The following is a 461,373-nucleotide window of genomic DNA, read 5'->3' on the forward strand; positions in this document are numbered from 1 at the left end:
GGCCGGCCCACCGCTCGGCGGCCTGTTGTTCGCCGCGGGGCGGGCGTTGCCGTTCGTCGTCGACACGCTCACCTACCTGGTCTCCTTCGTCTGCGTGGCCCTGGCCCGCGTACCCCGTCGTCCGGAGGAGCCCGCGGCCCGGCAGAGCATGTACGAGGGGATCGCCGAAGCCGTCCGCTGGATGTGGGGCCGCCGCCTGCTGCGCGCGATCTGCGGGCTGGTGCTGGCGGCCAACCTGGCGTTCAACGCGACCACGATCCCGCTGATCGTCCTGGTCGGCGCGCCGGAACAGGTCGGCCTCGTCATGGCCGCCCTCGGCGTCGGCGGCCTGATCGGCGCGGCCATCTCCGGCCGGCTCATCAGGCTGCTGCCCACCGGCGGGCTCATGCTGGCGGGCTGCTGGTTCCTCACGGTGGTCCTGCCGCTGATGGCGCTGCCGCTCGGCTGGTACTGGCCCGCGACCGTCCTGTTCGTCGCCGGCCTGGTCGCGCCCGCCCTGAACATCGCACTGGTCGTCGAGGTCGCCAGGACCGTTCCCGACCACATGCAGGGCCGCGTGCAGTCGCTGCTCAACGTCGCCACGATGGGCATCACGCCGCTGGCACCGCTGGTCGGCGGAGTCCTCACCCAGTACGGCGGCGCGGTCACCGCCATCGTGGTGATCAGTGGTTACCTGGCGATCTGCTGCGCCGTGGCCGCCCTCTCCCCAACCCTCCGCCACACCCCCGCCCCCAACTAACCCACACCCCCAACCCCACGCCACCCCAGACCCGACGACTCATTGCCCCAGATCCCCGCAGCACCCACCCAAGCCGCCCACGCGCCCACCCTTGGGACGTGCCGTGTCCAACCCGCGTTGCCCCACTCCGGCGCGCGTCACGCCGGGCCCGAGCGTCCCGTGCCCTGCTCCGGCCAAGCCTGCGTTGCCCCACCCTCGGGGCGCGTCACGCTGGACCCGAGCGACCCGCGCTCTCCTCCGGCCGCTCGCGCCTACAGGACCGCGATGCTGTGCCACGTAGCCCTCGGTGGGGCCGGGGTGTTGGGAGGTGGTCCCCGGGACATGGTGCGTGGGGGTCGCCATGTCCCGGGGACCGGGTCGGTGCGGGAGCCGTACCGGAGAGGAACGAAGGTGTGATGGCGGAGGTGTGGCGGCTAGGAGACGGTGACGCCGAGGAGATGGCCGAGGCCGAACGTGACCGAGGCCGCTGCGACGCCCAGCGCGAGCTGGCGCAGGCCGCCGAGCCACCACGGACGTGCGGTCATCCGCGCCACCACCGCCCCGAACCCGAACAAACCCAGCAAACTCAACACCACCGCCACCACCATCCCGGACGCTCCGAACAGGAACGGCGCCAGCGGCACCAGAGCCCCAGCCGCGAACGCGCCGAACGACGAGGCCGCGGCCAGGTAGGGCGAGGGGAGATCGTCGGGATCCACGCCCAGTTCCTCACGGACATGGACGCGCAGCGCCTGCTCCGGGTTGACAGACAGTCCGGCGGCGACTTTGGCGGCCAGTTCGGGTTCGAGCCCGCGGGCACGGTAGAGGGCGGCGAGCTCGGCCTGCTCGCCTTCTGGGTCGCGGGCCAGCTCACGGCGCTCCACGGCGATCTCGGCACGCATCAGCTCGGTCTGGGACTTCACCGACGTGTACTCGCCCGCCGCCATCGAGCACGCCCCCGCGACCAGCCCCGCGAACCCGGCCAGCACCGCCCCACGCCCGGCCCCCGCCGCTCCGACCACTCCGGCGATCAGCGCGAAGTTGGACACCAGCCCGTCCATCGCCCCGAACACCGCCGGTCGCAGCCACCCGCCGGTGACATCACGGTGGTGGCGATGTCTCTCCGGTGAGTACGGCGCGGCCAGCTCGACAGTCATGACTTCCTCCACATGATGACACCTTGTCGCCAAATTTAGGCATATTCCGGGAAGATCCGCAACGAAGGGGAGGCTAGCCTGACCTGCGACAAGACCCGATGGTGACACCACGTTTCGAACATCTTACGGAAAACCAGGAAACCTGGAAGACCTCAATTCCACGCCAAGCGCGACGCCAGGCCAAGCTACCCAGCCACCCCACGAACCAAGCTGCCAACCCTCGCGTCAGGCCAAGCTGCCAAGCCACCAGGCCGTGCCAAGCTGCCAAGCCGCTCCGCCCACCACGCCGCCAAGTGCCGCGCCCTGTCGGCTGCCAAGCCGCGTGCCGGGTCCAATCTGCCAAGTGCCTTGTCCAGTCAGGCTGCCAAGCCACTTCGCCTGCCAGGTTGCCAAGTGTTGCGCCTTGTCAAACTGCCGAGGTGCCAGGCATCATGCGCCTTTCTGGGAGGTGAGCCTGGCACCCTGTCACGCTGCCAAGCCTTGCGCTGGGCCAAGCTGCCGGGCTCCGCCGCCTGTCAAGTTGCCTGGCCCCGTGGCCGGTCAAGGTGCCTGGCCTCATGATCTGCCATGTTGCCGAGCTGCCAAGTTGCTGAGCGACCGAGGTGTCGAGCGACCGAGGTGTCGAGCGGCCGAGGTGTCGAGGTGTCATGTGGCGCGAGCTGGCAAGCAAGGGCGGACATGGGCTTGCCCTCACCCGGCGCTGCGCGGATGAGGGCAAGGTGGTCTCGGGGGAGGGTCAGACCGGGGCTGGGGTGGGCTGAGGGAGGGGGTCGGGGAGGGGGATGAGGCGGCGGCAGTCCGCGATGGCCGACTCCAGCAGCGACCGGAGCACCTGGTCCGGGTCGGGGATGCACGCCTGCACGATCCCCACCACCGACAACTGCACCGCGTTCGGCGCCGCGTACCGGCGGAAGCCCTTCTCGGTGATCCGCGCCGCCCTGCTGAACCTGCGCGCCTCCCTGGCCGTCTGCGGCACCTGTTCCATGGCCCTGCGGCTCATCGGTGACAGGTCCGTGGGCCGGCCTTCCAGCCTGGCCAGCATCTCCTCCGCCGCCAGCACGGACACGGCCAGCGCGAGCTGGCGCTCGGCGGCGGCCACCGGCAGGGCGGTGCTCGCGCAGCGCAGCGCGATCGTGGCGTCGATCTTCAGGTCGTCGCTCGACAGCCCGATGATGGACGGGACGAGTTCGGCCAGGCCGTTGCGGTTCTCGTCTCCGGTGTTGTCGTTGACGAGCCGGGCGAGCGCGGCCAGCAGCGGGTGCGTGCAGGCCGGATGGTCGCTCCAGCGCTCTCCTGCCAGGTAGGACGCCAGCTCCATGAAGCACGCGCCGCGTTTGGGGTTGCGGTGCCTGCCTCGCGACAGAACCGGCATGTGGTCGAGGTGGTTGTCCACGGATGCTCCACTACTCCACGTTCGCCTGTCTTTCCAGTCTGCGCTCCTGTCGCGCGAGATGCCAGTGGTGGGAGGTCTTGGGAAGGTAGTCAACTCGCTTGACAGTGATGGTGGGGAGTGATCCCATCAATACGAGTTAGGAAGTTTTCCTAACTATCACCCCCCACCAAGGAGGACTCCATGCGCGTGTTAGCCGGCGCGCTTGTGGCGGCGTTACTGATGAGCGTGGTTGCGGCCGTTCCGGCCTCAGCCACGCCGAGCGTGGTGACGGCCGGAACGGCCGCGCCGACGAGTGTGGTGACGGCTGTCTCGGCCGCGCCGACGAACGCGGTTGCGGCTGTCTCGGCCGCGCAGACAAGCGTGGTGACGGCAGGGTCCGCCTCGGCCGCGCCGACCCGCCACGAAGCGGAGAACGCCACCGTCTCCCAGGGCCTCGTGGAGTCCAACCACGCGGGCTACTCGGGCACCGGGTTCGTCAACGGCGACAACGTGGCGGGCAGCTACACCGAGTTCACCGTCAACGCCGCGGCGGCGGGCCAGGCCGAGATCGCCATCCGCTACGCCAACGGCACCGCGGTCAACCGGGCCGCCGACATCGCGGTGAACGGCGCCGTCGTCTCCGCCGCCCGCGCCTTCAACGGCACCGGCGCATGGTCCACGTGGGTGACCTCCACGCTCACCGCCCCCGTCACCGCGGGCGCCAACAAGATCCGGATCACCGCCACCACGGCCAACGGCAACCCCAACCTGGACTACCTCGACGTCGAGGTGGCCGCGCCCAGTTCGGACCTGCAGGCGGAGGACGCCACGATCGTCCAGGGCGTGGTGGAGTCGAACCACGCCGGGTTCACCGGCACCGGGTTCGTCAACTACGACAACGTCGTCGGCTCCTACGTGGAGTTCACGGTCAACGCGCCCACCGCGGGTAACTACGAGGTGAAGTTCCGCTTCGCCAACGGCACCGCGGCCGACCGAGCCATGGCCGTCACCGCCAACGGCGGCGCCGCCCAGAACGTGAGCTTCCCCGGCACCGGCGCCTGGACCACCTGGGTGGAGAAGTCGGTGACCGCCTCGCTGATCGCGGGCGCGAACAAGATCCGGGCCACCGCCACCACCGCGAACGGCGGGCCGAACCTCGACCGCATCAGCACCACCGTGCCGCCCGACCCCGAGCCGCCGACCGCGCCCGGCAACCTGCGCATCGTCGGCGAGGTCCGGCCGAACGCCGTGGACCTGGCCTGGGACGCCGCCACCGACAACGTGGGCGTCTCCAGCTACGTCATCTACAACGGCGGCAACGTGATCAAGACCGTGGGCGGCAACCAGACCACGGCGACGGTCACCGGACTGACGCCGAACACCGGCTACGTGCTGAGCGTGCTGGCCTACGACGCGGCCGGGAACGGCTCGCCCGCCAGCAACAACGTCTCGTTCACGACGCCGCCGAGCGACGACCACGAGGCGCCGACGGTGCCGGGCGGCCTGCGCGCCACCAACGTGGCCGCCACCAGCATCACGCTCGCGTGGACCGCCTCGACCGACAACGTCGAGGTCACCGGCTACAACGTCTACCGCGACGGCACCAAGTTCGCGACCGTGCCCGACCTGACCGCCACCGCGGACGGGCTCACGCAGAACACGCAGTACTCCTTCCAGGTGGAGGCGTTCGACGCCAACGGCAACGTCTCGGCCAAGAGCCCCGCCCTGACCGTGCGGACCTCGACGCAGGCCACCGGCGGCGACCCGGTCTTCGACCGCGACGTCACCCAGCTCGACCTGCCGTGGGGCATCGCGTTCCTGCCCGACGGCAGCGCGCTGGTCGCCGAGCGCGACCGGTTCGAGATCGTCCGGGTGACGGCCACCGGCCAGAAGACCGTGGTCGGCAAGATCACCGAGGCGGTCGGCACCGTCGGCGAGGGCGGCCTGCTCGGGCTCGCGCTGTCGCCGAACTTCGCCACCGACCACTACGTGTACGCCTACCACACGTCTTCAAGCGACAACCGGGTCGTCCGGTTCACGTACCAGAACAACGCCATCGGCGCCCGCGAGCCGGTCGTGACCGGCATCAGCAAGGCCAAGTTCCACAACGGCGGCCGGATCAAGTTCGGCCCCGACGGGATGCTGTACATCACCACCGGCGACGCCCAGACCAGCAGCCGGGCGCAGGACCTCAACTCGCTCAACGGCAAGATCCTCAGGGTCACGCCGACCGGCGCCGGCGCCCCGGGCAACCCGTTCCCCAACGCCCCGCGCGTCTACAGCCTGGGCCACCGCAACCCGCAGGGCATCGCCTGGGACTCCCAGGGCAGGCTGTGGTCCTCGGAGTTCGGCGACGGCACCTGGGACGAGCTCAACATCATCCAGTCGGGCAAGAACTACGGCTGGCCGACCTGCGAGGGCACCTGCAGCGACAGCCGGTACGTGAACCCGGTCAGGACGTGGAGCGTCTCCAGCGCCTCCCCGAGCGGCCTGGAGATCGTCAACGACTGGATCTACATGGCGGCGGTGCGCGGCTCGCGCCTGTGGGTCATGAAGATCACCGGCAACACGACCGACACCCCGCGCGCCTTCTTCAACGGCAACTGGGGACGGCTGCGCACCGTGGTCAAGACCCCCGACGGCGGCCTCTGGCTGACCTCGACCAACAACGACAAGAACGGCGGCACCCCCACCACGATCGACAACGACATCGTCAGGCTGAAGTTCGCCGGCCCGCCGTTTGCGCTGACCAGCACGGCCTTCGCGCACAACGGCAACATCCCGGCGCGCTTCACCTGCGCGCAGGACGGGGTGTCGGGCAACGACATCTCGCCGCAACTGGCCTGGTCCGGCGCACCGGCCGGCACGCAGAGCTACGCGATCACCTTCATCGACACGGCCAACGGCGGCAAGCACTGGGCGATGTGGGACATCCCCGCCGCCAAGGCGTCGCTGCCGGAGGGGCTCGGTCTCGGGTACGAGGTGCCGAACCAGGCTCCGGCCAAGCAGAAGGCGATGAGCAGCGGCAACAAGGCGCTGCAGTACTTCGGCCCGTGCCCGGGCGGCTCGACCCACAAGTACGAGTTCACGCTCTACGCGCTGGACACCGCTACGCTGCCGGGCGTGAGCTCCGGCTCGTCGGTGGCCGCGGTGGAGACCGCGATCCTGGCCCGTGACCTGGCCTCGACCAAGCTGGCGGGCAACTCGAACGCGTCCACCCGCTGACCTGAGTGACAGGAGGGGCCGGAGGCAACCGCCTCCGGCCCCTCGAAACATCGGAGGAGTGGGAAGCGATCCCCCATCAGAGATCCCATCTTTCGCGGGAAAGGGTCCCCATGCACAGAACGACGCTGGCCATGACCTTAGTGGCCGGCCTGCTCGTCTGGCCTGCCCAGGCGGCGTCGGCCGCCTCGGTCGTCTACGAGGCCGAGAGCGCGGCCATCGGCAACGGCGTGGTGGAGAGCAACCACGCCGGTTTCTCCGGCACCGGGTTCGTCAACAGCGCCAACGCGGCCGGCGCGTACGTGGAGTTCACCGTGACCGGCACCGGAGACACGGACCTGGCCTTCAGGTACGCCAACGGGACGACCGCGGCACGCCCGGCCACGGTCACGGTCAACGGATCCACCGCCGGGACGCTGCAGTTCGCCGGCACCGGCGCGTGGACGACGTGGAACAACGAGACGGTCGCCGCCGATCTCGCCCAGGGCGCCAACACCGTCCGCCTCACCGCCACCACCGCGGGCGGCCTGCCCAACCTCGACGCCCTCACCGAGGGCGCGCAACCCAGCGGCCCCATCGCCGACCCGATCCCGCAGAACCCCATCCAGTCCAACCTCGGGCTGGTCCTGACCGAGTACGCCCAGTTCCCCAGGTCCGAGCCCGTGCCCACGCCCACCGACTCCCGGCTGCGCCGCCATGCCAGGATCAACCACCTGGGCCAGCTCGCCGACGGCCGCAGGTTCGTCCCCGACCTCAACGGCAGGCTCTACACGCTGCCCGCAGGCGGCGGCACGCCGGGCGTCTACCTGGACGTCAGGGCCGCCGTGGGCGCCAACTTCTTCTCCGGGCGCGGCCTGGGCAGCGGGTTCGGCTTCGTCGCCTTCCATCCGGACTTCGCGGCCAACGGCCGCTTCTACACGGTGCACAGCGAGGCGTTCCAGGCCCTGAGCACCCAGCGCGCCGACTGGACGCAGTCCGGCGCGGTCGTGCAGAGCGTGGTCACCGAGTGGACGGCGAGCAACCCGGCGGCGGCGCTCTTCAGCGGCACCCGCAGGCAACTGCTCCGCCTCGGCTTCGGCACCACGATCCACGCGGTCCAGCAGATCGACTTCAACCCCAACGCCACCCCGGGCAGCCCCGACCACGGCCTGCTCTACGTGGCCGTCGGCGACGGCGGCAGGGGTACCAGCGGCACCGTGCCGCAGGCCCGCAACCAGCCGTTCGGCAAGATCCTGCGCATCGACCCGCGGGGGACCGACAGCGCCAACGGCCGCTACGGCATCCCGCCCGGCAACCCGTTCACCGGCCAGCCGGGCACGCTCGGCGAGATCTACGCCCTGGGCATGCGCGACCCGCACCGCTTCAGCTGGGACTCCGGCGGCAGCGGCCGGATGTTCCTCGGCCACATCGGCGAGCACGACATCGAGGCCGTCTACGACGTGCGGGCGGGCGACAACTTCGGCTGGAGCGAGCGCGAGGGCGCCTTCCGCTTCGACCGGAACGAACCCTGCTACCTCTACCCGCTGCCCGCCGACGACAGCCGCCACGGCTACACCTACCCGGTCGCCGCCTACGACCACAACGGCCCGCCCGGCTGCACCGGCGACCTGGGCAGGGCCATCGCCGGCGGCTTCGTCTACCGGGGCGCCGCGCTGCCCGCCCTGCGGGGCAAGTACCTGTTCGGCGACCTCGTGCAGGGCTGGATCTTCGCCACCGACGAGGCGGAGATGACCCGCGGCGGCACCGACCTGGCCCCGCTGCACCAGCTCAAGGTCTACAACGCGGCGGGCAACCAGGTCACCATGCAGACGCTGGCCGGCAGCTCCCGCGTGGACCTGCGCTTCGGCATGGACCGGGCCGGGGACCTGTTCGTGCTGTCCAAGGCCAACGGCAAGATCTGGAAGGTGACCGGCACCCGCTGATCACCAGACCAGGTGGAGCGCCTCCGGGGCGCGGTGGATCAGCGTCGCCGCCATCGTGACCTCGGAGCTCTCCAGCCGGATGCCCGGCAGCCTGCGGATCAGCTCCTCCAGCGTGATCCGGAGCTGCTCGCGGGCCAGGTGCGAGCCGGGGCAGCCGTGCACGCCGTGCCCGAACCCGAGATGGCGGGCGGGCGGCCGGGTGATGTCGAAACCGCCCGTGCCGTCGCGGCCGGCGGAGCCGTAGGAGACGAAGACCGAGTCACCGGCCGAGAGCTCCATGCCGGCGAAGGTGAGCGGGCGGGTGACCGTGCGGCGGAAGCCCTGCACGGGGGCCTCGAAGCGGGCCGTCTCCTCGATCGCGGCCGGGATGAGCTCGGGGCGCGCGCACAGCGTCTCCCACTGCGCGCGATCGCGCAGCAGATGGTGTACGGCGGAGCCGATCAGCGCGGTCGTGGTCAGGTGCCCGGCCAGCAGGAGGTTCTGCAGGTTGGAGACGATCTCGTTGCGCTGCTCGGTGGTCAGCAGGGCGGTGCCCGGAGCCAGCGCCCGCACCATCTCGGTCGTCAGGTCGTCGCGCGGCTCCTTCCTGCGCATCCTGGCGTAGCCGTCGAGCAGGTGCTGGAGGCGCACGACGTCGCGGGCCGCCGCGGCCTGCTCGTCGTCGGTCATGGGCTGGAACAGCAGATCCTCGGCGCGGTTGCCGGCCTCGACGGCGGGCCGTACGTCGGCGGGGTCGAGGCCCATGAGGTGGCCGATGACGTCGGCGGCCAGCGGGCGCGCGTACGCCGACATCCACTCCACGCGGCCGTCGGCGGCGAAGGCGTCGACGAGCTCGGCGGCGCGGCGGGCGACGAACGGCAGGGCCCCGGCCACACGCGCCGGCGACAGGCCGCGCACCAGCGGCTTGCGCAGGCGGCGGTGCTCCTCCCCGTCCCTGCTCAGTACGGCCGGCCGCCCGCCGAAGCCCTTGACCAGCTCGCTCAGCGCGGCGCGGCGCGGCAGGTGGTCGGGGCGCAGCGCGCCCTCGGAGGAGAAGTCCTCGGGGCGGCCGAGCACCTCGCGCACGTCCTCGTACCTGGAGACCAGCCATGCCCGCAGTTCCGGTACGAAGGTGAGGCCGGGTTCGCGCCGGGCGGCCTCGTAGGTGGGGAACGGGTCGCGATAGAGGGCTTGGAGATCCACACGGCCCATCTTCGCCCAGACCTACCTATCTCGGACGATGAAATTTTCTTTTAGTTCACCCCTGGGTCTTGAAAGTTATATCCGCGAGCGATTGAGTTCGGGGCGTGATCACCCTCAAACTCTTGGCCGCCGCGGCCTTGGTGTTAACAGCGGCGGTCGATCCGCAGGTCCCCGTCGAGGACGCGCCCAAGGCGTCGTCCTACCCGCCCCCCTCCACCCTCCTCGCCGCTCCCGCCCCCAAGCACCTGGAGACGGCCAAGAAGAGCAGGCCGGTGGCGCCCGGCATCACCTTCACCGCCTTCGACCGCTACGACGCGGCGGGCTGGCTGCGCGCCGACGCGCTGTCGGCGGACCTGTCCGGCGGCGTCAAGGCCGGCTACCTCAACTCGGGCGAGGTCTCCAAGACCGAGCCGCTGTCCGGCCCCGCCACGCGCGCCCGCGCGGTCGCGGCGGTCAACGGCGACTTCTTCGACATCAACCGCTCGGGCGCGGCGCTCGGCGTCGGCGTCCAGAAGGGCGCGCTCGTCCAGTCGCCCAGCAGCGGCTGGAACAACGCGGTCGCCCTCACCGGCGAGGGCGTCGGCCGCGTGCTCAAGATGTACTTCGAGGGCAGCGCCACCCCGCAGGGCGGCGCCCCGATCGCCCTGACCCAGTTCAACCAGCTCGTCCAGAACGGCGGCGTCGGCCTGTTCACCCCGCTGTGGGGCAGCTACACGCGCGCCCGCGCGGTCGAGGGCGCCACCAAGGTCACCGAGGTCGTGCTCACCGGCGGCGCCGTCACCGAGGTCAGGACCGCCGCGGGCAGCGGCCCGATCCCGGCGGGCACCACGATCCTGCTCGGCAGGGACGCCGGGGCCGACGCCCTCGCCGCGCTCAAGCCCGGCGACAGGGTGGACGTGAGGTACGAGCCCAAGCCGTCCGACGGCGGCCAGGTCGAGACCGCCATCGGCGGCAACTACGTCCTGGTCAAGGACGGCGCCGTCCAGAGCTCCACCGACCAGGCGGCCCACCCGCGCACCGCGGTCGGCTTCTCCGCCGACGGCAGGAAGATGTACCTGCTGACCGTCGACGGCCGCCAGGCCGACAGCCGCGGCGTCACGCTCAACGAGCTGGCCGCCATGATGATCGAGCTCGGCGCCCACAACGCGCTCAACCTCGACGGCGGCGGCTCCTCCACCATGCTCGCCCGCGAGCCCGGCGCCGCCGAGCCGCAGGTCGAGAACAGCCCCTCCGACGGCGGCGAGCGCCCCGTCCCCAACGGCCTGGCGCTCTACGCCCCCGAGGGCAGCGGCAGGCTGAAGGGCTTCTGGCTGGAGACCGCGAGCGACCCCGCCAAGGCGCCCGGCGTCGGCCCCGTCGCCGGTGGCCGCCCCGAGCGCGTCTTCCCCGGGCTCTCGCGGCGGCTGAGCGCCGCCGGATTCGACGAGACGTACGGCCCCGCCGCCGGCACCCCGAGCTGGCGTTCCAACCCGGCCGTGCACGGCGTCGTGGACCACAAGGGCGTCTTCCGCGCCCTCATCCCCGGCCAGACCACCGTCACCGCCTCGCGCGGCGGCGCCAAGGGCACGATGGAGCTGACCGTGCTCCAGCCGCTGACCCGCCTGGGCGCCACCACCGACCGGGTCGGCCTGGCCTCCGCGCAGGCCACCGCCACCTTCGGCGTCGTCGGCTACGACCGCAACGGCAACTCCGCGCCCATCGAGCCGGGCGACCTGTCGCTCGACTACGACCGCGCGCTGTTCGAGGTCACGCCCAGCCCCAACGGCTTCTTCACCGTGAAGGCCAGGCAGGACAAGGGTGCCGGGCTCATCAACGCCAAGGTCGGCCGCGTCACCACCGCCGTGCCCGTGACCGTGGGCACCGAGGAGCAGAAGGTCTCCGACTTCGAGGACGCCGGCTCCTGGGCCTTCGCCGCCGCGCGGGCCACCGGCTCGCTGTCGGCCGCGCCCGGCCAGAGCGGCGGCGGGCTCAAGCTGGCCTACGACTTCACCCAGTCGACGGCCACCAGGGCGGCGTACGCCAGCCCGCCGCAGCAGATCGTGGTGCCGGGCCAGCCGCAGGCGTTCGGGCTCTGGATCAACTCCACCGGCAAGGGCGAGTGGCCCTCGCTGGAGTTCTACGACGCCCAGGGGCAGTCGCAGATCCTGCGTGGTCCCTACCTGACCTGGACCGGATGGAAGTACGTGGAGTTCCAGGTGCCGCCCGGGGTGTCCTACCCGCTGAAGCTGCGCCGGTTCTACGTGGCCGAGACGAAGGCGGACGCCTCGTACACCAACGAGATCCTCATCGACGGGCTCGTGGCCAAGGTGCCGCCGCCGGTGCAGGCGCCGCCGGCGGAGAAGATCGCCGATCCGGTGGTGAAGGCGTCGGTCGAGGCGATGCCGTGGCGGTTCGCGGTCATGTCGGACGCGCAGTTCGTGGCGCGGGATCCGGACAGCGACATCGTGCGCAACGCCCGCCGTACGCTACGAGAGATCAAGGCGGCCAAGCCGGACTTCCTGCTGATCAACGGCGACCTCGTGGACGAGGCGTCGCCGGCGGACTTCGCGCTGGCCAAGAAGATCCTCGACGAGGAGCTGGGCGGTGAGCTGAAATATCAGTACATCCCGGGCAACCATGAGGTGATGGGCGGGAAGATCGACAACTTCCGGGCCGTCTTCGGCGACACCTACCGCAGCTTCGACCACAAGGGCACCCGCTTCGTCACGCTGGACACCTCGCGGCTGAACGTGCGCGGCGGCGGGTTCGACCAGGTCGCCCTGCTGCGCGAGCGGCTCGACGCCGCCGCGAAGGACCCGGCGATCGGGTCGGTGGCGGTGCTGTTCCACGTGCCGCCGCGCGACCCCACGCCGGGCAAGGGCAGCCAGCTCGGCGACCGCAAGGAGGCGGCGCTGGTGGAGCAGTGGCTGGCCGACTTCCAGCGCGAGACCGGCAAGGGCGCCGCCTACATCGGGGCCCACGTCGGCACCTTCCACGCCTCCCGGGTGGACGCGGTGCCGTACTTCATCAACGGCAACTCCGGCAAGAACCCGGCCACCGCGCCCGGCGACGGCGGCTTCACCGGCTGGTCGCTGTGGGGCGTCGACCCCGTCACCGCGCGCGAGGCCGAGCACGTGCGGCGCAACTGGTTCGTGGACGCCCCCGCGTGGATCGGGACCCAGGTACGCCCGCACGTGGACGAGCTCACGCTCACCGCGCCCGCCACGGTCGCGCTCGGCCGTCCCGCGACGCTCACCGCGGCCGCGAAGCAGGGCGCCCGCCAGGTGCCGGTGGCCTATCCGGTCTCGGCGGAGTGGAGCGGCTCGCCCGCGCTGCACATCGGGTCGCGCTCGGGCCTCAGGCCATGGCACAAGGCCGTGCTCGACCCCGCGACCGGGACCCTGACCGCGCTGCGTGAGGGCTCGATCGTGGTGGCCGTGACGGTCAACGGCGTCCGGCGGGAGGCCACGGTCGCCCTGACCGCCAGGGCCGCCGCCTGACCGACCTCGTGAGACGCCCGGCGGTCGCGCACCGCCGGGCGTTTCATGACAGCGACCGTTAAGCGATCATCAATCGGGATTCGCTAGGTTGACCGGCCATGACCCGACTGAGCCCGCGTCTGGGGCCGCTCACCCCCCGCCAGCACTGGCGCAGAGCCCGGCTCCAGACCTACTCGTGGCTGCTGACCGGCGCCTACCGGCTCGGCGCCATGCACCCGGCGGTGTGGAGGTTCGTGGCACGCTCCTACCACCCGTCCCTCGACCGGCTGGCCGCCCGGCACGCCCGCGTGGCCTGCCAGTTCGCCGCCGTGGACGTGCCCGCCTACCGCGACTTCCTGCGCGAGCGCGGTGCCGCGGGGGCCAGGCGGCTGGCCGACTTCCCCGAGACCACGAAGCAGAACTACGCCGGCGCCTACGACGAGAGCAGCCGGTGCCAGGAGGGCAGGCTGCACCGGGCCGGGGTGATCGTGGACGAGTCGTCGGGGTCGAGCGGCAAGCCGTACAACTGGGTGCGCGGGCCGCGCGAGCTGAAGGGCATCTACCGCAACGCCGCCGGGTACATCGAACTGGTCTTCCCCGGCCGACGGCTGTTCGTGATCAACGCGTACTCGATGGGCGCCTGGGCCACCGGCACCACGACCGGCACCGCCATGGCGCGCATCGCCATGGTGAAGAACACCGGCCCCGACCTGGAGAAGATCGCCGACACCCTCGAACACTTCGGCCCCGGCTACGACTACGTGGTGGCCGCCTACCCGCCCTTCCTCAAGCACCTGCGCGACCGCCTGGACGAGAGCGGCTTCCCCTGGGCGGACTACCGCATCCGCGGCATGGTCGGCGGCGAGGGCATGACCGAGGCGCTGCGCGACTACCTGGAGGAGCGCTTCGAGGAGGTCCGCTCGGGCTACGGCGCCAGCGACCTCACGATCGGGATGGGCGCGGAGACCGGCTTCACGGTACGGCTGCGCAAACGCCTGGCCACCGACGGCCGCCTGCGCGAGGCGCTGCTGGGCCCCGGCGAGCAACGCCTGCCGATGATCTTCCACTACAACCCGCTGGAGACGTTCCTGGAGGTCAACGGCTCCGGTGAGCTGCTGTGCACGATCAACACCAAGAGCTGCCTGCAGCCCAAGCTCCGCTACAACGTCGGCGACGAGGCCCTGCTGCGTACCCTGCCCGAGGTGAAGCGGGCCCTGGGCGCCGACTACGCCGCCATGTGGACCGACGAGCGCATGAACCTGCCCCTGCTGTTCCTGTTCGGCCGCAAGGACTCGACCATCTCCTACATGGGCGCCAACCTGTACCCGCAGGACGTCGAGTACGGCCTCTACCAGGGCAATCCGTACGCCGCCTCGATCGCTCGCTTCTGCCTGTCCCTGGAGGAGCTGCCCGGCCTGGAGTACCGCCCGGTGATCAACATCGAGCTGCGCGAGGGCGCCGCCTGCGACCGGGAGGCGCTCGCCGGCATCTGCCGCGAGGGCGTGGTGGCCCACCTGACCAGCGTCTCCCGCGACTTCGCCGAGTCACTCAAGGAGGACCCGACGGCGGCCGACCTCCGGGTGAGACTGTTCGGACCGGGCGAGGGCCCCTTCGCCGCCTTCACCAAGATGAAGAACGTCTACCTGGTGTGAGGCCCTCGCCCGCCGGTCAGACGCTGGTCCGCAGGCTCCAGATGACCGGGGTGCCGACGGCGGTCCCGCACGTCACCGAGAGCTTGACGTTGGGGCCGTGGCCCAGGCACTTGCCGGACTGCTTGTGCTGCCAGCGGCCCTGGGTCAGCGCCGTCCACGCCTGGTAGTTGCTGTTGTTGCACGAACCCATGTAGACCCTGCTGCCGCTGGCGTCCAGGCACTTGCCGGTGGCGCGCTGCTTGAACGCCTTCAGGGTGCCGGAGCCGACGATCTGCCACTGCTGGTACTGGTTGCCGTTACCGCACGTGCTCATGTACGCGGACGACCCGTTGCCGTCCAGGCACCGGCCGCCGCCGACGAGGTAGTAGTAGGTGGCGGCCGTGGAGGCGTTCGCGGGCACGGCCGTGGCCGTCAGGCCCAGTCCCGCCGCGGCGAGCAGGCCGACGGCGGCGGCCCTGAGGTACGACTTGATCATGGGGATCCCCTCCGAGGATGATCGGCTGATGCGGTCCGGAGGCTAGTCCGCGGCACTTTCGATCGGTTATCGAGCGTTGTGTCCGGGGCTATCGTTCTCGCAGGCAATCTCGCGAGCTGGTGAAGGACTCATGAGGACCACCGACTTCAGCAAGGCGCCGCCCCAGGGGCAGGCGGGGGCGATGTTCGTGGGGGCGACGCGGTACCGGGGGCCCTGGTCGATCGTCACGCTCTCCTTCACGTGGGTGCGCATGGTGCGCGACATGAAGCGCATGCGGGGCTACCGCTGGCACAAGGTCTACTGGGAGTTCCCGTTCACGCTCGGCACCCTGGCCTTCTTCGAGGACCGGGACGCGCTGCTGCTGTTCGCGCGCAGCCGTCACCACCGCGAGCTCATGCGCTGGGTGACCGACGGCACCAAGAACGCCACCGGCGGCTACATCCGCCTCTACAACGCCGAGCCCGAGGGCTACTCCAACGGCGTCTGGCGAGCAGAGGGCGGCCCCATGGCGCACATCCCGACCTTCACCCCGCTGTCCGGCGAGGACGGCGAGGGCCCGGCGGTGACCCGCGCGTGAGCCTGCGCACCGTCGAGTCGCGCCGCGACCTGGCCGATTTCCTGGCGCTCACCGACCGCCTCTACCCGCCCGGCTCGGGGCACGTGCCGCCGCTGCGCGCCCAGGTCCGCGCCTGGCACCGCCAAGGGGTACGGCTGGCCGTCCTGCGCCGCGGCGGCCGGGTCGTGGCCAGGACCACCCTGCACGCCGACGCCGCCTTCGACGCCAAGCTGGGCAGGAAGGCGCAGCTCTTCGGGCTGACCGAGTTCGAGCAGGACGCGGCGCAGGAGCTGTTCGCGGCGATCGAGGCCGAGGGCCGCGCGGCGGGACGGCAGAGCGCCTTCGGCCCCGTCTCGCTGCTGCCCAACCAGAGCGGCGGCGTGATCACCTCGGGGTTCGGCGAGCGCGGGTTCATCGACAGCGCCTGGAACCACCCCTACTACCCGGTGGCCTACGAACGGCACGGCTTCGGCCGCCGGTTCGAGGCCGACACCTGGATCTGCCCGGTGCCGGGGGAGGAGGTCTTCGCCTTCGACGACGCCCGCCTGGCCGCGGAGGGGCTGGAGGTCCACCGGGGGCAGCGGCGGCGGCTGGGTGAGCAGTTGCCGATCCTGCGCGAGATGCTCAACGCCGCCTTCGCCCAGCTCGGCTACTACACCGAGATCTCCGCCCGGCAACTGGCCGAGCAGACCGACGGGCTGGCGTTCCTGCTGGAGGAGTCGCTGCTGCTGTACCTGACCAAGGCGGGGCGGCCGGTGGCGTTCGTGCTGTGCGTACCGGACATCTCGGCGTTCGTGGCGCGGATCCGAGGAAACCTCCACCCGCTCAACCAGCTCCGGCTCCTGGCCACCCGGGGACGCTATCGGAACGAGGCCGTGCTGATCATCAAGGGCACGATCCCCTCCGAGCAGGGACACGGCTACATGCGGCTGCTGTCACGGGAGCTGCACCGGGGCCTGCGCGAGGGCGGCTACCACACCCTGCGCAGCACCTACGTCGAGCGGAGCAACCCCGGCTCCGCCGCCCAGTTCCAGGCCATGGGCGGGCGGCCGCTGCACGGCTACACCTTCTACGAGAAGGCCCTGTGAAGGCGCTGCGGGAGCTGGAGCCCGACTTCTGGCGGGCGCCCAGCGCGCACAACACCCAGCCCTGGACGCTCACCTACACCGGCCAGGAGGCGGTCGTCGGCTGGGACCCGGCGCGGGCGCTGCCGGTGAGCGACCCCACCGGGCGCGACCTGCGGCTCGGGCTCGGGGCGTTCGTGGAGACGTGCCTGATCGTCTGCGCCTCCGCCGGGCTGCGGGTGGGGTTCCGCGCGGAGGCCGGGCCGCTGCGGGTGGGGGTGCTGCACGAGACGGCGCGGCCGTACCGGACGGAGTTCACGACGCGGGACGTGCGCGAGCGCGGCACCAACCGCGGGCCCTACCACCCGGAACCGCTGCCCCGCGACCTCGCGCCTGAGGCACGCCGGGTGGGCTGCCGGGAACTGGCGGCGCTGCTGTACGCGGCCGACCTGCACCAGTTCGGCGACGCCGCGGTCACCGCCGAGCTGCGCGCGTGGTTGCGGCTGGCGCCCGGACATCCGCGCTACCACCTCGACGGGCTCACCGACCGGGCGCTGGCGCTGTCCAGGGCCGAGGCGCTCGGGCTGCGGGCGGCGCTGGCGCTCCACCCCGTCCTGCGCCGCGCCGGGCTGCCCAGGGTCCTGGCGGCGGCGGGCAGGGGGCTGCTCGACTACGACGGCGAGGTGCTGGTGCTGGTCGGGACGCCCGGCGAGGAGGTCGAGGCGGGGCGGGCGCTCATGCGGCTGTGGCTGAGCCTGTCCAGGCGCGGCTACTCCACCCACCCGCTCAGCCAGATCATCGACAGCCCGCCCACGCGCGGGCTTCTGGCCGCCCACCTGGGCGTGGACGACCCGGCGAGTCTCCTGCACCTGGCCCGCGCGGGGCGGCCACGGCAGGCGGCACCGCGTTCTGCCAGAATCACCCGTTGACAAACCACCTCAAGCATTGAAAAGTGCCGAGTTAGGTGGATCATCGGCTGAACGGGGAGTTGCTGCGTGGACGCCAAGACCTACATGGCCGGGGTTTTCGACCGGGCGTCCGGGACCTATGAGCGGATCGGCGTGCCGTTCTTCGGACCGGTCGGTGCCGAGCTCGCGCGCCAGGCGGGTCTGCGGCCGGGGGAGAGCGTCCTGGACGCCGGCTGCGGCACCGGGGCCAGCCTCATCCCCGCCGCCCGCGCCGTCGGGCCGCTCGGCCTGGTCGTCGGGCTGGACCTCGCACCCGGCATGCTCGCCGTCGCCGCCGCCGAGATCGAACGGCTGCGCCTGTCCAACGCCACCGTGCTGTCCGGCGACATCGAGCACGCGTCGATGCTCCTGCCCGCCGCCCGCTTCGACGCCGTGCTGGCCGGCATGATGCTGTACTTCCTGCCCGACCCCGCCGCCGCCGTACGCGCGATGTCCGGTCTTCTGCGCCCCGGCGGCCGGCTGGCCGCCAGCCTCCTGGCCCAGCCCAGCCCCGCGGAGGCCGACCTGCTCGGCCAGGTGGCTCTCGCCCTGGCCCCCTTCACCACCGGGGCGGGTGGCGCGCCGTTCACCCACCGGCTCAACTCCGAACGCGAGCTGGCCGACCTGCTGTCCGGCAACGGCCTGGCCGGGGTGCGCTGCGAGGAGGTCGTCTTCGAGGTGAGCGTCGAGCGCGGCCAGGTCTGGGACTGGCTGTGGTCGGCCGCGCGCCGCGCCTCACTGGAGAGCATCCCGCAGGAACGGCACGCCGACGCGCGCGCCGCCCTGGAGTCGTCGCTGCCCGAGGAGGTGTACGTGCTGCCGCGCACCGTCCGCTTCGCCACGGCGGTACGGCCGGGCCCCCTCCTCAGATCCCGGCCCTAGCCCCCTACATGCGCACGGGACCCGCGACGCCTGTGAGGGGGCGCCACGGGTCCCGTGCTTGAGCGCCACGGGCCGCGTCCTCCGAACGGGACGCGACCCGCGTTTCAACCGGTCATGGCGATCACCGTGCCCGCGCCGACGGTCAGGCCGCCCTCGCGGATCGCGAAGCCGAGCCCCTCCTCCAGCGCGACGGCCTTGCCGAGCTCCACCTCGACCTCGACCGTGTCACCCGGCTGGGCCGGGGCGGGCAGGTCGATCCTGCCCGGCACGTCGGTCGTGCGCAGGTAGAACTGCGGACGGTACCCGTCGGCGACCGGCTTGCGGCGGCCGCCCTCCTCGGCCGTGAGGAGGTAGACGCGGGCGGTGAAGGAGCTGCGCGCCTGCTGCGTGCCGGGCGCGGCCAGGACCATGCCCCGCCGTACCTGCTCGCGGCGCACGCCCCGCAGCAGGACCGCGGCGTTGTCCCCGGCCTCGCCCCGCTCCATCGTCTTGCCGAACGTCTCCACCCCCGTCACGACGGCGGAGAACGTCTCGCCGAAGCCGACGACCTCGACGGTGTCGCCGATCCGCACGACGCCGCGCTCGATCGCCCCGGTGACGACCGTGCCGCGGCCGGTGACCGTGAGCACGTTCTCCACCGGCATCAGGAACGGCGCGTCGACGTAGCGCACCGGCACCGGGATGTGGTCGTCCACCGCCTGGAGCAGCGCCTCGACCGACGCCGTCCACTCGGGGTCGCCCTCCAGCGCCCGCAGCCCGGAGACCCGGACCATGGGCACGTCGGCGTAGCCGTGCTCGGCCAGCAGCTCCGACAGTTCCAGCTCGACCAGGTCGGCCAGCTCGGGGTCGGCGCCGTCGGCCTTGTTGAGCGCGACGACGAGGTGCTCGACGCCGACCCGCTTGGCGAGCAGCACGTGCTCGCGGGTCTGCGGCATGATCCCGTCCTGCGCGGAGACCACCAGGATGGCCCCGTCGAGCTGCGCCGCCCCCGTGATCATGTTCTTCACGTAGTCGGCGTGGCCCGGCATGTCGACGTGCGCGTAGTGGCGGGTGGCCGTCTCGTACTCGACGTGCGAGATGTTGATCGTGATGCCCCGCTGCGCCTCCTCGGGCGTGCGGTCGATCCTCTCGAACGGCGTGTACGTGGCGCCGCCCCGCTCGGCGAGCACCTTCGTGATCGCGGCGGTCAGCGTCGTCTTGCCGTGGTCGACGTGTCCCATCGTGCCGATGTTGAGATGCGGCTTGTTGCGGACGTATGCCTGCTTGGCCATGATCGTGTTCCTCTTCGCGAGTGCCTGGATGTGTGACCCGTCCTCGGGTCGGTCAACCTCCCCCCGCCGGGTCACCGTCAGGACTTACGGGGAGAGGTCAGCGCTCCAGGCCGTCGCAGGCACGCTCGAAGACACCCGCGGCGATCGCGGGAGTCATCGGGTGAACGTGCCGGAACATGAGCGTCATAGTGACGTACCAGAGCAACGTGTGGCAAACGGTTATTCCCGCGGCGTTGGTGTGGCGCACAACACAAGGGCGGTGGTTCGTCGCAGGGGCCGAAGCAGGGCGCCGCGGGCGTCGCTTAGCGTTCGGCCATGCCCCGTCTCTCCTTGGACGACCTCTACCGCCTGGCCGTACCGTCTGATCCGCAGGTGCGTCCCGGCGGGGCCGCCGTGGCGTACACGGTCACCACCGCCGAGCGCGACACCGACGAGAACACCACCCAGATCTGGCTCGCCGCCCCCGGCACCGAGCCACGCCGTCTGGCGACCGGCAGCCTCCCTCGCTGGTCGCCGGACGGCGGCACGCTCGCCTTCGTCCGCCCCGTGGACGGCAAGCCGCAGATCCACCTGCTGCCCATGGACGGCGGCGAGCCGCGCGCGCTCACCACCGCGCCGCTCGGCGCCGGAGCGCCGGTCTGGTCGCCCGACGGCACCAGGATCGCGTACGGCGGGCCGCACTTCGCCCCCTCGGCTGACGGTCCCGACCCGAACGCCCCCGTCGTCGCCGACCGGCTCGACTACAAGGCCGACGGCCCCGGGCTGCTGCGCGGCCTGACCTCGCACGTCTTCGTCGTGGACGTGGGCTCGGGCGAGCTCACCCAGGTCACCGAGGGCGACTTCCACACCGGCCAGCCGGCCTGGTCGCCCGACGGCCGGCGGCTGGCGTTCACCACGTCCATGGAGCACGACCGCGACCTCGTCCCCAGCGGCGCCGTCCACGTCGTCGACGCCACCGGCGGCCAGCCCAAGCGGCTGACCACCGACGACGTGCTCTGCACCGGCGTGTGGTGGCTGGGGGAGCGGCTGGTCGCGGCGGCCTTCAAGGACGGGCCGTCCGGGCACACGCGGCTGTTCGCCGTCGGCGAGGACGGCCAGGAGGAGATCGTCACCGGCCTGGACCGGAACGTCATGGTCGGGGCGCCGGGCTACCCGGGCGCGCCGCCCGCGCTGGACGGCGGCGACCTGCTGTTCTGCGCGCGCGACGCGGGCTCCACCCATCTGTACCGGCTCGGGGGCTCGGGGGTCGCGGAGAAGATCGTGGGCGGCGAGCTCAGCGTCGCCGGGGCCTGCGCCGCGGGCGGTCGGCTGGCCTACGTGGCGGCCTCGCCGTACAGCGCGGGGGAGGTCTACCTCGACGGCGAGAAGCTGACCGCGCTCGCGCCCGCCGACCTCGAGCTCTACCCGCCGCGCGCCCGCGTCTTCACCGCGCCCGACGGCACCCGCGTCGAGGGCTTCCTGACCGGCGAGGGCGGCGGCGGCCCGCTGCTGCTCGACATCCACGGCGGCCCGCACAACGCCTGGGCCCCCGTCTTCGACGGAGTCCACCTCTACCACCAGGTGCTCGCCGCCCGCGGCTGGACCGTCCTCACCCTCAACCCGCGCGCCAGCGACGGGTACGGCGAGGCCTTCTACACCGCGGCCCTCGGCGCGTGGGGCGTGTCCGACGCCCAGGACTTCCTGTCGGCCGTGGACGAGCTGGTGGCCGACGGCACCGCCGACCCCGCCCGCCTCGCCGTCACCGGCTACAGCTACGGCGGCTACATGACCTGCTACCTGACCGGGCACACCGGCAGGTTCAAGGCGGCGATCCCGGGCGGCTGCGTCAGCGACCTGACCAGCATGGCCGGAACCTCCGACGCGGGGTACTACCTCAAGACGTGGGAGTGCTCGGGCGACCTCGCGCCGCAGTCGCCGCTCACCCGCGCGGGCGAGGTCACCACGCCCACGCTCATCCTGCACGGCGACGCCGACGAGCGCTGCCCGGTCGGTCAGGCCGAGCAGTGGTTCGAAGCCCTGCGCGAGCGGGAGGTGCCGGTCCGGCTGGTGCGTTATCCGGGCGGCTCCCACCTGTTCATCGTCCAGGGGCGTCCCTCCCACCGTTACGACTACAACGAGAGGATCATCGCGTGGCTGGAGCAATGGGTCAGCGGCTCGCCGAACTGATCGCGAAGTACGAGGTGCCGGGCGCCGCCCTGGCCTACTTCCACGACGGCGAGCTGCACGAGTACGCCGCGGGCGTGCTCCACCGCGGCACCGGCGTAGAGACCACGACCGACTCGCTCTTCCAGATCGGCTCCGTCACCAAGGTCTGGACGGCGACGCTGCTCATGCAGCTAGCCGAACGCGGCCTGCTGACGCTGGACACGCCGGTGGCCGAGCTGCTGCCGGAGTTCAGGGTGGCCGACCCCGAGGTGAGCGCGACGGTCACCGTGCGCCACCTGCTCTCGCACACCAGCGGCATCGACGGCGACCTGTTCCTGGACACCGGGCGCGGCGACGACTGCGTGGAGAAGTACGTGGCGGCCTGCGCCGACCTGCCGCAGAACCACCCGCTCGGCGCCACCCAGTCCTACTGCAACTCCGGCTTCATCGTGGCCGGGCGCATCGTGGAGAAGCTGACCGGAAAGACCTGGGACGAGGCGCTGCGCGAGCAGATCTTCGAGCCCCTCGGCCTGACCCACGCGGTCACGCTGCCCGAGGAGGCGCTGCGCTTCCGCGCGGCCCTGGGCCACATGGACGGCGGCGAGCCGGCGCCCGTCTGGGGCCTCATGCGATCGTGCGGCCCCGCCGGGCTCATCAGCGCCCGCCCCGCGGACGTGGTCGCCTTCGGCCGCGCCCACCTCGAAGGCGGGCTGCTGGAGAACCCGCAGGCGATGTGGGAGCCGCAGGTGGCCATCCCCAACCCGCACACGCTCGGCGCCCACTGGGGCGTCGGCTGGATCCTCGACGAGTGGAGCGGCCAGAAGGTCATCTCCCACGGCGGCAACACCATCGGCCAGCACGCCATGCTCTGGGCGGTGCCCGGCACCGGCACGGTCGTGTGCGTGGTGGCCAACGGCGGCCACAGCGGCGCGTTCACCCACGCCGTGGCGACCGAGCTGTTCGCCGAGCTCGACGGGCTGGAGGTGCCGCCCACGCTCGGGCCGCCCGCGCAGCCGGTCGAGGCCGACGTCACCCGCTACCTCGGCGTCTACGAGCGGGCCGGCGCCCGCCTGACGATCAGCCTCAAGGACGGCGGGCCCTCGCTGCTCATGGAGTCGACCGGCGCGCTGGCCGGCCTTCAGGAGCCGGAGGAGATCCCGCTGGTCGCCGTGGACGACGTCACGTTCGTCGGCCGCCGCCCCGGCGACCCCGACTGGCTGTCGGCCGTCTTCTTCGAACTGCCCGACGGCACCCTGTACGTGCACGCCGGCGCCCGCGCGACTCCGAAGGTGAGCTGACCATGGACCTGCAGAAGCGTCTGGACGAGGCGGCGGCCAAGCACGGCGTGCCCGGCGCCGCGATCGCGGTCTGGGCGGGCGGCGAGCTGCACGAGGCCGCCACCGGCGTCGTCAACAAGAACACCGGCGTGGAGACCACGCCCGACAGCGTCTTCCAGGTCGGCTCCACGACCAAGGTGTGGACCGCGGCCCTGATCATGCAGCTCGTCGAGGAGGGCAAGGTCGAGCTCGACCGGCCGGTCACCGACTACCTGCCCGAGTTCGGCCTCGCCTACGAGGCCGAGATCACCGTGCGGCACCTGCTGACGCACACCGGCGGCTTCGACGGCGACCTGTTCGAGGACACCGGCCGCGGCGACGACTGCCTCGACAAGTACGTCACCTACCTGCACGGCACCACGAAGGTGCACGATCCCGGCGCGCTGTTCTCCTACTGCAACTCCGGGTTCGCGGTGCTCGGCGCGATCGTGGCCAGGCTGCGCGGCACCACGTGGGAGGAGGCGATGGCCGAGCACCTGTTCAAGCCGCTCGGCGCCACCCAGACGGCGCTGCTCGGCGAGGAGGCCGTGCTGTTCCGCGCCTCGGCCGGGCACATCGGTCCCGACCAGGTCGTCTACCCCAAGTGGCAGTTGCCGCGCTCGAACGGCCCGGCCGGGTCCACCATGTGCCTGGCCCCGCGCGAGCTGGTCCGCTTCGGCCGCATGGTCCTGGCCGGCGGTGTGGCCGAGGACGGCACCCGCGTGCTGGAGGAGCAGACCCTGGCCGAGATGCGCCGGCCCCAGATCTCGGTGCCGACCGTGCCGGGGCTGCTGGCCACCGCGTGGGGCCTCGGCTTCGAGCTGTTCGACTGGGGCGCCTTCGGCCACGACGGCGGCACCCCCGGGCAGAGCACGCTCTGGCGGATCGTGCCGGGCAGCGACGTCGTGCTCGCGATGAGCGCGAACGGCGGCGCCTTGGCCGGCCTCCTCGAGGACGTGGTGCTTCCGGTGCTGCGCGAGACGACCGGGCTCGACGTGCCGGGACTGCCGCTTCCCCCGGCCGAGCCGGCCGCCGTGGACGCCGCGCCGTACGCCGGGACCTACACCGGGCCGGTGCTGTCGCTGGAGGTCGCCGGAGCCGGCGGCGGCCTGGACATCACCGAGATCCCCGGCGACTTCATGGCGAGCATGGGCGCCACCCGCAAGACCACCCGCTACGTCCACCTGAGCGACGACCACTTCGTCGCCGCCGAGGCCGACGGCGGGATGCACGCCACCGTCACGTTCGTGATGCGCGACGGCACCGCCGCCTACCTGCACAACAGCCGGGCGGTCCCGCGTGCGTGAGATCTTCGACGCCGCCGGCGCGATCGGGTTCGTCCACGCGCGGGAGGTGGACGGCGAGGCCGAGGTGGCCTTCGGGGCCGACGACCCCGTGGTGCTGGCCTCGGTGTTCAAGATCCCGATCGTGCTGGAGTACGCCCTTCAGGCCGCGGCCGGTGAGCTGGAGCGCACCGAGCGCCGCACCGTCAGCGTGGCCGACAAGGACGGCGGCATCGGCACCTCGGGCTGCGCCGACGACGTCTCGCTGACGCTGCGCGACCTGGCCCACTTCATGATGACCATGAGCGACAACGCCGCCACCGACGTGCTGCTGCGCCGCGTGGGGCTGGATCGGGTGCACGCCACGCTCGCGTCGCTGGGCCTGCCGCGCACCCGGCTCGTGGGCGGCTGCGCCGACCTGTTCGACCAGGTCAGGCAGGAGCTTGGTCCGGTGGACCTGGAGAAGCTGACCGAGGAGCAGATCAGGCCGCTGGCCGTGCGCGACCCCGAGCGGACGACCTCCAGCACGCCACGCGAGATCACCACGCTGCTCAGCCTGATCTGGCGCGACGAGGCCGGTCCCGCGACGGCCTGCGAGGAGGTGCGGCGCATCATGGGCAACCAGGTGTGGCCGCACCGGCTCAGCTCCGGCTTCGGCGGCGAGGTCAAGGTCTCCGGCAAGACCGGCACGCTCTGGGGCGTGCGCAACGAGGCGGGCGTGGTGGAGTTCCCCGACGGCCGCCGCTACGCCGTCGCGGTCTTCCTGCGCACCGTCGGGCTCGGCCTGCGCGACCCGGCCGCCGACGCCGCCATCGGCCGCGCGGCACGGGTCGCGGTGGACCGGTTGCGAGTGTGATGTCCGAGGTGACGTATGGTGAGCGGGTGATCGACCGCCCGCTCGCCAGCCTCGGTCGCATCCTGCTCGACCTCGGCACGACCGTGATGGGTGTGGCCGCCTCGCCGGGCGACCTCGGCACCGAGGTCACCGGCGTGCACATCTACGACCCGCTCGACGAACTGCTCGTCCCGCCGGGCGGCATCCTGCTGGCCGTGGGCGTCCACGCCGCCGGCGACATCACCGACCTGCTCCACCGGGCGCGCACCGCCGCGGCGATCGTGGTCAAGGTCCCGGTCGAGGTGGACGAGCAGGTACGCGCGGCCGTACTGGAGACCGGGATCGCCGTGCTCGGGCTGACCAGGGCGGCGTCCTGGTCGCAGGTGGCGGCGCTGCTGCGCTCCCTGCTGGCCGAGGGCGACCTCGACGAGCCGGGCGAGGAGCCGCAGGGCGACCTGTTCGCGCTGGCCAACGCGGTCTGCGCGCTGCTCGACGCCCCGGTCACCATCGAGGACCGCTCCTCGCGGGTGCTGGCCTACTCCGGGCGGCAGGACGAGGCCGACCCCGGCCGCGTCGAGACCGTGCTCGGCCTCCAGGTGCCCGAGCGCTACCAGCGCATGCTCGACGAGCGCGGCTTCTTCAAACGGCTCTACCAGAGCCGCGAGCCGGTCTACATCGAGCTGGACGACGGGTCCAGCATCAACAGGACGGCGGTCGCCGTACGGTCGGGCGACGAGATCCTCGGCTCGATCTGGGCGGCGGTGCGCGAACCGCTCAGCGAACAGCGCCAGCGCGCCTTCGCCGACGCCGCGAAGATCGTCGCGCTGCAACTGCTGCGCCAGCGGGCCGGCGCCGACACCCAGCGGCGGCTGCGCGCCGACCTGCTGTCGACCGTGCTCGCCGGCGGCGCCGACGCGGCCGAGGCGGCGGGCCGGCTGGGCGTCGCCACGGAACGGTTGTGCGTGCTGGCCGCCCAGCTCACCGACCTGACCGACGCCGACCCCGCGCGCGGCGAGAGCGACCGCCAGCGCTTCTGCGACGCCTTCGCCCTGCACGTGGGCGCCATCCACCCGCGGGCCGCCGCCGCGCTGGTCGGCTCGGTCGCCTACGCGGTGCTGCCGCTCAGCCCCGGCGGCGAGGAGGAGGAGCGGGCCGTCCGGGTCGCCCAGAGCTTCCTGTCGCGGGTCGGCCCGCGCTACGAGGCCAACGTCGGCGTCGGCCGGCTGGCCGCCAACCTCGCCCAGGTGGCCAGGTCGCGCGCCGACGCCGACCGGGCCCTGCGCGTGCTGCGCGCCCGCGCCACCTCCGGCCAGGCGGCCGGCTACACCACCGTGCACTTCGAGTCGCTGCTCATGCAGGTGGCCGACGTGGTGACGGCGGAGGAACAGACGCCCACCGGGCCGTACCAGCGGCTGCTGGAGCACGACGCCGAGCACGGCAGCGACCTCGTGGCCACCCTGCGCGCCTACCTCGACGCCTTCGGCGACGTCAACCTGGCCAGCGCCCAGGTCCACGTGCACGCCAACACCTTCCGCTACCGGCTCAAGCGGCTGGTGGAGATCAGCGGCCTCGACCTGGCCGACCCCGACGCCCGGCTCACCGTGATGCTCCAGATGAGGATCTTCGGCGGCTAGGACTAGGGCCGCTGTAGTTTTCGTCACACGGCACGAAGAAGCCGCGCCGGGCAGCGACGAAGGTGGGTGACCAACCCCCCACACCGCTGACTCGGAGTCCCGTATGAAGAAAGTCGCGGCGCTCGCCTGCGTGGCCATGTTCGCCTCCGCGTGCGGCGGCGGAGCGGCCCAAGCGCCCTCCGGCCGGCCCGTCGCCGGCGGCACCTTCACCTACGCCATCCCCGCCGACCCCGGCGTGCTCGACCCCGCGACGGCCGTCCTGAACGTCACCAACACCGTGCTCGGGTTCGCCTATGACACGCTGGTCACCACCGGCCGCGACGGGAACACCGTTCCGGGCCTCGCCGAGAAGTGGGAGGTCAAGCCGGACTCGGTCACGTTCACGCTGCGCAAGGACGTCACCTGCTCCGACGGCGCCAAGCTCACCCCCGCCGACGTGGCCCAGAACGTCAACCACATCGCCGACCCGGCCACCAAGTCGCCCATCTACGGCGTGCTCCTCCCTGCCGGGATGAAGGCCACCGCCGACGACGCCGCGGGCACGGTGACGTTCACGACGCCCAAGCCGTTCTCCTTCATCCTGGAGAGCGCCCGTGACCTGTACATCGTCTGCGGCAAGGCGGTCAAGGACCGCTCGATCATCGCCCGCGCCACCTCGGGCAGCGGCCCGTACGTGCTGAGCGAGGCGATGCCGGGCGACCACTACACCTTCACCCGCCGCAAGGACTACGCGTGGGCGCCCGGCGGCGCGAGCACCCAGGGCATGCCCGACACACTCGTGCTCAAGGTCGTGCCGAACGAGCAGACCTCCGCCAACCTGCTGATCTCCGGCGGCATCAACGCCGCCATCTTCTACGGCCCCGACCGCACCCGCCTGGAGGCCACGCCCGGTCTGATCAAGAAGACCCCGATGGCCGGCAACGGCCAGTTCTTCTACCATCAGGGCGAGGACCGGCCCACCAAGGACCCCGCCGTGCGCAAGGCGCTCACCCAGGCGCTCAACCTCAAGGAACTGGGCGGGATCGCCTCCAGCGGGACCGGCCGGCCCGCCACCGGCCTGGTCACGGAACCCCGGCCGTGCAAGGGCGACACCGTCACCGGGCACGTGCCCGCCTTCGACGCCGCCGCGGCCGCCGCGGGGCTGGAGGCCGCGGGCTGGAAGCCCGGCCCCGACGGCGTCCGGGTCAAGGACGGCAAGCGGCTCACGCTGCGCTACCTCTACGCCACCACCAGGGGCGCCGGAGTCCAGGCCGCCGCCGAGTACGTGGCCGCCGCCTGGAAGGCCGCCGGCGCCGAGGTCAAGCTCAACGGCGTGCTCGACACCAAGATCTCGGAGTCGCTCAACGCCACCCAGGACTGGGACGTGGTCTGGCTGCCCATCGGCGTCCTGCTGCCCTCGCAGCTCGAAGGCTTCCTGTCCGGCCCCGCCGCGCCCAAGGGCGCCAACTTCGCCCACCTGGACAACGCCCGCTACTCCGAGCTGATCGCCGAGGCCAAGCTCAAGCCGGGCGAGGAGGGCTGCAAGCTCTGGCTGCAGGCCGAGTCCGCGCTGTTCGACAACTCCGACCTGGTCCCGGTCGTGGAGAACACCGTGCTGATGGCCGCCAAGGGCGCGACGTTCGAGATGACCGCCACCGTCATCGACCCCGTGTCGATCCGCCTGACCGAAGGAGGCTGAGTGCTGCGGCATCTGGTGCGCTTCGTCGTGTCGCTGGGGGTGCTGCTGGTGGCGTCGTTCGCGATGATCCACCTCATCCCCGGCGACCCGGTACGCGCCTCGCTGGGCCCCGCCGCCCCGATCGAGCTGGTGCAGGCCAGGACGGCCGCGCTAGGGCTGGACCGCCCGCTGCTGGAGCAGTTCACCACCTACGTCGCGAACCTGTTCTCCGGCAACATGGGCGTCTCCTTCCTGACCGGCGAGCCCGTCGCCCAGGTGATCGTCACCCGGCTGCCCAACACGCTCGGACTGGCGCTGCTGGCCACGGTCGTCGCGATGCTCGCGGCCGTGCCCATCGGCATGTGGGCCGCCATCAGGACCGAGAACGGCCGCAACCGCGGCACCGAGGCCACCTTCACCTCGGTCACCGGCACCGCCGTGGCCGTGCCGGAGTTCCTCTACGCCATCGGCCTGGTCACCGTCTTCGCCATCGGACTCGGCCTGTTCCCGCCCGCGGGCAAGTCGGGCCCCTCCTCGTACGTGCTGCCCATCCTCGCGCTCGCGATCGGCCCGATCGCGATGATCTCCCGCATCTCCCGCGTGGAGACGCTGCGCGAGCTCGGCACCGACTACGTACGGCTGGCCCGCGCCAAACGCCTGCCCGCCGCCCGCCTCTACCTGCGCCACGTGCTGCCGAACACGCTCACCGCCACCCTCACCATCGGCGGCCTGCTGCTCACCGCGCTGATCGCGGGAAGCGTCCTGGTGGAGTACGTCTTCGCCTGGCCCGGCCTCGGCATGAAGATCGTCGAGTCGATCACCCAGAAGGACTATCCCGTGGCCCAGGGCGTGATCCTCGTCTACGGCGCCATCGTCCTGGTCGTCAACTTCGCCGTCGACCTGGTCCTCGGCAAGCTCGACCCGACCTCCTCCATCAAGGAGACCTGATGCCGCGCACTCCCGCCGCCGTCGTCTCGGCGGTGCTGGTCACCCTCATGGTGGTGCTGGCGATCATCGGCCCGCCGATCTGGGGCGAGGCCGCGGAGAAGATCGACGCCGGCGCCATCCTCCAGGGCGCCTCCGCCGCCCACCCGCTCGGCACCGACAACCTGGGCCGCGACCTGCTGGCCCGCGTGCTCGTGGCCGGGCGCTACTCGCTGGCGCTGGCCCTGGCCGCGACGCTCATCGGCGCGGTCATCGGCATCGTGCTCGGCGCGCTGCCGTCGGTGCTGCCGCGGCGCGGCGCCCGCCTGGTCACCGGCACCGTCAACGCGCTGGTCGCCTTCCCCGGGCTGCTGCTGGCCATGTTCACCGCCGTCGTGTCCGGCATGGGGGCGCGCGGCGCCGTCCTCGGCATCGGCGTGGCCATCGCGCCGGGCTTCGCGCGGCTCACCCAGACGCTGGCCGCCTCCGTCGCCGGGGCCGACTACGTGCTGGCCGCCCGCATGCTCGGCGTCCCGCGCCGGCGCGTGCTGGGCAGGCACGTGCTGCCCAACATCGCCGAGCCGCTCATCCTCAACCTCGCCCAGGCGCTCGGCGGCGCGCTGCTGGGCCTGGCCGGCATGTCCTTCCTCGGGCTGGGCGTGCAGCCGCCGGACTTCGACTGGGGCCGGCTGCTGTTCGACGGGTTCGCCCGCATCTACGTCACGCCCGAGGTGGCGATCGGGCCCGCGGTGGCGGTCGCGCTGGCCGGGATCGGGTTCAACCTGCTGGGCGACACGCTGGCCAAGCGGGCGGCGCGCACCGCCGTACCGGCGAGGAAGGAGGACCTCGCCGCGCCCGAGCCCGCGGGCGCGCCCGACCCCGAGGCCGTGCTGGAGGTACGGGACCTGACCGTCACCTTCCCCGGCGGCGTCACCCCCGTGCGCGGCGTCTCCTTGACGGTACGGCCCGGCGAGATCGTCGGCATCGTCGGCGAGTCCGGCAGCGGCAAGAGCCTGACCGCGGCGGCGATCGGCGGCCTGGTGCCCTATCCGGGCACGGTCACGCACGCCGCGCTGCGCCTGGACGGGCGCGAGACCGCCGAGCTCAGCCAGAAGGAGCTCGGCACGAGCCTCGCCATGGTCTTCCAGGACCCGATGGCCTCGCTCAACCCGGCGCTGCGCGTCGGCGGGCAACTGGCCGAGGTGGCGCTCGTGCACCAGGGCGCCACCCGCGCCGAGGCCGCGCGGCGGGCCGTGGACCGGCTCGGCCACGTTCACCTGCCTGATCCGGAGAAGCAGGCCAGACGCCATCCGCACGAGCTGTCCGGCGGCATGCGCCAGCGCGCGGTGATCGCGATGGGGCTCATGGCCATGCCCAAGCTGATCATCGCCGACGAGCCGACGACCGCGCTCGACGTCACCGTGCAGCGGCAGATCCTCAAGCTCCTGCGCGAGGTGGTCGACGGGAGCGGGGCGGCGGCGCTGTTCATCTCGCACGACATCGCGGTCGTGGGGGAGCTGTGCGACCGGGTCGTGGTCATGTACGCGGGGCGCGTGGTCGAGGAACTGCCCGTGACCTCGCTGGCCAAGGGGGCGGCGCATCCGTACACCAAGGCCCTGGTGGACTCGCTGCCCGACATGGAGACCGACCGCTCGCTGCCGCTGGCCAGCATCCCCGGCACGCAGCCGGCGCCCGCGCTGGTGGGGGCGGGGTGCGCGTTCGCGGGGCGGTGCGCGCTGGCGACCGAGCGGTGCTCGACGACGTTGCCGCCGGTGACCGAGTACGGCATCGCGCACCGGGTGGCCTGCTGGGAGGTTTCATGAAATTTACTGACGTGACGGTGCGATTCGGGTCGTTCACCGCGGTCGACTCCGTGAGCCTGGAGGTGCCGCCCGGCGGCATCGTCGGGCTCGTGGGGGAGTCGGGCTCCGGCAAGTCGTCGCTGGCCAAGGCGGTCAGCGGGCTCGTGCGGTACTCCGGGAGCATCACCGGTGCCTCCCGCGTCCAGATGGTCTTCCAGGACCCCTACGCCTCCCTCGACCCCCGCATGAAGGTCGGCGAGTCGGTGGCCGAGGGCCTGCTGGAACTGCCCAGGGCGGCCCGCGCCGAGGAGGTGAGCCGCCTGCTCGGCCTCGTCTCCCTGTCCGCCGACCTCGCCGCCCGCTACCCGCGCGAGCTGTCGGGCGGGATGCGCCAGCGCGTGGCCATCGCCCGCGCGCTCGGCGCCCGGCCCGACCTGCTGGTCGCCGACGAGATCACCAGCGCCCTGGACGTCTCGGTCCAGGGCGCCGTGCTCAACCTCATCCGCTCGCTGCGCGACACGCTGGGGCTGTCGATCCTGTTCATCTCCCACAACCTCGCCGTGGTCCGGTACGTCTGCGACACGGTCGCGGTCATGCACCGGGGCCGCATCGTGGAGCACGGGCCGACCGAGGCCGTGGTGGGCAGTCCTGAGCACGACTACACCCGCACCCTGCTGGAGGCCGTCCCCCGCCTGCAACACTGAGAGCGGCTCCGGCGGCCCCACCCGCCCCCGGAGCCCACCCACACGCCGCCACCGTCCTGGCGCGCCACCACCCCGGCACGCCCTCACCGGCGCGGCTCACCACCGTCCTGGCGCGTCACCCACCACCGGCGACGCGCGCTTTGGCTGCCCGGCATGTCACCCCGGCCACGCGCTTCGTGCCCGGCCCTTCCCGGGCTCCGGCACGCCCTCATCGGCCCGGCCCGCCGCCTTCGGCCATGCGCGCTTCCCTGCCCGGCCCGCGGCCTTCGGCCATGCGCGCTTCCCTGCCCGGCCCGCCACCATCGGCCATGCGCCCTTCCTGCCCGGCGCGTCACCTTGGCCTGCGCGCGACCACCGGGGCGGCACCTCGGCATCCCGGCACGCGGTTCGGTCATGCGCGGCCGCCGAGCGCGGTGACCAGGGACGTCACGGAGATGCCGATGTTCCAGTGTGCCGCCGTCCGAGGTGCATCGGGCGGATTGGGCAAGAGCACCAAGGGTCCCGGAGTGCTTGGTGGATTGGCACGAATCGAGGCGTCCTCGCCATGGTTTACCGTCGCCGTGACAACGGACGACTCGGAGGGCATGCGTGATCGCGATCAGAGAGCTTCACGAGATCGCGGACCTGGAAGAGGTCCACGCGCTGTTCGGCGACATCTGGCATTTCGACCCGGGCGGCGAGCCGATCTCGGTCGAGCTGATGCGGGCCTTCTCGCACGCCGGCAACTACATCACCGGCGCCTACGACGGCCCCACGCTGGTCGGCGCGTCGGTGGGCTTCATGGCCGCGGGCGGCACGCTGCACTCGCACATCACCGGAGCGGCCGTCGGGCGCGGCATCGGGTTCGAGCTCAAGATGCACCAGCGCCGCTGGGCGCTGGAGCGCGGGCTGGAGCGCATCTCCTGGACCTACGACCCCCTGGTGCGCCGCAACGCGCACTTCAACCTCGCCAAGCTGGGAGCCAGGCCGCAGGAGTACCTGCCCAGCTTCTACGGGGTCATGGAGGACGCGATCAACCAGGGGGACGAGTCCGACCGGGTGCTCGCCGTCTGGGAGCTGACCGCGCCGCACGTCGAGGCCGCGGTACGGCGGGAGCCGTACCGGATGGAGCTTCCCCCGGAGACGGCGGTGGCCCTGCGCAACGACGGCGGCCGGCCGGTGCCGGGCGAGGCCGACGCGCCGGTGGCGCTGGTGGCGATCCCCGCCGACGTGGAGGGGTTGCGCGGCGTTGATCCGGGAACGGCCAAGGCATGGCGGCACGCCGTACGTGACGTGTTGGGCGGCATGCTTGCCGAAGGCCGGAAAGTCACCGGATTTCATGACAAGAAGTACTACGTAGTGGAGAAGGCGTGAAAATCACTGGAGTAGAGCTGCGCAGGATCGCGATGCCCCTGGTGGCGCCGTTCCGCACCTCGTTCGGCACCGAGACCTCGCGCGACGTGCTGCTCGTGCGTGTGGTGACGCCGGACGCCGAGGGCTGGGGCGAGTGCGTGGCCATGTCGGAGCCGCTCTACTCCTCCGAGTTCGTCGACGGCGCGGCGGAGGTGATCAAGCGGTTCCTGCTGCCCTCGCTGCCCGCCGAGGTCGACGCGTACGGCGTGGGCCGAGCCCTGGAGCCGATCAAGGGCCACCGCATGGCCAAGGCGGCCGTGGAGACCGCCGTGCTGGACGCCCAGCTCCGCGCGGCCGGCGAGTCGTTCGGCCGCTTCCTCGGCGCCGAACGCGACCGGGTGCCGTGCGGCGTCTCCGTCGGCATCATGGACTCGATCCCCGAACTGCTGGAGGCCGTCGAGGGCTACCTGGACGAGGGCTACGTCCGGATCAAGCTGAAGATCGAGCCCGGCTGGGACGTCGAGCCGGTGCGCGAGGTGCGCGAGCGCTTCGGCGACGACGTGCTCCTCCAGGTGGACGCCAACGCCGCCTACACGCTCGTGGACGCCCGCCAGCTCGCCAAACTGGACGACTTCGGCCTGCTGCTCATCGAGCAGCCGCTGGCCAACGACGACTTCGTCCAGCACGCCCAGCTCGCCAAGCAGCTCAAGACCCCGATCTGCCTGGATGAGTCCATCGAGTCCGCCGAGCACGCGGCAGCCGCGATCGCGCTCGGCTCCTGCTCCATCGTCAACATCAAGCCCGGCCGCATCGGCGGCTACCTGGAGGCCCGCCGCATCCACGACCTGTGCCGGGCGCACGGGGTCGCGGTGTGGTGCGGCGGCATGCTGGAGACGGGCCTCGGCCGGGCCGCCAACGTGGCGCTGGCCGCGCTGCCCGGCTTCACGCTGCCCGGCGACACCTCGGGCTCGCGCCGCTACTACGCCACCGACATCACCGAGCCGTTCGAACTGCGCGACGGCCACCTCGACGTCCCCGCCGGTCCCGGCCTCGGCGTCGAGCCGATCCAGGAGATCCTCGACGAGGTCACCACCGCCACCGAGTGGATCACCCTCTAGCTCGGCTAGCTCAGGTTGCGCAGGTCGAGCTGGCGCAGGACGCGCGAGATCACCTGCGGGTCGGCGCCCGGCTCGCGTTGCGCGTCCAGTACGGCGCGGCGGGCGGCCGACATCATCTCGTCGTTGACCTTCCTGACCACCTTGAGGCGTTCGAGCCGCTGGCCGAACGCCTCGCGGCGTTCCTCGTCGGCCAGTTCGGGGCTGAGCCGTACCGCGAGATCGGACAGGCGGCGCGTGAGGACCTCCACCATGTCGTCGGGCACCTGCCCGGTGTCGACGAGCTCGCGCAGCCGCTGCCTGGCCGCGCCCGCGGCCTGCTTGGCGAGCCGGCGTTCGAAGGCGCGTTCCGCCTCGGTGTCGGAGGTGACGCCGAGCACGCGTACCACCCAGGGCAGGGTGAGACCCTGCACCAGCAGCGTGGCCAGGATGACCGCGAACGCGACGAACACCAGCACGTCACGCTGCGGCACCTCCAGCGGGATGGCCAGCGCGAGCGCCACCGAGGCGACGCCGCGCATGCCCGCCCACCACATCACGACCGTCTCGCGCCAGCTCATCGGCGTCTCGGAGTCGTCGCCGCCCGCCCGGCGCAGGCGCCTGGCCAGCGCGGCCGACGGCAGCAGCCACAGCAGCCGCACCCCCACGACCACCGCGACCACGGCCAGGCTCCACAGCATCACCTCCCCGAAGCGGCTGGTGACGGTGCCGAGCACGTTGTGCAGCTCCAGCCCGATCAGCCCGAACGCCACGCCGGTCACCAGCGTGTCCACGACCTGCCAGAACGCCGCGCTGCTGAGGCGGCCGACCGAGTCGTCGGCGTCGCTGGTCTTCTCCCGCAGGTAGAAGGCGGTGGTCAGCACCGCCAGCACCCCCGAGCCGAGAAGCTGGTCGGCCAGCACATAACTGGTGTACGGCACCAGCACCGTCAGCCCGATCTGCAACGTCGGGTCGCCCAGCAGCCCGTCCAGCCGGGCCGCCACCCAGCCCACCCCGAACCCGACCACGACCGCCACCACCGCCGACAGCACCAGCTCGCCCGCCGCCCCCGGCCACGAGAAGCTGCCGGTCAGCGCCGCCGCGATCGCCACGTGGTAGAGCACGATGGCGGTCACGTCGTTGAACAGCCCCTCGCCCTCCAGCAGCGACACCATCCGCCTGGGCAGCCCGAGCGAACCCGCGACGCTGGTGGCCGCGACCGGGTCGGGCGGCGCCACCAGCGCGCCGAGCGCCGCCGCCGCGGCCAGCGACAGTCCGGGCACCAGCGCGTGGGCCACCCCCGCGACCGCCGCCGTGGTCACGAACACCAGCGCCACGGCCAGCAGGAAGATCGACCGCCAACTGGCCGCGAACTGCCGCCACGAGGTACGGCTGGCCGCCGCGTACAACAGCGGGGGCAGCAGCGCCGGCAGCACGACCTCGGGCGGGATGTCCACGTTCGGCACGAACGGCAGCACCGCCAGCAGGATGCCGTACAGCGTCATGAGCACCGGGGCCGGCAACCCCAGCCGGTCGCCGAGCGGCACGGTGACCAGCGCGCCGAGCAACACGAGCATGAGCAGCACAAACTGACCCACGACACCCCCCGATGATCGCCGCCAACCAGCGTGCCACACCCACCGCCGCTTGCCCCGCTGCCGGTCGACCGAGTCGCGATAACCGCGCAGCGGCGGCCGGGTCTCGTCCGCCGAGCCTTGTCAGCCGACCTTGATCAGCCGCGTTGGATCCGGACGAGCTCTGGCCGGACGGGGTGGGACGGGCAAGTTTGGGCGGACGAGTATGGGCGGTCAAATTTTGTCAGCGGCACTATGTCAGCCGACCTTGGTCAGCCGAGTTGGACCCGGATGAACTCTGGCCGGACGGGGTGGCCGGACGAGCGCTGGCCGGATGGGCTTTGGCCGGACAAGTTCGGGCCGGACGGGGTGGGACGGGCAAGTTTGGGCGGACGGGTATGGGCGGTCAAATTTTGTCAGCGGAGGTCTGTCACCCGGTTATGGGCGATCGAGCTTTGTCAGCTGAGGTCTGTCGGCTGAGGTTGGGCGGACGAGGTTTGTGAGTGAGTGGGCGGTTGGGGTTAGCGGTCGAGCACGGGGAGGGTGGGGGGCGGGGCGGTCAGGCGGCGGGGGGTGGATCCGGTGCAGATGGCCACGTCGGCGAGGCGGGCGCCGAAGAGGTCGGGGAGGTAGACCGCCGGTTCGAGGCAGAGGGCCATGCCGGGGGTGAGCGGGGTGGAGTCGGAGGGGGTCAGGTGGGGTGGTTCGTCGCCGGACAGGCCCACGCCTCTGCCGTAATGGCCTGCGGCGAACTGGCCGTACCCGGACTCCTCGATCATCGACTGGGCGGATCGGGCCACCGCGGCGGCCGGGAGCGCCTGCCGTACGCCGTCGAGGGCGGCATTTTGTGCGGCGAGCACCACCGAGTACAGGGCGTCGAAGTCTTCGGGTGGTTCGGCCACCGCGAACACCCTGGCCACCTCGGCGCAGTAGCCGTCCCACCGTCCACGCACGGCCACCTGGAGCGCGTCGCCCGGGTTGATCACCCTGTCCGTGGGCCGGTGCGTGGGAACGGCGGTATGTTCGCCCGCCGCCACCTGAACACCCAGGATCTCCTCGCAGCCGCTCTCCAGCATCGCGACCGTGAGCCGGCGGGCCATGTCCCGCTCGGTGGCGCCGAACCACCGCAGCTCCCGCGCCCGCGCCACCACCCCGGCCGCCGCGGCGGCCGCGCACTCAAGGGCGTCCAGCTCACGAGGCTCCTTCGCCAACCGCAACGGCGCCAGTACGGCTCCCGCCGGGACAAGTTCGGCATCCACCGACAGCCCGAACAACTCCCTCACCCGCATCTCCGGATCCACCCCAACCCGCCGAGCCCCGGCCGGTATGAGCGCCCCGGGCACGCCAGTTTCCCCATAGTTCTCCCGAGTGACCACCAGGAACCCCTCGCCCCGGCCGCCGAGGAACCGGAAGTCGGGCGATGGCCGCAACACGAGCGCGTCCACCTCGGCCGCGCTCATGGCGACCCGCACCGCCCCCACCCGCTCCACCAGCCCACCCTCGACCCCATCCCTGGCCAGCCCACACCCGCCCACCTCTCCCTCGGCGGGCCTTGAAACCCGCGGGTCAGCCACCAGATCAGCTCCGGGGTTGTTGGCCCCCGGGTTGTCGGACTGCGGGTTGTGAGACTTCGGGCTGTCGGCCTTCGGGCTGTTCGACCGTGGTCGGTCAGACCGCGGGCGGTGGGACCTCGGGTCGTCGGACTCCGGGTTGTCAGCCCTGGGGCCCTCAGCCCGCAGGTGGTTGGATTCCGGGTCGCCAGCGTGTGCGTGGCCGGATCCTGGGCTGTCGCACGCCGGGCTGTCGGACTTCGGGCTGTTCGACCGTGGTCGGTCAGACCGTGGGCGGCGGGACCTCGGGCCGTCGGACTCCGGGCCGTCAGGCCGTGGGGCGTCAGACCGTGGACTGTCAGACCGTGGGTGGTTGGTTCCCGGACTGTTGGAGTTCGGGTGGCCGGGGTGGGGGGTGGGGGTCACGTGGGCTCGTGGAGCCAGCAGGCGACCGGGCCGAAGTCCGGTTCCTTGGTGCGGCAGATGTCCATCACGTGCGGGCAGCGCGGGTTGAAACGGCAGCCTCCCGGCGGATCGGCTGGGTCGGGGACGTCGCCCGGCAGTTCGGCGGGCAGGGTGCCCTGGCCGTCGGGTAGGGGGATCGCGCTCAGCAGGGCCTGGGTGTAGGGGTGGCGGGGGTTGTCCCAGACCTCGGCGGTCTTGCCGATCTCCACGATCTTGCCCAGGTACATGACGGCGATCCGGTCGGCGATCAGGCGTACCACTGACAGGTCGTGACTGATGAACAGCAGTCCCGCGCCCGAGTCCACGGCCAGGTCGCGCATGAGGCGAGCCACCTGCGACTGGGCAGAGGCGTCCAGGGCGGAGATGGGTTCGTCGCCGATGAGCAGGCGGGGCTCGGCGGCCAGGGCGCGGGCGATGGCGATGCGCTGCCGTTGACCGCCGGAGAACTCGTGGGGGTGGCGGTCGGTGAAGTCCCTCGGCAGGCCCACGCGTTCGAGCAGGTCGGCGGGGGTGGCTTTGCTGCCGCGGGCCACCTTGAGCCCGTCCGCGATCTGGTCGCCGACGCGACGGCGCGGGTTGAGGGAGGCGTACGGGTCCTGGAAGACCATCTGAATCCCGGTCATCGTACGGCGGCGCAGCCCGAGCGGCGTCACCGGCTGACCCTCGAAGCGGATGGCGCCCTCGGTCACCGGGTTCAGCCCGCATACTGCCCTGGCCAGGGTCGACTTGCCACACCCCGACTCGCCCACGAGCCCTACCACCTCCCCGGCCCGCACCGTCAGGCTGGCACCGGCGACCGCCCGGACGACGGGACGGCCGGGGGAGCGGTGCTCGACGACCAGATCGTCGATGGTGAGCAGGCTCATGACCTCTCCTCGTCGGATGCGGTGCCGGGTGCGGGGTCGGATTCGGTGCCGCGGTCCGGCGTGGGAGCGATGTCGGGTTCGGGAGCAACCGAGCGCTCGGGGCCAGGGTCGGGTGCGGGGGCGACTGGGCCGTCGGGGTTGGGGTCGGGCGCGGGAACGACCGGGTCGTCGGGGCGGGGGCTGCGCGTGGGGTCGCCCGGGTGGCCGGGCTCGGGGTTGGGAACGGCGTCGGGGCTCGGGGCGGCTGGGTGGTCGGGGGCAGGGGCGGAAGCGGGGGTAGGGGTGGGAGTGGGGAGGGGGGTGTGGTCGGGGAGGGAGGACAGGAGGGTGCGGGTGTACGGATGGTCGGGGGTGCGCAGGACGTGGGCCCGGGGCCCCGTTTCCACGATCAGGCCGTCCTTCATGACGCTGACCTCGTCCGCCACCGCCGACATCACCCCCAGATCATGCGTGACCAGCAACACAGCCAGCCCCAGCTCGTCACACAACCCCCGCAACAACCGCAGAATCCCCGCCTGCACCGTCACGTCCAGCGCCGTCGTCGGCTCGTCGGCGATCAATACGCGCGGCGAGCAGGCCAGCGCGATCGCGATGGCGATGCGTTGCCGCATGCCGCCGGAGAACTGGTGCGGGTAGCGACCGTACGCCTCCGCCGCACCGGGGATGCGTACCTTGGAGAGCAGGTCGACGGCCCGCTCGCGCGCCTCCACCTTGCCCAGGCCGAGGTGGTGGCGCATGTGCTCGGTGAGCTGCCTGCCCACGGTCAGCATGGGGTGGAGGCTGGTGGCGGGGTCCTGGAAGACCATGGCGACCTCGCCGCCGCGTACCTTGTTGAGCTCTTTGGCGGGCAGTTCGAGCAGGTTGCGGCCGTTGTGGAGGATCGAGCCCGTCGCGCGCGCGCCGTGCGGGAGCAGGCCGAGCGCGGCCAGGCCGGTCATGGTCTTGCCGGAGCCGGACTCTCCGGCCAGGCCGTGTACGCGGCCCTCGTGCAGGGAGACGGAGACGCCCTTGAGGATCTGCCGTCCGTGGATGTCCACCTTCAGGTCGGTGATCTTCACAGTGCGCGCTCCTTGATGGCGCGGGCCGTGCGCGGGTCGAGGGCGTCGCGCAGGGTGTCGCCGAGGAAGTTGAAGGCCAGCACCACGCTCAGGATGGCGAGGCCGGGGAAGGTCGCCACCCACCAGGAGTCGAAGACCTCCACGCCGGAGGCGACCATCGCGCCCCACTCGGGCGAGGGCGGCTTGGCGCCGAGGCCGAGGAAGCTGAGGCCGGACAGGAGCAGCAGCGCGGTGCCGATGTCGAGCGTGGCCAGCACCAGGATGGGCCCCGTCACGTTCGGGAGCACGTCCACGCGCAGCGAGTGCCAGGGGGAGAAGCCGAGCAGCCGCCCGCTGAGCACGAACTCCCGCTCGCGCACGCCGAGCACGAGTCCTCGGGTGACGCGGGCGTACGCGGGCCAGGCGACCACGAGTACGGCCAGCACCGCGTTGGTCAGGCTGGCTCCGAGCGCGGCGGCCACGACCATGGCCAGGATGACCGTGGGGAAGGCGAAGACCAGGTCGGCGATCCGCATGATGGTCTCACCCACCCATCTGCCGAAATATCCGGCGGCGGCCCCCAACAGCCCGCCGACCAGCACGCTCATGGCCACCAGGAGCAGCGTGAGCGGGATGGACACGCGGGCGCCGTACATGACGCGGCTGAGGATGTCGCGGCCGAGCTGGTCGGTGCCGAACCAGTGCCCGGGGCCGGGCTCGGCCAGCCGGGGAAGGTCCTGCGCGAGCGGGTCGTGCGGAGCGAGGAACGGCGCGGCCAGCGCGACGACAAGCCAGGCCAGCGCGATGACGGCCCCGGCGACGGCCAGCGGCTGCCGCCACGCCTCGGGCACGCGGCGCCTGCGGGGAGCGAGCGGATCACGCCTCATTGCAGCCTCACTCGAGGGTCGATGATCCCGTACAGCACGTCCACGATCAGGTTGATCACCAGGTACACGACGCCGACCACCAGGCCGACGCCCATCACCGCGGGCAGGTCGAGGGAGGTCGCGCTCTTGTACGCGTACTGCCCGACCCCCGGCCAGGCGAAGATCGCCTCGACCAGCACGGTGCCGGACAACAGTGAGCCGAACGCCAGACCGGCCACGGTGATGATGGGCACCAGGGCAGAGCGCAGGACGTAACGGAACAGAACCGTGCGGCCGGGCAGCCCCTTGGCCCGCGCGGCCCGCACGTAGTCCTGGCCGAGCACCTCCAGCACCGCGCTGCGGGTGAAGCGGGTCAGCAGCCCGATCGTGTACAGGGCCAGCACCAGCGCCGGGGTGATGAGGTGGCCGACGGCGCTGGCGAAGACGTCCCACTGCCCGGTCAGCGCCGCGTCGAGCGTGTGCAGGCCGGTGATCGGCCCCGGCGCGGTCATGCCGGGGTCGATGCGGCCGCTGCCCGGCGTGAGCTGGAGCCGGTAGAAGAAGACGTAGAACGCCAGCAGCGCCAGCCAGAACGTCGGCACCGAGATGCCGATCAGGCTCAGCACCCGCAGCAAGTGGTCGGACAGGCGATCGCGGCGCAGGGCCGCCACCACGCCGAACGCCACGCCCAGCACCAGCGAGATCAGGATCGCCGCTCCGGCCAGCTCCAGCGTCGCCGGGACGAACTCGGCGAGGTCGTCGCTGACCGGCCGGTGGCTCTGCTGGCTGGTGCCCAGATCGCCCTGGAGGATCCCCTGCAGGTGGAGCAGGTACTGCTCGGGCAGCGGCTTGTCCAGGCCGTGCTCGGCCTTCCACTGCGCGACGATCGCCGGGTCGCCGAGCGCCCGCTGGCCCAGGTTGGCGGCGACGGGGTCGCCGGGCACCAGGTTGGTCAGCACGAACGTGACCAGCGTGATGCCCCAGGCCAGCAGCAGGGCGATGAGGATCCGGCGGATCAGGAACCGGGCCAGGGGGTGCCTGGCCCGTGCACTGGTGGTCTTCACTTCACGCCGAGGTCGGCCACGTCGACGGTCCAGACCGGGTGGTACTCCAGGCCGGTCACCGTGGCGGCGGTGACGATGTTCTGGCTCGGCTGGATCAGCGGGACGAACGGGCCGCCCGCGTTGAGCTTGGTCTGGACGTCCTGGTAGACGGTCCTGCGGGCGTCGTCGCCGATGGTCGCCGCGGCCTTCTCACCGGCCGCCTCGATCTCCTTGGCGGCGCCGGGCTTCCAACCGGCGCGCAGGCCGACGGTCTTGCCGGGCAGGAAGGCCAGGTAGTCGCTGGGGTCCGGGTAGTCGGGACCCCAATACCACAGGCCCATCTCCTCCTTGCCGTTGCGGTAGTTGTCCAGGGCGGTGGCGACCGGCGCGGGGGCCAGTTCGATCGTGATGCCGACCTCCTTGAGGTTGGCCTGGATGCGCTCGGCCAGCGGCTGGAAGGACAGGCCGTTGACGGTCAGCTCGCTCGGGTACTCCAGCTTGACGCTCGGGTTGGACAGCCCGCTGGCGGCCAGCGCCGCCTTGGCGCCCTCGACGTCCCGCTTGGCGCCCTGGTCGGCGGGCAGCGCGCCGAGCAACTGCGAGGGGATCACGCCCGGGGCCTGGGTCGAGCCCTCTCCGGCCAGCTCCAGCAGCCCCGCGTAGTCGACGCCCTTGCGCACGGCCTCGACGAACTTGGCGTTCGTGGTGGTCTTGCTGATCGCGGAGTCCTGGTTGGCCAGCAGGAAGATGACGTTGGCCGAGGCGGTCTTCTTGACCTGCAGCGTGTTCGGCATGCCGGTGACCTGGTCGCCGGACAGGTTGAGCGCCACCTGGCTGTCGCCGCGCTGGACGTTCAGCTTCTGCGTGGCCGCCTCGACGTTGCGGATGACGACCTTCTCGTAGGCGGGCTTGGTCCCGTAGTACTTCGCGTTGGCCTTGAGGACGACCTGGCTGCTGACGTTGAAGGACTCGATCGTGTACGGGCCGGAGCCGAGCGAGGCCGAGTTGAGGTACTGCTCCGCCTTGTCCTTCGCGTCGGTGGTGGCGCCGTGCTGCTTGGCGGCCTTGCTGTTGATGATCCCGAGCGCGGGGTTCGGCAGGATGAACGGCAGCGCCGGGTTGGCCGCCTTCGACGTCAGCTTGATCGTCGAGTCGTCCTCCTTGGCCACCTCCACGCCGTCCAGCAGGAACGACGGGGTGCCCTTCATGTCGCGCACGCGGGTCAGCGAGAAGACCACGTCGTCGGCGGTGACCGGGGAGCCGTCGGCGAAGACCGGGCCCTTCTTCAGCTTGAGCGTGAGCGTCTTGCCGTCCTGCGACAGCTCGTACGACTCGGCCAGCGCGGGGACGGGCTTGGTCACGTCGGCGCCGTCGAAGGTGAGAAGCGTCTCGTAGGCCGCCTTGCCGACGATGAGGCCGGTCGGCTCGTAGGTGCGGCCGGGGTCGCCGGTCTTGAGGTCGAAGGAGGTGTCGATGACGAGCGTCTTGCCTGCGGCGCCACCGGCGGCGGGGGTCTTGGAGCCGCCGCTTCCGCAGGCGGCGAGGGCGAGTGCACCGGCGAGCAGTACAGCCGCCGTCTGCGAGCGGGTCGCCATGGGTCCTCCAGATATTCTGTGAAAGTTGTCGTGGATTGTCCGGCAGAACGTCCAGCCCGTGTCACGTCGGTGAGACGGTTTGTCGAGGAGTGTGGTGCAAGTGGCGGAAATATCTAGAAATGCAGGTGAGAGCGGGTCGCGCTCTGGACGGATCGGCATCGGCCTGGAGCTGGACGCCACGCATTTGAAGATCCTCCAGGTCCTGCGCGAGAACGGCCGCATCTCGGTCGCCGCGCTGGCCGAGCGGGTGGGCATCTCCCGCGCGAACGCCTACACCCGCTTCGAGGCCCTACGCGCCGACGGCGCCATCAAGCGCTTCACCGCCGAGATCGACCACGTCAGGGCCGGTCTCGGCATCACCGCGCTGATCTTCGTGACCGTGCGGCAGCAGATGTGGAAGCAGTTCCGCGCCGAACTGGCCCGCATGCCGGAGGTGGAGTACTGCGCCATCACCACCGGCCAGCACGACGCCATGATCCAGGTGCGCGTCTCCGACGTGGCCGAGGTGCACACCCTGGTGACCGACCGGCTGGCGGGCATCCCCGCGGTCAAGGCCACCGAGACCGTGTTCATCCTGGACGAGGTGCTCAAGCGGCCCTATGTCCTGCCCAGCGACGGACCGCGCCCGCAGCGCCGCCAGGCGCCCGACCCGAGCCCGGCCGAGGTGCCGCTGGGCAAGATGCGCTTCGTCGGCGCCGCCGAGGGCCGCGCCGCGCTCAAGAAGGAGTAGGTCTCAGGGGCCGAGCGATCCCTTCAGTACGGCCCGGCCCCCCTCCACGTCGCCCTCCCGGATGAGCTGACCGGGATCGAGCCGTCCCCAGAGCATGAGGAGCAGTTCGCCGGAGCGGCAGGCTCAGGGCGTTCTGGGCGTGCCACCGGTGCACGAGCGTCTCCGGGGGTGCGGCGGCGCTGCCAGAAGCCCACGGTGCGCGGGAATAACGTCCAGGCGGGGGCCGGGATCGCCGGTCGTGCAGGGCCCGGTCGCCGTAGTGCGGGAGTGGGGCCGACAGGTCGTCGCCGTCCAGGCCGGCGCGGACGGCGGTGAGTTCCCGCTCAAGGCGGACGCGCGCGCGGAGGAGTTCATACGGGAAATCCTGGTCATGGGGCGGCAGTCGGGCCGACGTGGGCGAATTGGTGGTAAAAGGCAGGATTGACATTATGCTGCCACGGCCCGTGACCAGGCGCTTTAAGGAAAGCGATAAAACAACCTTCCATCCACTTCCGAGCCGTTTGTAAGGTCATCGACCGTCAGTCTCTGAACAATCTGGAGGTCGCGCCATGGACAAGCTCATTCCGGCGGAGGAGAAGAAGGCCACCAAGAAGGTCAAGCTCGAGATCAAGCGTCTCGAGAAGGTGGAGACCACCGTCCTGCGTGACAACGGCTAATTGTCAGCGGGCTCGCCTGGCCGGTCAGGGAGGCCTGACCGGCCATCTCTCCATTTTCTCGCGATTGCGAAAGGTTCCTGTGCGCACCCCTCGTGTCAAACGCGTTCACCAGCCGATGTCCCTGCCCGGCGACCGCATTATGATCGGCCTGGTCCAGCAGGGCATTTCCTCGGAGATTCAGGATGACGAGGACGGTTCGATAGCCCGGCTGCTCGTTCTCATGGACGGCACGCGCACGGTCGACGAGATCTGCGCCGCGTTCGCGCGGACGCATCCCGGGGCCGACGACGCCGACGTGCGCGAGGTCGTCTCCGGCCTGATCGGGAACGGCTTCGTCGAGGACGCCGGAGCGCCCCTGCCCGCCAACATCTCCGAGCGCGAGGCCAGGCGCTACGAACCGGCCAAGAACTACTTCGCGTGGATCGACCCGGTTCCGCGCAGCTCGCCGTACGAGATCCAGTCCAGGATCAAGGACGCGCGGGTCTGCCTGCTCGGGATCGGCGGCACGGGCTCGGCCGTGGCGGCAGGGCTGGTCTCCAGCGGCATCGGGGCGCTGCATGTCGTGGACTTCGACACCGTCGAGGAGACCAACCTCACCCGCCAGCTCCTCTACACCGAGGCGGACATCGGCCAATCCAAGATCGACACGGCCGTCGAGCGGCTGCGCCAGATGAACAGCCTGGTCGACGTCACCTCCAGCACCGCCAAGGCGGGCGGGCCCGACGACATCGCCAAGCTGATGGACGCCTGCGACGTCTTCGTGCTGTGCGCCGACGAGCCTCATCCGGACATCGTGTTCTGGAGCAACGAGGCGGCCCTGCGCACCGGTACGCCGTGGTTCGTCAGCTTCTACACCGGGCCGATGGCCGTGGTGGGGTCGGTGATCCCGGGGGAGACCGGGTGCTGGGTGTGCCTGCGGCGCCAGGAGGACCAGCACGAGTTCAAGGCCCACGGCCGCCCGCTGACCGAGGAGCGGCCCAACGCCGTGATCGCGGCCAGCGCCAACATCAGCGGCCACCTGTGCGCCCTGGAGGTCATGTACCACCTCGGCGGGCTGACCCAGCAGGTCCGGGGCCGCATCCTGCACTGGAACTACAGCCTGTGGGACCACTCCTACTACATCGACATCCCGCGCTACGACGACTGCGCGGCGTGCGGAGCCGTACCGTCATGAGCGCCGTGCCGATCGCCGCGACCAGCCGGATCGGACTGCACCCGCTGATCAGCCGCGCCGACGACGACGATCCGGACGTCGTGGTGGTGGGCAGGGCCGAGATCGGCGAGTTCATCGAGCTGCCCGCCGCCTACGGCGAGGCGATCAAGCTTCTGCTCGATGGCCTGCCGGTCGGCGCGGTGGAGCAGCGGCTCGAGGCCGAGCAGGACGTGGAGCTCGACGTCGCCGAGCTCGTGGAGGCGCTGACCGAGCTGGGCTTCGTGGCCTCGGTGGACGGCCGGCCCGTCCCCGACCCCGCCGCCGGCGCACCCGGCGGCCACTTCCCCGGGCTGACCGCCCGGCACGTGAGCTGGATCTTCGGCGGGCCGATGAAACTCCTCTGGCTGCTGGTCGCCGGAGCGGGTCTGGTCACGCTGGTCACCCGGCCCGACCTGCTTCCCCACTACGAGGACTTCTTCTGGGGCGAGTACGTCGGGCTCACCATCCTGGTCAACACCGTGCTGGTGTCGGTGTCGATCAGCGTGCACGAGATGATGCACCTGACGGCGGCCCGCTCGCTCGGCGTGCCGGGTCGCATCGGCTTCGGCACCCGGCTGCACAACCTCGTCGTCCAGACCGACGTCACGGCGGTGTGGGGCGCGCCCAGGCGCTCGCGGTACCGGGTCTACCTGGCGGGCATGGCGTGGGACCTGTTCCTCATGGCGTCCCTGACCCTGCTGGTCGCCCACACGGCGCTGCCGCCGCTCGCCAAGGCGCTGTTCCAGGCGTGGACGCTGGCGGTGCTGCTCACCATCCCGTTCCAGCTCCAGGTCTACATGCGGACCGACCTGTACTACGTCCTGCGCGACCTGCTGCGCACGCGCAACCTCTTCGAGGACGGCCTGGCCTACGCCCGCTTCCTGCGCGAGCGGACCATCGCCCGCCTGCGCCGCCGGCCGTGCCCAGCCGAGGATCCCACGGTCGATCTCCCGCCGCGCGAACGGCGTTCCACGCGGATCTACTCCGTCTTCCTGGTCGCGGGCGCCACGATCTCGCTCACCGCGTTCGCGGCGTTCACCGCGCCGATCGCGATCGCGACCCTGGTCCGCGCGATCACCGCCATCGCCGGCGGGTTCCAGGGCGGGCCGGTGCTGCTCGCGCTCGATGCCGGGCTGCTGGTTCTCATCGAGGGATCCATCCAGGCGCTCTTCGTGGTGACCTTCGTCCGTGGCCACCGGCACTGGTCCCGGTGGCGCCGCTCCGCCGTACAGCAGGCATGAGCGGCCGATCGGGGTTGCAGCGTGGCGGTCGTCGTGGCCGGGCGGGCAAGGAGGGAAGGATGGGGTTCGTGACTTCCTTCGCCACGCCACTACAGACGGCCGCCCGCCGTACCGCCTCCGCGGTGGACGCGGCGGTGCGGGCGGGACGGGAACTCGGGCTCACCGTGACCGACGCCCTGGTACTCCACGACGTCTTCTCCGTCGTCGTGCACCTGGCGCCCGCGCCGGTCGTCGCCCGTGTGCCCACCGTGCTGCCGCACCACGACGATCCCGCCTCGCTCGCGCGCCGCCAGCGGGATGAGCTGGACGTGACGGGGTGGCTCGCCGAGCGGGGAGTGCCCGTGATCCCGCCCAGCCCGCTCACGCCGCGGGAACCCGTACAGCGCGACGGGTTCTCGATGACCTTCTGGCAGTACGTCGAAGAGGACCGCGACGCCGAGCCCGACTACGTGGCGAACGCGGAGAGCGTGGCCGGGCTGCACGCGGCGCTGCGCGGCTACCCGGGCCGGCTGTCGTTCCTGTCGTCGGCCGATCCGAGGTTCGTCGCCGACAGCCTTGTGCTGCTCGAAGAGCTGCCCGGCCTCCTCACCGCCGGGGAACTGGACCGCGCCCGCCGCGAGTGGCGGATCCTGGAACCCCTCGTACGCTCGCACGCGGCGTTCGCGCAGGCGTTCCCCGGCATCGACGTGCAGCCCGTCCACGGCGACTCGCCGCCCGCCAACATCTTCCCCGGCGTCGAAGGCGACCTCTACTCGGACTTCGAGCTGATCACGCTGGGCCCCGTCGAGTGGGACCTGGCCGGGCTCGGGCCCGAGCACGCGGCCGCCTACGACCGCGGCGCGCGGCGGCACGGCCTGAGGCCGCTGGACGAGCGGGTCCTGGGCTTCGCGAACGCCGTCGGCATGCTGCGCGCCGTCGCCGCCCTCACGCTCGCGCCGCAACTGCCCGATCTGGTCGGGTATCTCAGACCGGCGGTGGACCACTGGGGGAGCATGCCGTTCGCCGGCGGCCTGACCGGCTGACCGCACCTGCACCGGCTGGGGCCGTATGGACGAGCTCTCACCCCGGTCGGAGGAGCGTTGTGAGGTCGGGCCAGGCGTAGAAGACCTCGTGGGGCGGCACCACGCCGGCCAGGGTTGCGCCGAGGGCGGTGTAGAAGCGGCGGGCGCGGTCGTTGGTGGCCAGGACGCGGATCGCCAGCGAGCCATGACCGGCGGCGGACAGGTCGGCCGCGGCCGCCCGTAGCAGGTCGCGGCCGTGGCCGCCGCGCTGATGGGCGGGGTGGACGGCCAGGGCGTAGATCTCGGCGTCCTGGCCCAGCTTCGGGTCCGCCGGGCCGCCCATGACCAGGCCGACGACGGTGCCGTCCGGGAGGGAGGCGAGCCGGGTGTGGTGCGGGCGGGGCCGTAAGGACGCCTCGTCGAGGAGCGTGCGACGCCAGTTGGCGGCCGACTGCGCGCGGGTGACGTCGAAGTCGTCGAACCCGGCGAACGCCGCACAGGTGATCTCGGCCATGACGTCCGCGTCGGGCGGGAGGGCGTGGCGGAGCGGGGAGCGGTCCATCGGGGTCAACGGGCGGTGAGGGTTTCCAGGCGGCTGATCGCCTCGGCCACGCCGTCCTCCGTGGCAACCTCGGCGGCCACGGCGGCAGCCGTACTCGCCATGGACAGGGCGGCCTCCAGGGCGGCGGCCACCTCCTGCGCGCGCGGGCGGGCTCGCAGCGGCGGGGGCGCGACGCCCAGCCGGTTCAGGCGGTCGGCCCAGAACGGCTGGTCGCCCAGGAACGGGCGCACGACCTGCGGCACCCCGGCGCGCAGCGCCGCCGCGACGGTGCCGATGCCGCCGTGGTGCAGGGCCACGGCCACGCGCGGCAGCAGCCGGTCGTGCGGGGCCTCCTCGATCACCAGCACGTCCCCGGCCTCGTCGCCGGGACGCAGGCCACCCCAGCCGGTGGCCAGGATCGTCCGCAGCCCCGCCAGGCGGGCGGCCTCCACGACGGTCGCCGCGAGCCCGCGCGGGTCGCGGCCGACCATGCTGCCGAACCCCGCGTAGAGCGGCGGCGGCCCCTCGGCCAGAAACGCGGCCAGCGCCTCCGGCGGGCTCCAGTCGCCGGAGGCCGGGAGCGTCCAGAAGCCGATCGGGTCGGCCCCCGGCGGCCAGTCGGCGGGGGCGGGCAGCAGGCGCGGGCTCCACGCGTGCAGCACCGGCCCCGCGGCGATCAGCTCCGCCGCCGGGCGGAAACCCTCGCACAGTCCCAGGACCTCCGAACGCCAGGTCCGCACCACCGAACGGTAGGGAGCCTCCACCGCCGCCGCGACCCGCCAGGTTGCCCGGTTGACGGCGGGCGGCAGCCGTACCGGGAGGATGGGGGAGGCGAAGGCGGCGGTCGGCACGTACAGCGGCAGCAGCAACCCCGCCGCCGACGGCACCCCGGCCTTCTCCGCCAGGTACGGCCCGCCGAGCGCCTTGGGGTGGTAGACGATCACGTCCAGGCCCGGCACGACCAGCGCCGCCTCCTCGTCCAGCACCTGCCGCACCATCGGCTTCACCGAGCGCGCCGCCGTGATGGCCGCGCCCGCCCCCTGCCCCTTGACCTGGTCCTGAAGGTCGAGCATCTCGTCGGCGAGCGGCTCGAAGGCGATACCGTACGGCTCCGCCAGCACTCCGAACCGCCTCGGCCCCGCCACGACCGGCTCGTGCCCGGCCGCCAGCAGCCCGCGCGCCAGCGCGACGAACGGCTGCACGTCCCCCCGGCTGCCCATCGTGAGCAGGAGCACCTTCACGTTTTCCCACTACCCCGGCGTGTCCCGCCCGAAGCCGGACCCTTGGTGCGGTCACAGTGAGTTCATGTCCGATCGCCGCGGGTCGATGAAGGTGGCCCTCCAGCACCTGGCCGTCGTGGCCGGCCTGACCGCCCTGTACTACCTGACCCCCGTGGGAGACGGCTCGAACGTGGCCAGGCTTGGTGTCGCGGCCGGCCTGTTCATGCTCGGGGTTCTGGTGCTGGTCTGGGCGTTCGGCCGCCACACGATCGCGGTCGCCCACCGCGACCGGCGGGCACGGCTGCGCACGCTCCTGCTGCTGGTCTACGTGGTGACCGGCTTCTTCGCCCTCGGCTACCTCATGGTGGCCAGGATCGACCCGTCCCAGTTCGCCGGCCTGAGCACGCGCACCGACGCCCTGTACTTCACCCTGTCCACGATCGCCACCGTGGGCTTCGGCGACGTGCACGCCACCGGCCAGCTCGCCCGCGTGCTGGTCAGCACGCAGATCATCTTCGACCTGGTGATCCTGGCGTCCCTGGTCGCCGCCTACCGCGCCGCCCTGGCCCGCGAGGAGCGTTAGGCCCACTCCCAGCGCACGCCGTGGACGCCGGGCCGTACCTCGACGTCGGCGACGTGCACGGAGTCCCAGCCGCTCAGCCGTAACTCGCCCACGTCGGCGGGCGGGGTCGCGGTCGTCGGCTGGTGGGTGCGGAAGCAGCGCACCGGCGTCGTCCCCGGCGCGAACTGCACGGTCAGCAGGTACGCGTGCACCGGGAAGCGGAACCACCGGTTGTAGAACAGCGCCCGGGGCCCCCGCTCGCTGTAGCGGAACTCGTACTCCACCACGTAGGTCTCCCCGGCGGACAGCGGCCGGTCGAACAGCAGCTCCAGCGCGGTCAGCCCGGCCGCCTCGTCCTTCTTGACCCGGCCCAGCCTGCAGAAGGACGCGGAGAAGTCCTCGGGCAGGTGCGAGCGCTCGTTGTAGTGGATGGCCACGTGCCGGTCCACGCCGTCCGTGCGGGCCTGGAAGACCGCGCGGGTGCGCACCGAGCGCTCGTCGCGGTCGGTGCCCGTGGTGATGTGGTCGTGGTAGGACAGCAGCGCGAGCTGCCCGTCGGTGACGTTCTTGATCTCGCCGAGCAGCCGCTGCAGGCTCCCGGCCTCAGGACACAGATCACGGTACGGCACCGCCCCCGGCACATGGCTCACCCAGCGTCCCCTCGGCCTGGGCGGACCCAGGCTGGCGATGAGCGTGTCGCCCGGCAGGGCGAGGATCTCCTCCAGCGCGTGGAGGGCCCGGAGCGACTGTGATCGCTCCGGGCGGCACTTCCCGCGCTGCCAGTTGCTGAGGCTGGCCAGGCTGACCTTGATGCCGCGCTGGGACAGGCGGGCGTGCAGGCGCTCCAGGCTGAGTCCGCGCGCGGTGATCGCGTCACGGAGTAAGCGATCGAAATGCTGCTCCATCGGGACAACTCCCCTGTTTCAGGAGTGATCAGCCCGAATTTACAGCGCATGTGTCAGAAAGTCAGGCTCCACGCGTCGATGTAGCCCGAGTGGTTGGAGTCCACGTCCTTGACCCGCAGCCGCCAGGTGCCGTTGGCGGGGGAGTCGGAGGCGTTCTCCGTGTACGTCTCGTGGATGATCGTCCCGTCGTCGTCCGGCGCGGGATCGCGCAGCCGGTAGACCACGCCGGTCGGGCCGACGAGGTCGAGCTGCAGGTCACCGCGCCAGCCGTGGTGCACGTCCGCGTAGACGCTCAGCGTGGCGGGCGCGTTGCCCGGCACCCCGGTGACCGTGATCGGGGACTCGGCCTGGCCGAGGTCGGCGACGTCGACGTTGCCGGCGTTCTCGAACGTGCGGCCGCCGGTCTCCGGGCCGTAGTTCTGGATCCAGTCGTTGACGTAGCGGGTCGTGGTGCCTCTGCGGGCGCCGCCGCCGTACGCACCCGAGCCCTCGAAGTACGTCCAGCCGCCGATGGTCTTGTCCTGCAGCGGGACCCACGAGGAGCCGCTCTTCAGCGCGAAGTGCACGTGGTTGCTGCCCGCCGAGCCGCCGCAGGGGATGCGGGTGCTGGTCAGGCCGAGGTAGTCACCCATCTTGAGCTGGGTGCCGTTGGGACGGATCTCGTTGAGCAGGTGGTAGTACTCGGTGGTCCAGCCGTTGTCGTGGATGATGCGGATGTGCCCGCCGTTCGAGCAGACCCAGTAGGCGCGGCCCGACTGCGCGGCCAGCACGCTGCGGTCGCTGGCCCGGCTGTCGAGGTCGATCGAGCTCCACGGCCTGGGCTGGCCCGACCAGCCGTGCGGACCGCCGATGATCTTCCAGGAGGCGCCCTGCTGGTAGGGCAGTGACAGGCCGGTCGGCGCCGCCTGTGCCTGTGCCTGGGCCTGGCTGTTGCGGGCGAAGGTGCGCTTCTCGCCCTCGCTCACCACGGCGGCGGGCGCCTGCTGGGCCAGGGCGGCGAACTCGGCGCTGCCGTCCAGGCCGGCCTTCCAGCCGGTGGCGGTGCGCCGCGCGAGGAACAACCAGCCCTCGGGGTAGGCACCCTCGACGTTGGGTGCCTTGATCACCGAGGAGCCGAACACCCAGTCGCCCCGCGCGCTGCGGCGCTGCACGTTGACCTCGGTGCCCGCGCCGGCCGCGGCGAGCCTGGAGCCGTCGGCCTGGCTGCGCGCGGTCATGAGCTGTACGACGGTCGTGTCGAGGTCGTCGGCTGTCTGGGTGGAGGGGGCCGCGGCGCCCATGGACGCGGCGGACAGGACGATGACTGCGAAAACTGTGGATAAACGATGCCTCATCGAAGGCTCTCCTTCTCACTCCGGAGGCGGTCTCTCGCCGGTTACCGTCCACCAGGGCGCCGCCGGGCAACAACCACCCTCCGGAGGGCGCACTCCAATTCCCTGATAAATCCGTCTTCAACGCTGAAGATGGCGGGTGTTTCCGCAGGTCGGGAGGTTCGAGGGTGTCATCGGGGTTGAAGTTTCAGCGTTGACGACTCTGGCGGAGATTTCCTGATAACGGCCTCACGGGGGCCATGCCTGCCGTACCTTCCTAGTCACGATATGCAGGTGAACGGACACGGACGGTGAGGTCGAGATGCGGCGGTCCATACGGGGGAACCGGCTCCTCGCCAAGCCCTACCGGGACCTGGTCCTGCTCGGCTACCTGGCCCTGCCCGCCACCGGCGGCGAGGACCGGCGGCTGGCCTGGGCGCACCGGCTGGCCGCGGCCGTGGTCGCCCGGCACGGCAGGCTCGACGAGGCCGCCCTGCGCCGGCTGTTCCTGCGCAGGGTGCTGCGGCTGCGGCTCATGCCGTGGTCGGGCCGGCTCGGGCCGGTCGAGATCGTGCCCGCCGTGGTGAGCAGGGCCGACGTCGTGCTCCTGCGCGAGCTCAACGGACTGACCGCCGCGGGGCGTGCCGCCTACGCGATGCTCCTGCTGGAGGGGCGGCCGGCCGCCGAGGTGGTCGAGATCCTCGCGGGCGCCGGGGCCGCCGACCCCGGCGGGGCGCTGGCCGAGGCACGGGCGGTGGAGCACGAGCACGGCGTGCTCGCCCTCGACCCGACCGTCGCCCGCGTCTACGGCCGCCCGCTGCGCCGCGCCCGGGTGGCCTTCGCCGCCCTCCTGCTGCTCGGCGCGGTGGCGGTGACCGCGCCTGAAGTGGGCTCCGGCGGTCCGGTCAGCGCGGCGCCGCTGCCGGTCGAGCGCGCCCGGCCCGGGGCGTGGCGCGCGGGCACCGACCTGACGCTCTCCACCTGGCCGCCGCGCGGCTCACTCACCGACGACATCGAGCTGGTACGGCAGGCGCAGCGAGCCTGGGGCTCCGGGCCTGCCCAACTGATCTACGCGGGCGAACTGGACGGCCACCGGATCGTCCTCCTGCGCCGCCACGACCGGATCGCCCGCTACACCGTGACCACCGGCGAAACCCCCACCCGCCCGAGCCCCACCCGCCCGGGTTCCACCGGCCAAGGCTCCACCGGTCAAGGTTCGGCCGGCCAGGGTTCTACCGGCCAAGACTCCACCGGTTGGGGCTCGACTGGCCAGGGCTCGACCGGTCCGGGCTCCACCGGCCAAGGCTCCGGGCGGAGCGCCGCTCGCCCGAGCCCTATCAGTCCCACCGGCCCAAGCTCGGCCGGCCCGAGCGCCACCGGCGTGTCCGGAGGGCAGGATGGGTTGGAGGTGATGCCCGCGCCTCGGACCAAGGCGGACGGCACGACTCCGCTCAAGCTCGTGGAGACGCCGCGTGGCAACCGTTACCTGGTGCCGCCGTGGGTGACCGAGGTGTCGGCCGCCGCTCTGTCCTCGGGCGGGCCGCGCTGGCGCAAGGTCGGGCTGAAGGACGGGGTGACCGCTCCTGTCGCCTCCGGGCCGGAGGACGACGGGTGCTGGCGGGGGCCGGTGTTGCGGCTCCGGGCTCCGGAGATCGCGCACGGCATGCCGTACACCATGCTGGACTTCGGACGGTTGTCGTCGGCGAGCGCCACCTACCAGCCGCCGCCACCGGCCGACGTGAACCGGTACGGGCCGTGGGAGCTGGACGGGCTGCCGGAGGGGTTCAGCGCGTGGCGGGGGCTGAGCTGCGTGCTGGACCGGCCCGCGGGGGAGATCCAGGCGGCGACGGCGTGGGAGTTCTGGGCCGGGCGGCTGCCCGAGGGGGTCGGCGGGCGGTGGGTGTGCCTGCGGCTGTCGGACGCCACGGGCGGCAACTCCGTGCGGGCGGTCCTGCTCACGCGGCGCGGCGGGCGCACCGCGGGCACCGTCACCGCGACCAGGACCGGCACCTGGGACTGCAGCCGCCTGAGCCGTGACCTGGTCGCGGGGGTGCGCTGGACGGCGCCCTCCGGCAGGCGGTACTTCGTGAGCGCGGGCAGCCGCAGGGTCGTCAGGATCACGCTCGACGGCCGTGAGACCACCGGCCGGTACGCGGCCAAGGCCACCAGCGGCGCCCCCTCCCTGTCGGCCACCAACGAAAACGGCGACCGGGTGCCCGTCCTACGGTGACCCCCCGCCCCTGCCGCGCACCGCGCTGCGGGGATCCCTACGCCTGCCGCACGCCCCGTCCTCCGCTGCCTCGCGCTCTGTCTCAACGGTGAACGGCCGTCAGGCGGCGATCTCCACGCCTGCCTCGCGTACCGTCCGCATGGCGCGCGACCAGGCGACGAGCTGGTCGAGCAGCTCGTTCAGCGTGGGCTCCTGATGGGGGCCCGGGGCGATCACGCCGGGCTCGGCCGGGTCGGTGATCTCGAAGTCGGTGAACGCCGACAGCGCCACCTGGGTCCGGACGGTCGCGACCTGGAGCTCGGCAAGCGTCAGCCGCAGGTGCTCGACCGCCCGCACACCCCCGTGCACCCCGTGGCTGACGAACCCGGCCGCCTTGTTGTTCCACTCGGCGAACAGGAAGTCCACGGCGTTCTTCAGCGCGGCGGGCATCGAGTGGTTGTACTCGGGCGTCACGAACACGAAGCCGTCGAACGCGGCGATCGTCTCGGCCCAGCGGTGCGTGTGCGGGTGGTGGTAGGCGCCGAACAGGGCGGGCAGCGGCTCGTCCAGCACCGACAGGCCGTACTCGGCCAGATCGACCACCTCGAAAGCCGCCTCGCCCGAGACGGCGGACGGGTGGCGGGCGGCGACCTCGGCGACCCAACGGGCCGCCACCGCGGTACGGCGGCGCGGACGGGTGCTGCCGATGACGACGGCAATCCTGATCATGATGTCCTCCTCGAAAACGCGATATCGGCAGCAAAGTACAACGCTCATGGCAATTAGTAAAACGCATACTGCAAAGAGCCTGGTGTATGGTGAGTTGGAAAATCCAACTAACTGGGAGATCGCCATGACAGGACTGCCGATCGACGGCGCGGTCGCGCTCGTGACCGGAGCCAACAGGGGACTGGGCAGGGCGTTCGCCCAGGCCCTGCTGGAGCGGGGCGCGCGGACCGTCTACGCGGGCGCGCGCGACCCGGGCTCCGTCACGGACGCGGGAGTCGTGCCCGTCCGGCTCGACATCACCGACCCCGCCCAGGTCGCGGAGGCGGCCGGACGACTCGGCGACGTCACCCTGCTGATCAACAACGCGGGCATCTCCCGCACCAACGGGCTCCTCACGGCGTCGGACCCGGGAGCGGCGCGGGCCGAGATGGAGACCAACGTCTTCGGCACGCTGGAGATGACCAGGGCCTTCGCCCCGGTGCTGGCGCGCAACGGCGGCGGCGCGCTGGTCAACGTGCTGTCGGTGGTGTCGTGGATGGTGCTGCCCCAGGCCGCGTCCTACTCGGTGTCCAAGGCCGCGGCCTGGGCGTTGACCAACGGGGTCCGGCAGGAACTCCGTGAGGCGAAGACGCTGGTCGTGGGCGTGCACGCGGGGTTCATCGACACCGACATGGCCGCCCGGGTCACCGAGGCCAAGATCAGCCCGGCGGAGGTGGCCGCGCAGACGCTCGACGCGGTGGAGCAGGGGCGGGAGGAGGTCCTGACCGACGACTTCACCCGCCAGGTGAGGGCGAGTCTCTCCATGCCCCTGCCCGGGCCGGTCGCCGGCCGGGTCAGTCCGTGACGGCCGCCACGTACTCGCGGAAGCCGTCCCAGGCCGTCCGGGTGTCGGGGTCGTCCTCGTGCGGCGCGCGGAAGTCCTGGACGTAGATGGAGATGTCGTCCAGTTGCCAGCGCAGCCGGAAGAAGTCCATGGCCGCCGGCGAGACCTCGTGCCCCGTCGCCGCCGTGTACGCCTCCCGCGCCCGGCGGCTGTCGCCCAGCGCCAGCCACAGGTCCCGCTCCGGCGGGGCCAGCGCCACCGTGTCCCAGTCGACCAGCAGCCGCCTGGGCCCCGCGCGCAGGACGTTGCCCGGGTGCGGCTCGCCGTGCGTGATCACCGTGCCCGCGCCGTGCTTCGCCGCCAGCGCGTCGAACCCGGCCAGCACCCCGCGCAGCGCCGCCGCGCTGTGCCCGGCCAGCAGGCGGCGGGCGGGCTCGGAGTAGGGCCCGCCGGTCCAGGGGCGGTCCAGTTCGTCGAGGGCCTGCTCCAGTCCGGCGCGGCCGGTCAGCGACGGGTCGAAGACCGGGACGCCGGTGGCGGAAGCGCCGTGCAGGACGGCCAGCAACTCGGCCATCGCGACCCGGTCGGATTCGGCCTGCTCCTGGCCGAACTCGCCCGCCGTACCCTCGACCAGGGGGTAGACCGTCAGCGCGTAGTGCGGCGGGAAGGCCGCGATCGGCGCGCCGTCGCGGGCGGGCAGCGGGCCGACCACGAAGTCGAGGCCCAGGCCCGCGGCGGTGCGCATCGCGGCGGCCAGCGCGGCGAAGGAGCGGGCGGGGCGGGCGGCGGTGACGAACCAGCGGCCGTCGGCCGTCCAGTGGTGGTCGCCGAAGCCGACGGGCGCGTAGGTCAGCCGCTCGATCGGCAGGTCCCAGTGCTTGCGCAGCGCGCGCAGCAGGTCGTCGTCGCGGATGTCGGCGGGCGGGTTCCGCAAGGTCACGTCCCTTCGTTCAGCAGCCGCGCGAGCAGCCGCCGGTAGTCGTCCTTCATGGGCAGGTCGCGCTCCACTCGCACCCGCCGGCGCCGGGTGACCACGTCCACGCCGCGGATCGGGTCGTGGCCCGGGTGGTCGTGGTTCTCCCACCACAGGCCGACGCCGCGGCGCTGCCAGGCCGGCAGGGCGTCGAAGTCGACGCCGTGGCGGGACAGCAGCGCGCTCTTCTCGGCCACGCTGGTACGTTCCAGCGCCTGGGCGGCCTCGCGCTGGCTCCTGCCCGTGCCGCGCAGCGTCCAGTAGGACCAGCCGTTGAGCGCGCAGCGCGCCGCGTCGGCCTGCCGCCACGACAGGTAGTCGACGACGTCCTCCACGTCCGCGCCCAGCCACACCCGGCTGTCGAACTGCACCGGCTCGCCCGCCTCGTGGGTGAACGTCGAGGCGGCCACCGCGGCCGAGACCGACAGCAGCTTCTGCAGCCCACGCCCGAACATCGCGAACGCCGGGGCCAGCACCACCGAGACCTCGTCGCTCTCGGTGTAGGCGTAGCGCCCGCCGAACTCCTCCAGCAGCGCGCGGGCGGCGCCCGTCATCAGCGTGGAGAACCTCTCGTCGAACGGCTTGCCGTACCGCTCGGTGTAGCGGGAGAAACCGCGGCCGTCGACCCGCACGATCGCCCAGGCGCCGGCCTCCAGCCGCAGATCGTGGAAGCGCTCGCCGGTCCGCATCCGGGCCTCGAGGTCGTCGTAGAGCACACCCGAGCCTGGCACAGGACGCGGTGCCGCGGCATCCGCTTTTGGCCCTAGCCGAAAAGTCCAGTTCTGTCCTGGCCGGGTCCGGCCAGTTCACCGAGATCCTCGGACAGGCGGATGCCGTACGTGATAGCTACGTGACGCACGGTAATCGCGCCGATTCTTGGGAGAGAACAGCATGGTGGCTTACGCGCTCGCGGTGGGGGCGGCGGTGGGCGTGGTGGCGCTCGCGGCCCTCGTGTTCAGGAAGATCGGCAAGGGCAGCGAGGACAACGACCCCGGCGGCCCGTCCGTCGCGCACGCGGGCGCCATGCTGTCGGCGCTGTTCCTGCTCGCCTTCGCGATCGCGATCATCGTCCCCTGGACCAAGGCCGACTCCGCCCGCCAGAACACCCAGACCGAGAGCCAGGCCGCCGTCGAGGCGTACTGGGCGGCCGACGGCCTGCCCGAGGCGACGCGCGACGCGGTCCGCTCCGGGCTGCGCGACTACGTCGGGTTCGTGGTCGACAGCGAGTGGCCGCTCATGACGCAGGGCCGCGTCGACCCGGTCGGCGCCGAGCGGGTCGACGCGCTGCGCACGCAGGTGACCGGCCTCGCGACCAAGTCGGACGACGTCGCCGACGCGCAGGACCAGGTCCTGGCGCACGTGCAGGACCTCGCCGCCGCCCGCGCCCAGCGCGTCGTGGACGCGAGCACCACGCCGCCGCACGGCCTGCTCCTGCTGACCGCTCTGTCCGGCGTCATCGTGGTGCTGTTCCCGCTGCTGGCCGGGGCCAGGCCGCGCGGCTGGTCGGTGCTGCCGCTGCTGGCGCTGGCCGCGATGCTCGGCTTCGGCATCTACCTCACCTGGGACATCATGCGCGTCTTCGACGGGCCGCTGGCGGTCGGGCCCGAGGCGTTCCGCGCGGCGCTGCAGGAGTTCGCCCGCATATCCGGGGGCGTGTGACCGTGGCTCTGCCGCGCACGCCGCTGCTGGTGGCGGCGATGACCCTCGTCCTGTGCGCGCTCGCGCCGGGCGCGGCCGCCTTCACGCCCCCGCCGGAGCACGCTACGGCCAAGCTCGGGGACGACCCAGGCCACGACTCCGAGGCCGTGGTGGGGCCGGTCGACGTCTCGGTGTGCCTGGACGTGGGGCCGGTGAGCGTACGGCTGGGCTGCGCGCCCGAGCCGCCCCCACCACCTCCGCCGCCACCCCCACCCCCGCCACCGACCCCGGAGCCACCACCCGAGCCCACACCCGAACCGCCCCCGGAGCCCACGCCGGAACCGACCCCGGAACCGACCCCGGCACCGGTACGGCCGGCGCCCACGCCCACGCGCTCACCCGCGCCACAGCCGGTCGTCCAACCGGCGCCGGTCGTGCGTGAGACCGCCACCCCGACCCCGACCCCCAAACCGACGCCCAGCACGAGGCGGGCCCGCGTCCGCGTGCCCGACCCCCCGCCCCCGCGCAGAAACCCGCTGGGAACGGTGCTCCTGCTGGTGGTGCTGACCACCGCGATCGCCTCGACGACCGCGGTGGCCTTCGGCGCCTTCCGCTAGCCACACGCACGAGGACGGCCCGTCCGGTGGTCCGGGCGGGCCGTCGGTCAGCGGGTGCGCGTCATCTGCTCGTTCATGATCAGGAACGCGCCCAGTCCGTGGAAGTCGTTGACCGGCCGCGCCCGGCTGAAGTAGTAGCTGAACACGTCGTCCACGTTGGTGCCCTCGCTGATGTCCACGATGTTCGTGCGCCCGTCCGCCCCGGTCGACACCTTGGCCAGGACGCCCTGGTACCCGCGGTCGGCGTACACCTGGTAGGAGGGGTCGACGTAGCCACGCTCGACCGCGCGGGAGATGGTGTAGGTGTACATGGCCGAGCACGAGGTCTCGGTCCAGTTGCCGGAGTTGCCGCGTTCGGTCACGACCTGGAACCAGCGCCCGGTCGCCGGGTCCTGCCAGGTGGCGTAGGCGGGGACGAGGGTGCGGAGCATGGCGACGAGGGCGGCCCTGCGCGGATGGTCGGCGGGGATGATCTCGAGGATGTCGATCGCGGCCATGCCGAACCAGCCGATGGCCCGGCACCAGGAGATGCCGTTGGTGTTGCCGAGCGAGGGCTTGACCCAGGAGGCGGTGAGCCCGCCCGGCTGGTCGTAGGCGTGGTAGAGCAGGCCGGCGGCGCTGCCCGAGGTGCGGTTGAGCCGGTTGTGGTAGATCTCCATCTGCCTGGCCGGCTCGGTGCGGGTGAAGGAGTCCTCGGCCACCCAGGCGCCGTACCGGGCGAGGAACGGGTTGACCATGAACACGCCGTCGGCCCAGAGCTGGCCCTGGCGCGAGTCCGAGGTGGAGTGCCACCAGCCGCCGTCGGAGGTGCGCGGGTAGGTGCTGAGCCGGTTGCGGATCTTGGCGGCGGCGGTGCGGTAGCGGCTCTGGCCGGTCTCCCTGTACAGGGCGAGCAGGACGTTGCCCGACTGCATGCTGTCGAGGTTGTTGAAGCCGTTGGAGATGTCGCCGGAGGAGTCGACGAAGCGGTCGGCCCAGTCCTCGATGTACCGCAGGAGGCGGGGGTCGCCGGTGCGCTGCCAGACCAGGTACTGGCCCCACAGGTACAGGCCGCGGGTGTAGCTCCAGCCGCCGAGCGTGCCGGGGGAGTGGCGGGCCATGGTCGACTCGACGACCGCGGTGGACCAGTCGACGCCGCCCGGCTCGTCCACGGACAGCGAGTCGAGGTTGGGCCCGCCGTTCGCGGTGGTGGCCGTGGCCCTGATCGGGGCGGTCCCGGCGGGCAGCGAGAGGGTGAGGCGGGTGGTGCGCCAGTTGGTCCAGGCGCCGGTGCCGGGGAAGTCGACGAGGGTGCCGGCCACGTCCATCTGCCGGTTGGCCGAGGTGCCGTTGGCGTAGCGCAGGGTCAGGGTGACGGTGCGGGCCTCGGATGACTCGACGGCGAACTCGACGTAGGAGCCGAGGAGGTTGTCGTAGTTGACGAAGCCCGTCCCGGTGTAGCCGGCGTGGTTGGACTCGACCACTCCCTGCGAGACAGTGGCGTTCTCCGCTTCGAGGAGCGCCGCCGCGACTGCGGGCTGGGCGTGGAGCAGCGAGGCGGCCAGCATGAGCGCCGTGGTGACCTTCAGGATCACGGCGAAGACTCCTCACTGTGAGACATCCCATGTATCACCTGCCAAAGCCGGGCAGAGTGAGGTCTCCCGGGCTAGCTGGAGGCTGGAACAGCCCGGGAGACAGATCCAATCTTTCGCCGGAAGAGATCTGCCCTAGAGCTATCACCAAACGGTTGCTGCGTCCAGGGCCCCTCAGAACATCGGATCTTTGACGCGTGAGAGTTAGGAAAGCTTCTTAAAGAATGGAGCGTTCCAAGATCTGAAATCTGTTGACGGATGTGACTCTTTGTGGGAACACGATGAAAAGCTCCAATCTTTCGCCGCCAGTTCTCAAGGAGCACCATGAAGTTACGTAGATCCCGGGGAGCCTGCGCCCTCCTGCTCGCCGCCGGGATGCTGACCGCCTTGACCCCGGCGTCCGCACAGGCCGCCCAGACCACTCAGACCGCCCAGACAGCCACGACAGTCACGACAGCCCAGGCCGGCCTGGTCGCGCCGATCCGCTACGAGGCGGAGAACGCCACGATCGTCCAGGGCGCCGTCGAGTCGAACCACGCCGGCTTCTCCGGCACCGGGTTCGTCAACGGGGAGAACGTCGCCGGGCCGTACGTCGAGTGGACCGTGAACGCGCCCGCCGCGGGCACCGCCACCATCGCCCTGCGCTACGCCAACGGCACCACCGCCAACCGGCCCAGCGACATCAGCGTCAACGGCACCCTCGTCGCCGACGACCGCGCCTTCGCGCCGACCGGCGCCTGGTCCACCTGGGCCACCAGCACGCTGACCGCGACGCTCCAGGCGGGCGCGAACAAGATCCGGGCCACCGCCTCCGCGGTCGGCGGCAACCCCAACTGGGACTACGCCGACGTCGAGGCGTCCTCCGCGCCCACCACCGAGTACCAGGCCGAGAGCGCGACGATCTCCCAGGGCGTCGTGGAGTCCAACCACACCGGCTACACCGGCTCCGGCTTCGTCAACCTCGACAACCTCGTCGGCAGCTACGTCCAGTGGAACGTGAGCGCGGCCACCGCCGGCACGCAGGGGCTGTCCTTCCGCTTCGCCAACGGCACCACCGCCGCCAGGCCCATGGACGTCTCGATCAACGGCGGCGCCCCGGTCAGCCTGAACTTCCCCTCCACGGGAGCCTGGACCACCTGGCAGACCGCCAGCCTGAACGCCGCGCTCACCGCCGGCAACAACACGATCCGGGCCACGTCGAGCACCGCCAATGGCGGACCCAACCTCGACAAGCTGGACGTCACCGGACCCGGCGACACCGAGAAGCCGACCGCGCCGGGCCAGCCGTCCTGCACCCAGATCACCCACAACAGCCTCCGGCTGGACTGGGCGCCCTCCACCGACGACATTGGCGTGGCCGGCTACGACATCTTCCAGCTCGGCACGCAGATCGGCACCGCCGCGGCGCCCCCGCACACGCTGACCGGCCTGCAGTCGGACTTCACCTACACGATCTCCGTCTTCGCCCGCGACGCCTCGGGCAACGTCTCCGACAGCAGCCCGGAGGTCACCTGCAGGACCCAGCCCGCGCCGCCCGACGACCCGCCGACCCAGCCGGGCAAGCCGGCCGTCACCGGCGTCCAGCCGACCCAGGCCACGCTGACCTGGACCGCCTCCACCGACGACAACGGCGTGCGCGCGTACCTGATCCGCGACGCGAGCAACACCGTGCTGCACACCGTGACCGGCACGCCGCCGGCGAACACCGCCCAGGTGCCGCTGGAGTGCAACAAGACGTACCAGTTGCACGTGGTCGCGCGCGACACCGCCAACCAGCTCTCCACCCCGAGCGCGGCCTCCGACTCCTTCACCACGGGCGGCTGCGGCACCGTCCCGCAGACGCCGACCACGGTCGCCGGTAGCTGGGACATCCCGTGGGACATCTCCTGGGCGCCCGACGGCTCGTTCGCCCTGGTGACCGAGCGCGACACCTTCCGGGTGTTCCGGGTCAGCGCGTCCGGCACGAAGACGCAGGTGGGGACCGTACCCAACAGCCAGACCACCGGCGGCGAGGGCGGCCTGATGGGCGTGGCGATGTCGAAGACCTGGAACGGGAGCTCCGACCAGGAGGTGTTCTTCTTCCACACCTCCTCCGAGGGCAACCGCATCGCGAAGATGAACTTCAACGGCACCGCCCTGTCCGGCTACACCTCGCTGCTGCAGGGCATCGCCAAGAACCGCTACCACAACGGCGGCCGGCTGAAGTTCGGCCCCGACGGCTACCTGTACGCCGCCACCGGCGACGCCCAGCAGACCAGCCACGCGCAGAACCTCAGCTCGCTCAACGGCAAGATCCTGCGCGTCACCAAGACCGGCGCCGCCGCCCCCGGCAACCCGTTCAACAGCCGCGTCTACAGCTACGGCCACCGCAACCCGCAGGGACTCGCCTGGGACTCCGCCGGCCGCCTGTGGTCCTCCGAGCTGGGCAACTCCTCGCGTGACGAGCTCAACCTCATCCAGTCGGGCAGAAACTACGGCTGGCCGCAGTGCGAGGGCACCTGCTCCGTCTCCGGCATGACCAACCCCAAGCGGACCTGGGGCGTGGGCGAGGCGTCGCCGTCCGGCATCGCCATCGTCAACAACACGGTCTTCATGGCCGCGCTGCGCGGCCAGCGCCTGTGGCGGATCGTCCTCGACGGCGAGAACGTCGGCACGGTCAACAGCTACTTCAACGGCACCTACGGCCGCCTGCGCGCGGTGGAGAAGGTGCCGGGCGCCAGCGCGATCTGGTTCGGCTCGACCAACTCCGACAACAACGGCAACGGCAACCCGGACGTGATCCGCCGCTCCAACATCCAGTAACCCACCGCCCAGCATGCACCCGGCGGCCGCGCGCGCGGCCGCCGGGCGCGTCACCCCCCGAGCGGAGCCTCGATGACACCCTCCCGACGCGACCTCCTCAAGGCCGCGGGCCTCGCGGGCGGCGGCGCGGTCCTGCTGCCCAGCACGGCGAGCGCGGTCTCCGGTACGGCGAGCGCAGCCTCCGGCCTGACCGGCGCCGCCTCCCCCTGGGACCAGGTCCCCGGGATCCTGGCCAGGATCGTGCCGCCGGCCTTCCCCGACCGGACCTTCCCCATCACCGACTACGGCGCCAGGCCGGACAACACCACCGACTGCACGCCCGCCTTCCGCCAGGCCATCGCCGCCTGCAACGCCGCGGGCGGCGGCACGGTGCTCGTCCCCGGCACAGGACGCTTCCGCACCGGCAAGATCCACCTGCTGTCCAACGTGCGCCTGCACGTGGAAGCGGGCGGCACGATCCGCTTCCGCTCCGACGCCGCGTCCTACCTGCCGACCGTGTTCACGCGCTGGCAGGGCATCGAGTGCTTCAACTACTCGCCCTTCATCTACGCCCGCGGCCAGACCAACATCGCGCTGACCGGCACCGGCACGATCGACGGCAACGCCGCCGCCGGGCCGTGGTTCGGCTTCGACGGCCAGCGCGACCCTGACTGGCAGCGCCTGCAGGCCATGGCGGTGGACGGTGTCCCCGTCGAGCAGCGCCAGTTCGGCGACGGCCACTTCCTCAAGCCCAACATGATCCAGTTGTACGGCTGCGCCAACATCCTCATCGAGGACCTCGACATCAGGAACCCGGCGATGTGGGCCGTGCACCCGGTCCTGTCCCGCAACGTCACCGTCCGGCGCGTCAAGATCTACAGCCGGGGCGCCATGGTCGACGGCGTGGACCCGGAGAGCTGCGCCGACGTCCTCATCGAGAACTGCTCCTTCGACACCGGCGACGACGGCACCGTGATCAAGTCGGGCCGCGACATCGACGGCCGCCGCGTCGGCGTGCCGTCGGAGAACATCGTCATCCGCGGCAACAAGTACTACGGCCGCTGGGGCGCGATCACCGTCGGCAGCGAGATGTCCGGCGGCGTGCGCAACATCTTCGCCGAGAACAACCAGATCTTCCCCGGCTCCAGCTACAAGTCGTTCTACGCGGTCTACCTCAAGACCAACAACCGGCGCGGCGGCGTGGTCGACGGCGTGCACGTACGCGGCCTGACCGGCGGCCCGTGCGACCGCGGCGGCTTCTACATCGACATGAACTACAGCCTGACCGGTCCGGGCCACGGCCCCATCGCGCACCCGGTCATCCAGAACATCACCGTCGAGCACCTCGACATCGGCGACTCCCCGTTCGCGATCAAGCTCTCCGGCTCCTCCGCCAGCCACATCAGGAACGTGACCGTCTCCAACTGCACCTTCACCGCGATCGACACGCCCGCGCCGCAGATCAGCAACGCCGACGACGTCCGGCTGCACAACGTCAGGATCAACGGCACCCTGTACGGCACGCCGCCCGCCGGCACCCGATACGAGGCCGAGAACGCCACCATCTTCAGGGGTGTGGTGGAGTCCAACCACGCCGGGCACTCCGGCACCGGCTTCGTCAACTACGAGAACGTGGCCGGCTCCTACGTCGAGTTCACGATCACCGCCGCCGCCGCGGGGACGGCCACGCTGGCCTTCCGCTTCGCCAACGGCACCGCCACGAACCGTCCGATGGACATCGCGGTCAACGGCGCGGTGATCGCGGCGGGCAAGGCGTTCAACGGCACCGGCGCCTGGACCACCTGGCAGAGCGCCACGGTCTCGGCCCAGCTCAACTCGGGCGCCAACACGGTCAGGGCCACCGCCACCACCGCGAACGGCGGCCCCAACCTCGACCACCTGGAGGTGACCGGGTGAGGCCCGGCGGGCCGGAGCCGGGGGTGTCGCGGCGGGTGGTGCTCGGCGGGGCCTTCGGGTCCGTGGCGGTCGCCGCCTTTCCCGGCGCGACGACGACCGGCGTGACGGCGACTGGCGCGACGTCGGCCGGTGCGGGCGCGGCGGAGGCGTCGTCCGGCGAGGCCGCGGGCGCACCATGGGAACTGGACAGGCGGATCGCGACGCCGGAGCAGTGGCGGGAGTTCCTGACAGGCCAGGACCTGCTCTGGGCCCGCCTGCCCACGATCTGGCACGAGGGACCCTTCCTCGGCGACGGCCAGCTCGGCAGCATGGTCTACAAGGAACCCGGCGCCAACAAGGTCCGCTTCACCACCCAGCACGGCCGGGCCCAGGACCACCGCCCGCAGTTCGGCAGCGGGTTCGGCACCTGCCGCCTGCCCGTCGGCCATCTCACGCTCGACCCGGTCGGCACCATCACCGGCGTCGACTGGCGGCTGAGCCTGTGGGACGCCGAGCTCACCGGTTCGATCACCACCTCAGCGGGGCGCATCACGTTCACCGCCTTCATCCACGACGAGCTCTTCGTGGCCGACGCCGCCGCCAGCGGGGGCGAGCAGGTCCGGTGGACGTTCCATCCGGAGGCGGCCAACAGCCCGCGCGAGGCGTCGGAGGCCCCGCCCTCCGGGTACGTGCGCAACCCGGCCTGGACCACCAAGAGCACGGGCGAGGTCAGGCAGGTGCTGCAGGCCCTGGCGGGCGGCGGGCAGACGGCCACCGCCTACCGGCAGCGCGGTGGGCAACTGCTGCTCAGCGTCGCCCACAGCTTCCCGTCGAACACCGCCGCCGAAGCCGCGTCCCTGGGCAAGGTCCAGAACGCGGGGCCGTACGAGAGTCTGAGGGGCGCGCATCGGGAATGGTGGCACGCCTTCTATCCCAAGAGCTTCCTCAGCCTCCCCGACGAGCGGCTGCAGTCCTTCTACTGGATCCAGCTCTACAAGACGGCGAGCGCGACGCGGGCCGGCGGGCCGGTCATGGCGACCACCGGGCCGTGGCTGGAGCCGACGCCGTGGCCGGGGGTGTGGTGGAACCTCAACGTGCAACTGGAGTACTGGCTGATCCACGGCTCCAACCACCTCGAACTCGACTCGGTCACCACCACCCTCGACCGGAACCGGCAGCGGCTGGTCGAGAACGTGCCGAGCGCCTACCGCGCCGACTCCAGCGGGGTGGGGCGCAGCTCGGACATGTTCGTCACCAGGAGCGTCGGGACGCCCGGCAGCGGCGCCGAGGTCGGCGACCTGACCTGGGCGCTGCACAACGTGTGGCTGTCCTACCGGCACACCATGGACGACACGATGCTGCGGGACATCCTGTTCCCGCTGCTGAGGCGGGCGATCAACTACTACCTGCACTTCCTGCGCACCGAGGGCGACGGAAGGCTGCACCTGCCCAGCACGCTGTCGCCCGAGTACCCGGTGGTGCCGCCCAAGGACACCAACTACGACCTGGCGCTCATCCGGTGGGGCTGCCAGACGCTCATCGAGGCGGCGGCCAGGCTCGGCGTGGACGATCCGCTCGAACCCCGGTGGCGCAGCACGCTGGCCAGCCTGACGCCGTACCCGGTGGACGGCAACGGGTACATGATCGGCGCGAGCACGCCCTACAACCAGTCGCACCGGCACTACTCGCACCTGATGATGATCTACCCGCTGTACCTGGTCACCTGGGACGAGGCGGCGAGCCGTACCCTCATCGAGCGCTCGATCGCGCGCTGGCACGCGGTCACCGGCGCGCACCGCGGCTACAGCTACACCGGCGCGGCCTCCATGTACGCGGGCATGGGCCGCGGCGACACCGCGCTCGCCTACCTGATGCGCTTCTTCGACCCCGCCACGTCCTACCCCTGCCGGGCCAACACCCACTACACCGAGGCGGGCCCGGTCATCGAGACCCCGCTGTCGGCCGCGCAGAGCATCCACGACCTGCTCTGCCAGAGCTGGGGCGGCGTGATCCGGGTCTTCCCCGCCGTGCCGTCCGCGTGGCCCGACGTGACCCTGCACGACTTCCGCACCCAGGGCGCCTTCCTGGTCTCGGCGGTACGGCAGGCGGGGACGACCCGCTTCGTCCGGGTACGCAGCCTGGCCGGTGAGCCGCTCAAGCTGCGCCACGGCCTGCCCGGCCCGCCCGTCGCGACCCTGGACGACGGCACCCCGGCCCAGGTCACCGACCTGGGCGGCGGGATCGTGCAGATCGCGCTGGCCAAGGACCGCGAGGTGCTCGTGCACACCGGGGCGCGTCCGCCGCTGGTCGTCGACCGGGCCCCGATCGCCCGGCCGGGCGCGCGCTGGGGCCTGCCGGGCACGCCGTCGCCGCCGGGCCGCCACGAGGCCGAGAACGCGACGATCTCGCAGGGCGTCGTGGAGTCCAACCACGCCGGGTTCTCCGGCTCCGGCTTCGTGAACCTGGACAACGTCACGGGCTCGTACGTGGAGTTCACCCTCCCCGCGACGGGCGCGAGCACGCTCACCATCGGCTTCGCCAACGGCACCACGAGCGCCAGGCCGATGACCGTCACCGTGGACGGCGTCGCGGCCGGGTCGCTGGACTTCCCGCCCACCGGCGCCTGGACGACCTGGCGGACGGCGTCGCTCCCGGCCACGCTCGGCACGAAGGTCCGGCTCACCTCGGCCACCGCCAACGGCGGGCCCAACCTCGACTACCTCGACGTGGCCGCCACGGGCACCGACTACCAGGCCGAGGACGCGCTGATCACCCAGGGCGTCGTGGAGTCCAACCACGCGGGCTTCACCGGCACCGGCTTCGTCAACCTGGACAACGTCGCCGGCTCGGCCGTCGAGTTCACCGTCACCGGCGGCGGGACGCGGACGGTCACCGTCAGGTTCGCCAACGGCACCACCGTCGCGCGCCCCATGGACGTCCTCGTCGACGGGGCGCGGGCCGGAGCGCTCACCTTTCCGCCGACCGGGGCGTGGACGACGTGGCAGACGCTCTCCCTCCAGGCCCGGCTCGGCACCACGATCACCCTCGTCTCCACGACCGCCAACGGCGGCCCGAACCTCGACAAGATCACTATCGGATAGGGAACCATGGAACTGTCACGCCGCCAGCTCGGAGTCCTCTTCGGCGCCGCCGCCACGGCTCCGCTGCTCACCGCCCGGCCCGCCCTCGCCGCCGCCCCGACCCTCCTGCCGCCCGGCCAGACCTGGCAGCAGATGTGGTCGCCCACGGCGCGCGGCGACGGCATGCGGGCGTGGGAGTCGATCGAGGACGACCGGGCCGACTCCCACACCTCCGCCGCGCCGCACATCTTCCCCGAAGGCGACAACTTCCGCTTCAACATGCACACGGTCGACCGCGACACCAGCACCGACCGCCAGCGCCACGAGGTCACCGGCAACCGCACCCCCAACGGCTACCTGCAGTGGAAGTCGGGGGAGCTGTGGCGGGTCACGTACTCGATGTTCATCCCGAGCACGCTCAAGGCCACCACGAGCTTCACCCACATCTTCCAGACCAAGATGCCGGGCAGCGGCACCGCGCCCATCACGGTCACCTCGCTGCGCCGGGTGGACGGCCGCCAGACCATCGAGCACAAGGTGTTCGAGCCGAACATCCTCGTCGGCAGGACGGACCTGACTCCGCTGCACGACAGATGGATCGACATCGACTACGAGATCAGGATCGGCGACGGCTCGGCCGGAGGGGTGCGCTGGGTGGTGAGCAGCGGCGGCACGACCGTCGTGGACGCCACCAGGACCGGCGTGGACACCTTCCTCGGCGACCGGGTGCGGCCCAAGTGGGGCATCTACCGTTCGCTGGGCGACACCTCCGGCTCGTTGCAGAACTGCCATCTGCTGCTGACGAACCTCAGGTCGTACAAGGCGGTGCCGGGCGGCGGCGGAAACACCACACGCTACGAGGCGGAGAACGCGGTGGTCTCGCAGGGTGTGGTGGAGTCGAACCACGCGGGTCATTCGGGGACGGGGTTTGTCAACGGTGACAACGTGGCCGGGAGCTACACCGAGTGGACGGTGAACGGCGCGGCGGGCGCGGCCACGTTGCGGGTGCGCTATGCGAACGGCACGACCGCGAACCGGGCCGCGGCGATCGCGGTGAACGGGTCCGCGGTGGTGGCGAACCAGTCGTTCAACGGCACCGGCGCCTGGACCACCTGGGCCACCACGACGCTGCCGATCACGCTGAACGCCGGGAGCAACACGGTCCGGATCACGGCGAACACCGCCAACGGCAACCCCAACCTGGACTACATCGAGGTGACCCAATGACAGACGACCCCGGCAACGGCCGGTTACCCGGCGGCGCCCTGCGCGCCGCCGCGTTGTCGCGGCGGCAGGCGCTGCGTGCCGCGGCCCTCGGCGGCGGGGCGCTGGTGCTCGGGCTTCCGGCGGTCCTGAACGAGCGCGCGGCGGCGGCGCGCGCGGGCGCCGGAGCGAGGGGCGGGGCCGCGGTCGCCGAGGGTACGGCCGCCGCCTCGCCCTGGGACGAGGTGCCCGCGATCCTGGCCAGGATCGTGCCGCCGGCCTTCCCCGACCGGACCTTCTCCATCACCGACTACGGGGCCGTCGGCGACAACAGCACCGACTGCACCGCCGCCTTCCGCAACGCCATCGCCGCCTGCAACGCCGCGGGCGGCGGCCGGGTCCTGGTGCCGGCGGGCACGTTCCGCACCGGCAAGATCCACCTGCTGTCCGAGGTGAACCTGCACGTCCAGGGCACGATCCGGTTCCGCACCGACCCCGGCTCCTACCTGCCGCCCGTCTTCACCCGGTGGGAGGGCATCGAGTGCTACAACTACTCGCCCTTCATCTACGCCAACGGCAAGACGAACATCGCACTGACCGGCACCGGCACCATCGACGGCAACGCCCCGGCGGGGGACTGGTCCTCCTGGGGCGGCGGCGGCGCCGACCGCGACCGGCTGCGTGACTGGGGCGCCGACGACCATCCGGTGGAGCAGCGGGTGTTCGGCTCCGGCACGAAGCTGCGCCCGAACATGATCGGCCTCTACAACTGCACGAACGTCCTGGTGGAGAACCTCAACCTGCGCAACCCCGCCATGTGGACGCTGCACCCGGTCTACTGCACGAACGTCACGGTCAGGAACGTCACCTTCTACAGCACCAACTCCCAGGGCGACGGCTGCAACCCCGACTCCTGCACCGACGTCCACATCCACGGCTGCCGCTTCAACACCAACGACGACTGCATCCCGGTCAAGTCGGGCCGCGACCGCGACGGCCGCAGGGTCAACCGGCCCTCGCAGAACATCGTGGTGCAGAACTGCAGGTTCTCCGGCCGCTGGGGCGGCATCACGGTCGGCAGTGAGATGTCGGGCGGGGTGCGCAAGGTCTTCGCCGAGGACTGCCAGTGCAACGCGGCCGACTTCCCGGGCCGCTACCCGGTCAAGTACGCGCTGTACGTGAAGACCAGCTTCAACAGGGGCGGCTACGTCGAGGACGTCCACCTGCGCCGCTTCACCGGCCGCAACCTCGAACGCGACGCCCTCTACATCACCATGAACTACGAGACGTCGGGCAGCATCCCGCCCACCGTCCGCAACTTCACGGTGGACGCGATGACCGTGACGGGCGGCCGGTCGGCCTTCAACATCGACGGCCGCTCCGCCCGGCACATCCAGAACGTGACCATCTCCAACAGCACGTTCACCGGCATGACCAATTCCGGAAATATCGCGAACTACGTGGACAATCTCCAGTTGATCAACGTCTTCCACAACGGGCGCGACATCTCCACCACCACCCCGCCCACCGGCACCCGCTACGAGGCGGAGAACGCGACGATCTCGCAGGGTGTGGTGGAGTCGAACCACGCGGGTCATTCGGGGACGGGGTTCGTCAACGGTGACAACGTGGCCGGGAGCTACACCGAGTGGACGGTGAACGGCGCGGCGGGGGCGGCCACGTTGCGGGTGCGTTATGCGAACGGCACGACGGCGAACCGGGCCGCGGCGATCGCGGTGAACGGGTCCGCGGTGGTGGCGAACCAGTCGTTCAACGGCACCGGCGCCTGGACGACGTGGGCCACGGCGACGCTGCCGATCACGCTGAACGCCGGGAGCAACACGGTCCGGATCACGGCGAACACCGCCAACGGCAACCCCAACCTGGACTACATCGAGGTGCAGCAATGAGACGCGCCACCTGGCCGCTGGCCCTCGCCCTCCTGGCCCTCCCCCTGACGGCCACCCCGGCAGCCGCCGCCGCCGAGTTCAACGTGCGGGACTACGGCGCGACCGGCAACGGCAGCACCAACGACGACGACGCCATCGACCGCGCCATCAACGCCGCCAGCGGCGCCCCCGGCGGCATCGTCGTCTTCCCCTCGGGCAACTACCGCGCCCGCACCATCCACCTGAAGAGCAACGTCACCATCCGCCTCGACTCCGGCGCCACCGTCCGCGCGGCGAGCAGCGGCATGGACGCCCCCGAGCCCAACGCCTTCGACGACTACCAGGACTTCGGCCACAGCCACTTCAACAACTCGCTGTTCGTCGGCAGGGGCGTCAGCAACGTGCACTTCGTCGGCGCCGGCTCCATCGACGGCGACGGCAACCTGTCCACCAGCAACTCCCCGCCCTCCGGCGCGGGCAACAAGGCCATCGCCCTGACCGAGTGCGCGAACGTCAGCCTCACCGGCATCACCATCCGCCGCGGCGGCCACTTCATGGCGCTGCTCAACGGCTGCCACGACGTCCTCATCGACAACCTCAAGACCGTCTACGCCGAGAACGGCGTGCGCGACGGCATCAACCTGATCAACAGCTGGAACGTCGTCCTGCAGAACAGCCGGATCGAGGCCAGCGACGACGCGGTGGCGCTGAAGAGCGACTTCGCCCTCGGCCACACCTACACCAGCCAGAACGTGCGCGTACGCGACACCACGATCTACTCCCACGAGAACAACGCGATGCAGTTCGGCTCGGAGACGTGCGGCGACTTCCGCGACATCCGCTTCGACGACATCACCGTGCTCGGCGCGGGCAAGGCGGGCATCGGCATGGTCTCCATGGACGGCTCGGTCATCGAGGACGTCCACTACACCAACATCTCGCTCACCAAGACCACGACCCCGATCTTCATGAAGATCGGCGAGCGCAGGCGCTGCCCGGGCTCGCCACCCGCCGGCCGGATCAGGAACATCCACCTGACCAACGTGACCGGACACGAGCTCACCGCCCCCGAGCCCTCGGGCACCACCGGCGGCCCAGAGCTGACCAGTACCATCACCGGCACGCCCGCCGTCGACATCGGCCCCGGCATCACGCTCGACGGCGTCAAGCTGACCGTCCCCGGCGGCCACCCCGCCTCCGACGCCACCCGCGTGCCCGGCGAGTTCCTGACCAGCTACCCACCCCGCGACTACGGCACCCGCCCCGCGTTCGGCATCTGGGCCAGGCACGTCCAGGGACTGACGGTCAAGGGCGAGATGCGCGTGGACGAGAACGACAACCGCCCAGCCTTCATCGTCGACGACGGCTCCGGCATCCGCCTGGACGTGATCGCCCAGCGCGGCTCCGGCAGCGCCTACGACGTCGGCGTCAGCGGCATCAACGGCTACGCCGTCACCGGCGCCAACACCGCGGGCGGCGCGCTGCGGGTGCGCGCGACCAACTCCACCCCCGTCCCCGGCAACCCCGTCAGCCTGTACGGCGAGGCCGAGGCGGCCACGGTCACCGCCCCCATGCAGATCCAGCAGGACCCGGCGGCCTCCGGCGGCTCCTACGTCACCGTCGCGCCGGGCAACAACAGCCAGTCGGCCGCCCCGGCGAACGGGCACGCCACGCTCGGCTTCGCCGTACCCGATGCCGGGTCCTTCAAGGTGTGGGCCCGCGTCATCGCCCCCACGAACGGCGACGACTCCTTCTGGGTGCGCGCGGACGGCGGCGCGTGGACGAACTGGAACACCGTCCCGATCGGCGCCGCCTGGCACTGGGCCCAGCTCCCGGTCACCTACGACCTGAGCGCGGGCAACCACACCGTCACCTTCGCCTACCGCGAGGACGGCGCGCGCCTGGACCGGGTGGCGATCTCCAGCGACCCGTCGTTCGTCCCCTCCGACGGGCCGCCGCCGACCGGCGCCCGCTACGAGGCGGAGGAGGCCACGATCTCGCAGGGCGTGGTGGAGTCCAACCACGCCGGGTTCACCGGCACCGGCTTCGTCAACGGCGACAACGCCGCCGGCCCCTACGTGGAGTGGACCGTCACCGCCGCCCAGGCGGGCCCGGCGACGCTGGCCTTCCGGCACGCCAACGGCACCACCGCCAACCGTCCGATGGCCGTCTCGGTCAACGGCGCCGCTCCCGTCACCGTGGACTTCCCCGGCACCGGAGCCTGGACCACCTGGGCGAGCGCGACGCTGACCGCGCAGCTCAACGCCGGCCCGAACACCGTCAGGGCCACCTCCACCACCGCCAACGGCGGGCCCAACCTCGACCACCTCGCCGTGACCGGACCGTAGAGGAGCGCGAATGTCCCGAGCCCCACGCGTGGCCTTGCTGGCCGTGCTCACGCTCATCCTCGGCACGCTGGTCGCCCTGCCGGCGCGGGCCGAGCTGCAACACCCGCGCCAGGCGTTCCTGCGCTCCTCGGTGGGCGGCCTGTTCCTGCACTGGGGCATGCGCACCTCGCCCCAGCACACGAGCTGCGGCGCCTGGGAGTCGGCCGTCACCGGCGGCGGCTGGAACCCGGGCTACTGGGTCCAGGAGGCCAGGAAGCTGCACACGCAGTACATCGTGCTGGCGACCTTCCACTCGCGGCTCGGGTACGCCCGGCCGTACCCGAGTGCCGTGCCGGGCTCCTGCCGTACCGGCAGAGACCTGCTCGGCGAGCTCATCGAGGCCGCCGACGCCCAGGGACTGAAGGTCATCCACTACATGACCGACGACCCGCAGTGGTGGAACGAGGGGCTCGGCTCCGGCCAGTCGTGGCTGAACTCCGCGGCCTACTCCAGCTACAAGGGCCGCAGTGTGGACCTGCACACGCGCGACGGGTTCGGCGAGTTCAGCTACGACCTGTTCGTCGAGCAGATGGCCCGCTACCCGAAGCTGGCCGGGTTCTGGATCGACAACGACAACGCCTACTGGGAACGTAACGGCCTCTACGAGCGCATCAGGCGCGAGCGGCCCGACATGACGCTGTCGAACAACAACGAAGACACGCCGATCATGGACATGATCAGCAACGAGCAGAAGACCGGTATGACGCCGAGCTACGACTACCCGCAGGCGGTCTACACGGCGGCGCCGCGCCTGATCGAGGCCGACTTCAAGCTGCCGACCAGCGGCCCGTGGTGGTACGGCGGCTCCGACCAGGCCGTCGACCACAAGCTGACGCTCGGCCGCCTGATCACCAACGCCGGCTCCTCGGTCAAGGCGCTCATGGCCGAGACGCCGATGAAGGCCGGGCGCATGCCGCCGGCCCAGGAGAGCTTCAACAACTTCGCCGCCACCTACCTCGCCGACATCTGGGAGTCGTTGAACGGCACCGAGGGCGGCGGCTACATGTACGGCGGGCTCGACCCGGGCTTCTGGAACAACGGCGCGCACGGCGTGACCACGATCAGCAGGACCGACCCGAACCTGCACTACATCCACGTGATCAACCGGCCGTCGGGCAGCACGCTGTCGCTGCGTGACAACGGCTACGCGATCGGCTCGGTGGTGAACCTGCGCACCGGCGCCCCGGTGACGTTCACGCAGGCCAACGGGACGCTCACGCTGAGCGGCGTCTCCGCCTGGGACCCGTACAACACGGTCTTCAAGGTCGTCTCCACGGGCCGGGAAGGCATCCACACCGGCGTCACCCTGTCGGCCTCCGCCTCGGCGAGCGGCCACCCGGCCGCCCACGCGGGCGACGGCGACTACCTGACGTACTGGGACGCCACCTCGGCGGGCACCGTCTCGCTCCGCTTCGACCTGGGCTCGCGCAAGCCCGTCCGCTACATCGGGATCAACCAGCGCGAGGACTCCACGACGTACCCGGCGGCCAACTCCGCGCGCGTCAACGGCTACCGCGTCTACGTCAGCGACGACGGCGCCACCTGGGGCAGCCCGGTCAAGACCGGCAACCTGCCCAACCACCGCGGCGTCCAGATCATCGACATCCCGGCCACGACCGCCCGGCACGTGCGCCTGGAGAAGACCGGCAGCCACGGCATCGCCCGGCTGCGCGTGGACGAGGCGTGGGTCGGCGGCGCCTATCCGGGCGGCGGCGGGGAGCCTCCGGACAACCGTCACGAGGCGGAGGACGCGACGATCTCGCAGGGCGCGGTGGAGAACAACCACGCCGGGTTCTCCGGCACCGGCTTCGTCAACGGCGACAACGTGGCGGGGCCGTACGTGGAGTGGACGGTCGAGGCCGCGCGGGCGGGCAACGCCACGCTGACCTTCGGCTTCGCCAACGGCACCACCGCGGGCAGGCCCATGGACATCACGGTCAACGGCGCGCAGGCCGCCGACGAGTTCGCCTTCGACCCGACCGGCGCCTGGACGAACTGGCGGACCAGGACGCTCACCGTGCCGCTGAACGCCGGGTCCAACACGATCAGGGCCACCGCCACGACCGCGGGCGGCGGGCCGAACCTGGACTACGTCGACGTGGAGGCGGCGAGCGGTCCCACGCCGACCGACCACCAGGCGGAGGACGCGACGATCTCGCAGGGCGCGGTGGAGTCCAACCACGCGGGCTTCACCGGCACCGGCTTCGTCAACTACGACAACCTCGCCGGCTCGTACGTGGAGTTCGCGGTGGACGCCGCGAACGCGGGACCGGCCACGCTCACGCTGCGCTACGCCAACGGCACCACGGCGGGCCGCCCGATGGACATCGCGGTCAACGGCACGCTCGCCGCGGGCGGGCTCGCCTTCGACCCGACCGGCGCCTGGACCACCTGGACCACGCGCACGCTCACCGTCCAGCTCGCCGCGGGCGCCAACACGATCAGGGCCACCGCCACCACCGCGGGCGGCGGCCCGAACCTCGACCGGATCAGCCTCGGCTGAAGGAGTACGCGTTGAACCTGAGAAGACTGCGCGCGGCCGCCGCGGCCGTGCTGCTGGCCGCCACCGGGCCGGCGATCTCCTCCTCGCCGGCCGCGAGCGCCTCCGACAACGGGCTGTCGATCCGGCCCGCGATGGGCTGGAGCAGCTGGAGCTTCGTGCGCCGCTGGCCGGACGAGGCCAAGATGAAGGCCCAGACCGACGCCATGGTCAGCAGCGGCCTGCCCGCCAAGGGCTACGTCTACATCAACCTGGACGACTTCTACCAGAAGTGCGACGCCAACGGCTTCATGGTCGACGGCTTCGGCCGCTGGCAGGTCGACGCCGCCAAGTTCCCCTCCGGGATCAAGGCGCTGGCCGACTACGTGCACTCCAAGGGGCTGAAGTTCGGCTTCTACGTCACGCCGGGCATCGCCAAGAACGCCGTCACGCGCAACACCCCCGTCGAGGGTACGAGCTACCGCGCCGCCGACATCGCCGACACCGCGGCGAGCATGCACAAGAACTACAACTGCAAGAACATGTACCGGCTGAAGTGGTCGCATCCGGGCGCGCAGGCGTTCGTCAACTCCTGGGCCAACCAGATGGCCTCCTGGGGCGTGGACTACCTCAAGATCGACGGCGTGGACGCCACGACGATCGCCGACGTCGAGGGGTGGGACAGGGCGCTGCGGCAGACCGGCAGGCCGATCAACTTCGCGCTGTCCAACAACCTGCCCATCGCCCAGGCCACCACCTGGAAGCGGCTCGCCAACAGCTGGCGTACGCAGGGTGACGTCGAGTGCTACTGCGGCCCCGGCCCGAACGGCTCCGGCTACCCGCTCACCACCTGGGCCAAGATCACCAGCCGCTTCGCCTCCGCCGCCGCGTGGCAGCCGTACGCCGCGCCCGGCGGCTGGAACGACCTGGACTCGCTGCAGATCGGCAACGGCGACCAGATGGGCATCAACGCCGACCAGCGGCGCTCCCACCTGACGCTGTGGGCGATGGCCGCCTCGCCGCTGCTGCTCGGCAGCGACCTGACCGCGCTCACCCCGACCGACCTGGCCATGCTCACCAACGAGCGGCTCATCGCGGTCAACCAGGACGGCGTCGCCGCCGACCGCATTGTGAACAGCGGCGTCAACCAGGTCTGGCGTAAACGGGAGTCGAACGGCGACTACATCGTGGCCCTGTTCAACACCGGAACGTCGGGCAACTCCACGGTCAGCGTGAACTGGTCGCAGGTCGGCTTCTCCGGCGCCGCCGAGGTGACGAACCTGTGGTCCGGCGCCGCGGAGGGCACCGTCGCCTCCTCCTACAGCGCCACCCTGCGGCCCGGCGAGACCCGCCTGATCAGGGCCAGGCCCACCTCGGGCACCGTCGCCCGGCTGGAGGCCGAGCAGGCCGTGATCACGCAGGGCCTGGTGGAGTCCAACCACGCCGGCTACTCCGGCACCGGCTTCGTCAACTTCGACAACGTCACCGGCAGCGGCATCGAGTTCACCGCCACGGCCGCCCGCGCCGGCACCGCGACGCTGACCCTGCGCTTCGCCAACGGCACCGCCGTCAACCGCCCGATGAGCGTCTCGGTGAACGGCGGCGCCCCCGTCACCCGCGACTTCCCCGGCACCGGCGCCTGGTCCACCTGGGTCAACGCGCCCATCACCGCCGAACTCAACGCCGGAGCCAACACGATCAAGCTGGTCGCCACCACCGCCAACGGCGGCCCGAACCTCGACTACCTGGACGTGCCCGCCCCGGCGGCGCCGACCACGGAGTACCAGGCGGAGAACGCCGTCATCTCGCAGGGCGCGGTCGAGTCCAACCACGCCGGCTTCACCGGGACCGGCTTCGTCAACCTCGACAACCTCGCCGGCTCCTACGTGGACTTCACCGTGAACGCCGCGGCCGCGGGGCCGGCGACGCTCACGATCCGCTTCGCCAACGGGACCACCGCCGGCAGGCCGATGGACGTCCTCGTCAACGGCGTCGTCGCCGCCGACGAGAAGCCCTTCGACCCGACCGGCGCGTGGACCACCTGGGTGGAGACGACGGTGACGGCCGACCTTCAGGCGGGGGCCAACACCGTCCGCCTGCTGTCCACCACCGCCAACGGCGGGCCGAACCTGGACCGGATCACACTCGGCTGACCGGTGCGTGGGCGGCCCGCCGTTCCAGCAGGACCGCCCACGCCAGCACGACCAGCGCGAGCACCATCAGGACCGCGGCCACCCACACCGGGGCGCGGAAGCCGAACCCGGCGTCGAGGGCCAGCCCCCCGAGGCCGGGACCGGCGGCGGCGCCCACGTTGAACGCGGCCGTGGCGAACGCGCCCGCCAGCGTGGGCGCGCCGGCGGCGAGCTGGTAGGCGCGCGAGGTCAGCGCCGGGGCCAGCCCGAAGGCCAGCATCCCCTGCACGAAGACCAGCACGATCAGCACCACCTGGTTGCCGCCGGCCAGCGCGAGCACCGCCCAGCCGGCGGTGAGGCCGCTCATGCCGTAGCCGAGCACGCGCATGGGGTGCGCGTCGCCGAGCCGCCCGCCGAGCGTGATGCCCAGGAACGAGCCCGCCCCGAACAGCACGAGCATCGCGGGCACCCACCCCTCGCCGAACCCGGCCACCTCGGTGACCAGCGGCGCGAGGAAGGTGAAGGCGCAGAAGGTGGCGCCCTGGATCAGCGCGTTGAGCAGGTAGGTGACCGCCACCCGCCGGTCGGCGAGCGCCCGCAGCTCGGCGCGCACACCGGTCCGCGCCCCACTGCCGGCGTTCTCCGCACGCGAGAGCGCCGCGTTCTCCTCGCTGGGGTCCGGCGCGTTCGTCTCGCGCGAGGCGGGCGTACGGCCGGCCGTACCGGAGGGCAGGGCGCGCAGGATGGCCACCGCGGACAGGGCCGACAGGACGGCCACCGCCCAGAAGGCCGAGCGCCACCCCCAGAGCTGCCCGAGCAGCGCACCGGCGGGCACGCCCGCGACGCAGGCGACGGTCACGCCGCCCACGACGATGGCCAGCGCCCGCGCCCTGGCCTGGACCGGCACCATGGCGACCGCGGCGGCGGCCGCCACGGCCCAGAACCCGGCGTTGGCCAGCGCGGAGACGACGCGGGCGGCGAGCAGCACCGCGTAGTCGGGGGTGAGGGCCGACACCACGTGGGCGGCGGCGAAGACGGCCAGGAACAGCACCAGCGAGCGCCGCCGCGGCCAGTGCAGGGTGGCGGCGGCCAGGACGGGTGCGCCGACCACCATGCCGATGGCGAAGGCCGAGGTCAGCAGACCGGCCTGGGACAGGGACACGCCGAGGTCGGCGGAGATGTCGGGCAGCAGGCCGGAGAGCATGAACTCCGACGTGCCCTGGGCGAACACGGCAAGGCCGAGGATGAAGACCGCCACAGGCATGGCAGTGAGACTCCCGAGTGAGAGACGGACGAAGGACCTGAACGGCGGTCCCGGTCACGCCACAGCGGCATGCCGTGCGGGCATGCGGAGGCCGACCACCGGAGCGCCGGTGGTCAGCGTCTGTCAGACTCGGGGCTGGACATAGTCACGGGACCTTAGTCGGTGACGTCCGGGAACGCAAGAAAACGGGTGTGGACGCGGCGGGCGCCGGGGGAGTGCCCGGCACTGTCGCTGTAGCGCATGACGAGCGCCACGTACTCCTCGAAGAACTCCGCGAGCTGCGTCAACGTGACCGTGATGGTGCCGCGGGAGTAGGGGAAGGCGTCACCCCAGCCGCCCGGCTCCGACGAGGCCAGAGCGCGGCGGAACGCGGCGATGTCCTCACTGTAGGCGCGCGCGTTCATCTCGTCCATGACCGCGCGGGTCTGCTCGTCCTGCTCGCTGCGCAGCGGGAAGCGCAGGTCGGCGGCGACGTGGCGCCACCAGCGCTCGCGCCCGCGCGCCTTCTCCGGCACCTCCTCGACGAAGCCGTGCTTGGCCAGTTCGCGCAGGTGGTAGCTGGTGGCGCCGGTGTTGAGGTCGAGGTCGCGGGCGAGGTCGGCGGAGGTGGCCGGGCCATGGGCGCTGAGGTGGTCCAGGATGCGCTGGCGGCGCGGGTGGGCGAGCGTGCGCAGCGCTTCGAGGTCGGTCAGGGTGCGTACCTCGTGATCGGCCATGGACGTCAACCTACCGGATCTCTGTGCATGATCTCCCGTCCTCATCTGCGTTTTCGCTTCGCGCTGTGCACAATCAGGCTTGCACAATTCATTGTGCACAAGTCATTGTGTAACTATGCACACGCTTGAGAGAACCGGCGTCGCGCCGGTCCGCGCACCCCGGCGCACGCTCGCCGGAGTGGTCGCCCTGGTAGCCGTCGTGGCCGTGGCCGGCGCGGCCTGGCTGTTCGAACGCCCGCCCGCGCCCGCCGGGCCCGGCGCTCCGGCGGGGGAGTTCAGCGCCGCCCGCGCCTGGCCGCACCTGGAGAAGATCGCCACCGGCCCGCCCACCCCGATCGGCTCGCCCGGCGGCGACCGCGTCCGCGACTACCTGCTCGCCCAGCTCACCGCGCTCGGCCTGAAACCCGAGGTGCAGACCGGGGTGGGAGCCCGCACGTTCGGCTCGGAGATCACCTCGGGACTGGCCGAGAACGTCGTGGCGACCATCCCCGGCCGCGACCCCACCGGCCGGGTCGTGCTCGCCGCCCACTACGACTCCACCACCACGACCCCCGGCACCAGCGACGACAAAGCCTCCGTCGCCGCGATCCTGGAGATCGTCCGCGCGCTGAAGTCCGCCGGCGGGCAGCCGCGCAACGACCTGGTCATCCTGCTCAGCGACGGCGAGGAACCCGGCCTGATCGGCGCCGAGTCCTTCGCCGCCCACCACCCGCTCGCCAAGGACGGCGGCGTGGTGGTCAACCTGGAGGGTCCCGGCAACGGCGCGCCCTCCGCCGTCTACAACGTCACCCCCGGCGGCACCGGCCTCGTGCGCGCCTTCGCCGCCACGCCGCACCCGGTGGGGGAGTCGGCCCTCATCGGCGTCTACCGGCAGTCCGGCTTCCACTCCGACCTCACCACGCTGGAGGAACACGGCTTCGTCGGCCTCGACCTCGGGACCGCCGGTGGGCGCGCCTACTACCACCACCCGCGCGACACGGTCGAGAACTTCGACCCGGCCGTCCTGCAGATGCACGGCGACAACGCCCTGGCCCTGACCCGCGCCGTGCTGGCCGCCGACCTGCCCGCTCTCCGCGTGCCCGCCGAGGCGCCCTTCTTCTCCGCCTTCGGCGTCGTCTTCGCCTACCCGGGCGAACTCGTCGTGCCGCTGGCGGTCCTGGGGGTGCTGGCCGTGCTCGGGCTCGCCACCCTGTCCCGGGTACGGCGGGCCGCCACCCTGCCCAGGATGGGCCTGGCGACGCTGGCCGGAGCGGTGCCCATGGCCCTGGCCTACCTTGTGGGCGAGAACGTGTGGCCGCTGCTGGCCGCGATCCAGCCGGGGTATGCGGGGATGGTGTTCGGCGAGCCGTACCGGCCTGACCTGTACCGGCTGGCGCTGATCGCGATCGCCGTGGCCCTGGTGTGGGGCTGGTTCGCGTTGCTGCGGCGGTGGCTCGGCGCGACGGCGCTCATCGTGGGCGCGCTGGCGTGGCCGGCGCTCGTGGGAGCCGCCCTGGCCGGGGTGATGCCCGGCATGTCGTACTACGGCGCCATCCCCGCACTGGCCGGCGCCCTGGCCACGATCGCCACCCTCCTGATGACCTCACCCCACCAGCCCGCCCACGCGGACGCCGACTCGGGACCGGCCCGCTCAGAGCCCGCCCCAGGACCGGTCCGCTCAGACGCCGCTCGGGGGCCGGGACGCTCAGCCACCATCTCGGCTTTGGGGGCGGGGCGGTCGCGCGCCGTTCTGGTCGTGCGGGTGGTGGGCGCGGCCGTGGGCGTCGTGTTGCTGACCACCGGGGCGCGCACGTTCGCCGCCTTCGGGCTCGCGCTGGCCTCGGTGGCGATGGTCCTGCTGGTCCTGGCCGCCTTCTGCGCGCTGCCGCTGCTGGCCGCAGCCACACCGCAGACCGCAGCCACCCCGGAGACACGTGGCCCGCGGGGGCGGCTACGTGTGGCCGCGGGCCCGCTGACCACCGCCGCGCTGGCGCTCGTGCTCCTCGGCGGCGGCCTGATCCACGACCGCTTCGACGAACGCCACCCGCAGGCCGCCCACCTGGCCTACGTCCTCGACACCGCCACCGGCCAGGCGAACTGGATCACCGCAGACGACCGCCCGCACTCCTGGGCCGCCGCCCTCACCCCCCGGCCGCCCGGCGAGTGGAAGGTGCCCCTGCCGTACGGCATGCGCCCCGCCCACGCCGGCCCGGCCGAGCCCGCCAAGCTGCCCGCCCCCGAGGTACGCGTGCTGAGCCGCCGCCAGGAGGGCGCCGTCACCGTCACCCGGGTCCGCGTCCGCTCGCTGCGCGCGGCGTACCAGATCACCCTGCACGCCGACCGGCCCGCCACCGAAGGAGTCATCCAGGTGGCGGGGCGGCCGGGCGTGCCGTTCCCCGAACAGGAGAGCCCGCCGCGGCCGGGGGCGGCGTGGCCGTTCGAGGCGCAGTTCTTCGCCCCGCCCGCGGGCGGCGTGGAGTTCGAGCTGCGCACCAGGGGCGCGCCCCGGCTCGTGGCCAGTGACCTCACCATCGGCCTCGACGGCCTGGCCGGCTACCGGCCGAGGCCCGCCGGCGTGGACCTCAGCTCCTCGACCGGCGGCCTGCCCACCGACTCGGTCACCGTCGTGGGAAGCATCCAGGCCCCCTGACGGTTGCCAGTGATCGTGGACATCACTGACGTCATGGTCATCGGCGCTGGACAGGCGGGCCTGTCCAGCGCCTACTTCCTGCGCCGCTTCGGCCTGGACACCGTGGTGCTCGACGCGGAGGAGGGGCCCGGCGGCGCGTGGCGGCACCGCTCGCCGTCGCTGACCATGGACAAGATCCACAGCATCTTCGACCTGCCGGGCGTCCGCCAGGAGGACCACCAGGACGGCGCCGCACCGGCTCGCGAGGCGGTCCCCGCCTACTACGGCGCCTACGAGCGGGCGATCGGCCTGGACGTGCTGCGCCCGGTCCGGGTGGCCGCGGTCGAGCGCGGCCCCGGCGAGCGGCTGCTGGTGTCCACCTCGCGCGGCGACTGGTCCGCGCGGGCCGTGGTGAACGCCACCGGCACCTGGACCCGCCCCCACTGGCCCTACTACCCCGGCGGCGCCGGCTTCCTCGGCCGCCAGATCCACTACGCCGCCTACCGGGGGCCGGCGGAGTTCGCCGGGCAGCGGGTGGCGGTCGTGGGCGGCGGCGCCTCCGCCATGCACGTGCTGTCGGAACTGGCCGGCGTGGCCTCGGGAACGCTCTGGACGACCAGGCGCGAGCCCGTCTGGCGCGACGACGAGTTCGGCGAGGTGGAACGGCGGGACGCGGTCGCCCTGGTCGAGCAGCGGGTACGGCAGGGCCTGCCGCCGCAGAGCGTGGTCAGCGTCACCGGGCTCGGCTCCACCCCGGTGATCAGGGCGGCCCGTGAGAAGGGCGTGCTGAACCGGTTGCCGATGTTCTCCAGGATCACCCCCGACGGGCTCACCTGGCCCGACGGGCGGCACGAGCGTGTGGACGCCATCGTCTGGGCCACCGGCTTCCGCTCCGCCCTCGACCATTTGGCGCCGCTGAAGCTGCGCGAACCCGGCGGCGGCATCAAGGTGGACGGCACCCAGGCCGTCAGGGAGCCCCGCCTTCAGCTCGTCGGCTACGGCCCCTCGGCCAGCACCATCGGCGCCAACCGGGCCGGCCGCGCCGCCGCCCTCAACGTCCGCCGCCTCCTGGCCGACCGGACCCTTCTTTCCGCGTAGTCTCCCGGCTTCGCACCTGGTCTCCCGGTTGCGCACCTGGTCTCTAGGCTGCGCACCTGGTCTCTAGAGGGCGCGCCTAGTCTCCCGGCTTCGCGCCCGGTTCTTCGGTTGCGCCCAGTTTCCCGGCTTACTGCCTAGTCTTCCCGCTTTGCGCTCAGTTTTCCGCGAGTCGTTGACCGGAACTCCGACCCCTGGCTTGGATGGGTGTCAGACACCCGATGTCTGCCCCGCTGCGGTAAGGAGTCCGTCGTGCGCCCTGTCCTCGTTGCCCTTCTGTTAGCCGTCGCGCTGGCCGTACCGGTCCAGCCGGCTTCGGCGCAAAAGGTCGGAGCTGCCTTCAACCACCCCGGCGTCCTCGTCAGCCGGGCCCAGCTCGACCACGTCAAGGCCAACCTGGGCGCGGAGCCCTGGAAGTCGGCGTGGACGGCGCTGCGCGCGAGCTCGTTCGCCTCGCTGTCCTACACCGCCAAGCCGCGCGCCAACGTCGAGTGCGGGCCGTCCTCCAACCCCAACCACGGCTGCTCGGACGAGCGCAACGACGCGATGGCCGCCTACACGCACGCGCTGCAGTGGTACCTGACCCGCGACGACCGCCACGCCAAGAAGGCGATCCAGACCATGGACGCCTGGTCGGCCGTGATCACCGAGCACACGGGGCACAACGCCCGGCTGCAGACCGGCTGGGCAGGCGCCTCGTTCTCCCGCGCCGCCGAGCTCATGAAGCACACCTACACCGGCTGGACCAACGCCGGCCGCTTCGCCACCAAACTGCGCACCGTCTACCTGCCGACCGTCCTGCCGGGCAGCCCCAACACCAACGGCAACTGGGAACTGATCATGATGGACGCGGCGATCGGCATCGCCGTCCACCTCGACGACCAGGCCTCCTTCGACCGCGCGGTCAGGACCTGGCGCGGCCGCCTGGCCGCCTACGTCTACCTGACCACCGACGGCTCCCTGCCCAAGCAGGCCCCGGGCAGCAGGTACGACACCCGTGACGAGCTGATCGACTACTGGCACGGCCAGACCACGTTCGTCAACGGCCTGGCCCAGGAGACCTGCCGCGACTTCGGCCACACGGGCTGGGGGATCGCCGCCGCCGTACACGTGGCGGAGACCGCCCGCCACCAGGGCCTCGACCTCTACGCCGAGGGCAAGGACCGGCTGCGGCACGCGATGGGCTTCCACGCCGGGCTGCAACTGGGCGAGCCGGTGCCGTCCTGGCTGTGCGGCGGCTCGGTGAAGCTGGGCCTCGGGCCGACCTTCGAGGTGGGCTTCAACGCGCTGCGCAACCGGATGGGCATCGGCATGTCCCGTACGCAGCGGCTCGTCGAGCAGGGCCGCCCGGCCGGGGTGAGCCACTTCCTGGGCTGGGAGACGCTCACCCACGCCAACAACCCGGCCTAGTGGTAGGCGTGGACGACGGCGTGTCCCTTGCCCCTGCCGATCAGCCACTTGTTGACCGGCGTGGTCACCACGAAGGCGACCAGGAAGGCGAAGGCCAGCGCGCCCCAGAACAGTCCTGAGGCCAGCCCGGCGTCCATGGCGCCGGGCACGACCACCATGACACCGTTGTCCACGATCTCCATGACCAGGATCGAGACGGTGTCGGCGGCCAGGGCGACCTTCAGCGCCTGCTTGAAGCCCACACCGGCCCTGAGCACGCCGACCATGGTCAGCGCGTAGCCGAACACGAACGCCAGGCCGACGGCCAGGGCGATGGTGGCCACGTTGCTCCAGCCCAGCGCGGTACCGATCACCATGCCCAGCACCTCGCCGATGGCGCACCCGGTAAGACAGTGCAACGTGGCCACCGCCGCCATCTTCCACGTCGTAGCCCCATGAGCCCCGTGCCCACCGTGGGCACCATGGCCACTGTCCGCGCCATGTCCATCGTGACCGCCGTGTCCACCATGACTGCCGTGGCCGCTGTGCACGCCATGTCCATCGTGACCGTCGTGGCTGCTGTGCGTGCCAGTGGCAGCCTGGTCGGCGCTGTGGCCGTCGTGCGCACTGTATGCAGTGTGCGCACTGGACGCACTGTGGGCGTCGGGCGTGCTGTGGCCGTCGTGCTGTTCGTGCGCCGCGTGGTCACCGTGGCCGGGGTGGCCGTGGTGTTCGTGGTGCGTGGACATGGGTGAAGCTCCGTTCGTCGATCTGCGCGGTCACGGTATACCCCGGTGGGGTAAGTGGGCAAATGTGGCGCGGCGACTACTATAGGAAGTAGTAAAAACTGTCGCGTCGGCGGGGCGGCACTCACGCAGCGTGATGTAACGTGCACGCCATGTCCTGGAGGCCGTTCGTGGCGCTCATGGCCGTGCTCGCCCTCCTGTGCATGGCCGGACCGCACGCGCACGCCGACACCCCGCGGCCCGCCGGGGCGTCCGCCTGCGACACCGGCACGCACCCCCACGAGCACGAGGCGTCCTGCGACGCCCCCGCCGCGCAGCCTCCCGCCGTCGACGCGCCCGCCCCCGGCCAGCAGGGGCGCGCCGCCGCCTGCCCGCTCGCCGCCGCCACGCCGCCCCAGGCCCAGCCGTCCGTACGGCCCGCCGCCCTGCTCGCCCTCCTGTGCGTGAGCCGAATGTAGAAGCGCTTCGGCGCCCCACATCCGCGAGGCGGATCGGGAAGCGCCCCGGCGCCCCCTCAACCGTGAGCTCGGTGGTAAGCGCCCCGGCGCCCCCGCATCCGTGAGCCCGGTGGTAAGCGCCGCGGCATCCCCGCATCCGTGAGCCCGATGGGGATGCGCCCCGGCGTCCCTCGTTCGTGAGCTGGATCTGGGAGCGTCCCGGCGCTCCTTTTCCGTGAGCGCGATGGGAAGGCGCTCCGGCGCGCCTCATCTGTGAGCCGGGTGTGGAAGCGCCTCTGGTGCACCTCATTCGTACCTCAGCACAGGAGAAACACGTGGATATATCAGGACTCGTCGGCAACACCCCGGTGTTGTGGGTGCCCGAGCTCTGGACAGGCGGCGAGCGCGGCTTCTGGGCCAAGCTTGAGGGCTGCAACCCCGGCGGCATCAAGGACCGTCCCGCCCTGCACATGGTGGCCGAGGCCCGCAGGCGCGGCACCCTGCGGCCCGGCGCCCCGATCATCGAGTCGACCAGCGGCACGCTCGGCCTCGGGCTGGCACTGGCCGGGGTCGTCCACGGCCATCCCGTCACGCTCGTGGCCGACCCCGGCATGGAGCCGCTCATGCGCCGCCTGCTACTCGCCTACGGGGCGCGGGTGGAGGTCGTGGCCGAGCCGTACCCGGAAGGCGGCTGGCAGGCCGCGCGGCGCGCCCGCGTCAGGGAGCTCATGGCGGCGGAGCCCGACTCCTACTGTCCCGACCAGTACGCCAACCCCGACAACGCCGCCGCCTACGCCGGGCTCGCCGCCGAGCTCACCGTCCAGCTCGGCCGCGTCGACGTGCTCGTGTGCAGCGTCGGCACCGGCGGGCACAGCGCGGGCATCCACCGGGTGCTGCGCGCACACAACCCGGACCTGCGCCTGGTCGGCGTGGACACCGTCGGCTCGACCATCTTCGGCCAGCCCGCCCGGCCGCGCCTGATGCGTGGCCTGGGCAGCAGCATCCACCCCGCCAACGTCGCCTACGACGCCTTCCGCGAGGTCCACTGGGTGGCGCCCGCCGAGGCCGTCTGGGCCTGCCGCCGCCTGGCCGCCGCCCGCTACGCCACCGGCGGGTGGAGCGTCGGCGCGGTCGCGCTGGTCGCCTCGTGGCTGGCCAGACGCGAGCCGCCGGGCACCCGCATCGCCGCCGTCTTCCCCGACGGCCCCGAACGTTACTTCGACACGGTGTACGGCGACGCCTACTGCGCCGAACACGGCCTGCTCGACGGCAAACCCGAGCCGGAACCCGACGAGCTACCCCACCCGGCCGCCGCCGAGGCCAACCGCTGGACCCGCTGCACCGCCGTCACCCGCCCATCGGGAGCCCGCCCATGAGGCCCGGCCAGGGTCCCGCCGTGGTGCCGAGCACGGGCCCAGCCGTGAAGACGATCGGGAGCCCGATCGTGAGGCCCGGCGGCGGCTGGTCGCGGCGCTGGGCGGGAGACGAGTCGCGGTGTCGGGTGGGTGAAGAGTCGTGAGGCGGGGTGGGGGCTCTGGGTTGATGGCTGGGCGGGTGTCCGGTCACAGCAGGCCGATTCGGTTGCTCATGGTCAACCAGCTCACCATCAACGTCGGCTTCTACATGCTCATGCCGTACCTGGCCGCCCACCTCACCGGCGACCTGGGGCTGGCGGTGTGGGTGGCGGCGCTGGTGCTCGGGGTGCGGAACCTGTGTCAGCAGGGACTGTTCCTGGTCGGCGGCGGTCTGGCCGACCGGCTCGGCTACAAGCCGATGATCCTCACCGGCCTCCTGCTGCGCACCGCGGGGTTCGCGATGCTCGGACTGGTCGAGGCGGTGCCCGCGCTCCTGGCCGCCTCCGCGCTGACGGGCCTCGCCGGGGCGTTCTTCAACCCGGCCGCCCGCGCCTACCTGGCTCAGGAGGCGGGGGAGCGAAAGGTGGAGGCGTTCGCGCTGTTCAACGTCTTCTATCAGGCCGGAATCCTGGCCGGCCCGCCGCTCGGGCTGCTGCTCAACGGCGTCGCCTTCCGGCTGACCTGCCTGATCGCGGCGGCGCTGTTCGCGGTGCTCGCGCTCGCCCAGGCCAGGGCGTTGCCGCCGCGCCGGGGCAGCCGGGCCGGTGTACCGATGGCGGCCGACTGGCGGGCCGCGTTCGGCGACCGGGGGTTCCGCCGGTTCGCGCTGGTCATGACCGGTTCCTACGTGCTGGGATTCCAGGTCTACCTGAGCCTGCCGCTGGCCGTACCGGGACAGGCGGTGTGGATCTTCGTGGTGTCCGGGGCCATGGCCGTGCTCGGCCAGGTGAAGGTGACGGCCTGGGCGGCGGCGCGCTGGACGCCCGGGCAGGCGATCACCCGCGGGCTGGCGCTGATGGGCCTGGCCTTCGCCCCGCCCGGCCTCATGGCGGCCGGGCTGCCCGCGACCGTGGCGGTGCTGGCCGCCACCGTCCTGCTCACGGCCGGGAGCATGATCGTCTACCCGTTCGAGATGGCCGTCGTCGCGGGCTTCGGCGGTGAGCGGATCGGCACCTACTACGGCCTCTACAGCACCGTCTCCGGTATCGGCGTCGCGGCGGGGAACGTGCTGGTCGGGGCCGCGCTGGAGGCGGGTCTGGCCTGGTGGGGGCTGGTGACGGCGGGACTGGGGTGCGCGGCGGGGGTTCACCTGCTCTGCCGATCCCGTCACGGCTTCTCGACGGAGCGTGTTGTACCGCCCGCCAATACGGGCTAGTGTCCGGGATACTGGATCTTTTGCCCAGGGGGTTCCGCGATGCAGGTTCCGGGCTACACGGAGATTCGGGAGCTCGGACACGGCGGCACAGGTCAGGTCATGCTGGCCGTCCGGACGTCGGACGGCTTACCCGTGGCGATCAAGCACCTGTCGCCCCGGCTGCGCGAGGACAAGGAGCTCGTCGCCAGGTTCCGCGACGAGGCCAGGGTCATCGCCGAACTCGACAGCCCGCACACCGTCCGGCTCCACGAATACGTCGAGGGCGAAGACGACGCCGCGATCGTCATGGAGCTGGTGGACGGCATCACCCTGCGCCGCCTGCTCACCCACGAGGGCGCCACCGGCGCGGAGGCGGCGCTGGCCGTGCTCAAGGGCGCCCTCACCGGCCTGGCCGCGGCGCACGGGCGCGGCGTGGTCCACCGCGACTTCAAGCCGGAGAACGTCATCGTGACCGCCGACGGCGGCAGCAAGCTCGTCGACTTCGGCCTGGCCGCCCGGTTCGGCGAGGCGGGCACGTACGTGGGCACGCCGTCGTACATGGCGCCCGAGCAGTGGGAGGACGCGCCCGCCGGGCCCGCCACCGACGTCTACGCCGCCAGCGTCGTCTTTTTCGAGTGCCTGACCGGGCACCGCCCCTTCCCCGGCGAGGACCCCGCGGTCCTCGCCTACCAGCACCAGAACGTCCCGCCGCCGCTGGCCAACGTGGACGAGCGCGTCAGGGAGCTGGTCGAGTTCGGCATGGCCAAGGATCCGGCCGAGCGGCCGCCGTCCGCCGCCGCCTTCTTACGCGAGCTGGAGCGGGTGGCGGGCAGGGCGTACGGGAGCGGGTGGGAGCGAAGAGGACGCGCGGGGCTGGGGCTGCTGACCATCCCGCACATCGCGCTGCTGCCGCTGGTGCCCTCGGCCGGGGCCGAGGTGGCGACCGGGTTCGCGCGCAGCACGCTGTCGCCGGTGACCAAGTTCGCCGTCGCCAGCGGGCTGATCGCGGCGACGGCCGCCGCCGTGGTCTCGGTCTTCGTCATGTGGACGGAGGATCCGCCCATCGAGACGGCGCGGGCGTTGCCGCCGGTCAGCTCGGGGCCGCTGTCGCCGCCTGCGACCGGTCTTGAGCGTACGCCGGGACCGTCGACCGGGTCGCCCTCCATGCCTCCGGCCACCACGATCACCGATCCGGGCGAGCATCCGGGCACGGCCGGCGTACCCACCGATCCCGTCACCGTGGCGGGGGAGCCGACGCGGACCCTGGAGCCGACCCGCGAGCCCGGCCGCACTCCCGGCAGGACCGCCGAGCCCACGCGCAGTCACGCCCGCGACGACGACCCGACCCGCGGCCCGGAACCCGCCGAGCCGACCAAGGGCGAGCCGACCAAGGGCGAGCCCACGAAGGGCGAGCCGACCAGGGCGGAACCCACCAAGCCCCCACCCGCCACGCAGCCCCCGCCCTCGAACGGCGAGCCGCCGGGCAAGAAGCCCGAGCCGCTGCTGTCGGTGTCGCTGAAGGTGTCGGTGGACCTGCCCGTGCTCAAGGGCGGCGACCAGTTGCTCGACGCCGATCTCGGCCTCGGCCTGGGCAGCAGCCTGCTGGGCATGGCCGTGCTGCCGGGCTCGGTCCTGCTCGGCCGCCACCTCGCGGCCAGGAAGGCCCGCGAGAACCGCCACCTCACGGCCGGGGAGGCCCGCGAGAACCGGCACTTAACGGTCAGGAAGGCACGCGGGAGCCGCCACCAAGGCGATACCGAATGACCTGATTGCATCTCTAAGCCCACTATCCCCTACTATCTTCGATCGGACAGAGGGCGCCCCCCGGCCTGCGGTTAAGGAACGGTGACCGCCCGTGGGCTCGGTCGAAGGAGAAGCGTGGCGGCTGCGTCACTCGCCGGTGTGCGGCGCGGGCCACTGTGGAGGAAACTCGCGGCGCTGGCGGCGGCGGTAACGCTCGCCGTGGCCCCGGTACCGGCCTCGGCCAAGCCCAAGCCGACGGTGAAGCAGCTCAAGAAGGAGCTCGCCGCCCTCCAGAAGGAGTCCGACAAGCTCATCACCGACTACTACAGCAGCCGCGTGAAGCTCCAGAAGGTCGACAAGACCGAGAAGGCCGCCCGCGAACGCCTCAGCGGCGCCCAGGCCGTCTACGACCGCGAGGCCACCAACCTGCGCCTCATGGGCACCACCCAGTACATGAGCGGCGAGCCCAACCTGGCCAACATGTTCAGCGGCGGCGGCGACCCCGAGTCCCTGCTCAACCGGCTCGCGCTCAACCGGCACCTGGTCGACGTCCAGAACTCCAGGCTGCGGGGCTTCGCCCAGGTACGCGATGAATTCCAGCGCGCCCAGGAGGAGTCGGCGGCCCAGGAGGAGGAGCTGCGCGCGACCGTCGAGGACCTGGAGGACCGCAAGAAGAAGGCCGAGAAGCTGATCGAGAAGATGCGCGACAAGATCGAGCAGCTTCACGACGTGCCCGGCGCCCGCCGCGACGGCACCTTCGTCCCGCAGCTCCCCTCGGGCGAGGACAACATCACCCCGCGCATGCGCCTGGTCAAGCAGCTCGTCCAGGAGCGTTTCGAGGTGCCGTTCGGCATCGGCTGCTACCGCTCGATCAGGGACGGCGGCGAGCACCCCCTCGGCCGCGCCTGCGACTTCATGCTCAGCCGCGGCGGCGCCATGCCCTCAGCCGCCGAGATCGCCCGCGGCAACGAGATCTGCGAGTGGGTCGTCAAGAACGCCAAGCGCCTCGGCATCATGTACGTGATCTACCGCCAGCGCATCTGGCACGTGCGCACCGGCCAGTGGCGCACCATGACCGACCGCGGCGGCACCACCGCCAACCACTACGACCACCCGCACATCTCCGTCTACTAGGGGCGCTCCAGATCAGGGTGTACGGCGAGGGCCGCGCAGGGCGGCGCGCGTACAGTCGTGGTGTGAGCAACCTGGAGCGCGACCCGCAGGAGGTCGTCGGCGCGGCCGGCGGCCCGCAGGAGACGGAGCTGCTGACCGGGCGCGAGGTCCCCCTGGGCGGGCCGCGCGCGATGCGCGTGACCCGCACCCTTCCCCACGTCCACCGCCGCATGATCGGCGCCTGGTGCTTCGTGGACGCCTACGGCCCCGAGGTGGCGGCGATGCGGGTGCCGCCGCACCCGCACACCGGGCTGCAGACCGTGAGCTGGCTGGTCGAGGGGGAGGTGCTGCACCGCGACAGCCTGGGCAGCCTTCAGGCGGTACGGCCGGGCCAGCTCAACCTCATGACCGCCGGGCGCGGCATCTCCCACTCCGAGGAGTCCGCGGAGGGCGGCACGCTGCACGGGGTCCAGCTCTGGGTGGCGCTGCCCGAGGAGCACCGGGGCGTGGAGCCCGCCTTCGAGCACCACGCCGACCTGCCGGTGCTGGAAGGACCTGGCCACCGTTCGCGCGTCCTGATGGGCGGTCCTTCCCCCGCCACGGCCTACACGCCGCTGATCGGCGCGGAGATCGCCGTGGACGGCCGCGCCGAGCTGGCCGTCGAGGCGGGGTTCGAGCACGGGCTGCTGCTGCTCGACGGCTCGATCGGGCAGGTGCCCGCCGGTCCCCTGCTGTACCTGCCGCCCGGCCGGGAGCGGATCGTGCTGGAGGGGCGCGGGCGGGTGCTGCTGATCGGCGGCGAGCCGTTCGCGGAGGAGATCGTCATGTGGTGGAACTTCGTCGGCCGTTCCCATGACGACATCGCCGCCTATCGCAAGGAGTGGATGGAGGGTCAGGGGTTCGGCGCGGTGCGCGGGTTCGACGGCGCGCCGCTGCCCGCCCCCGAGCTGCCGGGCATCCGGCTCAAGCCGCGGGGGCGGACGCGCTGACGTTGGCTACCAGCCGCCGCGGTGGAGCTGCCCGCGTACGGCGCCGCCGGGGAACTCCTTGGTGTGCAGGTTCGTGTACCAGTTCTTCGGGTTCCTGTTGATACGCCGTACCACGTCGGCCTTGGCGCTCGTCGCCCCGGCGGCGCCGGTGATCGAGGCGGGCAGGCCCTTCTTGTCGGCGAAGAAGTCGGCCACGACGGGGCCGTTCACGCCCCTGGCGCCGCGGTGGATGTGGCCGTTGGTGGGCGGACCGATCCTGGACCAGGCGGCCGCGAACCAGACCCGGGTGCCCCTGGCCCACACCAGCCACGCGGCGCGGCCGTCGCGGTCGCCGGCCTTCTGGCCGGGGGCGGGCACCTCCTGCGCGCCGGTGGCCAGCGACGTCAGCGTACGGCCGGAGCCGTAGGCGAGCACGGACTCCAGCGCCACCGGGCGGATGCGCTGAAGCTGGGCGCGCACCGCGCCGCCGCCGAACTCGGCGGTGTGGAGGTTGGCGTACCAGTTCCTCGGGTTGCCGGCGATGCGCCGCAGCAGGCCGCCGTCGTTGACGAACACCGTGCCCTTGACCGCGCTGAGGTTGCCGGGCAGCGCGGCGCCGAAGAACGGGATCTTGACGTCGCCGTTCCTGCCGGCCCTGCCCTGGTGGATGTGGAACGCGGTCGGTGCGGCCACCCGGTTCCAGCGGACGGCGTAGTCGACCCGGCTGCCGTGGACGCGGAAGACGGCGACGGCGCGGCCGTCGCGGTCGCCGACCCTCTGACCGGGCGTGGGAACCTCGTTGGCGCCGGTGAGCGTGGCGGCGAGATAGACCGGAGTGGTGGCCTGCGCGGGGGCGGAGACCAGGGAGGAGGCGGTCAGGGCGGCGGCCACGGCCAGGCCGGAGACGGCGAGCTTCTTCATGACTGATCCCTTTGCTGAGGATGCTGGGTGGTGGCGCCCGGTTGTACGGGGCCCGCACCGCGGGGGTTCAGCCGAGGAAGTGTGTAAAAGGACGGGTTCAGCGTCTGCGCATGTCGAAGCCGCGCATGTGCTCAAACCGCAGCGGGTGCACGCTCGCCTCCGGCGGGTCCCCGGAGCCGGTCCGGCGCAGGTACGCGGCGCCGCAGCGGGCGGCCAGCCGGAAGAACCACCACTTCAGGCGCTCGTCCACGTCGCCGAACGCGCAGTGGGTCAGCGCCGCGGCCAGCAGCGACAGCAGGAGCTGGTGGCGCCAGTCGTCGCGGAAGCCCTGGGGCACGAGCTTCTCGTCGTAGAGGGAACGGACCAGCGGCCCGACGAGGTCGTGCTCACCCCGGCCCCGCGCGATCAGGTCGAACAGCTCCTCCGAAGGCAGCGGGACCTGCCTGGCGATGACCGACAGCACCAGCATCGCCGGATCCCTGGCCAGCGGGGCGGACCTCTCGAACGTGGTCAGGTCGATGAGCCGGAACAGCTCGGCCTGGAGCTCGCCGGTGTCGGAGCGGGGGATCAGGACGTTGCCGTGGTGGAGGTCGCCGTGGGAGAAGCCGCGCAGGTGCTGGACGGGGTCGCGGCCGACGATGTCCCCGGCGGCCATGGCCAGCGGATTGGGCAGCACCTTCGCCGAGCGGTCGCCCCAGAACCAGATCCAGCGCCGCTCCGGCTCCAGCAGCCCGCACTCGCGCGCCCACGCCCGCAGCTTTCCTCCCTCGCCGAACCGCTCGCCCAGCTCGGCGCGCAGGTACTCACCCGAGTCCAGGTCCTTGGCGACCTTGACCGGATACGGGTTCCACTCGCACAGCACGCCCCTGACGACGCGCTGGAACGCCAGGACGATCTCGTGGGGCGAGGTCAGCTCGGCCATCTGCACCATGTCGGTCAGGCTGCCGCCGGCCACTTCCTGGAAGAACACACGCTCGCCGGTGCCGTCCACGCGCGGCGGATGGGGCAGCAGGCCGACCAGGTGCTTCTGCCGGAACCTCATCGCGCTCAGCTCCAGCGCGAGCCGGTGTCTGGCGTACTCGCGCGACAGCGGGCCCGGCGGGCAGACCTTCGCGATCACCTTGCGGGACGGCAGGCGGGTGCTCGGAGGCGGTTCGATGATCAGCGCGGTGAGCCTGCAGTCGGTGTAGCCCTGCCTGGTCCAGGGCGGGGAGTTCGCCGAGATCTCGTAGCCCTCCGGGTCGCCCCACGCCTTGATCGCGACGGCTACGGGGACGCCCAGTTGCGCGGCGATCCCCTGGTCGTAGTCGCGTCCCGCCCGGACCGAGCCGTCCACCGCCGACTCCGTGGCGAGCTGCCTGAACTCCGCGAGCAGCCCGTCGGGGTCGTCGAACAGGTGCGGGCGGCTGCGCAGGAACGCCTGCTCGGCCGAGGACAGGCGCCTGGTCACGATCTCGCCCCGGACGTGCACCACGAGGGTCCGGTTCACCAGCACCACGGCATGACGGGACGTGCGCAGCGCGGCGTGGAGCCGGGCGAGCGACGGCTCCTCGGGCGGCTCCTCGCGCAGGCGGTGGTCCATCTCCTCCAGGCGCTGCTCCTCCGGCACGCTCTCCTCCTCGAAGGAGCGCAGGCCGTGGATGACGCCGTCCTCGGCCAGCATGGCGAAGCCGAAGCCCCGGGCGACCCGCTCGACGGCCTCCTCGACGAGCGCGGCGCCCGCCGGGTCCGCGACCCTGATCCGCAGCTCGGCCAGCTCACCCGCCGGTCGTGTCCCCAGCGCCAGGGCGGTCGCCGCCGGCAGGTCCAGCCGCATGCCGGAGTCGAAGGCCTCCTGGTAGGCGTGCTCGCCCAGAGCCTTGTGGCACTTCTGCACCAGCCTGTCGTGGTCTTCGGTGAGCCACGGGGCGCCCAGCATCGGCAGCCCGGCGCTCTTCCAGTTCTCCTTCAGCGCGCCGAGCAGGCGGACCGAGAGCGCGGGCTGCTCCAGGGCGGCGTGGACGTCGGCGGCGGTCTGCAGCGCGAGCAGGATGCCCAGGGTGTCGTGGAAGGGGCGCTTCAGGCGCAGGGTCGTCCTGACATCGCGCAGCGCCTGCTCGGTCTGGCCCATGGCCAGCCGCGTCATCGCCAGCGTCCAGTGCGCGTAGGACCGGACCGACAGCTCCTGAAGCTCCTCGCAGGTGCCCAGGCAGTCCAGCAGGATCGACTCGGCCTCCTCCAGCGCCCCCTGCTTGGTCAGCACGATTCCGAGCTCGACGACGGCGGGCAGCATGCCCGGGTTCAGCGCCGCGCTGTCGGCGTTGAACTCGATCGCCACCCGCAGCAGCGTGCTGGCCTTGCTCAGGTCGCCCTGGAGCAGCGCGGCGGTGCCCTCCATCTTGGTGGACAGGATGAGCGCCCTGGAGTCGCCGATCATCCGCGCCTCCGCGCCGCACCGGTCGGCCGTCTCCATCGCGCCCATGCTGTCGCCCTGGGCGCTGCGCACGTACGACAGCACCCACATCGCCTTGCACCGCTCCGGGCTCGGCTCGGGGTTGGCGCGTAGCGCGCGTTCCAGGTACTTGCGGCCCTCCGCGGCGAAACCACAGCACACCCACATGAACCAGAGCGACGACAGCAGCCGCAGCGCGAGCGCGCCCTCGCCGGGCGTGTGCAGGGCGTGCTCCAGCGCCACCCGCACGTTGTCGTGTTCCTGGCGCATGCGCTCGAACCAGTACATCTGGCGCGGGCCCGACCAGTCCTGTTCGCTGCGGGTGGCCAGCCCGAGGTAGTACACCAGGTGCCGGTGGCGGATCTCGCGGCTGTCGCCCAGCCGGCGCGCGCCGTACTCGGCGAGGGTCGCGAGCAGCTTGTAGCGGGTGCCGAGGTAGTCGGTCCTGACGAGCAGGACCGACTTGTCCACCAGGGCGTTCACCAGGGACTCGATGCCGCCGGCCGTCTCCTCGCCGCACACGTGGCGGGCGGCCTCGAGGTCGAAGTCGCCCGCGAAGACCGACAGCCGGGCCCACAGCAGGCGCTCGGCGGGCTCGCACAGGTCGTAGCCGCGGGTGAGGGAGTCGTGCAGGCTCGGGCGACCGGCCGGCCCGGTCAGCAGGTCGAAGCGGTCCTTCAGCCCGGCGGCGATGCCGTTCACCGACCGGCTCGTGAGTCGCAGCGCGGCGAGCTCGATCGCCAGCGGGATGCCGTCCAGGCGCGCGCACAGCTCGGCCACCGCGGCGACCGTCAGCTCGTCGAGCTCGAAGCCGGGCTGCACGGCGCGGGCCCGGTCGGCGAACAGCCGCACGGCCTCGTTGTCGGCGCCCGCCGTCTCCATCGGCGCCAGCGGCACCACCCGCTCCTCCGGTACGCCCAGCGGCATCCGGCTGGTCACCAGGGCGCGCAGACCGGGCGCCGTCCGCAGCAGTTCCCCGGCCACCCGCGCGCAGACCGGCGCCACCCGCTCGCAGCCGTCGAGCACGAGCAGCCCGTCGCGCGCGCCGTCCCCCAGCGCCGCGCCGATCGCGGACCGGACCTGATCCGGGCCCGTCACCGCCGACAGATCGGCGAACCAGGCGCCGCGGGCGTGACGCTCACGCCACTCGTGGGCCAGGCGCAGCGCGGTGCGGGTCTTGCCGACGCCGCCGAGGCCCGTGACCGTGACCAGCCGCGCCTCGGCCAGGTGCCGTCTGAGCGTGGCGAGCACGCCGAGCCGCCCGACGAAGGAGGCGTCCTCGCCAGGCAGGTTCCCCGCACATCCGAACGTCATCGTTCTCCCGAGGTGTCGAGGGGACCAGCCTATGAGCTGGGGTTCACCCGGGGAGAGCTGATCGTGAATCCCGGATATCGTGGATCGGGTGCGAGTAGCGACCTGGAACGTGAACTCGGTCAAGCAGCGGCTGCCCCGCCTCCTTCCCTGGCTGGACCAGCGCCGTCCCGACGTCGTCTGCCTTCAGGAGACCAAGCTGGCCGACCAGGCCTTCGCCGACCTGCTGGGCGAGGAACTGGCCGGGCGCGGCTACGAGGTGGCCGCGCACGGCGAGGCCCGCTGGAACGGCGTGGCGATCCTGTCAAGGGTGGGCCTCGACGACGTGGTCACCGGGGTGGCCGGAGCGCCCGGCTTCCCGCACCAGGAGGCGCGGGCGGTGGCGGCGACCTGCGGGGGAGTGCGGGTGCACTCGGTGTACGTGCCGAACGGGCGCACCCCGGACTCCGACCACTACCACTACAAGCTCGCCTGGCTGGCCGCGCTGCGCGAGGTGGTGCGGCTCGGGCCGGTCGAGGCGATGGTGTGCGGCGACGTGAACATCGCGCCCGCCGACGCCGACGTCTTCGATCCGGCCGCCTACGAGGGCCAGACGCACGTGACCGCGCCGGAGCGCGCCGCGCTGGCCGAGCTGCGCGAGCTGGGCCTGCACGACGTGGTACGCGAGCGCTGGCCGGAGGAGCGGGTGTTCACCTACTGGGACTACCGGGCCGGCATGTTCCACAAGGACCTCGGCATGCGCATCGACCTGGTGCTGGCCGCCGGGCCCGTGGCCGAGCGGGTGCGGGCGGCGTGGGTCGACCGGCACGCGCGCAAGGGCACCGGGCCGAGCGACCACGCGCCGGTGATCGTGGACCTGGACGAGGCCCCCGACGGCGACATCGGCCCGGTCGTGCCGCCGCCGTCGGCCCCCGCCCCGAAACCCGGATCGGTGAAGCTGCCCCAGGCGCCCTAGCCCCGGCGGGTGAGCGCCGCCAAGGAGACGGCCATCGCCAGGGCGGCGGCGCCCGCGCACAGCATCACGGCGCCGAGGCCCAGCGTGTCCACGACCAGGCCGCCGGACAGGGCGCCGAGCGCGAACGTGGCCTGGAAGGAGCTGGTGAACACGACCGTGGCCGCCTCGGGCGCGTCGGGGGCGGCGCGGGCGAACCAGGTCTGCGAGCAGACCGGGACGGCGCCGTAGGCCAGGCCCCACAGGGCCAGCAGGGCGATCGCGCCCCAGGCGGTGCCGCCGGCGACGGGCAGCAGCAGGGTGACGGCGGCGATGAGCGCTCCGGCCGCCGCGAAGGTGGCGCGGGGGCGGGTGGTGACCGTCCGGCCCGCGAGGAAGTTCCCGGCCACGCCGGCGGCGCCGTACAGGAGGAGGACCGAGCTGACGGCGGCGGGGTGCAGGCGTGTGACCTGCTCCAGGAACGGCGTGACGTAGGTGTAGGCGCCGAAGTGGGCGAGCACGACGAGGAAGGTGGCCAGCAGGGCGACCACGGTGCCGCGGCGGCGCAGGATCGCCAGCAGGGTCCCCGCCGCGGTGATGCGGTCGGCGGGCAGCGGCGGGAGCAGGATCAGCAGGGCGGCCAGGACGAGCACCGCCAGCCCCGCCAGTACGGCGAAGGCCGCCCGCCAGCCCGCGGCGTGGCCGATGAGCGTGCCGGCGGGCACGCCGAGCACCGAGCCGAGCGGCACCGCGGAGAAGATCAGCGCGGTCGCGGCGCCCACGGCGGCGGGCCGCACGAGGCGCCCGGCCAGCCCCGCGCCCACCGACCAGAACCCGCCGATCGTGAGCCCGACGAGAATCCTGGAGACCAGCATCGCCTCGTAGGACCACGCCACCGCGGCCAGCACGTCGGCGGCGGCCAGCAGCGCCATCATCGCGCACAGCGTCACCCGGCGGTCCAGGCGGGCCATGGCCAGCGTGAGCGACGGCGCGGCGAGCGCGGCGACGATGCCCGGCAGTGTCATCGTCAGCCCGGTGACGCCGTCGGTGAGGCCGAAGTCGCCTCCGATGGCGGTCAGCAGGCCGATGGGCAGGATCTCGCTGGTGACGATGGTGAAGATGCCCAGGGTGAGGGCGGCGACGGCGAGCCATCGCACCAAGGGTGTGTCGGACATGGAGCCCAGCCAAGCATCGGCACACCCCGGAGCACCGGCGCGAATCGGACCCGACCGGCCGCCCCCGGCTCCCTAGGCCAGCATCTCCCACCAGGTGTCGAGCGCCGGCGCGTCGGCGGTGTCGACCCGCTCGCCCGGCCGCGGCACCACGATCCTGACCTCGCGCGCCTTGGCCTCGCGCCACAGCCGGTCCACCGGCTCGCCCCACGGGTGCAGCGCCAGCGTGAACGTCGCCCAGTGGACCGGCAGCATCAGCGCCGCGCCCAGGTCGATGGTGGCGTTGACCGCCTCCTCCGGGTTCATGTGGATGTCGGGCCAGGCCGGGCTGTAGGCGCCGATCGGCATCAGCGCCAGGTCGAACGGTCCGTGCGCGGCGCCGATGCCCTTGTAGCCCTCGAAGTAGCCGGAGTCGCCGGCGTAGAAGACGCGCTTGTCGCGGCCGGCCACCACCCACGAGCCCCACAGCGTGTCGTTGCGGGTCAGCGAGCGGCCGGAGAAGTGCCGGGCGGCCGTGGCGACGAAGCGCAGCCCGGCGACCACCGCCTCCTCGTCCCAGTCCAGCTCGATGATCCGGAACATCGGCACGCCCCAGCGCTCCAGGTGCGCGCCGATGCCCAGCGGCACGAGGAAGGGCGCCTTCTGGGAGCTGGTCAGCCGCCGCACCGTGGCCATGTCCAGGTGGTCGTAGTGGTCGTGCGAGATCACGATCGCGTCCACCTCGGGCAGTTCGCCCAGCTCGATCGGCACCGGGTGGTGGCGCCGCGGGCCGACGAGCTGCGAGGGGGAGGGACGGTTGCTCCAGATCGGGTCGAACAGGACCCGCCTGCCCTCGATCTCGATCAGCGTGGAGGCGTGGCCGTACCAGACGGCGCGGAGGCCCTCGGAGGCCGGCTCGCCCGAGGGCGGCGTCAGCACCGGGATCAGCCCGGCCGGGCGGCGCTGGGACCGGTCGCGCGTCAGCTCGGCCAGCATGCCGGGGTCGGGCCTGCCGGTGTTGGTCGGCTCGGGCATCGGGTTGAAGAACGTGCCGTCCTTGAACTGCGGCGAGCGCCGCATCCTGGCCACTCGCTCGGGCCCCGACAGCAGTGGCCGTACGCCGAGCTCGGCCGGCACGTCCCGCAGCGCCCAGCCGGCCGCGGCCAGGGCGGCTCCCCCCACGAGCAGACGCCGTGCCGTCCGCGATCCCGCCATGTCACACTCCTTGCATAGTCAACTCTCTCTCGAAGATATATCGCGATAATTTGTGGTGAGCGCGGGGGTCAGGACATGGCGGGAAAGCCCGCTTCCGTCCACAGGGCGCGGGTCGCGGACTCGGGATCGCCGACGTCGGACGGCGTCACGTCGAACAGGTGGGTCACGGCGTTGACCGGCTCGTACTCCGGCCAGCCCGGCTCGCCCGTCGCCGCGAAGCGCGTCCAGGCCGAGCGGAACTGCGCCGAGACGCCCTCCGCCTCGGGCGAGCCGCCGATGAGCAGCCCGGCCAGCTCGGTGCCGAGCGTGCCGAACGTGAGCGGCACGTCCAGTCCGTGGCAGGCGCCGAGCGGCGTGGGCGCCCAGGTCAGCTCGTAGGCGTGGGTCGGGCCGGTGTGCGCGCCGGCCAGCACCGCGCTCGGCATCCGGAACAGCCAGTCGGACATCAGCCGCAGGCGCAGCTCCGCCTCCGGATAGGCGGTGCGATACACCACGTCCGCCTGCGGCGGCGCGAGCGTCTTCATCGCCGTCCCGGTGTCGCCGCTCTCGCCCATCGCCTGGAACAGCGCGTACTCGTCGCGGGTGAAGCCCACCAGCAGATCCACGTCGCAGGCCGCGCCGTCGGTCAGCGCCTCCCACGGCGTCTGCGGCAGCACCTCGCCGTCCACGACGGGTGAGAACGCCATCCCGACCACCGCGACCGCGCCCCACCGCGCGGTGTTCCCGCGCAGGTCGAGCTGGGCGAAGTCGTGCGCGGCCGTCAGCAGTTCCTCGGGGCTTCGCTCGTACGGCGAGCCGCCCGCCCTGGCCATGATCCCGGCCGAGATGCGGGCCGCGAGCCCGGGGGTGAAGAACGTGCCCGGCACGCTCTGCGCGATCACCCGCCGGAACAGGCCCGCCGCCGACGGCATCGCCATGAGGCAGGCCGCCGCCCCGGCCCCCGCCGACTGCCCGAACACGGTCACGTTGCCCGGATCGCCGCCGAACGCCGCGATGTTCTCCCGCACCCAACGCAGCGCCTGCACCTGGTCCAGGAGCGCCCGGTTGGCCGGGGCGCCCTCGACGAACCCGTAGCCCTCCATGCCGATCCGGTGGTTGAACGTCACCACCACCACGCCCTCGCGGGCCAGCCGGGTCCCGTCGTAGTCGGGCAGCCCGGCGGCGCCGATGACATAGCCGCCGCCGTAGATCCACACCATCACCGGCAGGCCGGAGCCGCCGGGGTCGGGCGTCCAGACGTTGACCGACAGGCAGTCCAGGCCGTCGGCGGAGCTCCACCGCGCGAGCCCGGCCATCATGGCCACCTGCGGCGGGGCCGGGCCGAACCGCACGGCCTCGAAGGTGCCCTCCCACGGGGCTTTGGGCACCGGCGCCGCGAACCGGTTCGGGCCGAAGGGGGGCTCGGCGTAGGGGATGCCGAGGAAGGAGGTGACGTCGTCGGAGGTCTGACCGCTGATCTTGCCCGTGGTGATCGTCGTCATGTACCAAACTTACGCTTGGCAGGTGCGCTCGTGCCGCCGCTCAGGGGTTGGGCCAGGGGTTGGGGCGGCAGCCGTCCAGGGACTTCGACTGCTGGAGCATCACCGGGGCCAGGCGGCCCCTGCCCGGGCAGGAGCGGTGGCTGTGGCCCAGGCCGTGGCCTACTTCGTGGTTGATCACGTAGTGGCGGTAGCGGGCCAGGTCACCGTGGTACTGCGGGACGCCTCTGGCCCAGCGCACGGCGTTGATCACCGATCGCCGGCCGTCCCAGCAGGACAGGTCGCCGCCGGTGTTCAGCGGCAGGCACTGGCGGTCGGTCAGGCGGGGGCTGGACAGGGCCACGCTCAGGCGTACCGGGCCGTGGTCGACGCGCTGGAAGCGGCCCCAGCCGCGCGGGTCGTTGAGGGTCCGGTGAACGGCTTGCGCGAACGCCCTGGGCTCGAAGGGCAGGCCGCGCTCGGTCTCGACCATGTAGCGGACCGGGGGCCGGTGTCCGGGGCGCGGCTGGGCCCGGCCCTTGACCACCGCGTACCGGCCTGAGGCGGAGTAGGGGACCTTGACCCGCTTGCCGGGTTTGGGGCCCGAGGCGGCGGCCGCCCGTGCCTGTTGCCCGAGGTGCTGGGTGGGAGGCGCCGCCTGCGGGGCGGGCGGGGCGGTCTGGCCGCCGCACGCGGCGGACGTGAGCAGCACCACGAGCAGAACCGGCAGTCGCACCCAACTCTCCCCACATGATCACTAGAGGGGAGAAGACGATCATACGCCCGGAACGACCGCATAAGGCGTCAGGTCGATCTCCGGCGTTTCGCCCAGAACCAGGGATGTGGCCAGCATTCCGGCATACGGCCCCGCGGTCAGGCCGTAGGCGCTGAGGCCGGTGGCGACGACCACCTTCGCGGTCAGGCGGGCGATGAGCGGGCGCTCGCCGTCCACCATCGGGCGCAGTCCCGACCGGGTCTCGGCCAGGCTCGCTCCGGCCAGGCCGGGCGCCAGCCGTACCCCGGCCGACAGCACCTCCGCCAGGCCCGCGACGGTCACGCGCGCGTCGAAACCGGCGTCCTCCCGCGTCGCGCCCACGACCACCCGCGAGCCGGGGAAGCCCAGCAGGTAGGGGCCGCGCCGGGGCAGCACGATCGGCCAGCCGGAGGTGTCCACCCCGTCGAGCACGGCGTGCACGATCTGGCCCCGCAGCGGCGTGACCGGCAGGGCGATGCCGAGGGACGCGCACACCTGCCCGCTCCAGGCGCCCGCGGCCACGATCACGGCGTCGGCGGGCACAGGAACCCCGGAACCCGCCCCGCGCGACTCGCCCTCCTCGCCCGTCAAGCCCGGTCTGCGCGGTCCTCGCCGTCCGTGTGGCTCACCCGGTCCGCGCTGTTCGCCCAACTCGCCCTGCTTGTGCTGCTTGTGTGGCGTGCCGGTGGACGGGTGGTTGTGGTGGAGGAGGACGGTGCCGTCGGGGAGGAGCTCGGCGTGGCCGTGCAGGAGGGCGACGCCCCCGGCCACCGCGTCGGCGAGCAGGGCGTCCCGGACCGCGCGGCCGTCCACGCGGGCCGCGCCCGGCACGCGCAGCGCGCTCAGGCCGGGGGCCAGGGGCGGGAAGAGCGCGGCGGGATCCGGAACCTCCGTGATCTCCCCCATCTCCGGCGCGTCCGGATATCTGGCCTCAAGCAGGCGGCGGACCGGCTCCAGCTCCGCCCTCTCCTCGGCCACCAGCAACGCCCCGACCCGCGCATAACCCGCGCGCTCCGGGTAACGACGGGCGGCGGCCCGTGCCAGCTCGTACCAGGCGGGATCGTCCTCGTGGTCCACCCACGGGCACACGATCCCGGCGCCCGCCTCCGTCGCCTGCCCCGCCAGCCCGGCGTCGATCACCGTCACCGCCACCCCGCGGCGGCTGAGATGGTAGGCGGCGCTCGCTCCGACGATTCCCTTGCCGATCACCACAACCCTCATACCAAGATGATCGCAGCGAAGATAACGTCGGTCACATGGCAGTGGTACTGATCGGAACGCTGGACACCAAAGGCCCCGAGTACGCCTGGCTGCGCGGACGACTCGCGGACCTGGGCAGGGAGGTGCTCGTCGTCGACACGGGCGTCGGCCCGTCCGGCCTGGCCGCCGACGTCCCCGCCGCCCAGGTGGCCGCCCGCGCCGGGGCCGACCTGGAGGCGCTGCGGGCCGCGGGCGACCGGGGCGCGGCCGTCACCGCGATGGGGGAGGGCGCGGCCGAGGTCCTGGCCGAGCTGCACCGGTCGGGACGGGTGGACGCGGTGCTGGCCGTCGGCGGCAGCGGCGGCTCCTCGATCGCCGCCAGAGCGGTTCGCGACCTGCCGATCGGCCTGCCCAAGCTCATCGTGTCCACCATGGCCTCCGGCGACGTCGCGCCGTACGTCGGGGCCAAGGACGTCACGCTCATGTACTCCGTCGTGGACATCGCGGGCGTCAACCGCCTCTCCCGCGCGATCCTCGGCAACGCCGCCGCCGCGGTCGCGGGCATGGCCCAGGAGTACGCCGCGCGCGGCCCGGCCCAGGACGGCGACCGGCCGCTGGTCGGGGCCTCCATGTTCGGCGTCACCACCCCGGCCGTCGACGCGGCCAGGGCCAGGCTCGACGAGCTCGGCTACGAGGTCCTCGTCTTCCACGCCACCGGCTCCGGCGGACGCGCCCTGGAGGGCCTGGCCGAGAGCGGCATGCTGGCCGGGGTCCTCGACCTCACCACCACCGAGCTGGCCGACGAACTGGTCGGCGGCGTCCTGTCGGCGGGACCCGAGCGGCTGACCGCCGCCGGACGGCACGGCGTCCCGCAGGTCGTCGCCCCCGGCGCGCTGGACATGGTCAACTTCGGGCCCCGCGACACCGTGCCGGAGCGTTTCGCCGCCCGCACCCTCTACGTCCACAACCCGGCCGTCACGCTCATGCGCACCACCAAGGCCGAGATGGCCGAGCTGGGCCGCGAGATCGCCGCCAAGCTGGCGCGGGCCACCGGTCCTGCCGTGCTGTTCGTCCCGGAGGGCGGCGTCTCCGCCCTCGACGCGCCCGGCATGCCGTTCCACGACCCGGAGGCGGACGAGGCGGCCTTCGCCGAACTGGCCGCCTTCCCGCGGACCGAGCGCGTGGCCGCGCACATCAACGACCCGGAGTTCGGCCGCGCCATGGCCGACCGGCTCCACCTGCTGATCAAGGGGGACCAGTGAACAGGCAGACGGTTCTGGAACGGCTGCGCCGTACCGTGGAGGAAGGAAGACCGATCATCGGCGCGGGCGCCGGGACGGGCCTGTCGGCCAAGTGCGCCGAGGCGGGCGGCGTCGACCTGATCATCATCTACAACTCCGGCCGCTACCGGATGGCCGGGCGCGGCTCGCTGGCGGGCCTGCTGCCCTACGGCGACGCCAACCAGATCGTCGTCGACATGGCCGCCGAGGTCCTGCCGGTGGTGTGTGACACTCCGGTGCTCGCGGGCGTGTGCGGCACCGACCCGTTCCGTGTCATGCCGCGCTTCCTCGACGAGCTCAAGGCCATGGGGTTCGCGGGCGTGCAGAACTTCCCCACGGTCGGCTTGTACGACGGCGTCTTCCGGCAGAACCTGGAGGAGACCGGCATGGGTTTCGACCTGGAGGTCGAGATGGTCAGGCTGGCGCACGAACGCGACCTGGTCACCGCCCCCTACGTCTTCGACGAGGACCAGGCGCGGGCCATGGCACGGGCGGGCGCCGACGTGCTCGTCCCGCACGTGGGCCTGACCACCAAGGGCTCCATCGGCGCCGGGACCGCCCTCACGCTGGACGAGGCGGTGGCCCGCGTCCAGGCGATGCGCGACGCCGCGGTGGCGGCCAGGCCGGACGTGATCGTCCTGTGCCACGGCGGCCCCATCGCCGAGCCCGCCGACGCCGCCCACGTCCTGCGCAACACCAAGGGCGTCGCGGGCTGCTTCGGCGCCTCGTCGGTCGAACGCCTGCCCACGGAACGCGCCATCACCGAGCAGGTGGCCGCATTCAAGAACCTGGAGGTCTGATGCTGGTAAGTCCGGACAACGTGCCGACGATGGCCTTCGACTGGGGGTCGATCAAGTGGTTCGTCACGCCGTCGCTCATCCCGGGCGCGGGCTCCACGCTCGGCGAGGTGATCGTCAACCCGGGCAAGGGCCACGCCCGCCACAACCACCCGAACGCCGAGGAGATCATCTACGTCATCTCCGGCGAGGCCACCCAGATGGTCGGTGACACAGAGCCGTTCCCGATCAGGGAGGGCGACACGGTCCACATCCCGGCGGGCGCCTACCACTCGACGTTCAACAGCACGTGGCGCCCGCTGCGGCTCATCGTCACCTACACGCCGGGCGGCGAGGAGAAGGCGCTGGAGGGCGCCCCGGACTACCGCCCGCACGAGCCGGGCACGGTCGCCGAATGGCGCCAGGCTGACGGCTAGCCGTCAGCGGCCCAGCCGTGGGTGCGCTTGAGCAGGGCGGCGACGCGGGCGAACCGCTCGCCGTCCAGCACCGCGCCCTCGCGCCTGATGTCGTCCTCGTCCAGCACGAAGACCCGGTCCGTCCGCAGCCAGGACGGCTTGCCGTCCCGGTTCCAGGCGCCGAGCGGAAACCACTCCGGCCCGTCGTCCCCGCGGCTGGACACCATCAGGCCGAGCAGCCTGCGCCCCGTCCTGCCGACGACCAGCAACGGCCGATCCTTGCCCCGCGCCGGATCCTCCTCGTAGGGGACCCACGCCCAGACGATCTCCCCGGGGTCGGCCAGGCCGTCCAGGTCGGGGGAGTAGGCCAGGCTGGCGGCCCGGTCCACCGAGTAAACCTCCCGCACCGCGCCCCGCACCGGCCGCGGATCCTCTCCCACATCGCGCACGCGAGCAGGTTACTCGCTTTGCTGGTCCATCGCGGCTTTTGCGGCGATCTTGCCGTGTGGCCTGCGCCGGAGTGCGGCCTGTTCTCGCGTTGCGCGCCCCATAAGTGTCCTGCGCGCCCCATGAGTTACGGTCGGCCGCCCCCACCCCACCCGCCGCACGGGGCGGGCGACCTTCCAGGAAACGGCAGGCAGGCCGCGCGCCTCAGCCGCCGCAACGACCGCCCCGTCGGCAGGCGCCACGGACAACCTCCGACCAGGGCCTCCAAGGGCGGGCCCGTGGGCCCGGGGACCGCCGTCGCCAACCCGGTGCCGCTCGGCGCGGGATAGGTCCGGCTCAGCTCCCGATCGTCGCGGTCACCAGGCTCCACTCGACGCGGGCGGCGCCGTCGGCCCAGTGCGCGGCGTGGGCGCGCTCGCGGCTGTCCTGCGCCACCCACGACACACCGGTGTCCTTGCCGTCGCGAAACAGCCGCGCCACGCCCGCGCTGTCCACGCTCACCCGCCAGACGGCGGGGCCGCCGGGATGGGCGTGGACGCGTTCCCACCGCTGCGAGCCCTTGCGCATCGCCCGGACCTCCGAGCGGCCGATGGAGAGCATGAGGCGTTTGGCGCCGTTCGCGACCTTGGTGTCGAGGTTGCCGTCGATCGCCTCGCCCAGGAACTCGACCGTGAAGTCACTGGCCCCCACCGGCTGCGTGACGCTCGTGCCGCGCAGTGTCATGGGCCGCGGCCAGGCGGCCAGGCAGTCGGTCACCTCCAGGAACTCAGGCTCCCCCTGGACGGTGACCCGCCCCGCCGGCACGCGGGCGCTCCACGCCAGATCGGTGCCCAGCAGGGTGGCGCGGCCCTCGCGGTCCACCAGCACCCGCCACGGGCCGGGGCGCGAGGGGGACAGCCGCCTGCCGCACTCGTAGAGCCCGTCGTCGCGCCACTCCAGGACCATCCCGCCCACGTCCACCGCGAACCCGGCGCCCGAGGCGGTCACCGTGTAGGCCCCCTGCGGTCCCGGCTCCCACAGGCCGCCCCGCCGGGAGCGCACGCCGGTGAAGCAGGTCGCCAGGTCGAGCGTGGCGGTGCGGATCGCCGTCCGGTTGTGCTCCCACACCACGCGCAGCCGCCCGGGGGACTCCTCCTCGGCGCTGGCGTAGACGTCCCAGCCGCGCGCCGTGCCCGTCGTCAGCCTCGGCCCGTCGGCGAACAGCCGCCCCGGGCTCCACGGCCGCCCCGGCTCCTTCACCTTGTAGTGCAGCACCTCGCGGTGCTGGTCGGGACGATCTCCACGGAACGGCCCAGCCAACGTGTTATAGATCGTGACATATCGGCCTTTGGAGTCTTTGGTGAAGAAGCCCTTCACGTAGTAGTTGGGCAGGTTCTCATCCAGCACCATCGGCGTCCACGTCAGGCCGCCGTCGCGGCTGAGACAGGTCGCCGAGTACGCCGGGCGCGTGCGGTAGAAGGCGTCCTTCTGCTCCGGCGTGCCCTCGACCAGCGTGCGCACCACCATGAGCAGCGCGTCGGGATCGTCCTGGGAGAGCACCACCTGGGGTTCGCCGACGCCGATTCCGCGTGGCGGCACGGCCAGCCCTCCGCGCCGCCACGTGCGCAGGTCGGACGAGCGCAGCACGCCCGCTCCCGCGCGTTCGGAATACGGCAGGAGCCAGGCTCCGCGATGACGGACCGGCTTGCCCGCCACCACGACGCCCCGCCCGTTGCCTGGAACGTCCACCTCGATCGGCCAGTCGGTCCAGGTCGCGCCGCCGTCCGCGCTGCGCCTGGCGGTGAGCTCGACGGGGAGGCCGTCCAGCTCACCGCCGTCCGCGCGCTCGCCGGAGAGGGTGATCCTGCCCAGGAAGGCGTAGAGCGCGGCGCCGTCGTTGAGGAAGATCACGTAGTGGTAGCGGTGGGTCGCGGTGGCCGGGGCCAGGGTGCCCGGCGTCCACGTGCGGCCGCCGTCGTGGGAGACCGCCAGGCCGATGGAGCCCTGCTCGCGCGGCTCCGCCGGGCCGGACACGCCCGCGCGCCAGCCGACCACGATCCGCCGCTCGCCGAGCACCGCGACGTCGGGGACCCGGTTGCCCTCATGGGCCGGTTCGCCGCCGGGCAGCGTGCGCACGTCGGCGAACACGGTGACCGGGCCGCTGACACCCGGACCCGCCACGTCCACGTCCATGCCGCACAGCCCAGTCGAACAGGACGCGCCGGGCAAGCCATGTCAGCGGATGTTCAACGGTTCTTCGCCCGGCCGGCCCCTGCGGGTCAGGAGCCGGTGGCGCGCTCCTTGCGGTCGCCCGACCAGTCGGTGTGGAAGACGCCCTCGCGGTCCACCCGGTGGTAGGTGTGCGCGCCGAAGTAGTCACGCAGGCCCTGCACGAGCGCGGCGGGCAGCCGGTCGCGGCGCAGGCCGTCGTAGTAGGCGAGCGCGGAGGAGAAGCCCGGGGTGGGCACGCCGATGCGCACCGCGGTCGTGACCACGCGCCGCCACGCGTCCTGCGCGGCGTTGAGCACCGAGGCGAACTCGGGTGCGGCCAGCAGCGTCGTCAGGTCGGGGTCGGCGTCGTAGGCGGCGCGGATCCGGTCCAGGAAGCGGGCCCTGATGATGCAGCCGCCGCGCCAGATCGTGGCCATGGCTCCGGGGTCGACGGCCCAGCCGTACTCCTTGGAGGCGGCGGCGATCTGGTCGAAGCCCTGCGCGTAGGCGACGATCTTGGAGGCCAGCAGCGCCTGCCGTACGTCCTCGACCAGCTCGCGGCCCTCCACGCCGGACAGCGACGGGCCCTCCAGCGAGCGGGCGGCGGCGCGCTGCTCCGGGTGGCCCGACAGGGCGCGGGCGAAGACCGCTTCAGCGATGCCGGTCACGGGCACGCCCAGGTCGAGGGCGCTCTGCACGGTCCAGCGACCGGTGCCCTTCTGCTCGGCCTGGTCCACCACCACGTCCACGAACGGCTCGCCGGTCGTCTCGTCCACCTGGTCGAGCACCTCGGCGGTGATCTCGATGAGGTACGACTCCAGCTCGCCCTTGTTCCACTCGCGGAAGATCCCGGCCAGTTCGGCGGGGCTCGCGCCGAGCGCCTGGCGCAGCAGGTCGTAGGACTCGGCGATGAGCTGCATGTCCGAGTACTCGATGCCGTTGTGCACCATCTTCACGAAATGCCCGGCGCCGTCGGGGCCCACGTGGACCGCACACGGCACGCCGTACACCTTGGCCGAGATGTCCTGGAGGATCGGCCCGAGCGCCTCCCACGACTCCGTGGAACCACCCGGCATGATCGACGGGCCGTTCAGCGCGCCCTCCTCGCCGCCGGAGATGCCGGTGCCGACGAAGTGGATGCCGCGCTCGCGCAGCGCCGCCTCGCGGCGCCGGGTGTCGGCGAAGTGCGCGTTGCCGCCGTCGACGATCATGTCGCCCGGCTCCATGTGCGCCGCCAGCTCCTCGATCACGGCGTCGGTGCCCGCTCCGGCCTTCACCATGATGATCGCGCGCCGGGGCCGCTTCAGCGACGCGACGAACCCCGCCACGTCCTGGGAGGGCAGGAACGTCCCCTCGCCGCCGAACTCCTTCACCAGGTCGTCGGTACGGCTGGCCGTCCGGTTGTGCACCGCCACCGCGTACCCGTGCCGGGCCAGGTTGCGGGCCAGGTTCCGGCCCATGACCGCCAATCCGGTGACGCCGATGTCTGCCAAGTCCATGATTCAGGCTCCTTTGCCGGTGATACGCACGATCAAGCCCGGAGGTTCGGCGGGATATTCCCCATGCAACCATGAGGCGTATGCGAACCATCATCGCGGGTGGACATGGACAGATCGCGCTACGCCTCGCGGCGTTGCTGGGCAAGGACGCGGTCGGACTGGTCCGCAACCCGGGCCACGTGGCCGACGTGGAGGCCGCCGGCGGCTCCGCCCTCGTGTGCGACCTGGAGCACGCGACGGTGGAGGAGGTGACCGCGCTCCTGGCCGGCGCCGAGGCCGCCGTCTTCGCCGCCGGAGCCGGTCCGAACAGCGGCGCCGCCCGCAAGGACACGGTGGACCGGGGCGCGGCCGTCCTGCTGGCCGAGGCCTGCGAGCGGGCGGGAGTGAGCCGCTTCGTACAGATCTCCTCGGTCGGCGCCGGCTCGCCCGCCGACGCGTCGAGGGGCGAGGTGTGGTCCGCCTACATCACCGCCAAGACCGCGGCCGAGGACGACCTCCGCACCCGCTCCCTGGCCTGGACCATCCTGCGCCCCGGCCGCCTGACCAACGAGCCCGGAACCGGCTCGGTCCTGCTGGAGCCGTCGGTGCCGGGCGGCACGGTGCCCCGCGCGGACGTGGCCGCCGTGGTGGCCGAACTCCTGCGTTCGGGCGCTGGAGTAGGCCACACCCTGGAACTGATCTCCGGCCCCACCCCGATCCCGCAAGCCTGCGCCCGCTACGCCTCCTGACCTCCGCCCCCGGTGGCGGGTGTCCGGGGTCGGGAACTTTGCGGAACACTGGGGTTGTTTGTCCGGGTTTCCGGCAATGGGCCTCTCCGGAGAGGGGAGAGGTCATGTCGGAAGCATCGCCGTTCGGGTCGTTCTTTGGCAGGGATCCGTTCCGCGGGTTCGAGGAGCTCACGGGCCGGGTCTTCGGTGGGATGGACGCCTGGCCGCCCTCCCGTCCGAGCGTCCAGCGCGTGGACGTGGGCAAGCTCCTCAGCCAGTCGGCCCGCGACATGCTGACCGCCGCCCTGGAGAGCGCCGCCCGTCGTGGCGCGCACGACCTGGACGTGCTCGACCTGCTCGACGCCGCCACCCAGGACGACCCGGGCCGCGCCCTGCTGCAGAACGCGGGCGTGGACGCCGACCGCCTCCATGACCGCATCGCCGCCCTCACCGGGGCCGACGTCCCCGGCCAGCCGCCGGACACCCTGAGCCCGGCCGCCAAGCGCGCCATCCTGGACGCCCAGCGCGTGTCCAGAGCGCTCGGCTCGTCCTACATCGGCCCCGAGCACCTCCTGCTCGCCCTGGCCGCCAACCCGGACTCCAGCGCCGCCCGCCTGCTGGCCGAGCAGGGCGCCTCCGCCAACGAACTCCAGCAGGCCCTCATGTCCGGCGCCGCCCAGCCCGGCCGCCGTACCGAGGCAGCGGCCAAGGGCGAGACGCCCGCCCTCGACGAGTACGGCCGCGACCTGACCGAGGAGGCCAGGCAGGGCAGGATCGATCCGGTCGTGGGCCGCGAGGACGAGATCGAGCAGGCCATCGAGGTGCTCTCGCGGCGTACCAAGAACAACCCGGTCCTCATCGGCGAGCCCGGCGTGGGCAAGACCGCGATCGTGGAGGGCATCGCCCAGCGCATCGTCAACGGCAGCGTCCCCGACACCCTCAAGGACCGCCGCGTCATCGCCCTGGACCTGACGGGCATGGTGGCCGGATCGAAGTACCGGGGCGAGTTCGAGGAGCGCATCAAGAAGGTCATCGACGAGGTACGCGAGCACGCCGACGAGACCATCGTCTTCATCGACGAGGTCCACACCCTGGTCGGCGCCGGCTCGGCGGAGGGCGGTATGGACGCGGCCAACATCCTCAAGCCCGCCCTGGCCCGCGGCGAGCTCCACGTCATCGCCGCCACCACGATCGACGAGTACCGCAAGAACATCGAGAAGGACGCGGCGCTCGAACGCCGCTTCCAGCCCATCCTGGTCCCGGAGCCGACCGTCGAGCAGACCGTGGAGATCCTCGCGGGGCTGCGCGACGCCTACGAGGCCCACCACCAGGTACGCATCACCGACGAGGCACTGGACGCCGCCGCCACGCTCTCCGACCGCTACGTCTCCGACCGGTTCCTGCCGGACAAGGCGATCGACCTCATGGACCAGTCCGCCGCCAGGGTACGGCTGCGCGCCCGCACCCCCGGCGCCGACGTGCGCGAGCTGGAGGACCGCCTCGACAGCCTGCGCAGGGAGAAGGACCAGGCCGTCTCCAGCGACGACTTCGACCGGGCCAAGGAGCTGACCCGCGAGATCGACAAGCTCCGTCCCGAACTGCAGAACGCCCGGCACGGCGACGACCGCGTCCCCGAGGTGTCGGTGGCCGACATCGCCGAGGTCGTCTCGCGGCGCACCGGCATCCCGGTCACCCAGCTCACCGAGCAGGAACGCGACCGGCTCATGCGCCTGGAGGAACACCTCCACCAGCGCGTCATCGGCCAGGACGAGGCCGTCGTCGCGATCGCGGAAGCCGTACGGCGTGCCAGGGCGGGCCTGTCGGACCCGAACCGGCCGATCGGCAGCTTCCTGTTCCTCGGCCCGACCGGCGTGGGCAAGACCGAACTGGCCCGCGCCCTGGCCGCGGCGCTGTTCGGCGGCGAGGACCACATGGTCCGCATCGACATGAGCGAGTTCCAGGAGCGGCACACCGTCTCCCGGCTGATCGGCGCCCCGCCCGGATACGTCGGCTACGAGGAGGCGGGGCAGCTCACCGAGGCCGTGCGCCGCCGTCCGCACGGGGTGATCCTCCTGGACGAGATCGAGAAGGCCCACCCGGACGTCATGAACATCCTGCTCCAGATGCTGGACGACGGCCGCCTGACCGACGGGCAGGGCCGTACCGTGGACTTCACCAACACGATCGTCATCATGACCAGCAACATCGGCGCCCAGCTCATCCTCGACTCCAGCGGCGACGCCGCGGAGCTGGAGGAGCGCCTCATGGACCTGCTGCGCCACTCGCTGCGCCCGGAGCTCCTGAACCGGATCGACGAGACGATCATCTTCAAGCGGCTGGAGAAGGAGGAACTGCGTCAGATCGTGGATCTCCTCCTGGAGAAGACCCGCCAGCGGTTGAAGGGCCAGGACATCGCGCTGGAGGTCACGGACGCGGCCAAGGACTGGCTGGCGGAGAAGGGCTACCAGCCGGAGTTCGGCGCCCGGCCGCTGCGGCGCACGGTGCAGCGCGAGCTGGACAACCGGCTGTCCACCATGGTGCTGACGGGCGAGGTGGGGGAGGGCGGCACGGTCAAGGTGGACGCCGGGACCGACGACCGCCTCGTGCTCCAGGCCACGACCCCGGAGCCGGCGGCGGCCGAGGAATCCGCGTCCTGACCCGTTTTGCGGGGGATCTGGTAGTTATGGTCGGGTGCGAATCAAGCCTTGGGCCGCGCTCGCGGCAGCCGTACCCCTGATGGCCGGATGTGCCGGGTCGCCGTCGAGCGCGCAGACCGCCGGCGCGCACCCCGCCGGATCCGGCACCGCCGGCGCCGTGGAGAAGACGCCCGTGCCGCGCGTCGTCAAGAAGCCCAAGGTCCCGGCGGGGACGACCGCCGGGTATGTCGTGTTCGACCGGACCACGGGGAAGATCGTGGTGCACCAGAACGCGCGCAGGAAGTTCCGCTCGGCGTCGGTGAGCAAGATCCTCATCGCGATCGACTACCTGGAGCGCAACAGGAGCGTTCCCGCCGCCGACGCGCGACTCCTGCGGATCATGCTGCGGTCGAGCGACGACGGGGCCGCTACCGCGTTCTGGAACCGGGGCGGCAAGGGGGCGATCATCACCCGGATGGCCCGCAAGCTGCGCCTGGCCGACACCACCCCGCCGCCCGCCTCCAAGCCCGGTTTCTGGGGATATGTGTCGCTGAGCGCGTATGACATCGTCAAGACCTACCGCTATCTCCTCGACACCGCCGACCCGCGCGTGCGCGACCTCATCCTCGGGCACCTGCGCAAGTCGACGCGGTGCGGCACCGACGGCTTCAACCAGTCCTTCGGCATCCCCGGCGCGATCCCGCGTCCGTGGGCGGTGAAGCAGGGCTGGTCGGGCTTCGGGCTGACGCCGCCGGTCCGGTGCTCGAACTCGGGCGCCGCCTCCACCGACCTCGTCCCCGCCTCGGCCGGCGCGCCCGTCGGGGGCGGCCCCATCAGCGTGCTGGCCGCCGCCGCGCGCGGCACCACCGTCCCCGACTACGGCCACCCCGTGCTCCACACGACCGGCCTGATCGGCAAGGGAGACCGCTTCGTCATGGCCCTCCTGACCGCCCACCCGGCCGCGGGGACGTGGGACGCGTCGGTGAAACGCATCGACAAACTCGCCGCGGAGTTGTATCGCGGCGTCTCTTGATCGCTCTGTCTGCTGGTCTTTTCGGGTACGGCTCGCGCCCCCACACCCGCACCGCCGACGTGCGCGGGCGCCCGTCGAGCGCCGCTCGTGAGGGCTCACGGGGTCCCCGCCGCAACGCCGCCCTCTTGACCGACCCCAACCTGACCCGATCCGCGGTCCCGAGCCTGACCCGATCCGCGGGTCACGAGCCTGACCCCGTTCGTGGTTATGACCTTGGCCGCGGCCTGACCCGATCCGTCGTCACGACCTTGGCCGCGGCCCGACGCCGTTCGTGGTTGCCGAGTGGCCCTTTCCCGCTCGTCCCTTGGCTTGATCCCCGGCCTCGGCCGCTGGATTGTCGGTGGCCGGGGCTAGGGTCGGTCCGTGATCACTGTTGAGGACGTGCGGCAGGTGGCGTCGCGGTTGCCCCGGTCGTCGGAGCATCTCATCCGGGACCGGGTCAAGTTCCGGGTGGGCAGCATCGTCTACGTGGCCTTCTCCAGGGACGAGACGATCATGGGGTTCGGGTTCCCGAAGGAGGAGCGCGAGGCGCTCGTGGCGGCCGAGCCGGAGAAGTTCCTCATGCCGTCCCAGGGCGACCTGCGCTACCAGTGGGTTCAGGCCCGGATGGCCGCGCTGGACGTGGACGAGATGCGGGAGCTGGTCGTCGAGGCGTGGCGGATGACCGTCCCGAAAAAGGTGTATAGGGAATATCTCGCGACGCAATAAAATACCATTCTAAAACGTGGTGCGCCCAATTAAATGGGACTAGCCCGGAGATCATCCGTCTGGTAGATATTTCGCTCTGGTCATCTGAGCGGTATCGAATATCGGGCTTCCATTAAGGGTGAATCATGCGGGCGCTAGCCGACGAGCTCTTCCTGGTCGGCTGGGACACCACGAGTACGGGCCGTCCCCGGCTGCATGTCCAGGGAGTCGAACTGGGCCTGGCCGGGGCCCTCATCGGCGAGCTCGTGCTGGCCGGGCGGGTGGGGATACGCGGGTCCACGGTGCGGCTGGTCGATCCGCGGCCGGTTCAGGAGGTCGTGGCCGACCGGGTGCTGGCCGACATGGCCAGCATGCCGCAGCACACGGATCTGCGGACCTGGCTCGTGTACCTGTCACAGCGGGCGGTCGACGACGTGTCCGGGAGAATGATCCTGGCCGGATTCCTGGAACATGAAGCACCGAAATTATGGCGTCGCAAGCCGGGCCGCTTTTTCGCCACCGACTTCGGTCCGGCCGCCTGGCCCAGAACGCGCCTGCACATGGCCCTGACCCGCTGGCAGCCGCTGGACCCGCACGACATGGCACTGGCCTCGCTGGTGGAGGCGTGCGGGATGACGGACGTCGTGGTGGAGGATCCGGCCGAACGCCGGACCGCCCGCCGCCACCTGACCACCGTCCTGGCCGCCCTCCCACCCCAGTTGACCGACCTGGCCCGCCACGTCCACGCCGCCGTAGGCGACGCCGTCCTGACCTACCGCACCTGACCCGCCCCATGCCTCCCACCCCGTTACCCGCTGCCACCACGCCCCGTCCTCCACCCCGCCCTGGCCTCCACCCGCCGCACGCCATCCCGGCCACCGCCGCCCCCGGGGCCTCCCACCTCCTCTGTCCCGCCTCCTCCTGCCTCGCGACACCCCGAGCCGCCCCGGCTCACCCTGCTCCTCGCGCCCCGGTCAGTTCTCTCGCCATGCCTCACCGCCTTCACCGCCCGGGGGCCATCCTCGGCTTCGCGACACCCCGCGCCCCCCGGCGCTGCCCGGCCCCACTCTCCGAAAGGCCCTGGATGCGGAGAAAGGGGCCCCATGGTGCTGGGCTCGACATCCGGGCCGCCATAACCCACCCCTCCACAAAGAAAGGATGCCGATGGAAACCCCCCAGCCAGACCCGATCACCCGCGCTCTGGCCGCCGACCGGCTCGGCGCCCCCTCGGTCGTCTACTTCGTCCTGTCGGCCGCCGCCCCCCTCACCGTCGTAGCCGGCGTGATGACCACCGGCTACAGCGTCACGAAGATCACCGGTCTCCCGGTCGCGTTCCTGGTCGTGGGCCTGGTCCTCGCGCTGTTCGCGATCGGCTACGTGGCGATGGCCCGCCACATGGCCAACGCCGGAGCCTTCTACACCTACGTCAGCCGCGGCCTGGGCCGTCCCGCCGGAATCGCCTCCGCCTGGGTGGCGCTGATCGCGTACAACTCCCTGCAGGTCGGCCTCTACGGCGCGTTCGGCGCGGCGGCCACGCCCATCGTCGAGCGGTGGTTCGGAACGGCCCCGCCCTGGTGGGTGCTCTCACTGATCACCTGGGCCCTGGTGGCGGTCCTCGGCGTCATGCGCGTCGACGTGAACGGCCGTCTCCTGGCCATCCTGCTGACCCTCGAAGTGGCGGTCATCCTGCTGTTCGACTTCGCCGACCTGGCCAACCCGGCCCCCGGCGGCCTGTCGCTGGAGACGTTGTCGCCCGCCGCGCTGTTCGTGCCGGGCGTGGGGGCGCTGCTGGTGATCGCGACGCTGGGTTTCGTAGGGTTCGAGTCGTCGGTGGTGTTCTCGGAGGAGAGCCGCGACCCGCGCCGCACCGTACCCCTCGCCACCTACTCCTCGATCGCCATCATCGCCTGCCTCTACGCCCTGTCGGCCTGGGCGATGACGGTGGCCACAGGGCCGGGCAACATCGTGGCCACGGCCACCAGGGACGGCGCCGAGACGATCTTCAACCTGGCCGGCTCGCACCTGGGCTCGCTGGTCGTGGACATCGCCCGGGTTCTGTTCGTCACCAGCGTGTTCGCCGCGATGATCTCCTTCCACAACACGACCGCCCGCTACTTCTTCGCCCTGGGCCGCGAACGCGTGCTGCCCGCGGTCTTCGGCCGCACCCGCCCGAGCAGCGGCGCGCCGCAGGCGGGCTCGATCGCGCAGAGCGTCCTGGGCCTGGTGGTGATCGTCGTCTACGCGGTGCTCGGCCTCGACCCCCTGGTCCAGCTCTTCTTCTACGGCGGCGCGTTCGGCGGGTTCGGCGTCCTCCTCCTGATCTTCGCGACGTCGATCGCGATCATCGCCTTCTTCGTGCGCGAGCCGAGCAGGGAGGGCGCGCTGCGCAGGCTCGTCACCCCGGTGCCCGCGGCGATCCTGCTGGCGGTGATGGTGTGGCTCGGCTGGTCGAACTTCGACTCGCTGCTCGGGGTGCCGCCGGGTGACCCGCTGACCTGGATCCTGCCGCTGGTGTATGTGGCGGGGATCGCCGTGGGCGTGATCTGGGCGCTGGTCCTGCGCTCCGGCCAGCCCGCCGTCTACGCCCGCGTCGGCATGGGCGCCAAAGCAGTCACCGCCCACGAGGCGGCCCGGTGAGCGCAAGCCGGTTCACCGGGCGCCGACTGGCCCGATGAGCGTGCGCCGGATGGGCGTACACCAGAGGCCGGGGTCCTGACCGCGCGGGCCGGATCCCGGCCCGCGCGGTCAACTAGCATGGCGATCATGGAGGAACCCGACTGGCACGGCTGGCACACCGGTTACGACGCCCCGGGTTCCCCGCTGTGGCGCAGGCTGCGGGTGGTGCGCGCGGCGATCTCCGGCGTGCTCGACACCGGCGCCCGCAGCGTGGTCAGCCTGTGCGCGGGCCAGGGCCGCGACCTGCTGCCCGTCCTCGCCGACCACCCCAACGGCGCCGGAGTGCGCGCCCGCCTGGTGGAGCTCGACGAGCGCAACGTACGGCTGGCCAGGCAGTCCGCCCCGGAAGGCGTGGAGGTCGTCGTGGCCGACGCCGCCCTCACCGACTCCTATGCCGGAGCCGTCCCCGCGGACCTGGTCCTGGCCTGCGGCGTCTTCGGCAACCTGACCGACGACGACGTCCGCCGCACGATCGGCTGCCTGCCGATGCTGTGCGCGCCGGGCGCCGCCGTGATCTGGACCCGCCACCGCCGCGAACCCGATCTCGGCCCCCAGGTGTGCTCGTGGTTCGCCGAGGCGGGTTTCGGCCTGGAGGAACTCACCCAGGAGGACTTCACCGTGGGCGTCCACCGCTACACCGGCCCGCCGAGGCCGCTGGAGCCGGGCACCCGCATGTTCACCTTCACCGGCCCGTGAGCCGCCGGATCAGGTGGTGGTCAGCGACTCCTCGTAAGCCTTGAGCACCTGCTTGCGGCGCTTGGCCGGGAGCCGGTCGATGTAGAGGTGACCGTCAAGGTGGTCGCTCTCGTGCTGCAGGCAGCGAGCCATCAGCCCGGTGCCCTCGACCGTGATCGGCGCCCCGTTGACGTCCTGCCCATGGACCCGGGCGAGGTCGGCGCGCGGCAGCGGCGCGTACTGCCCGGGAACCGACAGGCACCCCTCGTCACCGGGATCGAGGTTGCGCTCACCGACCGGCGGAAGTTCGAGCGTGGGATTGACGACCACGCCCACCTGGCGCTCGCCGTCGGCGTCCGGGCAGTCGTAGACGAAGACACGCAGGCCGACGCCGATCTGGTTGGCGGCCAGGCCCACGCCCTTGGCCGCGTACATGCTGGCGAACATGTCGTCGACCAGCGCGGCCAGTGCCTCGTCGAACCGGGTGACCGGCTCGCAGGGGGTGTGCAGCACCGGATCCCCGACGTAGACGATCGGACGGACCTCTCCCACGACGGACGCCCTCCCTAGATGCGAAAGATTCGCAACAAGTGTACGCCACGTCAAGTCTCACCATGCAAGACGTTTCTTTCCAAATCCCGAGACACGATTAAGGTAGCCCCATGTACACACATGGCCACCACGAGTCCGTCCTGCGCTCCCACCGCTGGCGCACCGCCGAGAACTCGGCCGGATACCTGCTGCCCCACCTCGAGCCCCGCATGACCCTGCTGGACGTCGGCGCCGGACCCGGCACCATCACCACCGACCTGGCCACCCGCGTCGCCAGGGTCACCGCCGCCGAGGTGTCGCAGGAGGCACTGGAGCTCTCCCGCAAAGAGGCGGCGGCAAGGGGAACGGCAAACGTGGACTTCGCCGTGGCCGACGTGCACGCGCTGCCGTTCCCCGACGACACCTTCTCCGTCACCCACGCCCACCAGGTGCTCCAGCACGTGACCGACCCGGTGGGGGCGCTACGCGAAATGCGCCGCGTGACCCAACCAGGCGGAATCGTGGCCGTACGCGACAGCGACTACGCGGCCTTCGCCTGGTACCCGGAACTACCGGAACTGGACGAATGGATGTCCGTCTACCAGCGCGCCGCCCGAGCCAACGGCGGCGAACCCAACGCCGGACGCCGCCTACTGTCGTGGGCCAGAAAAGCAGGCTTCGCAGAAGTGAAGGCAACATCCTCCACCTGGTGCTTCTCAACCCCCGAGGACCGGAAGTGGTGGGGCGGCATGTGGTCAGACCGCATCGTCACCTCCGCCCTGGCCCACCAGGCGACCTCAACCGGCCTGGCCACACCCTCAGACCTGACCCGCCTGTCCGAAGCCTGGCGCCAGTGGTCCGCCGCCGACGACGCCTGGTTCTCCGTCCTGCACGGCGAACTGCTGTGCCGCGCCTGAAGCCCCGCCTCACCTGACCGCACGCACCGCAAGCCCCATCCGTATGCCGCCCCCTTGACGGGGGTGGGGGCACGGTAGCCGGCCCAGGGTGGAGTCGTAGCGGCGAGGAACCCGTGAGCCTTCACGACCGGCGCTCGACAGACCCGGGCTGGCGTCGGCGGGTCCGGGCAAGCGGGCGCGAGCCGTAACGGAAACAGCCAGAAGAACAGAAACAGACAGAAACCCAAAACAGGCAGAAAAGCGGCTAGATGCCAAGCGTCGGGGTGCGTTGCCAGCTTGGGTCGCGGTAGAGGACGACGTCGGTGCCGTCGAGGAGTTCGTCGGGGGCGGAGATCATGGTGATCTCGCCGCGGGACTGGAGTTCCAGGAGCAGGTCGCGCACCCGTGGCCCCACCGGCAGGCGGCCCACCGGCAGGTCCAGGCCCGCGCGGATCGTGTCGGCGATCTCCGACAGCCGGAACGGTCCGTCGAAGCCCGCGATCACCCCCCGCACCGTGCTCATCGTGATCAGTTGCTCCGCCTCGGAGTGGGCGAGCTGCCAGATGATCTGCTCCCTGCGCCCGCCGCTGCCCGCGCAGGTGGCGCACGGGCGGGTGACGCCGGGCGCCATCGTCTCCTCGCCGGAGCCGAGGCAGCCGGTGCAGCGGTCGTTCTCCGCGGCGTGGAGCTCGGCGGGCATGCGGTCGACGAACGAGGCGCCGCAGGTGCAGGCGTAGGCGCCGTCGCCGAGCAGGGCGCCGGGGGTGGGCGAGATGGTGTGGTTCATCGTCGAAGACTCTACTTGCTAGAGTCCCTCGACCTGGAAGTTGTGGAGGAAGTGTGCTCTTTCGCTCGTCGGTCGAGGCCGACCTCGACCGTCTGCTGGCCTGCACCGTCGACGACGGCATCAGCTGGGCCGACCCCGACCGCCTGACCGGTTTTCTGGCCGACGGGCAGTACCGGTATGACCGCATCTGGATCGCCGAGGAGGACGGCCGCGTCATGGCCCGCGCCGTCTGGTGGAGCTTCGCCGGGAGCGACAAGCCGATGGCGCTCGACTGCGTCTATGTCGATCCCGCCGTCGAGGACCGGGTGGGGCTGGCCGCGGAGCTGCTCTCGCGCGCCCACGAGGTCTACGGCGTGCGCCCCGCTTACCACGTCTTCCTCCCGAACGGCTGGCGCGAGCGCCCGGCGGTCGCCGCGGCCATCGCCTGGCGGCAGGAGGCGGCGGCCCGCGCCGGGCTGACGTTCGAGCTGGAACGGCTGCGCTACGAGTGGACCCCGGCCGACCCGCTGCCCGAGCCCTCGGGCCGGCTGGTGTTCAGGGCGGAGGAGGACGACGAGGTCTTCGCTGACGCGTTCCGCCGGGTCGCCGAGGGCACCCTCGACCACGAGACCCGTGTCGCGCTGGCCACCATGGACCCGATGGAGCAGGCCAGGCAGGACGTCGAGGACTACAAGGAGATGCCGGGCGAGCGTTCGTGGTGGATGCTGGCCTTCACCCCGGACGGCGACCTGGTCGGCGTCGCGCTGCCCTCGGCCAACAACGGCGGCCCCGTGGTCGGCTACCTGGGCGTGGTGCCCGAGCACCGCGGCCACGGCTACGGCGACGACCTGCTGGCGGAGATCACCAGGTTCCTGGCCGGGCGGGGCGCGCAGCGCATCGCGGCGGACACGGACCTGGGGAACGTGCCGATGGCGCGCGCGTTCGAGCGGCTCGGGTATCGGAACTACTCGATCCGCCTGGTCCTCTCACCGGCCGAATAACCGCATAAATCGGGATTGTCGCTGGCTTCTGGAAGGATGCCAGCCATGTCTTCAGAGGTCACCTGGGTGGAGGCCGAGGGCGGCTATGGGCTGGCGCTTGACGGCGGCACGCTCATCTGCCGCAACGCGGCGGGCAGACGGCTCAAATCGGTCCCCAAGGCGGTCAAGGACGGGCCCGCGGCCGAGCAGCTCCTGGCCCTGCGCGACCACCTCGCCCGGCACGAGGCCGAGTGCCTGGCGACGGTGGAGTCCTGGATGCTCGGCGGCCACCCCGTCCCGTCCCCGATGATCGCCGCGCTCTGGCCCGATCCCGCCTGGCGCGAGGCGCTCACCGACCTCGTCGTCCTGCGCGGCGAGGAGCCGGGGCTGCTCAGGGACGCCGGGCAGGACGGCCGGCTCGGCGTCGTCGACCTCGACGCCGAGACCACCTGGCTGGAGCCGGGCCCGGTGCTGATCCCGCACCCGGTGCTGCTGGCGGACCTGGCCGACCTGCGCGAGTTCGCCGCGGAGCTGGGCGCGGCCCAGCGCGTGCCGCAACTGGCCCGCGAGGTCCACCACAAGGGCGCCGCCCAGCCCGACTACGCCGGCGGCCGCTTCTCCGAACTGCGCCACGCCACCGCCCGCGCCGCGCGCTTCGGCTTCCGGGTGCGGGGCGGCTATGCCGTCTGCCCGGTCGTGGAGTCGGGCCGTCCCGTCCAGGCCCGCTACTGGCTGGGCGACGAGGGCCCCGACTACGAGGCGTACACGGGGGACCTGATCTGGGTCGGCGCCGACGAGCGCCCGCTCGACCCCGCCGACGTCGGCCCGGTCGCCTGGTCGGAGGGCGTGCGCATGGCCGAGCTCATCTACGCGGGAAGGATCACCGACGGTGACTGACGACCTCCTCCTCGACGCCGGACTCGCCCCGGCCGGTGCGGAGGGCGGCCAGGCCGTCCACGCCCGCGCCTACATCCACCCCGCCCTCGGCGAACGCCCGGTGATCCGCCTGGTCGGCGAGACGACCGCGCCCGGCGAGGACCGCGCGATGGCCTTCCTCGGGTACGGCGAGCCGCACGTCAGCCCGCCCCTGGCGACCGGACACCGCCGGGGCCTCGGCTACCCGGCGTGGGCCCTGGTCAACGACCCGGACGGCGCCAAGGCGGCACTGGCCGCCGTCACCGGGATGGAGCGCGCCGCCCGCCTGGCCGCCGCCCGTCCGGGAGCCGCCGCCGACGCCTACGCGGAACTGGCCGGAACCCTGCCACGCCCGCACCTGCCGAGCTTCTGGGAGCAGGCCGGGCGCACGTTCATCGCGGCCGGGCACGGCGGGCAGGCCGCGGTGATGTTCGGCCGGGCCCGCGAGGCCGAGGCCACCTACGCGCTGCCCGTGGACGAGGCGGCCCGCCGGGCGGTGTTCCTGGAGTACGCCCTGGCCGGGGCGCTCCCGGTCAAGGCGGTCAACGCCTACGTCGGCGAGCTGGGCGAGCGCTACGAGCCGCGCCGCGCCTACGACGAGCTGTTCGAGCTGGCGGTCCGGCGCACGCTGGGCGGCCTGCCGCCCTGGAGCGACCTGCCCAAGCAACTGCGCAAGCTGGCCAGGGCCGCCAAGCTCGACCTCGCCGCCGAGGACGAACGCCTCATCACCACCCTGCTCGCCGCCCCGGCGATGAAGCGGGCCCGCCTGCCGTTCTGGAAGCACTACCGCGCCACCCTGCTCGCCCAGCCGCACGCGGCGCTGCTGGAGGTCTTCCCGACCGCCTCCGGCGTCGACGAGTGGTGGCTGGAACTGCTGCTGGAGTCGGGCGCGCTGGAGACCGTCACGGCGTCGTGGCTGTCGCGGCAGGTGGCGCACCTCAAACGCGACTGGGGCTCCGACCCCGGCTCGCCGGTGCTGCTGGACCTGGTCACGCGGGCCGCGGGCCGGCTGGCCGCGGAGGGCGAGCCGGTCCGGCTGGAAGGGGGCGTGGCCTGGCGGACGAGGATGCTCGACCCCGACCTGCTCGACGCGTGCCTGGCCGCCGGGGTCCCGGTCGCCGACCCGCGCAGTGAGGCCGTCATCCACCTGGGCAGGTGGCTGATGAACGGACGGGTCCGCGACCTGGCCGCCGTCGCCGCCGACCCGCGCTTCGCGCCCCTGCTGGAGCGGGCCGTGGGCGACCACCGCGAGCTCGGGGAACTGATCGACATCCCGCTGCTGCGGCCGATGGTCCACGCCTGGCTGCTGGACCGGACGCGGGCGGCGGGCTCCGGCGGGCTGCTGGACGCGCGTTCGGCGCTCGACGACCTGGAGAAGGCGCTCACCGGCCCCGTGCTGGCCGCCTTCGACGGGCTGCGCGAGGCGGTCGAGGGCATCGACTTCGCCGTGCCGCTGCGCCGTACCGTGCGGGCGGGGGTGTATGACGAGCTGGGCTGGGACGCCTACGACGCGGCCCTGGAGGAGCTCGGAGACGAGGCGCGCATCACCGCGAGCTGGCCCGTGCTGACCGTCTTCACCGCCGCCAAGGCCATCGCGCTCGGGCCGGGCGGCCGGGTCGCCGAGCACGACCTGCGGGTGCCGGCCGGATCGTCCCACCTCGAGGTGCTCTATGCCGGGGGCGCGTTCCGCGTCGCCTGGGGCACGCACGAGTCCCGCTCGTTCTACTGGTCGTCGGCGCCCGCCGAGATCCACCAGAAGGACGGCTGGTACTACCACCACGAGCACCGCGGCGGCCTCGGCTACACCTTCCTCACCCCCTCGGGCGGGCGGGTCACCGGCCGCAAGGCCCTGCACCCCGGCGACCGGCGCTTCGAGCTCGACGAGACCGGCCGCATGCTCTGGGACGGCGACACCTTCTGGACGCAGCCCGAGGCGTGGCGGCCGGTGCTGCGCGAGCTCGACCCGGCCGCGGGACAGCTCGGACGGGCCAGCCTGCCGGCGTTCCTGGAGGACGCGCCGCCGCCGCCCGGCGCGGGCCTGCGCCTGGACGGCTGCTCGCTGGCCCCGCTGCCGGACGGACTGGAGCACACGCCGCTCGGCCGAGGCGAGAAGACGCTCGGCTTCCGCGTCCACGCGGCGGGCGGCGACTACACCTACGCCAACGCCGACGGCCGCGGCGGCAGCGCCAACCTGCCCGCGACGCCCTGGGCACTGCTCGACCTGCCCGGCCGCGAGGAACCCCTGCTGCTGCTCGGCACCGGGGCCACGGCCATGCTCGCCGAGCCGGACGGGACGCTCCACTGGGACGTCACCACGGGCCGCGACCGGTGGAGCAACGCCAGAGGCGCTTGCGAGGGCACCGCCCTGGTGCCGTTCCAGGCGTTCTGGCACCATCTGGCGCCGCGTGATCCGGAGGGCTCCGCCGTACTGCGGAATCTGTCGGAGGAGGACGCGCGGGCGCTCATGACGGGCAGCGCGCCCGCCGTGACGCACGAGCGGTTGCGACGCGGCGTGGCAGGACTGGCGCGGCAGGCCAGGGACCTGGCCGCGCGCCGCGACGAACTGCTCACCGGCGCCGCCGCCGACCCCGGCCTCATCCCCGGGCTCGACGACGACGAGCTCGCCAAGGACCTGTCCGGCCTGGTCAACGGCCAGGGCCTGCTCACCTACGGGGCGGGCAGGCAGATCGCCTTCACCGTCGCGTTCCTGGCCGGCGAGGTGCCGCCCGAGGCGGTCAAGAGCGGCATGCCCGGCAGCTATCACGACTGGACCGACCTGATCGGCCGGCTCGGCGGCCTCGCCGTCCGGGCGCTCTCGCCCGCCACGCCGCGGCCGCGCAGGGCCGCGATCCTCGCGCTGCTGGAGCTGTGGTCGCGCTCGCGGCTGGCCGAGCCCGGCCTGCGCCGCGGCGTCGCCGACGTGGCCGGCCCCACCGGCCACCTGACCGCCGGCGGCGCCCACCTCGCGCTCGACCTCACCCCCGACTGGTCGGGCATCTACCAGGCGCGGCGGCGCAGGTTCATCGAGTACGGCACCGCTCCCCGCGCCGGCGAGGTCCTGGACGTCTCCGCCGAACTGCCCACCGGCTGGGCCACCCCGGGCACCCTGTCCGCCTTCGTGGACCGGCTGCGCGCGCAGGGCCCAGCCGAGCACGACCCGCAGGCCGTCGAGCTGCTCTGCGCGGAGACGGGCCTCGGCCGGCCCGCCGCCGCGCTCCTGATGGCCGGGCTGCCCGGCCTCGACACCTGGGGCAGGGACTTCCTCGACGCCGAGACCTTCGAGGTCCTCGACCTGAAGCCCGCCGAGGCCGCCGTCGCCCGCGACGAGCTCAGGTCGCTCACCCTCCAGGAACGCCGCGACCTGCTCGACGCCGCCGTCCCCGCCGACCCGTGGGACCAGAAGGCGCTCGCCCGCGGCCTCGCCGAGGCGTGGACCGCCCGCTTCGGACGGCGGGCGCGGGTGCCGGAGGAGACCGTGGCCGCGGCCAGAACCCTGCCGCTGCGGCTGCCCGCGGTCAGGTCGCTCGGCGTCCTGACCGACCCGTCGATGGCCGTCGAGCTGAGCCGGGACCACGACACCTGGCTGACCGGGGGCTCCTACCACGAGAAGGTCGAGCCCGTCGCCCTGAACGACCTGCTCGCCGACCTCGCGCTCGCGCTGCCGTGGGCGTATGCCACGCTGCCCGGCGGGCATCCCGTCCGCGCGGGCCTGCCCGCCGCCCTCGATCTGGTACGGCGCCGCCTGAACCACCCGGGGCTGCTCCTGTCCGGCGGCCCGATGGACGCCAAGGGTTTCACCGGCGAGCCGTACCAGGGGAGACTGGAGGAGTCGGTCGGCGCCCTCGACGACGGCCTGACCATCCTCGTCACCCACGGCCAGACCTTCTTCCGCCCCGCGCTCCTCGGCGACGACGCACGCTCCCGGCTGCAACTGTCGCTGGAGACGCCCTGGGACAACCGGACGCCGGCCGCGCGGCTCGTCGAGCTGCTCCGCTCGGACGGCTACACCCGGATGGCCGAACGGACCCCGCTGCTCGAAGCGGGCCGCTGGGAGGCCGACCCCAGGGCCGGTGCACCGGACGTGGTGGCCGCCGCGGCCGGCCATCTCGGCCTGGACGAGGACGCCGCCGTCCTCTACCTGCAACTGCTCACGCTCCTCGAACCCACCGACCGCAACGTCCGCACCTGGAACGACTGGACGCCCGCCCGGCACAAGAAGGCCGCCGCCGTCCTGGCCGAACGCGGCCTGGTCATGGCCGCCAAGCGTGAACGCGCGGGCCGCGGCCTCTTCCTGCCCGGCGGCTGGACCAAGGGCAAGGCGCCCGACCTGCCCGCGGAGACGTGGAAGCTGGAGACGCTCTATCCGCTCACGCTCGCCCGCCGCCTGCCGGAGACGTCGCTGCCCGAGCTGTTTGAGCGGGCGTGGCAGCACGTGCGCGACGGGAAGGGACCGCGATGAGCCTGCCCGCGCAGGTCGAGCCCGCCGAGGTCCGCCACGCGGAGGAGCTGGAGCACCTGGCCGCCCGCCCCGGTCCCCGCCCGCCCGGCTGGCGGCTGACCCCCTCGGCCGTCGTGGACTTCGTCATGGGCGACGGCCGCCGGGTCAGCCGCAAGTTCGTCGGCGAGCGGGCGCTGGTCGAGCGGGCCGTGGTCACGCTCGCCTCCGAGCGCGGCCTGCTGCTGGTCGGCGAGCCGGGCACCGCCAAGTCCATGCTGTCGGAACTGCTGGCCGCCGCCGTCAGCTCCGCCAGCGAGCGGGTCGTCCAGGGCACCGCCGGCACCACCGAGGAACACCTGCGCTACGGCTGGAACTACCGCCTCCTGCTGGCGGAGGGCGTCAGCGGCCAGGCGCTCGTGCCCTCGCCGATCCTGGCCGCCATGCGCGCCGGGGCCGTGGCCAGGGTCGAGGAGATCACCCGCTGCCTGCCCGAGGTGCAGGACGCGCTGGTGTCGGTGCTGTCCGAGCGGCGCATGGCCGTGCCCGAACTCGGGGCCACCGAGTACGCCGCCCAGGGCTTCAACGTCATCGCCACCGCGAACCTGCGCGACCGGGGCGTCTCCGAGATGAGCGCGGCGCTGAAGCGGCGCTTCAACTTCGAGGTCGTGCCGCCCATCGGGACGCTCGCCGACGAGGTCGCGCTCGTCCGCACCCAGGCCGCGGCCGCCCTCGCCCGCGCCGGAGCCACGCTGGAGGTCGACGACGCGGTCATGGAGGCTCTGGTGACGGCCTTCCGCGACCTGCGGCTCGGGGCTGCCGAGGAGGGCTGGCCGGTCGAGCGGCCCAGCGCGGTGATGAGCACCGCGGAGGCGGTGGCGGTGGCCGGGTCGATGGGGTTGCAGGCGGCGTACCTGCCGGTGCCGGATCCGCTGTCGTTGCTGCCGGGGTATCTGCTGGGGGTCGTGCGGAAGGACGACCCGGACGATCAGGGCAAGTTGCTGGCGTACTGGGACACGACGGTGCGGCGGCGGGCCGAGAGCGGGCCGCGGTTGTGGCGGCGGCTTTACGAGCTGCGCGATGCGTTGTCCGGTGGGCTGTGAGGGAGCTTGAGGATCTGGTCGCCGGGCGGGAGCCGTATCTGATCGGGGTGCGGCATCACTCGCCGGTGCTGGCTTCGGCGGTGCCGTACCTGCTGGAGGCGGTGCGGCCGCGGGCGGTGCTCGTCGAACTGCCCGGAGAGCTGCAGCCTTGGCTGGGCTGGCTCGGCTCGCCCGCCACCGTCGCGCCCGTGGCGCTGGCGGTCGCCTCGGACTCGGGGGAGCGGCTGGGGTTCTATCCGTTCGCGGACTTCTCGCCGGAGCTGGCGGCGGTGCGGTGGGCGGTCGCGAACGGGGTGCCCGTGCACGCCATCGACCTGCTCACCGGGCTGTCCGGCGACACTCCCTCCGGGTCGCTGGTGCCCGCCCTGATGCGGCGGGCCGGCGTGGACGACCATGAGGAGCTGTGGGACCGCCTTGTCGAGACGCCCTCCTACGGGGCCGAGCCCGGCCGGATCCGCCGCGCCGCCCTCGCCGTCGGCTGGGCCATGCGGGAGGACGCCGGGGTTGTCTCGGAACGGGATCTGGTCAGGGAGGCGTGGATGCGCCGCCGGATCGCCGAGATCGGACCGGCGGGGGCGGCCGTCATCACCGGCGCCTTCCACACCCCCGCCCTGACCTTCCCCACCACCCACGAGCCGCCCACCGGGCCTGAGCCCGCGCCCGTACTCCCCGCGGCGCCGGGGGACGTGGTGACCGCGCTGGTGCCCTACGGGTTCGAGCTGCTCGACTCGCGATCCGGTTACCCGGCGGGCATCAGGGACCCGGAGTGGCGCCAGGCCGTCCACCTGGCCGAGGGCGCGCCCGCCGCCGTGGAGCGCGCCGCCGCCGAGGTGATCGCGCGGATCTGCGCGCAGTTGCGGCGCGACGGGCACGTGGCGGGCGTCCCCGACGCCAAGGCCGCGTACGGCATGGCCCGCGACCTGGCCGCCCTCCGCGGCCTCCCCGCCCCCGGCCGCCGCGAACTGGTCGAAGCCCTCCAAAGCGCCCTGGCCCAAGGTGAGCCCCTCGGCCGCGCCCGCGCCGTGGCCCGTGCCGCCGAACGTGTCCTCGTCGGCACCCGCCGCGGCCAGGTCGACCCCGCCGCCCCGCGCTCCGGCCTGCTGACCCACGTCGAGGAACTCGTCGCCGACCTGGGCCTGCCCGGACCGGGGGAGCCCGAGGCCGTGCTGCGCCTGGACCCGCACCGCTCACCCCTCGACCGGCGCCGTCACCTCGCCCTCAGCCGCCTGTGCGCCCTGGACGTCGGTTACGCGGAAGAACGTCCCATGACCGGTGTCGGCGGGGCCGACACGCTGGGCCGTTCGTGGACGGCCCGCTGGCGTCCGCTGACCGAGGCCACCCTGGAACGGGCCGCCGTCTACGGCACCACCCTCGCCCCCGCCGCGGAAGGCCACCTCCGCCGCGCCGCGGTTCAGTCCGGCCGGCTCCCCGACATCCTGGACAAAGCCACCGAATGCGGCCTGCCCGAGCTGACCGCCGAGCTGGTGACCCGTTTGGCGAAGGATTTCATCCCCGTGGCCGGGCCCGCGGACCTGGTGGCCTGCCACCGTCTCCTCTGCCGCCTCGCCGCCCTGCCCTCCCCGCCTCCCGGCCTGCACGAGGCGACCGAACTCGTCCTCACCGCCGCCGTCGCCGCCGTCGAGGGCCTGTCCGGGATGACCCGCCACGAGGACGCGGCCCTGCTCGGCGAACTGATCCGGCTCGTCCCCGGACGCGCCCGCCTGACATGGACGTTGCGCCGCATGGCCGAGCAGGGCACTTCTCTGGCCCAGGGCGCCGCCGCCGCTGCGTTGCTGGTCACCGGCACCACCACCCCCGCCGCGTTGTCAGTACGCCTGGCCGCCTGGGCCGACTCCGCCGCACCTCCGACCCCGGAGCCGCCCAAGGAGCGGACCGGAGCGGAGGCGGGGGCCGTGGTGGCGGGGCGGGTGGCGGGGGTGGTGCTGGTGGCCGGGCCCCTGCTGGAGGCATCGGCCGAACTGCTGGCCCCGCTCGCCGAGCGTGTCGAAGCCTGGGACGACGCCGGTTTCCTGGCCCGGCTGCCCGCGCTGCGTGACGGGTTCGAGGCGTTGTCCCCGGCCTCCCGCCAGCGCCTGCTCGACAGCCTCGGCCTGGACGCCGACCTGACCCTCCACGCCCCGGCCGGGGACCTCGCCGCCTGGGCCGCGGCCGACGAGGCGGGGCGGCTGGCCGTACTGGAACTGGACCCTGCGATTTTGGACGGCGCGCCCGGCGAGGCCGCGGACTCCGCGCCCGGTGAGGTCGCGGACTCCGCGCCCGGCGAGGCTGCGGACGGCGCTCCCGGCGAGGTCGCGGACGGTGGGATTGCCGCGCGGGGCCCGGTGGGGGCGGACCGTGGGGGGCGGATCTCGCGGGTGGATCGGTGGCGCATGGTGCTGGGGCGGGAGGCGGAGCGGCTGGAACCTTCCGCCCAGGTGGTCGCGCGGGCTCTGGACGACCTCTACGGGGCGGGGACGGGAGAGGGGGCCGAGGGCGGCGGCGCGGGCCGGCCGTATCCGTCCGCGCGGGAGTGGGTGGAGGAGCTGGAGGTGCTGTTCGGGGCCCGGGTGCGTGAGGAGGTCGTGGCGCGGGCCGCGGCGCGCGGGCGGGTGGACGCCCTCCTGGCCCTGGACCACGACCGGGTCACCGCGGACGTCGGCCTGCTCGAAGGGATGCTGGCCCTGGCCGGAGCGCTGCCCGAGGCGCGGCTGGCCCGACTGCGCCCGCTGGTGGCGAGGGTGGTGGCCGAGCTGACCGAGAAGCTGGCCCGGCGCATGCGTCCGGCGCTGACGGGGCTGACCACACCGCGGCCCACGTACCGTCCCGGCGGACCCGTCGACCTGCACAGAACCCTGCGCCGCAACCTCCACACCGCCCGGCTCACCGAACGCGGGCCGGAGGTGGTGGTCGAGCGTCCCGTGTTCAGGACCCGGGCGCGGCGGGGCGCCGACTGGCACCTGCACCTGTGCGTGGACGTGTCGGGCTCCATGGAACGCTCGACCATCTACGCCGCACTGGTCGCCGCCGTCCTGCACGGCGTTCCGGCACTGAGCGTACGCTTCGTCACGTTCTCCACCGAGGTAGCCGACCTGTCCGACCGGGTAGCGGACCCCCTGTCCCTGCTGCTGGAGGTGTCCGTGGGCGGCGGCACCGACATCGGCGCCGCCCTGCGCTACACCCGCGAACGCCTCACCGTCCCCCGCCGCAGCATCGTCGCCGTGGTCAGCGACTTCGACGAAGGGGTGTCGGTCGGCCGCCTCCTGTCCGAAGTGCGCGCCCTGGCCGGATCCGGCGCCCACCCCCTCGGCCTGGCCGCCCTGGACGACCAGGGCAAACCCGTCTACAACCGCGCCATCGCCGAACAGGTGGCCGCCGCCGGAATGCCGGTCGCCGCCCTGTCCCCGTCCGAGCTGGCCGCCTGGATCGCGGAGCGGGTGCGCGGATGAGACCGGAGGTGGCTCCCGCCGTCCTGGCCGCGGCCCTCGCCGCCGCCCCCGCCCGGGTCATGAAGCGCCTCGACGCCGCGCCGGGCGCGGCGGAGAGCTGGCAGTGGCGTCCCGAAGGCGGCGAACTGCACGTCTGCACAGGCCAGGAGACGGTACGGCTGCCGCGCGAAGGCATCCTGACCGACCTGGCCCAGATCACCTGCACCTGCCTGCTGACCCCGCGCTGCCTGCACACCCTGGCCGTCCTGAGCGCCCTGCCCGTTGCCGCCCCGCCCGGGCCCTTCGCCGGGCCGGGCGACACACCCGCCGCTCCCAGCTCCACACCAGCGCCGAACCCCACACCCACCCACCCGCGCGCCACACCCACCGCCCCGTGCGCGATGCCCACCGGCGCCGGCGACAGACCTGCTGGCCCGAGCGACGCCGTCGGAAGTGACCAAGCGCGCTCGGAAGGTGAGGGGCCGGAGGCGAGAGGTCCAGGCGCAGCGGGAGCGGTGGGGACGGCGTGGGAGGCTGGGGCGGAGGTGCTGGCGACCGGGGTGGCCCATGCGGGCGCCGCCGCCAGGGAGCGGCTGCTGCGGGCGGCCCATGCCTGCGCCGAGGACCGGCAGCCCACCCTGGCCAGGCTGGCCACCGCGGTGGCCCAGGGTGTTCATGACGTGGCGGCCAAGCGGCCGGAGTTCGAGCTGGCACGCTATGCCGAGGACCTGGCCGAACTGCTCAGGACGGCCTGGCGAGCGGACGACGGGCCCGCCGCCCACGACGACGGGCCCGCCGCCCGGGCCGGCGGGCTTTCCGCCCAACCCGGCAGGCGGCGCTACGAACCCCTCCCGCCGCTCATCCTGCAGGGTCTGTTTACCGAGCCCGTCGTCACCGCCTCCGGCTACGCGGGCGTCGTGACGTGGCTGGCCGACGACGCGGGCCGCCTGTTCAGCGTCGCTGACGTGGTACCCGGCGGCGCGCAACGCACCGCCGCCGCCTACCGCACCGCGGTCCGCTTCGGCGGCCTGGCGATCTCGCCGGAACGCCTGGGCCGTACCAGCGTCTTCGCCCAGAACGCCGCGGCCGGCGACGATGGAAGGCTCAGCAGCACCAAGGACACCAAGGCGGCGATCCACGGCGAATCCGCCTGGACAGCAGACTTGTGGACAGAACCCCCGGCAGCCCAACTGGAGAGGGCGCTGCGCGGCGAGCGGGGCGGCCTGATGTTCCTCGACGCCGAGCTGGAGGGCCGCGAGCTGCGCACAGCCGCCGAGCCGGAGGGGCGCGACCTGCGCGCCGCCGCCCTCACCCTGACCGCCACCGGCGCCACCCCCACCGCCGAGGCCAACCTCCGCAAACTTGGAGGAAACGGCCCGCGCAGGGTGATCGTCCGCGTGGCCAGGGAGCACCCGGGCGTGGTCACCATCCTGGCCGCCGACCAGCGCGACCTGTCCTTCGCCGACCTCCCGGGCCCGGCAGGCGAGCCGCTCCCGCCCAGACCGGCCCGCCCGGCGACCCCGCTCACCCCGCTGCGCCGCGTACTGCACCGGGTGGCCATGGGCGGACGGGGGACCGCGGGCCCGACAGCCGCCGCCACGCTCGCCGTCACCGCCGCCCGCCTGCGCCGCGACGGGCTGCCCACGGCCGCCGTCCTCCTGGAGAACCTGTCCCGCCGGGCCGCCGCCGTCCGGCGCACCGTGACCGGCGAGTCGCTGCCGGAACCGCCCGGCGAGCTGGCCCGCGCCTGGACGGCCGCCATGGCCTACGCCGAACGCGCCGACGAGGACCTCACCCTCCGCCTCTGGCAGGCGCGGACCTGACCGGCGAGAAGGACTAGGAGGCCAGGCGGCGCCGGATGACCAGGTCGTTCAGCGCGTCGTGGGTCGTGGCGGTCTCGGGGAGTGCGGAGGCGCTCTGGGCCTCCTGGAGGGCGGCGGTCATCCGGGCCACGTCCTCGCCCACCCCCTCGATCGGCGGCGCCGCCCCGTGCTCGGCCTCCCGCTTCACCTCCACCAGTTCGGGCAGGTAGGCGGGGCCGTATGCGAACAGCCGGGTGAGGTCGGCCACCAGCTCGCCCGCGCGCATCAGATGCGTGCCCGTGGCCAGCACCCGGAAGGTGTAGAGGAGCGGCTTGAGCTCGCCCGTCTTCTCGAACAGGCGCCACTGGGTGCGGGCGAAGCCGAGGTAGTGGTGGGCGTGGTGGCGGGTCAGGCAGCCGGGCGCGAGCGCGGTCAGCTCCGCGTGCGCCGGTGAGGTGGCCACGACCAGCGGGGACAGCAGTTGTTCGAGCACGTAGCCGTTGCGGTTGAGCAGCAACCGGCAGAACTTGGCCAGGTCGTGCGTCACCAGGTCCACCTCGACCGCCTCGCGCGTCCAGGTGCGGTCGAGCGTCTCGGGACCGGTGCGCAGCCCGACGACCTCGCGCAACGGCAGCACGTGCGCGCCGCGCAGGTCCACGTCGGAGTCGCGCGAGGGGAACCCGTAGAGGTGCGCGCCGCTCACGGTCGCGAACACCAGCGGGTACGGCTGCTCGCCCGGGATCTGCGGCAGCCAGCCGGGCAGGTTCACAGGTGGGCCTTTCTGACGTCCAGCAGGAACTCCTCGACGGCCGCGCGGTCGGGCTTGGCGGGCAGCACGCTGTGCGCGGCGGCCAGCTCGCCCGCCAGCCTCTCCCGCCACGCCGCCACCTCCGCCCACGCGACCTCGCCCCGCTTGACGGCCAGCAGCCGCTCGCGGTCCTGGCCGACCTCGATCACGAGCTCCCCGTGCCGCACGAGGTCGAGGCCGCAGCGCATGAGGCGGATCATGTGCATGGCCTGCTTCCACTTGGGCGCGGCGGGGTCGAGGCGGCGGAACTGGGCCTCGGCATACCCCCAGAACGTCTGGCGGGCCCGCTCGGACAGGAAAGCGCGCCGCATCCCCCGCAGCCGTTCGCCGAACGGGGTGATCACCTCGACGAGCGGCGTCCACAGGCACTCCAGCACGGTCGGATTGGCCTCCAGCGCGAGCACGCAGAAGCGCTCCACCTCCCACGAGAACTGCTCGGGCAGCGGACCGTCCCGATGGGTGGGCGGCTTGTCGAGCCGCCAGAACGCCTGCGTCGGCGCCACGAACACCCCTCGGCGATCGGTGTCCGACCCGGCGACATCCAGCCCATAACCCCGCGACCCCACCACCACCGACAGAATCAGATCATCCCCCAAAACCGACCCCCTTTTCTCCTTGCAGACCGTATCCACCCAGCTCCCCGGTTTGCCGCCCCTTTTCCGGGGTGCTGTCGGTCTCGGGCCTTTCCGTCCAGGACTTTCTGTTACGGCAAGCCGTCCAGACCGCCTCCCGCCGTCGCCCTGCCGCCCTGTCACTTTCACGCTCCCCGGGCAGCGCGGGTGCTCGCCGCGACGGCCGCACGCTTGACCACCCAACTGGGCAAGGGTGCGGCCGTCACGGGGCCGAGCCCGCGCGCCCGACGAGCGTGGAAGGCGTGGAACCCGGCTGGGGTCGGTGGGAGGTGGCTGGGACGGCTTGCCGTAACGGAAGGCCGGACGGAGAGAACGTGAACAAAGGCCCACCGAACCGCGGCACGAGAAGTGGGGAAGCGGGTTGATCGGGGAGTGGGGGACTGGTGGGATCGGGGGGTGGGGTTTGATGAGGTGTATCGGCGGAGCATCGAGCAGCCCGAGCGGTTCTGGGCCGAGGCGGCGCAGGGGATCGAATGGGACGTGGCGCCCGAAACGGTCCACGCCGACGGGCGGTGGTTCGCGGACGGGTGGCTGAACACCTGCCACAACGCGCTCGACCGGCACGTCGCCGGCGGACGCGGTGAGCAGGCGGCGCTCGTCTACGACAGCCCGGTCACGGGAACCAAACGGACCTACACCTACCGGGAGCTGCTCGGCGAGGTGGCGCGGACCGCGGGCATGCTGGCCGGGCTCGGCGTCGGCCGCGGCGACACCGTGGTGATCTACATGCCCATGGTCCCCGAGGCCGTCGTCGCCATGCTGGCCTGCGCCCGGCTGGGGGCGGTGCACTCGGTGGTGTTCGGCGGGTTCGCGGCGCCGGAACTGGCTGTGCGGATCGACCACGCGCGGCCCAAGGTGGTGCTGTCGGCCTCGTGCGGGATCGAACCGTCCCGCCTGGTGGAGTACAAGCCGCTGCTCGACGCCGCCCTCCACCAGGCCGAGCACCGGCCGGGCGCATGCGTGATCCTGCAGCGCCCCCAGTGCCGCGCGGAACTGGAGCCCGGCCGCGACCTCGACTGGGCCGAGGCCGTGAGCGCCGCCGAGCCCGCCGGATGCGTCAGCGTCCGGGCCACCGACCCGCTCTACGTCCTCTACACCTCCGGCACCACCGGCGTGCCCAAAGGCGTCGTGCGCGACAATGGCGGGCACGCGGTCGCGCTGCACTGGAGCATGGGCGCCGTCTACGGGGTCGCGCCCGGCGAGGTGTTCTGGGCGGCCTCGGACGTCGGGTGGGTGGTCGGGCACTCCTACATCGTGTACGCGCCGTTGCTGGCCGGTTGCACCACCGTCCTGTATGAGGGCAAACCTGTCGCAACCCCGGATCCCGGGGCGTTCTGGCGGGTGGTGGCCGAGCATGGGGTGCGCGTGCTGTTCACGGCGCCGACGGCGATCCGGGCCATCAAGAAGGAGGACCCGGCGGGGGAGTGGGTGGCGAAGACCGACCTTTCCGGTCTGCGGCATCTGTTCCTCGCCGGTGAGCGCCTCGACCCCGACACCTACCACTGGGCCGGGGGCCTGCTCGGCATCCCCGTCATCGACCACTGGTGGCAGACCGAGACCGGCTGGCCCATCGCCGCCAACTGCGTCGGCATCGAACAGCTTCCCCTCAAGCCCGGCTCGCCGACCAAGCCCGTGCCCGGTTACGACGTGCGCATCCTGGACCCCTCGGGCGCCGACTGCCCGCCCGGCGTGGAAGGCGCCGTAACGATCAGGCTGCCGTTGCCGCCCGGCTGCCTGCCCACGTTGTTCAGGGACGAGCGGCGCTTCACCGAGTCGTACCTGACCCGCTACCCCGGCCACTACCTCACCGGCGACGGCGGCTACATCGACGCCGACGGCTACCTCTACGTCATGGGCCGCATCGACGACGTCATCAACGTGGCCGGGCACCGCCTGTCCACCGGCGCCATGGAAGAGGTCATCGCGGCCCACCCGGACGTGGCGGAATGCGCGGTGATCGGCGTCGACGACCCCCTGAAGGGCCAGTTGCCCATGGGCTTCGTAGTCCTGAAGGCCGGTGCCGAACGCGACCCCGCCGACCTGGAACGCGAACTCGCCACCATGATCCGCGACCGCATCGGCCCCGTGGCCGCCTTCCGCCGCGCCCTGGTCGTGACCCGGCTCCCGAAGACCCGCTCCGGCAAGATCCTCCGGGCAACCATGCGCGACATCGCCGCCGGCCGCCCATACCGCACCCCGTCCACCATCGAGGACCCCACCGCCCTCCAAGAAATCACCGACGCCCTCTAACCACCCCCACCCCCCGCCCGCCCGGCCTGCCCCACCCGCCCGGCCCCCGGTCCGCCCGGCCCCCCAGCCCCCGGCCTGCTCTCCCCGCTCAGCCTGGCTCCGCCCACGCGGGCTGCCGGCCCGCCCCGGCCCCCGGGCCCGCTCTCCCCGCTCGACCGGGCTCCGCCCGCGTGGGCTGCCCGGCCTGACTCCGCCCGCCCCGCCCCGCCCGGCCCGCCCCGGCCCCCGGCCGCCCCGGCCCGCCCGGCCCGCGCGGGCTGCCTTGCCTGACTCCGCTCGCCCTGGCTCTGTCCGCCTTGCCCGCTCCGCCCGGCTCTGCGGGCATCCACCGCCTCCGCCGCCCGGCCCGTCCTGGCCTGCTCGCCCCGCTCGGCCTGGCTCGCCCCGCTCGGCCTGGCTCCTTCCGCTCTGTCCGGTTCTGCGGGTATCCGACGGCCTCCGGGCAACCCCACATGCCTTCAGAGGAGTGCACGGAGGCCGGGGTGGGGTGGGTGGGGATAATTAGATGAAGGGTGAAATGTCGTGGCCCTAGGGTCGGGGGTATGGAGCAGAGTGTTGAGGTGAGGACGGACCGGCGGGCCATGCTGGCGGCCGGGGTGACCGTGGTGTTGTGGGCGTCGGCCTTTGTCTCGATTCGCGTGGCCGTACAGGATTATTCGCCCGGCGCGCTGGCGCTCGGACGGTTGCTGGCGGGGTCCATCGCGCTTGGTCTGATCCTGCTGGTGCGTCGGGAAGGGTTGCCCTCACGCAAGGCTTGGCCGGGGATCGCGGTGTCGGGGGTGTTGTGGTTCGGCGTCTACATGGTGGCGCTGAACTGGGGTGAGCAGCAGGTTGACGCCGGAACCGCGGCCATGGTCCTGGGGATCGGGCCGGTGCTGATCGCGTTGCTCGGCGGGTGGCTGCTCAGGGAGGGCTTCCCCCGGCGGCTGCTGGCGGGGATGGCGGTCTCGTTCGCGGGCGCGGCAGTGGTCGGGGTCTCGATGTCGGAGGGCGGCGCCTCGTCGGTGCTGGGGGTCGGGCTGTGCGTGCTGGCCGCCGTCTCGTGGGCGGTTGCGATCATGGCGCAGAAGCCCGCCCTCCGGTACGCCTCCGCCCTCCAGGTCACCGCCTACGGATGCATCGTCGGCACGATCGCCTGCCTGCCCTTCGCCGGGCAACTGGTCACCGAGGCGGCGAAGGCACCGCTGTCGTCCACGCTCAACCTGGTGTATCTGGGCGTGTTCCCGACCGCCGTCGCGTTCACCACCTGGGCGTACGCGCTGGCCCGGACCACCGCGGGCAAGATGGGCGCCACCACCTACGCCGTTCCCGCGCTGGTCGTGGCGATGTCCTGGCTGGTGCTGCGCGAGGTGCCCGGCTGGCTGACGTTCGCGGGCGGCCTGCTGTGCCTGGCCGGGGTCGCCGTCACCCGCTCCCGATCCAGCCGCTGACCACCCCAACCCCAACCCCAGGCGGTACGGCAAGCAAGGTCCACTCGGGCAACCCGGCAGGTCCAGGTCCCGGAAGCTCGCCATCGACGAGGAGCCTCGGTCCTGGAAGCTCGTTGCCTAAGGGTCCTGGGAATCTACCGTCAGGTCGGTAGGCACTTTGGTCCTCAGAGCTACCATCAGGTTGGTAGGTTCCCTGGTCCTGGAAACCTACCGTCAGGTCGGTAGGCGCTTTGGTCCTCGGAGCTACCGTCAGGTTGGTAGGTGCCTTGGTCCCGGGAGGTCAGGCGGGGGCGTGGTCGCCGGGCGGTCAGACGGTGCGGCGCGCTCCGGTCTTGGTCGCCAGCAAGCGGGTCACGGTAGGCGAGGCCCAGGCGGCGCCCAGCATGAGGCGCATCATGACCGGCAACGACGTCCGCCCCCGATCCCGCCGCACCGCGTTGACCAGCGCCCTGGCCACCTGAGCGGGGGTGACGGTGGGGATGAGGTCGGCGACGCGGGGGATGCGCTCCTCCGAGCCGGGATTGTTGGCGAAGTAGTCACTGGACACCTTGCCGGGGATGATTTCGGTCACCCCGACCCCGGTCCCGTGCAGGTCGGCGCGGAGGGCGGCGACCAGGCCGCGCAGTCCCCACCGGGCGGCGGTGTAACCGAAGGCCCCGGGCCAGGCGATCCGGGAGGCGGGCGAGTTGACGACGACGATGCGGCCGCTGCCCCGCCGTACCATGTCGCGGGCGAAGGCGGTGCTCACGTAGCCCGCGGCGAGGAACGGCACCGCGGCCAGCTCCCTGAACCGCTCGGGAGAGGTCTCGTCGGCGAACAGCCACAGCCCCGCGCCCGCGTTGTTCACGATGACGTCGGGGACGCCGACCGCGGCTTTCACGTGCTCGGCCATGGCGGTGACGGCCGCGGGATCGCCCAGGTCGGCGGGGAAGACGTGCGACTTGCCCAGCTCCGTGGCCAGGGCGTGGAGCCTGACCTCGTTCCTGGAGGTCAGGACCAGCCGGGCCCCGGCGCGGGCGAACTCCCTGGCCGTCTCCGCCCCGATGCCCGACGACGCGCCCGTCACCAGGACGACTTTGCCCCGCAGTTCCACCGCATCTCCCGAAAAATCGCCCGAAGTGGGGTCAGGATATCGGTCATCCGAAACTAGGGCGCGTCGTCCCTGGGCAGCTCGACGGTGATCGTCAGCCCGCCCTCCTCCCGGGGCCGCGCGGTCACCGTGCCCCCGTGGGCCTCGGCGATCACGCGCACGATCGACAACCCCAGCCCGCTGCCCCGGTCGGAGCGCAGCCGATCCCCGTGCAGCCGGCGGAACGGCTCGAAGATGGACTCCAGCTCGTACGGGGGTACCGGCAGACCCGTGTTCGCCACCACCAGCTCGACCTGCGACGACCGCTCCCGCGTCGTCACCCAGACCTCGCCGCCCTGGTGGTTGTGGCGGACCGCGTTCTCGACGAGGTTCTGCACGAGCCGCTCCACCAGCACCGCCTCGCCGCTGGTGGGCGCGGCGTCCAGCAGCCGGTGGATGCTCACCTCCGCCTTGGCGGCCTCGGCGGCCACCTGGTCGAGCACGTGCTCGGCCACGTCCATGAGGTCGAACGGCCGCCGGTCCAGCAAAGCCCGCTCGCCCTCGGCCAGCGCGAGCAGCCCGTCGATGAGCCGTTCGTGCCGGGTGTTGACCAGCAGCAGCGACTCGCCGAGCCGTTTGACGTCCTCGGTGGCGTCGGGACGGCGCACGGCCACGTCGACCAGGGTTCTGTTGATGGTCAGCGGGGTGCGCAGCTCGTGGGAGGCGTTGGCGACGAAGCGCCGCTGGCCGTCGAAGGAGCGCGCCAGGCGGCCCACCATGGTGTCGAACGTCCCGGCCAGCTCGGCCACCTCGTCACGCGGGCCCTCGTAGCCGATGCGCTCGGTGAAGTCGTGGCTCTGGGCCACCCTGCGGGCGGTCTCGGTCACCCGCGTCACCGGGCCCATCGCCCATGAGGCCGCCCGCCCGCCGGCCAGGAAGGCCAGGCCGGTCCCGACCGCCAGGCCGGTCAGGCCGATCAGGCGCAGGTTGGCCAGCGTGTCGCGGCGGTAGACCTCGTGGACCTGTATGGCCCGCGCGCGGGCGATCTCGTAGGGGGTGGAGAAACGGCCGAACTCGCCGGGGCCGTACTCGGAGGGCACGTTGACCGAGATGCGGGTCGGCGTCATCAGGCCGGTGCGGTAGGCGAGGCTCTGCTGCACGACGAGGTAGACCGTGACCAGCACGACCGTGCCCAGCAGGAGGAAGACCGCGGCGCAGGCCACGGAGATACGCAGGCGCATGTTCACGGGATGCGGTACCCCGATCCCGGCACGGTCTCGATGACCTGCGGCTCGCCGAGCTTCCTGCGCAGCTTCATCATCGTGGTGCGCACGGTGTTGGTGAACGGGTCGATGTGCTCGTCCCACACCTTCTCCAGCAGATCCTCGGCCGACACGACCGCGCCCCTGGCCCGCAGCAGCTCGGCCAGTACGCCGAACTCCTTACGCGCCAGCGGCACGTACCTGCCCTCGCGGAAGACCTGGCGGTGCGCCCACTCCAGCCGCACCCCCGCCCGCTCCAGCATGGGCGGGTCGGCGGGCCGGGCCCGGCGGCCGAGGGCGTGCACCCGCGCCACCAGTTCCTCGAACGCGAACGGCTTCGGCAGGTAGTCGTCGGCGCCCAGGGACAGGCCCGCCACCCGCGCCCGGATATCGCCGGAGGCCGTCAGCATGAGCACGCGCACCAGCGCGCCGTCGGCGACGACCCGCCTGCACACCTCGTCCCCGTGGACCAGCGGCAGGTCGCGGTCGAGGACGAGGACGTCGTAGGCGTTCACCGACAGCCGCTCCAGCGCCGACTCCCCGTCGTAGGCGACGTCCACGGCCAGCGCCTCGGCGCGCAGCCCCTCCGCGATCGAGTCGGCGAGCATGCGCTCGTCCTCGGCGATCAGCACTCGCACTCTTCCCCCTGATGATCTTAAACACCCGTAAGTCTGGTGATTGTCACATAACCTCCGCATAACCAGCCGGGCTTCGAAATGTCTGCCACTGGCCCGGAAATCGCCGTAGTATCCGGGCAAACCAGCATTTGGGGGCGCCAGTTGCCGGGACAGCCTGTGAGCGTGGTCATCGACCCAGCGGTCTCCGCCGAGACGGCCGGTATCCTGCGTGCGAACGCCCACCTGCTGTCCAAGATCCGCTTAGGCTGGCGGCCCGAGCCCGTGGCCAAGGAGCACGCGCGCAGGAACCCCTCCAGCCTGGTGCTCCTGCTGGCCACCCCGCCCATGATCGCGCTGGTGACCGTGCTGATGGAGTCGCGCGTGGCCCCGGCGGGCTTCGTGGTTCTCGGCGCCTTCGTGGTGCTGGTGCTGGTCAGGATGGCCGCCTTCAACGAGTCTCCGCCGGAGAGCAGGATCCACGAGCGCGTCGTCTACGAACGCGCCCGCTGGCACGAGGGCCGCTACCTGCTGCCCGAGGACTTCGACACCGAGGCGCAGGCGATCCTGGGCCGCGCCCAGGAGGCCATCGGGACCGTCCTGCGCTCCCACGTCAACGCCGAGGGCCTGCTCGACGACGTGCGCAACGCCATCATGCTACCCGCCCAGGAATGGGAGATCGCCCGCCTGCTGGCCAAGCTCTCCTCGCTGCGCACCGAGCACCGCGCGCTGCTCGGGCGCGGGGTCACGGCGGAGGTAGCCGAGGCGGTCGCGCCGCTGGAGCGCGCCCTCGACAGCAGCGAGGCCGCCGTCCTGGCGCGCGTGGAGGCCCTGGAGGGGTACGCGCGCCACGTGGCCGAGGCCGAGGCCGCCTACCACGCCCGCGGCCAGATCGAGGAACTGCGTGCCAGGCTGCCCCGTTACGAGGAACTGCTGGCCGAGTCGGGGGCGGACGCGCTGGCCGTACCCGAGATAGAACGGCTCGCCGAGGACGCGGGCCACCTCGAGCAGGCGTTGCGGCGGAGCGTGACATCCGCACACGAGGCGTTTCGCCATCTCGAAGGCTGACATTAGGACAGAACGTTACATAGGATCATTTACGTGCCCGGGCGTCAGGCGAAAGTGGTTGTCGATCCGACCGTTCCCGACCAGGCGGCGGAGCTGTTACGACAGCACCGCAAGCTTCTCGTGCGCATGCGCGGCGGCTGGGTCCCGCCGCACAAACGGCGCAGCATGGCCGCGCGCATCACCTACAAGATCATCCTGATCGCCATGGCGTCGTCGGCGACCGTGGCGGCGCTGGCCTTCTTCCGCGCCGCCCACTACACGACGTTCGCGTTCATCATGACCGGCGTCTCCTTCCTCATCCTGGCCTCCCTGCTCAAGCCCAATCCCGACGCCGAGGTGGAGAAGCAGCTCGACACCGAGCTCGACGTCTACGAGTGCGCCCGCCGCTATGGCGGCCGTTTCGTGCTGCGCGAGGACCTCGACGAGGCGGCGCGGGCGCTCATGCTGCGCGCGCACGCCGCCATCGACGCCGTCACCGAGTCGCGGGTCAACGTCGAGGGCCTGCTGGACGGCGCGCGCAACGCGGTCATGCTGCCCGCGCAGGAGTGGGAGATCGCCCGGTTGCTGGCCAAGCTGTCGGAGCTGCGCTCGGAACACCGCGAGGTCATGGCCGAGGGCGTCACCCCCGAGGTGCTCGCGGTCTCGGAACCGCTGGCCAAGGCGCTGCGCAGCAGCGAGCGGGCGGTGATCGACCGCGTCGAGGCGCTGGAACGCTACGCCGGGCACGTGCGCGACGCCGAGCGCGCCTTCCGCGCCCGCAGCCAGATCGAACGGCTGACCGCCAAGCTGCCCCGCTACGAGGAACTGCTGGCCGAGTCGGGCGCCGACGGGCACGCGGTCCCCGAGCTGACCGAGCTGGCCGACGACGCGGGCCGGCTGGAACAGGCCCTGCGCGACAGCGTCAGCTCGGCACACGAGGCGTTTCGTCACCTGGAAAGATGATCCGATGGCCGATGTCATCGTAGCTCCGGACGTGCCGGACCATGACGCCAACCTGTTACGCCGCCACGGGCCGCTGCTGGCCAGGATCCGCCGCGGATGGACGCCCCCGCCACGGGCCGCGGCGGGGCCCGGTTCCGATTGGCGGACACATCTCAGCCTGGGGGCGGCCCTGGCGCTCGTGCTGGCCGTCACAATCATCCACTCCGGCTTCGACGGCTTCGGGTTCGCGCTCGCCGTCACCGCCGTGATCATTCTGGTGACCGGGATCGTCCGCCGCGACCTCACCCCCGTGGAAGACGAGCGGGAGAGCGGGCAGCGGGAGCTGTTCGAGCAGGCCCGCTGGTACGAGGGCCGCTACGTCCTGGTCGCGGAGCTCGACGAGTCCTCCCAGCGGCTGCTGCGCAGGGCCGGTCAGGCGATCCAGGCCGTGCTCTGCTCCCGGGTCAACGCCGAGGGCCTGCTCGACGACGTGCGCAACGCGGTCATGCTCCCGGCCGAGGAGTGGGAGATCGCCCGGCTGCTGGCCAAGCTCTCCGCCCTGCGCGCCGAGCACCGCAGGACCGTCTCCACGGGGCTCACGCCCGAGGTCGAGGCGGTCGCCGCGCCGCTGGCCAAGGCGCTCGACAGCAGCGAGGCGGCCGTCGTGGCGCGGGTGGAGGCGCTGGAGCGGTACGCCAGGCATGTCGCCGAGGCCGAGCGGGCCTTCCGCTCCCACGGCCAGATCGAGGAGCTGCGGGGGCGGCTGCACCAGTACGAGGAACTGGTGGCCGAGTCGGGGGCGGACGGCTTCGCCGTACCGGAGCTCGATCGGCTGGCGGCCGACGCGGACAGCCTGGAGCAGGCGCTGAGGCGGAGCGTGCGCTCCGCCCACGAGGCCTTCCGCCACCTCGACCCGCGGGCCGAGCGGAAACTCGGCCCGCAGGCCGACCGGAGGCTCGGCACCGCCCGCGACCCGGACGAGCGGGACGGCTGATCCCGCGCTCAGCCCCTGCCGGCGCCCGCGGCGGCCTGCAGCAGCACGTCGGCCAGCGCGTCGGCGGCGTCCACCCGCCCCAGCTTGCGCGCCGCCTCCGCCATCGCCGCCCGCAGCGCCGGGTCGGCCAGCATCGGCATCAGCTCGGCCAGCAGCATGTCGGCGGTCGGCCGCGGCTCAAGCAGCGCGCGGGCGGCCCCGGAGGAGGCCAGGTAGGAGGCGTTCTTGCGCTGCTCGTCGCCCCCGGTCGGGATGAGCGGGACGAGCACCGCGGGCTTGCCCACGGCGGTCAGCTCGGAGACCGTCCCCGCGCCGCTGCGCGCCACGACCACGTCGGCGGCGGCGAACAGGTCGGGCAGCTCCGCGCCGACGTACGGCACGGGGTGGTAGCGGTCGGCCAGCTCGGGCGGCAGCGGCACGGCCCGCATCTGCTCGATCCACGCCGGGCCGCACTGGTGCACGATCTGCGCGTGCCGCAGCAGCACCGGCAGGCTCTCCGCGATCAGCGTGTTGATCTGCTTGCTGCCCTGGGCGCCGCCGGTGACGTAGATGAGCGGGACCTCGAAGGTCAGCCCGAAGTGGTCGTAGGCGGCGGCGCGGTCGCCGCGCAGCAGCTCGGGGCGGACCGGGTTGCCGGTCACGACCGCCTTGGAGCGGGTGGAGGCGGGCAGGTAGTCCAGCGACGACTCGTGCGAGAGCGCGATCCGGGTGGCGAGCCTGGACAGGATGCGGTTGGCGAGGCCGACCACGGTCGTCTGCTCGTGCATGACCAGCGGGCGGCGGATCAGCTTGGCCGCCACCCCGATCGGCACCGCGACGTAGCCGCCGGTCGACAGCACCACGTCGGGCAGGTATCTGGCGGCGTGCCCGACCGCCTGCGCGACGCCCACGGGGATGCGGAAGACGTCGGCGATGTTGGTGCCCAGCTCGCGCAGGTTGGGACGGCGGCGCAGCTTGCCCGTCGTGATCGCCTTGAACGGGATCCCGTGCTCGGCGGTGATCCTGGCCTCCAGGCCGTTGGCGGTGCCCACCCAGAGCACGTCGTGCGGCAACCGCCGCCGTTGCACCGCGCCCAGGGTGGTGAGGGCCGGGTACGTGTGACCGCCGGTGCCGCCACCGGTGATCAGGAGTCGCAGGGTTCGTGCCATGCGATCAGAGTATTGCCGCACAGCGGAAACCGGTGTGCCCCGTTGAGGAGTCCGGCGTGTTCATGGTGCGCGCGGCGACCCGGTAGCGGTTGCAGTAGGAGTCGTGGCACATGTACGAACCCCCGCGAATGACCTTAGCGGTGCCCGCCTCCGGACCTGTGGGATTTTCCGCGAGATCCTGCCATGAGGTGCCCCACCAGTCGGCCGTCCACTCCCACACGTTGCCCGAGACGTTGTAGAGCCCGTAACCGTTCGGCTGGAAGGTTTTCACCGGCACGGTGCCTTTGCTCCGCGCGCTCGGGAAGGGGCCCTCCCAGATGTTGCACCGGCGGCGCCCCTTGGGGGAGAGCTCGTCCCCCCACGGGTACTTCGCCCGCTCCAGCCCGCCGCGGGCGGCCTTCTCCCATTCGGCCTCGGTCGGCAGCCGCTTGCCGGCCCAGGTGGCGTAGGCGTTGGCGTCGTTCCACGACACGTGGACGACGGGATGGTTCTGCCGGTCGCCGACGGTCGAGCCCGGACCCTCCGGCGTGCGCCAGGCGGCACCCTCGACCCCGGCCCACCAGGGCGCCTGCGGCACCGAGGCGTCCATGATCCCGCCGGTGGCGAAGGGACGGAACACGAACGACCATCCGATGACCTCGGCCTCGGTGACGTACCCGGTCTCCTTCACGAACGTCGCGAACTGCGCGTTGGTCACGCACACCGGGTCGATGAGGAACGCCTCCACCCGCACCTCGCGCACGGGCCCCTCGCCGTCCTCCGGCCGCCCGTCCGCGTCGTCCCCGCCCATCAGGAACGGCCCGCCGGGGACCCGCACCATCCCGCGCGGCGCCTGCCGCCTGGGCGTCACCTCGATCTGGTACGGCACCGCCTCAGCATCCCTGCTGGGCCCGCAGCACGACTCCACCTCTACCCCTTCGCCCGTCCCGGTTTCCTAGGCAGGGTAGCCCCAGATTCCCCCGGGGGAGCCGGGGCGGGAGAGCAGGGCGAGACGATCACGCGGTCATCGATCCGATCACTTCCGCCTCCGCTTCGCCGTAAGGCCGCGTGGACCGGTAGCGTTCCAGCCATGCGACTCGGCGTTCTGGACATCGGCTCCAATACCGTCCATCTCCTCGTCGTGGACGCCCACCGCGGCGCGCGTCCCATCCCCGCCTACTCCCACAAGGAAGAGCTGCGCCTGTCGGAGCACCTGACCAAGGGCGACATGCTCTCGGCCAAGGGCGTCGAACGGCTCGGCGCCTTCGTCGAAGAAGCCCTGCAGATCGCCGAGGACAAGGGGGTGGAGGACTTCCTGGCCTTCGCCACCTCCGCCGTGCGCGACGCCGCCAACGGCGAGCAGGTGCTCGCCGAGATCGACGCGCGCTGCGGCGTCAACATCCAGATGCTCAACGGCCAGGACGAGGCCCGGCTCACCTTCCTCGCGGTGCGCCGCTGGTTCGGCTGGTCGTCGGGCCGCCTGCTCGCCTTCGACATCGGCGGCGGCTCGCTGGAGCTGGCCGGGGGCGTGGACGAGGAGCCCGACGTGGCGGTCTCGCTGCCGCTGGGCGCCGGGCGGCTGACCCGCGACTGGTTCACCGGCGACCCGCCGCCCCCCGCCGAGGTCCGCAAGCTCCGCAGGCACGTACGCGCCGAGATCGCCCGCACGGTCGGCGACATCGTCCGCTACGGCCAGCCCGACCGGGCGGTGGCCACTAGCAAGACGTTCAAGCAACTGGCCAGGATCGCCGGCGGCGCCCCCTCCGGCGACGGCCCCTACGTGTCACGCTCCCTGACCAGGGAGGCGCTGGCCGACTGGGCGGTCAAGCTGACCACCATGGATTCCGCCGCCCGCCGCCAGCTCCCCGGCGTCTCGGAGGGCCGGGCGGCGCAGCTCGCGGCGGGCGCCATCGTGGCCGACGCCACGATGGACCTGTTCGAGGTGGATCGCCTGGAGGTCTGCCCGTGGGCGCTGCGTGAGGGGGTCATCCTGCGCCGCCTGGACCTGCTCCCCAGCCGCGCCGTACGCACAAACGCATAAAGCGCTCTATACCGGGCATGTCATGGTGCCATGTTGACGATGCTCGGCATGGCCGCCTCCCTGACGATCACCCTCCTCCTGTGCTACCTGGCCGTTCTGGCCATCTCCGCGGTCACCCTCGTCGTGCTCGGCGTCATGGCCAGGCTGGGCTGACCCGGACCTTCTTCGGAAAGGTCACAGGGACAGCCCGGCCGCCCCGGCCTCGAAGCGCAGCCGCTTCTCCAGCGACACGACCGCGCCGTTCTCCTGCCGGTTGGTGAAACGCACGTCGTCGGCCAGAGCGCGCATGATGAGCAGCCCCCGTCCGCTCTCCGCGCTCTCCAAGGGCTCGCGGACCCGGTTGGGGTCGAAGCCTCCGCCGGTGTCCACGACCTTGATCACACACAGGTCGTCGTGGACGCCGGCGGTCACGGTGTACTCGTCGCTTGGCGCGGCGTGCCGTACGACGTTGGTGCACGCCTCGCTCAGCATGAGCTCGATGTCATCCCTGATCTGCGGCACGACGCCGAGAGATCGGAGCGTTCCGTCGAACATCTGGCGGATGAGCGGCACGCTCGCAGCGTCTCTGGGCAGTCTCAGCGCGATGGTCGCCTCCATGGCCGCACCATGCCCGGAACACCAGTGGTTATGCGTCCCTATGGTTCCAGGAGGCTGATCGCCACCTCCAGCGTGGCCTTCCTGCGCTCCTCGGGACTGGCGTCCACGTCCTGGGTCAGCCACAGGCCCGCGTGCAGGCTGAACATCGCCAGCGTGCGCCTGAGCCTGGTGGTCAGCGGGTCGCCGGGCTCGACGAGCTCGGCCACCACCTCCAGCATCTTCTCGCGCATCCGCAGGATCTTCGGGTGGTCGCGCAGCGCGGTCTGGTTGCGTTCGAGGAAGCGGGCGAGCTCGGCCTGGCGCGGCCGGTCGAGGCGCTCGGCGTAGCGGATGATCAGCTCGCGCCGCGTCTCGGGCGTGCGCGGCTGGCTCCGCAGCCAGTCCAGCAGCTCCTCGATCTCGGCCACCCGGTCGTCGGCGAGGCTCGCGACGATGTCGTCCTTCGTCTTGAAGTGGTAGTAGAGCGCGGCCTTGGTGACGCCGAGCTCCTCGGCGATCTCCCGCAGGGAGGTCGCCTCGTACCCCTGCTCGGTGAAGAGCCTGAGGGCGATCTGCTGGATCCGCGATCGGGTGTCTTCCCGCAATGTGCACCTATTTCGAAGGATTACTGACGTAGTTTAGTCTAAGCTTGCCGGTCGGCAAGTAAGTAAGATCCAAAACTGGGGGTGTAACCGTGGAAAGACGGCGCGAAGTCATGGTCGTCCTCCCTGGCCTGATGCTCGCGATGGTCCTGGCGATGCTCGACAACATGATCGTGGGTACGGCGATGCCGCGCATCGTCGGCGAACTGGGCGGCGTCACCCACCTGTCCTGGGTCGTCACCGCCTACGTGCTGGGCACCACCGTCTCCACCCCGATCTGGGGCAAGATCGGCGACCTGTACGGCCGCAAGACCATCTTCATGATCTCCATCGTCATCTTCATGATCGGCTCGGTGCTCTGCGGCATGGCCGGATCGGAGCTGCTCGGCGGCCCCGAGGGCGGCATGATGGAGCTCATCGCCTTCCGCGCGATCCAGGGCCTGGGCGCCGGCGGCCTCATGGTCAACGTGATGGCCATCATCGGCGACCTCGTCCCGCCGCGCGAGCGCGGCCACTACCAGGGCATCACCGCGGGCGTCATGTCGCTGGCGATGATCGCCGGACCGCTCGTCGGCGGCTTCATCACCGACCACCTCGACTGGCGCTGGGCCTTCTACGTGAACCTGCCCGTCGGCGGCCTCGCCCTGGCCTGGCTCGCGGTCAAGCTCAAGCTGCCCAAGCACGTCAACCAGGTGCGCATCGACTGGCTGGGCGCGATCCTGCTGTCGATCAGCATCACCGCGATGGTGCTCATCACCGCCTGGGGCGGCGGCCAGTACGCCTGGAACTCCCCGCAGATCCTCGGCCTGGCCGCGCTGGCCGTCGTGACGCTGGCCGCGTTCATCCCGATCGAGCGCCGCGCCGCCGAGCCGATCATGCCGCTGCAGCTCTTCCGCAACCGCAACTTCACCCTGATCTCGATCATCGGCTTCCTGCTGGGCTTCGCGATGTTCGGCGCGATCAACTTCCTGCCGCTCTACCAGCAGACCGTCCAGGGCGCCTCGGCCACCAACTCCGGCCTGCTCCTGCTGCCGATGATGGGCGCCGCGATGGTCATCTCGATCTTCGTGGGCAAGGCCATCACCTCCACCGGCAAGTACAAGATCTACCCGATCATCGGCGGCGTCGGCATGGCGCTCGGCATGTGGCTGCTCTCGCTCATGGGCGTGAGCACCCCGGAGTGGCACACCGCCCTGTTCATCGGGGTGCTCGGCGCCGGCATGGGCTTCCTCATGCAGACCACGATGCTCATCGCCCAGAACAGCGTCGAGCAGCGCGACCTCGGCGTCGCCTCCAGCACCTCGACGTTCTTCCGCTCCATCGGCGGCTCGTTCGGCGTCTCGCTGTTCGGCGCGATCTTCAACAACCACCTGCTGTCCGGCCTGACCGAACGCCTCGGGCCCGAGGAGGCCGCGCGCCTGGCCGGGGGCGGCGGCCGGATGGACCCGGGCACGTTGGCCGCGATGGGGCAGGGTCAGCGTGCCGGCCTGCTGGAGTCGCTGGCCGGCGCCACCTCGACCATCTTCTGGTGGGCCATCCCGATCGCGGTCGTGGTGCCGGTGCTGGCGTTGTTCATCAAGGAGATCCCGCTGCGCGGCGGCGCGCCGGAGCCCGCGGCCGAGCCCGAGCAGTCGCTCAAGGGAGCCTGAACAACTGGTCGAGCGCGGTCACCTTGAGCAGCCGGCGCAGGTGCGGGCTGGCCGCGACCAGCCGCAGGGCCGCGCCCTCCGCCTCGGCCTGCTGGTGGAGGCGGACGAGCGCGGCCAGGCCGGAGGAGTCGATGAAGGAGATCCCGGCCAGGTCAAGGTCGAGCCGGCGATAGCCGGGATCGAAGACCAGCCCGGAGAGTTTTGCCGCAGTGTCGAAGGCGAGGTCGCCGGTCAGCGAGAGCCTGACGGTGCCCGGGACAGGGGTGGCGACCTCGACGCGCAGCGGGGTCTTGTCGAGCACGTGACCAGCCTACGACGGCGAGAAAATCGGAGGCGGATAACCCGCTAGATCGGGACAATCTCCAACATGAACACCCATCGGATCCGGCGCCCGCAGGTCGAGGACGCCGCCGCCATCCACGACCTCGTCTCCGCCTGCGACCTGGCGGTGCTCGGCCACGTCGACACCACGCTGGAGGACATCGCCGACGAGCTGGCCGAACCCGAATTCGACCGCGACAGGGACGGCTGGCTGGCGGTGGACTCCGGCGGACGCGCGGTCGGGTGGGCATGGGCCTGCCGCAAGGGCGACAGCGACAACGTCGACGTCGAGGTCCTGGTACGCCCCGGCACCGAAGGACTGTCGGCGGGCCTGTGGGCCCTGGTGCTCGGCCGGGCCAGGGAGATCGCCGCCGAGCTCGGCCACGACGGCGCCACCGTCGACATCGGCGTCTACCGCGCCGACGAGGCCAAGCGGGAGGAGGCCCGCGCGAAGGGCCTGCGCCCGGCCACCAGCTTCCACCGCATGCGCATCGACTTCACCACCCCGCCCGCGGCCCCCGATCCGCTGCCCGGCCTCACCCTCCACACCGGCGAGGACGAGGAGGTACGCCGCCAAGCCCACCTCGTCCACCAGGAGGGCTTCGCCGACCACTTCGGCTTCGTCAAGATCGGCTACGACGCCTGGTACGAGCGGCGCACGGCCCAGAGCGTCAACGACTGGTCGCAGCTCATCCTGGCCAGGATCGACGGCGAGCCCGCCGCCATGCTCCAGGCCAACAACGCCTTCGTCCCCGACGAGGACTGCGGCTACGTCGGCACCCTCGCCACCCTGCCCGCCTACCGTGGCCGCGGCCTGGGACGCCACCTGCTGCTCCAGGCGTTCGCCGCCGACGCCGCCCGCGGCAGGAAGGGCACGATCCTGCACGTCGACTCCAACAACACCACCCCGGCCCTCGGCCTCTACACCTCGGCCGGCATGCGCCCGGTCCTGGTCATCGACGTCTGGCGCGGCCGCGTCTGAAACCCGCCCCGACCTGGCGAGCCGGGGTCCGGACCCCGGCCAGGCCCGACGCCACGGCTACGCGCGGATCCGGTGGGCGGCCAGGTGCTCCAGCACCGACTGGTTGGCCTCCCACCCGTCGGGGAACTTCACCGGCACGCCCAGTTGTACCGGCTCGGCCGACGGATGGGCGTCCAGCAGCTCCGCGATGCCCGCCCGCGCCACCACCACGCACGCGTGCCGATGCCGTGAGGCCAGCACGCACAGCCGTCCCGACTCCAGGTGGAAGGCGGTCGCGTCGCGCCGCCCCGACAGCGGGTGCAGCACGATCGTCACGTCGTACTCGCGGCCCTGCAGCCGGTTGGCGGTGTCCACGGTGATCTCCGCCGGCAGCCCCGCGTTCCTGATCGCCGCCACCTGGTCGCGGTGGGCCGCGCCGACCGCGATGCGCTCGGCCGTCACCGGCCGCTCGCCCTGCTCCGAGCCCGCCACCGCGCCTCGCTGCAGCAGCCGAGCCGCCAGCATCGCCACCGCCTGAACGGCCTCGCCGTCGGTGCGGACCGTGTGCCGGTTGGGCAGCTCCAGCAGCGACCACCCCGAGCGCGCCGCCTCCTCCAGCGCCCGGTCGTGCACGGTCCCGAGCCCGCCGGTGCTCAGCTCCAGCCGCCGCTCACCCGGCCCGGTGCCGGAGGTGAAGCCCGTGAACGGGTAGAAGGCCCGCGACACGACCGGCGCCGCCGAGGCCGGCAGCCGCCACGAGACCGGCAGCCGGTGCACCGGCAGGTCGCCGTTGTGGCGCAGCAGCACCGACACCGCGCTCTGCAGCGGATCCCACGACAGCCCCGACCAGCGGTCGGCCTCCACGATCGAGAACGGGTCGAGCTGGCCCGGATCGCCCACGAACAGCGCCCGCTCGAACAGCCCGGCGATGCGCAGCAGCTTGTCCGAGCGCATCTGGTACGCCTCGTCCACGATCGCCCACGGCCAGGTGCGCCCGGAGATCCACGCCCACTTGTCGGAGGTGGCCAGCACGATGTCCGGGTCGCCCAGGTCCTGGATGCGGGTGCCGACAGTGACCCCGGGCAGGTCGAGCAGCCGGCGCGGCGCCACGTACCCGCTGGCCGACAGCCGTCCCACGGTCAGCCGGGGGTGCTTGTCGCTGATGCGGGCGACCAGGTCGTCGACCTGCTCGTTGGTCTGGGCGACGATCATCAGCGGCTCGCCGGTGGCGGCCAGGTGGGCGGCGGCCCGCACCACGAGCGTCGACTTTCCCGCACCGGGCGGGGAGTCGACCACGACGCCGCGGTGCTTGGGCAGGTCGGCCAGGACGTTCTGGATGACCTCCTCGGGGCTCACTCCCACGCCTCCCTGGCGTCGTCATCGTTGGGCACGTACTCCATCGGGGGGCCGCCGTGCGTCCACGGGGTCGCCTCGGGCTCTGGCAGCGTCGCGGCGCCCTGGAAGTCGTCGGTCAGCGTGGTGTAGCAGACCCGCTCGCCGATCTCGGGGACCGCGCCGGGGGCGGGGGTCTTGCCCCTGCCCATGCCCTTGGTGATCTTCAGGGTGACCAGGCCGCCCTCGGCCGCGACCAGCTCGGCGCCCTGGCCCCTGCGCTGCGGGGTGCCCAGGGTGCTGCCGGGCGGCAGCCGTACCTGGTCGTCGGTCTTGACCACCACGAGCGGGCGCAGCTTGCGCGAGCGGCCCTCGCCCTCGAAGTTGTCCGGCTCGGTCTGCACCACCTCGCCGGCGAACGCCTCGCCGGACAGCCGGTGGTCGGCCATGATCAGCGGGTCGTCGTAGGCGCGCTGGACGTCGTAGGAGGCCTGGGCGCGCTCCATGCGCGACAGGCGGGAGGCGGCGGCGACCGCGCCGTCGCGGCGGGCCTGTGGCGGGCCGCCGTCGGCGATCTGGCCGGCGAAGCCGCTGAACGAGCCGCGGTCCAGCTCCCAGCGCTGCGCCACGCTCGCGCCCTCGGGCAGCTCGCGCAGCAGGTCGTGGGCCCGCCACATCAGCCGCCAGGTGGGTTCGAGCTGGGTGCGCAGGGCCTCGGTGATGCGCTCGGCCGAGCCGTCCTCGATGGCGGGCGCGAGCACCTCGGAGTCGAACCCGGGGTCGGTGGCGGGCCCGGCGGGCGGCCAGACGAGCGGGTCCTCGGACTCGTCGGAGGGCCGGCCCTCGACCCACGCCGTCAGCGCGGCCAGGTTCGCGTCCTCCAGCGCGCTCTGCCCGCTGGCCCAGTGCCTGCCCAGCTCCTCGGTCGCGGCCAGCGTCAGCGACGAGCCCGGGTAGGCGGCGCGCTCGGCCAGGTAGGTCAGCCAGCGGCCCAGCAGCGGCACGCCCTCCGGCACCGGGTAGGGGCCGTCGGTGCGGCGAAAGCGGGTCGAACGGCCCAGCAGCGCCGTGAACGCCACGCCCGCGCGGTTGGGCAGCAGCAACTGCGGCGCGTCGAGCGCGCGCTCGTAGGGGTCGGCGTTCTTGCGCTCGACGGTCTCGGTGTCGGCCAGGAAGCTCTCCAGGTACGGCAGCAGCAGCCCGGCCAGCTCCGCGGTGAAGGCGAAGCGCAGGTCCCTGTTGCGCGGCTGGGTCACCACGAGCAGGTGGGGCGCCTGCCGGTCGGCGCCGAGCATCGCGGCCAGCGGCGCGGCGGCCTCGCCCGACAGCTTCAGCGGGATGAACACCATCGGCCGCTGCGCCAGGTGGCAGTGCCGTACCGTCGCGATCGGCTGCGCCCGCCCCTCCTGCAGGGCGCGCAGCTTGGCCAGGGACGTCAGGAGACTCATGCGAGGCAGTCCTGGCGCAACCGCTCGGCGCCGCGCAGCAGGCGGGCGATCTCCTCCTGCCCCTCGCGCGGGGCCCGGGTGCCGTCGGCCAGGCCGAGCGCCTCCTCCACGCTCGCCACCCCGCCCAGCTCGTCGCGGACGTTGCGGCCGAGCAGGTCGGAGGCGCCCTCCTGGCGGGCCTCGTCCCGGCAGAAGAAGCACAGGTCGCAGGTGGACAGGCAGTCGGGGGCGTAGCGGGCGGAGACCGTGCGCAGCGCGTCGGCGAGGTCGGCGGCGCGGCGCAGCGGCAGGCCGTCCTCGCCGGGCTCCAGGTCGAAGGTGAGCTCCTGCGGCAGTTCCGCGAGGAGCCGGTCGAGCGTGGTCATCCTGGTGAGCTGCCTGCGCAGCACCGCGAGCTGCCTGCGCACGTCCACCAGCGTCGCGACGGGGCGGTTGGCGAAGTTCTCCGGGCAGACCAGGACCACGTCGTGGGCCACGGTCAGCGGGTCGTGGCCGAGGTCCGCCAGCATCGTGCGCAGCGCCAGCACGTACACGGCCGCCTGCCGCGCCGCCGCCGCGACCGCGGCGGGGTCGGCCTGGCCGTCCACGATCGCGAACGACTTGATCTCCACGATGTGGAAGCGGCCCGCAAGCTGGAAGGCGACCACGTCCGGCTCCAGGTAGGCGGTGTTCCCGGCGATGTCGAGGCTCAGCAGCGGGTGGTCGTAGAGCGTGCCCGCGTCGTGCTCCCCCCTGGCCGCCCGGTCGAACAGCGCGCGGGTGTGGGCGTGGCGCAGGTGCGCGCCCACGTTCTCCACGTCGTGGTAGGCCACCTCGGCGATCGGCAGCTCCAGCAGCTCGCGCAGCATCCGCAGCAGCTCGGCGCAGCCGTCGGACTTCACCAGCGCCTCGAACTGGTTGCCGCGGGTGATCGCGAACGGCGACTGCCCGAACGGCGCGGGGAAGCCCAGATGCCGCGCGGCGGCGTCCTTGTCCACCCCCGCGCCGTCCATGAGCGCCCGGCGCGCGCAACCCGGGTTCGCGGCCAGCGCCGCGATCGCCCGTGCGTCGTGCGGTTTCGGCGGTGTCGTCCCGCGCAGCGCGTCGATCCGTCTCACGCCGTGATCCCTTCCTTGCCGAGGGCGCCGACGTCGGCGGCGCTCAGGAGCGCGGCGCCGAACAGCCGCGCGGGGTCGTCCAGTTGCTCGCGCGCGCGGGCCGCCAGCTCCGCCCGGTCGCGCGTGTCCCGATCCAGGTGTACGGCCAGCTCCGCCAGCGCCATCTCCGCCACGCGGCAGGGGTCGACGTCCTTGCCCAGCTCGACCAGCTCGCCGCCGGGGATGTTGCGCCCCATCCTGGCCACCAGGCGCAGCGCCTCCGGTGAGGGGCCCGCGCTGCGGGTGACCCGCTCGGCCACCGCCGCCGCGCAGGTCAGGAAGTCGACCCTCGGGCTGAGCGGCCCGACCACCCGGCGTTCCAGTGGCCAGGTGCTCAGCGTGAGCAGGCCGCGGGCGGGGGAGAGGCGGTCGGTCAGGGCGGCGCACAGGTAGTACGGCCGGCCGTACGGGCTGGAGCGGAAGGAACGTTCCTCGTCGCGGCGGATGCTGGTGAGCTGGGCCGAGCGCAGCCCGCCCGCGAAGAACGCCTCGCTGACGGCCACGATCAGCCGGGGCTGGGCGGGCGCGGCGAGCGCGTCGAGTGCCTGGTGGACCCGCTCGCGCACGGTGGTGGCGCCGGGTCGTCTACCGCCGCCGGGGGTCTGGACGGGGGCGCTGACCAGGGAGTCCCAGGTGCGTTCCGCGGCGCGCAGGTCGGCGCGCAGGGCCCGGGCGGTGACCGTGTCGCGGGCGCGCATGGCGCGGCGCACGCCGGCGCGGAGTTCGTCGATGCGCCTCTCCAGCTCGTCCAGCCGGTCACTCATGGCGCGAGGGTAGCAGGAGTTCCAGTATTTCCCAGTAATTTCACCGCGCGGCGGCGTGGCGCGTGGCGCGAACCTCTGGTAGAGAGGCTGATGATACGTATAATCACGCCATGAACTACAAGGACCCCTCACTCCCCACCGCGGCCCGGGTCGACGACCTCGTGGCCAGGATGACCCTCCAGGAGAAGGCGGGGCTGCTGTTCCACACCATCTCCTGGTTCGCGCCGCCGCCGGGGGCCGAGACCGCCGAGAGCATGATCGACGGCAAGCACATGAACCACTTCAACGTGCTCGGCGGCGGCTCCCCGCGCGCGATGGCCGAGTGGCACAACGCGCTGCAGGAGCGGGCCGCGGCGACCCGGCTGGGCATCCCGGTGACGTTCTCGACCGACCCGCGCCACTCCTTCTCCAGCAACCCGGGCACCTCGATGATGGCCGGGGCGTTCTCGCAGTGGCCGGAGCCGCCGGGGCTGGCGGCGATCGGCTCGGCGGAACTGGTCCGGACATTCGCTGACATGGCACGGCAGGAGTACCTGGCCGTCGGCATCCGCGTCGCCCTCCACCCCCAGATCGACCTGGTCACCGAACCCCGCTGGTCACGCGCCAACGGCACCTTCGGCCAGGACGCCGAGCTCACCTCCCGCCTCGTGCGCGCCTACATCCTCGGCTTCCAGGGCGAGCGCCTCGGCCCCGGCGGCGTCGCCTGCATGACCAAGCACTTCCCCGGCGGCGGGCCGCAGAAGGACGGCGAGGACCCCCACTTCGCCCACGGCCGCGAGCAGGTCTACCCCGGCGGCCTCTTCGAGCACCACCTCGGGCCCTTCGAGGCCGCCATCGACGCCGGAACCTCGCAGATCATGCCCTACTACGGCATGCCGGTCGGCACCGAGCACGAGGAGGTCGGCTTCGGCTTCAACGAGGGCGTCATCACCGGCCTGCTGCGCGAACGTCACGGCTTCGACGGCATCGTCTGCACCGACTGGGGCCTGATCACCGACTCCGTCATCATGGGCCAGGAGATGCCCGCCCGCGCCTGGGGCGTCGAGCACCTCACGCCCGCGGAGCGGATGCTGAAGGCGGTCGAGGCGGGCGTGGACCAGTTCGGCGGCGAGGCGTGCCCCGAGCTCCTGGTCGAACTGGTCGAGGCGGGGCGGATCGGCGCCGGGCGGCTGGACGACTCGGTGCGGCGGGTGCTGCGGGAGAAGTTCACGCTCGGGCTGTTCGACGCGCCCTTCGTGGACCCGGACCTGGCCGAGGAGATCGTCGGGCGGGCCGACTTCGCGCGGGCCGGGTTCGCCGCGCAGACGGCCTCGCTCACGCTGCTGAAGAACGGCCCGCTGCCGCTGGCCGAGGGCGTGCGGCTGTACGCCGAGGGCGTGGACCCCGAGGTGGCCGCCGGCTACGCCAAGGTCGTGGACACGCCGGAGGAGGCCGACGTTGCCGTGGTGCGGCTGGCCGCGCCGTACGAGGACAGGCCCGGCGCCTTCGAGGCGTTCTTCCACTCCGGCAGCCTCGCCTTCCCCGCGGCCGAGATCGAGCGGATCGCCCGCCTGCAGCGCACCGTGCCCACTGTCGTGGACGTCTACCTGGAGCGGCCCGCGGTCTTCCCCGAGATCGCCGAGGGGGCCGCCGCCGTGGTCGCCGACTACGGGGCGAGCGACCGGGCGCTGCTGGACGTGCTGTTCGGGCGGGCCGAGCCGAAGGGGCGGCTGCCGTACGAGCTGCCGCGCTCGATGGCGGCGGTCGAGGCGAGCCCGTCCGACGTGCCGGGCACCGGCGACCCGCTCTACCCCTTCCGGCACGGCCTGTCCTACTGAGGCTCACTCCCGCACGGCCAGCACCCAGGTGCGGTCATCGGTCAGGAACCGGTCCAGGCGCAGCCCGGCGGCCTCCAGCTCGGCCCGGAGCTCGTCGTCGGTGAGCCGCCGCGACCAGAACGACTGGGTCCAGACCCGCTCGCCCTGGGTGTAGCGCATCGTGGAGGCGATCACCCCGGGCCGCACCGGCTCCACGGCCGCGGTGGTGATGCTGAGGTTGCCCGTCGTGCGTCCCCGGCCGACCTCCCACGCGTCGTGCTGCTCGGCCGGGGTCCACTGGACGAGGACGACGCCGCCGGGCCGCAGGTGCCGCGCGCAGGCGGCCAGCAGCTCGCGGCGCGCCTGGTCATCGGCGGTGTTGACCAGGTGCGAGGCCAGCAGCACCGCGTCGAACACACGCTCCAGCCGCAGCTCCTGCGCCCGCGCCCGCACGGTCCGCGCGCCGCGGACGTGGGCGAGCATGTCCGCGGACTCGTCCACGGCGACGACGTCGTAGCCGAGCGCGAGCAGGGGATGGGTGAGCCGGCCGACGCCCGACCCGATCTCGAGGATGGACGAGCCCGGCGCGAGCGCGGCGCTGACGATCTCGGGCTCGCCGTTCGGCTCGATCAGGAGATAGAACTCAACAGGGGAGCCGTCAGGTGTGATCGAACCAGGACCAGTGCCACTGTTAGTCATGTATCCACGCTAAAGCCTGTACTCCCGGCGGTCTGTCGCAAGATCGAGACATTGTCCGGGTTCCACGGGAGCATGGAGACGTGGGACGTCATGTGGCCGCCGCCCTGGTGGGCCTGCTCGCGCTGCCCGCCGTCTACTACCTCACCGAGGCCGGCGCGCGGGCCCTGCGCGCCGGCTACACCGGCTTCGGGCCGAGCCCCGCCGGGTTCGGCTACCTGAGCGCCGTGGCCGCGCTGGGCGGGCTGCTGACCGGATGGCAGCGGCTGTCCCCGCTGGCCGCGGTGGTCTGCGGGCTGCCGCTCGTCGCCCTCGGCGCCCTTTTCGCCACGCGGCTCGACCTCGCGCTGCAGGTGGCGGCGGGGCTGCCCCGCTGGGGCGCGCCGCCGGGCGAGCCACCCGGCACCCTGGCCGGGGTCACCGGCCTCTACACGGTCGTCGGCGCGCTGCTCACGACGTCGGCGGTGTTACGCGGCCGGGAACGATCTATCCTTGCCGGGTGAGGGGACGCAGCCCGGACCGCCGCAGGGCGCTGCTCGACGCCGCCGACCGGGTGATCGAGCGGGACGGGCACGAGGTCTCCATGGCCGCCATCGCCGCGGAGGCGGGCATCACCAAGCCCATCCTCTACCGCCACTTCGGCGACAAGAGCGGCCTCTACCAGGCGCTGGCCGACCGCCACGTGCGCACCGTCATCGCCCAGCTCCGGCCGCGCTTCACCGAGGGCGGCGGCGACCTGCGCTCGCGCGCCCGCGCCGCGATCGCCGTCTACCTCGACCTGATCGGCGCCAACGACAACCTCTACCGCTTCCTGTTCCACCGGGCCAGCGCCGAGGACAGCAGGATCCGCAGCCACATGACCTCGCTGGTCAGAGGTCTCGGCGAGGAGCTGGCCCAGGTGCTGGTGGCCGAGGGCGTCACCCCCGACCCGGTACGCGCCCAGGTGCTCGGCCACGCCTTCATCGGCATGGTCCAGACGACCGCCGACTGGTGGCTGGACCACCCCGGCGTCGACCCCGCGCAGGTCGTGGACGGCCTGGCCGAGGTGATCGTCGCCACGCTGGCCACGACCCCGCTCAGTCCCCGAACCGCGACAGCCTCCCGTGGGCCCGCGCGTACCTGAGCGCCCACGCGAACAGTCCCAGCGCCAGCCCGAGGCAGACCACGTCGAGCCCCGCCGCCCACAGCAGCCGATCCCACGGCAGCGGCCCGCCGGCCATCACCGTCCGCATGCCCTCGAAGACGTGCGAGGCGGGCAGGAACCACGCCACCGTCTGCAGCGGCGCGGGCAGCACCGCGATCGGATAGAAGATCCCGGCCAGCGGCTGCACCACGAACACCAGCGACCAGGCGATCACCTGCGCGTTCTCCCCGAACCTGAGCACCGCGGCGATCCCCACCAGCCCGAGCGACCAGCCGAGCACCAGCAGCAGCCCCATGAACGGCGCCAGCCCCGCCCCGAACGCGCCCACCCCGAACCCGTAGAGCGCGAACGCCAGCCCGGCCATCACCGAGACGGCGAAGACCACCTTGCCCAGCGAGAACACCACCAGCCCCGCCAGGTACTCCACGCTCGACAGCGGCGAGACCTGCACGTTCAGCAGGTTGCGCGACCAGATGTCCTCCAGGAACGCGATGGAGATCTCGTTGCTGGCCTTCTGCAGCACCTGCCACAGCAGCACCCCGCCCAGCAGGAACGCCACCACGAACGGCACCCGCTGCGTGCGCAGGAACAGCGTCACGAAGCCCCAGAGCATCAGCTCCACCGTGGGCCAGAACAGGATCTCGAACATCCTGATCGGGCTGCGCCGCAGCGCCGCGAAGTCCCGCCGCACCACCCCGATGATCCGGGTACGGCGGGCCGCCCAGCCGAGCGGCGGGAGGGAGAGCGTCGTCATCCGCGTGCCACCTTCAGGAAGACCTCTTCGAGGTCGGCCGCACCGTAGGCGCCGGCCAGCTCGGCGGCGCTGCCGGCGGCCACGATCCTGCCGCCGGCCATGAAGTGGATCCGGTCGCACATGCGCTCCACCTCGCGCATGTTGTGGGAGGTGATGAGCATGGCGGTGCCGTACGTTCTGGACAGGTCGCCGAGCAGGCCCCTGATGCGGTCGCCCGCGTCGGGGTCGAGGTTGGCGGTCGGCTCGTCGAGCACGAGCAGCCGCGGCGCGTTCAGCAGCGCCTTGGCGAGCTGCACCCGGGTGCGCTGGCCGGAGGACAGCGCCATCAGCGGGCGCCTGGCCAGCGGGCCCAGCTCGAACAGCTCGATCATCTCCGCCACCCGCGCGCCGGGCCTGCGCAGGGCGTAGAGGCGGGCGAAGGCGTCCAGGACCTCCGTCACGAGCAGCACGCCGGGCAGGTCGACGTAGCTCGCGGCGAAGTTGACCTGGCTGAGCACCTCGGTGCGGTGGCGGGCCAGGTCCTTCCCGAACAGCCTGACGCTGCCCGCGTCTGGGGTGATCAGCCCGAGCAGCATGTGCAGGGTGGTGGACTTGCCCGCGCCGTTGAGCCCCAGCAGCGCCGCCACCTCGCCCGGCGCGACGGTCAGGCTCAGGTCGTGGACCGCGGTGACGGGGCCGAACCGCTTGGCGAGGTGTGCTGCCTCGAGAATGGCCACCCGGCAAGCGTGCGGTGCCGTCCTGGCGTCCGCAACGCATTTTCAGCCGATCAGCTGGAGCAGGTCCCATTCGTTCTCGCACACGCGCCGGCCGATCGCGGCCAGCTCCACCGACCGCGCGCCGCCGGCCAGGTGCCGCATCGTCTGCATGACGCAGATGACGCCCCACTTCAGCACCCCGAACGTCTCCCACCAGCGCAGCGCCTCCCGGTCCACCGCGTGGCCCGAGGCCCGCTCGTAGGCGGCGACCAGGTCGTCGTAGGCGCCGAAGCCGCCGACCGGGGGCTTCTCCCCGAACCGCCACGCCTTCACGCACAGCCACCCGAGGTCCTCGACCGGGTCTCCGGCGTGGGCCAGCTCCCAGTCGAGGACGGCGCGCACGCCCTCGGGGCCCACGATCAGGTTCCCGTTGCGGAAGTCGCCGTGCACCACCGTCCGCCGCGAGCCGTTGGGGCGGGTCGCCGCCAGCCTGCGGAAGGCCAGCTCGAACACCGGATGCGGCTGCCCGGTCAGATCCAGCACGTCCCGCCAGCGCGCCAGCGAGTCCCCGTCCTCCTGGGCGGGCAGGGCGTCGAGCGGCATCCGGTGCACCGCCGCCAGGGCCCGGCCGCACTGCGCGGCCAGCAGCGGCCGGGCCCGCGCGTAGGCGTCGTCGCGCAGGATCCTGCGCGGGATCGTCTCTCCCTCGACGCGCGCCATGAGGATGTAGGACTCGCCCGCGGCGACGATCTCCGGCACCGGCACACCGGCCTCGCCCGCGGCACGCATCAGCACCGCCTCACCCTCCAGCGAACCGCCCAGAAAGCCGCCGCTCCGCGCGGAACCACCGCTCCGCGGGGAACCGTCGCTCTGCGCCGAACCGCCATTCTGGAGTGAGTCGCCATTCTGGGGTGAGCCGCCGGATTGGGGTGAGTCGCCAGTCTGCGGAGAAGCGCCGGTCTGCGAAGACATGCCGGGGGAGTCCAGGCGCAGGATCAGGGCGCGGGGGCCGGCCGGGGTGTCCACCTCCAGGGACCAGGTCTCGCGGGAGGCGCCGCCGGGCAGCCGGGCGCCGGAGCGCACCGCCGCCCCCGGGCCCAGCGCGTCCCGCACGATGGCCGCCACCCGGGCCCGCCCTTCCTCGCGCTCGCTCATCGCAGGCCGAACTCCCACGAGCCGCCGCTCGCGTACGCGCCCAGGACCCTCCGCCCCACCGAGTCGATGTGCACCTCGTCGGGCCCGTCGTAGATGCGTCCGGCCCTGGCGTGGCGGTACATCCGGTCCAGGGGCGTGTCCGGGGTCAGGCCGGCGGCGCCGTACACCTGGATGGCGCGGTCGATCACGTTGTGCAGCATGCGCGCTCCCACCACCTTGATCGCCCCGATCTCGACGCGCGCGTCGGAACCGGCGTCCACCGCCTGCGCCGCGTGCAGCGTGAGCAGCCGCGCCGACTGGATCTCGGTGTAGGAGTCGAAGACGTGCTGGCGCATGAGCTGCTTCTTGGCCAGCGGCTCGCCGAAGGCCGTGCGCTCGTGCAGGCGGCGGCACATCAGGTCGAAGGCCCGCTGCGCCTGCCCGAGCCAGCGCATGCAGTGGAAGATCCGGCCGGGCCCGAGCCGCTTCTGGGCGATGACGAAGCCGTGGCCGCGCTCGCCGAGGAGGTTGGCGGCGGGGACGCGGACGTCGTCGTAGCGCACCTCGCAGTGGGCGCCGCCGAGGCCGAGCACCGGCGTTTCGCGGACGATCGTGTAGCCGGGCGTGTCGGTCGGCACCAGGATCATGGAGAAGGCCAGATGGGGCGGGGCGTCCTGCTCGGTGCGGCACATCACGGTGGTGTAGGCGGCCCGGGAGGCGCCGGTGGTGAACCACTTGTGCCCGTTGACGACCCATTCGCCGCCGTCGAGCACGGCGGCGGTCCGGATCTGGGTGGGGTCGCTGCTGGAGACGTCCGGCTCGGTCATCGCGAAGCTCGGCCAGATGTCGCCGCGCACGAGCGGCTCCAGGTAGCGCTCACGCTGGCCGGGCGAGGCATGCTCGTGCAGCATCAGGGAGTCCTGCAGCGTGAACGTACCGAGGGCGAGCTGGCCGAACTCGCTGCGTCCCTGCACCTCGTTGACGTAGACGTAGTCGAGGAACGGCAGGCCGCCCCCGCCCAGCTCGCGCGGGTGGCCGAGTGCCCACAGGCCCTCCTTCTTGGCCTCCTCCTGCAGCTCGCGCAGGGTGCCCGCGTCGCCCTCGCACAGGGCGGGCTCGGCGGGTTCCACCCGCTCGGTCATGAAGGCGTGGACGGCGTCGCGAACCGGCCGGACGCTGTCGGGTACGGCGAAGCTCATGAAAGGATCACACCGTCTATCCGTTGCCCGGTCAACGGATAAGCGGTCACTTTCCCACATCCCGGTGGAGAGGAGGCGCCATGGCGGCGCCGCACGACGTGCCCGACGCGGCCCAGCTTGTCGCGGCGGTCAGGCAGTTCCTGGAGGCCGACGTGCTGCCGGCGGTCGAGGGCCGGGTCCGCTTCCACACGCGGGTGGCGATCAACGTGCTCGGCATGGTGGAGCGGGAGATCGAGCTCGGCCCCGCCCAGGCCGCCGAGCACGCGGAACGGCTGGCCGGGCTGGGCGTGGGCGACGACGCGGAGCTGGCCGCCAGGATCAGGGAGGGCCGGGCCGACGACCCGGAGCTGCTCGCCGCCCTCACCGCGGCCGTGCGCGCCAAGCTCGACGTGGCCAACCCCGGCTACACGTGAGCCGGGCGCGGTACCGGCGGGAGGTTCAGGCGGGCGGGCATGGTGTGGGCGACCGCCCGCCCGAACCTGGGCACGTACCGTCTGCACGGGGGCGACGGACGGGGCGTACCCATTTGTCCACGGTGTTCCTGCGGAGGTTGCATCAACGTTGCCTCCGCGCGGGGGATCAGTGCGGCGCCGACAGGTCCAGGTCCTTGACCCGGGGGTCGCCCTCGTCGGCGAAGTACTCGTCGCGGCGGGTGCCGTCCTCGCCGTCGGCCACCTTGGCCGCCCGCAGGGCCACGGTGACCAGCGCGGCCACCAGGAGGTTGACCGCCAGGGCCAGGATGCCGGCGTAGACGGTCGTCTTGGTGTCGAAGCCGAGCTCGCCCAGCGAGAACGCCGAGCCGCCGAAGTGCAGCTTGCCGGAGGCGGGGTTGGGGATGGTGTAGAGCATCCACATGCCGGCCGCCAGGCCCAGCGCCCAGCCGGCGATGAGCCCGCCCTTGTGGAACCACCGGGTGTACAGGCCCAGCGCCACCGACGGGAGCGTCTGCAGGATGATCACACCGCCGATGAGCTGCAGGTCGATGGAGAACTGCGGGTCCAGCAGCAGGATGCACAGCACCGCGCCGACCTTGACCACGAGCGAGACGAGCTTGGAGACCGTGGCCTCCTGCTTGTCGGTGGCGTGCTTGTTGAAGTACTCGCGGTAGATGTTGCGGGTGAACAGGTTCGCCGCGGCGATCGACATGATGGCGGCCGGCACCAGCGCGCCGATGGCGATCGCGGCGTAGGCGACGCCGGCGAACCAGTCGGGGAACATGTTGTCGAACAGCACCGGCACGACCGTGTTGCCGATCGGCTTGCCGTTCTCGCCGATGACGGGCTTGGTCTCGGCGGCGATCGCCATGTAGCCGAGCAGGGCGATGAGGCCGAGCAGGAAGCTGTAGGCGGGCAGCGCGGACATGTTGCGCTTGATCACCGAGCGGTTCTTGGCGGCCAGCACGCCGGTGAGGCTGTGCGGGTAGAGGAACAGCGCCAGCGCGGAGCCGAAGGCCAGCGTGATGTACTGGAGCTGGTTGCCGGCGTTGAGCAGGGTGCCGTCGCCCGGCGCGGGGCTCTTGTCGAACTTGGCCGCGGCCGCGTCGAAGATGTTGCCCCAGCCGCCCAGCTTGATCGGGATGTAGATGACCGCGGCCAGGATCACGATGTAGATCAGCGAGTCCTTGACGAAGGCGATCAGCGCCGGCGCGCGCAGGCCCGACTGGTAGGTGTAGGCGGCCAGGATCGCGAAGGCGACGATGATCGGCCAGTGGCCGGTGACGCCCATCGACTGCAGCACGGCCTCGATGCCGACGAGCTGCAGCGCGATGTAGGGCATGGTGGCGACCAGCCCGGTGATGGCCACGACCAGGGCGAGCGTGGGCGAGCCGAAGCGGGCCCGCACGAAGTCGGCCGGGGTGACGAAGCCGTGCACGTGCGAGACCGACCACAGCCTGGTCAGCACCAGGAAGACCAGCGGATAGATCACGATGGTGTACGGCACCGCGTAGAAGCCCAGCGCTCCCGCGCCGAACACCAGGGCGGGCACCGCCACGAAGGTGTAGGCCGTGTAGAGGTCGCCGCCGACCAGGAACCAGGTGATCCAGCTCCCGAAGTTGCGCCCGCCGAGACCCCACTCGTCGAGGCTCTCGATGTCCTGCGGCTTGCGCCAGCGGGCGGCCACGAAGCCCATGCCGCTGACCAGGGCGAACAGTGCGATGAAGACGACCAGCTCGGTCGTGTGCCCGCTCACTTGGTCATCCTGTAGACGACCACGGTGCAGGCGACGCCGACGAGGATGAAGGCGAGCTGCAGCCAGTAGAACAGCGGGAAGCCCATGAGCCGGGGCTCGTCGGCGTTGAACAGGAACGTGCACAGAGGCAGCACGATCGGCACGATCAGCAGCCAGTTCCACGGGCTCTTGTCGGTGCGAGATGGCGGCTCGGCCATGACCCCTCCGGTGTGACAGTGGTACGCGGGTGAGGGGACATTAGCGTCACAACATCGGCAGCCCAATGACTGATACATCACGTTTTGGCCTATTTCTAGACCAATGGGGGGATGGCGAGCGGGGCGTCATCCGACGTGACATTAGTGAGGTTCGTCCGGGAAGCCGGGCATGGATCGGCGAACGGTCGGCTCTTCGCGACGAACGGTCAGGGCGCGCGGTCAGGGCCTGGTGATCGGGTGGGCTCGCCGAGATGTCCCGGGTGCCGCGCCCGCGGTGTCAGACGGTCCGGTCGGCGGCGGTCCTCGGCTCGTGCCGCACGTCCTGCTCGCGGCCCAGCTCCCGCTGCCAGCAGGCGAACTCGATCAGGATGCCGTCGGGGTCCTTGAAGTAGATCGAGCGCACGAACACGCCCTCGTGGTTGTCGGCGGCGACGCCGAACTCGCTGTCGTCGTGGTTGAGCAGCACGCCCACGTCCACGCCCTTGGCGATCAGGCGGTCGCGGTACTCCTCGATCCGGTCGGGGGGCACGTCGAAGGCGACGTGGTTCATGGAGCCGACCGCCGACAGCAGCTCGCCCCGGTCCGGCAGGCCCTTGGGCGCCGACACCCCGGGCACCGCCTCGGGCGCGTCGGGGAACCAGAAGAAGGCCAGCGCGTTGCCGCCGCCGGCGTCGAAGAAGAAGTGCTGGCCCCAGCCCATCGGCAGCTCGATCGTCTTGATCAGCGGCATGCCGAGGACGCCGGAGTAGAAGCCGACGGTCTGCTTCATGTCGGAGCAGACCAGCGCCAGATGGTTGACCCCGCGAAGCTCGAACTCCTCATTCATGGTAACTCCTTACTTATCACGGGGAACTCCTCCGGAAAACTTGACATGAGGTGTCCTCTTTTCCGCGCAGAGTGGTCCGCATGAACATCGCACTGGTGGCAGGGGCCACCCGAGGCACGGGCCGGGGCATCGCCGTAGAGCTGGGCGCCGCCGGTTACACCGTCTACTGCACCGGCAGGTCCAGCGGCTCGCAGCGCTCGGAGATGAACAGGCCGGAGACGATCGAGGAGACCGCCGCCCTCGTCACCGCCGCCGGCGGCACCGGCATCCCGGTCCGGGTCGACCACCTCGACCAGGAGCAGGTCAAGGCGCTGGTGGAGCGGATCGAGCGCGACCACGGCCAGCTCGACGTCCTGGTCAACGACGTGTGGGGCGGCGACCGGCTCACCCAGTGGAACGTCCCGGTCTGGGAGCACGACCTGGACAACGGGCTGCGCCTGCTCCGGCTGGCGATCGACACCCACATCATCACCAGCCACTACGCGCTGCCGCTGCTGTCCAGGAAGCCCGGCGGCCTGGTCGTCGAGGTCACCGACGGCACCAAGAAGTACAACGACGACCACTACCGGCTCTCCCTCTTCTACGACCAGGCCAAGACCGCGGTCGTCCGGCTGGCGTACGCGCTCTCGCACGACCTGCGCGAGCACGGCTGCGCCGCGGTGGCGCTCACGCCCGGCTTCCTGCGCTCGGAGGCGATGCTGGAGAACTTCGACGTGACCGAGGAGACCTGGCGCGACCACATCCCCAACAACGCCACCTGGGCGGTGTCGGAGACCCCGGCCTTCGCCGGCCGGGCCGTGGTGGCGCTGGCCCAGGACCCGGACAAGATGCGCTGGAGCGGCCAGTCGCTCGACAGCGGCAGCCTGGCCCAGGTCTACGGCTTCACCGACCTCGACGGCAGCAGGCCGGACGTGTGGCGCTACATCGAGGAGGTGGAGGAGGGCGGCAAGCAGGCCGACGCGGCCGACTACCGCTAGGCGTCGCCGGTGTAGAGGCGGGCCGTCCGCAGGACGGCCTCCCGCACCATCGCGCGCAGCTCCGGCGGCCCCAGCACCTCCGCCTCCGGCCCGAAGCGCAGCACCTGCGAGTACGCCACCCGCACCGACTCCACACCCAGTTCGACCGTCCCGTCCTCGCCCAGCGAGGCGAGCGCGTCCTCCAGGGCGGCCGGGTCGGCGATGTGGCGGAGCATGCGCACCCCGGCCGGGCTGAGCCGCAGCGTGACGGTCTCGCGCAGCAGCGACCGGGCGAAACGGGCCGACTGCCGCCGCCAGTAGGCCGCCAGGTCGAAGCCGGGATCGCGGGCGAAGCCCTCCTCCAGCGCCGTGACCGCCTCCACCCGGTCCACGCGGAAGGTCAGGAAGTCCCCCGCGTGCGCCACCAGGTACCAGACGCCCGCCTTGAGCACCAGCCCGTACGGATGCAGCGTCCGCTGCCTGCCCTTGTACGCCAGCTCGGCCACCCGATCGCTCCACACCGCCCTGGCCAGCGGCGCCAGCGCGGCCGGCGGCGGGTCGTCACCGGCGAACCAGCCCGGCGCGTCCAGGTGGAAACGCTGGGCCGCCGTCGCGGGCGCGTCCCGCAGGCCGGGCGAGAGCGCGGCCGCGGCCTTCAGCCGGGCGGTGGCCGCCACCTCCTGCAGCCCCATCTCGCGCAGCGCACCCGGCACGCCCGACAGGAACAGCGCCTCGGCCTCGGCCCGGTCGAGCCCGGTCAGCCGGGTGCGGTAGCCCTCCAGCAGCCGGTAGCCGCCGCGCCGCCCCCGGTCGGCGTAGACCGGGACGCCCGCCTCGGCCAGCGCCAGCACGTCGCGGTGGACGGTCCGCTCGGAGACCTCCAGCTCCTCGGCCAGCTCCGCGGCCGTCATCCCGCCCCGCCCCTGGAGCAGCAGGATCACCGACATCAACCGGGACGCGCGCACGACCCGACTCTAGATGCTCGACGCGCCGCCCACCTCGGGCAGGAGCACGGCGGAGGGATGGTCGGGGGAGTGGAGGACCTCGACGTCGGCCGGCACCATGGGCCCGGCGCCCGCGATCGGGTGGCCGGTGCCCGGGTTGCGGGCGATCGTCGGGTAGGCCCCGGCCGCCACGTGGACGCGGATGCGGTGGCCGCGCCTGAAGCGGTGCGCGATCGGCCACAGGTCCACCTCGACCCGCCGGATGTCCTCGGGGCCGGCGAGCGTACGCCGTACCCCCTCGCAGATGTTCATGGACGCGCCCGACGGGTGCACGTCGCAGACCCGCACCACCACGTCGGTGCACGGCGCGCTGGAGCGCACCGACAGCTCGGCGGCCACGGGGCCGATCAGCTCGGTGTCGGCGCGCAGCGGCGCGGAGGTGTAGACGAGCACGTCGCGGCGGGCCTCCAGGCGGCGCTGGTCGCGCGGCCGGGAGTCGGCCAGCAGCACCGGACCGCCGATGACGGGCGTCGGGTGCGCGGGGTGGTAGCGGAAGCGGCCGGAGCCCTCCTCGCTGGGCGCGGCGGGATCCAGCCCGAACCCGGACCGCAGGTGCCAGCGGCGCGTCCGCGTCCCCGGGACCGGCCAGTCCGGATAGTCGCGCCACTCGCCCGCGCCGGTGACGTGCAGCCGCACCGGGTCGGCCCGCAGCCCGGAGAAGTCGCCCAGCAGGTGGGCGCGGAACCAGTCCAGGGCCTCGGCCATGGCGGGGCGGCCGTGCCGCATGTCCACGTGGTACCAGGGCCCGATCGTCAGGTACGGCCGCCGCCCCGCCCTGCGCATCGTCAGGTAGTCCTTGATCTGCCAGGGCAGGAACACGTCGTACCAGCCGCCGAGCATCGTGACGGCCGCGCCGACGTCGGCCACGTCGGGCGAGAAGTCGCGCTTGGCCCAGTACGGCGCCGCCGGGTCGCCGTGATGGGCGAGCAGATCCTGGTAGAACGGCAGCGGATGCCCGGCCGAGACCAGGTCCAGCTCGCTCATCGGCCGCCCGGACAGCACCGCCCGCCGCGTCAGCCGGGGCGCGGTCAGCATCGCGGTGCCGCCGAAGCGGCGCGGCAGCGCGTCGGTCAATGTCGTCCAGCTCAGCGCCGACTCCAGCGCGAACGCCCCGCCCACGTAGGCGGCGTCGCGGAACTGGGAGGCGGTGATCTGCGTGGCCATCGCCTTCAGGTCGGGTCCCGCGTAGGGGGCGATGGCCCACTGGGTGTAGCCGAGGTAGGAGGGGCCGAAGGTGGCGAAGCTGCCGCCGTACCAGGGCTGCTCGCGCAGCCAGGCCACGGTGGCCAGGCCGTCGTCGTGCTCGTCGCCGAGCGGGTCGAGCAGCCCGCCGGAGCCGAAACCGCCCCGGCAGGACTGCATGATGACCTGGAAGCCGTTCCGGGCGAAGCCGCGGCCGAACATCCAGCCGAAGGCGCCCCTGCGGCCATATGGCGAACGGATGAGCACGACGGGCGCACGCGGCGCCCCCACGGGCGCGTAGTGGTCGGCCAGCAGCCGCACGCCGTCGGGCATCGGGACGGACAGGTCCCTGGTGACACGTACCGGAAATCTCCCCCGCATACCTCAACGGGTAACAGACACGCAGGCGGGGGGACAAGGGGGATTCGCGCCCGGAGGCGGGTTCCGGGCGGGTGCGCGCGGGCCTCAGCGCTGGTCGAGCGGCAGGGCGACGTCCATGACCTGGCGCCGGGACGGGAACGTTCCCACCTGGGTGGCGGCGCCGGTCAGCGGGTCGACCGCGTAGAAGCGGTAGGAGTCGCCGGCCCGCAGCGCCGCGTACCCGGCGTTGGCGACGGCGACGCCCTTACGCAGCGTGGTGTAGATGTCGAAGCCGGCCGAGGGGCCCGCGTCCACGCCGAGCCTGCCGGTCGGGGCGAGGTTGCCGGCGTTGGCCGGGGACTGCGCCGAGACCTGGTCGGCGGTGGTGTCCACGTCGAACAGCGTCGTGGCCGTCGTCGCGTCCAGGTCGTTGTTGGTGTAGGCGGCGCCGCTCACGCCCAGCGCGGTCGCGCCAGTGGTGGCGGGCGGCACGGGCGGGTTGGTCAGCCTGCCGTCGGTGGCGGTCGTGCCGGCGGCGGGGGCGCCCATCGGGTCGTCGATGTTGTGGCGCAGGTTCTGGCCGGTGTCGCTGACCACGCGCAGCCGGTTGGCGGCGGGGTTGAAGTCGACGCCGAAGTTCTTGCCGTCGAGGGCGACGCTGAGCTGGGAGACCTTGGCGGCCTGCGCCCGGCCGGACAGCGTGTAGACGCCGCCCTGGTCGCCGACGGCGTACAGCTTGCCGTCCTGTACGCGGTAGTCGATGCCGACGACCTTCTTGTCGCCCTTCAGCCCGTCGATGCGGCCGGCGTCGGTGACGGAGCCGGGGCGGTCGGCGCGGAAGGTGACCAGCCTGCCGTCGATCGTCAGCCCGGCGACGCGCAGGCTCGCGACGTCGCGCCTGGGGGAGGCGTCGGCGAGCGCGGGCGCGGCCAGGCCGGCGCCCGCGCAGGCCACGATGGCGCTGACGGCCAGTGTCGTGCGCATGAGGTGTGCTCCTTTTGTCGGGACTTTGCCTCCTCATTCGTCCGGGAACGCCCGCCGGATCGACCTACGGTCGCGTAGGGCCTGACATTCGCGGCAAACTATCCGGTCATGGGACGAATTTCTTCATACGTCGCCCTAGGGGACAGCTTCACAGAGGGACTCGAAGACCCGGCCGACGCGGGCTTCCGCGGCTGGGCCGACCGCCTCGCCGAGCACCTCGAGGCCGACCAGCCGGGACTGCGCTACGCCAACCTCGCGGTGCGCGGCCGGATCATCGACGAGATCGTGGGCGAGCAGGTGCCGCTGGCCGTCGCCATGGGCGCCGAACTGGTCTCGCTGTGCGCGGGCGGCAACGACATCCTGCGGCCCGGCAGCGGGCCCGCCATCGTCGCCAGGCGGCTGGAGCAGGGGGTGCGCACGCTCACCGAGGCCGGGGCCCAGGTGATGCTGTTCACCGGCTTCGACCTGCGGCACGTGCCGGTCATGCGGCTGGCGCACAGCAAGATCGAGGTCTACAACCTCCACATCCACGACATCGCCCGCCGCTACGGCGCCCACCTGGTCGACCTGTGGCCGATGGGCGTGCTGCGCGACCCGCGTGCCTGGAACTCCGACCGGCTCCACCTCAACGCCGACGGCCACCGCCGCGTGGCGCTGGCCGCCGCCGAGACGCTCGGGGTGCCGGTCGGGCAGGACTGGCGCGAGCCGTACCCGCCGCGGCGCCCGCCCGTATGGACCGACGCCCGGCGGGAGGACCTGCGCTGGGCCAGGCAGTTCCTCGGACCGTGGATCAACCGCCGCCTGCACGGCCGCTCCTCCGGCGACGGCGTCAGCCCCAAGCGGCCGGGGCTGACGCCGGTGCGGCCCGGCTAGTTCTTGTCGGGACGCTCGGATATGCGCACGGCGTTGACGATCGGCTGGCCGTCACGCCTGGCGAAGCGCACGTTGAGCTGGCCGTCGGTGACCTTCACGGTGTACGAGCGGTTCGCCGCCGTGTAGGTGCCCACCTCCAGGGCCAGGTCGAGCGCGGGTACGGCGAGCTGGCCCTCGACGATCACGTCGAAGACCCGGGACCCGGGACGCTTCGAGGTGATCTCGGCGAAGCCCAGCTCGACGGTGTAGGTGCCGTTCGGCACGTTGTCGAAGCGGTACTCCAGCAGGTTCTCGCGGGCGGTGCGGAACAGGGTCTGCTCCGTGGTGCCCGCGATGGTCCTGCGGGTGTCGGCGGTGCGGTTCTGGTTGGCCACCCAGCCGTGGCCGCCCTGGGTGTACTTGCGGTCGGCCGCCCACACGTCGCCCTGGGCGTCGGTGGCCTGCCTGGAGGCGCCGACGTCCAGCGCCACCTGGTGCTTGGGCACCACGACGTTCACCGCGATCTCCAGCACCGGCTGGCGGCCGCTGTTGGACTTCACCGTGAGCTTGCCCGCCCGCACCGTGCCCGGCTGCACGCCCTGGCTGCTGACCGTGACGTTCACCGTGGCCTTCTCGCCCTTGGCCAGGCGGCCGGCGGCCGGCGCGGCGGTGAGCCAGGCGGCGTCGCTGGTGACGGTGTAGTCGGCCGGCGCGCCGAGGTTGGTCAGCTCGAACGAGCGCGAGCGCGTGACGCCCGTGGGCATGACCACCGCCAGCTCGCCCACCGAGGCGCTGACCGCGCCGGTGATCAGCGCCGTGTCCACGCGGGTGAACGCCAGCGGCGCGACCGTGACGTCCTGGGTGAACGTGCCGTAGTGCTCCTTGGAGACCTCCACCTTGTGGTCGCCGGCCGGCACCTGGCCGTAGAAGGTGCCGTCCTGGCCGGTGGTGAACGTGGCCGCCTCGCCCACCTTCACCGTCGCGCCCGCGATCGGCCTGGCGTCGTTGGCGTCGGTGACCGTGCCCGTGACCAGGCCGTGCCGGGTGGCCGCGACCGTCACGGCCTGCCCGGAGGAGACCGCGGCGGTGTTGAAGGAGTACAGCAGCGCGTCGGTGCCGGCCGCGTTCTCCACGCCGATCGTGGCGCTGTTGCCCTGCTCGCGGGCGCTCTCGATGTCCTTGTAGCGGTAGGAGACCGTGCCGTTCTCGCCCAGCAGCATCGACACCGAGATCCGCATCGCGGCGTCGGAGTAGAACTTCACGTTGCGCCACTCCACCACGAAGACGCGGTTGGGCGCGGCGCCCTGCGTGGCGGTGTAGACGCCCGACTCGGCGTCGGCCACGAGGTCGTCGAAGTAGGCGTAGAGCGCGTTGTTCGGCGTGCCCGTGGTCGGCAGCGTGCCGTTGGAGCCGGTGGTCACCTTCTCGGCGGCGAAGGAGGCGTAGCCGTTCGTGGTGATCCACGCCTTCGTCTGCGCGGCGCCGTAGAACGGGAAGGTGAACGGCAGCGTCACCTGCTGCGCCTCGTCGTCGCCGGTCAGCGCCAGCTTCTCCGTCCCTTCCACGTACGGCAGCGCCCGGCTCTCACACGTGTAGCCGAACCCGTCGCCGCGCAGCGGCAGGTCCACGTCCTTGACCACGTCACCGGCCACCGTCACCTGGACGGTCGTCGAGGCCGTCGCGCAGCGCGAGCGCGGCGTGATCGTCACGTCGTAGGTGCCGTGCGGGATCGTGAACCGGTAGCGGCCGTCGGCGCCGGTGACCGCCTGGACCGGCGTGCCGGCCACGGCCAGCGTCGCGCCGGGCTCGGGCCGGCCCGCGATCGAGACCAGGCCGGAGACCGTGCCGGACTCGTTGCGGGTCATCGTGACGTCCGCGGTGGCCGTCTGCCCGGCCGCCACGGTCACGTTCGCGGTGCCCGCGGTGTAGCCGAACCTGCTCGCGCTCACCTGGTAGTCGCCGGGCAGCAGGCGCGGCACCGCGTAGGTGCCGTCCTCGCCGGTGAAGACCGTGCGGGTCAGCGGGCCGGTCAGGCTGACCTCGGCGTTCGCCACCGGAGCGCCGCCGGCCGTCACGGTGCCCCTGAGGTCGCCGAGCCCGTCGCGCGGCGCGGACTGGACCGCGGCGAAGGAGTCGAGCCGGCCCTCGCCCCACACGTTGTTGTCGGCCGCAGTGCCGCCGCAACTGGTGTCGTCGACGTCGATCGCCGTGCTGTCGAGCAGCGGCCGCGTCGCCTCCACGTTCCCCTGCAGGCTCGGGGCGGCCGACCACATCAGCGCCACCGTCGCGGCCACGTGCGGCGAGGCCATCGAGGTCCCGGTGAAGGCCGCGTACCCGCCGCCCGGCACCGAGGAGCGCACGTTCACGCCGGGGGCGGCGATGTTCGGCTTGATCTCGCCGTTCTCGCCCGCGCCCTTGCTGGAGCGCGCGTACAGGGCGTTGTTGATGTCGAGGCCGCCCGCGCTGTAGCTGATCACGTACTGGCCGGGGGAGCCGCTGGTGGTGCAGGCCGGGCCGGCGTTGCCGTTGGAGAAGGCGGGGAAGATGCCGGCGGCGATCCACGACTCCACGATCGTCTTGTACCAGGGGTCGAAGCCGGGGCCGCCCCAGGAGTTGTTGACGATGTCGGGGGCCAGGTCGGGCCGCTCGTTCTGGCCGTTGAGGTCGGTCGGGGCGGCCATCCACTGGCCGGACCTGATCAGCGACTCGTCGCTGCAGAAGTCGGTCTCGCAGCCCTTGGCGGCGATCCAGCGCGCGGCGGGCGCCACGCCGATGCCGTTCGCGCCGACCATGGTGCCCATCGTGTGGGTGCCGTGGTCGTTGTTGTCACACGGCGCCGGGCTCGGGCAGATGCCCGCCGGGTCGAACCAGTTGTAGTCGTGGTCGTAGGAGCCGTCGGGGCCCCGGCCGCGGTACTGCGCGGCGATCTCGGGGTGGGTGAAGTCGGCGCCGGAGTCGATGTGGCCGACGACGATGCCCTCACCCTTGCTGCCGAGCTCGCTCCACACCCGTGGCGCGTTGACCCGGTCGACGTTCCACTCGACGGCGGCCTTCGTCCTGGCCTCCGCCCTGCCCTGCTCGGGCTTCGGGATCGCGAGCGTGCGTACCGGAAGGATGCTCTCGACCTCCGGCAGGTCGGCGATCGCGCCGGCGAGCTTGACCCCCGCGCCGGTGACGCGGACGGCGTTGACGATCCAGTAGGGGGCGAACTCGGCGTTCTGCGCGGCCAGCAGTCTGCGCAGCTCCGCCTGGGCGGAGGCGGCGTGCCCCTTCTTGGTCTTGAAGACCGCGGCGGCCTTCGCGTCCTTCGAGGTGGCCCGGCGGGCCGCGGATAAGTTGGCCTCGCCCTTCATCTTGACCCAGAAGGTCGCCTTGTCATCGGCCTTCAGGTCGGCCAGCACGGACTTGTCGATCTTGTCGGGTTCGGGTGCGGCCAGGGCCACGCCCTGGGGGAGCAGGAGGCACAGGGCGGCAGCGGCCCCCGTGAGGGCCGCTCGCCAGGCGATCTTGACAACCATGTGGAGAGCGTGAGTCGACACGGTCAAGTTGGCAAGAGTCAAAGTGGTAATTCGGGTTTTCTAGCTGTAATGCTGGAAGTTACGCCAGCCCTCGCTCCACGGGATCTTCAGGCCACGGCACACGAAAATCACCATTCCCTGGATCTCGTTGTCCAGGTCGAGGCCGTTGTCGATCTCGCCGGCCTCGTCGCATTTGGCGAACTGCTTGTTCATGGCCCACCTGATCACGTCCACGGCGATGACCACGGTGCCGGTCTCGGGGGGCGGGCCGTACTCGAACAACTGGTTGTGCGCGCTGTAGACGCGCGGCAGGCCCGCGCGGTCGGCCGCGCCCGCGTTGCCGTAGTTGCCCATCAGCAGGATCACCCGCGAGCGTTCCTCGGGCGAGAGCCTGTCGAAGACCGTGCGCAACTGCGCGGCGAAGCTCGGCCAGCCCAGCGACTCGCGGACCACCTGGTTGGCCTCGGGGATCACCGTCTGCGCCACCTCCTTGGCGGGCAGGAGCGGTAGCGCGATGAACAGGTTGCCCGCCGCCACCACCGCCAGCGCCGCCGTCCCCGCCACCCGCCAGCGCGGGCGCGCGGCCTCCAGGCCCACGCAGCCCGCCGCGAACAGCAGCACCATCAGCCCGGTGATGTAGTCCGGACGTCCGCCCGACAGCACCGTGAGCAGCCCGGTCACCGGATAGGCCACCGCCAGCGCCCGCACCCGCCGGTCGCGCCACAGCCGCACGAACCCGAACGCCGACACCACCGCCGCCGCCGGGCCGAGCAGCAGCACCTGCATCGGCAGGAACAGGGCGCGCATCTCCGCGCCCTTGTCGGCGCTGAGCGCCGCCGCCATCTTCAGCTGCGGCCAGCCGTTCGTGATCTGGTAGACGAGATTCGGTACGGCCAGCAGCACCGCGATCAGCGCCCCGGCCCAGAGCCACGGGCTCAGCAGCACCCGGCGCGGCCCGACCGCGAGCAGTCCCACCGCCAGGCCGATGACCAGCAGCGCGATCAGGTGCTTGTTGTAGGTGGCCACCCCGATCACCACGCCGGCGGCCAGCCACCAGCGGGGCTCCTCGCGCAGCAGAACCTTGAGCACGAACAGGATGGCCGCCGCCCACAGCGGCAGGTCGACGCTGAGCGTCAGCAGCGAGTGGCCGACGATCAGGACGAATCCCGCCGTCGCCACCCCCAGCGTGGTCAGGATCTGCGCGAACCGGCCGCCGCCGAGTTCACGGACGATGAGGGCCACCAGTACCAGCAGCACCGCCGCGCACACGGCGGCGGGGATGCGGATGGCGGTGAGCGTGTCGCCGAACAACCCGATGGCGGCACGCGCCAGCATCGGGGTGAGCGGAGGTTGGTCGACGTAGCCCCAAGCCGGATGCTCGGCGAGCATGCGGAAGTACAGCTCGTCGCGGTGATAGTCGTAGGCCCCGCTTAAAGCCACCAGGATCGCGGCCGTGCCGAGAGCGATCGCGGTGACGGGCCGCCAGGCGAAGGCGCGCTCCATACTCGCTGAAGTTAGGTGCTTGACTCGGGCTTGTCACCACGTGCGAGCCCCTAACCCGCCCTTAGCCGAACGGCTGCCGCGTCAGGGGGCACGGCATGGTCATGACCCCGGCCAGGCGTGTTAGCATCCCTGCATGCGAATCGGCTTGCAGAGCCAGTGGTGGCGTCGCTCCTAGGCGGCGCGTACTTCGCATTCCTCAACGACGGCCGCCCCGGAAGGCGGCCCTTGTTGTCTCGCCTCCGGGGCTCATTGGGTTAGCAAGGGGCAGGCAGTGGAGACGAGCGGATATACGACCGCCGGTGGCGTCCATGTCGAGCGGGAGACGCGTGAGGTGCCCGAGGAGGCGCTCGAGGAGATCGTGAGCGCGCTCGGGGAACGGCGCGGCGGCGCCTTCTCCTCGGGCATGGACTACCCGGGCCGCTACAGCCGGTGGGCCTTCGGTTATGTCGACCCGTGCGTCGAGCTCGTCGCCAGGGGGCGGCGGATCAGCGCGACCGCGCTCAACGAGCGCGGCAGGGTCGTGCTGCCCGTGCTGGCCACGTGCCTGCTGGCCGCGGGCAAGCCGGTCGCGCAGCCGACCGCCGACCGCGTCGAGGTGCACGTGGCCGAGAGCGACGAGCTGCTGCCCGAGGAACTGCGCAGCCGCCGCCCGACCGTCTTCACCGCCATCCGCGAGGTGATCGCCGCCTTCGCCGGCGAGGACGCCCACCTCGGCCTGTACGGCGCCTTCGGCTACGACCTGGCCTTCCAGTTCGAGCCGATCCGGCACGAGCTGACCCGCCCCGACGACCAGCGCGACCTGGTGCTGCACCTGCCCGACCGGCTCGTGGTGATCGACCGCCAGCGCGAGACCAGCGTCGAGTACCGCTACGAGTTCACCGTCGACGGCGTGTCCACCCGCGGCCTGGAGCGCACCGGCGCGTCGGTGCCGCAGGTGGTCCCGACGCAGGTGCCGCCCAACCCGGAGAAGGGCTCCTACGCCAAGGTCGTGGCCGCGGCCAAGGAGAAGTTCAAGCGCGGCGACCTGTTCGAGGTCGTGCCCGGCCAGGTCTTCCACTCCGTCTGCACCGACCCGCCCGCCTTCTACCGCACTCTCCACCGGTCCAACCCGGCCCCGTACGAGTTCATCATCAGCCTCGGCGAGGGCGAGCACCTCGTCGGTGCCTCACCCGAGATGTACGTGCGCGTCAGCGGCGACCGCGTGGAGACCTGCCCCATCTCCGGCACCATCGCCCGCGGCTCCAACCCCGTCGAGGACGCCGAGGCCATCCGCACCCTGCTGTCCTCCGTCAAGGAGGAGAGCGAGCTGACGATGTGCACCGACGTCGACCGCAACGACAAGTCGCGCATCTGCGTGCCCGGCACCGTCAAGGTCATCGGCCGCCGCCAGATCGAGCTCTACTCCCGCCTGATCCACACCGTCGACCACATCGAGGGCCGCCTGCGCCCCGAGTTCGACGCCCTCGACGCCTTCCTCACCCACATGTGGGCCGTCACCGTGACCGGTGCCCCCAAGACGTGGGCGATGCAGTTCATCGAGGACCACGAGGCCACCACGCGCAGATGGTACGGCGGCGCCATCGGCTTCATCGGCTTCGACGGCTCCATGAACACCGGGCTCACCCTGCGCACCGCCCAGATCAAGCACGGCGTGGCCACCGTGCGGGCCGGGGCGACGCTGCTGTTCGACTCCGACCCCGACTCCGAGGAGCGCGAGACCGAGCTGAAGGCCAGCGCGTTGCTCGGCGCGCTGGAGGCGGTCAACCAGCCCGCCTCCGTCCCCGCGCCTCCCGTCCCCGAGCAGCCGGGGCTCGGCATGAAGGTCCTGCTCGTCGACCACGAGGACTCCTTCGTCAACACCCTCGCCGACTACTTCCGCCAGCAGGGCGCCGAGGTCACCACGCTGCGGCACGGCTTCCCCGCCGCGCTGATCGACACGATCGCCCCCGACCTCGTCGTCCTGTCGCCCGGCCCGGGGTGGCCGTCCGACTTCGGGATGGCGGCGCTGATCGACGAGCTGTACTCCAGGGGGCTGCCCGTCTTCGGGGTGTGCCTGGGGCTGCAGGCCATGGTCGAGCACGCCGGGGGCACGCTCGAACTCCTGGGCTACCCGGAGCACGGCAAGCGGGGGCAGGTGTCGCGGCTGGGTGAGAGCGCCCTGCTGGAGGGGCTGCCCGAGACGTTCACGGCCGCCCGCTACCACTCGCTGCACGCCAAGCGGCCCGGGGTGGTCTCCTTCACCCCGACCGCGCTGACCCCTGACGGCAACGTGATGGCCATCGAGGACCCGGCCAACCGGCGCTACGCCGTCCAGTTCCACCCGGAGTCCATCCTCACGGCGGAGGGGGACGCCGGCGCCAAGATCATCGCCAACGTCCTCCGCCTGACCCGCCGCTGACCCGCCCTCCTGCCCCGCCCCCGGCCACCCGTCCCTCGGCCACCAGCCAGTCCCTCGTGCCCCTGACCGCTTTGTCCGGTCCCAGGCGCGTTCGGTGGCCGTGGCCGGGGGAGGGCTGGGTGGCCGGGGTCGGTGACGCGGTGGGGTGGCCGGGATCCGGGAAGGTTGGGGTGGCCGGGGACCGGCGTTCCGGGGCGCAACGGGGCAAGCCCGGGCCGTGCGGCTGGGACAAGTGGGCAATCGCGGCGCGTGGCACCGCCCGAACGCCTAGGCTCGCCCGCATGCTCCCGGTAGACCTTCCCGACGCGGTGCGCGAGGCGCTGCTGGCGCCCCTGGTCGACCACCACTGCCACGGGGTGCGGCGCGACGAGCTCAGCAGGGCGCAGTTCGAGCTGCTCATCACCGAGGGCAGCACGCCCGCCCCACCCGGCACCACCCACTTCGACACCCCGATCGGCGCGGCGATCCGCCGCTGGTGCGCGCCCGTGCTGGACCTGGACCCCCACGCCCCGCCCGCCGTCTACCTGGCCAGACGCGCCGAACTGGGAGCGGGCGAGGTCAACAGGAGGCTGCTGGAGGCGTCCGGCATCGTGGCGTTCCTGGTGGACACCGGCCTGGAGGCCCCCGAACTGCTGTCGGCCGCCGAGATGGGCCGCCACGGCGGCGCCGCGGCCGACGAGATCGTCCGCCTGGAACAGATCGAACAGGACGTCGCCGAGACCGCCCGGGCCGCCGTCGACTACATGGACAGCCTCGCCGAGGAACTGACCGCCAGGGCCGCGCGGGCCGTGGGCCTGAAGTCGATCGCCGCCTACCGCTGCGGCCTGGACTTCGACCCCGCCCGCCCCAGCAGGGGCTCGGTCATCGCCGCGGCCAACAGACGACTGGGCGACCCGAAGCGGCGCCTGACCGACCCGATCCTGATCCGCCACCTCCTGTGGACCGCCGTGGACGTGGCCAGGGAACGCGGCCTGCCGATGCAGTTCCACACCGGATACGGCGACACGGACCTGTATTTGAACCGGGCCGACCCGGCCCTGATGACCGGCTTCATCCGGTCGTTGCAGCCCATCGGCGTCCCGATCATCCTGCTCCACTGCTACCCCTACCACCGCCAGGCCGCCTACCTGGCCGCGGTCTTCCCCCACGTCTACGTGGACGTGGGCCTGGCCCTCACCTACACGGCCGCAGGCTCGGCCCGCATCATGGCCGAACTGCTGGAGCTGGTCCCCTTCCACAAGCAGATGTTCTCCTCCGACTGCTACGGCGTCGCCGAGACCTGCCACCTGGGCGCCCTGTACTTCCGCCACAGCCTGGCCAGAGTCCTGCGCACCCGCCTGGACGACGACGAGTGGAACGCGACGGACTGCGCCCGCATAGCCCACATGATCGGCTCCGGCAACGCCCGCCGCGTCTACCGCCTCTGACAGGCCCGGCCAACGACCCCGGACGCCCGGAACCGGCCGGGAGCGGAGTCGTAGCGGCGAGAAACCCGTGAGCCTTCACGACCGGCGCTCGACAGACGCGGGCTCGCGTCGGCGAGTCCGGGCAAGCGGGCGCGAGCCGTAACGGAAGGAAAAGCCCTAACGGAAAGAAAGCGCCAACAGAGAGGAGAACAGCAGAACGATCAGTTCGGGTCCAGGCAGGCGCCGAGTTTGAGGCCGAGGGTTTGCATGGTCTCGGCGAGGGAGCTGACCTGGGCGGGGGTGAGGTGGTCGAACAGGACCTCGCGCAGGGCCTTGGCGTGGGCGGGGGCGATCTCGGCGATCAGGGCGCGGCCGGTGTCGGTGAGTTCGGCGACCGTGGCGCGGCCGTCGTTCTCGTCGGGCCGCAGGCGGACGTATCCCCGCTCGACCAGCTTGCTGATGCGGTGGCTCAACCGGCTGATGGACACGTTCGACGTCGTGGCCAGGTCGGACAGCCGCCTCGGCGCCGCCTCCAGCGCGCACAGGAAGCCGTACTCGATGTGCACCAGCCCGTGCGCGCGGAAGGTGCGCTCCACCTGCGGGATGCCGACCAGAAACACGGCCATGAGCCCGTGCCAGGCGCGCTGCTCGTCGGCGTCGAGACCCTCGATCAAAGAACTCCCAGCGTCAGAACCGTCCGATGGCGATGACGACCGCCACAGCCAGCAGTACCAGGTTAACGGCGAAGCTCTCCTTGCGCCGCACGTGCACGCCCGCCGCGACCACCATCGTGACCGCCAGGCCGACGGCGGCCAGCGGGGTGAGGACGGGCGCGACCCCGGTGGCCCACGGCAGGACGAGGCCGAGCGCGCCGAGGAACTCGACGAACCCGATGAGCCGGATCTGCCCCTGCGTGAAGTCGTCCACGTACGGCATGCGCTCCCTGACCCGCTCCTTCGCGACGACCATCTTGCCGATGCCGGAGGCGGTGAAGGCGAGGGCGAGCAGGATCTGGAGGATCCAGAGGACCACGTCCATTGGTTGTCCCTTCAAGTTCTTACGATGAGCCAGACTGTAACGCCAAAAACTTGAAGCAACAACAATTGTGACCGGGTTATGACCACACCCGAGTCCGTGCCGTGACCATCCCGATCTCCGCGTGGTCCCGCCGCATCCCCGCGACGGCCCGGGACCATAACTCCTTTGGACACATCTACGCGAAGCCCAGGAAAAGCGATATTTCCTGACCGATGGTATTGAATCGTGACGCGCCAGGGAGTCAGGGCAAGGTGATGATCAAGACGCCAGAACCCCTTACGCAACACCTGGAGGTGTCGTGTCCTGGCGTCCCATCACATCCGCGGCTCTAGCCCTCTCGCTCGCGTTAGCCGTCCCCCTGGTCGGCCAGGGCCCGGCCCACGCCGACGACCCGCCCGCGGTCGAGCCCCGCGCGGGCACCGAGGCCCCCGCGGAGGTGAGCGGCCTGGCCGAGCCCGCCGCCGGCGGCGACCTCGCCGGCGCGGCCAAGAACCACCTGAAGAACGCCCGCTACCACCTCGACCCCGCCGACCTCACCCCCGTCCAGGCCGTCACCGACGGCCAGGACGCCACGGTCAGGTTCGCCCAGAAGCACCGCGGCCTGCCCGTCCTCGGCGGGCAGTACCTCGTGCACTTCCGCGGCAGCGGCGCGGACCGGCAGGTCACCGGCGCCGGCGGCCGCTTCCTCACCGAGCTGGACGTGGACACCACGCCCAAGCTGACCGCCGAGTCGGCCACCCGGATCGCGCTCACCCGCTTCGTCACCGACCCGCTCACCCGCCGCGCCGTCAGGACCGGCCAGGGCAGCCTGGTCGTCGTCCCGCGCGGGAGCGGCGGCCGCCTGGCCTGGAAGCTGCCGATGACCGGCGTCGACCGGGCCGCCAAGAAGCCGCTCGCCTTCGATGCCTACGTCGACGCCCACTCCGGCCAGCCGCTTCAGGCCATCAGCCGGATCCAGATGGAGGGCCCCGTCACCGGCTCGGGAACCAGCGCGCGCGGCCAGGCCGTACCCCTGAACCTCTACCAGCGCGCCGACGGCGTGCACGAGACCCGCGACCGCGCCCGGCCGATGTGGAACGGCACGACCGGCGAGATCCTCACCTACGACGCGAACAAGAGCGACGTGTTCGACTGGATCGGGCCCGCCCTCCCGCCCGGCGCGAAGCTCGCCGAGTCGCCCACGCCCGTCCTCGGCCCCCAGCACACCGAGAGCGGCGCGGTCGACGCGCACTGGGGCAGCGGCAAGGTCTACGAGTTCTACCGCGGGCTCGGCCGGGAGGGCCTGGACGGCAAGGGCGGCTCGATGCTGTCCGTCGTGAACGTGACCTTCCTCGGCGAGCCGTTCGTGAACGCCCTGTGGGACGGCACCAAGATGGTGTACGGCGGAGGCGGCGCCGACTTCCACTCCCTGGCCGCCGGCCTCGACGTCGTCGGCCACGAGATGACCCACGGCGTCATCACCCACAGCGCGAACCTCGCCTACTTCGGGCAGTCGGGCGCCATGAACGAGGGCCTGGCCGACTACTTCGGCAACGCCATCGAGGTCGGTGCGCTCGGCATCCCGATGAGCCACCCCGACGCGAGCCTGCTCGGCGAGGGAATCTGCAAGACGCTGCCGCCCGCCGAGTGCGCCCTCCGCGACCTCGACGACGGCCGCTCCGCCGCCAAGGACTGGATCGGCGTCGGCGTCAGCCTCGACGGCGGCGGCGTCCACCTGAACTCCACGATCTTCTCCGGCGCGCTGTGGGACATCCGCGAGAAGCTGGGCACGAAGGCCGACAAGATCGTCTACAAGGCGCTGACGGAGTACATGACGCCGCTCGACGACTTCGCCGACGGGCGGCGCGCGGTCGAGTCGGCGGCCCGCGCGCTCGGGCTGTCCCTCCACGACCGGCTCACGGTCGCGCTGGCCTTCGAGCGCCACGGCATCCGGCGCGGCTGGGAGCGCGACATCCGCACCGACACCCGGGTGCTCATCGACAACATCACCGACGTCAACGCCCGCGTGGACGTCTCCGGCGACCGGTACGTGGTCGGCAACTCCTCGGCGGACGCCTCCGAGCCGAGCTCGATCCTCACCGGCCGGATCCGGGGCGGCAAGCCGGTCAGGCTCTCCCAGAACGACGGCTGGAACTTCGTCCCGGTCATCGACGGCCGGCGCGCGGTGTGGACGGCCTACGACGCTGACGCCGGCAGGTACCGGATCCTCACCAGGCCCCTGGACGGCGGCGCGGCGGAGAGCGTCGTCGCCGAGGTCGCCGAGACCGTCGGGTTCGTGGCCGCCGCAGGCGACGCCGTCGCCTGGGACGCGACGGACCCGGTCACGTTCGAGACGGACCTGTGGCTGAAGAGGGGCACGGCGCCGCCGGTCAACCTCACCGCGGACACCGACGTCTTCGGCACCGATCCCCAGCTGAAGAACGGGAAGCTGTCCTATCTGCGGACCTGGGTCGTGGGCCGGCAGGTGCACCGCGCACCCGTCGTCGTCGACGTGGCCACGGGCGCCGAGACCCGGCTGCCCGAGGTCCCCGCCACCGGTCCCGACCCGTCGTTCTCCGTCCTGCCCGTGCTGACCTCCAAGCACGTCGTGTGGTACGCCGACGCCGACGCGGACGACGTCTTCGGCCTGGTCAGAGCCAATCTCGACGGCTCGGGGCTGACCTGGCTGGTGCCCGACGGGGCGCGGGCCCTGCAGCCCAGCAGCATCGACGCCAACGACGAGACCGTCACCGTCGGCGTGTTCCCGCACGGCGACAACACGCTCACCAATCCCAACCTGCCCAAGCTGTTCCAGCTCCCGCTCGCGGGCGGGCCGCTGACCCGCTTCTCGTGCAACCGGGGCGACCAGTGGGCCAACGCCTCCGGCGAGCGCGCCCTGGCCACCTGGATCGACGGCACCGCCGGCGACACCGATCTGGTCTACCGCGACCGGCCCGCGGGCCGCTGCTGACCGCCTTCTGACCGCCCGCCGTACCTCGTCACCCGGAGGTACGGCGGGCGAGTCGCGAACCGACCCCCGGACCTGGTTTGCTAGGGCCGTCACATCGCCAAGCCGGGGGGCTGCCATGCACGCCGTTGAACCAGAGGTCTTTATCGTCGCCCGTCCCGAACTCGACTACGACGAGCTGGCCCGCTACCTCGGCGAGGTGGGCGGCACGTCGTGGCTGGAGCGGCTCGACCGGGGCGATCTCGACGCGCAGAACCTCGCCGAGTTCGCCGGGCGGCTGTGCTACCGCTCCTTCGAGCCCGGTCTCAACCCCAACGTGGTGCGCATCCGCAAGGACCAGGACGAGTACCTGCGCAACATCCTGGCCAGCGCCCACGGCTCGGTCCTGGAGCACGTCAGCTTCAGTTTCGTGCTGCACAACGTCAGCCGCGTCCTCACCCACGAGCTCGTCCGCCACCGGCCCGGCGTGGCCATCTCGCAGGAGTCGCTGCGCTTCGTCCGGCTGACCGAGCTGCCCTTCTGGTTCCCCGACTGGGCTCGCGAGGACCCCGAGCTGATGAAGCGGGCGAGCGCGGTGCTGGAGCAGCTCGAGGAGTTCCAGGGCTGGATGGCCGGGCACTTCGGCCTCGACGAGGAGGGCGTGCCGTTCTCGGAGAAGAAGCACCGCACCTCCTTCATGCGGCGCTTCGCCCCCGAGGGCGTGGCCACCGGCCTGGTCTGGACGGCCAACGTGCGCACGCTGCGCCACACCATCGAGGCGCGCACCGCGGTCGGCGCGGAGGAGGAGATCCGCATGCTCTTCCAGCGCATCGGCGAGCTGATGAAGAAGGAGGCGCCGGCGCTGTTCGGCGACTACGTGGTCGAGGACGGCGCCTGGGTCCCCGGCTGGCGCAAGGTCTGACCCCTGCACCGCCCGCGGAGTAAGGGTTTACGTCAGCGGGCGGCGCACCAACAATGAGCGTGTGCGCCGACTGCTGATCATCCTCGGAGTGCTGGTGCTGGTCGCCGCCGCGGCTTACGGCGGCCTGTGGGCCAGCACCGGCCGATCGCAACTGGCCAGAGCCTTCTTCTGGGGCGACTCCGACGTCGGGGACTGGCAGCGCTTCCCCTTCCGCAAGGTCGCCACCGGCACCCCGGCGCCGCTGCCCAAGCAGCCGCAGGCGATCCCCGGCCTGGACGAGCAGGCGCTGGCGGCGGGCCAGACCACCGCGTTCGTCGTGGTGCGCGACGGCAAGCTGCTGTACGAGGGCTACTTCAACGGCACCCGCCGCGACTCGACGCTGACCTCGATGTCGGTGGCCAAGTCGGTGCTGTCCCTGCTGGTGGGCGTGGCCGTGGGCGAGGGCAGGATCCGGTCGGTGGACGACCCGATCACCGCGTACGTGCCGGAGCTGCGCGAGCGCGACCCGCGCTTCGACAAGATCACGCTGCGGCACCTGATGGGCATGCGCTCCGGGCTGCGCTACGACGACGAGGGCACCCCGTTCAGCGACGACACCAGCACCTACTACAGCCCCGACCTGCGCTCGCTGGCCATCGACGACTCCGGCGTGGAGAGCGACCCCGGCCAGGGTTTCCGCTACAACAACTTCAACCCGCTGCTGGTCGGGCTGGCGCTGGAGCGCTCGACGAAGGTGCCGGTGGCGACCTACCTGGAGCAGAAGATCTGGCGGCCGCTCGGGATGGAGGCCGACGGCTCGTGGAGCCTCGACTCCTCCGACGGGTTCGAGAAGATGGAGAGCGGCGTCAACGGCCGCGCCGTCGACTTCGCCAAGCTCGGCATGCTCGTGGCCGAGCAGGGCTGGTGGAACGGGAAGCAACTCGTGCCCGCCGACTGGATCAACGAGCCCAACACGCCGGTGAGCGCCCCGAACGGCTGGGCCGACGGCTACCAGTACTTCTGGTGGGCGCGTGGTGCGGCCAAGGTCGCCTCCGGGCGCTACGGGCAGGTCATCTACGTGGTGCCGGAGAAGAAGCTGGTCATGGTCCGTTTCGGCGCCGACACCGGCGGACGGGCCTGGCCCGCGTTCATGGAGACGCTGGCCGAGCAGCTCTGAGCCGAGGCCCGCGCGGGCCCCGCAAAGGCTGGTCTGTGCGGGGCCCGCGCGAGGCCGCGCGGCTCACAGGGCGGGCAGGACGTAGACCTCGGCGCCCGGTGGGAGTTCGCAGTCGAGGCGGCCCACGCCGTGGCCGTTCTCGCCGCACACGATCATGTTGATGTGGCGGCGGATGCTGCCGTACTCGTCGCGCAGCCGTTCCTCCAGCGACGGGTGGACGCGGCGCAGCGTGTCGAGCGCCGAGCCGAGCGTCGGCGGCGTCTCCGGGTCGGCGCCCACGGCGAAGACCTTCACCTCGCTCTGCCCGCTGACCCACCGCTGGAAGGCGCTGGGCAGCACGAACACCACCATGGTGACGGGCCTGGCCATCGCCTAGAGCACCGCCGCCCGGACGGTCTGGACGTCGGGCAGGTGGCCGGCGATCTGCGACCAGCTCTGCCCGCCGTCGCGCGAGCCGTACACGCAGCCGTCGCGGGTGCCGAAGAAGACGCCCGCCTCCGACGCGGTCATCGCATCGCGCAGGACGGTGGCGTAGACGGGCGGTTCGGGCAGTCCCTCGTCGAGGGCCCGCCAGGTGTCGCCGGCGTCGTCGCTGCGGTAGACGCGGTAGCGGTGCTCGACCGGGGTGCGGTCCATGTCGGCGTTGAGCGGCAGCACGTAGACGGTGTCGGGCCTGGCCGGGTCGACCACGATCGGGAAGCCGAAGTCGGAGGGCAGCGACGAGCCGATGTCCTTCCAGGACGAGCCGAAGTCGTCGCTGCGGTAGACGCCGAAGTGGTGCTGCAGGAACAGGCGTTCCGGGCGCGCGGGGTGGCCGCTCACCTTGTGCACGCACTGCCCGAACTCCGGGTACTGCTGGCCCTCGGGCAGGAACGGCGCCCGGATGCCCTGGTTGGCGGCCTCCCACGAGGCGCCGCCGTCGGTGGAGCGGTAGAAGCCGCCGGTGGAGATGGCCACGCCGAGGACCTTCGGGTCGGTCGGGTGGTTGAGGATCGTGTGCAGGCACAGCCCGCCGCCGCCCGGCTGCCACTGCTCGCGGTGCGGGTGGCGCCACAGGCCCTCGACGAGCTCGTAGGTGACGCCGCCGTCCTCCGAGCGGAACAGCGCGCCCGGCTCGACCCCGGCCCAGACCACGTCGGGCTCGGAGGGCGAGGGCAGGAGCTGCCAGACGCGCTCCAGCGTCGCGCCGCTGTCCTCCGGGAAGGCGATCGGCGCCCGGTCGGCCTCCTGCCAGGTCTCGCCGAGGTCGTCGGAGTACATGACCGACGGGCCGAAGTGGCCGTACTCGATGCCGGCGAGCAGGCGGGGCGTGGCGCCGCGGTTGTCGATCGCCACGGCGGGCACGGCGACCGTCGAGAAGTGGATCGGGCCGACCTCGAACGGGCCGCCGTCGCTGGATCGCGCGAGGAACAGGCCCTTGCGGGTGCCGATCGCGAGTATGGCCTCACTCATGTCGGAGCTCCCATCGTTCGCATGTTCGCTTCTCGGCCATCGTGTCACGGCATGGCGGGTACCGCCGGTGACTGTGGGATTTGTACCGAAGGTCGTTCGATTACCCGCCAGGTAATCGTGATACTTCCCCTGGCTCGGTAGATTCCGGGCTATGGAAGCGCTTGCTCTGCATGAAGAGTCCTTTGGCGACCTGCTGCGATCCTGGCGGCAGCGGCGCCGTGTCAGCCAGCTCGACCTGGCGATCGAGGCCGACGTGTCGGCCCGGCACATCAGCTTCCTGGAGACCGGCAGGGCCAAGCCGAGCCGCGAGATGGCGATGAAGCTGGCCGAGGAGCTGGAGGTGCCGCTGCGGCACCGCAACAGGCTGCTGGTGGCGGCCGGGTTCGCGCCGGTCTTCCGCGAGCGCGACGTCACCGCCCCGGAGATGGACGCGGTACGGCGGGCCCTGGACAAGATCCTGGCCGGGCACCAGCCGTACCCGGCGCTCGTCGTGGACGCGGGCTGGAACCTGGTCGCCGCCAACGAGGCGGCCGGGATGTTCATGGACGGCGTGCCCGACCACCTGCTGAAGGACCCGGTCAACGTCATGCGGCTGTCGCTGCACCCCGAGGCGATGGGCGGACGCCTGGTCAACCTGCCCGAGGTACGCGCCCACCTGCTGCACCGGCTGCGCCGCCAGGCCGAGACCAGCGGCGACGGCCGCCTGGCCGAACTGCACGACGAGCTGGCCGCCTACACCTACCCCGGCGTCGAGCTGAACGTCGCCGTCGTGCCCAGCCCCGCCGACATCCTGTTGCCGCTGCGGGTGCGGCAGGGGGAGCACGTGCTGTCGATGTTCACCACGATCGCCACCTTCGGCACGCCCGTCGAGGTGACGGTGTCGGAGCTGGCCATCGAGACGTTCTGGCCCAACGACGAGGAGACGGCGGCCTTCTTCCGCTAGGCCGCTCGATCTTCTTCGCTAGGCCCGCTCGATGTCGCGGTGGATCCTGGACAGCGGCACGCCGTCGATCTGCAGGCGGCGGACGGTCTCGTTCACCATCGCGGTCGGCCCGCAGACGTAGACGTCGTGCTCGGACCAGGTGTGGAAGCGCTGGGTCACCTCCGGCAGGTGGCCGCGCATGCCGTCCCAGGACGGCTGGTCGGAGACCACGGGCAGCACCCGCAGCCAGGGGAACGCGGACTCCATCCTGATCAGGTCCGGCAGGTCGTAGAGCTCCTCGGCGGTGCGCGCGCCGTACAGCAGGTGGATGTTGGGACGCCGGCCCGAGGCGATGACGTGCTCGATGATGGCCTTGATCGGCGCCAGCCCGGTGCCGCCCGCCACGCACAGCATGTCGCGGGCGCCGTCCTCCTCGGCGGCCATCGTGCCCATGGGCGGGCCGAGCATGACGGTGTCGCCGATGCGCGTGTGCCGGATCAGGGTGGTGGACACCCAGCCGCCCGGCACCCCGCGTACGTGCAGGCGCAGGGTGTTGTCGGCGCGCGGGGCGTTGGCGATGGAGAAGGTCCGCCACACGCGCGGCCACCGCGCCGTCTGCACGTTCACGTACTGTCCCGCCGTGTACGGCAGGCGCTGCGTCGGCCGGAGCGTGAGGACGGCGATGTCCTGGGCACGGCGTTCGTGGTCGATCACCTCGGCCAGCCACCACGCGGGCGAGACCCCGGCGTCGGCGGAGGCCGATTCGATCATGAGGTTGGCGGCGGCGGTGTAGGCGGCGACCCAGGCCGCCTCGATCTCGGCGTTCCACACGTCGGCGGCGAAGCGCCTGATCGTGGCCAGGAGCGCGTTGCCGACGGCGGTGTAGTGCTCGGCGATCACGCCGTACTTGCGGTGGTCGCGACCGAGCTGGCCCAGGTAGGAGGCCAGGGTGCCGGGACTGTCCAGGCTCCACACGATGCGGGTGAGGGCGGTGAAGAGGCGGTCGCGCTGGACGTCCATGGCCGGCGGGAACATCCCTCGCAGGTGCGGGCTCTCGGCGAACAACCGGCCGTAGAAGTAGGCGGCGGCTTTGTCGGCCACCGGTTCGACGACGGAGAAACTTTCCTTGACCAGGCGCGGATTCAACGTCATTTAACTGACCCCACTAATTGGCCGGAATCTCATTCCGGTCGTGATGTTCACCTCCCTGACGGCTCCGGGTGTCGAGCGCTCAGCGGGCCCCGGCTCGGCCGATCGCTCGCTTCGGAGTCTGGCATCCCTGCGTTGGGGCCACAACCGTTTCACCTCAATATGGTGCGAACCACAACTATCCGTAACTGTAACGTTATTTTCCGCATTCATCTGGTTATGGCGGCGGACTTTGAAAGTGAAAGTTAATCGGATTCGCATTGTCGAGCCGGTTTCGGGGCCTATCGCGTGAAGCGTGAGCTAGCCGGATCTCGGGTTGAAGACGAGGGCCAGGGAGCGCAGCGCCAGGATGAACCCGATCAGCAGCAGGCCGCCTCCGGCCACCGCGAGCAACCGGACGTTCGGGGTGATCATCGGTCCGGCGTCCGCCGTGATCAGCATGCTGGCTCCCAGGGTCGCGCTCCCCGCCAGCACCGCGATCACGACCTGCCGCACCAGTCCGGTCAGGAAGCGCCGGTCACCGTCGTCGGCCAGCGGCCGCACGTTCAGCGAGAGCCGGCCCTGCTCGCGGGCGGCGCCGGCCATGTCGACGTCGGGGCTGATCAGCGCGAGGTTCCCGTCGAGCGAGGCCGGCGCGCGGAACGCGGCGGCGATCTGCGGAGGTACGGCGAAGCCGTTGTCGTGCACCACCTTGAGCAGGCATGCCGAACATGCCGGCCGACCCGCCCCGCCCGTACCCGGTCCTGTAGCGGACCATGAGCTGCCCGATCTGCCGCTCCAGGTCGCGTTCGGCGAGCCCGCGCGAGCGCCCCCACGGCGTGCTCCGCTCCAGCCTGCGGCTGAGCCTGAGGATGATCTCCATGTCGGCGGCGACCTCGGCGCGGGCCCGTGGGCGCTGCACCTTGAGCACGACCTCGCGGCCGTCCAGCAGCCGCGCCGCATGCACCTGGGCGACGGAGGCGGCGGCCATCGGCTCGTGGTCGATGCCGGCGAACACCTCCGCCGGCGGCCGGCCCAGCGCCGCCCGGATGGCCGCCTCGATCGCGGGCCACGGCTCGGGCTCGGCCCTGGTCTGGAGCGTCGCGAGCTGGTCGGCGAACGGGCCGGGGATCAGGTCGCGGCGGGTGGAGAGCATCTGCCCGAGCTTGACGAAGGTGACGCCGCCCTCGTTGAGCGCGGCCCTCAGGGAGCGGGCGAGCTTCGCGCCGCCCTGGTAGACCCGGCCGTCCGCGACGATCCCGGTGAACTGGGAGAAGGACGTGACGGCCGAGCCGATGGCGCTGGTCACGAGCAGGCCGGCGACGATCGTGCGGGGCCAGCCGACCGGGATGCCGAGGGCGCGCCTGGCCACGACCGCGGCCACCCAGGCGGTGGCGGCCAGGCCGAGGGGAGCGAGGAGGTCCATGCCTACGAGCCCTCCTCGTCGTTGCCGTCGTCATCGTGCTCGTCGGCCTTGCGCAGGGCCCGCAGCATGCGGGACTCCTCCTGGTCGATCCAGCGCACGGTCGACTTCGTGACGTGCTTGCCGTAGCGGAACAGCAGCTTGGGCGCGCCCAGGGAGGCGGCCTGCTCCTCCACGGGGATCCGGTCGCCGGGCAGCACCGCGTCGATCACCTTCTCGAACTGGGAGAAGATCTTCTTGCGTTTCTCCAGGAGGCGGCCGACGAGGTCGGGGCTGCCGCCGCCGGCGAAGCAGAGCTTGACCAGGTTCTCGTCCCTGATCTGGACGGGGGAGGACAGCGACTCCAGCCAGGATCGCAGCGCCGCGCGGCCGGCGTCGGTGATCTCCCACAACCACAGGATCACGATAAATCGGCTAAAAGCGGATAAACCCAACCTTTGCCATATATCTGACAGATAACGCGGGAAGGATTGACTGAGCGTGTGAAGTCGGAATAATCGGATCTTGGTGTGAGTTCCTCCGCCGCCACAAGCGACATCCCGCAGGACGGCCACGCCTCCCATCCACCCATGCAAAGGTTGTCATGGCTTCCCCTCGCTCGCCCCAGCAGGCGCAGTGGCTCTGGCCCGTCACCCTGGCCCTCCCCGTCCTCGCCGCGCTGCTGGCCTTCGCCGCCGCGACCGGCGCCGCCGCCTGGTTACCGGTGGCCGCCGGCGTGATGGCGCTGGTCGGCGCGGTGGCCGTGGTCGCCGTCCGGTACGAGAACAGGGTCACCGTCCAGGCGCTGGAACAACGGGAGCGGGCGAGCAAGCAGCGCGAGGCCGAGTTCCAGCACCACGTCCAGCAGCGCAACCTGCAGTGGAACAACCACCTGGCCGCCAGGTCCGCCGCCCTCGACGAGGCGGTCAAGCACCTGGTCACCGAGCGCGTGCCCGCGGTCAGGAACGACAGCCCGCCGCCCCCGCCGTACCAGAACGCGGCCCTGGAGGAGGAGGTGGCCGCCCGGCTGGAGGACGTGCTCGACGCCGTGGCCGAATCCGCCAAGCAGGACCGCGAGCGGCAGGAGTCGCTGCGGCTGGCCGTGGTCGCGCTGGCCCGACGGGTGCAGACCTCCGCGCACCGCATCCAGGAGAACGTCTCGCTCATGGCCGAGCGGCACCCGGGCAACCCGGACGTCCTCGAGGCCAGCATGCAGATCGACCACGCCGCCGCCCAGCAGGGCCGCCACGCCCAGAGCCTGGCCGTGCTGTGCGGCGACTGGCCGGGACAGCAGTGGCCCAAGCCGCTCGCGCTGGTCGACGTGGTACGCGCCGCCGCCTCCCGCATCGTCGCCTACAAGCGCGTCGAGGTCTCCGGCGACCCCGACACCGCCGCCTCGGCCAAGGTGGTCGAACCCCTCATCCACCTCGTCGCCGAACTCCTGGCCAACGCCACCCAGTCCTCGCCCCCCGCCACCACGGTGCTGGTCGCCGTCCGCAACGTCCAGCGCGGCGCGGTCATCGAGATCGACGACGGCGGCGTCGGCATGGACGAGCACCACCTGGAGCAGGCCCGCGAGGTCGTCTCCGGCCGCCGCGAGGTCGGCGTCGGGGAGGTGGGCGAGATCCCGCAGACGGGCCTGGCCGTCATCGGCCACTACGTGCGCCGCCACGGCTTCCTGGCCGACCTGCTGCCCTCGCCGTACGGGGGCGTGCGCGCCGTGGTGCTCGTGCCGAGCGAGGTGGTCGAGACGCTGGAGCCGGTGTCCGCGCCGCCGGTCAGGGCGGCCCGGCCCGCCGTACCGCAGGAAAGGGCGCCGCACGCCGCGCCCCCGGAGGCCGACCTGCCCCGCCGCCGCTCCAAGCGCGGCGAGGCCGCGCCCTCGGCAGAGGGTACGGCGGGCAGCCTGTTCACCGCGCAGGACGAGCAGGACACGCCCGCGGACCGGCAGGCGGAGACGACGGCGGAGAAGACGCCCGAGCAGGCGGGCGCCTGGATGGCGGCCTTCTTCGACCACAACGCCGACACCGAGCCCGGCGACGACGATTAGCGGACGGACGATCGACGGACGGACGTTTGACGGATGGACGAATGACGGAGGAACGGATGCAGCAGGACCAGGACTGGATGATCGGCGAGGTCGTCTGGGTCCCCGGTGTCAGGCACGTCGTCGTCCTCAGCTCCGACGGCCTGCTGAAGGCCCGCTCCGCGGGCACCCCGCGCGACGTGGCCGACCGCCTGTCGGCGGCCTGCTCGGGCCTGCAGTCGCTGGCGCAGAGCGTGGGCAGGGAGTTCGGCCTGGACGGCGGCGCGGTCAAGGAGCTGATGGTCGGCTTCGAGGGCGGCTACCTGTTCGCGCGCTCTGCGGGCACCGGCTCCCACCTGGTGGTGATCACCGAGCCGGTGGTGGACCCGCGCCTGATCGCCCAGCAGATGCAGGCCCAGGTCATCAAGATCGGCGAACGGAACTTCAGCACCCCGGCCCGCCGGGCATGACGGACCCGGGCGACTACAAGGACCAGGCGGTCCGCCCGTACGTGCTGACGCAGGGCAGGGCGCGTCCCTCGCGCAACACGATCGGCCTGGACACGCTGCTCGTGGTCACCGAGACGGGCAAGCCGCTGCCCGTCTCGGCCAGCCGCCAGGAACGCGACCTCGTGCGCATGTGCCGCAGGCTGCTGTCGCTGGCCGAGGCGGCGGCCCACCTGGAGCTGCCGCTCAGCGTCGCCTCGATCCTCGCCTCCGACCTGGTCGACTCCGGGCACCTCACCGCCCGCTCACGGATCCCCGAAGTTGCCCGGCCGTCACAGAACATGCTCAAGGAGGTGCTGGATGGCCTCCGCAGGCTCCGCTGACCGCTACCTTCCCGACACGGTCCAGGAATCGGTGAAGATCCTCGTGGTCGGCGACTTCGGCGTCGGGAAGACCACCATGATCGGCTCGGTCAGCGAGATCGAGCCGCTGCGCACCGAGGAGACGATGACGCAGGCCAGTGTCGGCGTCGACGACCTGGCCGGGCTGGAGGCCAAGGCCACCACGACCGTCGCCATGGACTTCGGCCGCATCACGCTGAGCCCGCTCACCGCGCTCTACCTGTTCGGCACGCCGGGACAGCAGCGCTTCTGGGACCTGTGGGCGGGGCTGTCGGAGGGGGCCGTGGGCGCGCTCGTGCTCATCGACACGCGGCGCCTCGAAGGCAGCTTCGAGGTGCTCGACCAGCTCGAACTCCGCGGCGACCTGCCGTTCGCCGTCGCGGTCAACCTGTTCCCCGACTCGGTCAGGCACAGCAGGAAGGCGCTGCGCGAGGCGCTCGACCTGGCTCCCGACACGCCGATCGTCGAGTGCGACGCCAGGAACCGGGCCTCCTCCCTCGACTGCCTCATCACGCTGGTCGAGCACGCCGTACTGAAGGAGCAGGCGGGTCCGGAGACGCCCGCCGTACAGAAAGAGAAGGCATGACCACCCCGCTCACGGCCACCACCGACTTCGAGGAGCTGCGCCGGCAGTGGGGTGACGTGGCCTGGGTCGAGCTGGAGCCCGGGGTGGGCGCCTGGCTCGTCATGGGCTACCAGGAGATCCTCACCATCACCCGCCAGGAGAAGCTCTACAGCCGCGACGCCCGCAACTGGCGGCTGTTCCAGGAGGGCGTGGTGCCGCCCGACTCGGGACTCGGGCCGATGATGTTCTGGCGGCCGAACGTGATCGGCGCGGACGGCGGCGAGCACCGCAGGCTGCGCCGCCCGCTGGACGACGGCGTGGCCGCGATCGACCAGCGGCGCATGCGCCGCTCGGTGGAGGGCATGTGCGCCGACCTGATCGCCGGCTTCCGCGACAAGGGCAGCGCGGACCTGGTGGGGGAGTACGCGGCGGTCATCCCGATGCTGGCCATCGCCGACCTGTTCGGCCTGGACGTCACCCAGGGCCACGAGCTGCTGGCGGCGTTGCGGGCGCTGTTCGGCAGCGCCGAGGACTCGCAGGCCGGCAACAAGAAGTTCGAGGAGATCCTCGGCGGCATCCTGCTCGCCCGCCGGCAGGAGCCCGCCGACGACCTCACCAGCCGCTTCCTGAGCCACCACGACCTGAGCGGCGACGCCGAGGTGCTGCAGTCGATGGTGGTGATGATCTCCGCCGCCCAGGAGACCACGACCACGTGGATCTCGCAGACGCTGCGCCTGGTGCTCACCGACCCGCGCTTCGCCGGCCGCATGCGCGGCGGCCGCCTCGGGGTGGACGACGCGCTCGACGAGGTCCTGTGGCGCGACCCGCCGATGACGAACATGCCCGCCAGGTACGCGCTGCGCGACACCGAACTCGGCGGCCGGCGCATCGCGCGGGGCGACGCCCTGGTCCTGGGCCTGGCCGCGGCCAACGCCGATCCGGCGGCCCACACCGGAGAGGCGGTGATCGAGCTGGGCAACCGGGCGCACCTGGCCTGGAGCGCGGGCCCGCACGCCTGCCCCGCCCCGGTCCCGGCCCGCCTGATCACCCGTACCGCGGTCGAGACGGCCCTGCACCTGCTGCCCGACGTCCGCCTCGCGGTGGCGCCGGAGGAGCTCACCCCGCACCCCTCGCCGTGGACCCGCTGCCCGGCGGCGCTCCCGGTCCTGTTTGGAGATCACTGATGGAGATCATCGCCCTCGACCCCGCAGGAACCGACCACCACGGCGAGGCCGCCAGGCTGCGCGCGGCCGGGCCGGTCGTGCGGGTGGAGCTGCCCGGCGGCGTGCGCGCCTGGGCCGTCACCCATCACGAACTGCTGGCGGAGCTGGTCGCCGATCGCAGGGTGAGCAAGGACTGGCGCAACTGGAACGCGATCCGGCGCGGCGAGATCCCCGACGACTGGCCGCTGATCGGCATGGTCAAGGTCACCAACATGGTCACCGCCGACGGGAGCGAGCACCACCGGCTGCGCAAGTTCGTCACCAGGACGCTGACGCCGAAACGCGTCCAGGGCCTGCGGCCGCGGCTGGAGCAGATCGTGGGCGAACTGCTCGACGAGCTGCCCGGCCACGCCGCCGCGGACGGTGTCGTGGACCTGCGGGCGCACTACGCCTACCCGGTGCCGATGCGGGTCATCTGCGAGCTGGTCGGCGTGCCGGAGGAGGAGCGCGACGAGCTGCGCGCGCTGGTGGACAGCATCTTCCGCTCCACGACCTCGCCCGAGGAGGTGCTGCGCACCCAGCGCGACATCCACCTGCTGCTGGGAAGGCTGGTGGCGGCCAAGCACGCCGCGCCGGGCGAGGACCTGACCAGCGCGCTGATCGCCGCGCAGGTGGACGACCCGGAGCGGCTGACCGACGAGGAGCTGGCCGGGACCATCTGGCTCATGCTCGCCGCCGGGCACGAGACCACGCTGAGTCTCATCGTCAACGCGGTGCGGGCGCTGCTCACCCACCCCGAACAGCTCTCGCCGGCGCTGAAGGGCGACGAGGCGACGTGGGCCGCGGTGGTGGAGGAGACGCTGCGCTGGGACGCACCCATCGGCAACTTCATGGCCCGCTACCCGCTGGAGGACCTCACGGTGGCCGGGGTGACGATCCCGGCGGGCGAGGCCGTCCTGGCCCCCTACAGCGCCGTGGGCCGCGACCCGGGTCAGCATGGGGAGGACGCGGCCCGCTTCGACATCACCCGCGAGCAGCGCCGCCACCTGGCGTTCGGGGGCGGGCCGCACGTGTGCCTGGGGGCCGCGCTGGCCCGGATGGAGGCCGCGGTGGCCCTGCCGGCGCTCTTCTCCCGTTATCCCGAAATGTCGCTCGTGGCTGCGCAAATTCCCCCGGTGCCGTCGTTGTTCTCCAACTCGGCCGCCACCCTTCCGGTGCGCCTCTAGCCGAAGATCGCGGGCGGGTCGCCGGTGTACCAGACGTTGTCGATGACGACCCGGGTCATCAGCCAGCGGCCGTCCCGGCGTACCAGCTCCACGTCGTAGAGGTTCTTCAGCAGCGCGTGCGTGCTCCGGTCGGCGGTGAGCACGTGCTGGGCCTCGACCATCGCGGTCAGCCTGGCCCGGTCGCCGCCGACCTGGACGCGCGGGTTGGTGACCTGGTGCGTGGTCGCCACCCGCCCGGCGAAGCCGTGCAGGATGGTCGTGACGATCGTGTCCCTGCCCGACATCACCGGCGGCGTGGCGCCCCATTTGCTCGCGGCGGGACCGAAGTCGAGTTCGGCGTCCTCGGCGAAGGCCGAGGCGAACAGCTCGGCGTCTGCCAGGTCCTGGCCCAGCCCGAACCGGTACAGGGCGTCGGTGATCTCCAGCAGGTCGCGCGGCTCCGTGCCGCCGGGAAGCGCGCGGTCAGTAGTGACGAACATGTGATTCATCCTTGTTTCATAGGTTCTCGCCATCAATGCGACTCTGTGCAAGGATCATGAAGCGTGGTTTAACGGTCCGGGGTGGCATGGTGGAGAAATACGAGCTGGAAGCCTTCCTGACGCTGGCCGAGGAGCTGCACTTCGGCCGCACCGCCGAGCGGCTGCGCGTGTCCACCGCCCGGGTCAGCCAGACGATCAAGAAGCTGGAGCGGAAGGTCGGGGTGCCGCTGTTCGACCGCAGCAGCCGCCGGGTCGAGCTGTCGGCGGTGGGACGCCAGTTGCACGAGGAGATCAGGCCCGCCTGGGAGCTGATCGGCGCCGCTTTGGAACGTGCCGTCGAGACCGGCAAGGGCATCACCGGCACGCTCACGGTCGCCTTCGTGGGTCCCGCGGCCGGGCAACTCGTCATGGGGGCGGCGCAGGAGTTCGGCGCCAGGCAGCCCGGCTGCGCGGTGGACGTCAAGGAGGCGCGGCTCGGCGACGTCGTGCCCTGGCTGCGCGAGGGCGTGGCCGACCTGGCGCTGACCGGCTTCCCCATGGACGCGGCGGGCGTGGTGGCGGGGCCGGTGCTGGTGCGCGAGGCGCGCATGCTGGCGGTGCCGGCCGGGCACCCGTTCGCGCGCAGGACCCGGCTGTCGGTCGAGGACCTGGCGCGGGTGCCGGTGCTGCGGCTGCCCGAGTCGGTTCCCGAGTCGCACCGGGCCGACCGCACGCCCCGCCGTACGCCGGCCGGGCGGGCGATCGCCGCGGGACCGGTGGCGGCCACCATGCACGAGATCCTCACGCTGGTCGGCGCGGGGCGCGGCGTCTTCCCCGTGGGCGCGCAGACCCGCCGCTACCACGCCCGCCCCGACGTCGCCTACGTGCCCCTCGCCGACGCGGCCCCGGTCGAGTGGGGGCTGATGTGGCGCGCGGGCGGCGGCAGCGCGCGCGTGCTCGCCTTCGCCCGCGCCGCGGGCGATCTCCTCTCCCACCCCTGAGGTTACGGCTCCGCCACCCCCACGCCACCCGCCGCAGCGCGCGGGCGCCGATCGGGGGGATCGCCGCTCAGGCCGGACGTGGCGGGCCGCCGTCACGGCGCACGTTCCCACGCGGCGGGTCACCGGGATTCGGCCCGGGATAGAAGTGACAGAACGGGATCTCCGGGAGAGCCGACATAACCGAAATGGTCTGCGCCATGATGGGCTTGAGGCCCCAACTCCCTGGAGATCGCATGTCTCGACCCCTGATCGGTATCACCGCCTACTTCGAGGCCGCCCGCTGGGGCGACTGGGTCAGGGAGGCCGTGCTGTCTCCACCCTCCTACGCCAAGGCCGTCACCCGGGCCGGCGGCGCCCCCGTGGTCCTGCCGCCGCTCGGGCTGCACGCCGTCGACGACTACGTACGCGGGCTGAAGGGCATCGTGCTGGCCGGCGGCGTCGAGGTCGGCGCCCAGTCCTACGGCGAGGACGACGACGCCAGGGTTCCCGAGCCGCAGGCCCACCGCGACCGGTTCGAGCTCGCGCTGGCCCGCGCCGCCGTCCAGGCCGACGTGCCGATCCTGGCCGTCGCCCGCGGCATGCACGTGCTCAACGTGGCCCAGGGCGGCACGCTCATCCCGTGGCTGCCCGACGTGCTCGACCACGAGCGCCACGGCGAGCAGGGGCCGCACGTGATCCAGGTGAGCGTGTCGAGCAAGCTCGGCAAGGCCGTGGGGGACAAGGTCGAGGTGGTCGCACCGCACACCCAGTCGGTGCGCAGGCTCGGCTCGGGGCTGCTGGCGGTCGCGTGGGCCGACGACCAGATCGTGGAGGGCATCGAGCTCCAGGGGCACCGCTTCGGCGTCGGCGTGCAATGGCACCCCGAGCGCGGCGAGGAGATCAAGCTCTTCGATGCGCTCGTGGAGGCGGCCCGCTAGGCTTCGGATCATGCCGCTGCATCCCCAGGCTCGGGACTTCGTCGCGCGCTACCCGTCGGATCTGGGCGTCGACCCGGACACGCTCGATCTGGGCGCCATCCAGCGGATGCGCGCGGAGGACGGCCTGGCCGCCGAGCGCGGGCCGATCACGCACCTGCCGTTCGTGCGCGACGAGACGGCCGAGGGCGTGCCCATCAGGATCTACCGCTCCGACCGCGGCGAGGACGCCCTGCCGGTGCTGGTCTACTTCCACGGCGGCGGCTTCGTCTTCGGCAGCGTCAAGCGTAACGACGCCGTCGGCCGCGACCTGGCCATCCGCACCGGCGCCGTCGTCGTCTCGGTCGACTACCGGCTCGCTCCGGAGAACGTCTTCCCCGACGCCGCCGACGACGCCTGGTCCGTGGTGCGCGACGTGTTCGCCCGGCCCGCCTTCTACCAGAGCAACGGCCGCGTGGCCGTCATCGGCGACAGCGCGGGCGGCAACCTGGCCGCCGTGGCCGCCTGGCAGGCCCGCGAGGCCGGGCTGAGCCTGGCCCACCAGGTGCTGGTCTACCCGGTCATGGACGCCGCCATGGACACCCCGAGCTACAAGGAGTTCGGCGAGGGCTTCGGGCTCGAGGCCAGGGAGATGGCCTGGTTCTTCGCCCAGTACGCGCCGGACGCCGACCCCGCCGACCCGCGCCTGTCGCCGCTGCGGCTGGACTCCTGCGCGGGCCTGGCGCCCGCGACGATCGTGACCGCCGGGTGCGACGTGCTGCGCGACGAGGGCGAGCGCTACGCGGAACGGCTGGCCCAGGCCGGCGTCCCGGTCGAGTCCCGCAGGTTCGACGGCGCCGTCCACAGCTTCTTCGCCCTGCCCGGCCTGTTCGACCAGGCCATCGAGGCCCGCGAGTACATCTCGGAGCGGCTGCGCGGGGACCTGGCCCCGTGACCTACGCCTACGACAAGCTCAGGACCGACATGCCCGCGGAGGGCGTGCTGCGGGTGACCATCAGCGAGCCGCGCCGCCTCAACGCCGTCGACATGACCGGCCACCGCGAACTGGCCGAGATCTGGCGCGACATCGACCGCGACGACGCCGTCCGCGCGGTCGTGGTCAGGGGCGAGGGCAGCGCGTTCTCCGCCGGCGGCGACCTGTCGATGATCGAGGAGATGACGCTCGACCACGCCACCCGGCTGCGCGTGTTCGGCGAGGCCCGCGACATCGTCTACAACGTGCTCAACTGCTCCAAGCCGGTAGTCTCCGCCATCCAGGGCCCCGCGGTCGGCGCGGGGCTGGCCGTGGCGCTGCTGGCCGACATCTCCGTCGCCGGGCGCACCGCCCGCATCATCGACGGCCACACCCGGCTCGGCGTCGCCGCCGGCGACCACGCGGCCATCATCTGGCCGCTGCTGTGCGGGATGGCGAAGGCCAAGTACCACCTGCTGCTGTGCGAGCCGGTCTCCGGCGCGGACGCCGAGCGGATGGGCCTGGTCAGCCTGTGCGTCGACGACGACCAGGTCCACGACAAGGCCATGGAGATCGCCGTGCGGCTGGCCGGGGGCGCCCAGGAGGCGATCCGGCTGACCAAGTACTCGCTCAACAACTGGCTGCGGATGGCGGGCCCGGCCTTCGACGCCTCGCTGGCCATGGAGTTCCTCGGCTTCACCGGCCCCGACGTGCGCGAGGGCGTGCGGGCGCTGCGCGAGAAGCGGCCGCCCAGCTTCTAGTCCTCCAGCCGGCTCAGCACCGTGTTGCGTACCTGCTGGAAGATCGTCGCGGTGCGGAAGCCGACGATCTCGCGGCGCTTGCTGAGCCGGTCCACCAGGAACGCGTGCAGCCGGTCGAGGTCCTGCACCGCCACGTGCAGCAGGAAGTCGTCGCCGCCGGCCAGCACGAACACGCTCAGCACCTCCGGCTGGCGGCCGGCGAAGTCCTTGAAGGCGTCGATGACCTGGCGGCTGAGCGGGCGTACCTGCACCGAGACCATGGCCTGGACGCCGCGGTTGAGCGCGGCGTGGTCGATGTCGGCGTGGTAGCCGCGGATCACGCCGCGCCGGGTCAGGGCGCGCACGCGTTCCAGGCAGGTCGAGGGGGCGACGCCGAGCGCGCGGGCGAGCTCCCGGTTGGACTGCCGCGCATCTGACTGGAGAAGCCGCACGATCTCCGTATCAAGTTCGTCCATGTCGTCATTCTGCCGGGTGATCCGGCCATTTGTTCGGCGGCGGGTATTTCGGCCGAGCGGATGACTATCTTCGGCGGTTCATGCCGAACGAAGGAGGAGTCATGGCCGAGCTGGGATGGGCACAGGGGACCGCGTTGCTGGTGGGCGGGGTGCTGGGGCCCGGCGTCCTCGCCCTGCCGCACCTGGCCGCCGCCGCGGCGGGACCCGCCTCGATCGTGGCGTGGGCGGCCCTGCTGGCGCTGAGCGTGCCGGTGGCGCTGACCTTCGCCGCGCTCGGCGAGCGCCTGCCCGGCGGCGGGGGAGTGGCGGCCTTCGCTGGGCGGGCGTTCGGGCCGCGCGCGGCCGCCGCCGCGGGGTGGTGGTTCCTGTGCGCGATGCCGGTCGGGGTGCTGGCCGGGGCGCTGATCGGCGCCGAGTACGTGGTCGGTGCCCTCGGCTCCACCTCGCGCGGAGCGGTCGTGGCCGTCGCGGCGGCACTGCTCGCGGCGGCCTTCGCGGCCAACCACGCCGGCCTGCGCTTCTCCGGGCGGCTGCAGCTCGCCCTGCTCGGGCTGCTCGCCGTTCTCCTGGCCGCCGCCGTCGTCCTGGCCATCCCCTCGGTACGGCCCGCCGCCTTCACCCCCTTCGCCCCCCACGGCTGGCAGGGCGTGGGCCGGGCGGCGGGGGTGCTGTTCTTCGCGTTCGTCGGCTGGGAGGCGGCCAGCCACCTGTCGGGCGCCTTCGGCCGCCGCACGCTGGTCCGCGCCACCGTGCTGACCCTGGCCGTGGTCACCGTCCTGTACCTGGGCCTGGCCGTCACCACCATCGGCGCACTCGGCCCGCGCGCGGCCACGTCACCGGTGCCCCTGACCGACCTGCTCACCCTGGGCCTGGGCGAGGCCGCCCGCCCGGTCACCGCGGTGGCCGCCCTGCTGCTCAGCTTCGGCGCCGTCAACACCTACATCGCCGGCGGCGCCCGCCTGGCCGCCACGATGTTCCCGACCGAGGCCCGGACGAACGACAGGAGGTTCCGGCCGAAGGAGACGAGGTCCGAGGGCACGGCGTTCGAGGGCGCGACGTTCGAGGGGACGCGCTTCGAAGGCACGAGGTCCGACGCGGCGGGCCGGGGTCTCGCCGGGCTGGCCGTGGTCACCGCCGTGCTCGGCGCGGTCGTCGCCTGGGCGGGCGCCGACCTGGACGCGCTCATGCGGGCCACCTCGGCCTGCCTGGCCGCCGTCACCGCACTGGGCACCGCGGCGGGGGCGCGGCTCCTGACCGGAGGGCGGCGGGTCGCCGCGCTGGCCGCCACCGGGTTCACCCTGCTCGTGCTGGCGGCCTGCGGGCCGTACCTGGTGATCCCGGCGGCGATCGGCGCGCTCGCGCTGTCGCGGCGGACGGCGGCGGCGAGCGCGCGGTGAGCTCAGAAGCTGCGCGGCAGGCCGAGGACCTGGGTGGCCAGGTAGTTGAGCAGCAGCTCCTCCGTCACCGGCGCCACCTTGCCGATCCTGGCGTCGGTGAGCAGGCGGGCCACGGGGTACTCCAGCGAGTACGCCATGCCGCCGTGCGTCTGGAAGGCCGCGTCGGCCGCCTCCCACGCGGCCTGGGAGGCGGTCAGCTTGGCGATGTTGGCCTCGGTGCCGCACGGCAGCCCCCGGTCGAACGACCACGCCGCCTTGTACAGCATCAGCCGGGCCAGCTCGATCTTCGCCTTGACCCGGGCCAGCGGGAACGAGATCGCCTGGTTGGCGCCGATCGCCCTGCCGAACACCTCGCGCTGCTTGGCGTACTCGACCCCGACCCGCAGCGCCACCTCGGCCCCGCCCAGCGCAGAGGCGGCCAGCAGGACGCGCTCGGGGTTGAGGATGTCCCACAGCACCAGCGCGCCCTGGTCCACCTCGCCCACGACGCTGCTCGCCGGCACCCGCAGGTCGTCCAGGAACACCATGTTCGACGGCGTCGTGTTCGCGCCCATCTTGGGGATCGGCCGGTAGCTGAGCTGCCCGGCGGCCACCGCCTCCGGCACGTTCACCAGCAGGACGGTCAGCCCGTTGGTGCGTGGCTTGGCCTCGGCCGCCGGGATCGTCCGCGTCACCAGCAGCATCCAGGTCGCCCGCTGCACGCCGGTGATCCAGATCTTCTGGCCCCTCACCACGAACTCGTCGCCGTCACGCCGCGCCGAGGTGGTGATGGCCAGGGAGTTCGACCCGGCGTCCGGCTCGGTCAGCGCGAAGCACGTCTCGATCTCGCCGGTGGCCATCTTGGGCAGCAGCGCGGCCTTCTGCTCCGCCGAGCCGTGCCTGGCCAGGGTCAGCGCGCCGAAGCCGGGCGTCAGCACGTACGTGAAAGCCGAGCCGCCCGCCGAGCCCGACGCCGACAGCGTCTCGGTCGCGACCGCGAGCTCCAGCAGCCCCTGACCGCCGCCCCCGTGCTCCTCGGGTACGGCCAGCCCCAGCCACCCGCCCTTGGCCAGCTCCTGCCAGACCTCCTCGGGCCACCGCTTCTCGGCCTCGCAGCGCTGCCAGTAGTCCATGTCGTATCGGGCGCAGATGTCGCCGACGCCGCGCTGGACGGCCAGCGCGCTCTCCGGAAGCGTGAAATCCATCGGCCCATCGTAGAAGTAAGTTCTGGTCAGGGTCGAGGCCGGACGGCCGCCGCGCGGATCACCGCCGATCCGCGCGGGCGGCGCGGGGTTCAGGGGCGGGGACGGCGCGCGTGGAAGACGAACGCGGGCGGCGCGTTGCGCCAGACCGTGCGTCCCGGCACGACCTCTTCGAACCGCTCGGCCAGCAGGCCGCGGAAGCGGCGGGCGGCGCTCAGCGGGATGGCGTGGATGTAGGAGAACGTGGTGAACGCCCCACCGGCGCCGAGCGCCGTGCACACCGCTCCCAGCAACTGCCGCTGCAGGCTCTCGGGGAAGGCGGCCCAGGGCAGACCGCTGACGACGACGTCCGCACGGGTCAGGCGTCGCTCGGCCAGCAGTTCCGGCAGCCGGGCCGCGTCGTCGCGCACGACGTCCACCAGCGGGTAGCGCTGGGCGAGCAGCCCGGCCATCGAGTCGTTGAGCTCGACGGCCATGTGGTGCCCGCGCCCGCACAACCGGCGCTGGATCTCGGCCGTGAAGGGACCGGTGCCGGGGCCGAGTTCGACCACGACCGGTTCTCCGCGTTCCGGGATCGGGGCCGAGACCGCCTCGGCCAGCCGCCTGGAACTGGGTGCGAGCGCGCCGATGCTGGCGGGCGAGCGCAGGAACTGGCCCAGAAAGAGAGCGGTGTCGTTAGACATGGGAGGAAACTTACGGCATTCATCGTCGCTCACCCCTCGGTCGAAGGGACAGAGTTCCGGCCACTTGGAGGAGGCCCGCTCCTCCGCGGGGAGGAGCGGGCAGCGGGGTCGCGGGGATAGCGTTTGTCCATGCGTTGGCGATGGCGGGGAGTGCCGCTCGATCTCCTCCTGGCCGCCTCCGGCATCGGCCTGGACCTGCTCATCTCGGGCAAGGCTCCGGCGTGGGAGGCGCGGCCCGCGCTGTCGGTGCTGCTGTTCGCGGTGCTGGCGGGGGCGCCCATGGGGTTCGTGCGCCGCCGGCCGGTGGCCGTCGTCCTCTATCTCGCCGGATTCCTCGTCTACACCGACCAGATCGGGTCCTTCACCTCCAACACCGCCCAGGTGCTGCTGTGCGCGGCCATCGGCGCCGCCGCGTACCGGACCCGCTGGTCCTGGCTGGTGGTGGCCGTGGTGGCGGGGGCGCTGGCCAGCGCGTTCAACATCGCCGACCCGGGCGTGGCGTTCACCTCCTCCGCGTGGATGTACTCGGTGGGGATCGCACTGGGCCCGGCGCTGCTCGGCGCCTATCTGCGCCGGCCCGCCGTACGGCTGGAGGAGCGAGCCATCGCGCCCGACCTGCTGCTCGCGGCGGGCGGCGTCGCCTACGCGGTGCTCAGCACGTGGACGAGCTGGCACGCCGCCGCCCAGCCGATCTGGGTCACCGGGCTGCTCGCGGTGGGCGGCGGGCTCTCGCTCGGCGTGGCGCGGCGGCTGCCCGGCCTGGTCTTCCTGCTGCAGGCGATGCTGCTGCTGGCCGCCGACACCTACCTGCCCCAGGTGGTCAACACCTGCATGCTGCTGGTGCTGCTGTCGATCGGCGTGTTCGCCATGCGGGTGGCCTCGTGGCTGTGGACCGGCGCGGTCTACCTCGCCGCGTGCCTGCTGGGCTCGATCGCCGTGGTCGAGCCCGGCGTCGAGACCACGCCGTTCCGCGTGGTCGTGCTGATGGCGCTGGTCGTCACGCCGGTGGCGATCGGCCGCTACCTCGGCGCGAAGCAGGCCGCGCGCGCCGCGGAGGCGCTGCGCGCCCGCGAGTCGGCCCGCCTGGCCGTCTCCCAGGTACGCGCCGACCAGCTCGCCGAACGCGAGCGCATCGCCCGCGAGGTCCACGACATCGTCGCCCACCACGTGGGCGCCATGGTGCTGAGGGCCGGCGCCGCCCGCTACGCCGCGCCCGAGGGCCCGCTCGCCGACGCGCTGGCCGACATCCGAGACACCGGCCACCAGGCGCTGGAGGACCTGCGCGGCCTGCTTCACCTGCTGCGCGACCCCGGCAACCCGCCCGACCTGCTCGCCGACCCCGGGGACGTGGTCAGGGAGTCGGCCGAGCGGATGAGCGCCGCCGGGCTCGTGGTCGCGCTCGACGTCGACCCCGCCGCGGAGCAGGCGCCGCTGGTCACCCGCGCCTCCGCCGCCCGCATCGTCCAGGAAGGGCTGACGAACGTGCTCAAACACGCCGGACCCGGCACCGAGGTGAGCGTCAGCGTCACCCCGGCGCGCACCACGGGCGGCCTGTCGGTCGAGGTGCGCAACGGCCCGCCCGCAACCGCCCACGAACGCCTGCCCTCCTCCGGACAGGGACTGGCCGGGATGCGCGAGCGGGTGCGCGCCCTCGGCGGCGCCCTGAGCGCCGGTCCCGACGGCCACGGCGGCTGGCTGCTCAGCGCCACCCTGCCCGGCGCCCGAGGAGGCGCCGCGTGATCCGCGTGCTGGTCGCCGACGACCAGGCGCTGGTACGGGCGGGCGTACGCATGCTGCTGCAGGCGGCGGGCGGCATGGAGGTGGTCGGCGAGGCCGAGGACGGCGCCGAGGCCGTGCGCCTGGCCGACCAGGTCGCACCCGACGTCATCCTCATGGACCTGCGCATGCCCCGCGTCGACGGCCTCCAGGCCGCCCGGCGCATCCTTGCCACGGCTCCGTCGGCCAGGATCGTCGTGCTGACCACCTTCGCCGAGGACGCCAACGTCTACGCCGCGCTGCGCGCCGGGGCGCTCGGATTCCTGGTCAAGGACGACGAGCCGGAGCGCATGGTCGACGCCGTGCGCAGGGCCGCGGTCGGCGAGCCGCTGCTCGCGCCGTCCGTGTTGCGCCGGGTCGTGGAGCGGGCGCTGGCCGCCGAGGACGTGCGCGCCGAGAACACGCCCGCGGCGCACCTGACCGGGCGCGAGCTCGACGTGCTGACCCTGCTCGGCTCCGGGCTGTCCAACAACGAGATCGCCGAGTACCTGCACGTCGGCGTGACCACGGTCAAGACCCACGTGGGCGCGGTGATGGAGAAGCTCGGGCTGCGCAACCGCATCCAGGCGGCGGTCGTCGCCCACCGCATGGGGCTCGTGGACGCCGACTTCCGCCCCGTCACGCGACGCGCCCCCTGATCAGCTCGCCCAGCGGGGGCATGACGGGGATCCTCGCGATCCCGCGCGACGCCTCACCCACCGTGGGCGGTACGGCGGGGCGGCCCACGGGCGGCGGCGGGGCCTGCCCGTTGCCCGCGATGCCGGGACGCGGCGTCCCCAGGATCTCGGGCGAGCCGCCCGCGCGCTGGAGGCGGGCACCCACCATGATCATGCGCAGCGCCCGCTCGGCCGCCGCCACCAGGAACTCCTCGCCGCCGTCGATCGCCTCGGCCATCGGCATGGGTCCCGGCACGATGCTCTCGTAGGCGTCGATGCCCGCCTCGTGCACCTGGCCGGCCCCGGCGCCGATGGTGCCGGCCAGGGCCAGGACGGGCTTGCCGTACCTCTTGGCGCGGCGCGCCACCTCGGCCGGGATCTTCCCCGATGGCGTCTGCGCGTCGATCGCCCCCTCGGCGGTGATCACCAGGTCGGCTGCGGCGATCTTCGCGTCGAGGTCCACGTGGTCGAGCAGCACCTCGAACCGGGGCAGCAGCCGCCCGCCGACCGCCGCCAGGCCCGCGCCCAGCCCGCCCGAGGCGCCGCTGCCCGGCGCGGTGCGCAGCCCGGCGGCGCCCAGGTCGCGCTCCAGCACCGCGGCCCAGCGCTCCATCGCCGCCGACAGCTCCTCGACCCGCTCGGGCGTGGCGCCCTTCTGCGGCCCGAACACCCGCGCCACGCCGCGCGGGCCGCACAGCACGTTGCACGGGTTGCACGCCACCAGCAGTTCCACGCCCGCGAGCCGGGGGTCCAGCCCGGCGACGTCGATCCGGTCCAGCCCGGTCAGCGCCGCGCCGCCCGCGGGCAGCTCCCGCCCGTCCGCGTCCAGCAGCCGTGCCCCCAACGCTGTCAGGGCGCCCGCCCCGCCGTCGGAGGTGCCCGAATCGCCGCACCCGACCAGCACCCGCCGCACCCCGTGACCGAGCGCGGCGGCGATCAGCTCGCCCACCCCGTACGTCGTGGTCAGCCCGGGATCGCGCAGCTCGCGCGGCACCAGCCGCAGCCCCGCCGTCGCCGCCATCTCCACCACCGCGCTCCCGCCCGGCAGCAGCGCGAGGTGCGAGTCCACCGGCGCGCCCAACGGCCCACTCGTCCGGTACGGCACCAGCCGCCCGCCCAGCGCCTCGGCCAGCGCGGCGGCCGAGCCCTCGCCTCCGTCCACCAGGGGCAGGGTCTCGGTCCTGGCCAGCGGCAGGACCCGGCGCACCCCGCGGGCGATCGCCTCGGCGACCATCCCGGCGCTCAGGGACTCCTTGAAACCACTCGGGGCGATGAGAATACGCATGATCATCCTTCAGTAGGGCAGGCCGAGAAGCGGCCACACCATGAGTGCGAAAAGCAGAACGAGCCCGGCGGTCAGCGGCGCGAGCACCGCCGACAGGGCCAGCAGGTGGCGGGAGCCGTACGTGGGGACCTCCTCGATGCGGTGGAAGAGCGCCACGGGCTTGGCCGAGGCGGGGAGGGTGTGACAGAACCCGGCGGCGGCCGTCGAGGCGAACGCGGCCGCGGAGGGGGAGACCCCGAGACCCGCGGCGGCGGTGATGACGAGCGGCACCAGCACGCTGGAGCGCGCCGAGCGCGACTGCAGCAGCAGGTGCGCCAGCGTGCTCACGCCGACCACCGCGGCCAGGAACTGCCAGGCCGGCACCCGCACCCCGAACAACCCGCCGGCCAGCCATTCGGCCGCGCCCGACCTGGTCATGGCCACGCCCATGGCCATGGTGGCGGCCATGAACATCAACATCGCCCAGGGCACGGTGGCCAGCGCCTTGTTCATGGTGATCGTCCCGGCCTTGGGCGTGGCGGTGAGCACCGCGCCGACGAACGCGACCACCGCGGGCGAGACGCCGTGCAGCGGCTCGGCGCACCACAGCGCCACGACCACGCACAACAGCACGGCCGAACGGCGCTGCGGCCCGTCCAGCGGCCCGGTCACGCGCACGCCGGTGGCCTCGCCGACCGCCTCGGCCGACACGCTGACCGGCTCGCGCCGGTCGGCCCGCCGCGTGATCATGAGCAGCACGATCTCGGCGGCCAGGTGCGAGGAGACGACCGCCAGCGGCAGCCCAAGCAGCAGCCAGTGCGCGAACCCGATCCGCTCGCCCGTGGCCTGGAACAACATCTCGACCGTGATCAGATGCGCGCCCGCCCCGATCAGCGAGGCGACGGCCGACAGCAGAATCACCGCCGGGAAGACCAGCGCCAGCGCCACGATGACCCGGCGCCGTCCCTCCAGCACCTTGGCCAGCGCCAGGAACACCGGCACCGCCAGCGCCGCCCGCCCCGACGTGGCCGGGACCGCGAACGCGCTGAGCATCAGCGCCGCCGTCGTCAGATGCACCAGCCGCCGCACGGTCGAGGCCCGCGAGACCAGCCAGGCGGTCGCCCGCGCGGCCAGCCCCGAGGCCGACACCCCGGCGGCGATCACGAAGGCGCAGATGAGCAGCCACACTGTGGGCTCACCGAGCGCCCCGAAGAAGTCGTCGGCGGGCAGCACCCCCGACACCACCAGGACCAGACCGGCCCCGAGCGCGACGAGCGTGTCGTCCACCTTGGCGATCACCCACAGAACGGTCGCCACCCCGAACACCGCCAGCGTGATCTTCCCCGGCGTGCCCAGACCCGGCGTGAAGATCACGACGGCGGTCACGGCGAGGACGCTGAGGAGTACGGCGGAGATCGTTCTTGTCACGACCACGATCGTTCAGGCGGGCGATTACCCGTTCATGAGGCGTTCATGAGGCTCTTCTCACGTAGCCTGGAGGGGTGTACGTCAAGATCTGCGGCCTGAGCGAAGAAGAGCACGTGCGGACCGCCGTCGAGGCCGGCGCCGACGCCATCGGGTTCGTGCTCACCCACAGCCCGCGCCGCGTCACCCCCGGGCGCGCCGCCGCGCTCGCCGCCCTCGTGCCGCCGCACGTGCTGACCGTCGGGGTCTTCAAGGGCGAGGACCCCGACACGGTCAGGGCCGCCGCGCTCGCCGCCGGGGTCCGCGCCATCCAGCTCCACGGCCACCACCCGCACTCCGACTTCACGGCGCTGAAGGACCTGGGCCTGACCCTGGTACGCGCCGTGGCCGCCGACGCCGACCTGCGGTGCGGGGCCTACGACGAGGACCTGCTGCTGGTCGACGCGCCCCGGGCGGGGGCAGGCGAGCCGTGGGACTGGTCCGCCGTACGCGGGCGGCCGACGGGGCGCTGGTTGCTGGCGGGCGGGCTGACGCCGGACAACGTGGGCGAGGCGGTGGCCGCCGCGGCGCCGTGGGGGGTGGACGTGTCGAGCGGGGTGGAGGTGGCGCGCGGCGTGAAGGACTCCGCGCTGATCCGCGCCTTCCTCAAGTCAGCCCGCCCCTGACCCTCGGGTACGCCCCCGCTGCCCCCCAGCCATCTTTAGACCCCCACTCCAGCCACCTCCAGACACACCAGCCCCCAGACCCGCCCCAAGACCCGCAGCCCCGATACCGCTCAACCGTCGCGCCTCCACCTCAGCACCCTTGGAGGTCCTCCACCACCACGTGCCCTGGCGCCTAGGTGCCTGGGCACCGACCAGGTACCCGCCTGCACTTGGCCGCTGCACGCCTGCGCACACCCCGCCGCCGTCCTGCCACAGGCCGCCCCGGGACACCCACCTCCCGGGACGCTGCGCTCGTACCCCCGGGATCGCCACCCCGAGGCCAGGGTGAGAGCGAAGACGGGCAGGCGCGGCGGGGGCGCAGGTGGGCTGGGGTGAGGAAGCCGCGCATGTGATCGCGTGGGAGGACAACCCGACGCAGTAGGGTCGCAGCGTGAGCGAAACTTCCGCCGAGGACCGGATCTGGACAGTTCCGAACCTGCTGAGCTTCCTGCGCCTGCTGGGCGTCCCCGTGTTCCTCTGGCTGGTTCTGGGGCCCAAGGCGGACGGCTGGGCCATCGCGCTGCTGATGGTGGCCGGGTTCACCGACTGGCTCGACGGCAAGATCGCCCGCGCCTTCAACCAGACCAGCCGCCTCGGCCGGATCATCGACCCCGCCGCCGACAAGCTCTACGTGTTCGCCACGATCCTCGGCCTGCTGCTGCGCGAGGTCATCCCGTGGTGGCTGGTGGTGCTCATCATCGGTCGGGAACTCTTCGTCGCGAGTTTCGCTCCCGTCCTCCGCAAACATGGCTACCGGGCACTACAGGTGCATTTTCTGGGCAAAGCCGCCATGTTCAACCTCATGTACGCCTTCCCGCTCCTCTTCCTCGCCTCCCACACTGGGTGGTATGCGGAAATTGCCCGGATTACCGGCTGGGCCTTCGCCATCTGGGGAACGGGCCTGTACTGGTGGGCAGGGCTGTTGTATGTGGTACAGGTGCGCCAGCTCGTAAAAGCCGACAAGAAGGAGTGATCGGGTGAAGGCGGTCGTAATGGCGGGCGGGGAGGGCACTCGGCTGCGACCGATGACCGCCAACCAGCCCAAACCCCTCCTGCCGGTGGCCAACCGCCCGATCATGGAACACGTGCTCCGGCTGCTCAGACGGCACGGTCTCACCGAGACCGTCGTGACCGTGCAGTTTCTCGCCGCGCTCGTGCGCAACTACTTCGGCGACGGCGACGAGCTCGGCATGAGCCTCAACTACGCCACCGAGGACCTCCCGCTCGGCACCGCGGGAAGCGTCAAGAACGCCGCCGGCAAGCTCAGGGACGACCGCTTCCTGGTCATCTCCGGCGACGCCCTCACGGATATCGATTTATCCGACATGATCCGTTTTCATCGTGAGAATGCGGCGCTTGTCACCATCGGCTTGAAACGTGTGCCCAACCCGCTCGAGTTCGGGATCATCATCGTCGACGAGCACGGCCGCATCCAGCGCTTTCTCGAAAAGCCCACCTGGGGCCAGGTCTTCTCCGACACCGTCAACACCGGCGTGTACGTCATGGAGCCCGAGGTCCTCGACGAGGTCGCCGACGGCGAGGTGGTCGACTGGTCGGCCGACGTCTTCCCCCGCCTGCTCAAACGCGGTGCCCCGCTCTTCGGCTACGTCGCCGCGGGCTACTGGGAGGACGTCGGCACCCACGAGAGCTACCTCAAGGCCCAGGCCGACGCCCTGTCGGGCCGCGTCCAGCTCGACATCGGCGGCTTCGAACGCTCCCCGGGCGTCTGGGTCGCCGAGTCGGCCACCGTGGACCCCGACGCGATCCTGAAGGGCCCCCTGCTCATCGGCGAGTACGCCAAGATCGAGGCCGGCGCCGAACTGCGCGAGTTCACCGTCGTCGGCAACAACGCCCTGGTCCGCGAGGGCGCCTTCCTGCACCGCGCGGTCCTGCACGACAACGTCTACCTCGGCCCCGGCGCCCACCTGCGCGGCTGCGTGATCGGCAAGGGCACCGACCTCATGACCGGCGCCCGCGTCGAGGAGAACGCCGTCATCGGCGACGACTGCGTCATCGAGGCCGAGGCCTACGTCTCCAGCGGCGTACGCGTCTACCCCTTCAAGACCATCGAGGCCGGAGCGGTCGTCAACACCAGCGTCATCTGGGAGTCGCGCGGCCAGCGCAGCCTGTTCGGCCCCCGCGGCGTCAGCGGCCTGGTCAACGTCGAGATCACCCCCGAGCTGTGCGTACGGCTGGCCAGCGCCTACGCCACGACCCTCAAGAAGGGCGAAAGGGTCGTCACCGCCCGCGACTCCTCCCTGGCCGCCAGGGCGCTGAAGCGGGCCGTCATCGGCGCCCTGACCGCCAGCGCCATCAACGTCCTGGATCTGGAGGCCGCCCCGCTGCCCGTGGCGCGCTTCCACACCTCACGCGAGGCCGCCGCGGGCGGCATCGCCCTGCGCACCACCGCGGGCGACCCGCAGAGCCTCGACATCGTCTTCATGGACCAGCGCGGCGCCGACCTGCCCCCGGCCGCCCAGCGCAAGCTGGAGCGCGTCTTCTCCCGCCAGGAATTCCGCCGCGCCTTCCCCGGCGAGATCGCCGAACTCCGTTACCCGGCAAGGGCCGTGGAGGACTACTCCCGCGAACTGCTGGCCTGCGTGGACATGACCGGCGTACGCGACATGAAGGTCGTCGTCGACTGCGCCGGCGGCACCTCCACCCTGGTCCTGCCGACGCTGCTGGGCCGGGTAGGCGTGGAGGTCCTCACCGTCAACGCCCGCCTGGACGAGACCTCGCCCACGGAAACCCTCGCCGAGCGCCGCCGCGACCTCCAGCGCCTGGCCGAACTGGTCAGCTCCGCCAGGGCCGCCTTCGGCGTGCGCTTCGACCCCATGGGCGAGCGCATCGCCCTCGTGGACGAGATGGGCCAGCTCATCGGCGAGGAACGCGCCCTGCTCGTCGTGCTCGACCTCGTGGCCGCCGAACGCAGAGGCGGCCGGGTGGCCCTCCCCGTAACCACCACCAGAGTCGCCGAGCAGGTCTGCCGCTTCCACGGCGTCCAGGTCGAGTGGACCTCCACCGCCACCGACGCGCTCACCTCCGCCGCCGCGGCCGACGACCTGATCTTCGCCGGCGACGGCCGAGGCGGCTTCATAGTCCCGGAGTTCAGCCCGGCCGTGGACGGTCTCGCCGCCTTCATGCGCCTGCTCGGGCTGGTGGCGCGCACCCGCCTGTCCCTCAGCCAGATCGACGCCCGCATCCCCGAGGCTCGCCTGCTCAAGCGCAGCGTCCCCACTCCGTGGGCCGCCAAGGGCGCCGTGATGCGCTCGGTCATCGAAGCCGCGGAGTCGGTGGGCGAGGGCCTGCGCGTGGACACCACCGACGGCGTACGGCTGGCCGCAGAGGACGGCAGCTGGGCCCTCATCCTCCCGGCCGCCACCGAACCCGTCACGGACGTCTGGGCCGAGGCCGCCGACGCCGACGCCGCCCAGGCCCTCCTGGAACGCTGGGCCAGAATCGTCGAACAGGCCTCCGGCGCCTGACCCCAGCCCGCCCACACAACCCTCCGGGGACATTGACACCCCGGCCAGTCGCACACGCCCGCTCACGCATGCCTGCGCCCGACAAGCAATCGCGGCGGCCCGTCCCATCGTCCCCTCACGCGGGCCTCGCTCACGCGGGCCTCGCGGCCCGTAGCGGGCCGCGCGGGTCGCAGGAGCGTGTCGCGCGGGGCTTGTACGCGGCGGGTGGAGCGCCTGGGTTGGGTTTGGACTGGTGGGTCGGATGGGGCTTGAGGGTTGCGGTGGGCGGGTGGTGTCCGTGCGTTGGGTGGGGCTTGGGGGTTGCGGGGGGCGGGTGGGGCGTGGGGGTGGGGTGGGAAGGGCGTTCGGACGGGGACACGCCGGATTGTCGAGTGGATCACCAGGCGGGCATATGGGATCATGACCAGCCGGATCGTCCATCAGGCGAGAGGAACGTGACAGAAAGGCAGCGCGGCGGCATGGACCTTGAGGCAGACTCGGCGGTAACTTTGTCACCGTCCAAACCTGTCGTCAGGCGTCCGTCTTGACCTTCGTCGCTGATCAGCGTAAGTTGCGGCATTCGCAAACTTGAAGAGCGAAGCGAGGCGCGCCCCGAGCACCGTCGCCGCGACTTCGCGGTAGGAGGCCGAGCCGATCGATGCCGAGCGTCTACTGCACGCAGTGCGGGCACGCCAACCCCGAGGATGCCCGTTTCTGCTCCCGCTGTGGGTCACCGCTGACCAGACCCGAGGTCGCCGGGGACACCACATCGACCATCTCGGTCGCGGGAATCGAGGCGTACGAGGCGGAGACCGGTGAGTTCATGCTCGCCGAGCGGGCCCTGGTGGAACAGCTACCTCCGGGCACCGCGCTGCTCACGGTCACCAGGGGTCCCAACGTCGGCAGCCGCTTCCGGCTCGACAAGGACCTCACCACGACCGGCCGCCATCCCGAGAGCGACATCTTCCTCGACGACATCACGGTCTCGCGCCGGCACGTGGAGTTCTACCGCCACCCGGGCGGCCAGTTCTCCGTGCGCGACGTGGGCAGCCTCAACGGCACCTACGTCAACCGCGAGCGCATCGAGGAGGTGCCGCTGCACTCCGGCGACGAGGTGCAGATCGGCAAGTTCCGGCTGGTCTTCCTGATGCGGACCGCCGCCGCGGGATGACCTCTCAGGCGGCCCGCTCGCACATGAGCATCGGGGAGGTGCTCGGCCTGCTGCGCGCCGAGTTCCCCGACGTGACGATCTCCAAGATCCGTTTTCTGGAGGGGGAGGGGCTCATCGAGCCCGAGCGCAGCCCGTCCGGCTATCGCAAGTTCACGCATCTGCACGTGGAGCAACTGCGGTTCATCCTGCGCGAGCAGCGTGACCACTATCTCCCGCTGCGCGTGATCAAGGATAAGATGGCCGAGTCGTTCGGCCGGCCGCATGCCGTACAGGAGACTTCCGAGGTGCGGCTGAGCCGCGCCGAGCTCCTGGAGGCGGCGGGGCTGAGCGAGGAGACGCTCACCGAGCTGGAGGACTACGGCCTGCTGGCTCCCGTCGCGCGCCGCTACGACGAGGACGCGCTCCAGGTGGCCCGCAGCGTCGGCGCCCTGGCCGGGTACGGCCTGCACGCCCGCCACCTGCGGGCGGTGAAGGCCGCGGCCGAGCGTGAGGCCGGGCTGGTGGAGCAGACCGTCGCCCCGATACTCAAGCGCCGCAGACCCGGCGCGATCGGGGAGGCCGACGAGGTGGCCAGGGAGCTTTCGGCACTTCTGCTCGACCTGCACGCGGCCCTGCTGCGCACGGGTGTGCGGAGCGTCCTGGGCCGATGAAGAGGCCACCGGCGCGCCCTCAGGTGTCCGCCGGGTGTTACGTTGAATTGCATAAGAGCGGTCAGGTGTCGGATACGGAGCAGCCGTGTTGCAGATGGAGGTAGTGGGCGTTCGCGTTGAAATGCCCACAAATCAGCCGATCGTCTTGCTCAAGGAGGCACACGGAGAGCGGTTCCTGCCGATCTGGATTGGGATGACCGAGGCGACCGCCATCGCGCTCGCCCAGGCCGAGGAGCCGCCGCCGCGGCCCCTGACCCATGATCTGTTCCGCGACGTGCTCAGCGCGCTCGGCGTCGGCCTGCGCGCGGTCAACATCGTCGCGCTGCGTGACGGCATCTTCTTCGCCGATCTGGTCTTCTCCAACGGCGTCGAGGTGAGCGCCAGGCCGTCCGACTCCATCGCGCTCGCCCTGCGCACCGGCGCCCGCATCTTCGCCAGCGAGGAGGTCGTGCAGGAAGCCGGTGTGATCATCCCCGACGACCAGGAGGACGAGGTGGAGAAGTTCAGGGAGTTCCTTGACACGATCACGCCCGAGGACTTCGGCAGGGCGGGGTAGGTATTTCAGTGCATTTACGCTTCACGACGCGCCGAGCCGGATCGTTGACTGCGCTTGGTCACGGTCCTACGGTGCAAGTGAAACCCGTGGTCGCGCGTTGCGAACCCCCAGATCAGGCCGCGGGATGAGAGAAAGCCGGAGGTCCGCGTGGCGGTCAGCAGCGGCGAGGGAAAGACGGCCGGCCAGGAAGATCCGGTGCGGCGCGAGAGTGCGCGGCAGCGTGCCGGAGAGCAGGGCCTGCTCTTCGACGACGCCCCGACGGCGCTCCCTGGTGACATCGGCTACCGGGGCCCCACGGCCTGCTCGGCGGCCGGCATCACCTATCGGCAGCTTGACTACTGGGCCAGAACCGGCCTGGTCGAGCCCACGATAAGGGCCGCCCAGGGCTCCGGTTCGCAGCGCCTGTACAGCTTCCGCGACATCCTGGTGCTCAAGGTCGTCAAGCGACTGCTCGACACCGGTGTCTCGCTCCAGCAGATCCGCACCGCCGTACAGCATCTGCGGGACCGAGGCGTCGCCGACCTCGCGCAGATCACGCTCATGAGCGACGGCGTCAGCGTCTACGAGTGCACCTCCGCCGACGAGGTCATCGACCTGCTGCAGGGCGGGCAGGGTGTGTTCGGGATCGCGCTGGGCAGGGTCTGGCGTGAGGTCGAGGGGTCGCTCGCGGAGCTGCCGGGGGAAAGAGCAGCGGCCGGTGACGACCCGGCCGACCACCCCGCCGACGAGCTGGCCCAGCGGCGGCGCGCACGCAAGATCGGATGAGCGGGTGCGCCGGAGCGACCGACGCGGTCCGGCGTAGTAATCTAGGTCCCGAAGGCTGACGACCCCGTGCGGGAGAGTCTCCGGCCCACCCAGGCCGGGGCGCCGAAGGAGCAACCCTCCCCGGAATCTCTCAGGCAACCGGTACCGCTCGGGTGAGGCAACTCTGGAAAGCAGGCACGCCGGCCAGGCGCGCCTCACCGACGGTGCAAGCCCCGCCCGCGGGGTGAAGCTCTCAGGTCCCATGACAGAGGGGGAGACCCGGCCACCGCGCCCCGGCGCCGGTCTCCATCGCCTCGGGAGGGCACCCTCATGACCGACCTGACAGCACCTCCGTTCTCCACCCGCCACATCGGGCCCTCGGCCGACGAGCAGCAGCGGATGCTGGAGACCGTCGGCTTCGAGTCGGTCGCCGACCTGGTCGCGGTGGCGGTCCCCGAGGCCATCAGGGCCAAGGACCGGCTCCGGCTGCCCGCCGCGGCGAGCGAGAGCGAGGTCATCGCCGAGCTGCGCGAGCTGGCCGGCCGCAACCGGGTGCTCACCTCGATGATCGGCCTGGGCTACCACGACACGATCACGCCCGCGGTGATCCGCCGCAACCTGCTGGAGAACCCCGGCTGGTACACCGCCTACACGCCCTACCAGCCCGAGATCTCCCAGGGCCGCCTCGAGGCGCTGCTCAACTTCCAGACGGTGGTCTCCGACCTCACGGGCCTCGACGTCGCCGGCGCCTCCCTCCTCGACGAGGGTACGGCCGCCGCCGAGGCGATGACCCTGGCCCGCCGGGCCGGCAAGTCCAAGAGCAACGTGTTCGTCGTCGACGCCGACGCCCTCCCGCAGACCAAGGCCGTGCTGGCCACCCGCGCCGAGCCGCTCGGCATCGAGCTGGTGGAGTCCCCGCTCGACGGCGAACTGCCCGAGTGCTTCGGCGTGCTGGTGCAGTACCCGGGCGCCTCGGGCCGGGTTCGCGACTTCCGCGCCGTGGCCGAGCGCGCGCACGCCGCCGGCGCCCTCGTGGTCGCCGCCGCCGACCTGCTGGCCCTCACGCTCATCGCCGCGCCGGGCTCGCTCGGGGCCGACATCGCGATCGGCTCCTCCCAGCGCTTCGGCGTGCCGTTCGGGTTCGGCGGGCCGCACGCCGCGTACATGTCGGTGCGGGAGGGGCTGCAGCGGCAGATGCCCGGCCGCCTGGTCGGGGTCTCGGTCGACGCCGACGGCGACGCCGCCTACCGGCTGGCCCTGCAGACCCGCGAGCAGCACATCCGCCGCGAGAAGGCCACCTCCAACATCTGCACCGCGCAGGTGCTGCTGGCCGTCATCGCCGGCATGTACGCCGTCTACCACGGGCCCGAGGGGCTGCGGCGCATCGCCCGGCGCGCCCACGCCCACGCCGTGACGCTGGCCGAGGTGCTGCGCGCGGGCCGGGTCGAGGTCGTCCACGGCGAGTTCTTCGACACCGTGACCGCCCGCGTGCCCGGCAGGGCCGCGCAGGTGGTCGCCGAGGCCGCCGCCCGGGGCGTCAACCTCTGGCAGGCCGACGCCGACCACGTCTCGGTCTCCTGCGACGAGAAGACCGAACTGGCCCACCTGGAGCGGGTCGCCGCCGCCTTCGGCGTCTCCGTGGAGCTGAGCGACCTGGCCGGCGAGGACGCGCTGCCCGCCGCCCTCGCCCGCGAGGACGACTACCTGTCCCACCCGGTCTTCCACAGCCACCGCTCCGAGACGGCCATGCTGCGCTACCTGCGCAGGCTGCAGGACAAGGACATCGCCCTCGACCGCTCGATGATCCCGCTGGGCTCGTGCACGATGAAGCTCAACGCGACCACCGAGATGGAGCCGATCACCTGGCCCGAGTTCGCCGGCGTCCACCCCTACGCCCCCGCCGAGCAGACCGAGGGCTACCTGGAGCTGATCGGCACGCTGGAGTCCTGGCTGGCCGAGGTGACCGGCTACGACGCCGTCTCCATCCAGCCCAACGCCGGCTCCCAGGGCGAGTTCGCCGGCCTGCTGGCCATCCGCGCCTACCACCAGGCCAACGGCGAGGCCGGCCGCGAGGTCTGCCTCATCCCGTCCTCCGCCCACGGCACCAACGCCGCCAGCGCCGTCATGGCGGGCATGCGCGTCGTCGTGGTCGCCTGCGACGACGAGGGCAACATCGACCTGCCCGACCTCGACGCCAAGATCGCCAAGCACCGCGACGCGCTGGCCGCGATCATGGTCACCTACCCGTCCACCCACGGCGTGTACGAGGAGACCATCACCGAGATCTGCGCCAAGGTCCACGAGGCCGGCGGCCAGGTCTACGTCGACGGCGCCAACCTCAACGCGCTCGTCGGCCTGGCCAAGCCCGGCGAGTTCGGCGCCGACGTCTCCCACCTCAACCTGCACAAGACCTTCTGCATCCCGCACGGCGGCGGCGGCCCCGGCGTGGGCCCCGTGGCCGTCCGCGCGCACCTGGCCGCCTACCTGCCCGGTCACGCGCTGCGTCCCGGCTCGCCGGTCGGTCCGGTCTCCGCCGCCCCGTACGGCTCGGCCGGCATCCTGCCCATCTCCTGGGCCTACATCAGGATGATGGGCGGCGAGGGCCTCAAGGCGGCCACCGAGCAGGCCATCCTGTCGGCCAACTACCTGGCCCGCCGCCTGGCGCCGCACTACCCGGTCCTCTACACCGGCCGCGGCGGCCTGGTCGCCCACGAGTGCATCATCGACCTGCGCCAGATCACCAAGGAGACCGGCGTCACCGTCGACGACGTGGCCAAGCGCCTCATCGACTACGGCTTCCACGCGCCCACGATGTCCTTCCCGGTGGCCGGCACGCTGATGATCGAGCCGACGGAGAGCGAGGACCTGGCCGAGCTTGACCGCTTCGCCGACGCCATGGCCGCCATCCGGGGCGAGATCGCCAAGGTGGCCTCCGGCGCGTACGACAAGGCCGACAACCCGCTGCGCAACGCCCCGCACACCGCCGAGGCCGTCACCTCCGACACCTGGGCCCACCCCTACACCAGGGCCGAGGCCGCCTACCCGGTCAGCTCGCTGCGCGACGGCAAGTACTGGGTGCCGGTGCGCCGCATCGACCAGGCCTACGGGGACCGCAACCTCGTCTGCGCCTGCCCGCCGCTGGAGGCGTACGAGGACTGACCTCGACTGAAGGCCCCGGGAAGCGCTTTGTGCCTTCCCGGGGCCTTCGGCGTTCCAGGGCCGGGAGCCGTCGGTAAAGGCTGGCGCGGTCCCGGCATGTCCTCATGACTTTCCTCTTGATCCACGCTCTCATGTGCTTGCCCAGGCCCCTGACGGGCCCGATTCCAAGCCGTGGAGCTGTGAATGATCCTTCTGGGAAGATCGGTGAAGGCCGCCCTGGCGCTGGCGCTGGCGGCCGGCGCGCACCTCGTCGTGGCCCCGCCGTCGAGCGCCGCCGCCCCGGAGCAGGGGCTCAGAATCACCCGTTTTCTCGGCGAGCAGCGCCTCCCGCACCGGATGGAGTTCGAGGGCACGGTCGTCGGCGGACTGTCCGGCATCGACCGCGACCCGCGCACCGGCACCTGGTACTTCATCTCCGACGACCGCTGGCGCTACAACCCCGCCCGCTTCTACACCGGCGCCCTCGACATCGACCGGCGCACCGGCGCGTTCACCGGGGTGCGGCTGACCGGCGCCACCACGCTGCTGAGCCCGGACGGCACCCCCTATCCCGGGTACGGCAAGCCCGGCTCGGCCGACCCGGAGACCATCCGCTTCGACCGGTGGACCCGCCGCCTGCTGTGGGGCGACGAGGGCGACCGGCCGGACGAGCGCGACCCCGGCATCCCGGTCTCCGACATGGCCGTGCGCTGGGCCGGTCGCGACGGCCGGCACCTGGGCGCGCTGCCGCTGCCCCGCAACCTGAGGCTCACCACGACCACGAGCGGGCCGCGGCGCAACGCCGGGTTCGAGGGGCTGACGTTCGCCCCGCGCACGATCGCCGCGATCGTGGAGGGCGCCCGCCACGAGGACGGCGAGCCGCCCACGGCCGAGTCCGGCGCCCCGGCCAGGATCACCGTGTGGGGCCGCGACGGCCGGCTGCGCGGGCAGTACGTCTACCCGGTCGACCCGCTGCCCGCCGCCCCCGTCCCGCCCGATGGCGCCGCCGACAGCGGCGTGTCGGAGATCCTCGCCCTGGACGACCACCGCTACCTGGCCCTGGAGCGCTCCTGGATCGAGGGCGTGGACTACAAGGTCAAGCTCTACGAGATCGACCTGCGCCGCGCCACCGACGTCCGGAACCGCGACAGCCTGGCGAACGGCCGCCCCTACCGGCCCGTCTCCAAGCGCCTGGTCATGGACCTGGAGAACGTCAGGGCGCCCGTCCAGAACCTGGAGAGCCTGGCCTTCGGCCCGCGCCTGGCCACCGGCGAGTGCACCGTGGTGATCGGCAGCGACGACAACTTCGACCAGGGGGAGGTCACGCAGTTCCTGGCGTTCGGCGCCCGGGGCTGCTGACGCCCCGCACCGGCCGGGCCCCTCACGCGCCGGCGTGGCCGGGTCGGCCTTGCCGCCGATCACCAGGATCGGACCGGAGCCCGTGGCGCCGATCCGGGTGGCCTCCGGGTCGCCCGGCACCGGTCGAGGCTGTCGCGGCACCTGATGGCCACGGCGCTGGTCCCACCCGGCGTGGCTGCGGTTCTCATGGCGTTCAGCGTGATCATCGGGGGTGCCGGCCACCAGTGGCGTATGTCATCGGCGGCGCTGGACGTTTGTCATGGGGCAGGCAACAAGAGCGTGTCCATCAGGGATAGATGAGGACAGGCCGAGTTGCGAGACGTGATCGCTCCGAGTCGTTAGGCTCGGGGCGATCAACGTTCAGAAGGAGCCTCCTTGACACCCCCAGACGTCGACGCGTCCCCGCTGGAACACGCCAGGAGGCTGGCCGAGGGCGGTGATCTCGACGCGGCGGCGGCGATCCTGTCCGAGCTGGCCGCCGACCCCGCGGGGCCCGACCGGGCGCAGGCCGCGGTGGGGCTGGCGGTCGTGCTGGAGCAGCGGGGCGACGCCGAGGGCGCGCGGGCCGCCGCCCGGGTGGCGCTGTCGACCGGCCATCCCGAGTACGGCGCGCAGGCCGCCTGCCACCTGGCCCAGGGCTTCGAACGCGAGAACCGGCCCGAGCAGGCCAGGGGCGCCTGGCAGGCGGTGCTCGGCATGGGCGCGCCGGAGTACGTGGCGCTGGCGCGGCTGGGGCTGGCCAGGCTGGCCGTACAGCAGGACGACCTGGAGACGGCGGAGGAGGAGCTGCGCGCGGCGCTCGGCGCGGGCGACCCGCACCTGGGCGCGCGGGCCGCGCAGCAGCTCGGCGACCTGCTGCTGCTCCAGGGTGAGCCGGGAGAGGCGGCGGACGTGCTCATGGCGGCGCTGCACGACGCGCCCGCCGCGGAGGTGGCCAGGCTGCGGGTGCAGCTCGGGATCGCCCACCTGGAGCTGGCGTGCGCGGAGTTCGCCGGGGCGGTGGAGGACGGCGACGAGCCGGGCACCAGCGCGCTGGCCATCGAGCTGCTGGCGCGCACGCTGCCGCTGCGCGGCCGGGCCGAGGACGCCGACCGCGTCTGGAGCTACGGCCTCAACCACGCCGACCCGGCACTGGCCGAGGAGGTACGGCTGCGCCTCGGCCGCGACGGCTGAGCGCCCCGCCTGCGGCAGAGCCCTCGTGCGCATGGCAGGACCGTCCCGCCCGCGGCGCCGGCGTCGTTGGCCGGGCGGGTCAGCGGCCGCGCATCACCGCGACGGCCGCCACGATGTTCACCACGATGATCATGAGCCAGACCATGCCGAGCCCGGCGGGACCGGCCGCGGAGCCGGCGATGGCCGTCAGCGGGATGCTGAGGCCGAGCGAGCCGAGCGCGATAGGGACCATCGTCGAGGTGTTCGACTTGTGCTGTTTGCCGGGCCGGGCGCCGTGGGCGTCGAGTTCGGCGCGCACCCGGGCGGCGATCGTGGCGTCCAGCCGCTCCACGAACGATTCCACCAGCGCCTGCTCGTATTCGGGACCGAGATCGCGCCGGGCGTCGAGAGTCGCCTGCAGCTCGTCGCGGAGAGGACGCATGTCTGCCATACGGTGATTGTCTCCTCCCGGCGGCACGCCGTCATCCGACCTGAGAGCCAGGTCCCGCCTCCTCCCCGAGTACGGTTGGCGGCATGGAGATCACCACTGCGCGCGGCCCGGCGCGGGTCGACCTCGACGAGGTCAGGCGGCCGAAGCTGCTGCTGGTGCTGACGCACGGCTCGGCGGGCACGGTGGACGCGCCCGACCTGCTGGCGGTGCGCGGGCAGGCGCTGGAAGCGGGCGTCAGCGTGGCCAGGGTGACGCAGCCGTTCCGGCTGGCGGGGGCCAGGGCGCCGGGCTCGCCGGAACGCCAGGACGAGGCGTGGGAGGTCGTGCTGGCGGAGCTGGTCGCGCGTTTTCCCGGGCTGCCGCTGGTGCAGGGCGGGCGGAGCAACGGGGCCCGGGTGGCCTGCCGTACGGCGCGGCGGGTGGGCGCCGCGGCGGTGGTGGCGCTGGCGTTTCCGCTGCATCCGCCGGGCCGGCCGGAACGTTCCAGGGCGGAGGAGCTGCGCGCGGCGGGCGTCGACGTGCTCGTGATCAACGGGGACCGGGACCCCTTCGGGGTGCCGGACCCGGCAGACGCCGCTGAGCTGGTCGTCCTGCCGGGGGAGGGACATGATCTGAAGAAGGACCCCGAGAGGGTGGGCGAGATCGTCGCCCGCTGGATCGTACGTTACGCCTAGGTTAGGCGGCGCCCACGGCGGGGCGGTGCGGTGCGATGACGATGCCGCCGGGCAGGAGCTCCCCGGTGTCCTCGAACAGGACGACGCCGTTGCAGAGAAGGCTCCACCCCTGCTCGGGGTGACAGGCGAGGGTTCGCGCTGCCTCGCGGTCGGGCGCCTCGGCAGACGGGCAGACCGGGTCGTGCGGGCACATCGGCGTGCCTCCGATATCTCGTGGATGGCTCCCCTGGCGCACTGAGCGGACGGGGAGCGGCTCGGGCTTGTTCGGTTCTAGCAAGTGTGCGACGTGGGTCACACCATCCGACATAGCCCGTTCGGGCGGTTAGTGGAGGGTGCCCCGGGTGAGTCTGTGACCTACGACACAGCGTGTCTTATGCAGGATAACGGTCCAAGCGTGACACGCCGACTAAATTTGCAGTCCTTTGATGAGCGCGTCGAGCCCGCGCTCGAAGTCGGCGTCGGCCCGCTCGTCGCGCCGGGTCCAGGTGTCGACCTCCGGATCGGCCCAGCCGGACTGCTGCACCTCGACCGCGACGCTGCCGAAGACGAAGGCCCGCATGGTGCGCACGGCCTCGGCGGCGGCGGGCAGGCCGGCGTCGGCGAGCTGGTCGGTCTGCTCCTTGATCGACAGGGTCGTGGCGCCCTTGGGCGGCCTGGTCAGGGCCAGCGCGAGCACGCCGGGGTGGTCGCGCAGCGCCTCGCGCCCCGCCCTGCACCACGCCCTGGCCGTCTCCTGCCAGCTCGGGCCCGCCTCGACCTGGACGGCGGTGACGTGCTCGGCCAGGGCGTCCATCAGCGCGTCCTTGCCGCGGGGCAGGTGGTGGTAGATGGCCATGGCCTCCACCTCCAGCGCGTCGCCCAGGCGGCGCATGGTCAGCCGGCGCAGGCCCTGGCTGTCGGCGATGTGGAGCGCGGCGTCGATGATGCGCTCGCGGGACAGGGGCACGGGCGGTCGCTTCGCGGGCATGTAAGAAATCTACTATGTAAAGGCGCCCGGGCGGGTCCGATTACGGCCGGTGTCCCGCGACGGCGTACGCTACGCCTGATACGCAGCGTTGAGAAAGGCAGAGTCGATGGCGTTTTTCCGTCCCCGGGTGAGCCGCGAGGCCGAGGTGCGCTACCACGCGGACATCGAGATCTCCAAGACCTTCCCCGACCTGCTGGCCAAGGCCCGCGAGGCCGAGCTGACCGTGCGGGAGCTGCGCGCCGCCGACGCCGACGACATCGAGCTGCTGGCCGCGGGCCGGGTCTTCGACAAGGCCCTGACCGAGGCGCTGCGCGGCGCGGAGGCGGGCCAGCGGGCCACCTTCGGCGTCAAGGCCTACGACGACCGCATCGCCCGCCGTAAGGCCAAGGCCACGCCCGCCGGGGCCGAGTGGAGCGCCGAGGTGGAGCGGCTGCGCACCCTGCGCGAGGAGAACCGGATGTGGGGCATGCCGCGCGTGCCGCGCCCGGTGCCCGCCACGTTCTGACCGCTCCCGGCGGCGGCTTCAGCGGTTGAGCAGTTCGGTGAGGCGGTCGAGCGGGAGGGCGGGGGAGCGGTGGCCGTCGCGGCCGATGCTCTCCCGCGCACCGGTCAGCGCGTTGAGCACCGCCTCCTCCACCGCCTCGACCACGGCCGTGTAGAAGGGGTCCATGCGGCCCCACGGCACGAACCGCAGCGTCTCGTACGCGTCTCCCGCCGCGAACCCGCTGGTCAGCGCCCCCTCGTTGGCCGTGGAGAAGGCCAGGAAAATGTCGCCGGAGAAGTGGCTGCCGGTGGTGCCGGTCCTGGCCAGGCCCATCGGGACCCGGCGCGCCAGCGCCTTGCACTGGCCGGGCAGCAGCGGCGCGTCCGTGGCCACCACGACGATCACCGATCCGGCGCCCGCCCGTGCCCGCGCGTGCTCCTCCATGGGGTTGTCGTCGAGCAGTTCGGGGCCGACGCGTACCCCTGCCACGGTCAGCTCGCCGCGCCTGCCGAAGTTGGCCTGGACGAACGCGCCCACCGTGTAGGTGTCGGCGGCGTGCTCGACCAGGCGGGAGGCGGTGCCGGAGCCGCCCTTGAAGCCATAGCAGTTCATGCCGGTGCCGCCGCCGACGTTGCCCTCGGCGATCGGGCCGCCGGCCGCCGCGTCGATGGCCTGGCCGGCGTGCTCGGGGCGGACGTGGGGGCCGTTGATGTCGTTGAGGTAGCCGTCCCAGGTCTCGGCGACCACCGGCAGCAGCCATTCGGCGCCGAGCGCGGGGTGGGTGGCGACGACCCAGTCGATGACGCCGCGGTGGACGGTGCCGACGGCGTGGGTGTTGGTGATCGTGACGGGCAGCGTCAGCGCGCCGCTCTCCTCGATCCACGTCACGCCGGTCATCTCGCCGTTGCCGTTGAGCGAGTGGACGCCCGCCGCGCACGGCACGCCGACGTCCTCGCGGCCTCTGGGCAGGATGGCGGTGACCCCGGTATGGGCCGCGCCCTCGGTCAGCGTCACGTAGCCGACCTGGACGCCGGGGACGTCGGTGATGGCGTTGGCGGGGCCTGGGCGGCCCTGCAGGGCGATGGGAAGCTCTCGAGCGCGCACCCCGCCATCCTACGGACGGACGATCACCGGGAGAACAGGGGGCGATCCGGTTGTCGGCCATCTTCAGCGCCGCGCCGACGGCCGCGTGCGTGTCGAGGAAGCGGCAGACGCCCAGGCGCCCGCCGAACAGCACGCCGGGGCGCGGGCGTCGTGGCCGAACCGCTGCTCGGGATACGGGCTACGGATGTACGTCTGGCGGGAGAGCGCCGAGATCACCCCGGCGGCGCAACCACCTGTTACGCCACCGGAGGGGAGAACTGATCACCTAGCGCACGGCGCCGGACCTGGTCAGGAGGTCCTCGTACCAGGCGGCGCCGGGATGGTCGGTCGCCGGGTAGCTGGCCAGGGGCGTGGTCGCGTTGCCGGTCGAGTTAAAGCCCCAGCCGCGTACCAGCCGTCCCGCCTGGCGGGAGGCGGTGATGAACCCGGAGGCGCTCGCGGGCGCGGCGTAGAACAGCGCGTCCTGCTGCAGTTCCGCGCTGTTGCCCTGCTGGAACTCGGTGAAGGCGGTCTGCTGGAAGCGGATGCGCGCGCCGGTGTGCCGGTCGGTGTCGATCCGCAGGGTCTGGGCCGGGGTGGGGCCGTCGGCGCCGGTCCAGACGCGGACGCGGGCGGTGCCGCTGGCCGAGGTGGTCTTGTCGTAGCGGGCGTCGGCGGTCCTGGCGTTGCCGCTCCAGGTCACCGACCTGGCGGCCCCGTCGAGCACGCCGTTCCACGTCCAGTTCTGGTCGTTGCTCTGGCTGCGGTGGATCTCGCGCAGCCGGGTGCCCGCCGGGTCGGTGAACCGGACCGTCGGCAGGACGCCGTTGTCGTAGCGGCGCGAGGCCGACCAGGTGATCTCGCCGTCGGCGGCCAGACGGCCGACGCGGTACCACAGCGTGGTCGCGCTCTGCGACTGGTGGACCTCGACCAGGTCTCCGTTGTCGTTCAGGGCGACGGCGGGGGTCACGCCGCTGTCGTAGCGGCCGTGGCGCAGCCAGGTGACGCGGCCGTCGGCGCCGTACACGCCGGACCAGTACCACAGGTCGCCCGAACCCGAGTCGTGCACCTCGACGACCTGCCCGCGGCCGTTGATCGCCACGGCCGGGTTGTGGCCGACGTCGCGCTTGTACAGGGTCCTGGTCCTGCCGTCGCCGGACAGCACCGGGAGCACCCGGCCGCGCAGGGCGTCGACGGTCGGCGGCTGCGCCGGGTAGTCCCTGGCCTGCAGCAGCCGCGGGCCGAAGACGGAGGTGAGCTCGTCGTTGAGCGCGGCCAGGTTGCCCGCGCCGTAGGAGGTGTTGTCGGTGAGGTCGTCCTTGATGTCCAGGCCGACGACGATCGGGGCGGCCTCCGGGTGCCGCGCGGACCAGTCGTCGATCACTTCGAGCCAGTCGCGCAGGTTGTTCGAGCCGGGGTTGCCCGCCTGGTGGTCCACCTCGCCGCCGGGGGAGTCGTGGCCGACGGCGTAGTCGCGGGAGGTGGTGTAGCCGTTGTCGTGGATGTCGAGTTCGACGAAGCGTACGCCGCGGTCGAGCTGGGCGGGGATCGAGCCCCTGGCGCCGGCTATGTCGCCGGAGTAGCTGTTGTGCGTGGCGCGGAAGATCGCCGAGGTCAACGGCTGGTCGGCCGTGGCGTGGGCGGGCCCGCCGTACAGGAGGGGGGCGGCGAGGGCGGTCAGGGCCAGCACGATGCGTGGTCGGGGCATCCGGGGGTCCTCACGTCGGGGGCCTCCAGCCAATACGATCTTCGGCCCGCGGCCAACCCCGGACTTTATATGACTGACTCAGTCAGCTATTATGGATGGCATGGACGACAGATCTGCGAACCTCGTCAGCGCTCTGGTCGTCGGCCTCGCCGACGAGCTGGAGGAGGCCACGCGGCGCGTCACCGCCCACGGCGCCACCGCCGCCTCGGCCCTGGCCACGATCCTGGCCGTGCCGGGTGAGCACGTCGACGCGCTCAGCAAGGTGCTCGGCATCACCGGCTCAGGAACCGTGCGCCTGGTCGACCGGCTGGCCGCCGAGGGCCTGGTCGAACGCCGTCCCGGACGGGACCGGCGCAGCGTGTCGCTGTGGCTGACCGAGCGCGGCGCCGAGACGGCCGAGGCGATCGTGGCCGAGCGGCGGGCCGTCCTGCGCGGCGCGCTCACCGGCGAGCAGGGACACGCGCTGGCCGAACTCGCCGAGCAGGTGCTGGGTGCCCTCGCGGTGAGCCGCGAACGCGCCGACCGCATCTGCCGCCTGTGCGACTACACGGCCTGCCCGCAGGACCGCTGCCCCGTGGAAAGGTCGGTCTCGTGAGCCGGGCGCTCCTGATCACCGCCGCCGTGGGGTGGGGCGCCGCCACGACCGCGACCGAGTACGCCCTGGGCGGCTTCGGCCCGCTCACCCTGCTGGTCGTCAAGCTCGCCGCCGCGACCGCGGTGCTCTGGACGGTGCTCATGGCGCGCGGCGGGCCGGGGCCCGCGCCCGGTCAGTGGCGCTTCGCGCTGCTCGGGCTGTTCGAGCCCGCGCTCGCCTACGGCGGGCTCACGCTCGGGCTGAGCTTCACCACGGCCACGAACGCCTCGCTGCTCGGCGCGACCGAGTCGGCGTTCGTGCTGGTGCTGGCGGCGATGTTCCTGAAGGAGCGCATCCGGGGCAGGGCCGTGCTCGGCCTCGTGCTGGCGCTCCTCGGCGTTCTGGTGCTGGACGGCGGCGGCCTCGGCGGGTTCAACCCCGGCGACCTGATCGTGCTCGGCGGCTCGCTGGCCGCGGCCGTCTATGTGACGCTGGCCGCCAAGACGGCTCCGGGCGTGGACGCGCTGACGATGACGACCTACCAGTTCACCTACGCCACGGTGATCGTGGCGCCGCTGGCGCTCTGGCCGTGGGTGAGCGGGCACGAGCCGCCGCCCACCGGCGTGGCCCTGCCGTACTGGCTGGCCGCGATCTTCGTGGGCGGGGTCTGCTTCGCGCTCGGCTTCGTGCTCTACAACCACGCGATCAGGCACATCCCCGCGGGTACGGCCGGCGTCATCCTCAACATGGTCCCGGTGATCGGCGTCCTGACGGCCGTGGCGTTGCTGGGCGAGACGCCGACCGCCTGGCACGTGGCCGGGGCGGCGCTGGTCGTCGCCGGCATCATGCTCTTCCCCGTGAAAAAGGAGGAGGCCCGCACCCGAAGGATGCGAGCCCCGGTCCTCACCCGAGCGGACTAGGCGGGGACGATGTTCTCCGCCTGCGGGCCCTTCTGGCCCTGGGCGATGTCGAACGACACCTTCTGGCCCTCGCGCAGCTCGCGGTAACCGCCCTGCGAGACGATCTGCGAGTAGTGCGCGAAGACGTCGGGGCCGCCCTCGTGCTCGATGAAGCCGAAGCCCTTGTCCGAGTTGAACCACTTGACGGTGCCGACGGCCATGCTGATCTCCTATTTGACAGGTGTGCAGAACCGGGACCCGTGCGGATCCCGCGTTGCCGCGAAGCGCCCCTCCGGAGATGACCGGTAACAAAAAACGCACCTGAACGATCACATCGCCAGGTGCGCCAAGTCTGAATGGGATACCACAACTGCAACTGCCGACGACTCTACCAGCCTCCGGGAGCGCGCGCGGACTCCGGCGCGCTGCCAGGATTGGAACATGTCCGAGCTGGTGCAACTGCGAGGGAGAGAGCCGGAGGCGGGCGCGGTCGCGGGCCTGCTGGCCGGGGCGCGGCGCGGTGAGAGCGCCGCGCTGGTGCTGCGCGGCGAGCCCGGGATCGGCAAGACGGCGCTGCTCGGCCACGCCGCGTCCCTGGCGGACGGGCTGCGGGTGCTCCGCGGCACCGGGGCCGAGTCCGAGGCCGAACTGGCCTTCTCCGGACTGCAACTCCTGCTGCGCCCGGCCCTCGGCCACCTGACCGCCCTGCCCGCCGCGCAGCGGGCCGCGCTGGAGTCGGCCTGCGGGCTCGGCTCCGGCGTCGGCGCCGACCCGATGCTGGTCGGGCTCGCGGTGCTGTCGCTGCTCACCGAGCAGGCCGGACAGGACGGGCTGCTCTGCCTGGTCGACGACGCGCAGTGGCTCGACCGGGCCTCCCGGGACGCGCTGCTGTTCGCCGCCCGGCGGCTGCGGGCCGAGGGCGTGGTCATGGTGTTCGCGGCGCGCGACGGCGAGGGCTCGTTCCTCGCGCCCGGGATCCCCGAACTGCGGCTCTCCGGGCTGCCGCCCGAGGCCGCCGCGGCGCTGCTGGACCGCCACCCGCTGCCGCCCGCGCTGCGCTTCCGCCTGCTGGCCGAGGCGCGGGGCAACCCGCTCGCGCTGCTGGAGCTGCCGCTCGCGCCCGGCGGCGAGACGGCCGGGTTCGCGCCGGGGGCGCTGCCGCTGACCAGCCGCCTCCAGCTCGCCTTCCACGGCCAGGTCAGCAGGATGCCCGCCGCGTCGCAGACCCTGCTGCTGGTCGCCGCGGCCGACGAGGCCGGCGACCTGACCGCGATCCTGCGCGCCGCCGAGAGCCTCGGGGCGGGCGTGGACGACCTGCTCCCCGCCGAACAGGCCGAGCTCATCGTGCGCGGCGGGCCGGACGACGGCCTGCGCTTCCGCCACCCCCTGATCCGCGCCGCCGTCTACCAGCGGGCGCCGCTCGGCCGGCGGCTGGCCGTACACCGTGCGCTGGCGGCGGTGCTCGACGGGCCCGAGCACGCCGACCGCAGGGCCTGGCACCTCGCCGCCGCGGCCACCGGGCCCGACCGGCAGGCCGCCGACGCGCTGGAACTCGCCGCCGCCCGCGCCCGCGAGCGCAGCGGGTACGAGGCCGCCGCGGCCGCCTACGAGCGGGCGGCCCGGCTGAGCCCCGAGCCCGAGGCGCGGGCCCGCCGCGAGGCCCTGGCCGCCGAGGCCGCCCTGGAGACCGGCGACCTGGAACGAGCCGGTGAGCTGGGCCGCCGCGCGGCGGCGCGGGCCGGGGCGACGCCGGCCGTACAGGCGCGGCTGGCGCACGTGCGGGCGCTCGCCGACTTCTGGAAGGGGTCCTACCCGGCCGCCCACCGCGGCCTGCTCGACGGCGCCGCGCTGGCCGGAGACTCCGGCCAGGCCGCGCAGATGCTGATCCAGGCCGTGCACACCTCCTGGTACCTGGGCGAGACGCAGCTCGCGGCGACCCTCGAACGCCTGGCCGCCCTGCCGCAGGCCGAGGACGACCCCCTGGCGCCGGTGACCGGGTTCCTCGTCCGCCTGCTGGAGACGGGCCGGCCCGGGCCGCCGCCGTCGCTGGGCGCGACCCTCGACGCGGTACGCGCCCTCGGCCAGGTTCCCGACCAGGCGCTGATGATCCTGTGCGGCGCGGCGCTGGCCCGCGGCCAGGACGCCGACGCCTACCAGCTCGCCGGCGCCCTCGCGGCCGGGCACCGGGCCCGCGGCGGCGCCGGTCGGCTGCCGACCGTGCTGTTCTTCATGGCCGAGGGCGAGGTCTTCACCGGCCGCCACCTGGACGCCCTCACCACCGCGACCGAGGCGCTCGGCCTGGCCCGCGACACCGGCCAGCGGCAGTGGGTCAGCCAGTTCAACAGTGTGCTGGCCTACCTCGACGCGGCCAGGGGAGACGAGCAGGCGTGCGAACGGCACGCCGAGGCCGGGCTGGCGGGGGCCGAGGCAGGGATGATCTCACCGGGGGCGCCGTGGGCCTACTGGTCGCTCGGCCTGCTCGACCTGGGGCTCGGCCGCGCGGAGTCGGCCCTGACCAGGTTCGAGCGCCTGGCCCGCGAGCCGATGCGCCACCACATCTGCGCCACGCGTTCCACGCCGGACCTGGTCGAGTCCGCGGTGCGGGTCGGGGCCCACGAGCGTGCCGCCGAGCCGCTGGCCCGCTTCGAACGCTGGGCCGAAGCGGTCCGCCGGCCGTGGGCCGACGCGCTGGTGCTGCGCTGCCGGGGCCTGCTGGGCGCCGACGACCAGGCCGAGCAGGCGTACACGGAGGCGCTGAAGCTCCACGACCAGGACAGCCGCCCCCTCGAATACGCCAGGACCGCGCTGCTGTACGGCGAGTGGCTGCGCAGGGCCCGCCGCAAGGCCGAGGCCCGCGGCCTGCTGACCGGCGCGCTGGAGGTCTTCGACCGGCTCGGCATGACGCCGTGGGCCGAGCGCGCCCGCGGCGAGCTCACCGCGACCGGCGCGGCCGAGCGGGGGTCGCGCGCGGGCGAGGGCGCGGCGTCCGCGCTCACCCCCCAGGAGCTGCAGATCGTACGGCTGGCCGCCCAGGGCCTGTCCAACCGGGACATCGCCGCCCAGCTCTTCCTCAGCCACCGCACGGTCGGCTTCCACCTGTACAAGGCCTATCCCAAGCTCGGCGTCGCCTCCCGCGGCGAGCTCAGGGACCTGGAGCTGTGAGTCAGCGGCCGAGCCGCAACCGCAGCCACAGCACCAGCCGCTCGTCGGGGTCGGCGAGGTCGAACCCGAAGATCTCCGCGGCGCGGGAGAGGCGGTAGCGGATCGTGTTCGGGTGCACCGACAGGCGCTGGGAGGCGGCGGCGACGTCGCCGTCGGCCTCCAGGTAGGCGAGCAGGGTGGCGGCGTAGGTGGTGCCGTGCTCCAGGTCGTGGGCGCGTACCTGGGGGCCGAGCCTGCGTGGCGGCGCGTCGGGGGCGGACAGGACCTCGGCCAGCGCCGACAGCGTCGCGCCCGCCCACATCTCCTCGATCGTGGCCACCCGGCAGGGGCCGTGCTCGCCCGGCCGGTCGGCGAGGGCGCGCAGGACGAGGTCGGCGTCGGCCCGCGAGCCCGCGATGGCGCGCGGCCCTTCGGCGGGGGAGCCGAGCCCGGCGTGAACCGGCACCCGCAGCGCCACGTGCGCCCGCCTGGCGATGTCGGCGACCAGCTCGCGCCGCGCCTTCTGTGCAGATCCGCCCGATGGGTGCGCCTTCTGTGCGGATCCGCCCGGCACGTGTGTCTTCTGCGGGGATCCGCCCGGCAAAGGGGCGCGCTGCGTTTTGTGCGCGGATCCGCTCGGCGGGGGCGTTTTCTGGGGTGGGCCGTCTGGTAGCAGGGCGTAGACGGTGCCGTCGATCAGTGCGCAGGCGTGCCTGCCGTAGCGGGCCTCGCAGTGCAGGCTCACCAGGTCGGCCAGCCGGGTGGTCGCGTGCGCGGCCAGGACGTCGCCGGCCCCGTCCGAGGCTACGGCGAAGGCGGCCACCGCGACCGGCAGGTCCGGGTCCAGGCCGAGCTGCGGGGCCACCGCGGCGGCGGCGCCCGGGTCGGCCAGCAGCAGCCGCCGCAGGAGCTCGGCGTGCCCGCGCCGGACGGCGCCCGCCGCGGTACGCGCGGCCAGCAGGTGCAGCGAGACGATGTCGGCCACGTCGGACAGCGCCTGCTCCGCGGCCGAGTCGAGACGGTCGTCGACCACCCAGACCGAGCCCAGCTCCTCACCGCCCGCCCGGACCGCGACGCCGAGCCGGGGCAGCCCGCCGTGAACGGCCGGGAACCGGCAGGTGCGCCCCGCCCTGACCAGCTCGCGGTACTGCTCGTCGTACTCCGGTCCCTCGGGCACCTGCAGACCCAGGATGCCCTGGCGGCGGCCCTCGTCGATGGCCTGGCCCGGCAGCGTCGAGTACGCCAGGATGCGCCGGTGCCGATCCTCGATCACGGTGGCGCCGCCCGCCATCCCGGCGATCGCGTCGGCCAGCGCGAACAGGTCGCCCGCCCCGGGCGTCCCCGCAGCCGTTTCGAAACGTGCGGGGGAAGCCAGCGCGGAGGAGATCAGCGCGTCCAGATGGTGCCAGGCCACGGACTCGTCGGCGGTCAGCAGCACGATCCCCGACCGCCGCGCCGCCTCCGCCAGCTCGGCGACCGGCTCGCCGAAGCTCTTCACCACCAGGCAGGAGTAGCCGAGCCCGGCCGCCGCCTCCACCAGTTCCCTCGCCGCCGCCCCGGCCGTGTCCACGCCGACGGCCAGCAGGATCGCGTCCCTGACCGGTGGGAGCGGGGCCCGCGGCTCGAAGACGAGCACGCCGGAGACCGGCACCGGCCGGTCGGGCGGGCCGGTCAGCGGCCGCAGCGGCGACGGGCCCAGCGCCTCCAGCACGTGGGCGAGATCGGGTGCCCCGTTGTCGATCATGGTCACCTCTTTGGCCGGCCGTACAAAAGCCGCGCGGAATGTCTGGACGGGCGTCGCATGCGCGCGGCCAGGACCCTCGCGACGCTTTCAGCATGCAGCAGTATCGTCGAAGGAGATCTCATGCGCGCTGCTCTGACGGCCCTGGCGGTCACGGCCTGCCTGGTGGCGGCGCCCGGCGCGGCGTCGGCGGCGCCGCGCTGCGACACCGCGCCCATCAGGACCGCGATGAAGGCCCTCGACCGGATCGGCGTGGGCATCGCGGTGACCGTGAAGAGCCCGCGCTGCGGCGTGTGGTCGGGCGGCGTGGGCCTGGCCGACCGCAGGACGGGCCGCAAGGTCACGGGGAACGAGCACAGCCGCATCGGCAGCGACACCAAGGCCTGGACGGCCACGGTCGTGCTGCAGCTCGCGGGTGAGGGCAGGCTCACGCTGGACGACACCGTCGAGGACCATCTGCCCGGCCTCGTCCGCACCCGGCACTACGACGGCCGCGAGATCACGATCCGCGCGCTCCTGCGGCACACCAGCGGCCTGCCCGACTACCTGGCCGCGCCGTTCTGGAAGGACGAGGAGGAACACCGCTGGGACCACATCGAGCCCCTGCGGACGGTCAGGCAGGCCCTGCGACTGCCCCCGCCGGAACGCACGCCGTCGGGCTTCGCCTACTCCAACACCAACTTCAACCTGGCCGGGCTGATCGTCGCCAAGGTCACCGGCCGCGACATCGGCACCGAGATCAGGCGGCGCATCATCGAGCCCCTCGGGCTGCGCGACACCGTCTGGCCCGGTGACCGGACCACGCTTCCCAAGCCCGACCTGCGGGGGTATGTGAAGCGCGGCGGCAAGACGGTGGACCGGACCGAATGGAACACCTCCGAGGCCGACGCGTCGGGCGCGCTGATCTCCACCGGCGCCGACACCACCGCCTTCTGGACGGCGCTGATGACCGGCAGGCTGCTGGCCCCGGCCCAGCTCGCCGAGATGAAGGAGACCGTCGTGGACGACCTCGGCCAGGACTACGGCCTGGGCGTCGAGGGGTACCGGCACGCACCCGGCCTGGTCACGTGGGGGCACAGCGGGAGCATGCCGAGCGGGCACAAGTTCAGGAACGCCGTCACCGACGACGGGCGGCGGGCGGTGACGCTGCTGATCGGGTCGGACGTGTTCGACTCGGGAAAGGTCGAGTCGATCATCGGCGCGCTCATCCGCGACCTGCGCTGACCGGGCGGCCGGGGCTTCAGGCGCGTTCAGGTTCTCTTCAGCTCGCACTGCCGACAGTGAAGCCCTATGACCCACTCCCGAGTGCCGCTCATCATCGTCGCGGCCCTGCTGGCGGCCGTCGCCGGATGCTCTTCCTCCGGTGGCACCGAGGCGGCCGCCACGCCCTCCGCCGACCAGGCCGGCAAGCACCGCCAGAACCAGGCGCAGCTCGCCACCTGCATGAAGGGCAAAGGCTTCACCTACCACCCGATCGTGTCCATGCCGGAGCTGCCCGACGCCATCAAGCAGGAAATGTCCGGCGACTACCAAGGAATGCGGAAATATCGCGAAAAATATGGGTTTGGGTTTGCTGCCTCGTTTGTCTACCCCAACGACGGCGTGGGCCGGATGGCCCGGCGGATGGCCGAAGGCGACGAAGGCGACGACCCCAACGCGAAGGTCATCTCCGGCCTGCCGAAGGCGCAGCGGGAGGCGTACTTCGACGCGATGGGCGCCTGCTCGCTGGAAATGATCAACAAGGTCACCGGCAAGAACCTGAAGTCGATGGAGGAGGCGTCCAAGGCCCAGAGCGAGATGATGAAGCAGATCATCGGCCGCGAGATCGACGGTGACCCCAAGCTCGTGGAGATGGCGAGCACGTTCGCCGACTGCCTCAAGGGCAAGGGATACCGGGTCGCCTCGCAACGTCCCTCGGAGATCGTGCGCAGCACCGAGGAACCGTTCATGAAGGAGTTCACGCAGCTCGGCCCGGGAGGTGAGAACGTCACCGCGGACGAGGCCAGGCCCCTGCTGCGGCGTGAGATCAAGGCGGCGCTGGAGGACCTGGAGTGCGGCAAGGACTTCTACGCCGTCTACCGTCCCAAGGCCAACGCGGTCTACGAGAGCGCCCAGCTCCTGCCCGGCGTCGGCATGATGATGACCACGGTAGCGAACTAGCGTGCGCAGATCACGAGTGCTCGCCCTCGTCGTGGCGGGCGTGCTGGTCATCGCCGCGGCGGGCTGGGTGGTCGGCTCCCGGCTGCGCTCACCGGCCGACGAGGCCGCCGCCCGCCGCGCGCCCAAACCCTCCCTGGTCACCGCGCCGGTCGAGCGCCGCAAGCTCACCAGCACCGTGACCGTCAGCGGCACCCTCACGTACGGCTCGCCGCTTCCGGTCACATTGGCCGGAATGGTCGGCGGGAACACGGCGAGCGGCGCGGCGGGCGGCCCGAACGGCGCCGCCCAACGCGTCACCACCGCCCCCAAACCCGGCCCCATCCGCGCCGGCCAGACGCTGATGCAGGTCAACGGCCGCCCGGTCTTCGCGCTGCAGGGCAAGAAGCCGATGTATCGCCCGCTGGTGCCGGGCACCGAAGGCGAGGACGTCAAGCAGCTCCAACGTGCCCTGCGGGTGCGGGCCGGCGGCGTCTTCGACGCGGCCACCGTCGCCGCGGTCAAACGCTGGTACGCCAAGCGCGGCTACAAGGCGCAGGAACCCGACCTGGAGGCGCGCAAGAGCCTGCAGCAACTGCGCCAGGCCGTGCAGACCGCGCAGGAGACCCTGGCCACCGACCGCAAGGCGCTGGACGAGGGCCTGGACGTGCGCCCGCTGCGGCTGCGCCACGACAACGCCCGCAAGGACCTGAACTCCGCCAAGAGGGCGCTGGCCGAGGCGCCGCAGGTCACGCCGGAGCAGGAGACCCAGCTCGCCGCGCTGCGCCGTGCCGTACGGACCGCCGAGGAGGCGGTGCTCGCGGCCGAGCAGGCGCTGGCCGAGGCCAGGAAACCGGCCCCCGCGCCGACCACGACCCCGGCCCCGACGCCCACCGCGGTGGACACCAGCCTGCTGGAGATGAAGCTGGCCAACGCCCGGCAGGACCTGGACGAGGCCCACCAGGCGGTCGCCGCGTACGAGGACCAGGTCCGCACCGACCGCGACCGGCGGCTGGAGGAGCTGCGCAAGGCGGTGCGCACCGCCAAGGAGGCCGAGGCCACCGCCGCCCAGGCGCTGAACCGGGCCAGGAAGGTCTCGCCGCTGCGGGCCAAGGTCGCCCACAGCGTCGCGAACCTGGCCGACGCCAGGACCCTGCTGGCCGAGTTCCGCAAGACCTACGGCGTCAGCGTCCCGGCCGGTGAGATCGTCTTCCTGCCGAAGCTGCCGGCCCGCGTCGACAAGGCCGAGGTCAAGCCGGGCGACACCATCGAGGGCAAGGTCGCCACCGTGACCGGCTCGGCCTTCGCGGTCACCGGATCGGTCGACGCCAAGGAGGCCAAGCTGCTGCGCGCCGGCCAGGACGCCTCGATGGAGACCATGGACGGAACCCAGCTCCCCGCCACGCTCAGCGCGGTCGGCGAGGAGGCCAAGGCCGGCGCCGACAAGCCCAAGGACGAGGAGGACACGGGCTCGGTGCCCGTCCTGCTCACGCCCGGCACGGCCAAGCGGCTCAAGCCGCTGGTCGGCTCGCCCATGACCGTGCGGATCTCGGTCGGCACGACCGACGGCGAGGTGCTGGCCGTGCCCGTGGCCGCCGTTATCACCTCCGCCGACGGCCGGCCCCGGGTCAGGGTGGCCCTGGACGGCGACCGATCCCGCGAGGTCGAGGTACGGACCGGCCTGACCGCCGACGGCGCGGTGAAGGTCACCCCCGTGCGCGCGGGCGAGCTCAAGGAGGGCGACCGGGTCGTGGTGAGCGATGCCTGAGCCCGTCATCGAGCTGACCGATGTCAGCAGGGAGTTCCCCTCCGACCCGCCGGTACGCGCCCTGGCCGGGGTGAACCTGCGCGTCGAGCAGGGCGACTACGTGGCCATCGCCGGGCCGTCGGGCTCCGGCAAGTCGACGCTGCTCAACATCCTCGGCCTGCTCGACCGGCCGACCGCCGGCACGTACCGGCTGGACGGGGTGGAGACCACCGCGCTGCGCGACGGCGGGCGGACCCGGCTGCGCGGCACCCGCATCGGCTTCGTGTTCCAGTCCTTCCACCTGCTGTCGCACCGCACGGTCGTGGAGAACGTGATGCTCGCCGAGGTGTACGGCCCGCACCCCCGCGCCGGCCGCCGCACCCGCGCGGAACAGGCACTGGAGCAGGTGGGCATGAGTCATCGCCTCGCCTTCCCGCCCGACCGGCTCTCCGGCGGCGAACGCCAGCGCGTGGCCATCGCCCGCGCCCTGATGGCCAGGCCCGCCCTGCTGCTGTGCGACGAGCCGACCGGCAACCTCGACAGCCGCAACACCGGGGCCATCCTCGACCTGTTCGACGGCCTGCGCGCCGACGGCCTGACCATCCTGGTGATCACGCACGAGGACGAGGTGGGCGCCAGGGCCGAACGCCGGGTCAGGATCGCGGACGGGGTGCTCAGTGAAACTCCGTGACCTGTGGAACGAGTCGCTGGCCGGGATGCTCGCCCGCCCGGTGCGCTCGGCCCTGACCACGCTCGGCACCGTCCTCGGCATCGCCACGCTGGTGGTCACGCTGGGCATCGCCGCCACCGCGGGCAACCAGATCGTCGGCCGCTTCGACGAGCTGCTGGCCACCAGCGTCACCGTCGAGGTGCCGCGCGGCGGGCACCACCCCCTGGTCTCCTGGGCGGCCGCCGGGGAGCTGAACCGGCTGCGCGGCGTCACCTCGGCCACCGCGCTGGCGCAGAGCGACCAGAGCTCCAACCTCGTCGTGACGGCCAACAACCTGCTCGACCCCACCCGGGTGTCCGGCCAGACCCTCGCGGTCGTCGCGGCCACCCCCGACCTGCCGCGTACCACCCTGGGCCGGATGACGGCCGGGCGCTTCTACGACGGCGGCCACGTCACCCGCCGCGATCGCGTCGTCGTGCTGGGTGAGCAGGCCGCCGCCATGCTCGGCATCACGAGCCTGGAGCACGCGCCCGCGGTGTTCATCAAGGACCGCGCCTACACCGTGATCGGCGTCATCGGCGGCCTGCGGCGCGAGCAGATCCTGGCCAGCGCCGTCCTGGTCCCGCCCACGCTCGGGCCCGACATCGGGCTCAAGGACGTCACCCGCGTCCTGGTCGCCACCCAGCTCGGCGCCGCCGAGCTGATCGCCCGCCAGGCGCCGCTCGCGCTCAGCCCCAACCGCAGCGCGGAACTGCAGGTGATCGCGCCGCAGAGCCCGAAACGGGCGCGCGACGGCGCCCAGGACGACGTCAACGGCCTCTTCCTCATCCTCGGCCTGGTCTCCCTGGTCGTGGGCGCGGTCGGCATCGCCAACGTCACGCTGGTCACCGTCATGGAACGCGTCGCCGAGATCGGCCTGCGCCGCGCCCTGGGCGCCGCCCGCCGCCACATCGCCGCCCAGTTCCTCATGGAATCCAGCCTGATCGGCCTGACCGGCGGGGTGATCGGGGCCAGCCTGGGGATGGTGGCCGTGGTCGCGGTGGCCGCCGTCCGCCAGTGGACCCCGGTGCTGGACGTACGGCTGGCGCTGGCCGCGCCGGTGGCAGGAGCGCTGGTGGGGCTGCTGGCGGGCCTGTATCCGGCGCTGCGAGCGGCCCGCATGGAACCCGCCGACGCACTGCGCTGACCTCCCGGCAGGGCGGGCGTTCCGGGAAGGTGCCCGTTTCCGGTACGGCGGGCGTTTCGGGAAGGTGCCCGTTTCCGGTACGGCGGGCGGAGAAGCGGGTAGGTTCCAGGCACTCCCCTCACCGGCGGCGACGCCGTACACAGGGAGGCGAGACCGATGGCGGATCGGCATGCGTTCGGAGGCGGCTCCGGAGTGTTCCGGCGCAAGCCCGTGGAGCAGATCGCCAGTGAACACGAAGGAGAGCTGACCAGGGCGCTCGGCCTGTGGCAGCTCACCGCGATCGGCATCGGCGGCATCATCGGCGCGGGGATCTTCGCCCTCGCCGGCGCGGTCGCCAACCAGACCGCCGGTCCCGCGGTGCTCATCTCCTTCCTGCTCGCCGGCGTGGCCAGCGCGGCCGCGGCCTTCTCCTACGCGGAGTTCGCCGGGCTCATCCCGAAGGCGGGCTCCGCCTACACCTACGGCTACGCCGTCCTGGGGGAGCTGGCCGGCTGGTTCATCGGCTGGGACCTGCTGCTGGAGTACACGGCCATCGTCGCGGTCGTGGGAATCGGCATCTCCGGGTACTTCGGGTTCCTGGTCGGCAACCTCGGCCTGGAGCTGCCCGCGTGGATGCTGGGCGCGCCGGGCACCGGGCCGGGACGGGTCGTGGACCTGTTCGCGGTCGTGCTGTGCCTGCTGATCGCGTTCCTGCTCAACCTCGGCATCAAGGCCGCCGCCCGCTTCGAGACCTTCGTGGTCGTGGTGAAGGTGGCCGTCGTCCTGCTGGTGATCGTGGTCGGCTTCTTCTTCATCAACCCGGTCAACTACACGCCGTTCTTCCCCTTCGGGGTGGCCGGCGCGATCACCGGCGCGGCCACCGTGTTCTTCGCCGTCTTCGGCTACGACGCGATGAGCACGGCCGCCGAGGAGTCCAAGGACGCCCAGCGCCACATGCCCAAGGCGATCATCTACTCGCTGGCCATCTCGATGGTGCTGTACGTCCTGGCCACGCTGGTCCTGACCGGCATGCAGAACTACAAGGACATCGACCCCGAGAGCGGGTTCTCCTCGGCCTTCGCCGCGGTCGGGCTGTCCAAGCTGGCGGGCGTCATCGCGGCCGGGGCGATCATCGGCATCCTCACCGTCATGTTCACCTTCATGCTCGGCGTCACCCGCGTGTGGTTCGCGATGAGCAGGGACGGGCTGCTGCCGCGCTGGTTCGCCAAGGTCCACCCGGTGCGCCGGGTGCCCAGCCGCATCACCTGGATCGTCGGCGTGGTCTCCGCGCTCATCGCCGGGTTCCTGCCGATCCGCGAGGCGGCCGAGCTGACCAACATCGGCATCCTGCTGGCGTTCGTCGTGGTGTGCGTGGCCGTCATCGTCCTGCGCTACCGGCGGCCCGACCTGCCGCGCACGTTCCGCACGCCCGGCATGCCGTGGGTCCCGGCCATCGGCGTGCTGTTCTCGCTGTGGCTGATCACCTTCCTGAGCCCGGCGACCTGGCTGCGCTTCGCCATCTGGCTGGCGATCGGGCTGGTCATCTACTTCGGCTACAGCTACCGCCACTCCGCGCTGAACGGCCGGCGGACGCCTCCCGGCTGATCGTCAGGATTGGGCAAGGAACCGCACGACGCTGCTGGACGCGCTGCGCGAGCACCTCGGCCACACCGGGACGAAGAAGGGCTGCGAGGCGGCCACAACCGGCCGTGTAGGTTGGGGCGATGACCCTGCCAGAACAGGTCCTACCTGGACAGACGCTGCCGGTTGACGTCGACGCCGTGCCCGCCGTGGAGATCGGGCCGGGGATCCAGGCGCGGATGCTGCCGGGGATGCCGGGGATCAGGACCTGGGTCATCGATCTCGCGCCCGGCGCCGAGTGGCCGCGGGTCGATGTCCACGCGGCCTACGGCGAGGCGTACTTCGTGGTCCAGGGCGAGCTCATCGAGGGCGAGCGCACCTACGGGCCGGGGACCTACGTCGCGTTCGGCCCGGAGACGAGCCACCGGCCCCGTTCCGAGACCGGCGTGCGCGCCTTCGGCTTCAACTACGACGTGTGACCCGGGCCTCAGACGCCCTCGACGATGATCAGCTCGCCCGCCAGGTGCTTCGTGCGGAGCGGGAGGATCTCCTGGTAGGCGGGGGAGTCGTAGAAGTCGCGGGCGTGGCGCATGGACGGGAACTCCACCAGGATGACGTCCCCCGGCCACTCGCCCTCGCGGACGTCGACCTCGCCGCCGCGCACGATGAAGCGGCCTGAGAAGGGGTCCAGCGCGGCCTGGACCCGCTCCTTGTACTCCAGCACGTCGGGGTGGACCTCTTCCACCTTGCGCAGGTGGGCGAGCATGTACGCGGTCATCGTTCTCCTCCTGGTTCGGTACGGGCTCAGGCGCCGGCCGGGACCTTGTCGAGAAAGCCGAGCACCTGGGTGATGCGGCCGTCGCCGCCGATGACGGCCACGTCGAACCCGATGGCGAGCGGCTCGCCCCCCTCAGGACCCAGGTGCCAGGTGAACCGGGCGATGTCGTGGTGGGCGTCCACCGGCCCGCCCAGGCTGAACACCAGCCCGCCGAACTGGCCCTGCACGGCGGCGATCGTGGCGTCCAGGCCGTCGCGGCCGCGTACCGACACCAGCGGGTCGGTGTACACGGCGTCGTCGGCGAAGACCTCCGCCAGCTCCGCCCGGCGGGCCTCGGGGCCGGTCTGGTTCCAGGCGGCGAGGTAGCGCTGGACCAGCTCGTTGATGTCGCTCATGTGCTTCTCCTCAGTGATCGTTCGTCTTGACCACAAAGCTACGGAGCTGCCGTGAGCGAGGAATCTGTCGTGCTTAGGTACTTTCCGGCGGATGACTGGCGGCATCCTCGCGCAGCTCGGCCAGCCGTTCCTCGGCGAAGGCGCGGATCTCCTCCTCCTCGGCCCTCGCGGCGTGCTCCAGGAGGGTCATGTCGCCGGGCCCGGACAGGCTCGCGGCGGCCGCGGCGGCGAACAGCCTGGTCACCGCGTCGCCCGCGGTCAGCCTTCGCACGATGCCGGGCAGGTCGGGCTCCTCGTCCTCCTGCAGCACCAGCCACTCGGTGAGGTCCCTGAGCGGGCCGGCGGGCAGGCAGGCCGCGCCCGCCTCCAGTTGCTCGAGCGACGCTCCGGCCAGGAAGTCCAGGACCTTCCAGCGGATGGCGCTCTCCGGGTCCTCGCTCAGGCCGATGACCTGCGCGATGGCGGGGCCGTGCCGTTCGCCGGCGTTGTCCAGGACGACGGCGATCGCGTAGTGGCGGACGATGCGGTTGCGGTGGGCCAGGAGGGCGGGGATCTCGTCCATCATCGGGGCGGCGAGCTCGGTCAGCTCAGCCAGCAGCCAGGCGCCCGTCCCTGCCACGGTCTCGTCGTCGCTGTGCAGGAGCCTGCCGAGGTTCTCGACGGGGTAGCCCGCGTACAGCTCGGTGAGCAGGTGGTGGGCGGCCGGGCCCACGATGTCGTCGTCGGCCGGGTGCGTGCGGATCCGCTCGATCAGGGCGTCGCCCGTCCGCGTCTCCATGGGCCGTCACCGCCTCCCGTCCGCGCCAGGGGCCGCCGCCGTCCGGGGCGATCGGCCGCGCCGTCCGTGGACTTTCCCCGGTACGGCAGGCGGCCGCCGGCCGGTGTCGTCCACGGCCAGGGCGCGGAGGGCGCTGAGCGGGTGTGTCATGCCCAAGCACGATATCGCTACTTATCCCGATATCGAGGTCACCTCCGGGGGAGATCTGCGCGCTAGCTAGCGCGCTGCCCGCAGGTACAGGGCGAGGGGCACCACCGCGGCCGAGGAGATCGCGATGGCCGACAGCGCGCCCGGCAGCCCGACGTGCTCGGCGAGAAAGCCGATCAGCGGCGGCCCGCCGAGCATCCCGGCGTGGCCGATGCTGGCCGCCAGGCTCACCCCCGCCGGACCCCCGAGCGCCCCCGCCTGGGCGATGGCCAGCGGGAACACGTTGCCCAGCCCCAGCCCCACCACCACGAACCCGGCGAAGGCCACCGGGACGGAGCCGGTCCAGGAGGCGGCCAGCCCGCCGCACACCGCCAGCACGGCCCCGGTCACGAGCACGGTGGTCTGCCCGAAGCGCGCCACCAGGCGGCTGCCGCCCAGCCGGGCCAGCGCGATCGCGACCGAGTAGGCGGAGAATCCGTAGGCGGCCAGGTCGGCCGCGGCGCCCAGGTCGTCGCGCAGGTGCAGCACGCTCCAGTCGGCCACCGCCCCCTCGCCGAACGCCGCGCACACGGCCAGCACTCCGCACAGCGCCACGGCCAGGCCGAACGTCCGCGTGCCGCCCTGGGAGTGCGCTGCGGCGGCCGGGAGCGTACCGCGCAAGAGGGGCCGGGCGAGGACGGCGGTGCCGAGCAGGACGAAGGCGGACACCAGCAGGAAGTGCTGCGCGGTGGTGAGCGAGCCCACGAGCAGGCCGCCCAGCAGCGCCCCCGCCAGGCCGCCCGCGCTCCACAGCCCGTGCAGCACCGACATCACCGGCCGCGTGGTCGACCGCTCGACCTCGACGGCCGCGCTGTTCAGCCCGATGTTGAGGGTGCCGTAGAACAGCCCGGTCACCGCGAGCGCCAGGCACAGCGCCGCCATGGTGCCCGCGAGGGAGATCACCGGTACGGCCAGGCAGAGCAGGGCGATGGCGCCGAGGATGACGGGCCGCGTGCCGTACCGCAGGCAGAGCCGTCCGCTCACGGTCATGGCGAGGCCGGTGCCGATCGCCATGCACATGAGCGCCACGCCGAGGCCGCCGGTGGAGACGCCGAGCTGGTCCTTGATCGAGGGGATGCGGACCACCCAGGTGGCGAAGAGCACGCCATCCAGGAGGAAGAACAGCGAGAGGGGCATACAGGGCAAACTAACAGGATGGTATCCAGAAAGAAAAGGGTCAGCCCGCCCGCACCAGCCCGCACTCGTAGGCGAACACCACGGCCTGGACCCGATCCCGCAGCTCCAGCTTGGCCAGGATCTTGCTCACGTGTCCCTTGACGGTCCCCTCGCTCAGGAACAGGCGGGCGGCGATCTCGGCGTTGGACAGGCCGCGGGCGACCAGTTCCAGCACCTCGCGTTCGCGCCCGGTCAGGACGCGCAGTTCGAGGCCGGAGCGGGGGAGAGGGCCGTCGCCGGTGCCGATGTGGCGTTCGATGAGCCGCCTGGTCACGGCCGGCGCCACGATCGCGTCGCCCCTGGCGACCGCGCGGATCGCCGAGAGCAGGTCGGGGGCGAGCGTGTCCTTGAGCACGAAGCCGCCGGCGCCCGCCCGCAAAGCCGCGTAGACGTACTCGTCCAGGTCGAACGTGGTCAGGATGAGCACCCGCGCCCCGTCGAAGCGGGCACGGACCCGGCGGGTGGCCTCCACGCCGTCCACGTCGGGCATCCGGACGTCCATCAGCACCACGTCCGGTGCGCACTCCTCCATCAGCGCCACCACCTGCGAGCCGTCCGCGGCCTCGCCGACCACCGCCATGTCCTCGGCGTTGTCGAGGATCATCCGCAGCCCGGCGCGCAGCAGGGCCTGGTCGTCGACGAGCAGCACCCGGATCACGGCGATCCGCCCGCGCAGGGCAGCCTGGCCCGCACTTCGAAGCCCCGCGGCCCCGGACCCGCGCTGATCGACCCGCCCAGCACGGCCACCCGCTCCCGCATCCCCCGCAACCCGCTCCCCGGCCCGTCCGCTCTGCTCAGACCCGTCCCGTCGTCGGTCACCTCCACGAGCACCTCCGTTTCGCCGCAGGTCACGCTGACCTGGGCGCTCGCGCCGGGTCCCGCGTGCTTCATGGTGTTGGTCAGCGCCTCCTGCACGATCCGGTACGCCGCCAGGTCCACCGCCGTGGGCAACGACTCGGGCGTACCGGAGACGGCCAGGCGGACGGGCGTACCGGAGGACCGGACCTGTGCGACGAGCTGGGCCAGCCGGGCGAGGCCGGGCGGCGGGTGCGTGGCGGCAGGGCCGGTCGCGGGCAAGACGTGGCGCAGGTCGGCCAGGGAGGCGCGGCCGGTCTCGACGATGGTGTCCAGCGCGGCGCGTGTGTCCCGCGGACGGCTGGCCAGCGCGGCCGTCCCTCCCTGCGCCTGCATGACGATCACCGACAGCCCGTGGGCGATCACGTCATGCAGCTCGCGGGCGATCCTGCCGCGCTCGGCCGCGACCGCCAGGGCCGCCCGCTGGTCGCGTTCGCGCTCCAGGTCCCGGGCGCGGGCGGTGAGCTCGGCCAGGTACGCCCGCCGGCTGCGCACGCTGGACCCCGTCGCCCAGCCGGCCACCAGCACCGGCACGAGCACCGGCACGCCGCCCCAGTCCGTGGGCCCGAGCGGCGTCCTGACCCGTTCGCCGGGATTGGGCAGCGGCGTCGGCCCGAGCGAGCGCCGGGCGACCAGTTCGGCCTCGGGCCCGGACCGCTCGCGGAAGGACCAGCCGTCGGGCCTGCCGTCCAGCGCCACGTACGCCGACCACCCGCCCGCCGCGACCAGCGCGACGCCGAGCACCCAGAGCGCGACGGCACGGCGCAGGCGCTCGGCGACGGTGTAGAGCACGATCGGCACGGCCAGGTCCGCGGGCGTGGGCCCGGCGATCACCGCCATGTGCGCGACAACCCCCAGGCAGGCGAGGACCAGCGCCGCGACCGGCCACCGCCGCCGGACCGCCACGGCCAGCACGCAGCCCGCCGTCGCCGCCCACCAGATCGTCTGCTGGACCGGCCAGGGACCGTCCGCGGGCAGCCCGGCGCTCCTGCGCAGGCCGTCCACGTCGTTCAGCACGGCCGTGGCGGCCAGCAGGGCCGCCGCGAGCCCGGCGTCCTGGACCGCGGGCTCACGAAGGTGCCGAAGGGCCGCGTAGGTGTCCATGGCGCTGTGAGCCTAAAGGCCGCGGCGTATGACGCCCATATGCCGGAAGTCAGGTTCGCGACCATGACCGTGGTCGGATGCGCGACGGGCCGCGCCCCTCCCAGCCTGGACCCATGAACCCGCGATCAGCCTTCACCGTGCTGCTGCTCACCCTGAGCTGCGCCGCGGCACCCTCAACAGCGGCATCCGCCCCGGCCCCGGCGCCGTGCGCCCCCGCCCCGATGGGCCAGGCGCCACCCCTCACCCCGACCACCGCCGCCACGCTCAAGCAGGCGTACGAATGCGTCTTCACCAGGTACGCCGGCGGCCCCACGCTCGACCACCGCACCCTGCTCACCGCCGCCTTCGCCGGGTTCACCCAGGAGCTCCAGCGCCGCGGCGAGGACCGGCCCGACGCGATGATGCCGCCCCTGACCGGCGAGCGCGCCCGCGACTGGGACGCCTTCAGCACCGTCTACCAGCGGATCCTCGCCACGACCTCGCCCGCCGCCCGCCAGCCCCTCGCCGCGGCCACGATGACCGCCATGGTGGCCGCCCTGCACGACAACCACGCCGCCTGGGTACGCGAGGAGGCCCCCATGACCGCCGAGCAGGGACCGCCCCGCGAGTTCGGCACCGGCATCGCCGGATTCTCCCCGCCCGAGGGCGACCCGGTGGGCAAGGGGCCGCTGTTCGTCACCATGGTGACCGAGGGCAGCCCCGCCGCCCGCCAGGACCTGCGTCCGGGCGACGTCGTCCGCGCCATCGACGGCGCCTCCGCGCTCACCGGCGGCATCCTGTCGCGCGAGAACGCCGCCAAGCTCATCGGCGACCCCCGCACCAAAGCTCCGGTACGGCTGACGCTCCACCGCCCCGCCACCCGCAGAACCTGGACGACCGCCTTCACCCCCACCGCCTACGAAGGCTCCCCGCTGGGCCACGCCAAGCTCCTCAAGGACGGCACCGCCTACGTCAAGCTGGCCGGATTCCTGCCCGGCGGCGAGAAGAAGGTGTTCGCCGACCTGGCCCGCCTGTCCACCGGCGGCAGGCCCCGCGGCCTGGTCCTCGACCTGCGCGGCAACGGCGGCGGCTTCCCCGGGACCTCGGTCAAGCTGCTCAGCGCGTTCGTCCACGGCGCCACCGTCGGCTGGGCCTGCGACGCCAAGGGCGCCTGCGAGCCCAAACGCACCGACGACACCGTTCCCCTCCTCGACCTGCCGCTCGTCGTCCTCACCGACCGCGGCTGCGCCTCGGCCTGCGACGCCTTCAGCGCCGCGGTCAAGGATCTGGAGCTGGGCAAGCTGGTCGGCACGCGTACGGCGGGCATCGTCTCCGGCCCCGCGGGCGGCTTCCTGCTCGACGACGGCAGCGTCCTGGAACTGCCGGTGAAGTTCGGCCTCGGCCCGGACAAGGAGATCGTCAACACCATCGGCGTCCCGCCCGACCACCACGTCGCCCTGACCGCGCAGGACCTGTCGCGCGGCCGCGACCCCGTGCTGGACAAGGCGCTGACCCTGCTGCCCTGAAGCATCGTCACCGCATAGCCGATGTATCAACGCGGCCGGGCACCTTGGTCTCACACCGGAACACGACGAAGGAGCACCCGATGACCAGCACCACGTACCAGGGGTTCACCGCCGAGGAGCGCGCCGCGATGAAGGACCACGCCAAGGAGCTGAGGACGAGCGCCCGCCGCGGTGAGGCGGACAAGGCCGCGGCGGCGGTGCGCGACGTGCTCGAGAAGATCGCCGAGATGAAGGACGAGGACCGCGTCCTGGCCGAGCGCTTCCACGCCGTCGTCACCGCCTGCGCGCCGGTCCTGGCCCCGAAGCTCTGGTACGGCATGCCCGCGTACGCCCTGAACGGCAAGATCGTCTGCCACTTCCAGCCGGCCGAGAAGTTCAAGAGCCGCTACGCCACGATCGGCTTCAGCGACCAGGCCGGACTGGACGACGGCGCCCTGTGGCCGGTCTCCTACGCGCTGACCGAGATCACGCCCGAGACCGAGGCCCGCATCGGCGAGCTGGTGCGGCGGGCGGTGAGCTGAGGCGGGAGGTGACTTCGCTAGCAGGCGGCCGGCGGGTCGGTGCGGTAGCGAAACTCGCCGGAGACGGGCAGGTCGCCGCGGTAGAGGAACTGGCAGACGTCGAGCCAGAGCGCCCGCTCCGCGGCGAGGTCGGCCGGGGGTTCCAGGCCGAGCTCGTGCAGGACCAGGCGCCGGTGCAGGTCGAAGGCGGACTTGAGCTGGTCGGAGAAGGCCAGCGCCGCCTCCCTGGCCCCGGCGTGTACCGCCCAGGCCAGGACGAGCACCGCCGCCGCCAGCACCACCCCCGCCCCGAGACGCAGGATCGGGGCGACGGCCTCCGGCAGGGTCGGGGCGACGGGTGGCACCGGCAGGGGAGCGGGCAGCGAGAGCAGCGCCACGGGCACCGCCAGCACCGCCGCCGCCAGGGCCGCCACGACGAGGGGGCGGCGCAGCCGTACCAGAGCGAGGATGACCACGAACGCGGCGGCCAGACAGCTCCACCCGAGCACGCCCGGCCCCGCGCCCGCCGCCGCCAGCACCGCGACCGGGACACCGGCGACGACCAGGTACGCGGTCAGCGTGAGCATGAGGTCCAGAGACGCCTTGGCGTCCTTGAGCGCGGTGGCGAAGGCGTCGGGCAGCAGCGGCTGCAGCCGTGACCAGATCACGACCGGGTCCAGCCCGTAGCGCAGCCGGGGGTGCTGCTCGGCCGCCAGCAGGATGTTGCCGATCGCGGTCGGCGCGACGTCGACCGGGTCGTCGGGGTAGAGCACGAACAGCCGCTGCTGCACGACGGCGCGGCGCGAGCGCACGTCCTGAAGGAACCGCTCGGTCAGGCGCGTCGCGGTGGCCACGAGCCGGGCGAATCGCCGGCCGTCCAGCTCCGCGGCGCCGGTGGCGGCCAGGGCGGCGAGCCTGGCGCTGAGATCGGGCAGAACCGCCGCCGCCCGCTCGCACGTGACCGAGGCCGCCTCCCCCCAAGCCCGCTCGACCGCCCCCAGCTCAGCCACGACATCGCCCCCGAAGGCCGCCACGGGCCGGCCTGGCCTGGGGAGTGACTCGACGGCCTGGAGCAGGGCGGCCTCCAGGAGTTCGAGGCGTTCGTCGGATCTGAGGTCGCGGGCTCGCGCGGCGCGGTGCCGGGCCGTGCGGCGGCGGGCCAGGGCGGCGAGCGGGGCCGACTCGCCCCAGCGTCCCTGGAAGACCTGGTCGGCCACCGGCCGCAGGTTCACCAGCGCGAACGACCCCAACGCGACCACCACCAGGAACCCCGCCACGAGCAGTGCCTGGACTACGCCGGGCAACCCGGCCCACAGCCGCACCGCCGCCGGCGGGTCCAGCACCGACCACACCACGGCCACCACGAGCACCCCGGACGCGACCAGCGTCGGCAGGAAGGACGACAGCAGCGCCCTGCGGTCGAAGTAGCCGGTGATCTCTTTCAGTACGGTGGCGAACACCGGGCCGTCAGCCTCCCTCGAGTTCCATCGGGCCGTGGGACCACACGCGCGAGCAGGCCGGGGGACCGTTCGTGGCCGAGCGGGGCAGCCTGCGCGAGGGCGGCTCGCACTTGCGGCAGACGTAGCGCCGCGAGGGCAGGCCGGGCGCGCCGCCGAGCCGCTGCGAGCCCTCCTCCAGCAGCTCCAGCGGGAGCGCCGCGGCCACGTCCGCGCGGGCCACGATCCCGTACGGCCGGCCGTCCCGTTCCACGAGCACCCCGGGCACCTCGGTGAGCTGCCCGAGCAGGTCGGCCAGGTCGAGCAGGACCGCCTCCTCGATCCGGTCGCCGTCCAGCTCCACGACGACCAGCGGCGGCTCCGGCCCGCCGCCCTCCACGACCGCGACCACCCGCCCGTCCCGCGTCACCGTCGCAAGCCCGGTCTCCGGCGCGGGACCGGTTCTTGCCGGAAGCCCGGTCCCTGCCGACGGTCCGGGCTCCGGCGCGGGCCCGGTTTCCGGTGCGGGCATGAGGGTGGCCTGGCCGGGGAAGGTTCTGATCCGCACGGTGATCATCCGGTCCGCCAATCTCCCACGAGTGTGAAGGCCGCCCAATGGTAGGGGTCGGCGAACGGCCTGCGCCCGTAGTCGACCGGCTCGGGCGCCTCCGCCTTCAGCCGCAACCGGCGAAGCTGGCGGCGTACCAGATCGGCGGGAACGCCGGGCTCTCCCGCCAGCAACTCCTCGTACAGGGCGATCGCCGCGCCGAGGTCGCCCGCGCGCACCCGCAGCCGCGCCACGTCCAGCCGGGCACCGGCGTCGGATTCGATCCGCCCGATCGCCTGCGCGCAGGTCATGTCCCCGACCGCGAGCTGAGCAGCGGCGAGCGCCTGCGCGGGTCCCTCGCCCCCGCCGCGCCAGCGCTCGTAGAACTCCCGCATGAGCAGCCCGGTGGACAGGTCGTCGACCGGCCACAGGCTCACCAGCAGCGTGGCCGCCCCCGCGTACATGAACGCCCTGACCAGCCCCATCAGCTCGTCGCCTGGCCGGTTCTCGCCCAGCCCGCTCTCGCAGGCGCTCAGCACGACCAGGCTGGCGTTGAGCCGCAGGTCGTAGACGTCCTCGACGGTGAGGCGGGCGTCGTGCAGCAGGATGCCCGACTGCTCCGGGTGCTCGGCGTCGAAGGCGGCGTGGCAGGCCAGGTGGATGACGTCGTGTCCGTCGCCGAGCAGGTCCTTGACCGCCGCCGGGCCCAGGTGGGCGCGGGTGCCGAGCAGGTCGGCGACGGCCACGGCCTCGGCCCTGGCGTGGCGCAGGTCGCCGCGCGAGTCGCCCAGCACCAGCGCAGAGAACGCCCGCCGCGGCCTCCGCCTGGCCCGGCACAGCGCCAGCACCGAGGCGCTGGGCAGGTAGCAGACGGGGTTGCGGGCGATCAGCGGCGCCCCGTCCACCGATGTCGCGTGCAGCGGCAGGTGGTGCAGCGGACCGGAGGGCACCAGGCAGATCAGCTCGCCCGGCCGGCTGCGGCGCCGCAGGTGCCCGGCGAGCGGGCCGGGCTCGGCGTCCGGCCAGGACGACCAGGTCGTGCCGTCCCGGGTGACCAGGAGCAGTCCGATTCCGCCCCCGCCGGTGGAGGCGAACTCGGCCAGCAGGACGGCGGGCTCGCCCGGACCGGTGGCCAGCAGGCCGCGTACCTCGGCGGCGGAGCTGACCCTTCCCGCCACGGACTCGCGGGCCCCGAGGGTGGCGCGCAGCAGCCGCTGCTCCAGCCGGCGCAGTGCCGGGCCCTCGCGGGCGATCTGCCCGGCCAGGCGCTCGCCGAACCCGTCGTCGCGCACGCCCAGGTCCACGCCGAGCGCCCGCAGCGGGCCGAGGTCCGCGCCGGGGTCGCGGGCCGCCTCCAGCAGGAGCCGCCGGCGCTCGCGGGCGGCGGCGACGGAGGCGGCAAGACCCGCCGTCTCCGGCCCGCGCAGGGGAGGGCCGAGCGTGAGCCCGTCCACGAAGGCGCGGGCCCTGCCGCGTTCGACCAGCTCCAGGGCGGTGTCGAGGCGGGCGGCGGCGACCGCAGCCCACAGCGCCTCGGCCAGCAGCGGCAGGCCGCCCGCCTGCCACCTGATGCGGTCGTCCTCGGCCCGCAGACCGCCCCTGACCTGGTCGTTCAGGTCGAGCGCGGCCATCAGGTCGGCCAGCGCCCGCGCCGGACGGCCCATTGAGGACAGGGCGCGGCCGCGGCCGGCGTGCCAGGTGGCTCTGGCCTGCGGCGGGGCGGAAGGGCCGGGCGGGTGCTCGTCCAGCGTGCGCAGGGCGGCCCGCGGCTGTCCGCTCGCGCGCTGGGCGCCGGCCAGATTGCCCGCGATGATCAGCCGTTCGTACGCGTCGAGGTCCTCGCCGCCGAGCACGCGGCGCAGGATGCGGGCCGCCTCGTCGTGTTCGCCGCGCAGCCGGTGGATCGTGGCCAGCACGTTCGCCGCCCGGCGGTCCTCGCCGACCTCGCCCAGGGCCTCCAGCGCCTCCTCGTACCGGCCGCTGTCGCGCAGCACCCGGGCCTTGAGCATCCGCCGCGCGTCGGCCAGGTAGGCGGGGCCGCCGCCGGCCGAGGGCCCGTCCAGATGCTCCAGCGCGGCCGGCAGGTCGCCGAGCCGCAGCGCGAGGTCGGCGTGGACGAGGTCGATGTAGCCCTGCAGCAGGCCGAGCGCGGCCACCATCACCTCCTGGTGGTCGAAGTCGAACACCATCGCGGAACGGCCGCGCTCCTCGACCTCGGCCCGCTGGGCGGCCAGGTCGGCGTGGTTCCAGCTCGGCAGGAACTCCGCGTTCGGGATCACCCCGAGGAAGAAGATCACCGCCTCGGCGGCGGCCAGGTGGTCCATCGCCCCCTGCACGTCGGAAAGGCGCAGCAGGACGTCGGCGTGCAGCAGGTCGATCTGCGCGGCCAGTTGCGCGAATCCCGCGGCGACGGCCCGCTCGTGCGCGGCCTCGAGCGCCCGGGCGCTGTCCTCGTGCTCCTGCCCGGGGTTGAACACGAACGTGAAGGCGGCCAGCATCTCCACGATCGTCTCCAGCTCGGGCAGCACCGCCAGGATCCGGTCGTACGGCGCCGCCTTCCGCACGATCAGGACCAGCAGCGCCTCGCGCAGATCCGGCACGGCCAGCGCGAGCTGCAGCAGCCAGCGCAGCGCGTTCAGCGGCCTGGACTCGCCGGGCGGCGCCGCGTGGGCCGCCCCGGCCAGGCTCTCCAGGGCGTCCACGACGTTGGCTCCGTTCCATCCCGGCTCGCCCTCCGCGTGGGTGACCAGGGCCATGCCGCGCAGCAGCAGCCCGTACCAGTCGCCGGGCCGCTCCTCCAGCAGCACCTCCACGTGCGCCAGCGCCGCCGTCGGCCGCCAGCGGGTGATGAGGACGTCGGCGAGCACCCGCCGCACGCCGGGGTGGCGCGGATGCCGGGCGGCCAGCAGTTCGAGCAGCCCGCCCAGCGCCTCGAACCCCTCCATGTCGTACGGCCGCAGCCGCATGTCCTCCAGCACCACAAGCGCCCGCTCGACCTCGTCCAGCACGATCAGGCAGCGGGCCCGAGCCGGCGCGGACGGCGGGTCGCCGGGCAGCCGTTCCAGGATCGCCGCCGGACTCTCCAGCAACCCGGCCAGCTCCGCCAGCGCGTCCCGGAGCCGGTCGAAGCCGCGCAGCCGGGGGTCGGCGAGCGCCTCGGCGGCGCAGAGCGCGGCGTCGTCGTCCCGCCCGCTCTCGGCCAGCAGCGACATTCTGAAGGCCACCGTCTGCACGGCCAGGTCCTCGGTGGGCAGGGTGTCGAGGTAGGGCAGGTTCGCCGCGGGGTCGGCGGCCAGCACCGCGGCCTCGGCGGCGGTCTGCGCGGCGCACACGGTGAGGTCGACCAGGGCCTCCTCCGTCCGGCCGGCCTCGACCAGAAACTCGGCCCGTACCAGCCGGTGGCGTGGCTGGGCGGGCTCGCCGTGCACGGCCGCGCCCATCGCCTCGATCGCCTCGGGCAGCCGGTCCAGCCTCGACAGCACCCGCGCCCGTCCCTCGTGGGAGCCGGGACGCCCCGGGTCGGCGGCGATGAGCCGGTCGAAGGAGGTCAGCGCCTCCTCCAGCCGGCCCTGGCGGGCGGCGCCGTACGCCTCGGCGAACAGCGCGGACGGCTCGCTCTCGTCGAGGGTGAGCGCGAACCTCGCCAGCGTGGCGGCGTGGGCCGCCGCGCCGCGGTGGTGGGCGGCCCGCGCGGCCCGGCCGAGCGAGGCGGCCGCCTCGCCCACGCCGTCGTGGTCGGGGTCCGGCTCGCCCCAGTCCCAGGCCGCCCATAAGGCGATCAGCTCCGCTCCGGCGTCCGCGGCGGCGGCGAAGTCGTCCACCATCGCTTCGAGCAGCACCCGCTTGCCCAGCGCGAGCAGCTCGGCGGGCGCCAGTTCCAGCTCACGGAAGGTCGCGCGCAGCCCCGTGAGGAACCGGCGCAGCGCGTCCGCGTCGCCCAGCGCGCCGAGGACGGCTTCGAGCAGTTCGGCGAACCCGGCGAGGGCCGCCAGCCGGTTCTCGTCCCACTCCCCGCCGCCGCCCGTCACGCGGTCGATCCCGCTCTGGAGCAGCCGCGCGGCCTCGGGCAGCCGGTCGTCGTCCGCCAGCCGTTCCGCCTGCTCCGTCTGCTCCCGCGCCCAGTCGTACGGCCCGGCCATACGCGCTCCTCGTCGACGGCGGCGCGGACCAGCCGAGCATATGCTCACCCACCGGCCATGACCATCGCTACCGTGCGGGCGCTCCCGAGGCGGGGTCGCGGTAGGGGTTGGCGGGAAGGCCCGTGTAGGGAGTACGGCAGCGCCACAGCTCCCCGCCGGCCTTGCCGTCCCATGCCGTGGTGATGTAGAGGTCGCCGAGACCGGGACCGCCGAACGCGCAGCTCGTCACGTTCGCGGCCGGGACCTCCACGGTCAGGTCGAGCCGTCCGTCCGGCCGCAGGCGCAGCACCGCGCCGCCCTCCCAGAGGGCCACCCACACGTGCCCGGCGGCGTCGACCGTGATCCCGTCGGGAAAGCCGCGCGGAATCTCGGCGAACACCCGGCGCCCGTCCAGTCGCCCGGCGGCCGGGTCGTAGTCGAAGACGTCCACCCGCCCGGTCGGCGTGTCCACGTAGTACAGCAGCCGCTCGTCCGGGCTCCAGGCCACGCCGTTGGAGATCGAGACCCCGTCCAGCACCCGTTCGCAGCCTCCGCCGGGGTCGAGCCGGTAGAGCGCGCCCGCGCCCGGCGTGTCGTCCTGGGCCATGGTGCCGGCGAAGAAGCGCCCGGCCCGGTCGCAGGCGCCGTCGTTCATCCGGTTGCCCGGCCGCTCCGTCACCGCCGCGACCATCTCCAGCCCGCGCCCGTCACGCACCCCGCGCGCGTCGGGCGGCCCGCCCCCGTCGGGCAGGACGGCGAAGCCGTCCCTGACCGCCAGCGCCAGCCCGCCGCCCGTCCTGGGCGCCACCACCCCGACCGGCCGGCCGACCTCGGTCACCTCGTGCGCGCCGTCGGCCGGATCGAGCCGGTGCACCAGCCCGGCCATGATGTCGACCCACAGGAGCGTGTCCGTGGCGCCGTCCCAGCGCGGCCCCTCACCCAGGTTCGCCCGCGGCACGGGCACGACCTCCGGCTCCAACGCTCCTCCAGCTTTCCCCGATACAGAATCCCGTTCCGAAACCCACCCACACCATCACCCGGCGAAACGGGCTGTCAACCGCTCGGCGATCGCCGCGCGCAGGCCGTGACCCAGCGCCTCCATACGCGCCGGAGGCATCCTGTCCCTGATCGCGGTCACGCTCACCGCGGCCACCGGGGCGGTACCGCCCAGGAACAGCGGGGCCGCCACGCAGCGCACGCCCGGCTCGTTCTCCTCCAGGTCGAGCGCGTAGCCGCGGTGCCGTACCTGGTCGAGGTGGGTGGCGTTGCGCCCGCCCACGACCGAGGTCATTCCGGATGATGGAATGCTAGAACGTCAGGCGGAGGCGCCGGTCAGCCGTCTTCGACGTCGTGCAGGGTCCAGGCGCCGCGCCGCCGTACGACGGTGTAGTAGACGACCGTGCCCGCCGCCAGGATGGCGGCGGTGACGATCAGGCTGGGACGGCCGATCACGGGGTCGACGGCGCTGGTGTAGATCACGTACGCCAGCGCGGCCAGCGCGACGAGGGGCGCCAGCGGGAACAGCGGCATGCGGTAGACGCCCTGGGCGGTGCTGCCGTTGCGCCGGCCGCCGATGACCGCGGCGCACAGGCCGGCGTAGATCACCACGAGCGAGGTGCCGGTGACGACGAGCAGGTAGCGCTCGGGCACGAAGCACAGGGCCGCGCTGACCGCGCCGGCGGCGATCGTCGCGGTCCAGGGGGTGCCGAAGCGCGGGTGGATGCGGCCGAACAGGGCGTTGACCCGCACCGGCCAGGTCGCGTCGCGGGCGCTGCTGAAGATCAGGCGCGCGGTGAGCAGCATGATGGCGATCACCGCGTTGGCGATGGCCAGGGCGACGCCCAGGCTGATCAGCGTGTTCAGGGTGGAGCCGCCGTGCTCGGCGACCACCTGCTGGACCACGTTGCCGCCGTCGAGGCTGGTGGCCGACAGCAGGACGGCGGTGATCGGGATCAGTTCGGCGGCCACGGTGATGGCCAGGGCCCAGAGGATGACGCGGGCGATGTTGCGCCGGGCGCCCTGGGTCTCCTCGCCGAAGTAGACGGCGGAGCCGTACCCGTTGTAGGAGAAGATCGCCACGGCGGTGGCGAGCGCGATGAGGCCGAGAGTGGCGGGGGAGCCGTCCGGCGCGACCGGGTGGACCAGCAGGTCGGTGAAGGGACGCTCCACGTTGAGCACGCCGATGGCCGACAGCGCGAGCAGCGCCAGCATCTCCAGGGCCAGGAAGACGCCGGTCACCACGGCGTTGAAGCGGATGTCGAAGACCGCCACCGCGGCGGCGAGCGCGACGGTCACCGCGCCGGCGAGAGGGCCGGGCAGGCCGGGGAACAGCACGCCCAGGTACGTGCCGACGCCCAGGGCGATCACCGCGAGGATCAGCAGTTGCGTGACCAGCACGAGCACCAGCGCCAGGAACCCGGGCAGCGGGCCGAGGGTCCTGCCGATAATCGTGTACTCGCCGCCGGTCTGCGGGAAGGCCGAGGACAGTTCGGCGTAGACGAAGGCCATGAAGACGCCGACCACGGCGGCCAGCACGTAGCTCCAGAACGCGCCCGTCCCGGCCTGCCGGACCACGCCGGGGCCGATGATGAAGACGGACGAGGCGGGGGTGATGGCCGAAAGGACGATCAGGAGAGTTCCGAACGCGCGCAGCCCGCGCTTGAGACGGGCACCAGGACGGGTCTGTGACGTGCTCATCCGCGCCTCCATACTTTTAACAAGCATCAAAGAACTCCGTCGAACCGCAGTCAATAGCGGCCTACTAAGTTTGAGATGCCTTCAAAGAATGCGAGGTGCCATGCCACGACCCAGCCGCGCCCACGAGCGGCGCGCCCATCTCATCGCCGCCGCCAGGCGCAGCGTCGTCGAACGCGGCCTGCTCGGCCTGCGCCTGCGCGACGTGTCCGAGGAGGCGGGCATGTCCTCGGGCTCGGTGCTGTACTACTTCCCCGGCCTCACCGAACTGCTGCGCGAGGTACACCGCGAGGCCGTCGAGCGTTTCTGCGACGAACGCGAGGCCGTCGTGCGCGAGGAGGCCGACCCGCGCCGCAGGCTGTCGGCGATGATCTCCAGCGGCCTGCCCGGCGACCCCCGCGACGAGCTGTGCGTCCTGCTGTACGAGCTGGGCGCCATCGCCAGGCGCGACCCCGCCTGCGCCGCCGCCTACATCAAGCTGTACGAGCGCCAGGTCGGCATCTACGCGGCCATCCTCCAGACGGGCGCCGCCTCCGGCGCCTTCACGCTGGCCGGCGACCCCCTGGAGATCGCGCGCAACCTGGTGACGCTGGAGGACGGCTACGGCCTGCACCTCACGATGGCCGTGCCCACGCTCTCGCCCGCCCAGGCCGAACGCCACCTGCGCGCCTACGCCGAGGGGGCCACGGGCGTGCGCCTGTGACTACGAGCCGGTGAGGATGACGAGCTGCCGCGTCGCCCTGGTCATGGCGACGTACCGGTCCACGGCCCCCTCGATGCCCTCGCCGAACCGGTCCGGATCGACCAGGACGACCAGGTCGAACTCCAGCCCCTTCGACAGCTCCGGCGTCAGCGACCGCACCCGGGACGTCCCCTCGAACGACGGGTCGCCGATGACGCAGGCGATCCCCTCCGTGTTCGCGGCCAGCCACGCGTCGAGGATCGGCTGGAGGTCGGAGCGCGGCCCGCGGACGACGGGGACGTCGCCGCGGCGGATGGACGTCGGCACGTTGGCGTCGGGCAGCGCGGCCCTGATGACCGGCTCGGCCTCCGCCATGACCTGCTCCGGCGTCCGGTAGTTGACGCTCAGCCGGGCCAGGGTGATCCGGTCGAGCCCGATTCGCTTCAGCCGCTCCTCCCACGACTCCGTGAACCCGTGCCTGGCCTGCGCGCGGTCCCCGACGATGGTGAAGCTCCGCGACGGGTTCCTGAGCAGCAGCATCTGCCACTCCGCGTCGGTCAGCTCCTGCGCCTCGTCCACGACGACGTGCGCGAACGGCCCGGCCAGCACGTCCAGCTCGGTGGCCGGCGGCGCGCCCTCCTCGACCAGCGCGTCCTGCAGGTCCTTGCCGTGCAGCATCGTCACCGCGCCCTCGCCGTCGTCGTCGGCCTCCAACAGACGGTCCACGACCTCGGCCATCTGCGCGCGGTCGGCGGCCGCCTTGGCCTTGCGCTGCCGCGCGCGCAGGGCGGCCTCGGGGTCGCCGAGCCGCTGCCTGGCCGCGTCCAGCAGCGGCAGGTCGGACACGGTCCACGCCTGGGCGTCCGCGCGCTGCAGTGTGCGGATCTCCTCGGTGCTGAGCCACGGAGCGCACAGGCGCAGGTAGGCGGGCACCGTCCAGAGGTCGCCGACGAGGTCGGCCGCCTCCAGCAGCGGCCAGGCGCGGTTGAACGCCGTGCGCAGCTCCCTGTTCTGCAGCAGCGACTTGCGCAGCAGGTGGTCGGGCGCCTCGCCGTCGTGCTTGTCGACCAGGATCGTGAGCAGTTCCTCCCAGATCTGCTCGCGCGCGTCGTTGTGCGGCGTGCCGGGGTCGGGCGCCTGGAACGCCTCGGCCCAGTCGTCGGCGCTCAGCCGGATGTCGGACCAGTGGGTGGTGACCGTCATCGGCTTGTCCGGCGGGTTCTCGTAGAACCTGACGGCCGGCTCGATCGCCTTCACCATGTCGGCCGACGACTTCAGCCTGGCCACCTCGGGGTCGGTCTCCGGCCCCGCCTGCGCCCCCTCGGCGACGAGGTCGCGCAGGGTGCACGTCTGCACGCCCTCCTCTCCCAGACTCGGCAGTACGTCGGCGACGTACGCCAGATAGGGCTGGTGCGGACCCACGAACAGCACCCCGCCACGGTGGTGGCCGAGCCGGGGATCGGAGTAGAGCAGATAGGCCGAGCGGTGCAGGGCCACGACGGTCTTGCCGGTGCCGGGGCCGCCGTCCACGACCAGCGCGCCGCGCGAGCCCGCGCGGATGATGGCGTCCTGGTCGGCCTGGATGGTGCCGAGCACGTCGCGCATCCGCGGCGAGCGGCTGCTGCCGAGGCTGGCGATGAAGGCGGACTGGTCGTCGAGCGCCGCGTGCCCCTCGATCCCGTCGGAGGTGAACACCTCGTCCCAGTAGTCGCTGATCCGGCCGCGGGTCCAGCGGTAGCGGCGGCGGCTGGCCAGGCCCATCGGGTTGCCGTGGGTGGCGCCGAAGAACGGCTCGGCCGCGGGGGAGCGCCAGTCGAGCAGCAGCCGCCGGCCCTCGCTGTCGGTCAGGCCGAGGCGGCCGACGTACACCGGCTCGCCGTCGTCGGCGCCGACCATGTGACCGAGGCACAGGTCGAGGCCGAAGCGGCGCAGCGCGCGCAGCCGGGCCGACAGGCGGTGGACCTCCAGGTCCCGGTCGAGCGCCTGACGGCCCTTGCCGCCCGGCGACCTGCGCTCGGCGTCGAGGCGTTCGGACAGCTCGGCGATCGACTGCTCCAGGCTGCGCGAGATGGCGGCGAAGTGCCGCTCGTCGGCGGCGATCAGCGCCGGGTCGGCCTTGGGCGCGAGGTGGGCGGGTAGGTCGAACGCGCTGGTGTTCAGGTGGTTCACGTCCTTCAGCTCCGAATTCGGGATTCCTGGGCGACCGTCTCGAGCAGCAGCTTCGCCGCCGCCTCCGCTCCGTCGGCGCGCACGGCGCCGGCCAGGGTGCTCGCCCGCGCGGCGGTCGCGGGGTCCAGCGCCGTGCGCAGGGCGGCCGACAGCGAGCCGGCCGTCGGCGCGGGCCCGTCGTGTGCCGCGCCGACGCCCAATGCGGCCACGCGCGCGGCCCAGAAGGTCTGGTCGCCCGCCTGGGGAACCACGACCTGCGGCGCGCCGGCCAGGGCGGCGGTCGTGGTGGTGCCGGCGCCGCCATGGTGCACGACCGCGGCGACCCGGCCGAACAGCTCCTGCTGGTTGACCTCGCCGACGGCCAGGCAGTCGTCCCGGTCGTCGACCGGGGCCAGGCCCGCCCAGCCGCGCCCGAGCAGCACGCGCCGGCCCTGCCCGCGCGCCGCCTCGACGGCCGCACGGGCAGTGCCGTCCTGGAGGCCGCGCATGCTGCCGAACCCGACGTACACCGGCGGCGGACCGGCTTCCAGGAACGCCGCCACCTCCGGCGGCAGCGGCCGCTCGTCGGGCAGGATCCACGCGCCGGTGCGCACGACGCCGAGCTCGCCGGTCTCCTCCCACGGGTCCAGCACGGGGTCGGCGGCCAGCCACGGGTTGCCGGTGAACAGGAACGCGCGCACGTCCGTGACCGGCGGCAGGCCGACCGAGGCCCGGTGGTCGTTGAGCGCCTGGCCGTGCACCGTGTTGAAGCTCTGGGCGTTCAGCTCCCACAGCGCCCGGTTGCCGGTGACGCCCGCCGGGAGCCGCTGGCCGGGAAGGACCTGCGCGGGCGGCGCGCGGTGCGGCGTCGGCAGCAGGTACGAGCAGAACGTCGCGTACCTGTAGACGATGCCCAGCTTCTCGGCCGCCGAGCGGGAGGCGAAGTGCGCGAGCCCGGTGGCCACCAGCGCGTCGCAGCCCTCGGCCGCCGCGAGGACCGTGTCGTAGAGCGCGGCCAGCTCGGACACGCGCCGGGAGGCGGCGTCCGCCGTGGACGGGCGCGCCATCGTGCTCATCGGCGGCCCGAGCGGCACCAGCGGCACGCCCGCTCCGGCCAGCAGCCTCGCGAACTCCTCGTCCGGCGGCGCGCACATCCGCACCTCCGCGCCGAGTCCGCGCAGCCTGACCGCCAGTGCCAGCATGGGCCCGACGTCGCCGCGCGAGCCGTACGTTGACAACAACACCTGCATTCTTCCCCCTGTTTCCGCAGGTTCTGGCTTCGGCCAGCGAGTATGCGGCATGACGGGGGGCTTGCCGCAAGCCCCCCGTTGCGCTATACGTTGAGAGTGGAAAGGCGCGGGTCCTCCCCTTTCCCTGCGCGCCGGAGCGCCTCTTCTCGCCGGGCACGGCGTCGCCTTCTTGATCATCGAGAAACGAATTGACGAGTCCCTTCGGAGCATGCCATACTGAAAATGCGTTGAGATTGACATGCATAGTAGTTGTGGACTTTCGTTTGCGTTTTGGGTTATGATGCCCTTCCGCACGACCTTCTGGTGTCCCGCTTTCGCCTAGCGATTGACGGGGCGTCTGGCATGCGTGCGCACGGATTCATCCGCGCCGCCTCGGAAGGACAACTGTTGTCAGCCTCACGCAATGCTCCACCTCGCCTCTCCTTCGCCCGTATCCAGGAGACCCTCGAAGTCCCCGACCTGCTGGCCATGCAGACCGAGTCCTTCGACTGGCTTCTGGGCAACGACAACTGGCGGGCCCGCAAGGACCTCACGCCCCAGTCCGGCCTGGAAGAGATCTTCGAGGAGATCAGCCCGATCGAGGACTTCTCGGGCACCATGTCCTTGTCGTTCCGCGACCACCGGTTCGAGCCGCCCAAGCACTCGGTCGAGGAGTGCAAGGACAAGGACATGACGTTCACCGCGCCGCTGTTCGTGACCGCGGAGTTCATCAACAACGCCACCGGCGAGATCAAGAGCCAGACGGTGTTCATGGGCGACTTCCCGCTCATGACCCCGAAGGGCACCTTCATCGTCAACGGCACCGAGCGGGTCATCATCTCCCAGCTCGTCCGTTCGCCCGGCGTCTACTTCCACCGCAGCCTCGACAAGACCTCCGACAAGGACCTGTTCGGCTGCCAGGTGATCCCGTCGCGCGGGGCCTGGCTGGAGTTCGAGATCGACAAGCGCGACAGCGTCGGCGTGCGCATCGACCGCAAGCGCAAGCAGCCCGTGACCGTGCTGCTCAAGGCGCTCGGCTGGACCACCGAGCGCATCCTGGAGCGCTTCGGCCAGTACGAGTCGCTGCGCGCCACGCTGGAGAAGGACCACACCGCCGGCCAGGACGACGCCCTGCTCGACATCTACCGCAAGCTCCGTCCGGGCGAGCCGCCGACCAAGGAGTCGGCGCAGACCCTGCTGGAGAACCTGTACTTCAACCCCAAGCGTTACGACCTGGCCAAGGTCGGCCGCTACAAGATCAACAAAAAGCTTGACGTGGACGCGGAGATCACCCAGACCACGCTCACCGAGGACGACCTGGTCGCCACGATCGATTATCTGCTGCGCCTGCACGCGGGGGTTGAAGGCGCGGAGACCGACGACATCGACCACTTCGGCAACCGCCGGCTGCGCACCGTGGGCGAGCTCATCCAGAACCAGGTCCGCCTGGGCCTGGCGCGTATGGAGCGCGTCGTGCGCGAGCGCATGACCACCCAGGACGTCGAGGCGATCACGCCGCAGACCCTGATCAACATCCGCCCGGTCGTGGCCTCGATCCGGGAGTTCTTCGGCACCTCCCAGATGTCGCAGTTCATGGACCAGACCAACCCGCTGGCCGGTCTGGCCAACCGGCGGCGCATGTCCGCGCTCGGCCCCGGCGGCCTGTCACGGGAGCGGGCCGGGGTGGAGATGCGCGACGTGCACCCCTCCCACTACGGCAGGATGTGCCCGATCGAGACGCCGGAAGGCCCGAACATCGGCCTGATCGGCTACCTCGCGTGCTTCGGCCGGATCAACGCCTTCGGCTTCGTCGAGACGCCCTACCGCAAGGTCGTCGACGGCAAGGTCACCGACCAGATCGACTACCTCACCGCCGACGTGGAGGACCGCTACGTCAAGGCGCAGGCCAACACGGCGCTCAATCCCGACGGCAGCTTCGCCGAGCGGCGGGTGCTCGTGCGCACCAAGGGCGGCGAGACCGAACTCGCGCGGGCCGAGGAAGTCGACTACATGGACGTCTCGCCGCACCAGACGGTATCGGTCGGCACGTCGATGATCCCCTTCCTGGAACACGACGACGCCAACCGCGCCCTGATGGGGGCGGGGATGCAGCGGCAGGCCGTACCTCTGCTCAGGAGTGAGGCGCCGCTGGTCGGGACCGGCATGGAGTTCCGTGCCGCGACCGACAGCGGTGACATGATCGTCGCCGCGAAGGCGGGCGTGGTCGAGGAGGTCTCGGCCGACTACGTCACCGTGATGAACGACGACGGCACCCGCACGACCTCGCGGGTGGCCAAGTTCAGGCGCTCCAACCAGGGCACCTCGTTCAACCAGAAGCCCATCGTCGCCGAGGGCGACCGGGTGGAGGCCGGGCAGGTGATCGCCGACGGCCCGTGCACCGAGTCCGGGGAGATGGCCCTGGGCAAGAACCTGCTGGTCGCGTTCATGCCGTGGGAGGGTCACAACTACGAAGACGCGATCATCCTGTCCCAGCGGCTGGTCCAGGACGACGTCCTGTCCTCGATCCACATCGAGGAGCACGAGGTCGACGCCCGTGACACCAAGCTGGGTCCCGAGGAGATCACCCGGGACATCCCGAACGTCTCCGAGGAGGTCCTGGCCGACCTCGACGAGCGCGGCATCATCCGCATCGGCGCCGAGGTCGAGCCGGGCGACATCCTGGTCGGCAAGGTCACGCCCAAGGGCGAGACCGAGCTGACTCCCGAGGAGCGGCTGCTGCGCGCGATCTTCGGGGAGAAGGCCCGCGAAGTGCGTGACACCTCGCTGAAGGTGCCCCACGGCAAGTCGGGCAAGGTCATCGAGGTGCGGGTGTTCTCCCGTGACGAGGGCGACGAGCTTCCCCCCGGTGTCAACGAGCTGGTCCGCGTGTACGTGGCACAGAAGCGTAAGATCACCGACGGTGACAAGCTCGCCGGCCGCCACGGCAACAAGGGCGTCATCTCCAAGATCCTGCCGGTCGAGGACATGCCGTTCCTGGAGGACGGCACGCCGGTCGACATCATCCTCAACCCGCTGGGCGTGCCCGGCCGGATGAACATCGGGCAGGTCCTGGAGAACCACCTGGGCTGGATCGCCGCCCGCGGCTGGGACATCTCCGGTGTCGAGGACGCCTGGGCGCGGCGCCTGCGGGAGAAGGGGTTCGAGCGGGTCGGGCCGCGTACCAACGTGGCGACGCCGGTCTTCGACGGGGCGAACGAGGAGGAGATCGTCGGCCTGCTCGGGCACACGCTGGAGACCCGCGACGGCGAGCGGCTGGTCCAGGAGAGCGGCAAGGCGCAGCTGTTCGACGGCCGCTCGGGCGAGCCGTTCCCGTACCCGGTCGCCGTCGGGTACATGTACATCCTCAAGCTGCTGCACCTGGTGGACGACAAGATCCACGCCCGGTCCACCGGTCCGTACTCCATGATCACCCAGCAGCCGCTCGGCGGTAAGGCCCAGTTCGGTGGCCAGCGCTTCGGTGAGATGGAGGTGTGGGCGCTGGAGGCGTACGGCGCGGCCTACGCCCTGCAGGAGCTGCTGACCATCAAGTCCGACGACGTCCTGGGCCGGGTCAAGGTCTACGAGGCGATCGTCAAGGGCGAGAACGTCCCCGAGCCCGGCATCCCCGAGTCCTTCAAGGTGCTCATCAAGGAGATGCAGTCGCTGTGCCTGAACGTCGAGGTGCTCTCCAGCGACGGCATGTCCATCGAACTGCGCGACACCGACGAGGACGTCTTCCGCGCGGCGGAAGAACTCGGCATCGACCTGGCCCGGCGCCCCAACGAGGGCGCGATGTCGGTCGACGAGATCTGACCCTCGCGGGCCGGTGCCCGCACCAGGCGGGCACCGGCGGGGTCGCTCACGTGAGGGCGGCGCCGTAGGCGGTGTCCACCCGCGCGCGCAGGTCGCCGGGCAACAGGGCGGCGGCCTCGCGGATCGCCGCCCGGCCTGCGTCGTCGGCGTGCGGGGCCAGGGTGAGCGCGAGCCGTACCGCACGCTCGCGCAGCGCGGGGTTGTCCACCCCGAACACGCAGGCCAGTGCCCCTGCCGCGGCGCCCGCCCGCGGCCGCGGCGTGCGCGCCAGCCATCGCACGGCGGCCTGCGCGAACTTCTTCTCCCGCCGGTACGCCAGCGCTCCCACGGCCTCGGCGAACAGTTCGTCGCCCAGCAGCCCCGCCTCCTCGGCCCGCCACAGCTCCTCCACCGCGAGCTGCGCCAGCGGCGCCGGAGCCCTCGGCAGCAGGCGGACGAAGTCGGACACCGGCAGCTCGTCCGGCTCCGGCTCCAGCAGCCGCCAGAGCCGCGCGAACGGGACGATCTCCTCGGCCGGCCCGTCGGCCAGGAAGCGGGCGGCGCAGCCCTCGACCAGCGTCGCCCTCGGCACCCGTCCCTCGTCGGCCAGCACCGCCAGTTCGGCGAGGATGCCCAGATCCAGCCGTTCGTCCAGGCTCAGGGGTGCGCCCACGCCCTGGGCACGGAACAGCCGCGGCACCATCGCGACGAGCAGCGGATCGCCGCCCACGCCGCCGAGCCCCCAGCGCCGCCGCAGCACCAGCCGCCAGACCCAGCCGACGACGAACGCGTCGCCGTCCGGCGGCTCGATGCCCGTGTCGGCCACCAGCGCCGCCGCCAGGTCCCAGCCGGGCATCCCCTCCTCGCGCCGCCGCGCCCTGCCGGTCTGCGGGCGCAGCCGCCGCGCCAGCCGTACGGCGAGGTCAGCCCGCCACTCCACGGTACGGCGGCGCAGCACGGACAAGATCCGCAGCGCGTCGCGCTCGGCGTTGAGCGGCAGGCGCAGCTCCCTGCGGTTCAGCCAGGCCGCCACCTGCTCGGCCCCGGTGAAGCAGGCCGCCCCCGCGAGCCTGTACCCCGGCGCCATGGCCTCGATGTCCCAGCGGGCCTCGAGGCCGCCGCGCAGCTCCTCGGCCAGGTGGCCGGGCAGCCGCAGCGCGACCGCGTGCCTGCCGAGATCGTTCAGCCCGTTGAGGAACCTCGCCAGGTCCTCCTCCTCGCCCGCCTCGATGCGGTCGAGGACCTCTCTCCAGGGGTTCACCGGGACGCCTCGTGTCCCACACAAGCGATCATGGCGGGGACCATAGCCACCGGCCCCGACAATTCGGTCAGGGCATGCTCTCGCCGCGTCCGGCGGAGCTCGGACGGTCGTAAGCGCCGATCGCCCACGCGCCCGGACGCTCGCCGACCTCCGTGAAGAGGCGCTCGAGCACGTCCTTCCTCGGCAACATGGCACTGGCCATCCGCTCGTCGCACGTTCCGTCTTCGGTCAACCGGCGGCAGTGGCCCAGTTCTTCGGCGACCCTGACGACGGGGGCGTCCGGCGGGAAGACCCACACCTGGACTGTTTGCGGGCCCTTGAGCCATCCGGACGGCGCGGAGCGGCGGTCGTGGTGTCCTCCTCCTCCGTTCCCGCACCGCCCGCTCGTGCCGCTTCTTTCCCCGCTCTTGGTGAGGGTCGAGACGACGACCCAGGCCTGAGGATCGGCGCAGACCACCTTGAAGCCTGTGAAGACACTGGTCGGCGTGAACGTCATGGTCCTGACCACCCCCGTCGTGTCGAAGTGCCGGGACGCGATGAGGGAAAGGGAGAACTTCTCGGCCCCCAGCACCACGGCGTACCTCTCGGGCAGGCGCGGGGGCGTCTCGACCCCGGCTGAGGCGGGCGTCTGGGCCGCCACCACGGCCCGCTCTGGTTGGGCGGGGACGGTCAGCAGGACGGCCGCGGTGGCGGCGGTCAGCGCCGCCGCTGCCCCCAGAGCTCGCCGGGTCAGGCGCGTGCGGCGGCCGCGCCGTACGATCTCGTCGAGGCGGGGGAGGGACACCCTGCCGGCCGCGTCGTGGGAGCGCTGGTCGAGGAGTGTGCGCAGGTTGCTCTCGGTGTGCCTCATCGCTGGAGCTCCTCCAGGTTCAGGGTGCGGATGTCCGGATCGACGCGCAGGCGGGTCAGCGCCCTGCCGAGCTGGCTCTTGACCGCGCCCAGCGAGCAGCCGAGGATGGCCGCGACCTGGGTGAGCGTCCGGCCCTCGAAGTAGTGCAGGACGATCACCGCCCGCTGGCGCGGCGACAGGGCGCCGACGGCTGCCCACAGCGCCACCTGGTCGTCCACGGCGGACGCCCGGTCATCGGGGTCGGCGGTCTCGGGCAGGGTCTCGACCGGCAGCTCGCCGCGCCACGACCGTCGCCACCAGGTGGCGTGGGTGTTCACGATGATCCGATAGACGTACGGATCGGGGTTGCCCTCGATCCTGCGCCAGGCCTGCCACGCCTTCGTCAGCGCGGTCTGCACCAGATCCTCGGCCCTGCCCCAGTCGCCGGTGAGGAGGTACGCCATCCGGCACAGCCGTAGATGGCGGTGTGCCACGTACTCGGCGAACCCGTCGTCCATCGGTCATCTCCGTCTCGTCGACTCCGGCGATGACTACTACCTGGGGTGCGTGTTCGGATGACAGGGGTTCAGTGCGGCGGGGAGAGCCACCTGCCGTCGAGCATGATGTCGCGGCCGGGGAGTTCGTTCACCTCGCGCCAGGCCTGCACGTGCAGCGGGACGAGCCGGTAGTAGGGATAGGAGCCGCGCTGCGTCCGAGGGTCGAAGCCCGCCTTGGCCGCGAAGGCGTCGCCGGCCTCGACCGGCAGCTCCGCCGACGGGATCACCTCGGCGAGCTTCGCGTGGATCAGGACGACGTCGCGCGTGTGCCCGAGTGCCACCCTGACCCTGCCAACGGCCTCCAGGAACCTGGCCGTCGGATTCGACCTGGCCGTGGAGACGAGCAGCGCCTCGCCGTCCCACAGAAAGGACAAGGGCATCAGGTACGGCAGGCCGTCGGGGCCGGCGGTCGCGAACCAGGCGTCGACGTCGCGGTCGAGTCTTTCGAGGGTGTCGCCGACGCGCTGGGTGAGGTCACGGGCAGGAGGATTCACACAGGTCAGGGTAGCGTCCACGCTTTCGTCGGACCGCCGGAGTAGTGTCCGATGAGTTCCCGACGCGAGAGGGGTCTGTTCGTCATGACCACGCACACGCTCAAGACCGACGAGGCCGACCTCGTCTACGACGTCCACGGCCCGCTGCCCACGGCCGACGGGCGGCCGCCGCTGTTCCTCATCGGCCAGCCGATGGACGCCGCCGGCTTCTCCTCGCTGGTGGAGCACTCCGCCGAGCGCACGGTGATCACCTACGATCCGCGCGGCCTCGGCCGTAGCGTCCGCAAGGACGGCAGGACCGACCACTCGCCCACCACGCAGGCCGGTGACGTGCACGCCATCATCGAGGCGATCGGCGGCGGCCCGGTGGACATGTTCGGCAGCAGCGGCGGCGCGGTGACCGCGCTGGCCCTCGTGGCCGCCCACCCGGGCGACGTCGCCACCCTGGTGGCGCACGAGCCGCCGATCATCCCGGCGCTGCCCGACGCCGAGGCGGCCGAGCGGGCCAGGGCCGCGGTCCGCGACGCCTACGAGAAGAACGGCTGGGGCGCGGGCATGGCGAGCTTCATGGTGCTCAGCCAGTGGAAGGGCGAGTTCACCGACGAGTACTTCGCCCAGCCCGCGCCGGATCCGGCCGCTTTCGGCATGCCCGCCGAGGACGACGGGACGCGCGAGGACCCGCTGCTGTCCGACCATTCGTGGGCGGTGAGCGACTACCGGCCCGACGTCGAGGCGCTGGCCGCGGCGCCGACGCGGATCGTGGTGGCGGTGGGTGAGGAGTCGGCCGACGTGTTCACCGGTCGTACCGCCGTGGCGACCGCCGAACTGCTCGGCCAGGAGGCCACGGTCTTCCCCAGCCACCACGGCGGCTTCATGGGCGGCGAGTTCGGTTACGCGGGCCAGCCGGAGGCGTTCGCCGGTAAACTCCGCGAGGTGCTCAACGGCTGACCCGCGCGCCCGGTGAACGGGCTCAGCCCGCGCCCCGAGGCGCGGGCTTACCTCGCGCATGCCGAGGCGCGGGCTCGGCGTGCCCCGAGGCACGGGCTTGCTTCGCGCATGCTGAGGCACAGGCCTGGCGTGCCCCAAGGTGCTGGCTTGCTTCGCGTACTCCGAGGGGGGCGGGGTTGCTTCGCGTGCCCGAGGACCGGCTGGGCCCGTGCGCGGGTACGGCCGTACTCGGGCACGGCTGGCTTCCGAAGACGGGGCGGTGTGACGAAGCCGCTGGCCTCGCCTGCTTTGGCGTGGACGAACCGTCGGGCAGGGGCGGCCTTGGGAGGACGACCGCGTCGGGACATCGGTGCCGCGCGGCCCCGCCCCTCGAAGGGGTCGGCAGACGGATGTGACGCGGCGCGGCGGCCGGTGGTCCAGGTGGGGTCGGGGTGGAGGGGCTGCCTAGAATCGGAGGCCGTTCGGCGATCCGGGGGAGGGCCGGGTGGAGCTGGCTGACTGGCATGGGCATCGGGCTGCCGTGTTCGGGGCGGCGTACCGGATTCTCGGGTCTATCGCCGAGGCCGAGGACGTGACGCAGGAGGTGTGGCTGCGGGCGGCGGACGCGGATCTGTCCGAGGTGCGGGATCTGCGGGCCTGGCTGGTGACCGTGTCCGCCAGGACGGCGTACAACGTGCTGAAGTCGGCTCGGGTCAGGCGCGAGTCCTACGTCGGGCCCTGGCTGCCGGAACCCCTGCTCACCGGGCCCGATGCCGCCGCTCAGGTGCTGATGGACGAGTCGGTGAGCACCGCGATGCTGGTCGTCATGGAGACACTCGCCCCCGCGGAACGGGTCGCGCTGGTGTTGCACGACGTCTTCGGCCTTCCCTTCGACGAGGTCGCGCGGGTACTCGGGAACACCTCCGCCGCCAGCCGCAAGCTCGCCTCGCGCGCTCGGGCCAGGGTCGCGGCGGTCGAGGAGCGGCCGCGGGCCTCCAGGGCGGAGACCGAGCGGGTGCTGCGGGCGTTCAAGGCGGCCGCCGACGCGGGTGACATGGCCGGGCTCGTCGCGCTGCTGGACCCCGAGGCTGTGTACGTCGGCGACGGCGGCGGCCAGGTGACCGCCGCGCGCAGGCCGCTCCAGGGCGCCGAGCTGATCGCCATGCTCGCGGTCAGGACGATCGAGATCCTGCGTCCCGACGCGTTCCAGATCATCGAGGTGAACGGCAGTCCCGCCATGGCCACCTACTCCGGCGGGCGGCTGGTCTGGGTGGACACCGTGGAGATCGTGGACGGCCGGATCACCGCGTTCAGGAGACTGGCCAATCCCGAAAAACTCGGCCACCTCGGTCACATCTGAGCCCGCTGTGTTGTCTCCCTGCCGAACTCCCGGTCCCGGGGGTGAAGCTGAGAGAGGACGGGACGAGATGGCACACGTAGTGATCATCGGAGGCTGGCTTCGCAGGCGTGTGGAGCGCGGCAGGAGCAGCCCTGGCCCGCGCGAACACGGCACGAGCCCGTGGAGCTGCGGGGCTGGCTCCGCGAGACGCGGCGCCGGCGCGTGAGGAAGCGGCGCTGACGCCTGGGGATGCGGGGCTGGCGCGTGGAGACGTGGGGCTGGCGCGTGGGGACGTGGGGCTGCGGGTTACGCTGATCGCGTCGGATGAGCACCTGGTGTTGCGGCCGCGGCTGTACGAGCCGGAGCCGGAGCTGGCCAAGGTGGAGCTGGGCCGGATTCTCGGGCCCATCGGGGTGGAACATCTGCGGGCGTCGGTGACCGCGATCGACACCGGCCGTCGCGTCGTGGTGGCGGGCGGGACGGAGGTCGGCTACGACCGGCTGGTGCTGGCGGCGGGTAGCAAGCTCGTCCAGCCGCGCGGGCTGCCTGGCGCGGGTCGGCTCTTCGACATCGACACCCTCGACGGCGCTCGGCGGCTGACCGAGCATCTGCGGGGGCGCGCGGACTACTCCGCCGTGGTCGTCGGCGCCGGGTTCGTCGGGCTGGAGGCGGCGACCGAGCTGGCCGGACGCGGACGGGTGCTGCTGGTGGATCGGTCTGAGGTGGTCGGGCATCAGCTCGGCCCCGTCCGCGTGCGCAGATCGAGGCCGCGCTGGACGAGCTGGGGGTCGAGCGGCGGCTTGGCACCACGGTGACGGAGGTCGGCGACGGGTACGCGGCGCTGTCCGACGGCAGCAAGTTCGAGGCGGACGCCGTGGTGTGGTCCGTCGGGCTGCGCGCCAGCGAGCTGACCCGGCAGATCTCCGGCGAGCTCGACCATCTGGGACGGGTGCCGGTGGACCGCAGGCTGCGGGCGCTGCCGGAGGTGTTCGCCGCGGGTGACACGGCGGCTGCGCCGTACGACGAGGAGCGGACGGTCATGCAGGCGTGCCAGCACGCCACCCCGCTCGGCAAGGTGGCGGGCTACAATGCCGCGGCGGACCTGCTCGGGCTGCCCCTGCGTGACTTCACCCCCGGCCCGTACGTGACCTGCCTGGATCTGGGCGGGGCCGGAGGGGTGTTCACGCGGGGCTGGGACCGCAGGGTGATGGCCTCGGGCGCCGAGGGCGGGGAGATCAAGCGGCGGATCAACGAGTACATCCACCCGCCGGTCGACGACGAGGCGCTGATCCTGACCGCCGCCGACCAGGTCTACATGGACCTGCCGTTCTTCCCCCGCCCCGAACAGGCCGCCTGACCCGGGTCCCCGCTTGGCCCCGCACAGCGCGGGTGCGGGCCGAGCGCTCCCCTAAGGCGCGGGTGCGGGCCGTCCGTTCCCCTAAGAAGCGGGTGCGGGGCGTTGATCCCTTGAGACGCGGGTGCGGGGTGTTCGATCCCGTACGGCGCGGCGGCCCGCACCGGGCTCGCCGCGCCGCGCCATTCCTCAGGGGGTGCCGGAGCGGCAGATCGGGGTGGTGTGGAACTGGACGGAGGCGCCCGAGCCGTCGGAGACCACGGCGCGGATGTCGTACCGGAAGGTGGGCTGGCAGCCGATGCCCACGAACGAGCGGTTGTCGAAGGAGGGGATGTGGTTGCCGTTGACGGACCAGCGGATGGCGACCGGGGCGACCGCGCCGCTGTAGTCGACCTCGCACAGGAAGCGGCGGGCGATCGCCTCGCATCCGGCGTAGTCGAGGGTCAGGGCCATCGCGCTCGCCGACTGCGTGGCCGAGGCGGAGGCGGGGGAGGTGAGGGCGGCCGGCGCCGTGAGCAGGGCGGCCGCCATGACGGCCGGTAGCGCGATTTTGTACGACTTACGCATTCCAATCTCCTTTTGAGAAATCGGGTGTCGTGTCCGGACGGGATGGCCCGTCCAACCCCTTGCTTCGCTGGGTCGGGGGTCGCGGATGAAGGGGCCGCCTCAGTGTAGAGATCTCCACCGGGCCATGGCCGGGAGTTGCCCCAGACACGGTCGCGGTTCGGGTGCTCCGGCAGGTTTCCGGTGGCCGCGTTCCCCACACCGCCGCATCCTCGTACGAAACTCGGCTACCGGCCCTTGCCCGGCGAGACGGACAGCACGGCCCTGCCGTTCCTGATCGACACGAGCGTCACGTCCACCGGAGTCCTGTCGCGGAAGGAGAAGCTGGAGCCGCCCCCCTCGCCGAGGGTCTGCTCCGCGCCGCCGCCGTGCGGATACTCCACCCAGAACGTGATCCTGTCCGCCTTGACGGCCACGATCTCGAACTTCGGGTAGTAGAACTTCTTCGCGTTCAGCCAGATCGTGACCGGCTTGGACAGCTTCAGCAGGCAGTCGCCGTCGTAGCAGTCCTTGACCTTGGTGGTGGGTTCGCGGGTGGGAGAAGGAGAGGGAGTCGGGCTGGGGGTCTCGGGGGCGGGTGTGCTCACCGCGGGCGTGCTCGCCGCGGGAGTGGAGGAAGGGGCGGCGGCCTGGGGCGAGCCGCAACCCGCCAGGGCACACACGGCGAGCACGGGAAGGAGGTTGCGCATGCTGCGTCGTCCCAATCACTGGGGGCCGGGGTCCCTCCCAGAACTATCCGACCGGCCCCGGGAGGGGTCCCCGGCGCGGGTCGGGTGCGCAGCACGATGCGGCGGCGGAGTTTCGTGGGCTGGCACGAAGATGCGGGGGCGGCGAGGCACCACTGTTCGTGCATGAAGAAAGCAGCGGTGCTCGCCGCGTTGGCTCTGGCCGCGGCCGCGTGTGGCGGCGGCGGTGCGCAGGCGCCCTCGGGCGCTCCCGTCTCGGGTGGCACGTTCACCTACGCCCTGGCCGCCGACCCCGGCGTGCTCGATCCCGCCACCGGCGTGCTCGGCGCGACCAACCTGGTGCTGTCGGTCGCCTACGACACGCTGGTCGCCGGTACCGACGACGGCACGATCGTGCCGGCGCTGGCCGAGAAGTGGGAGGTCAGGCCGGACTCGGTGACCTTCACCCTGCGCAAGGACGTCACCTGCTCCGACGGCTCCAAGCTCACCCCCGCCGACGTCGCGCAGAACGTCAACCACATCGCCGACCCGGCCACCAAGTCGCCCATCTACGGCGTCCTTCTGCCGACGGGGATGAAGGCCACCGCCGACGACGCGGCGGGGACGGTGACGCTGTCCACGCCCAAGCCGTTCTCCTTCATCCTGCAGAGCGCCGAGAGCCTGTTCATCGTCTGCGGCAAGGCGGTCAAGGACCGCGCGTCCATCGCGCGAGCCACCTCGGGAACGGGCCCGTACGTGCTGAAGTCGGCCGTGCCCGGCGACTCCTACACCTTCGAGGTCCGCAAGGACTACGCCTGGGGCCCGAACGGGGCGACCTCCAAGGGGCTGCCCGACAAAGTGCTGCTGAAGGTGGTGCCCAACGAGCAGACCGCCGCCAACCTGCTGCTGGCCGGCTCCATCAACGGGGCCACGTTCTACGGCGCCGACCGCACGCGCCTGGAGGCGGCCCCCGGCATCGGCAAGATGCTGCCGTCGGCCGGCCAGCACCAGTTCTTCTACCACCAGGGCGAGGACCGCCCCACCAAGGATCCGGCCGTACGCAAGGCGCTGACCCAGGCCGTCAACCTGACCGAACTGGGCGGCATCGCCACCAGCGGCACGGGCAAGCCGGCGACCGGCATGGTCGCCGAGCCCCGGCCGTGCAAGGGCGACAGCGTGGCCGGGCACGTGCCCGCCTACGACGTCGCCGCCTCGGCCGCCGCGCTGGACGCCGCCGGATGGAAGGTGGGCCCCGACGGGATCAGGGTCAAGGACGGCAAGCGGCTGACGCTGCGCTACCTCTACGTCACCACCAGGGGCGCGGGCATCCAGGCGGCCGCCGAGTACCTGGCCGCCACCTGGAAGAAGGCCGGCGTCGAGGTCAAGCTCAACGGCGTACTGGACACCAAGCTGGCCGAGTCGCTGAACGCCACCCAGGACTGGGACGTGGCCTGGCTGCCGATCGGCGTCACGCTGCCCTCGCAGCTCGTCGGCTTCCTCAGCGGGCCCGCGGCGCCCAAGGGGGCCAACTTCGCCCACCTGGACAACGCCCGCTACACCGAACTGGTCGCGCAGGCCACGCTGAAGCCCGGCGAGGAGGGCTGCAAGCTGTGGCTGGAGGCCGAGTCGGCGCTGTTCGAGAACGGGGACCTCGTGCCCGTCGCCGACAGCACGGTGCTGGTGGCCACCAGGAACGCCACGTTCAGCCTGGTCCTCGGGCTCTTCGACCCCACCACGATTCGGCTCACCCAGGGCTGAGCACCACAATGGGCCGCGTGGATCACATGCTGGAGCACGGGCCGGTCGGACTGTGGCGCTCGGCGACGGGCACCGCCGCGGCCGTCTTCGGCGAGGAGATGCTCTTCGCCGGAGACGGCACCGGCGAGCTGCGCGGCTACTCGGCCCTGTTCGGCGAGGAGCGCGAGCCGTTCACGTGGCGGATGGTGGCGCGGGCCAGGATCGGCATCACGATGGCCGGCGACCAGGAGGAGATGCTGGTCGAGATGGAGTTGCGGCGTCAGGCGTCGGACGTGGGGGAGTCCGTCGTCATGGCGGAGCCGGGGAGCGACGGCTTCGGCCCCGCCGCCTTCCCGCTGGCGTTCATCCGCTCGTCCGGGTGAGGTGGAAGTAGCGGCCGTACAGGTGCCGGAAGAGCGGATGGGGCAGGACGGCGCGCAGCCACGGCAGCATGCGGGCCTGGCCGCCGACCCGGTAGACGGGGCGCATGCGGCGTGACTCGACGGCCCGCACGATGCCCGCGGCCACCGGCGCGGGCGAGGGGCCGTCCACCTGCAGGCGGCGGAAGCGGTCGATGACCCGGGTGCGGACCGGCTCGTAGCCGGCGATCGGTTCGCTCTCGCGCATGGCGGCCGCCGCCCCCGTCCGCACGCTGGTGGCCTCGACGCACGCCACCTGCACCCCGAACGGCGCCACCTCGTAGCGCAGCGCCTCGGCGTAGTGGCTGAGCGCGGCCTTGCTGGCCGAGTAGATCGAGTGGAAGGGGATGGCGGCGACCGCGGCGGTGGAGCTCATGAGGACCAGCCGGCCCGCCGCCTGGGCGCGCATCGCCGGCAGCACCGCGCGGACCAGGCGGTGGGCGCCCAGCAGGTACGCCCGCAACTGGGCCAGGGCCAGCTCGTCCGAGGTCTCCTCGGCGGCCCCGGCGACGTAGAAGCCCACGCTGTACACCAGCGCGTCCAGGCGCCCGTGCCGGTCGAGGACGTGGTCCACGCACGCGCGTACGGAGCCCTCGTCGGCGACCTCCAGGGCGACGGGGACCACGCCGGGCACGTCCACGCGGGCCGGCGCGCGGCTGGAGCCGTACACCTGGTGCCCGCGGAGGGCGAGCGCCCGCGCGGCCTCCCGTCCGACGCCCGACGAGGCGCCCGCCACCAGGACCACAGAGGTCATCGCCGTCCTCCTCAGATCGTGCCCTGACGCTAGAGGAGTGAGTGCAGAAAATCAACCCACCTGGTCACGTGGGGGTTACTTGATCGTCGCGTTGCCCTCGGAGACGGCCTGGTCGAGCCCCTGCTTCACCGGGAGGCGGCCCAGGTAGATCTCGTTGAAGATCGAGTTCAGCTTCTGCTCGAAGCCCGTCCATCCGGTCACGATCGGCATGTTGAACGTCGTGCCCTTGGACTCCTCCAGGTAGGGCGTGACGTCGATCTTCTTGGTGTTCTTCCAGAAGTCGACGTACCCCTGCGCCAGCGCGTCGCCCTTGAGCGCGGGGAAGGCGAAGCCCTGGTCGGCCATCGACTTCTGCGCCTGCTCCGAGCCGAGGTAGGCGGCCAGCTTCTTGGCCTCCTCCAGGTGCTTCGACTTGGCGTACACCGCCTCGCCCAGGCCGTTGATGTTGGCCGAGCGGCCCTTCGGGCCCTCCGGCATCATGGCGACGCCGATCTCGAACGCCGCCTCCGGAGCCACGAACGGCAGCAGCGCGTTGTTGGCCGGGTACATGGCGATCTGGCCGCCCTTGAACATGTCGGCGGCGGTGCCGGTGGGCGGGTTCGTCCGGCTGGCGGGCGGCGAGACCTGGTGCTTGTTGACCAGGTCCACGCCGAACTGCACCGCCTGGACCGAGGCGTCGTCGTTGAAGGTGTACTTGCCGAACGGCTTGTCGATGAGCTTGCCGCCGTTGGACTCGATCCAGTTCATCCACTGGGTCTGCGAGTGGTTGGCCGAGGCGAAGCCGTACACCTTGGTCTTGGCGGCGTCGAAGCCGGGCTCGCCGGGGTGCTTGCCCGCCTCGTCCACCGTCAGCTTCCTGGCCAGCTCCAGCAGCGTGCCGGAGCCGTCGGGGGCCCAGGTGAGCTTGTCCGGCATCTCCACGCCGGCCTTCTTGAACAGGTCCTTGTTGTACAGGACGCCGGGCATGCCCCAGTCCTTGGGCACGCCGTACAGCTTGCCCTCATAGGTGTTGGAGGCGACGACGTTGGGGTGGAACTTCGCGGTGTCCAGCCCGAGCGAGCCGAGGTCGGCGAGCACGCCCTTGGTGGCGAACTCGGGGAAGAAGGAGACCTGCATCCAGAACACGTCCGGCCCGCTGCCCGCCACCGCGTCGGCGGTGAGCTTGGTCCAGTAGTCGTCCCAGGGCAGGACCTCGATCTTGACCTTGATGCCCGGGTTGGCCTGCTCGAAGGCGGCCATGACCTTGTCGTAGCCGGCCTTCTGCTGCTCGTCCCAGATGCGGTAGGTGAGCGTCACCGGGCCGCCGCCGCTGCCCGAGGAGCCGCAGGCGGCGAGGGGGAGCAGGGTCAGCGCCGCCAGGGCGAGGCGCAAGCGGGGGGATTTCATGGGGCACGCCTTTCACTTCAGCCCGGTCAGCACGACGGACCGGACGATGTATCGCTGGAAGAAGATGAAGATCACGACCATCGGGACCAGCGCGATCAGCCCGCCGGACATGATCGCCGTGTAGTCGACCCCGATGCCCACCTTGAGCGCGGCCAGCGCGACGGTGATGACCTTGGTCTCGTCGCCGCTGGTGATGATCAGCGGCCACATGAAGCTGTTCCACGAGGAGATCACCGTGATGATCGCCAGCGTGCCCAGCGCGGGCTTGCACAGCGGCAGCAGTACCCGCACCAGGATCGTCAGCGGCCCCGCGCCGTCGATGCGCGCGGCCTCCTCCAGCCCCGCGGGCAGGCCGCGGAAGAACTGCCGCATCAGGAAGATCCCGTACGGCGTGCCGAGGATGTACGGCACCAGCAGCCCGCCCCAGGTGTTGATCAGGTCGAGCTGGCGCATGATGAGGAACAGGGGGATGACCGTCACCGCGACCGGCACCATCATCGTCGCGACGAACAGCCAGAACAGCGTCTCCCTGCCGCGGAAGCGGAGCCTGGCGAAGGCGTAGGCGGCGAACGTGGTGAACACGAGCTGCCCGGCGGTCAGCGTGAGCGTCATGATCAGCGTGTTGAGGATGTAGCCGGGGAAGTCGCCGGCCAGCAGCTTCTCCAGGTTGGCCGTCGTGGGCGGGTCGCCGGGCAGCCAGGGCGCGGTGGTGTGGAGCTGGGCGCGGTCCTTGAAGGCGGTCAGCACGACCAGCAGGTAGGGGAAGACGGAGACGAACGCTCCGGCGACCAGGACGGCGTAGAGGAGGAATCGCTTCACGGTCTGCCTCAGCTCAGGTCGTAGGTGGTGCGCTTGCTGAAGAACCGGATCTGCGCCGTGGTCACCGCCAGGATGATCAGGAAGAGCAGGATCGACAGCGTGGCCGCGTAGCCGAAGTCGAACTCCCTGAACGCGGTGTGGAAGATCTTGTAGTTGAAGACCGTCGTCGACTCGCTGGGCCCGCCCGCGGTCATCGAGTAGATGGTGTCGAAGGCCTGGAAGGCACCGATCATGTTGGTCACGGTGACGAAGAACATCGTGGGGTTGAGCAGCGGCAGCGTGACCCGGAAGAAGCGCTGGCGGGCGGTGGCCCCGTCGGCGGAGGCGGCGTCGTGCAGCTCCCGGGGGATGCCCTGGAGCCCGGCCAGGAAGAACAGCATGTTGTAGCCGGTGTTCTGCCAGACGCTCACCAGGGCGACGGCCGGCAGCGCCAGCGAGGTCTCCGACAGCCAGGCGGGGCCGGTGACGCCGAACACCTCCAGGAACCGGTTGATCGCGCCGTCCCTCGGGTCGAAGATCCAGCTCCAGACCAGGCCGAGCACCATCGGCGTCGCGATCCAGGGGATCACGAACAGCGCGCGGAAGAACCGCACGCCCCTGAGCTTCTGGTTCACCAGCATCGCCAGCGCGAGCGCCAGCACGGTCTGCAGCGGGATACAGAGCAGGACGTACAGGACGGTGACGCCGAGCGAGCTCCAGACGGTGCCGTCGGCCGCCATCGTGACGTAGTTGTCCAGGCCGACGAAGACCGGGTCCGACAGCAGCTCCCAGTCGAACAGGCTCAGGCCGAAGACGATGAGGACCGGCAGCAGGAGGAAGGCGAAGACGCCGAACAGGCTGGGCGCGACGAACACGTACGGGTGCAGGGCGTGCCAGCGGCGGCGCGACCGGTTCCGCTTCGCCCGGGAGGCCGCGGCCGACAGGGGCCGCGCGTCGGCCGTCACGACGGATCCGTCCTGGTCGGGACCAGCAGGCGTCTGGTCGTCTCCAGCCCCCAGGCGTCCAGGGCGGCGATCGGGTCGCTGGAGCCGCGCAGCCCGCCGGTGGCCGCGATGTGCGCGGCCCAGTCCTCGCGGGCCTCCATCGCGGGCCGGGCCAGGAGGCAGTCGGGGTCGTTGACCCACCAGCGGGCGTGCAGGAACTCCCTGGCCGCGCCGGCCAGGCGGGCGCCGAGCTGCGAGGGCTGGCTGAGGTCGCCGGACCTCGGCAGCAGTGTGGGGGCGATGTCGGGGCTGACCCGCATGATGTCGACGAGCCCGAGGCTGGGCAGCATCGGCGCGCCGCAGCCGTGGAGGGTGGCGTCCGGCCCGGCGCCCTCGCGGATCAGCTCCAGGCCGCGCCGGTAGGCGGTGATGGGGTCCACGTCCTGGTGGCGGCGGCCGGGGAGCGCGCCGGCGTAGATGTAGTCGAGCTTGAAGTGGGTGAGGCCGAGCGCGGCCAGCCGCCGGAAGACGTGGACCAGGTGGGCGGCGGCGTCGGGGTGGGTGACGTCGAGGACGGCGAGGTCCTGGTCCCACATGTGCCCGGCGGAGACCCCGGGCACCAGCCAGTCGGGGTGCTCGCGGAAGATCCGGCTGTCGTGTCCGGCCAGGAAGGGCGCGACCCAGATGCCCGCCCGCCTGCCCGCTTCGGTGATCGCGCCGACCGCGCGCTCCAGCGAGCCGAACTCCGGGCGCAATTCCAGCCAGTCGCCGATCCCGGCCTCGTAGCCGTCGTCGATGAGGAACATGTCGGCGTCCAGGCGGTGCCGTGCGGCCAGTTCCAGGTTCTCCAGGACGTCGGCCTCGGTGACCTTGTCCCAGTAGCCGTACCAGGTGCACCACATGGGCGCGACCTCGGGGAAGGACTCGGGGGCGTGGCCGGCCGCGAGCGTGGTGGCCCACTCGCGCAGCGCCGGGTCCAGGCCGCCTTGGGTACGGCGGTGCCGTACCGGGCCGTCGGCCGAGACGACCAGCCGGTCGCCCACGCGGCGGGCCCGGATCGAGGGGACCTCCAGGGGGCCGGGCGCCGACCACAGCTCGACCGGGCCGCCGTCGCCCGGGTCGATCGCGAGCAGGCCCTCACCCTGGAACACCCCGGCGGGCACCGGCGTCTCCGGGCGGTAGCAGAGGGTCTGGATCGTGGGGTCGGCCGCGCGGGGCGGCCGCTCGTCCAGGCGGTAGGCGCCCGTCGGGCTCCACGACTGCCAGCCGTGCTCGAAGACCAGCGCGTTCCGGGGATCGCAGCTGACCTCGCCGACGTCTGCGAACGGCATGAGGCTCGTTTCCTCTCGCTACTTACGAAGGAGTGCTTCATTACTAGCACCGTCGCGATCGGCCGGTCAATGCCGATTACCGCCCGAAAACCAGGGAAAATGCGCTGAACCGCGCACTGGCATACTGCTCACATAACCAGGAAAGCTCCATTAGGGAGGACGATGACGAACCTGCGCGGCGGTGACCTGTCCCGGCTGAGACAGCTCAACTCGCTGTCGGCCCTGCGCGCGCTGCGCGGGGCCGGGCCGCTCACGCTCTCGGCCCTGGCCGAGCGGACCGGTCTGTCCAGGCCCTCCACCAAGGACGTCGTCGACGAGCTCATCGAGCTCGGCTGGGTCGTCGAGGTGCCGCCGAGCGCGGGCAGCATGGGCCGCCCCGCCCGGCGCTACCGCTTCCGCGCCGACAGCGGCTACCTGGCCGGCATCGACATAGGCGCGCACAACGTCCGTGCCGCGCTGGCCGACCTCGACGGCGAGGTCCTGGCCGAGACCCGGCAGCCCGTCCTGCCCGAGGCCCCGCTCGCCGACCGCCTGGCCGCCATCGAGCGCGCGGTGGCCGGGTGCCTCGCGCTCAGCGACAAGCGCATGACCGACCTCTGGACCGTCGCCGTCGGCACCAACGGCGTCGTCACCCCCGAGGGCCACGTCGTCTACTCCGCCGCCATCCCCGCCTGGCGCGGCCTCGATCTGGCCGCCGAACTGCGCCGCATGTTCCCGTGCGAGGTGCTGATCGAGAACGACAGCAGGCTGGCCGTCCTCGCCGAGTCCAAACGCGGGGCCGCGCGCGGCGCGGGCGACGTCGTCTTCCTGCACATCGGGCGGCGCATGGGCGCGGCCCTGATCATCGACGGCAAACTCCACCGGGGGTACGGCGCCGCCGCCGGCGAGATCGCCATGCTGCCCGAGGCACGCTGGTTCGACGCCCCCGAGCACCTGCACACCTGCCCCGCCGTCCCCGCCGACGTGCCGCCGGAGGACGCGGCGGGACACACGCTGGCCGCGGCCAGGGACGGCGACCCCGTCGCGCTGGCCTGCGTCGAACGCTTCGCCGACGACCTGGCCGTCGGCACCGCCGCCATGGTCCTGCTGCTCGACCCCGAGGTCGTCGTGCTCGGCGGCGGCTTCTCCCGCTCGGCCGACGTGCTGCTGCCGCCGCTGAGCGAGCGCCTCGAACGCGTCTGCATGCGCATGCCCGAGGTCCGCGCCTCGACGCTGGGGGAGGAGTGCGTGGTCTTCGGCGCCATCGAGTACGCCGTCGACCACCACGACCGCCACCTGTTCGCCGACGACCCGGGCGCTCAGCGGTCGCCGGGCTCGGCCGGGCAGGGGTCGCCGACGTGGACGCGCGGCACCGGGTAGAGCACGTTGCGCCGCCGCTCCGGCAGTTCCTTCAGCCAGGCGTCGTCGTAGGCGTAGCCGTACCGGCTGCCGGCCCACACCGGCCCGTAGCGGTAGATGAGGACGCGGCGCTCACCCGGGTTGGTCCTGGTGGAGCCGCCGTGCATCAGCCCGTCCACGAACAGCAGCGCGTCGCCCTTGTTCAGGTAGGCCGGGATCGCGCCCGGCAGCGTGTCCATGCGGTCGCCGCGCGCGTAGTCGCCGGCCAGCGGGTGCGGGAAGTTCGACTTGTGCGAGCCGGGCACCACCATCGTGGCGCCGTCGCCGGGCCCGACGTCGGTCAGCGCGAGGATCACGTTGACCTGGCCGCAGCGGAAGACGCCGTGGTCGTAGCGGTAGCCGCAGCGCAGGGCCGTGCGGTAGCCGCCGGAGTGGACCGGGTGATGGCCGCCGGACTCCCTGATCGAGGCGATCGTCTCGTCGATGAAGACGCCGGGGATATAGCTGTCCTCCTCCCCGGCGTAGTGCTTGACCAGCTCGAACCAGCTCGGATGGTCGATCAGCTCCTCGAACGGCCGGCCCGCCGCCACCGCCTGGTGCAGCTCGAACCCGGTCTCCGGCGTGTAGTCGCGCCGCTGGCCGCCGCGGTACCACTCGCCGCGGGCCAGATCGCGCGGGAAGGCGTCGAACTCGGCGTTGAGCCGCGCCAGCAGGTCCTGGCCGACCGCGTTCTCCAGGATCAGGTAGCCGTTGAGGTCGAACATGAAGTCGTCGAGCTCGGACATGGTGTGTGCCTCCGCGTCAAAGGGGTGTCGGACCCACCTTCACCTTCCGCGCCCCCGTCCGGCATCCGCGCGCGATCGGCAAGCAGTCGCATATCCTCAAGGTCGTGCCCCTCGCCCAGGTGATCGGCCTGCGGGCCTTCCACGTGACCTCGGGACCGATGCCGCGTTCCCACATCCACCCCGAGCTGGAGTTCAACCTCGTCCTGTCCGGCAGCGCCCGCTACGCCACCGCCGCCGGCGAGGTGGACCTGCCGCGCGGCAGGCTCGCGGTCTTCTGGGGCGGCTACCCGCACCGGCTGGTGTCCGAGCGCGACGTCGACCTCCTCTGGGTGACCGTCCCGCTGAGCGCCGTCATCGGCCGGCCGATCCTCCAGGACGCCGTGGACCGCCTCCTGCGGGGCCATTTCCTGTACGGCGCCGCCCGCGAGGCCGCCCACGACCGCTTCCTCATGCGCCGCTGGGAGCAGGAGCTGCGCCTGGGCCGCAGCCCGGCCGACGAGGCCGAGATCTGCCTGCTGGAGCTGCACGCCAGGCTGGCCCGCCTCGCGAACGGCAGGCGCCCGGCCACCGCGGCCGTCGAGGCCCGCTCAGCCGAGCGCATGCTCGCCGTCATCGCCCGCGGCTACACCGGCGACCTCAGCGTCGAGGAGATCGCCGACGCCGCCGGAGCGCACCCCACCTACGCCGCCCTCGCCTTCAAGCAGGCGCTCGGCATGTCCGTCTGGCAGTACGTCACCCAGCTCCGCCTCGCCCACGCCCGCCGGCTGCTGTCGGGCACCGACTGGGGCGTGGACAGGATCGCGCACGCCAGCGGCTTCCAGACCCGCTCCAGCTTCTACCGCGCCTTCCGCCGGGCCCACGGCCAGAGCCCCGGCGAGTACCGCTCGGCGGGCGGCGGGGTCAGCAGCGAGGCGACCTGAATGAGCAGGTCCTCCCGCCCGTAGGGGGCGACGGCCTGCACGCCGATCGGCAGCCCCGCGGAGTCCCGCCCGAGCGGAAGGCTGATCGCGGGCTGGCCGGTGATGTTGTACAGGGCCGTGAACGGACCGTACTCCAGCAGCTCGCGCACCCAGCCCGCCACCGAGTACGACGGGTCGTCGTAGCGCAGGACGCCGAGCGGCACGGGCGGCCGGGCCAGTGTCGGGGTGAGGAGCAGGTCGTAACGGCCGAAGAACGCCCCCGCCATGCGGCACAGCCGCTCCTGCGCCTCGAACGCGGCCACCAGGTCCAGCGCGCGCAGCACCGCCCCCTCCTCGAACACCCGCCGCGAGACCGCCTCCAGCAGCGCCGGGTCGGGCGGGCGCGGCGCGTGCGCGAACACCCCGGTCAGGAACGCGATCTGCGGCGCCACCAGCGCCGTGACGATCTCCTCCGGGTCCGCGGGCGGCCGGTCGCGCTCGACATGGTGCCCCTGCTCCTCCAGCGTCCTGGCCGCCCGGTCGGTCGCCGCCGCCACCTCGGGGTCGGTTCCCCGTGCCGCCTCGGTGGTGACGGCCACGCGCAGCCGTACCGGATCGGCGCGCAGCTCGCTCCGGTACGGCCGCGCGGGCGCGGGCGGCGCGAACCGGGCGCCGGGCACCGTCCCGGACAGCGCGTCGAGCAGGTGGGCGGCGTCACGGACGGTCCTGGTCAGCACGAAGTCGTGGCTGAGCCCGAACATCGGCTCGCAGCCGACCCGCCCGCGCGTCGGCATCAGCCCGACCAGGCCGCAGCACGAGGCGGGGACGCGGATGGAGCCGGCGCCGTCGCTGGCGTGCGCCGCGGGCACGGCTCCCGCCGCCACGAGCGCCGCGGCGCCGCCGCTGGAGCCGCCGGCGCTGTGGGCGAGGTTCCACGGGTTGCGGGTGGGGCCGGTTCTGACCGGTTCCGTGGTGAAGGCGATGCCCAGCTCCGGCATCGTGGTCAGGCCCAGAGTGGCCAGGCCGGCGGCGCGGAAGCGGCGCATCAGGTCGCTGTCCCGGCCGGCGGGGACGCCGGGGCCGAGTGCGCGGCTGCCCAGGTGGAAGCCGATCCCCTCGGCCATGGGGCCGGCGTCCTTGATGAGGAAGGGCACGCCGGTGAACGGGGCGCCGGCGGCATGCCGCAGCGCGGTGGGGAACAGGGGGGCCGCGAGGGCGTTGAGGGACTCGTTCGCCAGGGCGAGCGCCTGCCTGGCGACGGTCTCGACCTCGTGGGCGGTGACGTGGCCGGCGCGGATGAGGGCGCTGAGGCCGACGGCGTCGTACTCCAGATATTCGTGAAATTCCATGAGATGTCCGTTCCTCGATCAGGGCATGGCTGGGGGCGACAGGGGTCGCCTGTCGTGATCGAGGTGGCTCTAGGCTCGGTACATCGCGGCCCATCATGCCCGGCCCCGTGCGGGCCGTCGAACGTTTTTTCCGCGCGCTCAGGTTCTGCGCGGGGCGGCCACCCGGCACGCCAACTGGAGCAGGAGGCGGTGGTCGGCGTTGTCGCCGTCCACGTCGAGCAGGTCGAGCAGGCGCCTGACCCGGTTGGCGACGGTGTTGCGGTGCACGCCGAGCGCCGCCGCCGCGTCGCGCGGGTTGCCGGGGTGGTCGAGGAAGGCGCGCAGCGTGCGCAGGGCCTCGTCCTTGCGCCGCGGGCCGAGCTCGTCCAGCGGGGCCAGGAGGCGGTCGACGACGACGCGCGAGCTGTTCAGGGCGTACCACTGCAGCAGCACGCGGCGGAAGCCGAGGTCGCGGAAGGCGAGCGGGCGGTCGTGGTGACCGGCGGTGCTCGCCGCCGCCCCGCCGGCGCGGGCCTCGGTCGCGGAGGTCTGCAGCCCCTCCAGCCCCTGGTAGGAGCCGCCGACGCCGCAGTACATCCGCAGGCCGGTGAACCGCTCCTTGAGCCTGGCCAGGACGGCCGAGGCGGTGCGGGCGACCGCCTTCGGCTGCGTGGCGGCCGGTTCCGAACGGTCGGTCCGCACCAGCGTGAGCGCGCTGCCCGCGTCGGCGCGCTGCCAGCCGGCGCCGTCGTTCAGCGCCGCCTGCAGCGCCAGGCGGCGGGCCTCGACGGTCAGCTCGTGGCGGGCCGCCTCGTCGCCGCCCGCGAGGCCGTCGAGGTTGTCCAGCTCGATGTGGACCACGGTGTGCCAGCCGTCGACGACGAAGCCCGCCCTGCGCGTCCTGGCCAGCAGCGCCCCGGCGTCCTCGGGCGCGCTCAGCAGCAGCTCCGCCAGCAGCGCCGCCCGCGAGGCGGCCGGTCCCTCCGAGGTACGGCGGGCCCGCTCGATCGCCTGCCCGGCCAGCGCGGCGGCCCGGTGCAGCACGAGGCGCACGACGGCGTCGGCGGCGTCACCGGCGACCGGACACCGAAGCCACGCCCATACGGTCCCCGCCACCACCACCTCCACCCCGCCCTGACCGGGATCGGCCGTCGCGAGCCGTCCGGCGGCGGTGTGAGGGGCGTTGGCGATCACGAGAGGTCGGTCGCCGGGCTCGACCGTGACTGGCAGGCCCAGTTCGTGTCCCGCCAGCGCGGCCAGTTCGGCGATCGGGTCCGGGCCCGGCTGGGCCGCTTCGAGGGCGGACAGCGCGGCTGCCGCGCGGGTGATCGTGCGCATCGGCCCGAGCGCGATCTCCTGCTCGCCCGCGATCACAAGCCGGGCCAGGTCCGTGCCCCGCTCCACCGACAGCAGCGAGACCCCGTGCCGCTCGGCCAGCCTGCTGACCGTCAGCGGCAGCGGCCGGTCGAGGGGGAGCCCGACCAGGGCGAGCGCGGCCACGCCGGCACTCGCGGCGAAGCGCACGGCGACGTCCAGCAGGTCGGGGTAGATCTCGTCGGAGGCCCGGCCGGTGCAGATCCCCACCTGGGCGCGGGCGGCGGGCGGGATCGCACGCATGTCCTCGACGAGCGTGACCCCCGCGACCTCGCGGGCGTGCCCGGCCTCGCAGAGCGCGGTGACGGCCTGGCCGATGTCGGGCCTGAGCAGGAGTTCGCGCACCACCGTCATCAGCCGCACGGTAGTCGCGGGTGTGCTAGGTGCACAAGATGATGATTTGAGATGTGCTATCGCACATATCCCTTATGTCCACCTCGGCTTAGTGTCGTGCTCAACCTTCCCGAACCCCCCAGGGAGCGCACATGATCGATGCCAAGCCGCTCGACGTCGCCGACGGCATGCGGCGGCGCCGTATGCACCGGATCTTCGAGGATCGCCCGGTGCCCGCCGAGGTCCTGGGCCGGATGGCATGGGCCGCGGCCCGCGCCCAGCAGGCCCGCTCGGGCGTGCGCCACGTGGTGGTGGCCGACGATCCCGTGCTGCTGGCCACCGCGCGGCAGGTGCTGCCGGGCTTCCTCAACAACGCCCCCGCCCTGCTCGCCCTGTGCACCGACCTCGACCAGGCCGCGACGAGCGGCGGCCCGCGCATGGTCGAACACGTCAGCCGCCTGGACTCCGGCGCCGCCTGCGCGCACCTCGCGCTGATGGCACAGACGCTGGACCTGGGCATCTGCACCGTCACGAGCTGGGCGGACGAGGCGGTACGCGCCCTGTTCGGCCTGCCCGGGCACATTCGCCCGGACGTGACGGTCGCCGTCGGCTATGTCACCAAAGAGACGGCCTCGCCCGCGGTGCGCGGGTTCACCTCGGGACTGCACCACAACGCCTTCGGCGCCGCCTTCCAGGACGGCGCGCGGTGACCGCGGCCGACGAGCGGCTGAGCCGCGCGCTCCACGAGACCGTCACGGTGCTGGTCTGCAGCGCGCCCCTCGCCTTCGACGAGACCCGGTTGCTGTCGGCGTTCCGCATGCTCGACGCGGCCGACCGCCTCATGGCGATCATGACCGACCACCTGGAGACCGCGGTCGACGGCTCGGGGGTTGCGGGGGGTTTGGGCGGCGACGGGTTCCTGGCGCGGGCGCGGGCCGACTTCGCCGACCACCGCATGCTGGCGATGACCGACCAGGCCGCCTTCACCGACTGGCTGTCGCGGTACGTGGCCGAGTTCTGCGCGCAGGCGCTGCGCCGTACCCGCGCGGAAGGGGTGTGAGCGCGATGAGCGTCGAGCAGCGCGTCAGGGAGCTCGGCCTGGTCCTGCCCGCGCCGCTCGTCCCGCCGGACGGGCTGCGGCTGCCCTTCCCGTCGGTGCGGGTGCGCGGCAATCGGGGCTATCTGTCCGGGCACGGCCCCCTGCTGCCCGACTGGACGGTGGACGGCCCCGCCGGCCGGGTCGGCGCCGAGGTGAGCGTCGAGGAGGGCTACGCCGCGGCCAGGGCGACCGGGCTGCACATGCTCACCAGCCTGCGCGAGGCGCTCGGCGACCTCGACAGGGTGACGGCCTGGCTGAGGGTGTTCGGGATGGTCAACGTGGCGCCCGGCTTCACCCGCATGCCCGCGGTCGTCAACGGCTTCTCCGACCTGGTCCACCAGTTGTGGCCGGAGGACAGGGCGATGCACGCGCGTTCGGCGGTGGGGGTGGCGGCGCTGCCGTTCGGCATTCCGGTGGAGATCGAGGCCGAAGTGGAGATCGACGGATGAACCAACAGGAGGTGGGTTCGTGAACAGCATCACGCTCGACGACGTCGAGGACCTCGCGCTCGGCGCGGTCGTCCTGGGCACCGGCGGGGGCGGTGACCCCTACATCGCGAAGATCATGCTCCGCGAGGCCATCGCCAAGCACGGCCCCATCGAGATCGTCAACGCCGCCGACCTCGACCCGGACGGCCTGCTCCTGCCGATCTGCATGGTCGGTGCGCCCACGGTGGTCGTGGAGAAGTTCCCGAACGGCAACGAGGCCGGCCGCGTGCTCAGAGCGCTGGAAAGCCACCTCGGCCGCACGGGTGTGGCCGTGTTACCGCTGGAGAACGGCGGCCTGAACTCGCTGTTCCCGCTCGTGGTCGCGGCCGAGCTGGGGCTGCCCTGCGTGGACGCCGACGCGATCAGGCGGGCCTTCCCGCAGATCGAGATGAGCCTGTTCACGCTCGCCGGGCTCTCCTCCACCCCGATGACCATGGCCGACTCGATGGGCAACTACGTCTTCTTCGACTCCGTCGACAACGCCACCGGCGAGAAGCTGGCCCGCTCGTGCGTGGCGCAGATGGGGATGCTCGCCGTGGTCAGCGCCTATGCCGTCACCGCCGGTGAATGCGCGCGCTTCGGTGCGAACGGTTCGCTCACCTACTGCCTGGAGATCGGGCGCAGGATCCGGGCGATCCAGGAGGGCAGGCCGGGGGCGTACACGGAGTTCCTGCGCTTCTGCGAGGCCGAGATCCTGTTCACCGGCAAGGTGGCCGACATCGAGCGCCGCACCACCGGCGGCTGGGCCCGCGGCACGATCACGCTGACCCATCTCGACGACCCGGCCCGTGCCATGCGCGTGGAGGTGCAGAACGAGAACCTCATCGCCTTCGAGGACGGCGAGCCCAAGGCCATGGTGCCCGACCTCATCACGCTGCTCGACACCGAGACCGGCACCGCCATGACCACCGAGGCGGTCGCCTACGGCCAGCGCCTGCACGTGATCGCGATGCCCGCGCTGCCCCAGTGGCACACGCCGGAGGGCCTGGCGCTGGCCGGGCCGCGCGCGTTCGGCTACGACCTCGACTTCGTGCCCATCGGAGGGACCCGATGACGACCATCCGCATCGGCATCGACGTCGGCGGCACCAACACCGACGTCGTCGCCATCGACCCGGCCGGTCAGGTCGTGACGTGGCACAAGACCCCGACGACCGCGGCGCTGTTCGACGGCATCGGGACCGGCCTCGCGGCCGTCCTGTCCAAGGTACGGCCAGCCGACGTCAGCCACGTGATGCTCGGCACCACCCATCCGGTCAACGCGCTCATCGCCAGGAGCAGCCTGGCCAGGGTCGGCGTCCTGCGCATCGGGGCCCCTGCCACGATGTCGATCTCGCCGCTGGCCGACTGGCCCAGGGACCTGGCCGGCCTGGTCTGCGCGTACACCGCGGTGGTGCGTGGCGGGCACGAGTTCGACGGCAGCCCGATGGGGCCGCTCGACGAGGACGCCGTGCGCGCCTTCGCCAAGGATTGCGGCGCCGTCGTGGACGCCGTCGCGCTGACCGGCGTGCACTCCCCGGCCAACCCCGAGCACGAGATCCGCGCCGGCCAGATCCTCGCCGAGGTGCTCGGCCAGAACTTCCCCGTCACCCTCGGGCACCAGATCGGCGGGCTCGGCCTGCTCGAACGCGAGAACTCCGCGACGCTCAACGCGGCGCTGCGCTTCGTCGGGGCGGAGGTGGTCAGCGGCCTCGAACAGGCGCTGTCCGCCCACGACCTGCGGGCGGAGATCTACATGACGCAGAACGACGGCACGCTGCTGAGCGCGGCGGAGGCCGCCCGCCGTCCCGTCATGACGATCGGCTCCGGGCCCACGAACTCCATGCGCGGCGCGGCCCACCTGTCCGGGCTGGGCGACGCGATCATCATGGACGTCGGCGGCACCTCCACCGACGTCGGCATGCTGGTCGGCGGCTTCCCGCGCGAGTCCGCCCTCCCGGTCGAGATCGGCGGCGTACGCACGAACTACCGCATGCCCGACCTCATCTCCGTCGGCCTGGGCGGCGGCACCGTGGTGCGTACCGGCGAACACCTGCGGGTCGGGCCCGACAGCGTCGCGCACCGCCTGACCGAACGCGCCCGCGTGTTCGGCGGGGACACCCTCACGCTCACCGACGTGTCGGTCCTGGCCGGACGGCTGGCCGCGGGCGAGCCCGGCCGCGCCGCCGACGTGCCCGGCCCGCTGGTCTCGCAGGCCCTGGCCTGGGTGGACGAGCGCATCGGCACGCTGGCCGACCGCATCAAGGTGGCCCGCTCCGACCTGCCGCTGGTCGCCGTCGGCGGCGGCGCGCACCTGATCCCGGACGAGATCCCGGGCGTCAGCGCGGTGCACAGGCACGAGTACGCCGCTGTCGCCAACGCCATCGGCGCGGCCATCGCCGAGGCGTCGGGAACCCTGGACCGAACCTTCCAGTTCTCCAACGGCGGCCGGGAGGCGTGCCTGGAGACGGCCAGGAGGGCGGCGATCGACGCCGCGGTACGCGCCGGAGCCGACCCGGCCGGGACCCGCATCACCGCCATCACCGAGATCCCCATCTCCTACCTGCCCGGTGACAGCGTCCGCGTCCAGGTCAAAGCCACCGGCCCCCTGACCTGACCCAGGTAGCACCACCTTCCCGCTGTCGCGCCGGTCAGCGCCCCCAGCCGTGCCTCCGGAACCCGCGCGGCCTGGGCGGCGCGCCCCCTCCCGGCCTGCCCAAAGGGGCGGCTCCACCGCTCCAGCGGGTCTGCCTGCCAAGCGGGGCGGACCTTCCGGGTGGCGCGACCCTCCGCGCAGCGCGGGCCCTCCGAGCAGCGCGGCCCGGCTGGGCGGTGTCCCAGCCGGGTCTTCCTGCGGATCTGCCCTGTCCGGCGGTGCCACCCTCTGGGCGTCTTGCCCGCTCTTGCCCGCTCTGGCCCGGGGTGGCTGGGGTCAGGGGGTGGTGAAGTGGGGGGCGGCCGGGCCGGACAGGTGGCCAGGGGGGAGCTTTCTGCCGGTGACGGCCAGGAGGAGGTCCTGGGCCGAGCCGGTGACGAGTTCGCCCGTCCCCGCGCTCCAGTCGAGGTCGTCGGCGGTGAAGCGGACCCCGTCGAGCCGGGCGCCGAAGAACGTGATGCTCTTGGCCGTCAGGTCCGCGGGCATCGCCAGGACGAGGCGGTCCGGCGGGACCTTCCTGCCCAGGCCCAGCGGGAGCGTGATGTCCAGGCCGTGGATCACGTCGTGGCGCAGCGCCTCCGCGAGCCCGCCGCCCGGCGGGGTCCAGGGGTGCTCGGCGTTGGCGCTCAGGGCGGCCACGAGTCGCCCGGTGTCCATGGCCGCCGCGTCGCGCCTGGCCAGGCGGTCGGCGGCCCGGTTGAAGTCGCCCCTGGCACGCAGGATGGACAGGACGACTCGTGGCATGGAGTACCTGAAGGCCATGGTCAGGTGGGCGGCGACCTCGCGTACCCGCCAGCCCGCGCACAGCGAGGGCGCCCGCCACTGCTCGGGCGTCAGCCCGGCGAGGAGCGTTGCCAGGTCACGGCGTTCCGCGGCGATGGCCGCCTGGACGTCGGTCATGGGTTCTGCCTTTCTCCGATGGGTCGCTCACGTCACATGACGCGCGAGACACCGGAGAATCGACAGGCGGTTCAGATGAGTTCGTCGTCCCCGGCCAGCAGGGGATCGCACACCGGGACGGTCTCGTAGTCCTCGCCCGTGACCGGGCGGATGTCCTGCCAGTGGACCCAGCGCACGTGGCCGCTGTGCCGTATGCCCTCGTGGGTGTTGAGCGTCTGCGGCCGCCACAGCAGATAGCCCCAGCGCTCGCCGTCGCGGTCGTCGCCCCAGGCGAGCAGGTAGCGCGCCTCGCCGCAGCCGGCCACCGGAAACATCGCCTCCGCGTACTCCACGATCGGCGGACGCCACAGATCGGGCAAACCCTTCGGTTTCAGCTCCATGCGATCATTATATAGGAACAGGTGTTCGAGTGGCGGGTGATTAAACAGAGTTCTCGGACTCTCGCCAGCGCCGGTCGATGTCGCTGGCCAGGCGGTATGTGAGGAAAAGGGCGTAACATCCGGCCAGCCAGGCGAGCAGGACGACCAGGCGTGCCGCCACCCCGGCGCCCGCCCAGCCGCCGAACACCGGCGACAGGCACCAGCACAGCGCGACGAAGCTGACACAGGGGAAGGCCACCATCGTCGGCAGCGCGAACCTCGGGATGCGCACCAGCCGGGGCTGCGCCGCGTGCCAGGACTCCCAGTGCAGCCCGCCCGGCACCTTGGGCGACAGCTCCTCGCGGATGTAGCGGCCGATCTCCTGGACGAAGCCGGAGTGCGTGACGTACCGGGCGCAGAAGAGGTACGTGGTGAACGGCAGGATCAGGGCGACCAGCGAGCTGCCGTAGGGGGAGATCGTGTACCCGAGCACCGCGCCGGAGGCGGTGACGTGAAGGTTGAACAGGCTCTGCCGGCGTAACTCGCGGGCTTCGATCTCCTGCCTGAGGGCCGTGAACTCCGCCAGCGGCCCCTCGTGGTCGTTCGAGACGGGCTCCACCACCTCATCCTAGGTCGCCCGGCGGCCCCCTGGGCTCCCGGTCACCCGCCCATGAGCGTGCGGGCGGTGGCGGCGGCTTGGGCGGCGACCGCCGGGATGCTCGACGTCACGAACGTCTCGCTCGCCGCGAGTCCGCCCAGGACGTGCACCGTGCCTTCGGTAGTCGCCGTCAGGCCGCCCTCGGGCCCTGTCGTGGCCAGGCCCTCGGCCAGCAGCGAGGCGACCAGCGACGCGGCGGCCTCGGGCACCGCGCGCGGCGGTGGGTTGACGGCGTTGATCACGATGTCGGCGCGCGTCACCCCACCGGAGTACGCGCCGCCGGCCGTCGTGATCGCGAAGCCGGGGTCCGCGTGTTCGACTGCGCGCAGCCCGCGTACCAGCGTGAGTTGCCCGCGCTCCAGCAGCCGGTCGAGCTGGAGGGCGTTGACCGGGACCATCGGCGAGGCGACGCTGACCGCCGTACGGCGATCAGTGTCGGTCAGCCGGTCGCGGTCCCGCAGCACGTTCCACACCAGCGGCCCGAGCGTGTGCGCCGCCTGCTGCACGATCCGGCGGCCCATCTCCGGCGCGTCGATCGCGGCGATCTGGCGGCGCAGCCTGAGCACCGGGTCCTCGGACGGCGTGGCCAGCAGGTCGGCGGCGAAGGCGTCGAAGTCCTCGCCCCGGTCGTCCAGTTCCGCCCGCAGCAGCCGGGCCACCTCGCCGGCCGTGCGCACCTCGCGCAGGTTGGCGGCGGTCAGGTGAACGCTCTCGTGCCGGATCGGCCGCTGCCACACGTGCGGCAGGACGCCTCCGCGCGACATCATCGCGATCGGCCCCGCATGTCCTGCCGAGGCGAGCGCGACCACCACGTCCACCGCGGTCAGCCCGCTGCCGATCACCGCGACCGCGCCGTCACGCGGCACCTTCCGCGACGTGCGCGCCAGCGGATAGGGATCGGCGACGTACCCGGGCGAGCCGGACAGTCCGAACAGGTCGGGCGGGCTCCCGCCCCCGACGCACAACACCACCCGGTCGAACACCTGCTCGTCCCCACCGGCCGTGCGCGACGCCAGCGCGGGGCCACGCTGGGCGAGCCCGGTCACCCGGTCACGGCGGACCTCCACCGGCAGCCGCGCCGCCGCCTCCTCAGCGGTCTCCCGCAGGTACTCGCCGTACAGCGCGCGCGGGATCAGCGGCACCCCGAGGCGCTCGTCCAGGTGCGCCGCCGCCCGCTCACCCAGCCAGCGCGCATAGTGCCCCTGGTCACCGTGGCGGATCGACATGATCACGGGCGGCGCGTTCACCCGCACGACGTCGAGGTCCGGCCCGTACGCCCGGCCGCTCCACAACCGCGCCGACGGCTCGAACACGGTGACGGACGCCGGTCGCGCCTCCATCAGGGAAAGGGAGTCGAGCAGGGCGACCGCGGCGGCCCCGCCTCCGACGATGGCGATTCTCATGGGGGAGATGCTGGCCGCCGTCCCGCACCCGGCCCATCCCTCATCTGGGGGGTGCGCGGGAGCGCCGGTGAGCGGGCAGGGTGGGTGCGTGGGATCTCCTTCCGGGGTACGGCGGCGCCGTACCGACATGCTGGCCGTCGCCGAACGGGCGGAACACGCCGAGGAGCTGTTCGCCGTCACCTCGGCGCGGCTACGGCGGGTCGTGACCTTCGACGCGGCGGTGTGGTCGGCGACCGACCCCGAGACCGGGCTGGTCACCGCGCCCATGCGGGTGGAGAACCTCGGCGGCGGCGAGCACTGCGCGGCCTACTGGGAGAGCGAGGTCCTGGACGAGGGCCCCTTCGCCTTCCGCGACCTGGCCCGCGCCGAGGCGGCCGTGGCCAGCCGCCGGCACCGGGGCCACCGCCCCTGGCAGGCGGGCAACGAGGAGCTGCGCGCGGTCCTGCGCGCCGGGCGGCGGACGTGGGGCGTGGTGAGCCTGTTCCGCGACAGGGGGCGGGCGCCGTTCGGGCCAGGGGAGCTGGAGTTCGTGGCGGGGCTGTCCGCGCCGCTGGCCGCGCGCCTGCGCTCCTTCGCCAGGCCCGCCGGCGTACGGCAGGCGCCCGACGCGCCAGGACCCGGGCTGGTGCTGTTCGACGGGTCGGGCAGGGCCACGTCGGTCAACGAGGAGGCCCGCCACCACCTGGCCAGGTTCCCCACGGGCCCGTCGGCGGACACCGAGCTGGGCGTGCGCCTGCCCATCTGGGTCGTCACCGCCGCCCTCCAGGCCCGCGTGCCCGGCCGGACGGCCCGCGTGCGCGTGCGCACCATCGACGGGCACTGGCTGGTGTGCCACGCTAGCGCGATGAGCGGGCCGGGCGGCGCGGCGGGTCCGACCGTGCTGGTCATCGAGCCGGCCGCCGCCTCCGACATGGCGGTCATCGTGGCCGAGGCGTACGAGCTGTCGCCCCGCGAACTGGAGATCACCCAGTTGATCGCGCTCGGCCTGACCACCGGGGAGATCGCCGGCCGGCTGTTCATCTCCCCGCACACCGTCCGCGACCACGTCAAGGCGGTCTTCGCCAAGGTCAGGGTGTCCAGCAGGGGCGAGCTGGTGGCCCGGTTGTTCGCCGAGAACTTCTGGCCGCGCCGGGTCAGGACCGACCCGACGCCTTCGCGTACCGGCGGGCAAGGCGGGCGAAGGCGTCCTTGAGCTCGGGCGGGCCGACGACCTCGATGTCGGCGTCGAACCCGCCGATCGTGGCGGCCAGGCCCGGCCACGACCACGAGCCGAGGACGAGCCGGCACCGGTCAGGGCCGAGCTCCTCCACGACGCCGTCGCGGGCATAGGGGGAGACCTCGGCGGCGGGCAGGCCGAGGATCACCTCGCCTCGGCACGGCCAGCCGCCCGAGCCGCCCCTGAACCGTGCGGCCACGAACGCGGCCACGTCCTCCATCTCGCGCGGCGTGAAACGGGGACCGGTCGGCACCCGTGGGGTGATGCGGTCGGCGCGGAACGTGCGCCAGTCGCCACGCTCGAGGTCCCAGGCGACCAGGTACCAGCGTCCGCCCCAGGTGAGCAGGTGGTGGGGCTCCACCCGGCGCGGGCCGGCGGAGCCCGCGTAGTCGAAGCGCAGCACCTCGCGGGCGTGGACGGCGGCGCCGAGCGCCGTGAGCACGCCGCTGTCTGCCCTCGGGCGCTGCCCGGCCGCGGGCGGCTCGACGGCCGTGACGCGCAGGGTGTCGATACGGCGGCGCAGGCGCGCGGGCATGACCTGCCTGACGGTGTTGAGCGCGCGGGCCGCGGCCTCCTCGATCCCGGCGCCGCTGGTGGCCGCCGCCTGGAGCGCGATGGCGAGGGCGACGGCCTGCTCGTCGTCGAACAGCAGCGGCGGCAGGTCGGAGCCCGCGTCCAGCCGGTAGCCGCCGTCGGGGCCCTTCACGGCCACGATGGGGTAGCCGAGCTCGCGCAGCCGGTCCACGTCCCTGCGCACGGTGCGCGGGCTGATCTCCAGCCGCTCGGCCAGCAGGGCTCCCGGCCAGTCACGGCGTACCTGGAGTAGGGAGAGCAGCGACAGCAGCCGCGCCGACGTCTTCAGCACGATGTCATCCTTCCCCAAGAAGAGGACACGAACTGACCGCTTCTTCTGCGATCGTGGGGGCCGGCCGCGAAAGGAACCCCGTGAAAACCACCCACCCGATCCTCGGCGCCCGCGCGCTCAACCGCGCGAGCCTCGCCCGGCAACTGCTGCTCGACCGCGCCGACGTGCCGGTCCTGGACGCGGTCGCGCACCTGTGCGGGCTGCAGGCGCAGGAGCCGCAGGAACCGTACGTGGGTCTCTGGTCGCGGCTGCGCGCCTTCAAGGCGGCCGAGCTCTCCGACCTGCTGGTACGGCGCGGCGTCGTCCGTACCCACCTCATGCGCAGGACCGTCCACCTGCTCACCGCCGAGGACGTCCTTGCCTGGCGGCCACGCCACGACGCCATGCTGCGGCAGCGGGTCCTCGGGACGTACCGGCGCGAGCTGGCCGGGGTGGACCTGGACGGGTTGGCCGCCGCCGGCCTGGCGGTCATGGCGGACGGTGAGCCGCGTTCGATGGCGGAGCTCGCGCGGGCGGTGGCCGACCGGTGGCCGGAGGCCGGGACGCGGCCTCTGGGCGAGATGCTGGTGGCCGCGCTCATCCCGATGGTGCAGATGCCGCCGCGGGGGGTGTGGCGGGCCAAGGGCGGGGTGCGCAACGCCCTGCTCTCCACCTGGCTGGGGAGCGAGGCCGCGCCGCCGTACGGCGTGGATGGGGGTGGCACGGACCGCGTCGGCGCGGACGGTGACGGCGTGAACCGGGACGGCGTGAACCGGGACGGCGCGGACGGTGACGGCGTGGATCGGGATGGTGGCGATTCGGCTGGGAAGATGCTGGTTCGTCGGTATCTGGCTGCCTACGGTCCCGCTGCCACGGCTGACATCCGCGCCTGGAGCGGCCTGGCCGGACTGCCTGCGGCGGTGGCCTCGATCCGCGACGAGCTGGTCGCCTTCCGCGACGAGCGTGGCAGGGAACTTCTGGACCTGCCCGACGCCCCGCGCCCCGGCCCCGACGTCCCCGCCCCGGTTCGGTACCTGCCCGCGTTCGACAACGCGCTGCTCGGCTACGACGACCGCACCAGGATCGTCGACGACGCACACCGGCTGCTGTCGGTGGCCGGGACCCGGGTCGTGCTCGTCGACGGCCGGGTGTCGGCGACCTGGACCGACCAGGACGGCGCGGTAACCGTCACCCCGCTGCGCGCCCTGTCCCGGGCCGAGCACGCGGAGGTGGCCGAGGAGGGGCGGGCGCTGGCGGCGTTCCTGTCCGAGGGCGCGACCGACCACGTGCTGATCTCCTCCTGAACGGTCCCCGGCCAGCGGGGACGGTAGAAGGCGGCAGGTGGGGGCAGAGGGCGGTGGTCACGTTCAGGAGCCGCCATGACCGACCGTCCCACACCCGATCCCGCCCGCCACCGCGAGCCCGCCTCGCCTTCCCCGAACGGCCCGGCCACATCGAACACCGCCCACGGATCGCCCGGCCCAGACCCGGCGACCGCCTCGCCCGATCCCAACGGCCCGCCCGGCCCGAGCACGCCCGGCCGAGACCAGGTATCAACCTCACCGGATCCCGGCGGCACGCCCGGACCGGGTGAGCAGGGCCGAGACCAGGCGCCCACCTCGCCGGGGCCCGGGGGCATGGCCGGTTCAGGCAGGCCCGGCCGAGGCCCGGCGACAGCCTCACCCGGTCCCGGCGGCACGCCCGATGCGGGCACGTCGCGCCCGGGCGCGGCCGGTTCGGGGGCGGTGGCCGGTTCGGGGGGTCCGGGTGGGGTGCCTGCCACGGGTGAGTCTGAGTGGGGTTCGGAGGGTGGGGTGCGGGGGCGGGCTGAGGTTGTGGGGGTGATGCCGTTCGGGAAGCCGGGCCGGCCGTTCGGCGGCAGCCCGTTCACCTTCGGCTTCACCGCCGCGCTCGGCGTGCTGACCGCCTGGCTGCTGGTCCAGGCGCTCTCCGCCGCCGCCTCCATGATCATCCTGATCGTCGTGTCGATGTTCCTGGCCGTCGGCCTGGACCCGGCGGTCCGGTGGTTGCAGCAGCACGGCCTGCCCCGCTGGGCCGCGATCTCGGCGGTGTTCGCCGGGGTGATCGCCTTCTTCGCCGGGTTCGGCCTCGCGATCGTGCCGGCGCTGTCGCAGCAGGCCGGCCAGTTCGTGGAACAGGTTCCCACCTACGTCGAGCACCTGCAGAACAACGCCCAGATCCGCGACCTGGACCAGCGCTTCGGCCTGCTGGAGCGCCTGCAGACCTACCTGACCAGCGGAGACCTCGGCAGGCAGGTGTTCGGCGGGCTGCTGGGCGTGGCCGGGGTGCTGGTCAGCGCGGTGTTCTCGGCGCTGACGGTGCTCATCCTGACCCTCTACCTGCTCGCCTCCTTACGAAGCATCACGCAGACCGGATACCGCCTCGTCCCGAAGAGCCGCCGCGCCCGGGTGCAACTGCTCGGCGACGAGATCCTCAGCCGGGTCGGCGGCTACGTGGCGGGCAACCTGATCATCTCGTTCATCGCGGGCGTGACCAGCTTCGTCTTCCTGTCGATCGCGGGCGTGCCGTACGCGCTGCCGCTCGCCCTCATCGTCGCGATCACCGACCTGATCCCGCTGATCGGCGCCGGAATCGGCGCGGCGGTGGCCACGCTGGTGGCGTTGTTCGTCTCGCTCCCGGTGGCGATCGCGACCCTGGTGTTCTTCATCGTCTACCAGCAGATCGAGAACTACCTGATCGCGCCGAGGGTGATGAAGAGCTCCGTCGACGTGCCCGCCGCCACCACGATCGTCGCCGCGCTCATCGGCGGCGCCCTGCTCGGCGTCGTCGGGGCGCTGCTGGCCATCCCGGTGGCCGCCGCCGTCCAGCTGATCGTGCGCGAGGTCGTCGTCCCCCGCCAGGAACGCCACTGACCGCACCCAAGCGCCCAAGCTGCCCGAGCCCGCAAGCTGCCCGAGCCCGGAAGCAGGCCCTTGCCTGGAAGCAAGGCCCGAGCCCGCAAGCCGCCCGAGCCCGGAAACGGGCTCGGGCAGCTTCCAGGCTCGTGGCCGCGTCAGTGGCCCAGTCGTGAGAACGCGGGCGGCAGGTGCTTGATCCTGATCCGGTTGGAACGCCGGATCGGCTCGAGCACGATCGTCGCCGCGTCCGGCGGCACGTGCCGCAGGTCGTGAGTGATCAGGATGGTCGTGCGCCCGGCCATCAACCTCCTCATCGGCTCCATCACCCGGGCCGCCGTGGCCGCGTCCAGGCCGGTCATCGGCTCGTCCAGGACGAGCACCGGCGCGTTGCGCAGCAGGGCGCGGGCGATCGCGATGCGCTGGAGCTGCCCGCCCGACAGCAGCCGCCCGCGCTGCCCGAGCGGAGTGTCGTACTTGTCCGGCAGCCGGTTGATGAAGTCGTGCGCGTCGGCCAGCTTGGCGGCCTGAACGACCTCCTCGAAGCTCGCCCCCGGCCTGCCGTAGGCGATGTTGTCGCCGGCGGTGCCGGAGAAGAGCAGGCTCTCCTGCTGCAGGATCGTGATCTGGTCACGCAGCGAGGCGCTGCTGATGTCGCGGATGTCCACGCCGTCCAGCAGAATCCGGCCGCTGGTCGGCGCGTAGAAGCGCAGCAGCAGCTTGGCCAGCGTCGACTTGCCCGCACCGCTCGGACCCGTGCAGACGATGGTCTGGCCGGGCTCGACGGTGAACGACAGGTCCGCCAGCGTCGGCCGGGTGCGGTTCGGATAGGTGAAGCCCACCCGCTCGAAGGTGATCCGTCCGGCCACGGGCCCGGTCAGCGGCCTGGCCGAGGGCGCGTCGGTCACGCCGGGGCTGGCCTTGAGCACCTCCATGACGCGGTCGGAGCCGGCCGCGGCCTCGGAGACGTTGAGCGCCAGTTCGCCCAGGTTCTGGACGGCGGGGTAGAGAAAGGCGAGGTACGCCGCGAACGCCAGCAGTCCGCCGATCGTCAGCCGGCCCGCCGAGATCTCCCACGCGCCGAAGCCCAGGATGACGATCATGCAGATCGTCTCCAGCACCTGTACGGCGGGGCCGTACAGCCCGGACAGCCAAGCCTGCGACATGTTGGCCCGCAGCCAGGTCTCGCCCTGCCGGTGCAGGTGGCCCGCCTCGGCCTCCTGGCGGTTGTAGGCCTGGACCAGGGTCTGGTTGGACAGGCTCTCCTCGATGACGCTGTTCATCATGCCGTTGCTCTGCCGCTCCCGCGCGGCCGCGCCGCGGAACTTGGCGGCGAACAGCTTGGAGATCAGGATGAAGCCGGGGATGAGCGCGAAGGTGATCAGCGCGAGGTCCCACCGTACGACGAACGCGGCGGTCGCGAAGACGATCACGCTGATCACCGTCGTGAACGCCTTGACCAGCCCGGACCCGACCAGGGTCTCGATGGCCTCGATGTCGTCGGTGAGCCTGGCCATGAGGTCGCCCAGGCGCCGGTTGTTGAAGAAGTCGGGGGTGAGCGTCTGCACGTGCGCGAACACCCGGTCACGCAGGTTCAGCAGGAAGCGCTCGGCGGCCAGCGCCGTGACGTAGGCCCCGCCGAACGCGGCCACGCCGGCGAGCACGGCCAGGCCGAGCCAGGTGAGCGCGGGCGTCCAGAAGGCGCCCAGGTCCTGCCTGGCCAGCACCTCGTCGGTGATGACGGCGAACAGCCCGATGGCCGCGACCTCGCACAGCGCCGCCACGATGGCGAGCACGCCGCCGAAGACGAACAGCCGGCGCACGCCGCGCGTGTCGGGCCAGAACTCGGCGAAGGTCTTGCGGATCAGGACCGCGGGCGCCAGTTCCGGCCCGTGCGACGCCGATCGCGTCCCGGGCCGGGCGGAAAGGGAGAGCCGGCGGGAAACCCGCCGGCTCTTCCCAGTGGTGGTTACCACCACCACCTCCGCCGCCCACCGCAACCGCAGCGGCGACGACGACGGCAGCGTCTGCGACCCCAGCCCCATCCGCCGCCCCATCCCCAGTCATCCCAGTGACGCGTAGGGAAACCGACAGGAGTCATGATCCCCCTCCTTTGAGCGTGCACTCACGATCGAGTGCTACCTGTGCTGACAAATAGGACGCTAGCACCCGAATAACGGCATATCGGCCTTTAGGGGAGTATTTGGGCAGGGTTTGACGCGGTGCTCCGCGGGGCGCGCTCGATAAGCGGCCGCGCGGCCCCGGGAAAACGTGAAACACGCACCGTACGGCGCGATCGCGCGGCCCGTGCCCGCCGGGCGGGAGGCCGTCCCCGCCGCGGCTTCCCGCCGATTCGCGGCGCCCACGTAAAGCGGAAATAAATGGAGAGGCCGGTGTCTAACGGGAACGGCAACCTTTCCTATGTGAGCTTTCGCCGGAGTGGGGCGCACCTGCGGGTATTCCGGTGGCGGGCCATTCGTTTAGTCGGCGGGCGAGCTGGGCAGCGACGCCGCGGGACACCGCCGCCGCGACCCCGCCGGGGCCCTGCCGGGGACCGGTGATCTTTCCTCCCTTTACCGTTGCCGCGTCCCCGCCGCCTTCAGGCCCGCGCTGGCCTCGGTCTGCCCCCAGCGGTCGCCGCTCTGCCTGCTCAGCGTCAGCGCCCTGGTGAAGTGCCTGCGGGCCATCCCGGCATCGCCCACCTCCAGCCAGACCGCGCCCAGGGCGGTGCGTACCGTGCTCTCGCTCAGCCGGTCGCCCAGCAGCCTGCTGAGCTCCAGCGCCCGCACGAGGTGGCGGCAGGCCAGCCCGGCCTCGCCCGCCTCCAGGTAGGCCAGCGCCACCCCCGTGCGCGCCTGGATCTCCCCCCACGGGTCGGCCGCGCTCTGGCTCAGCGACAGCGCCTCCATCAGGTACGGCATGGCCCGCTCCGCCCGCCCCATCCTGCGCAGGCTGTCGCCCAGCCCGCTGAGCCCGCGGTTGCCGCCCACCGGATCGCCCACCTCCCGGTACAGCATGACGGCCAGCAGGAAGTGGTCGGCGGCCACCGCGTACTCGCCCGAGCGGTGGTGGACGAAGCCGAGGTGGGTCAGCGTCTTGGCCTGCCCGACCGGGTCGCCGTTCCAGCAGTCGAGCACCAGCGCCTGGTGGTGCAGCGCGATCGCGCCCTCCCGGTCGTCCGACAGCCAGTAGGCCACGCCGAGGTTCTTGAGCGTCTCGGCCTCGCCCTCGCGGTCGCCCAGGGCCTGCACCGCGTCCAGGGCCAGCCGGTGGGTGTGGATCCAGTCCCGGGTGTCGCCGCGCAGCAGGAAGAAGTGCCACAGCGAGCGGGCGAGCTGCCAGGTCTGCACGAGCAGGCCGCCCGCGGCGGCGCACTCGACCGCGGCGATCAGGTTGGGCAGCTCGCGTTCGAGCCAGGCGACCGCCTCCCGGCGGTCGGCCAGGCGCACGGCGGGGGCGGCGGCCGGGTTCGTGCCCGAGGGCGGGTTGGGGCGCCTGCTGGGCTCGATCAGCTCGGCGGCGTGGTCGGCGACGCGCAGGTAGTGCTCGACGATGCGGCCCAGCGCCTCCTGCCGCTGCTCCTCGGGCTCCTGCTCGGTCAGCACCGCCCGCGCGTAGTCGCGGACCAGGTCGTGGAAGCGGTAGCGGTCGGCCGACGGGCGCTGCAGCAGGTGTGCCTGGATGAGCTGTTCCAGCACGGCCTCGGCGTCCTCGACCGGCTGGCCGGTCAGCGCGGCGGCGCCGGCCAGGTCCACGTCCACGCCGGGGATCAGGCCCAGCAGGCGGAACATCCGCCGGGCGGGCCCGGCCAGCTTGCCGTAGGAGGTGGCGAAGGCGGCGATGACGCTGCGGCTGCCCGCGTGCAGCTCGGCCAGGCGGCGGTGCTCCTGGCGCAGCTTGTCGTTGAGGTGGCCGGGCGTCCACGACAGGCGGTGGCGCAGCCGGGCGGTGGCGATCCTGATGGCGAGGGGGAGGTAGCCGCACAGCCGTACCGTCTCCTCGGCGTCGCCGAGGTCGGCGGGCGGCCCCGCGTCGGCGATCTTCATGAACATGGCCAGGGCGTCCTCGGCGCTCAGCTCCGCGAGCGTGATCGTGCCCGTGCCGTCCAGGTCCACCAGCCGGGCCCGGCTGGTGATCATCATGAGGGACGGCGTGGCCCCGGGTAACAGCGGGAGCACCTGCTCGGCGTCCACCGCGTTGTCCAGGACGATCAGCATGCGCCGCCTGGCCAGGGCCGAACGCCACAGCGAGGCACGCCGCCCCGGCTCGGCCGGGATGCCCTCCTCCGGCACGCCCGCCGCCCCCAGCAGCGCCTTGAGCGCGTCCGCGGCCGGCATCGGCGCGACCCCCGCGGTGTGGCCGTGCAGGTCGAGGAAGATCCGGCCGTCCGGATAGCCCTCCTTGAGCTGGTGCGCCGCGTGCAGGACGAGCGTCGTCTTGCCCACGCCCGCCATCCCGTCCACGGTCCAGACGCCGCTGGGCGTGCCGCCCGCCTTGAGCAGCGTGCCCAGCTCCTCGGCCCGCCCGGTGAAGTCGGCGATGTCGCGCGGCAGGTCGTCGTGCGGCGCCTCCTCCGCCGCACCCTCCGCAGCGCTCCCCGATGCGCCGCCCGCAGCGCTCCCCGCAGTGGCCCCCGCCCCGCTGTCGTGCCCGCGCTCCGGCCTGCCCAGCGGTACGGCCAGCGCCAGCCGCCACACCCCGCGCAGGATCTCCGCCTCCTGCCGGTCGGCCCCCAGCGCGGCGGCCAGCCGGTCGACCAGCGCCGCGTCCTGCGGCAACTGCTTGCCGGTACAGAACCGGTGCACCGTCGAATGGCTCAGCTCCAGCCTGCGGCCCAGCGCCTGATAGCTGCGACCGGACCGCTTTTTCCATGACTGCAGTAACAACGCGAATTGTTGGCGTGCCGCAGATTCCGGCATCCGTCCCCCCGTCATGACGGCCTCCGTCATTTCCCACCATGCCATCCGGCGGATGACGGCGCGGCGCGACGAACCGGGGCAAATGCGCAGCTCATCCCGCCCCGATTTCTCATCGCATCTCATTTCCCTGGTGAGACGGGCAAGACCGACGCAGTGTCGGACCCGTGAGCGTCATAACGACTTCGTGGGAATCGCTCGCGCCGCCGCTGGTGCTGGCGGCGCGGCTCGTCCTGGCCCTGTTGTTCGGCGTCGCGGGGGTGGGCAAGGTCGTCAGGCCGGGCTCGGCCGCCCGCGCGGCGGTGCAGTTCCGGGTGATGCGCAAGGAGAGCGCCGCGTTCGCCGTCGGGCTCGGCGCGGTGGAACTGCTCACCGCGGCCGCGCTGCTGGGGCCGCCGCCGCTGGCCACGGCGGGCTGCGCGATGGCCGGGCTGCTGTCGCTGAGCTTCATCGCGATCTCGGTGCCGGCGCTCGCCCGCGGCGACCGGTTCGCCTGCGGGTGCCTGTTCGGGCAGGCGCACCTGTCCTGGGTGACGCCGGTGCGCGCGGCGGCGATGGCGGCCGGCGCGCTGGCCGCGCTGGTGGTGTACCTGACCGGGGCGCCCGCCGTGAACGCGGGGGCGGTGGCGGACGCGATCGGTCTGACAGTCCTGGTGATCGGCCTGCCCGCGGCCTTCGGGACCTACCTGACCGTCCAGGCGGCACACCGCGAAAGGAGACGGGCATGACCACGATCCTCGTCTACGGGGCGCTGGTGTGGCTGACGGTGCTGACGTTGCTGCTGGCCCGCATGTTGCGGCTGATGACCGGGATCGAGGCGCTCGCGCCGGACCGTCCCGCCCCGGTCCGGGAACCGGAGCCCGAGCGCAGCGCCGTCCTCGACAGCGGAACACGAAAGGAGGTGAGCTGAAATGCGGGTCTACGAACGTCCGGAAATCACGCTGGAAGGCGGATTCACGGCCCTCACGAACGCCGGCTGCGGCTGTGTCTGGGAATGGCTTACCGACCGTCTCGACTGGTAGCGGACAACCCCTTGGAGGTGAATGACATGCGCGTTTACGAACGCCCGGAGATCACGTTCGCCGGCGACTTCCACACCCTGACCAACGGCGGCTGCGGCGGCCCCCACTGGGAGTGGATCTACCCGAACTACTGCCGTTAACCGCCCATGAGGTACGGCAGGCGGCACCCACACCGCCTGCCGTACCGCGCAGGAGGGGAGAACGACCTTGTCCGCGACAGAAGACCCATGGTTCACCGTCCTGCCCGACCGGGAGGAGAGCACGGCCGTGGCCCGGCGCATCCTCGACCGCCACGAGGGCGCGCGCGAGGTGAGCCACCCCTCGGGACGGCCGTGGCTCATCGGCCGGTGGCCGCCCGGCACGCTCACCGTACGCAGAGGCCCCGGCAGGGCGGTGGCGCTGTTCGGCGAGCATGGGACGAGCGAGCACACGGCGAGCGAGGGGCGTGAGCACGACCTGTCGGCCTCCCTCCCCGGCAGCGCGTACCTGCTGGTCTCCGAGGGCGGAAGGGTCCGGGTGCGCGGCACCGCCTCGGGGCTGCGCAGGGTCTACACCTGCCGGGTGGACGGGACGACCGTGGCCGGGAACCGGGCCCTGGTGCTGGCCGGGCTGACCGGCGCCGCGCCGAACCCGGCCAGGCTCGCCACCCGGCTCCTGTTCGCCCACCCGCCGTGGCCGCTCAACTGGCTGCCGGTCTGGGACGGCGTCGAGTCCGTGCCGCCCGGCCACGACGCCGTCCTGGACGAGCGCGGCGGGCTCACGACGGCCCGCTGGTGGCGCCTGCCCGAGCTGCTGGAGCGCGAGGAGGCCGTCGCGGCGCTCAGAACCGCGCTCGGCGAGGCCGTCGCCCTGCGCGCGGGCCCCGGCCGCACGGTGGTCGCGCACCTGAGCGGCATGGACTCCTCCTCGATCTGCTCCCTGGCCGCCCGCACCGGCGCCGGCGTCGTCGCCCTGACCGCCGCCCAGCCCGACCCCATGGACGAGGACGTGCTCTGGGCGGAACGCACCGTCGCCGCGCTGGCCGCCGGGGGACACCCGGTGCGGCACGAGATCATCTCCGCGGGGGAGTGCCCGCTGGTCTACCACGACATGCTCGGCGCCCGTGAGCGCTTCGACGCGCCGTTCCTGCTCCTGCACCACCGCAGCCGCCTCATGCACATCCTGCGGCGCGGCCAGGCGTACGGGCCCGCCGTCCACCTGGCCGGGCTGGGCGGGGACGAGGCCGCCACGATGCTGCCCACCTGGCTGCCCACGCTGATCAGGCAGGCGCCGCTCACCGGGATGCGCCACCTGCTGACGGCCTCGGCCAAGAACCGCTGGCCGCTGCGGCACACGCTGCGGCACCTGGTGACCGGCAGGGCGTACGACGCGTGGATGCGGGCCGCCGCCGATCGCCTCGGCTGCGACGGGAACGGCGTGGACGGGCCGGCGCTCGGCTGGGACCTGCCGCCGACCATGCCCGCGTGGGCGACGCCGTACGCGGTCGAACTGGCCGCCGGCGAACTGCGCGCCGCCGCCGAGCGCCATCCGCCGCTGGCCGCAGGGCGCGGCGCGCACCACAACCTCGCCGCCGTCCACGGCGGCTGCCAGATGGTCGGCGACTTCCAGCAGATCGCCGCCGCCCAGGGCATCACCCTGTCGGCGCCCTTCTTCGACGACCGCGTCGTCGAGGCGGCGCTGGCCGCCCGGCCCGCCGACCGCTACGACCCGGCCAGGTACAAGCCGGTGCTGGCCGACGCCATGCGCGGCATCGTGCCGGCGGCGACGCTGGGCCGTACCACGAAGTCGGAGACCTCCGCCAGCGCGGTCATGGGCAGCAGGGCGCACCGCGACCAGATCATGGCACTCGCCGAGGACAGCCTGCTGGGCGAGCTCGGCCTCATCGACCAGGACCTCTTCCGCGCCACCTGCCGCGGGCCGATCGACGTGCTCACCCAGCACCGCCGCATCGAGCCCACGCTGGCGTGCGAGATGTGGCTGCGCACCGTGAAGGAGGACGAGCGTGTACGCGCTGGCGCCTGACATCTCCGCCGTCGACACCGAGTACGGCATCGCCCTGCTCCACGAGGTCCGCGGCCAGTACTGGAGCCTCAACCCCACCGGGGCCGTCGTGCTGCGCTCCGCCCTGGAGTCGGGCGACCCCGGGCACGCCGTGGACCGGCTCGTGGCCGCCTTCGACGTGGACGGCGGCGAGGCCGCCCAGGACGTCGCCTCCCTCATGAACAGCCTCCTGAGCATGGGCATCCTCGTACGGAGGCCGGCATGAGCGTCGACCCCACGATGCCGCTGGCGCCGCGGGCGTACCCGCCGCCGGAGCGCTGGCGCGCCCGCCTTGCCGTCCTGGCGGCGAAGATCCTGGCCAGGCGCTCGCCGAGCACGATCGTCAAGGTGCTGAACCGGGTGAGCGCGGGCAGCCGCCCGGCCACCTACGCCGAGGCCAGCCGGGCCCGCGAGGTGGTCACCCGCACCAGCCGGGCGTGCGCGAGCCCGAAGGGCTGCCTGCCGCGCTCGATCGCGACCGCGCTGCTGTGCAGGTCGCGGGGGAGCTGGCCGGTCTGGTGCGCGGGCGTGCGGGTGCTGCCCCCGTTCGGCGCGCACGCCTGGGTCCTGGCCGAGGGGCTGCCCGTCGACGAGCCCGCCCCGCCCGGCTACCACCGCGTCCTGCTGCGGGTCCCACGGGAGGCCACGCCATGACCGAACTGCCGGAGATCCCGATGCCCCGCGGCTGCCCCTACCACCCGCCGCCCGGCTACGACCGCCTGCGCGAGCACGGCCCGCTGGCCCCCGCCGTCCTGCGCGACGGCAGCCGGGTCTGGACCGTCACCGGCTACGAGCAGGCCCGCGCCCTGCTGGCCGACCCCCGGCTGTCGTCCGACCCCCTGCGCCCCGGCCACCCCCACCTGGCCGCGGAGAAGGGCGCGCCGCCGCCCGACCCGGAGCGCAAGCGGCAGGCGCTGAGCTTCGTCGAGATGGACGACCCCCTGCACGGCGAGCACCGCAGGACGGTCATCACCCACTTCAGCCTGCGCCGGGTCCGCGAGCTGCGCCCGCACCTGCGCGCGCTGGCCGACGGCCTGATCACCACGATGATCGACGAGGGCCCGCCCGCCGACCTGGTCAGCGCCCTGGCCGCGCCGCTGCCCGCGCTGACGCTCTGCGCGGTGCTCGGCGTGCCGGAGGAGGACCGGGAGCTGTTCACCGGCCACCTGCGCTGGCCCACGCTGCTCGACCCGGCCACGGGCCCGCCGTTCCGCGTGGTCTACGACCTCCTGGCCAGGCTCCTGCGCGACAAGGCGGAGCGTCCCGGCGACGACGTGCTCTCCGCCCTCGCCCGCCGGGTCGCCGACGGGACGCTGAGCGAACGGCAGGCGCGCGAGACCGCCGCCATGCTGGTCGTCGCCGGGCACGAGACCACCGCCAACACCCTCGCCCTGAGCGTGCTCACGCTCCTGACCAGGCCGGGCGGCCTCAAGGCGCTCGGCGCTCAGCCCGTCGAGCGGGCCGTCGACGAACTGCTGCGCTATGTGACCGTCGCCGACCCCCTGCCGAGGGTCGCCACCGCCGACATCCCGCTCGGCGACCACCTGATCAGGCAGGGCGACGGCGTGGTGGTGCTGCTGGCCGCCGCCAACCGCGACGAAGCCGCCTTCCCCGGCGACCTAGACCTGGACCGCCGCGCCGCCCGACACCTGGCCTTCGGCCACGGCCCGCACCAGTGCCTCGGCAACAACCTGGCCAGAGCAGAGCTGGAGGCCGCCCTCACCGCGCTGCTCGACCGCCTGCCCACGCTGCGCCTGAGCGTCGCGCCGGACAGCCTGCCGGTCAAACCCGCCCTGTCGCTGCAGGGCGTGACCCGCCTGCCCGTCACCTGGGGCCCGTGATGGCCGCCTGGCGCACCCTGCTGGCCCAGGTACGCCCGCACCGCACCCGGATCCTGGCCGGCGGCCTGCTCGGCCTGGCCGGCGGCGCCGCCGGGCTGATCCAGCCCGTGGCGGCCAAGATGGTCACCGAGGACCTCCTGGCGGGAACCCCGGTGCTGGCCACGCTCGTCCTGCTCACCTCGCTGCTCGTCGCCGGCGCCGTGCTGTCGGCCTGTGGCCGCTACGTCCTGGAGGTCGCCGGCGAGAACGTCGTGCGCGCCGCCCGCGACCGGCTCACCGAGCGGATCTTCCGCCTGCGCCTGGCCGACTTCGACCGGCTCGAACCCGGCGACCTCATGTCCAGGCTCACCTCCGACATCACGCTGCTGCGCTCGGCGACCACCAGCGCGATCGTCAGCGGGGCCACCGGCCTGGTCCTCGGCGTCGGCGCGATCACGCTCATGGCCACCACCGACCTGGTGCTGCTCGGCGCCACCGCCGCCGTCCTGGCGCTCACGCTGGCCGGGATGGCGCTGGTCATGCCGCGCGTCTCGGCCGCCGCCCACCGCACCCAGACCGCCGTCGGGCTGCTCGGCGCGATCGTGGAGCGCGTGCTCGGCGCCTACCGGACCGTCAAGGCCAGCGGCGCCGAGCGCCGCGAGAGCGCCCGCGCCGCCGCGGCCTCCGGTACGGCGTGGCGGCACGCGATCACCGCCGCCCGCTGGCAGTCGGCCACCGGCGTGGCCGGGACCCTCTCGACCCAGGTCACCTTCCTCGTGGTCCTCGGCCTCGGCGGCCTGCGGGTGAGCCAGGGCACGCTCTCGCTGCCCTCGCTGATCATGTTCCTGTTCTGCCTCATGTACCTGTCCGGCCCGATCGGGCAGGTCATGTCCGCGCTCGGGCAGGTGCAGGTGGGGCTGGCCGCGGTCCGCCGCCTCCAGGAGGTCGACCGCCTGCCCGCCGAGCCGCTGGCCGAGCCCGCGGTCCGGAACGGCGGCGGGGCCTCGGTCGGCTTCCGCGGCGTGCGGTTCGGGTACGGCGGCGCCGCCGTACTCAAGGACGTGGACATCACCGTCGCGGCCAGGACCATGACCGCGGTCGTGGGACCGTCGGGAGCGGGCAAGAGCACGCTGTTCGCGCTGCTGGAGCGCTTCTACGACGCCGAGGAAGGCGCCGTCGAGGTGGACGGGCGGGACGTGCGCGACTGGCCGCTGGCCGACCTGCGCGCCGCCATCGGCTACGTCGAACAGGACGCGCCCATCCTCGCCGGGACACTGCGCGACAACCTGCGCTACGCCGCGCCCGACGCCGGCGACGAGGAGATCCGCGAGGTGCTGGCACGCGCCAGGCTCACGCCTCTGCTCGACCAGTTGCCGCTGGGGCTCGACACGCCGATCGGCCACCGGGGCACGACGCTGTCCGGCGGGCAGCGCCAGCGCGTGGCCGTCGCCCGCGCGCTGCTGCGCCGTCCGCGGCTGCTGCTGCTCGACGAGATCACCTCCCAGCTCGACGCCGCCTCCGAGCTGGCCCTGCGCCAGGCGGTCGAGGACATTGCCGCCACCACCACCGTCATCGTCATCGCCCACCGGCTGTCCACGGTGGTCAACGCCGACGCCATCATCGTCCTGGAGGAGGGCAGAGTGCGCGCCGTGGGAACGCACCGGGAACTGCTCGCGGCCGACGGCCTCTACCGCGACCTCGCGGCAGGCCAGCTCCTGCCCGCCTCGGGCCCATGAGCGGCCGGATCTACGTGGCCAGCCCGGACACCTCGTCCGTGGCCGTTCTCGACGCCCGCACCCTGCAACACGTGGCGAGCGTCGGCGCGGGGGAGCGGCCGTACGCGCCGGCGCTCGTGGGCGAGCGGCTGTACGTCACCGACTTCGCCGGGCGGAGCGTCACCGTCGTCGGCACCGCCACTCTGGCGGTCGTGGACCGCATCCCCGTCGGCGACCACCCGGGCGGCATCGTCGCCGACCCCGAGGCCCGCCACGCCTACGTCACCAACTACCAGAGCAGCGACGTGTCGGTGATCGACCTGCGCCGCGACACCGTGACCCGCACGATCACGGTCGGCCGCAACGCCGCCGCCCCCGCGCTGTCGGGCGGGCGGCTGTACGTGACCAACTTCGAGAGCCACGACCTGTCGGTGATCGACACCGCCGCGGGCGAGGTGGTCGCCACGCTCCCCGTCGGCCCGCACCCCAACGGCGTCGCCGTGACCCGCGACGGCGCCCACGTCTACGTCACCACCACCGGCGCCAACCTGCCCGGCCAGGACAACGACGTTTTGGTCCTGGACGCGGCCACCCACGAGGAGGTCGCCACCGTCGGCGTCGAGTCCGGCCCCTACGGCATCGCCGCCTCGCCCGGCCACGACCGGGTCTACGTCACCCACTACTACAGCAGGAGCGTCCTCGGCATCGACACCGCGACCAGGCGGATCGTCTCCAGGTCCGAGGTCGGCGAGAGCCCGGAGGCGGTCACCCTGTCCCCGGACGGAACGCTCCTGTACGTGTGCAGCACCCGCGCCCACCTGGTCTCGGCCATCGACACCGCCACCGGCCGGATCGTGGCCACGGCCCCGGTGCGCCGCCCCGCAGGGGTGGCCGCCTAGCCTTGGGCGGTCACCGCTGCTGGATGTTGGTCGCGCCGTCGCCGGTCGAGATGATCCCGCTGTTGTCGCCGGTGACGACGACGGACCGCTCGCCGTTGGGCGTGGTGGCTTCGGTGCCGGGCGTGGTGGCTGGAGCCGCGGGGGGCCGGGTCAGCCAGTAGGCGACCAGCGCGGCGGCCGTGGCCACCGCGAGGGCGACGCCGGTCCACACCCAGCTCCACCCGTCGTCGGTGAGCACCTGGTTGGAAGCCACCGCGGCCCCCACCCCGAGCGGCACCGACAGCAGCAGCAGGACCCGCCTGCCCGTCACCCGTGGCCGTGCGCGTACGCCCATGCCCGCATCCTAACCGGCCTCCAGCCGCTTCAACCGGCGCCGGATCCGTTCGGCCGCGCCGACCAGGCGGAGGATCCTCCTGGTCGCCGGGTCGTCGTGCAGCGCGAGCGCGCTCACGTACCGGGCGATCGTCAGGCCGATCTCGCGGGTGGTCTGGTCGCCGGGCCCCCGGGTCTCCTCCAGGCCGGTGAGGACGGAGAACCAGAGGGAGAGCACCAGGACCGTGTGACCGGCCCGCCACCTGATGTCGGAGCCCAGGTACGCCTCGGCCAGATCCCACTTGGCCTGCAGGGTGAGGGAGTGGTTGGCGCCGAGGGCGCGTTCGGCGTCCGTGGCGAGCCGCCGGTAGTGGTCGAAAGCCCGGCGGTACTCGTCGTGCCGGACGTAGAGCCCGCCGAGCTCCAACCGGGTCTCCAGGGTGTCGAGCGCGCCGGGACCGAGCACCCGCTCCTTGTCCGCGACCAGCCGCTCGAACGCGCCGATCGTGACCTCCAGAGGTTCGAGCGGCTGGCGCAGCAGGGCCAGGGTCGTCCGCAGCGACAGCAGGGCCGGGTGTCCTGACCCCTCGTGCGCGGCGATCGTCCGTTCGGCGAAGGCCACGGCCTCCCGCCGCGACCCGGTGCGCACCAGGTGGGCGGCGTGGATCCAGGCGAGGTCGGCCGAGGTGTCGTCGAGTTCGGCGAGGCCGCCCGCCGCGACGTAGGCGGCGACGTGCGGCGCCAGCCGCGCCGCCGGTTCCGGCCCGTCCTTCCACGCGCCGCGCAGAGCCAGCCCCGCCAGCCGCCGGGACTCGGGCGTCCTGCTCACCGCCTGGACCAGCCGGTGCAGGGAGAGCGCGCCCTCGGTCAGGTTGACCAGCCCGTACGCGGCCAGGTGCCCGGCGGCGGCGCCGTCCTCCGGGAGCAGGCCGAGCGGGACGTCGTCCGAGGCGAGCCACCCCAGGATGCCCAGCGTCCGGCCCGGCAGCGGCCCGTGCCGGGCGGCGATCCCGTCCAGCGTGACCCGCCAGGTCCGCGCGACGGTCCGGTCGAGGTCCCCGCCCTCGTGCGTCCAGTCCAGGATCGTGCCGTCGGCGGAAAGTCGTTCCAGATACGTCCGCGCCGTGATCCGGTTCTGGGTGAGGTAGTGCGCGGCCATCTCGATCGCGAGCGGCAGCCCGCCGAGCGCCGCGCACAGCTCCTCGCCGCCGTCGAGCAGCCCGCGATCGCCCACGCGCCGCTCCAGCATGTCTACGGCCTCGCCCGCCGACAGCACCCCCAGCCGGACGGGCACCGCGATGCCCTCCCACCCGGCGCCCTGCCTGCTGGTCACCAGGAACCGCCCGCCGGGCAGCGAGCCGATCAGCTCGGCGACCTCGGCCGGCCTGGCCACGTTGTCGAGGATCAGCAGCCATCCCTTGTGGCCGGCCAGCCACTGCTTGGCCCACTCCACGGGCCGCTCCGGCGCGCCGGCCGGGTAGAGCCGCAGGGCCAGCGCCTCCAGCCCGAGGTCGATCTGGGCGGGATCCCCGGCGTCGATCCACCAGACGGGGTTGTGCCTGCGGCCGCGGGCGTACTGCGCGGCCAGCGTGGACTTCCCGATCCCGCCCAGCCCCGTGAGCACCTGCGCCATCGCGCCGGAGCGCCGCCCGAGCGCCTTGACCAGCCCCGCCAGCTCCCTGTCCCGCCCCACGAACAGCGGACCGGCCGCGGCCGGCGAACGCAATCGCACCAGAGGCGACGGACTGCGCACCGTGGCGGCAGGGACCGGGGGAGCGGCCTGGACGACCGGCTGGATGATGTTGACCGCGTCCTTGCCGGTGGACAGGATGCCGCTGTTGCGCAGGACCCAGATCTTGTCCCCCATCGCCCCTCCCTCCAGCGCATTGTCGCGCCCCCGCACGGCGCCGCGCCAGGGGATCAGGGCTTGCCGATGAACCGTTCGCCGGCGGCCTCCATGCGCTCGATCTCGGTGCGGAAGAAGCGGGCGAGCTCGGCGCAGGCGGCCGGGTCGACCGGGCCGCCCTCGCGTTTGGGCAGGTCCGGGTAGGGGCTGCCGATGACGAAGATGTTCTCGTCGTTGTAGTTGTTGGCCGGAGCGGTGTAGTTGAAGGACCCGGCGACGACCACAGCCTCGTCGATGACCATGAGCTTGTGGTGCAGCTTTCCGAAGGCGGCCGAGCGCTTGGGGAAGTACAGCTCGATGTGGGCGCGGTCGAGGTCGTGGGTGGCGGCCCAGGTCTGGGCGCCCTGGCCGGGGTCCATGACGCCGGTGACCGTGCGCTTGGCCGCGGCCAGCGCGATCATGGCGTCGTCGATGCCGGAGGAGCCGGAGAAGGTGAAGATCGCGAAGTCGACCCGCCTGGCCGCCTTGAGCATCTGCTTCATGATCTCCAGCTCGGGCGCGTGGTCGGGCGCGAACAGGATCTTGACCGGCACGCCGTTGAGGTTGAAGGCCATGGGGACCTTGCCGTGGGCGCCGCGGCCGAACTGGCCCGCGCGCATCTGGGCGAACTCGGTGGTGTACTCGCGGCAGACGCGGGCGTCGTTGAAGACCACGATGTGGTTGAGGTTGCGGTGGCAGTCGGTGTCGGTGAAGTTCGCCGAGCCGGACAGGATGGCCGAGCCGGGCATCGGGCGTTCGCGGAAGTCGCGGATGATGAACTTCTGGTGGAAGATCGCCGGGTTGTAGTCGGCCTTGACGTCGACGTTGCAGCGCAGCAGCGCGGCGAGGATCTTCCGGTTGGGCTCCAGGCTCTTGGCGCCGCTCTCCTGGCCCCACTGCACGCGGTGACGGGCGGCGGCCTCGTCCTCACCGGCCTTCGGGGTGACGCTCGGGAGCTTGGCGGAGATCAGGTAGTCCTGTTCCAGGACCATGCGCACGTCCACGCCGCGGAAGCGGGCGTCGAGGATGGCCTGGGCGATGGGCTCGGAGTCGAGCTCCTGGACGGCGATGTCGAGGTACCGCTTGGCGCCGCCGATGAAATCGATGATCACCTGCTCGAGGTCGTCGGCGGCGCCCAGTTCGGTGGGGCCGACAAATGCCTCGATCTTGCCTCCGGCAAAGACGGTCATGTCGTAATTATCACACTACAGAGGGTGGACAGTTCGGCACCCTGGGGTGACGGCCCGCCGTACCGGACATGACGGTCTTGCGGCGGCAAGCGGAACGGCCCGGCACCCCGCGCGGGGTGCCGGGCCGTTCCGGTCGGGTCAGCTCGCCCAGTCCAGGAGCGGGCGCGTGTTGCTCGGGTGGCGGAGCTTGGAGAGCGACTCCTTCTCGAGCTGGCGGATCCGCTCGCGGGTCAGGCCGAGGTGCTTGCCGATCTCGTCCAGGGTGTGCGGCTTGCCGTCCACCAGGCCGAACCGCAGCGCCATGATCTTGGACTCGCGCGGCGAGAGGTTGTCGAGCACGCCGCGGAGCTGGTCGCCCAGCAACTGGCGGTCGACGATCTCGGAGGCCTCGGGCGAGTCGACGTCCTCGATGAGGTCGCCGATCGTGGTCTCGCCGTCCTCGCCGATCGTGGCGTTCAGGGAGATGGGCTGGCGGCTGGTGCGCAGCAGGTCCTCGATCTGGTCGGGGGTCTTGTCCAGCTCGACGGCCAGTTCCTCCGGCGTGGGCTCGCGGCCGAGGCGCTGGTGCATGTCGCGCTCGATCCGCGACAGCTTCGACAGCATCTCCAGCACGTGAACCGGCAGCCGGATCGTGCGGGCGGAGTCGGCGAAGCCACGCTGGATGGCCTGCCTGATCCACCACATGGCGTAGGTGGAGAACTTGAAGCCCTTGGTGTAGTCGAACTTCTCCACGGCGCGGATCAGCCCGAGGTTGCCCTCCTGGACCACGTCCAGCAGCGACATGCCGCGGTCGGTGTACTTCTTGGCCACCGACACCACCAGCCGCAGGTTCGCCTCCAGCATGTGGTCCTTGGCCTGCCGGCCGTCCTCGATGACCAGTTCCAGGTCCTCGCGCACCGCCGCGGGGCAGTTCTGGTCGCTGTCGAGCTTGTACTCGGCGTACAGGCCGGCCTCGATCCGCCTGGCCAGCTCGACCTCCTCGGCGGCGGTCAGCAGCGTGCGGCGGCCGATCGACTTGAGGTAGGTGTGCACCGAGTCGCCCATGACGGACTGGTTGTCGTCGAGGTCGAGCGGCTCCTGCTCCAGCTCGGCGTCCTCGGCGGACATGGTCGGCTCGTCCGGCTCGTCCTCGGCGGACGCCTGCTCGGGCACGGCCTGCTCGGCGGCCTTCGGCGCGGCGGCCGTCTTCGCGGCGGCGCCCTTCTTGGCGGTGGTCTTCCTGGTGGTGGTCTTCTTGCCGGCCTTGGGCGCGGCGGCGGACTTGGCCAGGGCGGGCTCGTTCTCCGCGGCCAGGCTCACCCCGGCCTCGGTCAGCTCGCGCAGGATGGAACGGCCCTCCGAGGGGCTGATGCCGGCGAGTGCGAACGCGTCGCGTAGTTCCGAAAGAGAAAGGTGACCCTGAGCTCGCCCTCGGTCAAGGAGCTGGTCGAGGGTCGCGGGCGGGGTCGCCACGGCGGTTCTGGGCATGAGGACACCTCCTCCATACGGAGTCGAAGCGATCAGGCAGTTGTGGTGGGGCGGTGTGGCCGCTCGACGCACCAGTATCAATAACGTCATTCGCCGTCATTTGTTCCCGGACCGGGTAAAAAAGGGTGGACCGCCGAGAATGCGATCCACCCCACACCCTGCGGGAATTCACTCCGCCAGTTCGAACTCTCCTGGCTTCAGCTCGACCTCGGGCATCGGCATCGGCTCGGCTCCCTCCATGCGCTCCCCGGTCCAGTGCTCCAGGACCTTGGAGGGGTCGGGATTGATGTCGTGGGAGACGACGATGCCGTCGGTCGGGGTGGGCGTGGGCGCCGGGGTGATCTTCTTGACCTCCGCCGATGTCTCGTCCCGGGCCTGGTCGGCCCGGCCCGCCGAGGCGGCTGCCGCGACTGTGGCGCCACCGACGAGGATCACGCCGACGACCGCCGCGGACGCCCACATCTTGCGGGTCTGGTTCATGAAGCGCTCCCTCTTTCTCTCGCCACCTATGACGCAGCAGGGCCGCGTCAGGTTCCGGCCCGCAACAGGGCGAGATCGGTTTTTCCATTCGGCAGTAGTGGCAATCGGGGGAGAAGCCGCAGCTCACGCGGGGCGGCGTAGGCCGGCAGCCGGTCTTTGGCATAGGCGCGGAGCTGGTCGAGGGTGGGCGGGCGCGCGGGGTCGGCGGGCACGACGACGGCGACCACGCGCTCGCCCCACTCCGGATCGGGGCCGCCGACGACCGCCACGTCGGCGACCTCGGGGTGCTCGCCGAGCACTCCGGCCACGACCCCGGCCACGACCTTCTCGCCGCCGGTGTTGATGACGTCGTCGGCCCGGCCGAGCACGCGCAGCCGCCCGCCGTTCAGCTCGCCGAGGTCGGAGGTGACGAACCAGCCGTCCTCGAACGGCGCCGCGCCGAAGCGGTAGCCGGAGAACAGGACGGGACCGGCGATCCGTACCCGGCCGTCCCCTCCGATCTTGAGATCTACATTGTAAAGGGGGCGGCCGTCGTACACGCAGCCGCCGCTGGTCTCGCTCATCCCGTACGTCGTGACGATCCTGGCGCCGAGCGCCGCGGCCTCCTGCAGCAGGCCGGGCCGGGGGGCCGCGCCGCCGAGCAGGATCGAGCGGAACACCGACAGGTCCGCGCCCCGCTCGACCAGCCGGTGGAGCTGGGTCGGCACCAGCGACACGTGCTCGGCCCCGGCGCGCAGCACCGCCTCGGGGGAGAAGCCGTCGTGGATGATCGGCTCGCTGTCGGTGAGCACCGACCTGACCAGCACCTGCAGCCCGGACACGTGCGAGGGCGGCAGGCAGCACAGCCAGCGCTCGCCCTTGGCCGCCTTCAGGTGGCGCAGCGACGCCTCTGCCGATGCGCGCAGCGCCCCTCCGGTGAGCATGACGCCCTTGGGCACGCCGGTGCTGCCGCTGGTCGCGATCACCACCGCGACGTCGCCGGGCACGCCTTCTCCGCCGGCCTGCCGTACCCCGTCGAGATGGGTGGGGCGCAGGGCCGCGAGGGTCGCGCGCGCGTCGCCGGGCGGCAGGGGGAGCACGGCGGGGCCGTCGCCGGTCAGGGCGTCGCGAATCGCGGCGAACAGCCGGGGTCCAGGCGGCAGCGCGAGGGCGTGCAACGGTTTGCTCACCATGCTCGTAAGGTTAGTGGCGACAGTTCGGATATGAGTGCGGGGAGGGTCGTGGAGCGTTCTCCCGTCGTGTTCCGGGTCCCCATGCGCGAGCGTTTTCGCGGGCAGACCGTCAGGGAAGGCGTGCTCGTCCGCGGGTGCGCCGGCTGGGGGGAGTTCTCGCCGTTCCCCGAGTACGGGCCGCGCGAGTGCGCGCGCTGGCTCGCCTGCGCGCGCGAGGCCGCCGACGAGGGCTGGCCCGCGCCGGTGCGCGCGAGCGTCCCGGTGAACTCGACGGTTCCCGCCGTCGGCCCGGAAAGGGCCTTCGAGCTCGTACGGCAGGCCGGCTGCGCCACCGCCAAGGTCAAGGTGGCCGAGCGCGGCCAGAGCTTCGCCGAGGACCTGGCCAGGGTGGAGGCGGTCAGGGACGCCCTCGGCCCCTCGGGCGGGCTGCGCGTGGACGCCAACGGCGCCTGGAGCGTGGACGAGGCGGTGCGCCGGCTGAAGGAGCTGGCCCGCTTCGACCTGGAGTACGCCGAGCAGCCCTGCGCCACCCTCGACGAGCTGGCCCAGGTGCGCCGCCGGTGCGGGGTGCCGATCGCGGCCGACGAGTCGATCCGCAAGGCGGAGGATCCGCTCAGGGTGCGGGCCGCGGCGGCGGCCGACATCGCGGTGGTGAAGGTGCAGCCGCTCGGCGGGGTACGCAACGCGCTGCGCGTGGTGGAGGCGTGCGGGCTGCCCGCGGTGGTCTCCAGCGCGGTCGAGACGTCGGTGGGCCTGGCCGCGGGGCTGGCGCTGGCCGCCGCGCTGCCCGAGCTGCCCTATGCGTGTGGCCTGGGCACCATGACCCTCCTGTCCGGAGATGTCGTGAAAGACTCGCTGACGCCGGTGGACGGGCAGATAGCGGTCCGCCGCCCGAACGTGGATTTTTCGTATTTGTCGGAATTTGAGATTGAATCTCCCTCGTGGCTTCGCCGGATGCAGGAGGCTGCCTCGTGAACCCCGCCACCGCGCTGGCCTCCGTACTCGTCGACGAGCTGGTGCGCTGCGGGCTCACCGACGTCGTACTCGCGCCCGGCTCCCGCTCGGCTCCCCTCGCGCTGGCCCTGCACGCCGAGTCGCGGGTGCGCCTGCACGTGCGCATCGACGAGCGTTCCGCCTCCTTCCTCGCGCTGGGCCTGGCCAAGCGCTCCGCGCGGCCCGTCGCGCTGCTCTGCTCGTCGGGCACCGCCGCCGCCAACTTCCATCCCGCCGTGATCGAGGCCGGCGAGTCGGGCGTACCGCTGCTGGTCCTCACCGCCGACCGGCCGCCAGAACTGCGCGGCACCGGCGCCAACCAGACCATCGACCAGATCAAGCTGTACGGCTCCGCCGTCCGCTGGTTCGCCGAGGTGGGGGTGCCGGAGGAACGTCCTGGGCAGGTGGCGTACTGGCGGTCGCTGGCCTGCCGCGCCTACCAGCGCACGCTCGGCCCCGGCGACCCCGGCCCCGTCCATCTCAACGTCGCCTTCCGCGAGCCGCTCATCCCCGACGGCGACATGAACTGGTGCGAATCGCTCGACGGCGACGTCAACGGCCCGTGGGTGCGCACCCGGGTCGCCCCGCCGCCCGTGGCGCTGCACATCCCGCCGACCCGCCGCGGCGTCCTGGTCGTCGGGGACGGCGCCGCCAACGTGCGCCGCTACATCGCCGCCGCCGGGATGGCCGGATGGCCGGTGCTCTCGGAGCCCAACGGCGGCGGCCGCTACGGCGACCACGCGATCTCCACCTACCACTTCCTGCTCGGCACGCCCGAGTTCGCCGAGGCCCACCAGCCCGACGTGGTGGTGACGCTGGGCCGTCCAGGGCTGTCGCGCCCGCTTTTGACGTGGCTGAAGCGGGCGCAGGAGCACATCGTCGTGGCCCCCGACCTGGCCCGCTGGCCCGACCCGACCCGCTCGGCCACGCAGGTCGCGCAGGCGGTGGAGATCCCGGTCGCCTCGGGTGACGACACGTGGCTGCACTCCTGGCGGGCCGCCGACGCCGCCGCCCGCGCGGCGATCGACGGGCTCCTCGACTCCACCGGGCTCAGCGAGCCACGCCTGGCCCGCGACCTGGTGGACGCGCTGCCGAACGGGGCGCTGCTGTTCAGCGGGTCCTCGATGCCGATCAGGGACCTCGACCAGGCCATGCGGCCGAGGCGCGGGATCCGGGTGATGGCCAGCCGGGGCGCCTCCGGGATCGACGGGCTGGTCTCGACCGCGATGGGGGCGGCGCTCGGGCACAACGGGCCGTCGTTCGCGCTGCTGGGGGACCTGTCGTTCCTGCACGACCAGAACGGGCTGATCCTCGGGCCGCGCGAGCCCCGGCCTGACCTGTGCTTCGTGGTGGTCAACAACGACGGGGGCGGGATCTTCTCGCTGCTGCCGCAGGCGGCGGTGCGCGATCCGTTCGAGCGGGTCTTCGGGACGCCGCATGGGGTGGATCTGGGGTATGTGGCGGCGGCCAGCGGGACGCCGTACACGCTGGTCGGTGACATCTCGGAGCTGGGCAAGGCGTTGCGGGGGGAGGGGCCGCGGGTGGTGGAGGTGCGGACGGAGCGTGAGCCGAACGCGCTGGTCCACGCCCAGTTGCGGGAGGCCGCCCAGACGGCGATCCGGGCGGCACTCTGAGTCAGGCGCGCTGCGTGGCTAGTTTTGTGGCGCTTTATGGCGTTTTTGTGGTCAGGCGGGGGCCAGGTTGGTGCGGGCGGGTTCGGCTCGCCACAGGCCCAGGGCCAGCCAGGCCACTCCGGCGGCGGCGACCAGCAGGCCGAGCAGGTAGAGGGGCTCCGGGGCGACGTTCCTGAGGGAGCCGGGGATCATGCCCGCCGCGTACAGGAGGATGGCGCCGGTGGGCAGGCCGCCCGCGCGGACGGCGGCCACGGCGAAGGTGAGGACGCCCGCCATCAGCACCAGGGACGTCACCAGGAACGCCCGGCCGGTGCCGCCGGCGACCAGGGTGGCGACCGTGCTCCGGCCGAGGGCGGGGAAGACGAAGTGCAGGGTGTACTCGACGGCGAAGGCGCCGGCCAGGCCCGCGGCGTTGATCGTGAAGCCGATCAGGCCGAGGCGGCCGGCCGTACGGGAGATGAGGAAGTAGCAGCCGGTGATCGCGAACAGGCCGGCCAGCGGGGCCAGCGGCGCGATCGCGTGGGTGAGCGCCGTCTCGGGCAGGAACCCGGCGCGGCGGGCGGCGTTGAAGACCAGGACGAACGCGCACAGGAATCCGGCGGCCGCGGTGAGTCGGAACATGTCGGTTCACTCCGATTTTTCGGGGCTTTGTCGCTCGTATCATGAGCGCCCCGGGCGGTGCTGGAGGAGAGCCGCGGGCCTGCCGTAAGCAGCCCGAAAGAACCGCTCAGGACGGCGCCGGCAGCACCGTCATCTCGATGTCGTGCTCGGCCCACAGGACGAACCGCTCGACCGGCACCACCGGATGGCCCTCGACCGGGCGGAAGGCGAACCGCTTGAGCAGCACGGCCAGCACGAGCTTGGCCTCCAGCATGGCCAGCGACGCGCCCTCGCAGGCCCGCGGGCCGAAGCCGAACGGGATGTAGGCCAGCCTCGGCTTGCCCGCCATGCGCTCGGGCGTGAACCGGTCGGGGTCGAAGCGCTCTGGGTCCGGCCATACGCGGGGATTGAGGTGTACCGCCCAGATCGGGATGAACACCGTCGTACCCGCTGGGAGGTCGTAGCCGCCCAGGGTGAGGTCCTCGGTGGTCTCGCGGGCGCCGTAGGGGCCGGGCGGGTAGCGGCGCATCGACTCCTTGAGCGCCATCTCCAGCACCCGAAGGCCGCCCAGGTCCGCGAAACCGGGCACGTCCGGCACTTCGGCCAGCTCCGCGCGGATGCGCTCGGCCACCTCGGGGTGGGCGGCCAGCAGGTAGAGGGTCCAGGAAATCGCCACGCCGGTGGTGTGGTGGGCGGCGAGCATCATCGACAACACCGTGTCGCGCACCCGCGCCGGGCTCTCGCCCGCCTCTGCCAGCAACGTGATCAGATCCGGCCGGTCGGGCTGGCGCCGTCCGGCCAGCACCTGGTCGACCGCGCCGCGCAGGAACGCCAGTCCCTCCTGCGCGCCGCCTTCCCGGTACGGCGTGCCGTACAGCTTGCCCAGATACTCCGACAGGACCTCCTCGAAGGCGCCGACCACCCGCCTGGGCAGCTCGCCCTCGTCCATCTCCATGCCCAGCGCGTACTGGCAGACCATGCGCAGCGACAGCTCGCTGAGCTCCTTCTGCAGCGCGACCGGCCCCGAAGCGGCGGCCCAGCGATCGGCCAGTTCCTCGGTCATGCGGGCGAAGGAGGGGTAGTGCGCCTCGTGCGACCTGCGCCCGGACAGCGCCGAGAGCACCAGCCTGCGCCACGGCACGTGCTCCTCGGCCGGCATCACCTGAAGGTTGCCGGTCTCGAAGAGCGGCGCGAGGAACTCGAACAGCTTCTCGGGCCGCTTGTCCACCCGGGCGATCTGTTCCAGCAGTACCGGGTCGGCCACCGACACCAGGCGCGAGCCGGGCATCCGGAACTCCGCCACGTCGCCGTGGTCGCGATGCAGGGCGAGCTGGAAGGTGTGCAGGCCGCCCGCGGCGGCGATGTCGTCGAGGTTGTCACCCGCCGCGGACGGCGCCGGCCCCGGGATCACCATGCTCGCCACCCTCGCACACGCGCCGCTGCCCCGCCACCCTGTGGACAGGGTGCTGCGCTAGATCATCGGATCGGCGATACTTTGTCGCGTTCCAGCCGTTTTCGGGAGGTCGTATGTCGCTGTGGAAGAAGCTCGGTCTCGGCCTGCTGGGGGCGTTCGCGCTGCTCGTCGTGGCCCTCATCGTGGCGATCGTCGTGCCGGGCGGCTGGAAGATCTCGCTCGTCCTGGTCGGGGTGCCGGTGGTGGCGGTCTGGCTCTTCTGGCAGATCTCGGGCGAACACCACTCCTCCCGCCGCGACGACCCGCCCCCGCCACCCCCGGCCCGCCGCCGTCGTCCGGGAGACGAACACGCCGACCCTTGGCGGTAGGGGTGCGTTTCGCGGGAAACCTGGCGGTAGGACCACGTTTGGTGGATCCGTGGCTTTATGGCCTTGTTTCGCCTGGCGGTGGGATCGCGTTCGTCGGATGCGACGTAAGATCGGCGCCACTTCATCGGATCCGATGAACATTCGGCGGGCCTGAGGTCGCAGGATGCCCGCATGGCGGCTTCTCTGGTGATTCGCGGTGGCATGGTTCACGACGGCAGCGGCGGCCCGGCTCGCGTCGCCGATGTCCTGGTCGAAGGCGACCGGATCGTCGCCATCGGCCCCGAGGCGGGCGCCCACGAGGCTCCGGTGCTGGATGCCACCGGGCTGGTGGTCGCCCCCGGCTTCGTGAACGTGCTCAGCCACGCGTACTTCACCCTGGAGGAGGACGGTCGCGGCCTGTCCGACCTCTACCAGGGCGTCACCACCCAGATCTTCGGCGAAGGCGTGTCGATCGGACCCTTCACCCCCGCGATCAGAGCCGAGCTGGAGGCGAGCTTCGGCCCCGGCACGCCGCCGCTGGTGTGGGAGCGGCTGTCGGAGTTCCTGGCGCACCTGGAGCGCAAGGGCGTCGTCCAGAACGTGGCCAGCTTCGTCGGCGCGCACAACCTGCGGATGATCGGAGCGGGCTCGGAGGACCGGCCGATGAGCGCCACCGAGCTCTCCCTGGTACGCGGTGTCCTGGACGAGGAGATGGCCGACGGCGCCCTGGGCCTGGGATCGGCGCTCATCTACCCGCCTGGCTGCTTCGCGCCCACCGATGAGCTGGTGGCGCTGGGCGAGGTGGTGGCCCGGCATGACGGCATGTACATCTCGCACCTGCGCAGCGAGGGCGACCACTTCCTGGAGGCCGTCGCCGAACTGATCGAGATCGGCCGGCGGGCGGGCGTACGGGCGGAGATCTACCACCTCAAGGCAGCCGGCCGCGACAACTGGCGCAAAATGGCCCAGGTCATCGAACACGTCGAGGCCGCCAGAGCCGCCGGACAGCCGGTGACCGCCGACGTCTACCCCTACCTGGCCGGCCAGACCCAGCTCGCCGCCTCGATCCCGCCCCACTTCCACGAGGGCGGCCACGAGGCGCTGACGGCCCGGCTGGCCGACCCGGCCGAGCGAGCCCGCATCCGCGCGGCAGTGCGGAGCCCGTCGGAACGGTGGGAGAACATCTACCTGGCCTCAGGCGGCGCCGACGGCGTCATGCTCCTCCCCGACCCGAAGGGCCTTGCCGCGCGCTACCGAGGCCGGAGCCTCCTGGAGGCGGCGAAAGAACGCGGAACCGACCCTGTCGAGACGCTGCTGCAGTTGGTGGAGCAGGAGCCGGGCCTGCACGCCATGTACTTCATGATGGACGAGGACGTGCTCCGCACCGCCCTGCGTCGCCCGTGGGTCTCGGTCGGCTCCGACGCCGAGACCTTCGCCGCCGAACCTCCCTACACCGATGCCCCGACCCACCCTCGGGCGTACGGCACCTTCGCCCGCATATTGGGGCGATATGTGCGGGAGCAGGGCGTACTGCCCCTGGCCGAGGCGATACGCCGGATGACCAGCCTCCCCGCCACCAACCTGGGCCTGCGCGACCGCGGCCTGTTGAAGGCCGGCGCCTATGCCGACATCGTGGCCTTCGACCCCACCACCATCGGCGACCTGGCCACCTACGAGTCTCCACACCAGTACGCGCGAGGCGTCCGGCACGTGGTGGTCAACGGCCAGCCCGCATTGGCCGACGGGCAGCCGACGGGACGGTTGGCCGGACGCGCATTGAAGCGCGAAAGATCCTGACCGTGGTGCCCTGACAATCCCCGCAGATCCGGCAGATCCGGCAGATCCGGCAGATCCGGCAGATCCGGCAGATCCGGCAGGCCCGGGAGGTCCGGCAGGACTGGGCGCCGGGCAGGCAGGCTCAACCCGGGCAGGCGCGGCCGGTTCGCGGCTGGCGAGCGGCGATGTTCACCGGCGACAAGGGGCGATCCCTCCGCTCGACCAGCGCTAACAGGGGTGTCCTACCGGCGGCGTGGAGCGATCCCTCGCTCGACCAGCCCCCACACGGCGTCGAAAGCCTCCTCGATCCCCGGCCGCCCCCACTCCCCGGCGTAGACCGGATCGTGAAACCGGTTCATGGCGTCGAAAACGGCACGAGCGACAACCGGCGGATCATCCACGGAGACCTCGCCCCGCGCGATCCCATCCCGCAAGATCCGCTCGATCTGCCCGACCAGCCCCTGGATGTGTCGCTCAATAACCGCACTGGACTCACCGACCAGCACCATGTACGTCGCGAACAACTCAGGATCCTGCAACGCCTTGCCCCGCTTCGCCGCGAACAGCACCCCGAACCAGGTCCCCAGCCGAGGAACCGCCGGCCCCTCCGCCTCGACAGCCGCCACCAGCGAGGCGTGCGCCTGATCCAGCCACCGCTCGGTCACCGCCTCCCGAAGCGCCGCCTTACTGGGAAAGTGCCGATAAACACTCCCATGGCTAACCCCCAGCGCCCGCGCAACGTCGACCACCGTGGCCTTCCCAGGCCCATACCTCCGAAGCACATCCTCGGCCGCACCAAGAATCTGCTCCGGAGTCAACACACCCTCTGTCATATGACCAATTCTGTCAGCCCAACCGTGCCCTCACGCCCACCCCCGCCACACATCCGCCGCCCCCTCAATCTCACCACGACGAACATCTGCCCTCCCGTGGCCTCTGCCCTCCATCTGCGCTTCCGCCGTCTGTGCCCTCCCGCGTCGCGCCCGCGACCGACCTATCAGCACGCCCGCACTCACCAGCGACGCACGCGTGCACTCCTAACATTCACCCGCTCCGCCAGTTCGCCTCCCGACCAGGCCCCCTGAGCCGGAAGCGGTCCGCGGCGGGGTCCCGGGGCGGTCAGTGAGGGGTGCTCTCGCTGTCGAGGTGGGCCATTTGCTGTTCGGCGTAGCGCGCACCGGCGGCCGAGCCCTGAGGGACGGCGGCCTCGATGGCGGCCAGGTCGGCCGGGCTGAGGTCGAGGTCCAGAGCGCCCAGAGCCTCGGACAGGCGGTCGCGGCGGCGGGCGCCGACCAGCGGGACGATGTCGTCACCTTGGGCCAGCACCCAGGCGATGGCCAACTGGGCCACCGTGGCGCCCTTGGAGTCGGCGACCTCGCCCAGGGCGGCAGTCAGTGCCAGGTTGTGGGCAAGGTTGTCGTCGGAGAACCGGGGGCTCACCGCCCGAAAGTCCCCCGACGCCAGCCGACGGTCCTTGTCCCAGTGCCCGCTGAGCAAGCCTCGCGACAGCACCCCGTACGCGGTCACCCCCACCCCGAGCTCCCGGCAGACCGGCAGGATCCCGCTCTCGATCCCCCGGGACAGCAGCGAATACTCGATCTGCAGATCCACGATCGGATGCACCGCGTGAGCCCGCCGGATCGTGTCCACCCCAGCCTCGGACAGCCCCACATGCCGCACATGTCCCTTGGTGACCTCGTCCGCGATGGCGCCGATGGTCTCCTCGATGGGCACCGCCGGATCAACCCGCGCGATCCGATACACATCCACATGATCCGCACGCAACCGCCGCAACGTGTAGGCCAGCGACGTCTTGACCGCCTGCGGCCGCCCGTCGTACCCGAGCCAGTTCCCGTCGTAGTCGCGCTGCGCGCCGAACTTCACACTGATCTGTACGGCGTCGCGGTCCCGTCCCTTGAGCGCCTCCCGGATGAGCAGCTCGTTGTGCCCCATCCCGTAGAAGTCGCCGGTGTCGAGCAGTGTGATGCCGGCATCCAGAGCCGCCCGGATCGTGGCGATGGACTCGTCCTCGTCGGCGGGGCCATACAGATCCGACATGCCCATGCACCCGAGTGCGAGCGCTGACACCTGCGGTCCGTTGATTCCTAGAGTTCGCATGAGCTCACTATGGCATATGGGATGACAGATTTCAAAATCTGTCACCTCAACTCCCGCAAAGCTCCACCCAAATCCGACCCCTGAGATCCCGCCGCCCTGGCTACCTCGCGTCCTGCTGTCCCGGCTCTCCGGCCACGCACCGCCACCTGCCGCCACGCACCGCGATGCACCGCCACGGGCCCGCCGTGCCCGCCGTGCTCACCGTGCCCCCATGCCCTCGTGCCCTCGTGCCTGCTGTATCCGCCTTGCCAGCTGTATCCGTGCTGCGTGTTGTATCCGTGCTGCGTGTTGCTCCGACCGTGCGTGTGCCGACCGTGCGTGCTGTGCCTCCGTGCCGCATGTGCCTCTTGCCTCCTGTGCCCGGGTGTAGATGGGCGGCCGGAGCGTGAAGCGGGGTTTCTTCGAGGGGTTGATCGGGCCTGGCGCTCAGGGTTTAGTGGGCCAGATGGTTGGAGGGGACGTGTCTGGCAGAGGAGACCGGTGGTCGGGAGAGGTGTGGTGAGGGTCGGGCCTGGGCGGCTCGGGGGGCGGGTCTTGGGTGGGGTGCTGGTGCTCGTGGCTGGAGTTCCGCTGGGTGGGTGCACGGCCACGGCCGAGCCGACACCCTCGGTCACCGCACCGAACGCGAAGATCATCGAGAAGGAGCAGCGGATCGATCTCGACAATCCCGACGAGAACGCCAGTACGTCGCCGCTGCTTGAGGAGCTTCGGCGTGCGCTCACTCAGAACAGCGAAGCTCCCGCCTCCACGGAACGGGAGTGAGAAACCCCTCTGGTCTCGGCGGAGGTTCTGCGGAAGAGTAGGGCAAGATCGGCCAATGAGGAGGCAGGGCAGTGCGGCTCGGATTCAGCATCGGCACCCTCGGCCCCGTGGCGGCCGCCCACGATGCCCAGTTAGCCCTGGTACGTGAGGCGGAGCGGCTCGGGTACGACTCGGTGTGGGCGTCGGAAGGGTACGGGGTCGATCCGGTGACCACCCTCGCCTGGCTGGCGGCCGGTACCGAGCGGATCGGGCTGGGCACGGGCGTCATGCAGGTGACGGGGCGCAGCGCGATCTCGGCGGCGATGGCGGCCGTCACGGTCGACCGGGTGTCGGATGGGCGGTTCCTGCTGGGGCTCGGCGCGTCAGGGCCGCAGGTGGCCGAGGGGTGGCACGGGCAGAGGTACGCACGCCCGCTGGCGCACCTACGTGACTACGTGGCCGTGGTACGCACCGCGCTGGCCGGGCAGCCCGTCGAACATCCCGGCCCGGAGATCGTCCTGCCCCTGCCCGACAGCCGGGGCAAGGCGCTGAGCATGACCGTCTCGCCCGTGAGGCAGCCAATGCCCATCCACCTGGCGGCCATGGGCCCCAAGGCGGTGGAACTCGCTGGGGAGATCGCGGACGGCTGGCTGCCCATCCACTTCCCGCCCGAGCACCTGGCCGAGTCGATGACGCACCTGCGGGCCGGGGCGGCCAGGGCAGGACGCGACGCCGCCCAGGTCGAGGTCTCCCCGATGGTCATGGCCATGGTGGACGACGACGCCGACTACGCCCGCGACCTCATCCGCCCGATGCTCGCCCTCTACCTGGGCGGAATGGGCACCCGTGGAGTCAACTTCTACAACCGGCTCGCGCACCGCCTCGGCTTCGGCCAGGCGGCGGGACGGGTGCAGGACGCCTACTTCGACGGCGACCTGGGCGAGGCGATGGAGGAGGTCCCCGACGACCTGGTCGACGCCCTGGCCCTGTGCGGCACCCCTTCACGGGTTCGCGAGCGCCTGGAAGCCTTCCGCAAGGCCGGCGCGACCCGGCTGATCGTCGGCCTGAACGCCCCCACCGTGGAGGATCGCGCCGAGCAACTCGGCTGGCTGTCCGAACTCAACGACTGAACCCACCCAAACCCCTGCTCTGTTCCAGCCGCAGGTAGTAGTCGCTGCTCATGCCGGGCCAGCATCGCCACCTCCTCACGCCGCAGCCCGGTGACGCCCCGCACGCGTGCGCCGGAAAGCCCGCAGGCCCGGGTAAACCCGCATGCGGAGGAGCCAGCCGTACGCGCCTCAAAAGCCCCAAAAGCCCGACCGTACGCGCGCCTCAAGGCCCAAAACCCGGTGGGACGCGCGTCTCAAAAGCTCCGAAGCCCGGCCGGATGCGCGCGTCAAAGCCTCCCAAAGCCCGGCCGGACGCGCGTCTCACAGCCCGAAAGCCCGGTGGGACGCGCGTCTCACAGCCCGAAAGCCCGGTGGGACGCGCGTCTCGAAAGCTCCGAAGGCTCAGGCCTGGGGGATCTCCCGCATGCGGGGAATCGGCGACATGGCCAGCACGATCATCGGCACCACCGCCCCGATCACCGCCGCCACCAGCACCACGGGCCGCATCCCCAGCGCCTGCCCCAGCAACCCGGCGGCCAGCGCCCCCAGCGGCGCCGGCACCAGTCCCATGGCCCAGATGGTGGCGATGACCCGTCCTACCAGCTCCCGCGGCGTAGCCGACTGCAGCACGGTGATGTTGTTGACCACGAAGATCTGCGTGCACAACCCCACCAGCAACTGCGAGAACGCCAGCACCCCGATCGCCAGCCACACCGGCCCCCCGGCCAGCGGCACCAGGATCAGCGCGCTGTTGCCGATCACCGTGGACCAGAACATCGTGGGCCCCGGCCCCACGCCCTTCATCAGCCGCACCGACAACCAGGCGCCGGCCACCGCACCGACGCCGCCGACCGCCAGCACGCCGCCGACCCAGCCGGCGGGCACCCCGGCCCCGTCGATCACGTACGGAATGTAGAGCGTCTGCAGGATGCCGATGTCGAAGAAGGAGTAGACGGCGCTCGCGATCGCCAGCGGCCGGACCACCGGGTGGGACATGACCCAGCCGAACCCCGCCCGAATGGCCGAGATCATGCTGCCGCCGCTGTCGGGCGGCGGCGGGTCCTCGCGCTTGCGGATGGAGAAGAGGCACAGCGCCGACAGGACGTAGCTGATCGCGTCCACGATGATGATGAGCGGCGCCGAGCGGGTGGCGATGAGGAACCCGGCCAGGCTGGGCCCGACCGCCTTGGAGACCGAGTCGCTGAGCTGCAGCTTGCTGTTGCCGTCCCCGAGGTGCTCGGGAGCCACCAGAATCGGCAGGTACGACCGGTAGGCGATCTCGAACAGCACCCCGAACACGCCCATGACGAACACGACCACGAACAGCCACCACAGCGTGAGCATGTCCATGACGAACAGCACCGGCACCGTGGCCAGCATGAACGCGCGGATGACGTCGCTCCAGATGAGCACGGGACGGCGCCGCATCCGGTCCACCCAGACGCCCACGACGAAGAACAGCACCATCGGCAGCCTGGACAGCGCGCCGAGCACGCCCATCTCGGCGACCGAGGCGTGCAGCCACAGGTACGCGACGATCGGCATGGCGAGCACGGTCACCTGCGAGCCGATCAGCGACAGGCTCTCGCCGCTCCACAGCTTGAGGAAGTCGTGGTTCTTCCACAGGGTGGTGGGCGGCTCAGTGGTGGGGGGTGAGGCCATGGTCGATGCTGCTCCTCAGTTCGGCGGCCGCCAGGGCGACCCGGGGCTCGTACATGACGGTGAAACGCTCGCCGTGGATGGGCGAGATGCGCAGGCGGCCGGTGACGACGTCGCTCCAGCCCATGTCGTCGGGCGGGACGCCCTCGGCGGCGGGCGAGAACAGCAGCACGTCCCCGTCGTAGGGGTCGTGCCGGTAGTGGCCGACGGCGTGGGCGTTGGCGCGGAAGACCTCCACGAACCGGCGGGCCTGGCGCAGGTCGGCGGTGTCGGGCTGGAGCGTGTCGGAGCGGGCGGCGGCGTCGATGACGGCCAGCAGCCGCTCGTCCGGGCTCATCCGGTGCAGGTCGTCGAGGTCGACCTGCACCTTGCCGCCGGCCAGGGCGTGGGTGAGCAGGACGGCGTCGTCCTCCAGGGAGGCGCGCAGCACGGGCTCGTCGGCGTCGGAGTAGAACAGGACGACGAGCGGCACCTGCTCGCCCATCTCGCGCAGCCGCCGGGCGGTCTCCAGGGCGATGTTGCCGCCGATGCAGTACCCGCCCAGCACGTACGGGCCGTGCGGCCGCACCTTGAGCAGATGGGCGGTGTAGTCGTCGACCATCTCCGCGAGCGTGGCGTGCGGCTCCTCGCCGGGGGCGAGCCCGGCCGCCTGGATGGCGTAGACGGGCTGGTCGGAGCCGAGGTGGCGGGTCAGCGGCAGGTAGCGGAAGACCTGGCCGCCGAGCGCGTGGAACAGGAAGACCGGGTCCCGCTCGCCCGTGGGCCGCAGCGGCACGATCCGCTCCGGCGCGCCGTCGTTGTCCTGGGGACGGCGCAGCTCGACCGCGAGCCTGGCGACGGTCGGCGCGGTCAGCACGGTCGACAGCGGCACGTCGCGCCCGAGTTCCTTGCGCAGCCGCATGGTCAGGCGCAGCGCCAGCAGCGAGTGGCCGCCGAGGGCGAAGAAGTCGTCGTGCACGCCGACGGCGTCCACGCCGAGGGTCTCCTCCCACAGCGTGCCCAGCTTGGCCTCGAAGGGGTCGCGGGGCGGCAGGTACGGCGCCCGCCCAGCGTCACCGGGCTCGGGCAGCGCGGCCCGGTCGAGCTTGCCGTTGGCGGTGACGGGCAGCGCGTCCAGGTGGACCCAGGCGGCGGGCACCATCGCGTCGGGCAGCTTCTTACGCAGCGCCGGGGCGGGATCGGGCAGGTCGTCGCCCTCGGGGACGAGGTAGCCGACCAGCCGCTCGCCGCGCAGCACGACGACGGCGGCGCGTACCGAGGGGTCGGCGGCCAGCAGCGCCTCGATCTCGCCGAGCTCGACCCGCTGGCCGCGGATCTTGACCTGGAAGTCGGTCCTGCCGAGGTACTGGACCTCGCCGCCGGGCAGCCAGCGGGCCACGTCGCCGGTGCGGTAGAGGCGGGCGCCGGGCGGGCCGTACGGGTCGGGGACGAACCGCTCGGCGGTGAGGCCGGGCCGGTTGACGTAGCCGCGGGCGAGCTGGACGCCGCCCAGGCACAGCTCGCCCGGCGTGCCGACGGGCACGCGCCGGCCGCCGGCGTCCAGGACCTCCAGGCGGGTGTTGGCGACGGGGCGGCCGATGGGCACCAGCTTCTCGCCGGGCGCGCAGGGGTGCCAGGTGACGTCGACGGCCGCCTCGGTCGGGCCGTACAGGTTGTGCAGGGCGACGCCGGGCATGGCGGCGAAGAAGCGGGCGGCCAGCTCCGCTCCGAGCGCCTCGCCCGAGCAGATGACGCGGCGCAGCGCGGGCGGGGCGGGCTCGTCGAGGAACAGCTCCAGCATCGACGGCACGAAGTGCATGGTCGTGACGTCGTAGGCGGCCAGGCGGGCGCCGTCGCGGTGCGCGCCGGGCTCGGCGACGACCAGGCCCGCGCCGACCATGAGCGGCCAGAACAGCTCCCACACCGACACGTCGAACGACAGCGGCGTCTTCTGCAGCACCCGCTCGTCGGAGCCCAGCTCGAACGTCTCCTGCATCCAGCGCAGCCGGTTCACGATCGCGCGGTGCGAGACGCCGACGCCCTTGGGCCGTCCGGTGGACCCGGAGGTGAAGATCACATAGGCGAGCGCGTCGGGGTCCACGCGCGGCATCTGGGCGGTGACGCCGGAGAAGGAGGTGTCGAGGGGAAGTGCGACGCCGTCCGGCAGCACCGCCGTACCCTCCGCGGGGGTCAGCACCACGCGCGCCCGCGCGTCCTCGATCATGTACGCCAGCCGCTCCGCCGGCAGGTCCGGCTCCAGCGGCAGATAGGCGGCGCCCGCGCCGAGCACGCCCAGCAGCGCGGGCAGCAGGTCCGGCCCCCGTTCGAGGCAGACGCCGACCACGTCGCCCGGCCGGGCCCCGGCGGCCAGCAGCCGGGCCGTGACCGCGCCCGCCCGCTCGGCCAGCTCACGGTAGGTGATCCAGGTCCCGTCGTAGCAGACCGCGGGCGCGCCGGGCGTGCGCGCGGCCTGCTCGCCGATCAGCTCGTGCAGCGTCCCGCCCGGGTACGGCCGCGCCGTGCCGTTCCACGCCTCGATCGAGGCGGAGTCGCGCTCCAGGTAGGGGTCTGCGGGCCGAGGATCGGCGGCGGGGTCGGCCGCCTGACCCAGCGCGGTGAGGTAGAAGGCGGAGATCCGCCCGATCTGCTCGGCGTCGAACTGGGACCGGTCGTAGGTGAGCGTCAGGTCGAAGCCGCCGTGCTCGCGCGAACGGCTGAAGGCCGCGGCGAACGGCACGTCGGTCTGCTCGAAGAACTCCTGGTCCACGATCTCGACGCCGGGCAGCCCGCGGTAGACGTGGAAGTCGCGGAAGTCGAACAGCACGTCCAGCAGCGGGGAGCGGCCCGCGGCGCGCTGGATCTCGAACAGCGGGTAGCGCCGGTGCGGCAGCAGCGCCACCTCGGCCTCGAACACCCTGCGGGCCAGCGCCGCCCACGTCGGGGCGCGCACGTCCAGGCGCAGCGGCACGGTGTTGAGGAACAGGCCGAGCACCTCCTCGCCCGCCTCGCTCTCCGGCCGGCTGTGCGTGACCAGGCCGGTCATCACCTCGCTCTCGCCGGTGACCAGGGCGAGCACGCGCAGGTGGGCGGCCAGCAGCAGCGTGCGCAACGGCACCGCCAGCTCCCTGGCGGCCGCGCCGAGCCGATCGAGCAGGTCGGGGGCCAGCGGCAGCCGCAGTTCCTCGGCCCCCGGCTCGCCGTGCTCGCCGGGCAGGCGCGGCAGCCGGGTGTCGGGGGCGCCGGCGACCCGCGCGGCCCAGAAGTCGCGGGTCTCGGGCGCGGCCACCGCGGCGCGCTCGGCGGCCACCAGGTCGCGGAAGGCCGCGCCCGGCGGGGTGAGCGGCAGCCGTTCGCCGACCAGGTGCCCGTGGTAGCGGCTCAGCAGCTCGGTGACCAGCGACGCCACGCTCCAGCCGTCCAGGATGGCGTGGTGGAAGCTCAGGCTGAACGCGAACAGCTCACCGGGCAGCACGTGCACGTGCGCGCGGGCCAGCGGCGGCGCGGACCAGTCGAAGGGCCGCCGCTTCTCCGCCTCCGACCACGCGGCCAGCAGGCCGGCGGCGTCCGGATCGCCCGACAGGTCCGTCACCTCCAGCGGCAGCGTGGCGGTGCGGTGCACGAGCTGCAGCGGCTCGCTGAACCCGCTCACGTCGATCGAGGTGCGCAGCACCGGATGCCGGGCGGTCACCTCGGCCAGCGCCGCCTCGAACGCCGCCGCGTCGAACCCGCCGCGCAGCGTGATCGTGGTCAGGTCGTGGTAGGTGGCCGCGTCCGGCTCGTACGCGCTGTGGTACAGCATCCCCGCCTGCAGCGCGGCCAGAGGATAGGCGTCCTCCAGGCCGCGCGCGGCTCCCGTGGTGACGGTCATCGCGCCTCGCCTTCCAGCAGTCGTGCCAAATCCTCGGGATTGAGCAGGCCGAACGGGCTCTCCTGCACCGCGGGCGGCTCCTGCGCCGCCGCGGGCAGGAGGCGCCCGGCCAGGTCTCTGACGGTCTGGTGGAGGAACAACTGCTCCAGCCGGACCGCGTAACCGGCCTCGCGCAGGCGGGCGACCACCTTGAGGCTGCGGATGGAGTCGCCGCCGACGGCGAAGAAGTTGTCGTGGGCCGAGACCCGTTCGAGCCCGAGCACGCCCTGCCAGGCGGCGGCGACGGCCAGCTCGGCCGGTCCCTCGGGCTCGGCGTGCCCGGCGTTCTCGGGGGCGCGCGGGTCGGGCAGGGCGTTCCTGTCGAGCTTGCCGCTGCGGTTGAGCGGCAGCTCGCCGAGGACGGTCCAGCTCGCCGGGATCATGTGGGCGGGCAGCGTGGCGGCCAGCAGGCGGTCCCACTCGCCGGCCGCGTCCGGGCTCTCGGGCACCACGTATCCGGCCAGGCGCAGGCCGGCGCCGTCCTCGACGGCGCGCACGGCGGCGGCGCGGACGCCGGGCAGGGCGGCCAGCGCCGCCTCGATCTCGCCGAGTTCGACCCGCATGCCGCGGATCTTGACCTGGTGGTCGGACCTGCCGAGGTACTCGATCTCGCCGTCGGGGCGCCATCGGGCCAGGTCGCCGGTGTCGTAGAGGCGGGCGCCCGGGGGACCGTAGGGGTCGGGGACGAAGCGTTCCGCGGTCAGGGCGGGACGGGCCGCGTACCCCTGGGCGAGTTGCACGCCGCCGATCCAGAGGTCGCCGGGGACGCCGACGGGCACGCGGTTCATGCGGGCGTCGAGGATCTCCAGGCGGGTGTTGGCCACCGGCCGGCCGATCGGGACCGTGGCCTCGCCGGGCCGGCACGCGTGCCAGGACACGTCGACGGCCGCTTCGGTCGGGCCGTACAGGTTGTGCAGGCCGGTGGCGGGGAGCGCGGCGAAGAGGCGGGCGGCCAGGTCGGCGCCGAGCGCCTCCCCCGAGCAGACCACGGTACGCAGCGCGCCGAGCCGCGAACCCAGCCCAGGCTCGGACAGGAAGGCGTCCAGCATCGACGGTACGAAGTGCGCCGTGGTGACCGACTCGCCCGCCATCAGCGCGGCCAGGTAGGCGGGGTCGGCGTGCCCGCCGGGCCGCGCGACGACCATCCCGGCCCCGGTCATCAGCGGCCAGAACAGCTCCCACACCGACACGTCGAAGGAGAACGGCGTCTTGTGCAGCACCCGGTCGTCCCCGGTCAGGGCGAAGGCGTCCTGCATCCAGCGCAGCCGGTTGACGATCGCCCGGTGCGAGATCCCGACCCCCTTGGGCCGCCCGGTGGAGCCCGAGGTGAACAGCACGTACGCCAGCGCGTCGGGATGCGGCGGTTCCCAAGACTCGACCCTGGAATCGGCATGGGCGTCGCCGTCCACCGGGACCGTCGTGACGCCCAGGCCGGGCAGGTCCCCGGCCGTGACGGCCAGCCGGGCGCCCGCGTCGGCCAGCATGCCCGCCAGCCGTTCGCCCGGATGGTCCGGCTCCAGCGGCAGGTAGGCCGCCCCCGCCGCCACCACCGCGTGGACCGCGACGACCAGGTCCGCACCCCGCTCCAGACAGACGCCGACGACCTGCCCGGGACCCGCCCCGAGCGCCCGCAGCCGCCCGGCCAGGCGGTTGACCCGGCCGAGGAACTCGGCGTAGGTGAGCCAGCCGCGGCTGCCGTCCGCGCGCTCGTAACCCAGCGCGGGCGCGGACGGCGTACGGGCGGCCTGCGCGGCGACCAGCTCCGGCAGGGTGCCGCCCGCGAACGGCATCGCCGTGTCGTTGGCCCGGGCGACGGTGTCCAGCTCGGCCGGGGTGAGCAGGGGCAGGTCGGCGACCGGCCGGTCCGGCTCGGCCACCGCCGCCGACAGCAGCGCGCGGAAGTGGTCGGACAGGCGCTCCATCCGCTCGTGCTCGAACAGGTCCGTGGCGTAGTGCAGCACGCCGGTGACCCGGTCGCCGCCCTCCTCGATCACCAGGTGCAGGTCCGCCTGCGCGACCCCCGGATCGATGTCGAGGGTGCGCAGCCCGATCCCCGCCACCTCGGGCGGCGACGGCGGCACGTTCTGGTAGGCCAGCATCACCTGGAACAGCGGGTTGCGGGCCAGGTCGCGGTCCTGCGCCAGCTCCTGTACCAGCACCTCGAACGGCAGCTCGGCGTGCTCGTGCGCGTCCAGGACACGCTCGCGGGTGCGCGCCAGCAGGTCGCCGAAGCTGGGCTCGCCGGACAGGTCGCCGCGCAGCACGAGCGTGTTCAGGAAGAGCCCGGCCATCTCCTCCACGTCCGGGTGCGCGCGGCCGGAGACGGGGGTGCCGACCGGGATGTCGGCGCGGCCGGTGTAGCGGGCCAGCACCGCCTGCAGCGCGGCCAGCACCACCATGAACGGCGTCACCTGCCGCTCGCGCGCCAGGGCGTGCACCGCCGCCGTCGTCGCGGCGTCGATCGGGAACGTCAGCCGCCGCCCCGCCATGCTCGCCGGCCCCTGACGGTGCCGGTCTGCGGGCAGGTCCAGGGTGGCGGGCAGGTCGGCGAGCGCGTCCTTCCAGTACGCCAGGTCGCCCGCCCGCTCCGCGACCTTGGTCCGGTGCCAGGCGGCGAAGTCCCGGTACCCGGCCCGGAGCGCGGGCAGCTCCGCCGGGCCGCCGCCGGCCCGGGCCCGGTAGAGCTCCATCAGGTCGCGCAGCAGGATCGACAGGCTCCAGCGGTCGGTGACGACGTGGTGCAGGGTGAGGTACAGCTCGTGCTCGTCGGGGCCGCGCCGTACCAGAGCGGCCCGCGCCAGCGGCCCCTCGGCCAGGTCGAAGCGGTGGCGCGCCTCCTCCAGCCCCACGTCAGGTCCTTCGCGCACGGTCAGCCGCGGCCGGTGGGCGCCCTCGCGCAGGGCGGGTTCGCCGTCGTCGGCCACGATGACCAGGCGGAGGGCGTCGTGGCGGTCCACCAGGTCGTCGAAGGCGGCGCTCAGCGCGGCCACGTCGAGCGGGCCGGTCAGTTGCTCGGCCCAGGCGACGTTGTAGGCGGGGTTGCCGGGGTCGAGCTGGTCGAGGAACCACAGGCGGGCCTGGGCGTGCGAGGGGCGCGTCTCGTCCGGCCGCGCGGCGGGGATGGGGGCGGCGGCGGGCGCCTGGGCGGGCAGGAGCGGGGCCAGGCCGGCGATGGTCGGGGTGGCGAAGCAGCGGCGCAGCGTCACGTCGGCGCCGTGGGCCTCCCTGAGCCTGACCACCAGGCGCATGGCCAGCAAGGAGTGGCCGCCCAGGGTGAAGAAGTCGTCCTCGACGCCGAAGTCGTCGCGTTCGAGGAGTTCGCTCCAGATCGTGTGCAGGGCGCGCTCGGCGGGGGTGCGCGGCGGCACGTGCGCGGCGGTCGTGGCGACGGCCACGGGTGGCGGGAGGGCGGCGCGGTCGAGCTTGCCGCTGGGCAGGACCGGGAAGCCGGTGACGGTGACGAAGGCGGCGGGGATCATGGCCTCGGGCAGGCGGGCGCGCAGGTGGGCGCGCAGCTCGCCTTCCTGGCCGGTGCCGATGGTGTAGGCGACCAGGCCGCGCCCGCCGGGGGCGTCGTCGCGGACGGTGACGACGGCCCGCCGTACCGAGGGGTGCTCGCCGAGGACGGCGGCCACCTCGTCCGGCTCGATCCGCACGCCGCGGATCTTGACCTGGTGGTCGAGGCGGCCCAGGCACTCCAGCGTGCCGTCGGGCAGGCGGCGGGCCAGGTCGCCGGTGCGGTAGAGGCGGCCGCCCGGCGGGCCGAAGGGGTCGGGGACGAAGCGCTCGGCGGTCAGCGCGGCCCGGCCGTGGTAGCCGCGGGTCACCCCGGCCCCGCCCAGCAGCAGCTCGCCGGGCACGCCCACCGGGACCGGCCGCAGGTCGCGGTCCACCACGTAGGCCGTGGTGTTGGCGACCGGCCCGCCGATCGAGCCGCCCCCGCCGCCCGTCACGCGGAGCCTGGTGGACCACACGGTGGTCTCGGTGGGGCCGTACAGGTCCCACAGCTCGTCGGTGACGGTGAGCAGGCGGGCGGCCAGCGGCCCCGGCAGCGCCTCGCCGGTGCTGATCACGCGCGGGACCCTGTGGGCCAGCGCGGGCAGCAGCCCCTCCAGCACGGACGGGGTGGCCTGGACGGTGTGCAGCTCGCCGCGCCGGATGAGGTCGTGGACACGTTCGATGCCGGTGGCCGAGGCGAGCACGACCGTGCCGCCGGAGACCAGCGGGCCGAACAGCTCGACCATCGCGATGTCGAACGAGATCGAGGTCAGGAACAGGAAGCGCGCGCCGGGCGCCAGCCCGGGACGCTCCGACACGTCGCCCAGCAGGCTGACCAGGCCCCGGTGCGGCACCACCACGCCCTTGGGGCGGCCGGTGGAGCCCGAGGTGTAGATCAGGTAGGCCGCCTGGTCCGGGTGGAACTCCGGCTCGGCGGGCACGCCGGTCCCGGCGCCGTCGCCGAGCAGCAGCACGCGGGCGTCGCGCGGCAGCAGGTCCCGGAACGCGTCCACGGTCACGGTCAGCACGGCGCCGGAGTCGGCGACGATCTGCCGCACCCGCTCGGCCGGATAGCCGGGATCCAGCGGGACGAAGCAGCCGCCCGCCTTGAGCACCGCCAGCACCGCCACCACCAGCTCCGGATCGCGGGGGAGAAGGACCGCGACCCTGCTCTCCCGGCCCACGCCGAGCGCGCGCAGCTCCGCCGCCAGGCCGTCCGCGCGCGCGTCCAGCCCGGCATAGGTCACGGACCCGCCGTCGCGTCCCTCGACGGCCACGGCGTCCGGCGTGCGCGCCGCCTGCTCGGCGACCAGGTGGTGGATGCCGCGTTCCGGGTACGGCCGCGCGGTGTCGTTGCCCGCGCGCAGGGTCGCCTGCAGCTCGGCCGCGTCCATGAGCGGCAGCTCCGACAGCCGCAGCCCGGGATCGGCGACGGCCGCCGCCAGCAGCGTGCGCAGGTGCCCGGCCAGCCGCCGCGCCCGGTCGTCGTCGAACAGGTCGGTGGCGTAGTCGAGCGCGCACAGCAGCGACCCGTCCGGATGCTCCTCCACGATGAGGTCCAGGTCGAACATCGCCGTTCCCGGCCGCACCTCCAGCCGTTCCAGCCGCAGCCCGCGCGGCCCGCCCGGCGGCGCCTGCGGCACGTTCTGGTAGGCGAGCATGACCTGGAACAGCGGGTTGCGCGACAGGTCCCGGCCGCTGGACAGCTCCTCCACCAGCGTCTCGAACGGCAGGCCCGCATGGTCGAACGCGGCCAGCGTCCCCTCCCTGCTCCGCCGCACCAGCTCGGTGAAGTCCGGGTCGCCCGACAGGTCGCCGCGCAGCACCACCGTGTTCAGGAACAGCCCGACGGTGTGGTCGAAGGAGGGGTGCGGGCGGGCCGACATCGGCGTGCCGATCGGGATGTCGGCGCGGCCGGTGTAGCGGGCCAGCAGCGCCTGCAGCCCGGCGACCAGCACCATGAACGGCGTGGCCCGCTGCCCGGCGGCCAGCTCGCGCAGTCCCTTGGCGAGGGCGCCGTCCAGCTCGAACACGTGGCGGCGGCCCCGGTTGGACTGCATGGGCGGGCGCGGCCGGTCGGCGGGCAGGTCGAGCACGTCGGGCAGGTCGTGCAGCGCCTTGCGCCAGTAGTCGAGGTCGCGCTCCCTGGCCGGGTTGTCACGCTGCCAGGCCACGTACCCGTCGTAGGCCGGCGGCGGCTCGGGCAGGGAGTCTCCGGCGTAGAGGCGGAACAGGTCGCCGAGCAGGATCTCCACCGACCACCGGTCGGCCAGGATGTGGTGCAGGGTCAGCGTCAGCCGGTGCTCGCCCGGCGCCACGCGCAGCAGGCGGGCCCGGGTCAGCGGCCCGGCGGCCAGGTCGAAGGCGAAGCGGGCCTCCTCGCGGGCGGCGGCGTCGGCCTCCTGCGGGGACATCGTCTCCACGCTCAGCCTGGGCCGGACCCGGCCGGGCGCCTGGCGGGGCTCGCCGCCGACGGTCTCGACCACGTGCCCGAGGATCGGGTGCCGGTCCACGAGCGCGTCGAACGCCCCGGCCAGCGCGGCGGCGTCCAGCTCGCCCTCGATCCGGTAGGCCCACGACAGGGTGTAGGCGGGGTTGCCGGGGTCGAGCTGGTCCACGACCCACAGCCGCCGCTGGGCATCCGAAAGCGCCCCCGCCCCCGGTCCGTGCGCCTCCAGTCCGTCCGCGCCCGGTCCGTTCGCCCCCGCTCCGGTCGCCGGGCCGGGCGGGAAGGGTGGCTCGCCCCTGCCCTCGGCCCGTTTGCGGGCCAGGCGGGCCTCCAGCGCGGCCCGCTGTTCCGGGCTGAGCCCGGCCAGCCGCGCGCGTACCCCGTTCCCCTCGATCACCGCTCCTCCTCCAGGAGTTCCAGCAGATCGGCCTCGGTCAGTCCCTCTTCGAGCACCGCCAGGGCCTGCGCCTCCACGGTCGTGGCGTCGAAGCAGCGCCGCAGCGGCAGCTCGACCCCGAACTCCTCGCCGATCCGGCCGATGAGGCGCACCACCAGCAGCGAGTGCCCGCCCAGCGCGAAGAAGTCGTCGGTCATCCCGACCCGCTCGCGGCCCAGCAACTCGGCCCAGATGGCGGCGATGGTCTCCTCCATCGGGGTGCGCGGCGGCACGAACGCGGCGCTCGCGGCGTCGGCGCGCGGCGGCGGGAGGGCGGCGCGGTCGAGCTTGCCGCTCGGCAGCACCGGAAGGTCGGGCAGGGCGACGAAGGCGGCCGGGATCATGGCCTCCGGCAGGCGGGCGCGCAGGTGGGCGCGGAGCTCGGGTTCCTCGCCGGTGCCGACGGTGTAGGCCACCAGGCCGCGCCCGCCGGGGGCGTCGTCGCGCACGGCCACGACGGCCCGCCGTACCGAGGGATGCTCGCCCAGGACGGCGGCCACCTCGTCGGGCTCGATCCGCACGCCCCGCACCTTGACCTGGTCGTCCAGGCGGCCGAGACACTCCAGCGTGCCGTCGGGACGCCAGCGCGCCACGTCGCCCGTGCGGTACAGGCGCCCGCCGGGGGCGCCGAACGGGTCGGGCACGAAGCGCTCGGCGGTCAGCGCGGCCCGGCCGTGGTAGCCGCGGGTCACCCCGTCCCCGCCCAGCAGCAGCTCGCCCGTCACCCCCACCGGGACCGGACGCAGCTCGCGGTCCACCACGTACGCCGTCGTGTTCGCCACCGGCCCGCCCACCGACATCACGGTGGGCGCGGGCGGCACCCGGTAGGCGGTCGACCAGATCGTCGTCTCGGTGGGCCCGTAGAAGTTCCACAGCTCGCCGGTGACCGCGAGCACGCGGACGGCCAGGTCGAGGGGGAGCGGCTCGCCGCCGAGGATGACGCGGGGCAGCCCGGACGGCAGGTGCTCCACCGCCAGGCCCGCCACCGACGGCGTGAGCTGGACCAGGTCGGACTCCTCCGCGGCCCGACGGATCTCCTTGGGCGTGCGGGCGGCGTCCTCGGGCGCGATGACCAGCGTCCCGCCCGACAGCAGCGGCGTGAAGATCTCCAGCGCCGCGATGTCGAACGAGAGCGAGGTCAGATACAGCGCGCTGCCGCCGCCCAGCCGCCTGATCACGTCGGTGACCAGGTTGACCACGCCCCGGTGCGGCACCTGCACGCCCTTGGGGCGTCCCGTGGAGCCGGAGGTGTAGATGGTGTAGGCCAGGTTGTCCGGCCCGACCGAGGGCAGCGGCCCGGCGGCCTCCGCCACGTCCTGGTCCACCAGCAGCTCAGGGGGACGCCGCGCGGGCAGCCGGTCGAGGTGGGCGTGGTCGGTCAGCAGCAGGGCGGCGCCGGAGTCGGCCAGCAGGTAGGCCAGCCGTTCCTCGGGGTAGGCGGCGTCCAGCGGCACGTAGCACCCGCCCGCCCGCAGCACCGCGAGCAGCGCCACGACCTGGTGCACGCCGCGCGGCAGGCACAGCGCCACCCGCGACTCCGCCCGCACGCCCTCGGCCACCAGCCGCCCGGCCAGCGCCGCGGTGCGCGCGTCGAGCTCGGCGTAGGTGAGCTGCTCGCCGTCCGCCGCGCGCACCGCCACCGCCCGCGGGGTGCGCGCCGCCTGCTCGGCGACCAGTTCGTGCAGGGTCCGCTCCGGGTACGGCGCGGCGGTGCCGTTCCACCCGGTCAGCATCTCGGCCCGCTGCTCCGGCGTCATCAGCGGCAGCTCCGACAGCCGCGTGGCCGGGTCGGCGGCGGCCGCCTCCAGGATCAGCCGGTAGGCGCCGGCCAGGCGCTCGACGGTCGCGGCGTCGAACAGGCCGGTGCTGTACTCCAGGTAGACGCCCGCGCCGCCGGGCGTCCTGACGACGTCCAGGTTCAGGTCGAGCTGGGCGGTGCCGTTCGGGAACTGGGCGCGCGCCTCCATCGGCAGCAGGTTGAACCCCACCTGGAACAGCGGTGTGCGGCTGGTGTCGCGCACCGGCTGCAGCGCCTCGACCAGCCGGTCGAACGGCACCTCGGCGTGGTCCAGCCCGTCCAGGACCGTCTCGCGCACCCGGTCCAGCAGCTCCCCGAACGAGGGGTCGCCGCTCAGGTCGCTGCGCAGCACCAGGGTGTTGATGAAGATGCCGAGCACCGGCTCGAACTCGGGCAGGTCCCGCCCGGCCACCGGCGTGCCGACGGCCACGTCCTCCTGGCCCGCGTACCGGGCCAGGAGGGCCTTCAGCCCGGCCAGCAGCACCATGAACAGGGTCGCGCCGCGCTGCCTGGCCAGTGCTTCGAGCGCGTCCACCAGGTCGCCGGGCAGCTCCAGGTGGTGCTCGGCCCCGGCGTGCCCGCGGGTGGCCGGCCTGGGCCGGTCCGTGGGCAGCCCGAGGTCGGCCGGCAGCCCGGCCAGGCGTTCGCGCCAGTGGGCGAGCTGGGTGGCGAGCACCCCTTGGCCGAGGTTCTCGCGCTGCCAGGCGGCGTAGTCGGCGTACTGGACGGGCAGGTCGGGCAGCCGCGCCGGGCGGCCCTCCTCAAGCGCTGCGTCCAGCTCCCGGATCTCCTGCCCGAGGTTGGTCGCCGAGCGGGCGTCGAACACGGCGTGGTGGACCACGAAGATCAGCCGTTGCCCGCCGTCCGGCATCCGCACCAGGCGGGCCCGCCACAGCGGCGCCCGCTCCAGCGCGAACGGCTGCCGCGACTCGGCCACGGCCAGCGCGCCCAGCTCGCGCTCGGCCTGGTCGGGCGGCAGGCCGCGCAGGTCGGTCGTGGGCAGGGTGACCGGCAGCTCGACCTGGACGATCTGGACGAGGCTCCCGTCCTCGATCGCCAGGCCGGTGCGCAGCGTCTCGTGCCGCCGGACCAGCTCGCCGAGAATCCGCTCGTACCGGTCAGGATCCGCCCGTTCGGGCAGCTTCATGATGGCGTTGATGTGGTACGTGGGCGCGCCGGGATCGAGCTGGGCCAGGAACCACAGCCGTTCCTGGGCGAAGGAGGCGGGAAAGACGTACGTGCCGGTCACCTGGGCCGCTCCTCTACTGCCCCATGGCCTCGCGCAGGCTGCGCGGGCGCATGTCGGTCCAGACCTGCTCGATGTGGTCGAGACAGCTCTGCTTGGCCCCCTCGAAGCCGGCCTCCCGCCAGCCCTGCGGCAGGGGGCGCTCGGCGAACCAGATGGAGTACTGCTCCTCGTCGTTGACCACGACCTTGTACTGTCCGTCGCGCATGTCAGCGCCTTTCCTGTCGGGGAAGCCTGGTGATCGTCGTCGCCGGTTTCTGCTCGCTCTGGCCGCGCAGCTCCTCCACCAGCCCGGCCATGCCGGCCACGGTCGGCACCTGGAAGAGGCTGCGCATGGGCAGCCGGACGCCGATCTTCTTCCTGATGAGGGCGATGAGCTGGACCGCCACCAGCGAGTTGCCGCCCAGCTCGAAGAAGTCCTGCTCGACGCTGACCCGGCGGGCGCCGAGCACCTCGCCCCACAGCCCGGCGAGCGTGCTCTCCAGCTCGTTGCGCGGGGCCACGTGGTCGTCGGACTCCAATCCGGCCTCGCCCGCGGCGGAGGCGGCGGCCAGCTCGTCGGCCACGGTGTCCTGGGTCAGCTCGCGCACCCCGGCCACGAACTCGGGCAGCGCGGTGGCGTTGACCACCACCTGGACGCCCAGGTCCACGGCGAGCAGGCGGCGGAACGCCTCCGCGCCGTCGGCCGGGGCGATGCCGCGCTTGGCGCCGTCCAGGTCCAGGGCCACGCCCGCGGTCGCGGACTCCTCCTTCACGGTCAGGTCCTCGGCCGCCTGCCTGGCGCCCTCGCCGACGGTGCGGGTCATCGCGTCCTTGTCGACGCGCCTGAGCACGAAGTCGGAGATGGTCACCACCGGGTCGCCGGCCTCGCCGTACAGGGTGAGGTCGGCGGCCAGCACCTCGCCGCCGCCGGTGTCGCGCAGCCGGGCGTGGCTCCACAGCGTGGCGGGCAGCGGGGCGTGCAGGGTGACGCGGCCGTAGCCGAGCGGCAGGTAGCTGTGCTCGCCGGTGACCGAGATGAACGCGGTCGCCTCGTCCAGCAGCGCCGGGTGCAGCGGCAGCGCGTCCAGCTCCGCGGCCACGCCGGCGCCGGCCTCCAGCCGGGCGAGCTGCTCGTTCTGGCCCAGCTTCACGGCACGCAGGCTCGTCCAGCGGGGACCGAAGGTGACCAGTCCGGACGCCGAGGCGAACGGGTTGATCTCGTCGCTGCCGTGGACGCAGCGCGCGTGCGCCTCGGCCAGCTCGCCCGCGGGCTCCCCGGCCGCCACCCACGCGGCCGAGCCGCGGGCGTGCGTGGCCGGCTCGCCGCCGGTGACGCTGACCACCTCGAAGTCCACGCCGTCGCCGGCGGGGGTGAGCAGCACCCGCAGCTCGGCGCTCGACCCCTCGGCGACCGGCAGCGGCGCGACGAAGGCGACGTCGGACAGTTCGACCACGTGACCGGACCCCGGCCGGGGCACGGCCGCCTCGAACGCGGCGCGCGCGGTCTCCAGGTAGCCGGTGCCCGGCAGCACCGGCACCCCGGCGACCCGGTGCTCGTCCAGGATCCAGTGGGTCTCGGGCGACAGGGTGGCGGCGTACCACGGCTGGCGGCCCGCGCTCTCGTGCCGGTGGCTGAGCACGGGGTGCTCCAGCCTGCTCACGCGGTCGCCGCGCTGCAGGGCGCGGAAGGCCACCGGGGCGGCGACCTCGGCGGCCATGCCGACCTCCAGCCAGGCGCCCCAGTTCACCGACAGCACCCGTCCCGGCCAGACGTGGGCGTAGGCGTCCATGAAGTTGTTGGCCGCGCAGTAGTCGACCTGGCCGAAGCCGCCCGCGACGGCGGTCACCGACGAGCAGAGCAGGACGAAGTCGAGCGGCAGGTCGCCGAACACCTCGCGCAGCGCCAGCGTGCCGGCGATCTTGGGCGCCATGACCTCGTCGGCGGCCCGGCGCTCCTTGACCTCGGCCATGCCGCCGCCGGGGAGCCCGGCCGCGTGGACGATGCCGTCGACGCGGCCCCACCGCTCCAGCGCGGCCTCCCTGGCCGCGCGCAGCGACCCGGGGTCGGTCACGTCGGCGGAGAGCACGACGACCTCGGCGCCCGCCCGCTCCATGCGCAGCACCGCGGCGACCGCCCTGCGCACGCGCTCCGGCGCGCCGTCGAGCGCGGCCCACTCGGCCCTCGGCGGCAGCCCGGAGCGGCCGAGCAGGACCAGCCTGGCCTGTGCCCGCGTGGCCAGGTCCTCGGCCAGGGTCAGGCCGATGCCGCCGAGCCCGCCGGTGATGACGTACACGCCCTGAGGGCGCAGCGGGTCGTCCTGCCCGGCCACCGGCACCGCCTCGAAGCCGCGCACCCAGCGGCGGCCGGCGCGCAACGCGACCGGGGACGGCGGCACGCCCTCCTCCGGCTGGCCCGGCTCGGCGGCCAGCTCGGCCAGAACCTTGCCCACGTCGTACGGCCCCGCCTCCAGGTCGAGGTGGCAGGCGGTCAGCCAGCGAGCCTCCAGCGGGACCACGCCGGTGATGCCGGCGACGGTGGCGTGCTCGGGCCGGGTGACGTCGTGGCCGGTGACGCCCTGCGTGCCGGCGGTGAGGATGTCGAGCCGCACCCCGGCCTCGCGCTCGGCTCCGGCCAGCGCCTGCACGAGGGCGAGCAGGCTGTGGAAGCCGAGGTCCTGGGCGGCCGTGGCGTCCGCGGCCGTGCTCGCGGGCTCGCCGTCCAGCGCCCAGGCGTGGATGATGCGGCCCGGCGTCCCGGTCCCGGCCAGCAGGGCCTCGTAGTCGTCGCGCTCGGCGGGGCGGACGGTGACGGTGCCGTCGGCGGCGGTGCCGTACGCGCTGCCGGGGACCACCCGGACGGCGTCGGCGCCCGCGGCGCGCAGCGCGTCCAGCAGCGGCTCGGCGGCGGGACCCGCGAACACCAGGCAGCGCTGCCCGGCCAGCGCGGCGCTGCCCGCGGGCGCGAGCGGCGCCTGACGCCAGGCCGGAACCGAGAACCACTCCTCCGTCGGCAGCGCCCCCGTGCGCGGCGGCCGGGTGAAGACCAGCTCGGGGTCGAAGTCCGTCTGCACCCAGTGCCTGGACCGCTCGTACGGGTAGGCGGGCAGCGGGACGCGGCGGGCCGGCTCGGCCAGCGCGTCGGTGTCGAGCGCGACGCCCGCCGTCCACAGCGCGCCCGCCGCGGCGTAGAGGACCTCCAGGTCAGGGCGGCCGTCGGCGGGGCCGGGCAGGCTGGGCAGCGGCTGCGGCGCCGTCTTGGGCAACTGGGTCCTGGCCAGCCCGGCGAGCTGGCGTCCCGGGCCGCACTCCAGCAGCCGCCACTCGCCCTCGGCGGCGAGCGTCGCCACGCAGTCGCCGAACCGGACCGCCTCGCGCAGGTGCCGCGTCCAGTAGGACGGGTCGGTGGCCTGCTCGGCGGTGATCCAGGTGCCGGTGACGTTCGACAGGAACGGCAGGCCGGGCGCGTGCCTGACCGCGGCGGCGACCGCCTCGTGGAAGTCGCCGAGGATCGGGTCCATCATCGCCGAGTGGAAGGCGTGCGAGGTGCGCAGCGCGGTGTGCTGGACGCCCTCCTCCTCCAGCCGGGTGGCGTAGGCGGCGATCAGCTCGCCGGGTCCCGCCACGACGCAGGTGCCCGGGCCGTTCACGGTGGCGATCGACAGGCCCTCGGGCAGGTCGCGGCGGACCTCCTCCTGGTCGCGGCGCAGGGCGAGCATCGCGCCGGGCGGCATGCTCTGCATGAGCCGGCCCCGGGTGGCGACCAGGCGCAGCGCGTCGGGCAGGGAGAAGACGCCGGCGACGGTCGCGGCCACGTACTCGCCGATGCTGTGGCCGATCATCGCGGCCGGCTCCAGCCCCCACGAGCGCCACAGCGCGGCCAGCGCCCACTCCACCGTGAACAGCGCGGGCTGGGTGAGCGCCGTCTGCCGCAGCCGCTCGTCGGCGGCCTCCTTGCCGTCCTCGTCGGGGAACAGCAGCGTACGCACGTCCAGGCCCAGCTCGTCGAGCAGGATCGCGGCGCACTCGTCGACGGCGGCGGCGAAGACCGGCTGGGCGCGGTAGAGTCCGGCGCCCATGCCCGCGTACTGCGCGCCCTGGCCGGAGAACAGCCAGGCCACCTTGGGCGTGCCCGCCTTGCCCTTGACCACCCGGCGCGGCGTGGTCAGCGCGGTGATCGCGTCGGCGGTGTCGGTGGCCACGACGGCGGCCCGGTGCGCGTACCGGCGCCGTCCCGTCCGCAGCGTGTGGGCCACGTCGGCCAGGTCGGAGTCCCTGCCGCTCTTGAGGTGGCCGGCCAGCCTGTTCACGGCGGCGTCCAGCGCGGACGGGGTGCGGGCCGACAGCAGCAGCAGGTGGGCGGGGCGCGGCTGCGCGGTCGGCAGCGGCGCGGGTGGCGCCTGCTCGACCAGCACGTGCGCGTTGGTGCCGCCGATGCCGAACGAGCTGACGCCCGCGCGGCGCGGGAAGCCGTTCGTCTCCCACTTGGTCAGCGTCGAGACGACGTGGAAGGGGTTGGCGCCGAAGTCGATGCGCGGGTTGGGCTTGTCGTAGTTGAGGCTCGGCGGGATCATGCCGTGCTCCAGCGCGAGCACGGTCTTGATGAAGCCCGCGATGCCGGCGGCGGGGCCGAGGTGGCCGATGTTGGTCTTGACCGAGCCGATGCCGCACCAGCCCGCCTCGTCGGTGCCGGCGCCCAGCACGCTGGACAGCGCCGCCACCTCGATCGGGTCGCCGAGCGCGGTGCCGGTGCCGTGCGCCTCGACGTAGGTGATCGTGCGCGGGTCGATCTGGGCCACGCCCATCGCCTGGGAGACCGCCGCCGCCTGGCCCTCGGCGCTCGGCGCGGAGAAGCCCATCTTCGTGGCGCCGTCGTTGTTGATCGCGTTGCCGATCACCACGGCCCGGATGTGGTCGCCGTCGGCCACGGCGTCCGACAGCCGCTTCAGCACGGCCATGCCGCCGCCACCGCCCCAGATCGTCCCGGCGGCGGAGGCGTCGAAGGCGCGGCAGTGCCCGTCGGGGGCGTAGATGCCGTCCTGGTGGAACTGGTAGCCCCACTCGGCGGGCAGCTCCAGGGAGGCGCCGCCGGTCAGCGCCATGTCGCACTCGCCGGTGCGCAGCGCCTCGCACGCCACGTGCAGGGCGACGAGCGAGGAGGAGCAGGCGGTGTGCAGGGTGATGCTGGGGCCGCGCAGGTCGAGCTTGTACGACACCATCGTGGCCAGGTAGTCGGGATGGTTGCCGGTGTAGACGGCGAGGTTGCCGACCGAGGCGAACACCTTCTTGTTCGGCCGGATGTGCAGCCATTGGTACTCGTCCGAGCCGATCGCCCCGTAGACCCCGATCTCGCCGTCGTAGCGGGCGGGATCGTAGCCGGCGTCGTCCAGGGCGGTGCTGGCCAGCTCCAGGAACATCCGCTGCTGCGGGTCGCGCAGCTCCGCCTCGCGCGGCGACATGCCGAAGAACGCCGCGTCGAGCCCGGCGTAGTCGGCCGCGATCGCCGACGCCGGGACGAACGTCGGGTCGTCCAGCAGGTAGTCGGGAACGCCGAGCGCCTCCTGCTCCTCACGGGTGTAGAAGCGCACCGACTCGACGCCTCCGACCAGGTTGCGCCAGTAGGCGGAGACGTCCTCGGCACCGGGCAGACGGCAGGCCAGGCCCACGACCGCGATCGGCTCGACCCCGGGCCCCTCTTCCTCATGGTTCAGCGCAGCGGTCATTCGTTACTCTCCCGTCTGGCCCTGTGAGGCCGAGTTGAGGGTCGTGCCCGGCGCGCCGCGACCCGCCGGGCCGCGCGCTCCGTTCCTGCGGTGCGACGTTCGCCGTCGAGGTGGGCGGCGAGCGTCCGTACGGTCGGGAAGCGGAAGAGGTCCACGATCGGCACCTCGCGCCCGAGTGAGGCGGCGAGGCGGGCCTGGACCTGAGCGGTGGCGAGCGAGTGCCCGCCGATCTCGAAGAAGTTCGCGCCAGCGGAGACCCGCGGCAGGCCGAGGACCTCCCGCCAGACGCCGGCGACCAGGCGTTCCGTCGCGGTGGCCGGCTCCTGGCCCGGTCCGGCCGCAGCGCGCGGCGGCGGCGCGGGCAGCGCGGCCCTGTCCACCTTGCCGTTCGGCGTCAGCGGCAGCGCGGGCAGCAGCACCAGCTCGGCGGGCAGCGCGTAGGCGGGCAGGCAGGCCGCCAGGTGCCGGTGCAGCTCACCGGCCTGTACGGCCGCGCTCGCCGGCACCGCGTAGGCGTGCGGCACCGGCCCGCCGGGCTGATGGGCCACCTTCGCGGCCGCGGCCCGCACCCCGGGATGGGCGGCCAGCGCGGCCTCGATCTCGCCCAGCTCGACCCGGTAGCCCCGGATCTTCACCTGCCCGTCGGCCCGTCCGGCCAGCACCACCCGGCCGTCCGGGTCGTGGCGGCCGAGGTCGCCGGTGCGGTAGCGGGCCGTCTCGCCGTCCGGCTCGCGGCTGAAGCGCCGCGCCGTGAGCTCTTCGTCCAGGTACGCCCGCGCCAGCCGGCGGCTCCTGACCACCACCTCGCCCAGCTCGCCCACGGCGGCCGGGGCGCCGGCGGCGTCCAGGACGAGCAGCTCGGCCCCGTCCACGCCGCGGCCGACCGGCACCGGGTCGCCGGTGCCCGCCACCTGGCCGGTGATCTCGAACATGGCCTGGGCCTGGGGCGTCTCGGTCGTGCCGTAGGTGTTGACCAGGCGCGCCTTGGGCGCGACGGCGGCGAAGGCGGCCACGTCGGCGTAGGTCAGCCGGTCCCCGCCGAACAGCACCAGCCGCAGGTCGGGCAGCTCCACCCCGGCCGCCGCGATCAGCGTGGCGAGCTGCGGGGTCAGGTGCGCGACCGTGACGGCCCGCTCACGCAGCCACGCCGCCAGCCGCGCCGGGTCGCGGACCCGGTCGTGGGCGGGCACGTGCAGCGTCGCCCCCAGGGTCAGCGGCGTCCAGGCGTCGCGGAGCAGGGGATCGTGGGCCAGCCCGGCCAGCAGCGCGAACCGGTCGGCGCGGGTCAGCTCGAACTCGGCCGCGTACCAGGACAGGAAGCGGGCCAGCGGACGCTCGTCGGCCCGCACCGGCTTGGGCTCGCCGGTGGTGCCGGAAGTGAACGACAGATACCCCCGCCGCTCGAACGGCACCGGGAACTCCCCGGCGCCCGACGCGGCCCCGCCCGTCTCCCCGAGCCGGTCCGGCGCAGGCCGCCCGTGCGGGTCCTGCACGATCCGCCGGTGAGTGTCCGGGGCGGGTCGCCCATGGGTGTCCGGGACGGATCGCCCGTGCGGGTCTGGCGTGGGGAGTTCGTGCGGGTTCAGGGCGGGCAGTTCGGGCAGCCAGACCAGTTCGGGGGGTACGGCCTCGCCTGGGCAGACGATCAGCGCGCGGGCCCCGGCGGAGCGGGCCTGGGCGGCCAGGCGGGCGGGTGGCAGGGCGGAGTCGAGCACTGCCCAGCGGGCGCCCGCCCCGAGCACGCCGAGCATCAGGGCGGGCAGCTCGAACGTGCGTGCGGCCAGGATCGCCACCGTTTCGCCCGGACGCACCGCCGCCGACACCGCCGCGCCCGTCGTCTCCGCCAGACGGGCCAGGCCGGCGTAGGTCAGCTCGCCGTCCTCACCGGCGACCGCCACGGTCTCCCGGTCGGCCGCCCGCGCGAGGACCCGCTCGGCCACTCCCGGGCCGTCCCACCCGGACAGCGGGGCGGTGCCGTCCGGGAGCCTCGTGTGCGGCCCGCGCAGCGACGCCTGCCCGACTGGCAGCCCGGGGGCGGTCACCAGGTCGCCGAGCATGCGCAGGTAACCCGCGAGCAGCTCCTCGATCCGCTCCTGCCGGAACAGCCGGGGGTTGTAGACGGCCTGCAGCACGTAGCGGCCGTCGTGGTCGCCGACGTACAGGGTCAGGTCGAACAGCGCGCCCGGCAGGCCCGGCGGCAGCGGCGCGGCCGTGACGCCGGGCAGGTCCAGGCGCGGCTCGGTGAAGTCGTACATGTTGAACAGGACCTGCACCAGCGGGTTCCTGGACAGGTCGCGGCCGGGGCCGAGCCGGTCGACCAGCCGCTCCAGGTGCACGTCGAGATGGGCCAGCGCGCCGGAAAGCGTCTCCTGGCAGCGGGTCACGTGGGTCTCGAAGGGGTCGGCGTCGTGGACGCGCAGCCGTACGGGAAGGACCTGGACCAGGCAGCCGGTCAGCGGGTGGAAGGCGGGCTCGCGCCGGTCGGCGACGGGCACGCCGACGACCAGGTCGTGCTGCCCGGTGAGGCGTCGCAGCACCTGTCCGAACGCGGCCAGCATCACCGCGTACGGCGTGCTGCCCAGACCGGCGGCCAGCGCGCGCACCCCGGCGCTGACGGCGGCGTCCGCCTCGGTGGTCACTCCCGCGCCCTCGAACGTCTGCACCGGCGGGCGCGGATGGTCGCGCGGCAGGTCGAGCACGCCGGGCGCGCCCTCCAGATGCTCGCGCCACCACTCCAGGCTCGCGTCCTTGTCGCGCCCGCCGAGGTAGGCCACGTAACCGCCGAACGTCGTTCGCAGCGGCGGCATCGCCTCGCCGCGGTAGGCGCGGCCGAGGTCGTCGTAGAGCACCTGCTGCGACCAGCCGTCGAACACCAGGTGGTGCGCGGTGATCGCCAGCACGTGCTCGTCGTCCGACAGGCGCAGCAGCCTGGCCCGCCACAGCGGCCCGGCCGCCATGTCGAAGGTGAGCTTGGCCTCGGCCGCCAGCCGCTCGCCGACCTCCTCCGCAGTCACGTCCTCCACCGGCAGCGGCACCGGGCCGGGCGGCGAGACCGCGACCGAGGGCACCCCGTCCTTCTGCGGTACGCGCCAGCGCAGCACCTCGTGCCGCTCCGCCACCGTCGCCAGGGCGGCGCGCAGGGCGCCGACGTCCAGGGGGCCCGACAGGCGCTGCGCCATCGCGATGTTGTGCGCGGGGGTGCCGGGGGCCAGCCGTTCCACGAACCACATCCGCCGCTGCACTGCCGACAGCGCGGCCGGCGCGGTGGCGAGCGGCTCCTCGCGCGCCTCCGGGGCCGCTTCCACCAGGCGCGCGATGCCCGCCACGGTACGGCCCGCCAGCACGTCGGCCACCCCGATCTCCTTGCCCAAGCCGGTGCGCAGCAGGGCGGTCAGCCGCATGGCCAGCAGGGAGTGGCCGCCGGAGGCGATGAAGTCGTCATCCTGTCCGGGCTCCTCGCCCCCGAACGCCTCGGCCCAGGCCGCCGCGACACCACGCTCCGTCGCGCTGACCGCCACCCGCTCCGGCCCGCCCGCTTGCTCCGGCCCGCCCGCGCGCTCTGGCCCGCTTTCCCGCTCCGCACCGCCCGCCCGCTCCGCGCCGCCCGCCCGCTCCGCAGCGCCCGCCCGCTCCGGGCCGCTCGCCTGCGCCGGCTCGCCCACCCGCCTGGGGGAGGCCGCGTGGAGGGCCGCCATGTCCACTTTGCCGGCGACCGTCAGGGGCAGGACGGGCAGCCGTACCACCCGGGTGGGGACCATGTACGCGGGCATGCTCTCCAGGCAGTGGGCCCGCACGTCCTCGATGCCCGGCGCGCTCTCCGGCGCCAGGTAGGCGGTCAGCTCCTTCAGGCCCGCCGGGCCGGGGGTCACGTCCGCCACGGCCTGCCGTACGCCGGGATGGGCGCGCAGCACCGCCTCGACCTCGCCGATCTCCACCCGCTGGCCCTGGACCTTGACTTGCCGGTCCAGCCGGCCGATGAAGCCGATGCGGCCGTCGTCCTCCAGCACGACCTGGTCGCCGGTGCGGTACATGCGCGCGCCCGGCCCGCCGTACGGGTCGGGGACGAACCGCTCGGCCGACAGCGCGGGCCGGTCCAGGTAGCCGCGGGCCAGTTGCGGGCCGCCGATGCACAGCTCGCCGGGCGTGCCGGGCGGGCAGGGGCGCAGGAGGTCGTCGAGGATGTACGCCTGGCAGCCGGGCAGCGCGTAGCCGATCGGCAGGGGCCGGTCCCAGTCGCCGGTCAGTTCGGTGCCGACCACGCAGACCGTGGTCTCGGTGGGGCCGTACCAGTTGAAGAAGCGGCGTCCGCCGCCGGTCCAGCGGGCCACCTGCTCGGGGCCGGCCGGTTCGCCCGCGGTGAGCAGGTCGCGTAACCAGGGCAGCCGGTCCGGCTCCAGCAGCGGGAGCAGGGCGGGCGGGATGGTGCCCCAGGTCACCTGGTGGTGTTCGAGGAAACGCTGGAGCCGTACCGGATCGACGCGGTCCTCGTCGGGGATGAGCATCACCGATCCGCCGCGCGCGAGCGGCGCGAAGACGTCCAGCACCGACACGTCGAACCCCAGCGCGGCGAACCCGATCGACCGGCACCCGGCGTCCAGCCCGAACACCTCGCCCGCCATCCGCACGAACGTCACCGCCGAGTCGTGGCTGACCACCACACCTTTGGGCCGCCCCGTCGAGCCCGAGGTGAAGAGCACGTACGCGGCGGCACCCGACGGCGTGACCCGCGCAGGCGGTTCCGCGATGCCCTGGGGGCGCGGGCTCTCCAGCCGGACCGGGAGCCCGGCCAGCAGTTCGGTGCCCGTCCCGTCCGCGACGACCGTGGTGATCCCGGCGTCCTCGACGATCCCGGCCAGCCGCCTGCGCGGGTGCGAGGGGTCCAAGGGCACGTACGCGCCCCCCGACATCAGCACGCCGAGCACACACACCAGCAGGTCGGGGGTACGGCGATGGCAGATGCCGATCCGCGTCTCCGGCCCGGCCCCGAGCGCGCGCAGCCGGTGGGCCAGCGCCGCCGCCGCGCCGGTCAGCTCGCGGTAGCTCAGCTCGCGATCACCCTGCCGTACGGCCGTCGCGTCCGGAGTACGGCCGGCCTGCGCCAGCACGAGGTCGTGAAGCAGCGCCCTGTCGGTCACTCTTGTCTCCCCGTCACCCTGCGTCTTCTGCGGGCATGTCCAATCCGAGCCGGACCACGTCGTACGGCGCGGCGACCGCGGCCAGCGCCTCGCCTCGCGCGGTGTGCAGCGGCAGGTGGACGACCAGCCAGCGAGCCAGCCGCTCCAGCCCCGGATCGCACTGCACCCGCCACGGACCCGGGTCGGCCAGGTCGGGGAACCCGGATTCCCCGAGATCGCCGCCCTGGCCGTCGGCGGCCGCCAGCGCCCGTTTGGCGGTGACGGCGCGCAGCGTGAGCCAGCGCCGGTCCTCCTCGGCGGCGTCCTCGATCTGCTCGCGCTCGCCCCTGCTCAGCTCGGCCAGGTCGGCGCCGAGATCCAGCGCGCGCAGAAGGGACACCCCGACGCCAGGCCCACCCGCGGCGACGGCGGCGACCAGGCTCAGGCCACCTGAGTGGCTCACACCGGTCACCGCCCGGCCCGCGTACCCACCCACCACCGCGTCGTGATCGGCGGCACGCCCCAGCCACAGACGCAACTCGTCCACCTCGGGCACCGCGCCGCCACCCGCCTCGGACGGGGTGGGCCCGCCCGGCTTGGGCAGGATGTGGCCACCCACCGGAGGCGAGGCGTGCCCACTCTGCTCGGGCAGGTCGTGCCCGCCTGTCAGCGATGGGGTGTGCTCGCCTGGTTCGGGTGGGGTGGGCTGGTTCGTGAGGTCGGCGGCGATGAGGGATGCCAGTTCGGCAGCCTGGTCCTGGACGAACAGGTGGCCGCCGCGCAGCGTGCGCAGCCGGAACCCGGCCGTGGTGTGCCGGGCCCAGCCGAGCATCTCCGCCACCCCGACCTCCCCGTCCTCCAGCCCGGTGAAGGCCACGATGGGTGAGTCGAAGGGCGGCTCGGGCGCGTACCGGTAGTTCTTGATCCAGGCGAAGTCGGAGCGCAGCACCGGCATCATCAGCTCGCGCAGCTCCGGCAGGTGCTTGAGCTCCAGCAGCGCGCCCGCCCGGCGGACGAGCTGGTCGATGAAGGCGTCGTCGGGCAGGTCCACGGCGGCGGCCAGCGGTACCCGTCGATCCGGTGGGTGCGCGCCGCCGACGTAGAGCCTGGACGGGCCGGGCAGTCCGCGCCGCCGCAGCTCGCGCACCACCTCGAAGGCCAGCCGCGCGCCCATGCTGTGGCCGTACAGCGCGTACGGCTCGGCCGTGCCGGGCGCCAGCTCGTCGGCGATGCCGGCGACGGTGAAGGCCGGCGGCTCGACGATGCGGTTCTCCCGGCCGGGAAGCTGGACCGGGACGACGGTGAGATCGGTACGCCCGGCCAGCTCACGAAGCAGTCCGGTGTAGGCGCTGGCACCGCCTCCGGCGTACGGCAGGCAGTACATCGTGCGGGCGGGGCGGAGATCCGCGGGAACGTGCGCCGCCGCGGCTAGCTGCTCACTGATCGCCCAGCACCTCCCCCGAAGGGGTGGTCACCGTGCGCGGCGAGTGGTGGATTCGTCGCTGAATAGAGAGGTCGTCAACCGCCATGTTACGGCGCTCCTCGACAATTGCCTCGAAACAACCCCGAAATAGAGAGATGCTCAAGTGTCATGACTTAGCGTGGGATGTCACGCCGTTCAGGACATTAACTCTTATATCGATGTTTGCGGGGCTGAGTCAACGGCGTGATTTGCGGCCGTTCAAGGGGAGTCGAAACATTCAGCCCGGCAGCCTCTTGCGCGACTGGCCACTCGATGATAGGAGAGACCGTAAATAGGATTCGGACCTCCGAAACTCGCCTCTCGGGCTTTGGGGTGTTTTGGATGGTTTGGGGTGTTCGTCGCGAGCGGGGGAGGGGTGGGCGTGGCCTGTCGGAGGGGGCGTCGTCTTCCTGTTTCCCGCGACAACCATGCGAAAGAGGCGGCGCCGAGAACTCCGGCCGCGCGAGGTTCGCCGGCCTTCCGCGGGCCGCCGACCGGCGTTCGGACTGTTTTGTCGTCCGGATTGTCAAGGCGTGAGAAAAACTTTCAGGTATCAGTCAGGACGATTGCCTGATCACCCTAAACCTGGCTCTGGTCACCCCGAAACTCCTGCTCGACGTGCGGGGTGGGGGTACCGGGAGAGCGCGGCACGACTCCCCGGGGGCGGACAATGCCGATGAAGCGCTTTCCGGCGGGTCGGCACGACGCTTTACCGGAAATGTCAATTCATCGCGGGAATTGATACTCGCCGGGAGTCGCGATTCCCGCGCATGCCATTGATGGCATTCGGCGACAGTTGAATGCTTAACCGGTCGCCGCGAGCCGTAGATCGCGTACGCGGTCCCACTGCTGACCGGTGACGATCTTGGCGGTCAGGTTCTCCTGGTCGTACACGATCGACCACCGGGTGTGGTGCTGGGCGACCTTTTCCAGCAGCCGCATCGGGTCCGTGCGGTCGCCCTCCGACAGCAGCCGGTAACGGCGGTCGGCCAGCTTGGTGTTCCGGTCGGCGCCGGTCAACGTGATGTTGGTGAGGTAACGCTCGTCGAGGACGTTCATGCGCCCCTCGGCGAACTCGACGACCACCGACCGGCCCGCCCGGTCGGCGATCAGGTAGTGCAGTTGCGGGCCGCCGGTGAAGTCCAGGTCGTAGCGGCGCATCAGCTCCACCGCCTCGGGCACGGTGGCGGCGCGGTCGAGCATGAGCCGGATGATCCGCGTGCCGCTCACGACCTTGCGGCCGGGGGTGCGCGCGGGCAGGTCGGCGTGCGGCGCCTGGGCCAGGCCGACGGCCAGGCCCTTCTCGTTCATGCCGTCGAAGGGCATCAGCACCGCGTGCGCCAGCCGCCGCCGGTCCTGCACGGCGTTCAGGTCCGGCCGCGCCGCCGGCGGGAACAGGTAGGAGACGTCGACCAGCGAGAGCGAGGCGTAGGCGCCCGGCGCGCGGGAGTGGACGACCATGGCCGGGTTGGGATCCCAGTCGAAGTTCCTGCCAAAGCGCCCGGGGCGGTGGAAGAGCGAGCACGCCCAGCCGTCGCCCCGCCTGGCCAGTTCGGCCTCGGTGAGCGGCGCCTCGGCGTCGTAGCCGCCGTGGTAGGTCATCTCGTACAGCGGCAGGTCGTCGAGTCTGCGCAGGCCGGCCGCCGTACGGGCGATCTCGTCCTTGGTCTGCCGGAGAATCCCCGGATCGGCCGTGGAGGGCGGCGGTGGCGTCGCCGGGGCCGCGCAGGCCACCGTCGCCACGAGGGTCAGAGCCGACAACACCGCCAGAGCAGGGGTCCGCATGCTCTGTAGTCTGCCGACCGCCGCCCGCCGTGTCACCCGCTGATCGAGCTTGGCAGTGTCAATTCTCCCTAACACTGTTAGATTGACGGCATGCCATCAGACGGAACCACCACGGCAGGGCCGTCCCTGCGCGAGCGGCGGCGCGGCGCCGCGGTCGAGGAGATCATGGCCGCCTCCGAGCGCCACCTCGACGCGCACGGACCGGCGGGCCTGTCGCTGCGCGCGGTCGCCCGGAGCCTGGGCATGACCGTGCAGGCGCTCTACCACTACTTCCCCCGCCGCGAGGACCTCATCACCGCGCTGATCACCAAGGCGTACGGCGACCTCGCCGACGCCGTGGAGGCCGCCGCGCAGGCCCCGCCGGACGACCCGGCCGTCCCGGGCCTGGTCGCCGCGGCCGAGGGCTTCCGCCGCTGGGCCGTCACCCACCCGGAACGTTTCCAGCTCATCTACGGAACGCCCCTGCGCGACTACGCGGCGCCCCCGGAAGGCGAGACCACCCGGTCGGTACGCCGGATGAGCGCCACCTTCCGCCGCGAACTGCTCGGCGCCTACACCCTCGCGCAACTGGCCGCCTGCGAGAGCCCGGAACTGTCGCCCGGGTTCCGGACGCACCTGGAGGCCCTGCCGCCCGACGGCCTGGGCACGCTGCCGGCTCCCGCGGCGGCGCTCTTCCTCAGCGCCTGGGGGCACATGTACGGGCTCGTGGCGCTGGAGGTGTTCGGGCACACCGCCTTCGTCGGCGAGCACCAGGCGGAGTTGTTCCGCGTGGCGATGCTGAACCTGGTGGCCGACACGACGCGCCGCATGCCCGCCGGGTGACGACCGCGCGGGGCGGCATCGGGCGAGGTCACCCCTCCGTTGTAGGGTCGGCGCCACTGACCGTGATCACTTGGGGAGACGCATGAACGGGCCATCTTCGCCCTCTGGACAGGCCGTGCTGATCGGCGCCCTGGCTCCGCTGAGCCGCCCCGGCTGGACCGGGGCGGGGCGGCACCTGCTCGCCGGGCTCGAACTGGCCGTCCACGAGGTCAACGACGCGGGCGGGATCGCCGGCAGGCCCCTCGAACTGGTGGTCCGTGACACCGCGGCCGATCCGCTGAAGGCCGAGGCGGCCGTGGACGAACTGGCCGCCCTGGGCGTGGCCGCGCTGGCGGGGGAGTACCACAGCGTCGTCGCCCGTACCGCCGCCGCCCGGGCCGACGTGCTCGGCCTGCCGTACCTCTGCTCGTCCGCGGTTCTGGACGCGCTCACCGAGCAGCCGACGGAGTGGGTCGCGCGGCTGGCCCCCGCGCAGTCCCACGGGTGGCGGATCTACGCGGACTTCCTGCTGCGCGCGGGCCACAGCCGCGTCGCCGTGGCCGCCGAGCCGAGTGTCTACTGGGCCTCCGGCACCCGCATCCTGCGCGAGCATCTCGCCGCCCGCGGCGCCACGCTCGCCGAACTCGACCTGCGCACGCTCAGCCCCGCCGAGGTCTGCGACGAACTCGCCACGAGCCGGACGAGCGCCCTGCTGCTCCTGGCCGGAACTCCGGAGCCCGCGGTGCCGATCGTGAAGGCGATCCGCGCCGACCGCCGCCTGGCCGAAACCATGATCGGCGCGCCCGCGGGGCAGCCGGAGTTCGCCGACTGGCTGACGGCGCTGGGCACGGACGGCGCCGCGATCCCGTTCCTGCGCTACCTGCCCGAGTCCTTCGGCCCGCTCGGCGCCCGCGTGGAGACGTCTCTGCGCGAACGGCTGGCCGAAACGCCGTCTTTCGTCGCCTTCGAGGGCTACGACACGGTCATGGTCCTGGCCGAGCTCCTCCGATCCCACGGCGCGGACCGGACCCGGATCGCCGGAGCCTGGCCGGACGTCACGATCGAGGGCACCCGGGGAAAGATCGCCTTCTCCCGTACGGCGGGCATCGGCGTCTGGCAGTGGACGTGGCCGCCGGTCCAGGTCGTCGACCGGGACCCGGCCGAGCCCACCCGCTTCCGCACCCTCCACACCACCCACTGACCCGCCCCGATCCACCAGCCCCATCTCCCGCGCTACGCCCGCTGCCAGGAGCACCCACCACCCCCTGGCCCGGGCGGCTTCCTGGCAAGGAATGGCCGTTCAACCAAGCCGGATCCCGGGCCATGGCCGTTCAACCAAGCCGGATCCCGGGCCGTGGGCGCTCAACCCAAGCCGGATCCCGTGCCGTGGGCGCTCAACCCAAGCCGGATCCCGTGCCGTGGGCGCTCATCCGGCCGCCCTGATCCGCGCGGCGGGTTGCCGTGGGTGGCTGTGAAGCACCCTCCAGCCGGGGGTGGCTATGCGGCGGCTTCGGTGAGGGCGGTCAGGACGGCGGATATGGCGGGCGGGTCGGGTGGGTCGCCGTAGGTGGCGGCGTAGAGCTGGCGGCGGAAGCCGGTGAGCTCCGTGGTGTGGACGTCGGCCCGCCGGTGGGCGCGCAGCGCCAGCCCCGGCAGCGTGGTCACGCCCACACCCGCCGCGACCAGGGCCTGCACCACGACGATGTCGTCGCTGAGCGAGGCGATGCGCGGCGTGAAGCCCTCGCGGCGGCACGCGCTGACCAGTTCCTCCTGGCACCGATAGCAGCCGCCGATCCAGGGCGAGTGGCGATGGGCGGCCATGGTGTCTCCGGGGCGGCGGCTGACGAGGTGGACGGCGTCCTCGCGGAGGTGGACCAGACGGAACCCCTCCTCCTGTTCCAGCGGCGCGTGGGCGTGCTGGAAGATGAGCGCGAGGTCGATCTCGCCCTGCCGTAGCATCTGCAGCGCCTCGACCGGATGCTGGTCGATCAGGACCAGTTCGAGCCCCGGGTGCGCCCGCGCCAGCGCGTTGACCGCCTCCGGCACGATCGTGCTCAGCACCGAGGCGTTGGCGGCCAGGCGTACCCGGCCGGCCCGCAGGCCGACCTGTGCCGCCAGCTCGTTGGTGGCCGCCTCGACGCGTCCCACGATCTCGGTGGCCCGGATGGCCAGCAGCCGTCCCTCCGGCGTCAGCCGGATGCCCCGGCCTGCGCGCTGGACGAGCTTGGCGCCGGTGGCCGCCTCCAGCCGGGCGAGGTGGTGGCTGACCGACGACTGCGAATAGTGCAGCTCCTTCGCCGCCTCGGTCACCGACCCGTGCCGCGCGACCGTGGCCAGAACCCTGAGATGGACCAGGTTCATCATTCATCGAGAATATCGATGAGAATGCCGAAATTTCAGCATTAGACGTCATGAGTCTGGTGGCACATGCTGGTGAACATCACAAAGCGCACCGCGAAGGAGCACCAGATGTCCGCCCTACGTGTTCACAACTTCTCGATCTCCTTGGACGGCTTCGGCACCGGTGACGGCCAGGCCGAAGGCGCCCCGTTCGGCCATGCCGGCGAGCGGCTGCACGAATGGATGTTCGCCACCAGGTTCTGGAGCGACATGGCGGGTGGCCCGGCGGGCAGCGCCGGCGCCGACCACGTGTACGCGGCGATGCACGGCCCCGGCATCGGCGCCGAGATCATGGGCGCAGGCAAGTTCGGCCCGCCCGGCTGGCAGGACGACCCCGACTACAAGGGTGCCTGGGGCGCCAACCCGCCGTTCCACTCGCCGGTCTTCGTCCTCACCCACCGCCCGCGGCCGTCGATCGAGATGGAGGGCGGCACCACGTTCCACTTCCTCGACACCTCGCCCGCCGACGCCCTCAAGACGGCCCGCGAGGCGGCCGGCGGACTGGACGTGCGCCTGGGCGGCGGCCCCTCGGTGATCCGCGACTTCCTCGCCCAGGGTCTGGTCGACCACATGCACGTGGTCCAGGTCCCGATGCTGCTCGGCCGTGGCGTCCGGCTCTGGGACGGCCTGGAGGCCCTTGAGGACAGATACACCATCGAAGCCGTCTCCACCCCCTCCGGTGTCACCCACCTGACCTTCACCGCACGGTAGAACCCTCCAAGAGCCCTCGCGGGGTCATGAGACGACGAGCGCCGAGCGGCCGATCACGGACCTCTTGCGCGAGGCGGCGGTCTGCTAGCCTGCCAGGCAGGTGAGCCGGGAAGTCTGGTCGGCAGGGTTCTGATCATGCCGTTCAGGAGGCGCTCAGATGCACGCAGCGGTGACTGACCGTAGATGAGATCCTCCAAGGGGTTGTCACAGCTCACCCTGCCTGGTCTGCCGTTCGTGGCCATGGCGGCGGTGGCCGTGGTCGACGTGCTGGCCGGTCGCGGGCTCGGGTTCCTGCCGCTGCTGACGCTGGGTCCGACGTTCGCCTCGGTGTCGGGCGGCATGCGGCGTACCGCCGCGGTGGGCGTGATCGCCCTGGCCATCTGCCTTCCGCTGGCGTACTACAACGGCTCGCTGCTGACCTGGCAGAACAACCTCACGGTGCTGACGATCATCGCGGTAACGGCGGCCAGCATGCTGGCCGCCCGGTTGCGGCTGCGGCGCGAGCGGGAGCTCGCGGACCTGCGGCTGGTGGCCGAGGCGGCACAGCGGGTACTGCTGCGCCCGGTGCCCCGCCGGGCCGGGGACCTCCGGCTGGCCCTGTCCTATACCTCGGCCGCCGCCGAGGCGAGAATCGGCGGCGACCTGTACGAGGTGGTGACGACCCCGGCCGGGGTGCGGCTGATCATCGGCGACGTCCAGGGCAAGGGGCTGGGCGCGGTGGAGACCGCCGCGTGGGTGCTGGGCGCCTTCCGCGAGGCCGCCTACGACGAGCCCGATCTCGGCGCCGTCGCCGACCGCCTGGAGGCGAGCCTCAACCGGCAGCTCGGCAAGGAGATGTTCGTGACCGCGATCCTCGCGGAGGTCCGCGCCGAGGAGGTGGTCCTGCTCAACTGCGGCCACCCGGCGCCGCTGGTCCTGCGCCGCGACGGGCGGGTGGAGTCGCTGGACCCGCCGGAGGGGGCGCTGCCGCTGGGGCTGGCGGCGCTGGCCGACTCGGGGCGGAAGACGCACGGCTATCCGTTCGGGACGTACGACCAGATCCTCTTCTACACCGACGGCGTGATCGAGACCCGCGACGGTCTGGGGCGCTTCTACCCGCTCGCCGACCGGCTGTCCGTGCTGTCCCGCCCGGATCCGCAGGCGGCGCTGGACGAGTTGCGCGCCGACCTGCTCGTGCACGCAGGAGGGCCGCTGCAGGACGACGCGGCCATGTTGCTGCTGCGCCGCCAGAGGTCGTGAACCGTCGGCGCCGCCGGTTGGAGAGCCGGCCCTGCTAGGCGCCCTGTTCCTCGCCGAGCGGGCGGACGTGCCGCAGGACCACGAGGCACAGCACGGTGGCCACGAGGATCGCGCCGCCGCCCACGGCGGAGGCGATGTTCACGCCGGTGGTGAAGGTCTGCTGCGCCGCCCGCACGACCTCGGCCGGCACCCGGTCGGCGACCGAGAGCGCGCCGGACAGGCTGGCGGTGAGGCGGTCGGCGACCTCCGGTGACGACTGCGGGGGAGCGGTCATGCGGGCCGCGTACAGGGCGGTGCTGAGGCTGCCGAGCAGGGCGACGCCGACGGCGATGCCGAGTTCCTGGACGGTCTCGGACATCGCGGCGGCGGAGCCGGACTTCGAGGCCGGCGCGGCGCCCACGACCATGTCGGTGCCCAGGGCGGCGATCGCGCCCAGCCCCAGGTAGACGAAGGCGAACCCGGCCACCACGGCCGCGGCGGCGCCGGTGCCCGCCGTGGCCAGCAGCGCGTAGCCGATCACCGACAGGCCCAGGGTGGCGGCCATGACCAGGCCGGGCCGTACCCGGCGGGCGAGCAGGGGCGCGCCGATGGCGGCGGCGAACATCGCCAGGGCGGGCGGCCCCATCCACAGGCCCGCGGCGAACGGCGTGAGGCCCTCGACGAGCTGGAGGTACTGGGTGACCAGGTACATGGTGCCGCCGACCCCGACGAGCCCGATCAGCAGCACGGCCAGTGCCGCGGAGAAGGCCCGGCTGGTGAACAGGGTGACGTCCAGCAGCGGGGAGTCCAGCCGGCGCTGCCTGCGCACGAACGCCACGCCCGCCACCACCGCGACGGCGAGCAGGAGCGCCGTGCTCGCGTCCGCGCCGTCGGCGGCGGCGTGCTTGACCGCGTAGACGCCCGGCAGGATCGCCGCCAGGGACAGGGCGACGCTGACCAGGTCGATCCGCCCGGCCCGCGGGTCGGCGTACTCGGGCAGCAGGGCCTTCGCGCCGGCCAGCACGACGATCGCGACGGGAACCGCGAGCAGGAACGCCGCGCCCCACCAGTACGCGTCGATCAGCGCGCCGCCGGCCACCGGCCCCGCCGCCATGCCCAGCGCGAACATCGTGGCCCACACCCCGATCGCGATCGCGCGCTGGCGCACGTCGGCGAACATGTTGGAGATCAGCGACAGCGTCGAGGGCATCAGCGTCGCCCCCGCGACCCCGAGCAGCGCGCGGGCCAGGATCAGTAGCTCGGCCGTGGGCGCGAAGGCCGCGAACACCGACACGACCGCGAAGGCCGCCATCCCGATCACCATGAGGCGGCGCCGGCCGATCCGGTCGCCCAGCGTGCCCATCGTGATGAGGAAGCCGGCGATGAGGAACCCGTAGGCGTCCATGATCCACAGTGTCTGCGCCGCCGACGGGTCCAGGGCTTCGGCCATGCTCGGCAGCACCAGGTACAGCACGGTGACGTCCAGGCCCAGCAGCACCGTCGGCAGCGCCAGCAGTCCCAGACCCGCCCACTCGCGCGCGCCGGCCCGCCGCGTCGTGACCGATGACATGCGTCCTCCCTCAGTAGAGTTCTTGAACGATAGTACAAGTAGAATTATCGTTCAACTTTCAGGGCCGACCTGTGGGAAGGCGGGGATGGAGGCCGAAATCAGGCGGTGCTCTCGCGGACGATCAGGCGGTGCGGGGCGCAGAGGTCCTGCGGCGGCTCGGCGCCGGTGGCCGACAGCCGGGCGGCCAGCAGGCCGACCGCGGTCTCCGCGATGTGCGCCTTGTCCGGCGCGATGGTCGTCAGCGTCGGGGTGGAGAAGCGACCGTCCTCGATGTCGTCGAAGCCGATCAGCGCCACGTCCCCGGGCACCCGCAGGCCCCGCGACAGCAGGGTGCGCAGCGCGCCCAGCGCGAGGGTGTCGTTGAAGCAGAAGACCGCGTCCGGCGGGTCGCCCGCCAGCAGCCGGGCCATGGCCTCCGCGCCGTCGGCGCGGTGGTAGTCGGAGACGTCGGCGACCGCGTGCTCGGCCAGGCCCGCCTCGGACAGGGCCTGGCGGAAGCCGCGCAGCCGCTGCTCGGCGGTGACCGCGCGGGCGGCGCGCTGCGCGCCGATCGCGGCGATGCGGCGGCGGCCGAGCGCGATCAGATGGCCGGTCGCCAGGCGGGCGGCGGCCACGTTGTCGACGGCCACGTGGTCGAGGGTGCCGCCGCCGATGCGCTCGCCGAGCAGGACCATCGGGGTCTGGTCGGTACGCGCCCGCAGGTCCTCCGGCGTGAGGGCGAGCGGGCTGAACAGCATGCCGTCGATGAGCTGCGCCCGGATGCCGGACATGACGAGCTGCTCCTTGCGCCGCTCGCCCTGGGTCTGGTCGATGAGCACGGTCCAGCCTCGCAGGTCGGCCACCTCGATCACCTTGGTGGCCAGCTCCGAGAAGTAGGGGATCGACAGATCGGGTACGGCCAGCGCGATCACCCCGGACCGCCCGCTGCGCAGGTTGCGGGCGGACAGGTTGGGCTGGTAGCGCAGCTCCGCGATGGCCGCCTCGACCCGGGTCCTGGTGTCCGGGCTGACGTGGGGATAACCGTTGACCACGTTGGAGACGGTCTTGATCGACACGCCCGCGTGTTCGGCGACGTCTTTCAGCCTGGGCCGCATGACGAGCACTCTATCGCGATTTACAACGATGGAAGAGACCCGTTTACAACGTTGCAGACAACGATGTAGAAAGGCTGCCATGGACGACGCACACCTCAGCCTGGACCCGGCCTTCGAGATCGCCCCCGTCAACCGGCGCCTGTTCGGCTCGTTCGTGGAGCACATGGGCAGGTGCGTCTACACGGGGATCTTCGAGCCGGGCCACCCGAGCGCCACCCCCGAGGGCTTCCGCGGCGACGTGCTCGAACTGACCCGCGAGATGGGCGTCAGCGTCGTGCGCTACCCCGGCGGCAACTTCGTCTCCGGCTACCGCTGGGAGGACGGCGTCGGCCCCGACCGCCCGACCAGGCTCGACCTGGCCTGGCGGCAGATCGAGACCAACCGGTTCGGGCTCCACGAGTTCATGTCCTGGACGCGCAGGGCCGGCGTCGAGCCGATGATGGCCGTCAACCTCGGCACCCGGGGCATCCAGGAAGCCTGCGACCTGCTGGAGTACGCCAACCTGCCGGGCGGCACCCACCTGTCCGACCTGCGGATCAAGCACGGGGCGGCGGAGCCGTTCGGGATCGGGCTGTGGTGCCTGGGCAACGAGATGGACGGCCCGTGGCAGATCGGCCACAAGACCGCCACCGAGTACGGCCGGCTGGCCAACGAGACCGCCAAGGCGATGCGGCTGGTCGATCCCAGCGTGGAGCTGGTGCTGTGCGGCAGCTCCAACTCCCAGATGCCCACCTTCGGCGCGTGGGAGGCGACGGTCCTGGAGCACGCCTACGACGCCGTCGACTACATCTCGCTGCACGCCTACTACGAGGAGGACGGCGACCTGGCCAGCTTCCTCGCCGCGGCGGTCGACATGGACAGGTTCATCACCTCCGTGGTCGCGACCGCCGACCACGTCAAGGCGCGGCTGCGCCGTACCAAGAAGATGATGTTGTCCTTCGACGAGTGGAACGTCTGGAACCAGGCCCGCTACGAGGGCCGCGAGCAGGGGGACTTCGAGCAGGCGCCGCCGCTCATCGAGGACACCTTCACCGCGGCCGACGCCGTGGTCGTCGGCGACTTCCTCATCACGCTGCTGCGCCACGCCGACCGGGTGAGCGTGGCCTGCCAGGCGCAGCTCGCCAACATCATCGCGCCCATCCGCACCTCGCCCGGCGGTCCCGCCTGGCGCCAGACGATCTTCCACCCGTTCGCGCTGACCGCCCGCCACGCGCGGGGGACCGTGCTGCGGGTGGAGCCGCGCTCGCCGCTGCTCGACACCGCGAGGTACGGCGAAGCCGCGCAGTTGTCCGCCGTGGCCACTCTCGACGACGAGGGCGTCACGGTGATCGCGGTCAACAGGAGTGCCCACGAGGCCCTGGACCTGACCGCCGACCTGCGCACCCTGGGACGGCTGAGACTCGCGCACAGCCACCTGCTGGAGGCCGGGGCCGACCCGCACGCCACACAAGCGGCCGTCGTGCCGCTCGCCGACGCGCAGCTCGACGGGGCACAGTTGCGCGCCCTGCTCCCGGCCGCGTCCTGGAGCCTGATCCGTCTCACCTTCACAGGGAGCTGACCCCATGAAACGCCTGCTCGCCCTCGCCCTCGTCGCGGCCCTCCCGCTGACCGCCTGCGGATCCGGTGAAACGTCCGGCACCTCCGCGCAGGTCACGCTCACCTTCTGGAACGGCTACACCGGCCCGGACCGCCCGGCGCTGGAGTCGCTGGTCAAGAGGTTCAACGACACGCACCCCGGTATCCGCATCGAGATGAACATCATGACCTGGGACGTGCTGTTCCAGAAGCTGCTGCCCGCCTACACCAGCGGCAACGGCCCCGACCTCGTCGCCTTCGACGACGCCCACATCGGCCGCTTCGCCGCCAAGGGCGTCCTGGCCCCGCTCGACGACTGGTTCACCGCCGAGCACAAGGCCGCCCTGGTCAAGCCCGCCGTCGAGGCGACGCTGTTCAAGGGCAAGCACTACGCGGTGCCCATGACGTTCACGCCGATCCTCATGTACTACAACAAGAAGCTCTTCAAGGACGCCGGGCTCGACCCGGAGCGGCCCCCGGCCACCTGGCAGGACTGGCAGGCGGCACTGAAGAAGCTGACCAAGGACACCAACGGCGACGGCCGCCCCGAGCAGTACGGCACCGCGCTGCCCGACCACCAGACGATCCAGGTCTGGCCGATCCTGCTGTGGGGCAACGGCGGCGACCTGCTCTCGCTGAACAGCCCGCAGTCGGTGCAGGCGGTCCAGCAGTGGAGCGACCTCATCGTCAAGGACCGCGTCTCGCCCACCGGGCTCGGCGGCGCCGACGCCGACAAGCTCTTCCAGACCGGCAAGGCGGCCACCAACATCACCGGCCCGTGGATGACCACCGGGTTCAAGGAGGCCGGGCTGGACTTCGGGATCGCCATGGTCCCGGCCGGGCCCGCGGGAGCGGTGACGCTGGCCGGCGCCTCCTCCTTCGTGCTCAACGCGAAGTCCGACGCGGCCAAGCGGAAGGCGGCCAAGGAGTGGTTCACGTTCTGGAACTCCAAGGAGTCGCAGATCGCGTGGTCCAACGGCTCCGGCTTCCCCGGCGTCAGGACGGACGTCACCCCGCAGGACACCAAGGCCAACCCGTACGTGGCGCAGTTCGCCGCCCACTCGGAGAAGGCCCGCGTGCTGCTGCCCGGCCAGGCCGAGTTCCGCAAGATCTACGAGGAGATCTTCGAGCCGGCCGTCCAGCGGGTGACCACGGGCAAGGCGCAGGTCCAGCCGGCGCTTGACGAGGCGGCCAAGGCGATCGCGCCGCTCGCCGGCCCATGAGGGCCCGCCGTACGGCGACCGCGTACGCCTTCCTCGCGCCCACCCTGATCGTGGTCGGGGTGTTCATGGTCTGGCCGATGCTCCAGTCGCTGGCCGACTCCTTCTACGACAAGTCCATCGGCCCGGGGATCTTCGTCGGGCTCGGCAACTACGCCAAGCTGCTGGACGACCAGGCGTTCCTGGTCGCCCTGCGCAACACGGTCTTCTACGCGGTCGTGGCCACGCCCGTCGCGGTCGCGCTGGCCCTGGGACTGGCCCTGCTGCTCAACGGCCGGATCCGGGGGCGGGGATTCTTCCGCTCGGCGCTGTTCCTGCCGTCGGTGGTGTCGCTGGGCGTGGTGGCCATCGCATGGAAGTTCCTGCTCGATCCGGACATCGGGCTGGTCACGTACTGGCTGCGCGGGCTCGGCGTGGACGTCGGCGACGGCGTCCGGGACGCGGACGTGGCCATGTGGTACCTGATCGGGGTCGGCGTCTGGAAGAACGCCGGGTTCTACATGGTCATGTACCTGGCCGGGCTGCAGACGATCCCCCGCGTCTACTACGAGGCGGCCACCATCGACGGGGCCGGGCCGTGGCAGCGCTTCCGCAACGTGACCTGGCCGCTGCTGGGGCACACCACGATGTTCGTCTTCATCATCGCCGCGATCGCCGCGCTGCAGGTCTTCGACCAGATCTTCGTCATGACCCGCGGCGGGCCGCACTTCGCCACCGAGTCGCTGGTCTACCTCGTCTACCGCAAGGGACTTCAGGACTTCGAGTTCGGTTACGCCTCGGCGATCGCCTGGGTGCTGGTGCTGATCGTGTTCGTGCTGTCGCTGGCGCAGAACGTCTTCTTCAGCCGCCGGGCGGTGAGGTACTAGTGCGAGTCCTGAAATATGGGGCTTTGATGGTCGGCGCGGCGCTTGTTCTGCTGCCGCTGGTCTGGATGGTGGTGGCGTCGATCACGCCGGAGGCGGCGATCGTCCGCTATCCGCCCTCGCTGCTGCCCGGCGGCTTCACCACCGACCACTACACCCAGATCTGGGACCGCATCCCCTTCGCCCGGCAGTTCCTCAACACCGTCGTGTTCGCCGGCGGCGTGACCGCGGTCTCGCTGCTGCTGGACTCCCTGGCCGCCTACGCGCTGGCCAGGATGGACTTCCCCGGCAAGAACGCGGTGTTCATCCTGATCCTGCTCCTGCTGATGATCCCGCCGCAGGTCACGCTGGTGCCGCTGTTCCAGTTGCTCAGCTCCCTGGACTGGATCAACACCTACCAGGGCCTGATCGTGCCGCGGGCGACGAACGCGTTCGGCATCTTCTTCCTGCGCCAGTACTTCCTGACGATCCCTCGCGAACTGGACGAGGCCGCCCGCATCGACGGCTCGTCGGAGTTCGGCATCTACCGGCGGGTCATCCTGCCGCTGTCCGGGCCCGCGCTGCTCACGCTGGGCCTGTTCCACTTCATGTACAACTGGAACGACCTGCTCTGGCCGCTGGTGTTCACCACCGAGACCGACATGCAGACGCTGCCCGCCGGGCTGGCGCTGTTCATGGGCGAGCACGTCGTCGAGTACGGCCTGCTGATGGCCGGCTCCGTCCTCACCCTGCTGCCGATGGTCGTGGCGTTCCTGCTCGTCCAACGGCGCTTCATCGAAGGCATCGCAACCACCGGAATGAAGTAGGGACCACTCATGGTGAAGCACGTCCTGGCCTGCCTGGCCCTCTTATGCGGAAACATCACCCTGGCCACTGGAGCCAGCGCCGCCGCCAACGCCAACGTCATCAGCGTCGACGCGAGCAAGCCGATCGGCGTCGTCCAGCCCGCGGTCACCGGCCAGATGATGGAGTGGGCCTCCGACTCCATGAACAACGCCTGGGCCGAGAAGGTCGCCAACCGCTCCCTGGAGACCGAACCCGCCCGCAGTACCCTCTATGACGGCTTCGACACCGCGGACCGCTCGAAGAGGACCCCCGTCAGCCTGGACGGGGCGCCCGCCGGGACCTTCACCGTCTCCGGCGGCGCCGCGGCGATCACCGCCGCCCAGCCGGGACGCTTCGGCATCATGTCCAACCCCGTGCCCGCCGGCCGGTACGCCACCGTCAGCGTGGAGACCAGGATCGTCTCCGCGACCGGCGCCAACGCCATCCTCAGCGTCTACGGCGGCTCGGGCGCGTTCACGAACTACGCCGAGTTCGCCATCGAGGGCGGCGTGCTGAAGGTCTTCGCCGACGGCCACCCCACCTGGACCGGCGGCCCGGCCACGACGCCCTCGATCCTGCGCGTCGACGTCTCCGGCCGCGACGGCAGCGCCCGCACGCTGCGCTTCTTCCACAACGGCACGTTGGTGCACACCCTGACGGGCTTCACCGGCCTGCCCGGCGACTACCGGGCCTTCCTGTACGGCTGGAGCGGCACGGTCACCGCCGACTACCTCGCCCTCACCCCCGACGGCACCTACGACTCCTTCTCCGGTACCGCCCTGTCGCCCCGCTGGACCACGACCAGGCTGGAGGGCGGCGTCAACGGCAGCGTGAGCGTGGGCGGCGGCCGGGCCACCGTCACCGGCGGCGCCCAGTCGCGCTACGGCCTGCTGTCCGACCCCATCGCCAACAGCTCCGTGGACTGGACGACCATCGAGACCAGGCTCCACGGCGTCACCGGCACGAACGGCCTCATCAACGTCTACGGCGGCGCCGGCGGCTTCGAGCGCTTCATGGAGTTCGGCGTCGAGGGCGGCGTGGCCAGGGTCTTCACCAGCGACGGCACCGGCAACTGGACCGGCGGCGCGGTCACCCTGCCCGCCACGCTGAGCGTGCAGGTCAGCCCGTACTGGTCCAACGGCAGGCTGTTCAGGTTCTTCGTCAACGGCGTGCGCGTCCACGAGCTGGCCACCCGCACCGACGTCCCGCACCACGACTTCCGCCTGTTCCTGTACGGCTTCGGCGCCTCCACCACCGTCTGGGACGAGGTCAAGGTCAGCCAGGTCCACATGCTGGACCGCTGGGACAACCACTTCGAGGGCGGCGGCGTCTCCGGCGCCTGGACCCCGACCACCCTGGCGGGCGGCTGGGGCAGCGCGGGCGCGGGCAACAGCCAGATGACGATCAACGGCGCGGCCGGAAGCCGCTACGGCATCATGTCGCAGCCGATCGTCGAGAGCGACGTCCAGGACTACGCGGTCGAGGCCAAGCTCGACTCCTACACCGGGGTGAACGGCCTGCTCAACCTGTACGCGGGCACCGGCCGCGGCGATTTCTCGAAATATCTGGAATTCGGGGTCGAGGCGGGCACCCTGCGCGTGTTCGGCGACGGCGTCACCCCCTGGACCGGCCCGGCCGTCACGCTGCCCGTCGTCCTGCGCATCGAGGTCGGGGACACGGTCTCGTTCTTCGCCAACGGCCGCCTGGTGCACAGCCTGCCCAAGCCGGCCGTACTGCAGAACACCGAATACCACGCCTTCCTCTACGGCTTCGGCACCAGCGTGACGAAGTGGGACTACCTCACCTGGTGGCGCACCGACAACGCCTGGCGGCCCGACGGGCATACCGACGTGGCCACCTACGAGCGCGAGCGCAGCGCGTACAACGGCAGCTACGCCCAGCGCGTCGACATCCAGCACACCAGCGGGCGGCGCGGCATCAGCCAGGGCGGCCTGGCCGTCACCGCGGGCCGCGCCTACGAGGTGAGCGTCCACCTGAAGCAGACCGGCCTGAGCGCGCCCGTCACGCTCGCGCTCGGCCCGGACACCGGCGACGCCCCCGGCTACACGCCCTACGCGAGCGCCACCGTCACCGGGGCCGGCGGCTCCTGGTCCAAGCACACGGTCACGCTCACCCCGTCGGTCACCGACCGTCACGCCAAACTCTTCATCGGTACGGCCGGCAGCGGCACCCTCTGGATCGACCTGCCGAGCGTCATGCCCAAGGACCCCGCCGAGGTCGTGCACGGCGGCTGGCGCAAGGACTTCGTCGACCGGCTGGCCGCGCTCAACCCGGGCTCGATCCGCTGGCCGGGCGGGATCATCGCCGACAGCTACACCTTCAGCGACGGCATCGGCCCGCGCGACCAGCGCCCGCCCATGTACTACGGGCAGTGGGAGGCCGGGTGGATGACCAACGACGTGGGCACCGACGAGGTCCTCGGCCTGGGCGAGGCGCTCGGCATCCCGGTGGTGCTCAACGTCAACTGGGGCCAGGGCACCGCGGCGACGGCGGCCAACTGGGTCGAGTACACCAACGGCGCGGCCGGGACCACCTGGGGGGCCAGGCGCGGGCGGGCGCCGTACGACGTGAAGACGTGGGAGATCGGCAACGAGGTGTGGGGCTCGTGGACGCCCGGGCACACGAGCGCGGCGGCGTTCGCCGCGAGCTACGTGACCTTCCGCGACGCCATGGCCGCCAAGGACCCCACGATCACCTTCATCGGCGAGGGCGGCGACGGCACCAACAACGACCAGAGCTGGAACACCACCATGATCGCCAACGCGGGCTCCAAGCTCGACCACCTGGCGATCCACTACTACAGCCCGCAGCCGCTGCCACAGGCCTACGACAGCGCCGCCCTCTACGCCGCCTCCGTCGGCGCGCCCGTCGTGATCGGCGACCGCATGGCGACGGCTGCCAACACGATCCTCAACGGCACCAGCCGGGACATCAAGATCGCGGTGACCGAGCACAACGCCATGTACTTCAACGAGGAGCACCGCAGGTCCAGGACCCTGGAGGGCGCGCTGCAGGAGGCGGGGCTGCTCAACCTGTTCATGCGCAGGAGCGACGTCAACGAGGTGAACGCCGCCTCGACGCTCATGGAGTTTTGGGACGGCAGCGCCATCCGGCTGGGCAACAGGGGCAGCTTCGTCACCCCGACGTACCTGGTGCAGAAGCTGGTCGCCGACCGCCACGGGCCGCTGCTGCTGCCCACCACGGTCACCGGGCCCACCTACAACGCCCCCGCCATGGGCAACCTGCCCGCCCGCAACGGCGTGCCGATGCTCGACGTCACCTCCACCCGCTCGGCCGACGGCTCGAAACTGTACGTCTCGGTCGTCAACCGGGACCCGTCGGCCGCGCAGCCGGCCACGATCAACCTCGCCGGAGCCGGGACCGTCGGGTCCACCGTCACGGTCTCGACCGTCGCCTCGCCCGGCTACCTCGACCGCAACACCTGGCAGCAGCCGAACGCCATCCAGACGGTCACCACCACGTCCTCCAGCGTGGGCGCGCACACCTTCCCGGCGCACTCGTTCACGGTGCTGACGTACGACATCGCGGCGCCCGCCGTCGCGGCGCCGGTGATCGTGGGCAGGGTGACCAAAACGGACGGGACCCCGATCGCGGGGGCGAGCGTCAGCGCGGGCGGTCCTGGGGTGGTCACCGACGCCGCCGGGTACTACCGGCTGCCCGCCGCGGTGGGCGTGCGGAACCTGACGGTGACGGCGGCCGGATACAGCACCTACGTCCGTACCGCGGTGGAGGTGTCGGCGCTGGGCGCGAGCCCTCTGCCGGTGCGACTCTAGCTTTATCAGGATTTATCCCGATTTGTCCGGCTGATTCAGAGGTCGAGGGCGCGGGCCATGGGCCAGGCGCCGGGGGAGGTGTTGGACAGCACGGTTCGCGTGGTGCCGGTGCGCGGATCGTGCGTGGACTTGAACGAGGCGCCCGCGTCGTACCCGACCAGCATCACCGTGTCGGTGCTCGCGTGCAGCCAGAAGCCGAGGCCGTAGCGCAGCGACTCCTGGGGCACGTCGCGGCGCGGCCGTACGACCTCCTGGACGTCATCCACGATGGCGCCCGCGAACAGCGCCCGCCAGAACGTGGACATGTCGGCGGCGGTGGTGTGGATGCCGCCGTCGCCGGTGGCCAGCACGGGCAGGTGGAAGACGTTGGTGCGGTCCCTGCCGTCCAGCGGGAGGTAGCCGACGGCCGCGTCGGCGGGCAGTTCGTCGGAGCGCAGGAAGTCGGTCCCGGTCATGCCGGCCGGGCGCAGCACCTGCTGCCTGACCAGGTCGTGGTAGCCGGTCCCGCTCGCCCGCTCCGCCAGCAGGGCCAGGACCACGAAGCCGCCGTTGCAGTAGGCGAACCGCGCACCCGCCCGGAACTTGGCGGGATGCCCGTCCAGCAGTGGCAGGAACGCCTCGGTGGTGGTCAGTTCGTGGGCCGCCCCGACAAAGTAGTCGGTGACCTCGCTCTCGGCCTCCTCGTCCAGGTAGTCGCCGATGCCGGAGGTGTGGGTGAGCAGGTGCTCGACGGTCACGTCATCGGCGATCAGCGGCAGATCCGTACCCAGCAGCGACCTGGCCGTGGTGCCCATCTCCAGCACCCCGGCCCGCACCAGCGAGAGCACGGCCAGGGCGGTGAACCCCTTGCTGCCGCTGGCGATGCCGAACCGGGTCTCCACGCTGTTGGGCACCCGGTAAGCCCGGTTCGCCAGCCCGTAGGCCCGGGCGAACTCGACCTCCCCGCCCCGATCCACCCAGACGACCCCGGAGAACCCGGTGTCCTCGGCGACCTTGTCGATCTCGTCGTACGGCATGCGCGCAGACTAGCCCAGACCTGCGGCGACGCCGTACCCATCAATCCCGAGATCACCTCCTTCGCGGAGCTGTCCGGCCATGACGAGGAAGGGAACGCTCCAGTACGGCAAGCGCGGCTGCGCCGCCCCCGTCAAGATCGTCAAGCAGGACCACGTGCGCACCCCCTTCGAGGACGAGCGGGTCGTCACCGCCGGAAGCCTTCAGGCAACTGGCGAAAGCGTCCCCGCGGACCCGGCTCACCCAGGTCGTCACGATGGACGACGACGAGATCCGCTTCACGCTGACCCTCGGCTCCGGCAACCTGCCGGTGCGGCTGGAGACCTTCCACACGGCCGAGACCCACTGGCTCGGCCAGAGCCAGGACGGCGACGAACTCCGCCACCAGAGCGTGTACCGCACCTGGGGCACCCCCACCACGATCACCGCCCCACCCGCCAAACAGGTCAAGGCCCACAAGAAGTAGGCGTTTCCCCTTCGGACGTCACGGGGAGGTGCGGACGAGCGCGGCCGCGCACAGGCCGCGCTCCACACCCTCGGGGGTGCGCTCCCGGGTGAGCCAGGCCTCGAAGGTCTCACCGGCCCCACGGCCCTGCCCTGGAGAGGCGCAGGGCTCCAGCCACCACCAGCCGTTGGCCGTGTCGAGCTGCCATCGCTCCTCCCCGCTGCGCAGGGTGACCGGGGAGGCGCCGGATCTCTCATAGAGGACGACGCCCTGCTGCTCCTGGAGCCGGCGCCAGGTCCGGTCGTCGGCCACCACCTCCAGTGAGGGCGGCAGCGGCCACGGGGTGAGTGCTTCCGCGTACAGTGCGCCGGCCAGCTCTTCGAGGCTGGGGTCGTGGGCGAAGGTCATGTTCGCCTCGGCCATGGCGTGCTCGTAGTAGCGGACCGCCTCGGCCAGGGCGGCGGTGCCGTCCAGTCTCATGCCCATCTCGATGCCGCCGGTCAGTCCGAGGCCGGTCAGGAAGTTCGCGGAGAACAGGGCGCCGTGCCTGTCGTCGGCGATCGCGGCCTTGGCGTGGTTCAGCCGGTCGGGGACGATCTCGACTCCGGCGCCGGCGAAGGCGGCGGCCTCGGCTCTGGCGGCGTCCATGTTGTTGCGTCCCCGCATGAACATGCGCACGCGCACGCCGCGTTCCACTGCCCGGCGGACCGGATCGAACAGCAGGCGAGGCTCGGGCGGATGCCTTCCGATCTGGTAGGTCATGTTGGCCACGCTGAACGTCGCGAGGATCAGGTCCTTCTCCGCCCGATCGACGATGTCCACGATCGCCGCGGCGATGTGGTGTTCGTCGCCGCCCCACGTCCAGATCGGGCCGGTGCCCTTCGCCGGCGCGTCCACCGTGATGAGGCTGCGGGCGGTCCTGGACTCGACGCGATGCCGTTCCGGATCGGGATCCGGCGGCATGTCCCAGGCGCTGAGCTGCCAAAGGCGCCCGAACAGCTTCGCGAGGCGGATCACGTCCTCGGCCTCGGTGACGACCACGCCGTTCTCGCCCACCCGATCGAAGGAGCGGGTCACCAGGTTGGCGCTGGAGACCAGGGCGGTGGCGTCGTCGACGACCACGAACTTCGCGTGCAGCCCCGCGCAGCCACGCACGTAGATGCCGTGCCGGGTCAGCTCGCGGAAGTTGCGGTACTCCAGTTGCTGGTCGATGTCGGTTTTGTCGTCGACGTTGTTGATCGCCTTGTCCAGCCCCTTGTCGTCCAGGGCGGACACCACGTAGACCCCGCCACGTAACCGCCTGGCGGCCCGGATGAGGGCCTCGCGCAGTTCCGCGTCGCCGAGGAAGAGCGTGGCGACGAAGATCTTCCGCTGCGCGCCGTCGATCATCCTGATCAGTTCGTGGCGGATGTCCGACCCTCCGCCCGCGTACGTGAAGCAATGCCGGTATGGCGGTTCACCGTCGCACGGTCTCGGGGCGAACGGCGTCCTGGCCGGCGCGTCCTTTCTGGTGAGGAAGAACCCGCCGGGCACGATTCGGGCTCCGAGCTCGATCGTGGCGGCCTGGCTGTCAGTCATAGGCAAAATCCGCCGTCTCGCGTAGCGCGTACATGTGCCGGTAGTGGCCGTCGTCCCAGAGGCGCCGCTCGACCTCGCCCGCCGTCAGGGCCTCGTCGGCGAGCTCGTACGTCTGCCGCGCCGCCGACGTGGCCGCCGCCAGGTCTTCTGGCCGCAGGGCGGTGGGCTCGGTGTCGGCCAGTTCGCGCACCGCCCGCACGAGCGCGAAGACGTTGCGCGCGGGCTCGTCCACCGGGACGAACGTGACGTCGACCGACACGACACAGTCGACCTCGCGGATGGACAACCTGGCGGGTCTGCTCAGTCCCAGGCCGGTGCTCGCGACAGCGTCGGCCGCCGCTCCGTCCAGCGTGTACGCCCACCGCGTGGCCGTCTCCTGGACCGCCGTCACCGTGCCCTTTCCCCACATGGAGGCGGCCTCCGCGGCCCGGGCAGCCAGCGCCGACCAGATGCCCGCCTGCACGCCGGCGCCTGGGACGATGCACCTGGTTGCCTTCTTTCCGGACTCGTTGAGGAGGTCGAGCACCAGCGTCGCGCTCTCGCCCGTGCCGCGCACGTGACCTCGGCACCGGTACACCGGGCACTCCCTCGGCACGATCTCCGGTCCGTCCTCCGCGTCGACGACGTCGTCCGGCAGCCCGGTGACGCCGCCGCTCGCGATGCGCGCCCGGAGCAGGTCGGCGAGTGGGCGTCCGGCGACCTCGTCGGGAGCGGGCATCAGGGACGCCGGCGGCTGCGCCTTGTGCAGCAGGGGCGCGTCCGTGGATCCGGGACCGGACTCGAAGGCGATCAGGTCGCCGCCGCCCGGGAGATACAGCAGCGTCAGGTGCGCGATGCGGAACTCCGGGATCGCATGGCGTTCGAGCGCCAGGCGCGCCTTCTCCGCGACCGCGTGGTAGCCGTCCGCTTCGGTCCGGAGCACGCCCAAGCCGGTCAACCGGCCCGCGATCCTGGTGATGGCGTCCCGCGGGATGCCGGTGACCTCCTCCACGTCCTCGGGACGCACCGGCGTCAGCGACAACGCCGCCTCGACGACGAACCGGTCGACGATCGTCAGGTCCTGGTCGATCTGTCGCCTGACCGGCACCGACTCCCACATCAGCATGGGCAGCAGCGCCTCGCGCACGATGACGCTCGCGCCGCCGGGCACCCGGGCGGGCGGCGACCAGTCGTAGGTGTGCATCACAGCCGCCAGATCCGCTGGAAGTTCGTGCTGTCGTCGTCGAAGAGGCGCAGGAGGTTCGCGTAGAACTCGCGGGCCTTGCGCGCCTGTGCCTGCTCGGCAGACGAGCCGAGCCTTTTGAGGGTGTCGCCGTGGCCGACCAGCACCAGGGCCCGCCGGGCGCGGGTGCACGCGACGTTGAGCCGCCGCACGTCCTGCAGCCACTGCCCGTAGCGGGGGCCGAACCCCTTGCGGCGGGCCCGGGTGAAGCTGAGGATGACGAGGTCGCTCTGCTGGCCCTGAATCCGGTCGATCACGTCGATGACCTGCCAGTCCAGCATGGGCAGGTCTCGTCCCAGCAGCTCACGCTCGAGTGCCTGGGCCTGGGCGCGGTAGAAGGCCAGCACGCTCACCGTGACGGGGCCCGCGCCGCTCTCGCCGAGCTCCTCGTTGTAGATCTCGCAGAGCTTCACGATCAGCCGCTGTTCGAGCTTGTTGACGAAGCCGTGGCGGATCTGGGTGTCATCGGCGTCCTGATAGCGGCTGGTGTCGATGAACACGCCGGGACGGGTGAAGGTCCGCGGCGTGATCAGCGGGACGACCCTGGCCCGCGCCAGCTCGACGTCCGGCGGGGACAGATAACGTCCCTCGTAGATGGGCTTGTTCACGACCTCGGCCAGCGACGCGATCATTCGCCGCTGCCAGATCAGCGGCTGCCGCAACGAGTCCGGACATCTCGTGACCGCTCGCTGGAACAGGCTCTGGACCAGGTAGCGCACCATCGAAGCGAGCAGGGCTCGGTCGACGTCGCTGTCGTCGCGCCTGGCGCGGACGAAGCGCTGCCGGGCCTCGGCGAACCGGTCGCGGAACGTCGACTCCCATTTGCCCGAGCTGTCGAGTTCCTCGGCCAGTTGCCGGACGGACTCGGCGCGGAACACCCGCAGCTCTTCGTCCTCGGCCCACATGTCCGCCAGATCGTCGACGGCCTGCTCCAGCGAGTCCGCGGCACCCTGCTGGCGACGATGCAGTGCGGTGAGCGCGTGCAGGAAGTGCTCGTCGTGCTGGTCGACGTGCGGCGGGAGCTGGTGTTCGTCGCCGACCAGCACCCATCGGCGCGCCCTGACGGCACCGATCAGGAACTCGCTCTCGGTGACCCGGCTCGCCTCGTCGACGATGAGGGTGTCGTAGTCGGTGTGCCGCACCAGGTCGCTGCCCCTGCCGACGATGCCCCTGGTGGTGGCGCACACCAGGTTGGTCGCCCGGACGAGCGAATGCTGGATGTCCTCGACGAGCTGTGGGTCGGTGCGCTCGGCGGTCAGTTCCCGCCACCGGGCCTCCAGGTCGGGAAGGCGGCGGAGCACCTGCCCGCGGCGCAGCAGGCGGTTCTCGTCGTCGGGGCCGACCCCGGTGGTCCGTGCCGCCAGCCGTTCCTGTTCCGCGGTCACGGCGTCGAGCGTGGCGCGATGCCCGGTGAGCGCGGACTGCGCGGCCGCGAATTCCCCCTCAAGACGTTCTAGCTCGGCGCCGACCCAGATCCGCGCCGATCGCAGCAGCTCGCCTGACTGCTCCCGCTGCCCCGCCGCCCGGACGCGCTCGCCGTCGAGCTGGTCGCGGTTGTCGGCGACCCACCGCATGCGGTCGGCGGTCTCGTGCAGGGCGTCGCGTACGGCCGGCCAGCCGACCAGCGACCGCGGCGCATCCGGCCACGGGACGCCGTCCTGCGCGGCACTGCCCAGCACGGCGTCGCAGTACGCCGCCACCGCCTTGCCCAGGTGGACACACTGCTCGACGGTGACCTGTCCCAGCTTCACCGCCACGCCACCAGGCAGCGCGTTGAGCGCCCGGACGAGCTCCCGCACCTCTGGCTCGAAACGGTCTCCGAGATTCCGGTGCCCGGCGGCGTGCAGGTCCGCGGCCGTGCGCAGTTCCTCCTCCCACCGCTCGGCGTCCGTGGTGAGGCGTTCGTGGTGGGCCAGCGCCGTCCGCCAGCGGCGTTCGCGCTCGTCGAGGGCGCTTCTCCAGCCGGCGGCGGCGTGCTGGGCCGCCGCCGTCGTCCGCCGGTGGCCGGCCACCGGGCCCATGCCCAGCGTCTCCGCCATGCGGCCCAGGGAAGTCTGCCGCTCGATCGCCTGCTCCAGGGCCGAGCGGGCGAGCATCGCCGCCCCCGCCGCCGAGGCAAGCTCTCGCCGGGCCTCCGCCACCGCCTGCTCGGCCGTCGAGCGATCCCGTGCCGCTCGCTCGACCTGTTGCTGACGCCCGGTGAGCCAGCCACGCAACCTCTCGTCGGCATCCTGATGCGCCGAGGCCGCCGCGATCAACTCTTCGCCGGTCCGGCGCACCCGAGCCGCAAGGTCGCGGGTCTTCTCCAGTTCCGCCACCGACCAGGCCCAGGTCGCCTCGTATGTCCGTGCGGCGCCGTCGTACGCCTCGGCCGCCGCGGCCAGCCGTCGCTCGGCCTCGCCGGCCCGCCCTTCCAGTTCGGCGAGCTCGGCCATGGACGCCTCCTTCCTGGCAAGCAGGCGTTCTCGGGCGCCGGTCGTCGCGCCGGCGGCGACCTTGAGCGCCTTCACGGCCGCGGCCCGACGCTCGGTGACCTCACGCAGGGCGGCGAGGTCGGCCAGGCGCGCGTCAACGTCGCGACTCTCACGCTCCCACCGGGCCCGCCGCCCCTCGTCCCCAGGGCGCATGATCTTGCTGGCCAGCTCGAAGCCGAGATTCCTGGGCAGGAACGCGTGCAGTTCCTCGTCGACCAGGTCGTCGCTCCAGGTGATGCGCATCGCGCGTACGCCGGGTTTCCGGCCGATCCGGCCGAGAACCTCATCGACCGCCACATGCGTGGGCGCGAGCAGCAGCACCCGCTCCCCACGGCCGACGAGCTGGCGGACCACCTCGCCGATCACCTCGCTCTTGCCGGTGCCCGGCGGCCCCTGGATCAGGAACGCGTGCGGGCTGCCGACAGCACCGGCCACCGCCCGCCGCTGCTCGTCGTTGAGCACGGGCACGTCAGGGTCCCCGTCGCAGTGGAACGTGGCGGGCAGGGGGAAGCGCGCGGGCGTCGTCAGCGCGCGCGGCCGGCACAGCAACCGCGCCAGGTCGTCCCAGGAACCCTCCGTCTTCCCGGCGAGGAAGTCGTCCAGAGCCTGCGCCTCCTGCCGCATCCCGAACGGCCGCACGACCGCGACGTGAACCCGCTCTCCCGGGCGGGCCGACCAGTCCCGCGGCTCGGCGATCTCGAGACGATCGCCGCGCACCCGCCCCACCCGCGTGTTGAACGACCGGCCGTCCGCCTGGGTGAGCTGAACCCGCTTGTTCCGGAAATCGGCGGAGTCCTTCCCGTCCAGTTCGACGACGATCACCGGCGTACGGCGCCGCCGCCGTGATCCCTCACCGGCGGCGACCGTGCCCTCGGCGGCCTCCTCCGGCGGCTCCGGCCGCTGTTCGAGCACGTCGACCAGGGTCTGCAGCTCGCCGTACTGGCGCCGTACCTCCGCCTGCAGCCAGCCGTGCTCCTGGACGGCCGCCTGGCCGGCCACCTTCCGCCCGTCGGGGCTGCTGAGCCTGCGCTCGTGCGCGCGCATCAGACGGGCGATCTCGTCGAGGTCGCAGGCCACCTCGTCCCAGATCTTGTGGAACTCGACCCGGGAAGGGATCACCCATCCCGCCTTGCGCGGCACCGACTGCGCCTCGTCCACGTTCAGCACGACCGCCATAGGCCGCCGGTTCTCCTTGCCACGCTGCCGGCGAATCCGCAGCTCGAACCGCCGGCCACCCATCCGGAAGATCTCGTCGTGCGCCATTCTGTCTCGGACCAGCCATGCCCCCGACCGCAGGTCATCGGCGAGGTCGGTGATGGACAGGCCGTCCGGCAGGGACAGACCACGAGGATAGAACGTGAGGGGCAGGACGGGCAGGGGCAGCGCCCGGACGTCATCGTGCCAGCTCTGCGGAGGTGTGAGCAGGACGTCGGCCATGGTTACGCCTCGGCGACGAACCGCAGCGTCGCGATCTGGTTGTCGATGTCCTTCCCAGGTTCGTGCAGCCGCCAGAAGGCGCGCAGGTTGAGCATCGCCCGGTCCTTGAGGTGCTTGCACTGCTGTTCGGTCACCGACTCCTCCCCGTGCGCGAGCACGGACCGGTTTCTGCCCTCGACGAGGCCGCGTACGTGGCCCACGCCGCCGAGTCCTTTGACAGAGGCCGCCGCGAGCATCCGGTCGTCGAAGATCTGCAAGAGGATCATCGCGTCCACCAGCGCGACCTTCCACGGCAGGGCGGCGGGCCGGTCGCTCTTGTACACCTTGTTCGCCGCCGCGCCGAAGCGCTGGGTCAGCTCGCCGACGTCGAGCCCCAGGAGCGTGTAGTCGGGGTGGGACATGTCGAAGCCGTGGTAGTTCAGGCGCAGCCGTTCGGAGATGCTCTTCTCGATCGTCCGGTAGTAGAGCAGCGCGGCGAAGTCGTACCGGTCGAGCTCGTAGTAGTGCTCGCCCAGCAGATAGAAGTTGAGCAGTGCGGTCGAGCCCTGGTTGGCGGCCAGTTCCTCCACGAAGTCGATCTGCTCGATGAGCCTGCGCGCGGTCTCGTGGCGGACGCCGGAGCGCGGGTCCGACAGGCGATGCCGTACCTGGTGGGCCAGCGCGGGAAGCTGCTTCGAGTCGAGGTCGCACCAGGCCTGGTACAGGGCGGCGAGATCGCCGAGGAAGCGAGCCCGCGCCGGCTCCGACATCGACTCGCTCAGTTCCCCGAACCTGGCCTTGGCCCCCGAGTAGACGCCGGACTTGAACATCTCGAGAGCGGCGTCCATGTCCTTGTCGCCGAACAGGGCGGTGGGATTGGGGAGGATGCAGAGGCGTTCGCTGCCGGGCGCGGGCTGGCGCATCTCGGGATCGAAGTCGCTGTCGATGTAGCACATCTTGAGGTCGAGCTGGGAGGCGGCGAGCGCGGCGCCCGCGCTCATCACCTTCTTGCCGCCGGTGATGTCGATGATGGCCTTCAGCGGCGCCTCGTCAGGACGGCGTGGCCGTACGGCCTTCTTGACGATCTCGTAGATGTCGGTGGGGTCGACCGGGTCGCAGTACCGGTGCTCGAAGTCGGAGACCGCCAGCCGGTCCCGCAGCTTCTCGTGGATGATGTTCACCTTCGCCCTGGTGTTCTCCGACGAGATCACCAGCAGGCGAGGCGGGCGGATCAGCTCGAAGGCGAGTAGAGTGGTCTCCGGTGAGAACCCGGACAGGCTGACCAGCAGATCGACCTCAGGCCGTTCGACGTCGGCGGAATTCTTTCTGGCGGCCTCGACGGCGTCCGCGTACATCTCCTCAAGCCGGTATCGATTCGCCTGTTCTGTCGCGGTGCCTTCACCGTACGTTTCCTGCCCACGGAAGATTCTGAGCATGCGTTCGCGCTTGTACGCCAGTCCACTCATCGCTGCCCTGCTTAGGTAAATGACGCTGGCGGTGCGGCGGTTCCGGCCTGGCGTCATGCTGCCATGCCGCGCGACTGAGTCGCGGCTCAGGAGTCGATCGCCGAGACTAGCGGAAATCATCCAGAGTTATCGGAAATCGGTAAACAGGATGAGATTCTGTTTCGCGATGTCAGGACCTATTGGGGAGTTCGCTCCATCGCATATAGGAAAAGCTGCCGCGAGCATTCTCACATCTCTTGTGGTGGGAGTGTCTGCTGGCGGTGGTCGCGGGGGCTCAGGCCGTAGACCGTGCGGAAGGCCCGGCTGAACTCGGCGCCGCTCTTGAAGCCCCACCGCACGCCGATCTCGCCGATCGCGTGCTCCCGCAGCCGGGGGTCGGCGAGGTCGGCGTGGCAGCGTTCGAGGCGGCGCCGGCGGATGGTGGCGCTGACGGTCTCCGGCCGTTCCTTGAAGAGCAAGTGCAGCGTGCGTACCGAGATGTGGTGGTGTGCGGCGATCGCGGACGGGCTGAGGTCGGGGTCGCCGAGGTGGTGGTCGATGAAGGCGTCGATGCGGGCGGCGAGTGTACGCTGGCGGCTCTCCGGGGGCAGGTGGCGCTGCATGCCGAGGCGGCCTGCGAGGTAGACGGCGGCCAGGTCGAGGCCGATGCCGCCCAGCCGGGACAGTTCGCCCGGTTCGCAGCCGGCGGCGTGCTCGCGCAGGCTGCTGAGGTAACCGGCCAGCAGTGCCCCGGAGCCGGTGTCGGCGGGGAGTTTGTTCGCGACCAGCCGGTCCAGCTCGGCGCGGGGGAGGGGGAGCAGGTCGCGCGGGAGGAACATGAACGTCAGCCGGACGGGCCCGCCCTCGTCCACGAACTCCGCGGCGAAGGGGTGGGAGGTGCCGAAGAGGGAGAAGTCGCCCGCCTTCAGGAGGGTGTCGTTGCGCCGCTGCTCCAGTCCCACCGAACCGTTGTTGACCAGGAAGAGCTGGTAGCCGTCCGGATCGTGGCGCTGGATGTGGGCGGGCGTGCGCCGTCCCGTCATCGGCGAGGAGACGCACTCCCTGATCCGCACGCCCGCCATGTCGATCGAGAACGCCCGCCCGTGGAAGTCGTCGGCGTGCTCGCTGGCCAGCGACGTGGGCACGATCTCGTGCCCGGCCAGGTGCGTCCACCACAGCAGGCGATCCTTCTTCGGCACGGGGTCGGTCGAGACGGAGACGATCGGGCTCCGTTCGACCGTGTGGTGGATCCAGGAGGACTCGTATGAGTGATCACACACCACGTCTACGTTCTGGGGCACCCGACCAAGGGTTCACAAGTCGCGCGCCCGCCGCAAGACCCGGCGCCCGAGGTCCTGCGCTGATCGCCAAGACATCGTGCGCTCTGCGCTAACGACACGGGAAAACCGGCGTCGCCAAGATTGCCTCTCGAAGGAACGCGACTCGATGAGGGACAGGTGGCTGTGCGCGCGGATGCCGGGGCCTGGACGTCCACCTCACCCGTCGCCCTGCTCGCCTTGGTGATGGCCGGATGCGGTGGCTAGCCGTACGACCTGCCGGGCACCTCAGGACCCGCGCCGGCCGCGAAGCTCCTGAGCGGCCGGGACGTGCGAGAGCGCTGATCGGCCTCGCGCTGCTGACCGTGCCCTTTCTCGGGTACGCGCCACCGGCCGACGCCACGCCGGCGGCTGCGGAGTGTGATCCCGCGCCCGGCGTGGTGAAACTGCCCGGCGGCGAACCCTGGGCGCAGAAACGGCTGGACATCAAGACGGCGTGGCGGCTGAGCACCGGCGACGGCGTGCGGGTAGCCGTCATCGACAGCGGCCTCGACGTCAAACACCCGCAACTGCCCTGGTTGTCGGCCTTCGTCGACTTCACCGGGACCGGCTACACCGACTGCGTCGGCCACGGCACCGCCGTCACCGGGATCATCGCCGGTCGGGTCTACCCGGGCGTCACCTTCCACGGCGTGGCCCCGCGGGCGGCCGTCATCGAGCTCAAGCAGAGCAGCCAGGCCGAAGGGCACGTGGCCAGCCTGGCCGCGGCCATCGACAAGGCGGTCGAGCTGAAGGCCGACGTCATCAACATCTCGATCAAGGCGGCGCACAACCCCACGCTCAAGGCGGCCGTCCAGAACGCCCTGGCCAGGGACATCGTGATCGTCGCCGCCGCGGGCAACATCACCGACAAGAACGAGGACGTGCCCGCCTACCCGGGCTCCTACCCGGGCGTACTGGCGGTCGGCTCGGCCACGGCCGACGGCCGGCGCGCCGACTCCTCCAACACCGCCACACCCGTCGGCATCCTGGGCCCGGGCGTCGCCATCACCGCTCCCTGGCCGCGCGGCGCGTACCGGCTGGATCTGGAGGGGTCCAGCTTCGGCGCCGCCTACGTCTCCGGAACGGCCGCGCTCGTGCGCGCCCGCTTCCCCCACCTCACCCAGGAGCAGGTACGGCGGCGCCTCATCGCCACCGCCGACGGCGCCTTCGGCAAGGGCACCGGGGCCGGGATGGTCAATCCGGTGCAGGCGGTCAGCGCGGTGCTGCCGTCCGAGTCCGAGGGCGATCCGGTGGTGGCCGCGCCCGCGCCGCCCCCGATCCCCGAGGGCGCGATCGCGAAGGCGCCACCGGAGGACGTCGCCGCCAGGAACGGCTCGCTGGCCGTGGCGGCGTCGGCGCTGATCCTGCTGTGCGTGGCCGGGGCGTTCACCCGGGTGCTGCCGCTCGGCAGAAGCCGGGGCTGGCGGGCCGGTCCGCGACCTGACGACGGCAGTTGACCACGGAGGCTGCCGGATCCGGCAGCGCTCGAACGAGAAGGGAAACCTGTGATGCACCCGATACGGCCGGATGATCCGAAGAAGCTGGGTGACTACGTCCTGCTGGAGCGCCTGCCGGATGGGCCGCGCGGAGCGACCTTCCTGGGCCAGGAGTCGGAGGACGCCCCTGTCCGGGTGATCAAGTTGCTGACCGGGCACGGGGACGCCGCGCGCTTCGCCGGGGCCAGGCGCGTGACCGGCTCGTCCGTCGCCCGTACGGTGGACGCCGATCTGCACGAGGGCGCCGTCTACGTCGTGCGCGAACACGTCGAGGGGCGCAGCCTCGCCGTGGTGCTGTCGGCCGACGGGCCGCTCGACGCCGACGCGCTGGACCGGCTGGCCACCGCCACGTTGACCGCGCTGACCGCCACGCATCTGGCGGGCCTCACCCACGGGGGGCTGACCCCGGGCAACGTCATCATGGGCGTGGACGGCATCCGGGTGACCGACCCCGACCTGGGCGAACCGGCCGGCGCGGCGGGTTACCGCGCGCCGGAGCAACGGCGGGGCGAGCCGTACGGCTCCGCCGCGGACCTGTACGCCTGGGCGGCCACGGTCGTCTTCGCGGCCACCGGCAGCCCGCCGTCCGGGGACGAAGCGGAGCCGTCCGGCGTGCCCGCGCTGGCCGAGCCGTTGCGGTCAGTGGTGACCGGCGCGTTGTCCCGGGAGCCCGAGCGGCGGCCGAGTGCGCACAGCGCCCTGATCCGCCTGCTCGGCGGCCCACCGGCAGACCCGGACAAGACAACCGACCCGGGACAGCCCGAGGTCACCGCCGACCGGCCGCCGGGACCGGAGATCACCGCGAAGCTGCCGTCCGGCCGGCCGGATCCCACCGCAAGCCTGCCGGCGGGCATGGCGGAACAGCCGCCGGGGCAGCCGCATCTCACCGCCGGAGTCCCACCGCTGGACAGTTCGCTTCCCACGTTCCCAGCACCGCCGATGCCGGGTGCCGCGCCGCTGGAAGGGGTACCGGTGCCGCAGCAGCCGCCGCCTGCGCAGCAGCATTGGGGCCCGCCCCAGCAGCCGTGGGAGCCGCAGCAACCCCGGGTCTGGCAGGCGTCGGTCGTCGGAGCGCCCAGCCCGCGACGGAAGGTCCCGGTCGGCCTGGTCGCCTCGGTGGCCGCGCTCATGGTGCTGTCGGGAGCGGGACTGTGGGGGGCGAGCCGGTACACGGACGCCCAGCGGATCGACTCGGTGGGCGTCTCGGCCGACGGGGAGGCCACGGACAACCCCGGCGGCTCGATCGTCCCAGGGGAGAACGGCGTGGAAAGTCCGGGCGACGGCGGCGTTCCGCAGCAGGGTGAGCCCGGTCCGGCGCAGTCCGAGGTGCCCGTGCCGTGGGCCACGTCCACCGCGACCGACCCCGACGCCGTGGGCCCGCTCATCCTGCCCACCGAGGAGCCGTCGGGCGTGCCCACCGCGCCCGCGTACAGCGCCGTGCCGACGCCCACGCTGCCGACCCAGCAGGTACCCACGCCCCAGCCGACGACCGCCCAGCCCACGACCGCCCAGCCGACCGCCGCTCAGCCGACCACCGGGAAACCGGCCGCCCAGCCGACGACGCCCAAGCCGGCCACGGCCAAGCCGACCACCGCGAAGCCGACGCCGGTGCGGCCGACCAGCGCCCAGCCGACCACCGAGCAGCCCAAGCCCACCCCGTCGAAGAGCCCTCAGCCGGAGGCCACCCCCTCGAAGAGCCCGTCGGCGACGCCGACCCCTACGGCGGACAAGACCACCAAGGCCCCCGAGCCGACCCCGACCCCCACCAAGAGCAGCGTGGCCCCGGCTCCCTCCACCCCCACGCAGGCCCCGCCGCCGCCCGCGACGAAGGCGCCCGCCCCGGTGCAGCAGCCGGTCCAGAGCCCGCCACCGCCGCAGCCGGAGCCGAAGAACCCGCACACGCCGGTGCAGGTGTGCGGATCCGGCTTCTACGTGCAGCGCTCCCAGGCGTTCAACGGCGGCGAGACCTTCCAGCTCTACAACACCGCCACCAAGCAGAACTGCGTGGTGACGATGAAGTACGCGGGCGTGGGCAAGGAGAGCCCCGTGAGCGCGACGCTGGATGTCCAGGGCGGCCCCAGCGCGACCGACAGTGGCAACTTCAAGTACTACGCGGGCCCGGTCAAACTGCTCGCTCCGGGCAAGTGCGTGAAGTTCTCCGGCAGCGTCGGCGCCGCGAGCACCGCCGCGGGCTGGGCGAACTGCGGCTGACCGGGAACCCGGCGGCTCCACCCGGAGCCGCCGGAACCGGAGGCTAGTAGGGCCGGTAGCCGCCGCCCTGTTCCAGGGAGGAGATGCCGGGGTGCGCGCCGAGGTCGCCGTACCGGCTGTAGGTGTACAGGACCCCGGCGATGATGTTGTCGACGGGGTCCAGGATCTTGCCGTGGCCGGGCAGGGCGTGGGCGTCGAACGTCGGCGGGATGGTCTGCATCAGGCCCTGGGACGGCACGCCGTTCCTGGCGTTGATGTCCCAGGTGTTGACGGCGCCGGGGTTGCCGCCCGACTCGTGGTAGATGATCGTCCAGATGCGCTGGACGTCCGTGGGATCGCCGGCGTCCAGGTCGCCGACGTCGATGCCGCGCTCGCGCATGATGTCGGCCATCTGGGGCGATCTGATGATGGTGAGCGCCTGTTTGATCCACTCCACCACCTCGGCCTTGGGCGCGGGAGCCTGCTCGGTCGGCGCGCCGCCCGTCCCGGACCCAGAGCCGGACCCGGAGCCCGAGCCAGATCCGGACCCCGAGCCAGATCCGGACCCCGAGCCAGATCCGGATCCTGAGCCCGAACCGGCCCCTGAGGTCTTCTTCCAGATGACCTTCTTGTCGCCCGGATCGAAGTCCGCCCCTCCTGGATAGGGGAGTGCGGAGAAGAAGCCGAAACCGGCGTTCTCCCCCGCCGCGCCGTGCCTGACGTGGCTGTCCAGCGTGTTCCTGGCGGTCGTGACGGCGCTCTCGGCCGTCTGGACCTGTGTCGTGGCCTGCCCCACGTGGGTGTTCATGACACCGGCGAAGCCGGGGTCGGCCAGCATCGCCTGCTTCGCGTCCAGCAGCGCCTTCTCAGGGTCCTTCGCGGTCTCCGCGGCATGATCGAGCAGGTACTTCCGCATGACGACGACGGCCTCCGCGCAGGACTTGTCGCACAGCTTCTTGATCTCCGCCTGTGCCGTCTCCATCGCCGCGGCGAGATCGTCCAGCGCGCTCGCGCAGACGCGGACGGCGGTGTTGAACTCGCCCCCCGCCTTGGGATAGAGGCGCATGTGGCGGTCGAAGGCGTCGGCGGAGTCGCCGTCCCACTTCAGATCCACCTCGTTGATCTCGGTGATGAGCGCGGACGTGACGTGCGCGGGATGATGGGAGCAGGATCGCCAGGTCGAGGCGATGGCCCGGATAGCCTGAGGGTTGCCCGTCACCTTGTCGCGCAGCGCCTGCAACTGCGCGCCCTGGGGAAGGTCGGTGACGTCGGGCAGGGTGATGACGACCTCCACGGACGTCGCGCCGCCGCTCACGCGCCCGCGGCCTTGTCCGCCTTGCGGAGGTTGGTCTCCACGTCGTTGAGCGCCCGCTCCACGCTCTCCAGCTTGATCTGGCCGCTGTCGAGCTCCACCCGGATCCCGGTCCAGGTCGCGTCCACCTTGGCGGCCAGTTGCGCGGCGCCCTCCAGCTTGCCGAACAGTGTGGCGTCGGTCAGCTCGGCCGGAGGCTTGGCCTGGCTGTCTTTCAGGATGAAGTCGAGGTCGAATTCCTTGGCGGCGGCGCGGACCCGCGTCCTGCACGCGTCGAAGGCCTGGTACGCAACATCAACGATGCCTGTGCCCATGGGCCGCGATCATAGAGTCTCCTCCGCCTCCAAGGAAGCCGTCTGGATCAGCCGGTCCCCGGATCTCCGGTCCACGTGGAAGCCGCGGCCGGGCGGGAGGGGCTGCGGCCGTACCTTGCCGAACAGCGCGCCCTCCTCCCGGTCACCCGACATGATCAGCGCCGGGCTGGCCATCTCCTTGAGCCGCTGGACCGCGTGGTCGTACAGGGCGCGGCCGGCGCCGCCCATCTGGCGGGCCAGGATGAGGTGCAGCCCGATGTCGCGCGCCTGGGGCAGCAGTTCGGCCAGCGGTTGCAGGGGGTTGTTCGAGGTCGCCACCAGGTCGTAGTCGTCCACGACGAGGTAGAGGTCCGACCCCTTCCACCAGGTACGCTCCCGTAGCTGGTCCGGGGTCAGATCGGCGGGCGGCAGCCGCTTGAGCAGGGCCACGCGGACCTCCTGCACCAGTTCGGCGGCGGCCGTGCTCGACACGGCATAGCCGATGCGGTGGTCGGTGACGGCGGTGTCCAGGAGCGAGCGGCGGTAGTCGATCACGACCATCCTGGCCTCGTTCGGGGTCTTGCGCGCGACCAGACCCTCCATGATCAGCTTCAGCACGTTCGACTTGCCGCACCCGGTGCCGCCGAAGACGATGAAGTGCGGATCGGCCTCGAAGTCGAGCGTGACCGGGGAGAGCGTGGCCTCGTCGATGCCGATCGCGATGCGGTTGGCGCCAGTCCGCTCCGGTCCGGGCAGGGAGGCCACGGGCAGCCAGGACGGCAGCAGCCGTACCGGAGGGGCGGCGGGGCCCTGCCAGGCGTCCTTGACGGCGTCGACGAGCGCGCGTACCCCGTCGGCGAGGTCGTCGGTGCCGCGCAGACCGTCGATGCGCGGCAGGGCGGACAGGAAGTGCATGCCGTCCTTGGTGAGCCCGCGCCCCGGCGCGCCCTCCGGCACCGCGAGCGCCCTGTTGCGGCTGACCTCGGACTCGTAGGCGTCGCCGAGCTTGAGTTCGATCTTGGTGCCGAACAGGTGCCGGATGCCGGGGCGGAACTCCGACCACTTGTTCGTGGTCGCCACGACGTGGATGCCGTAGCCGAGGCCGCGCGCGGCCAGGTCGGTGATCGTCTGTTCCAGGCTCTCGAACTCCTGCCGCAGGGTCAGCCAGCCGTCCACGACCACGAACACGTCGCCCCAGCCGTCGCCGTCGAGGCTGCCGTCGGCCCGCCGCCTGCGATAGGCGGCCATCGAGTCGAGCCCGTGCTCGGCGAAGTCCTGCTCGCGCCGCTGGAGGAGCGTCGAGATCTCGGCCACGGTACGGCGGACGCGCTCGGCGTTCTGGCGGTTGGCCACGCCGCCCACGTGCGGGAGACCCTCCAGCGCCGCCAGCGTTCCGCCGCCGAAGTCCAGGCAGTAGAACTGCACCTCACGCGGCGTGTGCGTGAGCGCCATGCCGGCGATCAGCGAGCGCAGCACGGTGCTCTTGCCGCTCTGCGTGCCACCGGCGATGCCGACGTGCCCGGCGGCGCCGGACAGGTTCAGCCAGTACGGATCGCGGCGCTGGTCGTAGGGCCGGTCGATGATGCCGATGACGGCGTGCAGCCCGCCCCTGCCGTCCCAGCCCGGCGTGGACAGCCCGAGCCCGGGGGTCACCGACAGCGACGGCAGCAGGTGGGCCAGCGGCGGCGGCTCGGCCAGGGGCGGCAGCCAGATCCGGTGCGCGGCGGGGCCGCGTCCCTCCAGCCGGCCGACCACGATGTCGAGCAGGCTGCGCCCCGGCGCGTGCTCCTCCTCCGCCTCGTCCGCGGGCGCCGCCTCCCGGGGAGTCTCGGCGGCGGGCGGGGGCGCGTACGCGGGCCTGAACTCGATCGCCTCCCGCGCCGCGGGCTGCCCGCTGTCGGCCGCCTGCCGGGCGTCCGGCTGGTACGCGGCCGAGACGTAGGCCGCCTTGAACCTGGTCATGCCCGTGGTCTCGAACTTGAGATACCCGTTGCCCGGCGCGGACGGCAGCTCGTAGGCGTCGGACACGCCCAGCACGGCCCGGCTCTCCATGGCCGAGAAGGTCCGCAGGCCGATCCGGTAGGACAGGTGGGTGTCCAGGCCCCGCAGCCTGCCTTCGTCCAGACGCTGGGAGGCCAGCAGCAGGTGGACGCCGAGCGAGCGCCCGAGCCGCCCGATCATCACGAACAGGTCGATGAACTCGGGTTTCGTGGACAGCAGCTCGCTGAACTCGTCCAGCACCACGAAAAGCGTCGGCATCGGCTTCAGGTCGGCGCCCTGCTCGCGGGCCCGCTCGTAGTCGCGCAGCGAGGCGTGGTTGCCCGCCGCGCGTAACAGTTCCTGGCGGCGCACCATCTCGCCGTGCAGCGCGTCGTGCATGCGGTCGACCAGCGGCAGCTCGTCCTCAAGGTTGGTGATGACCGCCGAGACGTGCGGGAGCGAGTCGAGGCCGAGGAAGGTCGCGCCGCCCTTGAAGTCGACCAGGACGAAGTTGAGGATCTCGGAGGAGTGGGTGACGGCCAGGCCGAGCACCAGCGTGCGCAGCAGCTCCGACTTGCCGGAGCCGGTCGCGCCGATGACCAGGCCGTGCGGGCCCATGCCGCCCTGCGCCGACTCCTTGATGTCCAGTTCGACCACGCGGCCGTCGGCGCCGAGCCCGATCGGCACCCGCAGCCGGTTGCGGCCGGCCCGCGTCCGCCAGGTGACCGCCGGGTTCAGGGCGCGCGGGTCGCTGATGCCCAGCAGGTCGGTGAGCGTCGTGTTGACGCTGAGCATGTCCTCGCCGTCCCCGCCGCTCACGGACGAGGCCCGCAGCGGGCCGAGCTGCCGGGCCAGCCCCTCGGCCCACACGAAGGAGAGCCGGTCCGGCGTGGCCAGCCGGGTCCTGCGTTCCTTGCCCGCGTGGTCGAGCTTCACCCGGTGCAGGTCCTCGGGCCCGACGTCCAGCCGCAGCGTGATGCCCTCCTCGACCGCACCGGTCGAGCCGGTCAGGTCGATGACGGTCACGCCCTGGATGGCGTCGCTGCCGAGTTGCGAGTCGTGCGGCATGTGCCCGCCGTCCACGATCACCACGTGGTACGGCAGCTCGTCGGCCGGCGAGCCAGGCTGGAACCTGGGCCGCTCCCTCAGCTCGCCGCCGACGAGCCGGTCCAGGTCACCGAGGTTGTCAGCCATCAGCCTGACCGGCCCCGACGCGTCGGTCTCGTCGGGGTGGAGGGCGTGCGGGAGCCACTTGACCCACTCCCAGTGGGCCATGCGCTCCCGGTCGGCGCAGACCATGACGCGCATGTCGTCGGGGGAGTGGAAGACGGTCATCTGGCCGATCACGGCCCGTACGAGGTCGCGTACCGCCGCGGGGTCGCCGCCGAGCCGGATGCGGGCGAAGGAGGACAGGGCGACGGCAACCGGCAGCCGCGACACCGTGGAGTGGGCCCGCATGAACCTGCGCAGCGCGCCGGAGGAGAGCGCGTCCAGGTCCTCGACCGGTTTGGAGTCCGGCGGGAAGAGCTGGATGGACAGCTTCTGCACCCCGGTGCCCAGGCGGACGGTGGCGAAGTCCTCGTCCCTCGGGCGGCGCTCCCACAGCCGGGGTCCCATCGCGATCCACCACAGCGAGTCCGGCTCGGGGCCGCTCCACTCCAGGGCCTCGCGCTGCTCCTTGGCGGCGCGCCTGGCCTTCTTGCGCATCTGTCCGAGGTAGCGGAAGTAGTCGCGCCGGGCGCCGTTCAGCCGGTGCTTGCGCTCACCCGCCTGGCGCCCCATCTGGCTGATCGTCATGCCGACCATGGAGACGGCGAACAGGCCGCTGGCGACGTACATGATCGGGTTGGAGTTGCCGCCCGTGGTGAACATCAGCGCCATCGCCGCGGCGCCCGCCACCATCGGCAGGTAGGCGAGCACCAGCATGAAGCCCTGGCCCTGGACCTCGGGAATCTCGGGCGGAGACTCCAGCAGGACGTCTCCGCGGGGTGGCTTCGGGCCGGGGCGGCGCTCGGGGCGCCGGACAACCACTTTGCTCACGCGGACGTTCTTACCAGAGATACGAGCCGCTATGTTCTCTGCTGTCCGTGATGCCGGTGGGACGGAGTGGGCCGTGGAATCGATGGTTCGGAAGCCGCCTGTGCCCTCGGGGCCTGCTCAGCAGGGCGCGCTCGCCCAGCTTCCGATGCCGTTGCCGACGTTGTGCAACGTGACGATCGTGGGGCCCGGCCGCAAGGCCGACCTGACGCTGCCCGCCGACATCCCGCTGCCGCACGTGCTGCCCGGGCTGCTGCGCATGCTCGGCGAGGTGGGCGGCGACGCCGCCGCCGCGCCCGGATGGACCCTGCAGCGGCTCGGCGGCGCCCCGCTCGACCTGGAGCAGAGCCTGGCCGAGCTCGGCGTGCTCGACGCCGAGGTGCTCTACCTGCGCCCGCGCGAGTCGGCGCTGCCGCCCGCGATCTTCGACGACGTGGCCGACGTCGTCTCGACCCGGGTACGCGAAGGCGCCGGCACGTGGACGGAGGCCCACACCAGGGCCGCCGGCGCGGCCGGTGCCACGGCGCTGCTGGTCCTGCTCGCCGCCGGTCTGGTGACGGCAGGGCTGCCGCCGCTGCTCGGCACGGTCGTCTTCGCCGCGATCGCGGTGTTGCTGATCGGCGCCGGCGCGGTGCTGTCGCGCGCGATGGGCGACTCCACGCCGGGTGCGCTGCTCGGCCACGCGGCCCTGCCGTACGGCTTCCTGGCCGGGCTGTTCACCCAGGGCGGCCCGACAGGGGCGGGCGCGCCCCACTTGCTCGCCGCCTTCGCCTGCACCGCGCTCGCCGCGGGCGTCGCGGGGATGGTGATCGCGCACGGCATCCCCGGCTTCCTCGGTACGGCTGTCGCCGCCACCTGCGGCGCGGCCTGCGCGGCGGCGGTCATGCTCACCGGAGCCGCCCCCGCGGGCGTGGCCGCCGTGGCCATCGCCGTGCTGCTGGCGCTGAGCCCGCTGGTGCCGACGCTCTCGTTCCGGCTGGCCCGCGTGCCGCTCCCGGAACTGCCCGCCACCGCCGAGGAACTGCGCGCCGACAACCAGCGGCTCGACGCGGCGGCCGTCCAGGAGCGCACCCTGCTCGCCCAGCGCTACGCCACCGGGCTGACGGTCGCCGTCGGGCTGGCCGGCCTGGCCGCACAGGCGCTGCTGGTGCTGCACGACCGGTGGATCGCCTACGCGATGGCGCTCACGATCGCGCTGACGCTCATCCTGCGCGGCCGGGTGTTCTCCGGCGTCGGCCAGCGCGCCTGGCTGCTCGGCTCCGGCATCACGGGCCTCGCCATGACGGCCTTCGCGCTCACCTCCAAGGGCGGGATCATCGGGGCGCTGGCCGTGGCGATCGGCGCCGTGTGGGTGGCCCTGCTGATGGTCGGCATCGGGAGAACGCTGGCCTCGGGAAAGCCCTCGCCTTTCTGGGGCCGGGCCGCGGACGTCTTCGAGGTGATTCTCATCGTCGAGCTTTTTCCGCTCGCCGCCGGGGTGCTCGAATTCTACGGCTGGATTCGAGGATTGTCGGGCTGATACTTTTCCGGCCGGACCCGAGCGGAGGAGTGAGGCTGGTGCGGGAATTCGGAGAATTCGCCGACATCGACGTGGATAAATTGCTCAAGGGCGCCGACGAGCAATTGGCCCGCATGGCGGAGCTGCAGGAAAAGCTGGATTCCTGCGTGGGACGTGCGCAGGACGAGAACGGCATGGTCACCGTCGCCTGCAGTCAGGGAGGCGTCAGCGAGCTCCACCTGCACCCCAAGGCGCTGCGGATGTCGTCCGTCGAGCTGGCCGACCTCATCAAGGAGGTGCTGAACGAGGCCGCCCGTGACCTGCAGAGACAGGTCAACGAGGGGGTCAGCGCCGAGTTCGGCGAGATCGAGGACAGCGCGGCGCAGGTCAAGGAGGCGGAAGCCGCGTACAACCGGACCTTCGGCGACGTGATGGGCGAGCTCGACCGCATCCGGCGGCGGCTGGAGCTCTGAGCCGGGCGCCGTTTTGGCGCAGAGCGCAGGATGTGTTGGCCGTGCGCGCAGAACTGGCGCGACTCCTGCGATCCACGGGATCCCTGGTGGCAGCATGCCAGTCGTGTTCTTCCGCGGGGGCCGTCCGCCGCCGTTCGTGACCAGGCATGTCCATCTGGAGGTCCAGTGGCACTGTACGGAGCAAGCCCCAGCCAGTTGACCAACGCCGCCGGCTACTGCCAGGACACCGCGCAGTACATCGAGGGCATGCGGCAGCGGGTTCAGGCGATCAAGGGCGACCTCACCACCCAGGGGTGGCGGGGTGGGGCGGCCCAGAAGTTCAGCCACGCGCTCGACGAGTGGGACGTCGAGTTCAAGGCCGTGATCAAGATCCTCGAGGACATCCACGACCGGCTCAACATGGGCGCCGGCGTCTACCGAAACGCCGCCGACCAGAACATGGACCTGTCCGGCTCCCTGAGCAGGGACGGGTTCTCCGGCCGGATCGACTCAGTGATCAACAGCAACTAGCCGAGCGACGAGACGGAGACCGCAGTGACCGTTCCCGATGATCACACATTCGTCAGATTCGGCAGCATGGAGCAGGCGTACGAGGAGCTCAAGAAGATCGTGACCGAGCTCGACAAGGCCACGGACGACCTCTACGCCGACATCAAGAAGGAACTGGGCGCGAGCTGGGAGGGTGAGGCCGAGCAGTTCTTCACCACCAAGAAGAACGAGTGGAACGCCCACGAGCAGGAGATGGGCCGGCAACTGTTCCAGGCGGCCGGCGCGGTCAACATCGCCAAGGGCAACTATGAGGCCGCCGAGCGGCGCAACATCGCCATCTGGACGGACTGACACGCCACCTTCCGCTCGTTGCCGCAGGGGTAAGTGATGGGCAAGCAGGCAGACGATCCCTCCCTCGACCCGGACACGCCGAGAGTCCACGAACCCTCCACGATGCGGGCGATCGCCGAGGCTCTGCGGCAGAACCTCCACGCACTTGAGCAGCCGGGCGCCGGCGGGACCACCCTGGTCGACGCCCAGCCCGGCGCGGCCCAGTTCGGGGAGTGGACGGACGCCAAGGCCTTCGGGACGACCGCCGGAAAGGACAGCGCGGGGCAGAAGCTCGGCCAGGTGCACGCCGCGTTCGTCCGGGCGTACAAGGAGGTCATCGCGGCCATCGAGGCGAGCGCGGGCAACCACGCCGAGGCGGACACGCGGAACGAGGGAGCCTGACCGTGGCCGCCAAACGCGAGACGATCACCATCAGGAGCGGCGCCGGCCCCACCGGTGCGTCGGAGCCGCTGCCGAAGGCGGAGATCAGACGGCTGCTGACGACCTCCCAGCTCGAGTTGCTCAAAGGCGCGGGAACCGTCTACCGCACCGCTGCCGGGGCGGTGGTCAACGCGGTCGTCGGACTCGAGGACCACATCGGCGCGATCCTCACCATCTGGCAGGGACCGGACGCCGACAAGGCCCGCACCGCGCTCGCGCTCCTGGACGCCACCGGCCGCGAACTGGCCACCAAGCTCGCGCAGATGGGCCAGAGCCTGGAGACCTTCGCGGGCTACATCCCCCCGGTGATCGCCGAGCTGGACCTCATCAAGGTGGACAAGACCGACCCGCAGGTGCAGGAAAAGCTCCAGGTCCACAAGTTCATCATCGACTCCAGCTTCCTCTACGAGGCGTCCGCCATCGCCGAGGTCGAGAACACCCGGGCCCAGGACGTGCTGAAGCGGCTCAACGAGCGGATCCTCGGCCTGTACACCACCTCGGTCCCCGACTCCATTACCTACGAACTGCCCGAGGTGACGGCCCCGGCCGAGCCGGGCGCCTCGCCGCGGGTGGAGTACGGGAGCTTCACCTCCAGTGGCGGGGACGGCTCGGGATCCGTCGGCGTTTCCGCGTACGGCGGGCGAGACGCTACGGCCCGCCCGGATGACGAGGCCGCGGCCACTGCGGGAACGCGGCCGGTTGACCAGGGCGGCGGCCCGGTCCAGCCCGGCGGCGTCGAGCCGCCGGCCGCCGCCGAAGCCCCCGCCGGGCCACCGGGCGGAGACCAGGACCAGGACTCCGGCGCGGGTACGGCGGGCGACGACACCGCACCGCCGGTGATCGGCGCGGAGGACAGGACGGCGATCGAGGATGACCCTGCCGAGGACGGCTCTGCCAAGACCGGGACCGACACCGAGACCGCGGCCTTCGAGCCGGCACCGCCCACGATCAGCCACACCTCCCCGAACCCGGCAGTCCCCGCCACGACTCCGGCCCCGGTCACCACAGCTCCGGTCACCACTCCGGTCGTCGCCACTCCAGTCGCCGCTCCGGTCGTCAGGGACCCGGTCCCGGTCACCACGCCTCCGGGGGTGCCGCCGGTGATCGGTTCGCCGAAGGCCGCTCCCACTCCTGCCGTGGGATCGCCGGTGATGCCGCGGGGCGGGAGCGCGGCAGGGCTGTCCGGCATGCCGTACCTGCCGATGATGGGAGGTGTGGGCGCGGTGGGGGAGGAGAGCGGCGACCTGCAGCGTGCCACCTACCTGTCGGAGGACAAGGCGGCGTGGAACGGCGGCCATGACGTCACCGACCCGGTCATCAGATGAGCGCCCAGCCACCCCCGGGCAACGGCCAGCAGCCAACAGGCATGGGCCAGCCACCGCCCGGCACGGGTCAGCAACCACCGGTGGGCACGGGGCAGGTGCCTTATGGCGCTTATGGCGCCTTCCCGATGACCACCAAGGTGCCGTTGCCCGAACTGGGCATCTCCTTCAAACCGGAGCAGATCGACGCCGTCAGCAACAACATCGACCGCCAGACGGGGTCCCTCGTACAACTGCAGGCCAAGTCCGGTGACCTGGGTGTCACGTTTCCGGCCTTCGGCGTGATCGGTTACGGCGTCGCCAGTGCGCACGACAAGGCGATCGCTGCCCAGTCGGCCGCCCTGGAGCGGGGCAGAGAGGCGCTGGCGAGCTGGCGGAGCGCGCTGAAGGAGGCCGCGGCCAACTACCGAGCGGCCGAGAGCGAGGCCGGAGACCAGTTCCGTTACGAGGGTCCGCAGTCGACCGGTGGGCCCGGCGGGCCGAACCCCGAGATGCCGAAGATCCCGAATCCGGAGCTTCCTAGCCCGGAACTCCCGGAAGGTGACCTGCCAGGTGGGCCCGGCACGGACCTGCCGGGCACGGACCTGCCGGGTACGGACCTGCCCGGCGGCGACCTTCCTGGCACGGGTCTGCCCGGCGGCGACGACGTGCCTGGTACGGGCCTCCCGGGTGACGGCCTGCCGGGCACCGACCTGCCCGGCACAGGTTCTCCGGACGGCGTTCAGGACGGTGACCTGCCGAATTCCGGCCTGCCCGGCGTGAACGACCCGAACATGAAGGTCCCCGACATCGACTCGGCGCTCAACGCACCACAGGACAAAACCGATCTGTCATCGTACGACCCCAGAACGCAGCCCAATCCAAACCTGACCGACCTGAACGCCAGGACGGGAACCACATTGGGCTCACCGACCGGCAGCGGAAACGGTGTGGGCTCCGGCAATGCTTTCCGGGCGCCGGGTGTCGGCGCTCCCGGCAGCATGAGCGGCGGCATGCCGATGATGCCCATGATGCCGATGACCGGTGCGGGCAGCGGCCAGGACGAACGCGACCGGGAACAGGGCTCGCTGCTGTCGGAGGACGAAGGCGTATGGGCCGACGACACCGACCTCGCCCCCGAGGTCATCGGCAAGGAGTAGGCGATGAGCTACGAGAACGGCACGGACACCTATTACGCGGCAGCCGGGGCAGCGACCTTCGCCGCCACGTTCCTGATCAGGAGGCCATGGGCGTTCTACGTGGCCGCCCTGATCGGTGTCATGATCTCGAATCCGGCGCAGATGGCCGATTCGGGCAGGACCTGGCGTACCACGGACAACGGCGGGACGACCTCAGAGCTGAACGCACTCAAGACGGAACTCGACGCGATGAGGACCGCGCTTGGGGACAAATGGCAAGGCGCCGCCTTCGAACAGTTCGTCCAAGCCCACGACGGCTACATCAAGTCGCTGGAGTCGCTGAAGTCAACGCGGAACGCGACCGGCGAGGCAGTCGACCAGAGCGCGAAGCTGTACTACGCGGGAGCGATCGCATGCGCTTCCGTCGCCGGCCTCATGATGGTCCTGGGCGGGCTGCTGGTGTTCCTGCGCCGTCACGTCTTCACCAGCGCTCTCGGCGAGGAGCTTCAGAAGAAGTTCGGCAGGACCGCGGTCAAGGCGGTGAAGAACGTGGCGCTCAAGCTCGGTATCGCGGGCGTGGTCATCGCCCTCGCGTTCAAAGAGGCCGTCCGCATGTCCGAATCCGCCGGGAAGATGTTCCCCACGGTGAAAGGCATCCCCAGCGAGTTCACCACGCTGAAGTCCGGCAACCTGCCGGAGTTCACCGGTGTCGCGCTCGACTACGACAAGGAGACCGGCGCGCTGGTCCCCAAGGTGGAGGATCCGACCGGGAAGGGCGGCGCGCTCTGAGGTCACGATCGGCCGGCCGGCCCGCCGCTCTCCTGGACGGGTTTGCGCGCGGCCGCCGGGTCGAGGAGCGGGCCCTCGGGGATGAGCCGCAGCAGGTGCGCCGGCACCGGCGCCACCCTGGCGGCGTCGTAACCCAGCATGCCCACGACCTCGGCGGACGCCAGCCTGAACCGTCGCCCCTCGTCCGTGACCAGCGAGTACTCGTTGACCGGCTGCCCCTCCCCGGCGAGCTGTCCCGCCAGCGCCGCGCCGCCGGGCGGCAACAGGACCTGGTCGACGTGGTCCGGGCCGCCGCTGCTCGGCGGTTGCGGAATGGCGATGGCCGCACCGGTCGTGAGCTGTGCCTGTGCCGAGCCGCGCGACGTGCCCGCGTACCCGGCACAAAGGGGCGTGGACCCCCCGGGCGTGCGGAAACGCGGCATGGTCGTCGGCAGCCCGCCGCCCAGGACGCGTTGCGCGGACATCCTGGCGGCGTTGACCTCGGCGGCGTCCACGGCGATCGGGCGCACTCGGCCTCTGCCGTAGGCGAGCTTGCTGTCCGGGTCCTGGAGCAGGAGCATCGCCTGGGTGTGACTGATGGGCGCGAGCCCGTCGGCGAGCAGCACGTACCAGCGGTCCTGCGCTCCCGGGACGGCGGCCAGCGTGAAGACCTGCCCCACGCGGGCGGGGGAGCCGCCGGGGCCGGCCGTCCGGGTGCCGCGCCGCGCGATCTCCATCGCGACGAGGTCAGGTCCGGCGGGGATGGCGTTCACCCAGGAGATCGGCACCCTGCGCGGGGCCTGGTCGGTGAGGCGGCGCAGGTTCTTGGCGAGCAGGCGGTGGTTGTTCCACAGCACCCAGTCGTGGCGGCCGTCGTTGACGACCAGCGCGTCGCCGCCCACGGGCGTGCCGCCGACGTCGATCCCGCCCAGCAGCGTGACGTACGGCCGGCGTACCCCCGCCGCGTCGGTCTGCTCGGCCACGCACACCGTCCACGGCGACGTGACCAGCCTGTCCGGCTTGGGGAGCGAGTCGGGCGCACCGGCGATGCCGACCCGCCGGCCCCGGGCGAAGCCGGCCAGCGACTCGGCCGACACCGTGCGTACCCGGACCTCCTGGTTGCCCAGCAGCAGCCGGGCGGAGACGTAGTTCTCGACCCGCTGGAGCTTGCCGTCGCCCTGGTTGTAGACGTAGGCGGCGCCGGTCTCCTCCTCGATGAGGAGCTGGCCGGCCTCCTTCAGCTTGGTGGCTCCGCCGGGCTTGAGCATGCCCCAGATTCCGAATCCGGCCGCGATCAGCACGAGGAGAAGAATGCCGGCGAATGTCGCCACGTTGTATCGGCGCATCGGCGATTCCGGCAGATCTGGTTCGCCGTGAAGAAGTGCCGAGCCAAGGCGCTGGGTCATGAATCTGTGCGCCTGGTAGAGATCCTTCCGGGTCTGCATACCGGACAATGTTACGCAGGTTGCGAAAACAATTGCATGGGACGGGAGAGTTTTCATGGCGTCAACCGACGGCGGTTGGTATTTGGAACAAAGCTGGCCGGGATTGGTGGCCGACAGGGACGGCGTCGAATACAGCGCCGAGGAACTCGGAAAGGTCGCCGCCACTCTGCGGGAGAAGCTGCGCGAGCTCCAGGGCGGCCCGCCGCCCGGACAGAATTCCTCCGCCCCGCCCCTCCCCGGCTCCTTCCCCGACGTGGTGGCGAACGGCTCCGCGCTGGAGGTGTTCGCCGAACTGCTCGAAGAGATGAAGAACTGGCCGGGCGGCCAGAGCTTCGCCGCGGCGCTGAGGCGGAGCGGCACGGAGCCGGCCGCCGTCTACCAGCAGGTCAACGAGAAGCTCATGATCGCGTTGACGCTGATCGACGTGGGCGCGGGCACCTACAAGGTCGCGAACGCGGCGAACGGGGCGTAGACATGGCTACGGACCTGAGCGCCGACCACCCGATCCGCCCCGGCGCGGGAGCCCCGTTCTCCGTCAACGACGACGGCCGGAGCGTGGCGGGGATCAAGTTCTTCATCATGTCCCTCGATCCGGGGCTCATCCAACGGGCCGCGTCGTCCTACCTGGCCGCCGCCGACCGGCTCACCTCCATGAACGAGGCCCTGGTGTCGGGGTCGATCGCGATGGCCAAGGTGTGGGAGGGCCCCTCGTCGGTGGAGTCGCAGCAGTCGCTGCGTACCCTGCACGCCACCATCCGCGAACTGGCGGCGAAGTTCACGGCGGTGGGCCGGCCGCTGGAGGAACTGGGCCGGCGGCTGCAGGATCACCGGGAGTTCGTGGAGAACAAGTCCGAGGCGTGGAGCGACAACGGCTCGACCTGGGACGACAGCATTCCCGGCTGGTACGAGACGATGAACAAGGGGACCGAGTGGGGCTCGGCGGACGAACTGGCCGGCCAGCACCTGCGGCTGCTCAACGACGACCTGCGCAAGGTCTACGACCAGTTGCCGGTCAGCATCCACAGGGTCGTGCCCGACCTCAAACTTCCCGAGCCTGTCATGCCCAAGATGCCGCCGATCGCCGATCCAGGCGACCACCGCGTCGATCCGGGCGCGCTCAACGCGCCGACCGGCGGCCTCCAGAGCCCCGGCCTCGACGGCGTCGGCGCAATCCCGCCCATCGACCCGGCTCTCTCCGGCCTCCCCGGCTCCGCGCTCACCGCCGACGGACGCTACCCCGGAAGCGGCACATTCCCCGACATGAACGGCGCCGACCCCCGCCACCCCGACGGTACCCTTCCTGACCTCGGCAACGAGGACGGCACGGGCCCGGACGGCGTCGACCCTGACGGCGCCCTCCCGGACGCCGCCGGACTGCCCGGCACCGGAGCAGGGATGCCCGGCACCGGCGGCGCCCAGAACCCGCCCGGCTCGCAGACCACCCTGGAGGACTTCCAACGCCCGGCCGACTGGAACCTCAACGGCTCCACCCCCGTGCCGAACACCAGCTCATCCCTTCCCGCCATGGGAAACGGCCCCGGCGCCAACGTGATGACCGGCTCGGCCGGCGTCCCGCTCAACGCCCGGCCCGCCTCCGCCGGGGGTACCGGCATGCCGTTCATGCCGATGGCGGGGGCGGGGACGAAGCCCGGTGAGACGGAGGACAGGGAGAACAGCACCTGGCTCCACGAGGACGACGACATCTGGGGCGGCGACACCGACGAAACCGTCCCCGGCCGCATCGGCTAGCCGGGAGGACCGGAACCCGGGAGCGGGGCAGGCAGGAAGATGCGGAAGTCTCCGGGCAGGTGGCCAGGGCCCCAGGCCCGGAGATCTCCGGCCGGAGAAAGGTCGACCCGGCCGCTCGGCGCGATCACTGCGCGCCCCGTCCTGGTGGCGAGCTCCCGTGGGAGGACGTCGTCGGTGGGATCGGCCCCACTGAGAATGATCACATCATCGGGCCGCAACCCCGGCGCCGAGAGCAGCAGGGGCGCGATCGTCTCCGGGCCGAGGTGTTCCCGGCCGAGCAGAGCCACTCCAGGGCCGAACCGGCCCTCCACCACGAACGCCCCGGAGATGGGCCGTGTCGGGACGTTCGGCGAGTCGCTCATCCCGTCGCTGTGCAGCCGGACCCCTGCCTCGGTGGGCCGCAGGAACCCCTCGAGAGCCGGGAGTTCGGAGCTCAGCTCGGGGTCCGGCTGGGGGCGGGCGGCCGTGGCGGACGCGGCGGGCAACTGGACCATGAAGTAGTGCCGTTCGGCATCGGCCGTGGTCTGCACCGCGAGCACCTTGAAGCGGGCGTCTGCCCTGAACGCCGCGTGGGACGACCTCCACGGCCCGTTGACCGGCACATACTCACTGGCCAGAATAGTCAACCGTACGCTGTGGGGGCGATCGCCCAGGATGCGCGCGTTCTCCACTCCCTCGACAACGGTGCCGAAGGACAGCTCGTGTCCCGGGCCGGTTTCGGGAGGGACCAGGTCCGCCGGCACCCACGCGGTCACATGGCCCTCACCACGCTCGGGAATCCCGGCCAGCTCATCGTCGGTCAGGGGAGCGGGCGCGGCCTGCTGGACGGGCGAGTAGCCGGGCGAAGCGGCGTCCTCGCGTGGCAGAGGCACCGGGACCTGGGCGTCGATCATCGACAGCTCTAGAAGCCTGGCCCTGATGCGGTCGAGTGCGTGCTCGAGTCCGGCGAACGTGAACTCCATCCGCAGGTTTTCCAACTGCCCATCGAGCCAGCCGATGTCCTCGGAGTACAGCGTCGAGCCCCCGTCGACGAACGTTCGCAGGAACAGGTTGTCGGCCATCGCCTCGTAGACATCGTTCTCGTCGCGGGTGAGGTAGATGTGCAGCGCGCGGGCGGCCAGGGCCCGTCGTGCTTCGTCGCCGGACACGGGGGCGTTGAGCCTGTGCTCATAGATGACCGTCGGGCCGGCGCGATAGTAGCCGGGCTCGTCGTCCCTGGCCGCATGGCGAAGGTCGAGCAGCGCCTCGTAGCCGTCCGCTTCCTCGGCGGTGTCGAACACGTGACGCAGGGCCCAGACCTCGTTATTGAAGATCACGACGTCGGCGGTGAGGGAGAGTGCCGGTGCGCTCCTGGTGTCCCTGACGCCGGCGGCCAGGCTCTGGCGCAGGAGGTCGCTGCCTATCGAGCGATGGACGACACCGTCGAAATCCTGATGGAACGCGGGGCCGGGCAGCCCCATGGCCTGCCTTAGCCAGGCCTCCCGCAGGAAGGACCGGGTTACGGGCCCGGGTGTGAGCCGGAGTGCTTCCGAGCCGTCGGGGAACGTGACGACGTGTCCCTGGCGGTGTCGCCGTTCGGCGATCACGATGCCGTCGGCGACGTTGCTCAGGAGCCGCATCGGGTTATCAGCAGGTACGGGGCCGCCCGCAAGCAGGCTGCGTCGCCCGGCGTCCATGAAGTCGAGCTCCCCGGGGTCGGCGAAGGGCAAGGACCGATCAGGCTGGGCGTCCAGGACGTTTTCGGGGCCGATCGCGTTCGCGGTGATCTGCTGGTGTCTGGTCATGATCTCGTCGAGGACGATGAGCTCTCCCGGTTGGGTGAACCGGGCTCTGGCGCGATCGAGGATCTCCGCGAGCGCCGCGACGTCGGAAGGCGACAACGGGTTGGACGACCACTGGCCGTCCCGGTGGAAGAGCCGCGTCAGTGAACTGTCGCCAGGGTCCTGGCCGGGCTGGAACGGCGGGAGGAGCGGAACCAGCCGGCCGCGCGTGTCGACGACGAGATCGCCTTCCCCGGGATGGAAGCCGACCAGGGCATGGAAGTAGCCGACAAGTACCGCCTGCGGTGTGGTCAGATGCCTCGGCTGCGGAACGGGGTTTTCGGCCACCTCCACCCAGGGAACCAGGATGTGGCGCTCACCGGCCGGTGAGGGGGCCGGGAAGTCCAGGCCGAGGCGTCTGCCGAGTTCGGTGATCTGCAGGTGCAGTTGGCGCTCCTCCCTCGCGGGGAACTCGAGGAGCATGGCGGAGGATCCGTCCCTCAGCCTGACCTTGAAGGTGTTCTGCCCTAGCGGCTGTGGATCGCCCTCGATGCCCATCGCCTCGAACTCGCCGCGCAGGTCAAAGTTGATCAAACTGTCGATGGTGGCCCGGCTGGGTGGGGCGCCGGTGCGTGCTTCGATGTCCCGCTCCACGGCTTCGATCTCGTCCAGCAGCGCGATCTGGGCGTCGGTGTCACCGGTCTCGGCGGCCTCACTCAGTCTGCGCTGGAGGAACAGCAGCTCGTTGCGGCGCGCGCTGAGGCAGGCGTCGCTGACCTCGCCCGCGGCGACGGCCTGCGCGTGGCCGTCCTCGCGGGCCTTGTGCTGCAGGATGTCGCTGATCTCATGGAGGACGAGCCTGGCCACCTGGTCACGTGCGACGCCGGGGGCGAGCGTCATCACATGAGGATTTTCCAGCGAGCCGTCGACGTCTGTCACGGTCGTCTGGCCGAGGTAGCCGTCCGGGACCGGACCCGTCTGGACCCGGAAGTGCAGCCGCCCGAACCTGTCGGACTCCAGCGTGATGACGTCGCCGCTGCGCCAGCTCACCCGCCACACGTCACTGGCGCCGTCGAAGTCCGCCAGCTTCACTTGCTTGAACGACTCCCTGGCCTCGTCGACGGTGAGGGCGCCGTCATCGTCCGGCCGGCCGTCGGCGACGAACCGGGAGCCGGGGATCGGCGCGCCATGGGTGACACCGTTCTCCTCCGCGTCGCCCGGAGAGGTCGCGGACGGCCAGGCCGGCGGCGGTGGCACGGGCTGGAGGATGGCGCGCCGGTTCAATTCCTGCCTCAGGCGCTCGGCGAGGCTCTTGTCCGTGTCCCCCCTAGTCCGTTCGTGCAGCGCCCGCAGATCGATCCCGTGCTGCTCCGCCAGCGTGATGAGCGGTGACGGCAGGCCGGCCAGGCGCCGCCCGAAGTCCCCATCGTCCTCCAGCGTTCCCAGCCGGCCGTCAGGCGTGGCGAGGTAGGTGAGGGGCGGGCCGTAAGGGGGATGGATGGTGACCCAGATGTCCGTGTTGAGCTCGCGGGCGGCGAGCTGCACGAGCCTGAGTTGCTGGTACGGCACGGCCGGCCGGTCGGCGTCGAGGTGCACGGGACCGGGTAGCCCGGCGAGGGCGGCGGCCAGCAGGCGATGGTCGTGGACGTCCTGGTGGAGATCGGACAGGGCTCTCGGCGGCCCGGGCGCCGGTCGCCCGGCGAGGGGGACGGCCTCCGACGGGACTTCCGCCTGCCGCGTGAGTGCTGCCATGACGTGGTCGAAGAGGATCATGTCGGCGTGACCCGTCGCGACGTGCTCTGCCGGGATGTCGCGCGTCAGCTCCGGAGCGGTGCCCGCCTTCGACCAGATCTCGAAGCGCACGTTGTAGTCGACCCGGAAGCGGACCGAGCTGCCGGCGGCCTTCTCCGAGATGGTGAGCTCGTCCCGGTTGCCGCCGCTTACCGACGACCCGTCGCTGGCCTGGTCCTGGTAGCCCGCCGTCCAGCCGAACGTGACCTTGTTGAGCAGGGGGGCCATCAACCGGCGCATCTCCTCGTAGGGAAACCAGTTGTTCTCCTCGGTGCTTCTTCCGGAGATCCCGGCCGGCAACATCCGGGTCCGGTCCGCGCTCGCTGAGGTGACCAACTGCCTGCGGTCGATCTGCCCGATTTCGACTCTCGCCAGGCCCTGAGCGATCACCAGGGGTTCGGACAGCACAGCTCCGACGTGGAGGCGTAGCACCTTGTCCGCCGAGTATGGCACCTCGAGCACCAGGTGCCCGTCCGCGGCGGTCATGCGTTCGAGGAGCGCGTTCCTGAAATTGCCCGACAGGAGCCGGGTGAGCGCCTTCGAGTCACGAGGGGAGAGCCTGACACCCAGTTCGGCCAGCAGCCGTTGCTCGACGGTTCTGGCGAGTCCGCTCACACGCGTGCTCTCGACGACGAAGTTCTCGGGTACGGGGATGGGCCGGGGATCGGGTACGGCAGGCCGCGGCGCTGGGGCGGCGTTCTCGGGCGAGGCCATGCCCGGTGGGATGAGCCGGTCGATCGTGCCGAACACCTGCCTACGGGCGACCGGGTCCGGGCCGACCGGATGGGTCGCGGACCCCCTGCGTACCTCGATGGAGAGCCGGATGCCCTGCCGGACCTCGGCCAAGACCCCGTCGGAGGCCGCCACTCGCTGCATCCGCGTCTGCTGGAGGTTGCTCGCGCCCGTGCTGGTGTGCGCGCGGTCGGTGGACACGGCACCCGTCTCGGTGCCTTCCGTTTCCTTGGAGCTGGGGGAACCCGTCAACGCGGACGTCTCCGAGACGTTCGTCTCGAGCATGGTGTAGAGCTGGAGGATCTGTACGTGGTCGTAGACCTCGCCCCGATACTGTGCCTCGTCGTCAAGCTCGGCCCGCACGGTGATCTCCAGCGTCTCCTCCTCCATCGCGCCCTGGGCCATGAAGGTGTAGTCACCGCTGGGAGAGTCGGGGTCGAGCATGTTGTCGATCTTCCCGAGCCACGACTCCCCGGAGAAGTCGGTCGTGAGCGCCCGCCAGAGACTGGTGTCGCGGTTGAGCGCGCCCGGAGCCACGTCGTTCACTGCAAGCCTGATCTGCTCCAGCAGCTCCACCTCGGTGTCCGGATCCCCGGTCGGATGGAGCCTGACGCCCTTGACGGTGCTCATGCCGATGGCGTACTGGTACGTCGGCGCGAGTTGGGCGGCAACCCGGCCGGTCGCCTGCCGCTCGGCGCTCGCCAGCAGCTTGTCCAGGATGGCGGCGTGGAACGCCGGGTCGCCCAGCATGCGCTCGATGGTGTCGGCGGCGGACTCGCCCCTCCGGCCCGGTGAGATCCCCGGCGGCATGAACTCGGCCAGCCTGTACTCGGGGAACAGCCCGAGGAGCGTAGCGAGCGCGCCGCGGGTGGTGTGCCCCCAGCTCAGCGGGACGCCGGGCACGGTGGTCAGGCCCGCTACGCCCGACGGGTGGTTCGCCCTTGCCTCGTCCAGGTCCTGGCGGAGGTAGCGAGCCATGAACCTGATCGCGACCTGGCGACTGAGCCGCAGATCGCCGTTGAGCAGCCGTTCCGCCGCGTCGGCCACCTGGTGAAGCGGCAGGCTCACCTCTTCGCGCGCGTACAGGTCGAGCGCGTCACGTTCGGCGATCAGGTAGACGACGGTGCCGTCGTCCAGACTGTGCGTCCTCTCGTCGATCCCGGAGCCCACGGTCAGGTTCGGGGTGACGTTCATGGCGAAGACGTACTGCTTGCCGGTGTCGATGTTCAACCGTTCAGGGCCGGCGATGATCTTCTGCTCGTGTGCCGTCGCGCGCCCCCAGGACACGGCGGCGCCTCCGGCTGTGCTCCGATCGCCGGGCAGTGGCACCCCGGTGCCCACGTCGACGCTTCGCGGCCTGGACCGGCGGGTGACGCCGGCCTGGAAGCCGAGCGTGAGGTTGATGTTCCCGACGACCATGTCGGTGACGGAAAGGAATCGGGACTCGCCCGGTGTGAGGTCGAGCGAGACCGGTTGACGCCTGTTCCGGGCGAGCGCCGACTGGGTGTCGACCGCGGTGCGGTGGCCGGTGGAGAACACCTCGGGGTGGCTCATCAGGGCGCGTACGTTGAAGAAGGCCGTCAGATGCTGGAATTGCGGTGAGTCACGGTCGAGCGGTTTGGCGAGCTGTCGCGCGGCGGCCGTCGCCACGTCACCGACGTCGAGATGGGCGATCGTGGCCAGCCGCAGCGCCTCCGGCGAGGTCTGATGAGGCGGACCCGCCGGCCGGGGGTGTCCATCCTTCGACGGCGCGAAGGGAAGCAGATCGGCGGGGAGCAGGATCCGCGCGTCGCCGACCTCACCTTCGACCACGGTGTGCGCGAGGTTCGGCCCGATCAGCCGCTCGACCCGGATGGTGTGCGGGATGCGGAAGACCGCGGTCTGCCCGTTGCCCTCCATGAGTTTGACCTGGTTGACGGTGCTGCCCGTCGCGGTCTCCCCGGTACCGATCGTGGCGCGGCTGAACGCGGCGTTGGCGCCGCCGACATCGAGGCCGGGATGGTCCTTGAATCCGGCCTCGGCCTGAAGCCCCCATCTGCGTGACGTGCTCCGGGCGTGAGCCGAGGTGCGCGTGTCGGAGCCGATGTCGAGGTTCGTCATCCGTTCCGCGCTCGTCACGCCCTCGTAGACGGAGCCGTCGACGTTCTGCTCCAGCCTGATGTGCAGGGTGTAGTGCTCGGCCGCGAGGGCCTCCCGATGGTGGACGAGGTTGATGAACAGGCCCTCCTGGGCGGCCTGGTCGTAGCCCGTCTCCAGGCGTTCGGCGGAGAACTGCTCGGCGACCAGTTGCTCGTTGGCCATCTGGCCCGCTCTCACCCACTCCACTCCCGAGTAGACGGGGACACCGTTCTCGAGTTTGGGCAGCACTCCCTGATCGCGCAGATACTCCTCGACCCGGGCACGGACCTGGTCCATGCCGGTGACCTGCTGAACCAGTGCCGGGCCCGCGCCACGTGTCCGGCCCGGGCCATCGCCGTACCAGGTGGGCAGCGTGCCCGTCCTTCCCGGTGGGTCGACCTTGACGGGATCCCCTCTGAACTGGATGCTCCCGTCCACGTTTCGCCCGGTCTCCGCCGCGGCGGAGACGGGCAGCCCGTAGCGGTAGGCGTCCGCCTCAGGGATGCGGAACAGCCCGGCGCCGCCGGCGGCGACGGTGATCGGAGGCCCGCCGTCCATCTGGATCGTCACCGTGTGAGTGACGCCCAGCACGTAGCTCTGAGTGTGTCCCACCCATTTCTGCACGCTCGCGCGCATGCTCACGGTGCTCGTGCCGATGGTCGCCGAAGCCACCCGGTCACCGGCGAGGCCGTAGGTGAGCTGCGGCGTGAACTCGTTGTCCTGGTCGATCCCGGCTTGGCCTATCTCGCCGGTGTCCTTCGGGTTGGCGGTGGCACCCACGTTCACCCCGCCACCAAAGTGGTCGTTGTCGGACCGTCGCCGGACCGCGTGGGAGGAGACGTTGCGCAGTCGCTCCTGAAGATGCTGGTCGGTAGAGCCGCCGACGAGTGTGGCACCGGGACGCACAGTGCTCCGCACCGTCACCACCGCTCGGGCCCGGCCGTCGACGGTGATCGTCCGGCGCAGGCCCGATGGATTGTTGACGGCCTCACTCAGATAGGCGGGCAGATCCTCGGTGATCGTCGTGACGATCTGGTCGCGGGCGACCGGGCTGAGTCTCAGGTCACCGAGTTGGTCTGTCACCTGTTCGGCCAAGGTTTTCAGGCCGGTCATGCCGCTGACGACGTGTTCGGGGAACGGGCCGCGCTGTCTATCCGCCTCGGGAAGCTGAATGCGGTCCTTGGGCGGATCGACGAGGTAGGAGAACGGGATCCACAGGCTCTGTGGCGCGGTGTCCTTATCGGGGGTCAGCGTGCGCGTCACGGGCTCGCCGGAGTTCGTGCGCAGTTCCACCTCCCAGCCCGCTCTGGCCTTGAACAAGGCGGATTTGCCGCGGTGGTCGTCGACGTTCCCGCCGAGCCAGTTGTCCTGCGCGGAGGCGGAGAGGGAACGAACATCTCCCCAGCCGAACCGGGCTCCCAGGACGGCGTACGCGGCGATCTCCTGGGCTTGCTGGTTCGAACGGGCCAGTAGCAGGACGAGCCTGAGGAGGGGCGCCAGGTTCTTGTCGAAGCCGCCTCCACGGGACTGACGGTTGGTGCGGGCCGCATGGCCGCCGCCCTGCTGAATGTGGGCGAGGATCGTCTCGGAGTGTTCGACGTCCGGACGTGCCACTTCCGTGAGGTCGTCCAGTGCTAGGCGGATCCGCAGTCGCACGCCTGAGGCGGTGTTCAGGCGTACGAGCACGCCGTCCGGCGAGACCGCGTTGCGAAAGCCCTCGCGGATGGCGTATCGCAGGTCCTCCTGGCTGAACCGGGCGGAATCTCCCTGCTGCGCGAGCATCTCGTTCACCAGCTCGGTGAGTTTGACAAGGTTGGCGATCGGGCCCGCCGCGTGGGTTCCCATCAGGGCGAGCGGCGACGGCAGCGTCGCCTCATGGGCCGTCTCGTACGCGGCCGACCTGGCGGACAGTTCCCGCAGCGCGGACTCGACCTGCGACGTTCTGAGATTGCCCGGACTGTTGGTCGTGTTCAGGGCGGTCAGCACGGTCTCGGCAGCCTGCAGCGCGCTGGCGGCGGCGCTGGCGGCGGCTTCGTACCTCCTGGCGGCCTGGGTGTGGTATTCGGCGGTGGATGTCGCCGTCCGGGCGGTCGCCTCCGCCTGGCGTGTCCGTCCGGGCGCGCCGTCGTCCAGGGCCTGGCCGTCTCGAACCGCCTGGTTCCAGGAGTAGAACGCCTCTTCCCGCGAGGTCATGGCGTCGTGCCGGTGGCGGAGGCCGAGTTCGGCGTTGTGCTGCCAGGCCGTCTCCAGGGCTGCGGCTGTGTCCCGGATGTCGTTCCAGAGCTGAGCCAGCGGGGTGTCCGGCTCGCCGGTCTGGCCGGAGGGTTCGGGCAGGCCCAGCAGAGCGGGCGGTGTCGCCGGCGGGAGTTCGGCGATCGCCTCCTGGTACCGGTCGAGCGCTGTGGCGGCCGCCTCGGCACAGGCGTGCAACCGAACGTGGTCGATCGCGGCTCCCGCGATCATTTCGGTCAGAAGGCTGGCAAGGTCCTGGTGAGCGTCGCGAGCGGCGATCGCCAGTAGTTCGGCCGCCTCATGCCGCGCGCCGAGCCGGCCAAGATCCGTTGCGGTGGTCCGCCACCGGCGCACGCCGTCCAGGTCGCTCTTGAGTAGAGCGTCCGCCGCGAGTTCGTAGGCCCGGCCCGCCGCCTCGTTGTAGGCGCGCACGGCCGCGCGCTGGGCGTCGACGACGTCGTGGAACCCCGCGAGGGTCGAGTGCAGCGACACGGCGGCGTCATGACGATCGGAGACCTCCCTGAGCAGGGCGGCGTGTATCTCATGGAGCCGCTGGGCGCCGCGGGCGCTCGCCGTGCGCTCCTGCTCCGCGACCAGACGGTAGTGCTGCTCGTACGTGGACCCCAGCCGGAGCAACTGGGAGACGAGCACGTCCGGCGGCACGACGCGGGGGTGAGGCGTCTGCCCCTGCTCCATCTGATCGAGGAGCGACTTGTAAACCTCGGCGGCACTCTCCGCCGAGGCGGCCGCGGTGTGCCGGGCAGTGTCCGGGCCCGGTGAAGGCGGGGCTGAGCCGGTCAGCGCGGTGGCGGCGGCGCGCAGCGCGGTGACGTGTGCGCGGAGCAGGTCCGGTCCCGGTGGGGTGCCGGGCAGCGCGGGAACCGGGACGACCATGTTCGCCTGCTGCTCGTACTGCTGGTGGAGCCGGGTAGCCACGTGCAGGGCGCGGGCGAACGCGGTGACCGTGGTGCCGGGAGCGTCCGCGGTGTACATCCTTGCCTGGGCTAGCTCGTACGCCGCCCTCGTCTCGGAGACCGCCGTGAGCCGATCATGGATGCTCCGGTCGACCACCGTCGCCATGGTTTGTACCCGCAGGTCCATCTCGGTCTGCAGGAGACGGTCGATCTGCTGTGCCAGAGCCCGCTCGAGATCCAGCACGGCCATGTCGATGGCGGCGTTGTGCTCGCGCATGCGGCCAAGCAGGTCGGCCATCGATCGTGGGACAGGCTCCGGGGCAGCATTCGGGGTTGCGGGTGGGGGGCGGTGGCCGTGGGATTCCAGGACCGTACGCAGGACGTCCCGTTCCAGCGTTAGAGCTTCGCGTTCGGGGCCGCTCACCGCGGCGATGCGGCGGGTCAGGAACGCCTCCTCGCGCAGGCGTGCCGTCAGGCACTCGTCCCGGCCGCCGGGCAGGGTGATCAGGCGGCGGAGCAGGTTCTGGCGGGGGCGGCTTCTGGCCTGCAGGGTGTCGGCGATCTCGTGTAGGACCAGTCTGGCCACCTGGGCGGGGGCCACGCGCGGGGCCAGCCGTACCTGGTTGACGTTGTTCTCGCCCAGCGTGGTACGGCCCAGCCGGCCGCCGGACACGTGGGCCACCTCGAAGACGAACGTCTGGGCGGGCAGGCCGCGCCGTTCGACCACCAGGGTGTTCTGGGTGGTCCAGCGGAGGCGGGTGACCGTTTCGCCGAGGTCCTCGGCGAGTACGGCGGCCTCGAACGCCGCCCTGGCCTCCGCCACCGTGAGGTCGGGCACGCCGGCTTGGCGGCCGTCGGCGACGAAATCGCTGTCCCTGTGGGGGCGGCCGCTTACCTGATCGGGGTGGATGCTCGCGAGCAGCCGGGTGACCAGGCCCGGTGCGGGATTGGCGGACGGGGCGGCTGTGGGCGGAGGCGGAGTGGGCTGGGCGTCCTGCTGTGGTACCGCGCCGGTGGTGGTGGTCACCGTTTCTGCCGCGGATCCGGTGTCGGGGGTGGCGGTCGGTTCGGGGGCGGAGGGCGGTGAAAGGGCTGGGTCGGGGGCGCCGGCAGGCTCAGGGATGGCCGCCTGCGAGGGTGTCGGTTCGGGGGCGTTCGGCGTTGCCTCGGGGAGGTTCACCGGTTCCGGCCTGCTGGGTGGTTGTGGCCGGTCGGAAGGTTCGGCCGGGGCCTGGTCCGTCGGGGGCGTGGGGGGCTCAGCCAGCGGCGGCAGGTCGTCGCGCGGCTGGTCCGGGGCCTCGGGCTTCCGCTGGTTCGGGACGTCGGGCTCTCGCTGCCCTTGGACGTCGGGTTTTGGGGGAGCGGGCAGGTCGGGGTGCGCCTCGTCGGGCAGGTTCGGGTGCGCCTTGGAGGTGTTGCCGGGCTGGGGGCGGTTCGGCGGGGGTGTGTCCTGGGTGACGTCCGACGTGGCCCTCGTCCCTCTCGGGGCGGGTTGTGGAAGCGCCGGTTCACCGGCCACCGGCGTACGCCTGGCCGCTCCCGGGAGGTCGGCGGCCTGCTGGGGAGGCGCCACCGGCGGCGAGGTACCCGATCGGCCCGGGTCGTCCTCCGCGACCGGACCAGCGACGGGCCCGCCCAACGCACCCGATCCACCCATGGGCTGCTGGGCCGCGAGAGCCTCGTTCATCACCCCGCTCAGCGAGGTCAGCGGGTTCACGATCGCGCCCGCCACGCTCGGGTTGAACGGGCTGATGGTGTTCGTGCGGCCCGCCCCGCCCATGAACCCGCCGTAGAACCCCTCCGCCCCCGGCAGCGCGAACTGGTCGTACACCACGTAGTTGGCCACGACGCTGCCCGCGGGCGAGGCGACCATGTTGTTCAGGCCCGTGTTCAACGCCCGGCCGGGAAAGCGCAGGAACGCGTTTCCGACGCCCCGATCGTCGCCCGCCCTCCTGTTCAGCCGCGAGATGCCGGGCAGGTCGTTGGTGAAGCGCGACACCGGCCCGCCGAGCTTGGTGCCGACGACCGCGCCCGTTCCCGCACCGATCGCCGCCGCCTTGAGCTTCTTCCAGTCCCAGGTGTCGCGGGTGCCCATCTTGATCTGCTGGTACTGGGAGAAGGCGTCGATGAAGACCTCTTCCGAGATCTCCTCGATCAGCTCGAACGCCAGCGCCGCGTTGAAGAACCGGTTGCCTCCGGCGAGCCGGGTGATCTGGCCGCTTCTGGCGACCGTGCCGGATCTGGCCGCCGCGAGCGCCAGCCGTTCCATGATCAGGGCGATTCTGGCCGCGCCCGCCGCGCCCACGCTGCGCAGCAGGAGCCTGGACAGCGGGAAGAAGCCCGCGGCGACCAGCGCGACGAACGCGGCGGTCACCGCGATCCAGAAGGCGATGTTGATCGAGAGCTTGGTGTACTGGGTCTCGCGGGCGAAGTTGTCGACCATCTTGGCGTAGGAGAAGGACTCCTGGGCCTTGGCGACCACGCCGGCCTTGTCGTCGTACAGCTTGGCGAGCCGTTTGAAGATGGCCGGCTTGGCGGGGGACTGGAGGCTCCCGCTCAGGGTCTCCACCGTGTCGGCGGTCGGGTCGAGCGTGCCGATGAGCAGGTTCATCAGCTTGACGTACTCGACGCGCAGCTCCCACAGGCGGCTCTCGCTGCCCTGGGGCCAGCTCTGGCCCCCGGTGAGCAGCGGAATCAGGTGGTGGACCACCCAGCCGGGCAGCGCGTCGGTCTGCCAGACGGGCTCCACGTCCTTGGTGGCGATCCCGCCGTCGAACGCGCCGGTGCCGCCCGGCGGTTTGCGCGCGTCGCCGACATCGCCCCTGCCGGCCATCATGCCTGGCGGTAGGCGTTCTGGAGGCCCAGCTCGACCGCCTGCTCGGCGTTGAGCGTGTTGGCGACCGTCGCGCGCAGCAGCGGTCCCGAGCCGGAGATCTCCTTGATCAGCTCTTCGGTGTCGCGCAGGAACCTCTCCGGGCCGCCGCCGGCCATGTACCGGGTGTCGAAGGACCTGCCGTCCGGGCCGTCTCCCTGGGGGTTGGCGGCGTTCAGCTCCCTGATCCGCGCGGCGACGGCCGGCCAGGCGGCGCTCAGGTCGCCGGCCATGGCGTCCCACTGGTTCAGGCTCAGGTTGATCGGTTCGCGGATGCGCACGTCCGCGTGCTCGTCGGCGCTCATCGGCGTCGTCTCTCCCCTGGCGGCGGGCCGGAAAGCTGGTCGAGTACGGTCTCCAGGTCGCCGTCCAGGTGCGCGCGGAACTGCTCGGGTGGCACCACCGGCTCGAAGAGCCTTTCCAGCTCGTCCACGGCCTTGGCGCAGGCCCGCCGGACGGTGTCGGTGATCGTGTCGGCCAGGCCCGTGGCGTCGGGACGGCGGAAGATGCGGGGGTCGAGATCCAGCCTGACCAGCTCGCCGCGCACGCCCACCGTGGCGCAGACGAGCCCGTCGGCGGACTTCTCGGTGACCTGGACGGCTCGCGCCCGGGCGTTGAGGTCGAGCGCCTCGCGCTGCGTGCGCAGGAAGGCCGTCCGTGAGTCGTCGGCGTTCTCGATCAAGGGCCCACCCCCTAACTGGGGTGAATATAACCACAACATCATCTGGCCGGAAAGAGAACTTCCACCGCCTTCTCGCCGAGCGCGGACACCTCCTCGCGGGCCACCCAGGCGCGGTAGACACCGCGTTCGACCCGCTCCAGGCCGAGCGCCGCGGCATGTCGCGCGTCCCCGCCGGTGTACTCGACGAGCAGCTCGGACTCCCGCTCCGCGTGCACCAGGAACGGCGCGCCCCGCCATTCGCAGACGGTCGTCACGTGCCAGATCGCCGAGCACTCCGCCGCCGGGACGGCACGCACGAAGCGGCCTGGCCGTACCTGGTCGAAACCTTCGGCGGGGGCCGGGGCGTACAGGCGCATCCACAGCGCGCCGGAGACGAGGTCCGGCGCGGCCTCGTGGTCGGCGCCGGCCCAGCGCGCGCGGTACGCCTCGCTCACGCGTCCGCCACGAACAGCCATCGGCCCTGGTCGGCGTCGTAGCGCGCGTGGGTGCGCTCCCGGCCGTCGGCGGCCAGTTCCACGATCTCGGCGCCGTGGGGCAGGCCGACCGCGTCGATCTTGTACTCCCTGATGGTCTGGCTCGCGTTCGGGACCAGGCCCATGCCGGTGAACGGCGGTTCCTCGACCACCCAACCGGCGACCGCGGCGCGGGCCCGTTCGTCGGCGCCGCCGTACGGTGTGCGATAGAGCGCGAGGCCGATCGCGGGCCAGCGCAGCAGGTTGACCGCGCCCTCCGCGGTGAGCGCGTCCTCCGCCAGCAGCGCGTCGGCGAGCACGGACGGGGTGGCGATGTGCGCGACGTCGAGGGCGTGATGGCAGTAGCCCGAGATCCGCGGATGCTCGGCGGCGAGCAGCTCCTGGAGCTGCGCCACCGTCAGCGGCTTCTGCACGATCGGCGGGCCGCTGTCCGGCTCGGCCGCCAGGTCCTGCTCAAGCGTGGGTACGGCCAGCCGCGCCACCGTCCCCGCCTCCAGCAGGAACGACGGCTGGAGCCCGGGATTGACCGCCAGCCCCCAGTGCGGATCGGGCCAGCCCGCCGCGAGCTCGACCAGCGACAGGATCCGGAAGTGCCGGACGGCCTCGCCGGTGGCCTCCCGCATGGCCGCCTCCGAGGTGAACACCGTCAGCCACGTGCGATCGGCCCCCGCGGCCGTCGGCCAGGCGACCGGCTCCTCGCCCCGGGCGGCGGCCTCGGTGACGGGGCAGGCGAAGTCGGCGTGCCGCAGGAGCGTGAGGGACGCGGTCAGGTCACCGCGCTCGTGCGCCTCCTGGAGCCGCTTCTCGAACAAGGTCGGCGCCCGCATGGCGACACCCTAGTGTCGCCTGTAGGTTGCGCGCATGACGGATCGGCCGGTCGCGCGTACCCGCGACGAAGCTCTGGTGTACCTCGACCTGAACCCCTGCGCGTGCGGCTCGGCGGAGACGGAGTGGGACAGCGGCGTGATCAGCGTCGAGGGCGCGCTGGTCAAGCGTTACGCGGGTGTCTGCGGTGAGTGCGGCGTGGCGCGTGAGCGGCTGTTCTCGCTGCCCCGGCGCGAGACGATGCCGGACCGGTGGCCGGCCTTCGGCGGGCGGGAGCCGTCCGAGTTGCTCGACGCGGGGGAGTGGCTGTGGCTGGCCGACCTCACCGCGGGCAACGTCCCCGACGACCCGCGCGCCGCCGGGCGGGCGCTGTCCTTGGCGTGCGCGGCGGTGGAGGAGGTGCTCAAGTTCATCCCCGAGGGGCAGGACGAGGTGCCCGCGGCGGCGTTCTGGTCGGTGCGGGGGCGCGAGGTGCGGGCGGCCGAGCCGCCCCGGTTCCGGCGTGAGCGGCTGCTGGTCGTCCGCGACACCTACCGCGACCTCGCCGGCGGCTGACGCGCGCCCTGCGCTGATCGCCAAGAGATCCTGCGCTCAGCGCTGAAGACACCGGGCACCGGGCGTCGCGAGAATACCCGGGCGTCACCCGCCGAACCCGGAGAAGAGGATCATGAGGCTCGCGAAGACGACGATCAGGGCGGCCGCCGCGGCCATGTTCGGCGTGGCGGTGGTCTCCGCCTCGGCCACCGCCACGCACCAGGCGATGGCCGAGACCACCGCCACGCACCGCGCGCAGGAAACCACCGCCTCGTACCGCGCGTCCGGGACCACCGGCACGTACCGTGCGTCTGAGATCGCCGCCACGCATCGCGCGCCCGAGACGCCGGCCGTCGTCTGCGGCCCCGGCTACAAGGTCCTGCGTCAGGCCGGCTTCGACGGCGGCACCGCCTACCTGCTCTACAACGCCGCCAAGCGCAACGCCTGCGCCGTGACGTTCAAGACCAGGAACGTCGGCACGCGCAGCATGGTCTGGTCGGCCGTGGACGTGAAGGACGCGGGCGTGGTGAAGAACGAGGAGATCACCCCGCTGCACACCGTGCCCGTCTACCACGCGGTCCCGGCCGGGGCGTATGTGAAGTTCTCCGGCGGCACCAAGGCGGCCGACTCCGGCGGCGGGTACGAGCGGATCGGCTGAGCGCTCAGGCCACGAGCAGGCGCAGGCCGAGGTCGGTCGCGTCGAGGCCGGTGAGGCCGCCGTTGCGCTCGGCCCACCGGCCGGAGCCGAGGTCGCCGGCCAGCTCGCGCACCGCCCGCCGCTCGGCCCTCGCCCCGACCCTGGTCCACACCGACATCGCCCGGCGCACGTGCTCCTCCAGGTACGCCTCGGGCCGGCGCCAGTACGCCTCGAACAGGCCGTCGGCGCAGTCCCACGGGATGGGCACCGGCTCGGCCCGGGCGCCGATCGCCCCGGCCATCCGCGTGAGCGAGGGGAACCCGGCGAGGACCGACCCGAACTCGGGCAGGTAGTCGCGGGTGAGCCAGAACCGGTCCTGCCAGCCGGGCTCGTCGGTGTCGAAGGTGAGCACCACCACGCGGCGGGCCACGCGCCGCATCTCGCGCAGCCCGGCCATCGGGTCGGCCCAGTGGTGGACGGTGGACACGGCCATCGCGACGTCGAAGGACCCGTCGTCGAACGGCAGGCTCTCCGCGGCGGCGGCCACGCACGGCGCCGCGCCGGCGGGCCGCTGCCCCCGCATGACCGCCGACGGCTCCACCGCGGTCACCTCGCGGCCGGCGGGTTCGTAGGAGCCGGTGCCCGCCCCGACGTTCAGCACCGTCCGCGCCTCTCCCAGCGCCTCCCAGATCTGCGCGGCGATGCGCGGGTCGGTCCGGCGGGTCGCGGGGTAGGCGCCGCCGATCACCTCGTACAGCCGCGCGCCGAGCATCTCCAGTTGTTCCTCCGGTGTCACCTTCAGTCCCTTCGCCCGTGCCTGGAGTTCCCTGTCGATGGCGGCCACCATGGCGTCCGTGCGCTCGCGCCGTTCCACCAGCAGGCCGCGCAGCCGGCGCAGACGGGCGACGGCGTCGACGGACGGGTCGCCGACCAGTTCGGCGACCTCGCGCAGGCCGAAGCCGAGCCGCCGGTAGGCCAGCACCTCCCGCAGCCGCTCCACGTCGCCCGCCGTGTAGGCCCGGTACCCGGTCGCGGTCCGCGCCGACGGCCGGACGAGCCCGATCGCGTCGTAGTGGTGCAGGGTACGGACGCTCACGCCGGCCAGGCCGGCCACGTGCCCCACGGTCCAGTGCTCTTCCACGGCACCGACTATGCCGCCTGACGCCGCGTTAGGGTCAAACGCCCGCACTACTCTGTGATACCGTGTACCGGTACTTGGTGCCACGAAGTACCAGGACCGAAGAGGACCCACGATGGACGACCTGACGGAGATGCTGAAGGGCACGCTCGAAGGCTGCGTGCTCGAGATCATCGGCGGCGAGGAGACCTACGGGTACGCCATCACGCGCCGGCTGAACGAACTCGGCTTCACCGACGTCGTCGAGGGGACGGTATACACCATCCTGCTACGGCTGGAGAAGAACGGAGTCGTGCGGGTGACGAAACGACCGTCCGGGATGGGCCCGCCACGCAAGTTCTACGCGCTCAACGACGCGGGCCGCGAGGAGCTCGCGCGGTTCTGGGCGAAGTGGGAGTACGTCACCTCGCGGATCGACAAGCTCAAGGAGGGCGGCAGATGAACTTCTGGGACACCATCACCGGCAACGATCTCAACAGGGAGTGGAAGGCGTTCGAGGCCAGGGCCGCGGTGCTGCCGCCCGACTTCCGGGCGGCCTATGAGGAGATCAAGGGACACATCTTCGGCTACTCCGACTTCACCGGGCGCAACCTGATGCCGATCCTCGACGGCGCCCTGGGGCTGCTCGAAGAGACGGCGGCCGACGGGCAGAGCATCCACGACGTGCTGGGTGACGACATCCAGGGCTTCTGCGCGGCGCTGGCCGGCGAGGAAGGCGCCAGAAACTTCCGCGACAAGTGGCGTGAGCAGTTGAACAGGAACGTGGCAAGGAAACTGGGCCGGCTGGGAGGCTGACGTGGGCATCCAGGACATCATCGAAGGCAAGAAGCAGTGGCGGGCGCACATGGCGCGGGTCAAGGCGCTCCCGCCGGACTACCAGATCGTCTACGGCGAGATCCAGAAATATCTGTTCAAGGTCGGGCCGATCGCCCTGACCGACGGGCCGCTGCTGCCCGGGATCGTCGACTTCTTCGAGGAGGGCGTGGCGGCGGGCAAGGGGGTCATGGAGCTCATCGGCCCCGACGTCGCCGCGTTCGCCGACGAGCTGATCAAGGACACTCCCACCTTCGCGGAGGTCTACCAGCGGTCCATCACCGGAAAGCCCGGCACGACCGGATAGGCCTCAGGCGAGGAAACGGCCCGCGATGAGCGTCCAGTTCTCGTCGGTCGGCTCCATCCGCCGGTCGGTGACCCGCTCGGCGGCCGCCGTGAAGGCGCGCAACCCGCGCAGCAACGCCTTGCGGGCCGCGGGCGGCATCTCCTCCAGGACCTGGGCCAGGTCCTCGCGGCGGCGGGCGCGCAGCTTCTCCAGCAGGTCCTTGCCCGCCGGGGTGAGCTGGATGGTCAGCTCACGCCGGTCGTCGTGGGAGGCGCCGCGGCGCACCCAGCCGGTCGCCTCCAGCCGATCGCACAACCGGCTGGTGGAGGACGGGAGCGCGCCGAGCGCCTCGCCGAGCCCGGCGAGATTGATCTCGACGTGGCGCTCGATGGTCAGCAGCGCCTGAAGCTGGGTCGAGGAGACGTGGGTGGCGGCGGAGTGCCGCGAGTGCGCCCACACCGCGATCAGCGCGGCGGCGGCGCTCTCGACGGCGGCACCGCTGTCGAAGTCGATATGACCTAGCTCATGATGGTCACTCATGCGAAATCAATCTCTGGGGCGTCAGCCTTTGGCGGATGGATTCCAGTCGAGGCAGACTACGACGGCGTCATCGTAGACGTCCACGCCCTCCCTGAAGGACAGCATGCCCCGGATGATCGTGCGAACCGCCTCGTCGGCGGGCTGCAGGCGCGTGGCCCGGACCGCCGACTCCAGTTGCAGTTCGCCGAAACTGGTGTGGAGCGAGGACTGGGCGTCGTAGACGCCGTCGGTGATCACGACCAGCCGGTCGCCCGGCTGGAGCGTGACGACCTGCTCGGTGTAGCTCGTGTTGCCGAACATGCCGAGCGGGAGCTGCTGCTCGAGCTTGACCGGCTCGACGTCGTTGCCGCGCAGGCGCAGCAGGCGCGGGGAGCCCGCGTCGACCGCGAGCATCCGGCCGGTGGTGGCGTCGAAGTGCAGCAGGAGGGTGGATACGTGCTCGCGCCCGCCGTACTGGGCGTAGACGGCCTCGTCGGCCAGGCCCGCCTGCTCCTCCAGGTTCGCCCCTGACCGGCGGCCGTTGCGCAGCGCGGTCACGGCCAGCGTGGTGAGCAGCGCGGCCCGGATGCCGTCCCCCATGCCGTTGGTGATCGACAGCGTCAGCGAGTCCGGCCCGCAGCTCCAGTCGAAGTTGTCGCCGTAGACCGCGTAGGCGGGCTCCAGCATCCCGGCCAGCCGGTAGCCGTTGCCCTGGTGGCCGTAGCCGGGCAGCAGGCCCCACTGCATCTCCGCCGCGAGTGTCATGCGGGCGATCCGGCGGGCCTGCTGGTAGCGGTCGGTGACCCGGTCCGCGCCGCGCAGCCCGTGGCCCAGCGCCGTGGCGATCTCCTCCAGCGCCGCGACCTCGCTACCCTCCGGCGGCACCGGCAGCCGCAGGCCGAGGACGCCGAAGCGCTCGCCGCCGGACGTGACCGGCAGGTAGAGGGTCCCGAGCGCCTCGTCCCACTGCGTCTGCCGGGAGGCGAACGCGCGGCCGGCCGTACTGGAGTCGATGGGGATCGTCTCGGCCGGGTCGGGGTGGCCGGACACGGGCCGCAGGGCCACCAGCGCGTAGTCGGCGAGCAGGAGCACCGCGTCGCTCACCGGGCCGGTCTCGACGAGCGCGTCGCGCACGGCCTCGGCCAGCGCGTACGGCGGCGCCGCACGCATCGCGCGATACACGGCGTTCAGATCGTTTGGTTGTGCCACGAGCCTTTCCTAGCGGACGTGAGGTTGTTGCACCATAGCAAACAGTTGATTCGGTCCAAAGATTGTCGCTTGTCGATCTCCTGAGCTAGCCTCCTTCCATTATTTGTCTCATGGCAACCATTGAGGGGTGGACGGCAGAGTGAGCGGCACGCGACGGATGGGCCAGACGGGAGAGCTCGAGCTGCGCCGCTTGCTGGCCGGGCTCACCGCCGTCAGGGACGGGGACTTCGGCACCCGCCTGCCGGGCGACGCCGACGGGCTGCTGGGTGAGATCGCGCAGGTTTTCAACGGCATGGTGGACCAGCTCTCCTTGTTCACCTCCGAGGTCACCCGGGTGGCCCGCGAGGTCGGCACCGAAGGCCGCCTGGGCGGCCAGGCCGAGGTCCCGGGCGTCTCCGGCACCTGGAAGGATCTCACCGACTCCGTCAACGCGATGGCGGGCAACCTCACCGACCAGGTACGCAGCATCGCCGAGGTCACCACCGCCGTCGCCGAGGGCGACCTGAGCCAGAAGATCACCGTGGACGCCAGGGGCGAGATCCTGGAGCTGAAGAACACGGTCAACACGATGGTCGACCAGCTTTCCTCCTTCGCCGACGAGGTTACCCGCGTGGCGCGCGAGGTCGGTACAGAAGGACAGCTCGGCGGCCAGGCCGACGTCAAGGGCGTGGCGGGCACCTGGCGCGACCTGACCGACTCCGTGAACTACATGGCGGGCAACCTCACCGACCAGGTGCGCAACATCTCCCAGGTCGCGACCGCGGTGGCCAAGGGCGACCTGAGCCAGAAGATCACGGTCTCGGCGCGCGGCGAGATCCTGGAGCTGAAGACCACGATCAACACGATGGTCGACCAGTTGTCCTCCTTCGCCGCGGAGGTCACCCGAGTGGCCCGCGAGGTCGGCAGCGAAGGCCGCCTGGGCGGCCAGGCCGAGGTCGCGGGCGTCTCCGGCACCTGGAAGCGGCTGACGCAGAACGTCAACGAGCTGGCCGGCAACCTCACCCGCCAGGTACGCGCCATCGCCAAGGTGACCAGCGCCGTCACCTCCGGCGACCTGACCCGCTCCATCACCGTGGACGCCTCGGGCGAGGTCGCCGAGCTCAAGGACAACATCAACTCCATGGTGAAGTCGCTGCGCGAGAGCACCAAGGCCAACCAGGACCAGGACTGGCTGAAGTCGAACCTGGCCAGGATGTCGGGGCTGATGCAGGGCCACCGCGACCTTGACGTCGTGGCCGAGCTGGTCATGAACGAGCTGGCGCCGCTGGTCTCGGCCCAGTTCGGCGCGTTCTTCCTGGCGGGGGAGACGCCCGAGGGCACCGAACTGCGGCTCATCAGCGCCTACGGGTTCCCGGCGGTGGAGTCGGCGACCCGGTTCAAGCTCGGGCAGTCGCTGGTCGGCCAGGCGGCCCGTACCCGCCGTACCATCGCGATGGACGAGGTGCCGCCCGGCTACATCACGATCTCCTCCGGGCTCGGCGAGACCGCGCCCGCCTCGCTGGTCGTGCTGCCGATCGTGGTGGAGGAGCAGGTGCTCGGCGTGATCGAGCTGGCCTCGCTCTACTCCTTCACCGCGGTCCACCACGCCTTCCTCGACCAGCTCATGGAGACGATCGGCGTCAACGTCAACAACATCGTCGCGAACGCCCGCACCGACGAGCTGCTCGTGGAGTCGCAGCGCCTGACCGCCGAGCTGCAGGCCCGCTCGGAGGAGCTGCAGGACCAGCAGGAGGAGCTGCGCCGCTCCAACGCCGAGCTGGAGGAGAAGGCGGCGCTGCTGGTCTCGCAGAACCAGGACATCGAGACGAAGAACCTGGAGATCGAGCAGGCCAGGCAGGAGCTGGAGGACCGCGCCCAGCAGTTGTCGCTGGCCTCGAAGTACAAGAGCGAATTCCTGGCCAACATGAGCCACGAGCTGCGTACCCCGCTCAACTCGCTGCTCATCCTGGCCCAGCTCCTGGCCCAGAACCCGACCAGGAACCTGACCGCCAAGCAGGTCGAGTACGCCAGCGTCATCCACTCGGCCGGATCCGACCTGCTGCAGCTCATCAACGACATTCTCGACCTGTCGAAGGTCGAGGCGGGCAAGATGGACATAAGCCCGGAACGCGTCGCGATCCGCCAGCTCCTGGACTACGTCGAGGCCACCTTCCGGCCGATGACCACCGACAAGAGCCTGGAGTTCCGCATCACCACCGCGCCCGGTGTTCCCGCCGACCTGGTCACCGACGACTCCCGGCTGCGCCAGGTGCTGCGCAACCTGCTGTCGAACGCGGTCAAGTTCACCGAGACCGGCAGCGTCGAGCTGCGCATCGAACCCGCCCCGCCGGCCCAGCTCCCACCCTCGGTACGCCAGCACGGCCTGGCCATCGCCTTCCGCGTCATCGACACCGGCATCGGCATCGCCGAGCAGCAACTGGAGGCCATCTTCGGCGCCTTCCAGCAGGCCGACGGCACCACCAGCCGCAAGTACGGCGGGACCGGCCTCGGCCTTTCCATCAGCAGGGAGATCGCCTACCTGCTCGGCGGCGCGATCAGCGCGCAGAGCACGATGGGCCAGGGCAGCACGTTCACGCTGTTCCTGCCGGTCTCCCGCCCCGACTTCGGCGAGCAGTCGCCCGAACTGGCCGCCGCGGCACGGCAGTGGGAGGCCGAGCAGGGCGAGCGCCCGCAGGAGCAGCCCGCCGCCCAGCCCCGCCAGAAGCGCAGGCTGCTCGTGGTGGAGGAGCGGCCGCGCGGGCTGCTGTCGATGGTGGCCGAGAGCGTCCTGATGGACCTGGCCGACCGCGACGTCGGCCAGGCGCACGCGCCCGTCGAGATCGTGACGGCCGCCGGCGCCCAGGAGGCGGCGGCGACCCTGGCCGACGGGACCTGCCACTGCATCGTGCTCGACCTCGGACTGCCGGGCCAGGCCGGGTTCGGCCTGCTGGAGGCGGTGGACGGCGACGCGGCCCTGCGCGGCGTCCCGGTGCTGGCCTACAACAACTGGCGCATGGACGCGGCACGCGAGATCGAACTGCAGGCCCGCGGCGACTCCCAGCCGCTGGAGCTGCTGTCGAGCCTGGACGAGCTGCGCGAGCGCATCGCCCTGCACCTGACCGCCGACCAGCCGGGCGACGTGCTGCCGCTGGTGCGCTCGGAACGGGTCGGCGGCGAGCCCGCGGGCCGGGACGCGGACGGCACCCTGACCGGCCGCACGGTGCTGGTCGTCGACGACGACACCCGCAACCTGTTCGCGCTGACCAGCATGCTGGAGATCCACGGCATGCGGGTCCTGCACGCCGAGGACGGCCGCGAGGGCATCGAGACCCTGACCACGCACCCGGAGATCGACATCGTCCTGATGGACGTGATGATGCCCGAGATGGACGGCTACACCGCCACCGCCGAGATCCGGGCGATGCCGCGCTACGCCGACCTGCCCGTCATCGCCGTCACCGCCAAGGCGATGCCCGGCGACCAGGAGAAGAGCCTGGCCTCCGGCGCCAGCGACTACATCACCAAACCGGTCGACTCCGACATCCTCATCTCCCGCATCCGCCACTGGATGGCGCGATAGCCATGGAAGGAGCCGAGCACAGCGTGACGTCCGACAACGTCGGCCGGCTGGCCGCCACCATCGGCAGGCTGCGCGAGCAGATCACCCGGGCGCAGCACGCCGCCGAGGGCAGGGCGCTGCTGGAGATGGCCAAGGGCATCCTGGTCGAGCGGTTGCAGTGCGGGCCCACCGAGGCGGCACTCCAGCTCCACGCCCTGGCCGAGCGGGCCGGGCTCAAGCCGCTCGAACTGGCCGCCGACCTCATCAACCAGGCCGCCCAGGACCGGCTGACGCAGGTCGCGCACGACCTGCGGGCCGCCGGCACGCCACCCCCGTCGGTCGCGGTACGGCTGCGCGAGGCCGAGAGCGGCGTCCTCGGCGCCACCGACAGCCAGCGGGTCGCCGAGTCGCTGCTGGAGCACGCGCTCACCCCGCTGGGCGCCACCGCGGTCGCGCTGTGGGCGGCCGGGGCCGACGCCTCGCTGACGCTGGCCGCCTACGCCGGGCACAGCGCCGAGGAGGCCAGACGGTGGCGGTACGTGCCGCCGGGCGTGGCCACCCCCGCGCGGCGCGCCCTGGTCGAGCGGCGTGCCGTGTGGTTCACCGACCTGGCGCGGGCCGCGCTGCCCACGATCGGGCACCGGCCGGCCGATCCGGCGGGGCGCGTGGTGGTGCCCGCGGGCACCGGCGGGCGCATCCTGGGCGTGCTGGAGATCAGCTGGCCGTACCCGCTGGAGGAGCAGCCGCCGGCCATCCACCGCCAGATCGAGGCGCTGGCCGAGCTGTGCGCGCACACGCTGGAGGAACGCACCTGCTCGTCAGGCGCCCCCGACCACTCGGAGCTGGTCGAGCTGGCCGACTCGCTGGCCGACCCCGCGCTGCTGCTGCGCCCGGAGCTGGACGAGGACGGGCGGCTGGCCGACTTCCGCATCCACCACGCCAACGCGCGCTTCGCCGACCCGGCGGGCCGCCCCCGCACGGTGGTCACCGGCACGCTCCTGCTGGAGGCCTATCCGGCCGCCGCCGAGGAGCACGGCCTGTTCGAGAAGATCGAGCACGTCTACGCCACCGGCGAGACGTTCAAGACCGACCGCATGACGCTCACCGCCCAGATCGAGAATGTGCCGCTGACCAGCATGGGGGCGGTCAGCATCACCCGGCACGGCGGCAGCGTGCTGATGATCTGGCGGGTGCGCGACGAGTCGCTCCGCCTGGCCGGCCTCCTGCAGCACGCCCAGCGGCTGGGCCGGGTCGGCGGGTTCGAGGAGGACGTGCAGACCGGCGAGATCACCTGGAACGCCCAGCTCTACGAGATGCACGGGCTCACGCCCGGCGAGCGGCCGATCCCCCTGGAGTTCCTGCGCGAGTACGCCCATCCGGACGACGCCACGGCCATCGGCCGCTTCCTGCGCGCGGTGCTGCACCACCGGCGGGCGGACTCGGTCTCCTTCCGGCTGCGCCGCCCCGACGGCAGCACCAGGCACATCCGGGTCATCGCCGAACCGGTCTTCGGCGACGGGGACCGGCTGCTCGCCATCCGGGGCGCGTACCAGGACATCTCCGCGCAGCACTGGACGGAGGTCGCGCTGGCCGCGACCCGCGACCAGCTCGCCCACTCCGAGCAGCGGGCGGCCGAGCGCAACCGGCTCACGCTGCAGCTCCAGCACGCGATCATGCCGCCCGCGCAGGGGCCGGTCGAGGCGTTCGGCCTCGACATCGCCGTGCGCTACCGCCCCGCCGAGGAGGTCCACCTGGTCGGCGGCGACTGGTACGACGCGGTCGTCCTGCCGTCCAAGAAGGTGCTGCTCTCGCTGGGCGACGTGGCCGGGCACGGGATCGAGGCCGCCACCGGCATGGTCGTGCTGCGCAACGCGCTGCGCGGCCTGGCCACCACCGGCGCCGGACCCGCGCAGCTCATGACCTGGCTGAACCTGGTCACCCACCACCTGACCGACCGGGTCACCGCGACCGCCGTCTGCTGCCTGTACGACTCGGAGACCCGGGTCCTGCAGTGGGCCAGGGCGGGCCATTTGCCGCCGGTCCTGGTACGCGGCGGGCGGGCCGCCGAGCTGCCGATGATCGACGGGCTGATGCTGGGCGTGGTCGCGGAGACCGGCTACGTGGCGGGCACCGTACAGCTTGAGCGGGACGACGTGCTCCTGCTCTACACCGACGGGCTCATCGAGCGGCGCGACATCACGCTGGAGCAGTCGCAGGAGCACCTGCTCTCGCTGCTGAGCCGGCCCGACGCCCACCTCGAGCACACCCTGGACCGGCTGCTCACCCACAGCAACTCCGACACCGACGACGACACCTGCCTCATAGGGGTCGCCATCCGCTGACTAGCTGAGCAGGCCGCGGCGGTAGCCCTCGCCGACGGCGGCGGCCCGGTCGCGGACGCCGAGCTTGTCGTAGATGTGCAGCAGGTGGGTCTTGATGCTGGCCTCGCTGATGAACAGCTTGGCGGCGGCCTGGCGGTTGGAGGCGCCGTCGGCGACCAGGGCCAGGACCTGGAGCTCGCGGTCGGTGAGCGCGGCCTTGACCGGTCTGCGCACCTGGCCCATCAGGCGGCCCGCGACGGAGGGGGACAGGACCGGCTCTCCGGCGGCCGCGGCGCGGACGGCGCGCAGCAGCTCGTCGGTGGGGGCGTCCTTGAGCAGGTAGCCGGTGGCGCCGGCCTCGATGGCGGGCAGCACGTCGGAGTCGCCGTCGAAGGTGGTCAGGACGAGGGTCTTGATGTGGGGGTGGGAGCGGCGCAGGGCGGTGATGGCGGCGACGCCGTCCATCTCCGGCATGCGCAGGTCCATGAGGACGACGTCGACCTCCAGCGCGGCGGCGCGCTCGACGCCCTCGCGGCCGTTGGCGGCCTCGCCGGCGACGTCGATGTCGGCCTCGGCCTCGAAGGCGGCGCGCAGGCCGTCGCGGACGATGGGGTGGTCGTCGACGATGAGCAGGCGGATCATTCGGGGTTTCCTTGGAGAGCGGGGACGGTGGCGCTGATGGCGGTGCCCTCACCGGGCGTGCTCTCGATCTCCAGAGAGCCGCCGACGCCGCGCAGGCGTTGTCTCATGCTGCTGAGGCCGAATCCCTTGCCGTCGGGGTTGTGGATGCCGGCGCCGTCGTCGCGGATGTCGAGCAGGACGACGGGTCCGGCGTAGGAGAGGGTGAGGCCGGCGCGGGTGGCGCCCGCGTGCTTGGCGACGTTGGCGAGCGCCTCCTGGGCGACGCGGAACAGCGTGACCTCGATGGCGGGGCTGAGCATGACGCGCTCGCCGGTCACCTCGACGTGCAGGTCGACGCCGGTGGTCCTGGTCCAGTTGCGGGCCAGGGTGGTCATGGCCTCGGGGAGGTGGGCGTCCTCCAGTTGGTGGGGCTGGAGGGCGGCGACGGAGCGGCGGGCCTCGGTGAGGCTGTCGCGGGCCAGAGTGAGCGCGAGGTCGAGGTGGGCGGCCGAGTCCTCGACGCGCTGGGCGGCGCGGAGCTGGGTGATGATGCCGGTCAGGCCCTGGGCGAGGGTGTCGTGGATCTCGCGGGCCATGCGCTGGCGCTCGTCGAGGATGCCGGCCTGGTGGGCCTGGGTGAGGAGCTGGGCGTGGAGGCCGGCGTTCTCCTCCAGGGCGATCTGGAGGTCGCTGAGCGCCTTGCGGTACTTGCGCTGCCGGTCCTCGATCCTGATGCCGGCGATCTGGCCGCCGCCGATGGCGACGGTCTGCACGGCGATGATCGCCAGGTGGAAGGCGATGAGCTGGGGGGTGGCCTGGGTCCAGTCGAGCGAGGAGCCGTACAGGACGGACGAGGTGGCGGCGACGGCGGCGAAGGTCCACTTGGAGGGCGCGAAGTGGGCGGCCAGGAAGAAGCCGGAGATGCAGTAGATGACGAAGATCGGGTCGTGGATCGTCAGCAGCGCGGCGGTGACCAGGACGCCGACGAAGTGCACGGTGATCGCGGCCCGCCGCCCGTGCAGGGCGGCGGGCAGGAGGGTACGCGCGCCCAGGAGCCAGGCGAGGGCCAGGGCGGTGAGCAGCAGGATGCGCGCGATGCCGCCTTCTGCCTGGCCGGGGGAGGCCAGGCTGATGACGAGGGAGGTGGCGAGCGTGAGGAACGGGACGATCTCGACGAGGCGCTCGAAGCGTCGTTCCCAGGTGGAGAGCGGGAAGGGGTCGTTCATGCGGGTCCTCTCCTCTCTGGACGAACGACGTTTCAGCTGGTGGCCGAGGACGAGCTTAGGCGTATGGGGATGAGGATGGCGTAGCCGTACATGAGCAGCCCCAGGGCGATCATGAAGATGATCGTGGGCCACTGCCACACCGGCGGGAGATGAAGGGCGAGGAACCAGGAGCGGGTCTCGATGCCGAAGATCTTCATGATCATGGGGACGAGCCCCTGGGGGAACAGGGGCAGCCAGGCGATGGTGTAGCAGATCGTGACGCCGATGCGGTGCTGGACGGGGAGGTCCGCGGTGGTGGGTTTGTCGGCCTGGGGTGCCGGGCCGTGCTTCATGAGGTTGAGCAGATCGATCCCGTGGTTCTCGAGCCTGCGGTAGGCGATCCTGCCGAGTCCCCAGGCGGTGAGGGCGCCGGTCAGCACGCCGGTGGCGATGCCGGCCCAGGGGTGCAGGAGGATGGCGCCGGCGGTGGGCAGGGCGGCGGTGGGGACCGCGATGAGCATGAGCCAGGCCAGGCCGGTCTCGGCGCTCTCGTCGGCGCCGGTGCTGAGCGGGTTGCCGCCGCGCTTGTGGGGGTCGGTGCCGGGGACGAGCGAGGTGACGGCGAGCAGGACGACGAGCCCGGCGCCGCCGCCGAGCAGGGCGGGGAGCAGGCCGAGCACCCACGGCCAGGCCCAGGTCTGGCCGCTGACGAGGGTGCCGCCCAGGGAGAGGACGACCGCGGCCGGGCCGACGACGAGGAGCCAGGCCAGTTGGCGGCCGCGTACGTCGGCGCGTTCGGCGCCGGGGGTCATGAGGGTGAGCCAGAGGGCGGTCCCGTCGGCGCCGTAGAGGTTGGCCGAGGTGGCGGCGGCCATCACGATCGCGATGAGTCCCGTGAAGGGGACCATGACCCAGGTGCCGATGGTGAGGAGCAGGAGGGGGGTGACGATGGCGAAGGAGAAGGCGGTGGCCAGGAGCTGGATGCGGACGAGGTCGCGCCACCAGGCGCGCAGTTCCTTGGCGGCGGTGAGGCGGGCGCCGCTGGTCGTGGGGAAAGGACGGGGCGTGCCGCGGCGGGGCGGCACACCGCCGCGTACGGCCGAGACGACGCGCCGCGACAGCAGTACGGCCCAGACGGCCAGGAGGAGGGCGATCACGCCGGCGGAGGCGGCGAGGATGGCGAGGGCCAGGGGCCACGGGGCCTCGATGGCGGCCACGCCCCAGCCGGAGGGCAGGACGCGGAACAGGACGTGGAACCACGCCGTGGTGTCGGTGCCGCCCAGCGCCACGACGAGTGCCCAGCCGTTGCCGCTCAGCCCGATGGCGGTGCCGACCACGACGCCGACGGCGGCGGCGGTGGCGCGGGATCGGACGAACAACCCGATGAGCGCCACGATGACGCGGGAGATCATCACCATGGTGACGAGCGTGGTGACGGCTGCCGCCAGGCCGATGAGCACTCCGGCCGGGCCGAAGCGCCAGCCGTACACGGGCAGGGACAGCAGGGCGATGAGGTTGACGGCCGGCGCGGGGCCGGCGAAGGCCCCGGCGAGCAGCGCCGCGGCGATCCGGCCGGGCGCGGCCGGGAGCATGGAGAAGTACTCGGGGCGCAGGGCCTCGTTGCCGCCGCCGATGAGGATGGGGCCGAAGATCCAGCCGGAGAGCCAGGCGGCCAGCGTGAGGGGCAGGTAGGCGGGCCACAGGACGGCGACGGCGATCGTCGCGAAGGCCAGGATGAGTCCGGCCGAGACGCCGGTGTAGAGGTTGGCGGCGTTGTCGCCGCGCAGGGAGTTGCGCATGAGGGCCAGCCGCATGCGGATCATGTGCTGCGCCAGGGCGGGCGGGCCGGGGGTCAGGAGGTGAGCCATGCCAGCCCCTCCGTTCCTCCGGTGCGGGCGCCGACGAGGTCGACGAAGGCGTCTTCCAGGGTCGCGGCGCCGCGTACGTCGTCCAGCGGCCCGGCGGCCACCACGCGGCCGTCGGAGATGACGCCGACGTGGTCGCAGATCTGCTCGACCAGGGCCATCACGTGGCTGGAGATGATCACGGAGCCGCCGCCGGCGGCGAACCTGCGCAGGATGGTCCTGATCGAGGCCGCGGAGACGGGGTCGACGGCCTCGAAGGGCTCGTCCAGGACGAGCAGGCGGGGCGCGTGCAGGAGCGCGACGGCCAGGCCGATCTTCTTGCGCATGCCGGTGGAGTACTCGATGACCAGGGTCCGCTCGGCGGAGTCGAGTTCGAGGACCTGGAGGAGTTCGTCGGTACGCTCGGCGACGACCGCGGGCGGCAGGCCGCGCAGCAGGCCGAGATAGGTGAGGACCTCGCGGCCGGTGAGCCGTTCCGGCATGGCGTTGCCGTCGGGCAGCACGCCGATCAGGGACTTGGCCTGGACTGGGTCGCCCCAGACGTCCACGCCGAAGATCTCGGCGCGGCCGGCGTCGGGGCGCAGCAGGCCGACGGCCATGGCGAGGGTGGTGGTCTTTCCGGCGCCGTTCGGGCCGACCAGTCCGTAGAAGGAGCCGGCCGGAACGGTGAGGTCGACGTCGTTGACGGCCACGTGGTCGCCGAAGACCTTGCGGAGTCCGATGGTGCGGAGAGCGGGCATGCATTGAGCATCGCGCCGGTGAAGGGGGTGGCGGATCGTCCGGGCGGGGAGCGGGACGGTGGATTCCGGCATCAACCGATCGGTTGATGCCAAATATTTAGTAGATTGTGAATATGGCAAATCTGAATGGCGTGCTGACCCTGGACGGCTGTGACCTGCGCTACGCCGACGACGGGGGAGACGGCCCGCCGGTGGTGTTCACGCACGGCGCGGGCGCCGATCATGTGATGTTCGACGAGCAGCGCCGCCATCTGCGCGCGCGGGGCCATCGCGTGGTCGTCTGGGACCTGCGCGGCCACGGCCGCTCCCGCCCGGCCGGCGCCCCCTTCACCGCCGAGCGGGCCGTCGCCGACCTGTGCGCGCTGATCGAGCACCTGGGTCTGGTACGCCCGGCGCTGGCCGGTCAGTCCCTGGGCGGCAACCTGAGCCAGGCCGTCGTTCGGAGCCACCCGGACCTCGCCCGCGCCCTGATCGTCATCGACTCCACCTGGAACGCGGGCCCGCTGACCCGCTGGGACCGGCTGCTGCTGAAAGCCGCGGCCCCCACCCTGTCGGCGCTCCCGCGGGCGTGGCTGCCGCGGCTGATGGCCGACGCGTCCGCGCGCACGCCCGGCGCCCGCGCCGACGCGCGGCGAGCCTTCGCGCTGCTGTCGAAGAAGGAGTTCGTCCAGGTGTGGCGGGCGACCGTGGACCTGCTCGCGCCCGAGCCCGGCTACCGGACCCCGGTGCCCCTGTGCCTGATCCGCGGCGAGCACGACCGCACGGGCAACATCGCCGCGGCCATGCCCCGATGGGCGCGGGCCGAAGGCGTCACCGAGATCGTCGTTCCCGGGGCCGGGCACATCTCCCCCCAGGACAACCCGCCCGCGGTCAGCGCGGCGATCGAGACGTTCCTGCACGCGGGGCGGGAGGTCCGATGAGCGACCCGCGGCGCCGCGCGTTCGTCCTGTCGGTGGGCGACCTGCTGGCCTCCTGGAACCTGCCGCACGCCACCGGCCGCGTCTACGGGCTGCTGCTGGTCAGCGAGGAACCGGTCTCGCTCGACGCCATCGCCGCCGAGCTCGAACTGAGCAAGGGCGCGGTGAGCACCGCGGTGCGCCAGCTCGACTCCTGGGGGCTGGCCAGGGTGATCCCGCAGCCCGGCAGCCGCAGGCTCCTGATCGAGGCCGTCGCCGGGATCGAGTCGCTGCTGGAGGCCAGCCACGCCCGCGCCAGGACCCTCATCGCCGCCCTGCGCGAGGGCGAGAGCCTCCTGCGCTCGGGACCGGCCCGCGAGCGGCTCCACGACGTGATCGGCCTGTTCGACGGCTACGTCGAGGTCGGCGACAGGCTACTGGCCGCCCACCGCCGCCGTGGCGGGCCCGCCGGTTCCTGAGGCGGTGAGCCGGCGCAGCAGGCCGCGGTTGTCGGTGCGCACCCACTCCTCGACGAGGCGGCCCCGGTCGTCGAAGCGGAAGATGTTGATGAGGTCGAACACGACGCGCTCGCCGTTGGGCGGCAGCGGGCCGGCCGGCGACTGGGTGAACTCGCGGACGAAGGTGCCCTCGATCCAGGTCTGGCAGGCCAGGAAATCGCCTTCGGCCACGATGACGCCGCGCCTGATCGACCGGTCGTCGAAGGCCGCGCGCACGGCCGCGAAGTAGTCGCTGAGCCCGGCGAAGTCGGATTCGAAGCCGTCGGGGCCGTGGAAGCGGAAGTTCTCGGTGTCGAAGTACGACGCCGCCTCGTCCAGGTCCTCGCCCGACACCTCCAGCTCACCGGCGCGGATCAGTCGGGCCACGAGCTCGTCGCGGGTGAAAGTTCTCGTCATGTCCACCAGCCTGCCTTCTGCCGGGTCATGCGGTCCAACGATGATTCGGCACCGCTCCCATGACGAACACGCATGCTAGGTTCCGGCCATGGCGGAGTTCACCATCACCGGCCTGCGCGTCGTCCACCAGGTCGCCACCGCCGGGTCCTTCACCCGGGCCGCGGAGCAGCTCGGCTACACCCAGTCGGCCGTCTCCCGGCAGGTCGCCGCCATGGAGAGCGCCGCCGGGGCGCGGCTGTTCGACCGCAGGGGACGCGGCGTGGCGCTCACCCCGGCGGGCCAGGTGCTCCTGCGGCGCGCGGACGAGACGCTCGCCGGGCTGGCGGCGACCGAGCTGGAGCTGGCGAGCCTGCGCGACCGGCTCGCCGGCCGCCTGGCGGTCGGCGCCTACCCCACCGCCGCCATGGCGCTGGTGCCGCGCGCGATGGCGCAGGTGACCTCCGGTCACCCGGGCCTGGCCGTGGACCTGGAGGAGGCGGCCACGCCCGCACTGCTGCGGCGGCTGCGGGCCGGGCGGCTGGACGTGGCGGTCATCGGGGTCGGCCAGGGGCTGCCCGACTACGACCTGACCGAGCTCAGCCAGACGCCGCTGCTCCAGGGCGAGCTCCTGGTGGCCGTGCCCGCCACGCACCGCTTCACCGGCCACGCCCGCGTCACCGTCCAGGACCTCGCCAGGGAGCACTGGATCGCGGGGGACGGCGCGCCGGGCGAACCGCAGTTCGGCGCCTGGCCGACGCTGACCGACCCGCGCATCGCCCACACCGCGCGGAGCTGGTCGACCCGCCTCGGCCTTGTCGCGGCGGGCCTCGGCATCACGGTCATCCCCAGCCTGGTCCTGCCCGCCCTGCCCGCGGGCGTGCGGGCCGTGGGCGTCACCGACAGCCGCTGGAGCGGCCGCGCCACCGCCGCCGTGACCCGTCCGCGGCCCTCCGCCCAGGCGCGGGCGATGGTGACGGCCCTGCGCGAGCAGGCCGCGGGCCTATCATGAGGCGTGGCGGATCTGGTGTGGGTGGAGCGCGTCCGGTCGGAGTTCGCCCAGTGGGTGCTCGACCTGCGGGCCGAGCACCCGGGAGTGGGCGCGCTGCTCGATCAGCACATGGCCGCCGTACGGCAGGCCATCACCTCGGCAGGCGAGCAACTGAGCCCTCCGGCGCTGATCGGTTACCTCATCGGCTTCTGGGACGGGGCGCGGGAGGTGGGCTGGCGGCCCCGGCCTCCCGGCGGGCCGCTCGACTTCGCGACCCTGAGGATGAGCGCGGTCTGCCTGATGCTCGACTCCCCGCGCCCCGCCTGATGCTCCGCGTGTCCCGCCTGATGCTCGACTGCGCGCGCGCCGCCTGGGGCGGCTCAGACCTCGCCCGGCCGCGCCTGCTGCTCCGCCCGGTTCGGGATCTCCTGCGTGGCGTCCACGTCCGGTGCGGGCTCGACGTTGGACAGCGCGTCCCTGCGGCCCCTGTCGTAGGTGGCGGCCTGCGTCCTGATGACCCCGGCCTCCGACTCGGCCCTGGTCAGCCAGCCCTCCCAGCGCCGCTGCATCGGCCGCACCAGCCCGCCGCCGACGCCGACGACGAGGATGCCCGCGACCGTGGCCAGGAAGGCGATCAGCACCGGGGTGGTGACCGTGGTGGCCACCTCGATCTGGTTGAGGGCGGCGATCACGCCGAGGGCCAGGATGAACACGTACGCGACGGTGGCCAGCGTCCTGCCGTACGACAGGCTGCCGAGCGCGGAGGAGACGATGTCCTTGACCGCGCTGCCGATCGCCGCGGCGACGACCACGATGACGATCGCCACGGCCGCCTTGGGCAGCCAGGCCACGATGGCGGTGAGCAGGGCGCTGATCGGGTTGGGCCCGAACACCGAGAAGGAGAGCTGCAGCGTGATCAGCAGCACGGCGTAGAAGACGATGGCCGCGATCAGGCCCGAGGCGTCGTAGCGGCTGCCGGCCAGCATCCGGCCCACGCCGCCGCGCTCGACCCACCGGTCGAAGCCGACACGCTCCAGCACCATGTCGACGCCTTTGCGCAGCAGCTTGGCCACCAGCCAGCCGACCAGCAAGATCACCAAGAACGCGAGGAACTTGGGGACGAAGGTCGCGACCGAGGTCCAGGCGTCGGCCAGCCCCCTGCGCCAGTCTTCGGGGTTCATGGTCGTGGATCCTTCCTGCCGTCGAGTGCGTGGACCCTCGCCTGCCCCGCCAGATGGCGGCCATGCTCGGGTGACGGCGCGGAAGCTCAGATCATGCGGCGCAGCGCGGTCTCCACGGCGTCGGTCAGCGGGTCGCCCTTGGAGCGCGGGTGGCGGGCGAGGCCGAGTTCGACGTCCGGCAGGGCGGGCAGGGCGCCGGTGTCGTGGCAGGCCATGGAGGGGTCGAGGTTGGCGGGCATGAGGGCCGCGACGCCGAGCCCGGCCCGCAGCGCGGCGAGCACGGCGACCAGGCTGTTGCTCTCGAACGCCACCTTCCAGCGGCGGCCGGCGCGCTCCAGCGACTCCAGCACGGACGTGCGCCAGAAGCACGGGTTGGAGAACAGCACCACGGGCAGCGGATCGGCGGCCACGTCGGCGCCCTGGCCGAGCGCCCAGACCAGCGGGCGGCGCACGGTCCAGCGCGGCGGGCCGGGCACGCTCGTCACCTCGTTGAGCACCAGGTGCACCCGGCCCGCGTCGTAGGCCTCGCGCATCGCGGCTCCCGGCAGGCTGAGCACCTCCAGCGTCGCTCCGGGGTGCAGCCGGGCCAGGTCGGCGAGGGCCTGCGGAAGCTGGGAGGCGGACAGGTCCTCCAGCAGCCCGACGCCGCAGTGGCCGGTGAGCGCGCGGCCCGCCTGGGTGAGCGCCTGCTGGGACAGCGACAGGATGCGCTCGGCGTAGGGCAGCAGCTCTGCTCCGGCGCGGGTCGGGGAGACGCCGGCCGGTGAGCGGTACAGCAGCGGGCGGCCGACGGCGCTCTCCAGCCTGCGGAGCTGCTGGCTGAGCGCGGGCTGCGTCTGGCCGAGCGTGGAGGCGGCCCGGCTGATGCTGCCCTGCCGCACGGCGGTGACGAACGACCGCAGCAGGGCCGTCTCGAGGTCCCTGGACATAAATCCTCATTATGCCAGCCCCAACGAATTAACGACTTCCTATGGCCCGGCGTGGTGACCTAGCGTCACCAGGGTGACCGGATACCGCCAGGTGCTCGCGGTGCCAGGCATGGCGCCGCTGCTCGGCGTCTCCCTGCTCGCGCGCACCGCGATCACCGCCGACGCGATGGCGCTGACCATGCACGTCGTGTTCGGCCTGGACATGAGTTACGCGGCGGCGGGCGGGGTCGCGGCGACGCTGACCGCGGGGTTCGCGCTGGGCGGGCCGCTGCTCGGCCGCATGATGGACGCGCGGGGGTTGCGCGCCGTACTGCTGGTCACGGTCATCCCGCAGGCGGTGTTCTGGGTGAGCGCGCCGGCGCTGCCGTACGTGGTCCTGCTGGGCGTCTCCTTCCTGGCGGGGCTGCTGATGGTGCCGGTCGTGCCGGTGACCAGGCAGGCGATGTCCGCGATGACGACCCTGGAACAGCGCAGGGCCGCGTTCGTGCTGGACGCGGTGGCCGGGGAGCTGTCGTACATGATCGGGCCCGCGGTGGTGATCGTCTGCGCGGCGCGGCTGTCGCCCGAGGTGACGGTCTGGGGGGTCGGCGCCGCGATCGTGGCGGGCGGAGTGGGGCTCGCGCTGCTCGATCCGCCGCTGCGCGCCGAGGACGAGCCCGAGGCCGGTACGGCCGGCCGCCCCCGCCGCCGGGACTGGCTGGGCGCGCGCATGATCGCGGTGCTAACGATGGCGGTCGGCACCGCGATGCTGCTCAGCGGTGTCGACCTCGCGATCGTCGCCGTGCTGGAAGAGGCCGGTCAGGTGGCCTGGGCCGCCGTCGTCGTCGCGGTGTTCGGGGCGTCCTCCATCGCGGGCGGGCTGGTGTACGGCGCGCTGCCCCGGTCACTGCCGACGTGGTTGCTGCTCGGCCTGCTCGGCCTGGTGACGATCCCGGCCGGGCTGGCCGGCGACTGGCCCTGGCTGTGCGTGGCCGTCGTCGGCGCCGGGCTGCTGACCGCGCCGACGCTGTCCACGATGTCCGACGCGGTGAACCGGCTGGCCCCGGCCGGCGTCCGGGGCGAGGCGACCGGGCTGCAGGCGTCGGCGGCGGGCGCGGGCTTCGCGCTCGGCGCGCCCCTGGTCGGGATGGCGATCGACGTCTCCGCGCCCGCCGGCGGTTTCGCCGCCGCCGGGCTGGCCGGGCTCGCCGCCGCCCTCGCGGGCGGCCTGCTGTGGCGCCGCAGGCCGGCGCCGGTCACTTGTGGTCGTTCTCGGTCAGGGGGATGACATACGCCCGGCGTTCGCGGATCAGGCCGTCGCGCATCACGAACACCTCGGCCATGGCGGCGCGCAGCACGGAGCCGTCCTTCTGCAGCGCCTCCAGGGTCATCTCCGCCATGACGACGTCGTCCTGTTCGACCATCCGGGTGATCGTCACCTTCGGGGGTACGCCGGCCGGGTCGGGCCCCTCGATGTTGGCGTCGTAGGCCGCCTTGCCGGTGATCCGGTAGTGGCCGAACACGGTCCACTCGATGTCGTCGGTCAGGCACGCGAGGATCTGCTCGTGGTCGGAGGCGTTGAATCCGGTGATGTACCGCTCGACGACGCGCTTGTTCTCGGACATGGTCTCTCCTCGTGGTTCCCGGTCGTTCACGGAGGGGTCGGCGCCGGTCGGGCGTTCTCGACGTGCCCGCGCATCTTTCCGGTGAAAAGGGTCTGGGGGAGAAGCGCGGCGAGGGCGGCGGCCACGATCGCCGGCCAGGGAGTCTCGAACGCGACCCGCGCCGGGTCGTTCCACGAGGTGGACACGGACAACGGCCACACCAGCGACATCCTGCTGCGCGGCGGTGAGGGTGTCGGGCTCGCCGGGCCTGGGCAGCCGGGCGGGTTTGACCTCGATGCGCAGCCCGGACTGGGCATACAGCAGCTTGACCGCGGCCAGCGCCTGGTTGATCGAGGCGGGCGAGGCCTTGCCCCGCACGAGGTGCCGGCGCCAGCCGGTGACCGCGGCCTCGGCGCCGACAGTGTCGGTGAAGGCGTGGTCGTGCCCGGCGGCCTCGGCCGTCCCGGTCAGCCAGGCGGTGTAGGCGGAGCTTGCCGCTTGTAGGCCTTGACCGTGTTGGCCGACAGTTTGCACCGATCGAGGTGCCGGTGCGCGGCGGCCAGCGCCTGCTCGGCGGCCGTGGCGAGACCGGCGGCGGGCTGGCCGGCGGCGGGCCGGATCCGGGGTGACGGACGCGCTCGTGCTCACGCCCCCTCCCGGCCGTCGGCCGGATCAGCCGGGTCGGCAGGCCGCGGGGGATCGGCCGCCTCGGGTGTTGTCTCGGGTTGGGGAGCGGCGGCGGAAGTCGGCTCGCGCGCTGTCGCGGGCGGCGGACGCCGCGGCGATCCGGTCCGCCTCTCCGTCTTCCTGGGCGGCGCGCATCTCGTCGTCGGCCTGCCGGATCCGCTCATCCAGCGCCTGGTGCTCGGCGGCGATCTCGGCGTGGCGGGATCGGGTCACGATGTTCTCGGCCTGGCCGATCACCTGCAGCTCGGCCAGCGTCTGATGCTCGGCGTCGGCGGCGTCGAGCAGGTCGTCGATCTCCGGCCGGCCGGTGCGGTTGACCGGCGTTTCCTCCCTCACCCGGCACCCTCCTTATTATCCGCTGAGTTTCGCGCCCGGTTCCGGGGCTCCCAGACCGTCATTATCCGCTGAGATCATCCCCGGTCTCAGTGGATAATGTGAGTTATCCACTGATGGCCTGCCGGTGAAGCGCGACCATATGCCTTGTTCTGCCCCGGCGTTCCTCAACCCCGACCCTCACCTGTCCAATCTCTGGGTCCGGCATAGCTCTGACCAGGCGAATCAGCGTGCAGCGGGAAACGGCCGCACCCAGGACCGCCGCCATCCTGGCTCCCGCACGGCCAGCCGACGCGAGCGCAACCCGCTCCAGCAGTCCGCGCAGCCCCACTGTGCGCCGCTGGTGCATGACGGTCAGCCCGTCCACCTGCTTGGCGAACGTCACGGCCGGGCAGCTTGGATTACCAGAGATGAAGCGGCGGACCTCCAGCCCGACCTCCACAGGCCGCCCGCCGCAGGCCACGTCCTGCAGCCGACGCCGATATCGGTGCAGCTGATCCTCCAATTGCCGCCGCCAGGCCGGATATTCGCCGAGGCAGGCGGCCAGGGCAGCGGCCAGGTGGTGGCGGCCGGTCTGCCGGCCGGCCTGGGTGCACGCCCAGCACGAGATCAACGGCCTGAACGACGGCCGCCGTCGCGCTCTAGCCGCACCTTCCCCCGCACGCGGTGGAGGCCACCGTGCAGGTCTGTCTGACGCGATCGCGTCAGCTGCCACGCCGACGTTCTTGCCCCGGCCGCCGAGCCGACCCTTAACCGGTTGAACGGTGCCCGGCTCAGCGCCGGGGCGAACGCCGCCGACGAGGCCCGCCCTGGGGGCGGGCCTCACCGATCGTCACGCACGAAGAGGTTTCACAAGCCGCCGAGGACGGCAGCGCCGGGCGCAACCCTGACAGTTGCCGCCCGACCGGTCGGTCGATATGGTCCTAGAATCGACCGACCGGTCGGTAGAGATGAGGAGAGGATCTGTCATGACCCATGTCCAAGGCACCGTCGCCCCCGGTTTCGAGGGGGTCCGCGAGGCGTTCGAGCGCAACTTCACCGACAGCGGCGAGGTCGGCGCCGGGCTGGCCGTCTATCGGCACGGCGGCCCCGTCGTCGACCTGTGGGGTGGCGAGGCCGACCCGGACACCCACCGCCCGTGGAACCGGGACACGATCGCCGCCATCGCCTCCACCTGCAAGACGTTCGCGTCCGGCGCGCTGCTGCTGCTGGTCGAACGCGGCGAGGTGGACCTGGAGGCGCCGGTCGCGCGCTACTGGCCCGAGTTCGCCCAGAACGGCAAGGGCGGCATCACCGTCCGCACCCTGCTCGCCCACCGCGCCGGCCTGCCCAGCATGCACACGCGCCCGGTCACCTGGGAGGACCTGCGCGACTGGACCCCGATCACCGAGACCCTCGCCGCGGCCACCCCGGAGTGGCCACCCGGCACCCGGCACGGCTACCACGGCGTCACCATCGGCCACCTCGCCGGGGAGATCGTCCGCCGCGTGAGCGGGATGACGCTGAGCGCGTACCTCGAAGCGGAGATCACCGGCCCGCTCGGCCTCGACTGCTACGTCCGCGTGCCCGACGCCGCGCTGCCCCGGCTGGCCAAGATGGTCCTCCCGGACGAGCAGTCCGTCCAACTCGGCATGCAGGTGCCGGAGATGGCGGACTTCGTCCAGGCGCTGGGCGATCCGGACACCCTGAGCTACCGCGCCTTCTACGGCAGCGTCACCCAGCAGTGGGACGACTCCAACAACCCCCGCACCTACCAGGTCGAGAGCCCTTCCATGGACGGCGTCGCCTCCGCCCACTCCCTGGCCCGCTACTTCGCCGCCATGATCGGCGAGGTCGACGGCGTCCGGCTCTTCTCGCCCTGGCTGGTCGACAAGATCCGCACCCCGCAGTCGGACGGCATCGACGAGCTCCTCAAGGTCCGCACCGCCTGGGGGCTCGGCTTCCTCGTCCCGGGAGGGCCCTTCTGGCCCGCGCCGGACAACCTCACGGGCCTGTTCGGCGGCAGCGGAGCCACCGGCTCGTTCGCCTTCGCCGACCCCGAACGCGGGCTGGGGTTCGGCTACGTGCCCAACCGCGGCTCCGAGCTGCTGGAAGGCGGCGACTTCCGGGTCAGGTCGCTGGTCGAGGCCGTCTACAAGGCCGTGCTGTGAAGGCCCCGATCACGATCTTGCGCGACGCGGAGATGCCCATGCGCGACGGCGTCGTGCTGCGCGGCGACGTCTGGATGCCGGACGACGGGCGCCGCCGCCCCGCCGTGCTGATCCGCACGCCGTACGGACGAACGGGGACCAACAACGACTTCCTGCGCCCGCTCGAATGCGTGCAGGGCGACTACGCCTGCGTCGTGCAGGACACGCGCGGCCGCGCGGGCTCCGACGGCGAGTGGACGATCTTCATGGCCGAGCAGGAGGCCCGCGACACCCACGACAGCGTGGAATGGGCCGCGGCGCAGCCGTGGTGCGACGGCAACGTCGTCATGGCCGGGGCCTCCTACCTCGGGATCGTGCAACTGCTCGGCGCCGCCGAACGCCCGCCGCACCTGCGCGCGATCGCGCCCGGGATGACCAGCAGCGCCGAACTCGACCGCGCCGCCGGCGGCGTCATGCGCGTCAACGAGGTCATGGCGTGGCTGGCGTTCATGGCCATGGACTGGCTGGAGCGCGAGCGGGCCGCCGGGCGTCCCGCCGACCCCGGCGCCGCCTACGAGCTGTGGGAGCTCGCCACCGACCCGGCCGCCGCCCTGCGCACGCTGCCGCTGAAGGACCTGCCGCAGTTCGCCGCGGTGCCCGGCTTCCCGCTCGACGTGGGGAAGATGCTGGCGTACGGCACGCCGGGCATCGCCGAGTCGTTCGCCTACGAAGCCGTCGAGGTGCCCGCCCTGAGCGTCACCGGCTGGTTCGACAACCACTGCGACTCCACCATCGAGAGCTTCCTGCGCCTGCGCGCGATCCACGGCGACCGGCACCGGCTCATCGTGGGCCCCTGGTCGCACGACGGCCGGCTCGGCTACTGCCAGGGCGAGGTCAGCTTCTCCGCCCGCGGCGACGCCTCGGTGCTCGGCCTGTCCGCCCAGCACCTGGCCTTCTTCGACGAACACGTGCGGGGCGCCCCATCCGCCGCGCCCGCCGTCCGGTACTTCCTCATGGGCGCCGACGAATGGCGCGAGGCGGACCGCTGGCCGCCTCCCGGCGAGCTCAGGACGCTGTACCTGGAGGACGACGGCCGCCTGGGCGCGCGGCCTCCGGCGGACGAGCGCCCCGACCACTACTCCTACGACCCGGACGACCCCGTCCCCACCCGCGGCGGCCGGGTGGTCAACCTGGGCCGGCTGGTGCCGGGCCCGCTCGACCGCTCCCGGCTGGAGGAGCGCCCCGACGTGCTGTGCTACACCTCGTCCGTCCTGGACGAACCGCTCGACGTGGTGGGCCAGGTGGCGGTACGGCTGTTCGCGGCGTCGTCGGCCCGCGACACCGACTTCGCCGCCAAACTCGTCGACGTCTTCCCCGACGGCCGCGCGCTGGCCGCGGCCGGTGGCGTGCAGCGCGCCCGCCACCGGCACGGACCGGACGCCGAGCAACTCCTGGAGCCGGGAGCGGTCGAGGAGTACACCATCGGCCTCGGCCACACCGCGTGGCGCTTCCCGGCAGGACACCGTGTCCGCCTGGAGATCACCAGCAGCGACTTCCCCGCCTACGACCGCAACATGAACACCGGCGAGCCGGTCGGCACCGACGCCGCCGGGGTGGTCGCCCACCAGACCGTCCACCACAGCGTGCCGTATCCGTCGCGGCTGGAGCTGCCGGTCCTGTCAGAAGGGCTCGATCCGGCCCCGTAGCAGGGACGGCGGGCGCAGGTGCTCGCCATAGGCGTCGGCCAGCCGGTCGGCGCGTTCGGTGAAGGCGCGCAGGCCGTACTGGTTGACGTACTGGAGTGTGCCGCCCGACCACGGCGCGAAGGCGAGGCCGAGCACGCTGCCGACGTTCGCGTCAGCGGTGGAGGTCAGGATCCCGTCCTCCAGGGCGCGCACGCTCTCCAGCGCCTGGGCGAACAGCAGCCGCTCGCGCACGTCCCGCTCGGGAATGGGCCGGTCGCCGCCGAAGCGCCCGGCCAGCCCCGGCCACAGCCGCTTGCGCGCCCGATCGGGGTAGTCGTAGAAGCCGCCGCCCCCGGCCCGTCCAGGGCGGTTCATCTCCTCGACCATCCAGGCGAAGACGCCGTAGGCGGTGGCGTGGCCCAGCTCGCGGCCGTCGGCCGCCGCGTCCGCCTCGTTCTGGCGGCGCACCCTGAGCATGGTGGCCAGGGCGACCTCGTCGCTGACCGCCAGCGGGCCCACGGCCATGCCCGCCCCGCGGGCGGCGTTCTCCACGAGTGCCGCCGGTACGCCCTCCGTGAGCATGGCCGCGCCCTCGGCGGTGTAGGAGACGAAGACCCGCGAGGTGTAGAAGCCGGGGCCGTCGTCGACGAGGATCGGCGTCTTGCCGATCTGCCGGGCGAAGGCGAAGGCCAGCGCGAGCGCGGCGTCCCCGGTGCGTTCGCCGCGCACGACCTCCAGCAGCGGTACGCGCTCCACGGGCGAGATGAAGTGCAGACCGACCAGGTCACCGGGGGCCCGCAGCCCCTCGGCCAGCCCGGTGATCGGCAGCGTGGAGGTATTGGAGGCGAGCACGGCGGTGCCGTCCTCGGCGCCGGCCAGCACGCGGCGCTTGAGCGCGCGGTCCTCGAAGACGGCCTCGACCACGAGATCGCACCCGGCGATCGCGGTGCCGGGTCCGGCGAGGTGGTCGACGGCCACGCCGCAGGTGGCGGCGCTCATCCTGCCTTGGGCGACCTGCCGCCTCAGCCGGCGTACGACTTCGTCGTGCCCGCGCTCGGTCGCCTCCGCGCTCACGTCGGTGAGCACCACCTCGATGCCCGCCGCGGCGGCGACCGCCGCGATCCCGGCGCCCATCATCCCGGCGCCGATCACGCCGAGTCGCCGAACCCCGCCGGTGGACCTGGCCCGCCTGGTGACCTCGTTGCGGGCGTACCAGTGACAGCCGATCATGTTCTTGGCCACCTGGCCGGTGGCGAGTGCGACCAGGTGCCGGGTCTCGGTGCGCAGAGCGGTGTCGACGTCCACCCGGACGGCCTCCGCCACGCAGGCGAGGATCCGCTCCTGGGCGGGCAGGGTGCCGTGGGTCCTGGCATACAGGCGGGCGGCGGCGGTCTCGAAGAAGCGCGGGGGAGCGGCGGGCGCCTGGTCGTCCCACGGTTGTGTGGCATCGGGGTGGGCGGCGATCCACGCGCGGGCCTCTCCGATCAGTTCGCGGGCCGGGACGAGCCGGTCCACGAGCCCGGCGTCGAGCGCCCGGCGGGGCGGCAGCCGTTCTCCCTCCATGAGCAGGGGCAGGGCGGCGGCGGGGCCCAGCAGGCGGACGGTCCGCACCACCCCGCCACCGCCGGGCAGCAGCCCGAAGGTGACCTCGGGAAGGCCGAGGCGGATCGCCGGGTCGTCGGCGCAGAGGCGGTGGTGGCAGGCGAGGGCCAGTTCGAGCCCGCCGCCGAGCGCGGTGCCGCCGATCACGGCCACCACGGGCCGGCCGAGGCGCTCCAGCCTGCGGAAGGCGTCCTTGGTGCGGTCGAGCTGCCCGGCGAACCCGGCCGCGTCCGCGGGGGTGAGGGCGTAGACCTGGTCGAGGTCGGCGCCGACGGCGAAGGTCGCCTTGGCCGAGACGACGATCACGCCGGTGACGTGCTCGCGCTCCGACTCCAGGCGGTCGAGCGCCGCGGTCAGGGCGGTGCCGAAGGCGGCGTCGAGCGTGTTGACCGGCCGGTCGTGCCGGTCGAGTGTGAGCGTGACGATGCCGTCGTCGTCGCGGTGGTAGCCGATCGCCATCACACGTCCCTCTCGATGATCGTGGCGATGCCCATGCCGGCGCCCACACACAGGGTGGCCAGGCCGCGCCGCAGGTTCCGGCGCTCCAGCTCGTCCAGCAGGGTGCCGAGGATGATGCAGCCGGTGGCGCCGAGCGGGTGCCCGAGCGCGATCGCGCCGCCGTTGACGTTGATCCGGTCGGGGGACAGGTCGAGGTCGCGGGCGTACTTGAGCACCACGGTCGCGAACGCCTCGTTGACCTCGAAGAGGTCGATGTCGTCGAGCGTGAGGCCGGCCCTGGCCAGCGCCTTTCGGGTGGCGGGGACCGGGCCGGTGAACATCAGTGTCGGCTCGGTTCCGACCACGGCGGTCGCGACGATCCTGGCGCGTGGCGTCAGGCCCAGCCGTTCGCCCACGGCCGCGCCGCCGATCAGCATGGCGGCGGCGCCGTCCACGATCTGGGAGGAGTTGCCCGCGGTGTGGATGTGCTCGACCCGCTCGACCTGGGGGTAGCGGCCGATGGCGACCGCGTCGAACGTCTCGCCCGCCAGGGCGAAGCTCGGCGACAGCCCGGCCAGCCCCTCCATCGTGGTCTGGGGTCTGATCGCGTCGTCATGATCCAGTACGGCGAGGCCGTCAGGACCGGTCACCGCGACGAGCGAGCGGTCGAAGTACCCCTTGTCCCTGGCCCGCGTGGCACGGCGCTGCGACGACAGCGCGTAGGCGTCCACCTCCTCGCGGGTGTAGCCCTCCAGGGTCGCCAGCAGGTCGATGGCCACGCCCTGCGGCACGTACCCGGTAAGCAGCGCCGTCTCCGGATCGTCCATCCAGGCGCCGCCGGTCGAGCCCATCGGCACGCGGGACATCGACTCCACGCCGCCCGCCACCACCAGGTCCTCGAACCCTGACCGGATCTTCATGGCCGCCAGGTTCACCGCCTCCAGGCCCGACCCGCAGAACCGGTCGATCTGGACGCCAGGGGTGTCGAGGTCGAGCCCGGCCACCAGGGCGGCGATGCGGGCGATGTCGCTGCCCTGCTCGTCGACGGGGCTGACACAGCCGAGGATGACGTCGTCGACCTGCGGGCCGTCCAGGTGGTTGCGGTCGGCCAGGGCGCGCAGGACCTGCGCGGCGAGGTCGACGGGCCGGATGCCGCGCAGCGCGCCGCGTTTGCTGAGGCCGCGCGGCGTGCGCACGGCGTCGAAGATGAGGGCTTCCACGGTCCCGACGGTAGGAACGGCGGCGCAACCGGCCAATGACCGTGCCGTCCGTGCTACCTGACCCTGGCGTCCCCCGCTTGTTATGGGCGGTAGGCGCGCGGGGTCGTGCCGGTCCAGCGTTTGAACGCGCGGTGGAACGCGCTCGGCTCCGAGAACCCGAGCCGCCTGCTCAAATCCTCGATGGACAGGTCGCCGCGGGCCAGCGCGGACACCGCGGCGTCCCGTCTGAACCGGTCGCGTACGCGCTGGTAGGAGGTGCCCTCGGCGCGCAGGCGGTGCCGTAGGCCGGCGGGGCTGACGGACAGCCGGGCGGCGGCCGAGGCCAGGTCGGGCCCGCCCTCGGCGAGTATCCGCCTGACCTGCCCGGCGACGTCGCCCGAGTAGTCCCCGCGCTCGACCAGCTCGGCCGGGTAGCGCCGCAGGAACGGCGTCAGCGCCGCCTCGTCGCGCAGCACCGGCCGGTCGAGCGCTGCCCGGTCGAACCCGATCGCGGGCCGCGCCCGCCCGAACAGGCACCCGCACCCGTAGAACGCGTCATACTCCAGCACGTACGGCGGCCGCCCATGCGGAAACTCCGCCCGCCGCAGCTCCAGCCCACCCCCGACCAGCCAGCTGGCGAACCGGTGCCACGCCCCCAGCACCAGCTCGACCAGGTGATCGGCAGGCTGGGGGAACCCGGTCAGCGTGAACTCCAGCCGCGCCTCCCGCCCGCTCTCCACCAGCCTGACCGTCACCCCGATGGCGAACAGGTCGTAGAAGGCGGCCCCACGCAGCAGTGCGGTGCGCAGGTCGTGGCCGTGCACGGCGAGCGCCGCCATGGTCGCGAAGGTGCCGAGCCGGCTCGGGGCCGGGCCGAACCCGAGCAACTCGTCGTCGAGTGCGGTCCAGAGGTGCCGGACCAGGCGGGCGTACTGCTGTGTGGTGACCGTTCGGGCCTCCGGCTCGATGCCCGAGCGGGCGAGCGCCCGGCCGACGTCGAGGCCGCGGCGGCGGGCGCCGGCGAGGCAGGCGTGCACGAGCCGCCCCGAGATCCGTCTGTCCATGTCGGCCCCTTTCTGCCACCATCATATGAATGAGTGTTCATACGGAACAGTCCGTCATCGACATCTGTGACGGCGTCCACGACTCCGGCTCATGGCTGGCGCTGCTGCGCGGGCTGTCGGCGGACGCGCCGCACTTCCTGGAGTTCCTGGCCGGCGCCATGAGCGTGATGGCCGGCCTCGACCCCGCGCGCACCCGCGAACAGCTCGCCCGCGATCCCGCGGCGGCACTCGCCGCGCTGGCCGACGGGCTGGCCGTCGACGACGGCGCCCACGTGTCACGGCTGCGCGCCGCCGGCGTCCGCCACCAGGTGCTGCACGGCTCCCACTACCGCCTGCCCGGCGGCGAGACCGTGAACGACCGGGTGGCCGCGCGCGCCGCCCGGCATCCGGACCTGCTGAGCGGCTGGTGCGGCGTCGACGCGCGCGACCCCGAGGCGGCGGTGGCCGAGATCGACCGGTGTGTGGCACTCGGCATGCGCGGGGTGGTCATGCTGCCCTTCGCGGCGGGCGTGCCCGCCGACGACCCGGCGAGCCACCTGATCTACCGGCACGTCGCCGGCCTGGGGCTGCCGCTGTGGCTGCACTGCGGGCTGAACCTGTCGCGCTCCAGCCCGATGACCACCCCGGCCGAGCTTGACCTGGTCGCCGGGCGCTATCCGGGGATGCCGGTCGTGGCCGGGCACGGCGGCTGGCCGTACGTGGGAGAGCTGGTGGCGGTGATGATGCGCCAGCCCAACGTCTATCTCGACACCTCGGGGCACGACCCGGGGGCGATGGCGGCCCCCGGGTCCGGGTGGGAGCCGCTGCTGTTCCATCTTCGGGGGGCGCTGCGCCGCCGGGTGGTGTTCGGCAGTGCGGCGTGGACGCACGCCTCCACCCAGGAGCGCTCGATCGCCTCCGTGCGCGGGCTGGGGCTGGAGGAACGGCACGAGCGGGCCTGGCTGCACGACAACGCGGCGGCGCTTCTCGGCCTGCCCCTGGCCATCCCGGCTCCGGATGCTTAATATGAATGAACGTTCATAGAGCAAGGAGTTCAATCTTGGCTGGAATCATGGCGTACGGGGGCTACCTCCCTGCGCACCGGATCCGCCGCTCGCGCATCGGGGAGGCGCTCGGCACCAGGCCGGCGACCGGCTCCAGGACGGTCGCCTCCTACGACGAGGACACCACCACCATGGGCGCCGAGGCGGCCAGGGTGGCGTTGCGCGGCCTGCCGGGACCGGAGGAGGTGCGGGGCCTCTACTTCGCCACCGCGGACCCTGTCTATCTGGACAGGTCCAACGCCGCCGCCGTACACGCGGTGCTGTCGCTCGACCCGTCCGTGCCCGCGGTCGACATGGGCGGCGCGGTGCGCTCCGGCGTGGGCGCCCTGCGGGCCGGACTGCACGCGGGCCCGCCCACCCTCGTCGTCCTGTCCGACATCCGCGCCGGCCTGCCCGGCGGCGCCGACGAACGCGACGGCGGCGACGGCGCCGCGGCGCTCGTCGTGGGCACCGGCGGAGAGGTCGTGGCGGAGTGGATCGGCGACGCGGCCAGAACAGAGGAGTTCCTGAGCCGCTGGCGCGAGCCCGGCGAGCGGCACTCCCGCCACTGGGAGGACCGCTTCGTCGAGGAGGTCCACGTGCCCGCCGGACGGCTGGCGCTGGAGGAGGCGCTGAAGTCCGCCGGTCTGACCGCGGCCGACGTCGACCACCTCGTCGTCACCGGCGCGAGCCGGCGGATCGCCGCCGCGGTCCGTGCCGCGGCCGGCGTCGAGGAGCACGCGGCGGCCGACGACCTGCTCGACTCGGTCGGTGAGACCGGCACCGCGCACCCGGCGCTGCGCCTGGCCACGATCCTGGACCGGGCGGGACCGGGGGAGGTGATCGCGCTCGTCGTCCTGACGGAAGGCGCCGACGCGCTGCTGTTCCGCACCACCGACCTGCTCGCCGAACGGCGCAGCGCCTGGCCGACCGCCGCCCAGATCGAGCACTCCAGCGACGACCTGAGCTACGCCACCTACGTCACCTGGCGCGGATTCCTGCCGCGCGAGCCCATGCGCCGCCCGCTGCCGCCACAACTCGCCGCCCCCGCCGCCCGGCGGATCGGCGCGTGGAAGCTCGGCCTCGTCGGCTCGCGCTGCCTCGCCTGCGACACCCGCCACCTTCCGCCCCAGCGGGTGTGCGGCGCCTGCCGCGCGCTCGACCGGATGCGGCCCGACCCGGTGGCCGGCCTGCCCGCCACCGTCTCGATCGCCACCGTGGACCGGCTGGCCTGGTCGCCGAACCCGCCGCTGATTTACGGGACCGTCGACTTCGACGGCGGCGGCCGGCTGCAGTGCGAGTTCACCGACACGGTGCCGGACGGCGCGCGGACCGGGCTGCGGGTGCGCATGGCCGTACGCAGGACACACAGCCGCGACGGCGTGCACAACTACTACTGGAAGGCCCGCCCGGAACGAGGGGAGCAGTACTGATGGCCGACAGGGGAATCAACGGCAGAGTGGCCGTGGTGGGCGCCGGATGCACACGCTTCGGCGAGCGCCGTGACGCCGGGGCCGACGACCTGCTCATCGCCGCAGCCAACGAGGCCGCCGCGTCGGCGGGCATCGACCTGGCCGACGTGGACGCGTTCTGGCTGGGCACGTTCGGCTCCGGGCACGCGGGCACCGCGCTGTCCAAGCCGCTCAAGCTGGACAACAAGCCCGTCACCCGGGTCGAGAACTTCTGTGCCACCGGCGCCGACGCCTTCCGCAACGCCTGCTACGCCGTGGCCGCCGGCGCGTACGACGTGGTCATGGCGATCGGCGTGGAGAAGGTCATGGACTCGGGACAGGCCGGCATCCCGTTCTTCGAGTTCTTCGACGACGGTACGGCGGTGCCGCACACGCCCCCCGGCACCTTCGGCTACCTGGCCAGCGGCTACGCGCGGCGCCACGGCGTGGCCGACGCCGACCTGCGCGCGGCCATGACCCACGTCGCGTGGAAGAACCACCGCAACGGCGCGCTCAACCCCCGCGCGTACTTCCAGCGGGAGATCCCCAAGGAGGTGATCGACCGGCAGCCGCTGCTGGCCGGGAAGCTGAGCCTGCTCGACTGCGGCGGGCTGGCCGACGGCGCGGCCGCCGTGGTGATCACCAGAACCGAGGACGCGCGCCGCTACACCGGCAAGCCCGTCCTGGTGAAGGCGCTAGCCCTGGCTGCCGGCCCGGGTACCGGCGCCATGGACCCCGGCCACGACTTCTCCTCCTTCCCCGAGGCGGTGGCCGCCGCGCGCAGCGCGTACGCGCAGGCCGGCATCGGCGACCCGCGGGCGGAGCTGTCCTTCGCCGAGGTGCACGACTGCTTCACCATCACCGAGATCGTCCTGATGGAGGACCTGGGCTTCTCCGCCCGCGGCACCGCCTGGAAGGACATGGTGGGCGGGGTCTTCGACCGCGACGGCGCGCTGCCGGTCAACCCGGACGGCGGGCTGAAGGCGTTCGGGCACCCGCTCGGCGCCTCCGGCATCAGGATGATCTTCGAGAGCTGGTTGCAGCTGCGCGGCGAGGCCGGGGACCGGCAGATCGACAACGGGCGCACGCTCGCGCTCACCCAGAACATCGGCGGCGATCCCGGCGAATGCGTCTGCCTCATCACCATCCTCGAGGGGCCTTCCCGGTGAGCGGCGACGCGGTCATCGACATGGCGGGGGTCGTGCTCGACGCCGAGTCGTGGGAGTCGTACCTGAGCTGGTTCGCCGCCGACTGCCCGAACTATCTGCGGCTGTTCGGGAGGCGGTTCTGCGGGCTGGCGGGGGTCGAGCACGCGGCGTACCAGAAGGCGCTGGAGCGCGGACCGGAGGAGGTGGTGCGGCTCCTTCTGTCCACCGGCCGGCTGGACGTGGACATCGACCGGTACGTGGAGGAGCTGGCCGCCGGTGGGGTGGCGCTGCAGGTGATCCACGGCGGCATGACGCCGCTGCGCTCGGGCGGGCTGCTCAACGACCGGGCGGCCGACTTCGCCCGCCGCCACCCGGACCGGCTGCGCGCCTGGGCGGGGCTGAGCCTGCGCGACGAACAGGCGGCACTCAAGGAGATGCGCAGGTGCGTGGGCGACCTCGGCATGGGCGGGGTGTCGGTGACGCACTTCACCGACGTCGCCGACCCGCTCTCGGCCGCCAGCCAGGCGGTCTACGCCGAGGCCGAGCGCCTGGGCGTGCCGGTCTGGATCCACGCCGGGCACAACCTCTCGCCCCGGGTGCCCGTGGACCACTGCGCGTGGCGGCAACTGGACGCGATCGCGCGGGCCCACCCGGACCTGGTGATCGTCGCCGGTCACGGCGGCTGGCCCTGGATGATGGAAATGGTCGCGCTCTGCCAGCGCCATCCCAACGTCTACCTGGAGTTCTCCACCCACCGGCCGTCGCACATGGCGGCTGCGGGCTCAGGCTGGGAGCCGCTGCTGGCCCACGGCCGGGCCACGATCAGGAACAAGGTCCTGTTCGGCAGCGTCGGCTGGGTGCACGAGATGTCGGCGGGCGAACTGGCCGACGAGGTACGCGCGCTGCCGCTCGACGAGGGCACCGTGCGCCGCTGGCTTTACTCCAATGCCGCCCGCGTGCTGGGGACGGCGGCATGAGCACCGCCTTCACCACGACCCCCGAGGCCGCGGAGTGCGTGGTGCCCCTGGTACTGCGCCGCCGCGCCGAGGAGCGTCCCGGCGAGGTCTTCGCCGTCTTCCAGGACGGCGAGGAGTGGACGGGTGCGCGGGTACTCCACGAGACCCTGGCCATGGCCGAGATCCTGCACGAGCACGGCGTACGGCCCGGCGACCTCGTCGTCTCCTGGCTGCCCAACGGGCCGGACGCCCTGCGCACCTGGTTCGGGCTCAACGAGCTCGGCGCCGTGTACGTACCCGTCAACACCGCCCTGCGCGGCAGGTTCCTGGAGCACGTGCTGGCCAACTCCGGCGCCCGGCTGGCGGTCGTCCATCCCACCCTCGCGCCCAGGCTGGCCTCGGTGGAGACGGCGGCGCTGCGTACCGTCCTGGTCCCCGGCCACGCCGCGCCCGAGGTCACCGGCCTCGACACGGTGCCGGTCGGCGACCTCCCGGCCGCCCCGCGCCGGGTCTCGACGTACACGCCGCGACCCTGGGACACCTACGGCGTGCTCTACACCTCCGGCACGACCGGGGCGAGCAAGGGCGTGATGTGCTCGTACGCGCACCTGTGGACGACGGCGGTGGCCTCATCCGCCGGCGTCATCGGCGCGGGCGACCGGTACCTGGTCCAGCTGCCGCTCTTCCACGGCGGCGGCACGATCGGCGTCGCCCTGGCCCTGTACGTCGGCGCCTCGGTGGCGGTGGTGGACGGCTTCGACACCCGCTCGTTCTGGGAACTGGTCCGCCGTACCGGCACCACCGCCTGCACGCTGCTGGGCGCCATGACGTCGTTCCTGACCGCACGCGAGCCGGGACCGGACGACCGGGACCACCCGCTGCGTACCGTCTGCATGGTGCCGCTCGGCGAGAACGCCCGGGCCTTCGCCCGGCGCTTCGGCGTCGACGTCTACACGCTGTTCAACATGACCGAGGTCAGCACGCCGTTGCTCTCGGAGCGCAACCCGGACAGGGCGGGGGCCTGCGGCCGGGTCCGCCCCGGCGCCGAGGTGCGGCTGGTGGACGCGCACGACCGGGAGGTGCCACACGGCGAGACCGGCGAGATGATCGTCAGAACGGCCGCGCCCTGGGCGATGAACCACGGCTACCACGCGATGCCCGAGGCGAGCGCGGCGGCCTGGCGCAACGGATGGTTCCACACCGGTGACGCCTTCCGCCGTGAGCCGGACGGCGAGTACTTCTTCGTCGACCGGGTCAAGGACGCCATCCGCCGCCGGGGCGAGAACATCTCCTCCTTCGAGCTGGAGACCGGCGCCGCCGCGTACCCGGGAGTCAGGGAGGTGGCCGCCGTCGCGGTGCCGAGCGAGCACGGCGAGGACGAGGTGCTCGTGGTCGTGGCGCCGATCCCCGGCCAGACCGTCGATCCCGCCGGGTTCGTGGCCTTCTGCGTGGAGCACATGCCGCACTACATGGTGCCGCGCTATGTCCGCGTCGTGGCCGAGCTGCCCAAGACGCCGACGAACAAGGTGCGCAAGCACCTGCTGCGCGCCGCCGGGATCACCGCCGACACCTGGGACCGCGAGGCGGCCGGCATCCGGGTCAGGCGGGAGCGTCTCCCGGCCGCTGACGGTTGACCTGCGGTCGGATCACGAAGAAGGCGCGGGTGCCGGCGCTCGCCTGATAGTCGACCGTCGCGCCCGCGCCGATGAAGCAGGCGGAACCGGCGGCGACCCGCACGGCCCGCCCGCCCTCGATCACGGTCAGCTCGCCCTCGATGACATACAGCGTCTCGTCGTAGGCGAGCGTCCAGCCGCGCAGGTGCCCGTCCGCCGGGAAGCGCAGGAAGCCCGCGGTGTCCGTGGGGAAGGACACCGCGAGGTTGCTCGCGAAGGGCACCTCGCCGTAGCCCGACGGGTCGTCGCCGAACAGCAGGACCTCGGTCATGATCTCTCCTCAGAGCCGGTCGAGGACCTCGCGGGCGCAGCGCTCGCCCGCCTGGACCGCGCCGTTCATCCAGCCCGTCCACCGATCGGCGCTCTCCGTCCCGGCCCAGTGCAGGCCGTCCGAGGGCGCGTGTGGCGCGGGTCCCGCCGCGGTGAGCGCGCCGGGCCGCAGGCCGCCCTGACAGCCGAAGACGTACGGCTGCCGCCGCCAGTCGGTCTCCAGGTACGCCACCGGCCGGGCCGCCTGGGGACCCAGGCAGGCGGCCAGGGCTTCCAGAGTGGCGGCACGCCGTACTCGATGATCATCGGTGAAGGCCGGAGGGTTGCCGCGGAAATGCCGCTCGGAGAAGGTGAAGGCGGTGAGCGCGAGCACCCCGGGCGAGCCGTCGGGCGGCGAGGCGTCCAGGAAGCCGGGCACCGCGCCGAGATCGGTGAAGCCGGAGCCCGACAGCCCCTGGTTCCGCCAGAACGGCTCGTCGTAGACCACGTTGGTCTTGATGAGCGGCCCCCGCACCCAGCCAGAGGCCAGCGCCGCACGCGCGCGCGGCAGTCCGGGACGGAAGGCGACGGGCCCGGTCGCGGCCGGCCCGATCGCCATGATCACCCGGCGGGCCCGCACGAGCAGGCCGGGCGTGCTGACCACGATCCCGCTCCCGTCCCGCTCGACCTCGCGGACCGGCTCGCCGAGACACACCCGCTCACCCAGGTACGCCGCCAGCGCGTCGGGCAGCGCCTGCGACCCGGCGGCGAACCTCAGCACGGAGTCCTGGTCGCGCAGCATCGGCCGAATCCCGCCGCAGGTGGCGGTGGCGTGCAGGGCGTAGGCGAAGGAGATCTCGGCCGGCGGCGCGGCGAACCACGCGGAGACGGAGCAGTCGAACAACTGCCTGGCCAGCGGGTCGTGGATCTGCTCGTCCCGCCAGGCGGCGAGGTCAAGGGCATCGAGGCGCGGGTCGCCGGGCTCGGTGCGTTCCATGGCCCTGTGCGCGGCGGCGTACTCGCGGACCGCGTCGTGGGGCAGGCCGGGCAGGCCGTCCGTGTACTCCAAGCGGCGGCCGCCCAGGTGGGCGACGCCGATGCCGTCCTTGAAGGAGGGGAAGAGCTCGACGCCCACCTCGGCCGCGAGGGTGCGGATCTCGCGCTGGCTCGCGCACACGTACATGGCGCCGGCCTCGGTGGGCTTGCCGCCGGGGAGGGGGATGTTCCACACGCGGCCGCCGACGCGCTCGCCCGCCTCCAGGACGACCGTGTCCACGCCTCCGGAAGCCAGCCGGTAGGCGGCGGTGAGGCCGGACAGGCCGCCGCCTACCACGACGGCCTCAGCGGTCTTCTCGATCATTCAGGACTCCTCAATATGAACGATCGTACATGAGTAACTGAGGGTTATTTGGCCAGGTATTGCCTGTCCGAATGGCAGCATGCTATACAAACGTTCATACATTTACCACCGTTCAGGGAGAGCGATGACAGCGAAGCTCCCACCCCGTGGACAGTGCGTGCTCCCGCTGCTTCTGCGGGATCGGGCACGCCAGGAGCCCGACCGGCCCTTCGTCTCCTTCGCCGACGGGACCGCGTGGACCTACGGCGACGCCTGGGACGAGACGCTCTCCGCCGCGAGCGGCCTGCGCTCACTGGGCGTGCACGCGGGCGACCACGTGCTCGTGTGGCTGCCCAACGGGCCGGAGATCCTGCGCGTGTGGTTCGGCGCCAACCAGCTCGGCGCCGTGTTCGTCCCCGTCAACACCGCCTACCGCGGCGACATCCTGGCGCACGTGCTCACGCTCGTGCGGCCGAAGGTCGTCGTCGCGCACGCTGACCTGGCCGACCGGCTGATCGGCCTCGACCTGGCCGGGGTGGAGCACGTCGTCGTGGCCGGCGGGCCGTGCGCGCCGCTGCCGGGGGTCGGCGCGCACGGCGCCGCCGTACTGCACCCGGACGCCACCGAGAGCGCGGAGGACCCATGCCCGGCCCAGCCCTGGGACCCGTACGCGGTGATCTTCACCTCGGGCACCACCGGCCCCTCCAAGGGCGTGATCTCCTCCTATGTGCACCTGTGGGCCACCGTCACCGCCGTCGAGGAGCACCTGTCGGCCGACGACCGCTGCCTCACCAGCCTGCCGA

General features: G+C 72.3%; 370 protein-coding genes and 1 riboswitch (2 of these 371 only partly in view). Of the genes, 198 read left to right on the forward strand and 172 right to left on the reverse strand.

Going from position 1 to position 461,373, the window contains the following annotated elements:
- Positions 1–739, forward strand: partial view of an MFS transporter gene (locus tag ACIBEJ_RS03365; protein ID WP_397180959.1) — the 3' portion only. Its footprint begins 452 nt before the window's first position; the window shows 739 of its 1,191 coding nt (coding positions 453–1,191); its start codon lies beyond the left edge, outside the window; the stop codon is at positions 737–739.
- Between the two features lie 413 nt (positions 740–1,152).
- Here ACIBEJ_RS03365 and ACIBEJ_RS03370 read toward each other — a convergent pair whose 3' ends face one another.
- Both ACIBEJ_RS03370 and ACIBEJ_RS03375 read right to left on the reverse strand, forming a co-directional pair.
- On the reverse strand, positions 1,153–1,875 hold the full coding sequence (locus ACIBEJ_RS03370; RefSeq protein WP_397180960.1) for a VIT1/CCC1 transporter family protein: 723 nt from the start codon (positions 1,873–1,875) through the stop codon (positions 1,153–1,155).
- 736 nt (positions 1,876–2,611) lie between these two features.
- Positions 2,612–3,268, reverse strand: coding sequence for a hypothetical protein (locus ACIBEJ_RS03375; protein WP_397180961.1), 657 nt, complete (start codon positions 3,266–3,268; stop codon positions 2,612–2,614).
- Between the two features lie 180 nt (positions 3,269–3,448).
- On the opposite strand from ACIBEJ_RS03375, the gene ACIBEJ_RS03380 reads away from it, so the two are divergent.
- A complete protein-coding gene (locus ACIBEJ_RS03380) occupies positions 3,449–6,472 on the forward strand; it encodes a YbhB/YbcL family Raf kinase inhibitor-like protein (protein WP_397180962.1) in 3,024 nt (1,007 codons plus the stop codon).
- Between the two features lie 131 nt (positions 6,473–6,603).
- Positions 6,604–8,391 (forward strand): PQQ-dependent sugar dehydrogenase, encoded by a 1,788-nt coding sequence (locus ACIBEJ_RS03385; protein ID WP_397180963.1) that lies wholly within the window; start codon positions 6,604–6,606, stop codon positions 8,389–8,391.
- Here ACIBEJ_RS03385 and ACIBEJ_RS03390 read toward each other — a convergent pair whose 3' ends face one another.
- Positions 8,392–9,573 carry a cytochrome P450 gene (locus ACIBEJ_RS03390; protein ID WP_397180964.1) on the reverse strand — a complete coding sequence of 394 codons (1,182 nt, stop codon included), beginning with the start codon at positions 9,571–9,573 and terminating at the stop codon, positions 8,392–8,394.
- A 104-nt stretch (positions 9,574–9,677) separates the two neighbouring features.
- Here ACIBEJ_RS03390 and ACIBEJ_RS03395 point away from each other — a divergent pair, with 104 nt between their 5' ends.
- The gene (locus tag ACIBEJ_RS03395) at positions 9,678–13,052 is read left to right on the forward strand and encodes a phosphodiester glycosidase family protein (RefSeq protein ID WP_397180965.1); all 3,375 of its coding nucleotides are present in this window, start codon (positions 9,678–9,680) and stop codon (positions 13,050–13,052) included.
- Between the two features lie 98 nt (positions 13,053–13,150).
- On the forward strand, positions 13,151–14,683 hold the full coding sequence (locus ACIBEJ_RS03400) for a phenylacetate--CoA ligase family protein (protein ID WP_397180966.1): 1,533 nt from the start codon (positions 13,151–13,153) through the stop codon (positions 14,681–14,683).
- A 16-nt stretch (positions 14,684–14,699) separates the two neighbouring features.
- On the opposite strand, the gene ACIBEJ_RS03405 is transcribed toward ACIBEJ_RS03400, so the two are convergent.
- Positions 14,700–15,158 carry an RICIN domain-containing protein gene (locus tag ACIBEJ_RS03405; RefSeq protein WP_397180967.1) on the reverse strand — a complete coding sequence of 153 codons (459 nt, stop codon included), beginning with the start codon at positions 15,156–15,158 and terminating at the stop codon, positions 14,700–14,702.
- A gap of 130 nt (positions 15,159–15,288) precedes the next feature.
- Here ACIBEJ_RS03405 and ACIBEJ_RS03410 point away from each other — a divergent pair, with 130 nt between their 5' ends.
- The 4 genes from ACIBEJ_RS03410 to ACIBEJ_RS03425 all read left to right on the forward strand — a co-directional run bounded on the left by ACIBEJ_RS03410 (position 15,289) and on the right by ACIBEJ_RS03425 (position 18,607).
- Complete coding sequence (locus tag ACIBEJ_RS03410) at positions 15,289–15,735, forward strand: DUF4188 domain-containing protein (RefSeq protein ID WP_397180968.1); 447 nt, start codon at positions 15,289–15,291, stop codon at positions 15,733–15,735.
- On the forward strand, positions 15,732–16,802 hold the full coding sequence (locus ACIBEJ_RS03415) for a hypothetical protein (protein ID WP_397180969.1): 1,071 nt from the start codon (positions 15,732–15,734) through the stop codon (positions 16,800–16,802). Before ACIBEJ_RS03410 ends, ACIBEJ_RS03415 begins: the two co-directional genes overlap by 4 nt.
- Positions 16,799–17,707 carry a hypothetical protein gene (locus ACIBEJ_RS03420; protein ID WP_397180970.1) on the forward strand — a complete coding sequence of 303 codons (909 nt, stop codon included), beginning with the start codon at positions 16,799–16,801 and terminating at the stop codon, positions 17,705–17,707. Before ACIBEJ_RS03415 ends, ACIBEJ_RS03420 begins: the two co-directional genes overlap by 4 nt.
- Positions 17,708–17,773: 66 nt before the next feature.
- Complete coding sequence (locus tag ACIBEJ_RS03425) at positions 17,774–18,607, forward strand: class I SAM-dependent methyltransferase (RefSeq protein ID WP_397180971.1); 834 nt, start codon at positions 17,774–17,776, stop codon at positions 18,605–18,607.
- Positions 18,608–18,711: 104 nt separating this feature from the next.
- Here the strand turns inward: ACIBEJ_RS03425 and tuf are convergent, their stop codons facing one another.
- Entirely contained in the window at positions 18,712–19,878 is a 1,167-nt protein-coding gene (gene tuf / locus ACIBEJ_RS03430; protein WP_397180972.1) for an elongation factor Tu, read from the reverse strand.
- A 315-nt stretch (positions 19,879–20,193) separates the two neighbouring features.
- Between tuf and ACIBEJ_RS03435 the strand changes: the two genes are divergently transcribed.
- The 11 genes from ACIBEJ_RS03435 (at position 20,194) to menC (ending at position 34,628) form a co-directional block, all read left to right on the forward strand.
- A complete protein-coding gene (locus ACIBEJ_RS03435) occupies positions 20,194–22,044 on the forward strand; it encodes a S9 family peptidase (protein WP_397180973.1) in 1,851 nt (616 codons plus the stop codon).
- Complete coding sequence (locus ACIBEJ_RS03440) at positions 22,008–23,321, forward strand: serine hydrolase domain-containing protein (protein ID WP_397180974.1); 1,314 nt, start codon at positions 22,008–22,010, stop codon at positions 23,319–23,321. Before ACIBEJ_RS03435 ends, ACIBEJ_RS03440 begins: the two co-directional genes overlap by 37 nt.
- Positions 23,322–23,323: 2 nt before the next feature.
- Entirely contained in the window at positions 23,324–24,646 is a 1,323-nt protein-coding gene (locus ACIBEJ_RS03445; protein WP_397180975.1) for a serine hydrolase domain-containing protein, read from the forward strand.
- Positions 24,639–25,478, forward strand: coding sequence for a serine hydrolase (locus ACIBEJ_RS03450; protein WP_397180976.1), 840 nt, complete (start codon positions 24,639–24,641; stop codon positions 25,476–25,478). Before ACIBEJ_RS03445 ends, ACIBEJ_RS03450 begins: the two co-directional genes overlap by 8 nt.
- Positions 25,479–25,504: 26 nt before the next feature.
- Complete coding sequence (locus tag ACIBEJ_RS03455; protein WP_397180977.1) at positions 25,505–27,091, forward strand: PucR family transcriptional regulator; 1,587 nt, start codon at positions 25,505–25,507, stop codon at positions 27,089–27,091.
- A 103-nt stretch (positions 27,092–27,194) separates the two neighbouring features.
- On the forward strand, positions 27,195–28,769 hold the full coding sequence (locus ACIBEJ_RS03460) for an ABC transporter substrate-binding protein (RefSeq protein ID WP_397180978.1): 1,575 nt from the start codon (positions 27,195–27,197) through the stop codon (positions 28,767–28,769).
- Entirely contained in the window at positions 28,770–29,696 is a 927-nt protein-coding gene (locus ACIBEJ_RS03465; RefSeq protein ID WP_397180979.1) for an ABC transporter permease, read from the forward strand.
- Positions 29,696–31,495, forward strand: coding sequence for a dipeptide/oligopeptide/nickel ABC transporter permease/ATP-binding protein (locus ACIBEJ_RS03470; RefSeq protein WP_397180980.1), 1,800 nt, complete (start codon positions 29,696–29,698; stop codon positions 31,493–31,495). The genes ACIBEJ_RS03465 and ACIBEJ_RS03470 overlap by 1 nt, the downstream gene beginning before the upstream one ends.
- Positions 31,492–32,178, forward strand: coding sequence for an ABC transporter ATP-binding protein (locus ACIBEJ_RS03475; protein ID WP_397180981.1), 687 nt, complete (start codon positions 31,492–31,494; stop codon positions 32,176–32,178). Before ACIBEJ_RS03470 ends, ACIBEJ_RS03475 begins: the two co-directional genes overlap by 4 nt.
- A gap of 588 nt (positions 32,179–32,766) precedes the next feature.
- Positions 32,767–33,531: a GNAT family N-acetyltransferase gene (locus ACIBEJ_RS03480; RefSeq protein WP_397180982.1), complete on the forward strand. Its 765-nt coding sequence runs from the start codon at positions 32,767–32,769 to the stop codon at positions 33,529–33,531.
- Positions 33,528–34,628: an o-succinylbenzoate synthase gene (menC, locus tag ACIBEJ_RS03485; protein ID WP_397180983.1), complete on the forward strand. Its 1,101-nt coding sequence runs from the start codon at positions 33,528–33,530 to the stop codon at positions 34,626–34,628. Before ACIBEJ_RS03480 ends, menC begins: the two co-directional genes overlap by 4 nt.
- Before the next feature lie 5 nt (positions 34,629–34,633).
- Here menC and ACIBEJ_RS03490 read toward each other — a convergent pair whose 3' ends face one another.
- From ACIBEJ_RS03490 to ACIBEJ_RS03520, 7 genes are all read right to left on the reverse strand, one after another.
- On the reverse strand, positions 34,634–36,202 hold the full coding sequence (locus ACIBEJ_RS03490; protein ID WP_397180984.1) for a Na+/H+ antiporter: 1,569 nt from the start codon (positions 36,200–36,202) through the stop codon (positions 34,634–34,636).
- Between the two features lie 497 nt (positions 36,203–36,699).
- Positions 36,700–37,668, reverse strand: a complete 969-nt coding sequence (locus tag ACIBEJ_RS03495; protein ID WP_397180985.1) for a M24 family metallopeptidase — start codon at positions 37,666–37,668, stop codon at positions 36,700–36,702.
- 482 nt (positions 37,669–38,150) lie between these two features.
- Positions 38,151–39,059 (reverse strand): ABC transporter ATP-binding protein, encoded by a 909-nt coding sequence (locus ACIBEJ_RS03500; protein WP_397180986.1) that lies wholly within the window; start codon positions 39,057–39,059, stop codon positions 38,151–38,153.
- A complete protein-coding gene (locus ACIBEJ_RS03505) occupies positions 39,056–40,117 on the reverse strand; it encodes an ATP-binding cassette domain-containing protein (RefSeq protein WP_397180987.1) in 1,062 nt (353 codons plus the stop codon). The genes ACIBEJ_RS03500 and ACIBEJ_RS03505 overlap by 4 nt, the downstream gene beginning before the upstream one ends.
- Positions 40,114–40,983 carry an ABC transporter permease gene (locus ACIBEJ_RS03510; protein WP_397180988.1) on the reverse strand — a complete coding sequence of 290 codons (870 nt, stop codon included), beginning with the start codon at positions 40,981–40,983 and terminating at the stop codon, positions 40,114–40,116. The genes ACIBEJ_RS03505 and ACIBEJ_RS03510 overlap by 4 nt, the downstream gene beginning before the upstream one ends.
- Positions 40,980–42,026: an ABC transporter permease gene (locus ACIBEJ_RS03515; protein ID WP_397180989.1), complete on the reverse strand. Its 1,047-nt coding sequence runs from the start codon at positions 42,024–42,026 to the stop codon at positions 40,980–40,982. Before ACIBEJ_RS03515 ends, ACIBEJ_RS03510 begins: the two co-directional genes overlap by 4 nt.
- A complete protein-coding gene (locus ACIBEJ_RS03520; RefSeq protein WP_397180990.1) occupies positions 42,023–43,600 on the reverse strand; it encodes an ABC transporter substrate-binding protein in 1,578 nt (525 codons plus the stop codon). Before ACIBEJ_RS03520 ends, ACIBEJ_RS03515 begins: the two co-directional genes overlap by 4 nt.
- A 100-nt stretch (positions 43,601–43,700) precedes the next feature.
- Here ACIBEJ_RS03520 and ACIBEJ_RS03525 point away from each other — a divergent pair, with 100 nt between their 5' ends.
- The 4 genes from ACIBEJ_RS03525 to ACIBEJ_RS03540 all read left to right on the forward strand — a co-directional run bounded on the left by ACIBEJ_RS03525 (position 43,701) and on the right by ACIBEJ_RS03540 (position 48,441).
- Positions 43,701–44,330 (forward strand): Lrp/AsnC family transcriptional regulator, encoded by a 630-nt coding sequence (locus tag ACIBEJ_RS03525; protein ID WP_397180991.1) that lies wholly within the window; start codon positions 43,701–43,703, stop codon positions 44,328–44,330.
- 795 nt (positions 44,331–45,125) lie between these two features.
- Entirely contained in the window at positions 45,126–46,160 is a 1,035-nt protein-coding gene (locus ACIBEJ_RS03530) for a ThiF family adenylyltransferase (RefSeq protein ID WP_397180993.1), read from the forward strand.
- On the forward strand, positions 46,157–47,419 hold the full coding sequence (locus tag ACIBEJ_RS03535; protein WP_397180994.1) for a hypothetical protein: 1,263 nt from the start codon (positions 46,157–46,159) through the stop codon (positions 47,417–47,419). Before ACIBEJ_RS03530 ends, ACIBEJ_RS03535 begins: the two co-directional genes overlap by 4 nt.
- Positions 47,420–47,487: 68 nt before the next feature.
- A complete protein-coding gene (locus ACIBEJ_RS03540) occupies positions 47,488–48,441 on the forward strand; it encodes a phosphotransferase (protein ID WP_397181990.1) in 954 nt (317 codons plus the stop codon).
- Positions 48,442–48,478: 37 nt separating this feature from the next.
- Here the strand turns inward: ACIBEJ_RS03540 and ACIBEJ_RS03545 are convergent, their stop codons facing one another.
- Together ACIBEJ_RS03545 and ACIBEJ_RS03550 are read right to left on the reverse strand one after the other, a co-directional pair.
- Positions 48,479–48,982, reverse strand: coding sequence for a GNAT family N-acetyltransferase (locus tag ACIBEJ_RS03545; RefSeq protein WP_397180995.1), 504 nt, complete (start codon positions 48,980–48,982; stop codon positions 48,479–48,481).
- 5 nt (positions 48,983–48,987) lie between these two features.
- A complete protein-coding gene (locus ACIBEJ_RS03550) occupies positions 48,988–50,202 on the reverse strand; it encodes a glycosyltransferase (protein WP_397180996.1) in 1,215 nt (404 codons plus the stop codon).
- 64 nt (positions 50,203–50,266) lie between these two features.
- On the opposite strand from ACIBEJ_RS03550, the gene ACIBEJ_RS03555 reads away from it, so the two are divergent.
- Entirely contained in the window at positions 50,267–50,764 is a 498-nt protein-coding gene (locus ACIBEJ_RS03555) for an ion channel (protein ID WP_397180997.1), read from the forward strand.
- On the opposite strand, the gene ACIBEJ_RS03560 is transcribed toward ACIBEJ_RS03555, so the two are convergent.
- Positions 50,761–51,648 (reverse strand): multiprotein-bridging factor 1 family protein, encoded by an 888-nt coding sequence (locus tag ACIBEJ_RS03560; RefSeq protein ID WP_397180998.1) that lies wholly within the window; start codon positions 51,646–51,648, stop codon positions 50,761–50,763. The genes ACIBEJ_RS03555 and ACIBEJ_RS03560 overlap by 4 nt on opposite strands.
- Positions 51,649–51,701: 53 nt before the next feature.
- Positions 51,702–52,982 (reverse strand): proprotein convertase P-domain-containing protein, encoded by a 1,281-nt coding sequence (locus tag ACIBEJ_RS03565; RefSeq protein ID WP_397180999.1) that lies wholly within the window; start codon positions 52,980–52,982, stop codon positions 51,702–51,704.
- A 298-nt stretch (positions 52,983–53,280) separates the two neighbouring features.
- Between ACIBEJ_RS03565 and ACIBEJ_RS03570 the strand changes: the two genes are divergently transcribed.
- A complete protein-coding gene (locus ACIBEJ_RS03570; protein ID WP_397181000.1) occupies positions 53,281–55,188 on the forward strand; it encodes a hypothetical protein in 1,908 nt (635 codons plus the stop codon).
- A 99-nt stretch (positions 55,189–55,287) separates the two neighbouring features.
- On the opposite strand, the gene ACIBEJ_RS03575 is transcribed toward ACIBEJ_RS03570, so the two are convergent.
- Entirely contained in the window at positions 55,288–55,896 is a 609-nt protein-coding gene (locus ACIBEJ_RS03575) for an NADPH-dependent FMN reductase (RefSeq protein WP_397181001.1), read from the reverse strand.
- A 124-nt stretch (positions 55,897–56,020) separates the two neighbouring features.
- Here ACIBEJ_RS03575 and ACIBEJ_RS03580 point away from each other — a divergent pair, with 124 nt between their 5' ends.
- Complete coding sequence (locus tag ACIBEJ_RS03580; protein WP_397181002.1) at positions 56,021–56,740, forward strand: SDR family oxidoreductase; 720 nt, start codon at positions 56,021–56,023, stop codon at positions 56,738–56,740.
- Here ACIBEJ_RS03580 and ACIBEJ_RS03585 read toward each other — a convergent pair.
- Together ACIBEJ_RS03585 and ACIBEJ_RS03590 are read right to left on the reverse strand one after the other, a co-directional pair.
- A complete protein-coding gene (locus ACIBEJ_RS03585; protein ID WP_397181003.1) occupies positions 56,730–57,659 on the reverse strand; it encodes a phosphotransferase in 930 nt (309 codons plus the stop codon). The two genes, ACIBEJ_RS03580 and ACIBEJ_RS03585, sit on opposite strands and share 11 nt — an antisense overlap.
- Positions 57,656–58,408 carry a tRNA(His) guanylyltransferase Thg1 family protein gene (locus ACIBEJ_RS03590; RefSeq protein WP_397181005.1) on the reverse strand — a complete coding sequence of 251 codons (753 nt, stop codon included), beginning with the start codon at positions 58,406–58,408 and terminating at the stop codon, positions 57,656–57,658. Before ACIBEJ_RS03590 ends, ACIBEJ_RS03585 begins: the two co-directional genes overlap by 4 nt.
- A 175-nt stretch (positions 58,409–58,583) precedes the next feature.
- Between ACIBEJ_RS03590 and ACIBEJ_RS03595 the strand changes: the two genes are divergently transcribed.
- Together ACIBEJ_RS03595 and ACIBEJ_RS03600 are read left to right on the forward strand one after the other, a co-directional pair.
- Positions 58,584–59,351 (forward strand): DUF4239 domain-containing protein, encoded by a 768-nt coding sequence (locus ACIBEJ_RS03595; protein WP_397181006.1) that lies wholly within the window; start codon positions 58,584–58,586, stop codon positions 59,349–59,351.
- Positions 59,348–59,947 (forward strand): hypothetical protein, encoded by a 600-nt coding sequence (locus ACIBEJ_RS03600; RefSeq protein WP_397181007.1) that lies wholly within the window; start codon positions 59,348–59,350, stop codon positions 59,945–59,947. The genes ACIBEJ_RS03595 and ACIBEJ_RS03600 overlap by 4 nt, the downstream gene beginning before the upstream one ends.
- Positions 59,948–59,994: 47 nt before the next feature.
- Here ACIBEJ_RS03600 and ACIBEJ_RS03605 read toward each other — a convergent pair whose 3' ends face one another.
- Positions 59,995–61,521, reverse strand: coding sequence for a glycoside hydrolase family 88 protein (locus ACIBEJ_RS03605; protein ID WP_397181008.1), 1,527 nt, complete (start codon positions 61,519–61,521; stop codon positions 59,995–59,997).
- Positions 61,522–61,842: 321 nt separating this feature from the next.
- Here ACIBEJ_RS03605 and ACIBEJ_RS03610 point away from each other — a divergent pair, with 321 nt between their 5' ends.
- From ACIBEJ_RS03610 to ACIBEJ_RS03645, 8 genes are all read left to right on the forward strand, one after another.
- Positions 61,843–64,320 carry a PQQ-dependent sugar dehydrogenase gene (locus tag ACIBEJ_RS03610; protein ID WP_397181009.1) on the forward strand — a complete coding sequence of 826 codons (2,478 nt, stop codon included), beginning with the start codon at positions 61,843–61,845 and terminating at the stop codon, positions 64,318–64,320.
- Between the two features lie 72 nt (positions 64,321–64,392).
- A complete protein-coding gene (locus ACIBEJ_RS03615; protein ID WP_397181010.1) occupies positions 64,393–66,216 on the forward strand; it encodes a glycosyl hydrolase family 28 protein in 1,824 nt (607 codons plus the stop codon).
- The gene (locus ACIBEJ_RS03620; RefSeq protein WP_397181011.1) at positions 66,213–69,296 is read left to right on the forward strand and encodes a glycosyl hydrolase family 95 catalytic domain-containing protein; all 3,084 of its coding nucleotides are present in this window, start codon (positions 66,213–66,215) and stop codon (positions 69,294–69,296) included. The genes ACIBEJ_RS03615 and ACIBEJ_RS03620 overlap by 4 nt, the downstream gene beginning before the upstream one ends.
- Before the next feature lie 6 nt (positions 69,297–69,302).
- Positions 69,303–70,502 carry a carbohydrate-binding protein gene (locus ACIBEJ_RS03625; RefSeq protein WP_397181012.1) on the forward strand — a complete coding sequence of 400 codons (1,200 nt, stop codon included), beginning with the start codon at positions 69,303–69,305 and terminating at the stop codon, positions 70,500–70,502.
- On the forward strand, positions 70,499–72,388 hold the full coding sequence (locus ACIBEJ_RS03630; RefSeq protein ID WP_397181013.1) for a glycosyl hydrolase family 28 protein: 1,890 nt from the start codon (positions 70,499–70,501) through the stop codon (positions 72,386–72,388). Before ACIBEJ_RS03625 ends, ACIBEJ_RS03630 begins: the two co-directional genes overlap by 4 nt.
- Positions 72,385–74,715, forward strand: coding sequence for a glycosyl hydrolase family 28 protein (locus ACIBEJ_RS03635; RefSeq protein ID WP_397181014.1), 2,331 nt, complete (start codon positions 72,385–72,387; stop codon positions 74,713–74,715). The genes ACIBEJ_RS03630 and ACIBEJ_RS03635 overlap by 4 nt, the downstream gene beginning before the upstream one ends.
- Before the next feature lie 10 nt (positions 74,716–74,725).
- Entirely contained in the window at positions 74,726–77,257 is a 2,532-nt protein-coding gene (locus tag ACIBEJ_RS03640) for a carbohydrate-binding protein (protein ID WP_397181015.1), read from the forward strand.
- Between the two features lie 11 nt (positions 77,258–77,268).
- Entirely contained in the window at positions 77,269–79,386 is a 2,118-nt protein-coding gene (locus ACIBEJ_RS03645; RefSeq protein WP_397181016.1) for a CBM35 domain-containing protein, read from the forward strand.
- Here the strand turns inward: ACIBEJ_RS03645 and ACIBEJ_RS03650 are convergent.
- Positions 79,373–80,629, reverse strand: a complete 1,257-nt coding sequence (locus tag ACIBEJ_RS03650; protein WP_397181017.1) for a Cmx/CmrA family chloramphenicol efflux MFS transporter — start codon at positions 80,627–80,629, stop codon at positions 79,373–79,375. The two genes, ACIBEJ_RS03645 and ACIBEJ_RS03650, sit on opposite strands and share 14 nt — an antisense overlap.
- A 155-nt stretch (positions 80,630–80,784) precedes the next feature.
- Positions 80,785–81,345: an ArsR/SmtB family transcription factor gene (locus ACIBEJ_RS03655; protein ID WP_397181018.1), complete on the reverse strand. Its 561-nt coding sequence runs from the start codon at positions 81,343–81,345 to the stop codon at positions 80,785–80,787.
- Positions 81,346–81,460: 115 nt separating this feature from the next.
- Here ACIBEJ_RS03655 and ACIBEJ_RS03660 point away from each other — a divergent pair, with 115 nt between their 5' ends.
- The 3 genes from ACIBEJ_RS03660 to ACIBEJ_RS03670 all read left to right on the forward strand — a co-directional run bounded on the left by ACIBEJ_RS03660 (position 81,461) and on the right by ACIBEJ_RS03670 (position 86,458).
- Positions 81,461–83,974 carry a M20/M25/M40 family metallo-hydrolase gene (locus ACIBEJ_RS03660; RefSeq protein ID WP_397181019.1) on the forward strand — a complete coding sequence of 838 codons (2,514 nt, stop codon included), beginning with the start codon at positions 81,461–81,463 and terminating at the stop codon, positions 83,972–83,974.
- A 15-nt stretch (positions 83,975–83,989) separates the two neighbouring features.
- A complete protein-coding gene (locus ACIBEJ_RS03665; protein WP_397181020.1) occupies positions 83,990–85,051 on the forward strand; it encodes an FAD-dependent oxidoreductase in 1,062 nt (353 codons plus the stop codon).
- A gap of 249 nt (positions 85,052–85,300) precedes the next feature.
- Complete coding sequence (locus ACIBEJ_RS03670; protein ID WP_397181021.1) at positions 85,301–86,458, forward strand: alginate lyase family protein; 1,158 nt, start codon at positions 85,301–85,303, stop codon at positions 86,456–86,458.
- Here the strand turns inward: ACIBEJ_RS03670 and ACIBEJ_RS03675 are convergent.
- Complete coding sequence (locus tag ACIBEJ_RS03675) at positions 86,455–86,874, reverse strand: DUF4396 domain-containing protein (RefSeq protein ID WP_397181022.1); 420 nt, start codon at positions 86,872–86,874, stop codon at positions 86,455–86,457. The genes ACIBEJ_RS03670 and ACIBEJ_RS03675 overlap by 4 nt on opposite strands.
- Positions 86,875–86,937: 63 nt before the next feature.
- On the opposite strand from ACIBEJ_RS03675, the gene ACIBEJ_RS03680 reads away from it, so the two are divergent.
- The 7 genes from ACIBEJ_RS03680 to ACIBEJ_RS03710 all read left to right on the forward strand — a co-directional run bounded on the left by ACIBEJ_RS03680 (position 86,938) and on the right by ACIBEJ_RS03710 (position 94,174).
- Positions 86,938–87,192 carry a hypothetical protein gene (locus ACIBEJ_RS03680; protein WP_397181023.1) on the forward strand — a complete coding sequence of 85 codons (255 nt, stop codon included), beginning with the start codon at positions 86,938–86,940 and terminating at the stop codon, positions 87,190–87,192.
- Between the two features lie 143 nt (positions 87,193–87,335).
- Positions 87,336–87,641, forward strand: a complete 306-nt coding sequence (locus tag ACIBEJ_RS03685; RefSeq protein ID WP_397181024.1) for a hypothetical protein — start codon at positions 87,336–87,338, stop codon at positions 87,639–87,641.
- 314 nt (positions 87,642–87,955) lie between these two features.
- Complete coding sequence (locus ACIBEJ_RS03690) at positions 87,956–88,996, forward strand: PLP-dependent cysteine synthase family protein (RefSeq protein WP_397181025.1); 1,041 nt, start codon at positions 87,956–87,958, stop codon at positions 88,994–88,996.
- Positions 88,997–89,162: 166 nt separating this feature from the next.
- Positions 89,163–90,350, forward strand: coding sequence for an MFS transporter (locus ACIBEJ_RS03695; protein WP_397181026.1), 1,188 nt, complete (start codon positions 89,163–89,165; stop codon positions 90,348–90,350).
- A 39-nt stretch (positions 90,351–90,389) separates the two neighbouring features.
- A complete protein-coding gene (locus ACIBEJ_RS03700) occupies positions 90,390–92,093 on the forward strand; it encodes a protein kinase (RefSeq protein WP_397181027.1) in 1,704 nt (567 codons plus the stop codon).
- Positions 92,094–92,207: 114 nt separating this feature from the next.
- Positions 92,208–93,206 carry a coiled-coil domain-containing protein gene (locus ACIBEJ_RS03705; protein ID WP_397181028.1) on the forward strand — a complete coding sequence of 333 codons (999 nt, stop codon included), beginning with the start codon at positions 92,208–92,210 and terminating at the stop codon, positions 93,204–93,206.
- Positions 93,207–93,268: 62 nt separating this feature from the next.
- Positions 93,269–94,174 (forward strand): pirin family protein, encoded by a 906-nt coding sequence (locus ACIBEJ_RS03710; protein ID WP_397181029.1) that lies wholly within the window; start codon positions 93,269–93,271, stop codon positions 94,172–94,174.
- 6 nt (positions 94,175–94,180) lie between these two features.
- Here ACIBEJ_RS03710 and ACIBEJ_RS03715 read toward each other — a convergent pair whose 3' ends face one another.
- Both ACIBEJ_RS03715 and ACIBEJ_RS03720 read right to left on the reverse strand, forming a co-directional pair.
- On the reverse strand, positions 94,181–95,074 hold the full coding sequence (locus ACIBEJ_RS03715) for a CHRD domain-containing protein (RefSeq protein ID WP_397181030.1): 894 nt from the start codon (positions 95,072–95,074) through the stop codon (positions 94,181–94,183).
- A 97-nt stretch (positions 95,075–95,171) separates the two neighbouring features.
- On the reverse strand, positions 95,172–98,819 hold the full coding sequence (locus tag ACIBEJ_RS03720; protein ID WP_397181031.1) for an ATP-binding protein: 3,648 nt from the start codon (positions 98,817–98,819) through the stop codon (positions 95,172–95,174).
- A gap of 88 nt (positions 98,820–98,907) precedes the next feature.
- On the opposite strand from ACIBEJ_RS03720, the gene ACIBEJ_RS03725 reads away from it, so the two are divergent.
- Entirely contained in the window at positions 98,908–99,771 is an 864-nt protein-coding gene (locus ACIBEJ_RS03725) for an exodeoxyribonuclease III (RefSeq protein ID WP_397181032.1), read from the forward strand.
- Here ACIBEJ_RS03725 and ACIBEJ_RS03730 read toward each other — a convergent pair.
- The 5 genes from ACIBEJ_RS03730 to ACIBEJ_RS03750 form a co-directional block, all read right to left on the reverse strand.
- Positions 99,768–100,922 (reverse strand): MFS transporter, encoded by a 1,155-nt coding sequence (locus ACIBEJ_RS03730; protein WP_397181033.1) that lies wholly within the window; start codon positions 100,920–100,922, stop codon positions 99,768–99,770. The two genes, ACIBEJ_RS03725 and ACIBEJ_RS03730, sit on opposite strands and share 4 nt — an antisense overlap.
- A gap of 72 nt (positions 100,923–100,994) precedes the next feature.
- Positions 100,995–102,113 (reverse strand): MBL fold metallo-hydrolase, encoded by a 1,119-nt coding sequence (locus ACIBEJ_RS03735; RefSeq protein ID WP_397181034.1) that lies wholly within the window; start codon positions 102,111–102,113, stop codon positions 100,995–100,997.
- Between the two features lie 68 nt (positions 102,114–102,181).
- Positions 102,182–103,594, reverse strand: coding sequence for a carboxylesterase/lipase family protein (locus ACIBEJ_RS03740; protein WP_397181035.1), 1,413 nt, complete (start codon positions 103,592–103,594; stop codon positions 102,182–102,184).
- Positions 103,595–103,634: 40 nt separating this feature from the next.
- A complete protein-coding gene (locus ACIBEJ_RS03745; protein ID WP_397181036.1) occupies positions 103,635–104,306 on the reverse strand; it encodes a DUF3152 domain-containing protein in 672 nt (223 codons plus the stop codon).
- Positions 104,307–104,345: 39 nt separating this feature from the next.
- On the reverse strand, positions 104,346–105,545 hold the full coding sequence (locus ACIBEJ_RS03750; RefSeq protein ID WP_397181037.1) for an NAD(P)/FAD-dependent oxidoreductase: 1,200 nt from the start codon (positions 105,543–105,545) through the stop codon (positions 104,346–104,348).
- 35 nt (positions 105,546–105,580) lie between these two features.
- Between ACIBEJ_RS03750 and ACIBEJ_RS03755 the strand changes: the two genes are divergently transcribed.
- From ACIBEJ_RS03755 to ACIBEJ_RS03765, 3 genes are read left to right on the forward strand one after another with little or no spacing between them, the layout of a single operon-like run.
- Positions 105,581–106,786, forward strand: coding sequence for a Tm-1-like ATP-binding domain-containing protein (locus ACIBEJ_RS03755; protein WP_397181038.1), 1,206 nt, complete (start codon positions 105,581–105,583; stop codon positions 106,784–106,786).
- A complete protein-coding gene (locus ACIBEJ_RS03760) occupies positions 106,783–107,604 on the forward strand; it encodes a phosphoenolpyruvate hydrolase family protein (protein WP_397181039.1) in 822 nt (273 codons plus the stop codon). The genes ACIBEJ_RS03755 and ACIBEJ_RS03760 overlap by 4 nt, the downstream gene beginning before the upstream one ends.
- Positions 107,604–108,017: a cupin domain-containing protein gene (locus ACIBEJ_RS03765; RefSeq protein ID WP_397181040.1), complete on the forward strand. Its 414-nt coding sequence runs from the start codon at positions 107,604–107,606 to the stop codon at positions 108,015–108,017. The genes ACIBEJ_RS03760 and ACIBEJ_RS03765 overlap by 1 nt, the downstream gene beginning before the upstream one ends.
- Here ACIBEJ_RS03765 and ACIBEJ_RS03770 read toward each other — a convergent pair.
- Positions 108,014–108,445, reverse strand: a complete 432-nt coding sequence (locus tag ACIBEJ_RS03770) for a type II toxin-antitoxin system PemK/MazF family toxin (protein ID WP_397181041.1) — start codon at positions 108,443–108,445, stop codon at positions 108,014–108,016. The two genes, ACIBEJ_RS03765 and ACIBEJ_RS03770, sit on opposite strands and share 4 nt — an antisense overlap.
- Positions 108,446–108,565: 120 nt before the next feature.
- Between ACIBEJ_RS03770 and ACIBEJ_RS03775 the strand changes: the two genes are divergently transcribed.
- The gene (locus ACIBEJ_RS03775; protein ID WP_397181042.1) at positions 108,566–108,772 is read left to right on the forward strand and encodes a hypothetical protein; all 207 of its coding nucleotides are present in this window, start codon (positions 108,566–108,568) and stop codon (positions 108,770–108,772) included.
- Positions 108,773–108,779: 7 nt separating this feature from the next.
- On the opposite strand, the gene ACIBEJ_RS03780 is transcribed toward ACIBEJ_RS03775, so the two are convergent.
- On the reverse strand, positions 108,780–110,615 hold the full coding sequence (locus ACIBEJ_RS03780) for a sialidase family protein (protein ID WP_397181043.1): 1,836 nt from the start codon (positions 110,613–110,615) through the stop codon (positions 108,780–108,782).
- A gap of 86 nt (positions 110,616–110,701) precedes the next feature.
- On the reverse strand, positions 110,702–112,132 hold the full coding sequence (gndA, locus tag ACIBEJ_RS03785; protein ID WP_397181044.1) for an NADP-dependent phosphogluconate dehydrogenase: 1,431 nt from the start codon (positions 112,130–112,132) through the stop codon (positions 110,702–110,704).
- Between the two features lie 80 nt (positions 112,133–112,212).
- On the opposite strand from gndA, the gene ACIBEJ_RS03790 reads away from it, so the two are divergent.
- The 7 genes from ACIBEJ_RS03790 (at position 112,213) to ACIBEJ_RS03820 (ending at position 120,567) form a co-directional block, all read left to right on the forward strand.
- Positions 112,213–112,860 carry an NAD(P)H-binding protein gene (locus tag ACIBEJ_RS03790; RefSeq protein ID WP_397181045.1) on the forward strand — a complete coding sequence of 216 codons (648 nt, stop codon included), beginning with the start codon at positions 112,213–112,215 and terminating at the stop codon, positions 112,858–112,860.
- A gap of 104 nt (positions 112,861–112,964) precedes the next feature.
- Positions 112,965–115,496 (forward strand): ATP-dependent Clp protease ATP-binding subunit, encoded by a 2,532-nt coding sequence (locus ACIBEJ_RS03795; RefSeq protein WP_397181046.1) that lies wholly within the window; start codon positions 112,965–112,967, stop codon positions 115,494–115,496.
- A gap of 34 nt (positions 115,497–115,530) precedes the next feature.
- On the forward strand, positions 115,531–116,508 hold the full coding sequence (locus ACIBEJ_RS03800; protein ID WP_397181047.1) for a hypothetical protein: 978 nt from the start codon (positions 115,531–115,533) through the stop codon (positions 116,506–116,508).
- Positions 116,509–116,871: 363 nt separating this feature from the next.
- Positions 116,872–117,216, forward strand: coding sequence for an MmcQ/YjbR family DNA-binding protein (locus ACIBEJ_RS03805; protein ID WP_397181048.1), 345 nt, complete (start codon positions 116,872–116,874; stop codon positions 117,214–117,216).
- Between the two features lie 125 nt (positions 117,217–117,341).
- Complete coding sequence (locus ACIBEJ_RS03810; RefSeq protein ID WP_397181049.1) at positions 117,342–117,980, forward strand: GPP34 family phosphoprotein; 639 nt, start codon at positions 117,342–117,344, stop codon at positions 117,978–117,980.
- A 379-nt stretch (positions 117,981–118,359) separates the two neighbouring features.
- Positions 118,360–119,832: an APC family permease gene (locus ACIBEJ_RS03815; RefSeq protein ID WP_397181050.1), complete on the forward strand. Its 1,473-nt coding sequence runs from the start codon at positions 118,360–118,362 to the stop codon at positions 119,830–119,832.
- Positions 119,833–119,958: 126 nt separating this feature from the next.
- On the forward strand, positions 119,959–120,567 hold the full coding sequence (locus tag ACIBEJ_RS03820) for a class I SAM-dependent methyltransferase (RefSeq protein ID WP_397181051.1): 609 nt from the start codon (positions 119,959–119,961) through the stop codon (positions 120,565–120,567).
- Between the two features lie 9 nt (positions 120,568–120,576).
- Here ACIBEJ_RS03820 and def read toward each other — a convergent pair whose 3' ends face one another.
- Positions 120,577–121,098: a peptide deformylase gene (gene def / locus ACIBEJ_RS03825; RefSeq protein ID WP_397181052.1), complete on the reverse strand. Its 522-nt coding sequence runs from the start codon at positions 121,096–121,098 to the stop codon at positions 120,577–120,579.
- Positions 121,099–121,208: 110 nt separating this feature from the next.
- Here def and ACIBEJ_RS03830 point away from each other — a divergent pair, with 110 nt between their 5' ends.
- On the forward strand, positions 121,209–121,994 hold the full coding sequence (locus ACIBEJ_RS03830) for a class I SAM-dependent methyltransferase (protein ID WP_397181053.1): 786 nt from the start codon (positions 121,209–121,211) through the stop codon (positions 121,992–121,994).
- 244 nt (positions 121,995–122,238) lie between these two features.
- Here the strand turns inward: ACIBEJ_RS03830 and ACIBEJ_RS03835 are convergent, their stop codons facing one another.
- Complete coding sequence (locus ACIBEJ_RS03835) at positions 122,239–122,760, reverse strand: hypothetical protein (RefSeq protein ID WP_397181054.1); 522 nt, start codon at positions 122,758–122,760, stop codon at positions 122,239–122,241.
- Between the two features lie 53 nt (positions 122,761–122,813).
- On the opposite strand from ACIBEJ_RS03835, the gene ACIBEJ_RS03840 reads away from it, so the two are divergent.
- The 6 genes from ACIBEJ_RS03840 to ACIBEJ_RS03865 are packed head-to-tail and all read left to right on the forward strand — an operon-like array spanning position 122,814 to position 135,420.
- Complete coding sequence (locus ACIBEJ_RS03840; RefSeq protein ID WP_397181055.1) at positions 122,814–123,740, forward strand: GNAT family N-acetyltransferase; 927 nt, start codon at positions 122,814–122,816, stop codon at positions 123,738–123,740.
- Positions 123,741–123,785: 45 nt separating this feature from the next.
- Complete coding sequence (locus ACIBEJ_RS03845; RefSeq protein ID WP_397181056.1) at positions 123,786–124,616, forward strand: DUF4132 domain-containing protein; 831 nt, start codon at positions 123,786–123,788, stop codon at positions 124,614–124,616.
- Positions 124,609–129,093 carry a hypothetical protein gene (locus tag ACIBEJ_RS03850; protein WP_397181057.1) on the forward strand — a complete coding sequence of 1,495 codons (4,485 nt, stop codon included), beginning with the start codon at positions 124,609–124,611 and terminating at the stop codon, positions 129,091–129,093. The genes ACIBEJ_RS03845 and ACIBEJ_RS03850 overlap by 8 nt, the downstream gene beginning before the upstream one ends.
- Positions 129,090–130,172 (forward strand): AAA family ATPase, encoded by a 1,083-nt coding sequence (locus tag ACIBEJ_RS03855; protein ID WP_397181058.1) that lies wholly within the window; start codon positions 129,090–129,092, stop codon positions 130,170–130,172. Before ACIBEJ_RS03850 ends, ACIBEJ_RS03855 begins: the two co-directional genes overlap by 4 nt.
- On the forward strand, positions 130,169–133,618 hold the full coding sequence (locus ACIBEJ_RS03860) for a DUF5682 family protein (RefSeq protein WP_397181059.1): 3,450 nt from the start codon (positions 130,169–130,171) through the stop codon (positions 133,616–133,618). The genes ACIBEJ_RS03855 and ACIBEJ_RS03860 overlap by 4 nt, the downstream gene beginning before the upstream one ends.
- Positions 133,615–135,420: a hypothetical protein gene (locus ACIBEJ_RS03865; RefSeq protein WP_397181060.1), complete on the forward strand. Its 1,806-nt coding sequence runs from the start codon at positions 133,615–133,617 to the stop codon at positions 135,418–135,420. The genes ACIBEJ_RS03860 and ACIBEJ_RS03865 overlap by 4 nt, the downstream gene beginning before the upstream one ends.
- A 13-nt stretch (positions 135,421–135,433) precedes the next feature.
- Here the strand turns inward: ACIBEJ_RS03865 and ACIBEJ_RS03870 are convergent, their stop codons facing one another.
- Positions 135,434–136,168, reverse strand: a complete 735-nt coding sequence (locus ACIBEJ_RS03870) for a DNA polymerase beta superfamily protein (protein ID WP_397181061.1) — start codon at positions 136,166–136,168, stop codon at positions 135,434–135,436.
- Positions 136,165–136,839: a DNA polymerase beta superfamily protein gene (locus ACIBEJ_RS03875; RefSeq protein ID WP_397181062.1), complete on the reverse strand. Its 675-nt coding sequence runs from the start codon at positions 136,837–136,839 to the stop codon at positions 136,165–136,167. Before ACIBEJ_RS03875 ends, ACIBEJ_RS03870 begins: the two co-directional genes overlap by 4 nt.
- Before the next feature lie 396 nt (positions 136,840–137,235).
- Between ACIBEJ_RS03875 and ACIBEJ_RS03880 the strand changes: the two genes are divergently transcribed.
- Together ACIBEJ_RS03880 and ACIBEJ_RS03885 are read left to right on the forward strand one after the other, a co-directional pair.
- The gene (locus tag ACIBEJ_RS03880) at positions 137,236–139,089 is read left to right on the forward strand and encodes a propionyl-CoA synthetase (protein ID WP_397181063.1); all 1,854 of its coding nucleotides are present in this window, start codon (positions 137,236–137,238) and stop codon (positions 139,087–139,089) included.
- Between the two features lie 542 nt (positions 139,090–139,631).
- Entirely contained in the window at positions 139,632–140,519 is an 888-nt protein-coding gene (locus tag ACIBEJ_RS03885) for a DMT family transporter (RefSeq protein WP_397181064.1), read from the forward strand.
- A gap of 307 nt (positions 140,520–140,826) precedes the next feature.
- On the opposite strand, the gene ACIBEJ_RS03890 is transcribed toward ACIBEJ_RS03885, so the two are convergent.
- The 3 genes from ACIBEJ_RS03890 to ACIBEJ_RS03900 are packed head-to-tail and all read right to left on the reverse strand — an operon-like array spanning position 140,827 to position 143,488.
- Positions 140,827–141,612: an SDR family NAD(P)-dependent oxidoreductase gene (locus tag ACIBEJ_RS03890; RefSeq protein ID WP_397181065.1), complete on the reverse strand. Its 786-nt coding sequence runs from the start codon at positions 141,610–141,612 to the stop codon at positions 140,827–140,829.
- Positions 141,613–141,665: 53 nt separating this feature from the next.
- The gene (locus tag ACIBEJ_RS03895; protein ID WP_397181066.1) at positions 141,666–142,829 is read right to left on the reverse strand and encodes a sensor histidine kinase; all 1,164 of its coding nucleotides are present in this window, start codon (positions 142,827–142,829) and stop codon (positions 141,666–141,668) included.
- A gap of 2 nt (positions 142,830–142,831) precedes the next feature.
- Positions 142,832–143,488 carry a response regulator transcription factor gene (locus ACIBEJ_RS03900; protein ID WP_397181067.1) on the reverse strand — a complete coding sequence of 219 codons (657 nt, stop codon included), beginning with the start codon at positions 143,486–143,488 and terminating at the stop codon, positions 142,832–142,834.
- Between the two features lie 162 nt (positions 143,489–143,650).
- On the opposite strand from ACIBEJ_RS03900, the gene ACIBEJ_RS03905 reads away from it, so the two are divergent.
- The 3 genes from ACIBEJ_RS03905 to ACIBEJ_RS03915 are packed head-to-tail and all read left to right on the forward strand — an operon-like array spanning position 143,651 to position 146,447.
- Positions 143,651–144,532: a hypothetical protein gene (locus ACIBEJ_RS03905; RefSeq protein ID WP_397181068.1), complete on the forward strand. Its 882-nt coding sequence runs from the start codon at positions 143,651–143,653 to the stop codon at positions 144,530–144,532.
- A 33-nt stretch (positions 144,533–144,565) separates the two neighbouring features.
- Positions 144,566–145,474, forward strand: a complete 909-nt coding sequence (locus tag ACIBEJ_RS03910) for a hypothetical protein (protein WP_397181069.1) — start codon at positions 144,566–144,568, stop codon at positions 145,472–145,474.
- A gap of 4 nt (positions 145,475–145,478) precedes the next feature.
- A complete protein-coding gene (locus ACIBEJ_RS03915; protein ID WP_397181070.1) occupies positions 145,479–146,447 on the forward strand; it encodes a hypothetical protein in 969 nt (322 codons plus the stop codon).
- An 8-nt stretch (positions 146,448–146,455) separates the two neighbouring features.
- On the opposite strand, the gene ACIBEJ_RS03920 is transcribed toward ACIBEJ_RS03915, so the two are convergent.
- Both ACIBEJ_RS03920 and ACIBEJ_RS03925 read right to left on the reverse strand, forming a co-directional pair.
- Positions 146,456–147,595, reverse strand: a complete 1,140-nt coding sequence (locus ACIBEJ_RS03920; RefSeq protein ID WP_397181071.1) for a UDP-N-acetylglucosamine--N-acetylmuramyl-(pentapeptide) pyrophosphoryl-undecaprenol N-acetylglucosamine transferase — start codon at positions 147,593–147,595, stop codon at positions 146,456–146,458.
- 4 nt (positions 147,596–147,599) lie between these two features.
- Positions 147,600–148,415 (reverse strand): formylglycine-generating enzyme family protein, encoded by an 816-nt coding sequence (locus ACIBEJ_RS03925; protein WP_397181992.1) that lies wholly within the window; start codon positions 148,413–148,415, stop codon positions 147,600–147,602.
- A gap of 249 nt (positions 148,416–148,664) precedes the next feature.
- Between ACIBEJ_RS03925 and ACIBEJ_RS03930 the strand changes: the two genes are divergently transcribed.
- A complete protein-coding gene (locus ACIBEJ_RS03930) occupies positions 148,665–149,615 on the forward strand; it encodes a Ppx/GppA family phosphatase (RefSeq protein ID WP_397181072.1) in 951 nt (316 codons plus the stop codon).
- Between the two features lie 30 nt (positions 149,616–149,645).
- Positions 149,646–149,768: a hypothetical protein gene (locus tag ACIBEJ_RS03935; protein WP_397181073.1), complete on the forward strand. Its 123-nt coding sequence runs from the start codon at positions 149,646–149,648 to the stop codon at positions 149,766–149,768.
- A 21-nt stretch (positions 149,769–149,789) separates the two neighbouring features.
- Here the strand turns inward: ACIBEJ_RS03935 and ACIBEJ_RS03940 are convergent, their stop codons facing one another.
- Positions 149,790–150,212: an ATP-binding protein gene (locus tag ACIBEJ_RS03940; RefSeq protein ID WP_397181074.1), complete on the reverse strand. Its 423-nt coding sequence runs from the start codon at positions 150,210–150,212 to the stop codon at positions 149,790–149,792.
- 38 nt (positions 150,213–150,250) lie between these two features.
- Positions 150,251–150,796, reverse strand: coding sequence for a TetR/AcrR family transcriptional regulator (locus ACIBEJ_RS03945; RefSeq protein WP_397181075.1), 546 nt, complete (start codon positions 150,794–150,796; stop codon positions 150,251–150,253).
- 89 nt (positions 150,797–150,885) lie between these two features.
- On the opposite strand from ACIBEJ_RS03945, the gene ACIBEJ_RS03950 reads away from it, so the two are divergent.
- Positions 150,886–152,442 carry an MDR family MFS transporter gene (locus ACIBEJ_RS03950; protein ID WP_397181076.1) on the forward strand — a complete coding sequence of 519 codons (1,557 nt, stop codon included), beginning with the start codon at positions 150,886–150,888 and terminating at the stop codon, positions 152,440–152,442.
- On the opposite strand, the gene ACIBEJ_RS03955 is transcribed toward ACIBEJ_RS03950, so the two are convergent.
- Positions 152,429–152,743 carry an STAS domain-containing protein gene (locus tag ACIBEJ_RS03955; protein ID WP_397181077.1) on the reverse strand — a complete coding sequence of 105 codons (315 nt, stop codon included), beginning with the start codon at positions 152,741–152,743 and terminating at the stop codon, positions 152,429–152,431. The two genes, ACIBEJ_RS03950 and ACIBEJ_RS03955, sit on opposite strands and share 14 nt — an antisense overlap.
- A 66-nt stretch (positions 152,744–152,809) precedes the next feature.
- Here ACIBEJ_RS03955 and ACIBEJ_RS03960 point away from each other — a divergent pair, with 66 nt between their 5' ends.
- Positions 152,810–153,745, forward strand: a complete 936-nt coding sequence (locus tag ACIBEJ_RS03960) for a GNAT family N-acetyltransferase (protein WP_397181078.1) — start codon at positions 152,810–152,812, stop codon at positions 153,743–153,745.
- Between the two features lie 57 nt (positions 153,746–153,802).
- Here ACIBEJ_RS03960 and ACIBEJ_RS03965 read toward each other — a convergent pair whose 3' ends face one another.
- The 4 genes from ACIBEJ_RS03965 to ACIBEJ_RS03980 are packed head-to-tail and all read right to left on the reverse strand — an operon-like array spanning position 153,803 to position 158,404.
- On the reverse strand, positions 153,803–155,080 hold the full coding sequence (locus tag ACIBEJ_RS03965) for an AAA family ATPase (protein ID WP_397181079.1): 1,278 nt from the start codon (positions 155,078–155,080) through the stop codon (positions 153,803–153,805).
- Complete coding sequence (locus ACIBEJ_RS03970; protein WP_397181080.1) at positions 155,077–156,504, reverse strand: hypothetical protein; 1,428 nt, start codon at positions 156,502–156,504, stop codon at positions 155,077–155,079. The genes ACIBEJ_RS03965 and ACIBEJ_RS03970 overlap by 4 nt, the downstream gene beginning before the upstream one ends.
- Positions 156,501–157,601, reverse strand: a complete 1,101-nt coding sequence (locus ACIBEJ_RS03975; protein WP_397181081.1) for a hypothetical protein — start codon at positions 157,599–157,601, stop codon at positions 156,501–156,503. Before ACIBEJ_RS03975 ends, ACIBEJ_RS03970 begins: the two co-directional genes overlap by 4 nt.
- Positions 157,598–158,404, reverse strand: coding sequence for a hypothetical protein (locus tag ACIBEJ_RS03980; RefSeq protein WP_397181082.1), 807 nt, complete (start codon positions 158,402–158,404; stop codon positions 157,598–157,600). Before ACIBEJ_RS03980 ends, ACIBEJ_RS03975 begins: the two co-directional genes overlap by 4 nt.
- A gap of 110 nt (positions 158,405–158,514) precedes the next feature.
- Between ACIBEJ_RS03980 and ACIBEJ_RS03985 the strand changes: the two genes are divergently transcribed.
- The gene (locus ACIBEJ_RS03985; protein ID WP_397181083.1) at positions 158,515–160,221 is read left to right on the forward strand and encodes a glycoside hydrolase family 3 protein; all 1,707 of its coding nucleotides are present in this window, start codon (positions 158,515–158,517) and stop codon (positions 160,219–160,221) included.
- A 3-nt stretch (positions 160,222–160,224) separates the two neighbouring features.
- On the opposite strand, the gene ACIBEJ_RS03990 is transcribed toward ACIBEJ_RS03985, so the two are convergent.
- Entirely contained in the window at positions 160,225–160,899 is a 675-nt protein-coding gene (locus ACIBEJ_RS03990) for a class I SAM-dependent methyltransferase (RefSeq protein WP_397181084.1), read from the reverse strand.
- A gap of 80 nt (positions 160,900–160,979) precedes the next feature.
- Here ACIBEJ_RS03990 and ACIBEJ_RS03995 point away from each other — a divergent pair, with 80 nt between their 5' ends.
- Positions 160,980–161,399, forward strand: coding sequence for a hypothetical protein (locus ACIBEJ_RS03995; RefSeq protein WP_397181085.1), 420 nt, complete (start codon positions 160,980–160,982; stop codon positions 161,397–161,399).
- On the forward strand, positions 161,396–162,019 hold the full coding sequence (locus ACIBEJ_RS04000) for a TetR/AcrR family transcriptional regulator (RefSeq protein WP_397181086.1): 624 nt from the start codon (positions 161,396–161,398) through the stop codon (positions 162,017–162,019). Before ACIBEJ_RS03995 ends, ACIBEJ_RS04000 begins: the two co-directional genes overlap by 4 nt.
- Here the strand turns inward: ACIBEJ_RS04000 and ACIBEJ_RS04005 are convergent.
- The 4 genes from ACIBEJ_RS04005 to ACIBEJ_RS04020 are packed head-to-tail and all read right to left on the reverse strand — an operon-like array spanning position 161,973 to position 165,822.
- The gene (locus tag ACIBEJ_RS04005; RefSeq protein WP_397181087.1) at positions 161,973–162,794 is read right to left on the reverse strand and encodes an ABC transporter permease; all 822 of its coding nucleotides are present in this window, start codon (positions 162,792–162,794) and stop codon (positions 161,973–161,975) included. The genes ACIBEJ_RS04000 and ACIBEJ_RS04005 overlap by 47 nt on opposite strands.
- Positions 162,791–163,510, reverse strand: coding sequence for an ABC transporter ATP-binding protein (locus tag ACIBEJ_RS04010; protein WP_397181088.1), 720 nt, complete (start codon positions 163,508–163,510; stop codon positions 162,791–162,793). Before ACIBEJ_RS04010 ends, ACIBEJ_RS04005 begins: the two co-directional genes overlap by 4 nt.
- A 42-nt stretch (positions 163,511–163,552) precedes the next feature.
- Positions 163,553–164,644 (reverse strand): phosphotransferase family protein, encoded by a 1,092-nt coding sequence (locus ACIBEJ_RS04015; RefSeq protein WP_397181089.1) that lies wholly within the window; start codon positions 164,642–164,644, stop codon positions 163,553–163,555.
- Positions 164,641–165,822, reverse strand: coding sequence for an acyl-CoA dehydrogenase family protein (locus tag ACIBEJ_RS04020; RefSeq protein ID WP_397181090.1), 1,182 nt, complete (start codon positions 165,820–165,822; stop codon positions 164,641–164,643). The genes ACIBEJ_RS04015 and ACIBEJ_RS04020 overlap by 4 nt, the downstream gene beginning before the upstream one ends.
- A gap of 80 nt (positions 165,823–165,902) precedes the next feature.
- On the opposite strand from ACIBEJ_RS04020, the gene ACIBEJ_RS04025 reads away from it, so the two are divergent.
- Positions 165,903–166,235: a DUF6285 domain-containing protein gene (locus tag ACIBEJ_RS04025; protein WP_397181091.1), complete on the forward strand. Its 333-nt coding sequence runs from the start codon at positions 165,903–165,905 to the stop codon at positions 166,233–166,235.
- A 166-nt stretch (positions 166,236–166,401) separates the two neighbouring features.
- Here the strand turns inward: ACIBEJ_RS04025 and mctP are convergent, their stop codons facing one another.
- The 3 genes from mctP to ACIBEJ_RS04040 form a co-directional block, all read right to left on the reverse strand.
- Positions 166,402–168,012, reverse strand: a complete 1,611-nt coding sequence (mctP, locus tag ACIBEJ_RS04030) for a monocarboxylate uptake permease MctP (protein ID WP_397181092.1) — start codon at positions 168,010–168,012, stop codon at positions 166,402–166,404.
- Positions 168,009–168,209, reverse strand: coding sequence for a DUF3311 domain-containing protein (locus ACIBEJ_RS04035; protein ID WP_397181093.1), 201 nt, complete (start codon positions 168,207–168,209; stop codon positions 168,009–168,011). The genes mctP and ACIBEJ_RS04035 overlap by 4 nt, the downstream gene beginning before the upstream one ends.
- Positions 168,210–168,486: 277 nt before the next feature.
- Positions 168,487–169,035 carry a VOC family protein gene (locus ACIBEJ_RS04040; protein WP_397181094.1) on the reverse strand — a complete coding sequence of 183 codons (549 nt, stop codon included), beginning with the start codon at positions 169,033–169,035 and terminating at the stop codon, positions 168,487–168,489.
- An 80-nt stretch (positions 169,036–169,115) separates the two neighbouring features.
- On the opposite strand from ACIBEJ_RS04040, the gene ACIBEJ_RS04045 reads away from it, so the two are divergent.
- Positions 169,116–170,012: an SDR family oxidoreductase gene (locus ACIBEJ_RS04045; protein WP_397181095.1), complete on the forward strand. Its 897-nt coding sequence runs from the start codon at positions 169,116–169,118 to the stop codon at positions 170,010–170,012.
- Here the strand turns inward: ACIBEJ_RS04045 and ACIBEJ_RS04050 are convergent.
- The 3 genes from ACIBEJ_RS04050 to ACIBEJ_RS04060 all read right to left on the reverse strand — a co-directional run bounded on the left by ACIBEJ_RS04050 (position 170,009) and on the right by ACIBEJ_RS04060 (position 173,521).
- Positions 170,009–170,956: a helix-turn-helix transcriptional regulator gene (locus ACIBEJ_RS04050; protein WP_397181096.1), complete on the reverse strand. Its 948-nt coding sequence runs from the start codon at positions 170,954–170,956 to the stop codon at positions 170,009–170,011. The two genes, ACIBEJ_RS04045 and ACIBEJ_RS04050, sit on opposite strands and share 4 nt — an antisense overlap.
- Before the next feature lie 9 nt (positions 170,957–170,965).
- A complete protein-coding gene (locus ACIBEJ_RS04055) occupies positions 170,966–172,558 on the reverse strand; it encodes a CocE/NonD family hydrolase (RefSeq protein WP_397181097.1) in 1,593 nt (530 codons plus the stop codon).
- A gap of 84 nt (positions 172,559–172,642) precedes the next feature.
- Complete coding sequence (locus ACIBEJ_RS04060) at positions 172,643–173,521, reverse strand: DUF4394 domain-containing protein (RefSeq protein WP_397181098.1); 879 nt, start codon at positions 173,519–173,521, stop codon at positions 172,643–172,645.
- Between the two features lie 108 nt (positions 173,522–173,629).
- Here ACIBEJ_RS04060 and ACIBEJ_RS04065 point away from each other — a divergent pair, with 108 nt between their 5' ends.
- Complete coding sequence (locus tag ACIBEJ_RS04065) at positions 173,630–174,394, forward strand: SGNH/GDSL hydrolase family protein (protein ID WP_397181099.1); 765 nt, start codon at positions 173,630–173,632, stop codon at positions 174,392–174,394.
- Here ACIBEJ_RS04065 and ACIBEJ_RS04070 read toward each other — a convergent pair.
- Both ACIBEJ_RS04070 and ACIBEJ_RS04075 read right to left on the reverse strand, forming a co-directional pair.
- The gene (locus tag ACIBEJ_RS04070) at positions 174,391–177,891 is read right to left on the reverse strand and encodes a S8 family serine peptidase (RefSeq protein ID WP_397181100.1); all 3,501 of its coding nucleotides are present in this window, start codon (positions 177,889–177,891) and stop codon (positions 174,391–174,393) included. The two genes, ACIBEJ_RS04065 and ACIBEJ_RS04070, sit on opposite strands and share 4 nt — an antisense overlap.
- Positions 177,892–177,951: 60 nt before the next feature.
- Positions 177,952–179,394 (reverse strand): glycosyltransferase family 39 protein, encoded by a 1,443-nt coding sequence (locus tag ACIBEJ_RS04075; protein ID WP_397181101.1) that lies wholly within the window; start codon positions 179,392–179,394, stop codon positions 177,952–177,954.
- A 271-nt stretch (positions 179,395–179,665) separates the two neighbouring features.
- On the opposite strand from ACIBEJ_RS04075, the gene ACIBEJ_RS04080 reads away from it, so the two are divergent.
- Together ACIBEJ_RS04080 and ACIBEJ_RS04085 are read left to right on the forward strand one after the other, a co-directional pair.
- Positions 179,666–181,792 carry an anthranilate synthase component I gene (locus ACIBEJ_RS04080; protein WP_397181102.1) on the forward strand — a complete coding sequence of 709 codons (2,127 nt, stop codon included), beginning with the start codon at positions 179,666–179,668 and terminating at the stop codon, positions 181,790–181,792.
- 281 nt (positions 181,793–182,073) lie between these two features.
- The gene (locus ACIBEJ_RS04085; RefSeq protein WP_397181103.1) at positions 182,074–183,219 is read left to right on the forward strand and encodes an amidohydrolase family protein; all 1,146 of its coding nucleotides are present in this window, start codon (positions 182,074–182,076) and stop codon (positions 183,217–183,219) included.
- A 200-nt stretch (positions 183,220–183,419) separates the two neighbouring features.
- On the opposite strand, the gene ACIBEJ_RS04090 is transcribed toward ACIBEJ_RS04085, so the two are convergent.
- Positions 183,420–183,872, reverse strand: coding sequence for a MarR family winged helix-turn-helix transcriptional regulator (locus tag ACIBEJ_RS04090; protein ID WP_397181104.1), 453 nt, complete (start codon positions 183,870–183,872; stop codon positions 183,420–183,422).
- Between the two features lie 13 nt (positions 183,873–183,885).
- Positions 183,886–184,236: a DoxX family protein gene (locus ACIBEJ_RS04095; protein ID WP_397181105.1), complete on the reverse strand. Its 351-nt coding sequence runs from the start codon at positions 184,234–184,236 to the stop codon at positions 183,886–183,888.
- Positions 184,237–184,534: 298 nt separating this feature from the next.
- On the opposite strand from ACIBEJ_RS04095, the gene ACIBEJ_RS04100 reads away from it, so the two are divergent.
- The 3 genes from ACIBEJ_RS04100 (at position 184,535) to ACIBEJ_RS04110 (ending at position 189,240) form a co-directional block, all read left to right on the forward strand.
- Positions 184,535–187,186 carry a M4 family metallopeptidase gene (locus tag ACIBEJ_RS04100; RefSeq protein ID WP_397181106.1) on the forward strand — a complete coding sequence of 884 codons (2,652 nt, stop codon included), beginning with the start codon at positions 184,535–184,537 and terminating at the stop codon, positions 187,184–187,186.
- Positions 187,187–187,301: 115 nt separating this feature from the next.
- Positions 187,302–188,084 (forward strand): FAD-dependent thymidylate synthase, encoded by a 783-nt coding sequence (thyX, locus tag ACIBEJ_RS04105; protein ID WP_397181107.1) that lies wholly within the window; start codon positions 187,302–187,304, stop codon positions 188,082–188,084.
- A gap of 61 nt (positions 188,085–188,145) precedes the next feature.
- On the forward strand, positions 188,146–189,240 hold the full coding sequence (locus ACIBEJ_RS04110; protein WP_397181108.1) for a serine hydrolase domain-containing protein: 1,095 nt from the start codon (positions 188,146–188,148) through the stop codon (positions 189,238–189,240).
- A gap of 63 nt (positions 189,241–189,303) precedes the next feature.
- On the opposite strand, the gene ACIBEJ_RS04115 is transcribed toward ACIBEJ_RS04110, so the two are convergent.
- Complete coding sequence (locus ACIBEJ_RS04115; protein ID WP_184963241.1) at positions 189,304–189,609, reverse strand: molybdopterin synthase sulfur carrier subunit; 306 nt, start codon at positions 189,607–189,609, stop codon at positions 189,304–189,306.
- A gap of 3 nt (positions 189,610–189,612) precedes the next feature.
- The gene (locus ACIBEJ_RS04120; RefSeq protein ID WP_397181109.1) at positions 189,613–190,692 is read right to left on the reverse strand and encodes a WD40/YVTN/BNR-like repeat-containing protein; all 1,080 of its coding nucleotides are present in this window, start codon (positions 190,690–190,692) and stop codon (positions 189,613–189,615) included.
- Positions 190,693–190,843: 151 nt separating this feature from the next.
- Here ACIBEJ_RS04120 and ACIBEJ_RS04125 point away from each other — a divergent pair, with 151 nt between their 5' ends.
- Entirely contained in the window at positions 190,844–191,635 is a 792-nt protein-coding gene (locus ACIBEJ_RS04125; RefSeq protein WP_397181110.1) for a helix-turn-helix domain-containing protein, read from the forward strand.
- A gap of 18 nt (positions 191,636–191,653) precedes the next feature.
- Here the strand turns inward: ACIBEJ_RS04125 and ACIBEJ_RS04130 are convergent, their stop codons facing one another.
- The 4 genes from ACIBEJ_RS04130 to ACIBEJ_RS04145 form a co-directional block, all read right to left on the reverse strand.
- On the reverse strand, positions 191,654–192,766 hold the full coding sequence (locus ACIBEJ_RS04130; RefSeq protein ID WP_397181111.1) for a globin domain-containing protein: 1,113 nt from the start codon (positions 192,764–192,766) through the stop codon (positions 191,654–191,656).
- A 297-nt stretch (positions 192,767–193,063) separates the two neighbouring features.
- Positions 193,064–193,348, reverse strand: a complete 285-nt coding sequence (locus tag ACIBEJ_RS04135; protein ID WP_397181112.1) for a hypothetical protein — start codon at positions 193,346–193,348, stop codon at positions 193,064–193,066.
- On the reverse strand, positions 193,281–194,168 hold the full coding sequence (locus tag ACIBEJ_RS04140) for an AarF/UbiB family protein (protein WP_397181113.1): 888 nt from the start codon (positions 194,166–194,168) through the stop codon (positions 193,281–193,283). The genes ACIBEJ_RS04135 and ACIBEJ_RS04140 overlap by 68 nt, the downstream gene beginning before the upstream one ends.
- A 2-nt stretch (positions 194,169–194,170) precedes the next feature.
- Positions 194,171–194,569, reverse strand: a complete 399-nt coding sequence (locus ACIBEJ_RS04145) for a hypothetical protein (RefSeq protein ID WP_397181114.1) — start codon at positions 194,567–194,569, stop codon at positions 194,171–194,173.
- A 179-nt stretch (positions 194,570–194,748) separates the two neighbouring features.
- On the opposite strand from ACIBEJ_RS04145, the gene ACIBEJ_RS04150 reads away from it, so the two are divergent.
- From ACIBEJ_RS04150 to ACIBEJ_RS04175, 6 genes are read left to right on the forward strand one after another with little or no spacing between them, the layout of a single operon-like run.
- A complete protein-coding gene (locus tag ACIBEJ_RS04150; protein ID WP_397181115.1) occupies positions 194,749–196,194 on the forward strand; it encodes an ATP-binding protein in 1,446 nt (481 codons plus the stop codon).
- 41 nt (positions 196,195–196,235) lie between these two features.
- Positions 196,236–196,640 (forward strand): roadblock/LC7 domain-containing protein, encoded by a 405-nt coding sequence (locus ACIBEJ_RS04155; protein WP_397181116.1) that lies wholly within the window; start codon positions 196,236–196,238, stop codon positions 196,638–196,640.
- Positions 196,637–196,999, forward strand: coding sequence for a DUF742 domain-containing protein (locus tag ACIBEJ_RS04160; protein ID WP_397181117.1), 363 nt, complete (start codon positions 196,637–196,639; stop codon positions 196,997–196,999). The genes ACIBEJ_RS04155 and ACIBEJ_RS04160 overlap by 4 nt, the downstream gene beginning before the upstream one ends.
- Positions 196,977–197,603, forward strand: a complete 627-nt coding sequence (locus ACIBEJ_RS04165; RefSeq protein WP_397181118.1) for a GTP-binding protein — start codon at positions 196,977–196,979, stop codon at positions 197,601–197,603. The genes ACIBEJ_RS04160 and ACIBEJ_RS04165 overlap by 23 nt, the downstream gene beginning before the upstream one ends.
- A complete protein-coding gene (locus ACIBEJ_RS04170; RefSeq protein ID WP_397181119.1) occupies positions 197,600–198,766 on the forward strand; it encodes a cytochrome P450 in 1,167 nt (388 codons plus the stop codon). The genes ACIBEJ_RS04165 and ACIBEJ_RS04170 overlap by 4 nt, the downstream gene beginning before the upstream one ends.
- On the forward strand, positions 198,766–199,971 hold the full coding sequence (locus tag ACIBEJ_RS04175) for a cytochrome P450 (RefSeq protein ID WP_397181120.1): 1,206 nt from the start codon (positions 198,766–198,768) through the stop codon (positions 199,969–199,971). Before ACIBEJ_RS04170 ends, ACIBEJ_RS04175 begins: the two co-directional genes overlap by 1 nt.
- Here ACIBEJ_RS04175 and ACIBEJ_RS04180 read toward each other — a convergent pair.
- Entirely contained in the window at positions 199,968–200,450 is a 483-nt protein-coding gene (locus ACIBEJ_RS04180; protein WP_397181121.1) for a nuclear transport factor 2 family protein, read from the reverse strand. The two genes, ACIBEJ_RS04175 and ACIBEJ_RS04180, sit on opposite strands and share 4 nt — an antisense overlap.
- An 86-nt stretch (positions 200,451–200,536) precedes the next feature.
- Here ACIBEJ_RS04180 and ACIBEJ_RS04185 point away from each other — a divergent pair, with 86 nt between their 5' ends.
- The 4 genes from ACIBEJ_RS04185 to ACIBEJ_RS04200 all read left to right on the forward strand — a co-directional run bounded on the left by ACIBEJ_RS04185 (position 200,537) and on the right by ACIBEJ_RS04200 (position 204,057).
- Positions 200,537–201,430 carry a LysR family transcriptional regulator gene (locus ACIBEJ_RS04185; protein WP_397181122.1) on the forward strand — a complete coding sequence of 298 codons (894 nt, stop codon included), beginning with the start codon at positions 200,537–200,539 and terminating at the stop codon, positions 201,428–201,430.
- Positions 201,431–201,663: 233 nt separating this feature from the next.
- Positions 201,664–202,347, forward strand: coding sequence for a gamma-glutamyl-gamma-aminobutyrate hydrolase family protein (locus ACIBEJ_RS04190; protein WP_397181123.1), 684 nt, complete (start codon positions 201,664–201,666; stop codon positions 202,345–202,347).
- A 10-nt stretch (positions 202,348–202,357) separates the two neighbouring features.
- A complete protein-coding gene (locus ACIBEJ_RS04195) occupies positions 202,358–203,278 on the forward strand; it encodes an alpha/beta hydrolase (RefSeq protein WP_397181124.1) in 921 nt (306 codons plus the stop codon).
- The gene (locus ACIBEJ_RS04200) at positions 203,275–204,057 is read left to right on the forward strand and encodes an enoyl-CoA hydratase/isomerase family protein (protein ID WP_397181125.1); all 783 of its coding nucleotides are present in this window, start codon (positions 203,275–203,277) and stop codon (positions 204,055–204,057) included. The genes ACIBEJ_RS04195 and ACIBEJ_RS04200 overlap by 4 nt, the downstream gene beginning before the upstream one ends.
- Here ACIBEJ_RS04200 and ACIBEJ_RS04205 read toward each other — a convergent pair.
- Complete coding sequence (locus ACIBEJ_RS04205) at positions 204,054–204,512, reverse strand: Lrp/AsnC family transcriptional regulator (protein WP_397181126.1); 459 nt, start codon at positions 204,510–204,512, stop codon at positions 204,054–204,056. The genes ACIBEJ_RS04200 and ACIBEJ_RS04205 overlap by 4 nt on opposite strands.
- A 101-nt stretch (positions 204,513–204,613) precedes the next feature.
- Between ACIBEJ_RS04205 and ACIBEJ_RS04210 the strand changes: the two genes are divergently transcribed.
- On the forward strand, positions 204,614–205,909 hold the full coding sequence (locus tag ACIBEJ_RS04210; RefSeq protein WP_397181127.1) for an APC family permease: 1,296 nt from the start codon (positions 204,614–204,616) through the stop codon (positions 205,907–205,909).
- Between the two features lie 2 nt (positions 205,910–205,911).
- Here ACIBEJ_RS04210 and ACIBEJ_RS04215 read toward each other — a convergent pair whose 3' ends face one another.
- Complete coding sequence (locus tag ACIBEJ_RS04215; RefSeq protein ID WP_397181128.1) at positions 205,912–207,093, reverse strand: acyl-CoA dehydrogenase family protein; 1,182 nt, start codon at positions 207,091–207,093, stop codon at positions 205,912–205,914.
- A gap of 89 nt (positions 207,094–207,182) precedes the next feature.
- Positions 207,183–207,773 carry a class I SAM-dependent methyltransferase gene (locus tag ACIBEJ_RS04220; RefSeq protein WP_397181129.1) on the reverse strand — a complete coding sequence of 197 codons (591 nt, stop codon included), beginning with the start codon at positions 207,771–207,773 and terminating at the stop codon, positions 207,183–207,185.
- A gap of 129 nt (positions 207,774–207,902) precedes the next feature.
- Here ACIBEJ_RS04220 and ACIBEJ_RS04225 point away from each other — a divergent pair, with 129 nt between their 5' ends.
- Both ACIBEJ_RS04225 and ACIBEJ_RS04230 read left to right on the forward strand, forming a co-directional pair.
- The gene (locus ACIBEJ_RS04225; RefSeq protein ID WP_397181130.1) at positions 207,903–209,513 is read left to right on the forward strand and encodes a sensor histidine kinase; all 1,611 of its coding nucleotides are present in this window, start codon (positions 207,903–207,905) and stop codon (positions 209,511–209,513) included.
- Positions 209,510–210,187: a response regulator gene (locus ACIBEJ_RS04230; RefSeq protein ID WP_397181131.1), complete on the forward strand. Its 678-nt coding sequence runs from the start codon at positions 209,510–209,512 to the stop codon at positions 210,185–210,187. The genes ACIBEJ_RS04225 and ACIBEJ_RS04230 overlap by 4 nt, the downstream gene beginning before the upstream one ends.
- Here the strand turns inward: ACIBEJ_RS04230 and ACIBEJ_RS04235 are convergent.
- Both ACIBEJ_RS04235 and ACIBEJ_RS04240 read right to left on the reverse strand, forming a co-directional pair.
- The gene (locus ACIBEJ_RS04235; RefSeq protein WP_397181132.1) at positions 210,168–211,490 is read right to left on the reverse strand and encodes a glycerate kinase; all 1,323 of its coding nucleotides are present in this window, start codon (positions 211,488–211,490) and stop codon (positions 210,168–210,170) included. The genes ACIBEJ_RS04230 and ACIBEJ_RS04235 overlap by 20 nt on opposite strands.
- 9 nt (positions 211,491–211,499) lie before the next feature.
- Positions 211,500–212,897, reverse strand: coding sequence for an SLC13 family permease (locus tag ACIBEJ_RS04240; protein ID WP_397181133.1), 1,398 nt, complete (start codon positions 212,895–212,897; stop codon positions 211,500–211,502).
- Positions 212,898–212,971: 74 nt separating this feature from the next.
- Between ACIBEJ_RS04240 and ACIBEJ_RS04245 the strand changes: the two genes are divergently transcribed.
- The 10 genes from ACIBEJ_RS04245 to ACIBEJ_RS04290 all read left to right on the forward strand — a co-directional run bounded on the left by ACIBEJ_RS04245 (position 212,972) and on the right by ACIBEJ_RS04290 (position 225,853).
- Positions 212,972–213,559 carry a phosphoribosylanthranilate isomerase gene (locus ACIBEJ_RS04245; protein WP_397181134.1) on the forward strand — a complete coding sequence of 196 codons (588 nt, stop codon included), beginning with the start codon at positions 212,972–212,974 and terminating at the stop codon, positions 213,557–213,559.
- Between the two features lie 430 nt (positions 213,560–213,989).
- Positions 213,990–214,571: a CDP-alcohol phosphatidyltransferase family protein gene (locus tag ACIBEJ_RS04250; protein ID WP_397181135.1), complete on the forward strand. Its 582-nt coding sequence runs from the start codon at positions 213,990–213,992 to the stop codon at positions 214,569–214,571.
- A 4-nt stretch (positions 214,572–214,575) separates the two neighbouring features.
- Positions 214,576–217,083, forward strand: coding sequence for a sugar phosphate nucleotidyltransferase (locus tag ACIBEJ_RS04255; RefSeq protein WP_397181136.1), 2,508 nt, complete (start codon positions 214,576–214,578; stop codon positions 217,081–217,083).
- A 637-nt stretch (positions 217,084–217,720) separates the two neighbouring features.
- The gene (locus ACIBEJ_RS04260) at positions 217,721–218,233 is read left to right on the forward strand and encodes an FHA domain-containing protein (protein ID WP_397181137.1); all 513 of its coding nucleotides are present in this window, start codon (positions 217,721–217,723) and stop codon (positions 218,231–218,233) included.
- A 23-nt stretch (positions 218,234–218,256) separates the two neighbouring features.
- On the forward strand, positions 218,257–218,883 hold the full coding sequence (locus ACIBEJ_RS04265; protein WP_397181138.1) for a MerR family transcriptional regulator: 627 nt from the start codon (positions 218,257–218,259) through the stop codon (positions 218,881–218,883).
- An 85-nt stretch (positions 218,884–218,968) separates the two neighbouring features.
- Entirely contained in the window at positions 218,969–219,439 is a 471-nt protein-coding gene (locus ACIBEJ_RS04270; protein ID WP_090771501.1) for a bifunctional nuclease family protein, read from the forward strand.
- 147 nt (positions 219,440–219,586) lie between these two features.
- Complete coding sequence (locus ACIBEJ_RS04275; protein ID WP_397181139.1) at positions 219,587–220,204, forward strand: MerR family transcriptional regulator; 618 nt, start codon at positions 219,587–219,589, stop codon at positions 220,202–220,204.
- 59 nt (positions 220,205–220,263) lie between these two features.
- Positions 220,264–220,361: riboswitch (glycine riboswitch) on the forward strand.
- A 152-nt stretch (positions 220,362–220,513) separates the two neighbouring features.
- On the forward strand, positions 220,514–223,342 hold the full coding sequence (gcvP, locus tag ACIBEJ_RS04280) for an aminomethyl-transferring glycine dehydrogenase (RefSeq protein ID WP_397181140.1): 2,829 nt from the start codon (positions 220,514–220,516) through the stop codon (positions 223,340–223,342).
- 183 nt (positions 223,343–223,525) lie between these two features.
- On the forward strand, positions 223,526–224,680 hold the full coding sequence (locus ACIBEJ_RS04285) for an esterase-like activity of phytase family protein (RefSeq protein WP_397181141.1): 1,155 nt from the start codon (positions 223,526–223,528) through the stop codon (positions 224,678–224,680).
- 375 nt (positions 224,681–225,055) lie between these two features.
- On the forward strand, positions 225,056–225,853 hold the full coding sequence (locus ACIBEJ_RS04290; protein WP_397181142.1) for a tetratricopeptide repeat protein: 798 nt from the start codon (positions 225,056–225,058) through the stop codon (positions 225,851–225,853).
- 79 nt (positions 225,854–225,932) lie between these two features.
- On the opposite strand, the gene ACIBEJ_RS04295 is transcribed toward ACIBEJ_RS04290, so the two are convergent.
- Positions 225,933–226,283: a hypothetical protein gene (locus ACIBEJ_RS04295; RefSeq protein ID WP_397181143.1), complete on the reverse strand. Its 351-nt coding sequence runs from the start codon at positions 226,281–226,283 to the stop codon at positions 225,933–225,935.
- 83 nt (positions 226,284–226,366) lie between these two features.
- Here ACIBEJ_RS04295 and ACIBEJ_RS04300 point away from each other — a divergent pair, with 83 nt between their 5' ends.
- Positions 226,367–226,957, forward strand: a complete 591-nt coding sequence (locus ACIBEJ_RS04300) for an alpha/beta family hydrolase (protein ID WP_397181144.1) — start codon at positions 226,367–226,369, stop codon at positions 226,955–226,957.
- Position 226,958: 1 nt separating this feature from the next.
- Here ACIBEJ_RS04300 and ACIBEJ_RS04305 read toward each other — a convergent pair whose 3' ends face one another.
- Both ACIBEJ_RS04305 and ACIBEJ_RS04310 read right to left on the reverse strand, forming a co-directional pair.
- Positions 226,959–227,150 carry a DUF5999 family protein gene (locus ACIBEJ_RS04305; RefSeq protein ID WP_184963175.1) on the reverse strand — a complete coding sequence of 64 codons (192 nt, stop codon included), beginning with the start codon at positions 227,148–227,150 and terminating at the stop codon, positions 226,959–226,961.
- A 213-nt stretch (positions 227,151–227,363) separates the two neighbouring features.
- The gene (locus ACIBEJ_RS04310; RefSeq protein WP_397181145.1) at positions 227,364–227,924 is read right to left on the reverse strand and encodes a TetR/AcrR family transcriptional regulator C-terminal domain-containing protein; all 561 of its coding nucleotides are present in this window, start codon (positions 227,922–227,924) and stop codon (positions 227,364–227,366) included.
- A gap of 106 nt (positions 227,925–228,030) precedes the next feature.
- Between ACIBEJ_RS04310 and ACIBEJ_RS04315 the strand changes: the two genes are divergently transcribed.
- The gene (locus ACIBEJ_RS04315) at positions 228,031–228,429 is read left to right on the forward strand and encodes a hypothetical protein (protein WP_397181146.1); all 399 of its coding nucleotides are present in this window, start codon (positions 228,031–228,033) and stop codon (positions 228,427–228,429) included.
- An 18-nt stretch (positions 228,430–228,447) separates the two neighbouring features.
- On the opposite strand, the gene ACIBEJ_RS04320 is transcribed toward ACIBEJ_RS04315, so the two are convergent.
- Both ACIBEJ_RS04320 and ACIBEJ_RS04325 read right to left on the reverse strand, forming a co-directional pair.
- Positions 228,448–229,512, reverse strand: coding sequence for a P1 family peptidase (locus ACIBEJ_RS04320; RefSeq protein WP_397181147.1), 1,065 nt, complete (start codon positions 229,510–229,512; stop codon positions 228,448–228,450).
- A 265-nt stretch (positions 229,513–229,777) separates the two neighbouring features.
- Entirely contained in the window at positions 229,778–231,199 is a 1,422-nt protein-coding gene (locus ACIBEJ_RS04325) for a hypothetical protein (protein ID WP_397181148.1), read from the reverse strand.
- 100 nt (positions 231,200–231,299) lie between these two features.
- Between ACIBEJ_RS04325 and ACIBEJ_RS04330 the strand changes: the two genes are divergently transcribed.
- Positions 231,300–231,794, forward strand: coding sequence for a MarR family winged helix-turn-helix transcriptional regulator (locus ACIBEJ_RS04330; RefSeq protein WP_397181149.1), 495 nt, complete (start codon positions 231,300–231,302; stop codon positions 231,792–231,794).
- Complete coding sequence (locus tag ACIBEJ_RS04335; RefSeq protein WP_397181150.1) at positions 231,791–232,693, forward strand: DMT family transporter; 903 nt, start codon at positions 231,791–231,793, stop codon at positions 232,691–232,693. The genes ACIBEJ_RS04330 and ACIBEJ_RS04335 overlap by 4 nt, the downstream gene beginning before the upstream one ends.
- On the opposite strand, the gene ACIBEJ_RS04340 is transcribed toward ACIBEJ_RS04335, so the two are convergent.
- Positions 232,690–232,893 (reverse strand): cold-shock protein, encoded by a 204-nt coding sequence (locus ACIBEJ_RS04340; RefSeq protein WP_397181151.1) that lies wholly within the window; start codon positions 232,891–232,893, stop codon positions 232,690–232,692. The genes ACIBEJ_RS04335 and ACIBEJ_RS04340 overlap by 4 nt on opposite strands.
- Before the next feature lie 220 nt (positions 232,894–233,113).
- Between ACIBEJ_RS04340 and ACIBEJ_RS04345 the strand changes: the two genes are divergently transcribed.
- Positions 233,114–235,834, forward strand: a complete 2,721-nt coding sequence (locus ACIBEJ_RS04345) for a LuxR C-terminal-related transcriptional regulator (protein ID WP_397181152.1) — start codon at positions 233,114–233,116, stop codon at positions 235,832–235,834.
- A gap of 1 nt (position 235,835) precedes the next feature.
- On the opposite strand, the gene ACIBEJ_RS04350 is transcribed toward ACIBEJ_RS04345, so the two are convergent.
- Positions 235,836–237,557, reverse strand: a complete 1,722-nt coding sequence (locus tag ACIBEJ_RS04350) for a PucR family transcriptional regulator (protein WP_397181153.1) — start codon at positions 237,555–237,557, stop codon at positions 235,836–235,838.
- Between the two features lie 120 nt (positions 237,558–237,677).
- Between ACIBEJ_RS04350 and ACIBEJ_RS04355 the strand changes: the two genes are divergently transcribed.
- From ACIBEJ_RS04355 to ACIBEJ_RS04385, 7 genes are all read left to right on the forward strand, one after another.
- Positions 237,678–238,778, forward strand: a complete 1,101-nt coding sequence (locus tag ACIBEJ_RS04355; protein ID WP_397181154.1) for a serine hydrolase domain-containing protein — start codon at positions 237,678–237,680, stop codon at positions 238,776–238,778.
- A 66-nt stretch (positions 238,779–238,844) separates the two neighbouring features.
- The gene (locus ACIBEJ_RS04360) at positions 238,845–239,714 is read left to right on the forward strand and encodes a hypothetical protein (RefSeq protein WP_397181155.1); all 870 of its coding nucleotides are present in this window, start codon (positions 238,845–238,847) and stop codon (positions 239,712–239,714) included.
- 1 nt (position 239,715) lies between these two features.
- A complete protein-coding gene (locus ACIBEJ_RS04365) occupies positions 239,716–241,458 on the forward strand; it encodes a peptidoglycan-binding protein (RefSeq protein ID WP_397181156.1) in 1,743 nt (580 codons plus the stop codon).
- Positions 241,451–242,128: an ABC transporter ATP-binding protein gene (locus tag ACIBEJ_RS04370; RefSeq protein ID WP_397181157.1), complete on the forward strand. Its 678-nt coding sequence runs from the start codon at positions 241,451–241,453 to the stop codon at positions 242,126–242,128. Before ACIBEJ_RS04365 ends, ACIBEJ_RS04370 begins: the two co-directional genes overlap by 8 nt.
- Positions 242,115–243,293: an ABC transporter permease gene (locus ACIBEJ_RS04375; RefSeq protein ID WP_397181158.1), complete on the forward strand. Its 1,179-nt coding sequence runs from the start codon at positions 242,115–242,117 to the stop codon at positions 243,291–243,293. Before ACIBEJ_RS04370 ends, ACIBEJ_RS04375 begins: the two co-directional genes overlap by 14 nt.
- A gap of 156 nt (positions 243,294–243,449) precedes the next feature.
- Entirely contained in the window at positions 243,450–244,877 is a 1,428-nt protein-coding gene (locus ACIBEJ_RS04380) for an amino acid permease (RefSeq protein ID WP_397181159.1), read from the forward strand.
- Positions 244,878–244,996: 119 nt separating this feature from the next.
- Positions 244,997–245,332: a cupin domain-containing protein gene (locus tag ACIBEJ_RS04385; protein ID WP_397181160.1), complete on the forward strand. Its 336-nt coding sequence runs from the start codon at positions 244,997–244,999 to the stop codon at positions 245,330–245,332.
- An 8-nt stretch (positions 245,333–245,340) separates the two neighbouring features.
- On the opposite strand, the gene ACIBEJ_RS04390 is transcribed toward ACIBEJ_RS04385, so the two are convergent.
- From ACIBEJ_RS04390 to ACIBEJ_RS04415, 6 genes are all read right to left on the reverse strand, one after another.
- Positions 245,341–245,631: a DUF1330 domain-containing protein gene (locus tag ACIBEJ_RS04390; RefSeq protein WP_397181161.1), complete on the reverse strand. Its 291-nt coding sequence runs from the start codon at positions 245,629–245,631 to the stop codon at positions 245,341–245,343.
- Positions 245,632–245,657: 26 nt separating this feature from the next.
- Positions 245,658–246,026, reverse strand: coding sequence for a nuclear transport factor 2 family protein (locus tag ACIBEJ_RS04395; protein ID WP_397181162.1), 369 nt, complete (start codon positions 246,024–246,026; stop codon positions 245,658–245,660).
- A 73-nt stretch (positions 246,027–246,099) separates the two neighbouring features.
- Positions 246,100–246,804 (reverse strand): hypothetical protein, encoded by a 705-nt coding sequence (locus tag ACIBEJ_RS04400; RefSeq protein WP_397181163.1) that lies wholly within the window; start codon positions 246,802–246,804, stop codon positions 246,100–246,102.
- 216 nt (positions 246,805–247,020) lie between these two features.
- A complete protein-coding gene (locus ACIBEJ_RS04405; protein WP_397181164.1) occupies positions 247,021–248,127 on the reverse strand; it encodes an MFS transporter in 1,107 nt (368 codons plus the stop codon).
- A 40-nt stretch (positions 248,128–248,167) separates the two neighbouring features.
- Positions 248,168–248,824, reverse strand: coding sequence for a response regulator (locus ACIBEJ_RS04410; RefSeq protein WP_397181165.1), 657 nt, complete (start codon positions 248,822–248,824; stop codon positions 248,168–248,170).
- A complete protein-coding gene (locus ACIBEJ_RS04415; protein WP_397181166.1) occupies positions 248,821–250,125 on the reverse strand; it encodes a sensor histidine kinase in 1,305 nt (434 codons plus the stop codon). The genes ACIBEJ_RS04410 and ACIBEJ_RS04415 overlap by 4 nt, the downstream gene beginning before the upstream one ends.
- Positions 250,126–250,238: 113 nt before the next feature.
- On the opposite strand from ACIBEJ_RS04415, the gene ACIBEJ_RS04420 reads away from it, so the two are divergent.
- On the forward strand, positions 250,239–251,630 hold the full coding sequence (locus tag ACIBEJ_RS04420; RefSeq protein ID WP_397181167.1) for a S41 family peptidase: 1,392 nt from the start codon (positions 250,239–250,241) through the stop codon (positions 251,628–251,630).
- An 80-nt stretch (positions 251,631–251,710) separates the two neighbouring features.
- Positions 251,711–252,151: an iron chaperone gene (locus ACIBEJ_RS04425; protein WP_397181168.1), complete on the forward strand. Its 441-nt coding sequence runs from the start codon at positions 251,711–251,713 to the stop codon at positions 252,149–252,151.
- Between the two features lie 17 nt (positions 252,152–252,168).
- Here the strand turns inward: ACIBEJ_RS04425 and ACIBEJ_RS04430 are convergent, their stop codons facing one another.
- From ACIBEJ_RS04430 to ACIBEJ_RS04455, 6 genes are all read right to left on the reverse strand, one after another.
- Positions 252,169–253,590 (reverse strand): hypothetical protein, encoded by a 1,422-nt coding sequence (locus tag ACIBEJ_RS04430; protein ID WP_397181169.1) that lies wholly within the window; start codon positions 253,588–253,590, stop codon positions 252,169–252,171.
- 7 nt (positions 253,591–253,597) lie between these two features.
- Entirely contained in the window at positions 253,598–254,143 is a 546-nt protein-coding gene (locus ACIBEJ_RS04435; protein ID WP_397181170.1) for a hypothetical protein, read from the reverse strand.
- The gene (locus tag ACIBEJ_RS04440) at positions 254,140–258,252 is read right to left on the reverse strand and encodes a CHAT domain-containing protein (RefSeq protein WP_397181171.1); all 4,113 of its coding nucleotides are present in this window, start codon (positions 258,250–258,252) and stop codon (positions 254,140–254,142) included. Before ACIBEJ_RS04440 ends, ACIBEJ_RS04435 begins: the two co-directional genes overlap by 4 nt.
- A gap of 67 nt (positions 258,253–258,319) precedes the next feature.
- Entirely contained in the window at positions 258,320–259,210 is an 891-nt protein-coding gene (locus ACIBEJ_RS04445; RefSeq protein ID WP_397181172.1) for an SMP-30/gluconolactonase/LRE family protein, read from the reverse strand.
- Positions 259,211–259,264: 54 nt separating this feature from the next.
- Positions 259,265–259,522, reverse strand: a complete 258-nt coding sequence (locus ACIBEJ_RS04450) for an IclR family transcriptional regulator C-terminal domain-containing protein (protein ID WP_397181173.1) — start codon at positions 259,520–259,522, stop codon at positions 259,265–259,267.
- 41 nt (positions 259,523–259,563) lie between these two features.
- The gene (locus tag ACIBEJ_RS04455; RefSeq protein WP_397181174.1) at positions 259,564–260,928 is read right to left on the reverse strand and encodes an APC family permease; all 1,365 of its coding nucleotides are present in this window, start codon (positions 260,926–260,928) and stop codon (positions 259,564–259,566) included.
- Positions 260,929–261,028: 100 nt separating this feature from the next.
- Between ACIBEJ_RS04455 and ACIBEJ_RS04460 the strand changes: the two genes are divergently transcribed.
- Positions 261,029–261,628 carry a TetR/AcrR family transcriptional regulator gene (locus tag ACIBEJ_RS04460; RefSeq protein WP_397181175.1) on the forward strand — a complete coding sequence of 200 codons (600 nt, stop codon included), beginning with the start codon at positions 261,029–261,031 and terminating at the stop codon, positions 261,626–261,628.
- On the opposite strand, the gene helR is transcribed toward ACIBEJ_RS04460, so the two are convergent.
- Positions 261,629–263,776 carry an RNA polymerase recycling motor ATPase HelR gene (gene helR, locus ACIBEJ_RS04465; protein WP_397181176.1) on the reverse strand — a complete coding sequence of 716 codons (2,148 nt, stop codon included), beginning with the start codon at positions 263,774–263,776 and terminating at the stop codon, positions 261,629–261,631.
- A 5-nt stretch (positions 263,777–263,781) separates the two neighbouring features.
- Entirely contained in the window at positions 263,782–265,005 is a 1,224-nt protein-coding gene (locus tag ACIBEJ_RS04470; RefSeq protein WP_397181177.1) for a glycosyltransferase, read from the reverse strand.
- A 387-nt stretch (positions 265,006–265,392) separates the two neighbouring features.
- Here ACIBEJ_RS04470 and rpoB point away from each other — a divergent pair, with 387 nt between their 5' ends.
- Positions 265,393–268,797: a DNA-directed RNA polymerase subunit beta gene (gene rpoB / locus ACIBEJ_RS04475; protein ID WP_397181178.1), complete on the forward strand. Its 3,405-nt coding sequence runs from the start codon at positions 265,393–265,395 to the stop codon at positions 268,795–268,797.
- 46 nt (positions 268,798–268,843) lie between these two features.
- Here rpoB and ACIBEJ_RS04480 read toward each other — a convergent pair whose 3' ends face one another.
- From ACIBEJ_RS04480 to ACIBEJ_RS04495, 4 genes are all read right to left on the reverse strand, one after another.
- Positions 268,844–270,037 (reverse strand): hypothetical protein, encoded by a 1,194-nt coding sequence (locus tag ACIBEJ_RS04480; protein WP_397181179.1) that lies wholly within the window; start codon positions 270,035–270,037, stop codon positions 268,844–268,846.
- Between the two features lie 67 nt (positions 270,038–270,104).
- Positions 270,105–270,887, reverse strand: coding sequence for a hypothetical protein (locus ACIBEJ_RS04485; protein WP_397181180.1), 783 nt, complete (start codon positions 270,885–270,887; stop codon positions 270,105–270,107).
- Complete coding sequence (locus ACIBEJ_RS04490) at positions 270,884–271,384, reverse strand: SigE family RNA polymerase sigma factor (protein WP_397181181.1); 501 nt, start codon at positions 271,382–271,384, stop codon at positions 270,884–270,886. The genes ACIBEJ_RS04485 and ACIBEJ_RS04490 overlap by 4 nt, the downstream gene beginning before the upstream one ends.
- Positions 271,385–271,452: 68 nt before the next feature.
- Positions 271,453–271,917, reverse strand: a complete 465-nt coding sequence (locus ACIBEJ_RS04495; protein ID WP_397181182.1) for a pyridoxamine 5'-phosphate oxidase family protein — start codon at positions 271,915–271,917, stop codon at positions 271,453–271,455.
- A gap of 51 nt (positions 271,918–271,968) precedes the next feature.
- Between ACIBEJ_RS04495 and ACIBEJ_RS04500 the strand changes: the two genes are divergently transcribed.
- The 4 genes from ACIBEJ_RS04500 to ACIBEJ_RS04515 all read left to right on the forward strand — a co-directional run bounded on the left by ACIBEJ_RS04500 (position 271,969) and on the right by ACIBEJ_RS04515 (position 275,540).
- The gene (locus ACIBEJ_RS04500) at positions 271,969–272,865 is read left to right on the forward strand and encodes an alpha/beta fold hydrolase (RefSeq protein ID WP_397181183.1); all 897 of its coding nucleotides are present in this window, start codon (positions 271,969–271,971) and stop codon (positions 272,863–272,865) included.
- Positions 272,866–273,349: 484 nt separating this feature from the next.
- Positions 273,350–274,204, forward strand: a complete 855-nt coding sequence (gene sigJ, locus ACIBEJ_RS04505; protein WP_397181184.1) for an RNA polymerase sigma factor SigJ — start codon at positions 273,350–273,352, stop codon at positions 274,202–274,204.
- A gap of 251 nt (positions 274,205–274,455) precedes the next feature.
- Positions 274,456–274,998, forward strand: coding sequence for an FAD-dependent oxidoreductase (locus ACIBEJ_RS04510; protein ID WP_397181185.1), 543 nt, complete (start codon positions 274,456–274,458; stop codon positions 274,996–274,998).
- Entirely contained in the window at positions 274,995–275,540 is a 546-nt protein-coding gene (locus ACIBEJ_RS04515) for an FAD-dependent oxidoreductase (RefSeq protein WP_397181186.1), read from the forward strand. Before ACIBEJ_RS04510 ends, ACIBEJ_RS04515 begins: the two co-directional genes overlap by 4 nt.
- Positions 275,541–275,726: 186 nt before the next feature.
- Here the strand turns inward: ACIBEJ_RS04515 and ACIBEJ_RS04520 are convergent, their stop codons facing one another.
- Both ACIBEJ_RS04520 and ACIBEJ_RS04525 read right to left on the reverse strand, forming a co-directional pair.
- Positions 275,727–276,104, reverse strand: coding sequence for a hypothetical protein (locus ACIBEJ_RS04520; RefSeq protein ID WP_397181187.1), 378 nt, complete (start codon positions 276,102–276,104; stop codon positions 275,727–275,729).
- 224 nt (positions 276,105–276,328) lie between these two features.
- A complete protein-coding gene (locus ACIBEJ_RS04525) occupies positions 276,329–276,790 on the reverse strand; it encodes a hypothetical protein (protein ID WP_397181188.1) in 462 nt (153 codons plus the stop codon).
- Positions 276,791–276,952: 162 nt separating this feature from the next.
- Here ACIBEJ_RS04525 and ACIBEJ_RS04530 point away from each other — a divergent pair, with 162 nt between their 5' ends.
- Both ACIBEJ_RS04530 and ACIBEJ_RS04535 read left to right on the forward strand, forming a co-directional pair.
- The gene (locus ACIBEJ_RS04530; RefSeq protein WP_397181189.1) at positions 276,953–278,524 is read left to right on the forward strand and encodes an ABC transporter substrate-binding protein; all 1,572 of its coding nucleotides are present in this window, start codon (positions 276,953–276,955) and stop codon (positions 278,522–278,524) included.
- Positions 278,525–278,541: 17 nt separating this feature from the next.
- A complete protein-coding gene (locus ACIBEJ_RS04535; RefSeq protein WP_397181190.1) occupies positions 278,542–278,886 on the forward strand; it encodes a hypothetical protein in 345 nt (114 codons plus the stop codon).
- On the opposite strand, the gene ACIBEJ_RS04540 is transcribed toward ACIBEJ_RS04535, so the two are convergent.
- The 5 genes from ACIBEJ_RS04540 to ACIBEJ_RS04560 form a co-directional block, all read right to left on the reverse strand.
- The gene (locus ACIBEJ_RS04540) at positions 278,867–279,676 is read right to left on the reverse strand and encodes an SDR family NAD(P)-dependent oxidoreductase (protein ID WP_397181191.1); all 810 of its coding nucleotides are present in this window, start codon (positions 279,674–279,676) and stop codon (positions 278,867–278,869) included. The two genes, ACIBEJ_RS04535 and ACIBEJ_RS04540, sit on opposite strands and share 20 nt — an antisense overlap.
- 75 nt (positions 279,677–279,751) lie before the next feature.
- A complete protein-coding gene (locus ACIBEJ_RS04545; RefSeq protein ID WP_397181192.1) occupies positions 279,752–281,062 on the reverse strand; it encodes an ABC transporter substrate-binding protein in 1,311 nt (436 codons plus the stop codon).
- Between the two features lie 12 nt (positions 281,063–281,074).
- A complete protein-coding gene (locus ACIBEJ_RS04550; protein ID WP_397181193.1) occupies positions 281,075–281,881 on the reverse strand; it encodes a carbohydrate ABC transporter permease in 807 nt (268 codons plus the stop codon).
- Between the two features lie 8 nt (positions 281,882–281,889).
- Positions 281,890–282,825: a carbohydrate ABC transporter permease gene (locus ACIBEJ_RS04555; RefSeq protein ID WP_397181194.1), complete on the reverse strand. Its 936-nt coding sequence runs from the start codon at positions 282,823–282,825 to the stop codon at positions 281,890–281,892.
- A complete protein-coding gene (locus tag ACIBEJ_RS04560; protein ID WP_397181195.1) occupies positions 282,822–284,135 on the reverse strand; it encodes a glycoside hydrolase family 36 protein in 1,314 nt (437 codons plus the stop codon). The genes ACIBEJ_RS04555 and ACIBEJ_RS04560 overlap by 4 nt, the downstream gene beginning before the upstream one ends.
- A gap of 162 nt (positions 284,136–284,297) precedes the next feature.
- Here ACIBEJ_RS04560 and ACIBEJ_RS04565 point away from each other — a divergent pair, with 162 nt between their 5' ends.
- On the forward strand, positions 284,298–285,494 hold the full coding sequence (locus ACIBEJ_RS04565) for an ROK family transcriptional regulator (protein ID WP_397181196.1): 1,197 nt from the start codon (positions 284,298–284,300) through the stop codon (positions 285,492–285,494).
- Here ACIBEJ_RS04565 and ACIBEJ_RS04570 read toward each other — a convergent pair.
- On the reverse strand, positions 285,434–286,258 hold the full coding sequence (locus tag ACIBEJ_RS04570) for a phytanoyl-CoA dioxygenase family protein (protein WP_397181197.1): 825 nt from the start codon (positions 286,256–286,258) through the stop codon (positions 285,434–285,436). The genes ACIBEJ_RS04565 and ACIBEJ_RS04570 overlap by 61 nt on opposite strands.
- 104 nt (positions 286,259–286,362) lie before the next feature.
- On the opposite strand from ACIBEJ_RS04570, the gene ACIBEJ_RS04575 reads away from it, so the two are divergent.
- A complete protein-coding gene (locus ACIBEJ_RS04575) occupies positions 286,363–287,178 on the forward strand; it encodes a helix-turn-helix domain-containing protein (RefSeq protein ID WP_397181198.1) in 816 nt (271 codons plus the stop codon).
- Here the strand turns inward: ACIBEJ_RS04575 and ACIBEJ_RS04580 are convergent.
- Together ACIBEJ_RS04580 and ACIBEJ_RS04585 are read right to left on the reverse strand one after the other, a co-directional pair.
- The gene (locus ACIBEJ_RS04580; protein ID WP_397181199.1) at positions 287,094–288,506 is read right to left on the reverse strand and encodes an amidase; all 1,413 of its coding nucleotides are present in this window, start codon (positions 288,504–288,506) and stop codon (positions 287,094–287,096) included. The two genes, ACIBEJ_RS04575 and ACIBEJ_RS04580, sit on opposite strands and share 85 nt — an antisense overlap.
- Positions 288,507–288,644: 138 nt before the next feature.
- Positions 288,645–290,213: a helix-turn-helix domain-containing protein gene (locus ACIBEJ_RS04585; protein ID WP_397181200.1), complete on the reverse strand. Its 1,569-nt coding sequence runs from the start codon at positions 290,211–290,213 to the stop codon at positions 288,645–288,647.
- A gap of 131 nt (positions 290,214–290,344) precedes the next feature.
- Here ACIBEJ_RS04585 and ACIBEJ_RS04590 point away from each other — a divergent pair, with 131 nt between their 5' ends.
- Genes ACIBEJ_RS04590 through ACIBEJ_RS04610 form a run of 5 tightly spaced genes read left to right on the forward strand, consistent with a single transcriptional unit; the run spans position 290,345 to position 294,374 of the window.
- Complete coding sequence (locus ACIBEJ_RS04590; RefSeq protein ID WP_397181201.1) at positions 290,345–290,902, forward strand: nitroreductase family protein; 558 nt, start codon at positions 290,345–290,347, stop codon at positions 290,900–290,902.
- Positions 290,899–291,252 (forward strand): DUF6092 family protein, encoded by a 354-nt coding sequence (locus tag ACIBEJ_RS04595; protein ID WP_397181202.1) that lies wholly within the window; start codon positions 290,899–290,901, stop codon positions 291,250–291,252. The genes ACIBEJ_RS04590 and ACIBEJ_RS04595 overlap by 4 nt, the downstream gene beginning before the upstream one ends.
- A gap of 5 nt (positions 291,253–291,257) precedes the next feature.
- Positions 291,258–291,740, forward strand: a complete 483-nt coding sequence (locus ACIBEJ_RS04600; protein WP_397181203.1) for a RidA family protein — start codon at positions 291,258–291,260, stop codon at positions 291,738–291,740.
- A gap of 19 nt (positions 291,741–291,759) precedes the next feature.
- Positions 291,760–292,833 carry a DUF917 domain-containing protein gene (locus ACIBEJ_RS04605; RefSeq protein WP_397181204.1) on the forward strand — a complete coding sequence of 358 codons (1,074 nt, stop codon included), beginning with the start codon at positions 291,760–291,762 and terminating at the stop codon, positions 292,831–292,833.
- Entirely contained in the window at positions 292,830–294,374 is a 1,545-nt protein-coding gene (locus ACIBEJ_RS04610; RefSeq protein WP_397181205.1) for a hydantoinase/oxoprolinase N-terminal domain-containing protein, read from the forward strand. Before ACIBEJ_RS04605 ends, ACIBEJ_RS04610 begins: the two co-directional genes overlap by 4 nt.
- Positions 294,375–294,689: 315 nt before the next feature.
- Here ACIBEJ_RS04610 and ACIBEJ_RS04615 read toward each other — a convergent pair whose 3' ends face one another.
- The 4 genes from ACIBEJ_RS04615 to ACIBEJ_RS04630 all read right to left on the reverse strand — a co-directional run bounded on the left by ACIBEJ_RS04615 (position 294,690) and on the right by ACIBEJ_RS04630 (position 297,733).
- The gene (locus ACIBEJ_RS04615; RefSeq protein ID WP_397181206.1) at positions 294,690–295,313 is read right to left on the reverse strand and encodes a maleylpyruvate isomerase family mycothiol-dependent enzyme; all 624 of its coding nucleotides are present in this window, start codon (positions 295,311–295,313) and stop codon (positions 294,690–294,692) included.
- Between the two features lie 71 nt (positions 295,314–295,384).
- Complete coding sequence (locus tag ACIBEJ_RS04620) at positions 295,385–295,693, reverse strand: hypothetical protein (protein WP_397181207.1); 309 nt, start codon at positions 295,691–295,693, stop codon at positions 295,385–295,387.
- A 40-nt stretch (positions 295,694–295,733) separates the two neighbouring features.
- A complete protein-coding gene (locus ACIBEJ_RS04625; protein WP_397181208.1) occupies positions 295,734–296,291 on the reverse strand; it encodes a hypothetical protein in 558 nt (185 codons plus the stop codon).
- 41 nt (positions 296,292–296,332) lie between these two features.
- On the reverse strand, positions 296,333–297,733 hold the full coding sequence (locus ACIBEJ_RS04630; RefSeq protein ID WP_397181209.1) for an FAD/NAD(P)-binding protein: 1,401 nt from the start codon (positions 297,731–297,733) through the stop codon (positions 296,333–296,335).
- 88 nt (positions 297,734–297,821) lie between these two features.
- Between ACIBEJ_RS04630 and ACIBEJ_RS04635 the strand changes: the two genes are divergently transcribed.
- Positions 297,822–298,925, forward strand: coding sequence for a response regulator transcription factor (locus ACIBEJ_RS04635; RefSeq protein ID WP_397181210.1), 1,104 nt, complete (start codon positions 297,822–297,824; stop codon positions 298,923–298,925).
- On the opposite strand, the gene ACIBEJ_RS04640 is transcribed toward ACIBEJ_RS04635, so the two are convergent.
- On the reverse strand, positions 298,867–299,814 hold the full coding sequence (locus tag ACIBEJ_RS04640; RefSeq protein WP_397181211.1) for a helix-turn-helix transcriptional regulator: 948 nt from the start codon (positions 299,812–299,814) through the stop codon (positions 298,867–298,869). The genes ACIBEJ_RS04635 and ACIBEJ_RS04640 overlap by 59 nt on opposite strands.
- An 80-nt stretch (positions 299,815–299,894) precedes the next feature.
- Here ACIBEJ_RS04640 and ACIBEJ_RS04645 point away from each other — a divergent pair, with 80 nt between their 5' ends.
- Both ACIBEJ_RS04645 and ACIBEJ_RS04650 read left to right on the forward strand, forming a co-directional pair.
- On the forward strand, positions 299,895–301,097 hold the full coding sequence (locus ACIBEJ_RS04645) for a winged helix DNA-binding domain-containing protein (protein ID WP_397181212.1): 1,203 nt from the start codon (positions 299,895–299,897) through the stop codon (positions 301,095–301,097).
- Between the two features lie 540 nt (positions 301,098–301,637).
- Positions 301,638–302,687: an AI-2E family transporter gene (locus tag ACIBEJ_RS04650; protein ID WP_397181213.1), complete on the forward strand. Its 1,050-nt coding sequence runs from the start codon at positions 301,638–301,640 to the stop codon at positions 302,685–302,687.
- A gap of 140 nt (positions 302,688–302,827) precedes the next feature.
- On the opposite strand, the gene ACIBEJ_RS04655 is transcribed toward ACIBEJ_RS04650, so the two are convergent.
- Together ACIBEJ_RS04655 and ACIBEJ_RS04660 are read right to left on the reverse strand one after the other, a co-directional pair.
- A complete protein-coding gene (locus tag ACIBEJ_RS04655) occupies positions 302,828–304,714 on the reverse strand; it encodes an ABC transporter ATP-binding protein (RefSeq protein ID WP_397181214.1) in 1,887 nt (628 codons plus the stop codon).
- Between the two features lie 528 nt (positions 304,715–305,242).
- Positions 305,243–307,711 (reverse strand): ATP-binding protein, encoded by a 2,469-nt coding sequence (locus tag ACIBEJ_RS04660; RefSeq protein ID WP_397181215.1) that lies wholly within the window; start codon positions 307,709–307,711, stop codon positions 305,243–305,245.
- Positions 307,712–307,752: 41 nt separating this feature from the next.
- Between ACIBEJ_RS04660 and ACIBEJ_RS04665 the strand changes: the two genes are divergently transcribed.
- The 8 genes from ACIBEJ_RS04665 (at position 307,753) to ACIBEJ_RS04700 (ending at position 315,081) form a co-directional block, all read left to right on the forward strand.
- Positions 307,753–308,313 (forward strand): MauE/DoxX family redox-associated membrane protein, encoded by a 561-nt coding sequence (locus ACIBEJ_RS04665; protein WP_397181216.1) that lies wholly within the window; start codon positions 307,753–307,755, stop codon positions 308,311–308,313.
- On the forward strand, positions 308,310–308,495 hold the full coding sequence (locus ACIBEJ_RS04670; RefSeq protein WP_397181217.1) for a hypothetical protein: 186 nt from the start codon (positions 308,310–308,312) through the stop codon (positions 308,493–308,495). The genes ACIBEJ_RS04665 and ACIBEJ_RS04670 overlap by 4 nt, the downstream gene beginning before the upstream one ends.
- Positions 308,496–308,814: 319 nt before the next feature.
- Positions 308,815–310,629, forward strand: a complete 1,815-nt coding sequence (locus ACIBEJ_RS04675) for an asparagine synthase-related protein (RefSeq protein ID WP_397181218.1) — start codon at positions 308,815–308,817, stop codon at positions 310,627–310,629.
- The gene (locus tag ACIBEJ_RS04680; RefSeq protein WP_397181219.1) at positions 310,610–310,873 is read left to right on the forward strand and encodes a lasso peptide biosynthesis PqqD family chaperone; all 264 of its coding nucleotides are present in this window, start codon (positions 310,610–310,612) and stop codon (positions 310,871–310,873) included. The genes ACIBEJ_RS04675 and ACIBEJ_RS04680 overlap by 20 nt, the downstream gene beginning before the upstream one ends.
- Positions 310,870–311,301 (forward strand): lasso peptide biosynthesis B2 protein, encoded by a 432-nt coding sequence (locus ACIBEJ_RS04685; protein WP_397181220.1) that lies wholly within the window; start codon positions 310,870–310,872, stop codon positions 311,299–311,301. The genes ACIBEJ_RS04680 and ACIBEJ_RS04685 overlap by 4 nt, the downstream gene beginning before the upstream one ends.
- A complete protein-coding gene (locus tag ACIBEJ_RS04690; RefSeq protein ID WP_397181221.1) occupies positions 311,298–312,488 on the forward strand; it encodes a cytochrome P450 in 1,191 nt (396 codons plus the stop codon). Before ACIBEJ_RS04685 ends, ACIBEJ_RS04690 begins: the two co-directional genes overlap by 4 nt.
- Positions 312,488–314,203, forward strand: a complete 1,716-nt coding sequence (locus tag ACIBEJ_RS04695; protein ID WP_397181993.1) for an ABC transporter ATP-binding protein — start codon at positions 312,488–312,490, stop codon at positions 314,201–314,203. Before ACIBEJ_RS04690 ends, ACIBEJ_RS04695 begins: the two co-directional genes overlap by 1 nt.
- Entirely contained in the window at positions 314,200–315,081 is an 882-nt protein-coding gene (locus ACIBEJ_RS04700) for a hypothetical protein (protein ID WP_397181222.1), read from the forward strand. The genes ACIBEJ_RS04695 and ACIBEJ_RS04700 overlap by 4 nt, the downstream gene beginning before the upstream one ends.
- A 10-nt stretch (positions 315,082–315,091) precedes the next feature.
- On the opposite strand, the gene ACIBEJ_RS04705 is transcribed toward ACIBEJ_RS04700, so the two are convergent.
- From ACIBEJ_RS04705 to ACIBEJ_RS04730, 6 genes are all read right to left on the reverse strand, one after another.
- A complete protein-coding gene (locus ACIBEJ_RS04705) occupies positions 315,092–315,415 on the reverse strand; it encodes a hypothetical protein (RefSeq protein ID WP_397181223.1) in 324 nt (107 codons plus the stop codon).
- A gap of 9 nt (positions 315,416–315,424) precedes the next feature.
- Positions 315,425–317,260, reverse strand: a complete 1,836-nt coding sequence (locus ACIBEJ_RS04710; RefSeq protein ID WP_397181224.1) for a hypothetical protein — start codon at positions 317,258–317,260, stop codon at positions 315,425–315,427.
- 53 nt (positions 317,261–317,313) lie between these two features.
- Positions 317,314–318,468 carry a phosphatidylserine/phosphatidylglycerophosphate/cardiolipin synthase family protein gene (locus tag ACIBEJ_RS04715; RefSeq protein WP_397181225.1) on the reverse strand — a complete coding sequence of 385 codons (1,155 nt, stop codon included), beginning with the start codon at positions 318,466–318,468 and terminating at the stop codon, positions 317,314–317,316.
- A 138-nt stretch (positions 318,469–318,606) separates the two neighbouring features.
- The gene (locus ACIBEJ_RS04720; protein ID WP_397181226.1) at positions 318,607–319,935 is read right to left on the reverse strand and encodes an RNA polymerase sigma factor; all 1,329 of its coding nucleotides are present in this window, start codon (positions 319,933–319,935) and stop codon (positions 318,607–318,609) included.
- A 168-nt stretch (positions 319,936–320,103) separates the two neighbouring features.
- On the reverse strand, positions 320,104–320,415 hold the full coding sequence (locus ACIBEJ_RS04725) for a hypothetical protein (protein ID WP_397181227.1): 312 nt from the start codon (positions 320,413–320,415) through the stop codon (positions 320,104–320,106).
- Positions 320,416–320,462: 47 nt separating this feature from the next.
- Positions 320,463–321,587 carry an AMP-binding protein gene (locus ACIBEJ_RS04730; RefSeq protein WP_397181228.1) on the reverse strand — a complete coding sequence of 375 codons (1,125 nt, stop codon included), beginning with the start codon at positions 321,585–321,587 and terminating at the stop codon, positions 320,463–320,465.
- A 30-nt stretch (positions 321,588–321,617) separates the two neighbouring features.
- On the opposite strand from ACIBEJ_RS04730, the gene ACIBEJ_RS04735 reads away from it, so the two are divergent.
- Together ACIBEJ_RS04735 and menD are read left to right on the forward strand one after the other, a co-directional pair.
- Positions 321,618–322,562 (forward strand): o-succinylbenzoate synthase, encoded by a 945-nt coding sequence (locus ACIBEJ_RS04735; RefSeq protein WP_397181229.1) that lies wholly within the window; start codon positions 321,618–321,620, stop codon positions 322,560–322,562.
- Positions 322,559–324,214, forward strand: coding sequence for a 2-succinyl-5-enolpyruvyl-6-hydroxy-3-cyclohexene-1-carboxylic-acid synthase (gene menD / locus ACIBEJ_RS04740; protein ID WP_397181230.1), 1,656 nt, complete (start codon positions 322,559–322,561; stop codon positions 324,212–324,214). The genes ACIBEJ_RS04735 and menD overlap by 4 nt, the downstream gene beginning before the upstream one ends.
- 51 nt (positions 324,215–324,265) lie before the next feature.
- Here menD and ACIBEJ_RS04745 read toward each other — a convergent pair whose 3' ends face one another.
- Positions 324,266–324,835 (reverse strand): hypothetical protein, encoded by a 570-nt coding sequence (locus tag ACIBEJ_RS04745; RefSeq protein ID WP_397181231.1) that lies wholly within the window; start codon positions 324,833–324,835, stop codon positions 324,266–324,268.
- Positions 324,836–324,941: 106 nt separating this feature from the next.
- On the reverse strand, positions 324,942–326,228 hold the full coding sequence (locus ACIBEJ_RS04750; RefSeq protein WP_397181232.1) for a cytochrome P450: 1,287 nt from the start codon (positions 326,226–326,228) through the stop codon (positions 324,942–324,944).
- 113 nt (positions 326,229–326,341) lie between these two features.
- Here ACIBEJ_RS04750 and ACIBEJ_RS04755 point away from each other — a divergent pair, with 113 nt between their 5' ends.
- Positions 326,342–326,596 carry a hypothetical protein gene (locus ACIBEJ_RS04755; RefSeq protein ID WP_397181233.1) on the forward strand — a complete coding sequence of 85 codons (255 nt, stop codon included), beginning with the start codon at positions 326,342–326,344 and terminating at the stop codon, positions 326,594–326,596.
- 171 nt (positions 326,597–326,767) lie between these two features.
- Positions 326,768–328,372 carry an amidohydrolase family protein gene (locus ACIBEJ_RS04760; RefSeq protein ID WP_397181234.1) on the forward strand — a complete coding sequence of 535 codons (1,605 nt, stop codon included), beginning with the start codon at positions 326,768–326,770 and terminating at the stop codon, positions 328,370–328,372.
- A 221-nt stretch (positions 328,373–328,593) separates the two neighbouring features.
- Here ACIBEJ_RS04760 and ACIBEJ_RS04765 read toward each other — a convergent pair whose 3' ends face one another.
- Positions 328,594–329,184, reverse strand: a complete 591-nt coding sequence (locus ACIBEJ_RS04765; RefSeq protein WP_397181235.1) for a TetR family transcriptional regulator — start codon at positions 329,182–329,184, stop codon at positions 328,594–328,596.
- Between the two features lie 286 nt (positions 329,185–329,470).
- On the reverse strand, positions 329,471–330,469 hold the full coding sequence (locus tag ACIBEJ_RS04770; RefSeq protein ID WP_397181236.1) for an aldo/keto reductase: 999 nt from the start codon (positions 330,467–330,469) through the stop codon (positions 329,471–329,473).
- A 543-nt stretch (positions 330,470–331,012) separates the two neighbouring features.
- Here ACIBEJ_RS04770 and ACIBEJ_RS04775 point away from each other — a divergent pair.
- On the forward strand, positions 331,013–331,231 hold the full coding sequence (locus tag ACIBEJ_RS04775; protein WP_397181237.1) for a hypothetical protein: 219 nt from the start codon (positions 331,013–331,015) through the stop codon (positions 331,229–331,231).
- A gap of 71 nt (positions 331,232–331,302) precedes the next feature.
- The gene (locus ACIBEJ_RS04780) at positions 331,303–332,340 is read left to right on the forward strand and encodes an LLM class F420-dependent oxidoreductase (RefSeq protein WP_397181238.1); all 1,038 of its coding nucleotides are present in this window, start codon (positions 331,303–331,305) and stop codon (positions 332,338–332,340) included.
- Positions 332,341–332,721: 381 nt separating this feature from the next.
- Here the strand turns inward: ACIBEJ_RS04780 and ACIBEJ_RS04785 are convergent, their stop codons facing one another.
- The 9 genes from ACIBEJ_RS04785 to ACIBEJ_RS04825 all read right to left on the reverse strand — a co-directional run bounded on the left by ACIBEJ_RS04785 (position 332,722) and on the right by ACIBEJ_RS04825 (position 361,354).
- Positions 332,722–333,981 carry an MFS transporter gene (locus tag ACIBEJ_RS04785; RefSeq protein ID WP_397181239.1) on the reverse strand — a complete coding sequence of 420 codons (1,260 nt, stop codon included), beginning with the start codon at positions 333,979–333,981 and terminating at the stop codon, positions 332,722–332,724.
- Positions 333,959–337,825 (reverse strand): amino acid adenylation domain-containing protein, encoded by a 3,867-nt coding sequence (locus ACIBEJ_RS04790; protein WP_397181240.1) that lies wholly within the window; start codon positions 337,823–337,825, stop codon positions 333,959–333,961. The genes ACIBEJ_RS04785 and ACIBEJ_RS04790 overlap by 23 nt, the downstream gene beginning before the upstream one ends.
- Positions 337,822–344,208 carry an amino acid adenylation domain-containing protein gene (locus ACIBEJ_RS04795; RefSeq protein ID WP_397181241.1) on the reverse strand — a complete coding sequence of 2,129 codons (6,387 nt, stop codon included), beginning with the start codon at positions 344,206–344,208 and terminating at the stop codon, positions 337,822–337,824. Before ACIBEJ_RS04795 ends, ACIBEJ_RS04790 begins: the two co-directional genes overlap by 4 nt.
- Positions 344,205–347,294, reverse strand: a complete 3,090-nt coding sequence (locus ACIBEJ_RS04800) for an amino acid adenylation domain-containing protein (RefSeq protein ID WP_397181242.1) — start codon at positions 347,292–347,294, stop codon at positions 344,205–344,207. The genes ACIBEJ_RS04795 and ACIBEJ_RS04800 overlap by 4 nt, the downstream gene beginning before the upstream one ends.
- Before the next feature lie 13 nt (positions 347,295–347,307).
- A complete protein-coding gene (locus ACIBEJ_RS04805; protein WP_397181243.1) occupies positions 347,308–347,499 on the reverse strand; it encodes an MbtH family protein in 192 nt (63 codons plus the stop codon).
- A gap of 1 nt (position 347,500) precedes the next feature.
- A complete protein-coding gene (locus ACIBEJ_RS04810) occupies positions 347,501–352,993 on the reverse strand; it encodes an SDR family NAD(P)-dependent oxidoreductase (protein WP_397181244.1) in 5,493 nt (1,830 codons plus the stop codon).
- The gene (locus tag ACIBEJ_RS04815) at positions 352,990–358,128 is read right to left on the reverse strand and encodes an amino acid adenylation domain-containing protein (protein ID WP_397181245.1); all 5,139 of its coding nucleotides are present in this window, start codon (positions 358,126–358,128) and stop codon (positions 352,990–352,992) included. The genes ACIBEJ_RS04810 and ACIBEJ_RS04815 overlap by 4 nt, the downstream gene beginning before the upstream one ends.
- 13 nt (positions 358,129–358,141) lie before the next feature.
- Positions 358,142–359,491 (reverse strand): thioesterase domain-containing protein, encoded by a 1,350-nt coding sequence (locus ACIBEJ_RS04820; protein WP_397181246.1) that lies wholly within the window; start codon positions 359,489–359,491, stop codon positions 358,142–358,144.
- 882 nt (positions 359,492–360,373) lie between these two features.
- A complete protein-coding gene (locus ACIBEJ_RS04825; RefSeq protein ID WP_397181247.1) occupies positions 360,374–361,354 on the reverse strand; it encodes a carcinine hydrolase/isopenicillin-N N-acyltransferase family protein in 981 nt (326 codons plus the stop codon).
- Positions 361,355–361,444: 90 nt separating this feature from the next.
- Here ACIBEJ_RS04825 and ACIBEJ_RS04830 point away from each other — a divergent pair, with 90 nt between their 5' ends.
- Complete coding sequence (locus ACIBEJ_RS04830) at positions 361,445–362,176, forward strand: TetR/AcrR family transcriptional regulator (protein WP_397181248.1); 732 nt, start codon at positions 361,445–361,447, stop codon at positions 362,174–362,176.
- Between the two features lie 82 nt (positions 362,177–362,258).
- Entirely contained in the window at positions 362,259–363,356 is a 1,098-nt protein-coding gene (locus ACIBEJ_RS04835; RefSeq protein WP_397181249.1) for an ABC transporter substrate-binding protein, read from the forward strand.
- Positions 363,357–363,652: 296 nt separating this feature from the next.
- Here the strand turns inward: ACIBEJ_RS04835 and ACIBEJ_RS04840 are convergent, their stop codons facing one another.
- Entirely contained in the window at positions 363,653–364,519 is an 867-nt protein-coding gene (locus ACIBEJ_RS04840; RefSeq protein ID WP_397181250.1) for a LysR family transcriptional regulator, read from the reverse strand.
- A 105-nt stretch (positions 364,520–364,624) separates the two neighbouring features.
- Here ACIBEJ_RS04840 and ACIBEJ_RS04845 point away from each other — a divergent pair, with 105 nt between their 5' ends.
- Entirely contained in the window at positions 364,625–365,266 is a 642-nt protein-coding gene (locus ACIBEJ_RS04845) for a dihydrofolate reductase family protein (protein ID WP_397181251.1), read from the forward strand.
- A 183-nt stretch (positions 365,267–365,449) separates the two neighbouring features.
- On the forward strand, positions 365,450–366,505 hold the full coding sequence (locus ACIBEJ_RS04850) for a PP2C family protein-serine/threonine phosphatase (RefSeq protein ID WP_397181252.1): 1,056 nt from the start codon (positions 365,450–365,452) through the stop codon (positions 366,503–366,505).
- Positions 366,506–366,539: 34 nt separating this feature from the next.
- Here ACIBEJ_RS04850 and ACIBEJ_RS04855 read toward each other — a convergent pair whose 3' ends face one another.
- Both ACIBEJ_RS04855 and ACIBEJ_RS04860 read right to left on the reverse strand, forming a co-directional pair.
- Positions 366,540–368,054 carry an MFS transporter gene (locus ACIBEJ_RS04855; RefSeq protein WP_397181253.1) on the reverse strand — a complete coding sequence of 505 codons (1,515 nt, stop codon included), beginning with the start codon at positions 368,052–368,054 and terminating at the stop codon, positions 366,540–366,542.
- A gap of 98 nt (positions 368,055–368,152) precedes the next feature.
- Complete coding sequence (locus ACIBEJ_RS04860; protein ID WP_397181254.1) at positions 368,153–369,148, reverse strand: LacI family DNA-binding transcriptional regulator; 996 nt, start codon at positions 369,146–369,148, stop codon at positions 368,153–368,155.
- 79 nt (positions 369,149–369,227) lie between these two features.
- Between ACIBEJ_RS04860 and ACIBEJ_RS04865 the strand changes: the two genes are divergently transcribed.
- The 5 genes from ACIBEJ_RS04865 to ACIBEJ_RS04885 are packed head-to-tail and all read left to right on the forward strand — an operon-like array spanning position 369,228 to position 377,446.
- Positions 369,228–370,706: an alpha-N-arabinofuranosidase gene (locus ACIBEJ_RS04865; RefSeq protein WP_397181255.1), complete on the forward strand. Its 1,479-nt coding sequence runs from the start codon at positions 369,228–369,230 to the stop codon at positions 370,704–370,706.
- A 4-nt stretch (positions 370,707–370,710) separates the two neighbouring features.
- Positions 370,711–371,946: an ABC transporter substrate-binding protein gene (locus tag ACIBEJ_RS04870; protein WP_397181256.1), complete on the forward strand. Its 1,236-nt coding sequence runs from the start codon at positions 370,711–370,713 to the stop codon at positions 371,944–371,946.
- Positions 371,943–372,809: a carbohydrate ABC transporter permease gene (locus ACIBEJ_RS04875; protein WP_397181257.1), complete on the forward strand. Its 867-nt coding sequence runs from the start codon at positions 371,943–371,945 to the stop codon at positions 372,807–372,809. Before ACIBEJ_RS04870 ends, ACIBEJ_RS04875 begins: the two co-directional genes overlap by 4 nt.
- A complete protein-coding gene (locus ACIBEJ_RS04880; protein WP_397181258.1) occupies positions 372,809–373,612 on the forward strand; it encodes a carbohydrate ABC transporter permease in 804 nt (267 codons plus the stop codon). Before ACIBEJ_RS04875 ends, ACIBEJ_RS04880 begins: the two co-directional genes overlap by 1 nt.
- 9 nt (positions 373,613–373,621) lie before the next feature.
- The gene (locus ACIBEJ_RS04885; RefSeq protein ID WP_397181259.1) at positions 373,622–377,446 is read left to right on the forward strand and encodes an alpha-L-arabinofuranosidase C-terminal domain-containing protein; all 3,825 of its coding nucleotides are present in this window, start codon (positions 373,622–373,624) and stop codon (positions 377,444–377,446) included.
- Between the two features lie 35 nt (positions 377,447–377,481).
- On the opposite strand, the gene ACIBEJ_RS04890 is transcribed toward ACIBEJ_RS04885, so the two are convergent.
- On the reverse strand, positions 377,482–378,462 hold the full coding sequence (locus tag ACIBEJ_RS04890; RefSeq protein WP_397181260.1) for a serine hydrolase domain-containing protein: 981 nt from the start codon (positions 378,460–378,462) through the stop codon (positions 377,482–377,484).
- Positions 378,463–378,716: 254 nt separating this feature from the next.
- On the opposite strand from ACIBEJ_RS04890, the gene ACIBEJ_RS04895 reads away from it, so the two are divergent.
- Entirely contained in the window at positions 378,717–378,926 is a 210-nt protein-coding gene (locus ACIBEJ_RS04895; protein WP_397181261.1) for a hypothetical protein, read from the forward strand.
- Positions 378,927–378,944: 18 nt separating this feature from the next.
- Here the strand turns inward: ACIBEJ_RS04895 and ACIBEJ_RS04900 are convergent, their stop codons facing one another.
- The 5 genes from ACIBEJ_RS04900 to ACIBEJ_RS04920 form a co-directional block, all read right to left on the reverse strand.
- Positions 378,945–380,483, reverse strand: a complete 1,539-nt coding sequence (locus ACIBEJ_RS04900) for a phosphatidylserine/phosphatidylglycerophosphate/cardiolipin synthase family protein (protein WP_397181262.1) — start codon at positions 380,481–380,483, stop codon at positions 378,945–378,947.
- Positions 380,476–381,669, reverse strand: coding sequence for a hypothetical protein (locus ACIBEJ_RS04905; protein WP_397181263.1), 1,194 nt, complete (start codon positions 381,667–381,669; stop codon positions 380,476–380,478). Before ACIBEJ_RS04905 ends, ACIBEJ_RS04900 begins: the two co-directional genes overlap by 8 nt.
- On the reverse strand, positions 381,666–385,616 hold the full coding sequence (locus ACIBEJ_RS04910) for a DEAD/DEAH box helicase (RefSeq protein WP_397181264.1): 3,951 nt from the start codon (positions 385,614–385,616) through the stop codon (positions 381,666–381,668). The genes ACIBEJ_RS04905 and ACIBEJ_RS04910 overlap by 4 nt, the downstream gene beginning before the upstream one ends.
- Before the next feature lie 2 nt (positions 385,617–385,618).
- Positions 385,619–387,061: a hypothetical protein gene (locus ACIBEJ_RS04915; protein WP_397181265.1), complete on the reverse strand. Its 1,443-nt coding sequence runs from the start codon at positions 387,059–387,061 to the stop codon at positions 385,619–385,621.
- 227 nt (positions 387,062–387,288) lie between these two features.
- The gene (locus ACIBEJ_RS04920; RefSeq protein ID WP_397181266.1) at positions 387,289–388,341 is read right to left on the reverse strand and encodes a helix-turn-helix domain-containing protein; all 1,053 of its coding nucleotides are present in this window, start codon (positions 388,339–388,341) and stop codon (positions 387,289–387,291) included.
- Positions 388,342–388,571: 230 nt separating this feature from the next.
- Here ACIBEJ_RS04920 and ACIBEJ_RS04925 point away from each other — a divergent pair, with 230 nt between their 5' ends.
- Entirely contained in the window at positions 388,572–389,816 is a 1,245-nt protein-coding gene (locus ACIBEJ_RS04925; protein ID WP_397181267.1) for a S8 family serine peptidase, read from the forward strand.
- A gap of 51 nt (positions 389,817–389,867) precedes the next feature.
- Positions 389,868–392,066 (forward strand): hypothetical protein, encoded by a 2,199-nt coding sequence (locus ACIBEJ_RS04930; protein WP_397181268.1) that lies wholly within the window; start codon positions 389,868–389,870, stop codon positions 392,064–392,066.
- A 43-nt stretch (positions 392,067–392,109) separates the two neighbouring features.
- Here the strand turns inward: ACIBEJ_RS04930 and ACIBEJ_RS04935 are convergent, their stop codons facing one another.
- The 3 genes from ACIBEJ_RS04935 to eccCa are packed head-to-tail and all read right to left on the reverse strand — an operon-like array spanning position 392,110 to position 397,670.
- Entirely contained in the window at positions 392,110–393,360 is a 1,251-nt protein-coding gene (locus ACIBEJ_RS04935) for a transglycosylase SLT domain-containing protein (protein ID WP_397181269.1), read from the reverse strand.
- Positions 393,357–393,671 (reverse strand): hypothetical protein, encoded by a 315-nt coding sequence (locus ACIBEJ_RS04940; RefSeq protein ID WP_397181270.1) that lies wholly within the window; start codon positions 393,669–393,671, stop codon positions 393,357–393,359. The genes ACIBEJ_RS04935 and ACIBEJ_RS04940 overlap by 4 nt, the downstream gene beginning before the upstream one ends.
- Positions 393,672–393,680: 9 nt before the next feature.
- Positions 393,681–397,670 carry a type VII secretion protein EccCa gene (eccCa, locus tag ACIBEJ_RS04945; protein WP_397181271.1) on the reverse strand — a complete coding sequence of 1,330 codons (3,990 nt, stop codon included), beginning with the start codon at positions 397,668–397,670 and terminating at the stop codon, positions 393,681–393,683.
- Positions 397,671–397,752: 82 nt separating this feature from the next.
- On the opposite strand from eccCa, the gene eccD reads away from it, so the two are divergent.
- The 8 genes from eccD to ACIBEJ_RS04985 all read left to right on the forward strand — a co-directional run bounded on the left by eccD (position 397,753) and on the right by ACIBEJ_RS04985 (position 404,127).
- Complete coding sequence (eccD, locus tag ACIBEJ_RS04950) at positions 397,753–399,186, forward strand: type VII secretion integral membrane protein EccD (RefSeq protein WP_397181994.1); 1,434 nt, start codon at positions 397,753–397,755, stop codon at positions 399,184–399,186.
- A 38-nt stretch (positions 399,187–399,224) separates the two neighbouring features.
- Entirely contained in the window at positions 399,225–399,638 is a 414-nt protein-coding gene (locus tag ACIBEJ_RS04955; RefSeq protein ID WP_397181272.1) for a YbaB/EbfC family nucleoid-associated protein, read from the forward strand.
- Between the two features lie 165 nt (positions 399,639–399,803).
- Positions 399,804–400,148 carry a WXG100 family type VII secretion target gene (locus ACIBEJ_RS04960; protein ID WP_397181273.1) on the forward strand — a complete coding sequence of 115 codons (345 nt, stop codon included), beginning with the start codon at positions 399,804–399,806 and terminating at the stop codon, positions 400,146–400,148.
- Between the two features lie 66 nt (positions 400,149–400,214).
- Positions 400,215–400,478: a WXG100 family type VII secretion target gene (locus ACIBEJ_RS04965; protein WP_397181274.1), complete on the forward strand. Its 264-nt coding sequence runs from the start codon at positions 400,215–400,217 to the stop codon at positions 400,476–400,478.
- A 36-nt stretch (positions 400,479–400,514) separates the two neighbouring features.
- Positions 400,515–400,859: a hypothetical protein gene (locus ACIBEJ_RS04970; protein WP_397181275.1), complete on the forward strand. Its 345-nt coding sequence runs from the start codon at positions 400,515–400,517 to the stop codon at positions 400,857–400,859.
- A gap of 2 nt (positions 400,860–400,861) precedes the next feature.
- Positions 400,862–402,223 (forward strand): hypothetical protein, encoded by a 1,362-nt coding sequence (locus tag ACIBEJ_RS04975; protein ID WP_397181276.1) that lies wholly within the window; start codon positions 400,862–400,864, stop codon positions 402,221–402,223.
- Between the two features lie 125 nt (positions 402,224–402,348).
- Positions 402,349–403,359, forward strand: a complete 1,011-nt coding sequence (locus tag ACIBEJ_RS04980) for a WXG100 family type VII secretion target (protein WP_397181277.1) — start codon at positions 402,349–402,351, stop codon at positions 403,357–403,359.
- Between the two features lie 3 nt (positions 403,360–403,362).
- The gene (locus tag ACIBEJ_RS04985) at positions 403,363–404,127 is read left to right on the forward strand and encodes a WXG100 family type VII secretion target (RefSeq protein ID WP_397181278.1); all 765 of its coding nucleotides are present in this window, start codon (positions 403,363–403,365) and stop codon (positions 404,125–404,127) included.
- Between the two features lie 2 nt (positions 404,128–404,129).
- On the opposite strand, the gene eccB is transcribed toward ACIBEJ_RS04985, so the two are convergent.
- On the reverse strand, positions 404,130–405,608 hold the full coding sequence (eccB, locus tag ACIBEJ_RS04990; RefSeq protein ID WP_397181279.1) for a type VII secretion protein EccB: 1,479 nt from the start codon (positions 405,606–405,608) through the stop codon (positions 404,130–404,132).
- Positions 405,609–405,657: 49 nt separating this feature from the next.
- On the opposite strand from eccB, the gene ACIBEJ_RS04995 reads away from it, so the two are divergent.
- Entirely contained in the window at positions 405,658–406,023 is a 366-nt protein-coding gene (locus ACIBEJ_RS04995) for a hypothetical protein (RefSeq protein ID WP_397181280.1), read from the forward strand.
- A gap of 2 nt (positions 406,024–406,025) precedes the next feature.
- Entirely contained in the window at positions 406,026–407,300 is a 1,275-nt protein-coding gene (locus ACIBEJ_RS05000) for a WXG100 family type VII secretion target (protein ID WP_397181281.1), read from the forward strand.
- Here ACIBEJ_RS05000 and ACIBEJ_RS05005 read toward each other — a convergent pair.
- From ACIBEJ_RS05005 to ACIBEJ_RS05025, 5 genes are read right to left on the reverse strand one after another with little or no spacing between them, the layout of a single operon-like run.
- Positions 407,297–419,683 carry a hypothetical protein gene (locus tag ACIBEJ_RS05005; RefSeq protein ID WP_397181282.1) on the reverse strand — a complete coding sequence of 4,129 codons (12,387 nt, stop codon included), beginning with the start codon at positions 419,681–419,683 and terminating at the stop codon, positions 407,297–407,299. The genes ACIBEJ_RS05000 and ACIBEJ_RS05005 overlap by 4 nt on opposite strands.
- Positions 419,680–420,024 (reverse strand): hypothetical protein, encoded by a 345-nt coding sequence (locus tag ACIBEJ_RS05010; protein ID WP_397181283.1) that lies wholly within the window; start codon positions 420,022–420,024, stop codon positions 419,680–419,682. Before ACIBEJ_RS05010 ends, ACIBEJ_RS05005 begins: the two co-directional genes overlap by 4 nt.
- Entirely contained in the window at positions 420,021–420,401 is a 381-nt protein-coding gene (locus ACIBEJ_RS05015) for a YbaB/EbfC family nucleoid-associated protein (protein WP_397181284.1), read from the reverse strand. The genes ACIBEJ_RS05010 and ACIBEJ_RS05015 overlap by 4 nt, the downstream gene beginning before the upstream one ends.
- Before the next feature lie 38 nt (positions 420,402–420,439).
- Positions 420,440–420,835 carry a hypothetical protein gene (locus tag ACIBEJ_RS05020; protein WP_397181285.1) on the reverse strand — a complete coding sequence of 132 codons (396 nt, stop codon included), beginning with the start codon at positions 420,833–420,835 and terminating at the stop codon, positions 420,440–420,442.
- Entirely contained in the window at positions 420,832–421,701 is an 870-nt protein-coding gene (locus ACIBEJ_RS05025) for an SseB family protein (RefSeq protein WP_397181286.1), read from the reverse strand. Before ACIBEJ_RS05025 ends, ACIBEJ_RS05020 begins: the two co-directional genes overlap by 4 nt.
- 34 nt (positions 421,702–421,735) lie before the next feature.
- Between ACIBEJ_RS05025 and ACIBEJ_RS05030 the strand changes: the two genes are divergently transcribed.
- Both ACIBEJ_RS05030 and ACIBEJ_RS05035 read left to right on the forward strand, forming a co-directional pair.
- A complete protein-coding gene (locus ACIBEJ_RS05030) occupies positions 421,736–422,254 on the forward strand; it encodes a hypothetical protein (protein WP_397181287.1) in 519 nt (172 codons plus the stop codon).
- Between the two features lie 112 nt (positions 422,255–422,366).
- A complete protein-coding gene (locus ACIBEJ_RS05035; protein WP_397181288.1) occupies positions 422,367–422,891 on the forward strand; it encodes a hypothetical protein in 525 nt (174 codons plus the stop codon).
- Between the two features lie 4 nt (positions 422,892–422,895).
- Here the strand turns inward: ACIBEJ_RS05035 and ACIBEJ_RS05040 are convergent, their stop codons facing one another.
- Positions 422,896–424,011: a MerR family transcriptional regulator gene (locus ACIBEJ_RS05040; RefSeq protein ID WP_397181289.1), complete on the reverse strand. Its 1,116-nt coding sequence runs from the start codon at positions 424,009–424,011 to the stop codon at positions 422,896–422,898.
- Positions 424,012–424,123: 112 nt separating this feature from the next.
- Here ACIBEJ_RS05040 and ACIBEJ_RS05045 point away from each other — a divergent pair, with 112 nt between their 5' ends.
- From ACIBEJ_RS05045 to ACIBEJ_RS05055, 3 genes are read left to right on the forward strand one after another with little or no spacing between them, the layout of a single operon-like run.
- The gene (locus ACIBEJ_RS05045; protein ID WP_397181290.1) at positions 424,124–424,450 is read left to right on the forward strand and encodes a PadR family transcriptional regulator; all 327 of its coding nucleotides are present in this window, start codon (positions 424,124–424,126) and stop codon (positions 424,448–424,450) included.
- A complete protein-coding gene (locus ACIBEJ_RS05050; RefSeq protein WP_397181291.1) occupies positions 424,447–424,803 on the forward strand; it encodes a DUF1048 domain-containing protein in 357 nt (118 codons plus the stop codon). Before ACIBEJ_RS05045 ends, ACIBEJ_RS05050 begins: the two co-directional genes overlap by 4 nt.
- A 1-nt stretch (position 424,804) precedes the next feature.
- Positions 424,805–425,128, forward strand: coding sequence for a DUF1048 domain-containing protein (locus ACIBEJ_RS05055; protein WP_397181292.1), 324 nt, complete (start codon positions 424,805–424,807; stop codon positions 425,126–425,128).
- A gap of 3 nt (positions 425,129–425,131) precedes the next feature.
- Here the strand turns inward: ACIBEJ_RS05055 and ACIBEJ_RS05060 are convergent, their stop codons facing one another.
- Complete coding sequence (locus ACIBEJ_RS05060) at positions 425,132–425,647, reverse strand: MarR family transcriptional regulator (RefSeq protein WP_397181293.1); 516 nt, start codon at positions 425,645–425,647, stop codon at positions 425,132–425,134.
- A 21-nt stretch (positions 425,648–425,668) separates the two neighbouring features.
- The gene (locus tag ACIBEJ_RS05065) at positions 425,669–426,835 is read right to left on the reverse strand and encodes a PP2C family protein-serine/threonine phosphatase (RefSeq protein ID WP_397181294.1); all 1,167 of its coding nucleotides are present in this window, start codon (positions 426,833–426,835) and stop codon (positions 425,669–425,671) included.
- 139 nt (positions 426,836–426,974) lie between these two features.
- Here ACIBEJ_RS05065 and ACIBEJ_RS05070 point away from each other — a divergent pair, with 139 nt between their 5' ends.
- Together ACIBEJ_RS05070 and ACIBEJ_RS05075 are read left to right on the forward strand one after the other, a co-directional pair.
- On the forward strand, positions 426,975–430,394 hold the full coding sequence (locus tag ACIBEJ_RS05070; protein WP_397181295.1) for a HAMP domain-containing protein: 3,420 nt from the start codon (positions 426,975–426,977) through the stop codon (positions 430,392–430,394).
- Between the two features lie 23 nt (positions 430,395–430,417).
- The gene (locus ACIBEJ_RS05075) at positions 430,418–432,715 is read left to right on the forward strand and encodes a SpoIIE family protein phosphatase (protein ID WP_397181296.1); all 2,298 of its coding nucleotides are present in this window, start codon (positions 430,418–430,420) and stop codon (positions 432,713–432,715) included.
- Here the strand turns inward: ACIBEJ_RS05075 and ACIBEJ_RS05080 are convergent, their stop codons facing one another.
- From ACIBEJ_RS05080 to ACIBEJ_RS05095, 4 genes are read right to left on the reverse strand one after another with little or no spacing between them, the layout of a single operon-like run.
- Complete coding sequence (locus ACIBEJ_RS05080) at positions 432,716–433,336, reverse strand: response regulator (RefSeq protein ID WP_397181297.1); 621 nt, start codon at positions 433,334–433,336, stop codon at positions 432,716–432,718.
- Positions 433,333–434,541 carry a sensor histidine kinase gene (locus ACIBEJ_RS05085; protein WP_397181298.1) on the reverse strand — a complete coding sequence of 403 codons (1,209 nt, stop codon included), beginning with the start codon at positions 434,539–434,541 and terminating at the stop codon, positions 433,333–433,335. Before ACIBEJ_RS05085 ends, ACIBEJ_RS05080 begins: the two co-directional genes overlap by 4 nt.
- Before the next feature lie 32 nt (positions 434,542–434,573).
- The gene (locus ACIBEJ_RS05090; protein WP_397181299.1) at positions 434,574–436,388 is read right to left on the reverse strand and encodes a hypothetical protein; all 1,815 of its coding nucleotides are present in this window, start codon (positions 436,386–436,388) and stop codon (positions 434,574–434,576) included.
- The gene (locus ACIBEJ_RS05095) at positions 436,373–437,125 is read right to left on the reverse strand and encodes an ABC transporter ATP-binding protein (RefSeq protein WP_397181300.1); all 753 of its coding nucleotides are present in this window, start codon (positions 437,123–437,125) and stop codon (positions 436,373–436,375) included. The genes ACIBEJ_RS05090 and ACIBEJ_RS05095 overlap by 16 nt, the downstream gene beginning before the upstream one ends.
- A 113-nt stretch (positions 437,126–437,238) precedes the next feature.
- On the opposite strand from ACIBEJ_RS05095, the gene ACIBEJ_RS05100 reads away from it, so the two are divergent.
- Positions 437,239–438,045, forward strand: a complete 807-nt coding sequence (locus ACIBEJ_RS05100) for an alpha/beta fold hydrolase (RefSeq protein ID WP_397181301.1) — start codon at positions 437,239–437,241, stop codon at positions 438,043–438,045.
- On the forward strand, positions 438,042–438,500 hold the full coding sequence (locus tag ACIBEJ_RS05105) for a GbsR/MarR family transcriptional regulator (protein WP_397181302.1): 459 nt from the start codon (positions 438,042–438,044) through the stop codon (positions 438,498–438,500). Before ACIBEJ_RS05100 ends, ACIBEJ_RS05105 begins: the two co-directional genes overlap by 4 nt.
- Here ACIBEJ_RS05105 and ACIBEJ_RS05110 read toward each other — a convergent pair.
- A complete protein-coding gene (locus tag ACIBEJ_RS05110) occupies positions 438,456–438,935 on the reverse strand; it encodes an ester cyclase (protein WP_397181303.1) in 480 nt (159 codons plus the stop codon). The two genes, ACIBEJ_RS05105 and ACIBEJ_RS05110, sit on opposite strands and share 45 nt — an antisense overlap.
- A gap of 88 nt (positions 438,936–439,023) precedes the next feature.
- Between ACIBEJ_RS05110 and ACIBEJ_RS05115 the strand changes: the two genes are divergently transcribed.
- Together ACIBEJ_RS05115 and ACIBEJ_RS05120 are read left to right on the forward strand one after the other, a co-directional pair.
- Positions 439,024–439,923: a LysR family transcriptional regulator gene (locus tag ACIBEJ_RS05115; protein WP_397181304.1), complete on the forward strand. Its 900-nt coding sequence runs from the start codon at positions 439,024–439,026 to the stop codon at positions 439,921–439,923.
- Positions 439,924–439,926: 3 nt separating this feature from the next.
- On the forward strand, positions 439,927–440,229 hold the full coding sequence (locus ACIBEJ_RS05120) for a DUF6401 family natural product biosynthesis protein (RefSeq protein ID WP_397181305.1): 303 nt from the start codon (positions 439,927–439,929) through the stop codon (positions 440,227–440,229).
- A 53-nt stretch (positions 440,230–440,282) separates the two neighbouring features.
- Here ACIBEJ_RS05120 and ACIBEJ_RS05125 read toward each other — a convergent pair whose 3' ends face one another.
- Entirely contained in the window at positions 440,283–441,083 is an 801-nt protein-coding gene (locus ACIBEJ_RS05125) for a hypothetical protein (RefSeq protein ID WP_397181306.1), read from the reverse strand.
- A gap of 86 nt (positions 441,084–441,169) precedes the next feature.
- The gene (locus tag ACIBEJ_RS05130) at positions 441,170–442,012 is read right to left on the reverse strand and encodes a LysR family transcriptional regulator (protein WP_397181307.1); all 843 of its coding nucleotides are present in this window, start codon (positions 442,010–442,012) and stop codon (positions 441,170–441,172) included.
- 73 nt (positions 442,013–442,085) lie between these two features.
- Between ACIBEJ_RS05130 and ACIBEJ_RS05135 the strand changes: the two genes are divergently transcribed.
- Positions 442,086–443,279 (forward strand): MFS transporter, encoded by a 1,194-nt coding sequence (locus tag ACIBEJ_RS05135; RefSeq protein WP_397181308.1) that lies wholly within the window; start codon positions 442,086–442,088, stop codon positions 443,277–443,279.
- On the opposite strand, the gene ACIBEJ_RS05140 is transcribed toward ACIBEJ_RS05135, so the two are convergent.
- Together ACIBEJ_RS05140 and ACIBEJ_RS05145 are read right to left on the reverse strand one after the other, a co-directional pair.
- Positions 443,248–444,129, reverse strand: a complete 882-nt coding sequence (locus tag ACIBEJ_RS05140; RefSeq protein ID WP_397181309.1) for a nuclear transport factor 2 family protein — start codon at positions 444,127–444,129, stop codon at positions 443,248–443,250. The genes ACIBEJ_RS05135 and ACIBEJ_RS05140 overlap by 32 nt on opposite strands.
- Before the next feature lie 138 nt (positions 444,130–444,267).
- The gene (locus tag ACIBEJ_RS05145) at positions 444,268–444,618 is read right to left on the reverse strand and encodes a hypothetical protein (protein WP_397181310.1); all 351 of its coding nucleotides are present in this window, start codon (positions 444,616–444,618) and stop codon (positions 444,268–444,270) included.
- Between the two features lie 965 nt (positions 444,619–445,583).
- Here ACIBEJ_RS05145 and ACIBEJ_RS05150 point away from each other — a divergent pair.
- Positions 445,584–446,765 (forward strand): serine hydrolase domain-containing protein, encoded by a 1,182-nt coding sequence (locus tag ACIBEJ_RS05150; RefSeq protein WP_397181311.1) that lies wholly within the window; start codon positions 445,584–445,586, stop codon positions 446,763–446,765.
- Entirely contained in the window at positions 446,762–448,450 is a 1,689-nt protein-coding gene (locus tag ACIBEJ_RS05155) for a CocE/NonD family hydrolase (RefSeq protein WP_397181312.1), read from the forward strand. The genes ACIBEJ_RS05150 and ACIBEJ_RS05155 overlap by 4 nt, the downstream gene beginning before the upstream one ends.
- Here the strand turns inward: ACIBEJ_RS05155 and ACIBEJ_RS05160 are convergent.
- The 3 genes from ACIBEJ_RS05160 to ACIBEJ_RS05170 form a co-directional block, all read right to left on the reverse strand.
- Positions 448,424–450,490, reverse strand: coding sequence for a 3-hydroxyacyl-CoA dehydrogenase NAD-binding domain-containing protein (locus ACIBEJ_RS05160; protein ID WP_397181313.1), 2,067 nt, complete (start codon positions 450,488–450,490; stop codon positions 448,424–448,426). The genes ACIBEJ_RS05155 and ACIBEJ_RS05160 overlap by 27 nt on opposite strands.
- Positions 450,490–451,689: an acetyl-CoA C-acetyltransferase gene (locus ACIBEJ_RS05165; protein WP_397181314.1), complete on the reverse strand. Its 1,200-nt coding sequence runs from the start codon at positions 451,687–451,689 to the stop codon at positions 450,490–450,492. Before ACIBEJ_RS05165 ends, ACIBEJ_RS05160 begins: the two co-directional genes overlap by 1 nt.
- Before the next feature lie 80 nt (positions 451,690–451,769).
- Entirely contained in the window at positions 451,770–452,732 is a 963-nt protein-coding gene (locus ACIBEJ_RS05170) for an AraC family transcriptional regulator (protein WP_397181315.1), read from the reverse strand.
- A gap of 29 nt (positions 452,733–452,761) precedes the next feature.
- Here ACIBEJ_RS05170 and ACIBEJ_RS05175 point away from each other — a divergent pair, with 29 nt between their 5' ends.
- The 5 genes from ACIBEJ_RS05175 to ACIBEJ_RS05195 are packed head-to-tail and all read left to right on the forward strand — an operon-like array spanning position 452,762 to position 458,943.
- Positions 452,762–453,736 carry an amidohydrolase family protein gene (locus ACIBEJ_RS05175; protein WP_397181316.1) on the forward strand — a complete coding sequence of 325 codons (975 nt, stop codon included), beginning with the start codon at positions 452,762–452,764 and terminating at the stop codon, positions 453,734–453,736.
- A gap of 35 nt (positions 453,737–453,771) precedes the next feature.
- Positions 453,772–455,187 (forward strand): OB-fold domain-containing protein, encoded by a 1,416-nt coding sequence (locus ACIBEJ_RS05180; protein WP_397181317.1) that lies wholly within the window; start codon positions 453,772–453,774, stop codon positions 455,185–455,187.
- A complete protein-coding gene (locus ACIBEJ_RS05185; RefSeq protein WP_397181318.1) occupies positions 455,187–456,374 on the forward strand; it encodes an acetyl-CoA acetyltransferase in 1,188 nt (395 codons plus the stop codon). Before ACIBEJ_RS05180 ends, ACIBEJ_RS05185 begins: the two co-directional genes overlap by 1 nt.
- The gene (locus ACIBEJ_RS05190) at positions 456,371–457,330 is read left to right on the forward strand and encodes an amidohydrolase family protein (protein ID WP_397181319.1); all 960 of its coding nucleotides are present in this window, start codon (positions 456,371–456,373) and stop codon (positions 457,328–457,330) included. The genes ACIBEJ_RS05185 and ACIBEJ_RS05190 overlap by 4 nt, the downstream gene beginning before the upstream one ends.
- A complete protein-coding gene (locus ACIBEJ_RS05195) occupies positions 457,327–458,943 on the forward strand; it encodes an AMP-binding protein (protein ID WP_397181320.1) in 1,617 nt (538 codons plus the stop codon). Before ACIBEJ_RS05190 ends, ACIBEJ_RS05195 begins: the two co-directional genes overlap by 4 nt.
- On the opposite strand, the gene ACIBEJ_RS05200 is transcribed toward ACIBEJ_RS05195, so the two are convergent.
- Positions 458,909–459,253: a cupin domain-containing protein gene (locus ACIBEJ_RS05200; protein WP_397181321.1), complete on the reverse strand. Its 345-nt coding sequence runs from the start codon at positions 459,251–459,253 to the stop codon at positions 458,909–458,911. The genes ACIBEJ_RS05195 and ACIBEJ_RS05200 overlap by 35 nt on opposite strands.
- Positions 459,254–459,262: 9 nt before the next feature.
- Positions 459,263–460,591: a flavin monoamine oxidase family protein gene (locus ACIBEJ_RS05205; protein ID WP_397181322.1), complete on the reverse strand. Its 1,329-nt coding sequence runs from the start codon at positions 460,589–460,591 to the stop codon at positions 459,263–459,265.
- A 157-nt stretch (positions 460,592–460,748) separates the two neighbouring features.
- On the opposite strand from ACIBEJ_RS05205, the gene ACIBEJ_RS05210 reads away from it, so the two are divergent.
- A protein-coding gene (locus ACIBEJ_RS05210) for an AMP-binding protein (RefSeq protein ID WP_397181323.1) crosses the window boundary here: on the forward strand, positions 460,749–461,373 show its 5' end (the start). It continues 947 nt past the right edge of the window; the window shows 625 of its 1,572 coding nt (coding positions 1–625); it begins with the start codon at positions 460,749–460,751; its stop codon lies beyond the right edge, outside the window.

Origin of the sequence: Nonomuraea sp. NPDC050790 (assembly GCF_044456745.1) — a bacterium.
Classification (GTDB): Bacteria; Actinomycetota; Actinomycetes; order Streptosporangiales; family Streptosporangiaceae; genus Nonomuraea.

Bases quoted from the DNA above. Each gene is read 5' to 3' on its own strand.
- ACIBEJ_RS03835 (WP_397181054.1), bottom strand. From the start codon at position 122,760: ATGAACCACACCATCTCGCCCACCCCCGGCGCCCTGCTCGGCGACGGC.
- ACIBEJ_RS03990 (WP_397181084.1), bottom strand. From the start codon at position 160,899: ATGACTAACAGTGGCACTGGTCCTGGTTCGATCACACCTGACGGCTCC.
- ACIBEJ_RS04530 (WP_397181189.1), top strand. From the start codon at position 276,953: ATGAAGAAAGCAGCGGTGCTCGCCGCGTTGGCTCTGGCCGCGGCCGCG.
- ACIBEJ_RS04315 (WP_397181146.1), top strand. From the start codon at position 228,031: ATGGCGTTTTTCCGTCCCCGGGTGAGCCGCGAGGCCGAGGTGCGCTAC.
- ACIBEJ_RS04610 (WP_397181205.1), top strand. From the start codon at position 292,830: ATGACGACCATCCGCATCGGCATCGACGTCGGCGGCACCAACACCGAC.
- ACIBEJ_RS04035 (WP_397181093.1), bottom strand. From the start codon at position 168,209: ATGGCCGAGCCGCCATCTCGCACCGACAAGAGCCCGTGGAACTGGCTG.
- ACIBEJ_RS04460 (WP_397181175.1), top strand. From the start codon at position 261,029: ATGCCACGACCCAGCCGCGCCCACGAGCGGCGCGCCCATCTCATCGCC.
- ACIBEJ_RS03810 (WP_397181049.1), top strand. From the start codon at position 117,342: ATGCGGGCGCTAGCCGACGAGCTCTTCCTGGTCGGCTGGGACACCACG.
- ACIBEJ_RS04860 (WP_397181254.1), bottom strand. From the start codon at position 369,148: ATGCGGCCCAGGCTGAAAGACGTCGCCGAACACGCGGGCGTGTCGATC.
- ACIBEJ_RS04985 (WP_397181278.1), top strand. From the start codon at position 403,363: ATGAGCTACGAGAACGGCACGGACACCTATTACGCGGCAGCCGGGGCA.
- ACIBEJ_RS03740 (WP_397181035.1), bottom strand. From the start codon at position 103,594: ATGACGACGATCACCACGGGCAAGATCAGCGGTCAGACCTCCGACGAC.
- ACIBEJ_RS03680 (WP_397181023.1), top strand. From the start codon at position 86,938: ATGTCCATCGTGACCGCCGTGTCCACCATGACTGCCGTGGCCGCTGTG.
- ACIBEJ_RS05085 (WP_397181298.1), bottom strand. From the start codon at position 434,541: ATGAACGACCCCTTCCCGCTCTCCACCTGGGAACGACGCTTCGAGCGC.
- ACIBEJ_RS05030 (WP_397181287.1), top strand. From the start codon at position 421,736: ATGACGGATCGGCCGGTCGCGCGTACCCGCGACGAAGCTCTGGTGTAC.
- ACIBEJ_RS04155 (WP_397181116.1), top strand. From the start codon at position 196,236: ATGACGGAGGAACGGATGCAGCAGGACCAGGACTGGATGATCGGCGAG.
- ACIBEJ_RS04260 (WP_397181137.1), top strand. From the start codon at position 217,721: ATGCCGAGCGTCTACTGCACGCAGTGCGGGCACGCCAACCCCGAGGAT.
- ACIBEJ_RS04040 (WP_397181094.1), bottom strand. From the start codon at position 169,035: ATGAATGAGGAGTTCGAGCTTCGCGGGGTCAACCATCTGGCGCTGGTC.
- ACIBEJ_RS04015 (WP_397181089.1), bottom strand. From the start codon at position 164,644: ATGAGCGAGCGCGAGGAAGGGCGGGCCCGGGTGGCGGCCATCGTGCGG.
- ACIBEJ_RS03520 (WP_397180990.1), bottom strand. From the start codon at position 43,600: ATGGCGACCCGCTCGCAGACGGCGGCTGTACTGCTCGCCGGTGCACTC.
- ACIBEJ_RS04590 (WP_397181201.1), top strand. From the start codon at position 290,345: ATGATCGATGCCAAGCCGCTCGACGTCGCCGACGGCATGCGGCGGCGC.
- ACIBEJ_RS04940 (WP_397181270.1), bottom strand. From the start codon at position 393,671: ATGGGCACAGGCATCGTTGATGTTGCGTACCAGGCCTTCGACGCGTGC.
- ACIBEJ_RS03920 (WP_397181071.1), bottom strand. From the start codon at position 147,595: ATGGCACGAACCCTGCGACTCCTGATCACCGGTGGCGGCACCGGCGGT.
- ACIBEJ_RS05110 (WP_397181303.1), bottom strand. From the start codon at position 438,935: ATGACGAGAACTTTCACCCGCGACGAGCTCGTGGCCCGACTGATCCGC.
- ACIBEJ_RS04915 (WP_397181265.1), bottom strand. From the start codon at position 387,061: ATGAGTGGACTGGCGTACAAGCGCGAACGCATGCTCAGAATCTTCCGT.
- ACIBEJ_RS04185 (WP_397181122.1), top strand. From the start codon at position 200,537: ATGGTGGAGAAATACGAGCTGGAAGCCTTCCTGACGCTGGCCGAGGAG.
- ACIBEJ_RS04130 (WP_397181111.1), bottom strand. From the start codon at position 192,766: ATGACGTTGAATCCGCGCCTGGTCAAGGAAAGTTTCTCCGTCGTCGAA.
- ACIBEJ_RS04195 (WP_397181124.1), top strand. From the start codon at position 202,358: ATGCCGCTGCATCCCCAGGCTCGGGACTTCGTCGCGCGCTACCCGTCG.
- ACIBEJ_RS04820 (WP_397181246.1), bottom strand. From the start codon at position 359,491: ATGTACTGCCTGCCGTACGCCGGAGGCGGTGCCAGCGCCTACACCGGA.
- ACIBEJ_RS04405 (WP_397181164.1), bottom strand. From the start codon at position 248,127: ATGCCCCTCTCGCTGTTCTTCCTCCTGGATGGCGTGCTCTTCGCCACC.
- ACIBEJ_RS04600 (WP_397181203.1), top strand. From the start codon at position 291,258: ATGAGCGTCGAGCAGCGCGTCAGGGAGCTCGGCCTGGTCCTGCCCGCG.
- ACIBEJ_RS05050 (WP_397181291.1), top strand. From the start codon at position 424,447: ATGAACTTCTGGGACACCATCACCGGCAACGATCTCAACAGGGAGTGG.
- ACIBEJ_RS04925 (WP_397181267.1), top strand. From the start codon at position 388,572: ATGCGGTGGCTAGCCGTACGACCTGCCGGGCACCTCAGGACCCGCGCC.
- ACIBEJ_RS05195 (WP_397181320.1), top strand. From the start codon at position 457,327: ATGAGCACCGCCTTCACCACGACCCCCGAGGCCGCGGAGTGCGTGGTG.
- ACIBEJ_RS04685 (WP_397181220.1), top strand. From the start codon at position 310,870: ATGAGCGTCGACCCCACGATGCCGCTGGCGCCGCGGGCGTACCCGCCG.
- ACIBEJ_RS04190 (WP_397181123.1), top strand. From the start codon at position 201,664: ATGTCTCGACCCCTGATCGGTATCACCGCCTACTTCGAGGCCGCCCGC.
- ACIBEJ_RS04655 (WP_397181214.1), bottom strand. From the start codon at position 304,714: ATGGGGCTGGGGTCGCAGACGCTGCCGTCGTCGTCGCCGCTGCGGTTG.
- ACIBEJ_RS04065 (WP_397181099.1), top strand. From the start codon at position 173,630: ATGGGACGAATTTCTTCATACGTCGCCCTAGGGGACAGCTTCACAGAG.
- ACIBEJ_RS04150 (WP_397181115.1), top strand. From the start codon at position 194,749: ATGGCTTCCCCTCGCTCGCCCCAGCAGGCGCAGTGGCTCTGGCCCGTC.
- ACIBEJ_RS05175 (WP_397181316.1), top strand. From the start codon at position 452,762: ATGAGTGTTCATACGGAACAGTCCGTCATCGACATCTGTGACGGCGTC.
- ACIBEJ_RS03635 (WP_397181014.1), top strand. From the start codon at position 72,385: ATGAGACGCGCCACCTGGCCGCTGGCCCTCGCCCTCCTGGCCCTCCCC.
- ACIBEJ_RS05105 (WP_397181302.1), top strand. From the start codon at position 438,042: ATGAGCGACCCGCGGCGCCGCGCGTTCGTCCTGTCGGTGGGCGACCTG.
- ACIBEJ_RS04435 (WP_397181170.1), bottom strand. From the start codon at position 254,143: ATGATCACCGTGCGGATCAGAACCTTCCCCGGCCAGGCCACCCTCATG.
- ACIBEJ_RS03775 (WP_397181042.1), top strand. From the start codon at position 108,566: ATGAGTTACGGTCGGCCGCCCCCACCCCACCCGCCGCACGGGGCGGGC.
- ACIBEJ_RS04340 (WP_397181151.1), bottom strand. From the start codon at position 232,893: ATGGCCGTCGGCACCGTCAAGTGGTTCAACTCGGACAAGGGCTTCGGC.
- ACIBEJ_RS05080 (WP_397181297.1), bottom strand. From the start codon at position 433,336: ATGATCCGCCTGCTCATCGTCGACGACCACCCCATCGTCCGCGACGGC.
- ACIBEJ_RS04330 (WP_397181149.1), top strand. From the start codon at position 231,300: ATGGACGACAGATCTGCGAACCTCGTCAGCGCTCTGGTCGTCGGCCTC.
- ACIBEJ_RS04020 (WP_397181090.1), bottom strand. From the start codon at position 165,822: ATGAGCTTCGCCGTACCCGACAGCGTCCGGCCGGTTCGCGACGCCGTC.
- ACIBEJ_RS03580 (WP_397181002.1), top strand. From the start codon at position 56,021: ATGACAGGACTGCCGATCGACGGCGCGGTCGCGCTCGTGACCGGAGCC.
- ACIBEJ_RS05150 (WP_397181311.1), top strand. From the start codon at position 445,584: ATGACCCATGTCCAAGGCACCGTCGCCCCCGGTTTCGAGGGGGTCCGC.
- ACIBEJ_RS04565 (WP_397181196.1), top strand. From the start codon at position 284,298: ATGACGAACCTGCGCGGCGGTGACCTGTCCCGGCTGAGACAGCTCAAC.
- ACIBEJ_RS03655 (WP_397181018.1), bottom strand. From the start codon at position 81,345: ATGGCCGATCACGAGGTACGCACCCTGACCGACCTCGAAGCGCTGCGC.
- ACIBEJ_RS03730 (WP_397181033.1), bottom strand. From the start codon at position 100,922: ATGTCCGACACACCCTTGGTGCGATGGCTCGCCGTCGCCGCCCTCACC.
- ACIBEJ_RS03625 (WP_397181012.1), top strand. From the start codon at position 69,303: ATGGAACTGTCACGCCGCCAGCTCGGAGTCCTCTTCGGCGCCGCCGCC.
- ACIBEJ_RS04450 (WP_397181173.1), bottom strand. From the start codon at position 259,522: ATGACCTCGGTCGTGGGCGGGCGCAACGCCACCCACCTCGACCAGGTA.
- ACIBEJ_RS04175 (WP_397181120.1), top strand. From the start codon at position 198,766: ATGGAGATCATCGCCCTCGACCCCGCAGGAACCGACCACCACGGCGAG.
- ACIBEJ_RS03445 (WP_397180975.1), top strand. From the start codon at position 23,324: ATGGACCTGCAGAAGCGTCTGGACGAGGCGGCGGCCAAGCACGGCGTG.
- ACIBEJ_RS03790 (WP_397181045.1), top strand. From the start codon at position 112,213: ATGCGAACCATCATCGCGGGTGGACATGGACAGATCGCGCTACGCCTC.
- ACIBEJ_RS04875 (WP_397181257.1), top strand. From the start codon at position 371,943: ATGAGGGCCCGCCGTACGGCGACCGCGTACGCCTTCCTCGCGCCCACC.
- ACIBEJ_RS04285 (WP_397181141.1), top strand. From the start codon at position 223,526: ATGATCCTTCTGGGAAGATCGGTGAAGGCCGCCCTGGCGCTGGCGCTG.
- ACIBEJ_RS04840 (WP_397181250.1), bottom strand. From the start codon at position 364,519: ATGATGAACCTGGTCCATCTCAGGGTTCTGGCCACGGTCGCGCGGCAC.
- ACIBEJ_RS03555 (WP_397180997.1), top strand. From the start codon at position 50,267: ATGTCCGATCGCCGCGGGTCGATGAAGGTGGCCCTCCAGCACCTGGCC.
- ACIBEJ_RS03735 (WP_397181034.1), bottom strand. From the start codon at position 102,113: ATGGCGGGATCGCGGACGGCACGGCGTCTGCTCGTGGGGGGAGCCGCC.
- ACIBEJ_RS03830 (WP_397181053.1), top strand. From the start codon at position 121,209: ATGTACACACATGGCCACCACGAGTCCGTCCTGCGCTCCCACCGCTGG.
- ACIBEJ_RS04660 (WP_397181215.1), bottom strand. From the start codon at position 307,711: ATGAGATGCGATGAGAAATCGGGGCGGGATGAGCTGCGCATTTGCCCC.
- ACIBEJ_RS04355 (WP_397181154.1), top strand. From the start codon at position 237,678: ATGCGCGCTGCTCTGACGGCCCTGGCGGTCACGGCCTGCCTGGTGGCG.
- ACIBEJ_RS04750 (WP_397181232.1), bottom strand. From the start codon at position 326,228: ATGGTGATCCCGGGGCCGGCGCCGTCCGCGGCGGGTGACAACCTCGAC.
- ACIBEJ_RS04370 (WP_397181157.1), top strand. From the start codon at position 241,451: ATGCCTGAGCCCGTCATCGAGCTGACCGATGTCAGCAGGGAGTTCCCC.
- ACIBEJ_RS03795 (WP_397181046.1), top strand. From the start codon at position 112,965: ATGTCGGAAGCATCGCCGTTCGGGTCGTTCTTTGGCAGGGATCCGTTC.
- ACIBEJ_RS03855 (WP_397181058.1), top strand. From the start codon at position 129,090: ATGAGCCTGCCCGCGCAGGTCGAGCCCGCCGAGGTCCGCCACGCGGAG.
- ACIBEJ_RS04825 (WP_397181247.1), bottom strand. From the start codon at position 361,354: ATGCGGACCCCTGCTCTGGCGGTGTTGTCGGCTCTGACCCTCGTGGCG.
- ACIBEJ_RS04180 (WP_397181121.1), bottom strand. From the start codon at position 200,450: ATGTTCGTCACTACTGACCGCGCGCTTCCCGGCGGCACGGAGCCGCGC.
- ACIBEJ_RS04120 (WP_397181109.1), bottom strand. From the start codon at position 190,692: ATGAGTGAGGCCATACTCGCGATCGGCACCCGCAAGGGCCTGTTCCTC.
- ACIBEJ_RS03925 (WP_397181992.1), bottom strand. From the start codon at position 148,415: ATGGTGCGGGTCCCCGGCGGGCCGTTCCTGATGGGCGGGGACGACGCG.
- ACIBEJ_RS04420 (WP_397181167.1), top strand. From the start codon at position 250,239: ATGAACCCGCGATCAGCCTTCACCGTGCTGCTGCTCACCCTGAGCTGC.
- ACIBEJ_RS04025 (WP_397181091.1), top strand. From the start codon at position 165,903: ATGGCGGCGCCGCACGACGTGCCCGACGCGGCCCAGCTTGTCGCGGCG.
- ACIBEJ_RS04265 (WP_397181138.1), top strand. From the start codon at position 218,257: ATGAGCATCGGGGAGGTGCTCGGCCTGCTGCGCGCCGAGTTCCCCGAC.
- ACIBEJ_RS04140 (WP_397181113.1), bottom strand. From the start codon at position 194,168: ATGGACCTCCTCGCTCCCCTCGGCCTGGCCGCCACCGCCTGGGTGGCC.
- ACIBEJ_RS03700 (WP_397181027.1), top strand. From the start codon at position 90,390: ATGCAGGTTCCGGGCTACACGGAGATTCGGGAGCTCGGACACGGCGGC.
- ACIBEJ_RS04710 (WP_397181224.1), bottom strand. From the start codon at position 317,260: ATGGGGGACAAGATCTGGGTCCTGCGCAACAGCGGCATCCTGTCCACC.
- ACIBEJ_RS03755 (WP_397181038.1), top strand. From the start codon at position 105,581: ATGGCAGTGGTACTGATCGGAACGCTGGACACCAAAGGCCCCGAGTAC.
- ACIBEJ_RS03715 (WP_397181030.1), bottom strand. From the start codon at position 95,074: ATGAAGAAGCTCGCCGTCTCCGGCCTGGCCGTGGCCGCCGCCCTGACC.
- ACIBEJ_RS04700 (WP_397181222.1), top strand. From the start codon at position 314,200: ATGAGCGGCCGGATCTACGTGGCCAGCCCGGACACCTCGTCCGTGGCC.
- ACIBEJ_RS04830 (WP_397181248.1), top strand. From the start codon at position 361,445: ATGCCATCAGACGGAACCACCACGGCAGGGCCGTCCCTGCGCGAGCGG.
- gcvP (WP_397181140.1), top strand. From the start codon at position 220,514: ATGACCGACCTGACAGCACCTCCGTTCTCCACCCGCCACATCGGGCCC.
- ACIBEJ_RS03530 (WP_397180993.1), top strand. From the start codon at position 45,126: ATGATCGGCCTGGTCCAGCAGGGCATTTCCTCGGAGATTCAGGATGAC.
- ACIBEJ_RS04215 (WP_397181128.1), bottom strand. From the start codon at position 207,093: ATGGATTTCACGCTTCCGGAGAGCGCGCTGGCCGTCCAGCGCGGCGTC.
- ACIBEJ_RS03510 (WP_397180988.1), bottom strand. From the start codon at position 40,983: ATGAGGCGTGATCCGCTCGCTCCCCGCAGGCGCCGCGTGCCCGAGGCG.
- ACIBEJ_RS05095 (WP_397181300.1), bottom strand. From the start codon at position 437,125: ATGCCCGCTCTCCGCACCATCGGACTCCGCAAGGTCTTCGGCGACCAC.
- ACIBEJ_RS03885 (WP_397181064.1), top strand. From the start codon at position 139,632: ATGGAGCAGAGTGTTGAGGTGAGGACGGACCGGCGGGCCATGCTGGCG.
- ACIBEJ_RS04895 (WP_397181261.1), top strand. From the start codon at position 378,717: ATGGACGACGACGAGATCCGCTTCACGCTGACCCTCGGCTCCGGCAAC.
- ACIBEJ_RS03500 (WP_397180986.1), bottom strand. From the start codon at position 39,059: ATGAGCCTGCTCACCATCGACGATCTGGTCGTCGAGCACCGCTCCCCC.
- ACIBEJ_RS04295 (WP_397181143.1), bottom strand. From the start codon at position 226,283: ATGGCAGACATGCGTCCTCTCCGCGACGAGCTGCAGGCGACTCTCGAC.
- ACIBEJ_RS04165 (WP_397181118.1), top strand. From the start codon at position 196,977: ATGGCCTCCGCAGGCTCCGCTGACCGCTACCTTCCCGACACGGTCCAG.
- ACIBEJ_RS03815 (WP_397181050.1), top strand. From the start codon at position 118,360: ATGGAAACCCCCCAGCCAGACCCGATCACCCGCGCTCTGGCCGCCGAC.
- ACIBEJ_RS03630 (WP_397181013.1), top strand. From the start codon at position 70,499: ATGACAGACGACCCCGGCAACGGCCGGTTACCCGGCGGCGCCCTGCGC.
- ACIBEJ_RS03640 (WP_397181015.1), top strand. From the start codon at position 74,726: ATGTCCCGAGCCCCACGCGTGGCCTTGCTGGCCGTGCTCACGCTCATC.
- ACIBEJ_RS04620 (WP_397181207.1), bottom strand. From the start codon at position 295,693: ATGGAGCTGAAACCGAAGGGTTTGCCCGATCTGTGGCGTCCGCCGATC.
- ACIBEJ_RS04615 (WP_397181206.1), bottom strand. From the start codon at position 295,313: ATGACCGACGTCCAGGCGGCCATCGCCGCGGAACGCCGTGACCTGGCA.
- ACIBEJ_RS03985 (WP_397181083.1), top strand. From the start codon at position 158,515: ATGAACTACAAGGACCCCTCACTCCCCACCGCGGCCCGGGTCGACGAC.
- ACIBEJ_RS03400 (WP_397180966.1), top strand. From the start codon at position 13,151: ATGACCCGACTGAGCCCGCGTCTGGGGCCGCTCACCCCCCGCCAGCAC.
- ACIBEJ_RS03980 (WP_397181082.1), bottom strand. From the start codon at position 158,404: ATGAGTGACCGGCTGGACGAGCTGGAGAGGCGCATCGACGAACTCCGC.
- ACIBEJ_RS03865 (WP_397181060.1), top strand. From the start codon at position 133,615: ATGAGACCGGAGGTGGCTCCCGCCGTCCTGGCCGCGGCCCTCGCCGCC.
- ACIBEJ_RS04485 (WP_397181180.1), bottom strand. From the start codon at position 270,887: ATGAGGCACACCGAGAGCAACCTGCGCACACTCCTCGACCAGCGCTCC.
- ACIBEJ_RS03615 (WP_397181010.1), top strand. From the start codon at position 64,393: ATGACACCCTCCCGACGCGACCTCCTCAAGGCCGCGGGCCTCGCGGGC.
- ACIBEJ_RS04580 (WP_397181199.1), bottom strand. From the start codon at position 288,506: ATGGAATTTCACGAATATCTGGAGTACGACGCCGTCGGCCTCAGCGCC.
- ACIBEJ_RS03675 (WP_397181022.1), bottom strand. From the start codon at position 86,874: ATGGCGGCGGTGGCCACGTTGCACTGTCTTACCGGGTGCGCCATCGGC.
- ACIBEJ_RS04670 (WP_397181217.1), top strand. From the start codon at position 308,310: ATGACCACGATCCTCGTCTACGGGGCGCTGGTGTGGCTGACGGTGCTG.
- ACIBEJ_RS03370 (WP_397180960.1), bottom strand. From the start codon at position 1,875: ATGACTGTCGAGCTGGCCGCGCCGTACTCACCGGAGAGACATCGCCAC.
- ACIBEJ_RS04785 (WP_397181239.1), bottom strand. From the start codon at position 333,981: ATGGCCTCACCCCCCACCACTGAGCCGCCCACCACCCTGTGGAAGAAC.
- ACIBEJ_RS03545 (WP_397180995.1), bottom strand. From the start codon at position 48,982: ATGGACCGCTCCCCGCTCCGCCACGCCCTCCCGCCCGACGCGGACGTC.
- ACIBEJ_RS03685 (WP_397181024.1), top strand. From the start codon at position 87,336: ATGTCCTGGAGGCCGTTCGTGGCGCTCATGGCCGTGCTCGCCCTCCTG.
- ACIBEJ_RS04380 (WP_397181159.1), top strand. From the start codon at position 243,450: ATGGCGGATCGGCATGCGTTCGGAGGCGGCTCCGGAGTGTTCCGGCGC.
- ACIBEJ_RS05010 (WP_397181283.1), bottom strand. From the start codon at position 420,024: ATGAGCGCCGACGAGCACGCGGACGTGCGCATCCGCGAACCGATCAAC.
- ACIBEJ_RS04705 (WP_397181223.1), bottom strand. From the start codon at position 315,415: ATGGGCGTACGCGCACGGCCACGGGTGACGGGCAGGCGGGTCCTGCTG.
- ACIBEJ_RS03380 (WP_397180962.1), top strand. From the start codon at position 3,449: ATGCGCGTGTTAGCCGGCGCGCTTGTGGCGGCGTTACTGATGAGCGTG.
- ACIBEJ_RS04730 (WP_397181228.1), bottom strand. From the start codon at position 321,587: ATGGTGAGCAAACCGTTGCACGCCCTCGCGCTGCCGCCTGGACCCCGG.
- eccD (WP_397181994.1), top strand. From the start codon at position 397,753: ATGGTTCGGAAGCCGCCTGTGCCCTCGGGGCCTGCTCAGCAGGGCGCG.
- ACIBEJ_RS03915 (WP_397181070.1), top strand. From the start codon at position 145,479: ATGGCCGATGTCATCGTAGCTCCGGACGTGCCGGACCATGACGCCAAC.
- ACIBEJ_RS04360 (WP_397181155.1), top strand. From the start codon at position 238,845: ATGACCCACTCCCGAGTGCCGCTCATCATCGTCGCGGCCCTGCTGGCG.
- ACIBEJ_RS04735 (WP_397181229.1), top strand. From the start codon at position 321,618: ATGAGTGCGGGGAGGGTCGTGGAGCGTTCTCCCGTCGTGTTCCGGGTC.
- ACIBEJ_RS04070 (WP_397181100.1), bottom strand. From the start codon at position 177,891: ATGGTTGTCAAGATCGCCTGGCGAGCGGCCCTCACGGGGGCCGCTGCC.
- ACIBEJ_RS03460 (WP_397180978.1), top strand. From the start codon at position 27,195: ATGAAGAAAGTCGCGGCGCTCGCCTGCGTGGCCATGTTCGCCTCCGCG.
- ACIBEJ_RS04400 (WP_397181163.1), bottom strand. From the start codon at position 246,804: ATGGAGACGCGGACGGGCGACGCCCTGATCGAGCGGATCCGCACGCAC.
- ACIBEJ_RS03845 (WP_397181056.1), top strand. From the start codon at position 123,786: ATGTCTTCAGAGGTCACCTGGGTGGAGGCCGAGGGCGGCTATGGGCTG.
- ACIBEJ_RS04650 (WP_397181213.1), top strand. From the start codon at position 301,638: ATGCCGTTCGGGAAGCCGGGCCGGCCGTTCGGCGGCAGCCCGTTCACC.
- ACIBEJ_RS03570 (WP_397181000.1), top strand. From the start codon at position 53,281: ATGCGGCGGTCCATACGGGGGAACCGGCTCCTCGCCAAGCCCTACCGG.
- ACIBEJ_RS04970 (WP_397181275.1), top strand. From the start codon at position 400,515: ATGGGCAAGCAGGCAGACGATCCCTCCCTCGACCCGGACACGCCGAGA.
- ACIBEJ_RS04310 (WP_397181145.1), bottom strand. From the start codon at position 227,924: ATGCCCGCGAAGCGACCGCCCGTGCCCCTGTCCCGCGAGCGCATCATC.
- ACIBEJ_RS04790 (WP_397181240.1), bottom strand. From the start codon at position 337,825: ATGACCGTCACCACGGGAGCCGCGCGCGGCCTGGAGGACGCCTATCCT.
- ACIBEJ_RS04390 (WP_397181161.1), bottom strand. From the start codon at position 245,631: ATGACCGCGTACATGCTCGCCCACCTGCGCAAGGTGGAAGAGGTCCAC.
- ACIBEJ_RS04900 (WP_397181262.1), bottom strand. From the start codon at position 380,483: ATGACTGACAGCCAGGCCGCCACGATCGAGCTCGGAGCCCGAATCGTG.
- ACIBEJ_RS03595 (WP_397181006.1), top strand. From the start codon at position 58,584: ATGGTGGCTTACGCGCTCGCGGTGGGGGCGGCGGTGGGCGTGGTGGCG.
- ACIBEJ_RS04115 (WP_184963241.1), bottom strand. From the start codon at position 189,609: ATGGCCAGGCCCGTCACCATGGTGGTGTTCGTGCTGCCCAGCGCCTTC.
- ACIBEJ_RS04500 (WP_397181183.1), top strand. From the start codon at position 271,969: ATGAGTTCCCGACGCGAGAGGGGTCTGTTCGTCATGACCACGCACACG.
- ACIBEJ_RS04965 (WP_397181274.1), top strand. From the start codon at position 400,215: ATGGAGCAGGCGTACGAGGAGCTCAAGAAGATCGTGACCGAGCTCGAC.
- ACIBEJ_RS04885 (WP_397181259.1), top strand. From the start codon at position 373,622: ATGGTGAAGCACGTCCTGGCCTGCCTGGCCCTCTTATGCGGAAACATC.
- ACIBEJ_RS04585 (WP_397181200.1), bottom strand. From the start codon at position 290,213: ATGACGGTGGTGCGCGAACTCCTGCTCAGGCCCGACATCGGCCAGGCC.
- ACIBEJ_RS04745 (WP_397181231.1), bottom strand. From the start codon at position 324,835: ATGTTCCGACTCACCGCGGCCGCCGGATTCCTGTGCGCGTTCGTCCTG.
- ACIBEJ_RS04060 (WP_397181098.1), bottom strand. From the start codon at position 173,521: ATGCGCACGACACTGGCCGTCAGCGCCATCGTGGCCTGCGCGGGCGCC.
- ACIBEJ_RS04300 (WP_397181144.1), top strand. From the start codon at position 226,367: ATGGAGATCACCACTGCGCGCGGCCCGGCGCGGGTCGACCTCGACGAG.
- ACIBEJ_RS04870 (WP_397181256.1), top strand. From the start codon at position 370,711: ATGAAACGCCTGCTCGCCCTCGCCCTCGTCGCGGCCCTCCCGCTGACC.
- gndA (WP_397181044.1), bottom strand. From the start codon at position 112,132: ATGGACTTGGCAGACATCGGCGTCACCGGATTGGCGGTCATGGGCCGG.
- ACIBEJ_RS04560 (WP_397181195.1), bottom strand. From the start codon at position 284,135: ATGCCGTTCGCAGACGTCGGCGAGGTCAGCTGCGATCCCCGGAACGCG.
- ACIBEJ_RS03565 (WP_397180999.1), bottom strand. From the start codon at position 52,982: ATGAGGCATCGTTTATCCACAGTTTTCGCAGTCATCGTCCTGTCCGCC.
- ACIBEJ_RS04520 (WP_397181187.1), bottom strand. From the start codon at position 276,104: ATGCGTAAGTCGTACAAAATCGCGCTACCGGCCGTCATGGCGGCCGCC.
- ACIBEJ_RS04850 (WP_397181252.1), top strand. From the start codon at position 365,450: ATGAGATCCTCCAAGGGGTTGTCACAGCTCACCCTGCCTGGTCTGCCG.
- ACIBEJ_RS04765 (WP_397181235.1), bottom strand. From the start codon at position 329,184: ATGACAGAGGGTGTGTTGACTCCGGAGCAGATTCTTGGTGCGGCCGAG.
- ACIBEJ_RS04690 (WP_397181221.1), top strand. From the start codon at position 311,298: ATGACCGAACTGCCGGAGATCCCGATGCCCCGCGGCTGCCCCTACCAC.
- ACIBEJ_RS05170 (WP_397181315.1), bottom strand. From the start codon at position 452,732: ATGGACAGACGGATCTCGGGGCGGCTCGTGCACGCCTGCCTCGCCGGC.
- tuf (WP_397180972.1), bottom strand. From the start codon at position 19,878: ATGGCCAAGCAGGCATACGTCCGCAACAAGCCGCATCTCAACATCGGC.
- ACIBEJ_RS04930 (WP_397181268.1), top strand. From the start codon at position 389,868: ATGCACCCGATACGGCCGGATGATCCGAAGAAGCTGGGTGACTACGTC.
- ACIBEJ_RS03940 (WP_397181074.1), bottom strand. From the start codon at position 150,212: ATGGAGGCGACCATCGCGCTGAGACTGCCCAGAGACGCTGCGAGCGTG.
- ACIBEJ_RS04005 (WP_397181087.1), bottom strand. From the start codon at position 162,794: ATGACGACGCTCTCCCTCCCGCCGCTCGGCTGGGCGGCCCGCCGTACC.
- ACIBEJ_RS04455 (WP_397181174.1), bottom strand. From the start codon at position 260,928: ATGAGCACGTCACAGACCCGTCCTGGTGCCCGTCTCAAGCGCGGGCTG.
- ACIBEJ_RS05130 (WP_397181307.1), bottom strand. From the start codon at position 442,012: ATGTCCAGGGACCTCGAGACGGCCCTGCTGCGGTCGTTCGTCACCGCC.
- ACIBEJ_RS05160 (WP_397181313.1), bottom strand. From the start codon at position 450,490: ATGGCGATCGGCTACCACCGCGACGACGACGGCATCGTCACGCTCACA.
- ACIBEJ_RS03610 (WP_397181009.1), top strand. From the start codon at position 61,843: ATGAAGTTACGTAGATCCCGGGGAGCCTGCGCCCTCCTGCTCGCCGCC.
- ACIBEJ_RS05045 (WP_397181290.1), top strand. From the start codon at position 424,124: ATGGACGACCTGACGGAGATGCTGAAGGGCACGCTCGAAGGCTGCGTG.
- ACIBEJ_RS03935 (WP_397181073.1), top strand. From the start codon at position 149,646: ATGTTGACGATGCTCGGCATGGCCGCCTCCCTGACGATCACCCTCCTC.
- ACIBEJ_RS04210 (WP_397181127.1), top strand. From the start codon at position 204,614: ATGGCCGAGCTGGGATGGGCACAGGGGACCGCGTTGCTGGTGGGCGGG.
- ACIBEJ_RS04715 (WP_397181225.1), bottom strand. From the start codon at position 318,468: ATGACCGTCTTTGCCGGAGGCAAGATCGAGGCATTTGTCGGCCCCACC.
- ACIBEJ_RS03535 (WP_397180994.1), top strand. From the start codon at position 46,157: ATGAGCGCCGTGCCGATCGCCGCGACCAGCCGGATCGGACTGCACCCG.
- ACIBEJ_RS04630 (WP_397181209.1), bottom strand. From the start codon at position 297,733: ATGAGAATCGCCATCGTCGGAGGCGGGGCCGCCGCGGTCGCCCTGCTC.
- ACIBEJ_RS03560 (WP_397180998.1), bottom strand. From the start codon at position 51,648: ATGGAGCAGCATTTCGATCGCTTACTCCGTGACGCGATCACCGCGCGC.
- ACIBEJ_RS03895 (WP_397181066.1), bottom strand. From the start codon at position 142,829: ATGCGCCTGCGTATCTCCGTGGCCTGCGCCGCGGTCTTCCTCCTGCTG.
- ACIBEJ_RS04160 (WP_397181117.1), top strand. From the start codon at position 196,637: ATGACGGACCCGGGCGACTACAAGGACCAGGCGGTCCGCCCGTACGTG.
- ACIBEJ_RS04425 (WP_397181168.1), top strand. From the start codon at position 251,711: ATGACCAGCACCACGTACCAGGGGTTCACCGCCGAGGAGCGCGCCGCG.
- ACIBEJ_RS03960 (WP_397181078.1), top strand. From the start codon at position 152,810: ATGAACACCCATCGGATCCGGCGCCCGCAGGTCGAGGACGCCGCCGCC.
- ACIBEJ_RS04810 (WP_397181244.1), bottom strand. From the start codon at position 352,993: ATGACCGCTGCGCTGAACCATGAGGAAGAGGGGCCCGGGGTCGAGCCG.
- ACIBEJ_RS04470 (WP_397181177.1), bottom strand. From the start codon at position 265,005: ATGCAGGTGTTGTTGTCAACGTACGGCTCGCGCGGCGACGTCGGGCCC.
- ACIBEJ_RS04835 (WP_397181249.1), top strand. From the start codon at position 362,259: ATGAACGGGCCATCTTCGCCCTCTGGACAGGCCGTGCTGATCGGCGCC.
- ACIBEJ_RS04770 (WP_397181236.1), bottom strand. From the start codon at position 330,469: ATGCGAACTCTAGGAATCAACGGACCGCAGGTGTCAGCGCTCGCACTC.
- ACIBEJ_RS04170 (WP_397181119.1), top strand. From the start codon at position 197,600: ATGACCACCCCGCTCACGGCCACCACCGACTTCGAGGAGCTGCGCCGG.
- ACIBEJ_RS05100 (WP_397181301.1), top strand. From the start codon at position 437,239: ATGGCAAATCTGAATGGCGTGCTGACCCTGGACGGCTGTGACCTGCGC.
- ACIBEJ_RS04570 (WP_397181197.1), bottom strand. From the start codon at position 286,258: ATGTCCGAGCTCGACGACTTCATGTTCGACCTCAACGGCTACCTGATC.
- ACIBEJ_RS04725 (WP_397181227.1), bottom strand. From the start codon at position 320,415: ATGAACCAGACCCGCAAGATGTGGGCGTCCGCGGCGGTCGTCGGCGTG.
- ACIBEJ_RS04235 (WP_397181132.1), bottom strand. From the start codon at position 211,490: ATGCGTATTCTCATCGCCCCGAGTGGTTTCAAGGAGTCCCTGAGCGCC.
- ACIBEJ_RS04760 (WP_397181234.1), top strand. From the start codon at position 326,768: ATGGCGGCTTCTCTGGTGATTCGCGGTGGCATGGTTCACGACGGCAGC.
- ACIBEJ_RS05025 (WP_397181286.1), bottom strand. From the start codon at position 421,701: ATGCGGGCGCCGACCTTGTTCGAGAAGCGGCTCCAGGAGGCGCACGAG.
- ACIBEJ_RS04755 (WP_397181233.1), top strand. From the start codon at position 326,342: ATGTCGCTGTGGAAGAAGCTCGGTCTCGGCCTGCTGGGGGCGTTCGCG.
- ACIBEJ_RS04440 (WP_397181171.1), bottom strand. From the start codon at position 258,252: ATGGCCGGGCCGTACGACTGGGCGCGGGAGCAGACGGAGCAGGCGGAA.
- ACIBEJ_RS05000 (WP_397181281.1), top strand. From the start codon at position 406,026: ATGGCTACGGACCTGAGCGCCGACCACCCGATCCGCCCCGGCGCGGGA.
- ACIBEJ_RS05090 (WP_397181299.1), bottom strand. From the start codon at position 436,388: ATGGCTCACCTCCTGACCCCCGGCCCGCCCGCCCTGGCGCAGCACATG.
- ACIBEJ_RS04865 (WP_397181255.1), top strand. From the start codon at position 369,228: ATGGACGACGCACACCTCAGCCTGGACCCGGCCTTCGAGATCGCCCCC.
- ACIBEJ_RS05035 (WP_397181288.1), top strand. From the start codon at position 422,367: ATGAGGCTCGCGAAGACGACGATCAGGGCGGCCGCCGCGGCCATGTTC.
- ACIBEJ_RS03405 (WP_397180967.1), bottom strand. From the start codon at position 15,158: ATGATCAAGTCGTACCTCAGGGCCGCCGCCGTCGGCCTGCTCGCCGCG.
- ACIBEJ_RS03720 (WP_397181031.1), bottom strand. From the start codon at position 98,819: ATGACGTTCGGATGTGCGGGGAACCTGCCTGGCGAGGACGCCTCCTTC.
- ACIBEJ_RS04540 (WP_397181191.1), bottom strand. From the start codon at position 279,676: ATGACCTCTGTGGTCCTGGTGGCGGGCGCCTCGTCGGGCGTCGGACGG.
- ACIBEJ_RS03765 (WP_397181040.1), top strand. From the start codon at position 107,604: ATGCTGGTAAGTCCGGACAACGTGCCGACGATGGCCTTCGACTGGGGG.
- ACIBEJ_RS03575 (WP_397181001.1), bottom strand. From the start codon at position 55,896: ATGATCAGGATTGCCGTCGTCATCGGCAGCACCCGTCCGCGCCGCCGT.
- ACIBEJ_RS03475 (WP_397180981.1), top strand. From the start codon at position 31,492: ATGAAATTTACTGACGTGACGGTGCGATTCGGGTCGTTCACCGCGGTC.
- ACIBEJ_RS04205 (WP_397181126.1), bottom strand. From the start codon at position 204,512: ATGGACGAACTTGATACGGAGATCGTGCGGCTTCTCCAGTCAGATGCG.
- ACIBEJ_RS04220 (WP_397181129.1), bottom strand. From the start codon at position 207,773: ATGTCTAACGACACCGCTCTCTTTCTGGGCCAGTTCCTGCGCTCGCCC.
- ACIBEJ_RS03750 (WP_397181037.1), bottom strand. From the start codon at position 105,545: ATGAGGGTTGTGGTGATCGGCAAGGGAATCGTCGGAGCGAGCGCCGCC.
- ACIBEJ_RS05005 (WP_397181282.1), bottom strand. From the start codon at position 419,683: ATGATGGCCGGCAGGGGCGATGTCGGCGACGCGCGCAAACCGCCGGGC.
- ACIBEJ_RS04305 (WP_184963175.1), bottom strand. From the start codon at position 227,150: ATGTGCCCGCACGACCCGGTCTGCCCGTCTGCCGAGGCGCCCGACCGC.
- ACIBEJ_RS03780 (WP_397181043.1), bottom strand. From the start codon at position 110,615: ATGGACGTGGACGTGGCGGGTCCGGGTGTCAGCGGCCCGGTCACCGTG.
- ACIBEJ_RS04095 (WP_397181105.1), bottom strand. From the start codon at position 184,236: ATGGACGTGGTCCTCTGGATCCTCCAGATCCTGCTCGCCCTCGCCTTC.
- ACIBEJ_RS05125 (WP_397181306.1), bottom strand. From the start codon at position 441,083: ATGAACCCCGAAGACTGGCGCAGGGGGCTGGCCGACGCCTGGACCTCG.
- ACIBEJ_RS04395 (WP_397181162.1), bottom strand. From the start codon at position 246,026: ATGAGCGACATCAACGAGCTGGTCCAGCGCTACCTCGCCGCCTGGAAC.
- ACIBEJ_RS04345 (WP_397181152.1), top strand. From the start codon at position 233,114: ATGTCCGAGCTGGTGCAACTGCGAGGGAGAGAGCCGGAGGCGGGCGCG.
- ACIBEJ_RS04325 (WP_397181148.1), bottom strand. From the start codon at position 231,199: ATGCCCCGACCACGCATCGTGCTGGCCCTGACCGCCCTCGCCGCCCCC.
- ACIBEJ_RS05200 (WP_397181321.1), bottom strand. From the start codon at position 459,253: ATGACCGAGGTCCTGCTGTTCGGCGACGACCCGTCGGGCTACGGCGAG.
- ACIBEJ_RS03435 (WP_397180973.1), top strand. From the start codon at position 20,194: ATGCCCCGTCTCTCCTTGGACGACCTCTACCGCCTGGCCGTACCGTCT.
- ACIBEJ_RS05185 (WP_397181318.1), top strand. From the start codon at position 455,187: ATGGCCGACAGGGGAATCAACGGCAGAGTGGCCGTGGTGGGCGCCGGA.
- ACIBEJ_RS03820 (WP_397181051.1), top strand. From the start codon at position 119,959: ATGGAGGAACCCGACTGGCACGGCTGGCACACCGGTTACGACGCCCCG.
- ACIBEJ_RS05205 (WP_397181322.1), bottom strand. From the start codon at position 460,591: ATGATCGAGAAGACCGCTGAGGCCGTCGTGGTAGGCGGCGGCCTGTCC.
- ACIBEJ_RS03385 (WP_397180963.1), top strand. From the start codon at position 6,604: ATGACCTTAGTGGCCGGCCTGCTCGTCTGGCCTGCCCAGGCGGCGTCG.
- ACIBEJ_RS04980 (WP_397181277.1), top strand. From the start codon at position 402,349: ATGACCACCAAGGTGCCGTTGCCCGAACTGGGCATCTCCTTCAAACCG.
- ACIBEJ_RS03470 (WP_397180980.1), top strand. From the start codon at position 29,696: ATGCCGCGCACTCCCGCCGCCGTCGTCTCGGCGGTGCTGGTCACCCTC.
- ACIBEJ_RS04125 (WP_397181110.1), top strand. From the start codon at position 190,844: ATGGAAGCGCTTGCTCTGCATGAAGAGTCCTTTGGCGACCTGCTGCGA.
- ACIBEJ_RS04910 (WP_397181264.1), bottom strand. From the start codon at position 385,616: ATGGCCGACGTCCTGCTCACACCTCCGCAGAGCTGGCACGATGACGTC.
- ACIBEJ_RS04525 (WP_397181188.1), bottom strand. From the start codon at position 276,790: ATGCGCAACCTCCTTCCCGTGCTCGCCGTGTGTGCCCTGGCGGGTTGC.
- ACIBEJ_RS04135 (WP_397181112.1), bottom strand. From the start codon at position 193,348: ATGGCCGGCGCCGCCCGCGAGCAGGGCCGGCTCTCGCTGAACGTGCGG.
- eccB (WP_397181279.1), bottom strand. From the start codon at position 405,608: ATGAAAACTCTCCCGTCCCATGCAATTGTTTTCGCAACCTGCGTAACA.
- ACIBEJ_RS04415 (WP_397181166.1), bottom strand. From the start codon at position 250,125: ATGGACACCTACGCGGCCCTTCGGCACCTTCGTGAGCCCGCGGTCCAG.
- ACIBEJ_RS05060 (WP_397181293.1), bottom strand. From the start codon at position 425,647: ATGAGTGACCATCATGAGCTAGGTCATATCGACTTCGACAGCGGTGCC.
- ACIBEJ_RS04075 (WP_397181101.1), bottom strand. From the start codon at position 179,394: ATGGAGCGCGCCTTCGCCTGGCGGCCCGTCACCGCGATCGCTCTCGGC.
- ACIBEJ_RS04890 (WP_397181260.1), bottom strand. From the start codon at position 378,462: ATGCCGTACGACGAGATCGACAAGGTCGCCGAGGACACCGGGTTCTCC.
- ACIBEJ_RS04085 (WP_397181103.1), top strand. From the start codon at position 182,074: ATGCTCCCGGTAGACCTTCCCGACGCGGTGCGCGAGGCGCTGCTGGCG.
- ACIBEJ_RS03660 (WP_397181019.1), top strand. From the start codon at position 81,461: ATGCACACGCTTGAGAGAACCGGCGTCGCGCCGGTCCGCGCACCCCGG.
- ACIBEJ_RS04855 (WP_397181253.1), bottom strand. From the start codon at position 368,054: ATGTCATCGGTCACGACGCGGCGGGCCGGCGCGCGCGAGTGGGCGGGT.
- ACIBEJ_RS03650 (WP_397181017.1), bottom strand. From the start codon at position 80,629: ATGCCTGTGGCGGTCTTCATCCTCGGCCTTGCCGTGTTCGCCCAGGGC.
- ACIBEJ_RS05115 (WP_397181304.1), top strand. From the start codon at position 439,024: ATGGCGGAGTTCACCATCACCGGCCTGCGCGTCGTCCACCAGGTCGCC.
- ACIBEJ_RS04385 (WP_397181160.1), top strand. From the start codon at position 244,997: ATGACCCTGCCAGAACAGGTCCTACCTGGACAGACGCTGCCGGTTGAC.
- ACIBEJ_RS03930 (WP_397181072.1), top strand. From the start codon at position 148,665: ATGCGACTCGGCGTTCTGGACATCGGCTCCAATACCGTCCATCTCCTC.
- ACIBEJ_RS04350 (WP_397181153.1), bottom strand. From the start codon at position 237,557: ATGATCGACAACGGGGCACCCGATCTCGCCCACGTGCTGGAGGCGCTG.
- ACIBEJ_RS03410 (WP_397180968.1), top strand. From the start codon at position 15,289: ATGAGGACCACCGACTTCAGCAAGGCGCCGCCCCAGGGGCAGGCGGGG.
- ACIBEJ_RS04225 (WP_397181130.1), top strand. From the start codon at position 207,903: ATGCGTTGGCGATGGCGGGGAGTGCCGCTCGATCTCCTCCTGGCCGCC.
- ACIBEJ_RS04845 (WP_397181251.1), top strand. From the start codon at position 364,625: ATGTCCGCCCTACGTGTTCACAACTTCTCGATCTCCTTGGACGGCTTC.
- ACIBEJ_RS04720 (WP_397181226.1), bottom strand. From the start codon at position 319,935: ATGCCCAGAACCGCCGTGGCGACCCCGCCCGCGACCCTCGACCAGCTC.
- ACIBEJ_RS04695 (WP_397181993.1), top strand. From the start codon at position 312,488: ATGGCCGCCTGGCGCACCCTGCTGGCCCAGGTACGCCCGCACCGCACC.
- ACIBEJ_RS04490 (WP_397181181.1), bottom strand. From the start codon at position 271,384: ATGGACGACGGGTTCGCCGAGTACGTGGCACACCGCCATCTACGGCTG.
- ACIBEJ_RS04045 (WP_397181095.1), top strand. From the start codon at position 169,116: ATGAACATCGCACTGGTGGCAGGGGCCACCCGAGGCACGGGCCGGGGC.
- ACIBEJ_RS03970 (WP_397181080.1), bottom strand. From the start codon at position 156,504: ATGAGTCTCCTGACGTCCCTGGCCAAGCTGCGCGCCCTGCAGGAGGGG.
- ACIBEJ_RS03695 (WP_397181026.1), top strand. From the start codon at position 89,163: ATGGCTGGGCGGGTGTCCGGTCACAGCAGGCCGATTCGGTTGCTCATG.
- ACIBEJ_RS04805 (WP_397181243.1), bottom strand. From the start codon at position 347,499: ATGCGCGACGGACAGTACAAGGTCGTGGTCAACGACGAGGAGCAGTAC.
- thyX (WP_397181107.1), top strand. From the start codon at position 187,302: ATGCACGCCGTTGAACCAGAGGTCTTTATCGTCGCCCGTCCCGAACTC.
- ACIBEJ_RS04055 (WP_397181097.1), bottom strand. From the start codon at position 172,558: ATGCGGGGGAGATTTCCGGTACGTGTCACCAGGGACCTGTCCGTCCCG.
- ACIBEJ_RS04545 (WP_397181192.1), bottom strand. From the start codon at position 281,062: ATGAAATCCCCCCGCTTGCGCCTCGCCCTGGCGGCGCTGACCCTGCTC.